The following is a 370732-nucleotide window of genomic DNA, read 5'->3' as shown; positions in this document are numbered from 1 at the left end:
CCGGCGCGCAGGAAGTGAAGGTCACCGAAGCCGTCTTCACCTTCGTCGCCATCGACGAGAATGCCCGCCCGCGTCCGGTCGACCCGCCGGTCGGGCAGGATATCGCCTGATTTCCGCGCGCTAGCGGCGGGGGCGTCACAGCTCCGTCATGAAATCGAGATTCTCGCGTCAAGCTGACGGCACGAAGCCGTCATGCCGTCGGCATGTTCGCGTCACCTGCACTGCACGATAGCGTCAAACCCACATCCTACTCCGCTTCTCGAGACCGGGCGCCGCAGGGGGTTCCTTTGCGCCCGTTTCAGCGAAATCCAATCACTCGCCCGAGAGCGGAGACAAAGATGACCAACTTCAAGAATGTTCGTAACGTCCTGATGCTGACCGTGGCTGCCGGTGCGCTGGCTGCTTGCGGTGCCGACGATGTCGCCTCGCCCGGCGAAGGTGTGATCGTCGTCCCGACGCCCACCCCGACGCCGACGCCCACGCCGACGCCCACGCCGACCCCCACCCCGACGGGTGGCCCGGCCGCCGACTGCCCGACGGGCACCACCAATGCCGGCACTGTCGACGTCCTTGGCAACAGCGCCGACGAGCGCCGCGTCTGCCAGATTTCGGGCACCATCACGAGCGACCTGTTCCTGCCGAACAATGCCGGCACGATCTACTCGCTCTCGGGCAAGGTCCAGGTCGGCACCGATGCCGGCGGCGACGCCAACAACCCGACCGGTATGCAGGCCACGCTGACGATCGAAGAAGGCGTGACCATCTTCGGTGCCTCGGGCGCCGACTTCCTCGCCGTGAACCGCGGCTCGCAGCTCATCGTCGATGGCCGTGCCGACAATCCGGTCGTCATGACCAGCCGCGCCAACGTCGTCGGCGATGCCGTCGAAAGCTCGACCGGTGACTGGGGCGGCCTCGTCCTGCTGGGCCGCGCCCCGATCGGCGACTGCCTCTCGGGCACGCCCGCCACGCCGGAAAGCTGTGAATCGCCGGTCGAAGGCACGTCGGGTTCGCTCTACGGTGGTAACGCCGCCAACGACACGTCGGGCCGCATCGAATATCTGCAGGTTCGCTATGCCGGCTTCCAGGTCGACCTCAACAACGAGCTGAACGGCATCACGCTGGCAGGTGTTGGCGCCGGCACCATCTTCAACCACGTCCAGGTCCACAACAATTCGGACGATGGCATCGAGTGGTTCGGTGGCCGCGTGAACAACTACAACCTGGTCCTGACCGGCAACGAAGACGAAGCCATCGACTATGATTCGGGCTATCAGGGTCTCACCCAGTTCGTGATCATCGACAATACGTCGGGCCGCGGCGACAAGCTGATCGAGATCGACAGCTCGGACAAGCCGTTCGACAACATCCCGTCGACCGACGTCGAGATCCTCAACATGACCGCCGTCACCAGCGAAACCGGCAAGGTCATCAACGCCCGCGCCGGCACCGACCTGTCGATCTACAACTCGGTCGTCGTCACGGGCGGCGGCTTCTGCCTCGACATCGACAATAGCGAGACGGTCACCAACATGACCGACGAGGAAGCCACCCCGCTTCGCTCGGTCCTGCTCGACTGCGGCACGCCCGCTTATGACGACGGCAATGGCGGCGTCTCGGCAGCGACCATCGCTGCGCTGTTCGATGCCAACAGCAACGCCGACTACACCAACTCGCTGACCGACACCTTCGTCAATGGCGGCACGGAAGCTGCGGCCACTGCGGCTGCCGACTTCAGCGCGCTCGAGAATAGCGCCGCCGTCCAGGCCGCTGCCTATGTCGGTGCCGTGAACGGTGCGGCGGACACGTGGTGGCAGGGTTGGACCTGCGACCTTCCGGGCCAGGCCAGCTGCCTGGATATCCCGGCTGCCGGCAACTGATCCGCCGGTCCGCAAACTGAAGGATGGGGAGCGGCGGCGTCAGCTGTCGCTCCCTCTTCGCTACTTAATATGAAGCGCATGGAAGACATGTCATGACCAATCCCCAACTGATCACCGCTTTGCTCGCGACGACCGCGCTTCTCGGCCCGGCCCCGGCGCTCGCGCAGGCGACCCCGCCCTCGTCCGCATCGGCCAGCGATGTCGGCGATCCGCAGGATCCAAACCAGCAGCAGGACACGCTCGAGGCCGCCAATCCCGGCGCCGACGACCAGCCTGCAGGCCAGCCGGTCGAGATCTCCGGCCCCGGCGCCAATCGCGACGAGGGCGAGATCATCATCCGCGGCACCTATATTCCTTCGCCCGTCCGTGCGACGCCCGAAGTCGTCTCGGTCCTGTCGGCCGAAGACATTGCCCGTACCGGTGACGGCGACATTGCCGGCGCGCTCCAGCGCGTCACCGGCCTGTCGGTCGTTGGTGGTCGCTTCGTCTATGTCCGCGGTCTTGGCGAACGCTATTCCTCAGCGCTTCTCAATGGCGCACCGCTGCCCAGCCCCGAACCGCTGCGCCGCGTGGTCCCGCTCGATCTCTTCCCCACCTCGATCATCGCTTCGACGGTCGTCCAGAAGAGCTATTCAGCCAACTATCCCGGCGAATTTGGTGGCGGCGTCATCAACCTCACTACCCGGTCGGCCCCTGAAGAAGGCTTCCTCTCGGTAGGCGGCGGCATCGGCTACGACACCGAAACCTCGCTCAATTTGGGCTATACCTATTTCGGCAGCTCGACCGATTTTCTCGGCTATGACGATGGCAACCGCACGCTTCCCAGCGTCGTCCAGAACGCCTTCGACAGCGGCAATCGCATCATCTCGGGTGCCGATTTCTCGCAGCAGGACATCAAGAATATCGCGACCAGCCTCGACAATGCGTCGACCTCGCTGATCCAGAAGACCTACGACGTGCCCGTCAATTGGTCGGGCGATATCGCCGCGGGTGAGACCTTCGACATCGGCGGCGCCGATCTCGGCCTCATCGCGGTCGGTGGCATTTCGAACAGCTGGCGTACGCGTGGTGGTGTCCAGCAGGCCGGCACGCGCGGCGGCAATGACGAACTCGTCGCCTCGTCTGACTTCGACTATCTGTCGACCCAGAACCGCGTCGTCGTGAACGGCATGACCAGCGCTGCGCTCAATGTCGGCGACCAGAAGGTCCGCCTGACCGGCGTCTATATCCGCGACGTGCTCAAGGAAGCGCGCGCTTCGATCGGTAACGCCTTCGATTCTGTCCAGCCCTCGGCGGAACGTCCCGACGAGACGATCCAGACCGGCGCCACCAACTATTTCGAGCGCGAGCTGTATGACGCGCAGGTTGTCGGCGAATTCCAGTTCGGCGATTTCAACATCGACCTTCGCGGCTCCTACGCGAAGACCCGTCGCGATTCGCCCTATGAGCGTCGCTATTCCTATCTCTTCGACGACGAGATTGGCGACTATGTGAACGACCTTCGTTCGCCGGCCCAGAATGCGACCCTGTCCTTCTCGGAGCTGGATGACGAGCTGTGGTTCGGCGCGGTCGACGTGGCCTATTTCCTGCCCACGGCCATGCCGATCACCCTGTCGGCGGGCTATGCCTATACCGACAACACCCGTTCGGCGATCCGCCGAGATTTCGACTTCCGTCCGGTCGCTTCGCTTCCCGATACGGTGGCGCAGCAGCGCATCGACTATCTGCTGAGCGACTTCAACATCCAGACGTTCGACATCCTGCTTCGTGAAACGACCGGCGGCCTCGGCTCGGCGGCCTATGATGCGGGCCTCGAAGTGCAGGGTGCCTACGGCATGGTCGAGATCGAACCGACCAGCGACATCCTCGTGAACCTCGGCGTTCGCTATGAGGATGGCACTCAGACGGTCACGCCGCAGATCCTGTTCGGCCAGCCTGCAGCCGACCCAACGCTGATCGCCAATGATTATTGGCTCCCGGCTGGGACGATCACCTGGAACTTCGCCGACGACATGCAGGTGCGTGTCGGCGCTTCGAAGACGATCGCTCGCCCGCAGTTCCGCGAACTGGCGCCGCAGCCTTATGTCGACTTCGAGACGCAGCGCACCTTCTTCGGCAACCAGTATTTGCAGGACAGCGAGATCCTGAATATCGATGCGCGCTACGAATATTATTTCCCACGCGACCAGATTTTCAGCCTCGCTGCCTTCTACAAGGAAATCGACAATCCGATCGAAACGATCGCGGCCAATGTCGGCTCGTCGCTCCTGTCGACCTTCGCCAATGCGCCGAAGGCCGAATTGTACGGCGCCGAAGTCGAGTTCCGGAAATATCTCCCCTTCTACGACCTCGGGTTCGAAGAAGGCTTCCTGTCGGATCGTCGCATCACGCTGATCACCAACTACACCTATACGGACTCGGAGCTGTTCTTCCCGGACGGCGAAACCTCGATCCTTTTCTCGAGCCCGACCGAAATTGCGGTCGACCAGGTGTTCGACACGACCCAGACCCTCGGACTCACCGGTCAGTCGGAGCATCTCGTCAACCTGCAGTTCGGCTTCGAGCATGAAGATCGCCTGTCGCAGCAGACGGTGATCCTGACCTACGCGTCGGATCGTTCGACCAATCGCGGTCCGAACCGGACGCCCGACTTCATCGAAAAGCCCGGCATCCAGCTCGATGTCGTGCTGCGCGAAGCAGTCGACCTTGGCGGCACGTTGGTCGAGTTGAAGGCCGAAGGCCGCAACCTGCTCGGCACCGATTATGAGGAAGTGCAGACGCTCAATGGAAGCGAACTGATCATCCAGAATTATGATCGTGGCCGCACCTTCTCGCTTTCGGCGACGATGACCTTCTGATCGACGCACATCGATCGGTCCCCGCTGTCGGGTAGCCGACACAAGGTGTTGAAAAGAGGCCGGTTTCCTGAAAAGGGAGCCGGCCTTTCTTTCTGTCTAAAATCTGTAAAAAACAAGTCTTGAAAGAGTCTTTCCTTTACCTCAGACCTAAACGGAGCCCGGGGAGTTCACGAATGCCGAACCCGATTCTGAATTGGCGCGCCAAGCGTCGCCAAGGCGCCCTTCTTGCGGGCGTGCCGCGGCTTGTCCGGCTCGTACTCATCGCCATTCTCGCAGCCCTGCTCGCCCGTTTGTTCTGGGTCATCGTCACCCCCGTTGGCCCGGTCGGCGACTGGCGCGCGCCGACGCCGCGCCTGCTGTCCGAGGCCGAACAATCCGCCTTGCTCTTGCGCGTCGACCCCTTCCCGCAAAGCGCCGCCAGCGCGCAGGCCGGCGAAGGCGTGACCGATCTCGAACTCGAACTGTTCGGCATTCGCGAGAATCGCGGCGCCGGTACTGGCAGCGCCATCATCGCCGGATCGGACGGCGAACAGGTCAGCTACGCGGTCGGCGAGGAAGTCGCCCCCGGCGTCACGCTCGCCGCCGTCGCCTTCGACCATGTCGTGCTCGACCGCGGCGGGGTGCGAGAGCGGCTCTATATCGACAACAGCATCCCGGCCGAGACGGTGAGCGTTGTCGGCGGCCCGCCCGCCGGCACCGAAGCCGCCGTCGCTGCGGCCATTCCCAACCTTCGCCTGCTGCCGCGCACCACCGGCAATCGCATTACCGGCGCGCGCCTGCCGCTCGATGTCGAGCCGCAAATGCTCAGCTTCTTTCGTTTCCAGCAGGGCGACGTGATCGTCGGCGTCAATGGCGCGCCGATCAACAGCCAGTCGGACATCGATGAACTCAAAGCCAGCCTCAAACCTGCCGCCCGCCTCGCGCTCGATGTCGAGCGCGGCGACGGCGTCGTGACCGTTTCGGTCAACCTCTAGACCTCGAGATGAAGACGCACCTTATGCTGACCAAGAAAATCGCCCTCGCCACAGCCGCTTTGATGATCGCGGCGGCCCCGGTGCCGGCCTACGCGCAATATATGCTCAACATGCGCGATGCCGACGTGCGCGCCTTCGTCGACGATGCCGCGCGCGTGACGGGCCTCACCTTCGTGGTCGACAGTCGGGTGAACCAGAATATCAGCGTGGTGACCAACCGCTCGCTGTCGCGCTCGGAATATTTCGAGGTGTTCCTGGCCACGTTGCGCGCCAACGGCCTCGTCGCCATTCCCATTCCCGGCGGCTATCGCATCCAGCCCGCCCAAGGCGCCGCGACGCAGCCGAGCCGCACCGGCCTTGCCGGAAGCGCACAGAACCAGTTCGTGACGGAGATTTTCCGCCTGCGCACGGTCGAGGCGGCAGCAGCGATCGAAACGCTGCGCCCGCTCGTCTCGAGCGAAGGGTCGATCACCGCCAATCGCAACGCCAACAGCCTCGTCATTGCAGATTATGCCGACAATGTGCGCCGCATCCGCGCGCTGCTGCAGCGTCTAGATACCGACACCAGCTCGAGCGATGTCGTCTATCTCCAGAATGCCGGCGCGCGCGAGATTGCCGAGGCTCTGGCCGCCCTTAACGAGCAGGGCGGCGACCTCGCCGCACCGGTCGGTGTGAGCGCCATCGACAGCGCCAATGCACTGGCGCTGCGTGGGCCCTCCGAAGCCGTCGAGCGCTACGCGGACCTTGCCCGCGAGCTCGACATGCGCGCCGCGGGCGGCTCGCAGATCCGCGTCTACTGGCTCGAACATGCCGATGCCGAGGCGATGCTGCCGGTGCTCCAGCAATTGCTCGGCCAGCCGATCACGACCACTTCCGAAGCGCCCGCCTTCCTCACCTCGCAGGATGGCGAGAGTACGGGCGCCGGTCCGCGCAGCCAGCCCGCACCGCAAACCGCATCGACCGTAACGACCAGCACCAGCAATAACGGCATTGTCCAATACGGGCCGGCCGTCGTCACCCGCTACACCGGCACCAACGCGATCATCATCGCCGCCAATCCCGAAGTGCAGCGCCAGGTCGGCGAGGTCATCCGCCAGCTCGACACGCGCCGCGAACAGGTACTGGTCGAGGCGATCATCGTCGAAATCGGCGACAATGCCGCGCGCCAGCTGGGCGTCCAGTTCCTGCTTGCAGGCGAGGACAGCCCGTTCCTCGCCGCCAACTATTCCAACGCGCAGCCCAACATCCTCGCCATCGGCGGCGCCATCGCCAATTACGAACTTGGCCGCGAGACGAGCGTCTCCGACGAAGGCGTCGTCACCACCACGATCGACAGCCCGCTCGGCGACGGCGTGACCGAGGCCGCGGTCCAGTCCGCGCTGAGCTCCACGGGCGGTCTTGCCGGCGGGGTCGTCAATCTTGCGGGCAATGCCTTGTTCGGCGCGATCATCAATGCGGTCGAATCCGATACCGAGAGCAACATTCTCTCGACGCCCTCGACCGTCGTGCTCGACAATCAGGAGTCGAGCCTGCTCGTCGGCCAGGAAGTGCCGATCACCACCGGGGAAGCGCTCTCGACCAATTTCGACAATGCCTTCCGCACCGTCGAGCGCCAGAATGTCGGCATCCAGCTCGACGTCAAACCGCAGGTCAATTCGTCGGGCTCGGTCAAGCTCTTCATCCGCCAGGAAGTTTCGAGCGTCGCCGGCCCGGTTGCCAGCGGATCCTCGGACCTCGTCATCAACAAGCGCGAGTTCAAGACGGTCGTCACGGTCGACGATGGCGAGATCCTCGCGATCGGCGGCCTGCTTGACGAAGCCGAGCGCAACACGATCGAGAAGATCCCGCTGCTGGGCGACATCCCGCTCATCGGCGAATTGTTCAAATCGCGCTCGCGGTCGAAGTCGAAGACCAATCTCATGGTCTTCATCCGCCCGACCATCATCCGCGACAGCGACGATGCCCGAGCCATGACCGCGCGCCGCTACGGCTACATGCGCAACGCTCAATATTATAACGATCCCGATGTCGAGCCCGCGCTCGATACGCTGGTCCGCGATTATCTCGGCGCCGTTCCGCCGGTCGCCGCGCCGCTCGCTCCGGGCGATGTCGTCGTGCGGCCCTCGACCGTGCAGGACGTTGACGTCCCGCCGGCCGAGCCGATGGGCGAAAATATCCTGACCGATCCTGCAGACGAGGAGACCATCCAATGATGATCATCCGACGCCGCAACCGCGACCCGATCGACGAGCCGGGCGATTTCGTCATCGAGGAGCAGAAGCCCACGCCCGGCACGATGGCGCTCGACGAACCGCGCGCCGAAGTGCCGATGTCGGCAGTGATCGACATTCCTTATGCCTTCGCGCGCGAACATAGCGTGGTGATCCGCCCCGACAGTGAGAACGGCCTCACTCTGGCCGTGAAGGAAGGCGCCGATCCGTCGATCCTCATCGAGGTTCGCCGCTATCTTGCCCAACCCTTCGCCATCGACTTTGTCGACGAAGGCGAATTCAACCGCCTGCTCCACGGCCGCTATGCCGGTGGCGCTGCCGAAGGGCTCGCCGAAATGAGCGGCGGCGGTGACGAGCTGGACGAACTGGCCAGCGGCATCCCGAGCGCCGAAGACCTGCTCGATTCGAGCGATGACGCACCCGCCATCCGCCTTATCAACGGCATCATCGCCGAAGCCGTCCGTCTCGGTGTCTCCGACATCCATATCGAGCCCTATGAAAGCGGCCTCGTGGTCCGCCTGCGCCGCGACGGCGTGCTCAAGGAGCATTTGCGCATGCCCGCGCACGCCGCCCCCGTGGTGGTGAGCCGCATCAAGGTCATGGCGCGCCTCGACATTGCCGAGCGCCGCGTGCCGCAGGATGGCCGTATCGCGCTGAAGCTTGGCGGTCGCCAGCTCGATGTACGCGTCTCGACCCTGCCCAGCCGCGCCGGCGAACGTGTCGTCATGCGTATTCTCGACAAGGAGAATGCCGGCCTGTCGATCGACCTGCTCGGTATCCACGGCACTGCCGACGAGATCCTCCGCGAAGCGCTGGGCGAGCCCAACGGCATCATCCTCGTTACCGGCCCCACCGGCTCGGGCAAGACGACGACGCTTTACGCCGCGCTCCAGCATTTGAACGATGGCCAACGCAACATCCTCACCGTCGAGGATCCGGTCGAATATTCGATCGATGGCATCGGCCAGACGCAGGTGGATTCGAAGGTCGGCATGAGCTTTGCCGCGGGCCTTCGCGCCATTCTCCGCCAGGATCCCGACATCGTCATGGTCGGCGAAATCCGCGACAAGGAAACCGCCGATATTGCGGTGCAGGCCTCGCTGACCGGCCACCTCGTCCTCTCGACCGTCCATACCAACGACGCGGTCGGCGCGATCACGCGCTTGCGCGACATGCGGATCGAGCCCTTCCTCATCGCCTCGACGCTCCGCGCCGTGGTCGCCCAACGCCTCGTGCGCCGCCTATGCATGAATTGCCGCGAAGCCGTCCCGGCGGACCGCAGCGTCGCTGCGTTGCTTGGCTTCGACGAGGGCGAGACCGTCTATCGCGCGCAGGGCTGCGCGGAATGCTCCAATACCGGCTTCAAGGGCCGCATCGGCGTGTTCGAGGCGGTCAAGGTCGACAGCACCATCCGCCGCCTCATCGCCGATGGCGGCGACGAAGCGGTGATTGCGCGTCATGCCTTCCTCAATTCGCCCAATCTCGGCTCGGCAGCACGCAAGCTGGTGCGCTCGGGCGAAACCACGCCCGAGGAAGCCATCCGCATCTCGCGTCACGAGGATGAAGGCGAGGCAGAACAAGGCTGATGGCCGGGCTCTACGCCTATCTCGCCGTCGATGCGCGCGGGCGCGAGAAGCGCGGCATGATCCGCGCCGCCAATGACGGCGAAGCGCGCGCTGCATTGGAGCAGCGCCGCCTTGTCCCCGTGCGCGTCGCGGTGGCCGAGGAAAAAGCCGTGTCGGGCGGTGGCCTCAGCCTGTCGCGCGAGGCCAAGTTCAACGCCAAGCAACGCGTGCTGTTCACCCGCCAGCTGGCGACCCTCATCAAGGTCTCGCCGATCGAGGAGGCACTGCGCACCATCGCGCGGCAGACCGACAAGCCCGCCATGCGCGGCATCGTCACCCGCGTCGCCGATCGCGTCGTCGAAGGGCGGCGCCTCGCCGATGCACTCTCATCCGAACCCAAGAGTTTCGACCCGCTCTACCGCGCCATGATCGCGGCGGGCGAAAGTTCGGGCACGCTGCCCGAACAATTGAACCGTCTCGCCGCGCTGCAGGAGCGCCAGGCCGAAATGCGTTCCAAGCTGGTCAGCGCGCTCGCTTATCCTGCCGTTCTCACCCTCGTCGCCATCGGCGTCGTCGCCGCGCTCATGATCGCGGTCGTGCCCAAGGTAGTCGAACAGTTCGAGGATGTCGGCCAGCAACTGCCGCTCCTCACCCGCATCGTCATCGCTATCAGCGACTTCCTCGCAGGCTATTGGTGGGTGCTGCTCGGCGCAATTGCGCTGTCCGTGATCGGCACTGCAACCGCGATGCGCAACGAGGCCTTTCGCCTGCGCTTCGACACCGCCCTGTTGAAACTGCCCTTTTTCGGTCGCCTGCTGCGCGACCTCAATGCCGCCCGCATGGCGCGGACGCTCGCCACGATGGTCGAGGCGCGCCTGCCGCTGGTCGAGGGTCTGCGCCTGACTGCCCGCACCATCTCCAATCGTCGCCTCGCCCAAGCAACGCGGCAGATGGAGGAAGAAATTCGCGGTGGCGGCAGCCTGTCGGGCGCGCTTCGCCGTACCGGCATGTTCCCGCCTTTGCTGGTCCACCTCACCGCCAGCGGCGAGAGCGCCGGCCAACTGGGCCCCATGCTCGGCCAGGCCGCCGACTATCTCGAACGCGAATTCGATACCTTCACCAGTTCTGCGCTCGCCTTGCTCGAGCCGCTGATCATCATCATCATGGGCGCCGTCGTCGCCGCCATCGTGCTCGCGATCCTCATGCCCATCCTGCAACTCCAGACCCTGATCGGAAGCTAGTTTCATGACGTCCAAGACCCAGCCCAAACGCCGCAAGAAAAACGGCTTCACCCTCGTCGAACTGATGGTCGTCATCGTCATCATCGGCCTGCTCGGCACCGTCGTCATGCTCAACGTCCTGCCCGCGCAGGACCAAGCCCAGCGCACTGCCGCGCAGGCCAATATCAGCCAGCTTGAAAATGCGATGGAGCAGTATCGCATCGACAATTTCACCTATCCGACCAGCATCGAGGCGCTGAAAACCCCGCCCGCCGACCTGGCCCAGCCCGACCGCTACCGCCCGGGCGGCTATGTCCGCGACATTCCGGAAGATCCGTGGGGTCGCCCGTTCCAGATCCAGGTGCCGGGCCGCGATGGTCGTCCCTTCGACATTTACAGCCTCGGCGCCGATGGCCAGCCGGGCGGCGAAAACGAGAATGCGGACATCTACGCCCCCTAAACCGACCCGCAACGGCTTCACCCTGGTGGAGCTGATGGTGGTGCTCGTCCTCATCGGGCTTGCCGCGAGCGCAGTCGTGTTGACGCTGCGCCCGAGCGATGTGGCGCGCGACGAAGCCGTCATGCTCGCCGGCCGCATTGCCGCGGTGCGCGACGAGGCCGTCCTGCGCGGCCGGCCGACCGGCATTTGGGTGACGACCTCCGGTTTCGGGTTCGAACAATATCGCAATCGCGAATGGGAAGTGCTCGAGGCGCGCCGCTTCGATGGTCGCCAGGCCTTTCGCGGCGGGGTCACTGCCAGCACAGGGGAAGCCGGGCGCGTCGGCATCCGCTTCGACAATCTTGGCATGCCGAGCGCCCCGAGCATCGTTCAGCTGACCGGTCCCGAGGGCCGCATCGCCACCGTCTCCGTCGCCGCCAACGGGCGGGTGGAGGCCAATTGATGCGCGTGCCCGCCGACCAGAAGGGCTTCACGCTCATCGAGATGCTCGTGGCCTTGAGCGTCTTCTCGATTGCCGCGCTCGCCTTGCTGCGCATCGATGCCTATGCGGTCGGCACCGCCGCCAATCTCACCGAGAATGGCATGGCGCGATTGGTCGCGCGCAACGAAGCGGCGCTCGTCGCGTCCGAGCCGGGACGCCCGGAAGATACGAGCCGCACGCTCGTCAATGGCGGCCAGCAATTCGCCGTCCTCACCAATGTCGCCAATACGGCCGACCCGCGTTTCGTCACCGTCACCATCACCGTGCGTCCGCTGGCCGGCGGCCCCTCGCAGCGTCTCGTCACGGTCAAGAGGATCGACGCGTGAGGAAAAACGGCTTCACCCTCATCGAGATGCTCGTCGGGCTCTCCATCTTTGCGCTGCTCGCCAGCGCCGGGGTTGGGCTGCTGCGCGCCAGCGCCGATACGCAGGCCGTGGTCGATCGTTCGCTCGCCGAACAGGCGGAAGTGGAGCGCATCGCCCTCCTGCTCGACGCCGATCTGTCGCAAGTCGCGCTGCGTCCGCGCCGCGATGCCAATGGCGGCGATCGCCCTGCATTTACCGGCGATCCGAACGGCATGGATTTCGTCCGCGCCGGTGTCGTCGCACTTGATGCCGCCCCCACGAGCGACCTCAGGCGCATCGGCTGGACGGTCGAGAATGGGCGCCTCGTTCGCCTGACCTTCGATGCGGTCGACGGGCCTGCCGACCGCCTGCCCGAGGCCGTGTTGATGGAAGACGTATCGGGCTTCTCGCTCGCCTATCGCAACCTGTCCGGCGGCTGGTCGGCAACCTGGCCCGACGGAAGCGGCGAAGCGCTGCCACGCGCTGTCCGCCTGACCCTCGCAAGCACGCGCCAGCCGCAGACCGAGTTCATCGTCGCCCTGCCCCCGCTCGTCGGCTTCGACCGCGACACGGATAGCGAAGTGGAGGCGGCCGAATGAAGACCAGCGAACGCGGCACCGCGCTACTTTCCGTCTTGCTGATCGTCGCCGTGATGGCCGCCATCGCCGCAACCGCGCTCGACCGGCTGAGCCTCTCGACACGGCTGGCGGGCAATGCCGGCGTCGCCATGCAGGGCCGCCAATGGCTCGTCATGGCCGAGCAGCTTGCACAGGCGCGGCTGGTCGATGCCGCCTCGCTAACCGGCGCGCAGCAGGCGCAAGTCCTCGGGGTCGAACGCAGTATCGAACTACCGGACGGCCAGACCGTGACCGCGCGCATCGAGGACGGCAGCAATTGCTTCAACGTGAACAGCCTGGTGCGCCAGCGCCGCGACGGGACCTTGAGGGCGACCGCGCGCCGCGTCTTCCAGTTTCGCGATTTCCTTCAGCTGATCGGCCTTCCCGAGAGCCGCGCCCAGCAACTCGCCGATGCAGCGGGCGACGCGCTCGACAGCAATGACAATCCCCGCCCGCTCGGCAGCGAGCGCATGGCGGATGGCAGCCTGGTGCCCAATCGCGCCGTCGCCAGCCCCGATGAGCTGGCCGGTATCGAGGGCATGGACGTCGCGACCTGGGAAATCGTCCGCCCGTGGCTCTGCGCCCTTCCCTCGCACGAGGCGAATAGCGTGAACGTCGAAACGCTGCGGCCCGAACAGGCTGCCTTGCTGGCGATGCTCGCGCCCGAGCAGATCAGCCTCAGCGCAGCGCGCGCCCAGATCGCCTCGCGACCGCGCGCCGGCTTCGGCTCGGTGGTCGACTTCTGGAATACGGGCCCGCTCTCCGGGGTTGACCTGCCGCGCCAGCGGTCCCAGCAGGTGACGGTCGAGACCGGGACGTTCCGATTGATCACCCGCGTGGGGGAAGGGGATAGCGAGTTGCAGCAAGTGTCGCTCTTCACCGTCGAAAACGGGGTCGCACAGCTCCATGCGAGGCGCTGGGCGGAGGCGCTCTAGTCATGCGCAGCCTCATCCTCTTCCTTCCCGACGATCCGGGTAGCGACGGCACCGCCGCATGGTGGGACGTCAGCGAGGAAGGCGTCATCGCCCACGGCGTCGATGCCGACTGGATCGCACGCCTCGAAAATGTCGATCGCACGATCGGGCTCGCCGGTCCGGAAGCGGTCCGCCTCGACCTCATTCCAGGCTGCGACGTCGCCAGCGCCCAGTTGCGCACGGCCGCACGTCTGAAAGCCGAAGCTGCTGCCCTCGGCCCCGATCCGCATGTCGTCATCAGCGCACCGCCGAGCGAGGCCGACCCGGCCTGGAAAGCGGTGACCGACGCTAGCGACATGAATGGCTGGATCGCGTGGGGCGAGGCGCATGGCGCTGCGCTCGACATGATCGTTCCCTTTGCATCCCTGATGCCGCTCGACGGTGACTGGCACGAAGCGCGCATTGCCGGTCGCACCATTCTTGCCCGCGACGGCATGGCCATCGGCGAGGATCCTGCCTTGGTTGAAGCCCTGGTGGGCGAGGACTTCGTCGACACGATCGACCATCACCAATTGGCGAACCTGCTGGTTGCCGGCGCTGCAAACCCGCCGGTCGACTTGCGCAGCGGGCGCTTCGCCATGCGTCGCCGCTGGAAACCCGACCGCCGGATCGTCAAGCAACTGGCCTGGCTCACCGCCGCCATCATCCTCGTCGCCGTCCTCATCCCCGTCGGCAAGGCCCTACGCTGGGAGGCCGAGGCGGACCGGCTCGATCGCGACAGCGCCGCCATCGCAACCGCAGCGCTCGGCCAGCCGGTCACTGCGGATGCGGCGCAGGCACGGCTGGAAGTCGCGCTCGCCGACCGCGCGCTTGGGCCCGGAGCGGCGCAGCTGATCGCCAGCCTGCTGGCCGAAATCGAACAGGAGCCGATGATCGGTGCGACGCTGATCGGCGTCGAACCGGCCGGTATCCTGACCGCACGCCTCAGTTCGCCCGATATGGACTCGATCAATCGCCTGCTCGTGGCGCTGCAGCGCCGCGGCTGGAATGTGATCGCCAACCCGATCGACGCAGCCGACGGGCGCGCGACGGTCGACCTGACGATGCAGGGGGCTGGCTGATGGAAGGCTTGCGCAACTGGTATCTCGCATTGTCGCGCCGCGAGCAGGTCATGGTCCTCGCCATGTTGGCGATCGCCGCACCCGTCCTGCTCTGGCTCGCCGTCATTCGCCCGGTCAACGCCTGGCACGACAGCGCACGCGACGAGTTCGTCGTCGCGAGCGAGCGCTATGGCAATGTTCGTGCACTCGCGCTGGCCCTCGAACAGGGCGAGGATGACGCGCCGGTCGCCGCCTTTGCCGGCACCGTGTCCGATTATGTCTCGGTAAGCGCGGCGCAGGCTGGGTTCGCGCTCACGCGCAATGTCGAAGCAGGCCCCGACCGCACCGATATCGGCATCGCCCAGGCACAGGCGCAGGCCGCGCTGACCTGGATCGACCAGCTCCGCGCATCGGGTCTGCGCATCGAGAGCGTGCGGCTCACCGACAATGGCGAAGGCGGCGTCGCCGTCGACCTGATCGTCGCACGGGGGCGCCAATGAACCGCCGCATCCTCATCGTGAGCCTCGGCGTCTTCGCGTTGGCGCTGGCGGTGCTGTTTCCGCTGCGCCTCGCCCTTGGCGGCGCGCTCGGTAGCGAGTCCCCGCTCTCTGCGCGGCAAGTCGCCGGATCGATCTGGGCCGGCCGCGTCGGCGATGCGATGATCGGCCCCGAACGGCTCGGCACCTTCGATGTGGGCCTCAAGCCATTGCCGATCCTCACCGGGCAGCAGCATGCCATGTTCGAGCGCCTCAACGATCCCGACGGCCCGCTCAGCGGCACCTTGCTTCCCGATCCCGACAATCCGGGCGTCATCGGCCTCAGCGGCCAGCTTGGCGCGTCACGCCTGCTCGACCCGCTGCCCATCGATTCGCTCATCTTCGACAATGCGACCGCCCGGTTCGAGAATGGCAGCTGCGCCGGTGCGAGTGGCACCATGACTGCCGTGCCCGCAGGCGCAATCCGTCCCTTGGTGCCGAGCCTCACCGGTCCGCTCAGCTGCGCAGAGGATGGCCGTCTCCAGCTCTCGCTCCTGGGCGGCGAGGCGACGCTCGACATCTTTATCAATGCGAACGGCGAGGCCGAAAGCATCCTCGACATCGCCAATGTCCCACCGGCACTAGCCGTCCCGCTCGGCAGTGCGGGTTTCATCTCGCAAGGCAATGGTGTTCGGCTGGTCGGGGGCGGAAGACTGCTTTGACCTTGCCGATCGACCCGACGCTTGCGATTGCGCTCGGGCTATTGCTGGGCGCGATCGTTGGCAGCTTCCTTGCCACCGTCATCCGCCGCGCAGAACATGACGAAAGCGCGCTGAAAGGCCGGTCCGCCTGCGAAGCCTGCGGACGAAAACTCGAGATCCTCGAACTCATTCCTGTCCTCAGTCACCTCGTCCAGCGCGGTCGCTGCCGGGGTTGTAGCGCACGCATCTCGCGCGAGCATCTTGCCGTCGAACTTGCCGCCTTGGCCATCGGCGGCGGCGCGATGGCGCTGTTCCCGGACCTGCGCGGAGCGACGCTCGCACTGACGGGCTGGCTACTGCTTGGATTGGGTTGGCTCGATGTGCGCTATCGCTGGCTCCCCGACAGCATGACCGCGGCAGTCGCTATCCTAGGCATTATCGCCGCGGAGGGCATCACCTTTGTCCCGTTGGCGGATCGCCTGCTCGGCGGGGCGATCGGCTTTGCCGTACTCGCCTTCATTCGCAGCGCCTATGCCCGCGCCAAGGGCCATGAGGGCATGGGCGCGGGCGATCCAAAGCTGATGGGCGCCATTGGCCTCTGGACCGGCTGGGCCGGACTAGCGCCAGTGCTGCTGGTTGGCAGTTCGGGGCTCGTCGCGCTCGCCGTACTGACCGGTCGGCATCGCGAAGAGGGCTATGAATATCCGCTCGGCAGCGGGCTCGCCGCCGCCGGTGCGGTGATGATGATCCTGCTGGCCGTGCGCGCCGCCTAGGCGGCGTCGGCCTCGTCATCATCCGAGGAAATGGCCGGCGGCAGCGCGTCGATCGGCATGCCGCCATCGCTGTCGTCCGACTTCTTGCGGCGCGGCTGGCGCTTCGGCTTTTCGGCCTTGTCCTGCTGCTGCTCACTATCCTGGTTGTCGTCCGACTTCTTGCGACGCAGCTGGCGCTTGGGCTTGTCCTGCGCCTGTTCCTCGTCCGAATTGTCGTCCTGCTGGCCCTGCTTCTTCTGCTGCTTGGCCTGCTGTTGCTGCTGGCGCTCTTCCTGCGCCGCGCGGACCTCTTCGAGGACGCGGAAATAATGGTCCGCAAACTGAAGGTAATATTCGGCTTGGACGCGGTCGCCGCTCATCTGCGCGTCGCGGGCAAGGCCCTTATATTTGTCGAGCAGCTGTGCTGCATTCCCGCTGTTGCGGTTGGTGTTGCGGTTGTTGTTACCGCCCCGCTGGCCACCGCGACCGCGGCGCCGGTTCTGACGATTACTGATCAAAATCTCGTCCCTTGCTTAGCGACGTTGCGCCACGCGCGAACGCCCGAAACGGCCGGGGCAAGGGGGCCTCCGACCGAGGCTCAGTCCCGATCCTGTGGCAGTCGTGCATGCCGGAAAAGGCATGGAGAGCACCGATGGGTCGGGAGTATGAAGCGGGGGTTTTGGCAACCAACGGTCGCAATTTCGCCCCGTTTCACCCTTGGATGTAGCGATTCGCAGGGGTGATTCCAAGCTTTTTATGGACTTATCGACGAACGGCCAATGCGCGGTCGCGTCCCGCCAGATCGCGGTGCAGGCTCGCTTTCAGCCCTGCTTGCTCGATAAGCGCGAAAACCGCATCCGCTTGGCGGTACCCGATCTCGATCACTGCCAATCCATCTTCGGCCATCAGAGCGGGTAATTGCGGGACGATCCGGCGATAGTCGTCGAGGCCATCTGCCCCGGCGAACAAGGCCTCGGTCGGCTCATGCGCGCGCACATCGGCGGCGACCTCGTCGTCCTCATCAGCGATATAGGGCGGATTGCACAGGATGAGGTCGAACCGCACCGACAGCCCCGCGCCCCAATCGCCCTGCTTGAGGACGACGCGGTCGCTCATGTCGAGCCGATCCGCATTGCGGCGGGCATAGTCCAGTGCAGTGGGTGACGCATCGACGCCGACGCCCTTGGCGTCGGGCCATTCGTCGAGCGCGGCGAGCAGCAGGCTGCCCGGTCCGGTCCCCAGGTCGAGGATGGTCTTGGGCCCGTCACCGCCCTTGAAATGCGCCACCGCCGCGTCGAGCAACGTTTCCGTGTCGGGGCGCGGGATAAGGACGCCGGGACCGACTTCCAGTTCGATCGTCCAAAAGGCGCGCATCCCGAGGATGTAGGCCAGCGGCTCGCCCGCCTCGCGGCGTTCGAGCAGTCCTTCGAAGCTGGCAGGAATGGCGGACAGGCCAGAGCCGAGAATGAGCCGCTCACGCGTCACGCCCAACGCTTCGGCCAGCAGCAATTCTGCATCGAGCATCGGCGTATCGCTGACATCGCGCAGCCTTTTTTCGGCCGCCATCAACGTCGCGGCAATCATTCGCCTTCTTCGAGCCCTGCCAGGCGCTGCGCCTCGTCCTCGCTGATCAACGCCTCGACCAGTTCACCCAGGCCCGAGCCTTCGAGGATGGCGTCCAGCTTGTGGAGGGTGAGGTTGATGCGGTGATCGGTCACGCGACCCTGCGGGAAATTGTAGGTACGGATGCGCTCGGAACGGTCGCCCGAACCAACCATCGACTTGCGCGCGCCCGAGCGTTCGGCATCGGCAATCGCACGCTCATGCTCGTAGAGACGCGTGCGCAGCACCTTCATGGCCTTGGCCTTGTTCTTGTGCTGCGACTTCTCGTCCTGCTGGCTGACCACGATGCCGGTCGGTATGTGGGTGATGCGCACTGCACTGTCGGTCGTGTTGACCGACTGGCCGCCAGGGCCGGAAGCACGGAACACATCGATGCGCAGGTCCTTCTCGTCGATCTGGACGTCGACCTCTTCGGCTTCGGGTAGCACCGCGACGGTAGCCGCCGACGTATGAATCCGCCCACCGCTCTCGGTTGCGGGGACGCGCTGGACGCGGTGGACGCCGCTTTCGAACTTCAGCTTGGCAAACACGCCATTGCCCTTCACGCTAGCCACCGCTTCCTTGTAGCCGCCGACGTCGGATGCACTGGCGCTGATCAGTTCGACCTTCCAGCCCTGCAATTCGGCATAGCGCTGGTACATGCGCAGCAGGTCGCCCGCGAACAAAGCGGCTTCGTCGCCGCCCGTCCCGGCACGCACTTCAAGCATCGCCGGTTTTTCATCGGCACTGTCCTTGGGCAGCATCAGCACGGCGAGCCCGCGTTCGGCCTTGGGGAGCTTCTCGTTGATTTCCGAAAGCTCTTCCTCGGCCATTTCCTTCATCTCGGGATCGTCGAGCATCTCGTCGAGATCGGCCTTTTCGGCGCGCAGGCGCTTGAGTTCGGCGGCGGCTTCGGCCACCGGCTCGACCTCGGCATATTCCTTGGAGAGCGCGACGAACTCCTGCGGGTCGAGATCGCCCGCTGCCATCGCTTCGGAGAGCTGCGCCTTCTTGGCGAGCAATTGCTCGATACGCTCGTCGCTGACCGTCGCCATTATTCTTCCTCGTCCTGGCCGAGCACGGCACGCATCTGGCGTTCGACGGCCAGCTCGGTAATCGTCTCGACCGCAGCAGCCGGCGCCAGCGCCTTCTGCTCGCCGGTCTCGAGGATCTTCACCTGCAATTCGCCGGCCTCGATCTCGTCATCGCCGATGATCACTGCCGCCAGTGCGCCTGCATTACTCGCCCGCGACATGCGCTTGCCCATCTTGCCGCTGGCAAACAGTTCTCCCGACAGGCCCGCCTTGCGCAATGCCGTCAGCACCGCGATGCCAAGCCCGCGCGCTGCATCGCCCATGGGTAATACGGCGGCATCGATCTGCTGTGTGAAATCGCCATCCAAGAGCATCGCCAGCCGTTCGATCCCGGCGGCCCAACCGACCGCCGGCGTGGACGGACCACCCAGCGCTTCGATGAGACCGTCATAGCGCCCACCCGCCAGCACCGTGCCCTGCGCACCCAGCTGGTCGGTGACGAATTCGAACGCCGTATGGCGATAATAATCGAGCCCGCGCACGAGGTGCGGGTCGAGCGTGTAGGCGACGCCTGCCGCGTCGAGCCCGGCCTTCACCTTGCCGAAAAAGTCCTCTGCTTCTGCGGTCAATTCCATGGTCGGCGCGCTGTCGGCAAAGGGCCGGTCGCGCGGGTCCTTGCTGTCGAGGATACGCAGCGGGTTCTTCTCGAGCCGCTCCTGGCTGTCTTCGCTCAGGTCGCCCCGATGACTCGCAAAATGCTCGACCAATGCGGCGCGCCAATTGTCGCGGCTTTCCGCGTCGCCGAGCGTGTTGAGCTTCAGGGTCACGCCCCCAATGCCCAGTTGGCTCAACAGTTGCGACCCGAACGCCAGCAGTTCGACGTCGACCAGCGGATCGTCGCTGCCGATTACCTCGGCGTCGAGCTGGTGGAACTGACGATAGCGGCCCTTTTGCGGACGCTCGTAGCGGAACGCCGCACCGTGCGTCGCGACCTTCATCGGGGCATGCTGCTGCCAGCCTTCGGAAATGAAGGCGCGCGAGATACCCGCGGTGAATTCGGGGCGCAGCGTTACCGAGCCTTCACTGCGGCTTTCGAAACTCCACATTTCCTTCGACACCACGTCGCTGGTCTCGCCCATCGAGCGGGCGAACACGCCGGTGGCCTCGAACATCGGTACTTCGACGCGCGAAAAGCCGTAGAGGCGACGCACCTGGTCGAAGGTCTGGACGACATGGTTGAAGCGCTCGGCCTCTTCGCCAAAGAGGCTCTGCGTGCCCTTGATCGGTCGGAATTTTTCCATGGGCACGGCGATTAGCCGCTAAAGCCCCTGCTTTCCACCGCTTTTAGGTCCTGACACCCTTGTCAGGCGATTTCAAAGGCGTATGAGCGCGCATCATGAATATCGACCTGATTCCCGTGGGCGACAATGCGCCCGAAGAGCTGAATGTCTTCATCGAAGTCCCGATCGGCGGCGAGCCGGTCAAATATGAGTTCGACAAGAAATCGGGCGCGATGTTCGTCGACCGCATCCTGCACACGCCGATGCGCTACCCGACCAATTACGGCTTCATCCCGCAGACCCTGTGCGACGATGGCGATCCGCTGGACTGCCTCGTCATGACGCGCTGGTCGCTGCTGCCGGGTACGGTCATCCGCGCACGCCCTGTCGGCGTCCTGCATCTCGAGGACGAAGCCGGCGGCGATGAAAAGCTGCTCGCCGTGCCGATCACCAAGGTCTCGCCTTATTATGAGAGCGTGGAGAATTATACCGACCTGCCGCCCATCGTGGTCGAGCAGATCAATCACTTCTTCACGCACTATAAGGACCTGGAAAAGCAGAAATGGGTCCGCATCGGCCGCTGGGGCGACCGCGAGGACGCGCTTCAGGTCGTCCGCGATTCGATCGCCCGCGCTGCAAAATAAACCGGCTTAGCCTCCGAAACCGCGTCGTCGCATTTCCTGCTGCATGAACTGCCGCGGGATGAAGAGCTTTCGGATCTCGAAACTGATGACGCGGCCTTCGGGCGCGAGCAGATCGGGCTCGTAGCCGACCGGGATGTCGCCAAAACCGTTGGTCACGCGCGGCCGCTCGTTGAGCACATTGTCGATGCCGAGCCGTAGCGAGGTCCCGCGCAGCCAAGGATGGCGCGCCATCACGTCGAGCCTTTCGGTGAGGTTGGCATAGAGCCGCAGGTCGACCGTCCCATAATCGTCGAACTGGAGCGGGCCGATGCCGCTATCGACCTCGGTAGCCGAGCGCCAGTCGACACTGACGCGCGCACCGAAGCCGTTGTTGAATAGGCCGAAGCGACCCTCGACACGGTGGCGTGAGGTCCCGCCGAAACGGCTGGTCGCCTGTCCGTCGAGATAATCGAGCGGCGGCAGGCCGGGGGCGATGAGCAATTCGTCGCTGAAGGTAACTTCATGCGTGATCGACGCATAGAGACGCCCGCCACGCGGGCCGCGCGAACTGCCGAAGCGCCCAAAGCCACCACCGCCGCCACGTGCCTGGGGCGGTCCCTGCTGCTGCGACTGCTGCGCATTGGCTTGCTGTTCGCCGCCCTGCTGCTGGCCCTCACCCTGCACCTGCTGCTGTTGTGGGCGACCGGCACCCGGCGGACCCTGCTGGCCGTCCGGGAGGGGTTGCGTATTGCCGGCTTGCGCCCGCATCCGCTGCGCGCGTTCGCGGAAAGCCTGGATCGTCTCGGCGCTCGGCGGCTTGGGCCGGATCGCCTTGGAGAAATTGAAGCCCCAGCGAAGTACGTCATTATTGCGCTCGGCAAAGTTGACCGGCGTCAGGTCGACCGAGAGCAGATTGCCCTCGAGATCGCGCTCGAAGCGGTCGGGGAAGGCATTCTCGATCTCCGCGGTCAGGGCAGGGAAGCTGCTGACCGGATTGTCGATGCGGCTTGAGACATAGTCGGCGCGCAGGCTGACATCCCAATCCTCGCTTTCGATCGGAAGTTCGTAATTGAACCCCAGCTTCCAGACTTCACGCGTGTCGGCGAGCAAATCGGGATTCCCGCCCGTGCGCGTTTCGGCGATCACCGTTTCGCCGGTCACGAAGTCGAACAGACGCGCCTGCGGGTCGACCGTTACCGGGCTTCCCAGTGCACTAAGCGAGGGCGCGCCCTCTTCGCGCGTATAGGAGCCGAGGAAGCGCAGGCGACCGGTCGGGCGCCAGTTCACGTTGGTGCCGACTAGGGTCAGCGTGCCGAAGTCCGAATATTCTTCGACCTCGCCGTTGAAGCTCACCGACAAGGCGCCGATCGGGCTGTCATTGTCGAGCAGCGGGAAATCGAGATTGGCGGTGGCGAACAAACGCGTCCGCTCGAGCCCCACTTCATCCTCGATCCCGGCGATGAAATCGCGGCTGTCGATGGTGAGATGGTTGAGCCCGCCGCGGAAGGTCGCTGCAACGTCGCCAGCCGGTAATTCGAACAATGTGCCGCCGAACAGGCCGTCGAACGAGGCGTCCAGCGTCTGCGACACGGCTTCGTCGCGCGGCGTCAGCTCGGCAAAGGTAAAGCTGCCGAACGGATCGGTGCCGGCATCGAGCGTGTCGAGGTCCGCCTGAATCGCAGCCGTATCGGGCCCGCGGTCGGTCCGCGTTCGGCTGTCGACATATTCGAGCGAACCCGTCGTCGACCAGCGCCAGTCGCCCGGCGCGCTGTTGACGACGAAGGCTGCCGAGCCGGTGCGGGTGCGGCGATCACGCGCTAAGGGGCCGAGACCAGCATCGCGCACCAGGTCGAAGGCTGCGCCGTCCGCAAATGGGCTGTCTGCCGGCACGCCCAACGTCGCCACCGAGGGGCCCAGCAAGGACTGGCCGGTGTTTTCGCGGAATTCGAGATTGATCGTGCCGGTCGCTTCGCCGAGCGGGCGCTTGATGACCGAACCGAGGGTCAATTCCTCGGAGCTGCCGGTCAGCGTGCGGAAGGGACGCGGATCGATATCGCCGTCGAACGTCTCGACCGGGTCGAGCGCGATATCGCGTTCGTCTTCGGTGAGCGCGCCGTCGACCTCATACTGGAAATTGAATGTGGTGCGCTTGCCGGGCGACAGGATCAGCCGGTCGACCTCGAACTCGCCGCCGGCGCGACCGCCATCGGTGGCGAAACGGCCTTCGGTCTCGATCGTGGTCGAGAAGAAGTTTTCGCGCAGGACGAAGTTCACGACGCGCTGGTCGGCGCGATAGCCATATTTGAGCGCGACTTCCTCGGGAAAGATCTCGACCCGCTCGATCGCTTCGGCGGGAAGGTCGCGCAATTCGCGGAAGCCCGAGATCCGCTTGCCGTCGACCAGCAGCACGGGACGTCCGCCGCCGCGGCCCTGCGCGGAACCGAGCTGCGGCGCCAGCGCCTCTAGCAATTCGGCGACGCTGGTCGCGCCGGTGGCGCGGATATCGCGCGCGTCGAGCACGTCTTCGGCGGGCACATCGCCGACGACCGAGCGGCTGTTCCCGGTGATGACAATGGCATCGTCGGGGACCTCGGGTTCGGCCGGTTGCGGCTGTTCCGGGGCGGGTGCGGGCGCATTGTCCTGCGCCGCCACCTGCTGCGGCACGGCCATCAGGGCGGCTGCGATCGCGCAGCTCGCAGTCTGCGAAAGAAGCTTCACGGCGTAACGAACCTTTCCAACTTGCATCCACCGCCCCTGGGCCTGCACTGGCGCACCGCCGGCTTTCCTGCAATGACGCCTTTGTAACTAATCATCGCAGCGGAGGTGCCAATGAATGCGCGTTTTCTGGGGATTTTGACGGGCGGCATTCTACTAGCGGCCTGCAGCGGCGACGAACGACCCGCGAGCGCCTCCAATGTCGCAGCGCAATCCGCCGAAATCGGCGCTTCGGAAGCCATGGTCCGCGAGGCCATTTCCGCCATCGAAGCACGCGACGGCGACCTCAACGCGGTCATCGCCCTCGATCCCACCGCCATCGAGCAGGCTCGGGCGTTGGACGACCGCTCCTCCTCAAGCCCGATTGCGGGCATGCCGGTGCTGATCAAAGACAATATCGAGAGCGCCGGCGCGCTGCCGACCACGGCAGGCAGCCTCGCGCTCGCCGACAATGTCACCGGCCGCGATGCGCCGCTCGTCGCCAACATGCGCAATTACGGGCTCGTCATCCTCGGCAAGACGAACCTCAGCGAATGGGCCAACTTCCGGTCGCAAAGCAGCAATTCGGGATGGAGCGCAGTCGGCGGGCAGGCGCGCAATCCCTATGCGCTCGATCGCACCCCCTGCGGTTCCTCTTCGGGCTCGGGCGTCGCTGTCGCGGCAGGCTATGTCGACCTTGCCGTCGGGACCGAGACCGACGGCTCGGTCACATGCCCCGCCGCGATGAACGGCATTGTCGGGCTCAAGCCCACCGTCGGATGGGTCAGTCAGGAAGGCATCGTCCCCATCAGCGCGACGCAGGATACGGCCGGACCGATGACCCGCACGGTGGAGCAGGCCCGCCACCTGCTGGTCGCGATGATGCCGGAAATGAGGGAAGAGCCGCGCGAGCCGATGCAGTTGGCAGGCACTCGCCTTGGCGTGCTGACCAGCGTGCGCGGCTTTCGCGCCGACGAAGCCTTTGCCGAGACGCTCGCCAAGCTTGGGGCCGCGGGGGCGATCCTCGTCGAAATCGACGATCTCGGCGTCCCGCCCGAGGCAGGCGGCGCGGAATATGAAGTGCTGCTCTACGAGTTCAAGGACGGCCTCAACCGCTACCTCGCCACCACCGACGCCGCCCGCGTGCCTAGCCGGACGCTGGCCGACCTTATCGCCTTCAACGAAGCCAATGACCGAGAGCTGGCCGTCTTCGACCAGTCGATCTTCGAGTTGGCAGAGGCCAAAGGCAGTCTGGATGACCAGGCCTATCGCGACGCCCTCGCACTGAGCCGTGACGGTTCCCGCGAGATTATCGACGGCCTGCTCGACGAGCATCAGGTCGAAGCGCTCATCTTCCCGACCGCAGCGCCCGCCTTCCTCATCGATCACGTTCTGGGCGATCGCTGGCCGGGTGGCGGCGCAGGCTATTTGCCCGCCCGTTCGGGCTATCCGCACCTCACCGTGCCGATGGGCCATGTCGATGGCCTGCCCGTCGGGATCAGCTTCGTCGGGACGGCCGGGGACGATTGGGACCTGCTCGACCTTGGCGAGGCTTGGGAGGAACTACGCGGACCGCTGCCCGGCCCGACTTTCGCCCCGACGACCAGCGACCTTGCCGAGTTCGAGGGCCTGCTCGACCCGGTCGACTAGGCCTCGATCATCTCATGCCCCGGCGGATCGGGGCGCGCCGCGATCCAGCAGCCTGCGACGATCGCGACCGCGCCCGCGACTGTCCAAGGTGACGGAATTTCGGCAAACAGGATGAAGCCGAACATCGCAGCCCACAGGAAGCCCGAATATTCGGTCGCCGCGAGGTAGCCCGCATCGGCGCGCGCATAGGCCCAGGCCAGACCGATGGCGCCGAAGATGCCGGTGATCGCGCTCGCCCAAATGACCAGGTCCAGACCTTGCGGGAAGTCGGGCACGCCGACGAACAGGATTGCAATCAGCCAGAAGATGATCGCCGGAAAAAGGTGCGAGAAGAAGGCGACTTCTGCGGGGTCGGCGGCCTGGCTCTGCTGGCGGATGAGGATGATGTTGAAGGCATACATCATCGCCGAGCCGAGGATCGCGAAACTCCCGAGCCAGGCCTCGCGTCCCACATCGGCCTGCGCCTGGCCCGCGAAAATGACCAAAGTCCCGGCAAAGGCGAGCAGCGAGCCGCCGATGCTGGCGCGCGCCACCTTCTCCTTGAGCAGTATCGCCGCCAGATAGAGCGCGAAGAGCGGGGCGAGGAAGGCCAGCGCGATGGCCTGCGCCATCGGCACCCGCGCCAAACCGAAGAAGAAGAGATAGGCCATCGGCACCACCAGCACGCCGCGCATGAGGTGGAGCTTCATCGCCTTGCGCGAAGGTGCCCGCTTGCGCCCGATCGCATAGATACCGCCGCCGACCAGCACCGATGCCCCAAGGCGCCAGCACAAGGCCGCGAACACCCCGACCTCGAGGCTCAGCATCTTCACCGCCCCGTCCATCGCCGACAGACAGCCCACGCCGAGCACGGCGACGGCAAAGGCGATCAGGGAAGAGCGCTGGGCAGACATATTGAGCGCCATGGCGCAAAGGCTTGCCGTTGACAATTGTCGCGCCTAGTGTGTTACTCGTGTAAGTCAGCACGAGGGGGTTTCAATGTTCATTTCCTATGCCGTCGCAGCCGCGCTCGCCATGCAACCGGCCGAGACCCCGCCCGAACCGACGATTATCCCCCAGCCGATCAGTTTCGATGCAAGCGGACTGTCCGAACCAGGCGCTGCGATGATCGAGGACGAACTGGCCGACCAGCAGTTCATCGCGGTCGGCGAGGCACATGGCCATGCCGATGCACCCTTGCTGCTCGCTGCGCTGGCGGCGGAGGCCAAGCCCCACGGCTTCGATCATTATGCGGTCGAGATGGGCCCCAATAGTGCGGAATGGGTGATGGCCTTCCTGCGCGACGAGGGCGTCGACGGTTACGGCGCGGCGCTTGCCGGCAAGGCGCTGTCCATTCCCTTCCTCGGGATGCGCGAGGAGGCCGAGGCGGCATTGCCGTTCGCGACTTCCGGCAAAATGTGGGGGATCGACCAGGAGTTTATCCTGTCGACACTGATCCATTACCCCTGGCTGATCGACCGCGCTCCCGATGACGACACGCGCGCAGTGGTTCAGGGCTGGCTCGACACCGACCAGGAAGCAATGCGCACCGGCAATCAAGGCATGGTGACAATCATGACCGTCCCGCCAGCCGATTTCCTGGCGCTGCGGGCGGCATATGGTGAGGATGCCGAAGCGACGGCGCGATTGGTCCTGCTCGCGCGCTCGGCCGGTATCTACCAATATTATCGCCTCGGGCGCGGGCTCGACAACAATCTGGACCGGATCGCGCTGATGAAAGAGCAGTTCACCGCGCGATATGCCGCCGAGCGCGAGGCGACTGGCGAGGCACCGCGCGTCATCATGAAGATGGGCGCCATCCATGCCGGCGCGGCGACCTCGAGCATGAACACGTTCGACATCGGTTCGCTGATCGAAGGCATGGCCGCTGCCGAAGGGCGCGAAGCCTTGCAGATCGCCTACCTTCCGCTGGGCGGCGAAGCGACGGCAATCATGCCGAGCCCCGAGGGGATTTTCAGCGTGCGCCCGGCCTCGAACGAGGAGCTGGCCGCAGCACTGGAGCAAGCAGGAGTCGACATGGATGCGATCGCGGCGGATGGCGGCCATGTCATCATTCCGCTCGATCCGGTCCGACGCGCGCTTCGAAACACAGGTCTCGAAGCGCTCGACCAGGACACGCGCTTCATCATCCTTGGCTTCGACTATCTGATCACGACCCGGGCGGCCAGCGCGTCGACACCCCTGGCCAATTTCTAGTGCAGGATCATCGTATCGCCATCCATCTCCAGCTTGCCCGCGCGGGTCAGGAAGGACTGGCCGAGCAGGCTCATCGTCCCGCCTTGGATGATGACGGCATCGACATTGCGTACGGTCTTCGACCCGACCGTGATGGAATCCAGGGTAACGTTCTTGCCACGAACGAGACCTGAGACCTGGCGTCCGACGACGCGATACTCGCTGGGCGAGAAATGCAGCCCGATCTTGCGCGCATCGGCTTCGGTGAGCGCAACGCCGGTTGCGCCGGTATCGACGAGGAAGCGGATGGTCGAGCCGCGAATATTGGCATTGGCGTAGAAGTGGCCACCGGCGCCGCGGTCGAACTTGACCGGGCCGGAGGACATGGAGGCATTGCGCGCGCTGGGCCGGCTCGCACTGTCACCGCTGCGATGACCGAACGTGTCGCCATTGCTCCAGCTGCCACCGCTCTTCTTCTGCTTGGCTTCGGCCCGCGCGACCGCCCAGGCATCCTTGCCCTCGGTCTCGAGCGAGGCGTCATGCTCCTCGAACGATACCGCACCGTCGACATTTTCCATATCATGCCGCGCGGCGAACATGGTGCCCATCACGGCAAAGCCGATCATGATGATGACGAGGTTACGCATGCCACCCCTCTAGGCGCGGAGGCGTAAAGATTCGCTTAGGAAGCCGGAAAAGTCAGCTTTCCCGGCTTTTCTGGATGAGCTGCATCAGCTCCGGCATGCCCCGTTTCGCCAAGTCGCGATAATCGTTGAGCGTGTTCAGCAACTCGGGGCGCGTGCGCTGGACCTCGGCGATCGTGCGCGACATCGGGTCGAGGCGCGACTTGGCCAACCATGCCGCCAGATCCGGTTCGCGCATCCAGCGCATCCGGTTCATGACATTGCCCAGCGTCGCGGTGAGATAGGCCGCCGGCCCCTGCCGGACCGCAATCGGCTGGGCGAGCGCATTGCGGGTCGCATCATCGTCCCGATGTACTTCCAGCCAGGCGGTCAGCGCTGCCCCGAAGACGACCAGGGGCGCGAACAGGGCCTGCACCGTGACAAGCCCCTCCTGGAAGACCGGCACCGTCTCCTTGTCCGCCACCGCGCTCGCCGTGCAATCGATGAAGAGGCTGTCTTCGGGGACGTCGAACGAGCCCTCGACCGTTTCGAACCGTCCCGGTGCGATATGCGTCACATGACCCGCCCGCACGACATTCCCGATCTGGCGCAGCGTCTCGACCTCACCCTCGGACAAGGTCGCGAAGAAATATTTGGTCGGCAGGACGTCGCGGTCGATCCGCAGCATCTGCCCGCCCTTTTCGAGTTCGAGGAAAAAGTGGTCGACATCGTCGGCCTCAATGGCGGCGCGCATCAGCGCGGCCTGGAAGTCGATCGTGCCTTCGAAGAAATCGAGACCAGGCTGGGTGAAGCGGCGGTTGATGAGCCAGCTGTCGCGCGGACAGACCCACGTGATGCGCTCCGGCGCGACGCCCTGCGTCAGCAGCCAGACGCCGGTATCCATTGCCGTCTTTCCGCCGCCGAGGATGACGAAATGCGACGGGATCGCGCAATCGCCCCTGATCATGCAGGGCAGTTCGCCCGGCGGCATGAAGAGCGTACCTTCAGCAATCTCGAATTTGGGTGTGTGCGTGGCCGGCACCGACGTCTTGAAATAGGTCGTGTCGACTACCTTGCGTGTGACCTCGACCTGCTGCTCCTCCCCCGAGAAGAGACCGACATATTTGCCATCGCCGCGATACTCGCTCAGCGGCGCGTATTGTACCCGACCCGACCCGACGAGCTTTGCCATGCAGCGCTCGAAATAGGCGAGGATTTCGGGCGCAGAGGCCAGCTCGTAGAAGCCCGCATTGGGCCCGCTTTCATCGATCCTGTCTTGCCCCAGCTCCATGCTCTCGACACCGTAAAAGGCGCTCGGCTGGTGCAGGCGAACGAAGGGGTAAGCGTCGTTCCAGTGGCCGCCAGGCGCGGCATGGCGATCGACGATCAGGACAGTCGCGTCGGGGTCTTCGGCGATCAGCGTGTCGACGAAGGCCAGTCCAACCGCACCCGCGCCGACGACGAGATAATCGACCTTCACCTATGCAGGCTGCTCTTCGATCTCGAGCTTGCGGACCTTGAGGTGATCGATTTCACCTTTACGCAACTGGAGGCGACCGATCGACAGTTTGCCGACCTTGAGGATACCGATCGCGACCGCACCCATGGCAACTGCGCCAAGCGCGAATGCGCCAGCGGCAATCGCGCCCACGGAGCCGGCGCCGAGCGCCGCGCGATTGCGTTTGACGATGCCATTGCGACCTGCGGAGGGTTTCGATTTCTTGCTCATTTCCCAGTCCTTTCCGAGTGGTGCAACTGCAGACCTAATTGCTGTGCTGCACCCTCACACTTTCCTCCTTCGACTGAAAAACGTCTTTGATCTCAGACAAATATGTGAAGCGCGGCGTCAATGCGCAGGGACGAAGGCCTCGGCCTCGCCCGCTTCGATCTTGGCGGCTTTTTCCTCGACCAGCTTCACGATGTGATCGACCATGCTCTCATTCTCGATATGGTGATCCTTCACCCCCGAGAGATAGACCATGTGGCTGCCATTGCCGCCGCCGGTCACGCCGATATCGGTCTCGCGCGCTTCGCCGGGGCCGTTCACGACGCAGCCGAGAACCGACAGGCTCATCGGCGTCTTGATATGCTGGAGGCGTTCCTCGAGCGTCTGGACGGTGCGAATGACATCGAAACCCTGCCGCGCGCAGCTTGGACAGGAGACGACGCGGACACCGCGCGATCGCAGGCCGAGCGACTTCAGGATCTCGAACCCTACCCGTACTTCCTCTTCGGGCTCGGCCGACAGGCTGACGCGGATCGTGTCGCCGATACCGGCCCAGAGCAGCGAACCGATGCCCAGCGCCGATTTCACCGTCCCGCCAATCAGGCCGCCCGCCTCGGTAATACCGAGATGGAGCGGGCAATCGACCTGGTATGCAAGGTCGGTATAGGCCGCGACCGCAAGCATCAGGTCGGAGGCCTTCACCGCGACCTTGTACTCGTGAAAATCATGGTCCTGCAGGATCTTGATATGATCCATTGCGCTTTCGACCAGCGCGTCGGGACAGGGCTCCCCATATTTCTCGAGAAGGTGCTTTTCGAGGCTGCCGGCATTGACGCCGATGCGGATCGCACAGCCATTGGCCTTCGCGGCGCGAATGACTTCCTTCACCCGCTCGTCAGACCCGATATTGCCGGGATTGATGCGCAGGCACGCGGCGCCGGCATCGGCGGCTTCGAGCGCGCGCTTGTAGTGAAAGTGGATGTCCGCAACGATCGGGATGTTCGCCGCCTTGACGATTTCGGGCATCGCCGCGGTCGAATCCGTATCCGGACAGGACACGCGGATGATGTCGGCGCCCGCCTCCTCGCAGCGGCGAATCTGGTCGATCGTCGCCTTCGCATCTGACGTCGGCGTATTGGTCATCGTCTGCACGGTGATGGGCGCATCGCCCCCGACCGGCACATTGCCGACCATGATCTGCTTCGATTGGCGGCGCTCGATGGTGCGCCAGGGTCTGATCTCGGACATACGCTCTCTATAGGATGCCTATAAGACGAACCCAAGGCATGGCCTCGATCATTGAGGGGGTAAAGGCAAAAGGGAGAAACCAGACATGCCCAACATCCTCATCACTGGCGGCAATCGCGGCATCGGGCGCGAATTTGTCGAACAATATGCAGCAGACGGATGGAACGTCATCACCACTGCGCGCAGCCAAGGCGACATTGCCGACCTTGGCCAAATCAACAATGTCCGCGCGCATCGGCTCGATGTCAGCGACCCGGCAGAGATCGACCGCTTCGTCGGCGAGATTGGCGACGAGCCGATCGATGTCTTCTTGAACAATGCCGGCATCTACGGGCCGCGCGAGCCCGAGCGCAACGGCTGGCTCGAACTCATGGACATCAACGTCATCGCGCCGACCCTGCTGGCGCAGAAACTCAAGTCCAACGTCGCCGCGTCGGAACAGAAAAAGATGGCGGTGCTGACCAGCAAGATGGGCTCGATCGCCGACAATGGCTCGGGCGGGTCGATCCCCTATCGCAGCTCGAAAGCTGCCGTGAATGCGGCGTGGAAGAGCCTTGCCAACGATTACCGCCCCGACGGGATTGGCGTCGTCATGCTCCATCCTGGCTGGGTGCAGACCGACATGGGCGGCCCCAACGCGCTGATCGATACCGAGACCAGCGTGAGCGGCATGCGTAAGGTGATCGACGAGACGAGTGTGGACAATTCGGGTCGTTTCATGGCCTATGACGGCCAAGAAATCCCCTGGTAGCCAACCGAAAGGCCGTCATGACCCGTCTCTTCCTCGCGCTTGCCGCGCTCTTCGCCTTGCCTGCACCATCGATCGCGCAGGACGGCGACTGGTCGATCGTCATCCATGGCGGAGCGGGCACGATCCTGCGCGAGAATATGACGCCAGAGAAGGAAGCGGAGATCAGCGCCGCATTGAACGCCGCGCTCGATGCAGGCGAGGAAGTGTTGGCGGCGGGCGGCTCCTCGCTCGATGCGGTGACGGCCGCGATCATGATCCTCGAGGATGATCCCAACTTCAATGCGGGCAAAGGTGCGGTCTTCACGTGGGAAGGCACCAACAGCCTCGACGCCTCGATCATGCGCGGAGACACGTTGGAGGCGGGCGCTGTGGCGGGCCTGTCGACCACCAAGAACCCCATCCTCGCCGCGCGCGCGGTCATGGAAGACAGCCCCCACGTCCTGCTGTCGGGCGCTGGCGCCGACGAATTTGCCAGCGAGCGCGGCATCGCGCAGGTCGACCCCATCTATTTCTTCACCGAAGGCCGGTTTCAGGCACTGCAACGCTTCAAGGCGCGTGCCGAGGGACAGACCAGCGAGGCAGACCTGCCGGTCGACTACAAATTCGGCACGGTCGGCGCGGTGGCGATGGACCAGGATGGCGTGATTGCCGCCGCAACCTCGACCGGCGGCATGACCGGCAAGCGCTGGGGCCGGATCGGCGACAGCCCGATCATCGGCGCGGGCACCTATGCAAACGAAGATTGCGGGGTCTCGGCGACTGGGACGGGCGAGAAGTTCATCCGCCTCGCGGTCGCCTATCGGATCTGCGACAGATATCGCAGAGTTCCGACGACACTTCTGCGGATGTCGTCGGATAGTGGACAGGACGGTCAGATTGCCGCTGAATGGGCCGCTTGGAAAAAGCTGGAAATTAACAAGATCGCCAATGACGCCATCGACGATGTCGGCGATTTGGGTGGCTCGGGCGGCGTCATTGCCCTGTGGCGCGACGGCACGCCCGTCTACGCCTTCGACACGCCCGGCATGTATCGCGGCCATGCCCGCTCCTCGGGCGAGCGCTATATCGGCATTTACGGAGACGACGAAGAATGATCCGCTGGCTGGCCGCACTGGCTGTTGCACTCACCACCCTCATTGCGTCGCCCGCATCCGCCTATTGGGAATATGGCCACGGTGTCGTCGCGCGCATCGCCTATGAAGAGGTCCGCCCCGAAACCCGGGCCAAGATTGATGCGCTGATGGCGCGCTACGATGCGGTCGACACGCCCACCTGCCCGTTCGATACGATCGAGGATGTCGCTTACTGGGCCGACTGCGTGAAGCCGCTCGGCGACCGTTATGCGCCGGCCTTTCCCTGGCACTATCAGAATGTGAACATCTGCGAGACATTCTCGCTTAGCGAGCCGTGTGCCAACGGCAATTGCGTCGCTGCGCAGATCGAACGCCACGCCCGCCTGCTCGCGGACATCGACTTGCCGATGCACGAGCGGATCGAGGCGCTCGCCTTCCTCACCCATTTCGTCGGCGATTTGCACCAGCCCATGCATGCCGGCGACATGGCCGATCGCGGCGGCAATGACGTGCCCGCCAATTACGGCCTGCTCAAAGGGCGCCGCCTCAATCTCCACGCTATCTTCGACGGCTATCTCGCCGAGCGTGCCTTCACGACGTCACCCGGCGGCGCGCGCGGACTGGTATCGACCTACGACCGCGCGACGCTTGAGGCGTACAAAGGCGGCGACGTCGTGCAATGGAGCCGCGAGATGTGGATCGTCTCGAAAGACTATGCCTACCCGCTGCTCCTCGACACCATTCCGTGCGACACCGAGGTGACGCGCAAGACGCTGACCGAGGAGGATGTGCAGGTGCTCATCCCGATCATGCGCGAGGCCGCGGTGAAGGGCGGCATGCGCCTTGCCCGCTTACTCGACGATGCGTTGAGCGAGGGCAAAGCCCCGCGCTTCCGCCGCCTCTAGCGCTCGGCCTTCACGAAGTCGGCAATCGCCGCCACGACACGCGGATCGATGGCGAGATCGGGATCGCTATAGCTGGCAAGATTCGCCGCACGGTCGCCTGCGGGCACCGGCTTCAACGTATGATTGACCCCGTCGAGCAGCAGGTAGGTTGCCTCCGGCACCGCCGCGGCCAGCATCTCGCCCTCCGCAACCGGGACCTGAATGTCCTCGGCAGGCTGGATTATCAGGATGGGCAGGTCGATGCCTGCCAGCAGCTCGACCGGATCGAGCGTATAGCCGGACATCATGAAGCGCTGGAGGTCGGGTCCGAACAGGCTCCGCAGCGGGGCGGGCACGTCGGCAATATCGACCTCCTGGCCCGCCTTGAGGCTGGCAAAGGCGGCTTCGACCTGGGTCAGCATTTCGGGCGGCAGCTGGGGCCGGAACTGGTCGACCATGAGGTCGAGGATCGGACGACCACCCCCGGCAATCAGGATCAGACCGCAAAGATTTTCGCTCTCCTGCGCCGCCAGCAGCGCGACGGTGCTGCCCTCGCTATGCCCGGCAAGCCAGGTGCACGCGCTGCCCCGCTCGCCAAGCAACCCCACCCAGCCGCGCACGTCCTCGACATAATCGTCGAAGGTGACGGCATTGGCGTTGGGCACCGCTTCGCTGCTGCCGAACATGCCGCGCTTGTCGAAGCGCAGAGTGGCGACCCCCTCGTCCGCGAGACCATTGGCGAGCTGCTTGTAGGCGCTTCCGGTGACGCCCATCGGGCTATTGCCATCACGATCGGTCGGGCCCGATCCGGCGATCAGCAGGATGCTCGGCGCGCCCGCAACCGGTTGCGTCAGCGTCCCGCGAACCGGACCTTCGGGGCCAGAAATCTCGACGTCTTCGGGGTGCATGGTGATCGCCGCCAGCGCGGCCAGTACGCTCATCAACATTCTACCAGGTCCCTCCTTCGCGATCCTTGCCCCAGCGCCATTTCCAGCCGCCGCTCGTCGTCTTGGCCGCAATAACCAGGAAAGCGAGTGTGAGGGGGATGACGTAGGCGATAAAGGCGAGCTGGCTCAGCGGCGCGATGAAGGCGGCGCCGATGAGGATCAACGCAATGAAAAGTGCCGTCACCAGCCAGCCCTGCCAGGTCCGCGGCAGGCCCGTGCCATAGCCGTAGCGCTTGGCGTAGAACCAGCCATCTTCTTTTCGTTCGGTCATGGAATTGCCTTCGTCAGATAGAGAAGCGCGATGACGATTGCCGACAGGCAGGCCGACACGCTCATGGCGGGCAGGAGGCGCTTGCCGGTCACAGGACAGAAGCGCCGTACAGCGCCATCCCGATCATCAGCGCGGTGCCGAAAATGCCGGCGAGCAGGCGCTTCTTTTGCGGGGAGGCATGTTCGAGAGCCCAATGCATCATCATTCTACTCCTTCGGGGGACGCCCGCGCCGCACGGGCTTGGGCGGGTCGAGCTTGATACCGCGCGCTTTCAGCGCTTCGCGCAGCAGGATCTCCACCTCCGCATTGGCCGAGCGCAGTTCGGCCGCGGCGAGCCGCTCGATCGCTGCGAACAAGGCAGGATCGATGCGGAGGGGGAAGGCTTTGCGCTTGGCCATGGTGGTTCGCCGCTGGCGGCAGCCCCTAGTAGAGGCTGCCAGCGTTGACGACGGGCTGGGTGTCGCGCTCGCCGCACAGGACGACCATCAGGTTGGATACCATCGCCGCGCGGCGCTCGTCGTCGAGTTCGACCACGTCACGCTTGCTTAGGTCGGCGAGAGCCTGTTCGACCATCCCGACCGCGCCCTCGACGAGGGTCTGGCGGGCAGCGACGACGGCCTGTGCCTGCTGGCGGCGGAGCATCGCCGAGGCGATTTCCTGCGCATAGGCAAGGTGGGTAAAGCCGCACTCGTCGACGGTGATACCGGCGACCTTCAGGCGCTCGCGCACTTCCTTGAGCAATTCGACGCCCACTTCCTCCAGATGCCCGCGAAGGGTGATGTCGTCATTGTCAAAGTCATCATACGGGTGCCGCGAAGCGACGGTACGAATGGCGACCTCGACCTGGACGCGGACGAATTCCTTGTAATCGTCGACGTCGAACACGGCCTGCGCGGTATCGACCACGCGCCACACGATCTGTGCCGCCATCTCGATCGGGTTACCGCGCGAATCGTTCACCTTAATCTTGTCGGAGATGAAGTTGTTGGCGCGCACCGACACCTTGTGCTTGCCGAGCCACGGCCAGACCCAGCGCAGGCCATCGGTCCGGTCGGTGCCCTTATAGGTACCGAACAAGGTGATGACCGCCGCCTGGTTGGGCTGCAGCATGTAGAAGCCGACCGCAACGAAGACAAAGGCGAGCGGCCAGAAAATCATGCTGACGATCATGGTCCAATGCTTGAACCCTTCGGCCAGCTGCCAGACCGTCCAGGCCTCGGCCGCGATGATCGCGACGAGGACCAAGAGGACGGGGTAGCCCGAATTGGTGGTTGCGGCGCGCTCGTCGCTGGCGCGGAGCAGGCCTTCTTGGATGGCGTTCATGTCGAGTCCCTTTCTTTAATTGATATCACTTTTATATCGTTGTGATAGGGGAGTCAATCGGAACTGGTCCGCCGTTCGTCGAAAGGCTAGTGGGGAGCCATGTGGCAATTGATGATCCATGGAGGCGCCGGATCGATGCGCCCCGGCAAGCTCGACGAAGCCCAGGAAAAGGCGGCGCGCGCCGGGCTCTCCAACGCACTGGATGCCGGTGAGGCCATCCTCGCTGCAGGCGGTAGCGCAGTCGACGCCGTCGAAGCCGCCGCCCGCGTGCTTGAAGAAGATGCCGCCTTCAACGCCGGTCATGGCAGCGTGCTTGCCGCCGATGGCCATGTCGAATGCGATGCGGCAATCATGGAAGGTGCGGAGCGCCGCGCCGGTGCGGTTGCGGGCCTGCGCTCGACCCGCGCGCCGATCAGCGCCGCACGCAAGGTGATGGAAGACAGCCCCCACGTCCTCATCGCCAAGGAAGGTGCCGACGAATTTGCACGCGAAGCCGGGCTCGAGCAGGTCGCCAATAGCTGGTTCGTCACGCCCGAGCGTCGCCGCCAACTGGACGAGCTGCTCGCCAAGGGGCACGACGCCTTCGATGCAGAGATCAAATATGGCACGATCGGTGCAGTTGCGGTGGATAGCGACGGCCATGTCGCTGCCGCCACCTCGACCGGGGGGCTTACTGCAAAACGCTGGGGCCGCATCGGCGATTCCCCGCTGATCGGCGCGGGCACCTATGCCGACGACCGCGCCGCCGCGGTCAGCGCGACGGGCCTTGGCGAAATCTTCATTCGCACCGCCGCTGCTCACGAAATCTGCGCGCGCATGCGCTTTTGCGGCCATGACCTGCAAAAGGCGTTGGACGATGTGCTTGCGGAGATTGGCGACATGGGCGGCGCGGGCGGGCTCATCGCGGTCACGCCCGAAGGCCAGGCCGCATGGAGCTTCACCACGCCCGGCATGTATCGCGGCCGCGTCGGCAGCGATGGCGGCCGTCAGGTCGCGGTGTTCGACGCGTCCGACGAGCGGTAGGGCAGCGCGTCTCGCGCCCATTCCAGTTCCTGCGCCACCGCCTGCTTCTCGCCCTCGAGGAATTGCGCCACTGCAGCCCTAAAGCCCGGATCGGGGAGGTAATGCGCCGAATAGGTGCGCACCGGCTCGTAGCCGCGCAGCAACTTGTGCTCGCCCTGTGCGCCGGCCTGCACGACCTTCAATCCGTTCTGGATCGCCCAGTCCATGGCGCGATAGTAGGACAGCTCGAAATGCAGGCCGGGCTTGTCGATGATCGTGCCCCAATAACGCCCATAAAGCGTATCCTCGCCGACTAGGTTGAGCGCACCTGCGACCGGCAGCCCGTCCTCGCGCGCAAGGAAGAGAAGCAAGTCGTCGCCCATCGCCTCCACCATCCCGGCGAAAAAGTCGTAGGTGAGATAGGGGCGGCCCCACTTTCGCGCGCCGGTGTCCTGGTAGAACATCCACATGGCCTGCACCGCTTCGGCGCCGATCTCGGCACCGCGGAGCGTTTCGATCTCCAACCCCTCGACCGAACGCGCCCGCTCCTTACGGATCGACTTGCGCTTGCGACTGGCCAAGGTGCCAAGGAACTCGTCGAAGCTCGCATAATCGCGATTGAACCAGTGAAATTGCAGCCCCTCGCGGATCAGCCAGCCGCGCGCTTCGAAAGCGGCGCGATCTGCCTCGTCGATGAAAGTGGCATGGGCGCCCGACAGGCCATTCTGCCGCGCGATCGTTTCCAGCGCCGCGATCAGCGTCGCCTTTTCCTCCCCCAGCAATCTTGGTCCCGGACAGGGGGTGAAAGGCGCGGCGACCTGCAGCTTTGGATAATAGTCGCCACCGGCGCGCTGGTAGGCATCGGCCCAGCCATGATCGAACACATATTCGCCCTGGCTGTGGCTCTTGAGATAGGCCGGCGCGACTGCGAGTGTCTCGCCATCGCGCTCGACCGCGACATGGAGCGGTGACCAGCCGCTGCCATCACCCACACTGCCCGAGCGTTCGAGCAGCGACAGGAAAGCGTGGCTGACGCAGGGGTCGCTGCCGCCCGCCAGCGCGTCCCAGCGCGCTGCCTCGATCATGTCGATCGCCGGCACGAGCCGGGCGACGGGATCAGATGCGGGGGTGTCCATCACCTTCCCAAATGGGGGCATCGGAAAATTGCGCAACCTGTCCGATGTCCTCAGGCGTGCGGGCCGTCCAGCTGTAGACGGGCACGTCCGCGCGCGCTGCCGCCACCCAGGGCTGGTGCAGGATAGACACTTTGACGGCGAGGAAGTCTGGCCGGGCTCGGCGCATCTTGTCCCAACGCAGGATCGGGGTTTCGCGACCCGAAAGGACCAGCCCGCGCCGGACATCAGGGGCAAGCCGCCGGACCATCCGCATCGCGCGCGAGGAAAAGCTCATCAGCCCGATCGGTCCCGCATAGTCGCCCAGCGCGCGCACCGTGGCTGCGGCGATCCGCTCGGCATTGCCGTGCACGCGCTTCATCTCGACCAGTAACGGCACGCGTCCGTCGATCAGGTCGAGAAGCTCGGCGAGCGGCACGACCGGTTCGTCGGTGTCCAGCAATCGCCAGCCGCGCATCGCCTCGGCGCTCGTGTCGCCGACCGATCGAGGCTCGCCGCACAGTCGTTTGCCGTCGGCATCGTGAAACAACATTGCCGTGCCGCAGCCCGACAGCTGGACATCGCACTCGATGCCCGCCCCAATCTCCATGGCAGCGCGCGCTGCAGCAAGACTGTTTTCGGGAATTTCGGAATCGTGCAGGCCGCGATGGGCAAACCCCATCGGCCCCGGATCGAGTGGATCAGTCGCGGATCTTGACGATCGCATCGACCTCGACCGCAACGCCCAGCGGCAGCGTATTGACGCCGACCGCGCTGCGCGCATGGCGCCCGGCCTCGCCGAACACTTCCTGCATGAGGTCGCTCGCGCCGTTCACCACCTTTGGCTGGTCGACGAAATCCTCTGTGCAATTGACGAAGCCGCCCAGCTTGACGATGCGCTCGACCCGGTCGAGGTCGCCAAGCGCTGCCTGCATCTGCGCGATCAGCATGATGCCGCAGCGCCGCGCCGCGGCCTGCCCGCGCTCGACATTATAATCCTCGCCCAGCCGACCGACGATCAGCGAGCCATCCTCGTTCATCGAGATCTGGCCCGAAATATGGAGGAAACCGCCCGCTTCCACGGCAGGAAGGTAGGAGGCGACGGGTTTGGCGGGAGCCGGCAGCTTGATGCTCAGCTCTTCAAGGCGCTTGGAAATGCTCATGCACGTTGGCTTGGCGCGGCGGCGCGACGCGGTCAAGAGTCGCGGTGCACCGCAAAGCCGGCAAAGCTCTGGTTGGTCGGCATCAGCTCGAGCCGGTTGATGTTGAGATGCGGTGGCAGGCTCGCCACCCAATGGATCGTGGCGGCAATATCCTCGGCGGTCATCGGGTCCATATCGGCATAGAGCGCATCCGACGCGGCCTTGTCGCCGCCATTTCGTACGAGTGTGAATTCGGTTTCGACCATGCCCGGCTCGATCGAGGTGACGCGTACGCCGGTTCCCGAAAGGTCGCTCCGGAGGCTGAGGCCGAATTGCGTCAGGAAGGCCTTGGTCGCGCCATAGACCGCGCCGCCACGATAAGGGTAGCTGCCCGCCACGCTGGACAGGTTGATGATCGCCCCGCGCCGCTCCTTCAATGTCGGCAGCAGCGCCCGCGTCAGCGCGACGAGGCCGTCCATGTTCGTGTGCATCGCATTCAGATTCGCCTCGAGATCGGCATCCTGGAAATCGTCCATCGGCGGTGCGAGCCCGGCATTGTTGACGAGCAGGTCGACTTCGGCCCAGCTGCCCGGAAGCTGGCGCACGATGCGCTGCAGGTCGTCGATATCGCGCATGTCGCCGACGATCGGATGGAAAGCCCCGCCCAGATCGTTGCCCAGCGCGATGAGTCGGTCCTTGCGGCGCCCCATCCCGATCACGTTCCATCCATCGTTCACGAGAATGCGCGCGGTGGCCTCGCCAATCCCGCTAGTGGCGCCGGTGATGAAGGCGGTCTTGGTCATGAGATTTCCCATTGTTCGAGGATCCAGCCGGTCGCGGTCTCCCAATCGTCGATCCGTGCATGCGCTTTGTCGGCGGGCGGGATGACAGGGGCCAGTCGCGGTTCGGCGACCATGTGGAGGCGTTTGACCTCGGGCGCATGCTTGGCGACCGAGCTGTGTTGGACTTCGAGGTCGTCGACGAAGACGGCATGGCTCGGCACGTGCTTCTCGAGCAAGGCGCGTACCGGACGCCCCTTCCCGCCACGATTGGTGACGACGTCATGGTGGAGCCCGAGATTGGCAAGCTGGTCGACGCGAAAGCCGTGTGCCTCGTCACCGATATTGGTGAGGATGACGATCTCGCCATGCCGCTCCAGCTCCTTGAGCGCTTCTCGCGCGCCGGGGACGAGCGTCTGGCGATGCATTTCGTGGCGGAAAAAGGTTTCCAGGAGCGGCCAGACCTCCGCCTCGGGCACGACGCTGCCATCCTTGCGGATGAGCGCATCGGCGAACTTGCCGCTCTCGAAGTCGAAATGGATCGACTGGTCGGCCGACAGCCAGTCCTGGAAATGGCTGACCATGTGCAGCAGCACTTCGTCGCAGTCGCAGATCAGAAGGGGTTTGGTCATCTCTCGAGGGCAGCGTGGGCGGCGACCAATTGTTCCGGTTTGACGCCCAATTCACCCGCCACGTCGACGAGATCGGGCTCGTGGGCCTCGAGAAACGCGAGGGTTGCCGACAGCACTTCGGGCGCGCTCGCGCGGTGCCGCAAGTCGTCGGGATCGAGCCCGGTTGTCGCCAATAGCCGATCAGCCCGTTTCTGCTCGCCCAACGTCACGGCCAGCGCCTGAAGCGCCAAAATGTGCGGATCGTTTGGATTTTCTGACGTCATCGCCTATTGCCGGTCCAAGTGAAGTCGCTTCCAGGGGGAAGACGTGGCCAAGATCATGGTTGTCGAGGACAATGCGCTGAACATCAAGCTGTTCTGCGACCTCCTCACTGCGCACGGCCACGAGACGCGCGGCGTCAGCGACAGCCGCGATGCAATGGCGGTCGCGCGCGACCTCCACCCCGATCTTGTCATCACCGATATCCAACTGCCCTATATTGACGGCATGGAGTTGATGCGCCGTCTGCGCGCGGACGAGGAGCTGTGCCGCGTCCCGATCATGGCGGTGACCGCTTACGCCGGGGAGGGCGACGACGAACGCATCCGTAGTGCCGGTGCGCAGGCCTATGTCTCCAAGCCCATTTCGGTCGCGCGGTTTGCCGAAACCGTGGACAAGTTGCTGGAAGCGGGCCCGGTCGACCCGGAAAAAGGCGCCGACGACGTCACGCCGGACGCGGATACGCAAAACGGGGCCGAAATCGACCCCGCTGCATGATCGCTTGAAATCGCGATTCGCTAGGAAGGGCGCCGCAGCCTGGCGGCGCGCCAGATCAATTACTTGATCTTGGCTTCCTTGAATTCGACATGCTTGCGCGCAACCGGATCATACTTCCGGAAGGTCATCTTTTCCGTGATATTGCGCGGATTCTTCTTCGTCACGTAGAAGAAACCAGTGTCAGCGGTGCTGACGAGCTTGATCTTGACGGTTGCCGGCTTGGCCATGGGTCATTCCCGAATCAAAAGATGAATAGAATAAGGGCGGCAATCGAGGCCGCCCCGGATCGAGCGGCTCTTTGTCGCAGCATCGGCTTTTTGTCAAGTGATCCGCCGCGCTTAGGCCCCGATCAGCATCTTCGATCTCGGGCCCAATAGCCGCCGCAATCCCTCGCTGATGGCCAGCGAGACCGCCAGCACCCCGATCCATGCCAACAGGCCGACGGCAATCTGGACCGTGGCGGGCGGCTGCGCATCGAGAAAAAGATTCACCCATTCGAAAAAGCTGAAGAGCAGGAAAGCGTGCATGAAGTAGATGGCGAACGCGTTGATGGCTAACAGGTCCAGCCAACGCGGCAACCAGTCGCTGTGCGCCCGAAGCCACAAGAGGACGAGGCAAAGCAGCGCCATTTTCTGGACGTAGCTCGCTGTCTCGTACCAGTTGACCGGCCCGGCCGGATCCTCGTCGCGTACCAGCAGCGGCCCATAGTGATTGAAGAACAGAATATAGGCGGCGATGCTCGCCACGATGGCCAGCACGACGCACGGCCAGAACAGGCGCTCCACGTGACGCACGCGCTTCTCGTAATCGAGGCCGAGCCAGACCCCGAACGCATAGGGCGCGAGGAAGACCACGACATTCTCGACACTATTGTCGGGAAAGGTGCGCGACAGGACCAATGGCGCGGCCAGCAAAGGGACGAGAATGAAGGGTGCCCATCGCTGCCGCATCGTCCAGGCCGTGATCGGGGTCAGGACGAACAGGATGGCGAGCACCGGAATGTACCAGAACTGGAACGAGGCTTGGCCGGTGAGGAGATTGTCCCAGACTTCGCGGGCATAGGCGCCGACGTCACCGGAGAAGACTTGGAGGCTCTGGCCGAACTTCCAATGGAAGAGCGTGAACAGCAGCGTGAAGAACGCATAGGGAAAGAGGACGTTGAGGATCTTGCTCTTGTAGAACCGGCCCCAACCCCGCCCCGCAAGGATGGTCGAAAACAGCAAGCCCGAGATGAACGCAAAGAACAGGGTGGAATTGTGCCCGATCACCTCGACGCCGGCGGCCAAAGCGAGATTGGGGTCGAGCGGGCCCTGCATGCCCAGGTCCCAGATCGTCATGGTCGGCGCATGGGCTCCGACGATCAAGATGATGGCCACCCCGCGGAAAGCGTGCAGGTGGGTGATGAACCCTGCCTTGGTTGGACCGTTTTCCTCGGCCATTTCCCGTGCCCCCCTCGATCGCTTCACGATACGCGGCACTCGATGTCGCCAGCCTACAACGTCCCTACATGTTGCGGCAAATCCCTCGCCAAACAGTACGCCCGATTACAGCAATCGAAAATCTGCGTCGAACCCTCTGCTGCCTCGTCCGTTGAGGAGGTGAAACCAATTTTGGAGGGAAAAGACATGAACGATGTTGTAGACAAGCTGGCCACCCCGACCGACCTCAAATCGAACGAGATCGAGGATGTGGCAACTGGGCTGAACCGCGTGCTGGCCGACAGCTATGCGCTCTATCTCAAGACCAAGAATTTCCATTGGCACGTGTCGGGCCCGCATTTTCGCGACTATCACCTGATGTTCGACGAGCAGGCGGCCGCCATTCTCGGCGTCACCGATGCGATCGCCGAACGCGTGCGCAAGACCGGCAACACGACCCTGCGCTCGATCGGCGACATTTCGCGTCACCAGACGCTCGACGACAATGATGCCGACTTCGTCTCGGCCGCCGACATGCTCAAGGAATTGCGCGACGACAATCTCGCCGTGGTCGAGACGCTGCGCAGCCTCAAGGACGTCGCTGACGAAGCCAAGGACCATGCCACCAGCGCGCTGGTCGACGAATGGATCGATGCAGCCGAAGAACGCGCCTGGTTCCTCTTCGAAGCCGCGCAAAAAGGCTAAGCCGGGAGCGAAAGGCGCGCATGGAAGGTTGAGGCACCATGCGCGCTTTCTCCCAACTCTTGGACGACCTCACTTATACGCGGTCGCGTAACGCCAAGCTGCGGCGGATCGGCGACTATCTCAAGAGTACGCCCGATCCCGATCGCGGCTATGCGTTGGGCGCGCTGACGGGCACGCTGGACATTCCGCACGTCAAACCTGCCGCCATCCGAGCCATGGCGGAGGAGAAGATTGACCCCGTCTTATACAAGATGAGCCGCGATTATGTCGGCGACAGCGCCGAGACGATCGCGCTGCTATGGGATCAGGATCGCGACTATGACGACGCGCCGGCCAACGACATCCGCCTCAAGGATGCGGTCGAGACTCTCCAGTCCGCCAAGAAAACCGACGCGCCTTTACTCCTCGCCGCCATGCTCGACCGGCTCGACCCGTCGGGGCGCTATGCGCTGATCAAGATCGCGACCGGCGCGCTGCGCGTCGGTATTTCGGCGCGGCTCGCGAAGGTTGCGCTGGCCGAGGCGTGGGAACGCGATGTCGAGAAAGTCGAAGAAGTCTGGCACGCCTTCGAGCCACCATTCGAGACCTTGTTCGCCTGGGCCGAGGGACGCGCCGACCTGCCCGACCTCTCCAGCCTCCCGCTCTTCCGTCCCTTCATGCTTGCCCATCCGCTCGAGGATGAGGAGCGGATCGACCTCACCGACTATGCCGCCGAATGGAAATGGGACGGCATCCGCGTCCAGCTCGTGCGCGCAGGCGGCGAGACCCGCCTCTACAGCCGCACAGGCGACGATATCGGACAGAGCTTTCCCGACGTGTGCGAAGCCTTCGACATGGCCGGAGTGGTCGATGGCGAATTGCTCGTGCGCGGCGACCATCAGGGCGGCGAGGCCGGCAGCTTCAACGCGCTCCAGCAGCGCCTCGGTCGCAAGACGGTCAGCAAGAAGATGCTCGCCGAGGCGCCCGCCTTCGTGCGGCTGTACGACGTGCTGATCGAAGGCAGCGATGATGTACGACCGATGGCGTGGCAGGTCCGCCGCGAGCGGCTGGAGCAGCTCATGCCACGGCTCGACACCGACCGCTTCGACCTGTCGCAACTGGTCGAGGCCGACACGTTCGACCAGCTCGAGGCACTACGCGAGGAAGCACGCGACACGGGCGTCGAAGGGCTGATGCTCAAGCGCAAGGATTCGCCCTACGTGCCCGGCCGCAAGGTCGGCCTGTGGTACAAATGGAAACGCGATCCGCTCAATGCCGATTGCGTGCTCATGTATGCGCAGCGCGGCTCGGGCAAGCGCTCCAGTATCTATTCGGACTATACGTTCGGCTGCTGGGCCGAAGATGGCAGCCTGCTCCCGGTCGGAAAGGCCTATTTCGGATTCACCGACGAGGAATTGAAATGGCTCGACCGCTTCGTGCGGCGCAATACGCTGAATCGATTCGGACCGGTGCGCGAAGTGGAGAAGTCACTCGTCCTCGAAGTGGCTTTCGATTCGATCCATTTGAGCAAGCGTCACAAATCGGGGCTCGCGATGCGCTTCCCCAGGATCAGCCGCATCCGCAAAGACAAGCCCGCGCACGAGGCGGACCGGATCGAAACACTGCAGGCGATGGTGACGGGATAGCCTACTCGACCATCGATTCGGTTTTGACGCTCATATAGGCCGCGCACACGGGCACGACCGTATCGTAATCCAGTTCGCCGTCCTCGAACCGTTTGGCCATGACTTCCCAGTCGGCATCGAGCGACAGGATATCCCAGGTCGCATCGATACGCCCCGTATAGAATCCGACGACCACGGCAAGGTCGTTCCGGAACCGCGGATTTTCATCGATGAAAAAGGGAACAGCGTGAAAACATGCCAGGTCGAACTCGGCCGTGCCGGGCTCGAGGCCCGAATTGGACGCCGGTTGCGCGGCCATGCCGAGCAGACCGGCTGCAACCAGCGCCCACATCCGAATTAGCCTTCCTGCGCAGGCGCAGGCTTGAGGTTCACCGCAGCATATTTGCCGCGACGGTCGACCTCGAGGTCGAATTCGAACCGGTCGCCCTCGTGGATCGAGGCTAGGCCGGCGCGTTCGACTGCGCTGATATGCACGAAGGCATCGGGCTGGCCATCATCGCGCTGGATGAAGCCGAAGCCCTTCATGGCATTGAAGAACTTGACCGTGCCGGTCGAGCTTTCGCCGGTCAGCTCGCGGGTGTTGCCACCAGCGCCTGCACCGCCGCCACGCTCGACGGCCATCGGTTCGCCGTCAATCTTGAGGTTGGTCGCCGAGACGCGCCCGCCGCGATCCACGAGCGTGAATTCGAGCGGCTGGCCGTCGGCCAGGTCTTGGAGACCGGCCTGCTCGACCGCGCTGATATGGACGAAGACGTCTTCGCCGCCATCGTCACGGACGATGAAGCCGAAACCCTTTTGCGGATTGAAGAATTTGACGACGCCTTTGCCTTCGCCGACGACCTGGGGGGGCATCCCGCCGCCGCCACCGCCGCCGCCACGATAGCCGCCACCGCCGCCACCGCCGCCGCGATAGCCGCCGCCACCGCCGCCGCGATCCTGGTAACCGCCGCCGCCGCCATAGCCGCCGCCACGATCCTGGTAGCCACCGCCACCTCCGCCGCCGCGGTCACCGCCGTAGCCGCCGCCACCGCCACCGCGATAGCCGCCACCACCACCACGGTCGCCGCCGTAGCTGCTTCCGCGATCCTGGTAATTGTCTTCTCCGAAGAATCCGCCGTCACGCTTGTCGCGTCCGCGTCCGCCGCGATCGCCTTTACGCCCTCTATCGTAACCCATGCCCGTCCAAACTTTTTCACCCCGGTAAAATTCATAAAGGGCCGTACGAACCGGGCGAGTCGCATGGGCCCCCTGGCGCGAATTGGGCTCGCACCTCGACCGCCTTTTATACCAAAAAATGTTACACTACTAATATTTCTTGCCGAATTCTCCCGATTTCGGCCTCTGGCCTATGGTGACGGCGGGCGCTAGAAGCCTCGCAAGACATTCATCCTGCAGGGTAAAGGAAGCAGATGGCCGTACATTTTCATGAAGAAGACCTGCCGGACGACGTGACGTTCGCCGATGGCCCGATTGCGGTCGATACCGAGGCGATGGGCCTCCATCCGCACCGCGATCGCCTCTGCCTCGTGCAATTGTCGGACGGCGGCGAGGACGAACATCTCGTCCGATTCGGCCCCGACAGCGATTATGCCGCGCCCAACCTCAAGAAGCTGCTCGGCGACCCAAATCGCCTCAAGCTTTATCATTTCGCGCGCTTCGACATCGCCATCATGCAGCATTATCTCGGCATCATGGCCGCGCCGCTCTACTGCACCCGCACCGCCAGCCGCCTCGTTCGGACCTATACTGACCGCCACGGCCTCAAGGAGCTGGTGAAGGAGATGCTGAGCGCCGACATTTCCAAGCAGCAGCAGTCGAGCGACTGGGGCGGTCCGGAACTGTCCGATGCCCAGCGCGACTACGCCGCCAGCGACGTGCGCTTCCTGCATCGCCTCAAGGAAGAGTTTGACAAGCGCCTCGCCCGCGAAGGCCGCACGGAACTCGCGCAGGCCTGTTTCGATTTCCTTCCCGACCGTGCCCGGCTCGACCTTGCCGGTTGGGACGAAGTCGACATTTTCGCCCATAGCTAGGGAGCCCGCGTGAGCCAGGCGGCACGAGAAGAACGCGCAGCCAAGCGCCGCTGGGCCGAACCCGGGAGCCGCCATGACAAGGTGGTCCGGATCGGCAAGTGGCTGCTGCCCGTAATTTTCCTGTTCGCACTGCTGACGCTCGCTTTCTTCCCCTTCGCCGAACGCGGCGACAACAGCTTCATTCTCGACAAGACCGAGGTCGACCAGGCCGAAGAACGGATGCGGGTCGAGCGCGCGCGCTATCGCGGCGAAGATGAAGAAGGCCGCGCCTTCCTGATCATCGCCGAACGCGCGGTACAGGAATCGAGCGCGGTGCCCGTCGTCATGATCGAGGACATGGCCGCCAGCCTGTCGACCGACGAAGGCGAGCTGACCGTGCTCGCGCCGCAGGGCCGCTACGATATCGAAGAGAAGATGGTGAACGTGCCCTCGACGCTGCGCGTCACCGGCACCGATGGCTATCGGCTCGACACGAGCGACGTGACGCTCGACCTCAATACCAACATGCTGCGGAGCGATGGCCGGGTGACCGGGGAAATGCGCCTCGGATCGTTCGAAGCGAGCGGTCTGACCGCCGATCTGGACGCACGAACCCTCGTGCTTTCTGGCCGTGCCCGCTTGAAAATCGCGCAAGGGGCGGTCAGATGAGCAATATGCGTGCCAAAATTATCATCGCCGCCATCGGCCTTGCCAGCCTGACAGGTGCAGCGGTCGCGCAGGATCCGACCTCGATCCTGCGCGGGCATGACGTGAATGCGCCGGTCGATATCGCCGCGGACCGCATCGAAGTGCAGGACCGCAACGACCGCGCCCTCTTCATCGGCAATGTCGTCGCGCGTCAGGGCGCCCTGACGCTGTCGACCGCGCGGCTGCGCATTGCCTATTCGACCGGCGACGGCGTCGACATTGACCGCCTCGATGCATCGGGCGGCGTGACCGTTCGCTCGGGCGATGAGCGCGCCAGCGGCGACTATGCGATCTACGACCTCAACGAGCGGGTCATCACCCTCGTCGGCAATGTCGAGCTGCGCCAAGGCGCCAACGAGATTTACGGCTCGCGCCTCACCATCAACCTGGTCAGCGGCCGCGCCGTGATCGACGGCGGCCCGCGCGGGGTCGACCAGTCGGGCGGACGCGTCACCGGGCGCTTTACCGTGCCGCAAAATGATTAGGGCGCGCGACTAATGGCCGACGCCGAACCCGAGACCCTCACCCGCACCGACCTGTCGGAAATTCCGGAAGAGGTCGAGTATCGCGGCCTCCAGGTCAATTCGATCGCCAAGAGCTACGACAAGAATGTCGTGCTCAAGGACGTGTCCATGGCCGTCGCGCGCGGCGAAGTGGTGGGATTGCTCGGGCCCAACGGCGCCGGCAAGACCACCAGCTTCTATTCGGTCATGGGCCTGGTCAAACCCGATGCAGGGCGCATCGTCCTCGACGGCAACGATATTACCGGCCTGCCCATGTATCGCCGCGCCATCCTCGGCCTCGGCTACCTGCCGCAGGAAACCAGCATCTTTCGCGGCCTCACGGTCGAGCAGAATATTCTCTCGGTGCTGGAAATCGCCGAGCCGGAGCCGCAGGCCCGCGCCGATCGGCTCGAACAATTGCTCGACGAATTCGGCCTCACCCGCCTGCGCGAAAGCCCGGCCATGGCGCTGTCGGGCGGCGAACGCCGCCGCGCCGAAATTGCCCGCGCGCTGGCCGCCAATCCTTCGATCATGCTGCTGGACGAACCCTTTGCGGGCATCGACCCTCTGTCGATCGCCGACATTCGCGACCTCATCCGCGACCTAAAACAGCGCGATATCGGCGTCCTCATCACCGACCATAATGTACGCGAAACGCTCGATATCGTCGACCGCGCCTGCATCATCTATGATGGCCAGGTCCTGTTCCAGGGGACGCCGCAAGCGCTCGTCGCCGATCCCGAAGTGCGGCGCCTTTATCTGGGCGAAAGCTTCGCCCTGTAAGATGCGCTGATGGCGCTCGGACCCTCCCTCGATATCCGGCAATCGCAGCAGCTGGTCATGACCCAGCAGCTGCAGCAAGCGATCAAGTTGCTCGCACTGTCCTCACTCGAGGTCGAACAGGTCGTTGCCGAGGAGCTCGCCAAGAACCCGCTGCTCGAAGTCGAGCGCGACGATCGCGGCGAGGAACGGGTTAGCGAACCCGACGTGGACGGCTTCGAAGATGCCGCCGACCCTGCCGGCGCCGACGAGATGATCGGGACGAGCGGCGCGCTCGATTATGACGAGGGCGCGGCTGCGCGCGATACCGATTCCATTCCCGACCTCCCGATGGGCGAGGCCGGGGAAGCCTTCGATTTCGATCGCCTCGAACATAAACCGCACAGCCTCAAGGAGCATCTGCTCGACCAGCTTGCCGGTACGCCGGGCACATTGGGCGTGGTCGCTGAGACGATCGTCCACAGCCTCGCCGAGACGGGCTATCTCGAACGGTCGCTGGACGACATCGCCGAATCGCTCGGCGCCCATCCGGACGAGGTGGAACTGGCCCTTTCGCTGGTGCAGGACCTCGATCCCGCAGGCGTCGGCGCGCGCTCGCTGTCCGAATGCCTCGCGCTGCAGGCCAAGGCGGCCGATCGCTATGACCCCGCCATGGCGCGGCTCATCGAGAATCTCGACCTGCTTGCCAAGGGTCGGATGAAGGACTTGAAGCGTATCTGCAATGTCGACGAAGAAGACTTGGTCGACATGGTTGCGGAATTGCGCGCCTACGATCCCAAGCCGGGTTGCCAGTTCAGCTCTACTCCTGCGACCGAGATTACGCCGGACGTGCTCGTCATGGAAGGCGCTGAGGGCTGGGACGTTCGGCTCAATTCGGACGCGCTGCCCCGCGTGCTGGTCAATCGCGAATATCATGCCGAGCTGAAGGCCGGGTCGGACGACAAGGCGGCAAGGCAATGGCTTTCCGATCACCTGCAAAGTGCGAACTGGCTCGTCAAAGCGCTCGACCAACGCGCGCAGACCATTCTCAAAACCGCGATCGAGATCGTCCGCCAACAGGAAGGCTTCTTCAAGGAAGGCGTCTCCGCATTGAAACCGCTGACGCTCGGGCAGGTCGCCGAGAAGGTCGAGGTGCACGAATCCACCGTGAGCCGCGTGACTTCGAACAAGTATCTGATGTGCGATCGCGGGCTGTTCGAGCTCAAATATTTCTTCGGCTCAGGCGTCGGATCGGCCGACAGCGAGGATGGCGCCAGCGCGCTGGCGGTGAAGGCCGCGATAAAGAAGCTGATCGACGAGGAGGACAAGATTCTCTCGGACGATGCGCTCGTGAAGGAATTGAAAGCGCAGGGTTTCGACCTCGCCCGCCGCACCGTCGCCAAATATCGCGAGGCGATGGGCATCGGCTCGTCGGTCCAGCGGCGCCGCCAGCGCAAGATGGAACGCGGCGGCTAGGGTTTCAGGTTGATGGTCGCCCAGACCGGGAAATGATCGCTCGCCGCGCGTGCTGCGGCGCTTTTGTGCACGCCTGACGCCGCAATCCCGAGACGCCGATCGACGAAGATGCGGTCGAGCGGGGCCATCGGGCGGCGCGTATGATAGGTCGGCCCGAGGCGCGCCTGGCGGAAATGCGGATCGAACCCGTCGAGGCTGTTGGGAGAAGGACGCCATTCGTTCGTATCGGCGGCGATGATGGCGGGAAGGTCGCCGTCGAGCACCTGTGCGGTCTCGATCAAAGCCGCTACCTGCCGTCGCCGGTACAGCCCCGACAGATCGAGGTGCGCCCCAATGATCCGCAGCGGATGCCCGTCAATCGCAAGGTCCGCCATGATCGCGCCGCGCGGCTCGAGGCTCGGCAGGTCGAGGCACATTGCATCGCTCACCTCGTGATCATCACGCACCAGGATCGCATTGCCATGCCAGCCGAGATTACGCGTATCGAGCCCGTCCAATATGCCCCGCGTCAGGCGATGGTCGGGCACCAGGTCGAGCAGCTTGTCGTGGCTGCGCGCCGCCGGCACCGGACGCCAGCGGCCATGCGTGCCGATGAGGTCGTGCGGTACCGCTGCACCGCGCGTGCCGACACGTTTGTCCGCTTCCTGCAACACGACGATATCGGGCTCGATCTCGTCCAGCACCCGCAGGATCCGCGACGGATCGCGCTTGCGATCGGTCCCGATCGCCTTGCGGATGTTGAAGGAGGCCAGCTTGAACTGCATCCCTTCTTATGTAGGTGCGCACCCGCCTTTCTCCAATCCATGCAGACGTATGCAGCCTTGTGCAGGCACCGCCCTGCCTGAATAGTCGAGCCTTCAGGTTGAGGATCAGGGGACGGACGATGGTGAAGACGATGCGCGTTGCGCGACTGGCGAGCGCCGCCTTCCTGGGCATCGCGACGATCGGATGCACGGCCACTGCCACGCCGATTGATGCCCCGCTTTCGGCCCCCATGGTCCAACCCGCCGACGCCCGCGCCCATTGGCTCGCCCCCGACCTGATCGCGGCCCCGACCAGCCAGGGTCATTCGATCCAGCTCGTCGCCGGCAACGACATCGTCCCGCTCCAGCGCGCGGGGACCGTGGGCGATACGTTCGACGAGTTTCCGCATCTTGCCGACATGCCGCTTTGGCGTATCGAAGACGCGTCGCGCGAACGGGTGGCCGAGTGGCTCAAAGGCCCGGTCATGATCGAACATTTCGGTCTCGTCGGCGACATCCCGACGGGGCTGCAGATCGGCCCCGTTCTCGATGCGCTGTACGCCAATGACGAACCGCTGGGCGCACGTCTGATCGATAATGAGTGGCACATCGCGCTGTGGGCACCGACGGCTCGCTCGGTCCGGCTGGTCACGTCGATGGATGGCGACATGCGCTCAAGCAGCGGGCATGCCATGGCCTTTGACGCGGCGACCGGCATCTGGTCGGCCCGGCTCGACGATAGCTACACCGACCTTTTCTACGGATTTGATGTAGAGGTGTACGTTCCCGCGCTCGGGGAAGTTGTCACCAATCGCGTCACCGATCCCTATGCCGTGAATTTCAGCCCCGACAGCGTTGCGGGACAACTCGTCGATCTTGCCAACCCGCGGCTGATGCCGACGGGGTGGGGCGCCTTCCGTCGCGACCTGCCCGAGCATCCCGAAGATCGCGTCATCTACGAATTGCATGTCCGCGATTTCTCGGCCTCGGACCCTGAAGTGCCCGACATGCTGCGCGGAGGTTATGGCGCCTTTGCCGGTGACAATGCCGGCACGCGTCACCTTGCCCGGCTCGCCGAGGCGGGGCTCAGCGATGTCCACCTCCTGCCCACAAATGATTGCGCCTCGATCCCGGAAAAGAAGGAAGATCAGCGCGAACCGGGCGACCTCACCGACCTGCCCGCCAATAGCGAGGCGCAGCAGGCGCACATTGGCGAAATTGCCGACCGCGACTCCTTCAACTGGTGCTACGACCCGCTCCATTATTTCGCGCCCGAAGGCTCCTATGCCACCAACCCCGATGGGCCGGCGCGCATTCGCGAGTTCCGCAACATGGTGATGTCGCTCGACCGCTTGGGCCTCGGCACCGTGCTCGATGTCGTCTTCAACCATGCGCCGGCCAGTGGGCAGGCCGACAAGTCGGTGCTCGATAAGATCGTGCCCGGTTACTATCACCGCCTCGACGAGACCGGCGCGGTTACCAACTCGACCTGCTGCTCCAACCTCGCGACCGAGCGCCACATGATGGAGCGCATCCTGATCGATGCGATGATCGTCTGGGCGCGCGACTACAAGGTGTCGGGCTTTCGCTTCGACCTGATGGGCCACCATGAACGCGAAAGCATCCTCAAGGTGCGCGACCGCCTCGCCGAGTTGACGCTCGAAGAGCATGGCGTCGATGGCAAGGACCTGCTCATCTATGGCGAGGGCTGGAATTTTGGCGAGGTCGCCAATGATGCCCGCTTCGTCCAGGCGACGCAGGCCAATATGGCAGGGACCGGAATCGGCACGTTCAACGACCGGATGCGCGATGCGGTGCGCGGCGGCGCCTATAACAGCAAGGCCGAGCAAGCCGTGCGAACACAAGGCTTTGCAAGCGGCCTCTATGCTGCGCCCAATCGCATGACATCGGCCGATCCGGCGGCCCGCGCCGAGGCGCTGCGCCTTGCCGATCATGTCCGCGCCGGCCTCGCAGGCAGCATCGCCGGTTTCGCCTTCGCAAATGCCGATGGCGTGATCCGGTCGCTCGACGATATGGACTATAATGGCGCGCCATTGGGCTATGTCCGCGACCCGCAAGAGGCGATCAACTACGCCGCGGCGCACGACAATCCGACCCTGTTCGACAGCAATGCATGGAAGCTGCCGCTCGAAACGTCGAAAGAAGAGCGTGTGCGCTGGCAGAACATGGGTAACTCGCTCGTGATCCTGGCACAGGGCATTCCCTTCATCCATGCCGGGCAGGAATTGCTGCGCACCAAGAGCCTCGATCATAACAGCTACAATTCGGGCGATTGGTTCAACCGCATCGATTTTTCGGGGCGGGAGCATTGGTGGGGCCGCGGTCTCGCGCACCGCGCCGACAATGAAGTGGACTGGCCGATCGCGCGCCAGATGCTCGCCGATGAGCGCCTGGCCATGGGACCCGAACAGATTGCGCGCGCGGCTGCGCACATGGAAGAATTGCTGGCCATTCGGAATCAAGAGCCGCTCTTTCGGATGCGCACGGGCACCGGCGTGAAGGAGCTGTTGCGCTTCGACAATACCGGTCCCGACCAGGTGCCGGGGCTCATCGTCATGCGCTTGGGATCGGAAGGTGATGAACAGGTCATCGTGGTCTTCAATGCCACCCGCGAACGCATCACCCTGCCCATGGCAGATGCCCGTCGCTTCGCGCTGCATCCGGTACAGGCGGCCAGTGACGATCCAATGCTCGGCACCGTCGCAATCGATGCCGAGAGCATCGAGGTGCCGGCGGTGACCACCGCCATCTTCTTACGCGCCGACTAGGCTTCGACCAGAGTCGTGGGGGTCCAGTGATCCTCACGGCGCGAGGTGCGGTCGCCTGCATTCTCGCCGGCATAGTCGATCGGTGAGACCTCGACGCTGCCGACATCGAAACAGTTCATGTTGGCGGTGCCGATCAGGCCCTTCTCGCCTTCCATCACCGCAGCGACATAGACGCCGCAATTCGGACAGATGAGGAAATCGGTGATGCCGAGGCCGAAGCGGTAGCGGAGCAACGTGAGGTCGGACCGGATTGCGAGCTGACCGTCCGGATCGCTCGCATTGGTCGAGCCATGCTTGCGGCAGAAGCTGCATTGGCACGCGCGTAGGGTCAGCGGGAGGTCGCTGTCATAGCGCATCGTGACCGATCCGCAGTGACAGCTTCCTTCCCAGTGCGCCATCGATCAGACGTCGAGGTTGGCGACGCTCAGCGCGTTGTCCTGGATGAATTCGCGGCGCGGTTCGACGACGTCACCCATGAGGCGCGTGAAGATCTCGTCGGCGACATCGGCCTGATCGACTTCCACCTTGAGTAGCGAGCGGTTTTCCTTGTCCAGCGTGGTCTCCCACAGCTGGTCCGCATTCATTTCGCCCAGCCCCTTGTAGCGTTGGATCGACAGGCCCTTTCGACCCGCCGCGAGCACGGCATCGAGCAACGCCGTCGGACGCGCGACCATCGTGGTCTTGCCATCGTCCGCATCACCCTTCTTAAGCACGGCGGGCGTGACATAGGTGTCGCGATGTTCGGCGGCGAGCTTGTCCAATTTGCGCGCTTCGGCGCTCATCAGGAAGTTCGCGCCGACGCGGATCGCATCGGTCACCCCGCGCCAGGCACGGCGCAGGATGATATCGCCATTGTCGACCTCGCCCGACCATTCGGCCTCGGGATCGCCAAGCTGCATGCGTGCAGCGCTCAAGGCAGCGGCGTCCTCGAGCTTCTTGCCCGTGAGGCCCGGTTCCAGCGCGCCGGCCAGGGCCAGCGTCTCGATGGTCGCGGGATCATATTTGCGCGGTGCATAGCCGAGCAGAGTCCGCATCCGGCGGGCATGTTCGACGAGGTTTCGCAGATCGTCCGCAGCATGGGCGCCGTCATCGGCCTCGAGCAACAGGCCGTCGATCCCCGCATCTACGAGATAATCGTCGAGCGCGGCATCGTCCTTCAGATACACTTCGCTCTTGCCGCGCGCGACTTTGTAGAGCGGCGGCTGGGCGATGTAGAGGTGACCGTTCTCGATGAGCTCGGGCATTTGGCGATAGAAGAAGGTGAGCAGCAGCGTGCGGATGTGCGCGCCGTCGACGTCGGCGTCGGTCATGATCACGATCTTGTGATAGCGCAGCTTCTCGGGGTCGAAATCCTCGCGCCCGATGCCAGTGCCAAGCGCCTGGATCAGCGTCCCGATTTCCTTCGAACCGAGCATGCGGTCGAAGCGCGCGCGCTCGACGTTCAAGATTTTACCCTTCAGCGGCAGGATGGCTTGCGTCTTGCGGTCGCGGCCCTGCTTTGCGGAGCCACCGGCCGAGTCACCCTCGACCAGGAACAGTTCGGCCTTGGCAGGATCCTTTTCCTGGCAGTCGGCAAGCTTGCCCGGCAGCGAGGCGATGGTCATCGCCCCCTTGCGGGTCATTTCGCGCGCCTTGCGCGCCGCCTCGCGGGCCGCGGCAGCATCGATGATCTTCTGCACGATCGCCTTGGCGGGCTCCGGGTTTTCCTCGAGCCATTCGCGCAATTTATCGCTCATCAGACTTTCTAGCGGCTGACGAACTTCGGACGACACCAACTTGTCCTTGGTCTGGCTGCCGAATTTGGGGTCGGGCAGCTTGACGCTGACGATCGCAGTCAGGCCCTCGCGCATGTCGTCGCCGGTGAGGCTGACTTTCTGCTTTTTGAGCAGGCCCGTCTGCTCCGAATAGGCGTTGAGCGTCCGCGTTAGCGCCGAGCGGAAGGCCGCCAAGTGCGTCCCGCCGTCACGCTGCGGGATGTTATTGGTGAAGCAGAGGACGTTCTCGTAATAGGAATCATTCCATTCGAGCGCGACCTCGATGCCGATATCGTCGCGCTGGCCGGTGATCGCGATGGGCTCGATCAAAGCCGTTTTGGCGCGGTCGAGATATTGGACGAAGGCGGCGATCCCACCCTCATAATACATCTCGACTTCGCGCGGCTCGTCATGGCGCGCATCGGTCAGGATAATGCGCACGCCCGAATTGAGGAAGGCGAGTTCGCGGAAGCGATGCTCGAGCCGGTCGAAATCGAACTCGGTCGTCTTGAACGTCGCGGCCGACGGCATGAAGGTCACCTTGGTGCCCTTACGCCCTTCGGCATCGCCGACGACGCGCAGGCTCTCGACCGCCTCGCCATGCTCGAAGCGCATCCAATGTTCCTTGCCGTCGCGCCAGATGGTCAGCTCGAGCCATTCGGAGAGCGCGTTGACCACCGAGACGCCGACGCCGTGCAGGCCGCCCGACACCTTGTAGGCATTGTCGTCGCTCGTATTCTCGAACTTACCGCCGGCATGCAGCTGGGTCATGATGACCTCCGCCGCGCTGACACCTTCCTCCTTGTGCATGTCCACGGGAATCCCGCGGCCATTATCCTCGACGCTCACCGAACCGTCCGGATTGAGGGTGATCAGGACGCGGTCGCAATGCCCCGCCAGCGCTTCGTCAATGGCATTGTCCGAGACCTCGAACACCATGTGGTGGAGGCCTGATCCGTCATCGGTATCGCCGATATACATGCCGGGACGTTTGCGCACCGCGTCGAGGCCCTTGAGGACCTTGATGCTGTCGGCGCCATATTCGGATTTGTTCTGTTCTTCAGCCATGCAATTCTTGTCTGTTTTTCAGTGAGATAGCCGTCATGCGGCGGGGAAGCGCGGGGGCGCTCCTCATGCCCGTCCGATATGGGGATTGGGGGGCAGGTTTTCCATAGACGATTTATGGCAGAATCTGCCCCTGAAACCAAGGCTCTTGACCGAAAAATGACAGCTTTTCGGACCTCGCCGCCTGGTCGGCCGGATACATCAAAAAGTCCCCGTTTTGCGCCCGAAACGGCAGGTGCCGCGTTCGGCATCAAAAGGGAGAGTTTCGTCCATGCCCAAATGGCGCTGGTTCATCGGTCAGATCACCCGCAGGATCTGGTTTCGCGCGGCCCTGATCGGCCTTCTGTCGGTGCTGCTCGCACTCGCCGCGGGCGGGCTCGCGCCTCTCATCCCGTACGAATTCGCCAAACTTGGCTCTGGCTCGGTCGACAGCGTGCTGACGGTGCTCGCCTCGTCGATGCTGGCGGTGACGACTTTCTCGCTCACCGCAATGGTCACGGCCTTTTCGGGCGCCAGCCAGAACGGCACGCCGCGCGCGACCGAATTGCTGGTCGAGGATGCCGCCGCGCAGAACGCCCTTTCGACCTTCCTCGGCGCTTTCCTTTTCTCGATCGTCGGCCTGATTGCGCTCAAGGCCAATCTTTACGGTGGAGAAGGGCGCGCTGTGCTGCTCGCCGGCACGGTCGGCGTCATCGTCTGGATCTCCATCGTGCTGCTGCGCTGGATCGGCCAGCTTTCCAATTTCGGGCGGGTGTCAGACACGATTGCCCGTGTCGAGCGAAAGGCCCGCGACGCGCTCGAGGATTATGAGGGGCCGCTGACCATCACCGGCGAGGGGTGCCGACGCGCACCCGGTCACGCCCCGTTCCAGGTCCATTCGGATGAAGCGCTCTACGTGGCGCATGTCGATCGCCATCGTCTGTCGGAACTGGCCAAGCATTGCGAGACGCAGATCCACCTGACCGCCGCAGCAGGCACGTTCGCCGATCGCACCCGTGCGCTCGCCTGGTTCAAGGATGGCATGGCCGACAAGGAGGATTGCGCCGAGATCGCCGACAAGGTCCGCGCGGCCTTCGCGCTGGAGCCGTCGCGGGACTTCGACCAGGACCCTCGCTTCGGCGTGACCGTGCTCGGCGAGATTGCGAGCCGAGCCTTGTCCCCGGCGGTCAACGACCCCGGCACGGCTATCGCTGTCCTGTCGGCAGGCTTGCGGGTCTTTGACGATTTTCTCGACCGCGACATTCCGGGCGATGGCGATTTGCCGGGTCTTTCCGAACCCCGACTTAGCCTAGAGGAAATGGTGCGCGACCTGATCGACCCGCTGTCACGAGACGGCGCGGGAATCGTCGAAGTCGGGATCCGCATCCAGCGTGTGCTGGGATCGATCGCTATGCGCGTCGGCGACGATCGCGGCGTGTTTCTGGCGATTGCGCGCGAGGCAATCGAACGCGCCAATGCCGCGCTGGGCCAGTCGCATGATCGTGAGCGCCTCGCACAGGCACACAAATCTGCCTTCGCCTAGGCGCTAACCGCCTCGCCATTCTCGACCCGCCAGCGTGCAGCATCGCCCGCTGCGTCGAACAGACCCGGCTCCGTTCCCGTCATGAAAACTTGCCCGCGGCCGCGCAGTCGCACGAAGAGTGCCGCCCGGCGGTCCGGGTCGAGATGCGCCGCGACTTCGTCGAGCAAGAGGATCGGCGCCATGTCGCGCCGCTGCGCCACCAATTCGCCATGAGCAAGGATGATGCCGAGCAGCAACGCCTTCTGCTCCCCGGTCGAACATAAAGCGGCGGCCTGGCCCTTCGCGGCGTAGGTCACTTGGAGGTCGCTGCGATGCGGGCCCACCAAGGTTCGGCCAGCCGCCGCATCGCGCTGTCGGGACGCCGCGAGTGCCGCACCAAGATCAGCGCCGTCATAGCCCTCTAGTTCGAGCGTCGCGGCGGGAAAGTCGTCGCCGTCCGGCGCCGCATCGCTCAACGCCGCCACCGTCCGCATCCGAGCATCATGCAGGGCATGTCCGGCTTCGGCCATTGCCGCCTCGACACCCTCAAGCCATGCGGGGTCGGGCCGCAATTCTTCAGCGAGCAACCGGTTGCGCTCGCGCATCGCCTTTTCATAGCGCGTCGCCTGCGCGGCGTGTCCGGGCTCCAGTGCCAACGTCAGCCGGTCGAGAAACTGCCGTCGTCCGCTCGCCCCCTCGAGAAACAAGCGATCCATCGCCGGTGTCAGCCACAGAATCGCGAGGCGCTCCGCAAGTGAAGCTGCCGGCACCGTCGTCTCGTTGATCCGGACTTCACGGCGATCTGGCGTCGACGCGCGCGTGCCGACGCCGATATTCGTGCCATCCGTCAGGCGGGCGGAGATTGCAAAACCACCAGCACCCTTCTCGCGAGCCATCTGCCGCAAGGGCGCGCGGCGCAGGCCGCGTCCGGGCGCGAGGAGCGAGACGGCTTCAAGAATGTTCGTCTTCCCCGCCCCGTTGGGACCGGTCAGGATATTGAAGCCGCTGGCTGGTTCGATCAGCGTGTCGCGGTGGTTGCGAAAATCGGTCAGGGACAGGCGGGTAAGCATGGCCTGCGCGCCCGACCTAGAGGCCCCGTTCGGCCTTGATCTCGTCCACGACCTCGGCGAGACGGGCCTGTACTTCCGCTGACGGAGGCTGCTGGCCGAAGCGCATGATCATCCGGTTGGCCGGGCCTGCCACGCGGGTGAGCGCCTCGTAATTCTCGCGCTCGAACTCGACGATTTCGGCCTGCTCCGCAGCACTCATTTGCGCAGCGGCATTCATGCCAGTCTGCGCATTGAAAGCCTCAAGGTCGCTGCTCGTTGCAATGCCGTCGATCGCATCGGGCGACAAACCCTCCATGGCGCCAAGGCTCATGCGCAGGAATTTCTCGCCGGTCTCGGATTCGAGGAACGTCTGGATGCGATCCATTTCCTCGACACTGAGCTGGTCGTCATAGACTTCCGCCAGCCCGGCATAGAGTTCGGGCATCCGGTCGGCGAGGGACTCGCGATAAACGGGCCATGCGCGTTCGTGGATATCCGCCATGATCTCGGCAAAATCGTCGCGCCGGGCATAGGTGGGGTCGCGGCCGAACTCGTTGGCGAGCCCCAAGCGGAAGCCGATTTCGGCGCCGTCGAGAAAGATGTCTTCGGGCTGCGCGGCCTGCGCGAGCTCGAGCGCCGCTGCCGACGCGTTGCTGGATTCCAGCGCACCGGGCTCGGCCGTGTCCGTCGAATTGCCGCAGCCGCCGAGGGTCAGTGCAGCGAGAAACGCAACTAGAACGAAACGCATCAGACGCGCATCGGCATCAGGACGTAGAGCGACGGGCTGTCGTCATTCTCGCGCAGCAGCGTGGGCGCTGCATCGTCAGCGAGATGCACTTCGACCGTGTCGCCTTCGATCTCGTGGAGGATGTCCATGAGGTAGCGCGCGTTGAATCCGATCTCGAGGCTGTCATTGCGATAGTCGGCGGGCACTTCTTCGACCGCGACGCCGTTCTCGGGGCTGGTGACCGAGAGCGTGACCTTGTCATTTTCGACCGCCATCTTGACCGCGCGGGTCTTCTCGCTGGCGATGGTCGCGACGCGATCGACGCCGGCCATGAAGCTTTTCGGGTCGAGCTTCAGCAGCTTGTCGTTCGCGGTCGGGATGACGCGATTATAGTCGGGGAACTTGCCGTCGATCAGCTTGGAAGTGAGCACGGCATTACCGAGGCCGAAGCGGATCTTGCTGTCGGACAGCGACAGTTCGACCGTCCCGTCGACTTCGTCGAGCAACTTGCGCAGTTCGCCGACGCATTTCTTGGGGACAATGATGTCGGGCATGCCGTCCGCGCCATCAGGCTTTTCGACCGTCACGCGGGCAAGGCGGTGGCCGTCGGTGGCCGCAGCCTTGAGCGCATCGTCGGCAACGTGGAAGAAAATGCCCATCAAATAATAGCGCGTCTCTTCCGACGAGATGGCGAAGCGCGTCTTGTCGATGATCTGGCGGAGCGTCGCTGCAGGCAGTTCGAAGCGGTGCGGCAGCTCGCCCTCGGCGATGACCGGGAAATCGTCTCGCGGCAGTGTTTGCAGGTTGAACCGGGCACGGCCGGCCACGACCTGCATCTTGCCGTCGCTGGCGGTCAGTTCGACCTGCGCGCCTTCGGGCAGCTTGCGCACGATATCGAAGAAGGTGTGCGCCGGCACGGTGGTCGCACCGGCCTGGCTCACTTCCGCCGAGACTTTCTCGTCGACCTGCAGATCGAGGTCGGTGGCCATCAGGCGAAGCGACCCGTCTTCGCTCGCTTCGATGAGGACATTGGAGAGGATGGGGATGGTGTTGCGCCGCTCCACCACCGATTGCACATGGCCGAGGCTCTTCAAGAGAACCGCCCGCTCCAACGTCGCTTTCATTGCTGTATCGCCCCTGAAAAAAGAGAAGTTTCAGGTATCGTTATAACGCGCTCCGCCGGGTGCGCCAGCCCTTCTATTGTGGATAAGTCGAGGCGGGGTAGCGCTTCAAGCGGCGCCGCCGGCGACACTTGCCGTTTGATTGTCACCATCGAGCGCCGGCACTTGGTCGACCAGTGCTTCCAGCGTGCGCTCGACCGCCAAATCGAGATCATCGAGTAAGGCCCGCAATGCCACCGGATCGTCGCTGCGCTCCAACTGGGCTGCAATCTTCGCGACCGCGATAGCGCCGGCACTAGATGCCGCGCCCTTGAGGCTGTGCGCAAGGTCGTGCAACTCGTCCACATCGTCATGGTCGAGCGCCGTCGCGAGGAGCTCGGGACGTAATTCCAGCTCCACCTTCAAGAGCCCCAACATATCGCCCAACCGGGCGGCCCCGAGGGCGGCACCAAGTTCGTCCAATCTTTCCTTGTCAAAACAGCCCTGCGTATCGTCGGCGGCAAGCCGCTTGGTCTGGGTGTCCACGGCTTTGTCCTTTGCTTGCATGTCGAGGGGGGAGGCCGTCAGTTCTTCGATGGTGGCGATCAGGAGCGCTTGGTCGATCGGTTTGGTCAGGAACGCCGTCAGCCCAGCGCCCTCGTAGAAGCGCCGGCGTTCGGGCGAGGCATCGGCGGTCAAGGCGATGATCGGCACGTCCTGGTTATCGCCCTCGGCGCGGCGAATTTCGCGGGTCGCGGCCAATCCGTCCAGTTCGGGCATCTGCATATCCATGACGATGACATCGAACCGGCTTTCATTAGCGAGCCGGACCGCCGCGCGGCCGTCCCCGACAGTCTCCACGGCATGACCCGCGCCAGCCAGAACGGCACGCACCAGCATCTGGTTCACCGGATTGTCTTCAGCGACAAGAACGCGCCGCGGGGTCGGTTGCTCGATCCCTTTAGCGTGCGTTTTTTCGGCTTGCTGTTCGGGCTCGATACCGTCCGGCAGGTCCAGTTCGACCGTGAATGTCGAGCCGACGCCCTTCTCGCTCGAGACATGCAGCTTTCCACCCATGCCTTCGACCAGCGCCTGCGTGATCGACAGGCCGAGACCCGTGCCACCGAAGCGCCGCGAGGTCGACGCATCGGCCTGCGTGAATGGCTGGAACAACTGATCGAGCGCGTCGGGCGCGATCCCGATTCCGCTATCGCGCACGCTGATGCGCCATTGCTGATGGTCGATCTGCGAACCTGCCTCGACGCGCACGACGATCTTGCCCGACGGCGTGAATTTCACCGCGTTGGACAGCAGGTTCGATAGGACCTGGCGCAAGCGAGCCGGATCGCCTTGCACCGGCCGCGCATCGCCGATGTCTCGTTCGATATCGAGTTGGAGCCCCTTCGAACGGACCGCGCTTGCAAACAGGTCGACAGTCTCATTGACCAGCCGCTCGAGCCTGAAATCACGCTGCTCGAAAACGAGGTGCCCGGCTTCGATCTTGGAAAAATCGAGAATGTCGTCGAGCACCGTCATGAGGTGGTCCGCGCTGCGCTTGAGCGTTTCCAGATAATGCTGCTGCCGGGTCGTGTCCTCGCTGTCGCGCATGAGATCGATCATGCCGAGGACGCCGGTCATCGGCGTGCGGATTTCATGGCTCATCGTGGCGAGGAAGTTCGATTTGGTTCGCGCCGCCTGCTGCGCCCGGTCGCGCGCCTGCACGAGTTCGGCATTGGCCTCATACTGTTCGGTCACATCGCGGACGACGCCGAAAATGCCATTAAGCGCACCGGAGCGGGCACGATCGCCCTGGATGGCGATGCGCAAGTGCCGGCGTTCATCGGGATCGATCCGTATGTCGACTGCGCAATCGACAGAGCCCGACCGGGCAATCGCTTCGCGGGTCGCCGCAAACAGCCGCTTGCGGTCGCCCGGGACGAGCAGGCGCAGTGCAGCACGGAGCTTCACGCCTTTTCCGGGGAGCAATCCGAGAATGCGGTTGAACTCCCCGCCATGATCGAGGCTGCCATCGCCCAGGTCGAGCCGCCAATGCGCCACCTGCGCCAGCTCCTCCGCGAGCACGAGAAGGCGGTTGGTCTCGCGCAGTTTGGTCGCGCTGTCGTAGACAATCTGTTCGGTGAGGTGCCGACGATGGATGTCCCTCAGGGTTGCTACGAGCTCGCGCGCCATGCCGCTTTTGGAATCGAAGACAGGGCGGAAACTGGCCTCCACCCAAAGATATTTGCCGTTGGCGCGGCGCTGTCGGTAGCGAAGCTCGGGGGCGTCGTCGCCAATGAGATTGTCGGAAAAGATGCGCGCGAAGAGGCTCCAGTCTTCGGGATGGACGAACTCGCGCATCGAGGTGCCCACCATCTCTTCGGGCGCGAGGTCGAGCACGCGCTGAGATGCCTTGGACACGTAAAGCGGGACGCCGTCGAGGCTCATGCGGATGATGATGTCACGGCTATTCTCGGTCACGAGGCGATAAAGGTCCTCGCTGGTCTCCAAGGCTTCGGCATCGCGGCGCCTGTCGGTGCGGTCCTCGATGAAGAGCAGGAATCCTTCGCAGCGATGATCGTTGAGCAACGGATCGATGGACAGGCGCAATTGCCGTTCGCTGCCGTGCCGGCGTCCGGCCCAGCAGATTTCGACCGCCGCACGCTCCTTCGTGACCCGGCACCGTTGCCAGAGCGAGGCGACCCGGTCGGCATCATCCCGGGCCAGTTGTCGGCGCAGCGCGTCCAATTGTGACGAATCCGCTGGCGCGCCCGTCAACTCTTCCCAGGCGGCATTGGCCCAAACGGGTTTGCCGTCGAGGGTCAACTGGACCACGCCCCTCCCGCAATTATCGGCAATGTTTCGAGTGAGGAGGCATTGGGTCGTGCGTTCGCGCATCAAGGCGTGTCGGCGCGACCTGAGCCTTTGCCAGACAATCGCGATGGCGGCGACCGCACCGACCGCTGCCAGCGTCAGCGACAGGGGAGCAGGAACACCGAATGACGGGGTCAGCGCAATCACGGCCGCCAAAAGCAATATCATTGCTCCCAAGCCGACCAGATCGCGGGAAACGGACGGTTCCATGTCCCGCTCGGCAGGGTCGGGGCTACGGCCCGCTTCGCACGGTACTGCCTTCATCTTGCAACCTCCACACTCGCGCCCCGCACGCTGTCTGCGAGCGTAAGGGGTGCGAGTGCAGAAGACCCGTCATAGCCGGTCCTATCCGGACCCAACCGTAGAATTTCACAGGGTTTTCACCTCCGGACCGGAGGTAAGTGTCAGGCCGGCGGCTGCAGGAGGCCGTCGATCGAATGGACCGCGCCGTCCTCGAGCTCTGCCTCACCCGGCGTCAGCGTCACGCTGTTACCGCCGACCGAGACGCGGATGGCATCGCCGTCGCGCAAGACATCGAGATTGGCCCCGCCATAGCTGGGCAGGCTCACGCTGCCATCATTCTGGTCGAGCGCAGCGACGAGATCCTCGGCGAGGATGGTACCCGGCAGGATATGCAGCGTCACGATTTCCGCCACCGCCTCGGCATCCTCGGGCAGCGTTTCGGGAAATGCGCTGTCGGGCGGCAGCAGCACCGTATAGGGTTCCGGTCCGTCGAACAGGTTGGCAAGCCCGGCAGCCTCCATCGCAGCGGCGAACTGGCTGTCGGCAGGAATGGCGCCGCTCAGCGTGCCGGGATCGGCATCGGCCTCGGTCACGCTTTCGGGCGCATTGCCACCACAGGCTGCAAGCGGGAGCGCGAGCGCAGCGGCAAGCGCAATCAATCGTGTCTTCATGATCAAATCTCTTCCCTCTTCTACAGGACCGCGTCGACGATTTCGGCGACCAGCATGGTCTCCGGATCGACCCGGTAGATGTAGCCGTCGCTATAGCGATAATAGCCGTCGGGCTGGTCGTAATAGCGATCGCGATAGCTGTAGGGCACGTTATATGTACGATAGCTGGCCGGTAGCGGCTGGCCCACCGCGACATCTCCGGTCAGGAGCGCCGCGACCGACTGGATCAGCTGCGTCTCTGGATCGACCCGATAGATCGCCCCGTCGCCATAGCGATAATAATCGTCCCGATAGTATGAGCGATACTGGTAGGGCAGGTTGTAGCTGTCATAGGCGTCGGGATAACGCGAACCGACCGGGTAATAGTAGCCGCGACGGTCGTAGAGCGGGATCAGCCCGCTGACGAGGTCGTCGCCGCCGATGCGATAGATGAACTCGCGGCCGAGGCGATATTCCCAATCATTGTCGCGCCCGTACCAGTCGGCATAAGGCCCGACGAGGCGGCGGTCGGCATAGGAGGCCGGCACGCGCTGGCCGTAAATCTGCTTGGCCTGGCCCGGCGGCAGGCAGCCATTATTCTTCTTGGCAAGACCCGGAGGGCAGCCGTCGACATAGCCGCGGCGATCGCGGCCGTCATAGCGATAGCGGTCGGCCTCGTAGACGACGCGGCGGGCGTCGAACCCGTCATCATAGCGGTCGCGGCGGTCTTCGTAGCGATCGCGGGCCCGGTCGCGCGCATCTTCGCGGCGATCGCGGATGTCCTCGCGGCGATCCTCGACACGCTCGCGGCGGGCTTCGCGGCGATCCTCGGCGCGGTCGCGGCGGTCTTCGCGCAAATCATTACCGCGATCCTGGTTGCCTTGGGCATTGCCGTTGCCGCGGCCGTTGCCATTGCCGCGATTGCCGTTCCCATTCCCATTGCCGTTGCCACGGTCCTGGCTGATGTTTTCTTCACTGTCGGCGCTGCCGCTCGCGATGGCGGGCACGGCGAGCGCCAGGCTGGCTACGCCAGCTGCCAAGATCATGTTGCGCATGGTTGCGTCTCCTTCTTGGAGACAGGAACGATGCTCGCTTTGCGCCAGTTCCGGCGGCCTAGGCCTCGACGACGTCGCGGTGAAGCCTTTTTGCGGCCAATGCCATCAACAAGGCCGCGCCCGCATAGACCAGGGTCGTTGCCATTGCCGAGTAACGCAGCGCCTCGTCGCCATAGATGGGCGTCAGCGCATCGCTAATCTCGCCGATGAGCGGCGACCCGAGGCCGAGACCGAGGAGGTTATTGATGAACAGGAACAGCGCCGAGGCAGTCGCGCGCATGTTGGCGGGCACCAGCTTGGTGACCGCCGTGACGATCGGCCCCAGCCACATCAGGCCCAGCGCGGTGGGAATGAGGAAGAGGAGGAAAGCGACCCACAGGCTCGTGCTCGAAAATGCGAGCAAATAGGCCGGCAAGGTGATCACGAAGGCGATCGAGATGAGCTTGGCATAGCCGCCCACCGCGCGCGAGCCGAGCCGGTCGCCCAGCACGCCGCCGCCATAGATGCCGGCAGCACCGCCGAAGAAGAGGATGCCCGCGAACAGCCAGCTACGCTCAACCAGTCCGAGTTCGAAGCTGCGGGCGAGGAAGCTCGGCATCCAGAAGGCAAAGCCATAGCCCGCCATGCTGGCGAGGCCCGCACCGAATGCGAGAAACCAGAAGCTAGGTTTGGCAGCGATGGTCTTGAAGACCTCGCCGATCTTGGGCGCATCGGCCGTCGGTGCGGCTTCGCTACGGTCGGGCTCCTCGCCGGCAAGCGGCTTGGTCGAATGGCCATGGCCGGGATCGCGGACGAAATATTTGAAAATGGGCGCGAACAGGACGCCGATGATGCCGATGGTGATGAAAGCGGTGCGCCAGTCGACCGAGGCCGCCACCAGGCCGCCGAACAGCACGCCCAGCGCCGAGCCGATCGGGATTCCGAGCGAGAAAATGGCGAGAGCGCGGCTACGCTTTTCGGGCGGATAGAGATCGCTGATGAGCGAATAGGCCGGCGCCACGCCTGCCGCTTCGCCGACGCCGACACTCATGCGCGCGAGGAAGAGCTGCCAGAAATTCTGGGCCAGGCCGCAAATCGCCGTCGCGGCGCTCCAGACGGTGAGGCCGATGGCGATGATCCAACTGCGATTCTTGCGGTCCGCGAGCATCGCCAGCGGGATCGCCAGGATGGTGTAGAACAACGCAAAGGCCGTGCCGCCCATCCAGCCGAGCTGGCCATCCGTCAGGCCGAGGTCGGTCTTGATCGGCTCGGCAAGGATACCGATGATCTGCCGGTCGATGAAATTGAGCGTGTAGGCGATGACGAGCATCGCCATCATCACGTTGCGATTGGCGATGACCGGTCGGGCCGGCGCGGTTTCGGTAACAGTCATGGCAAAGGTGCTAGCGTGGGCGCGCGGCGCGGGAAAGAGCCCGCGCGCCCATGCCGTGATTTCAGAAGCGCCAGGTCACGCGCACATCGACCGTGCGCGGTGCGCCATAATAGACAGTGCGGATCGAGCCGACCGAGGAGAATTCCTGGCCGTCGGTCTTGTAGCGCTGGTCGAACAGATTGTTGCCATAGACGCCGAGTGACAGGCCGTGCTGCGGCATCTCGTAGACGACGCGCGCGTCGAACAGCCAGAAATCGTCCTGGAACAGGCCTTCGATCTCATCGTCCGTGCCGACCTGCACTAGCGTGCCGAGGAAGGCGGTATTGTCGACGGCCAGCGCGTGGCGCGATTTATATTTGGCCTGACCGCCGAAGGTCAGGACGCTGCCATCGCCGAATTCGGTGCCATATTGGGCGCCGTAACGCATCGTCCAATCGGGGCTGAAGGCCGGCTCCTGGAAGGCGCGGCTGCCGCCGAAATCGACGAAGCGATCATCGTCGAATTCCTTATATTCGGCGTCGAGATAGCCGATCTGCGCATCGAGGCGCAGCAGCGGAACGGGCTGGTAGACGACTTCCAGTTCGGCGCCGCGGATCTGCAGCTCGCCGGCATTGAGCACCGCGAGCGACGGCACGGGCAAGCCATTCTCATCCTCGGCCAAGCCGGCAACGCGCGCCTGGAAGTCGCGATAGTCGTTGTGGAAGACCGCCGCCGCAATATCGAGCTGGTTGTTGATCGAGGCCTTGGCACCCGCTTCGTAGCTCCACACCGTCTCCGGATCATAGGGGCGGGTTTCGCTGGCATTGTTGGCACGGCCGTTGAAGCCGCCCGATTTGAAGCCCTTGGCGACACGCGCATAGAGCAAGGTGTCGGGCGTCGGGGAGAAGTCGATGCTGGCCATCGGCGAGATGTCGTCCCAGCTATCTTCCGGCTCGAACACGAACGGCGCGGCGCTGGTCAGCAGCGGGCTGGACGAGAAGGTCGAGGTGGTGCGGAAATAATCCTTTTCCTCGTTGGTGTAGCGGATGCCCGCCGACAGGTTGAGCTGATCGGTCACCGCGAGGCTGAAATTGGCATAGGCCGCATAGCTCTTGGTGTTGAGATCATCGTCGATGGTCCGCAGGAAGGTCGGGTTGCCGAGAATCGGCCCGACCAGGTCGTCGGCATAGGCCTCCTGGTGCGAGGCGACATTCTCGTTGAGATAATAGAGGCCGACCACACCGGTGACGCGCGAGGCGTCGATGAGCAGCTGCAATTCCTGGCTGAACTGTTCCTGGTCGACGCCGACGAACACGTCGCCGGTTTCGAGCTCGGTCGCGTCGATATCGATATAGTCGTCGGTGATCAGCTGGCGGAACGCGGTGATCGACTTGAATTCGAGCGTGTTGCTGAGGTCGACACCGATGGTGCCGGTGACACCGCCATGCTTGAGCTTGGTCGAGTTGGGGAGGCCCGGCGTGACGCGCCCGGTGAAATCGTAGTCGTCGGGATCGGGATTGGGCGTGATGTCGACGAGCGGCATCATGTCGCCATCGACCAGCGGCAGGCCGAACAGGTCGGTCAGTGGATTGATCGGCTGGCCCACGGTCAGACCGGCATCATCGCGCGCATAGTCGACGCTGACGTCGAGCCGGACATTGTCGGCCGGGTCGAAGGCGAGCGAGCCGCGCGCCGCGAACGTGTCCTTGTTGTTGAACTTGCGGTTGCCGAACACATCCTCGACAAAACCGTCGCGGTCCGCCGTCAGTACCGCGAACCCGATACCGGCATTGTCGGCGATCGGGGTCGAGAAGACACCCTTCAGGTCGAAGCGATTATAGCTGCCGAGCGTGAACTGGAGGCTGCCGCGCGTCTCGTCCCCCGGGCGGCGCGAGATGAGCTTGATGGCGCCGCCGATCGTGTTCTTGCCGTAGAGCGTTCCCTGCGGGCCGCGCAGGACTTCGATACGCTCGAGGTCGAGCAGGTCCATCTGCGTGCCACGGATGCGGCTGTAATAGACGTCGTCGACATAGACGCCGACCGCCGGGTCGAACGTCTGCAACGCATCGGGCTGGCCGACGCCGCGAATATAGATGTTGGTGGCGTTGGACGAACCGCGGCCCTGGACGATGTTGAGGTTGGGGACCGCACCTTGGAGCCCGGTCGTATCGTTGGCCTGCAAGCGATCGAGCGAGCGCTCGTTGAAAGCCGAGATCGAGGCCGGCACGTCGGTCAGTGCCTCGGCATTACGCCGCGCAGTGACGATGATCTCGCCCTCGTCATTGTCCTGGCCTTCGGCATTGGTCGCCGTCGTGGCGTCGGCCTCGGGCGGCTGCTGTGTGGCGCTTTCCTGCGCGAAAGTGGGCGTGGCGAGCGCGGCCAGCGAAACGGTTGCGCCGAGCATGATGGTGCGAGTCATGAAATCCTCCCCTTGTTCCTTCGGGGCCAATCTTCCTGACAAGACCGCCCCTGTTGCAGACCTCCATACTGAAAGTTGAACCGAGTTTCAACTTTTGCTACATGAAGCGTCATGGGGGACGGGATCGACACTTCAAAAAGCACATCGCCGAAGGGCGAAAATGCCGGCGGCGAGAAGCTGCCGCGCACCAAACGCGGGCTGGCGACGCGGGCCAAGATTCTCGACGCCGCGCGGGTCGAATTCGGGCAGGTCGGCTTTGGTGAAACCTCGATCGTCGCCATCACCCAGCGCGCCAAGGTCGCGCTCGGCACCTTCTACACTTACTTCGATTCCAAGGAGGAAGTGTTCCGCGCGCTAGTCGCCGACATGTCGCAGCGCGTCGCGGATGCGGTTGCGCCGGCCATTGCCGATGTCGAGGACGGGATCGATCGCGAACGCGCAGCGCTCGAAGCCTTCCTCCGCTTCGCCCGCACGCAGGCCGAAGTCTATCGCATCATCGACGAGGCCGAATTCGTCGATCCCGAAGGGTTCGAGCAGCATTATCGCGGCACGGCAGCGCGTATCGGTGCCCGTCTCGATGAATCGGAAGAAATGACGCCGGCGACAAGCGATCTCGATTCCGAAGTCCGCGCTTGGGCGGTCATGGGCATGAACGTATTTCTTGGGCTGCGCTTCAGCGTCTGGGGCGACGAGGACCCGGCCAAGGTCGCCGCCGCGGCCAACCGGTTGATGGCCGAGGGCCTGCGCCGCGACTAGAGCGCCGCAGCGAGCTTCGCGAAGGCCTCGATATCCTCGGCGTCGTGGTAGAGGCCGAGCCCCACGCGAATGACATTGCCGCGGACGTCGGTAATGCAGTCCTCCTGCTTGAGCGCTTCGCTCCATGCCGCCGCCTTTTCGTGGCGGAAAGCAAGGAAGCGTGCATGCGGCCCGCCATCGAGCGGGTTCAGCAATTCGGCCCCAGCCAGCGGCGTATCGGCAATGGCCTCGAGAAGCTGCGCCTGAAGCGCTGCGACATGCGCGCTGATCGTCGCCGTCGTCAAATCTTCTTCCGCCAGCATCCGGACAATCGCATTCCAGCGATACAGGACACTCGGATCGAAGGTCGCGCCCATGAAGCGCATCGCATCCTTGGCATAGCCGACCATGCCCGGCGGCAGCGACAAATCCTCGAACTCGGCGAACCAGCCGGTGATTGGCGGGCGCTCGCCGAAACCCGATGGGCAGACCATGAATCCCATGCCCTCGCCGGCCATCGCATATTTATACCCGCCGCCAAGGTAGAAAGCCTTGTCCGACAGTTGGCCACCGAACGGCGCGTCGAGCGCCATGAAACTGTGATAGCCGTCGATCACGACCCAGGGCCCCTCGGGGCGAGCGAGATCGACGATCGGCTCGATCGGCGCGACGACCTTGCCAGTGCCGAACAACACCTGGCTCACCATCATCAAATCATGCTCGTCCTCGGCCACGCGCTTGGCAAAACGCTCGGCAAAGCTTTCGAAGGGTTCGACCGGCAATGTCTCCAGTTCGATCTCTTCGGCCTCGACCCAGCGCGCAAACTGACGCCGCGCCGAATGGAATTCGCCGTCGCTCGCAAGGATGCGCAACTTCTCGCCCCCGCGCCGTGGACAGGCGGCGGCCAGCCGGATGATGAAATCGTGGGTATTCGCGGCAAAGACGATGCGGTCCTGCTGTTCGCGCTTCATCCCGAGTTCTTCGGCGACATTCGCAGCGGCCTCGGGCCACACCTCGCCCATCACCCGCTCCCACTTGCGATCGGCCAGCCGAGCGGCATCATTCCAGCACTCGACCTGACCATCATAGGAGGCATCGGGCCAGAGATGATGGCTGTGCGCCGCGACATGCAGGCGGTCGGGCGCTGCGGCCAGGCTCTTGGAAAAGAGAGGCTTGAAACTCACAGGCGGGTCCGGATTTCCCACAAGGCCGGGAAAGCGCGCTTGGCGAGCGTCGTGCGCAGATAGGCCGCACCCGCCGAGCCGCCCGTCCCCATGCGCGCGCCGATGACACGTTCGACGGTCAGCACATGCTTGTGCCGCCACGCCGCCAGCGCGTCGTCGAGATCGACCAGCTTCTCGGCCAGCCCATAGAGCCCCGAATGCGCGAGCGTGTCGCGATAGACCGCGATCCAGCTTTCCTCGATCACCGCCTCGTCGCTGATGTCGAAGCCGGCACGGCCCAGCGCCGCGTTGGCCGCCTCGTACAGGCTCTCTTTCTCCAGCGCCTCTTGGAGCATTTGGCGCTCGGGCGAGCCGTCATCGTAATTCTTGAGGAAACGCGGGTCCTTCATGCCCAGGCGATATTCGACAGCACGGAATTGCGCCGACTGGAAGCCCGAGGCCGTGCCGAAGACGTGGCGGAACTTCATGTAATCGGCCGGCGTGAGCGTGGAGAGAATGTCCCAGCTCAGCGTCATCACCGTCTGGATGCGGCTGACCCGGCTCAGAGCCTTGTGGGCGAACAGGAAATTGTCCTTGGCGAGCTCATCGATCGCATAATCCACCTCGAACAGGATCTGCTTGAGCCACAATTCCTTGGTCTGGTGGATGATGATGAACAGCATCTCGTCATGCACATCGGTGTGCACATGCTGCGCATCCAACAGCTTGCCGAGCTCAAGGAACTCGCCATAGGTCTGGTCTTCTGGGATCGCGGTCATCGCCTCGTCCCTTTCACGACATCTTATTGCTGTTGCGGCGCCTGGAGCCCGCCTTGGTTGACCTGCCCGATATTGCCGAAGATTTCCTCGAAGAAGCTGCGCTCGCGGCCCAGCGTCGGCGTGGTGTCGCCTTCGGGATCGATCGAGGCGACGGCCTCGGGGCCACGTTCGCTGACGTCGAGGACATTGCCGGCTTCGTCGAAGCGAATGCGGACGATGCGGGTATCGGTCATGCGCGGCTGACGGAAGGCGAAGGTGCCCGTGCGGCGGCTCACATAATACCAGTCGCTGTCGCTGAACTGGCCAACGAAGGTCGGCTGGCCGAGCGTCGCCTGGACCGAATCGCGATTGTCGATACCCGGCTCGATCGAGGTCGCCAGTTCCTCGTTATAGATATAGCCCGAATTGTCGCGGATCCCCGCGCAGGCCGAGAGCGACAATGCCACGATTGCAGCGGCGAAAAGCCGGTTGCCACGCATAAGATAATCCCATTTCTTCACTACTTGCCCTTGCCGGGCCGGTTCGCGGCGGACTATGCGGCGAGCGCGGCGCTGGCGCAAGGGCGCTTTGACGAGGAGAAATGGCATGCGCAAGCTGTTCAGCTGGCTGGGACCCCCGCCCGGGGCCAAGGCGGCCAGCCTCTATGCCGCGCTCGTGGCGATGGCGCGCGACAAACATTGGTATGTCGAGGGCAAGGTCAGCGACGATCTGGACGGTCGTTTCGCCATACTCTCGACCCTGGTCGCGCTGGCGACGTTGCGGCTTGAGGATGGCGAGGAAGATGCGGTGCGCACTTCGGTCGCACTCACAGAAGCCTTTATCGCCGACATGGATTCGCAGATGCGCGAGCTGGGTTTCGACACGACGATCGGCAAACAGGTGCGCGGCCTTGTTGGGGCATTGGCGTCCCGCGTCGATCGCTGGCGCCATGCCAGCGATGAAAATGCCGACCACGAGGAATGGAAAGCCGCCACCCTGTTCAGCGTCTATCGTGACGAAGATCCGGGTGAGGACGCGCTCACCTATGCCGAAGAACAATTGCGCCGCGTTGCCGAACGCATGGCCGGCGAACCCGATGCCGCTTTGATCAAGGGCGACCTATGACCGATCCGCTTGCCCCCCTGCCGCTCGCCACGTTGACGAGCGGGTCGCACCGTCTCAAGGCGGATGCCGCGCTGCGTGCCGAAATTGCCGAGCGCCTGGGGCTCGTGTCGCTCGACCGTTTCATTGTCGACTATCGGATCGAGCGCGACGGCGACCTCGTCCATGTCGAGGGCCGGATGGAAGCCACCAGCGAGCAGGCCTGCGTCGCCACCGGCGACCCGGTCCTCGAAACGTTGGACGAGAAATTCGCCTTCGATTTCCGCCCCGTGCCGGCCACCGGCAGCGAGGAAGAAGAAATCGAACTCGAAGCGGATGAGATGGACACCATCTTCCATGACGGCCGCGAAATCGCGATCGGCGATGCTTTGGTCGACACCTTGTCGCTGAGCCTCGATCCCTGGCCGCGGGTCGACGATGCCGATGCGCGGCTGCGCGCGGCAGGCGTCAAAACCGAAGAGGAAGCGGGAGCCTTCGGCGCGCTCGCCGGCCTCAAGAAACGTCTCGAAGCCGGCAAGGACGCATCGGGCGACTAATCCCTAGAAGGGAACGTCGTCGTTGAGGTCGTCGTCGAAGCTGGCCGGCTGCGGACGCTGGCTCGGCGCATTGTTGCCGCCACCACCGCCGCCGCCATAGCCACCCTGGCTGCCACCATAATCGCCGCCACCGCCCGGGCCGTCTTCGCGACGGTCGAGCAGCTGGAGTTCGCCGCGATAGCGCTGCAGCACGATTTCGGTCGAATAGCGGTCATTGCCCGACTGGTCCTGCCACTTGCGGGTCTGCAGCTGGCCTTCGATGTACACCTTGCTGCCCTTGCGCAGGTAGTTCTTGGCGACGCGGCCGAGATTCTCGTTGAAGATGGCCACGCTGTGCCACTCGGTGCGTTCCTGGCGGTTGCCGTCGCGGTCCTTCCAGGTCTCGCTAGTGGCAATCCGCAGGTTCACCACTTCGCCGCCATTGTTGAGATTGCGGCTCTCGGGGTCGGCACCCAGATTGCCGACCAGGATGACCTTGTTCACGCCTGCCATTTTCACGTCTCCAAATTGATGTTCCTGACGGGGATAGAACGCTGCCTTGGCGCTGTCCACGGCCCTTTGGACGGATGGCGAAATGCAACCCGATCGGCCACTCGACCGTTCAAGCTGCCCGTTCGTCGAACGAACGCTGTCCATTCATCTGAAATTCACGGCTTTGGCGGCGTTGAGAGGATCGCCCGGGGTTTGTGGCGACGCGAAAGCTTAAGGGGAACATCGTTGGGTTCGAAAGCAAATGGCACACGCCTGCGCATGATTGCGCTGGCCCTGATGGCCTCGTGCGCCGCCACTGCGCCTGCTTATGCGATGGACGATCGCGACGATGTGATGGGCGAGGATTTCGATCCGGCCTCCTCGCCGGTCGACGGCAGCCTGCTGAGCGAAAGCAACCGCGTCTTCACCTTCGCAGATTTCGAGCGTTTCGCGCCGCGTACCGCATTCGACATGGTCACCCGCATTCCGGGCTTTTCGATCAGCGGCAGCGACAATCGCGAACGCGGCCTCGGTCAGGCCAGCCAGAACATCCTTCTGAACGGCCAACGCGTCTCGGCCAAATCCAACGATGCTGCCAGCACCCTGTCGCGTATCGACGCCGAGGACGTGATCCGCATCGAGATTATCGACGGTGCCACGCTCGACATTCCCGGGCTCAATGGCCTCGTCGCCAACATCGTCTATCGCGCCAGCGAGATGGGCGGCACCTTCAGCTGGTCGCCTTTCTTCCGCGATCGCGTAGGCCACAGCCTCCTTGTCGGCGACGTCACGCTCAACGGGCGCTCGGGCAAAACCGAATGGAATGCATCGCTGCGTGCGCGCCGCCAGTTCCAGGGCAATTGGGGCCCCGAGATCGTCCTCGGTCCCGACGGCGAACTGCTGCTGCGCCGCGAGGAATTTGCGCGCTACCCGAGCAACCGTTCGGGCTTTGCCGCCTCGCTGACGCGGACCTCGGACAATGGCAATGTCCTCAACATCAACGCCGCCGCAGAGCTGAACGACTTTGACGGGATCGTCGAAGGCGACGTGTTCGACGGCGACGGCGCGTTCCTCGGCAGCGAATTGTCGCAGTTCGACCGCGGTGGTTGGGAAGGCGAGCTTGGTGCCGACTATCAGTTCGATCTCGGCCCGGGCTCGCTGAAGATTATCGGCCTACAGAGCTACGATAATTCGCCCAATGACCGCTCCTTCCTCGACGTCGACGGTGACCTCAACCGCGCCGAATCGCTCAGCGTGTCGTCCGAGACCGTCTTGCGCAGCGAATATCGCTGGGGCGAAGCGATCGACTGGCAATTCAGCCTCGAAGGCGCGCTCAACAGCCTGGACAGCGAGTTCGACCTGTTCGTGACGCCCGCTGGCGGCAGCGAAACGCAGGTGCCCGTCCCCGGCGCCAATGCGCTGGTCAAGGAAGAGCGTGCCGAAGCGATTCTGTCGGCCGGTTTCCCGATCACCGACGGGCTCACGCTCCAGCTCAATGCCGGCGGCGAATATTCCAAGATCATCGTCGACGGCGATGCCGGTGGCGGCAGCCGCAGCTATGTCCGCCCCAAGGGGTCGGCCTCGATCGCCTGGCGCGCATCGCCCACCTTCACGGTCAACGCCGAGGTCGAGCGCAAGGTCGACCAGCTCTCGTTCGGCGACTTCTTGGCCGCCGTCGACATCAATGACGACGTCGATCGCGGCACCAATACAGGCCTCGTCCCCTCGCAGCGCTGGCGCGCGCGGATCGAGGCGACCAAGAATTTCCCCGGCATCGGCGCAATCACGCCCTTCATCGAAGTCGCGCGGATCGAGGACAAGGTCGAAACCGTCCCCATTTCCGACACGCAAGAAGCGCGCGGCAACGTCCCGCTCGCCGAGACCCTTTGGTTCGGCGCAGCTGGCACGCTCGAGCTCGAATCGATCGGCTGGAAGGGCGCGCGCCTCAACTTCCAGGCGCAATATCAGGATACGTGGATCGAGGATCCGCTGACCGGCGACACGCGCGAAATCTCGTCGGTGATGGATTACCAGTACAACGCCAATTTGCGCCATGACGTCCCCGGAACCGATTTTGCGTGGGGCGCGAATATCAACCGCTTCGTGCAGACGCCTTTCTACCGCCTCGAGCAGATCCAGCTCGACTATAATAGCGGGCACCAGGCCGGCATCTTCGTCGAGCATAAGGATGTGGCCGGGCTGACCGTCACTGCCTCGCTCAACAATATCCTCGACAGCAAGGACCGCTTCTATCGCGACGTCTTTGCGCCGCGCCGCACGGGGGACTTCATCTTCCGCGAGGAACGCGACCGCGGCTACGGCCAGATTTTCCAGATCAACATTCGCGGCAATATCTAGCCGCGACGGCGACTATCCGAGCCCGAAGGCGACTGCGGTCCAGTAGGTAATGCCGGCCGCGACATAGGCGACGGCGAACAGGTAGCCGGTCATGAAGAGCGGCCATTTCCAGCCATTGGTCTCGCGCCGCGTCACCGCGATGGTGGAGATGCATTGCGGGGCGAAGACGAACCAGGCGAGGAAGGCGAGCGCGGTTGCCAGGCTCCAGCGTCCGGCGACACGTTCTTCCAGCGTCTGCAGGCCATCCTCATCTTCCGCATCGAGCGCGTAAACGGTGCCGATGGCTGCAACCGCGACTTCGCGCGCGGCCATGGCAGGAAGCAGCGCAAGGCTGATGTCGCGATTGAAGCCGATCGGTTCGACGACGACTTCGATCCCGCTGGCAATCTTGCCCGCAATCGACGCCTCGACCTGGCTTTCGCCGGGGCCGGCCTTGGGATAGCTCGCCAGCACCCACAGCAACATTGTCGTCGCGAGGATGATCGTGCCGGCGCGCTTCAAGAAAATCCAGGCGCGCTGCCACAGACCGATCAGCACGTCGGAGATACGCGGCATCTGATATTTGGGCAGCTCCATCATGAAGGTGCCGCCTTCACCCTTCACTACCTTGCGGCGGATCAGCGAGCCGAGGATCAGCGCGCCGACGATGCCGGCGACGTAGAGGCCGAACAGCACCAGTCCCTGCAGTCCGATGAAGGGCGCGACCTCACGGTTAGGAATGAAGGCGGCGATGATAAGCGCGTAGACGGGCAGGCGCGCCGAACAGGTCATGAGCGGCGCGATCAGGATGGTGGTCAGACGGTCCTTGGGATCCTCGATCGTGCGCGTTGCCATGATCCCGGGCACGGCGCAGGCGAAGCTCGAAAGAAGCGGGATGAACGCGCTGCCATTGAGACCGGCGCGGCCCATCAGCTTGTCCATCAAGAAGGCGGCCCGGACCATATAGCCGGTGCCCTCGAGGACCAGGATGAAAAGGAACAGGATGAGGATTTGCGGCAGGAAGACGACGACCGCGCCGACGCCTGCGAACAATCCATCGACGATCAGCGACTTGAGCCAGCTGTCGGTCATATTGGTCCCGATCCACTCGCCCGCACCGATCACCACGCCTTCGAGGAAATCGGCGGGCGGCGCAGCCCAGGCGAATACCGCCTGGAACATGACGAACAGGAGGACGGCCAGAATGATCGGCCCCGCAACCGGATGCAGCAGCAATCCATCGAGGCGATGCGTGAACTGGCGCGTCGGGGTCTCCGACACGATCGCCTTCATCGCGATTTCGCGCGCGCGGCGCTGCAGCGTCAGCGGATCTTCCTCGACACCCGCACCTTCCCGCACGTCGCGCGGTCCGGTGGCTGCCTCGGTCAGCTTGTCGCGAACAGCATCGATCCCGCGGCGGCGCACGGCGACCGTCTCGATGACCGGCACGCCCAGTTCGGCCTCGAGCACCGCCGCGTCGAGCTCCAGCCCGTCGCGTTCGGCTAGGTCGACCATGTTGAGCGCGACGACGGTCGGCAGGCCGAGCTGGATCAGCTGCAACGCGAAGCGCAGGTGGTTGTCGAGATTGGCGGCGTCGAGCACCACCAGCAGCGCATCGGGCAGGCGTTCATAATCGCCCTCGCCGAGCACGACGTTGCGGGTGACTTCCTCGTCAGGGCTCCCCGCGTCCAGCGCATAGGCCCCCGGCAAGTCGACCAGTTCGGCAGTATGCCCGTTGGCGAGCATGAAGCGGCCGGCATGGCGCTCGACGGTGACACCGGGATAATTGCCGACCTTCTGGCGCGCGCCGGTGAGCGCATTGAACAGCGCGCTCTTGCCGGCATTGGGATTGCCGACAACAGCGATCAACGGTGTGCGGGTCAGCGTCTCGGTCACGCGGCGGCGAATCTCACCGTGACCGCGGCAGCATGGGCGCGGCGAATGGCCACTGTCATGCGGCCGACGCGGATGGCCATGGGATCGGCCCCGAAGGGACCGCGATGCAAGGCGACGACCGACACGCCTTCGTCGAACCCGAAATTGCGCAGCCGCGCGGCATGCTTGCCGTCGAGCGCATTCCAGTCGATCGCGTGAATCTGCCCTGCCTGGCCGTTGCCAAGCCGGTCGAGAGTCAGGGTCGGAGAGGTGGCTTCGTTCATTATTGCAATTGATTATCAATAAAGAGAAGCGCGGACTAGCCCTTTATCAAAGGACCCGCAAGCTTCAGGCGGGCGGGTAGCGCAGGCGACCGAGAAAGCGCGACATGCTGAAGCGGTTTTGCCCGCCGCCAAGCCACTTGGCCTTCACCTTTTCGAACTGCATGACGTCATCGATGCGGCGGTCGAGGAACGCGGCCGTCTCGGCCCAGCCTTCGCTGTCATCATCGAGCCAGGCATAGAGCGTCGATCCATACACGCCGGTCAGGATCGCGCGCTTGGTATAGTGATTGTAATCGGTCGCCGTATCGCCGGCCATGCGCCACATCGTGTCGGCGCTCCGCCACGCGGTTTTCGCCGCCAAAGCCAAGTTTTGCGGCAGCGACAGGATCGACAGGCCGGTTCGCACGGCCTCGCGCGCCGGGCCTGCCAATTCAAGCCGGAACCAGATCAGCGCGCGGATGCGCTCGCGCACCTTCATCCCCGCCATTTCTTCGCGCGTGAAGGCCGCCTCCATCGCCGCATCGACCGCTTCGATCCAGGCCGCGACCATCTGCGCAGGGTCCTTGGGGAAAGCGAGCTTTGCGACGTCATGGTCGATGTCGTGCTGGTCGGCGGCAGCGACGACCGCAGCCTCGCTCCAGCCGTCGAACACGGCGTTTTCGGCAACGGCAAGCGCCAGCTTGCGGCGAGTCGCGTCGAGCGGAGTTTCTTCTGCCATGGCCGCTATGTGGGACGCACGGCGGTTTCGCGCAAGCGTACCAGGACCAAAGCACAGGCGATGAAGATCGCGCCGGTCCAGTCGATCAGGGTGAACGCTTCGCCATAGACCATCCATCCGATCGTCCCGGCAATGACCGGTTGGGTCAAAAGCCCGAGTCCGACGACCAAAGCCGGCAAGCGGCCGATCGCATAGACAAGCAGGCCCTGGCCCAGCACCTGGCTGGAGAGCGCGAGGATGATCACCGGCCCCCAGTCGCGCGGCATGATTGTCTCGCCAAGAGCCAGCGCGAAGAGCAGCAGGCAGATCGCCCCGAACCCGCTCGCCCAGGCCAGCGAGGTCAGCGCATCGAGGCTGCGCCGTGCTTTCTCGATGGCGATCAGATAGCCGGCATAGAGCAAGCCCGCGAGCAAGCAGAGGAGGTCGCCGCGGACATTTTCCGGACCGAGTTCGAGGCTGCCCCAGAAGAGCAGCACCACGCCCGAGCCCGCCAGGAGAACGGCCAGCGCCTGGGTCCAATGCGGCCGCTTACGCAGGATCCACAGGCCATAAAGCGCGAAGAAGAAGCTGCCCGAATTGCCGAACAGGACGCTGTTGGCGAGCTTGGTGAGGTGGATGCCGTAATGCCAGGCGGCGATGTCGGCGGCGAAGAAGAAACCGGCGAGTGCCAGCAGGCTCAACATGCCGCGCGAGGGCGCCAGGAGCTTGCGCCCCCTTGCGCCTGCAATCACCGCGAGGAAGAGCCCCCCCAGCGCAAACCGCCAGAAGCCAGCAGCGACCGGCCCGACATCGACCGAGCGCACCAGCCACGGACCGAACGCCAGCGCGCAGCTGCCGACCAGCAGGGCGGCGAAAGGCAATGGTTCGATGCGGCGTTCTTCCATGCCTTGGCCTTGCAAGCGTCGGCGGGCGGACACAAGTGGCATATTCGCGCATTGGCGATGAGAGTTTCAACAAAGGACCGACCCCACGCATGACCGACCTGTTCGACCCCATCACGCTCGGCGATATTGAATGCGCCAATCGGATCGTCATGGCCCCGCTCACCCGCGGCCGCGCCGACAAGCAAGGCGTACATAGCGATCTCGTGGTCGAATATTATCGCCAGCGCGCCAGCGCCGGGCTGATCATTTCCGAGGCGACCGGTATTTCGCGGGCCGGGCTCGGCTGGCCCTACGCGCCGGGCCTGTGGACCGATGCGCATGTCGAGGGCTGGAAGCCGGTGACCGAGGCGGTGCACCAGGCGGGCGGCAAGATCGTCGCGCAGCTCTGGCATATGGGGCGTCTCGTCCATCCGGATCTGGGCGAAGGACAGCCTGTCTCGGCCAGCGCGACCGCCGGCCCGCATCGGCTGCACACCTATGAAGGGAAGAAAGAGCCCGTCGAAGCCCGCGCGATGGAAAAGCCGGACATCGAAGCGACGATCGACAATTATGCGCACGCTGCCGCCAACGCGATCCGCGCCGGGTTCGACGGCGTCCAGATCCATGGCGCCAATGGCTATCTGATCGACCAGTTCCTGCGCGACACGTCCAACCATCGCGACGATGATTATGGCGGCAGCGCGGAAAATCGCGCCCGCTTCATGCGCGAGGTCTGCGAAGCCGTCGCGGGCGAGATCGGTGTGGGCCGCACCGCCATCCGCCTCTCGCCCGTGGGCGAAGTGAATGGCTGCGACGCCCATGACCCCGAAGAGACATTCGTCACCGCCGCGCGCATCCTCGAGGAGATTGGCATCCCCTGGCTCGAAATGCGCGAGCCGGAGGGCGAGAGCAGCTTCGTCGCCGCCGACCATGGCCGCGTCAGCCCGGCGATGCGCAAGGTCTATTCGGGGATGATGGGGCTCAACAGCGACATGACCTTCGACAAAGGCCAGCGCATGCTGCGCGAAGATGCGTGCGACTTCATCGCCTATGGCCGCCCCTTCATCGCCAACCCCGACCTCGTCGAACGCTTCCGCACCGGTGCGCCGTTGAACGAGGTCGACCCCAAGACGTTCTATAGCCAGGGGCCGCATGGCTATATCGACTATCCCAGTCTCGAAGAGGAAATCGCCTGATGGAGCGCAAGGTCAAATGGCTATTGGGCGGCGGGCTTGCCGCCGGGTTCGTGCTGGCAGGCGGCCTGCGCTATCTCGCTAAGGAACGCGCCACGCCCGAGCCGCCTCACCTGACGGTGCGCGAGGAAGGCCCGTTCGCGATCCGCGACTATGCCGCCATCTGGGTCGCCGAGACTGTCGCCTATGGCGATCGCCGCGATGCCATTCGCAGCGGCTTTCGCACGCTCTCGGACTATATTTTCGGACATAGCCATGATGGCGATACGATCGACATGACCGTCCCGGTCATCGAGGAGGCCGATGGCGAGGGGCGCTGGCGCATCCGCTTCGTCATGCCCGATGGCGAGACGCCCGACACGCTGCCCGAGCCCCCTCCCGGCGTGACGCTCAAGCAGCTGCCCGCTACCCGCGTTGGCGTGGTAGAGTTTTCTGGCCGCCCGGAAGAAGTGAATATGGGCGAACAGGAAGCACGCCTGCGCCGCTGGCTCCACGACGTCGACACGCATGATGCTGCCGACAAGCCGCTTTATGCTTTCTATTCCTCGCCCGCCGTGCCGGGACCGATGCGGCGCAACGAAGTGTGGCTGCCCATCCCGCTGGAACCGCCGGTCGCGACCTAGGCGAGGCGCTGGCGTAGATCGTAGAGCGCGATCGCGGCCTTGGCCGCTTCGCCGCCTTTGTCCTTCTGTTTGGGATCGGCGCGGACTTCGGCCTGCTCCTCGTTCTCAACCGTCAGGATCGCATTGCCGACGGCCAATCCGTCCATCGTCAGCGCCATGATACCGCGCGCGCTTTCGCCGGCGACGATCTCGAAATGATAGGTCTCGCCGCGGATGACGATGCCGACGGCGACATAGCCATCATAGCGCTCGGTCTCGTCCGCCAGCGCGATGGCGCCGGGAATCTCCAGCGCGCCGGGCACCGTGACGCTCTCATGGCTGTGCCCGGCCGCCTCGAGCGCGGCGCGCACACCGGACATGAGCTTGTCGTTTAATTTCTCGTAGTAACGAGCCTCGACGATCAGGAAGCGGGCCATCAGGCGTCCTTTCCGGTCTCGATTGCGCGCTGCTCGACGATGGCGAGGCCATAAGCATCGAGCGCAACCGGGGATTGCTTTGAATTGGAAAGCAGGATCATGTCGTGGACCCCGAGCGCGGCGAGAATCTGTGCGCCGATGCCATAGCTGCGCAGCGCATCCGACGTCTCGGTCGGCTTGCCCGAGCGCAGGTTGGTGGCCCGGCTGAGACTTCCTTCGCTTGCGGCATGAAGGGCAACGACGACACCTTTGCCTTCGGCCTCGATCATCTTCATCGCGCCCTTCAATTGGCCTGCGCGCTCGCCCTGCTCGCCTAACACATCGGCGAAAAGGTCGAGGCTGTGCATGCGCACCAGCGTCGGGGCTTCGGGATCGACATGGCCGTGGACCAGCGCCAGCTGCTCGGCACCCGTCGCCTTGTCGCGGAAGACATGGGCATCCCAGGCGCCGCCATTTTCCGAGGTGAAGCGGGTCTGCGCGACATCCTCGACCATATGGTCGGAGCGCAGGCGATAGGCGATGAGGTCGCGGATCGTGCCGATCTTTAGCCCGTGCTGCGCGGCATAATCGATGAGATCGTCGAGCCGCGCCATGGTGCCATCCTCGCGCATGATCTCGCAGATCACCCCCGACGGGTTGAGACCGGCGAGGCGCGACACGTCGACCGCCGCCTCGGTATGGCCGGCGCGTACCAGAACGCCGCCGGGCTGCGCGGTCAGCGGGAAGACATGGCCCGGGCTGACGAGGTCGTCGGCTCCCTTCATCGAGTCGATCGCGACGGCGACGGTGCGCGCACGATCGGCAGCGCTGATCCCGGTGGTGACACCCTCCTTGGCCTCGATCGAGACGGTGAAGGCAGTCTGCATGCTCTCGCGATTGACCCGCGCCATCGGTTCGAGCTCGAGCTGTTCGACCCGCTCCTTGGTCAGCGCGAGGCAGATCAGCCCGCGCCCGTGACGGGCCATGAAGTTGATCGCGTCGGGAGTCGCCATCTGCGCGGGAATGACGAGGTCGCCCTCATTCTCGCGGTCGTCATCGTCGACGAGGATGAACATGCGCCCGTTGCGCGCTTCGTCGATAATCGTCTCGGCATCGACCAGCACATCGGCGCGGCCGAGCACCTTTTCGAGCCGCGACAACGTATCGGCGGTGGGATTCCATTCCTCCGTGCCAAGCTTGCGCAAGCTGTTGGGATGGAGCCCCGCAGCACGGGCGAGCCCGGCGCGGGTCAGCTTGCCATCGTCGACAAGCGATGTGATGCGATCGAGAAGTTCGGTAGCCATGATTCGCGCGCTATCACATTGAAATGTGATATAGCAAGCGATGACGTCACATTCCTTGGGCTAGGTCCGCGCGGCCATCATGCGCTCGAGATAGCGTGCGAGCACATCGATTTCGAGGTTCAATTTGCGCCCCGGGGCGATGCCGCCAAGCGTCGTTTCCTGCCCCGTATGCGGAATGAGGTTGATCGTGAAATGCGTGTCGTCGCCCTTGTCCTCGACCGTGTTGACGGTAAGCGAGACGCCGTCGAGCGTGACCGAACCCTTGGGGGCAAGCGCCGCGCCATAATGTTTGGGCACGACGATGCCGACTTCGTGGCTGTCGCCGACCTGCTCGACCGTCAGCACTTCGGCGACCGTGTCGACATGGCCGGTCACGATATGTCCGCCCAGTTCATCGCCCATTTTCAACGCACGTTCGAGGTTGAGCTTGCCGCCTTCGGCCCACAGGCCCGGTGCAGTGCGCTTGATGCTTTCGGCGCTGATATCGACCGCGAACCAGTCGGCGCCCTTGTCGACCACGGTGAGGCAGGCGCCCGAGCAAGCGATCGAGGCCCCCATCGCCACGCCGTCCATGTCGTAGCCGCAACCGATCACCAGCCGCCAATCGCCGCGTTCCTCGACGCTGCGGATGGTGCCGATGTCGGTGATGATGCCGGTGAACATGGGTGGGTCAGCCTTCCTGGTCGAGATCGCGCAGACGCTCGTAGACTTCGAGCCGGTCGATGCCAAGCGCTTCGCCGGCGACCGCGCGCCAGCGACCGTGCGCGTCATTAATCTTGTCGAGGCCGATATAGCCGATGCTCGACTGGCCCTCGCCGATCAGGATGGGGGCGCGATAGATAAGGATACGGTCGACCAGGTCCTCGGCGAGGAACGCCGTTGCGACACCAGATCCGCCCTCGACCAGCAAATCGTTGACCGGCAGGGCCATGATGTCGGTTGGACTGCGCAGCATGGTCCAGCCTTCGAGTGGCTCGGCCGTACGGCTGAGCAGCGCGCGCGCGGGGCTCTTGTCCTCGAGGCCGGGAAGCCGGACATCGAGCCTCGGCTGGTCCGCTTCATAGGTACCGCGCCCGACAAGGATCATGTCAGCGCTCGCACGTTCGGCATGAACATGGGCGCGCGCATCCTCGCCCGTCAGCCATTTACTCTCCCCCGAGGGCAAGGCGATCTTGCCGTCGATCGACAGCGCCAGTTTGAGCGTGACGCGCGGGCGCCCGAGCATGATGCGCGTGAGATAGCCCGACAGGCTGCGCGCAGCGGCAGCGTTCGGGCCCATACGCACGTCAATCCCGGCGGCCCTGAGCATTTCGATCCCGCTGCCCGCTGTGCGCGGGTCAGGGTCGGCGCAGGCGATCACCACTTCCGAGATGCCGGCCTCGGGGATGATGGCAGCGCAGGTCGGTCCGCGCTCGCTGTCATGCGCGCAAGGTTCAAGCGTTGTGTAAAGCGTCGCGCCCTTGGCAGCGGCCCCTGCGGCATCGAGGGCGGCTTTCTCGGCATGTGGTCGGCCACCGGCAGCGGTCGCGCCTTCGCCGACGATCTGCTCATCCTTGACGATGACGCAGCCGACGGCGGGGTTGGGCGCGGTGGTGCCGCGCGCCGCTTCCCCCAATTCGACGGCACGTGCCATCGCGGTGGCCGGCGTCAGTGCTCCGCTCAGAGACCCGCCCTTTCGAGCGCGTCATCCAGCTCCTGGAACTGGCGCTGGCGTTCGCGGGCGCGTTCCTCGATCTCGCGCTGTTCGCGCTCCTGTCGCTCGACGATTTCCTCATCGGTCGGTTCGCCGGCATAGACTTCGGCATAGATGACCTGCGGCGGCGGCGCGGTGTTCACCTGGGAATCCACCAGGAAGATGACGACGATCACGCTGGTGACCAGCACCGACAGGATCGCGCCGATGACATGCTCGCGCTCACGGCGCTTGGCGAACGAGATGAATTCGCGGATCGCGCGCTTGGGCGTGAAGGGGGTCAGGAATCGCATGAGACACAAGATAGGGGCGGGGCCGCCGCGACGCCAGCCCCGCCCCAAGGCCGTCGGGAGAGAACGTGTCCCGCAGCCTAGCGAAGCTCGAACTTGAGCGTCACCGTCTTGGTCGAGGCGATCGCCTGGTCACCGCGCGTGGCGGGGGCGTAGCGCCAGACCTTCTTGATATGGTCCTCGGCGGCCTCGAAGAAGGCACTTTCGACATTGCCGACCGCTTCGACCCCGGTGACGCGGCCACTGGCATCGATGCTGAGGCGAAGGCGCAGCGCCGCCTCGACACCGCGCCGTTCCATGATGCGCGGATAGGGCGGACGCAGCTGGCTCGACGGGGTGAGGAGCCGTGCATCCTTCATGGTCAGCGGCACGGTGGGCGGGCCCGGATCGGCGATGATCGGCTCCTCGATGCGCGGCAGCGGATCGACAATGATCGGATCATCGAAGGTGAATTCCGGCGCGGTGAAGATGCGGTCGGGTGTCGGGACGACCGCTTCGGGCACGGTATAGTCGAGGACCGGCGGCTGAGTTTGCACCTCGGCCTCGACCTTCTTCTGCTCGATCGGCGGAGGCGGCGGAGTGTCGTCGATCATGACCACCGTCGTCGGCTTGCGCTCGGGCGTGATGATGAGGTCGGGCTTGACCAGCATCATGCCGGCCAGCAGAGCGGCATGGCCGCCGACGATCAAGGCAAGGGTCTGGGGGGAGAAGCGAAGGCCGGATTGGCGCGGGGCATAAGCAAGCATGACAATCTCCTGTTGAGAGAAGTCATGATACAACATTACATTTCTGAAGCTGAGATGAATAGGCGTTCAGGAAGCCGCGTTTCCCCCTAGCCGCGAAGGCGGGCGGTCGCCGTCGCTTTGTCGATGAGCGGCAGCAAAGCCGCCATTTCGGGACCCGACCGCTGCCCGGTCAGCGCGAGTCGTAGCGGCAGGAACAACGCCTTGCCCTTGCGTCCGGTCTTTTCCTTGAGCGCGCCGGTCAGCGCACCCCATGTGTCGCCATTCCAGTCGAGGCTTTCAGCCACATCCGCAGCCTCGCCGAGATAGGCGCGATCCTCATCATCCATGTCGGGCGATGCGATCTCGCCGTCGAAGACCGACTGCCATCCGGCCACATCGTCGAGCCGCTCGATGTTCGCGCGCAGCAGCGCCCAGCGCTCAGGCCCGATCCCGTCGGGCAAACGATGCGCGACGGCTTCGTAATCGGTCTCGTGCAGCAGGCGGGCATTGATATGCGCCACCTCGTCCCAGCTGAACCGGGCTGGCGCGCGGCCGAACGTCGACAGGTCGAAGCCGGCTGCCAGCGCCTCCAGGTCATGCGCCGGTTCGACCGGCTGCGACGTCCCGATCCTCGCCAGCACCGAAAGGAGCGCCATCGGCTCCAGCCCATGCTCCTCAAGCGCACCGACGCCTTCGGATCCCTCGCGCTTGGACAGCTTGCCGCTCTCGCTCACCAGCAGGGCAGTATGCGCAAGCCGCGGCCGATCGGCACCCAGCGCGTCAAACATCTGCAACTGGATGGCGCTGTTGGAGACATGGTCCTCGCCGCGCATGACGTCGGTCACGGCAAGCTCGATATCGTCCACGGTCGAGGGCAGCATATAGAGCCAGCTGCCATCGGCGCGGCGGATCACGGGATCGGAAATCTTGGCGGGTTCGAAATGCTGCGGTCCGCGCACGCCATCTTCCCATTCGATGACGGCGTCGTGGTCGAGACGGAAACGCCAATGCGGCTCGCGGCCCTCGACCGGGTCATTTTCGACCTCGGGCCGCTCGTAAATGGGCGGTAGGCCGCGCCCCAGCAGCACCTTGCGCCGCAGCTCCAATTCTTCGGGCGTCTCGTAACAGGCATAGATCCGCCCCGCCTCGCGCAGCGTCTCGAACGCAGCCTCGTAGCGATCGAAGCGATCCGACTGCTTCGCCTCCTCGTCCGGGACCAGCCCCAGCGCGGCCAGGTCTTCGCGAATGCCTTGCGCATAGGCTTCGGTCGAGCGCTCGGCATCGGTATCGTCGAGCCGCAGCAGGAACGACCCGCCCATCTTTTTTGCGAGCAGGTAATTCTGCAGCGCGGTGCGGATGTTGCCAACATGCAGCCGGCCCGTGGGCGAAGGAGCGAAACGCGTTTTCATGGGGAGAGCGCTTAAGGGCAAGCGAAGCTGCTGTCACCTCTCTGGAAGGGTCGTCAAAGTTGCTCCAGATCGTCGAGGTCGAGAAACATCCTCTTGGTCGTCCTGAACTCGTCGCAATTTTCCACGAGCCGTCCCTCTTCGCCGAACACCGCTGGCTTGAGCCCCATGCGTCCGACCAGTTCCTCGATTCCGTCGGCCGTACCTTCGATATTGAGCAAGCTGGCGCGCATGATGCCCGCTACCTCGCGGACCGAGTCCCGGTCGTTTTGGGTCACCTGGCCAAGTCTCGGATCGACGCGCGAGAGTCTTCCCCATTGCGATTGGAAGGCCTGAATATTGTCATCCAGTCGGGCCGTGAGCCGGCCCATGCGATCATAGATATAGGCGCTGTCATCGCCATAGCGCGCGCGGATCAGGAGCTTGGTCGGCTCATCGAGCGGCATATGCGCCGTCGCGAACAGGCCGGGCCGTTCAAACATATGTTCGTCGGGTGTTTCGCCATTGGCGACCGCGGTCATCAAGCTTCGAGATCATCGTGAATGCAGGGCGCTACAAGCTGCCAGATATTGGCGACAGCTCCGGCATCGGCCAGCTCAAGGTCAGCCCTCGCCCGCGCCTCCTCCATCGTCGCCATCGCATCGCGCTCGCGCGCCCAATCGGCCACCCATTGTGCGGCGAGGACGCCGAGCAGAACAACGATAAATTCGAAGACGAACAGCTTGGCGAGACTGCCTTCACGCAGCCGCTTCCAAGCACCGGTGAGTTTCTGACGTATCGCGGCGAACATCAGGACGGCTCCTTGAGAACGGCGATCGCGCCCTCGTCCCAAAGCTCGTTGCAATCGCGCGGCGAGCGATAATTAGCGTTCGCTGGTTGCGTGATCCCGATCTTCGCTGACTCGGCGCGGATATTCTTCTCGACGTTCGAAATCCGGGCTAGGGCGGAGCGAATGCGCGCCGCGTCGTGGCGTGCGGCCACCCGGTCGCCGTCGCGAACCTCGCCATTGGCGCGGTCGAGCAAATCGAAGGTCAACCACAGACCGCCGATAATATCGCTCTCGTCGAGCAGCATGCGGATGCTCTGGTCGATGACGGCAATGCTGCCGACATAGTCATTGCCGTAGATCCTGCGCATCAGGACTTCGTCTTCCGCGGGCACGCTGCGCAGCGACATGATGAACAAGGTTGGCCGCACCATCTGGTCTTCGCTAGGATAGCCATCGCTCCCGGCGACCCGGATGAGCTCGTCGACGCGCGCGCTGAGGCACGGGCCGACAGTCTGCCAGACGTCGGCAAACCAGAGAGCATTGCCAAGGTCGATCTTCAGCCGGTCGTGTACGCCCTCCATCCGCGCGACATCGCGCCGATCCTCGGCCCACCCAGCCGCAGCCTGTGCGAGCAAGACACCGAGCGTCACGACGACAAGTTCGAAGACGAACAGCCCGACCATGCCGCGCCCGCGCAGGTCGCGCCAAGACGCGGCCAGCCGATGACCGGCCTTCAATAATTGATCGCGCGCCGCCTTGAACATCAGCGCGCTTCCTGCGCAGCGTAAAGGTTGGGCAGGATCGGCTGATCCGAACCATCGAGATCATAGGCATCGAACCAGGCATCGCCATAGGTCCACATCTCATCGCAGCTGCGCGCCGAGCGGCCGGTGCGCACATCCTCGCCGTTAGCATCAAGTCTTGCGGCATGCCGCTGGATGGTCGCCGCATTGAACCGCATGCCGGCCAATGTCTGGAGAATTTCCGCCGCGCTCTCGCGGGCCTTGCGATAGTCCGCAGGGGCGGGTGTCCCATAACGCGGATCAAGGAGCGCAAAGGCACGCCAGCCTTCTTCAAGGCGGGCAATGCGCCGCATCAGCAGACCGGCCTGCTGGTTGGCGGATTCGATCGACTGCGCGTGATCCGCACCATGACGTTTTGCGATTTCGTCCAATGTATCGGCTTCCAGTTCCACCGCGCGAACGCCTCTCACCGAGGGGCGCCGCAAGCGAATGGGGTCGACGTCCGCCTCGCCATTGGCGGCCAGCATGATCTGGCCCATCTGCGTCTCGAAGCACGGGATGACGAACTCGTAATGGGCGGCGACAATCCCAGCATAACCCGCAGCCTCGACCGCCGCGAGGCGCTTCGCCTCCATGTCCGCGTCGCGCTCTTTTCCTCGCGACCAGTCCGCGAAGGATTGCGCCAACAAGACACCAAGCGTCACCACGACCGGCTCGAACAGGAACAGCCCGACCATCCCGCGCCCGCGCAGGTCGCGCCATGAGGCAGCCAGCCGAGGGCCAGCCTTCAATAGTTGATCGCGCGCAGCCTTGAACATTCGCGCCCCCCGTTCGAAGGAGCAACGCTACGCGCGAAACTTAACCTGTGGCAAGCGCGAAGGTGCTAGCGGCGGTCCATCGAGATGTTGCCAGACGTGCCCGTCATCATCAGGCCGTCACCCATCTCGATGAGGATGTTCATGTCGGGAATGGCGGCATCGACGTAGCGCTCGCCGTCGGTGAGGCGGCGATCGCAGCCACCGCCCGGCACCTTTTCGGGGGTGACGTTCCCGCCGGTGCGGTTGAGCTGATATTTGAGGCGCACGCACTGCGAGGCGATGGTCATGAAGCCCTCGTCATCGAAGGTCGCGATCATGTCGTAGACGCTGGGGATCTGGCCCTGGTTGACCTGGGTCAGGAGGAATTCGCCCGACAGATCGGGTTCGCTGATGGCGGGCTGTTCGGCCTCGGCTTCTTCGTTGAGGGCAGCGGGGTCCTGCACATCGGGATCCTCAGGCGCGCTAGCGTCGGCGCAGGCGACGAGCATGAGGGGCGCCACTGCGGCAGCGATCAGTTTCTTCATTTTCCGGTCCTGAAAGAATTGGTGATGGGATAACGGCGGTCGCGGCCGAAATTGCGCCGTCCGATCTTGACCCCCGGCGGGGCCTGGCGGCGCTTATATTCGGCGCGCAGCAATTTCTTTTCGATATCGGCGACGGCGCCCTCGTCGACGCCGGTGCGGCGCGCAGCCTCGGCGACCGAGGCCTCATCCTCGATCAGCGCCTCGAGCATGCGGTCGAGCTTGGCATAGGCCGGCAACGAATCCTCGTCCTTCTGGTCGGGACGCAATTCCGCGCTCGGAGGTTTCTCGATGACGTTCATCGGCATGACGGGCCCGTCAGGACCCAACGCCATGCGCGGCTTGTTCGCATTACGCCAGCGCGACAGCTCGAACACCGTCGTCTTGTAGGCATCCTTAAGCGCATTATAGCCGCCCGCCATGTCGCCATAGAGGGTGGCATAGCCGACGCTCATCTCGCTCTTGTTGCCGGTGGTCAGCACCATGTGGCCGTGGCTGTTGGAGAGCGCCATGAGGGTCACCATGCGAAGACGCGACTGGATATTCTCCTCGGTCAGCCCCTGCGGATCGTCGAGCATCTCGTCGAACGCCTCGACCCCCGGCACGATCGAAATCTCGTCATGGCGGCAGCCCAGCATCTCGGCACAGCCGCGCGCATCGTCGAGGCTTTCCTGACTGGTATATTTGCTCGGCATCATCACGCACCAGACCCGCTCCGGCCCCAATGCATCGACCGCGATTGCCGCGGACAGCGCACTGTCGATCCCGCCCGACAGGCCGAGGATGACGCCCGGAAAGCCATTGCCGTTCACATAGTCGCCGAGCCCGACCATCATCGCGTGATAGACATCCTCGGGATACGGATCGAGCGGCTGCAAATCGCGCGTGGTGCAGTGCCAGCCATGCTCGCCTTGCTCCCAATCGGTGACGACCATCGCCTCGTCCCAGTCGCGCATCTGGACGACGATCTCGCCGCCGCGATTGACGACGAACGAGCTGCCATCGAACACCAGCTCATCCTGTCCGCCGACGCGATTGAGGTAGACGAGCGGGAGGCCCGTCTCGTTGACCCGGTCGCGCACCAGCGCCTGCCGGATTTCATCCTTGTTGAGCTCGTACGGCGAGCCATTGGGTACCAGCAGGATGTCCGCGCCCGCCTCGTCGAGATGCTGGCAGACGGGTTCGAGCCAGATATCCTCGCAGATCGGGACGCCCAATTTCACACCATCCCATTCGATCGGTTCGGGCAGCGGGCCCGGCGCGAACAGGCGGAGCTCGTCGAACGTGCCGTAATTAGGCAGCTCGTGTTTGAGCCGCCGCGCCACCACCGCACCCTTGTCGGCAAGCATGACGGCGTTGAAGAGATGCCCTTCCTCGCGGTGAAGCGTCCCGAACAGGATGGCAGGCCCGCCATCATTGGTCGCATCGGCAAGCCGCTCGGAGGCCTCGATGGTACGGCGGACGAATTCGTCCTTTAGCACCAGGTCCTCGGTCGGATAGCCGGTGATCTGCAGCTCGGGAAAGAAGACGAGGTCGGCGCCCTCGGCCGCCGCCTTGGCGCGCCATTCGAGCATTGCCTCGGCATTGCCGGCAAGGTCACCGACACGCTGGTTCATCTGGCAAAGCGCGATCCGCAAGGTCATGGCCTCGCTTTAGACGAGCCCACGACAAGGGCAAGTGGACGCTGCGCGGGCGAGCGCCTATGCGAAGGGCGTATGCGTGGCGGGGGACAGCTTCATTTCGCGATTGCGGGCGCAGGCGTCGGCGGGCTCGCCAGCGCCATCCTGCTCGCGCGCCAGGGGCACCGCGTCAACCTGTTCGACCAGCTCGACGCTCCGCGCCCGACCGGCTCCGGCCTGATGCTGCAGCCCACTGGCTTGGCCGTGTTGGACGCGATGGGCCTCGGAAACGAGGCACGCAGCCGAGGCGCCCGGATCACGCGGCTCCACGGCAAGGCGGGCAAGCGCACCGTCCTCGACGTCCAATATGAGCGCATGACGAAGGGCGCGGACGCGGTCGGCATCCATCGCTCGGCCCTGTTCGACCTGTTGTGGACAGCCGCGCAGGCCGAAGCCATCGACTTTGCTTTCCCGCGCCGCGTCATCGGGGCGAGCCAGCGCCACGTCGAATTTGCGCATGGTGAAAAGGACGGCCCCTTCGATCTCGTCATCGACGCCAGCGGTGCGCGTTCCGCCATTGCGCAACATGATGACACGCCGCTTCCCTATGGCGCTTATTGGGCGACGGTCGACTGGCACGAGGCGATGCCCAGCCGCACTTCGCTCTCGCAACGCTATCGGCAAGCACGGCAGATGGCCGGTCTGCTCCCCGTAGGCCGGGTCCCGGGCGAAGAAGGCGAAAAGGTCGCGTTTTTCTGGTCGGTGCGCGGCGACCAAGCGGCTTCCCTGCGCGACGCCGGTGTCGCCGCGTTGCTCGATCAATGGGCTGGGCTCTGGCCGGAGACGGCAGACATTGCCGCACAGGTCGGCAGCTTCGACCGTCTCACGCTCGCCCGCTACGCCCACCACACCATGGCCTCGCCCATCGGCGACGGCGTCGTGCATCTCGGCGACAGCTGGCATTCGACCAGCCCGCAACTTGGCCAGGGGGCCAACATGGCGCTGCTCGATGCCTTTGCGCTGGCCAAGACCATCGAGACCCATCGCGACCTTGCCGATGCGCTGTCGGCCTTCGTCTTCATGCGGCAGGACCATGTCCGGCTCTACCAGCTGCTCAGCCACCTGCTCACCCCGGTCTACCAGTCCGATGGCTGGTTCGTGCCGACGCTGCGCGACTGGCTCGTTGGGCCGGTATCGCGCGTCGGACTGGTGCAGAAAATCCAGGCGCGACTGGTCTCAGGATTGGTCGGCAGGCCGCTTTCGCAGCTCGGCCTTTAGGACCGCCTTGCCCTTTGCCGCGCGGCCCCGCTAAGGGTGGCCTCACCAATTCTTTCTGGGGCGCTTGAAACCATGAAACTGCTCGCCGGCAACTCCAACCCGCCGCTCGCCAAGGCCGTCGCCGACTATCTCGAGATCCCGCTCGTCGAGGCCAGCGTCAAGCGCTTCGCCGACGAGGAAATCTTCGTCGAGGTCCACGAAAATGTGCGCGGGCAGGACATGTTCGTCATCCAGTCGACCAGCTATCCGGCCAACGACAATATGATGGAATTGCTCATCATGATCGACGCGCTGCGCCGCGCCTCGGCCAAGCGCATTACAGCGGTGCTCCCCTATTTCGGCTATGCGCGCCAGGACCGCAAACCCGGCCCGCGCACGCCGATCAGTGCCAAGCTCGTCGCCAATCTCATCACCCAGGCCGGTGCCGACCGCGTCCTGACGATGGATTTGCATGCCGGCCAGATCCAGGGCTTCTTCGACATTCCCACCGACAACCTGTGGGCCGCGCCGGTCATGGCCGCGGATATCCTCGCGCGCTATTCGGACAAGAAGCTCGCCGTGGTGTCGCCCGACGTCGGCGGCGTGGTGCGTGCGCGCAGCCTCGCCAAGCGGCTCGACAACGCGCCGCTGGCCATCGTCGACAAGCGCCGCGAGCGCGCCGGCGAAAGCGAAGTCATGAACATTATCGGCGATGTCGAGGGCCATGCCTGCATCCTCATCGACGATATCGTCGATTCGGGCGGGACGCTCTGCAATGCGGCGGCGGCCTTGAAGGAACAGGGCGCGACCGATGTCATGGCCTATTGCTCGCACGGCGTGCTGTCGGGCGCGGCCGGCGCCAAGATCAAGGCCAGCGTCCTCAACGAAGTCGTCGTGACCGATTCAATCTATCACGAGGGTCTCGAGAACGACGAGAAGATCCGCAAGCTCACCATCGCGCCCCTGTTCGGCGAAGCGATCAGCCGCATTGCGGACGAATCGAGCGTGTCGAGCCTGTTCGACTAAATCCCTTGCAGAATCAGCGGCGCGACGTTATCTGCGCGCCCTGATCTTCCAAATCCTTGGAAATCCTACCGGTCCGGCCATCAAGGCTGCCGCGGCTGGTTGAAATCGTCGTTTCGCGGAAGCGGGACTACAACGGAGACGAAAATGCCGAAGATGAAGACCAAGAGCGGCGTCAAGAAACGCTTCAAGATGACCGCTTCGGGCAAGGTCAAGCACGGTGTCGCGGGCAAGCGCCACCGCCTGATCAGCCACAACGCCAAATATATCCGCCAGCAGCGCGGCACCAAGACGCTCCCCGACTGCGACGCCAAGCGTCTCAAGCAGTGGGCGCCGTACGGCCTCTAAGGGAGAAGTAGAACATGCCTCGCATCAAACGCGGCGTCACCACGCGCGCCAAGCATAAGCGGATCCTCAAAGAAGCCCGCGGCTATTACGGCCGTCGCAAGAATACGATCCGTATCGCCCGTCAGGCCGTCGAAAAGGCCGGGCAGTACGCCTATCGCGACCGCAAGGTCAAAAAGCGCAACTTCCGTGCGCTCTGGATCCAGCGCATCAACGCTGCGGTTCGTGCCGAAGGCCTGACCTACGGCAAGTTCATGCACGCGCTGAAGCTCGCGAACATCGACCTCGACCGCAAGGTCCTGGCCGACCTCGCGATGCACGAGCCGGAAGCATTCAAGGCGATCGTCGAGCAGGCCAAGGCCGCGCTTCCCAAGGAAGCCGCCTAAGCCAAGCGCGACGAGCAATCGTCGAAAAAAGGGGCGCCGGGGTGAAAACCTCGGCGCCCCTTTTCTTGTGAACTGGGTGCTTACGCTACGCGCACCAGCTCTTCATATGCCGGCAGGGTCAGGAATTCGGGGAAGGCTTTGGCGGTCACCAATTCGTAGACCAGCCGCCCCGCCTCGGCGACATGGGGCGTGTCGCCCAGCGCCAGCATTTCTTCCTGGAACCAATGTTCGAACAGGTCGCGTGTCAGGTGCCGCTCGTCGCAGATAGGCGCCTCGTAGCGCAGCCATTGCCAGAGCTGCGCGCGGGCAATCTCCGCCGTGGCGGCGTCTTCCATCAAATTGCAGAGCGGGACCGCACCGCGCCCGCCCAGCCAAGCCGCGACATATTGGACCGCGACGCGGATATTGTCGCGCACGCCTTCCTCGGTCCGCGCGCCTTCGTGCAGCTCGAGCAATGCCTCGCGATCGGGCAGCGTCTCGGGCATGACATGGAGCTGGTTCTTGCCCTCGACCTTCTCAAAGGCTTCAAACGCGACCGGCACCAGGCCCGGATGCGCTACCCAGCTGCCGTCATGGCCGATCGAGACTTCGCGATCCTTGTCGGCCTTCACCTTGGCAAAGGCATTGGCGTTGGCGGCCTCGTCGCCCTTCACGGGGATGAAGGCGCTCATGCCGCCCATCGCGAAGGCGCCGCGGCGATGGCAGGTCGCCACCAGTCGCTCCGCATAGGCGGCAAGGAACGCCTTATCCATGGTCATCGCGCCGCGGTCGGGCGTGAGCATTTCCTGCGTCCGGCCCAGCCGCTTGATGAAGGAGAAGATATAGTCCCAGCGCCCGCAATTAAGGCCGACGATATTGGCTTTCAGCGCATGAAGGATCTCGTCCATCTGGAAGGCCGCGTCGATCGTTTCGATCAGCACTGTCACCTTGATCGTTCCGCGCTTGAGGTTGAGCCGGTCCTCGATCAGTTCGATGACATCGCTCCACAGCGCCGCTTCCTCCATCGTCTCCAGTTTGGGGAGATAGAGATAGGGTCCGCTACCCCGTGCCAGCGCCGCATGCGCGTTGTGGCAAAGGTAGAGCGCGGCATCGAAGAAAGCGCCCGCAACCGCCGTCCCGTCGACGGTGACATGAACCTCCTTCAGGTGCAGCCCGCGCACCCGCGCGATCAGCACCGCCGGGTCGGAACCGACGCGATAGGACTTGCCCGATTTGGGATCATCGAAGGCAAGATCGCCCCGCCAATAGTCGTGGAGGTTGCGCTGGCCCGCGACGAGCTCGTCCCAGGCCGGTGCCGTCGCATCCTCGAAATCGGCCATGAAAACGCGCGCACCCGAATTGAGCGCATTGATCACCATCTTGGCATTGGTCGGGCCCGTAATCTCTACCTTGCGGTCAAGCAGATCGGGCGGGATGTCGCCGACCTTCCAATCCGCCTCGCGGATCGCGGTGGTGTCGGCGCGGAAGTCGGGTCGCTCGCCAAGATTGTAGCGCTCCTGCCGCGCCATACGGGCCGCAAGCAATTCGCGCCGGCGAGCATCGAACCGCTCATGCAGCTCGGCGACGAGGTCGAGGGCGGACGGCGTGAGGATGCCTGCGGCACCCTCGACACCGGATGGACGCGCGATGGCGCGCGGCTTTTCCAGTACCGTGCTCATGCGGCCAGCACCGTCGTGCCGCTGGCGATAACGTAGCGCCGCGTCGCGTTGCGGCAGGTACGGTCGTTAAAAGTCATCTGCGTCCACGCCTTGCGCGCCTTCATCTCGTCGGCAAAGGGCCCCAGCACTTTTTCGGTGCCCGGCACCATCTGCGTGAATTCCGTGTCGGCATAGTCACCGCCGACGACCCAATAGAGCTGTCTCGTCATTCTCTTTCTCCTTACGCAGTGGCGAACTGGTCTTCTTCGGTGGAGTCCTTGAGCGCGGTGGTCGAGGCCTGCCCAGCCGACAACGCATTGGTGACCGCGTCGAAATAGCCGGTACCGACCTCGCGCTGGTGGCGCGTGGCGGTATAGCCGTCCTTCTCGCTGGCAAATTCGGCCTGCTGCAGTTCGGAATAGGCCGCCATGCCGCGCGCCTTGTAGCCACGGGCCAGCTCAAACATGCCGTGATTGAGAGCATGGAAACCGGCAAGCGTCACGAACTGGAATTTGTAGCCCATCTTGCCCAGTTCCTCCTGGAACCTGGCGATCGTGTCCGGGTCGAGCTTTGCCGCCCAGTTGAAGCTTGGGGAGCAATTGTAGGCGAGCAGTTTGCCAGGATACTTTTCGTGAATCGCCTCGGCGAAGATGCGCGCTTCCTCGAGGTTCGGGTGACTGGTCTCCCACCACAAGAGGTCAGCATGCTCGGCAAAGGCAAGGCCGCGTGCGATGCAATGATCGAGGCCCGTGCCATCCTTCAAACGGAAGAAGCCTTCCGGTGTGCGTTCGCCGGAAAGGAACTGGCGATCGCGTTCGTCGATATCCGAAGTGATGAGCTTGGCGCTCTCGGCATCGGTTCGCGCGACGATCAGCGTCGGCACGCCCATGACGTCCGCCGCCAACCGCGCTGCATTTAGATTGCGCACCGCCGCCTGCGTCGGGATCAGCACCTTGCCGCCCAGATGGCCGCATTTCTTCTCGCTCGCGAGCTGGTCCTCGAAATGTACGCCGGCGGCGCCCGCCTCGATATAACCCTTCATGATCTCGAAGCAGTTCAGGGGGCCACCGAAACCGGCTTCGGCATCGGCGACGATGGGGGCGAACCAGTCGCGCTGCGCGCCGCCCTCGGCATGTTCGACCTGGTCGGCGCGCTGCAGCGTCTTGTTGATCTTGCGCGCCAGTTCGGGTCCCGAATTGGCGGGGTAGAGCGACTGGTCGGGATACATGGCGCCGGCAACGTTCGCGTCGGCAGCGACCTGCCAACCGGACAGGTAGATCGCCTCGAGCCCGCCGCGCACCATCTGCATCGCCTGATTGCCGGTCACGGCCCCCAAGGCTCGCACCGGTGCAGGATCGCTGTTGAGGCGCTCCCAGAGCTTCAAGGCACCGCGCCGCGCGAGCGAACAATCGGGTACGAACGAACCGCGCAATTTCGCTACGGTTTGAGCGTCATAGGGCCGCGTAATTCCATCGAAACGCCCCTCCGGAGCGGCCACCAAATCCTTGATTTCAACCATGTCATCACCTCTTGCAGATACTGGATAGCGGCAGGAAACCGGGAAAAATCCAATGTTGCACCAGCGAAAAGAGCAAAGTTGACAAGAATTGACTTGTGCAAGTTGTAAAAGCGCGCACAAATTTCATTATGAAACCGGCCCGCAAGCTCTTCCTAGGCGCACGCTTGAAGCGCCTCCGCCGCGATCTCGGCCTCAAGCAGACCGACATGGCCGCGCAGCTCGGCATTTCCGCAAGCTATCTCAATCACCTGGAGCGTAACCAGCGACCCGTTACTGCAACTGTCCTGCTGCGCCTTGCCGAAGCCTTCGACATCAATGTGAAGCAATTCGCAGCCGAGGGCGGCGAGCTGGCCGGACCCGACCAACTGGGCGAGATTTTTTCGGACGCGATGTTCAACGATCTCAATATCGGGCGTCAGGACATCATGGATCTGGCCGACCATACGCCGGGAATCGCCGAGGCGATCGGACGGCTCTATACCGCGCTCACCGAACAGGCGCGGCGCGCAGCGCCGACCGACCAGTCCGACCCGCGCTCGCTCATCACGCCCGAGACTTGGGTGCGCGACTATATCCAGTCGCAGCGCAATCATTTTCCCGAACTGGAGGATGCCGCAGAACTGGTAGGCGGCGCGCTGGCGAATCCGCTATCGATGATGGACAGCCTGCGCCAACGCCTGCGCGAAGGCTTTGGTGTCGATGTGAAGATGGCCACCAGCGAGGAGCTGGGCGGCGCGACTCAGGCATTCGACCCTTCGCGACGGACGCTGTTTCTCAACAGCCTCCTGCGCCCGGAGAACCGTGCCTTCGGGCTGGCCTACCAGCTTTCGCTACTCGAATTCGATGGCATGATCTCCAAGCTCGTCGCCGATGCAGCGCCGCCCGACGAGGGCATCGCCAAACTCTTGTCGATGAGCCTCGCCAACTATGCCGCAGGCGCCATCCTGATGCCCTATGGCCGCTTTCTCGAAGCTGCTGAAGGCACCGGCTACTCGCTCGACGCGCTATGCGGGCGTTTCAACGTCAATGTCGAACAGGTCGCGCACCGCCTCACGACGATGGGTCGGGCTGGCGCGCATGGCGTGCCTTTCTTCATGCTCCGTGTCGATCCGGCAGGGAATATATCGAAGCGCTATGCGGGCGAGAGTTTTCCCTTCTCCCATTATGGTGGCACGTGCCCACGCTGGCACCTCCACCTCGCTTTCCAGACGCCGGGCAAGACGATCAGCCAGCTGATCGAAACTCCAGACGGCGAACGTTACCTCACCATCTGCCGCACGATCGGGCGACCCATCCGTCCCACGCTTACCGACGATCACCTGCTCGCCGTCGGAATCGGCTGTCATGTCCGCCACGCGCCGCGCCTTGCCTATGCCAACGGGATCGACCTCAAAGGAGGCAGTGCGACGCCGGTGGGCCCCGCCTGCGCGATCTGTCCCCGCCTCGACTGCGCCTATCGCGCCACGCCGCCGGCAGGACACCAATTGGCCATCGACGAAAATCGCAAGACGATCTCGCCCTATCCGTTCATTGGCAGCTAGGGCCGGACCGGGACCCGCTCGAGCGCGTCGCGATCCCACTGCGCCGTTCGCGCGGCGACGCGATACGTTTCTTCCAGGAAGGTGCCGAGCATCTTGGCCGGGTCGTCGGCCTGCCGCACCTCGTCATAGGACAGCACCCATTCGGACAATTCGTCCGACCAGCCGCCATGGCTCAGCTCTTCGCCGCGATACCCTTTTGGTTCGGGATAGGCGTAGGCATAGAAAATGGGATCGGCCGGCACGACGCCGCCGGCCCAGAAGCCCGCACTGGCCACCTCATGGCTATAGGCCTCGCGCGTGATGCTGTCGGGCAGGTTGGGAAGGCCCCCCGGATGTTCGGGCGCATCGCGGCCCGAAAAGCGCGTCACGGCCAGGTCGAAACTGCCCCAGAAGAAATGGACCGGCGAGGACTTGCCCGCAAAGCCGGCACGATAATGGTCGAAAACGGGCAGCATCGCCGACAGAGCCTGTCGGAGCCGCATCGCCGAATCCTCCTCATAGCCGCGCGGCGCATCATCCTTGGCGAATGGCACCGGATTCTCGACCTCGTTGGGCGTCCCATGAAATTTGCTCGGCAGGCCGTGGCGATCGAGCATGCGCACGAGCGCGCGGTGATGGTCGGCGATCGTCCCAGAATGCAGCGACACGTCGTCGCGTGTGCCATTGTCAGTCTGCAGCACCGTCGCATGGCGGCACAGATCGAGCGTCAGCGTAAAGCGGCGACCGTCGGCGGTGATCGGCAGGGTGGCCAGCCCCTCGGGCACGGGCTGCAGCGCGATATGCCAGCCATGATTGACCCATGGGCTGTGCGCGACCTTCATCTTGCCCAGCATCTGGCTGACAAGATGCAGCTTGGCGAAGGTCTCCCCGTCCTTTTCCGCGCTCAATTCAGGCCAATGCATCCATGTCTCTCCTTGCATTTTCGTGGCTTAGTCGGTTTAGCGCATGTCCATGGCTACACCCTCTGAACTACAACAACGCTACACGGGCGAAATCGCCCAAGCTGCCGACCTTGCCGCACTGGACGCGCTGCGCGTCGCTGCTTTGGGCAAGTCGGGCGAGATCACCTCGCTCCTTAAGACGCTGGGCAAGATGGACCCCGAGACGCGAAAGGTCGAGGGGCCCAAGATCCAGTCGGCGCGCCAAAGCGTTCAGGACGCGATCGAGGCCCGCAAGGACGAGTTGGAGCGCGAGGCCCTCGAAGCCCGGCTCGCCACCGAGCGGCAGGATCTCTCGCTCCCCGTCGACACGACCCCGCCGGGCAGCGTGCATCCGGTAAGCCAGGTGATGGACGAGCTCGCGGAAATTTTCGCCGACCTCGGCTTCGCCGTCGCCGAAGGTCCCGAGATCGAGGATGACTGGCACAATTTCGGTGCGCTCAACATTCCCGAAGCGCACCCCGCGCGCGCCATGCAGGACACCTTCTACGTCGCTGCCGAAGGCGACGAAGCCCCGCCCGTGCTGCGCACCCACACCTCGCCGGTGCAGATTCGCACGATGATGCGCGACAAGCCGCCCATCCGGATCATCGCACCCGGCCGCGTCTATCGCTCCGATTCCGATGCGACCCACACGCCGATGTTCCACCAGATCGAGGGCCTCGTCATCGACAAGGGCATCCACTTGGGGCATCTCAAATGGACGCTGGAAACCTTCCTCAAGGCCTTCTTCGAGCGCGACGATGTCGTGCTGCGCCTGCGCCCCAGCTACTTCCCCTTCACCGAGCCGTCGGCCGAGGTCGATGTCGGCTGGTCCGAAGAGAAAGGCCGCCGCGTCGTCGGGGGCAGCGAAGGCTGGATGGAAGTGCTGGGCAGTGGCATGGTCCACCCCAAGGTCATCGAGAATTGCGGGCTCGACCCCAATGAATGGCAGGGCTTCGCCTTCGGCTGCGGCATCGACCGCCTCGCCATGCTCAAATATGGCATGGACGATCTTCGCGCCTTCTTCGACGGCGACCTTCGCTGGCTCAAACATTACGGATTCGGCATGCTCGATACCCCGACCCTCTCGGCAGGAGTGGGCGCATGAAGTTCACCCTTTCCTGGCTTAAGGACCATCTCGAAACCGACGCATCGGTCGAGGAAATCGCCGACAAGCTAACCGCTATCGGCCTTGAAATCGAAGGCATCGAGAATCCCGCCGAGGCCCTCAAGCCTTTCAAGGTCGCTAAGGTCATTTCGGCTGCGCAGCATCCTGATGCGGACAAGCTGCGGGTGCTCAGCGTCGATGCCGGTGACGGGCCGATGCAGGTCGTCTGCGGCGCGCCCAATGCGCGCGAGGGAATGCTCGGCGTATTCGGCGGGCCCGGCACCTATGTGCCCGGCGCCGACTTCACATTGGGCGAAGCCAAGATACGCGGCGTCGAAAGCTTCGGCATGATGTGCTCGGCGCGCGAGCTGCAGGTCGGCGAAGGCCATGATGGCATCATCGAGCTGCCCGAAGACGCACCGGTCGGCACCAGCTATGCCGACTATGCCAATCTCGACGATCCGGTCTTCGACGTGTTCGTCACGCCCAACCGGCAGGACTGCATGGGTGTGCGCGGGATCGCGCGCGACCTCGCCGCCGCCGGCCTCGGTACCCTGAAGCCAGACGAGGCGCCTGTCATCGAAGGCACGTTCGAGCCCACTCTCGGCGTCCATCTCGATGATGAAGAAGGCTGCCCCGCACTTTTCGGTCGGCAGTTCCGCGGCCTCAAAAACCCGGCCAGCCCCGACTGGATGCAGCGCCGGCTTAAAGCCATCGGCCAGCGCCCTATCAGCGCGCTCGTCGACATCACCAACTATGCGATGTTCGACCTCGGCCGCCCGAGCCACGCCTATGACATGGCCAAGCTGAAGGGCGATCTCATCGTCCGCCGCGCCGCCAATGGCGAGATCTTCCATGCCTTGAACGAGAAGGAATATCCGCTCGACGGCACGATGACCGTGATCGCTGACGATGAAGGCGTGCACGACCTTGGCGGGATCATGGGCGGGCTGCGCACCGGCGTGTCCGACGACACCACCGAGGCCTTCCTCGAAATCGCCTATTTCGAACCCGATCGCATTGCGCGCACGGGTCAGAAGACGACGCTCACCAGCGATGCGCGCAGCCGCTTCGAACGCGGCGTCGATCCGGCCTTTCTCGAAGATGGCGAAGCGATCATCACCAAGATGATCCTCGACATTTGCGGCGGCGAGGTCAGCACACCGATCCGCGCCGGCGAGCCGCCGGTCGACAATCGAGTCATCACCTACGATTACGGCCGCGCCGCCTCTCTGGGCGGGGTCGAGGTGGAGGAGGCGCGCCAGGCCGCGATCCTCGAAAGCCTCGGCTTCACGGTCGATGGCAACAAGGTGACGGTGCCGAGCTGGCGCCGCGATGTCGAAGGCAGCGCCGACCTTGTCGAGGAAGTGGTCCGCATCGTCGGCATGGACGAGATCCCCTCGACCGCCTTGCCGCGCGAAGAAGGCGTGGCGCACCCCGTCGCAACGCGCGCCCAAGTGGCCGAGCGCAAGTTGCGCCGCGCCGCAGCCGCACGAGGCCTGCACGAAGCGGTGACGTGGAGCTTCATCTCGGAAGACCAAGCCAAGCCGTTCGGCGGCGGCGCACACATGCTCGCCAACCCGATCAGCGAGGATATGAAGGTCATGCGCCCCTCGCTGCTGCCCGGCCTCGCCGCAGCAGCGCGTCGCAACCTCGACCGCGGCGCCAGCAGCATCCGCCTGTTTGAAGTCGGCCGTCGCTATCTCGCCGAGGGCGAGAAGCGCACCGCGACCCTGTTGCTGGTCGGCGAAAAGCGGCCGCGCGGCTGGATGCGGGGCAAGGCCGAAGCCTTCACCGCCTATGACGCCAAGGACGAGGCCATCGCGTTGCTTGACGCCGCAGGTGCCCCGACCGCCAACCTTACGCTGTTCGCGGGCGCTGGCGATGACTGGCATCCCGGGCGTAGCGCCGCACTGGGTCTTGGTCCCAAGAAGATCCTCGCCCGTTTCGGCGAGCTTCACCCGGCGCTAGCCGTCGAACTCGACCTGCCGAGCCAGCCGGTGGCTGCCGAACTCTATCTCGACGCAATCCCCGAGCCGCGCTCGAATGATCGTGCGCGAGTAGCCTATTCGCCACCAGCCCTGATGGCGGTGAAGCGCGACTTCGCCTTCATCGTGCCCGACGAGCTGAGCGCCAATCAGCTGGAGCGCGCAGTCGCCGGGGCCGACAAGAAACACATCGTCGACACGCACATCTTCGACCGGTTCGAAGGCAAGGATGGCCTGAGCCTGGCGATCGAGGTCACGCTGCAGCCGGGCGAGAAGAGCTTTACCGAGGAAGAGCTGGGCGCGATCTCGCAGAAGATCATGGCGGCAGCGGAAGCGAAGGGCGCGAGCCTGCGCGCGTAGCCCCCACGGAAATGTCGCGAGCCTGCGCGCCTAGGTCTCCCGGGCGTAGACGTTGATCGCCTCGTGCACTTCGCGCTCGATCTCCTCCCGGCTAAGCCCCGGGGGGAGCGTGTCGCCGACCTTGAAGCGGATCGTGCCGGCCTTCTTCACGAAGCCCTTGGGCCAGACATACGCGCTGTCATGCGCGATTGGCACGACGGGCATTTTGAGCATGCGATAAAGGCCGATGAAGCCCGACCGTAGCCGCGGCGTCGCACCTTTTGGGACGCGCGTTCCCTCCGGAAAGATCACGATCGGGCGGCCCGCCGCCTGCGCCTTGCGCGCGCGCTTCATCATGTCCCGCAGCGCGCTCGCGCCCGCCTTTCGGTCGACACCAATCACGCCGTAGATGCGGGTCACCCAGCCCCAGAAGGGCAGGTCGACCAGTTCCTTTTTCATCACCACGATCGGCGTCTTGGCGAAGCGCAGCGTGTCGACCGCCTCGACCATCGCATGATGCTTCACAGCGACGAGGAACGAGCCTTCGGGCACCTCGCCATCCCATTCGAAGCGGATGCGCAGCACGTTGTGGACCAGCCAATAGTGAAACAGCGACCAGCCGTGGACGATCGAGCGCAGCGGTGCCCGACCGAACGGCGCGACCAGCAGAGCCATCACGCAATAGAGGAAAGTGCCCGGGTAGAAGATCAGCGCGAAAAGGAACGAACGGACGAAGTTCACAGCCCGACCCACAATCCGACGCGGCGCAGGACATATTTGTTATATTCCGCGAACAGGGTACCGAAGCCCGGCTCGGTCGGAACCGCGTCATAGACGATGTGCATGCCCTCGGGCAGCGCGCGGCGGAATTCGAAGGCGGCACGGCGCATGTGCCAGTCGCTCGTCACCAGCGTGACGTCGCGATCATAGCCATTGCGCGCCAGCCAGTCGCGCGCCTCGATCGCATTGGTCTTGGTATCGACCGATTGCGATCCCAGCTCGACGCAGCAGGCGAACTGGGCCGCGCTGACGTCGAGTTCGGCAACGAGATCCTGCTTGCGCACCACGGGATCGACGCCGGCGATGAAGAGGCGTTCTGCGCTGCCTTCCTCGAGACGGTCGATGGCCTGCTCGATCCGCCCGCTGGCGCCGGTCAGCACGACGATGGCGGCAGTCTCTCGCGAATCCTCGGGTGCCGGGTCGCCGAGGTTGACGGCGAACAGCGCGAAGCCGGCGAAATAGAGGCCGACAATCAAGGCGAAAAGGCGCAGGATCATGGTTCGCGACGCAAATCGCCAAGGATGGTCCGTCTTGCAACCCCAAATGCGAGGCCGGCCGCGACGAGCGGCAGCAAGCACAGGATGAGGATGTCGACCGGCCCGATCAGCGCATTGCCGCCGAGCAGGAAGTCGACCCCTGCACCGCCCTGCAGGCCAAGCAGCAGGATCAGCAGTCCACCAAGTAGGAAGCCGAGGATACCGCCGGCCAAGGCATCGCGCGCGATCCGCCCCTCGAAATTGCGCGCCACTTGCGTATCGGTCGCCCCCATGCCGTGAAGGATAGCGATGGTCGATCGGTTGGCGGCCAGTGCGGCTCGCGTCGCGAGGATCACGACGGAGACCGCCGCCAATGCCGCCGCGATCACCAGCCCCAGCCCGGTCAGCGCAGTCGCGCGCAGGGCATCGAGCATGGGCGACAGAATCGCCTGTTGGGCCGAAAGCCGCGCATCGGGAGCGGCGTCCGTAATAACCGCAGCGATTGCGTCGCGATCGGCGTCAGGCGCGAGATCGATCTCGACCAATCCCGGCAAGGGTAGGCCGGAATCTTCTAGGGCCGGACCCAGCCATTGCTCGAGCGTTGCCTCGATCTCTTCGGCGGGTACGGCCACGGCGCGCGCGACGCCAGGTTGCTCGGCTGCCAATTGCGCCACCTGGTCGCTTGTCTCTGCGCCGTCAGGCAATTGCACGATGAGCCGCGCGCCGCTGGCGTCGTCGAGCATCCGGCTGCCATTGAAGAGCGCCAGGCCCGCAGCAGCGGACACCGTCATGACGAACAGCATGATCGCGAGCAGCCAGAAAGTGGCGCCGAGCCCGCGTCCGCCGGGAAGAAGGTTGCGCTTGGCCATCAGGCACCTCCCCGATGCGGCGGGTTCTTGAGCGCTCCCGTCGGGTCCTTCACGCTGCCCGCCTCCAGTCGGATCATCGCCGCGCCGGGCGTTTCCTTGATGAGCGACAAATCATGCGTCGCAATGACCACCGTCGTCCCGAGGCGATTCAGGCCGCTGAACAGATGCAGCAGGCGCTTGGCCATGTCGGCGTCGACATTGCCCGTCGGCTCGTCGGCGATGAGCAGGTCCGGCTTGGCGATGACGGCGCGGGCGATGGCGACGCGCTGCTGCTCACCACCCGAGAGGGTCGGCGGCCGGGCATTGGCGCGATCCGCCAGACCGACCCAGTCGAGCATTTCGCTCACCGGTTCGTCAATCGCCGCGCCATCATGGCCGGCAATGCGCAGCGGCAGCGCGACATTGTCATAGGCCGAGAGGTCCGGAATCAGGCGGAAGTCCTGGTAGACGATGCCGATTCGCCGCCGGAGCGCTGGCAGAGCGCTACGAGGAAGCGAAAGGATGTCCTCGCCAAACAGGCCGATCCGTCCGCGCGTGGGCTTCTGGGCAAGATAGAGCAGCTTCAACAGGCTGGTCTTGCCCGCACCTGAAGGCCCGGTGAGGTAATAGAAGCCGCCCTCGGCAAGCCGGAAATCCAGGTCGTGCAGGATTTCCGCCCCGGTGCCGTAGCGCAAACCGACACGGTCGAAGCTGGCAATCATCGCCTCGTCGTCCCCCTCACGTCGCTCGTCCCCGGATTTCCGCAAAACCTTGCCATTGCGTTCATGTTGCGGTTTATGCCGGGAATGTCGAGTGATAGCAGCATGATCCTGACCTGCCCGTCTTGCGAGACCCGCTATAACGTCGCGGCCGGTGCGATCCCCGAAGAGGGACGCATGGTGCGCTGTGCCGCCTGCGGCAACAAGTGGCACGCAATTGCGGAAGAAGCTCCAGCAGAAGACCCAGTCGAGGAACCGACACCGGAAGCGCCGGAAGCGCCCGGGACCCAAGAAGCGTCGATCGCGCCGCCCGTGGCCCCTGCCGAACCCGAGGCGCCAGTAGAGACCGAGGAGCCTTCGCTCATCAACACGCCCGTCGACCCCGAGGTCGCCGAGGAGATCGAGGCGCAGGCCGAGACGCAGCCCGCCATGGTCGAAGAGGCCGAAGCGGTAGCCGCGCCGGAACCTGTCCCGGTCGAGGACGAGCCGCATCACGACATGGATTTCACCGGCTTCGAGGATGAAGAGGAAGAGGAAAGCGGTCCGCGCCGCTGGCCTTGGCTCCTGCTTGTCTTGGTCCTGATTGCCGGCGGTGCCGCAGCCTTCGCCTATCTCGCGCCGGTCGAATGGCGCCAGCAGCTCGGGCTGGTTGCTGCCGATGTCGAGGAAACGCCGCTGGAGATCGTGCTCACCCGCAACAACCGGTCGAGCCTGCCCAGCGGCAACGAATTGGTCACCGTCGGCGGTCGTGTCGTCAATCCGACCGAGCGCACCGAAAGCGTGCCGCCGATTCGCGCCGAATTGTTCGATGCCGAAGGGCAATTGCTCGACAGCTGGACGATCGCGCCGCCGGTCGAGGAGCTCGGCCCGGGCGAGAGTGCCAGCTTCAACAGCGCCAAGGACGAGGCGCCGGCCAATGCCGATGAGATCACGCTGACGCTCGGCGGGTAAAACACCCATTGCCAGCCTGAAAAGCCTTTGCTAGAGGGCGCGCCTTGCCAGGGGCGACCTATCGGGTTGCCTGTGCTGAACCGGGTGCGGTCGTGGCGGAACTGGTAGACGCGCAACGTTGAGGTCGTTGTGGCCGAAAGGCCGTGGAAGTTCGAGTCTTCTCGACCGCACCATTTTCCTGACAGATTGGCGATATGGTAAACGGCCCCGTGCCGCCCTATATTCGCGTCATGGCAAACAAGAATCTCACCGACGCCGAGTGGAAGCAGAAGCTTTCGCCCGAGGAATATCGCATCCTGCGCGAAGCCGGGACCGAGCCGCCTTTTTCGGGCGACCTCAACGGCGAGAAGCGGCAGGGCGAATATCGCTGTGCCGGGTGCGGCGAGATCTTGTTCACCTCCTCGGCCAAATATGACAGCGGGTCCGGCTGGCCCAGCTTCACCCAGCCCGCCGTCGACGACACCGTCTCCGAACATGCCGACAACAGTCATGGCATGCAGCGCGTGGAAATCCGCTGTTCAGCTTGCGAAGGGCATCTTGGCCATGTCTTTCCCGACGGGCCCGGACCCAGCGGCCTGCGCTATTGCGTCAACTCCGCCAGCCTCGACTTCAAGGCTGACGAGGAAGAGTAGGCGCTTGCGCGCACCCTGATAGGGTTCTAGTCCAACCGGGACTTTTCGTTAGGTGTCCATGGCCATTCCCGTAAAGAAAATCGCGATCGGTGTCGTCAAATGGGGCGCAGTGCTCGCACTCATTGGCGCCATCGTGCTGGGGATCGCGGTCTACAGCGCCTACCAGTCGCTGCCTTCATTCGAAGAACTCAAGACGCGCAGCGACCTTGAACAGACGATCCGCGTGCGCGCCGCCGATGAGAGCATCATCGTCGAAATGGGCCCGAGCTTCGGGCGCTGGCTGAGCCAGGACGAAATTCCCGAAACGATGACCGAGGCGATGGTCGCGGTCGAGGATCGCCGCTTTCGCTCGCATTTCGGGGTCGACCCGCTCGGCATCGCGCGCGGTATCTATGTCTCGATGCGCGACGGTACGCGGGTGCGCGCCGTCTCGACCATCAGCCAGCAGCTGGCCCGCAATATCTTCCTGACGCCCGAACGCGAATTGGGCCGCAAGGCGCGCGAAGCCGTCATCGCCATGGCGCTCGAGCAGAAGTTCACCAAGGACCAGATCCTCGAACTCTATCTGAACCGCGTCTATTTCGGCGGCGGCGCCTACGGCATCGATGCCGCCAGCAACACCTTCTTCGGTCATGATGCGACGACCCTGTCGCTGGGCGAAGCCGCAATCATCGCCGGCTTGGTGAAGGCCCCGTCGCGCTATTCGCCGACCGCCGATGTCGAGGCTGCACGCGGCCGCGCCGGCGTCGTCCTCGATCTCATGGTCCGCCACGGCTATCTCAGCGAGCAGGAAGCAGCCAATGTCGATCCTGCCGATATCGACCTGCAGCGTCGCGGCAACGAGAATAGCGCGCGCTACTTCGTCGACTGGGCGCTGCCCCAGCTCGACACGCTGATCGGCGACACCAACGAAGCCATCGACGTCTACACGACGCTCGACCCCGACATGCAGGATGCCGCCAGCGCGGCGATCAACGCCCACGCGCCTGCCGGTGCGCAGGGCGCGATGGTCGCCATCGACCGCGATGGCGCCGTGCGCGCGATGGTTGGCGGCAAGGATTATGTGGAATCGATCTACAATCGCGCCACCGTCGCGCGCCGCCAGCCGGGTTCCGCCTTCAAGCTGTTCGTCTATCTCGTCGCGCTCGAGAACGGGCTCAGCCCCGAAGACGTCGTCGTCGACCAACAGGTCACCATCGACGGCTGGACCCCGCGCAACTCCAACCGCGCTTTCCTGGGTCCGATCACCGTGCGCGAGGCCTTTGCCCGCTCGGTCAACACGATCAGCGCGCAGATCGGCGAAGAGATGGGCTTCTCCACCATCGCCGCCATGGCTGCGCGCTTCGGCATTTCGGATCGCATGGACGCCTATCCCTCGATGGTGCTGGGCTCAAACGAAGTGCGCCTGATCGACATGACCCGCGCCTATGCCGCTGTCTCGCGCGGCGGCGTTTCGGTCCCGCCTTATGCGATCACCCGCGTCGTAACTGCGGAAGGGCGCCTGCTCTACAGCCACCAGCCGGCCGCGCCGCGCGTCCTCGTTGCACCTTGGGTCGCCGGCAACATGACTGACCTGCTCCAGACCGCCGTCCTCTCGGGCACCGGCCGCGCGGCGCAGATCGGGCGTCCCGTCGCCGGCAAGACCGGCACCACCAACTCCAACCGCGACGGCTATTTCGTCGGCTTCTCCAGCGGCCTCACGGCGGGCGTTTGGATGGGGAATGACGATAATAGCCGCGTGCGCGGACTGCAGGGCGGCACCGCGCCGGCGCGTGCCTTTGCCGATTTCATGCGGGTCGCCGTAGTCGACCGACCGGTCGAACCGTTCGACATTCCTGCGTCGGAGCCCGACTGGCTGCTCGAGGATGACGAACTATGGCTAGACATCGATCCGATCCTCGACCCCTATGGCGAGCCGGTCGGCGAGGGCTTCGAGCCGCTCGATCCGCTGGAAGACGGGCTGGGCGACGGGCGTGAAGATGATATTCCGGTCGACCAGAGCTGGCTCGACCAGGTGCTCCAGCGCCAGCGCGAACAGCGCGAGGCCGATGAGCGCCAGCAACAGGCGCCGCCGCAACCGCGCCAGCCGACCGAACCGGTGCGCGATGGTCCCGGCGCAATTCAGGTGCAGCCGATCCGTCCCGCACCCGCCCCGCCGGCCGGGGGCGCCCCATCAACTACCGATCAGCTGTAGCTCAGGGCCAAGCCGTTTGAGGTCGGCCTTGGCGGCGCGGATATCTCCATCGAAAATTTCGGCCTCGAGCCGCTTGAAGGCCGGGCCGTGGTCCATATGCACCCGGTGCGCGACTTCATGGGCCGCGACGTAGCGCCGCACTGCCGGCGGCGCGCAGGCAAGCCGCCAGTTGAACCGGATCGTCCCATCGCTCGAACAACTGCCCCATCGCGTCCGCGCATTGCCGACCGCCACCTTGCCTACGGCAACCCCGGCCCGCTCGGCAAAGAAGGCCACATCATCGGACAATAAGTCGCGCGCGCCCTCGGCGAGCCATTTGGCATAGCGCCGCGGCGCTGTTTCGACCGGCCCTCCCGTAACAAGAAGATTATCTCGACGCTCGACGCGCCTAGTGGCGTTTGCATCGTGCACCAGCTGGAGCGTCTCGCCATCGAAGTCGACATTGCTGCCCGGCAAAAGCCGCGAGCGTTCGGGACATGCAGCACGCTGTTTCGCGATCCAGGCCGTCTCGCCGCCGGCCCATTTGAGCGCGGCCCTGATACTGCCGCGTTTGGGTACGGTGAGGCGCAGGCGATCCTTCGCTGCGTCATAGCGCAACGAAAAACGCCGCGACCGCGCATGGCGGCGCACGTCGACCGCGATGGGCGGCTCGACCGTGTCGATCCGATGTTCAGAGCTCACGGTCGATAAGGTGGTGGGTAATGTCGCCGGCCTCGTCCTCGCTGATCGTCCAGCCGCGGATCGATTGCCCTGCCGCATGCACGCTCTCGCGATCGCCGCTGATGAGGTAATGCCAATCGAAAAGCGTCTTGCCCTCGGCGCGCAGGCGGTAGGCGCAGGTAGAGGGCAACCATCGCACCTCATCGACATTGCCTTGGGCCAGTTGGAGGCAGTCTGGCACCTGGAGCTTGCGATGCGCATAGTCGGTGCAACGCGCCGTTTCGAGGTCGAGCAGGCGGCAGGCGACGTTGGTCGCGTAGTAAGCCCCCGTATCGGCATCCTCGGCCTTGTGCAGGCAACACCGCCCGCAGCCATCGCAGAGCGCCTCCCATTCGGCCGCATCGAGGCTCGCCAAGGGCTTTTCCCAGAACGGTTTTTTGCTATTCATGTCGCAACAGCAATGCGCGGCAAGGCCGCGACCGACAAGATGGAATTTCCGACATGATGCGTATCGCCACCCTTTTTGCTGCCCTGATCGGCCTTTTGCTGACGGCTGAGCCCGCGGCGGCACAGAAAAGCGAAGGCGAGGATTTCCTGCGCGCCATCCGCGCTGCCGATGCATCCAAGGTGGTGCCGATGATGGACAGCGCGAACGGGCCGTTCCTCGTCAATTATCGCGGGTCGAGCGGGGAAACGGCGCTCATCATCCTCGTGCGGGACAAGCGCCCGCTCTGGGTCCGCACCCTCCTCAGCAAGGGCGCAAATCCCAACACCAAGGACGCAGATGGCATGGCGCCGATCCACTACGCCACGGAGTTGCAAAGCTTCGAGATGATCGAGACTTTGCTGGTGGGCGGCGCCGATCCCAATATCGGCAACCGGTTCAACGAAACTGCCCTCATGACCGCCGTACGCTTGCGCAACGCACGGATCGTGAAGCTCCTTCTCGACAATGGGGCCAATCCCGACATTACCGACAGCTCCGCCGGCCTCAGCGCGCGCGACTATGCGCGGCGCGAAACCCGCAATCCCGAATTGCTGCGATTGATCGAAGAAGCCGGAAAGCCGCGCGACCAGCTGCAGTTCGGCCCGGTCCTGCGCTAGTAGTGATCGCCGAGGCTTGGGTCGAGTTCGGCCGCCAGCCGCATCGCCGCGCGCCGGGCAAAGCGTGCGCTCTCCGCCTTTCGCCGTGCCGGTGACAGCGGATCCTCCTTGGCCTCGCGCACCATCGCCGCATCATAGCGATCCGCCACAAGCAGCCCGGCCAATCCCGGGAGATACGCCTCCCCGTCGCAAATCGATGCGAGGTCGGGCGTCACCGCCCAATAGAATCGATCGCAATAGTCGAGATAGTCGCGCCATTTGCCGTCGCCGGTGAGGTCGGCCTTGGCCACCTTGATCTCGGCAATGACGATCCGACCCTTTGGATCGATGCCCATCAGGTCCGCGCGCCGCCCGTTTGGCAAGGGGACTTCGCAGATCATGTAGAGCTTTTGACGCGCAAACAGGCGCGTGGCTCCACGCGCGACATCGAGCGCAACGGCCGGCGAATCGTCGAGGCAGGTCATACCCTGACGCTAGAACAAAAGGGGACCTTTGCCGAGTCCCCGTCTGCGCAACCGTCTTACTGGTAGAAGATGTGATTGCCGATCGAACCCATGCGCTTCAGGCGCCAACGCGGGTTGACGTAATTGGCATGGAAAAAGAGCGCGCCGTCCATCCGGGTCGAGTGATGTTCGCCATCGACGATGCGCGCAATGGCCACGGCGTTCTTCCAGGCGCGGGTGCCGCGACGCGGCTCAGGGATGCGGCCAGCTTGCACGAAGCTGAACTGGCGGCGCTGCTTGATGACGCTGCAATAGCTGTCGGGGAAACGGCTGGATTCGGCGCGGTTGCGGATGACTTCGCCGACAGCCAGCTGGCCGTGAAGCGGTTCGCCGCGGGTTTCGAAATAGATGGCGCGCGCGAGGCAATCCATCTCGTTGTCGCGCGGCTGCGTGCCCGCGAAATGGTCGACCAGGTCGCCCAAATCTTCGGGCAGGACCGGCTCGGGCTCGACCTCGATTTCCGCAAGCATGATTTCGGGTTCGGGCTCCGGAAGGACGGCGACGACTTCGCCGGTGACCGGATCCACGGTGTCGAGCAGGGCCTCGGTCGCGGGCATCGCGACGGAAGGAAGACCTGCAACGGGGAAAGACGTGCTGGCCGCGGTTGCGGTCAGGGTCGTTCCATTGGCATCGCGCGCCGGCGCGACCGAACTGGTGATTGTCACTGCGGTCGCAAAGGCTGCAACGGCGATGCTCTTTTTCATCAACGATCCGTCATCATGCGGTCGGTTTCCGGTGCCGGTCTGGGTTCGGCATTACGCTTGCCGAACGAATACGAAATGCCGGTCGGGCCCCTTCCGTCTGCGTGATGGTTCCGATGTCCCGGACCACCCTCCGCTCTTTCTCCCGCGCCCCTTCTAACCCAAAATGCTAAGAATCAAGAAATTTCGATCGTTTCAGCGACGAATCGTTCTGCATCAGCGACATCCAGTTCGATTTGCCATTGGTCGGGGTCGCGCTGACGTCGTTTCGCGAGAAATTCCCTGATTTCTGGGCTTTCTGGACCATTGCTTGGGCCGGTCCGAGTCCATCGATACTGTCCGTCCATATCGAGAAGGCGCTCGAAAATGGCGAAAAAGTCACTCTTCTGGAGAATTATCAGGAGCAGGCTGCCGCGATCTTCGTCGCCCTTGGCGAGCACCGTCGCGAAACCGCCGTCGCTATTGACCCGGCGCACCAATGCGCTGGCTTCGACCCCGGCGGGAAGACGCCCGATCATGAGGCGGTCGAATAGCCTTCAAGCCCGGTGAGGGCGATGCGCGAGCGCATGAAGGTGCCGGTCCCGCGCGCCGTTTCTTCGCCGTCGGAATCGATAATGCGGGCATCGGCCACTAGCACGCGGCGCTTGCCACTGACCCAGCGCCCTTCGGCGATATAGGAACCGATTTGCATCGGGCGGGTGAAGAGCAGGTTGAAGCTGGTGGTCAGGAGGAAGCGGTCGCTGACCAGGCTGTTCGCAGCATAAAAGGCCGCATCGTCGAGCATCTTGAAATAGACCGTGCCGTGGGCAGCCCCGGCGGCATGGTAATGGTGCGGCTCGAGCTCGAAGCGAATACGCGAAATGCCCGCTTCGGGCAGTTCGAGCTGGCTGTTGAAGCGGCCATTGATCGGCGCGGCGGCGTATAGCCCTTCCAGCCCGCGCAGATGCGCTTTGGCGCCGCTTGGTGCGTCAGGCTGCGGTGCGTTCATCGCACTGGGCCAGGACGGCGGCGACGGCGTCGCGATCACGCGCGCCGCGAAGGCGCTCGACCGTAGCGACATCGCGGACGGCGCGGCTGACGGCGGCCAGCGCGCGCAGATGGTCGGCACCGCGATCGGGCGGCGACAGAAGGAGGAAGAGCAAGTCGACGGGCATTTTGTCGATGGCGCGATAGTCGACCGGGGAATCGAGGCGCACGACCATGCCGTAAATGCCGTCGAGGCCGTCGATCTTGCCATGCGGAATGGCGATCCCGCCGCCAAAGCCGGTCGAGCCCAGTCGTTCACGCTCGACAATCGCGTCGACGATGCGCGCAGGCTCGATGCCCAGCTTCAGCCCGGCAATCTGTCCCATCTGCTGGAGAAGCGCCCGCTTGTCCTTCGCGGCCACATCCAATCGTATCGACGAGACGTCGATGAAATCACTCAAATTCATAATCGATTCTTTTTCCTGCCCCCGTGGTGGGCGGGGCATGTCAAACCTCGTTTCGAGGCCCCAATAAACACAAATCGTTGATTTGTCAGCCTTGGCTCGGTTCGACCCATCCGATGGTGCCGTCTTCACGCCGATACACCATGTTTAATGCGCCGCTGCCGCCATTCTTGAAGAGCAGCGCATTGGTGTTTCGAAGGTCGAGCATCATCACCGCATCGCCAACGCTCGCCGTTGGAATATCGACATGCGTTTCGGCAACGATGGCCGGGCTGTCGGACGTCGGCGTGTCCTCGTCGTTCGACGATTCGATCACACGATAGCCGGCATCGGCGGGGATTTCGGGCATCGGCTCACTGCGTCGTTCGCGCAGGCGCTCGGCATAGCGTTTCAACTGGCGCTCGACCTTGTCGGCGGCGCCGTCGAAAGCGATGTGCGCATCCCCGGCACGGTTCGAGGCCTTGAGGACATGGCCATTGGATACCGGGGCAACGATGTCGCACGTAAACTGATCATGCGGCGCGCGACCAAACGTGACATTGGCCCCGATAGCGCGGGAGAAATATTTCTCCGTCATCGCATTAAGGCGCTCGCTGACATGATGGCGAAGGGCGTCTCCGGTATCGACCTGGTGACCTGCGACACGGACTTCCATGTCTTTCTCCTTCTGTTGTGTTCGCGTTCGACCCGTCACGGGCCCTTATCCCCTAGTTGGGATTGGCGTGACGATTCCACAAGGCATCGCTGAACGAGGCTATAAAGTTCCGATGCCGTTCCAATTCTTCTTCACTCGGCGCGTGCGGACGCGGTTCGCGAAAGGGTCGGTCCGGCCGTTCCGTTGCCGCTTGCCCAGCCGCGGATAGTTCAGGCTCTGCCGCGCTTTCGACCGCGTCGAGCGACAGGCCAATCTGCCGGCCCCCGGTCAGTTCGATATAGACCTGGGTGAGCAATTCGGCATCGAGCAAGGCGCCATGCTTGACGCGTGCGGAGCGATCGACGCCATAGCGGCTGCACAGGGCATCGAGGCTGTGCTTGGCACCGGGATGCTTGGCGCGCGCCAGCTGCAACGTATCCTGCATGCGATCGAGCGAAACCGGTTCGCGCCCGCACATTTTCAACTCGGCATTCAAGAAGCCGAAGTCGAACATGGCATTGTGCGCGACCAGGGTCGCATCGCCCAGAAACTCCATCAGCTCGTCGGCCTTGTCACCGAAGAGCGGCTTGTCCGACAGGAAGGTGTCCGACAGGCCGTGCACCGCCTCGGCTTCCGAAGGCATGGGACGCTGCGGATTGAAATAGCAGTGGAAGGTCCGCCCGGTCTCGACGCGGCGGACCATCTCGATGCAACCGATCTCGACCATTCGGTCGCCACCCTCGGGCGAAAGGCCCGTGGTTTCGGTGTCGAAAATGATTTCACGCATGGGGACTTTATGACTCTGCGGCGAGCCCGAGGCAAGACAGGATCCGGTCCACTTGGGCGCGGGTTTCATCGAGGCTGCCATTGGTATCGACGACGAAATCGGCGCGCTCGCGCTTCTCCGCATCGGGCATTTGCCGCTCGAGAATGGAAGCGAACTTCGCCTCGGTCATGCCCTCTCGCGCGAGCACCCGCTCGCGCTGCGTGTCGGCATCGGCGGACACGACGATGACATGGTCGAAATTCTCTTCGCCATGGGTTTCGAACAGCAAGGGGATGTCGAACAGTAATGCCGGCGCATCGCCATTGGCCAGGATGAAGCGGGTGCGCTCATGATGGACCGCCGGATGGACGATACCTTCCAATCGGGCCAACGCATCGCGGTCGCCCAGCACCATCGCGGACAGCGCGTCGCGGTCGACGGCATCATTGTTGGTCGATCCGGGAAAGGCCTTTTCGATCTCGGCGACCAGCCGCCCGCCCGGCCCCTGCATCTCGCGCACCGACGCATCGGCATCGAAGACGGGAATGCCGGCGTCGGCGAACATTTTCGCGACGGTCGACTTGCCCATGCCGATCGAGCCGGTGATGGCGAGCGTCTTCATGCCCGTAATCTAGCAAAAAGTTCGTCGTCGCGCTCTCTTTTTGGCGGGGCGTCGAAAAAGGCCTCGAAACTGACCGCCGCCTGCTCGACCAACATGTCGATCCCGTCCTTGATCTCCAGCCCGCGCGCACGCGCCGATTTGACCAATTCAGTCTCCACCGGCGCAGTCACCATGTCGAAGACCCAACCATTCTCGTCGATCCCGGCAACATCGCAGCTAAGACAGCGATGGCCGACCATGCCGAGCGGGGTGGCGTTGATGACGCCGTCGGCCTGGGGCGCATCGGCCATGGTCCGCGGCTCCCGCGACAGGCCGAATTCCACCGCCAGCTTGATCGCTTTCTGACGATCGCGCGCATGGATGGTGATGGCGTGCAGGCCGACTGTCCGCGCAGCGACCAGGACGGCGCGCGCCGCACCGCCGGTACCGTAAAGCGCGACATGGGTCATGGCGCGCCCAGCCTCGTGCAGTGCCTTCAGCACCATGACGATGGCACCGACATCGCTATTGCCCGCCGCGAGCCCGCCTTCGTGCGGGATGAGCATGTTGGCCGCACTGGCCGCGATGGCGAGATCGCTTTTCACATCGGCCTGTTCGAGCGCCTCGAACTTGATCGGCATGGTGACGTTGCAGCCTCGCCAGTCCGCATCGGCACGGCGTTTTTCCAGATAGGCTTCAACTTCTCCTTCGCCGACACGGGTGCGGCGATAGTCGGCCTCCATGCCCGCAACCTCGAACCAGTGCTTGTGAATGATCGGCGACTTGGAATGCTCGATCGGATCTCCGATAACCTCGGCGTAGATCATGCAAGCATCTCCCCGCGGGCCCGGAGCGCGCCCAGCAGCGGCAGCAAGGGCAATCCGAGGATGGTGAAATAATTGCCGTCGATCCGGTCGAACAAGGTGACCCCCGGCCCTTCCATGCGGAACACCCCGACGCAGTAGGACACTTCTGGCCAGTCGGCATCGAGATAGGCAGCGATAAATTCATCGCTCAGGTCGCGCACGACCAGACGTGCGGTATCGGCATGATCCCAGTCGATTCCACCATCACGCGCCAATGCGACGGCGCTGGTCAGCTGCATCACCTTGCCCGAAAAGTAGCGCAGATGCGCTGCCGCCTCGTCGCGATCGCCAGGCTTGCTGAACAATTTTCCGCCGACCTCGAGGACGCTGTCGCTCCCGATGACCCACTTGGCATCGCCTTCGGTGCTGGACGACAGCGCCTTTGCGCGCGCCAGTTCGAGGGCAAGCTCGGCGGCGCTGCCCTCATGCCTTGCCTTGACCGCATCTTCGTCGACATCGGGCGACGCCGTGCCATAGTCGAGCCCGGCCTGGTCGAGCATCGCCCGCCGGATGGGGCTCGTGGAAGCCAGCAAAAGCGCCATTTTCATAACCCTGTGGAAAAGTCTGTGGCTGGGCCTAGCGCGAATCCGGGGATGACGAAAGTCGCGGCATCCATGCCCGATTCACCTCCGCCCATTCGCATTTTCGTGCACAGGTCGGTCCGCCGCACTCGAATCCTGTGGATAATGGGAATCCGATAGAGCGAATCGTTGAGTCCATTGAGTCAAGGAATAGCCGTTGCTGTTGGCAAAGGCGGGACTTGGCCTTAAGTCTCGTTGCCAAGCCTCCAATACCAACCCCTATCCTTTTCAATATATATAATAAGATAGAAGAGAGAGAGGGTGACGACCCTGCCTACCCCCCGATTGCTCAGCGTGCTCAAGGGTGAGCGCCACGATCCCCCGCCAAGCTGGATGATGCGCCAAGCCGGTCGCTACCTTCCTGAATATCGCGAGCTGCGTGCCGAGAAGGGTGGGTTCCTCGATCTCGTCTACGACACCGACGCCGCGGCCGAAGTGACGTTGCAGCCGCTGCGCCGCTTTCCCTTCGATGCGGCCATCCTCTTCTCCGACATCCTCATCGTCCCGTTCGCGCTCGGTCAGGATCTGAAATTCGTCGCCGGCGAAGGCCCACGCCTGTCGCCGACGCTCGATACCAACAAGCTCGAGGATCTGACGCGCCATCCCGAACGGCTGGAGCCGATCTACGAGACGGTCGCCAAGGTCCGTGCCGGCCTTGACGAGAAGCAGACCCTGCTCGGCTTTGCGGGCAGTCCCTGGACGGTCGCCACCTATATGGTCGCGGGCCAGGGATCGAAGGACCAGGCACCGGCGCGCAAGATGGCCTATGCCGAACCCGAACGCTTCGCCGCGCTGATCGAGGCGATCGCCGACATGACCGTCGATTACCTGTCGGGCCAGGTGAAAGCGGGCGCCGATGCCGTACAATTGTTCGATAGCTGGTCGGGTAGCCTGTCGCCCGAACAATTCGACAAATGGGTCATCGAACCCAATGCCCGCATCGTCAAAGCCTTCAAGGCGATCCATCCGGACATCCCGGTGATCGGCTTTCCGAAAGGCGCGGGCGAGAAACTGCCGCGATATGCCGAACGGACCGGCGTCGATGCGGTCGGTGTCGACGAGACGATCGATCCCGAATGGGCGCATGCCAACCTGCCCGCCGACCTGCCGGTCCAGGGCAATCTCGATCCGCTGCTGCTGATCAATGGCGGCGAAGCGCTCGATGCCGGCGTCGACCGCGTCATTGCCGCTTTCAAGGGGCGCCCGCACATTTTCAATCTCGGCCATGGCATCGACAAGACGACGCCGATCGCGCATGTCGAACGGATGATTTCACGGGTTCGGGGGAAGTAGGCCATGACGGAGATGATCGGCTGGCTCGGCGCTGCGGCCATCTGGGTGAAGGCGGCGCATGTCATTTTCATCATCTTCTGGATCGCCGGCCTGTTCATCGTGCCGCGCTATTTCGTGCATCACCACGAGACCACGCCCGGTTCGGCGGAGGATCGTGCCTGGATCGAACGCGAGAAGCTGGCGAAGAAGGTCATCCTGACCCCGGCCATGGTCATTAGCTGGCTGCTGGGGCTCAGCCTCGCCTTCAATGGCGGCTATTTCACCGAGGGCTGGTTCCACGCCAAATTCCTGCTCGTCATCCTGCTGACGGGCTATCAGGGCTGGGTCTCGTCGGTGGCCAAGAAGCTGGCGCGGGGCGACCGGCCCTATGAGGGCAAGGCGCTGCGCCTGCTCAACGAGGTGCCGGGCGTCTTCACGATCCTCATCGTCATCCTCGCGGTGGTTCGCCCCTTCTGATCCCTCGCCCTGCCGCAGCGGCATTGACTCAAGCGCAGGCCGCTCCTACCTCCCGGCTCAGTACCGGGCGGCCCATTCCTTTTTCTCGGCCCCCGACGTCGACGGTGCGACGCCTGCGTCCTGCAGCGCACCGGGTTTCCCAGACCAACGATCGATAGAGATTTTCCCATGATGCACCTCCAGGAACTCAAACAAAAACCGCCCGCCGAACTGGTCGCGATGGCCGAAGAATTGGGCGTCGAAGGCGCCAGCACGCTGCGCAAACAGGATCTGATGTTCTCGATCCTCAAGGAGCATGCCGAAGAGGGCGAGCAGATCATGGGCATGGGCACGATCGAAGTGCTCAATGACGGTTTCGGCTTCCTGCGTAGTCCGGAAGCGAACTTCCTCGCCGGTCCTGACGATATCTACGTCGCGCCGGCGATCGTTAAGAAGATGGGCCTGCGCACCGGCGATACGGTCGAAGGCGAGATCCGCAGCCCCAAGGATGGCGAGCGCTATTTCGCGCTGACCAAGGTCACGCAGGTTAATTTCGACGATCCGCAGGCGGTGCGCCACCGCGTCAATTTCGACAATCTCACGCCGCTCTATCCGGACGAAAAGCTGACGCTCGACAGCGCCGATCCGACGGAGAAGGACAAGTCGGCGCGCGTCATCGACATCGTTGCGCCGCTCGGCAAGGGCCAGCGCGCGCTCATCGTCGCGCCGCCTCGGACCGGTAAGACCGTCCTCCTCCAGAATATCGCCAAGGCGATCACCGACAATCATCCGGAGGTCTTCCTCCTCGTGCTGCTCATCGACGAGCGCCCCGAGGAAGTCACCGACATGCAGCGCAGCGTGAAGGGCGAGGTTGTCTCCTCGACCTTCGATGAACCCGCCTCGCGCCACGTCCAAGTCGCTGAAATGGTTATCGAAAAGGCCAAGCGCTTGGTCGAGCACAAGAAGGATGTCGTCATCCTGCTGGACTCGATCACCCGTCTCGGCCGTGCCTACAACACCACGGTCCCGAGCTCGGGCAAGGTGCTGACGGGCGGTGTCGATGCCAATGCGCTGCAGCGGCCGAAGCGTTTCTTCGGTGCCGCGCGAAACATCGAGGAAGGCGGCTCGCTCTCGATCATCGCCACCGCGCTGATCGACACCGGCTCGAAGATGGACGAAGTCATTTTCGAGGAGTTCAAGGGCACGGGTAACAGCGAAATCGTCCTAGACCGCAAGGTGGCGGACAAGCGCATCTTCCCGGCGCTCGACGTGGGCAAGTCCGGCACCCGCAAGGAAGAGCTGCTGGTCGACCAGGCCACCCTGTCGAAGATGTGGGTGCTGCGCCGTATCCTTATGCAGATGGGCACGATCGATGCCATGCAGTTCCTGCTCGACAAGATGAAGGACGCCAAGTCCAACGAGGACTTCTTCGCCTCGATGAACCAATAGGCTGCTTGGGGGATTTAAGCTGCCATGACCGATCTGCTGCTATTCCTGGCCGCCGCGTCCGCGGAAGGCCTCTCGCTTGGCGGTCCCGCCGAAATCTGGGACGCCATCGTCAAGGATTTCTCGAACATCACCACGCCGAGCGCGATGAGTGCGTTCCTGCAGGTGTTAGCGATCGACCTCGTACTTGCGGGTGACAATGCGATTGTCGTCGGCGCACTGGCCGCAGGCCTGCCGCCCGACCAGCGCAAGAAAGTTATCATCATCGGCGTCCTTGCGGCGCTGGTGCTGCGCATCCTGTTCGCGCTAATCGTTGTCCAACTCCTTCAGATCGTTGGACTTATCTTCGCGGGCGGCCTGCTTCTCCTGTGGGTTTCCTGGAAGATGTATCGTGAGCTGCACCATATGGGCGAGAGCCCGGGCAGCCCCGAGATCGAAGGCGATGAGCATTCGGGCGTGAAGCCGGTCAAGAGCTTCTATGCGGCCGCCTGGGCGGTCGCCGTGGCCGACGTTTCGATGAGCCTCGACAATGTGCTCGCGGTTGCCGGTGCGGCCAAGGACCATCCGGGCATCCTGATCGTCGGCCTCATCCTCTCGGTCGCGCTGATGGGCGTCGCGGCGAACATCATCGCCAAATATATCGAGCGCTATAAGTGGATCGCCTATATCGGCCTCGCCGTGATCCTCTGGGTGGCCGGCAACATGATCTATGACGGGATCGTCGATCCGAATGTCGGGGTCGGCCAGCTCTTCGCCTGATGACTGAACGGATTGGCAGGCGCCCATGAGCAGCGACACGATCGTCGCGCTCTCCTCGGGCGCCCTGCCCTCCGCCATTGCGATTCTCCGCCTGAGCGGCCCGCACGCGGCCGCGGCGGTATCCCGACTGACCGACCTCCCCGAACCGCGCCTGGCCGCTTTTGCCATCTTGCGCGATCCCGATGACGGATCGACCCTGGATGAAGCCATGGTCTTGCGCTTTGTCGCTCCAGCGAGCGCCACTGGCGAAGATGTCGTAGAGCTGCACGTTCATGGGAGCCGGGCCGTCGTCGACCGCTTGCTGACCCTTCTTACGCGCCACGACGATGTTCGATTGGCTGAGCCAGGCGAATTCACCCGCCGTGCCTTGTCGAACGGCAAGATGGACCTGATCGGCGCGGAAGCCCTTTCCGACCTCTTGGCGGCCGAAACCGAGCCACAGCGCCGCGTCGCTTTGGGGCAGATGCGTGGCGGTCTCAGCGCCGCCCTCGCCACATTCCGCGAGGATCTCGCAAACGCCAGTGCCGCAGCCGAAGCGGCGATCGATTATGTCGGTGATGATGAAGAAACGGACCGCGGTGAGGAACTGCGTGACGATATTGCGCGATTGCGCGCAAGGATCGATGAATTGCTCGAACTTCCCGATCGTCGCCTGCTGCAAGACGGAATCCGGACTGTTCTGGCGGGTCCCGTCAATGCAGGCAAGTCAAGTCTTTTCAATAACTTAGTGGGTTTTTCGCGCGCTATTACGAGCGAGGAAGAAGGCACGACGCGCGACACCATCGAAGTGCCGATCCGGCTCCGCGATACCGCCTTCTTATTGGTTGATACGGCCGGGCAGCGCTCCGGCGCAGGCGCGATCGAACAGGAAGGGATTGAACGAAGCGCTAAGGAGGTCGCGCAAGCAGACCTGCTTTTGTGGTTGGGCGATCCAGAGAAAAAACCTGCGGGCGAAAATGTCATCTTGGTCGATGCGAAGAGCGATATCGGAGGACATGGCCAAGGCATCTCCGTGTCAGCGCGGACGGGTGACGGGATCGAAAACCTGATTGATGCCATGATTGCGAAGGCAAGCACGATGCTTCCACCTCCAGATGGGATGGTTGTGAACCAGCGCCAGCGTCAGCTTCTGAACGAGATTTCAGGCGTGATGGTCCCTGTCGACGATCCCGTTATTGCAGCGGAATCGCTGCGATGCGCGCTTGGGTTGCTAGACAGGTTGACGGGCGTGTCGACACTCGATGACGTGCTCGACCGCATTTTCGGCCGTTTCTGTCTCGGAAAGTGACGTTTCACGTGAAACGGTCTTGCGTGACCAATTCGCCTGTATCACATGCACTTCATGTTTGACGTTCTCATCCTAGGTGCCGGCCATGCAGGCGTAGAAGCCGCTCTCGCGGCCGCACGGCGTGGCGCGCGTACGGCACTCGTGAGCTTTTCTCGAGACAATATCGGTCAGATGTCCTGCAACCCCTCGATTGGTGGTGTGGGCAAAGGCCATCTCGTGCGCGAAGTCGACGTCTTAGAGGGTGTTCAGGGTTGGGCATCGGACCGCGCCGCAATCCATTATCGTCTGCTCAATCGAAGCAAGGGCGCCGCGGTGCACGGGCCTCGCGTACAGGCAGACCGCCGCTTATACCGCAAGGCAGTGAATGAACGCGTTGCGGCTTCCGACGTCGAGTTTATCGCCGGTGAAGTCACTGAACTTCGTCTTCAGGCTGACCGTGTCGCAGGCGTGGTCCTGGAAGATGGCTCGCGGCTCGACGCCCGCGCAGTGGTCGTTGCGACCGGTACTTTTCTCGGTGGCCGTATTTTTCGCGGCCTCGACACGCATGAAGCTGGTCGCATCGAGGAGCGCGCCGCGTCCGCGCTGGGGGTGCAGTTCAACGATCTCGGCCTTGTCGCAGGCCGCCTCAAGACCGGGACACCCCCCCGCCTAGACGGAAGGACGATCGATTGGGCCCGCTTGCAACCCCAACCGAGCGATCGCGCGCAGTGGCATATGTCGGTGCAGGATCGACGGCCGAGGCTACCCCAGCTCGCCTGTGCGATCACCCGGACGAACTCGCGCACCCACGAGGTGATTGCGCAGCACGCTGACAGGTCTCCGCTCTATTCCGGAGAAATTGACGGGCGGGGTCCGCGTTATTGCCCTTCGATCGAGGATAAGGTCCGGCGCTTTGCCGACCGCGACAGTCACCAGCTATTCCTGGAGCCGGAGGGGCTCGATACGCCGCTTGTATACCCGAACGGCATCTCGACCTCGCTTCCTGAGGACGCGCAGGTCGAGATGATGGCCACGATCGAAGGCCTCGAGAAATGTAAGATCGCCAAACCCGGCTATGCGGTCGAATATGCCTATTCCGATCCTCGCGAGCTTAATCAGGGGCTTGAGCATCGGCAGATTTCCGGGCTTTTCCTTGCCGGTCAGATCAATGGCACGACGGGCTATGAAGAGGCTTCCGCCTTGGGATTGGTCGCCGGACTGAACGCGGCCGCGGCTGCGCTCGACCTCGAGGACATCACTTTCGACCGACGCAACAGCTATATAGGCGTCCTGGTCGATGACCTGACCTTGCATGGTGTGAGCGAGCCATATCGCATGATGACGGCCCGCGCTGAGCGCCGGCTTTATCTGCGCGCCGACAATGCGATCGAGCGCCTATTCGATAAGGCAGAAGTGTCAGGTACTTCCGACGGGCACCGCGATAAGATGCAGGCGCATTTGAAAGATAAGGCGGAGATCATGGCGCGGCAGGACCAACCGGTCTCAGGCGAACTATTTGGGGTGGAGGGGATCGCAAAGCCCTTGCGCTATTGGTTGAGCCGTTCGGATACACGTGAAGCCGCAAGCTTGATGTTGGGCGATAGCGAAGCCGCTGCAGAGGTCGCGCACGATCTCTATTACGCACCCTATATCGAGCGCCAAGAGCGAGACTGGGCATCGGTTCAACAAGACCGCCAAGTCCGGATCCCCGAAGACTTCGCCTATGATAGTGTGCCGGGCCTGTCGACCGAGATGATCGAGCGACTCCATTCTTCACGGCCCGAGACGCTGGACCGCGCGTCCCGCGTTCCCGGGATTACGCCATCCGCCCTCACCTCGCTTCACTTCGCGCTGCGCAATGTTCGCTGATCGGCTCTCCGAGGCCGCCAAGAGGCCTGTTTCACGTGAAACATCCGAAAGGGTGGAGGATTTTGCTCGCTTGCTGGTCGAGGAGAACCAGCGGCAAAACCTTATTTCAAGGGCGAGTGAAGCAGATCTGCTTGATCGTCATATCCTGGATGGTGCCCAGCTCCTTCGATATGATGAACGCGAGGATGCGCGTTGGATCGACATCGGGACGGGTCCGGGTTTACCTGGACTGGTCATCGCCCTCCTGCACAAAGGACCGGTCGAATTGATAGAGCCTCGCCCCCTGCGAACCGCTTTCCTCGAGCGAATGGTCACGCAGTTCGAGCTCGGAGACCGAGTCGCGGTCCATCAGGGCAAGGCAGCTGCAGTCAACATGCCCGGCGACGTGATTACAGCACGTGCAGTCGCGTCCCTGACGAAATTCCTCGACCTTTCCCACCATCTATCCACAGAAAAAACGCGATGGGTGCTTCCGAAGGGACGAAAGGCGCTTGCCGAACTGGAAGAAGCGAAACGCTTCTGGCAAGCTGACTTCCGAGTGAAAAAGAGCCTGACCGACCCTGATGCGCGTATCATCATCGTCGAACGGCCAAAGCGGAAGGGGCGACGATGATCTCGATTGCGATAGCGAACCAGAAGGGCGGTGTCGGCAAGACCACGACCGCGATCAACCTGGCCACGGCGCTGGCGGCAATCGGGCGTAATGTCCTCCTGATCGACCTCGATCCGCAGGGGAATGCCAGCACCGGCCTCGGTGTATCGCCGTCCGAGCGTATTCACTCCAGCTACGATCTTCTGGTCAATGACGTCGCGGCCGAGACGGCAGCGCTGGAAACCAAGGTCCCACGCCTCGATCTCATCCCGGCAACCGTGGATCTGTCGGGCGCCGAAGTCGAGATGGTCGATCTCGAGGATCGTGCCCATCGCCTCGTCAACGCGCTCAATGGCGCTCGTGCAGGCCGTTGGGACATCTGCCTGATCGATTGCCCTCCTTCGCTCGGCCTTCTGACAGTGAATGCCTTGGTGGCCGCGAAACATCTGATCGTCCCGCTGCAGACCGAGTTTTTTGCGCTTGAAGGCCTATCGCAGCTGCTCAAGACTGTCGAACGCGTGTCTGCGAGCGCCAATCCCGACCTCTCGATCCTCGGCATTGCCCTCACCATGTACGATCGCCGCAACAAACTCTCTCAGCATGTCGCAGACGATGTCCGGGCGTGTCTTGGTGACAAGGTGCTCGACACGGTTGTCCCTCGCAACGTGCGTGTTTCCGAAGCCCCGAGTCACGGCCTGCCAGCCCTCGTTTACGACATGAAATGCCCAGGAAGCGCGGCTTATCTCAAGCTTGCCCGCGAGGTGATCGGCCGACTGCCCAATCTCGCACCGGCGGAGGCTGCCTGATGAAACGTCCCGTAGGTCTCGGTCGCGGCCTGTCCGCGTTGATCGAAGACGGCAAGCAGGCCGACAATGCTCGCGGTGGCGTGGCGACGCTGCCGATCGACAAGATATCGCCCAATCCCGACCAACCGCGTCGCCATTTCGATGAAGGTGCGCTTGAAGAATTGGCCCAATCGATTGCCGAGCGTGGCGTGCTGCAGCCGATCCTCGTTCGTAACCATGATGGTGGCTATCAGATCATTGCCGGCGAACGTCGGTGGCGTGCTGCGCAGCAGGCGCAACTCCATGAAATCCCAGCGATTATTCGCGACAGTGACGATGGCAATACGGCCGAGCTGGCGCTGATCGAAAATGTGCAGCGCGAGGATTTGAACGCGCTGGAAGAAGCCAAGGCCTATGCCGCGCTCGCCGATCAATATGGTCATAGCCAGGCCGATATCGGCCGTATCGTTGGCAAGTCGCGCAGCCATGTCGCCAATCTTGTTCGCCTACTGGACCTTCCCGAAGATGTGCAGTCGATGTTGATCGATGGTGACCTCAGCATGGGCCATGCGCGCGCGCTAATCGGTGCCGACGAAGCCGTGGCATTGGCGAAGCAGGTCATTTCGCAAGGCCTCTCCGTCCGCGAGACTGAAAAGCTGGTGAAGAGCGGGCCGAAAGGAGCGCAAAGCTCGTCGTCAGCGTCGTCGTCGGCAGGAAATCCCGATATCGAAGCGCTGGAACGGCAGCTTGGCGACCTTCTGGGACTCAAGGTCAAGGTGGCCCATGGCAAGAATGGCGGCAAAGTGCAGCTCAGCTATCGCACGCTCGATCAGCTCGACCTGATCTGTCAGCGCCTGACGGGCGAACAGATTTAGCGCGCCATCCGCCGGCTCGCTCGCGCGATCGCCAACAGTTCCTCGCCCAGGGCAGCGCGTCGCGCGCCGGGCTCCAGCATGACCTTGCGCTCGGCATCTGCGACCCGCTCAGCGAGCCGCGCCAATGCCGGTGCAGACCAGCGGCGCAGCAGGCGCTGGATCAAGGGTTTGTCCTTCCAAAACAACACCTTACCCTGCGATGCAATGACCTGGTCGAGGCGTTCACCCCCGGCGATACGCGCACTCATCGGGGCCAGCTGCTGGATGCGGCGTTGCAGGGCTCGAAGCAATGGTGTTGCTTCGGATGCCTGGGGAGACAGCGCACATAATGCCTGCTCTACCGCGTCGAGATCGCCATCCATTGCAGCATCACCGACCGCGAGCCATTGGGTCTCGCCATAATCGGCCCCGATCGCGTCCAGCACTTCGTGATCGAGTAGGCTGCCTTCGCCCACGTAGAGCTTGGCCTTCTCGATCTCGCGCCGGGCAATCATGCGGTTGAGGTCGCAGGAAGCCGCCAGGCGCTGCGCCACGCCAGCTTCCGCTCGCAGACCCTCTTCGCCGAGCATCTGTTCGATATCGCGTTCGATATCGCGCGCGCTGGGCGCGTAGCTGATGACTGAAATGGCTTCCTGATGCGGCTCGATGAGTTTCAGCAGCTTGCTGGCGCGCGTAAGGTTGCCAGCGATGGCGATGACGGGATGCTCGGTTGCAGGCGCGCCCAACAGGGCCTCTGCGGCGGGATGAAATTCGTTGCCTACCGGCTCAATCCACAGAATCTTCTTGTCGCCGAATAGGCCTGCTCCAGCAGCCTCGTCGACCAGCTTGCCCGGATCCGATTTCAATCCGTTGGGGTCTAGCATTTCTTTCTCGCCCTCGAGCGAGGAGGCCAGTTTGCCGGCCAGCGCCGACGAGCCTGCATCATCCACGCCATAGAAGAGATAGAGCCGGAGGGGAGCGGCGTTTCCGCTCAGAAAACGGCCAAATTCGTTGGATTTCGCCTTCACTCGGCCGACCGGCGGAAATAGAGGGCGAGCCGCGCGACCATGTCGTCGGCGACTTCCGCTGCAAGTCGTTCGACGGCCGTCTGTTCGGCGGCCAGCGTGGCATATTCCGAACTGGTAATGTCGATACCGGCATCGCTGCCCGCTGTCGCGTCGAGCAAGGTTTCCCCGGTAGCGAGGTCGACCAACTGGTAGCGCGCACGCAGGGTTCGGCGCTCACGTGTTGCGCCCGCGTCACCGCGCAGCCCGAAGCGTGTAATCTCGTCGTCGATCCGCACATCGAGACGATAGCGCGGCTCGGCGACATTTTCCGGCCCCGAAAGGCGGTCGACAAGGGCATTGCGCAGCAGCCAGCCTGCACGTTCGTCGATCGGGCCCACGACGATCTGCTCGAGCGATCCGATCGGCGAGCCCACCGAAGGGTCGGCATAGAGCGGCCGCAGCCCGCATGATGCCAGAAGCGGTGCGGCAAGGATCATGAGGGCGGCGAGTCGTTTCATGCGACGATATTCACCAGTCGATCAGGCACCACGATCACCTTCTTGGGTGCATTTCCGCCAAGCTGCGCCCGGATCTTCTCGAGGCCCAGTGCCTTGGCTTCCACCTCATCCTTGGCCATCCCCCGCGGCACGATCATCTTGTCGCGCAGCTTGCCGTTGACCTGGACTACGATCGTCGCCTCATCCTCGACCAGCTTGGACGGGTCGTGCGTGGGCCAAGCCGACGTGGCGAGCATTTGCGCCCCGCCGCGCATCGCATGAGCCTCTTCCGCAAGATGGGGCGCCATTGGCTCGACGAGCAAAAGCATAGTATCGATGACGTCATCGCGCGTGGCGGAATTCTGGGCTTTTTCGATCGTACCGACCAGCTCGTAAAGCGCCGCGATGGCCTTGTTGAACTGGAGATTCTCGATTGCATCGGTGACAGCCGCGATGGCCTGGTGCCGCTTGCGGTCGAGCGCCTTGTCCTCGCCTTCGCCGGTGCGGACGGTGCCGGCCAGCTTCCAGACACGCTGGACAAAACGGTTGGCGCCCTCGATGCCGCCTTCCGACCATTCGAGGTCGCGTTCGGGTGGGCTGTCGGAGAGCATGAACCAGCGCACCGCATCGACGCCATAGCGTTCGACCATCGGATCGGGATCGACCACGTTGCGCTTGGACTTGGACATTTTCTCGACGCGGCCGCGTTCGATCTCGGTCTTGGTGGCGAGTTCGACCATCATGCCGTCCTCGCCGACGCCAATTTCATCGGGCCCGAGCCAGCGACCGTCCAGGCTCTTGTAGGTTTCGTGGGTCACCATGCCCTGCGTGAACAGGCCGGCGAAAGGCTCCTTTACACCGACCTTGCCGATCGAAGCGAGCGCGCGGGTAATGAAGCGCGCATAGAGCAGGTGCAGGATCGCATGCTCGACGCCGCCAATATATTGATCGACCGCGAGCCAGCGATTGACCTCGTCTTCGGCGAAGGGCTCGCCTTCGGGCTGGCTGGCGAAGCGCATGAAATACCAAGAGGAATCCACGAACGTGTCGAGCGTGTCGGTCTCGCGCCGCGCCTTGCCGCCGCATTCGGGGCAGTCGACATGCTTCCACGTCTCGTGACGGTCGAGCGGGTTGCCCGGAATGTCGAAGCTGACATCCTCGGGCAGCTTGACCGGGAGTTGGTCGCGCGGGACGCCGACCGGACCACAGCTGTCGCAATGGATGATCGGGATGGGCGTGCCCCAATAACGCTGGCGGCTGACGCCCCAGTCGCGCAGGCGGAACACAGTCTGTCCCTCGCCCCAGCCTTCCTTTTCGGCGCGTTCGACGATGGCGGCCTTGGCGGCCTCCGTGTCCATGCCGTCGAGGAAGCGCGAATTGACCGCGACACCGGGATCCGTGTCGGCCTCGTCGCCAACCGGCTTGTCGGCCTCTTCGGTCGAGGGCGCGACGACGCGGTTGATGGGCAGGCCATATTTGCTGGCAAATTCGAAGTCGCGCTGGTCGTGCGCGGGCACGCCGAAGACGGCGCCGGTGCCGTAATCCATCAGGACGAAATTGGCGATGAAGACGGGAAGCTTCCATTCCGGATCGAGCGGATGCACCGCGCCGATGCCGGTATTGTAGCCTTCCTTCTCCTGCGTCTCGATCTCAGCCGCACTGGTGCCGCCCTTCTTCACCTTCTCGATGAAGGCGGCGGCTTCGGGATTATCCGCAGCGATCGCCTGTGCCAGCGGATGGTCGGCCGCAATGGCGACGAAGCTCGATCCGAAAATGGTGTCGGGACGCGTGGTGAAGACGCGCACATCCTCGATCCCGCCTTTGGCCTCGTCGAGGTCGAAGGAGAATTCGAGGCCCTGGCTCTTGCCGATCCAGTTTTCCTGCATCAGCCGGACCTTTTCGGGCCAGCGATCCAGCGTGCCGAGACCTTCGAGCAGCTCGTCGGCGAACTTGGTGATGCGGAAGAACCATTGGCTCAGTTTCTTGCGCTCGACCGGGGCGCCCGAGCGCCAACCCTTGCCGTCGATCACCTGTTCGTTGGCAAGCACGGTCATGTCGACCGGGTCCCAATTGACCTCGCTCTCCTTGCGATAGACGAGGCCGGCATCGAGCAGGTCGAGGAACAGCGCCTGTTCGTGCCCGTAATATTCGGGGTCGCAGGTGGCGAGCTCGCGGCTCCAGTCGAGCGCGAAGCCGAGCCGTTTCAACTGCCCGCGCATCGCGTCGATATTCTGGTAGGTCCATGTGCCCGGATGGACCTTGCGCTCCATCGCGGCATTTTCGGCGGGCATGCCGAACGCGTCCCACCCCATGGGGTGCAGGACGTCGAAGCCCTTCATGCGCTTGTAGCGCGCGAGGACGTCACCCATCGTGTAATTGCGGACGTGGCCCATATGGATGCGCCCCGACGGATAGGGGAACATCTCAAGGATATAGGCCTTGGGCTTGGCCGGATCGTCACCGGCGTGGAACGTGCCCTCCGCTTCCCAACGATCCTGCCAGCGTTTCTGGGCTGCGGCCGCGTCGAAGCGCTCGGTCATCGATTATCCTGCGGGTGCGATGGTCGTGCGGCGAATGTCGCGGGCGCGGGTCAGGATGATGTCTTCCAGCTTCTGGACGGTGGCGGCGGTGACCGGCGCCTCGACCCAATTGCCGTTCTGATTGACCTGCTTGATCGCGGTGACGCGGATGGCATCGGCGCGCAGCTGCGCATCGAGGATCGCCGCGGTGACCTTGATCCGCTCGTTGGGTGCACCCGGGCTCGAATACCAGTCGGTGAGCACGATGCCGTCCGACGAGTTCGCCTGCAGCAGCGGAGCGAAGGACAAGGTGTCGACCGCCGCCTGCCAGAGGAAGGCGTTGACCCCGATCTGGGTCATGTCCGCCGGCGCCATCGCCACGGGAGCGACATTGTTGCCGCCACCGCAGGAGGAAAGAGCAAGCGCCGCACCGGCAATTCCGGTCGCGAGAAGGGGCGATTTCATGACGTGAACCTCACTGTGAAAAACTTGTCCCCAGGGTTAGACGCAGCGTGCCGCCTTGTGAAGAGCGCATGTCGCCGCATTCCGATTGTGTATGAATCGACACAGCCTGTGGATAAATGGAACAGTGCTTCTGCAATTCATTCCAATGCCATGCAACCTAAGTTATGTATCGCGGGTTCAGGAGTCGAAATGATGCAAACAGGGTGCACATTTACAGAGGGGGAGAAAGGTTTGGCGCTGGTGCGCCCGGCCCTGCTTTCCGCTGTCTGTGCCGTCGGCATCGTCGCCGCGACCCTGCCCGCAACGGCCCAGGATCGGCAGGATCCCGAGAGTGAGCGCAGCCCGCGCGTCGAGCGTCCGGTCGGGTTTACCCCGGCCAATGGCGATCCGCGCCTTGCCGCAGCCTATGCCTCGCGCAATCCCGGGACCCGCAGCTTCTCCTTCACGCCCGCCAATCCGCAAGCGCGCGACTCGCGACTTCGCGTCGAAGTGAATCGCCGTGACAGCACCGCGCCGCGACCGACCAATGCCGAGCGCCGCGTCAGCGAAGTCACGCAGCCGGTCCGACAGCGCACCGAAATTACCCAGTCGAGCTACAATCTCGGCGTCGATGTCGGCTGGAAGCGTTTCGGCCTCACCGGTGAAGTCGGTTCGACCCGCAGCACTGCGCCCTCGCTGGTCGATCGCGAAGGTGCCAGCGTCGGCGTCAGCTACGACCTCAAGGATTTCGAAGGCCGCGTGACCGTGTCGGCCGATCGTCAGAGCCAGGATCCGGCCCCCGCCATCAACCCGCGCGACAGCTACGCGCTCGATGTCGGCGGTGCGATCAAGGTGACTCGCAATATCGCCGTTACCGGCGGTGTTCGCTATCGCATCGATCAGGAACGCCTGCCGGTGCCTAATGCCGATGGCGCGCGGGTCGACAGCCAGGCCGTCTATGTTGGCGGTGCGCTGAAGTTCTAGGCCGCGAATGCGCCTATGCCGGCCCAGCCGGCAAATCCCGACAATTCAGCAAATCTCGTCTCGTCCATGCCGCCTAGCGCGATGGCCGGACATCCCGCCATTTCTGCGAGCTGCTTCGCGCGTTCGAGGCCCAGATGTGGCGCACCCGGATGCGATTGCGTGGCGAAGACAGGCGAAACGTAGATCAAGTCGGCGCCGCGCTCGCGCGCATCACGCGCTTCGGCTTCGTCATGGACAGGCAGGCTGAAGGGAAGGCCTTCGGGATCTTGTGCCGGCCGGTGCACCATCTTTGCATTCAGCAGGTGGGCCAGTGAGACTTCCCCTGCAACCGACAGAACCAGCCCTCTGCTATGGCAAATTTCAGCCACTTTCTGCCCAAGGCGAATACGATTGAGCCCCGGCAGCCCGTCGTGGCGAAAGACGACCCCGCTCCCCTGCGGCAATCTCTCGAGAATTGCGATCATCTCGTCATGCGCGACGCGTTCGTCGGTAAAGAAGGTCTGGCGAGGCGGCATCGGCCTGCTATAGCCGCGCCCATGGCCAGCATCCAAGACATTCAGGACCAGATCGCCCTGGCCGCCAAGCGAGCCGGGCGAAAAGACCTTCCGACATTGATCGCCGTGTCGAAAAAGCATGACGCGGACGCGATCCGCCCGTTGCTCGAAGCCGGGCATCGTGATTTCGGGGAAAGTCGCGTGCAGGAAGCGCAGGATAAGTGGCCCGGGCTGCTCGAAGAGTATCCCGATGCCCGCGTCCACATGATCGGGCAATTGCAGTCGAACAAGGCAGCCGATGCGATGGCGCTATGTGCCTCGATCCACTCGCTTGACCGGATGAGCCTGCTCAAGTCGATCACCAAGGAGGCGGAAAAGACCGGCAACTGCCCCGATCTTTTCGTCCAAGTGAATATCGGCGGCGAGGAGCAGAAAGGCGGCGTGGCGGTCGATGGGCTCGGCGATTTTCTCGCCAAAGTCCGCGAGCGTGAGCTGCCCCTCAAGGGACTCATGTGCATTCCGCCCGCCGACCTCGAAGCCTCGCCCTTCTTTGCCCTGATGGCAGAGCTGGCGCGACGTCATGACGTCACCGGCCTCTCGATGGGGATGTCTGGCGATTATGAGGATGCGGTGATGCTGGGAGCGACCCACTTGCGCATCGGCTCGGCGATCTTCGGGGAGCGTCCCGCTTAATCGAGATGGCCCGATCGCGCCTTCTTGGTCGCGATATAGTCGGCATTGTGCGGATTGGTGGGCATGTGATGCGCCACGCGTTCGGTGACCGTCACACCCTCGCCCTCCAGCCCCGCCATCTTGTTGGGATTGTTGGTCAGCAATCGCACCTTGTCGATCCCTAGCTCGCGTAGCATCGCTGCAGCAATGCCATAGTCGCGCTCGTCATCGCCAAAGCCGAGTCGACGATTGGCATCGACCGTATCGAGGCCCCGATCCTGCAGGGCGTAGGCGCGGATCTTGTTGCCGAGCCCGATGCCGCGCCCTTCCTGGCGCAGATAGAGCAGCACACCGCCTCCCGCCGCGCCAATGATGTCGAGCGCCGCCTTGAGCTGCGGCCCGCAATCGCATTTGAGGCTGCCGAACACGTCGCCGGTCAGACACTCGCTGTGCAGGCGCACCAAAGGCGGCTCCCCGCCAAAGGCCCCGACGATCAGCGCCGCATGCTCGGCCCCCGTGATCCCGTCGCGAAATACGGCGATCTGGCTTTCCGGCAGATCATCGACCGGCAGTTTTGCTCTGGAGACCTGCGTCATTTTCCCGCGGGCTTCCGCCAATTTCTCTACCGGAAGCGCGTCTGCCTCAACATTCACGACCAATGCCGCGGGCATCAGCCCAGCATGGAGCAGCAGGCGGATTGCCGCGGAATCGAGTGCGGATCCGTCGGTGCAGGTCAGCGGCCCGATCGGCGCACGTTCGAAGTCGCCGGCTGGATCGACGAGGCGCTGCATGGTCTCAAGATCGAGCCATGGCTCCATGCGCAGGCGCACCGGGTTGCTGGCATTGGCCGCGCCCTTCTGGTTGCAAAGCCCCAACGCAGCGCCGCGCTGGCCGCTGAGGATAAGCCCTGCACCCTCGCCCGTTTCTTCGACCAACGCCGCGCTGGCAGTCTCCACTGCCACGAAGGTCAGCGTGTCACGGCCATCTTCAAGCGTCACCGGCCGTCCCAGCCGAAGCCGGGCAACTGCCCGTTCGACCGGAAAGGCCTCGCTCAAAGCTGTACCTCGCACACCAAAGGCACGTGATCGGACGGCTTTTCCCAGCCGCGCACCGGTTCGTGCACTTCGTGGCCGGTAACCTTGTCTTCGAGCGTCGGCGAGCACCACATATGGTCGAGACGACGGCCGCGATCATTCTTGGTGTAGTCGGGCGATCGGTAGCTCCACCAAGTGAAGCAGCGCTCGGGCGCCGGGATGAACTTGCGCCCCAGATCGACCCAATCGTGCGAATCCTTGAAGCGCTGCAGCGTCTCGACCTCGATCGGCGTATGGCTCACGACGTTGAGCAATTGCTTGTGGCTCCAGACGTCACATTCCAAGGGCGCAATGTTGAAGTCACCGACCAGCAAAGTCGGCTCAGCCAACTTTTGGCCCCACTCCGTCATACGACCCAGAAAGTCCAGTTTCTGGCCAAATTTCGGGTTGACGTCACGGTCCGGAACGTCCCCGCCAGCGGGTACGTAGACATTTTCGAGGCGGAACTTGCCGGCCACGCGAACACCAATATGGCGCGCTTCGCCATTGTCCTGCCAGTCGTGCCGCAGGTCCTCTTCGAGCGGGACCTTGGAAATCGTCCCCACCCCGTGATGCATCTTTTGCCCATTCAGCGCGATGTGCGGATAGCCGCGCTCTTCGAAGAATTTGCGCGGGAAGACGTCGTTATGCGCCTTGGTTTCTTGGAGGCATAGAATGTCGGGATCGGCTTCCTCGAGAAAGCGCGAGACGAGATCCGGCCGTGCGCGCACCGAATTGATATTCCAGCTGGCAATTTTGAGAGAAGGCAATGGAAAGCTTTCGAAACTTTGGTTCTGGAGGTCAGCCCCTCATGTAGCGAGGCCTTCCGCCTCTCGCCAGTGGCAGCGCCCAAGCATCAACAAAAAGGCCCCCGCTCCGGGGGCATGGAGCGAGGGCCGACCTAGCGTTCGTCACGCAAGGCGATAGCGGAGCCTACGGGTAACAGGGGGAAACCCCGGGCGAGTCGCTATCGACACTTTTGTAAGCCTTGGTAGCTTGCGCCAAGATGAACAGTTTCTCTTTGCTACCAGATATTTGACTAGTCGATGTCGCGATAGGCGAAGCGGCTGTCGGGGATGCTGCCATTATAGCGCTGGCCCGACAGGCTGATATTGGTGCGCTTGCCCTGGGCATCGATCGCGACCCAGCCTTCGAGGCGGAGGCCCGCAGGGCCGGCCGAGCTCTTGGTGAAGGACAGGATGAGCGTGCCGAATTCGGGACGACGCGCATCGCGGGCCTTGACGAGAACGACGCGCGGGTCGTTGGTCGGCAACACTTCGGCGATACGGTCGAGATCGGGATTGCTTTCGAGCAAGACCGACAGCGGCGAGTTGCGGATCGACCAGCTATCCTTCTGGTTCACGTCATAATCGAGGAAGTAGAGGCGGTCGTTCTCGGAAACGAGCGTCATGTTGGCGCTGGTGCCGAAGTCGAACTTGATCTTGCCCGGGCGTTTCAGCGCCAGCGTGCCGCGGAAGCTCTGATTCTTCTCGTTGGTCTGGGTGAAGTTCGCGCTCAGCGAACGGGTCTGGGCGAGATGCTGTTCGACCTCGCTGATCGTGGCGCGGCGCTCGCTCTGCGCGACGACCGGTGCGGCGACCATGGCGACGGCGGAAGCGGCAATTGCGCCGTTGCGAAGAAAATGGCTCATATCTTTCCAAACTCCAATGAAAAGTCTTGGCGTCCGGACTATGCCAGACGGGTTGAACCGCCTCTGAACCTGCCGTTCAGCGATTGTGTTCCCTAAATGCGGTTGCCGTCGCGGTCGATCAAGACTTCCCTGCGACCAACATGATCGGGCCCGCTGATCAGGCCCTGTTCTTCCATTTCCTCGATCAGGCGGGCCGCAGTGTTGTAGCCGACGCGCAAGCGGCGTTGCAGATAGGAGGTTGAGGCCTTCTGGCTCTCGGCTACGATCTGCACCGCCTGGCGGTATTGCGCATTTTCTTCACTATCGTCCTCGGGCGCACCGTCCAACGAGAAGCCGCCATCTTCGGGCTCCTCGGTGACCGCCTGGATGTAATCGGGCTGGCCCTGGGCGCGCCAGAAGTCGGCGACGGCGCGGACCTCGTCGTCGGAGACGAAGGGACCGTGGACGCGATTGATGCGCTTGCCGCCGGGCATGAACAGCATGTCGCCCTTTCCGAGCAGCTGTTCGGCGCCCTGCTCCCCGAGAATGGTGCGCGAATCGATCTTGCTGGTGACCTGGAAGCTGATGCGGGTCGGCAGGTTGGCCTTGATGACGCCGGTGATGACATCGACCGAGGGGCGCTGCGTCGCCATGATGAGGTGGATGCCCGCCGCGCGCGCCTTCTGGGCGAGACGCTGAATCAGGAATTCGACATCCTTGCCCGCGGTCATCATGAGATCGGCAAGTTCGTCGACCACGACAACGATCTGCGGCAGCGGCTCGTAATCGAGCTGCTCGGTCTCGTAGGTCGGTTGACCCGTTTCGGCATCGTAACCAGTTTGCACCTTGCGCCCCAGCGGTTTGCCCTTGGCGCGCGCTTCGATGACCTTCTTGTTGAAGCTGGAAAGCTGACGCACCGATAGGCTTGCCATCATGCGATAACGCTCTTCCATCTGCTCGACGGTCCATTTGAGAGCGCGGATCGCCTTGGCAGGCTCGGTCACCACTGGTGCCAGCAAGTGCGGGATATCGTCGTAGATGCTGAGTTCGAGCATCTTAGGGTCGATCATGATGAAGCGGCACTCGTCGGGGCTCAGGCGATAGAGCAGGCTCATGATCATCGCGTTGAGGCCGACCGACTTGCCCGACCCCGTGGTACCCGCGACGAGCAAATGCGGCATGGGTGCGAGGTCGGCGATGACCGGCTCGCCCGAAATGTCCTTGCCGAGGATGATCGGCAGCGCGCGGTCTTCCGTGGCAAAATCCTCGCTGCCTAACAGCTCGCGCATGTTGACGTAGTCGCGCTCCTGGTTGGGCAGCTCGATGCCGATCACCGTGCGCCCCGGGATGGTCGCGACGCGGGCGGACAAGGCGCTCATATTGCGGGCGATGTCGTCGGCGAGCTGGATGACGCGGCTCGCCTTGATGCCGCTGGCGGGCTCCAGTTCGTACATGGTGACGACCGGACCCGGCTTCACCTCGACGATGTCGCCGCGAACATGGAAGTCTTCGAGCACGCTTTCGAGCAGGCGCGCATTGCGCTCGAGCGCGGCCTTGTCGACCTTGGCATTCACCTCTTCGCCCGGCGGGGCGAGCAGGTCGAGCGCGGGCAGTTCGAACCCGTCGCCCAAAGCGAGGCTCGTCTGCTTGCCCTGCGCGCGGCGTGGCTTTGCAGGCTTGGCACGACCCGAGGCTACGACCGGGCCGGCACGCTCGGCGATGGCGACCTTTTCCTTGGCCGCCGCCGACTTGCGCTCGCGACGAGACAGCTTTTCGCGCTTGGGCTTGGTCGCGCGAGGGGTGCGGACCAGCGTATCGCGATTGGGCACAAGCGCCTTGAGGCTATCGCGCTCCTCGTCGCGCAAGGCCGCGGCCATCACGAAGAAGGCGAGTCCTGCAATGGCGGCAATGCCGAGCAGCGAGAGGCGCACCGGCCCTTCGATCGATTCATTGTCGATCAGCGCGACGCCGCCGTCGACGAGACCGGCGCCGCCCATCCCGATGAGCCCGCCCCATCCCGCCGGCAGGTCGCTGGTTGCGCTGGCCGGCAGCAGCGCGAGCGCCGTGCCGACAAGCCCGACGCCGATGAAGGATAGCAGCAAGGAACGCCCTGCAGGCGCAGGTTCGGCCAGCCGCAAATGTCGCCATGCCGCGATCAACAGCAAGGGAACGAACAGCCAGGCACCCAGCCCGAACAGGAAGGTGACTGCATCGCTAGCATAGGCACCGATTCCCCCCATCCAGTTGGCGGGGGTGCCGCCCGCAGCAGTCGAGAAGCTCGGATCGGTCGAATCGTGGCTGACCAACGCGGCGGCAAAGGTCAGCCCGATGATGCCGAGCAACCCGCCCCAGACACGGCGCGACAATCGTCCGGTGAAGGCGGACACCGTCTCGCCCCAGCTATTCGCCTTCTTTTTCGCGCGCGTGGCCATGCCGCTCCCTTCGCCTTGCCCTTGACCCCTATTAGAGTCCGCTCGCTCGTTCGGGTCAAATATTTGTCGCCCCTATCGCAACAACCGGCTCTGTCCTACATGACATCGTCATGAGCGATGTGATCATTTCAGGTGGCGGGCTCGTCGGCCTCGCCTTCGCTGCGGCGCTCGATAGCGCCGGCCTTTCCTGCATTGTCGTCGACCCCGCCGATCCCGAGGCGCGGCTGACCGGCGCGTTCGACGGGCGCACCAGCGCCTTGTCCTCTTCATCCAAGCGGATGTTCGACACGCTGGGCATCAGCGCCCATTTCCCCGAACCCGGCAATCCGATCGCCAAAATCCAGGTTGCCGACGGCCTCGCGCCGGGCGGGCTGGTCTTCGATAGCGAAGGAGAAGGCGAACCACTCGGCTGGATGCACGAGAATCGCCATCTGCGTATCGCGCTGCTGGAACGCGCCAAGGCCGGCAAGAATATCGACCTGCGGTTCGGTCGGAAGTCGGCCGAGACCGTTCGCGATGAACAAGGCGTGCGCATGACGCTCGACAATGGCGACACGATCGCTGCGCCGCTCATGGTCGCTGCCGAAGGACGCAATTCGCCGACCCGCGACGCTGCGGGTATCCGTGTCGCCCGCTGGAAATACGATCATGCCGCGATCGTCTCGACTTTGGTTCATGAGCAACCGCACGGCGATATCGCTTACGAGATCTTTTACCCGGCCGGGCCCTTCGCCCTGCTGCCGATGACGGACGGTGCGGACGGGCGGCATCGCTCGGCGATCGTCTGGTCGGTGAGCTCGGCTGACGCCCCTGGATTGCTCAAGCTCGATGATGAAGGCTTCGCTGCAGAAGCCGAAGCGGCCATGGGCGGCTTTCTCGGCAAGATCGAGATGATCGCGCCGCGCTCCTCCTATCCGCTCGGCTTCCACCATACGGTCCGCATGACCGATACCAGGCTCGCCATGATCGGCGACGCCGCGCACGGCATCCATCCGATTGCCGGCCAGGGCGTCAACCTTGGCTATCGCGATGCCGCGGCATTGGCCGAAGTCCTCGTCGACGGCGCGCGGCTTGGCCTCGACCTTGGCGATGCAGCCTTGCTCGACCGCTACGAGAAATGGCGCAGCCTCGACACGCTGATGGTGGCGATGGCGACCGACAGCCTGACGCGGCTCTACGGCATTCCCGGGAAGCCAGCCTCGGCGGTGCGCCGCTTCGGCATGGCACTGATCGATCGGATTGGCCCGGTCAAACAAAGGCTGATGGACGAAGCCCGCGGCACCTCCGGCGACCTGCCGCTCTTGCTGCGCGGCCTTCCGATCTAGACTATTGCAGCGTCTGGTCGGCTTCCGGGCCGCCGGGGGCGATGCGCTGGAATTGCATCAGCTGGACTAGCAGGTCGGCGCGCTGGGCGAGGCCGCTTTCTTCGAGCAGCGCCTGCTTGGCGGAAATGTCGAACGGCGCGACCTGCGCGATCGCATTGACGAGCGTCTCATCATCGAGCCGTGTCACCGCTTCCCAATCGACCTCGAGGCCGAGTGCATCGCCGAACTTGCGCGCTTCGTCTTCCACCGAGGAGCGGCGCGCCGGGCCGAGCGGAATGGGGTCGCCCTCGACGAACGCGGCAAGGTCGACATCGGCCTGCCGATAGAGCGTGTCGACCTCGGCCTCGCGGATCAGGCGGAAACGTTCGGCACCTTCGAGCACGATGTTGAAGCGCCCGTCATCAAGCTCGTCCATGGCGACGATCTCGCCGACGCAGCCGACCTTGTGCAGCCGCGTCTCGTCCTCCAGCCCGATTGGCTGGATCATCGCGATACGGCCATCGCTGGATGCGGCATCGCGCACCATGTCGCGGTAGCGCGCTTCGAAAATGTGGAGCGGGAGCTGGGCGCGGGGGAAGAGGATCGCCCCGGGCAGCGGGAAGATGGGAACGCGGGCGGGCTTGGCGCCCATCATGTGAACAGCACCGCGCTGAGGCGCCGCCGCTGCTGCGACGACCAGCCGTCTTCGAGTCCCGCCGCTTCGAGCAGTTCGAGGAAGGTCGCGCGGGCCTTGCCGTCTTCCCAATCGCGTTCGCGGCCGATGATCTCGAGCAATTGATCCGCAGCCGCATCGCGCTCGCCCGCCGCCATCGCGGCCTGCGCCAGCGCGAAGCGGGCTTCATGGTCATTTTCGTCGGCTTCGAGCCGCGCGATATAGGGCGCGGTGTCGACGGCGGCCTCGCCGGCCTTGGCCATCTTGAGCTGGGCCCGAGCCTGCGCGATGGCGGGGTCGTCGGCAATCTTCTCCTCGACGCCGTCGAGCAATGCCGCGGCATCGTCCTGTTTGCCGGCAAGGATCATCGCGCGTGCGAGCCCGCCAATCACCTTGGGATTGCCCGCGTCCATTTCCATCAGCTGGGTGAAGAGGATCATGCCGCGTTCGGCATCGCCTGATTCGAGCACCTCGTCGCCCATGGCCAGCAAAGGCGCGACTTCCTGCTCTTTCTGCTGCGCCTCGCCGCCGAGGGGCAGTTGGCGCACGAGCTGGTCGAGCACCTGGGTCAGCTGGCCGGGCGTCCGATATTGGGTGAGGTCGGCAACCGGCTGGCCCTGGAAGATGGCGTAGACGGTCGGCACGGACTGGATGCGAAACTGCGCCGCAATGAATTTCTCGGCATCGACATCGACTCGCTCGAGCAACACGCCCTTGTCGGCAAAATCCTGCGCGATCTGGTCGAGGATGGGCGACAATTGCTTGCAGGGCCCGCACCACTCGGCGGTGAACTGGACCAGCACCAGCTTCTCCATCGAGGGCTGGATGACCTGCGCTTCGAAACGCTTGAGCGCTTGCTGTTCGTCGGGGGTCATAGAAAGGCTGGCCATGGCGTCAATTCACTCCTGTCGATTGCTTCCTTCATATGGGGTGCGTGCGCTTATCGGCAAGCAGGGCTTGAAAAGGGGTTGCAGCATCGTCGGATGCCCGCTATCTGCCCCTCCACCCGGTCGGGAAGCACTGATTCCCGACCCGCCATGAGCGGGCGTAGCTCAGGGGTAGAGCATCACCTTGCCAAGGTGAGGGTCGGGCGTTCGAATCGCCTCGCCCGCTCCATTTTTCCATACATCCATGGGAATCAGCCTTCGAGGCGCTCGACATTGTCGAGCAATGCCTCGTCGAGCTTGTCGCCGTGCAACACGCTGACATCGCCGGTCGATTCGAGTATCGCGGCGCGGACTTGCGAGAAATCGAGCACATTGGCCTCGCGCAGCTTGGCGATGAGGTCGCCGCGACTGACTCGCGTGCGCCGCAGCGCCTCGTCGTCGATCACCCCGTCGCGCATCAGCAGGACGGGGCTGTTGCCGATCGCATTTTCGAACGGGTCGCTCGACTTGCGGATGCTGGCGACGAAAAATTGGACGATGAAGAGGCCGGAGACCGCGATCAGCGCTTGGCCGAAACCGGTCCATTCGGATGCCTGCGCCGCCCCGGCTAGCAATGAGCCCACCGCAACCGTCATGACGAAGTCGAAACTCGTCATTTTGGAAAAGCTCCGCAGACCGAGGATCCGCACGTTGATGACGACCCAGACGAGGGCGATGGCGGCAAGGACAAGGCCGCGAAGGACCATGTCGGCAATGGGTTCGGGATGGAACATGACACCTCAATGCGCGGCCTACCCGAAGGCTCCGTCCCCTTATCATCTTGTTTAATTTCTGTTAATTACATCAGCGTCACGAGTCGGCTCTCACAGGCTCATCGATCAGTCGCGTCCCGATGTGGGGGTTAGGGGACCGATCATGACACGCTTCGCCAAATTCTCGATCGCGCTGCTCGCCGGGGCAATGCTCGCCACGCCGCTTGCCGGCGAAGTGAAGCCGCCGCCGGGCAAGGGTGGTGGAAATGGAGGCGGCGCGGGTGAAGAAGAGCCGACTGGCCCGCTCGAGCTCGCTTATGAGGACTACACGAATCGCGACGGAGAGTTCGTCACCCTGTCCTCGCTTGCCCTGTCCAATCGTCAGCGCGCGGTCCAGCCGGGGGAGATCGGACAGAATGTCGCCGATGCCCATTATGTGAATGACGCGCTGATCCGCCTTGTCACGACCGGATATGACGGTCCCGACCGGCCGATCTTCGTGGTCGACGTCAACCTTGATGCCAATGGCAATATCCTCACGACCTCGACGGTCCGCATTTCGGACTATTCGCGCGGCTGCAACGACCTCTCGGATGACGGATTGAAGGTGACCTACATCGATTATCTGGAACAGAATGTCATGATGGCGGACGCCAGCGGTGGCCCGGGAAGCCCCGTCTATCCGCTACCGGAGGGCGAGCGATATATTTCGTGCGACCTGCTGTCGGACGGCGATGGCAGCTACACGCTCTATGGAACGATGTTCACCGGCCGCGACGCAGAAGGCGGGTCCTATTATCGTATCGACCGTGTCGACCTGACGACCCAAATCCCTGAGACCGTGCTGCCGGAGGGTCTGCGAGTGGCACGCTTGCTGGCAGTGTCCCCGGACCAGAACAGCCTCGCCTGGGACACGGATGATAGCGACCTGTTCATCATCGATGATTTGGCGGCGGGCAGCAGTCCGCGGCTGATCGGGCAGTCGGGCACGCTCAGTCGCCCCGATTTTCTATGCGACAATGAACAGATTTTCGTCGCCTACACGCCCCGCGCGTCCCGTTCGAGCGCAATCTATACCGGGAATGGGCTCAAGACCGTGAGCAAGAAGTGGCTGCGAGGCGCCAACACGATCTGCTAGCGCGTCCCGGTTTTCAATTCTGCCACCAGCGAGCGAACCGCAGCTGCCGGATCGTCCGCCTCGGCCATCGCATTGACGATGGCGCTTCCTGAAATCACGCCAGCGGCGCCTGCGTCCAGCCCGGCGCGGACTTGCTCCGATGTAGAGATGCCGAAGCCGAGCACGGGCGGCGGTGCGCCGTGGCTGCGCAGTGCGGAGAATAGCGTGTCATGGTCGAGCGCCATGTCGCTGCGCTGGCCCGTCACCCCGGCGCGCGCCACGCAATAGGTGTAGCCCGAGCCGAGATGCGACACGCGTTCGATGGCCGCCGCGCTCGAATTGGGTGCGGCGATGAAGACGGGGTCGATCCCTGCCGAGCGGGCCGCATCGGCATAGGGCTGCGCTTCGATCGAGGGTACGTCTGCGACCAGAAGGCTGTCGGCGCCCGCCTCGGCGGCGGCGCGGGCAAAACCTTCGCGTCCCTTGGCGGCGACGAGGTTGGCATAGGTGAGGATGCCGATCGGAACGTGCGGATGTTTTTCCCGGCACTGGCGGATGAGGTCGAAACAATCGTCTGGCGTGACGCCTGCCTCCAAAGCGCGCGAGGCCGCGGCCTGGATCACCGGACCGTCGGCGACGGGATCGGAAAAGGGGATGCCGACCTCGAGCATGTCCGCGCCGCCTTCGACCGCCGCATCGAGCAATTCGGCGCTCGTCTCGAGGTCCGGATCGCCGAGCATCAGGAAGGCGCCGAGCGCACCCTCGCCCGCATCTTCGAGGCGCGCGAACATCGCGCCGTAACGCTGCGTGCTCATTTCAGCAGCTCCCGCGCCTGCGCCATGTCCTTGTCGCCACGCCCCGACAGGTTGACGAGCAGCAACAGCTCTCCATCGGCCTCGATCGCGGCTTCGACCCGCTTGAATGCTTCGGCCAGCGCGTGGCTGGTCTCGAAGGCGGGGATGATCCCCTCCTCGCGCGACAGGCGCTGGAATGCGGCGAGCGCCTCCTCGTCGGTCGCGCCGACATAGGTGGCGCGGCCGCTGGTCATCAGGTGCGCATGTTCGGGGCCGACAGCCGGATAGTCGAGCCCGGCGGACACCGACCAGCTCATGCCGACCTGGCCATGCTCGTCCTGCATGAGGAAGGTCTCGGCGCCATGGAGGATGCCACGGCGTCCTTTTTGCAGCGTCGCGCCATGTTCGCCGCTGTCCAAGCCTTTTCCGGCCGCCTCGACGCCGACCAAGGCCACATCCGTGTCGGGCACAAAGTCGTGGAAGATGCCGATCGCATTGGAGCCACCGCCGACACAGGCGAGGACGGCATCGGGCAGGCGCCCTTCGCGCTCCAGCATCTGGGCGCGGGCTTCCTTGCCGATGACGCGCTGAAAGTCGCGGACCATCTGCGGGAAGGGATGCGGCCCGGCCACGGTGCCGAGTAGATAATGCGTATCGGCAAAGCTGGCGGTCCAGTCGCGCAAGGCTTCGTTCACCGCATCCTTCAGGGTCTGGCTGCCGATCGTGACGGGGATCACCTCCGCGCCCATCAGCTCCATGCGGAAGACGTTGAGCGACTGCCGCTCCACATCTTCGGCGCCCATGTAAATCTTGGTCTCCATGCCGAACATCGCGCCGGCGATCGCGGTGGCGACGCCATGCTGGCCTGCGCCGGTTTCGGCGATGAGGCGCGTCTTGCCCATCCGCTTGGCGAGCAGAGCCTGCGCAATGACCTGGTTGGTCTTGTGCGCCCCGCCGTGCAGCAAGTCCTCGCGCTTGAGGTAGAGCCGGACCTTGTCATTGCCGATATTCTTGCAGCGCGTGAGCGCCGTCGGGCGACCGGCATAGGTGGTGAGGAGATGGTCGAGCTCGGCAAGGAAGTCCTCGTCCTCGAGCGCGTCGAGGTAAGCCGTCTCGAGCTGTTCGATGGCGGGCACGAGGATTTCGGGAATGTAGGCCCCGCCAAACTCGCCAAAACGTCCAAACTGCTTCATGCCTGCCTCCGGTCGGCCGGGCGGAGCGCGTTGAACAGCGCCTTTATCCGCTCAGGGTCCTTGGTGCCGGGTTCGCTCTCGACGCCCGAACAAATGTCGATGCCATAAGCACCCGATGTCGCTGCGACCGGCGCATTCTCCGGGTCGATCCCGCCAGCAATGAAGCCGCTTGCGAGGCCCGCATGCCCATCCAGAGCCGACCAGTCGAATGCGGTGCCGGTCCCGCCGGTGCGACCATCCTTGACGGTGTCGAACAGCATGCGGTCGGCAGCGTCGATATGTGGATCGGCAGCACCGCCCTCAACCCCGGCCAATGCCCAGATCTCGATGCCGTCGCGAAGGTGCGGCCGCAGGGCGGCGACGCGTGTCCCGGCGTGGCGCTCGTGCATTTGGACGACATCGAGGCGCAGCGTGCGCGCGATATGCGCGATCCTGTCGATCGGCTGGTCGCGAAACACGCCGACCGTCTTCATACCGAAATCGTGCGCCATCAGCCCCAAGGTGCGGGCCCGCTCGACCGAGACATGGCGCGGCGTGCCGTCGACGAAGATGAAGCCGACATGGCTGGCCCCGGCCTTGGCGGCGCGGGCAATGTCGGCGACGCGGGCCATGCCGCACAGCTTGACCGGCCCGTGGACGAGATGCCGTGCGGCCTGCGCGACATGCTCCGCCGCCATCAGCGACGAGCCGACCAGGAACCCGTCGACGATGGGCGACAGGCGCTGCACGTCGCCATGGTTTCGGACGCCGCTTTCGCTGATCAGCGTCACATCGTCCGGCACCTGGCCGGCGAGCCGCTCTGTGACGGCGAGGTCGGTGGTCAGCGTTTTGAGGTCGCGATTGTTGATGCCGATGAGCTTGGCCCCGAGCGCAAGCGCACGGTCCAGTTCGGCCTCGTCATGCACCTCGACCAGAACATCCATGTAGAGCGTGGCGGCGTGGTCGAGCACGGCGCGCGCACCGTCATCGTCGAGCACCGAGAGCATGGCGAGCACGGCATCGGCGCCGCGTGCGCGGGCCTCGGACACTTGTCCCGGATCGACGATAAAGTCCTTGGCGAGGATCGGTCCGCCATAATCGCGGCGCAAGGTCGCGAGCAGCTCTAGCGAGCCGCCGAAATCTTCTTCGTCGGTGAGGATGCTGATCGCATCGGCCACGGGACGATAGGCGGCCAATGCATCCTCGGGTTTGTGCCGGGCGACATGGCCCGAGGGGCTTTTGGGCTTCACTTCCATGATGAAACGCGCGCCCGGCTGGCGGAGCGCTTCGATGAGGCTCCGGCGCGTCGGCATGGCGCGGACCTGCTTGCCGCCGAGACGCGTCGCCACTTCTTCGCGTTTGCGCGCGACGATGCGCGCCAACACATCAGCCATTGCTGGCCTCCACATAGTTGGTCAGCACGTCGCCCGCCTCGCCATTGTCGATAGCGGCGATGGCAGCAGCGACGGCTTCGGGAAGCGTTGCGTGCAGCCCGGCGACATGCAGCAAGGCGCCGGCGTTCAAGGCGACGGCATCGCGTTCGGCCTCGCTGCCCTGACCGTCGAAGATGGCGCGTAGGCGGCGCGCATTTTCCGCTGCATCGCCGCCAACCAAGGCTTTCAGGGGTGCGGGCGTTACGCCGGCCTCTTCGGGCGCAATCACTTCTTCGCTGAGCGCCCCGTTCTGGAGCCGGATGACACGGCTGTCGCCATGCAGCGCGAGCTCGTCGAGGCCCGAGCCATGGACCACCAGCGCGCGCTCCACACCCAGCGCATCGAGCGTCTTGGCAATGCGCCGCAGCAAGGTGGGATCGGCCACACCCAGCAGCTGCACCGGCGGGCGCGCCGGATTGATGCAGGGGCCGAGCAGGTTCATCACGGTGCGCACGCCGAGCTGTTTCCGCACCGGCCCCGCATGGCGCATGCCGGGATGGTAGGCCGGGGCAAAGAGGAAGCAGAAGCCGGTTTCGTCGAGCAATTGGCGCGAGGCGTCGGCAGGAATGTCGATCTTGGCGCCCAGTGCCTCGAGCACGTCAGCGGATCCGCATTTGGAGCTGACCGAGCGATTGCCATGCTTGGCGACCGGCAGCCCGCAGGCGGCAGCGACGAAAGCGGCGGCGGTCGAGATATTGATGATGCCCGAGGAATCCCCGCCCGTGCCGCAACAGTCGGCGAACAGCCTGTCGGGGCTGTCGAATGGCTCTGCTGCAGCGCTCAAAGCCTGTGCCGCGCCGATCATTTCTTCGGGCGTCTCGCCCTTCATGCGCAGCGCGACCAGCACGCTGGCGATTTCCGCTTCGCTGAGGCGACCCAGCACGAGCCGTTCGAAAAGGTGACGCGAATCCACGCTCGGCAGGTCCTCGCCCGACAGGAGCTTGGGGAGCGGATTTTGGACCGGCTGGTCGGGCGGCAGGGTGACGACGTCGGACACGATGACTTCCTTAGGCAGCTTGGCGGCGCTCGGCAGCAGCGCGGGCCCAGTCGATGAGGCCCGCGACGAGCCGGTCGCCGCGCGGAGTGAGAATGGATTCGGGATGGAATTGCAACCCGATCTGAAGACCGGGCTCGTCGCGCACCACCATCGCCATGCCGTCATGCGCGGCATCGACCGTGAAATGGTCGGGCAAGGAGGCAAGCGGCGTGCAGAGCGAATGGTATCGTCCGATCGCCAGCGGGCTGGGCAGGCCGGCAAGGACACCACCGCCGTCATGGACGAGGTGGCTGACCTTGCCGTGGATCGGCTCGGGGGCACGTTCGACGGTTCCCCCGGCGGCCTCGACGATTGCCTGGTGGCCAAGACAGACGCCAATGAGCGGAATGCGGCCACGCGCTGCCTTGCATAGTTCGATGATGCAGCCGGCATCGGCGGGCGTTCCGGGACCCGGCGAGATGAGGAGCGCACCACCATCCGCAATTTCGTGTGCTTTTTCTACACTAATGCTATTGCGTACTACTTGCACATCGGCGCCTGCCATGGTGAAGGCGTCCACCAGGTTGAAGGTGAAACTGTCACGATTATCGATGAACGTGAGCCTCATGCCGCGGCTCCCAGGGCCGTGAGGATGGCGCTGGCCTTGGCGCGCGTCTCGGCGGCTTCCGAGGCAGGGTCGCTGTCAGCGACGACGCCGGCACCAGCGCGCACACGGGCGACGCCGTCCTCGACCAAGGCGGAGCGGATCACGACCGCACTGTCCATCTCGCCGCGCCCGGTCAGATAGCCGACTGCGCCGCCATAGGGGCCGCGCGGCTGGGTCTCGACCTCGCGGATCAATTCGATCGCGCGCAATTTGGGTGCGCCTGAAAGCGTCCCGACATTCAGGCAGGTGCGGATGGCATGCACCGCATCGCGACCTTCGGGCAGGCGTCCTTCGACGGTCGACACGATATGCATTACCTTGGCGAACCGCTCGACCCGCATCAGGCTGGTGACACGGCGCGAGCCTGCCTGCGAAACGCGCGCGACATCATTGCGGGCAAGGTCGACCAGCATCAGATGCTCGGCGACTTCCTTGGCATCGAGGCGGAGATCGGCTTCGAGGCGATCATCCTCGTCATCGGTGCGCCCGCGCGGCCGCGTTCCGGCAATCGGGCTGACCGAAACGGCGAGCCCGTCGCCGTCGCGGCGCACTTCGACGGCATTTTCGGGTGAGGCACCGAACAACGTCCCGGCGCGGGTCTCGACGAAGAAATGATAGGCGCTGGGGTCGGCGGCGACGAGGCGGCGGAAGGCGGCCAGCGGATCGCTGCACGGGGCCGCGAAGGCCCGGCTCGGCACAACCTGGAAGATGTCGCCCGCCGCGATATTCTCCTTGAGACGGATAACGGCGGCTTCGAAGGCTGCATCGTCGAGATCTGGCGACGCCTCGATTGAGGGTGCGTCCGCTAGCGCCGGAAGCCGAGCCTGCTCGATCCGCGCGGCAAGTTTGGCGAGGCGCTCGCTGGCGAGATGATAGAGGCGATGTTCCTCGTCCGGCTCCTCATGACCTGCCGCCAGCGACAGGATCCGCGCCGCGCCCGAGGGCTCGACCACCACGAGGGTTTCGGCGAGCGCGAAGGCGAGATCGGGAAACCTCCCATCGGGCCGCGCCGGGAGCGTTTCCAGCATGTCGACATGGTCGAAGCCGATGATGCCGAGCGCGGCGAGCGCGAACGGTTCGTCTCGATCGGTCGCATGGATCGCGCCCGTCATTGCGCGCAGCAGGTCGAGCGGTGTGGGTGCCTCCAAACGTTCGGCTTCGCTGTCCGGTTCGCCGGAGGGAAAGGCGAACCGGACAGCGTCGCCATCGCGGCCTTCGACATAATCGCTGCAGGCCGCGACAAAGGGTTCGAGCAGGACCCGGCCATTCTCGCTGACGGCTTCGAGACGCGCCGCGCGCGCCGTCGCTTCAAGCTCGATCGCTGAATCGACGAGAATGAGTGCCCGCTCGCCCGTGCGCCGGAACAGGGCCCGCGCGCGCCCCTCCCCGTGCAGCGCTGCAAACAGCGCCACGGGATCGTGCGCGCCGGGCAACCGGCGGCTCAGCAAGCGGGTCTGACCGGGGCCGAGTGCTCGCATCAGGCGCGGCCCAGGGCACCCAGCAGGCGGTCGAGCTGATCACCCAGCGCCACCATCTGTTCGGGATAGAGCGACTGGGGTCCGTCCGACAGCGCCGAGGGCGGGTTGTAATGCACCTCGACCATCACGCCGTCGGCACCTGCGGCAGCCGCTGCCAGCGCCATTGGCGTCACCAGCTCGCGCTTGCCCGTGCCGTGGCTCGGGTCGACGATCACCGGCAGGTGGGTCTTTTCCTTGAGCAACGGCACTGCGGCGAGATCGAGCGTGTTTCGGGTCGCCGTTTCGAACGTGCGGATGCCGCGCTCGCACAGGATCACCTGCTCGTTGCCATGGGCGAGGATATATTCGGCCGCCATCAAGAGGTCGTCGATCTTGGCCGCCATGCCGCGCTTGAGCATGACCGGCTTGTCGGTCCCGCCGACCGCCTTGAGCAGCTCGAAATTCTGCATGTTGCGCGTGCCGATCTGGATGGCGTCCGATTTCTCGACCAGCAGGTCGAGGTCGCGCGTATCGACCAGTTCGGTGACGATCGGCAGGTCGTGCGCATCGCCTGCCTTGCGCAGCAGCTCGAGACCTTCCGGCCCATGGCCTTGGAAACTGTAGGGCGAGGTGCGCGGCTTGTAGGCACCGCCACGCAGGACCCGCGCCCCGGCTTCCTTTGCGGCCTTGGCGCTGGCCATGACCTGCTCTTCATTCTCAACCGCGCAGGGGCCCGCGATCAGCGCGAAACGACCGCCACCGATCGCTGCATTGCCGATCTCGATGACGCTATCATGCGGATGGAGGTCGCGCGCGGCGAGCTTGTAAGGCGCGAGGATGGGTTTGACGCTCTCGACCGACGGCTCGGCCTCCAGCTGCAATTCGGCGAGGACGCGCTCGTCGCCCAGCGCACCGAGCACGACGCGCTCGGCACCCGGCATGTGCAGGGGCTTCAATCCCTTGCTCTCGATCTTCTCGAGCAATCGGTCGACCGTTTCCTTGTCGGCCTCGGGCTTCATTACGATAATCATCTCAGGGTCACTCCGTTGGGTTGTTCGGGGGTGCGGGCCTGAGGGGATGCAAAAGAAAAGGCCCGCTGTTGGGCGGGCCTTCTTGGTCGATCCGGTAATGGAATCAGCCGTGCGAGCGCCGCCATATGGACGTGCGCCACCACCACTGGCGAGCAGCGGGAATCGCGCTGGAAAAGGCAGTCTTTATCGACATCGCCTTAAGAATGGGGCCAAGCCGCGCCAAGTCAAGCACCTCTTTTTTGCCGTGCGCAAAAAGGTGGATCGGGGGTTGCATGACGCCCGATCGCCCCCTAGATGCCGTTCCATTGTTTTAACACGCTGTAACAAACGGAGCGATTCGCATGAGCGCGTCGAAGCGCGAACCGATCTTGGAGTTGGCCGAGGCCTTCACCCTCATCCGCGATGCGGAAGAGGCGCGGGCCTTCCTCACCGATCTCTGCACGCCGAGCGAACTCAACAGCCTCGCCGAGCGCTGGGAGGTGGCCAAGCTGCTCGCCGCCGGCGGGCACACCTATCGCCAGATCCACGACCTGACCGGTGTTTCGACGACGACCATCGTGCGCGTCGCGCGCTTCCTCAACGAGGATCGCGCCGGCGGCTACCGCACCTTGTTCGAGCGTGTGCAAAAGGAAGACGTCTGATGACCACCACGCTGACCCGCCTGCGCATGGCGACCCAGAAATCGGGCCGTCTTGCTGAAGCGAGCGAACGGCTCTTGAAGGATGCGGGGATCAAGATCCGCTCGTCCAAGGGGCAGCTGACCGCCCGCGCCACCAATTTCCCGCTCGACCTCATGCTGGTGCGTGACGACGATATTCCCACGCTGGTAGGGGACGGTGTCTGTGACCTCGGTATTGTCGGCCAGAACGTGCTCGAAGAATATCGGCTCGATCCCGCCAATGAGGATGTCGACGTGCTGTGCCGGCTCGGCTTCGGGGGCTGTTCGCTGCGGTTCGCGGCGCCTGCCGATGAAGCGTTCGAGCTTGCCAATCTCGAAGGCACGCGCATCGCCACCAGCTATCCTTTGCTCACCCGCAAGTTCCTAGAAGACAATGGCATCCAGGCAGAAGTCGTGACCATGCACGGCGCAGTCGAACTGGCGCCGCGCCTCGGCATTGCCGACTATGTCTGCGACCTCGTCTCGACGGGGCAGACGCTCGAGGCCAACGGCCTCAAGCCGGTGCACACGATCCTCGAAAGCGAAAGCGTGTTGATCCGCACCCGCGCCGATATCGGCAGCGAGAAATCGGATCGCGCCGATGCGCTCACGACGCGGATCGATGGCGTGATCGCGACGGCGGAAAGCAAATATATCGTGCTCAACGCGCCCGAAACGGCGCTCGAGGAGATCACCCGCATCCTTCCCGGCGCCGAGGCGCCCACCGTCATGCCGCTGCTGGGCCGCGAGGGCCATGTCGCGGTGCAGGCGGTCTGCCAGGAAAGCGTCTTCTGGGAGACGCTCGAAGCCTTGAAGCGGGCGGGCGCGACCGACATCCTCGTCATGCCGATCGAAAAGATGATGCTATGAGAGTTACCGATTGGACCAAGGCGGGCGCGGATACCCGCAAGCGCGCGCTGGCGCGCCCGGCGACACGCGGCGACGACAAGATGCGCGGCGCCGTGGCCGACATTATCGAGCGTATCCGCGGCGAGGGTTGGGATGCGCTCGTCGAAATTTGCGAGCAGATTGATGGCGGAGCGCCGCAGCGCATCGCCGTCGCGCCCTATGCCGACAAGGCGCGTGGTCTGTTCGATGCCGAAACCCTGGACGCGATTGACCTTGCCCGCGCCAATATTGCGCGTTTCCATCGCGAGACCCTGCCCGAGAATGTCGCGGTGGAAACCGTGCCGGGCCTGACGGTCGAAAAGCGCTGGGTGCCGCTGTCGAGCGCCGGCTTGTACATTCCGGGCGGAAAGGCGCCACTCTTCTCGACGCTCCTCATGCTGGCTGTACCGGCGTTGACCGCGGGCGTGCAGCGTCTCGTCGTCGTCACGCCGCCGCGCCCCGATGGCGGGCTCGATCCGGCGATCGCGCTGGCAGCAGAGCTTACCGGCATCGAAGAAATCTGGACCATTGGCGGCGCGCAGGCGATTGCTGCCCTCGCCTTCGGTGCCGGCGAAATCGAGCCGGTCGACCGCATCTGCGGCCCCGGCAATGCCTGGGTTGCGCAGGCCAAGGCGCAGGTCGCCGCACTGCCTGGCGGGCCCGGTATCGACCTGCCCGCGGGCCCGAGCGAACTGATGGTCATTGCCGACGCCAGCGGCGATGCCGCACGGATCGCTGCCGATCTGTTGAGCCAGGCCGAACATGGCGAAGACGCGCAGGCCATCCTCGTCGCCACCGATGACACGATCATCGGTGCGGTCGGCCGCGAGGTCGAGGCGCAGATGGCGAGCATGGGCGGCGACTTTGCGCCCGTGCGCGCCGTACGCTGCGCTAATCTCGAGGAAGCCGTCGAGATCGCCAATACCTATGCCGCCGAGCATCTCTCTATCGCCCTCCCTACGGCCGATGCGCTGCGCCTAGCCGAGCGTATCACCAATGCGGGCGCGATCTTTGCTGGTCCGGCAGCCGCCGAAAGCTTCGGCGATTATCTTGCAGGGTCGAGCCATGTCCTGCCGACCGACGGTGCGGCGCGCTATACGGGCGGAATCACCGCGCTTTCCTTCATGAAAGCGATCAGCGTTCAATCAATTGACGATGCTGCAGCCGCGCGGCTTGGCCCTGCGGCGGCGGCCCTGGCACGGCTCGAAGGTCTGGAAGCGCATGCCCGCGCTGCCGAAATCCGCGCCGAGAAGGTCAGCGAGGCAGCAGAATGAGCATCGCAGACCGCCTCGTTCGTCCTGACCTCAAGGGCCTGCCGCCGGTCGATCTGGCCGGTGCGCCGGTGCCCGGCACGGTCCGTCTCGACGCCAACGAAAATCCGTTCGAACCGCTTGCCGGTGGCAAGACGATCAACCGCTATCCCGAGCCGCAGCCTGCCGCGTTGCGTCGCCGTATGGCCGACCTTTATGGTGTCGACGACGCGCGCCTGTGGGTCAGCCGAGGCAGCGATGATGCGATCGACCTCCTCTGCCGTGCCTTCCTGCGCCCGGGCGAGGATCGCATCCTCGTCATCGAGCCTACTTTTTCGGCCTACGCCCAATTCGCCCGCATTCAGGGTGCGCGGGTCGACAGCATCCGCATGGACGCGGCCTATCGCTTCGACGCCGATGCGGTGATCGAAGCGGCCAAGGACGGTATCGCGCCCAAATTGCTGTTCGTCTGCACGCCCAACAATCCGACCGGCAGCCCGGTCGATCCTGCAGATGTCCGCAAGATCGCCGCGGCGCTTCCCGACACGTTGGTCATTGCCGACGAAGCCTATGGCGAGTTCGCCGACACGCCGAGCCTGGCTGGCGAGACGGGGACGATCGAGAATCTCGTCGTCCTGCGCACGTTGTCGAAGGCATATGGACTTGCCGGCGCGCGGATCGGTTGCGCAATTGCGGGGCCCGACATCAACGGCTGGATGGCGCGCGTGTCGCCGCCTTACCCGCTGCCCGGTCCGTCGATCGACGCGGCGATGAAATCGCTCGCGCCCGAACGCATGCCGGTCCACCGCCAGCGGGTCGAGCAGCTGCTCGCCGATCGCCAGCGCCTTGCTGCGTTGCTGCGCGATGCCGATGAGGTGCAGGCGCTCTACGAAGGTGGGAATTTCATCTTTATCGAGGTCGACGATCCCGCCGACCTCGCCAAGCGTCTCGCCGCTGCGGCGGTGAAGGTTCGCTTCCGTCCCAAGGCTGCGCCGGGCGGCGTGCGGATCACCATCGGTACACCGGCGGAAAACCGCGCGATGCTCGCCGTCTTCGGCATTTCCGAATCAGAAAAGCCACGCCGCCGCGCCGCTATTACCCGCGATACCAAGGAAACGCAGATCGCGATCGAGGTGGATCTCGATGCGCCCGAGCCCAAGCGCGTCATCGACACGGGGATCGGCTTTTTCGATCACATGCTCGACCAGGTCGCGAGCCATGGCGGTTTCGCGCTGACCCTGTCGTGCACCGGCGACACGCATATCGACCCGCACCACACGATCGAGGATGTCGCGTTGGCGCTCGGCAGCGCGCTCGACCAGGCACTGGGGGACCGTGCCGGCATCGGACGGTTCGGCTTCGCATTGCCGATGGACGAAACCCGGGCCGAGGTGCTTGTCGACCTGTCGGGGCGTCCCTATGCCAAGTTTGACGGCGATTTTGCGTCGGATAAGCTAGGTGATTACCCAACCGAAATGACCCCGCACATTTTCCGCAGCCTTGCCGATTCCATGCGCGCCGCGATCCATGTCACGGTCGATGGCGAGAATGACCACCACAAGGTCGAGGCCAGCTTCAAGGCGTTCGGCCGCGCGCTTCGCCAGGGTCTCGCGACCGGCGGCGGTGGCGGCATTCCGTCGACCAAGGGGATGCTATGACGGCGCTTGCGCTGATCGACCTTGGCTATGGCAATGTGGAATCGGTGCGCTTGGGGTTCGAGCGTGCCGGGGCTGCCCCAACCAAGACGTCAGACCCTGATGTGGTCGCCAGTGCCGACCGGCTGATCGTGCCGGGCGTCGGCCATGCCGGCTATGCGATGCAGCGGCTGGAAGAAGCCGGTCTCGCCAATGCCGTGCGCGCGCGGCGCGGCCCGACGCTTGGCATTTGCGTCGGCATGCAATTGCTGTTCGAGGAAAGCGAAGAGACCGATCGTCCGCTGCTCGGCATCTTGCCGGGCCGGGTCTCGAAATTGCTCGCTGCGCCTGATCGTCCCGTTCCGCACATGGGCTGGACTCGGCTTGAAGACGTGGTCCCCGGGCTCGGCGTAACCAATGGCGACCATGTCTATTTCGCGCACAGTTTTGCCTGCCCGCCCTCGCCCTATGACGCGGCGAGCGCGACCTATGGCCGCAAATTTCCGGTCGTCGTGCGCTCGAAGAATTTCTGGGGCGTGCAATTCCACCCCGAACGCTCCTCAGCGCCCGGCGCCAAATTCCTGAAGGCCTTTCTTTCGTCATGATGCTGCTGCCCGCCCTCGACCTGATGGACAATCGCCCGGTTCGCCTGAGCCAGGGAGATTTCGATCGCCGCACCGATTATGGCGAGACGCCTGCGGAGGCGCTCGCCGCGTTCCGCGATGCGGGCGCCGCGATGGCGCATGTCGTCGATCTCGACGGGACCCGCGCGCGCAGCCCGGTGCAGCATGATTTCATCATGGGCCTTGCTGACATCCTGCCGCTGCAGGTCGCCGGCGGCATTCGCGGTACCGCCCATGCCAAGCCGCTGTTCGAAGCCGGCGTGGCGCGCGTCGTCATCGGCAGCCTTGCGCTCAACGAACCCGAGGCCTTCGCCAATATGCTCGACCATTTCGGTCCCGAGCATATCACGCTCGCGCTCGACATCAATTTGAATGACGGCGTGCCGATGGTCGCTAAGCATGGCTGGACCGAAGATTCGGGCGAGACGCTCGACGACGTGCTCGGCCGGTTCCCGAGCGTGAAGCACCTGCTCGTCACCGACATTGCCAAGGATGGCATGATGCAGGGGCCCAATGTTGACCTCTATCGCACGCTCGCCACGCGCTATCCCGACATCGAGGTCCAGGCCTCGGGCGGCGTCTCCAGCCTCGACGACCTCGTCGCGCTGCGCGAAGCGGGCGCTGCTGCGGCGGTGACCGGCAAGGCGATCTGGGAAGGCAAGTTCACCGTCTCGGAAGGGCTCGCCCATGCCCGCGGCTAGGATCATCCCCTGCCTCGACGTCGCCGACGGCAAGGTCGTCAAAGGCGTCCAGTTCAAAGATCACCGGATCATCGGCGACATTGTCGACCATGCGCTTCGCTATGCCGAAGAGGGCGCCGACGAACTGGTCTTCTACGACATTACCGCCAGCGCGGACGGGCGCAGCGTCGATGTAGACTGGGTGCACAAGGTCGCAAAGGTCATCGACATTCCCTTCTCGGTCGCCGGCGGCATCGACAGTGTCGAGAAGGCTGCGGCCGTGCTCGGCGCGGGAGCAGACAAGATCAGCGTCAACACGCCCGCCATTCGCGATCCCGACCTCATCGCGCGGCTCGCCGATGCGTTCGGTCGCCAATGCGTCGTCCTCGGCATCGACAGCTTCTCAAGCGAAGACGGTCAGTGGGAAGTGAAGGCCTATACGGGTCGCCCCGAGAAAACGCAGGATGCCGGCCTCTCGACCATGGTCTGGGCCAAGCGCGCGGAATTGCTCGGCGCGGGCGAGATCGTCCTCAATGCGATGAACCGCGATGGCGTCCGCAAGGGCTATGACATCGCCCAGCTCGCGATGCTGTGCGAAGCGGTCGACATTCCCGTCATCGCTTCGGGCGGTGCCGGCGAGATGGCGCATTTCGAGGAGGCCTTTGCCGCAGGCTGCTCGGGCGCGCTGGCGGCGAGCGTGTTCCATGACAAGCGCATCGCCATTGCCGATCTTAAGGACTATCTCGAAGGCCAGGGGCTGGAGGTGCGCCGATGAACATCGACTGGGACAAGATGGACGGGCTGGTCCCCGCCATCGTGCAGGAAGCCGATGGCGGCCGTGTCCGCATGCTCGGCTACATGAACCAGAAAGCGCTGGAAGCGACCCGGGAAAGCGGTTTCGTCACCTTCTTCAGCCGCTCCAAGAACCGACTCTGGGTAAAGGGCGAGACCAGCGGAAATCGCTTGCACGTCGTCAGCATTCACGACGACTGCGACAATGACGCCATCCTGATCCTGGCGGAGCCCGAAGGTCCAACCTGCCACAAGGGGCCTGACAGCTGTTTCGAGATCGAGACCGCACCGCATTTCCTTGCCACGCTCGAGGCAGTGATCGCCGAACGCGCCGAAGCGGACCCCGACAGCAGCTATACGGCGCGCCTGATGGACAAGGGCGTGAAGCGGATCGCGCAGAAGGTCGGGGAAGAAGGCGTCGAGGCGGCGCTGGCAGCCACGGCGGGCGACCGGGAAGAGCTCAAGAACGAGGCGGCAGACCTGCTCTATCACCTGCTGGTCCTGCTCAAGGCGAGCAATCTTTCCCTGCGCGACGTCACGGACGAATTGAAACGGCGCCACGGCTGATCTAGGCGCTGCAGCCATGGAGCGCGTCGACGTCATCGTGATGGGAGCAGGTGCCGCCGGCATGATGGCGGCGCTCACGGCCGGCCAGCGTGGTCGCTGCGTCCTGCTGGTCGATCACAACAAGGCGCCGGGCAAGAAGATCCTGATTTCGGGCGGCGGGCGCTGCAACTTCACCAATCGCGACGCCAGCGACCCCAATTATCTCAGCCAGAACCCGCATTTCGCCAAATCTGCGTTGCGGCGATATCGCCCCGCCGACTTCATCGCCCTGGTCGACCGCCACGGCATTGCCTGGCACGAAAAGACACTGGGACAGCTCTTCTGCGACGGCTCGGCCAAACAGATCGTCGACATGCTGATGGACGAATGCCGCGAAGGAGGGGTCGCGTTCGCGTTCGGTGAAGCGGCGTCGGTCGAACGGGATGGCGAGGATTTTGTCGTAACCATCGGCACGCGAAAGGTCGCTGCGGGTTCGCTCGTGCTGGCAACAGGCGGGCTGTCGATCCCCAAACTGGGCGCGACCAGCTTCGCTTATGACCTCGCGCGGTTCTGGGGCCTCAAGATTGTCGAACCGCGTCCGGCGCTCGTGCCGCTGACGCTGGCGGGCGACCAGCTTCTGTTCCGCGAATTGTCGGGCGTTGCCGCGCCGGTGAAGGTCAAGGCCGAGCGCGGGCCCGCCTTTGCCGAAGCCGCGCTATTCACCCATCGCGGCCTGTCCGGTCCCGCCATCCTCCAAGCATCGAGCTATTGGCGCAATGGCGAGAAGGTCTCAGTCGATTTCCTGCCGCACGAACGTGACGGCTGGCTGCGCGAGGCCAAGCGCACGGCCTCCAACAGGCAGGCCCATCGCCCACTCTCGGAGCGCTTACCCGAACGGCTTTCCGACGTGCTGGCCGAGAAATTGGGGCTGACCGGCGTGCTGCAATCGCATTCCGACAGGGCGCTGGCCGCCGCCGAGCAGAAGCTGGCGGCTTGGGATTTCGTGCCCTCGGGCAGCGAAGGGTTTGCCAAGGCCGAAGTCACGGTCGGCGGCATTTCCACCGACGAGCTGTCGTCCAAGACGATGGAAGCGAAGAAGGTGCCGGGCCTCTATTGCATCGGCGAAGCGGTCGACGTCACCGGTTGGCTCGGCGGCTACAATTTCCAGTGGGCTTGGGCGAGCGGGGTCGCCGCGGGCGAAGCGGCCTAGCGTTCGAGCGCGCGCACCGCTTCGTCGTAGAGCTTCTCGCTCGCCGCAGCGATGACATCGCCGCCGCTAAGGTCGCTGCCGCCCGACCAGTTGCCGACATGCCCGCCCGCACCGCGCACGACGGCGACGAGCGCGTCATAGTCGTGGGCCTTGAGGCCGACGTCGGTGGCAAGGTCGAGATCGCCGGTCGCCACCCGTCCGAAGGCCATCGCGTCCATGCCGAACCGGGTCAGTCGCGCACAGTCGCGCAGCGTTTCGAAGCGCGGCTTGTGATGGTCGTCGAACAGATAGGGATCGGTCGTCGCGATCCGCGCTTCGACAAGCGAGACACAACCCGAGACGCGGATGGGCGTGCCGTTACGCAATGCTTGTCCCTCGACCCCGACCAGACGTTCGCCGAGGGCCGGCAGGTCGATCATGCCGGCGATATGCTCGCCATCGCGTAGCAGACCCGCAAGCACGGCCCAGCTCGGAAGGCCGCAGATGAAGGCGCGCGTCCCGTCGATTGGGTCGAGGCTCCAATGCGTGTCCGCACCTTCGCGGCTCCAGCCATATTCCTCGCCCCAGATGCCATGGTCGGGGAAGTGCGCTTCGATCATGTCGCGCATGACGCGCTCGGCGGCGCGGTCGGCCTCGGTCACGGGATCGAAGCCGGCGACCTTTTCCTTATTGTCGGGCGTCAGGTCGGCGACGCCCGCAATCGCGCGGCGCGCGGCGTCACCCAATTTTTCGAAGAATGCAGCATCCATGGACGCGACCCTAGTAAAGCGCGTCGCATGGCGCTAGCGCCCGCGCGCCTCGCGATACCATTTGGTGATGATATATTTGGTGCCCTTGCGCACCTTCATGCCCTGGTGAAGCGTGAACTCGTTGGGCTGGCCGTCGGCCTTGAGATTGTTCCAGACGAGCAGCTTGCCGGTCTCGGGCTGGATGGCCTTGTTCAACGTCTTGAAGCGCGTCGCGCCGCCCGCCTCCGGCTCGTTGAGGAAAAGCATCGCTGTAAAGGTGCGCTGCCCCTTGTCGGCGGTGTGGACATAATAGTCCGCGCTGCCCGGATTGAAGGTATCGGTGTGCGGTTTGAACTCCTGGCCGGGCGCGTAACGCTGGCCTTGGATTTCCTCGCCCTTCACATCGTCGATGCCGAGCAGGTCGGACAGTCGCCTGTTGACCGTCGCGACCAGCGCATTGCTCTCGTCGAGGTCGCACGTCTCGCTGGTGCGGTAGAGGGCATCGCCGCTGTCATTCGCGATCGTCGAGGGGCGACGCTTCTCGTCGATCAGCGCGCAAATCTCGGCGCATTCCTCACCATCGAGGAAGTCGCGGATGACGAAGATTTCGGCTTTGGGCGTGGGGACGCGCTGGACGCCGTCAGTATCGGCGAGGCGCTGCCCGACCTCAGACAGCATCGCTGCGGTTCCGGCCGTAGCGATCATGATGCGCGATCACCATGCGAGTGATGTCCTGCATCAGGCGCTGCGCACCCGGCTGGCCATCGGCCGAGACCGTCAGGATCGCCATGGCATAGGTGGTGCCATCGGGCGCCGTGAGGATGCCGACATCGTTGACGCCGGCCACCGTGCCCTGAAACACCTGGCCGGTACCCGTCTTGTGCGCCCAGTCCCACCCGCGGGCGAGGCCCGCGGTCACGCGGCTGCGGCCGGTGCGGGCAAGGCCCATGGTCGTCAGCATCTTGGCCGTCGATTGCGGGGTCAGCAGCTCGCCTTTCTCGAGGCGGGCAAGCGTGCGGGCGATCGCGCTGGCGGCGGCGCCGTCATAGGGATCGTCGATATATTTCTGGAAGGCGGCGCGGCGTTCGCTGGTCGGCAGCGCGGCGCGGGCGCGGTTGAAGCCATTATTATAGGCGTAGCTCTGGCGCCAGGTGAGCCCGGCAACCTGTGCCTGCATGATGCGCTCGCCATCGCCGAAGCGAATGGGACCGAGCCCCTTGTCGCGGATCGTCGCACGCACGGCATCGGGTCCGCCGACGAGGCGCAGCAATTTGTCATTGGCGTGATTGTCCGACCGCGTCAGCGCATCGAACATCAAATTTTCCACGCTGCGACGATAGCCGCCGGCGAGGATCTTGCTCGCCGTGCTGCGCGACCAGAGCGTGACGTCGTTGCGATCGAAGCTCAGCGTCTGGCCGAGCTGAATTTCGCCGCGGTCGACCTGGTCCATGACGGTCAGGCTGACCCACAATTTGCTGACCGACTGCTGCGGCATGAGCCGATCTTCCTGCCAGCCGGCTTCCCACCCTTCGTCGACGGCGCGAATGGCGATGCCGCTGATGCCATTGAACTGGCGGACGCGATCGAGGATCTGCTCGTTGAGTTCGGCGACATGGGCGGGCTGTGCAGGGGCGGCTTCGGGCAGGACGATGCGGAAGTCGCGCTCCTGCGCCTCGCGGGTACCGCGATCGGCTGCAATCGTGCCGTTGCTGACCGGCTGATCGACCGGGGTCGCGGTCGCCTGCGGCTCCGCCATGCGCTCGGTCTGCACTGCAGCACCTGCCGTCGACGCGGCAAGAATGGCGCTCACGATCACCGATTTGGAAAGCCAACTACTCATCACTATGCGATATTCCCCTTAAGCCCCTAGAATCTGGTGACTTTCCTTTACCCGATACTGGCTTAACGCAGGCTGTCCGCGATGCAATCTTTCACCTAACGGCTGGTCGCATAATCCTCACGGGCCAACAATGCGGCGGCCTCGACCTGGTCGAGTGCGTTCTGCGTGGCGACGTAGGACCGCGCCCGTGCGACCCAGTCCGCTGCCGCATCGGCACCCGGCAGGCGCATGGTTTCGGCAAGCGCGCTGTCGACATTGCCGAGGCGAAGGTCGACCAAGGCGCGCTCGTAACGGGCACGCGGTCGCGGGTTGGGCTGGCTGGCGTCGTAGACGGTGATGAGGCTGCCGAACCAGCGGCTGATCCGTTCGCCGACCCCGGCATCGGGCGGCGGCGCGCGCAGTTCGCTGCCCAGCGTTTCATATTGTTCGACCAGAGATTTCAACAGGATCGGATCGCGCGATCCGCGAATGATCTGCGCGACCGCCGCTTCGTGATTATTGCCGAACCGGTCGACGAGCAAAGGCTCGAGATAGCCGAGCGGGAGCCCGCGCTCGATGGCGCGGCGCGCGGCAAAGGCGACAAGCAGGCCGTCGGCGCGACCGGCCGAGCCCTCGGCGCGGATCAAGGCGCGTTCGAGCGAGGCAACGCGGTCGGTGATGTCGCCAGCCGGGGCCGGGATCGCTTCGGCCTCGGCCTCGGCGACCGGGTCGGGCGGCGTGGGCGTGCCTTCCTCTTCGGCCAGCAACCGCGACGGGGCGATGGCATCGGGCGGCGGCGGTGCGGGTTCGCCGCCGGCCTCGGTCGTAATCTCGGCGCGTTCAAGGCCCAGCCAGCGCGCGCCGGTATCCCAATTGGAAACGAGATAGATCGCCAGCGCAAAGCCGGCGAGCAGGAGGATCAGCCCAAGCAGGATGCGGCGCGACAAGCTCATGCCACCTTCTCGCACAGGCGTTTGGCGCAGGCGAGCAATTCCGCATCGCGCGGTGCGGTGGCAACCGCGACATGCTCCCAGCCCTCGCCCAGCGGTTCGGCCGCATCGTCACTGATCGCCACTACGGCGATGCCGCTGCGGTCCATGCCGTCGCGGTCGACCAGCTCGGCGAGCCGTCTTGCGGCGCGGGGCGAATGGATACAGGCGATGCTGCCGGCAATGTCCTCGAAGCCGCGCGGTTCTTCGCGCGCGACGCTCGAATAGATAGTCAGTGGCACGATGGTTTGGGTCGCTGCTTCGGGCGTACGGCGATGACGACCGCCCAGATGCAGAAGGCGCAGGTCAGCCGGCAGCATGCCGAGGAGCTCGTCGATTCCCCCATCGCCGACGTCGCCGATCATCATGCCAGCGGCGCGCGCGGCTGCGGCGGTTGCCTCGCCGACGCAATGGACGGGAAGGTCGCGCAATGTCTTGAGTGCGTCGCCGCCATGCCGGGCGGCATTGGCGCTGGTCATCAACATGGCGTCGAAGCGGTCGGGATCGGGCGCTTCCCAGTCGACAGGGCGGACCTTGAAAAGCGGGACGGACAGGATGTTGTCGATCCCCGATCGTTCGGCGCGCTGGACCGTCAGGCTGTTACCGGGCTCGGGTCGCAGGATGGCTACCGGACGGCTCATCCGAATAGTTTCTTGATGCTGTCAGGCGCGGCGGCGAGCATGTCGCGCGCCAGTTGCTTGGGCGTTTCCGTATCGCTTCGGTCTAGGGAAATCTTGTCCTGGAGGCGGTCGCTGCCGTCTTCGCTGTAGATCTCGACGGACAGGTGCAGATGGTCGCCATCGAGCTGCGCCAGGGCCGCGACGGGCGAATGGCAATCGCCGTTGAGCCCGGCCACGAAGGCGCGCTCGGCCATCACGCAATCGAATGTATCGACATGGTTGATGGCCGCCAGCGCGGCGCGCGTCGCGGCATCGTCGCTGCGCGCATCGATGCCAATCGCGCCTTGTGCAGGGGCGGGCAGCATGACGTCGAGCTCGACATGGTGGCCGACATGGCCCTGGTCCATGCGGTCCAAACCGGCCGACGCGAGCAGGGTGGCGTCGAACTTGCCATTCTCGACCGCCGCAATGCGCGTGGCGATATTGCCGCGCAGCAAATCGGTGCGAAGGCCAGGACGCAGGCCCTTTACCTGCGCTACACGGCGCGGGCTGGCGGTGCCGATGACCGCGCCATCGGGCAGATCATCGAGGCTCGCAGCGCCAATCAATTTGTCGCGAACGTCGGCGCGTTCGAGCATGGCAGCGATCCCGAGGCCCTCGGGGCGGATGCTCTCGACATCCTTCATGCTGTGCACGCTGATGTCGGTTTCGCCGGCCAGAAGCGCGCGATCCAATTCCTTGGTCCACACTGCCTTGCCGCCCATTTCGGTGAGCGGACGCACGCGGTCGCGGTCGCCTTTGGTCGAAATCGTGACGATCTCGACCGCGCCACTGTCCCAGCCATGCGCCGCAATCAGCGCATCGCGCACCATTTCGGCCTGTTTGAGCGCCAGCGGCGACCCCCGCGTTCCCAGTCTGAGCGTCATGGTCACGAGGAGTGCCCCAGGAACGGCTCCGTTACAAGTGGCGCTGGCTTTTGACTGCGGACCGGGGCTAAGGAAAGCGCCGATGGCCGTCATTCTTGCCCTTGAATCGTCTTGCGACGACAGCGCAGCGGCGCTGGTGACGTCGGACCGCCAGATTCTCGCGCAAGCGGTGGTCGGGCAGGCCGAGCGTCATGCGCCCTTCGGCGGGGTAGTCCCCGAAATCGCGGCGCGCGCGCATGTCGAGATATTGCCCGACCTCGTCCGCCAGGTGCTCGCCGAAGCCGAAATCGAGCCGGGTGAAGTCGATGCGATCGCCGCGACTGCCGGGCCGGGGCTGGTTGGCGGCGTGATGGTGGGGCTGCTCGCGGGCAAGGGCCTCGCGCTGGCGACCGGCAAGCCATTGGTCGCGGTCAACCATCTCGAAGGCCATGCGCTGAGCCCGCGCCTTTCCGATGCCGATCTCGACTTTCCCTACCTCCTCTTGCTGGCGAGCGGCGGGCATTGCCAATTGCTCGAAGTGAAGGGCGTCGACGATTATCGCCGCCTCGCGACGACGATCGACGATGCTGCGGGCGAAGCCTTCGACAAGGCAGCAAAATTGCTCGGCCTCGGCTATCCCGGCGGCCCCGCGATCGAAAAGCTCGCCAAGGAAGGCGATCCCACCGCCGTTCCGCTGCCGCGCCCGCTAGTCGGGTCGGGCGAACCGCATTTCTCCTTCGCCGGCCTCAAGAGCGCGGTGCAGCGTGCGGTGGCGAGCGGTGAGCATCATCCCGCCGACGTCGCGGCAAGTTTCCAGCAGGCGGTGGTCGACTGTTTCGTCGATCGCACCCGCCTTGCGCTCGAGGCCAGCGATGCGCCCTCGCTGGTCGTCGCTGGAGGCGTTGCCGCCAACCAGTCGGTGCGCGGTGCGCTCGAACAGCTGGCCACGGACTATGGCCGCGTATTTTCGGTGCCGCCCGGCTGGCTGTGCACCGACAATGCGGCAATGATCGGATGGGCCGGGGCGGAACGCTTCGCGGCGGGCAAGGTCGATCCGCTCGACACGCCGGCGCGGGCGCGCTGGCCGCTCGACCCGGAAGGCGAGAAAGTGCGTGGGGCAGGAGTGAAGGCATGAAGATCGACAAGATTGCGGTCATCGGCGGGGGTGCCTGGGGCACGGCGCTGGCACAGATGGCGGCCGCCGGCGGCGATGACGTCCTTCTCTGGGCGCGCGAGGATGAAGTGGTCGGTGCCATCAACCGAATCCACCAGAACCCAATCTATCTGAAGGACATCCCGCTTTCCGAAAGCATCACCGCGACCGCCAATTTCTCCGATCTCTCGGAAGCAGATGCCTGGCTGGTCGTGACGCCGGCCCAGCACATGCGCGCGGTCCTGTCGCGCGCGCCCTGCCCCGGCATGCCGCTGGTGCTCTGCTCGAAGGGGATCGAGGAAAGCTCGGGTCTGTTGCTGCACGAAGTCGCGCATGACGTCTGCGAAACCTCGCCGGTCGCGGTCCTGTCGGGCCCCTGTTTCGCGCATGAAGTCGCCAAGGGCCTGCCGACGGCGGCGACCTTGGCCTGCGAAGATGCCGAGCTCGGCAAGGCGCTGCATGACCGCCTCGCGCGGCCCGAATTCCGGCTTTACTGGACCGATGACGTCGCAGGGGCCGAAGTGGGCGGCGCGATCAAGAATGTGCTCGCCATCGCCTGCGGGATCGTCGAGGGCAAGCAGCTGGGCCAGAATGCCCGCGCTGCCGTCATCGCCCGCGGTTTTGCCGAGATGAAGCGCTTCGGTGCAGCGGTCGGCGCCCGCGAGGAGACGCTCGCCGGATTGTCGGGTATGGGCGACCTGGTGCTGACCTGTACGTCGACGGCGAGCCGTAACTTTTCGCTCGGCAAGGCCATCGGCGAGGGCCAGGAAGTCGCCGACCTGATGCGTGATCGCACCACGGTTGCCGAGGGCGCCTACACTGCGCCGGTCCTCCACCGAATCGCGACCGAAAAAGGCATCGACATGCCGATCGTCGCAATGGTGGCGGGTTTGCTCGCGGGCAAGTTCAAGATCGATGAAGCGCTGGAAATGCTGTTGGCGAGGCCGCCGCGGGCCGAGGCGGTTTAGGGTTTAGTTTTGGGGTCACGGCGGCCTGACCCCGTCGATCAGGTTCGCTGACGCGACCTGTCGGCCGACATTTCGCCATCTCTTCGCACAAGGGCGCTCGCTTCGTTCCGCTTTCCTTGCGCTCGGTGGCTCAAACTAGAAATCCCACGCGATTCCCTTGCGTTCCCAATCGCCGTAGCGCGTCGGGTCCTTCTTTTCCTCTTCGCCGACCGGGGCGTCGGGTGTTTCCACCTTCTCCGGCTCGGGCACCGGGGGTGAGGGCGAGAGATATTCGGGCGGATCGAGTTTCTTTGGCCGTTTCATGTTGCCGAGATGGGCGTTAAAGGGGCGCATGCCAAGACCGACCAACGATGGTACCGCCGCGCGCGCCGCCGCGCTGCGCCTGCTCGACGCCGTATTGCGGCGCGACGAAACACTGGAGCATGCAGCCTTCGCCGCCACCCGCGGCCTGCCGCCCGCCGACGCGCGGCTGGCGCAGGCGATTGCCGGCGAAACCCTGCGCCGCCTGCCAGACCTTGATGCCCTGATCGACGCCAAGATGGCGCGTCCGGTGGCGAGCGATGCCAAGGCGCGTATGGTCCTGCGGATCGCACTGACCCAGGCCATCGTGATGAATATCCCGCACCATGCCGTCGTCGCCACCGCGCTGCCCATGGTGAATGGCGGCCCGCGCCGCCTCGTTCACGGCGTCCTCTCGCGCCTGCTCAAGGACGAGCTGCCGCCGCTCGAGGCGCCGCGCCTGCCCGAAGAGCTCGAAGCGCGCTGGGCGCATTGGGGCGAAGATGTCGTCGCCGCGGCCCGCAAGATGCTCGGTGAGCGTCCGCCGCTCGACATCAGCCTGAAAGGTGACGATGTCGCCGCGCCCGATGGGAAAAGCCTCGCGCCGCGCCATCGCCGCGTCGCCAGTGATTGCACGGTGACCGATCTCGAAGGTTTCGAAGCTGGCGGCTGGTGGGTGCAGGACCTCGCCAGTTCGTTGCCCGCACGCCTCGTTCCTGCCGACGCGTCAACTGTTCTCGACGCCTGCGCCGCGCCGGGCGGCAAGACGATGCAGCTCGCGGCTGCCGGTCATGACGTCACTGCCATCGACATCAGCAAACGGCGCTTGCACCGACTCAAGCAGAATCTCGAGCGGACCGGGCTTGCCGCCAAACATGTGACGTCCGACCTGCGCACCTTCGAAGCGCGTCCGTTCGATGCCGTCCTGCTCGACGCACCTTGTTCGGCGACGGGTACGTTCCGGCGCCATCCCGAGACGCTCTACCGTGCGCGTCCGCGAATCATCGAGGAGATGGCGGCATTGCAGGACGAGCTGCTCGCCGCCTCGGCGCGATTGGTCCGTGCCGGCGGCACGATCGTCTATGCGACCTGTTCGCTGGAACGCGAGGAAGGCGAGGATCAGATCGAGGCATTTCTCTCCGCGCACCCCGAATTCTCGCTCTCGCCCGCCAATGTCGGCATCACCGGAATCGCGCCCACCGACCGCGGCTGGCTGCGTATCTTGCCGGGCATGCTGGCAGATGAAGGCGGGCTCGACGGCTTCTTCATCGCAAAGCTTGTCCGCGCCGCCGAATAAAGGCATTGATTTTCAACATGACGATCATCAGCCCCTCCATCCTCTCCGCCGATTTCGCCAAGCTTGGCGAAGAAGTCCGTGCCATCGACGAGGCAGGGGCAGACTGGATCCATGTCGACGTGATGGACGGCCATTACGTGCCAAACATCACCATCGGGCCGGCGGTGGTGAAGGCCTTGCGGCCGCACACCGACAAGCCGTTCGACGTCCACCTGATGATCAGCCCGGTCGATCCCTATGTGGAAGCCTTTGCCGAGGCCGGCGCCGACATCATCACCATCCATCCCGAGGCCGGACCGCATGCACATCGCACGCTCCAGTTCATTCGCTCGCTTGGCAAGAAAGCGGGCGTCGTCGTCAATCCGGGCACTGGCATGGATGCGATCGACTACCTGCTCGATCTTGCCGACCTCGTCCTCGTCATGAGCGTCAATCCGGGCTTTGGCGGCCAGAAATTCATTCCCGACCAGCTGCGCAAGATCGAAGCCATTGCCGAGGCCAAGGCTAAGCGCGGGCTCGACTTCGAGCTGGAAGTCGATGGCGGCGTCGACCCCGACACCGCGCCGCAATGCGTGTCTGCAGGCGCGACGGCGTTGGTCGCCGGTACGGCCGTGTTCCGCGGCGGGCCCAGTGCATATGCCGACAATATTGCGGCGCTCCGCCAGGACGCATGAGTGAAGGCGGCGAGCCACGTCTGAAACGCTGGTTCGGGGGGAAACGCGAACCCCTCCGCCTCACCGCGATTCCGCGCGATCATGTCGTTGGCGATATGCTGGTCGGCGAACGCCTCCTGGGCGGCCGCTTCCTTCACGGCGCCCGGCAGGTCGCGCTCAACCAGGTCGATTTTAACGCCGCACCCGGCGGCGACCCGCTGCTTGAACGGCTGCACAGCTTCGCCTGGCTGCGAGACCTCGCTGCCGTCGCCGGACGCGAACAGGCAGCCCCCCTGGGCGAGGCCATTACCGGCCATTGGCTCGCCGGCGACGAACGGCGCGGGCAGGACGTTTGGAACCCGGTTGGATGGGGCGAGCGCATCCTCTATTGGACCGCTTACGCGCCCTTCATCCTGTCGAGCAGCGATGCCGCCTATCGCGCGCGCCTCGTCAACCGTCTGGCGGCCGCGGCGCGCTTCCTCGACAAGCAGGCAGACAAGGCCAAGCCGGGTCTCGATCGCATCACGGCATGGGCGGGCCTGACGGTTGCGTCATTGACGCTATCGGGTGGGGTCGCCCGCGTCGCCCGCGCCGAATCCGGGCTGCTGCGCGCCTTGGCGCAAGGGCAGCATGAGGATGGCGGGCTCAAGAGCCGCGCGCCCTACGAACAAGTCGAATTGGTCGACCGGTTGGGGCTGGTGCGCGCTGCCTATTTCGCGGCGCGGCAGTCGCTTCCCGATCCGCTCGAGGACGGCGCGACCAGTGCCCTGTCGGCGCTGCATGGCGTGCTCATGCCCGATGGCGGCCTCGCCAGCTGGCAGGGTGGCAACCCCGGCAATCCCGCGCGGATCGCCGCCATCATCGAAGGCTGCGGGATGCGTGCACGGCCGCTGCGCGAAGCGCGGGGTTGGGGCTACCAGCGTCTTTCCGCACTCGGCACCATCGCGCAGGTCGATGCGGCGCGTCCGCCGGCCAATCCCTTCAGCGACACCAGTTTCGCCTCGACCCTCGCTTTCGAATTGGCCGACGGGGCGCAGCGTCTCGTGATGAGCTGTGGTGGCGGGGCCGGCAGCGCGGGTGAGCTCGATCCCGGCCTTGCCAACGCCCTGCGCGCGTCGGCGGCGCACTCGACCCTCATCCTCGACAATATGAACTCGACCGCCATGCTCGATGACGGGCAGCCCGGCAAAGGTGTCGAGACGGTCGAGTTCGAGCGCGGCGAAGATGACGGCGCGACGCGACTGACAGCGGGCCATGACGGCTATCATCGTCGCGCAGGCCTCGGGCACGAACGGCGCATCGCGCTCGGCAATGATGGCAAGGAAATTCGCGGCGAGGATCGGCTGGTCCCGGTTGGTCGCCGTCTCAAGCGCAAGACCCTGCCTTTCGACATTCGTTTCCACCTCGCGCCCGACATCGAGGTGACGCAGACCGCGGACGGACTTGGCGCGCTGCTGCGATCGAGTGCGGCGCCGCCCTGGCAATTCCGCACCCGCGGCGCGCGCCTCCGGGTCGAGCCCAGCCTCGTCGTCGATGCGCATGGCGCACCGCGCGAGACGCAACAGCTTGTCATCAGCGACGAATGCGGCAAGGAAGGCGCCGCCGTCACCTGGCATTTCCGCCGCTCCAGCTAGGACATCATCTCCCCATGGCCGAACACAAACCCATCGCCCGCGCGCTCCTTTCGGTTTCCGACAAGACGGGGCTCGAACCACTCGCTGCAGCGCTCGCCCGCCACGGCGCGGAGCTGGTCTCCACCGGCGGCACGGCCAAGGCGATGCGCGAGGCCGGGCACGAGGTGAAGGACGTTGCTGATCTTACCGGCTTTCCCGAAATGATGGACGGCCGGGTCAAGACGCTGCACCCCAAGGTGCATGGCGGCATTCTCGCGCGGCGCGACGTGCCAGAGCATGTCGAGGCCATGGACGCACATGACATTGGCCCGATAGACCTCTTGGTTATCAATCTCTACCCGTTCGAACAGACGGTGGCCTCGGGCGCCGATCGCGAGACCATCATCGAAAATATCGATATTGGCGGCCCGGCCATGGTCCGCTCGGCCGCCAAGAATCATGCCCATGTCGCGATCCTCACCGATCCCGCGGACTATGACGCGGTCATCGGCGAACTCGACGCGCATGGCGGGCTAACGCAGGAATTCCGCACCATACTGGCGGCTAAGGCCTATGCGCTCACTGCCGCCTACGATGCCGCCATCTCCAGCTGGTTCGCCTTCGCTGATCAGGGCGAATTGATGCCCGAGCGCCATTCGCTGGCGATGCGCAAGGCCGACGAGTTGCGCTACGGCGAAAACCCGCACCAGAGCGCAGCGCTCTACATCCCGCAGGCGGTCCCGCCCGGGCTGGCCGGCGCGGAACAGGTGCAGGGCAAGGCGCTAAGCTACAACAATCTCAACGATGCCGATGCGGCCTTCGAGCTGATCGCGGAGTTTCGCGACGGCCCGCCCGCCTGCGTTATTGTCAAGCATGCCAATCCGTGCGGTGTCGCGCAGGCCGACGACCTCCTCACCGCCTGGACCGACGCGCTGCAATGCGACAGCGTTTCGGCCTTTGGCGGCATCGTAGCGGTCAACCGGCCGCTCGACGAAGCGACGGCGCGTGCGATTACCGACATCTTCACCGAAGTCGTCGTCGCCCCCGATGCCGATGACGCGGCCAAGGCGGTCTTCGCCAAGAAGAAGAATTTGCGCCTGCTGCTTACTGGCGACCTGCCCGATGCCGGTCGTCCGGGCGTCAATCTCAAGCCGATCTCAGGTGGCATCCTGGTGCAGGAACGCGATCGCGGCCGGATCACCGAGAATGAGCTTAAGGTCGTCACCAAGCGCTCGCCGTCGGACCAGGAATTGAAGGATTGCCTGTTCGCCTGGACGGTGGCCAAGCATGTGAAGTCCAATGCGATCGTCTACGCCAAGGATGGCGCGACCGCAGGCATCGGTGCGGGACAGATGAACCGCCGCGATTCCGCGCGCATCGCTGCCATCAAGGCCAAGGAAGCGGCGGAAACGCATGGTTTCGGCGAGCCGCGCACGATCGGTAGCGCGGTGGCATCGGACGCTTTCTTCCCGTTCGCGGACGGGCTGATTTCGGCGGCCGAGGCAGGCGCGACGGCGGTGATTCAGCCGGGTGGAAGCATTCGCGACGACGAGGTCATCGCGGCGGCTGACGAGGCCGGGCTGGCGATGGTGTTTACAGGGATGCGGCACTTCAGACATTAGAGGGGTCAGGCCGCCCTGACCCCTTGCGCTAGACTTTAGGGTCTTCTGGCGTCGTTGGGCTCGGTGCAGCCGCTGGCTTCTTCATCTTGAAAAGCTCTCGATCGTCGGGGCCGAAACCCCAGCGCCAGACGACCGCGCCGAACACGAGGAGCAAGGCCGGGATCCCGATCACCAGCTGGCCAAGGTCGCGCATCTGGACGATGAGCAGGCCGACCGGCACCGTCGCGATGCCGGCCCAGACAAGTGGCCAGCGCCAGCCCGATACGGGTGCATCGACGATCCCCGACAGCAGCCAGGCCTTGGCCAGCGCTGCAAAGCCGAGCGCCATGGCCAGCCCGATCGCAGCCCCCGCGGCCTGGATTTCCGCCGGATACTCCATCGACCGCAGCACGAGGATCGCGCCGACGCCGAAGGCCACCTGCAGTCCCAGCATGAAGAAGCCGATCAGCATGTTGCGGTGGCGCGCAAGATAGATGAGCGCGGCGTCGCTGACGGCGGCCATCGCGGCAATCACTTCAGCGGCCAGCAGGACGGCCAGGATGATGTAGCCCGAGCCGAACTCTTCGCCGACCAGGTTCTTCACCGCCATGGCCGGAATACCGAGCGCGAGCCCGATGCCGGCCTGCGCCGCGATGATCCAGAAGCCGACCTGCCGCACCTGCTGCGCGACGGCCTTGTGATTACCGGCCTCGACATTCTGGCTGATGACCGGGCCCATGATCGGCTCGAAGCTGGTCTTCAGCTTGGACGGCAGCGAGGCGACCTGCTGCGCGGCCCAGTAGATGCCGTAGATTGCCTCGGAGAAGAAAAAGCCCAGCAAGAACAGGTCGAGGCGGCGGCTGGCCCATTCGGTCGCGTCGGCGGCGGCGACGGGCAAATTCTTGCGGGCCATCGCCCACAATGTGCCGGGATGCGGGCTCCAGCCCTTGGGCAGGCCGTAATCCTTCAGGAAGGGCCAAAGTGCACTGAGCAGCGCGCCGAGCATCGATGCGACATAAGCGACGATGAGGCCGTCATCGGTATTGATGAAGGCCCAGATGCCCGCGACGATCGAGATGGTCCACGGTTCGACAATGGCGCGGCTGCGCACCGTGGCGGCGATATTGTGGCGATAGTTGCAGGCGGCCAGCGCAATCTCGGTCCACGCCAGCGCGAGGACGGTGAGCGGCAACCAGCGTTCCAGCCCGCGCGGTGCATCGCCACGGAACATGATTTCCGGAAACACGAACAGTAACGTCATCGCGATGAGCGAGCCCATCATCGCCACCAGCAATCCATCGAACACGATGTGCGCATGGTCGCGGCCCTTCGAGGCCGAGAGTTGCTGCGCCAGCCCGCGCTTGAGGCCCAGGGTCGCCAGCTGCGCCGCAAATTCGACGACGATCAGCGCGAAGGCAAAGCGCCCCAGCGCCTCGGCGCCGTAAAACTGGCCGGCGATGAACAGGAAGGGGATGCGCGCCAACAGGCGCAGGACGAACCCGAAAAAGTTGATACGACCGCCGCGCGCCAGCGCTGCAAGATCGCCTTTCCCCCCATCGGCTGCAGGTGCAGCATTCACTGACAAATCCCCCGATACGCGGCCATCAGTGCGCCGCGCCCCAATTCGGTCCCCACCCAATCTCGACATCGAGCGGGACGTCAAGCTTCATCTGCGGCGCGGCCGCGCCTTCCATGACGGCACGGATGACCTCCGCAGCGGCTTCTTCCTTGCCCTCGGGCACTTCGAACAGCAATTCGTCGTGGACCTGGAGGAGCATTTTCACATCGGTCAGTCCGGCCTCTTCCAAGGCTGAGTCCATCCGGGTCATCGCCCGCTTGATAAGGTCGGCGCTGGTGCCCTGGATGGGGGCGTTTACCGCGGCGCGCTCGGCGCCGGCGCGAACATTTTGCATCTTGGACGTGATGTTGGGGAAATGCGTCTTGCGCCCGAACAAGGTCTCGGTGAAGCCACGTTCGCGCGCATCGGTGAGCGTGTTGGCGATGAAATTCTTGATGCCCGGGAAGCGCGCAAAATACGTGTCGATCATCTCCTGCGCTTCGCCGCGCTCGATCCCCATGCGCTGGGCAAGGCCGAATGCGGAAATGCCGTAGAGGATCGAGAAGTTGACTGTCTTGGCGCGTCCGCGCGTCTCCTTGTTCACCTCGCCGAAGAGCTCGCGCGCGGTGCGGTCATGGATGTCCTCGCCCTCCTGGAAGGCTTCTTTCAGGGGGCCGACATCGGCCATGTGCGCGGCGAGGCGCAGCTCGATCTGGCTATAGTCGGCCGACAGCAGGACATGTCCGTCCTCGGCAACGAAACAGTCGCGGATCTTGGCGCCGATGGGCGTGCGGATCGGAATGTTCTGCAAATTGGGATCGTTGGACGACAGGCGCCCGGTCTGCGCACCCGACAGGCTGTAGCTGGTGTGCACGCGGCCCGTCTTGGCGTTGATCTCTTCCTGCAGCGCGTCGGTGTAGGTGGATTTCAGCTTGGTCAGCTGGCGCCATTCGAGCACCTTGGTCGCGACATCGAACCCTTCGCCAGCGAGGCGCTCCAGTTCGTTTTGGTCGGTCGAATAATTGCCCGACTTGCCCTTGCGACCGCCCGTCGCGCCAAGCTTGTCGAACAGGATGTTGCCGAGTTGCTGGGGCGAGCCGATGGTGAACTCCTCCCCGGCCGCTTCGAATATCTGTTTTTCCAGTTCGGCGGTTTCCTTGGCGAAGCGCTCCGACAGGCTGGCCAGCGCCGCGCGATCGACCTTGATGCCGCGCAATTCCATCTTCGACAGCGTCTCGACCATCGGGCGGTCGACCTGTTCGTAGACGCGCGTCGCGCGCTCGGGTGCCATGCGCGGCTTCATCCGCAGCCACAGGCGCAGTGCGATATCGGCATCCTCGGCGGCATATTCGGTCGCCTTGTCCAAGGGCACGGCAGCGAAGCTGATCTGCTTCTTCCCCGTCCCGCAGATTTCCTTGAATGAGATGCACTCATGACCGAGCTCGTTCTTGGCGAGCGTATCGAGGCCATGCCCTTTGAGACTGCGCCCGGCATCGAGGTCGAAGCTCATGACCAATGTGTCGTCGTAGGGCGCGATGACGATATCATCGCGGCGCAGGACGGTGATGTCATATTTGAGATTGTGCCCGACCTTGAGGACGGCATCATCCTCAAGCAGCGGCTTGAGGGCCTCGAGTACCTCGGCCTTGTCCAGCTGGTGGGGCTTTTCCGCGAGCAGGTCGTCGCCGCCATGCGCGATGGGTACGTAGCAGGCCTCGTTCGGCGCAGTAGCTATGCTGAGGCCGACCAAATTGCCGGTGATTTCATCGAGCGCATCGGTTTCGAGGTCGAAGCCGACATATCCAGTCGCGCGGGCCTTTTCGATCCATGCATCGAGCGCGTCGCGCGTCGTCACCGTGTCATATTTGGAGCGGTCGACTTTGATCTCGATCGGCTCGGGCGGTTCGGCCGGACCGGGATCGGATGACGTCATGCCGCCATCGCCGTCTTTTTCCCGCTCTTTGGCGGTTTTCGAGCCACCGCCCATGCGGTCGAGCAGGCGTTTGAAGCCCTGCTTTTCGAGGAAGTCGCGCAGCGGTTCGGCAGGGATGCCGTCCAGCTTGAGCTCTTCGAGCGGCATGGGCAGCGGCGCATCGCAGACCAGTTCGACGAGCTGGCGCGACAGGCGCGCCTCGGCCTCGTTTTCGGTGAGGTTGCGGTTCAGGGCAGGCTTCGTGATCTCGTCGAGATGGGCATAGATGCCGTCAAGATCGCCATATTGTTCCAGCAGGGTCGCGGCGGTCTTCGGCCCGACCCCAGGCACGCCCGGAACATTGTCGACCTTGTCGCCCATGAGCGCGAGCATGTCGCCGACCTTTTCGGGATAGACGCCGAATTTCTCGAACACTTCTTCGCGCCGGATGCGCTTGTCCTTCATCGTGTCGAGCATGTCGACATCGGCGCCATTGTCGCGCGTCTCGATGAGCTGCATGAGGTCCTTGTCGGAGGAGACGATCGTGACGCGCCATCCCTCGTCCGCGGCCGCGCGGGCATAGCAGGCGATGATGTCGTCGGCCTCCAGCCCCTCTTCCTCGATACAGGGCAGCGAAAAGGCACGCGTTGCCTCGCGCACGATCGGGAATTGCGGGACGAGATCCTCGGGCGCCGGCGGACGGTTGGCCTTATATTCTTCGTACAGCTCGTCGCGATGCGTCTTGCCGGACGCATCGAGGATCACGGCAAGGTGGCTCGGCCCGTCTTCCTTATTGAGACTGTCGGCCAGCTTCCACAGCATGGCAGTATAGCCATAGACCGCCCCGGCGGGCGTACCTTCCTTGTTAGTGAGCGGCGGGAGGACGTGATAGGCGCGAAAAATGTAGCTCGAGCCGTCGACGAGATAGAGGTGGGGCTGGTCTGCCATGAGAGGCTTCTAGCAGCGCGAAAAGTTTTTGCCACGATTTGACCGAGGTCAAAGCGCGATGCGCGCGGCGCTGCGACAAAAGGGCATCAACAAGGAGATGCCCAATGTCCAAGCCCCTCAAGCAAGCCGACCTCATGGCCGCTGCCGAACTCGCGGTCGCGCCGGTGCCCGAACTGAAGCGCAATGTCCGCGAGGATATCGAAAGCCGCCATTTCGACCTTCCGGTCTCGCTCCACACCGGCTTTTTCGGGGCCTTTCTCGCCTATCTCGGTATCATGGCGGTGGGTTTCCCCCATCCTGAAATGATCCTGCCGATGGCGATCTTCATCTTCTTCACCGTTGCCTTTTACGTGGTCCCCATGGCGTGGGCGAAGCTCGCTCCGTCCCACGCGAACAAGGCAATGCCGATGCACCAATTGATGGGCGAGGGCATCGCGATCGAAAGCGGACGCGCCAGCGGGCGTGATGCCGCGGCCCAGGTCCTCATCCTCCCCGTCCTCATCCTCGGCTGGGGCATCGCCGTGGTGAGCATCGCTGCCCTGAGCTGACCCTAACCGGCCAAGGCAGTGAGCCGCGCGGCATCCGTAACCCGGATGCCGCGCGTGCTTGTGCGGGTGATAAGGCCCTCTTTTTCCATCTTTCCGAACTGGCGCGAGACGGTCTCGATCGTGAGTCCCAACAGGCCGGCAATTTCGCCTCGGGTCATCGGCAGTTCGAATTCATGTGCTGCATGGCAGGGCGAATTGCTTGCGGCCTTGGCGAGCCCGACCAGCAGGTTGGCAAGTTTTTCCGCCGCACCCTTTTGCGTATCGAGCGCGATGCGGTTGCGCGCTTCGAACAATTCTTCGCTGCTGCGCCTCAACAAGGCCCGCGCCAGGGACGGGAATCGATCGACCGCAGCCTCATACTCGCTGCGTGAGAAAACACACAGACGGCTGTCGGCCAGCGCGACCACGTCGTGATGCGCGACGGGGGCGAACATCTCGCCGACGAAACCGGCTGGGTGGACCAGGCTGAGGATCCGTTCCTTGCCCTCGGCATCGCTCGAGGAGATCTTCAAGAGGCCGCTATTCAGCGTCGCGCAGATGTCATTGTCGTCGCCGGCATGAAAAACCGTTTCACCGCGGGCAAAGCTCTTGTGGGTGCCAAGGCGGCCCAGTTCGGCGCGCTCGACATCGGAAAGCGAAGCGCAAGCGGCGCTGTCCCGCACGGGGCAATTGTCGCAATCGAGTTTCATGGGGCCAGTACCGTATCGACAGGATGCTCGTTCGTCTCGGGGTAATCGAGCGTGTAGTGGAGCCCGCGGCTTTCGCGGCGGCTTAGGGCGCTGCGGATGATGAGGTCGGCGACGACGACGAGGTTGCGCAGTTCGATGAGGTCGGGCGTGACGCGGAAGCTGCCATAATAATCGTCGACTTCGCGGCGTAAGAGCTCGATGCGGTTGCGCGCGCGTTCGAGGCGCTTAGTAGTGCGCACGATCCCAACGAAATTCCACATGAAGCGGCGGATTTCGCCCCAACATTGCTGGATCACGACTTCCTCGTCGCTGTCGCTGACGCGGCTTTCGTCCCAATCCTTGACCGCGATCGGCTCGGGCAGCTTGTCCCAGCATTCGCGGATATGGTTGGCCGCTGCATCGCCGAAGACGAAACATTCGAGCAGCGAGTTGGAGGCCAGGCGGTTGGCGCCGTGCAGCCCGCTCATCGTGACTTCGCCCGCGGCATAAAGGCCCGGCGCATCGGTGCGGCCATGCGCGTCCACCATGACGCCGCCGCAGGTGTAATGCTGGGCCGGGACAACGGGGATCGGCTCCTTGGTAATGTCGGTGCCGAGCCCGATCAGCTTGTCGTAGATGTTGGGGAAATGCTCGCGCACGAAATCCTCGCCGCGATGCGAAATGTCGAGATGGACATAATCGAGGCCGTCGCGCTTGATCTCGGCATCATTGGCGCGCGCGACGATATCGCGCGGGGCGAGCTCGAGGCGATCGTCATAATTGGCCATGAAGCGCTCGCCGCTCTCGGGATTGATGAGGATCCCGCCCTCGCCGCGCACCGCCTCGGTGATGAGGAAATTCTTGACCTCGAGATTGTAGAGGCAGGTCGGATGGAATTGCATGAATTCCATGTTCGAAACGCGGCAGCCGGCGCGCCAGGCCATGGCGATCCCGTCCCCGGTGGCACCGCGCGGCGCGGTCGAAAACAGGTAGGTACGCCCTGCCCCGCCGGTGGCGAGAATGGTGGCGCGCGCGGTCAGCGTCTCGACCTCGCCCTTGGCGCGGTTGAGCGCATAGGTGCCATAGACGTCGCCGCTGGTGGAGAACTCCTTGCCATGCTTGCCCTGGATGAGGTCGATCGCGACCATGCCGGGGAGCAGGGTGATGTTGTCGTTGGCGACCGCGGCTTTTTCGAGCGCCTGCGCGACGGCCCAGCCGGTGGCGTCATGGACATGGACGATGCGGCGATGCGAATGGCCGCCCTCGCGCGTCAGGTGCCAGTCGCCATCTTCATCCAGGTTGAAGGGCACGCCCAGTTCGGCGAGCCGCTGGATCGCGGCGGGTGCGCCCTCGACCACCATTTCGACGATGTCGGGATCGTTGAGGCCGGCGCCCGCGATGATGGTGTCGCGGATATGATTGTCGAAACTGTCCTCGTCCTCGAGCACTGCGGCGATCCCGCCCTGTGCCCATTCGGTCGCCCCGCCGCCCAGCGCGCCCTTGGCGAGCACGCCGACCTTGTAATGCTGCGCAAGGTTGAGCGCGGCGGTCAGCCCGGCGGCGCCGGTGCCGATAATGAGGACGTCGAAGTTCATGCCGCCCCTCGCGTCAGATCGAGGAAGACATCCTCGAGATCGGGTTCGCGCGTGCGCACGTCGACAATGTCATAGCCCTCGCGTTCCAGCAGGCGGAGCACTTCGCCGGCATGCACCTTGTCCTTGGCGTAGGTGATGGCGATGACGTCATCGCCCAGTTGCTCGATCTTCTTGAAGCGGTCGTCCGAGGGCATCGAACTGAATGGCTTGTCGCAGGTGACGACGACTTCCTTGTCCTGTGCCTTTGACAACAAATCGCGGGTCGGCTCATTGGCGATCAGCTTGCCATGGTTGATGATGGCGATGCGGTCGCAAAGCTCTTCGGCTTCCTCGAGATAATGCGTGGTCAGCACGACCGTGACGCCGCGCGCGTGGAGGCTGCGGACATAGTCCCATAGCTGCTGGCGAAGATCGATATCGACGCCAGCCGTGGGTTCATCGAGGACCAGGATGGGCGGCGAATGGACCATGGCCTTGGCGACCAGCAGGCGCCGCTTCATCCCGCCCGACAAGGTGCGCGCATAGGCGTTGGCCTTGTCCGTGAGCTTGACCGCTTCGAGCAATTCGGCCGTGCGCCTCTTGTCCTTGGGAATGCCGTAGAGACCGGCCTGGATCTCCAGCGCTTCGGCCGGCGTGAAGAAGGGATCGAACAGGATCTCCTGCGGTACGATCCCGATCGAGGCCTTCGCATTGCGATGATCCTCGTCGATATCGAAGCCCCAGACATGGGCCTTGCCGCTCGTCTTGTTGACCAGCCCGGCGAGGATATTGATCAGCGTCGACTTGCCCGCACCGTTGGGACCGAGCAGCCCGAAAATCTGCCCGCGCGGGACGTCGAAGCTGACATTGTCCAGCGCCTGCTTGCCGCCGGCATAGGTCTTGGACAATTGGTCGATTGCAATGGCGGGTTTGTCGGTCATCTTCCCTTGGCGCATAGACGAGGCGGCGGCAAAGCGCCAATAGTGGACGAACAGCCAGTCCGGGGGAGAAATTCACATGAGCCTGCTCGCGTTCCTTGCCGCTGCGTCCGCGGCGATGCAGCCCACGCCGCTCGACCGTGCCGTCGAACGGCTGGAGCCGAGCACGGTGATCGAAGGCGATGCGGTCGAGGTGATGACCATCGAGGAAATGATGGCCGCGACGGACGTCCCTGCCGTCTCCATCGCGCTGGTCGACGATAATCGCATCGTCGCGCTGCGCGCTTATGGCATGGCCGATCCCGAACGCGAGATTGCTGCGGATATCGGCACACGCTTTCAGGCCGCATCGCTCTCAAAGTCCGTCGCAGCCTATGGCGCGATGGTCATGGTCGAACAGGGCACGCTCGATCTCGATGCGCCGATCAACTCCTATCTCGAAAGCTGGCAGCTGCCCCAAGGCGAATATGCCCCCGCCACCCTTCGAACCTTGCTGTCGCACCGCGCGGGCACGAGCGTGTCGGGGTTTCCCGGCTATTCGCTCCGCGAAACGGTACCCAGCACGATCGAAGTGCTCGACGGCCTCGGCAATACCGCGCCGGTCGTGATCGACAGCGCGCCGGGCGAATTTCGCTATTCGGGCGGCGGCTACACGGTCGCGCAGTTGGCGATGGTCGAGCAGGAAGGCCAGCCCTTTGAAGACATCCTCGCCCGCCTCGTTCTGATTCCGCTCGGCATGGACCGGTCGAGCTATGCCCAGCCGCCGCGCGGGCCGGCCTCCACCATCGCCGCCGCGCATGAAGGCGACGGCGCGCCAGTCGAGGGCGGCTATCACTTCTACCCCGAGCAGGCCGCAGCGGGCCTGTGGACGACGCCCGGCGACCTTGCCCTCTTCCTCATCGCCGCCAACCAAACGCTTGCCGGCAGCGAGGCGCATCCCTTGTCGCCCGCCGGCATGGCCGAGATGCTCGCTGCGCCCGAAGAGGATGCCGGCTACGCGCTGGGCTTTGGGATCTATGGCGAGGGCGAGGATTTCCAATTCTCGCACGGCGGCTCGAACATGGGGTACAAGAGCCTGATGGTGAGCTTCCCCGAACGCGGCGAGGCGATGGTCATCATGACCAATGGCGATCGCGGCGCGGAAGTCTTCCAGTCGGTCGCCACTGCGGTCGCGAAGGAAATGGGCTGGAACGCCTTCGAGCAGCGTCGCCTCGTGCCCGCCGATTGGGGTCCTGCGGATATGGAGCAGGTAGTCGGCGGCTATGCGCTCGGCGAGGACATTTATCGTTTCAGCATTGTCGACGGCGAACTCGTGTTGACCGACCCCGATGGAGAGACCGGTCCGATGATCGCGCTGGCCGACGACCAGATCTACATCGTCGAGGGCGCGCAGGTGATCGACATCGACCGCGACGAGGATGGCAATGTCATTGGCGTGTCGGCGGGCGGGACCAAGCTTCCCAAGGTCGAATAGTTGCGAGGCGGCATCGCCGTCGCTACATCGCCCTCATGAGCATTCCTCCCCCCGAGACCGTCCGAGTCTCCGACCCCAAGGTAAATTGCGACGGCGCGACCGAGATCGACGCCTCGCTCGGCCATCCGCGCGTCTATTACAAGATCGATGAAGCGGGCTTCGTCGAATGCAAATATTGCGACCGGCGCTTCGTCCTGGTGGGCGGCCCTGCCGATGACGAGAAAGCCGCGTGAGCCTCGGTCCCCGAGGATTCCTCTATCGCCCCGGCCAGCTTGATCCCGCCGAGGCGGAAGCGGCCGCGAAGGCGCACCTGTCGCGCCACGACGATGGCGAACTCTATTTGCAATATCGCGCCACTGAGACGCTGGCCTTCGACGATGGCCGGCTGAAGGCAGCCGACTATTCGACCGATGCGGGTTTCGGCCTGCGCGGCGTCACCGGTGAGATGACCGGTTTTGCGCATGCCAACGAATTGTCGCGAAGCGCGATCGACCGCGCGGCGGAGACGCTGAAGCTGCTCGATCCGGCCAAGCAGGCGCCGGCCGCTGCGCCCAACCGCACCAATGCCCGGCTTTATACCGATGACGATCCGCTGTCGGCGGTGCCGTTCGAGAAGAAGCTGGCGCTCATCCAGGAGATCGAGGCCGAGGCACGCCAGCGCGATCCGCGCATCGACCAGGTTTCCGTCAGCATGTCGGGTAGCTGGTCGGTGGTCGAAATCGTCCGCGCCGACGGCTTTGTCGCTACCGATATCCGTCCGCTCGTCCGCCTCAACGTCTCGGTCGTCATGGCCGATGGCGACCGGCGCGAGAGCGGCAGTTTCGGCATGGGAGGGCGCTATCTCTATGACCGCCTGTTCGAAAAGGCGGCATGGACCCGCGCCATCGACGAGGCGGTCCGCCAGGCCGATGTCAACATGCGCAGTGTTGCCGCGCCGGCGGGCGACATGCCCGTCCTGCTCGGCCCCGGCTGGTGCGGCGTCTTGCTCCATGAAGCAGTGGGCCACGGCCTCGAGGGCGACTTCAACCGCAAGGGCCAGTCGACTTTCTCCGGACGCATCGGCGAACGCGTCGCCTCGCCTGGCGTCACCGTGGTCGACGAAGGCAATATCGCCGACCGTCGCGGTAGCCTCACCATCGACGACGAAGGCACGCCGACGCAGCGCAACGTCCTCATCGAGGACGGCATCCTCAAGGGCTATATGCAGGACCGCCTCAATGCCCGCCTGTCGGGTGTCGAGCCGACCGGCAATGGCCGCCGCGAAAGCTTCGCGCATGCGCCCATGCCGCGCATGACCAACACCTTCATGCTGGGCGGCGAGGAAGAGCCGGGCTCGCTGATGGAGCGTGTCGACAAGGGCATCTACGCCAAGAGCTTCGGCGGCGGGCAGGTCGATATCGTGTCGGGCAAGTTCGTCTTCAGCTGCACCGAGGCCTACAAGATCGAGAATGGGAAATTGGGCGACCCGATCAAGGGCGCGACCCTGATCGGCGACGGGCCGACCGTGATGCAGCGCGTCGAAGGCATCGCCAACGACATGGCGCTGGACGAAGGCGTCGGCGTTTGCGGCAAGGGTGGCCAGTCGGTCCCCGCCGGCGTCGGCCAGCCCTCCACCCTCATCAGCGCCATCACCGTCGGCGGGACCGAGGCTGCATGAGCCTGAGGGAAGCGGGACGTTTTGCCACCAAGGTCGAAGCCGAACTCGCCAAGCACCGGCTCGAACATGCCAACATCCCGAGCTTCATCTTCGATGCGGGGCTGAACAATGTGTTCGGCGGCGGCGGGCTCGCCTGGGTCCGGCTGATGGTCGCACCTGACGAGCTGGACGAAGCAGTCGCAGTCTTGCGCAGCGAGGCCGACTAGGTCGCCTTGGCCAAGGCATCGAGCAGGCCTTGGCCGTAGCGCTCCAGCTTCTTCTCGCCGACCCCGTCGACCGTCGATAGCGCCGAGAGCGTATCGGGGCGCTGGGCCGACACCTGCCGCAGCGTGGAATCGTGGAAGATGACATAAGGCGGCACGCCGGCTTCCTTCGCCGTCTCGCTCCGCCACTGGCGAAGGGCGTCGAACACCGGATCGGGCGGATAATCCTCCGCAGCCTTGCGCCGACGCGATGTCCGCTTGGGCGGCACTGCGATCACCAATTCCTGCTCGCCCTTGAGGATGGGCTTGGCGCCCGGGCCGAAGCTCAATCCGCCATAGGCGTCGGCGCGCAGGGCATCGCGGGCGATCAGCGCGCGTGCCACGGGCTGGACTAGCGCCAACTCCTCGGCATCCATGATCCCGAACACGGAGACCTGGTGGTGCCCGTTCATGCGCACCTTCTCATTGTCGTCGCCGGCCAGCACCTGTTTGAGGTAGCCGACGCCGAAGCGCATCTCGGTGCGGAAGGCTGCCGACAAGACTTTCTGCGCGACCACGGTGACGTCGATCGTCTTGGGCGGGTCGAGGCAATTGTCGCAATTGCCGCAGGTCTCCGGCGGGTCCTCGCCGAAATAGCGCAGCAGGATGGCGCGTCGGCAGGTTGCGGCCTCGACGAACGCGGCGAGCGCATTGAGGCGCTCGCGCTCCCCGGCGCGTCGTTCGGGCTCGACTTCGGTCTCGATCCGCTGGCGTGCGCGCGCGAAATCCTCCGCGCCCCAGAACAGCCAGGCCTCGGCAGGTTCGCCGTCGCGGCCGGCGCGGCCGGTTTCCTGGTAATAGGCTTCGATCGACTTGGGCGTCGCGGCATGGGCGACGAAGCGGACGTCGGGTTTGTCGATGCCCATGCCGAAAGCGATCGTGGCGGCCAACACCATGTCTTCGGAGCGCACGAACGCCTCCTGGTTGCCGGAGCGCAAATGCGGCTCCATCCCGGCATGGTAGGCGGCGGCGGGGCGGCCCATTTCGCGCAGGTCCGCGGCGATTTTCTCGGTCTTGGCGCGGCTCGGGCAGTAGACGATGCCGGGCCCCGGCTGTGCTTTGGCGAGCCGCTTCAATTGCGTGGGCAGGCCCGAGCGCGGGACCACATGATAGCGAATGTTGGGCCGGTCGAACCCGGCGACGATCAGCCCGTCCACGGGAATCCCCAGCTGCTGCAGGATATCGGCGCGGGTGCGGCGGTCGGCGGTCGCGGTCAGTGCAAGGCGCGGCGCCTGCAAATGGTCGATCAGCGGGCGAAGCAGGCGATAATCGGGACGAAAATCATGCCCCCATTCGCTGACGCAATGCGCTTCGTCGATGGCGACAAGGCTGATCCGCGCATCTTCGAGCATCCGCCCGAAGCGCTCTGTCGTCGCCCGTTCAGGCGCCACGTAAAGCAGGTCGAGTTCGCCCGACAGCAAGGCGCGCTCGACCGCTTGTCTGTCCTGCGTCGCGCTGGTCAGCGCGGCGGCGGCAATGCCATTGGCGCTGGCCGAGCGGACCTGGTCCTCCATCAACGCAATCAGCGGCGAGATGACGATAGTGGTGCCGTCGAGCGCAACTGCGGGCAGCTGGTAGCAAAGCGACTTGCCCGCGCCCGTCGGCATGACCGTCAGCGTATCCTCGCCCCGCATCACGCGGTCGACCACGTCCGACTGCACACCGCGAAAGGCGGTGAAGCCGAAAGTCTCTTTCAATATGTCGAGAGGGTCACGCACCCCGCCGTGGCTAGCGGGTAAGCGCCGAGCCTACAACAGGTGGTTGATCGGCGTGAGGCTGTAGCCCGCCGCTTCGGCCTTGGCGCGAAGCTCGTCGATATCGCGGCCCTGTTCGTGATGCGCCAGCGCCCACAGCATCGTCGAGCGCGTGCCCGAGCGGCAGAAGGCATAGGTCTTGCGCGCACCGGCTTTCTCGAGTGCCTCGATCTCCGCCTTCACGTCGGACGGGCTGATGCCGTGGGTGATCGGGACATGGGCATAATCGAGGCCCGCCGCCTCGGCCGCTGCGGCGATCTCGCCGCTGGTCGGCTGGCCGTCCACTTCGCCATCGGGGCGATTGTTGATGATCATCTCGAACCCGGCTGCCTTCAGCGCCTCGATATCGCTGAGTTCGGCTTGCGTGCCGACATGGAAATTGGTGTCGAGTTCGACTTTCTTCAGGATCATCGTTGGGGCTCCTCTGCTCGGCCCACTTCATGCGCCAATGGCGCTTGTCTCGCAAGGCGTCTCGCGCCACAGTCGGCACATGCGTATCGCCGTCGACATGGGGGTCGGCCCGACCGGGCAATCCGTTCCCATCGATCTTGAAGAATTGTTGGCCACCCGGCTGCTCGTTCAGGGCAATTCGGGGAGTGGCAAGTCGCACCTGTTGCGCCGCTTGCTCGAACAGTCGGCGGGTCAGGTGCAGCAGGTCATCATCGATCCCGAGGGCGAATATGTGACGCTCGAAAAATACGGGCACACGGCGATCGAGGCGACGCGGCACAGCGAAACGGAAATCGCCAAGCTCGCCGCGCGCATCCGCGAACATCGCTTGAGCGTGGTGCTCAGCCTCGAGGGGCTGGAGGCAGAAGGCCAGATGCGCTGCGCCGCCAGTTTCCTCCAGACCCTATTCGATGCCCCGCGAGAGCATTGGTATCCCGCCCTCGTTGTGGTCGACGAAGCGCAGATGTTCGCGCCGACGCAGGGCGGTGATGTGCCCGAGGATGTGCGGCGCGCCTCGCTGGGCGCGATGACAAATCTGATGTGCCGGGGCCGCAAGCGCGGGCTGGCGGGGATCATCGCGACACAGCGCCTGGCAAAGCTCGCGAAGAATGTCGCGGCGGAGGCGTCCAACTTCCTGATGGGCCGCACCTTCCTCGACATCGACATGGCGCGCGCGGCGGATTTGCTGGGCATGGAGCGGCGGCAGGCCGAACAGATACGCGACCTCGAACGCGGCCAATTCTTGGGCCTAGGCCCCGCCATCACGCGGAGACCGCTAAAAGTGATGATCGGCGCGGTCGAGACCGGCCCGCCCGATGCCGCGCCCGCGCTAACGCCGCTGCCCGAGGCGGGCGAGAATGCCGAGGCGCTCTTGTTCGACGGCCTCGCCGACATGCCCGAGCCGACACCCCCGCCCAAGCCCGAGCCCGCGTCGCTGGCGTCGGAAACGATGATGGAAAAGCTCGCCGCTTCGGTCGCGGCGAAGCGCGAGGCGGACGAGCCGCCCGTCCCTGCCCCCGATGCGGCGGAGGTCGAGCCGATCGTCGCTTCGGCGCTGGCCGAAATGGTCGCGGAAGAGGATGGCCGTCCGCGTTCCAGCGCTATCGCCTACCAGGATTTCGCCGTGCGCTGCCGGATGGCGGGGCTGCGCGAGCCGCCGCTCGATCTCGATGCCTTCGGGCGTCGCATCGCGGCGGCACGGGCGGGGATTGCGGAGGATCCGACCAACGATTGGGGCGATGCCATGGAGGCCGCAGAGGCGTTGCCCGACGACATGCTCGCGCCCTTCCTGCTGATCGCCAAGGCCGCCCGCGAAGGCGCGCCCTCTCCATCCGAAGAAGCAATCGCCGCCATCTACGGCACCGCCAGCCTCAGCCGCGCCCGCCGCCTCATCGACTATATCGAGGAACGCGAACTCATCGTGAAACGCACCGACATGGCCGGCAAGACGAGCATCACGCTGCCGGGGCTCGGCTGGACGACGGCGGCGGCGTGAGCGCCTCGTTCTTCGCGGATGTTATCTCGCCCAAACCAATGCGGCTTGAGCTTTGGCAGGAGCCATACACGAAGACGAGTTTCGGATCGTTGCCTTGGCTAGGCTGGCATTTTTTCAGCCTTCCACGAGATCCGGCGGACCCAGACGAAGACTATGTTGATGATAGTTTCGCGCAAATCATCGGATATGTTGAGCGCTACCATCGTAAGGCCGACTGGCGTGACGAAGACGGTAATTCAGTGGAGTTACGCAAACTGCAGCCAATCTTAGACGACAGCCAGAGATGGGCATTGGCATCATGGCGAGAGGTCCGCGACGATGGCGCCGTCCGCGTGTGTATCAACCAGTTTGATGACTGCGTCTTTCGATTAACCACGGAGCGGGTTCGAGCCGCCAATGACATGAATTGGTGGGAGCCAGTGGCTTGGTCTGATCCGTTCGACGACTTCGCCAAGGCTCAAGAAAACGCAAACCGAATCCTCTCGGAAGCAGATTGAGCCGACGCCTTCTCCGGCAATCAAATTGCCATCAGACGCCCACGGGGGCAGTCTCTAGCTGAATCGATTTGCTGCCAACTCAAAACAGGGAGATTCGCCATGACTACACTTTCTCGAACCGCACCGGCTCTGCTTGCCGCCGCCATGCTCGGCCTTTCGGCCTGCAGCGCTCCGGCCGAAGAGGAAGCTGCGAACGAAGAGGCTGTCGTCGAAGAGATGGACGAAGCTGAGGATGAAACGGAAGCCGTCGCCGAAGGCGAGGGTGAAGCCATCGAGATTTGCGACGAGGATGGCAATCGCTACGCGTCAGAGGATGAAGCCGCCGATGCCGGGCTCGAGCCCGCGCAATATGGCGCGACGTACTGCCAATATTTTGAGGAGTAGGATGAGCGCGGCCTAAACCGCCGCCTTCTCCAACGCCCGCTCGGCAGCCTGTCGCGTCCAAAGGTCAGCGTAGAGCCGGCCACGAGCGAGCAATTCCTTGTGCGTCCCGCGCTCGGCGACCTTGCCCGCCTCCAGCACCACGATCTGGTCCGCGCCGACGACGGTCGACAGGCGGTGGGCGATCATGATGGTGGTGCGGCGCTTCATGACCTCGTTGAGGGTCGCTTGGATATCCTGCTCGGTTGCGCTGTCCAGCGCGCTGGTCGCTTCGTCGAGGATCAGGATGGGCGGGTCCTTAAGCAAGGTCCGTGCGATGGCGACGCGCTGCTTCTCGCCGCCCGACAGCTTCAGCCCACGCTCGCCCACCTTGGTGTCGTAGCGTTCGGGCAGGCTTTCGATGAAGCCGTCGATCGCCGCGCCCTTCGCGGCCTTCTCGATCTCGTCCAGCCTGGCATCCTCGCGGCCATAGCCGATATTGTAGCCGATCGTGTCGTTGAACAGGACGCTGTCCTGCGGGACGATGCCGATTGCCTCGCGCAGGCTTGCCTGGGTGACATTCGCGATGTCTTGCCCGTCGACGAGGATGCGCCCGGTTTGCGGTTCGTAGAAACGGAAGAGGAGGCGCGCGAGCGTCGACTTGCCCGCGCCCGAGGGGCCGACCACCGCGAGGCTGGTGCCCGCCGGAATATCGAGGCTGATCCCCTTCAAAATCTCGCGACCGTCGCCATAGGTGAAGCGAACATTGTCGAACGTGACATGCGCGTTGGCGACTGCCAGCGGCTCGGCATCGGGCGCGTCGTTGACCTCGGAGGGCGTATCGAGCAGCGCGAACATCTCCTCCATGTCGACCAGCCCCTGCTTGATCGATCGATAGACCCAGCCGAGCATGTTGAGCGGGCGATAGAGCTGCATGAGGAGCGAGTTCACCAGCACCACGTCGCCAGGCGTGAAGCGCCCCTCGCTCCACCCCCAGACGGTATAGGCCATCGCCCCGCCCATCATGAGGTTGGTGAGCAAGGCCTGTCCGGCATTGAGCCATGCAAGGCTCGTCTCGGTCTTTACAGCGGCGTCGGCATAGGCGTCGATCGCCTTGTCGTAACGCGCGGCCTCGCGATCCTCGGCGCCGAAATATTTGACCGTCTCGTAATTGAGGAGGCTGTCGACGGCGCGCTGCGCAGCCTTCTGGTCGACCTCGTTCATCTCGCGGCGGATCGCGTTGCGCCAGTCGGTCACCTTGCGGGTAAAGATGATGTAGGCGACCACCATGACGAGCGTCGCGGCAGTGAGGTCGAAGCCGAACTGGATCGTGAAGATGACTGCAATGCCCGCCAGCTCGATCGCGGTGGGCGCGATATTGAACAGCAGGAAATAGAGCATGGAGTCGATGCTCTTGGTCCCGCGCTCGACCAGCCGCGTCAGGCTGCCGGTGCGGCGCTCGAGATGGAAGCGCAGGCTGAGCGCATGGATGTGGCGGAACAGGCGCTGCGCGAAGCCGCGTGCGGCATTCTGCCCGACCCGCTCGAAAATGGCGTTGCGCAAATTGTCGATGAGCGTGCCGGCAAAGCGCATCGTCGCATAGGCGGCGACGAGACCGAGGATGATGGTGAGCGCGGTTTCGGCCAGCCCCTCGCCCGCGCTCATCCGGTCGACCACTCCTTTATAAAGGAACGGCACGGCGAGGACGATGCCCTTGCTGGCCAGAACCAGCAGCATCGAGATGACGACGCGAACCTTGAGACCGGTCTCGCCATTGGGCCAGAGCATGGGAAGGAATCGCCAGAGGATGGCGAAATCGCCGTCCTGCGGCGCATTGTTGCTCGTCGGACGGCCCATATCGCTTAACGAGGTAAGCGTGCAGGTCCATTTTCGCAATGTATGGGGCGATTTTCCGAACGAGGTCGGAAAATTTTCAATGAATCGGCATTTTGGACTGGGAAAAATCCCTAACCCTTCGTGGAAATTCCACTATTATGGCCGAGGCCGGATGAACGAGGCATTGATTTTAAACGATTTTTTCATTTGGCACGCTCCCTGCAATGTATTCGGTGTCCCCAATGGTGGGGGCAACAAAAAGGGAGAAATACAATGCTTGCTTATGGTTCGGAAAAGAATGTCCTCATCTCGCTGCTCGGCGCGGTTGTCGCCTCCAGCCTCTTCATCAGCGCTGCGCTGTCGGGTGCGCCGATCGCCTAACGGTCGGCCATTCGAAACCTCACTCAAGACGTAAAGAAGGAAAACATGTCCAAGAAATTTCTCGTCAAGCCTACCGAAGGCAAAGTGATGGGCGTCAGCGCCGGCCTCGCCGACTATTTCGGCATCGACGTGACGCTGGTCCGCATCGGCTGGGTTGCCGCTTTCTTCATCAGCGCGGGTACTGCCCTGCTCTTCTACCTGATCACCGGCCTCGTCGCGGATACCGCGCGCTAGGCGACTGGATCACACAAGACGCCCCGACCGGATGATCGGTCGGGATGCGACGAGGCCCGCCGGCTTGAACCCGGCGGGCTTTTTGTCGCCTACAATCCGTAGGTGATCGACAGTATGACCGACAGGCTGACGATCATCAGGACGACGAGCGGGATGCCGGTCTTCATGTAATCGTTAAACTTGTAGTCGCCCTCGGCCATGATCAGCATGTTGGTCTGATAGGCGATGGGCGTGGCGTAGCAGAGGTTGCAGCCGAACAGCACCGCCAGCACCAGGGGCTCCACCTGCAGCCCCAATTGTTCGGCCAGCGCAAAGGCGATGGGCGTGCCGACCGCAGCGGCCGTCGCATTGGACGCGAAGTTGGTGAGCAGGGTCACGAACAGCATGATCAGCGCTAGCACGACAGGGGGGATCAGATATTGCATTCCAAGCGCAAGGCTCGCGCCCATCCAGGTTGCCGCCCCGCTGTCGCCGATCAATCGCCCGATAGCGATCGAGGCGGCGACCAGGACGATGACCTTGGCCGACAAGGCGCGCCCGACCTTGTCGAAATGCACGCAGCCGGTGACGAACATCGCGACCGCGCCCGCAAGGGATGTGATCGCAATGGGCATGATGCCCAGCGAGGCCAGCAGCACCGCCGCCCCCATGATCGCCACCGCGATGAGCGCCTTGCGCCGGCGTGGCAGCGGCCGGGCACCGTCGAGCATGAGCAGGGCCTGGTCCTGTGCGAATTCCTGCAGCGAGCTTTCGCGCCCCATGGTGAGGAGGATGTCGCCCTCGGCGAGCCGCGCCTCCGCGCTCATCTCGCGCGGCGCAGCAAACCCGCGCGACGGGGCCTGCGCGACGCCCAGGACTGCAACGCCTTCGATGCCGGCGGTCTGGAGCGTGCGACCGACGAGGCGGCTGTCGGCGCTGATCGCCATTTCCGCCTCGACCAGATCCTCGCCGGCCTTGGCGCTGTCCTGGCTGAGCCGCTTGATCAGCCAGCGCGGTGCGGTGACGGCGCCGAGCTTGCGGCCGGCTTCGCGCAGGTCGTCGGCCGTCGCGAAGGCAGCGAGGCGCTGCCCCGGCTGCAGCGTCTGCGGCTCGCGAAGGAAGGAGAAGCCCTCCGGCAATTTCTCGCGGAACTCGTCAATCCGCTGTTCAAGCCAGCTGCTTTCGGTGCCGACGCGCATGGTCGCGATGAACTTGCGCGGTTCGTGGCCGGCCTCGGGACTGTTGTCGGGCAGCAGCCGCGGCATCACCAGCCAGATGTATGGCAGGCAGATCACTGCCGCCATGAGGACGATCGGGGTGAAGTGGAAGATGGGCAGCTCGGCCATGCCGAGATCGGCCGCGATCGATACGACCAGCAGGTTGGTCGAGGTGCCGATGGTGGTGGCCATGCCGCCGATGAGGATGGCGGCATTCAAGGGGATCAGGGTCTTCGAGGCAGGCATCGCGCCGCCATGGGCAAGGCTCACCATGATCGGGATGAGCAGCACCAGCACCGGCGTATCGTTGACGACCATCGAGGCGAACATGGCGAGTAGCAATGTGACCAGCAGCCCGAGGCTGTTGTTGATCCGCCAGATGCTCCCCAGGGCGCGCGCCGCAGGTTCGAGCGCGCCGGTCACGACGAGGCCGCGCCCCATGACCATCAGCGCGCAGATGGTGATCAGCGCGGTATGTCCGAAGCCCCCGAAGGCAAGCGCCAGCCCGTCCTTGGGATTGGTCCCCGGCAGCGGGAAGAGATAAAGGAGTAGCGCGATGGCGCCGATCGTCATCAGGCTGATGATCTCGACCCGGAAACGATTGCTGGCAAAGGCGGTGAACATGGCCACCGCAACGGCCATCGCAAGCGCGGCGTGAAGCGAAGGAATGGTCAGCATGAAGGGTCGGGTACCGCGTCTCTCTTCAACCAGAAGCGATGAAGCCTAGGCACAAAGATGTGTGAAATACAGTCTTTTGACAGGCTGCCTTCGCCGCTACTCTGTCGCCAGGCCGACATTTGCGGGGAAACCTCCTGCGCTGCGACCCGTTGGTGTCGGCAAGACAGAAAGGGATTTCATGGAACGACAAGGCGACGAAGTGCATGTCACCGAGGAAGAAGCGACCGGGGCGGTAAAGCCGCACGTCGGACGGTGGGTACTGGGGATTTCGGTGCTGCTGGCGGTGATCGCCATGTCGCTGGTCTGGATCATTCCCGCCCTCGCTTGATCGACGATAGCAGAGTAAATTTATAACATTCCGTAGCGTAAAGCCCCGAATTGCCGTATGAGGGGCTGAACGCAATGCTGCTTGGATTGCTCGGGCGGACGGGAGCCGAAGATGCCCAAGATCGGGATAGTCACCGGATTACTCGAGGAGGCGGATGCTTTCCGCCCCGGGGTCGGTCGCATCCGACGCGAGATGCCCTTCTATTTTCGCGAGGATGAGGATTTCATGTTGGCTTGTGCCGGGATTGGCAAGGTCAACGGATCGATGGCCGCCTCCACACTCGTCTCGCGAGGCTGCGACTTGCTGGTCAGCATGGGCTCGGCGGGCCGGATCGGCAAAGGCGAGGACCAGGCCTATTGGCTGGGCGGTGCCTACCAGCATGATTATGGCGCGTGCCGCCGCGAGGAATTCGTGGCCTTCAGGGCTGGATCGTTGCCGTTCGGCGAACCCGACCGGCAGCCTTTCCTGCCGATCGATAATCCCGGCCTCGACCTGCCAACGGCGACCATCATCACCGGCGATTGCTTTATCGAGGACGAAGGCCGCGCCGGTGCGATGAGCCTCGATTTCGATGCCGAGCTGGTCGACATGGAAACCGGCGCGGTCGCGCAGGTCGCGGCCATGCACAATATCGGCTGGGCCGGCGTACGGGCAGTAAGCGACGGTGCCAACGAGGACGGTGCTAACGAGTTCAAGACGCAGTTGCTCAATGCGGCGCGCATGGCCGCAAGCCAGGTCGACAAGATGGTGCAGCTGCTTCAGCGCGTTTGAAGATGCCACATAGAAAACGCCGCCGGGCCGAGGGGCCGGGCGGCGCTTCTCTTTGGGGTGGCGCGACGAAACGGTGAGCGGGTCGCCGCGCCTAACCGTTATGCCATTATTGCGGCATCAGGACCGTATCGATGACATGGATGACGCCATTCGAGGCATCGACATCGGTCGCGGTCACCGTCGAGGTCCCGCCCGTCGCATCGGTCAGCACGACATTTCCATCGACTACCGAGGCCGTCAGCGTGCCACCACCGACCGTTTCGACCGTGGCGGTGCCGCCATTGTCTTCGATCAGCGAGATGACGTCAGCAGCCGCATATTCACCCGACACGACATGGTAGGTGAGAATGCCCTGCAGCGCTTCCTGCTGTTCCGGCATGAGGAGGTTGTTGAGCGTGGCTTCGTCAATCTTGCCGAACGCATCATTGGTCGGTGCAAAGACCGTATACGGACCTTCACCGGCAAGCGTGTCGCCAAGTTCGGCCGCCGTCACGGCGCTGACGAGGGTCGAGAAATCGGGGTTGCCACCGGCAACATCGACGATCGTGCCCGTCGCAGCCGGTGCTTCAGCCGTCATGGCCGTGTCTTCACCCGGTTCGACCGTTTCTTCTTCAGCCCCACCGCAGGCGGCGAGGGCAAGAGCGGCGCTCGATACGAGAGCTAGCGAAAACTTCTTCATTTGGGGGTCTCCCTTTTAGAATTGATGTTCACACGACCAATGGCTCGGGGTCGGGCCAAGTTCCGACCCCCCGACCATCGTCCGTAGTCATAAATACGGGGCACCCCCCGCGGCGGATTGCCCGGCCTATTCGGGGCGCTCCACATCGCCCGGCGTTTCGCCGCCGCTGGCATCGACAGGCTCGTCGAGTTCGGTCGGCATTGCGGTGTCACCGTCGCGCGTCGCAGGCTCGTAATCCTCGGGCAGGTCGGCCACTTCCTCGCTGTCGGGAATGGTGTCGATGGCAGTGTCGCCGTCGGTTTCGACATCGGCGCAGGCGGCGAGCGCCAGCATGGGTGCGGCAAGAAGTATCAGTCGCATATTCAGTCTCCCTTTGAATCGCCAACCCGCTTGGCAGCCCGACGGTTCCGCTTGCCATGGGGCCAACAAACAGGAAGGGTGCGGCCATGGGTGAGACGAGTTCGACCAATGACGGTGCGCCGGTTCCCTGGCTGGCACGCTTCCTTAAATGGGCAGTCATGCGCTGGTGGCGTCTCGGGGGCTGGAAGGCGGTCGGCACCTTGCCCGAAAGCCGAAAGTTCATCATTGCGGGCGCGCCGCACACGTCCAATTGGGACTTTCTCGTTTTCCTGGGTGTGGTCGAGACGATGGGCCTCAAGCCGCGCTACATCGGCAAGCATACCTTGTTCAAAGGCCCGCTTGGCGGCTTCATGAAAGCGATGGGCGGGGTGCCGGTCGACCGCACCAAGCGCGTGGGGATGGTCGGGCAGGTGGCCGAGAAGATTCGCGCCGCCGACGAATTCGCCCTGGTCATCGCCATCGAGGGGACGCGGTCACCGACGACCGAGTGGAAATCTGGGTTCTACCGGATCGCCATGGAAGCGGGCATCCCGATCGTCTGTGCCGGTCCGGACTATATTCACAAGCTGGGCATTATCGGGCCGATCATCCATCCGACCGGCGATTTCGAGGCGGACATGGAGCCGGCCTATCGCTTCTTCAAAGGCCTTCACCCGCGCCATCCCAAGAAAGCCGTCTTCCCCGATGGCAGCGGGCTCGATCCTCAGCTGCAGGCGGAAATGAACCGTGCGCTGGTTTCGCCGGGCACTGCGGGCAAGTCCCCAAGGCTGTAGCTGCCATAGGCGGCAGCGATGCCTTGCTTGAGCATGGTGTCCAGATTGTCCGGAATGGGGCCGCGGCCGGCCACGCTGCCATTGTCGCGCATCGGGTCGACCATCAGTACGGCAAGGTCATTGCCATGCCCGATTGTCAGTCGTTCCTCGCTGCCAACAGGGACGACTTCGGGGAGCCGCACGATGAGGCGATCTACACCAATCGGACAGGTCAGGATCATGACCTGCGAGGCAGGGTTCGTCTCGCTGACATAGAAGAGCCGCGCGCCATTGGCCGATTCCTGGAAACGCCACCCTGCATCGGGCAGTGCTGCCATGGCGGGCTCTTCTAGCGCCTCCTCGGGCGCTCCCCCTTCGCCGCATGCCCCGACTGTCAACAATGCCGCCAAAATGCTGGCTTTGACCTTTTGGGGGACCATGTCACACTCCGCTTCGACAGCAATTGATTCGACCGGCGCTGCCGGAAGAGTGCCCATAGTGCATGGGCAGGTTAGGAAGGGAAAGCCGATGATCGCTCGAACGTGGAAATGGGTGCTTGCCGCCCTGGTGGCGATGGGCCTTGCCCTGCCGGCTTATTCGCAGCTTGCGACGGGCGCCAAGGCGCCCGACTTCAAGACGATGGGCATGCTCGGCGACAAGAGTTTCCGCCTGCATCTTTCGGAGCAACTCGAAGAGGGCCCGGTTGTCCTTTATTTCTTCCCGCGTGCCTTTACCTCGGGATGCACGTTGGAGAGCAAGGCGTTTGCCGACGCGATGCCCGAATTCCGCGCCGCCGGTGCACGCGTCGTCGGCATGTCGACCGACGATCTGGAGACACTCGCCCGCTTCTCCACCGAGGTCTGCGCCAGCAAGGTCCCGATGGCGCATGCGAGCGGCGACCTCCTCAAGGCCTATGACGTGACGCTCCCGATGACGGGTGCCGTCATGCCGACCGCCGATCGCGTCAGCTATGTCATCGACACCAATGGCGACATCGTCATGGTGCATGCCGACATGGACTATAAGGACCATGTCGCGAAGACGCTGGAAGCGGTGCAGCGCCTCGCCCGTTAGGCCGGGGAGCGCTCACAATGTGGCGGGCGCGCCACAGGATTCCATCTTTGTTCATCTTTATTGCGCCAAATGGTTGAGCCGCTTGGCCTTTTCGGCTCTTTGAGGCGACCAGTTCATAACGATTATCCGTGGGGAGGGCCGCTCATGCGTCCGAGTAAGTTTGTATCCGTAATTGCAATGTCGGCGATGCTGGCGGCCTGTGGCGGCGGGGGCGGCAGCTCCGGCGGCGGCAACTTCGGCGGCGGCACCCCGACGCCGACGCCCACGCCTACTCCGACCCCGACACCGACGCCCACGCCGACGGGCAGCTGCTCGCTCGACGCGCGCCAGGATTGGGCGCTCGCGCAAATCCAGGCCAACTACCTGTTCCAGGACCTGATCGACACGTCGGTCAACAAGGCCGACCACACGACGCTGCAAAGCTATGTCGACGCAGTCGTCGCGCCGGCGCGCAATGCCGGTTTCGATTCGGGCTTCACCTACGTGACCTCGATCCAGGAAGAGAATGAGTTCATCCAGAACGCGACCAGCGAGGATTATGGCTGGCGTCCGGTTCTCTACAGCGACAACACGCTCTACCTGCGCGACACCTACGAGAACGCACCGGCCAATGATGCCGGCATCGTGCGCGGCGACCAGATTGTCGGGATCGGCGCGACCGCCGGAACCCGCCGCACGCCCGCACAGATCATGACGACCGACGGCATCGGTGTCCTTTCGGACCTCCTCTTCCCGTCGAGCGACGGCGAGAGCGTCTCGCTCGAGATCGATCCGGTCGATGGCGGTGCCAACTATACCGTGACGCTAACCGCTGCCGAATATCAGCAGCTTGCCGTCTCGCCCGATTTCGGCACGCGGATCATCGGCAATGTCGGCTACGTCAACCTGCGCAGCTTCGCTTCGTCGACCGCCATCGCGCAGCTCGACGGTGCCTTCGCCGATTTCGTGACCGCCGGCGTGACCGACGTCATCGTCGACGTGCGCTACAATGGCGGCGGCCTGCTCTCGGTCGCGGACCACTTCAACAACCTGCTGGGCGGTGGCCTGTCGGGCCAGGTGTCGTGGCGCCTGACCTACAACGACAATAACAGCGCCAGCAATTTCACGTCGAACTTCCAGACGCTGACGAACACGATCTCGCCCGATCGCATTGCCTTCATCACGACCGGCAACAGCGCTTCGGCTTCCGAGCTCGTTGCCAATTCGATGGGCGCCTACTTCAACACGGACGCCGCGTTGGTCGGCCGTAACACGGCGGGCAAGCCGGTTGGCCAGAGCGCCATCGACCGCGCCGAGTGTGACGACCGCTTCCGTCTCGTAACTTTCCGTTATGAAAATGCGGACGGCGTGACCGACTTTTTCAATGGCCTGGCTCCGGTCTATCCGGCGACCTGTTTCGCCAGCGACGACATCTTCAACACGATGGGCGATCCGGCCGAAGCTTCGACCGCCGAAGCGCTCGACTTCATCGCCAACGGCACTGCCGTCTGCACGCCGATCAGCCAGGCGCGCCAGACGCTGTCGGGTCGTTCGGAAATCAAGCTCGAGCCGACCAACCCGAGCTACGCGCAGCGCGTGACGCTCGGCCAGATCTAGATCGGCCGCAAGGATCGAAAAGAAGGGCCGGTGGCAGCGATGCCGCCGGCCTTTTCTTATGATCAATCGGCGCGGAAGACGCTCTTCAGGTTCATGAATTCATGGAGGCCGAAGCGCGCGAGTTCGCGGCCATGGCCCGAATTCTTGACGCCGCCAAACGGGGCCTCGGGGGTCGAGGCGGTCATCTGGTTGATCGCGGTCATCCCGGCATCGAGACCGGTGATGAAGGCCTCCTGTTCGTCGGCATCACTGGTGAAGACTGCCGATCCCAGGCCATAAGGCGTGATGTTGGCGATGCGGATCGCGTCGTCGACGTCCTTCGCTTCGAAGAGCATGGCGACCGGGCCGAAGACTTCTTCGTCGCGCATCTCGCCGGCCGGATCGAGCCCGGTGAGCAGGCCGGGATGCAAATAGGCACCCTCGCCATCGGGTTTTTCGGCGCCGGTCAGCTGTCCGCCTGCCTTCTTTGCCTTGTCGAGCTGGTCGAGGACGGTCTGGCGCTGCTCTTCGCTCGACAGCGGACCGATATCGCTTTCCTCATCGAACGGATCGCCAGCGCGCTTCGAACATAGCGCCTCGGTGAAGCGCTCGGCAAACTCGTCGTAAATGTCGGCATGCGCGATCATGCGCTTGCCGCAGATGCAGCTCTGGCCCGAATTCTGGAGCCGCGCCTTCACTGCCGTCTCGACCGCATCGTCCATGTCGGCCGACGGCATGACGATGAACGGGTCCGACCCGCCCAGTTCGAGCACGACTTTCTTGAGCGCCCCGCCGGCGACTTCGGCAACGGCGCGGCCCGCCGGTTCGCTGCCGGTGAGCGTCGCGGCGCGGATGCGATCATCCTTGATGATGCCCGCCACGGGCCCTGACGGAATGGCGAGGTTCTGGAACAGGCCCTCCGGCCCGCCCGCTTCGATCACCATGTCGGCAATCAGCTTGCCGACGCCCTGCACGTTGCTGGCATGTTTGAGGAGCCCGACATTGCCCGCCAGTACGGTCGGCGTGAGGAAGCGGATCACCTGCCAATAGGGGAAGTTCCACGGCATCACCGCGAGCACCGGCCCGATCGGCAGCCAGCGCAGCTCGCCCTTGCCGCCGGGAATCTTCTCGGGCTCGAGCATGGCCGGTCCATGCTCGGCGAAATAGCGCAGCGCAGTCCCGCATTTCTCGACCTCGGCGCGGGCCTCGCGAATATGCTTGCCCATCTCTTTGGTTGCCATTTCGGCCAGGCCGTCGCGATGCGCGTCGAAGCGATCGGCGATGGCGCTGAGCAATTGGGTGCGCTCGTCCATGCTGGTCAGGCGCCACTTGGTCGCCTGTTCCTCGGCCAGCGCAAGCGCGCTTTCGATGCCCTGCTCGTCAAGCGGTTCGTGGCTGGCGAAGGTCTCGCCGGTGGCAGGGTTCACGCTGTGCATCATGGTGGGCTGATCTCCTTCGCCAAAGCGAACGAGGGGCGGGGTGCCTGCGTTCCTTGCCGATTGCGTTGGGCCAGCGGCAATGGCAGGTACGCCTTATGGCTAAAGAGTATCAGAGCTTCGCGACCTTCTGGCCCTATTATCTGCGCGAACATTCCAAGCCGCGGACCCGCGCGCTCCATTATTTCGGCACGACGCTCGGCCTCGCCATCGCCCTCTTCGCCATCGTGACGGGCCGATGGCTTCTACTGTTAGCCCTGCCTGCCGCCGGCTATTTCTTCGCCTGGGTCGGCCATTTCGGGGTCGAGAAGAACCGCCCGGCGACCTTCACCTATCCGGCCTGGTCGCTCGCGGCGGATTTCAAGATGTGGTGGCTGTGGCTAACCGGGCGGCTCGGTCCTGAATTGGAAAAGGCTGGGGTGCCTACCGACTAGGCAAACGAAAAGGGCGGCACAAAGGCCGCCCCATCCGGTTCACTTCGCTTCTCGCTATTACGAGGCCGACTTCAGATAGAAGAGCCGCGCGGAGCGGGCGAGTTCGTCACTCCAGACAAATTCGTCATTGGCAGCGATCGACGGTGCCTTCGAACTGTCCAGATCATCCTTCGTGATATGCTTCAGGCGGAAACCTTCGACACGCGGATCATAGCTCAGCGTTTCGAACGGCACAGGATAAAGGTCTTCACCCATCCCGAAGAGGCCACCAAAGCCCATCACGACATAGTCGACGCGCGCGGTGATCGGATTGATCATCAGCTTGCGCACCGAACCGATTTTCTCACCGGTCGAATCGAAGATGTTGGTTCCTTCGATCTTGTCCGATGCAATCAGAGCGGTTTCGACGAGGGTCACGCTCTCGGTATCGAGCGTCACGTTCGGTTTGGTCTGTGTCAGTGTAGTCATGCTTGTAGTAAGCGCCTCCCACGTTGGTTGATGTGAAATGATGCGGGGCAAGGTTGCCGCCGCGTCCTGCATCCGATTGATGCATTCACCTAACCAACGGGCGGAGCGAGCCCTTCTGTCCACACTTCGCCGCTCCTCGACCACGACTCAGCGAAGTCGTTGAAACAAAGAGGAAAATACGGCGTTCCCGTGCGCCGACATAATTTGTTTTACCAGCCCGCGCTTCCGGGCCCGCCCTTGATCGGGCCCTTGATGCGGTCCGTCACCCATCCACCGTAAAATCCGCCTGGCTGCGGGCGCGCTTGCTCATCGCCGACATAGCAGTCGAGCTTGCCAGGATAGAAGGCGATCCATCCGGCAATCGCGGCATAGCCTTCGGGAAGATCGTCGAACGGATCGGGATAGGTCCATGCAGCATCGGCGATCTCGTCGCCGTCCTCACGCATCAGATCGAGGCTGACAGCTGCGCCCTTCCACTCGCACACCGACACGCGTCCATTGGGGTGCAAGAGATCGGTGCGAACATCTTCGGGCGGGATATAGGGCACTGGCGCGCCGGCCATTTCTTTCACCTCGAGCGCGCGGTCGCTTCGGGCAATCTCAATGTCACCATCCGTCACTCGGATCGTGGCCGGCGCAGGGGCGAGCATTGGCGGTCGGGGATAATCCCAGACCGATTCCTGACCGGGTCCGGCAGCTTCGAGGCCGGGCGGACGAAAGGCGAGATTCCAACCATCGCGATTGGCTTTCACGCGGGCCAGCAGGAGGTCTTTCGGGGGCAGCATGATTTCCATGAGCGAGGAACGTGCAGCACGCGCCACTGGTTGCCGGATACATGCCCGAGCTTTCCTTCGAACCCACACGCGCGGCCGGCCTCGCGAAACTCGATAGCTTCGTTGCAACGGCCGGCAAAGCCTATGCGGCGCATCGCAACGAGGACCCCGATCCCGATTGCCGTCAGCATGTCTCCATGTTGTCGCCATGGTTGCATGCAGGGCTGATCGGCGAACGGGAGGTGCTTTCTCGTGTGCTGGATACGCATAGCGCTTCGGCTGCCGACAAGTTCATTTCCGAAGTCTTCTGGCGCGTCTATTTCAAGGGTTATCTCGAGCAGCGTCCGACCGTCTGGTCTGCCTATCTCGAGGAGCGCGATGCCGCGCTGGCAAGGCTGGATGAAAATAGTGGCCTGCGCCGCGCCTACGACGAGGCTGTATCCGGAAAGACCGGCATCGCCGCCTTCGATTTGTGGGCCCGCGAACTGGTGCGTGACGGCTATCTGCATAACCATGCGCGCATGTGGTTCGCGAGCATCTGGATCTTCACGTTGAAGCTCGATTGGACGCTTGGCGCCGACTTTTTCCTGCGACATCTCATGGACGGCGATGCGGCCTCTAACACCTTGAGCTGGCGTTGGGTCGGGGGGCTGCACACCAAGGGCAAAACTTATCTTGCCCGCGCTTCGAACATTGCCCGCTACACGCAGGGGCGAAGCGCAGGGCCGCTACTGGCGGAGGGCTTGGCGAAGGAGGCGCCGCCTTTGGAAGATACGCAGGAACATGCGCGCCAGCTTCCCGACCTTCCCGGTGCATTGGTGCCCGACGCTCCCTTCGCCTTGTTGTTGCACGATGAAGCCGCGAGCCACGAGCCCTTGGCCCTGGAGCGCCCGCCCAGCCTGATCATCGGAGCTGCGCGGCCCGGCGCGCGCAGTCCCGAACCGGTCGGCGATCATGCCCGTGACTTCGCCGAACGCGCCGTCGCCAATGGCGTCGCAGCGGCGGCCGACCATTTCGGCTGTCCGGGAATTGTATGGAAGGCGGACGAGGCGATGCCCGGTCTGCCGGACGGCGTCTCGACCGTGCTCGTGCCTTGGTTGCCGATCGGCTGGACCCGTGATGCGCTGTTCGCCCCGCTCATGCAGAGCAACGCGACTGTCGAATGGTATCTCGATCCGCTCAGCGCGGAAACATGGCCGCACGCAAAAGCGGGATTTTTCGGCGTAAAGAAGAAGATGGCCGATGCGATGCGCGCGGTCGGCCTGCCGGCTTAGCGCTTACCGAACAGCCGTTTGAAAAAGCCGCCGCGCGACGGCGGGGGCGGCGGATCTTGCGGCGCGAGGAAGTCGGGGATGGCGACTTCGGGTGCAGGTTCGACCGGCGCGGGTTCGGGCTCGATGGCCTCGGGCGCAGGCGCCATCGGCTCAACCAGCGGAGGCGCAGGCGTTGCGGGCTGGGCAGGCGCATCGCCCGACAGGCGCTGGCGCAGGCTCGAACCCGACTCCATGTCGGCCAGTGGGTCGTGCTTGGGCTCCCACTTCTTCATCGTGAGCGTTGCGGCCGGGGCAGGGTCTTCGGGCAGCGGGGCGCCCGTAGCACCACGTTTGGCGGCGAGCAGCGAGGTGGCAGCCGCGCTCGGTGCGGGCGCTTCCGCCTTGGCACCGATCACCGTGGCGACATCGGCATTCATGCCGACCGTGCCCGTAATCAGTCGCGCGCCGCCGGGCAGGCCGTGCGCGTCCATTTCGCGCTGCATCGCCTGCAGGAAGCGCGTCGTGCGCAGCCAGCAGCCGAGCACATATTCGCAATAGCCGCCGGGCGCGCGCCCTTCGACACCATCGCGGCCGTCGCGCAGGAAGTGGATATGCTTGCACTGGATGAGCGCGCTGTTGAGCGGCGCGAAGCCCTCGATCGAGACGTAGAATTCGACATCCTCGTCATGCCCCGACCAGCCGGGCATTTCGGCATGGCATTCTTCGATCAGTTCATGGTCGGCTCGGCTCGAAAAGTCGAAGACGTCGTCGCTGTAGAGGTTGAACATCAGCGTCGGCTCATGTTCCTGGCTCGTATCGAAGACGAGGTCGGGTTCGTTGGCGAGGCCGGCGGTCACCGCAGTGATGGCCGGCCCTTCATATTCGGCGAGAATCTCGTCGAGATCGTCCCAGCCCTCTATCATGATCGCATCGAGCGGCATCGCCTTCGCACGCTTGGCGATACGACCGTCAAACCCGGCCAGGTCGTTTTCGAGGATTTCGGCCGCCTCGTCAAAGCGACCCGCGCCGAGCAAGCGGCGGATATGGTCGGTCCAGGCGGCCTCGCCTTCCTTCGACAGGAACGTGATCTGCAGCGGGCGAGGTTCGGCGGGCTCGTGATAGGTGCGAACGCCTTCGGTCCCGGCATCGGGAATATGGACGAATCCCGGATGATGCGCCGCATTCGCGACGTCGCCGTCGTCGACCTTCAACCGTTCTTCGCGCCCCATGCCCCTCGCTTCTCGCAATGCCGGATTGAAGCGGCTGTAAAGCAGCGGGGTTAACAGTTGGTGGAGATGGCGCTCGCTGATAGGTTGCCGCTTATGTCCGTCGACTTTCGCGCCATGGTCCACCGCTATCGCCACAAGGTGATGGTCGGGCCGCAACTGGACGCCGCGGACCAGATCCGCGCGGACCGCGACTATGCCGAATTGTCGCGCACCAAGCAGTCGCATCGTGGGCTTTCGGAGCACCAGCAGCTGCGCCAGCTTGCCGCCGTTGGAGCGAACGAGGAGTATCTCGAAGAGATCGGCAAGCTGACCGAGCTCACCCATCTCGACCTGCGCTGGCCGATGCGGGCCAAGGACCTCGCGCCCTTGGAGCAGTTGCAGAAGCTCGAAAGGCTGCACCTTGAGACGGCGAGCGGGATCGAGGACTTTTCGCCGCTGACCAGGCTCCCCAAATTGCGTGTGCTGACGATCGAGAATGCGCCCAAGATGCGCAGCCTCGACTGGGTGCGACCGCTCAAGGAGCAGCTCGAGGTCTTCGGCTATGAAGGCACGGTCAACAAGGACCAGATCGTCGAGAGCCTCGACCCGCTGGAGGGCTTTGCGATGGAGGCATTCTTCTGCATCTCGCTGTCTAACCAGTCGAAACGGATCGACGTGCTCTCCAGCTGTCCCAACCTCAAGCTGATCGACGGCGCGGTGTTGGCACCATGGGCGGCGTACAAGGAGCTTGAAGCGAAGAGGCCCGACATTATCTGTTCCTGGTTCGAGCCGCGTAATTGGTACAAGGGCTGGCGCGATGGGCCGAGCGAGGAAGAGCGGGCGGCCGCCGAGGCGGCGGACCCGCGCAGCTAGGCGCTTGCCAGCATCACTGTATTAGTATAGCAATACGCTCATGAAACTCGTCGCCCTTGCCTCCGCGCTCGCCGCGGCCGTCGCTGCCCCTGCCGCCGCGCAGGAGGTGCCTGCCGAACCCGCTTTCATGGTCGCGGACAATCGCATATCGGTGCCGGACGAGGGGATCGCGCTCGTCATCCCCGAGGACGCCGTCTATGTCGGCGCCACGCGCTGGCCGCTCTACGATATTGTCGATGCCGAGCAGCATGTGTTCGTGCGTACCGACGAGGGCGGGCTGGTCGAGGAATATTGGCTGGTCCAGTTCGAGACCTATTTCGACCATGTCGATGCCAACTACACTTATGACGAGACCGAGCCGACGAGCCTGGAGATTGGCGACAGGACCTGGTGGACGCGGCCCATCTTCACATCGGGCCGCCCGAACGAAGTGCGCCCCGGCTCCGACACCGAAATGTTCGGCAAGATCATCGCCCAGGCCGGTTATCGCATGCCGATGTGGCTGGCCGGGGTGCGCATGGTCTACATGCCTGGCGAGGATCGGCGCAGCGAGATCATGATCATCCACGGCGCCAATCTGGACGGCGTCGCAACGACCATGGCCGAACGGTTCCGCGCCGGAGAGGATGGCGTGAAGTGGACCGATTTCTATGGTCCGATGATCGAACGGGCGAGCCTCTCCTTCACGATCGCGCCGCTCGACGCCGAATAAGTTTACGAATTTAACGGTGGGTCGCGGCTCCGTCGGCTTTCCCTTCTGGATGCCTGGCGATCTTATCATCGCGCCGCGCGTGTAGGACAGGATATTCGCCGCGTCGCGGGCGTTGATGGGCGAGAAGGAGATCCGAATCCATGCGCCTGATCCTGCCGCTCAGCCTCGTCCTAGCCCTATCGCTCTCAGCCTGTTCGACTATCGGGCGGCCGGTCGGCAATCCGTCGGTGCCGCTTCCGGCCCAGGCGGTGGAGGTCGAGGCTTATCTCGGCACCTGGTACGAATATGGCCGCTACGAAGCACCGTTCCAAGAAGGATGCGAAGCGGTGACGGCGACCTATTCGCTGGAGGATGATGGCGACATTCGCGTCGTGAATGCCTGCACGCGCGACGGGGAGCGGGACGAGAGCGAGGGCGAAGCGAAGATTGTCGATGGCAGCGCGAACACGCGGTTGAAGGTGGCCTTCTTCAAGCCCTTCTATGGTGATTACTGGATCCTCGACCATGGGCTGCAGGGCGCGGACGGGCTCTATGACTGGAGCATCGTCGGGGAGCCGAGCGGGACCTATTTGTGGATGTTGACCCGCCAAGCCAAACCCGATGCGGACTTGGCCATGATGCTGGAGGCACGAGTGAAAGAGCTCGGGTACGATTGGTCTATGGTGCGCCTGACCAGGCACTGATGCCAACGAGCTTTAGTGATTCAGCGCGCCGAAACCGTCAGTCGACTTTCAAGTACTGGGCCTCGGCAACACGAATCTGCTCGGCAAGCGCATCTTCGAAGTTGCTGTATCGATAGGGCCCAACTGAATATTCGATCAGGCGGTGGACGATGATTTCAGGGTTCGGGTCAGCCACAGCCTGGGCGGCTTCCGGTGTCCGGCTCCAAACCGAATCGCTTGGTGCAACATGTCGCAGGGGTGCCTTCGCGCGGCGGCGCAACTTGGCTTCGTTGATTTCTCGCAAGACTGCGATTCGCTGCGCGAAACCCTCGGCGAGCTCCGAATGCGATTTCCGGACCCCATCGTCATTCGATACGGCAGACTTCATCTTGGCGACCTTGCGGGCGTGGCGGGTATCGTCGATATCCATGGTGGCTCCAGTTTCGACTGAGTGATTGCTGGGTCGGCAGGGCGCGCCAGCTAGTGGCCGCGATGCGGATTTTGCGGGCTGCGATCATTGGCTCGCCACAGTTTGACGGCACGGATATCGCCGTTCTCAGCAGTGCCGGTCTCGTAGGAGTAGCGATCCTCGGCCTTGGGGTCGTGTAGTTGGTCGCGCAGTTCGGCTTTGACGAAAGGAAGCGCTTCTCCCCCCTTTACCGGGCTGATCATGCCGATGCCCTTGTCACAGTCGTAGCTGTGGATTTTTCCGATGTCGGTCATTGCATCACACCTTTCCTTGCGCGCGTGCGAACCGCCATTGGCCGCAGCTACGCGGGCTAAGAGGCGGAAAAGAAAGGAGTGAGGAGGCCGACAGCCTGATCCTCGCAACCGTCGATTGCGACTGGTAGCTGGGCCCCTACTAATCGAAATTGTAGAAAAGTCAATCTAAATCACTGATTTCTTGACGTTTTGAGCACTGCCGGGCCTGAGTTCGCAGGCCATGGGCGTGGTCACGAAAAAGGGCGCCGCCGGGCCAAGATTGCTCTTGTGCCCGGCGGCGCCCCTTCCTTCCCCCCGCGGGAAGCAGGGTGAGTTAGTCGGCCATCGACAGGTTGCAGGCGCTTTCCTTGCCGTTGCGACCGGTTTCCATCTCGTAATTGAGACGGTCGCCTTCGCGCAGGCCCTGGATGCCAGCGGCCTGGACGGCGCTGATGTGGACGAAGGCATCGCCGCCGCCATTGTCAGGCGTGATGAAGCCGAAGCCCTTGTCGTTGTTGAAGAATTTTACGGTGCCACTGTTGGCCATAATCGAGTTCCTTTCAAAGAACATCAGTGTTGCCTCGCTCGCAACAGCGCGAGCAAGGTATGCGTATTCGTGTCGTTTGAAGGGAAGTCGAAGTCTGTTTTACGCCGGGGCCCGAAGGGCAAGCGGCGAAGTCAAAAACCGAAGTCCGTCGCAAATGTCGACGTCAGCGGGGACCGTCTAACACAGGTTTGGCGATATACCTAATGAAAGTCTCGCCGCTGGGTCAATTGCCCGGCTATGGCGCCTGTACGGCGAGGCGCGCGCGCTCGGCCATGGCATGGGCAAGATCGGTGTAGCGGTTCGTGCCGACATGATACTCGATGATCGTCTTCGTCACCAACGGCGGGACATTGACCATGCCGGACAGCGACTGTGTGGCGCCGCCATCGTCGACCCATTCGTCCAATCGCGCATTGCCCGACGGGGCGGGATAGGGCGGTGCAGCCTTGGCCTGGCGCAGGTCGGCGATCGACCCGGCATAGTCGGCCACCTCGGCGAGATGCGCCTCGCGGCTGGAGCAATCGTCGGCGAGGTCGGCCTTCATCAGGGCGACCTGCTGGCGGTGAAGAAGTTCGTTGAGATCCATGATCGGTCCTTCGAAGGCAATGGAAGCTGGATGCAGTCGACCCGGAAGCGCCCCCTGGACGCCTCCGGGCCCGGCAGACGGTCGTCGCGTTACGCGGTACGTTGCGCGCCGCCGCTATGCTGTCGGCGCAGGTTCACGGCCTGCGTCTTGCCGCCATCGACGGTGCTCGTTTCGAAGCTGTAGCGCTGGGTCGGCTGGGGAACCTGCTTGGGATCTTCCAAGCCTTCCTTCTGGAACATCAGCGCATCGCCGCCCTTTTCGGGGGTGATCGTGCCGGTACCCTGTTTGCCGTCGTAATTCTTGATGAGGCCATAATGAGCCATGATGATTGTCCTTCTCTTTTCGTTGCGCGCAGTCGGCCGGGATCGGCCGCTGATGCGCCGGCTAGAAGGCGGAAAGGAAAGGTGAAGGGTTGGAAACGCTCGTTCCCCGCAACCGTCGATTTCGACTGGTAGCTAATCATCAAGGTGGGGATGGTGGCGCGCCTGCGCAAGGGCGAGGGAGAAATAAACATCTGAGAAAAAACAGGTTTTGGCGGCTTTGCGCCAAAGTAAGCCGGCGTCCTATCGCAATTCTCTCGGGATGGCGCGGCGGCGGTCGGCCTTGCCGAAATGACGCTCCAGCATCTTGGCGAGCTTGTTGCCGGCCTGGCTGGCGGCGGCGTCGATCCATTCATCGATCCGCGCGTTGCCCGACGGGGCGGGATAGGGTGGCGCTGCCTTGGCCTGGCGCAGGTCGGCGATCGATCCGGCAAAGTCTGCAACCTCGGCGAGATGCGCCTCGCGGCTGGTGCAATCGTCGGCGAGGTCGGCCTTCATCAAGGCGACCTGCTGGCGGTGGAGAAGTTCGTTGAGGTCCATGGTCGATCCTTTTGGAATGGAAGAAGGGGGGGCAGACGACCCGGAAGCATCCAAGTGACGCTTCCGGGCCCGGCAGGCGGTCGTAGCTACGCGGTGCGTCGCTCGCCGCCGCAATCAAGTCGGCGCAGGTTCACGGCCTGTTTGCGGCCGCGGTCGAAGGTGCTGGTTTCAAAACTGTAGCGCTGGGTCGGCTGGGGTTGCTGCTTCGGGTCCTCGAGGCCTTCCTTGTGAAAGATCAGCGTGTCGCCGCCCAGTTCGGGGACGATCCTGCCGGTACCCTGCTTGCCGTCATAGCTTTGGATGAAGCCGTAATGGATGATGATGCTCTTCCCTTTCGCGTGACCGCACGCGGGCCGGGAGCGGCCGCTGATGCGCCGGCTAGGAGACGAAAAGGAAAGAAGTAGGGAGAGAAATCACAATTCCCCGCAACCGTCGATCGCGACTGGTAGCTTGTGCCCAAGGTGGGGCGTGGAGGGCGCGAATGCAATGCGCGGGGCAGGATTTCTTTCGCGGGCGATGAGCTGACCAGACACCGTTGTGAGCGCCTTACCCGTTCTCCGCTTAAAGCCCTTCCCACTCTCGCGATACTTCTCGCTTATCTCGGCCATGCCCTTCTCCGCCCCGGCGTCGCCCCCCGCTCCAATCACCAGCAGAGAGAATCCTCGGCATAAGCGCTCGTATTGTGGATTTTGCCGGCAGCATTGATGTACCAGGAGACGTCAATTTCTTCGCCGCAATCCGATCTCACGATGCGCAGCGTCGCTTTGCGTAGCTGGTTGGCCTGCACCTCGATCGTGAAGCCTTCGCTCTCGAGATATTCGATCAATTCGCTTTCGTAGGTGCCGTCCGGAAAGCGCTGGTGGAATTCGGGCGCACTGTCGGTAACGGTTGCGTTCGCGAATAGCTCTGGGCGCGTCTTGGCCATCACATCTACAGCCGTCTCGGTCAGCGGCACCCGGAAGGTGAGCATGCCCGCAGCGACGGCGGCGAGCACTACCGTCGCGATGGCAATGGTTCGGAACAGGTTGAGCATGACGCGCCCTTTCGAATGAACTGGCCTGCCATCATGCGCGCGTCTTCATAATATTTGGCTAATCCGGCCCGCTCGGCGGTGCGAGGGGCCGGAGCCTGCCGCTCAGTCTTCTTCGAGGTAGAGCTTCTCGCCCTTCTCGCGATAGACGCGGCTCATCTTCTCCATGCCCTCTTCGGCGCTATCGACCTTGCTCCCATCGACCTCGGCATCCGCGTCCGGCTGGAGCGAGTTCAGGACCCCCGCTTCTTGCTTCGCCGCGAAGTCGCGCACTTCCTGCGTGATCTTCATCGAGCAGAATTTGGGCCCGCACATCGAGCAGAAATGCGCGGTCTTGGCGCCTTCGGCCGGCAGCGTCTGGTCGTGATATTGCTCGGCGGTGTCGGGGTCCAAGCTGAGGTTGAACTGGTCGCGCCAGCGAAATTCGAAGCGGGCCTTTGACAGCGCGTCGTCGCGGACTTGCGCTGCGGGGTGGCCCTTGGCGAGGTCGGCGGCGTGGGCGGCGAGCTTGTAGGTCACCACGCCCACCTTCACATCGTCGCGGTCGGGCAGGCCCAGATGCTCCTTGGGCGTGACGTAGCATAGCATCGCGGTGCCGTACCAGCCGATCTGCGCGGCGCCGATGGCGCTGGTGATATGGTCGTAGCCGGGCGCGATGTCGGTGGTGAGCGGCCCAAGCGTGTAGAAGGGGGCCTCGTCGCAGGCCTCCAGCTGCTTGGTCATATTCTCCTTGATCTTGTGCATCGGCACGTGGCCGGGGCCCTCGATCATGACCTGGACGTCGTGTTCCCACGCTTTCCTGGTGAGTTCGCCCAGCGTGTAGAGCTCGGCAAACTGGGCCTCGTCATTGGCGTCGGCGATCGAACCGGGGCGGAGGCCATCACCGAGGCTGAAGGCGATGTCATAGGCCTTCATGATCTCGCAGATTTCCTCGAACCGTTCGTAGAGGAAGCTCTCCTTGTGATGGGCGAGGCACCATTTGGCCATGATCGAGCCGCCGCGGCTGACGATGCCGGTGACGCGCTTGGCGGTCATGGGGACGTAGGGCAGGCGCACGCCCGCATGGATGGTGAAATAGTCGACGCCCTGTTCGGCCTGCTCGATCAGCGTGTCGGCGAAGATGTCCCAAGTGAGGTCTTCGGCAATGCCGCCGACTTTCTCGAGGGCCTGGTAGATGGGGACGGTGCCGATGGGGACGGGCGAGTTGCGCAGGATCCACTCGCGCGTGTCGTGGATGTTGCGCCCGGTCGAGAGGTCCATGACCGTATCGGCGCCCCAGCGCGTGGCCCAGACCATCTTGTCGACTTCGGATGCGACGTCGGAGGCGACGGCGCTGTTGCCGATATTGGCGTTGATCTTGACGAGGAAGTTGCGACCGATCGCCATCGGCTCGCTCTCGGGGTGGTTGATATTGTTGGGGATGATGGCGCGGCCGCGGGCGACCTCGTCACGGACGAATTCGGGGGTGATGAAATCGGGGATGGCGGCGCCGAAGCTTTCGCCGTCGCGGGCTTTGTCGAGCGCCTTTTCGCGGCCGAGATTTTCGCGGATGGCGACATATTCCATCTCGGGCGTCACGATGCCTTTGCGGGCATAGTGCATCTGGGTGACGTTGTGGCCGGGCTTGGCGCGGAGCACCTGGCGGCGGACATTGGGGAAGGGGTCGACGCCGCCCGAACGATCGGGGCCCAATTGGCCGTTATCCTCGGGTTTGACGACGCGCTGGGCCTTTTCCTCGACATCGCCGCGGCCGCGGATCCAGTCGCGGCGCAGTTCGGGGAGGCCTTGGGTGATGTCGATCTTGGCATCGGGGTCGGTATAGGGGCCGGAGGGGTCGTAGACTGGGACGGGCGGCTCGCCGCTGCCGGGTTCGAGATGCACTTCGCGCATGGCGACGCGGATGCCGTCCGATCCTTCGACGTAAGTCTTCTTCGAGCCACGGATGGGACCGGTGGTGACTTCGAGCTTGCCACCGCGCTGGTCGTTCACTTTGGGATCGGCTTCGGCCATGTCTTCTTCTCCAATACTGGAGTGGACACGGGGGCGCCGCGCTCCACTCCCTACGGCTCTCGATGAGCATCAGGTTCGACGGGTCGGCGGACTTGAACCGCCCTCTCAGCCTCATGGCTCCCCGGGGATGAGTCTTGCCTAGGCGAGCGCGCCGCTTTTGGAAAGGGCGGGATTGACCCGGCTCGAAGGGACAGGGAGAAAGGCGGCATGAACAAGCCTACTCCCCAAGTGCAGGTCTATCGCCTCGGCAAGGACCAGGAGCCGCTGGTCATCGTCGACAATTTCACCGGCCAGGCGGAGGCACTGCGCAAGGCGGGCGAGGGGCTCGATTATCAGCGCGTCGGGCCGGCCTATCCCGGTGTGCGGGCGCCAGCGCCGGAGGGCTATCTGCACGCCCAGCGGCCAATCCTGATGAAGATCCTGCAGGAGATTTTCGGGGTGCGCGAGCGGGTCGACCTCAAGGGCTCCATGTATTCACTGGTGACCGACAATCCCGACGATCTGGGGCCGCTCCAGCGCGTGCCGCATTATGACAGTGCGCAGGGCGAGATGATGGCGGCGATGCATTATCTTGGTGGGCCCGAGGATGGCGGCACGGCGTTTTATCGCCACAATGCGACCGGCTTCGAGGCGATCACGCCGGAGCGCGAGCCCATCTACAACGAAGCGATGCAACGCGAGGCCGACAAGTTTGGCATGCCCGAGGCGCGCTACTTCCATGGCGACAATGATCGCTACACGATGATCGCGCAGGTCCAATCGGTGCCCGACCGTTTCGCGCTTTATCGCGGGCGGCTGCTCCATTCGGGGATCATCCCCGACGATGCCAAGCTGTCGGACGACCCTGCGAAGGGGCGCCTCACGCTCAACAGCTTCATGACGGTGGCCTGAGCCCGTTCGGACGCGGTTCAGGCGCTTCGCGATTTGTTCGCGCGGCGATTGCCTAATCGCGCCGGACCCTTAGGGTGCCGCCTTTCCAGTTTCACGCCCCGTACCACGGAAGCTTTACTACATGACCGAGAATCCCATTCCCGCCCACGAACATGCGCGTGCCAAGCGCAACGCTTTTTCGCGCTTCCTGAGCGGGGTCGAGTGGCTCGGCAATTTGCTGCCGCATCCGGTGACCTTGTTCGCGCTGCTGGCGCTCGGCATCGTGTTGTTGTCGGGCTTGTTCGCGGCGATGGGCGTGGCGGTGGTCGATCCGCGTCCAGCCGGAGCCAATGGCGTGGCCGCCGACGGCATGATCCGCGCGGTGAGCCTGATGGACGGTGACGGCGTGCGCCGCATCTTCACCGGCATGGTCGACAATTTCACCGGCTTCGCGCCGCTGGGCGTGGTGTTGGTCGCGATGTTGGGCGTCGGGGTGGCCGAACATTCGGGCATGCTCGGGGCCGCGGTGCGCGGGCTGGTGCTGCGTGCGCCGCCCAAGCTCGTCACCGTCGCGATCGTCTTTGCCGGCATCATTTCGAACACGGCGAGCGAGGTCGGCTATGTCGTGCTGATCCCGCTCGGCGGCGCCATCTATTATGCGCTCGGGCGTCATCCGCTCGCCGGGATGGCCGCGGCCTTTGCCGGCGTGTCGGGGGGTTATAGCGCCAACTTGCTGATCGGCACGGTCGACCCGCTGCTGGCCGGCATTACCGAGGAAGCTGCGCAGCTGATCGACCCCGAATATACCGTGCTGGCGACCGCCAACTGGTATTTCATGTTCGTCTCGACCTTCCTCATCACGGCGATCGGCAGCTGGGTGTCATTGAAGATCGTCGAGCCGCAGCTCGGCACCTACGACCCCGAAAAGTCGGACGGCACGATCCTCGAAAGCGCCAATATGGAGCCGCTCACCGACAAGGAGCGCAAGGGTCTCAAATGGGCCGGGGTCGCGTTCGTCGCGGTGCTGGGGCTGATGGCGCTGACGCTGGTGCCCGAATGGGGGATCCTCAGGAATCCCGAAGACGGCGACCGGATGGACTCGCCCTTCTTCGACGGGTTCGTGATGTGGATCTTCATCTTCTTCGTGGCGATCGGCTACGCCTATGGCCGCGCTGCCGGGACGATGAAGACCGACCGCGATGTCATCGACGCCATGGCCAAGGCGCTGAGCTCGCTCGGCCTATATATCGTGCTCGTTTTCTTCGCCGCGCAGTTCGTCGCCTTTTTCGGCTGGACCAACCTTGGCGCGATCACCGCAGTGACGGGCGCGCAATTCCTCGTCGATACGGGGCTGACCGGGCCGATGGTCTTCTTCGCCTTCATCCTCATCTGCGCGATCATCAACCTCTCGCTGGGCAGTGCGAGCGCGCAATGGGCGGTGACCGCGCCGATCTTCGTGCCGATGCTGATGCTGATCGGTTATGCGCCCGAAGCGATCCAGGCGGCCTACCGGATCGGCGACAGCACAACCAACATCATCACCCCGATGATGAGCTATTTCGGGCTGATCCTGGCTTGGGCGACGCGCTACCAGAAGGATCTGGGCGTGGGCACGCTCATCGCGATGATGCTGCCCTACACGCTCTTCTTCCTGACCTTCTGGTCGGTCTTCTTCTACCTGTGGACGTTCGTGTTCGGGCTGCCGGTGGGGCCGGGATCGCCGACCTATTACGAGGCAGTGCTCTAGGCTTCAGCCCTCGCCGGGACAGAAGCGATAGCCGACCCCGCGCACCGTACGGATGGCGCGGGGATGGGCGGGATCGATCTCGATCTTTTTGCGAAGCCGCACGATGCGGGTGTCGATCGAGCGGTCGAACGCTTTGTCTTCCTTGCCATGGGCGAGGTCGAGCAGGCGGTCGCGCGAGAGGACCTGATTGGGGTGCCGCGCAAAGGCATCGAGCAGGTCATATTCCATCGCCGTCAGCGCGACCTCGCCGCCATCCGCGTCGAATAGCGAGCGGCTTTCAAGGTTGAGGCGGCATTTGCCGATGACGACCTCGCGGCCTGCAGTGGCGGCTTCGCCTTCCTCGCGTTCACCCAGGCGGCGCATTAGAGATCGAACGCGGGCAAGCAATTCGCGCGGGTTGAAGGGCTTGGTGACATAATCGTCGGCGCCGACCTCGAGCCCGACGATCTTGTCGACATCGTCATTGTTGGCGGTGAGGAAGATAATCCCGCAATTGCCGCGCTTCCTGAGTTCGCGCGCGATCGACACGCCATCCTCGCCCGGCATGTTGATGTCGAGCAGCGCGATATCGACAGGGCGCTGGGCGACCAGGTCCCAGAAATCGGCGGCGGTCTCGACGGTGGAGACGGGCAGGCCATTCTTCTCGAAATAGCGTTTGATCATCGCGCCGATATCGGGCTCGTCATCGAGGCTGACGATGTGGAAGGCGATTGCGCTCACGCCTCATTCTCCTGGATCGGTTCGAGCATCGGTCGCGCCGGACCGGGATCGATCGGCAGCCGCACGTCGAAATGCGCGCCCTTGCCATTGTCACGCAGCGTCAGGCTGCCGGCATGCGCCTCGACGACGCCTTGGCTGTAGGACAGGCCGATGCCGGTCCCGGTGCCCTCGGGCTTGGTCGTGAAGAAGGGGTCGAAGATCCGCGCTGCGGTTTCGGCCGGGATGCCCGGGCCATTGTCGGCAACGCCGATGACGATCTCGTCGCCCTCGCGTTCGCTGGAGACCCGGATTTCGCGCGGCGGGGCGCATTCCTGCAATGCCTGCTGGGCATTGATGAGCAGGTTGATGAGCACCTGCTGGAGCTGGTCGGCATCGGCGTGGATGCGCGGCAGGTCCTCGGCAAGGTCGAGGTCGATGCGGATATCGCTCGAGCGCATCTGGTAATGGGTGAGGCTCAGTACCGCTTCGATGAGCGCGTTGATATCGACCTGGTCGCGGTCGGCAGGTTTCTGGCGGGCCATGGCGAGGAACGACTGGACGATCGAGGCGCAGCGCTCGGCGGCGCGGCGGATGCGGTTGGCGCCTTCTTCGAGCGTGCCGCCGGCGGCGTCTTCCTCGAGCAGGGTTGCTTCGCCGACGACGATGGCGAGCGGGTTGTTGAGTTCGTGGCTGACCCCGGCGAGCAGGCTGCCCAGCGCCGTCATGCGTTCGGCCTGGTTGAGCCGTTCGCGCGAGCGTGACAATTCTTCCTCGGCGCGCTTTTGCGGGGTGATGTCGATCTCGAACCCGCCGATCGCGCCGGGATCGTCCTCGCTGTCGAGCGGGAAGCGGACGACGAGCGTCCATTCATACTGGCCGACATCGTCGAGCTTCTCGACGACGGCCTTGGGCGCTTGGGCTTCGAGGATCTCGCGATCATAATCCTCGACCATCTGTGCCTCGGCGGGCGGCAGCATGTCACGCACCGTCTTGCCGATAATTTCCTCGGCCGGCTTGCCAAACAGCCGCTCCATCTGCGGGTTGATGAGCGCGTAGCGGCCATCGCCTTTCTTTACATACATGCCGACCGGGGCGTTGCGGGTAAATTGCTCGAACAACTTGCGGTTGCGCCGCGCGTCGCCTTCGAGCCGGTCGATCTCCGACAGATCGCGTAGCGCGATGATGGCGTAAGCCTCGCCCTCAATGTCGATGCGGCGGAGCGAGGAGTGGACGGGCACGCGGTGGCCGTCGGCATGGGCGATGTCGGTGCGCGCCCCGCGCCCGGCAATCTGCGTGGGCTCGTCATTCCAGAACTTGTCCCATTCGGACTGGTAGAGATCGGTCTGGTCTTCGGGGACGAGCAGCTCGGCGACGGTCTTGCCGAAGGCTGCGCGCAGCGGGTGGCCGAAACTCTTCTCGGCGGCCGGATTGACGTAGACGATGCGCCCGTCGGGCCGCGCCACGACGATGCAGTCGAAGGTCGCCTCGAAGGCCCCTCCCAGAAAAGGCGCGTCTCCCGCCATCGGGCTCGACCCTACCCCGCGCAGGGGCCTGTCACAATTGAAACATGAAAGTCGTCGCTGCGGCATCGGGCGCTGACACGTCGGTCCCAGAACAGTGAACGTCGGTTGCAATGGTGCGACCGCCAGCAACGCCAAGGATCACCAATCATGTTCGAGCGGAACGACAGATATGAAGCCAGCGCCCGCCGCGCCCTGACCGGCGCCATCGGCCTCGCTTTGATCGGGTCGCTGATCCTTGCCCTCCCCGCCGGCAGCAAGGCCGGATCCCCCGGAGCGGGCATGGAGATCGCGGCAGTGCCGGTGGCCGACCGATGACACCACTCCCGGCGGGAGGGGCCCACCCAGGGCCCCTCCCGCATCCCATCATTCCCTGAACGACCAACACAAGAACAACGAACCCAAGGAGCAGAACAATGAACAGCAATTTCGAAAACGGACTGAAGACGACTGTAGCGGCCCTCGCCATTGGCGCGTTCGGCCTCACTTGCGCCCCGGCGCATGCCGAAACCGGCCCCTTCGACTTCCTCAAGAAGGAAGCGACCAAGATGGTCGAGAAGGAAGCGCGCAACCTCGTGCGTGACAATGCGCCGGCCGGCGATCTCGTCGCCACCGTCGCATTCGGCGAGGAAGAAGGCGCCTCGGCAAGCGAAAGCGGCATGAGCCAGAACGGCACCACCGTTCCGACGGCCAATACTGTCCAGGCCGGTGCCAGCATGACCACCGCCGATATCAATGCCGATGGTGTCATGGACGTGATCATCGTCCATGCCGACGGCTCGACCGAAATCATCTTCGGCCAGGCTGCTGCCGGCATGAGCCAGAATGGCACCACCGTGCCCACCGCCGATGAAGTGCTTGCGCCCGAGCTCGAGCAGGAAGCGCCCGCACAGATCGGTCGTGGCCGTGCCCGTGCCCGCGCCACAGTCAATGCTTCGGCCGCGCCGGCGCGTGCCGGTATGAGCCAGAACGGCACGACGGTCCCGACCGCCGACACCGTCCAGGCCCCGGTCATCCCGCAGCGCGCCGATGCCGAACCGCAGGACGCATTCATGTATTTCAGCGTCGGTGGCGGCAACGCAGCCAAGGGCAAGGTCGAGGCCACCTGGAAGGTCGAAGAAGGCAGCAAATATGCCGGCGAAGCGACCGATGATGGCCATAAGGACTGGATCATCATCCAGTCGATGAGCGACAGCGCTTATAATGGCGGCGTGTTCGTGGCCTCGGGCGACGTCAATGGCGACGGCCGCGACGACATCATCGTCGGTCCGGGCCTGTGCAAGCTGGTCCAGAACGGCACCACGGTTGCCACTGCCGATGAAATCCTCGCCAATCTTGGCGATGCCGAGCGCGCCGAATGGTCGCGGGTGCGGAACGAATATAACGTTCCTGCCGCGTGCGCCGAAGGCAAGCTCGTCCAGAACGGCACCACCGTCGCGACGGCAAGCGAGATCCAGGCCCCGCAGGACGGCGAAGCCATCCTGATCGGCCTCCTGCTGCCGGCCGTGCAGGCGGCGCGCGCCGCCGATAAGGGCTTCGAACTGACCGAGTTCAGTGTGAAGGCCGAAAACTCGACCAATATCGGCTCCTCGACCGGCGGTGCCGGTGGGGCGGGCAAGGTCAAGTTCGATCGCCTGTCGATCAAGAAATAGACCGACCGGCCTGACGCCGGGATCGTGAGGGAGGGGCGGTGCCAGAAATGGCGCCGCCCCTTTCCCTTTGGCCCACCTTTGCCTTTTGAAATGCGGCCGTTAGGGTGCGCGCCACGCGAACGAACGCAATTGTTCAGGAGAATGAAGTTGAAGTCTTTCAAGCTTGCCGCTGCCAGTGCCATCGGCGCGATGATCGTCGCCAGCCCCGCGCTGGCCCGACCGATGACCCCCGAAGATGTCTCGAAGATCGAAAGCATTGGCGCCGTTGCCGTGTCCCCGACCGGCGAACATGTCGCCTACCAGGTTGGCGGCACCCCCGATGTGGCCAGCGGCGAAAAGAATGGCGGCTATAGCGCGACGCTGATGGTCGCGACTGCGCCGGGCGAAGCGCGTGCTTATCTTCCCGAAGGCATGAGCGCGGGCGGCGTCGCCTTCTCGCCCGACGGCAGCATGATCAGCTTCACCCACCGCGAGCCAGGTGGCGATACGGCGGTCTACGCCATGCCGGTCGACGGCGGTGCTTGGAAAAAGATTGCCGGCGTCGATGGTGCGGGCGTGCGCAGCTATGCCTGGAGCCCCGACGGCAGTCGCATCTACATGCTGGTCGGCGCCGATGAGGACAAGCAGCGCGCCAAGGAAGCCAAGGCCGGCTTCAACGCCATCGTCTACGAAGAAGAAGCGCGCCTCAACCGCATGTTCGTCGCCAATGTCGGTGACGAGATGGACGCCATGCCGACCGAGATTTCGGTGCCGGGCTATGTCAGCGCGTTCGACATTTCGGACAATGGCCGCTTCGCCATCATCGACACGGCGCCGACGCCCAATGTCGATGACAGCTACACCTCGAAGCGGGTCAATATCGTCGACCTTGCGACCGGCAACGTGACCGCCGTGGTCGCCACCCCGGGCAAGATTGGCGACGTCGAAATCTCGCCCGACGGATCGCAGCTCTCGCTGATCGCCGGTGTCGACATGAACGACCCCGCGGCGACGACGCTGCACCTCGTTAATGTCGCCGACGGCACTTTCCGCGCTCTCAACGCCGGTGACCCCGAAGCCGCGGTCGACGCCGAATGGCTCGGCAATGGCGATCTTGCCGTTGTCATCCACCAGGGCGTCGACAGCCTGCTGCGTGTCTATAATGAAGATGGCAGCGTCGATGCCGAATATGATCCGGGCAACCTGATCCTGTCGTCGGTCGACGCCGAGGGCGGTGCGCTTGTCGTGCGCGCCTCAAGTCCCCGTCACCCGACCGAATTGTTCAGCGTGAGCGACGGCCGCTTCACCCGCTGGACCAACAGCAATCCGTGGCTCACAGACATCACCTTCGGCGAGCAGCGCGCTTATACCTATACGGCGCGCGACGGACAGCAGATCGAAGGCGTGCTGATCGAGCCGGTGGGCGGGTTCGCGCCAGGCGGCTCGCCGCTCATCATGGATGTCCATGGCGGCCCCGAAGCGCATGAATCCAATGGCTGGGTGACCAACTATTCGGGTCCTGGCCAGGTCGCTGCCGGCCAGGGCTATGCCGTTTTCCTGCCCAACTATCGCGGCTCGACCGCCTACGGCACGGCTTTCTCCAAGCAGCACCAGAACGATTATGCCGGCAAGGAATTCAACGACCTCGTCGACGCCAAGCGCGCGATGGTCGCCGAGGGCCTTATCGACGGCGACCGCGTCGGCATTACCGGCGGCAGCTATGGCGGCTACGCCTCGGCCTGGGCCGCCACGGCGCAGAGCGAGGAATGGGCCGCGAGCGTGATGTTCGTCGGCATTTCCAACCAGATCTCGAAATTCGGCACGACCGACATTCCTTACGAGATGTACAACGTTCACTCGCGCAAATGGCCGTGGGACGATTGGGAAGGCATGCTCGAGGTCTCGCCGATTACCTATGCGGGCCAGGCCGATACGCCGATCCTCATCATGCATGGCGAGGAAGATACGCGCGTCGCGCCGAGCCAGAGCTACGAGCTTTATCGCAACATCAAGGTGCGGACCGACACGCCGGTGCGCCTCGTCCTCTATCCGGGCGAAGGCCATGGCAACCGGCTGGCAGCATCGCAATATGACTATAACCTGCGCATGATGCGCTGGTTCGACACCTACCTGAAAACGGGCGACCGCGATGCGCCGCTGCCGCCGTCGCGGGTCGAACTGGCCGATGGTGCGGTCGACTAGGCACTAGCCGACGCAAAAGAAAAGGGGCGTCCCGCGGATGTGCGGGGCGCCCCTTTCTCTTGGTCGACTTGGGTTCGACCTATTCGTCGTCGTCGTCGCTGCGCTGGGCCTGGCGTTCGGCCGGGCTGACGACACCGTCATTGTTGGTGTCGAGGCGGTCGAAGCTGGCGAGCTGGACGCTGCGATATTCGGTGATCGTGACCTGGCCGTCGCTGTCGCTGTCGAGGCGGGCCATGGCGGCGCTGGCATCGACCGGGGGCAGGTTCACCTGCGGCGCGGCGGCGTGCCATTCATCGAGGCTGACGACGCCGTCCTTGTTAGCATCGATATTGCTGAACTGCGCAGCACGGCGGGCGCGGGCATTGGCCTCGACGCGGGCATTGCGGCGCATCTGGCTGGCTTCGAGCTCGGCACTGTCGAGCGCGCCATTGGCGTTGGCATCGAGCGTGGCGAAGCGGGCATCGAGCTGCGTCGTATAATTGGCACGGGTGATGGGTTGCGGTCCCTGCTGCGCGGGCTGCGCCTGCTGGAGCGCGGCGGCAAGGACGATACTGGATACGAGCATGGGTGTTCCCCCGAATGATTCTGGTGAGGTCGAGGACGCTAACAGTGCAGCACCAAGCTGACTAGAAGCTGTATCCGATCCCGCCACCGGCAATGAACTGGTCTGCGCTGCCGCGCTCGGCGACCAGCGGGCTGGCGGCGAAATCGCCGAGCAGGCGCGAATAGCCGGCAAGGCCGAACAGCGACCAGCCGCCGCGAATGTCGCCCTCGAGGCTGTGGCCGACGACCAGGGTCGCGCCCCAGCTCTTCACCCCGCCGCCATCGGGATCGTAGGCGGCAAGTTCCGGAATTTCGGCGGCTTCGGCAGGCGTCACGCCGAAATAGGTGTCGGCATAATTGTCGCCGACAATGTCGAGGCTGAAGCCGAGGCTCACGAAGGTGGCGCGCGACAAAGGCGTGGAGAGGTCGATGGCAGGGGTGACGACGAAGCTGTCATGCGCACCATTGACGTCGCGCACGACCTCGATACGTGCAGTCACATTGTCATAGGGGTTGGTGATGCCGGAGATGCTGATGCCGGCGAAGCCGCCGACCTCAATCGCGGTGCCGGTATTGTCGAGCTGGTCGACCACCGGGTCCTCGACCCCGTCACGCCCGAACCGCACGCCGACGATGGTGCCCGCGGTGAACGAAACCTGCTCGTCACTGTCGGGCATCAGCTCGGCATAGAGTTTCAGGCCCTTGGTCTGCAATTCGATGTCGCCGATATCCGCGCGAAAGGCGCCGCCCGGAATGATGCGATAATCGTCCGAGCCCTGATAGTCGGGCAGGTAGATGATGCCGGCCCCGATCGTGTAGCTGTCGCCGCGCTGGCCCGCAGGTGGCGGGCCGTCGGGCAGGGCGGCTTCGGGCGCGGACGGACGCTCCTGCGCGGCGGCAAGGCCGGGCAGGACGACAAGGCTGGCAATCAGGCTGGCGACGATACGCATGGAAATCCCCTGTTTAAGGGGTTCAAGCGCGCCGACGCTCGTTTCGGTTCCGTGTCGTCGCCCTCACCGGGCGCGTTTTTGGCTTAATCGCCCTCACCGGGCTCCGGCGAGAAGTATTTCTCGAACTTGCCCTCTTCACCCTTATGCTCGTCGGCATCGGCGGGGCTGTCCTTCTTGACCGTGATGTTGGGCCATTCCTCGGAGAATTTGGCGTTGATCTCGAGCCACTTTTCCTGGTCCGCTTCGGTATCGGGCAGGATCGCTTCGGCGGGGCATTCGGGTTCGCACACGCCGCAATCGATGCACTCGTTGGGATTGATGACGAGCATGTTCTCGCCCTCATAGAAACAGTCGACCGGACAGACCTCGACACAGTCCATATATTTGCATTTGATGCAGGCATCGGTGACGAGATAGGTCATGCGTGTTTTCCCCGTGAAAAGCGGTCAATTTCCAAAGCAAGCCCTCTCAAGCAAGGGGAAGGCGGGCCTGTCAATCGCTAGCTGACTGATGCGAGTGGTTCGCATTTTCATCTAGCCGCCGATAGCAGGCGCGAGCCTCCTCGGCGGGCCCGCGACGGGTGGGCAATTCGAGGATTTCGAGTACCTGCACATCGCCGCCCAGGGGCAGGGTCAGCACCTGTCCGGCGCTCACCGGACAGGCATGCTTGAGCACCCGCTGGCGGTCCAATCGGATGCGGCCTTCCTCGATGAGCTTTTGGGCGCGCCCGCGCGTCTTCACAAGGCGCAGGCGACACAAGAGCGTGTCGAGCCGCAGGCTTTCTTCGCTCAGCGCTTGAGGTCCTTCAAGGCGTCGGCAAAGGCGTTGCCGGGACGTGTCGTCTTGCGACGGCGGCGCTTGTGCGGATGCGGCTTCTTCTTGCGGCGATGCCCGCGCCAGACATAGGCATTCTTCTCTTTTGCAAAGCCGATCTGCGTCATCAACGTGTCGAGCGTCTTTTCCTCAAGGCCAACGGACGTGGCGAGCGCGATGTCCACCGGGTCGGCATTGCTGCCGCGTGCCTTCATGGCGTGCGCGGCGAGGCGGTCGGCAAGGTCGATGCGCAGCCAGCTCTTGCCGACACGGCGATAGGCAAGGCTCGCGCCGGAAGCGTCGACCGGCTCGTTGAGAAGCGAGGCGCCGGGTTGCGGGAGCAGCGGGACCTGCGTGCCGTCGCGCACCGCCTGAAGGACAGCGCGCAATTGCTGGGCGCCGGGTTTCAACAAGGTCGCGACGAAGACATCGAGTGGGCCGAGGCGGACGCGCAGCTTGTGAAGCGCGGTGCGGTCTTCCTTTTCGAGCGCGCCGATGGCGCTCATCAATTCCTTGCGTGGCAGATGGCCGCCGGCATCGGCGAGCATCGCCGCGATGGCGCGGACATTGCCCGATACGCTGGGATCGGAGGCAGAATCGGCAAGCTGGCGTAGCGGCGACAAATGACGTTCCACCTGGCGGTCGAGCCATTGTTCGAGACGCCCGCGCAGGGCGCTGCGCTGCGGCGCAGACAAACGGTCCAGCGCGCGCACGGTCCTCACGGCAGGTTCGGTGAGCGAGCGACCGGGCGCGAGCTTGGCGAGCAAATGGCCCTCCCAGGCGATGCCGACACGCTCGCCATCCTCGCCAAAGGCAAAGGCGGTGTCGGGCGCTTCGATCAACTTTTGCGCGCGGCGCGACAATTCCTCGCCCAATCGGCGTTCGGCAGCGGCGAGCAGGAGACGCTTGTCGGCATGTCGGGCGAGCGGGTCGACGCTAAATTCGAACCCGGCGAGATGACCGATCGGTTCGGGCCCGACCATGACCTCGCCATCTTCGGCGACTGTCACCGGCAGCTGGTCGGCGCCCTTGGCCCCGATATCGCGGACCAGGACCGAGGTGCGGCGATCGACGAAACGTTGGGTCAGGCGGTCGTGCAAGGCATCGGACAGGCGCGCTTCGACCTCTAGCGTGCGTTCGGCCCAGCGGACCGGTTCGGCGAGCCAGTCGGAACGCTGCGCGATATAGGCCCAGCTGCGAATGCCGGCGAGGCGGTCGGCCAAGGTCTCGATGTCGCCCATGACCTGGTCGAGGCGGGCGACTTCGGCGGCGAACCAGTCGTGCGGGATATGCCCACCCTCGCCAATATAGGAGAAGATGCGCTTGACCATGCGGGCATGGTGGGTGGCGCCGACCTTGCGAAAATCGGGCAGGCCGCAGCACGACCAGAGGATGCGTGCCTGTTGTCCCGGAGTTGAGGCGATGCGGGGATCCTCGGCCAGATGCTTGAGGACGGCAAGATCGATCGACAACGGCGCCGAGCGCAAGCGCTCCTCATCGGCCTTGACTTCGAGACTGGCGATCAGGCTCGAGACGTTGGTGAAGTCGAGGTCGGCATTGCGCCAGTAGACATTGTCCAAGGGCTTGAAGTGATGCCCTTCGATGGCGTGCACTTCCTCGTCGGAGAATTCCGGGTTGGCGCCAGAGCCGAGGGCCAGCGTGCCGAAAGTTCCGTCGGTTTGGTGGCGACCGGCGCGGCCGCCAATCTGCGCCATTTCAGGGATGTGCAGGCGGCGTTCGCGGCGGCCGTCAAACTTAGTGAGGCCGGCAAAGGCGACATGTTTGACGTCCATATTGAGGCCCATGCCGATGGCATCGGTGGCGACGAGATAGTCGACCTCGCCGCGTTGGAAGAGATCGACCTGCGCATTGCGGGTGGCGGGTGAGAGCGCGCCCATGACGACTGCGGCGCCGCCCTTGAAGCGGCGTAGCATCTCGGCGAGCGCGTAGACCTGTTCGGCGGAGAAGGCGACGACCGCACTGCGCGGCGGCAGGCGCGAAAGTTTGCAGGCCCCAGCATAGGAAAGCGTCGAAAAACGCGGGCGGCTGACGATTTCGGCTTCGGGGAGCAGCGAGCGGATGATCGGGCGCAGCGTGTCGGAGCCGAGGATCAGCGTCTCCTCGCGCCCGCGTGCGCGGAGCATACGGTCGGTGAAGACATGGCCGCGCTCGGGATCGATGCCGAGTTGCGCCTCGTCGATCGCGGCAAAGGCGAAGTCGCGCGGCAGGTCGCCGGGATCGCCGGGCAGGGTCTCGCCCGTTCCGGTGGGGACCGGCATGCTTTCAGCGGTGCACAAGACGTAGCGCGCCTGGGGCGGGACGATGCGTTCCTCGCCGGTCACCAAGGCGACCGATTTCTCGCCCTTCAACTTGACGACGCGGTCATAGACTTCGCGGGCGAGGAGGCGCAGCGGGAAGCCGATGACGCCTGAAGAATGGGCGCACATCCGCTCGATCGCCAAGTGGGTCTTGCCGGTATTGGTGGGCCCTAAAATGGCCCGTACGAGGCCGCCGTCCGACCGGGACATGAGCGCACCATGCGCTTCGCGGAATCGTGATGCAAGCCTGTATTGGCGATGAAATGCTCGCGCCCGGAATGGGTCATGCGCCAGCCATCTTGTTGACATTAACGCTTTTTAACCAAGAATCGGGTTAGGGGATTTCGACTGAGTCGAAAGTAAGCGAGCGATGAGCCGTAACGAACGCAAATTTGTGAGCAAGCGGAGCCCCCGGCGGATTGCCGGCGTGGGCGCCGTGTTGCTGGGCGTGGCCGCGCTGGCGCTGGGCGCCGCGCCGCTGAGCAAGGCCTTTGCCGACGATCGCGCGCCGACGCCCGGACCCGACCTTGCCGCCGAACTCACGGCCGCGGGGATTTCCAATGGCACGATGGGCCGCCTGACCGGGCGCCGCATGGCCGCCAGCGAGAAGGTGTCGCCGCTGCGCGAGGCTCCGGTGCGGCCCTGGCGCGAACTGGTGGCGACGGTCGGTGTCGACGGCGGGCTGGAAAGCGCGCTGCGCCGTGCCGGCGTGCCGCGCGCCGATGCCGCCAGCGCGACGCGCGCGGTGCATGAGGCTGCGGGCGGACGGATCGGCGCCGGGACCAAGGTGAATATCCGGCTGGGCCCGCCCGGGCCGGGCGATGTGCGTCCGCTCGAAAGCCTGTCGATGCGCGCGGCGCTCGACCTCGACGTCTCGCTCGACCGGGCCGGAGATGTCTTCAACGTGACGCGTGAACGGATCGCGGTGAAAGCCAGCCCGATGCGCATTCGCGGCCGGGTCGGCAACGGCCTCTATTTCGCGATGCGCGACATGGGCGTGACGCCGCGCGCGGCGCAGGATTACTTGAAAGCGCTGGGTGCGCATGTCGATGTCGGCGATGTCTCGCCCGACGACATGTTCGACCTTGTCATCGAACATCGCGAGACGGCCTCGGGCGACCATGTCGCCGGGCCGCTCCTCTATGCCGGGCTCGATCGCCGCGGGGCGAGCGATGTCGCTCTGCTCAAATGGACGGCAGGCGGGCGCGAGCAATGGCTCGACGCGCTGTCGCTTGAGGGCAAGAGCGAAGGACTGATCTGGCCGGTGCAGGCGCGGATCAGCGGCTATTTCGGGATGCGCACGCACCCGATCCTGCGCATCCGCCGCATGCATAAAGGCATGGATTTCGCCGCGCGCACCGGCACGCCCATTCGCGCTGCTGCCGATGGCCGGGTGATCAAGGCCGGCTGGAATGGCGGCGCGGGGCGGATGATCACGATCCAGCATGAAGGCGGGCTTCGCACCCGCTACTTCCACATGTCGGGCTATGCCGTGTCGAACGGCGCAACGGTGCGGCAGGGACAGGTGATCGGCTATGTCGGCTCTTCGGGTCTCTCGACCGGCGCGCACCTGCATTACGAGGTGCACCAGAATGGCCGCGCCGTCGATCCGCGCGGCGTGCGCATGGTTCGCCGCCCGGTGCTGGAAGGCAATGCGCTGACCGCCTTCCAGGCGCGCTACGACGAATATATGGCGCTGCCCCGGACGCTGCCGGTCGGCTAAATGAAAAGGGCGCCGCAGCGGGCGCCCTTTCCTCAATCGATCAGATCGAATCGATCACTTACCGTGTCCGCGCCAGCGGCGCACGACGCGGGTGATGATGCCGTCTTCGTCGCCGACGTCGCGCCACATTTCGGCGAAGCTCGGGTCGGACGAGGCGGGACGCTTTTCGGCTTCCAGCGTGTCGAAGGTGACGCGGATCGGGATGTTCACGCCCTCGCCGCAGACGATGACCTCGCGGTTACGCAGGGCGGGAATGGCATCGAGGAAGCCGCGCGCGCCCTCGGGCATCGCGGCGCGCACCATGTCCTGGTCGCGTTCGTTGTTTAGACGCATGGAGAGGATCGTGCCGCACTGCGACAGCACGCCTTCGGCCAAGTCGGACGGGCGCTGGGTGATGAGGCCCAGCGACACGCCATATTTACGGCCTTCCTTCGCGATCCGTTCGAGGATGCGGCGCACGGCCTGACCGCGCTGCGATCCGTCTTCCTTGGGGACGTAGCGGTGCGCTTCCTCGCAGACCAGCAGCAGCGGGCGCAGCGTTTCGGTGCGGCTCCACAGCGCATAGTCGAAGACCATGCGGGCGAGCACCGAGACCACCGTCGAGGTGACTTCGGACGGCACGCCCGACACGTCGACGATGCTGATCGGGCGGCCATTGGCAGGCAGCCTGAACATCTTGGCGATGAACTTGTTCATCGTGTCCGAGACCATCATGCCCGAGAACATGAAGGTGAAGCGCGGGTCGGCGCGCAGCTCGTCCAGCTTGTTCTTGATGCGCTTGTAGGGCGTGGCGTCGCCGGCGCGATCCAATTTGCCCATCTCGTTGACGATGATCTGGTTCAAGTCGGTGAGGAGGTAGGGGATGGGTGAGTCCACCGTCACCTTGCCGAATTCCTCGGCCATCTTGTTGCGGCTGCGCGCTTCCAGGAGGCATTTGGCGAGGATGTCCTCGTCGCGCTGGCGCTCTGAATCCTCCGAGGTGAGCAGCACTTCGCAATGCTCTTCGAAGTTCATCAGCCAATAGGGCAGCTGGAGGTTATCGACGTTGAAAATCTCGCCGTGATTCTTGAATGCGGCCGAATATTCGCCGTGCGGGTCGATCATCACGATGTGACCCTCAGGGCTCGCCTGCGAAATGCGGTGGAGGATGAGCGCGACCGAGGTCGACTTACCCGTACCGGTCGACCCCAGCACGGCGAAATGCTTGCCGAGCATCGGGTCGATATAGAGCGCGCCGCGAATATCGTCGGTCGGGTAGACGGTGCCGATTTCGATATGCGGACGGCTGTCGGCGGCAAAGACGCTGCGCAAATCGCGCGTCGTTACCGGGAAAACCTGCGCGCCTGGAATCGGGAAGCGGGTGACACCGCGCTTGAAGCCCGACAGGCGGCCATCGGCTTCGCGATTGCCTTCGCCCAGAAAGTCGACATTGGCGATGACGGTGCCGCCCTCGCCGGCGCGCATGGTGCGCACGTTGGCGATCAGCCAGTTCTTGCCGACCGCCATCTTCACCTGGCTACCGACCTGGCCCGACAGGCGGATCGCCGGATCGGGGTCTTCGCCCAGTTCGAGGAGGCGCGAAGCTTCCAGCACCACGGCCGAACTCGAGCCGGCAATTTCCATCACATTGCCGATCGGGTCGAGCTGGACCGGCGTATCGTCGTCACCCGAGCCGGGCTGGCCGCCCTCGCTATAGGTTTTGAGTTCGCTCAAGAACTCGTTGAGATTCGACTGGTCGCTCATACTCATATGCCCCTGGCAAAAGATTCGTTTCCCGCGTGTCCTAGACGATAGCAGTTAAACATAGGTTAGGCACGTATCGGTTTAGACACGCTTGCGGAAAATTGCGGCAGCCGCCCAGCCGAGGAAGAGCGACACCAGGATGGCGGCGATGCCGTAGAGAAAGCCGTGCCGTTCGGCGGCAAGCGCGACGAATCGCTCGAATCCGGACTTTCCGATGGAAATTTCGCGGGTGGCGACAGCGAGAACGCGGCCCTCGGAAATCAGGAAGGTTTCGGCGCGATAGACGCCGACGGGCACGCGGCTGGGGATCGAGATCCGCGCGCGATAGAGAACATTGTCGGTGATTTCGACGCCGGTGGGGGTCTCGGCATAGAGGCCGCGCTGTTCCATCCGGTCGATGAGGCCCGCTTCCATGCGTTGTTCTTTTTCCGCCGCAGCGCCGGGGCCGGGGGACAATTGGAGGTTGTCGACACCGATCTCGTAAATGGCGGCCGTGCGCGCATCGATGAGCCGGTCGATCGGCGCCGAGCTTGCCAAAGCGTAGAAGCCCGGGACCGAGCGGAAGCGATGCGAATCCGCATTGACCCAGATTCCGGCAACCTTCTGTTTCTCGCGTAGCAAGATGGGTTCGCTGGGGCCGCGCAGGACGACCGCGACTTCAGCAGGCGCATCGGGGAGACCGCCTTCGTAGATGATCGCGCCGAAGAGCAGCAATTCCTCGCCGGTAAAGCTGGTGCGGATTTCGACGTTGCGCGAGCTGATGTCGGGCACGAGAACGGGGCCGCTGGCGCCGACCAGCGCCATCCAAGCGCCGAGCAGGAGGAGGAGCCGCACCGCCATCACAGCACCTGCACCGTGAAGATCTCGTCGGGCCGCCAGGCAAGGCCCAGCAACATGCGCAGCGCGACAACCAGGATCATGGCGGCGAGCAGCAGGCGCAGCAGGTCGGGCTTCACCTTGGAGGCGATGGCCGCGCCATATTGCGCGCCAACGACGCTGCCCAGAAGCAGGAGGAAGGCGAGGACGATATCCACCGCCTGCGTGGTAAGCGCGTGGATGAGGGTCGACACCGCGCTGACCGCAAGGATCATGACGAGGCTGGTGCCGACGACGACCCGCGCGGACATGCCGAGCAGGTAGATCATGGCGGGGATGGTGATGAACCCGCCGCCGACGCCCAGCAGCATGGTCATGATCCCGGCGACGAACCCGATAATCATCGGTGCGAGCGGCGAGATGTAGAGACCCGAGCCATAAAAGCGCCAGCGCAGCGGCAGCGCGGTGATCCAGCGCTGGTGGCGGCGCTTGGGCTTTTTGCGCGCGGGCGGTTCGATGATGTCGAGCGCGACCAAAGCGTCGCGCAGCATCAGCCCGCCAATGCCGCCCAGGAGCACGACATAGAGAATGCCGATGACCAGATCGACCTGGCCCGAGCGCTGCAGCAGGCTGAAAAGGACGGCGCCCATGAGGCTGCCGAAGATGCCGCCGGCGATCATCACCGTGCCCATCTGGAAGTCGACCCCGCCGCGGCGCATGTGCGCGGCGACGCCTGAGACGCTGGTCCCGGTCACCTGCGTGGTCGCGCTGGCGACCGCGACCGTGGGCGGGACGCCGTAGAAGATGAGCAATGGCGTGGTTAGGAACCCGCCGCCCACGCCGAACAGCCCCGACAACACCCCGACAATCCCGCCGAGCGCGATGATGAAGAGGCCGTTCACGGCCATTTCGGCAATGGGCAGGTAGATATCCATCGAGCGCCCTGCCTAGCGGGACGCGGGGCGGAATAGAAGGCGGATCGACGTCGCCGGTCGGCCTAGAAATCCGCGGCGATGGTCACGGTCGGTCCGTCGCCCGGCTCCGCCTCGCCGGCGATACGCCAGCGATAGTCGGCATGGGCGCGCACGCCTTGCCAGACTGGCATGCTGATGCGCGGGCCGACATCGAGCCGCTCGACGCCCGGTTGCGCTGCGCCCCAGACGCCCGCGCCGACCGACACCTGTCGGAAGATCGGACGGCTCAAGGTCAAAGCGCCGTCGACGAACCAGTCGGGATCCTCGACCCCGACCAAGCCGGCCTGCGCGTACGATTCCAATGTCAGGCCTGCCGGGACCTCGCGATAGACGCCGCCCTCGAGGAAGGCGGCAAAGTCGGAGCGTGCGGCGTCGCCGCCATCGATCCGTTCGCGCCGCTCGATCGTGAGTGCGAGCGGCAGGCTTTGCAGCGGCTGATAGCGAAGGCCCAAGGCCGCTTCGGTCCCGCGCACGGATCCGGTGGCGGCGCTGATGCGGGCGGACACGGCAAGTTCGGGATTGAACCGGTAGAGCAAACGCGCGCCGCTTTGGTCGCCGCCGAGCATCGAGCCGGGCGCGAGGCCGGGGCTGGCGCTATCCATGCCGGTGGCGCGCATGAAGCTCCATGCCGATAGCTGCCAGCGATCGAACCCGGCCGGTTCCTCGGTGACCAGGCCGTCCCGCGCACCGGTCATGACCGGCGGCGGGACGGGGGATGCGAGGGTAGCGGGGCGCGCTACCGAGGCATCGAAGCTCGCAAGCGAATAGCCTGCGAGCCGGGGGTCCAGGCGGGCGTCGGGATAAGCCCGGTAGGTGGTTTCGCTCCGTGCGGTGCGGGGGGCGGGCACGTAACGAATTTCGCGGATGATCTGAGTGACTGGCGCTGCCTGCGCGAGGATCGGCGGGGGCGCTTCGCCAGCAAAGGGAAAGAGTAGGCCATATGGCGTCCAGACCGCACCGGCCGGCACGTTTTCCGAAGCGGTCGCGGCTGTCTGCGGCATGGCAGGGGGCGGGGCAACGGGTGGCTTGCTGGCGAGCGTCGGCGCGGCTTTTGCAGGCTCGGCGACGAGGCCGGTTTCGGGCAGCAGGCTCGCGCCGGCGACACGCACGCCAACCCAGCCGACGACGATGATAGCGAGGAAACGGACGGCACCGCTCATGCGACATACTCCTTGGGAAAGACATGGTCGGTCTTGTCCCACCCGCGCGGGCGGCGACTGAGATGGTGGCGCAGGGCGCGCCAGGCGGCGAAGATGGCGATGACGTTGCCGACGATCAGGCGCGGGATGGCGAGCAGGCCCTGCACCGGGCCATAGGTCATGGTGGTGAACAAGGCGCGCATTGCGACCCGCCATGTCAGCAACAAGGCATTGGCGACCAGCAGCCAGCCGAGCAGCGGCGACACGTCGGGCATGACCGGTGCGCCCAGTTGTGCGGCGATCCAGAGCTGGCTCCATAATAGGAGTGCGCCATAGCCTGCGAGCAGCAACAAAGCAGCGAGCGGACCGCGCCGGTCGCGCAGCCGCATCCATCTTTCGCCCCAGCCGCCGCGCCAGCCCAGCCGGTCCCAGCCGGCAAAGGCGATGCCACCGATCCAGCGCGCCTTCTGGCGCACGGCAGCGGAGAAATGGCCGGGGAAGTGACCGCGGCTGGCGACCTTGGCCTCGTCGCCCGGCATGGCGGGAATGCGCACGAAGATGGTGCGCAGGCCTCGCGCGCCGAGGCGCAGGCCGAGTTCGTAATCCTCGGTCTGGCTGTCGGCATCGAAGGGGCGGCCCTGCTGGGCTTCGGCGATGGCGCTCAATCCGTCGCGGCGGATTGCGCAGGCGACCCCGGCCAGCGGGACGGCCGCACCGACGGCCTCGCGGACGACAAGGTCCTTGCCGTGGGATTCGGCAAATTCATCGCAATAATGACCAGCGACCCAGGTGCTGGCGGGATCGAGCAACGGCACGACGGGGAGCTGGATCGCACCGGCCCGGTCGATGAGGCGGTCGAACAGCGGCAGCTCCATCGGGTGCACGACATCTTCGGCATCGTGGAGGATGACTGCCTTGGCGGGGATGCCGCGTGCGCGCTCTTCATCGAGCAGCGCGCGATAGAGATGGTTGAGGCAATCGGCCTTGGTCGTCGGGCCGTCATGGGGAAGCTCGACGGCGATGACGCGGTCGTCCTCGACCGAGCGGATCGCGCGCGCAGTGCGCGGGTCGTTGGGATAGTGGCCGACGAAGAGGCGATAGTCGCCCTGGCCGAACCGGCCGAGCGTCGCGCGGAGCATGTCGGCAATGACCCCGGCCTCGTCCCAGGCGGGAATGAAGACGGCCATCCAGCCGGGCTGGTCCGCCTTCTCGATCGTCTGCGCGAAAGCGCGGGGGTAACGGCGATAGACAGTGGCATGCCGCCACAGGCGCCGTGTGAAATAGAGCAGGTCGACGAGCAAATCGTCGAGCGCGAAGATGAAGAAGCCTACCGCCGCGAACAGCGCCAGCTCTTCAGCGATGGAGGGCAGCAAAGAAGTCGCGCTCACGACGAAACGCCTCGCGCCACAGCTTCCAAAAATGTCGGAAAGATTCGCATGCATGCCCCCACAGGGCGCCGCAAACCGAGCCCCTGCAGCATGGCCACAACCGCCCCCCTTGGCAAGCGCGCCGGCCAAGCCGTTGATTACGCCTGCGAAATGCAGGGAACCGGGTGTCGTGAAAGGGTTTTACTCGGTGGTAAGGTTAACGCCTTACGAAGGGGGTGGACGACAACAAGCCAGAGGCCCGCCCCTCCCATGACTGCCAGAGTGCACGCCCAAGTCCAGTCGATTGCCGAGACGATGTCGCAGCGGTTCAGCCGCCGCGCCGCGGCGATCCTTGCAGGGCTTGAGGGGTCGCTCACCAAGGTGGCGCTGGCGTGGATGCTGTTGGCCATGTCGGCCTGCTCGATCCGCGTCGTTGCCAGCCCGACCATGGGCCAGGTGCAGGGTCTCGCCACCTACTTCCCCTATATCCTCGTGACGCTCGGTCCGGTCGCCAGCCTGTTCATCGCGCTGCGCCTGTTCCGCGGCGGCGAGAATATGGCGCGGCCTACCAGCCACCTTGCGCGGCTGGGTCGCTGGAAGCGGGTCAGCGTCGAGCAAGCGCGCGCGCACGAACTCTATGGCACGGGCGGTATCATGGTCTCGCTGCTCATCGGCATGATGATCAACGTGCCGGTGCGCGTTGCCGAATATCTCGTCTCGATCCCGGCCATCCCGCCGGTTGCGCCCGACTGGCTCGCCACCTTGCACTTCATGATGACGCTCGACGTCGTGCTGCTGACGAGCCTTTATATGGTTGCGTTCGTCGCGGCGCTGAAGAAGGTGCCGTGGTTCCCGATGTTCCTGGCCTGCGTCTGGGCGCTTGACCTGGCCATGCAGATGGGTGTCGCCGAAGCGGTAAAGATGACGGGCCTGCCCGGCACGGTGGTCGATCCGCTGCAGACGCTGCTCACGGGCAATACCAAGAAAGTGCTGATCAGCGCGGCCCTGTGGGCGCCCTACCTCCTGCTGTCGAAGCGGGTGAACGTGACCTACCGCCAGCGCGTCGAGGCCAATTAGGCGCCAGCCTCCTATCGGAAAAGTCGAACAAGACGAGTCGAGTAGGCTGAATCGGACCGACTCGGGGTCGAGTCGTGCGAGTCGATTCGGCACGGACTCGCAATGAAAGTCGCACTTAAATCGCTTAAACTGTGACTTAAACCCCGCACGGATCGTCCAGAATCGGCACAACTGTTAACCATTTGAATGGTTCCTGTGAGAAGCCGAAATATCCATAAAACTAGCTAAATCAGGGACTTAGAATTATCTCGGCTGATCCCTGCATTTAATCCGAGTTAAATTTAATTGGTTGACTCATTCTTACCCCGCCGTCCTCAAGGGGTCATCCGATGCGGAGGCGGCCACGCCAAAGCCCGGGCAACGAGTTTCTCTTTTGAAGGTCGGCGCCATTGGGGGGAGGGCACGCAAGACGCTTTGTCGGATGCGATGTGGCCGCGAGGTCCTCGCGACCTTGCAAATGAAGACTATAGGGGAATGAACATGACCAATTTCGTGAAGATGATCAAAGACGAGTCGGGTGCTTCGGCTGCTGAATATGCGCTGATTCTCGCCATTATCGGTGCGACTGTCGCTATTGCGTCGATCGTCCTGGGCAACGCCATCGGCGGCGCCATGAACGACGCGTCGAACTGCCTCAACGCGACGGCCAACCAGCGCAACGCGGCCTGCATCTAAGCTGGGCGCGAGCGTGCCGGGCGGTTCGCCGCCCGGCAGCCAACAGGAGAGCGGCCGGCCCATATCGGGTTCGGCCGCTCTTCCCGTTTTGACACAGTGGCCACAAAAATGACGCGCGACTGTGGTTTTTTTTCGGTTAATCGGGCAAAAGCTGATATAGATTAAAACCGCTTCTTCGGGGGAACGAGCATGAGACGCCAATCGGTTATTGCTATTGCCATCGCGGTGGTCCTCGGACTTGTCGCGGTTTATCTCGCCAACAGCTACTTCAGCGCACGCGAAGCGCAGCTCGATGCAGCCGACCAGGGTACCACCCAGGTCGCCGTCGCTGCGGTCCCGCTGGCCTACGGTACCGAAATCACGCCGGACAAGGTCCGCTTCGCCGATTTCCCGAACGACGTGCTGCCCGCAGGGGTCTTCACCTCGGTCGAGGAATTGCTGCCCGCCGGCCAGGCGCGCCACGCGCTGCGCCCCATCCAGATCAACCAGCCGCTGCTCGCCACCGACCTTACCGGTGAAGGCGAAGGCGCCTCGATCGCTGCGCTGCTGCCCGACGGCATGCGCGCCGCCACCGTCCAGGTGAATGCGGTCTCGGGCGTTGCCGGCTTCATCAAGCCCAACGATACGGTCGATGTCCTGATCACGCGCCTTGCGATTGGCGGCAGCGAAACCGTCACCGACGTGCTGCTCCAGAATATCCGCGTCATCGCGATGGACCAGGATGCGCAAGGCGAGAATGAACAGCCGGCGCTGTCGAGCACGGCGACGCTCGAAGTGACCCCGGTTGAAGCCCAGAAATTGGCGCTCGGCCAGCAGCTCGGCACGCTGAGCCTCGTGTTGCGCAAGCCGGGCGAAGAAGAGAATATCGCGTTCGTTGAGACAGTGAGCCTCGATGACCTGCGCTACGAATTGTCGGCGGGCTATGTCCGCGCGCCGCAGCTGACCGACGATGCACCGCGCGTGCAGCCGACCCGGACGGCGCCGGCACGGCGACTGACCCAGCGGGCGACCCAGCGGCGTACTGCGCCGTCGCGGCCGCCCGAGCCGGAGACGACCAAGGTGGAAATCACCCGGGGGCTCCAATCCGAAACGTATGAGGTGGGGGAATGAATATGGGCAAGGGGATGCTTGCCGCCGGTCTGGCGGTCTTGATGACGGGAGCCGCCTTCGTGCCGGCTCCCGCCGCAGCGCAGATGGTCGGCGAGGCCTATGGCGCGCATGCCGGCGAAATGCAGGTACCGCTCAACAAGAGCCAGGTGCTCCGGGTCGAGCGGCCCTATGCCCGTGCGCTGGTCGGCAATAGCGAGATTGCCGATGTCCTGCCGCTGTCCGACACGGCCATCTACATCCTCGGCCAGTCGACCGGCACGACCAGCCTCACGCTCTATGATGAAAACGACAATCTGATCGCCGTGGTCGACATCATGGTCGGCCCCGACATCAGCTCCTTAAAGCAGCAGCTGAGCGATCTCATGCCCGGTGACCAGGTCGGCGCGCGCATGCTCAACGATGCGATCGTCCTCGAAGGCATCGTCTCCTCGTCGGTTGCCGCCGACCGGGCGATGCAGCTGGCCGAGGCCTATGGCGCGGGCCGTGTCATCAACATGATGTCGATCGGCTCTTCGCAGCAGGTCATGCTCGAAGTGCGCTTCTCCGAAATCAAGCGTACGGCGCTCAAGGATATCGGCCTCGGCTTCTTCGTGAATGACGGACCGAATGGCAGCTTCTCGGGTGCGGTCGGCGAAGGCGCCGCCATTTTCCCGGACGATGACGGCCAGGGTGTCGTCCAGCTGAGCTCGATCGCCGACAGCTTCGGCGTACTGACCGAAAGCTTCAGCGCGCTGGGCCTCAACTTTGCGGCCACGCTCGATGCGCTCGAGCGCAAGGGTGCGGTGCAGACGCTGGCCGAGCCGACGCTCGTCGCGCTGTCGGGCGAGACCGCCAACTTCCTCGCGGGCGGCGAATTCCCGATCCCGGTGTCGCAGGGTGGCGGCACGGGCGATGGTGGCGGCAACGCCATCTCGGTCGAATTCAAGTCGTTCGGCGTGAGCCTCGGCTTCACCCCGACCGTGCTCGCCGACGGGGTCATCAACCTTGTCGTCGAGCCCGAAGTCAGCTCGATCGACCCGTCGGCCTCGGTGACCGTCAACGGCCTCACCGTGCCGGGCCTCCAGACCCGCCGCGCTTCGACCGTGGTCGAACTGCGCGATGGCGAGAGCTTCGCACTGGCCGGCCTGCTGCGGACCGATTTCTCGGACACGGTGAACCAGTTCCCGATCCTCGGCTCGCTGCCGATCATCGGTACGCTCTTCCGCTCGACCAGCTTCCAGCGCGAAGAGACCGAATTGCTGATCGTGGTGACCCCGCGTCTCGTCAATCCGGTACGTGGCGGCTCGCTGCCGCTGCCGACCGATCGCGTGACGCCGCCCGACGAGATCGACCTGTTCCTGCTCGGCAAGACCGACAGCGGCGTCGCACCGGTGCAGCTGCCCGGTGAGGGCGAGCCGGTACCGAGCTGGTATCCGATCGGCCAGACGCCGACCGATTATGCGCCCGGCCAGGGCGGTGGTGAAGCGCCCGCGACCAGCGGGGGCATGGCCAATGTCGACCCCGCCACGCTCGAAGGAGATTATGGCCATGCGTATTAAGCTGATCATTCCGGCCGCTGCCCTGCTCGTCGCTCCGGCATGCGCCCCCGTCGATCCGGGTTTCGGCGAAACCGTCACCTACGCGCAGGCTGCGCAAATGGTGAATCCCGACCCGGTCTATGACGAAGATGATGCCAAGCCGGGCGCCGACGGCAACAAGGCCGCCGCCGCCGCGGAGCGCTATCGCACCGATAGCGTCAAGCAGCCGGCCCGCCAGACCAGTTCGACCCCGCAATAAGGGCGTCGAACCGAAAGAAAGGGTGATGAACGATGAAAGGACGAACTCGCAGCCTCTGGCGTGACACCAATGCCGCTGTCGCACCGACGGTCGGCTTGTCCTTGTTCGTCCTCATCGGTGCCGGCGGCATCGCCTTCGATTATGCGCGCATGGCGACGCTCGATACCGAGCTCCAGAATGCCGCTGACCAGGCCGCACTGGCCGCTGCCTCGCAGCTCGATGGTCGTGCCGGTGCCTGCGCGCGTGCTGCCGCGGCAGCCGCTGCGCTGATCCAGAACGAGACCCGTTTCTCGAACGATGGTGCGGGCCTCAATATTGCCGTCGCGACCACTGGCGAGAGTGCCTGTGACGCGACCGGTGCGGTGCGCTTCTACCAGAGCTACAACAACACGACCGATGCCTATGGCGCGGCGTCGGATGCCGACGACAATGCCAATGTGGTCGAGATCAACGTCACCGCGCGCCGGCTCGACTTCGCGCTGACCCCGCTGGTCGGCTCGTTCGGCAGCGGCGACATTAATGCGTCGGCCACCGCCAGCCTGCAGTCCGCCGTCTGCAAGGTCCCGCCATTGATGATGTGCAATCCGGACGAGACCTCGACCAATCTGGATTTCAATGTCGCCAACTATATCGGCAAGGGGCTGCGCCTTGTGCAGGGCGGATCGACCGGCGGCGCGTGGAAGCCGGGCAATTTTGGCTATCTCGAAACCGGGCTGGGCCCGGGCGCGAATGTGCTCGAATATGCATTGGGCGCGAATACCCCGCCTGGGCCGTGCTTCGGGCTGAGCGGCGTGACCACCAAGACCGGTCTGCAGACCAGTGTCACCGATGCGATCAATACGCGCTTCGACATTTACGAGAACGGCCTCACCAATAGCTGCGCGGAAAGCACCGGCAATTGCAGCCCGGGCATCAATGCGCGCAAGGATGTGGTGCATACCGCCTTCCCGACCACGCCGAGCACCGGCAACGGCAATAGCGGACCCAATTGCGGGCTCGAGACGGGCAACGATCCTTGGCAAAAGCCGGTGCGTCCCTATCTGCCGGATCCGACGACCCGGACCATGGCGACCAATCCCAGCAGCATGGGCCATCCGCGCGACATCTGTCATGCGATCAGTGTCGATGGCGATTGCGGTACGACCGAAATCTCTAGGCGCTTTGGCGACGGCAACTGGGACCGCGACATGTATTTCGAGGTCAACCATGCCGCGCTGACCGCCGCGCAGACGGGCGGTGACTGGAAGCTTATCCCTAGCCTCCGCACGTTCGTCACCAATTCGGGGGCGGCCGATGCCGACGGGATCAACGGCACCTCTGCATTGGAGCTTGCCAGCTATCTGCCGAACATCTCGCGCTACCAGATCTATCTCTGGGAAGCTTCTGATGCGACGCTGCGGGCCAGCTACCAGACGTCCACGGGTGGTGGACCGGGCAATTCGGGCGGCCCGCTGTACAATTTCGCCGAACCGAAATGCGCAGCCGGCCTTGCGCCTACCGCAACCCGTCTCGATCGCCGTGTCACGGCCGTCGCCGTCATCAACTGCGAAGCGCAGGGCGTGAACGGCAAGGAAAAGGGCGTGCCGGTCGAGAAGTGGGTCGAAGTCTTCATCGTCCAGCCCTCGCTCAACCGTGACCGCACGGCGGCGAGCGATCTCTATGTCGAGCCGATCCGTGAAGTCGATGCGGGCGGCAATGATGTGCAGAGCGCGCAGGTCATCCGCCGCGATACGCCGTTGCTGTTGAGGTAGGGATGCGGTTGCTCGGGTCTCTCAAGCGTCTCCAACGCGAACGAAGCGGTGCTGCTGCCGTGGAAATGGCGCTCGTCATCCCGCTGCTGCTGCTGCTCATGTTCGGGTCGCTCGAGCTCGGCAATTATTTCTATAGCGGCCATCGGCTGACCGAATCCGTGCGCGAAGGTGCACGCTATGCAGCGCGGCAGGGCTTCAGCAACTTTCCCTGTGGCAGCGCGACCAATGCGACGGTCGTGACCGATACGCAGAATATCGTGCGCAAGGGCGAGCCCGACACCAATGCGGTCGATCTCCTGCCCAATTGGGGAGCCTCGGGTGCATCGATCACCGTTTCCCATGCCTGCGTCACCGCAGCCGGCGGCCAGAATATGGAAGGCCTCTATCGCAACAATACGGGCGGGGCCCCGGTCGTCACCGTGCGCGCGCGCGTACCCTATCAGGGACTGGTCGGCGCGCTGCTCGGCTTTGGCGAGCTCAACCTTTTCCTCAATGCGGACCAGCAGGCCGCGGTGGTGGGACTATGAAGCAGCTTCGCAATCTCTGGCGCGCAACGAGCGGGGCGAGTGCGGCGGAATTCGCGCTGGTCCTGCCGATCCTGCTCTTCTTCCTGCTGGGCATCGTCGATGTCGGCCGCGCCATGTTCGAAATGAACGAGGCGAAGAAAGCGACGCAGGTCGGCGTTCGTACTGCGGTCGTGACCAAGCCGGTCGCGCCGGGGCTCTTCACTGCCAGCTATCTCAACACCGTCGTCGGGACCAACCCGGCACTCACCCAGGGAGACCGCATCCCGCGCGGCGCGCTTGGGCTGGTCACCTGCACCAGCACCACTTGCACCTGCACCACGGCACCGTGCCCTACGCTCGGCACCTATGACACCGCCGCCTGGAACGTGATCGTCGACCGGATGCAGCAGATTTATGCGCCGATCGAGGATGGCCAGGTGCGGGTCCGCTATTCGGGCTCCGGGCTCGGCTATGCCGGCGATCCCAACGGCCCCGATCTGTCGCCCGACGTCACGGTGGCGATCGAAAATCTCCAGTTCCGCCCGATCAGCTTTTTCGGTCTCGGAACGATCACCCTTCCCGGACTGCAGACCTCGCTGACCGCCGAAGACCTCAATGGCGCAGTTTCGAATTGAAAGATGAGCGTATGACCATGATCAACTCCAATGATCGCAAGGACACCGGATGGAAGCCGTCCGATTCGCGTCCGCCGGTCCTACTCTTCCTCGACGTCGCCGATGGTGATGCGGGTGCGCTGGCCGGCCGTGAGGCTGCCGGACTGCCGCTGCAGCTCGTCGTCACCCGCCAGGGCGACATGATCGAGCCGCACGACCTGTCGGGCGCGGCCGCCGCCATCATCCAGGTCGACGAGGAAGACGAGCGCGCCGTCGAGACCTTTGCGGCGCTGGCCGAAGCCAGCGACACGCCGCTTCTCGCCGCGGCCTTCGATCCCAATCTCGGCTTCGTTCGCGCGCTGGTCCGCGCGGGCGCCCATGACGTCATTCCGCTGCCGCTCGACCTTGAGGAGCTCAACACCTCGCTGCAGCCGATCCATGACCAGATGGCCAAGCGCGTGCGCCGTGTCGGCACGCGTCCGGCAAAACTGGTGACCATGATCAAGTCCGAAGGCGGTGTCGGCGCTACGGCCTTGCTCGGCCAGGTGGCGAGTCATTTTGCCGCTTCGGAAGGCAAGGTCGGCCGCGAAGCCTGCCTCATCGATTTCGATATCCAGTTCGGCGATGCCGCTTTCCAGCTGGGGCTGCGTCCCAAGCTCGGCATCGACGACTTGCTCGCCGCCGGCGGTCGCCTCGATGGCGACATGCTGCGCACGGTCGCAGCGCCGCACCCGTCGGGTCTGCACATCATCGCCGCGCCGCAGGAAATTACCCGGCTCGATGCTTTGGATGTCGACCAGGCGCTCCAGATCGTCGATGTCGCGATGCGCGAATATGGCAGTGTTTTCATCGACTTGCCGACCAACTGGACGGACTGGTCGCTGTCGCTCTTGGCGCGTTCGGACCTTGTCCTGATGGTCTGCGAATTGTCGATCGCCAGCCTGCACCGCGCCAAGCGTCAGCTCGACCTCCTGTCGCAACAGGACCTGTCGCACCTCGACGTGCGAATCGCGGTCAACCGGTTCGAGAAAGGCCTGTTCCGTAACGTGACACGCGAAGATGCCGAGCGTGTGCTGGGTCGGCCTGTGTCCTACACTCTGGCCAATGATCACGCGACCATGAGTGCTGCGATCGAACAGGGCGTGCCGGTGGCCGAAGTCCGCCGCAAGGGCGCGCTCAACAAGGATCTCGCTGCCCTCGAGGAAGCGGTAGCAACACGATTGGGGTTAGAGCGATGAGCATGTTCCAGATCAAGCGTCCCAAGGAGGAAGAAGCCGAGGAGGTCACCGAGAACCACCAGGATGTGGTCGAGGTCGATACCCACGAGCAGGAGCGCGAGCGCGAGGAACAGCGCAAGCTGATGAGCGTCGGCGATGCCGGTGCCTTCGCCAAGCAGGACGTCCATAACGAACTGAAGGTCGAGCTGCACCAGAGCCTGCTCGACCAGATCAACTTGGCCGCACTCGATTCCATGAGCCGCGAGCAGGTGGCGGACGAGGTCGGCGACATCATCGCCGAGGAGCTGGCCAAGAAGAGCCGCGCGCTCAACGCCAACGAACGCAAGCAGCTGACGGACGATGTGCTCGACGAGCTGCTGGGCCTCGGCCCGCTAGAGCCGCTGCTCAAGGACAATTCGATCACCGATATCCTGGTCAACGGCCACGACAATATCTTCGTCGAACGGTTCGGCACGCTCGAACAGTCGCCGGTCAAGTTCAAGGATGAGCGTCACTTGCTGCGCATCATCCAGAAGATCGTCAGCGCGGTTGGTCGCCGCATCGATGAATCCTCGCCGATGGTCGATGCCCGACTTTCCGACGGCAGCCGCGTTAATGCAGTGGTGCCGCCGCTGGCGCTGGACGGCTCGCTGCTTTCCATTCGTAAGTTTGCGAAGGTACCGATCAGCCTCGACCGCCTGGTCGAGATCGGCTCGATCCCCGATGCCGTGGCCGAAGTGCTGCGCGCCGTGGTCGAGGCCCGCCGCAACGTCCTCATCTCGGGTGGTACCGGTTCGGGTAAGACGACCATGCTCAACGCCATGTCGGCCTTTATCGGCACCGAAGAACGCATCGTGACGATCGAGGACTCGGCCGAACTGCAGCTGCAGCAGGATCATGTCGCGCGCCTCGAAACGCGTCCGCCCAACGTCGAGGGCAAGGGCGAGGTGGCGATGCGCGATCTCGTCAAGAACGCGCTGCGTATGCGTCCTGACCGCATCATCGTCGGCGAAGTCCGCGCCGGGGAGGCGTTCGACATGCTGCAGGCGATGAATACTGGTCACGAAGGCTCGATGACCACCATTCACGCCAACACGCCGCGCGATGCGTTGGCGCGTGTCGAGCAGATGATCGGCATGGCCGGGATCGACATGCCGGCCAAGGCGGCGCGTGCGCAGATCGCCTCGGCGGTCAATGTGGTGCTCCAGATCGCCCGCCTGCCCGATGGCCGCCGTCGCCTCACCAGCCTGTCGGAAATCACCGGCATGGAAGGCGAAGTCGTGACCATGCAGGAAATTTTCCGCTTCCGCCGCAAGGGCCGCAATGCCGACGGCACCATTGACGGCGTGTTCGAAGCGACCGGCATTCGCCCGCGCTTCGCCGACGAACTCGAAGCGCGCGGGATCGACCTGTCCGCCGAACTCTTCCGTCCAGATCGGAAATTCGACTGATGGATATCCTTCCCCGCCTCCTCATCCTCATCACCATCACCGCCGCGGTGATGATCATTGCCGGCGTCATCGCCAATGCCGTGATCAACTCGCGCCGCCAGGGTGATGCCATCAACCGCCGCCTCGGCATGATCGAGAGCGGCGTGGGCCGCGAGGAAACGATGTTGCGGCTGCGGCGCGGGGATTTCGACGGCAAGACCTTCCTGCCGGGCTTCCTCGGCAAATGGGGCGAAAATCTTCACCGCCGTCTGGTCCAGGCGGGCGTGACGCAGAGCAATGGCCAGCTCATCGTGACTTTGGTCTCGCTGCCGCTGGTTCTGTTCGTCATCTTCCTGCTCATCAACCTGTTGATGGGCGGCATCCTGACGACGGGGCGCATCTTCCTGTTCGCGGTGCTGGGCGCGGTGTTCGGCGTGCTGTTGCCGACGGCGATCATCAACATGCGCGCGGAAAGTCGCCGCAAGAAGCTGGAGACGCAGTTTCCAGTCGCGCTCGACATCTTCGTGCGCGGCCTGCGCGCCGGTCATCCGGTGTCGGCGGCGCTCGAACTGCTGACGGTCGAAATGCCCGACCCGATCGGCTCCGAATTCGGCCTCGTTGTCGATGAGGTCACCTATGGCGCGGACCTTCGCGATGCGCTCGAGGAGATGGCCGAACGCTGGGATGTCGACGATATCCGCATGTTCGTGGTCAGCCTCTCGGTACAGAACGAAACCGGCGGCAACCTCGCCGAGATCCTCGACAATCTCTCCAAGGTGATCCGCGACCGCCACGCGCTCTTCATGAAGGTGCGGGCGCTGTCCTCGGAAGGGCGCATGACCGCGGTGATGCTGTCGCTGCTGCCGCTCCTTGCGCTCACCATCGTGTTCATCGGCAACCCGGCCTTCTTCCTGGAAGTCGCCGACGATGCCGCCTTCGTGCCGAGCTTCGGGGTGCTCGTGCTCATGTGGGTCATCGGGATCATGTGGATCCGCAAGCTTATCGATCTGAAGGTGTAGGGGGATGTTGGACTCACTCGTCGACAGCAATGCCGCGCGGATCGCCGTCCTCGCACTCGTCTTTATCGCGGTCGTGATCGTCACGATCCTCATTGCCTCGCGGCTTGGCGAACGGCGCGAGGTGCGCTCGCGCCTGGCTGAAGAAACCGGCGGCAGCGTCGGCGTGGGCACGCCGCGTTCTACCCGTCTTCGCGGCGAGGAAAATCGTGGCGCGTGGGTCGATGCCGTCAACAGGCTCGAGAAAGCCGGCATCAACCTCGTCGACACGAAGAACGAAGGGCTGCGTCGCAAGATGGTTGCGGCCGGCTATGACAGCCCGTCTGCCCCGCGCATCTTCAACCTTATCCGTATCCTCGCGACCTTCGGCTTGCCGCTTTTCCTCGTCCTGTGGGTGTTCATCACTGGCAGCGAGATGGGGCTTGTCGGACTCTATTTCGTCGTCGTGATTTCGGCGCTGTTTGGCTACGTCATTCCGGGCCTGCTTTTGCAGGTGAAGGTCGACCGACGCCAAGAAGAGATGGTCAACGGTTTTCCGGATGCGCTGGACCTCATGCTGGTCTGCGTCGAGGCCGGCCTCGGGCTCGAGACCGCCTTCGACCGTGTCGGCATGGAAATGATGCATTCTCACCCGCTGCTCGCCCACCAGTTCGCCTCGGTGGTGCTGGAAATGCGGGCCGGGCGCAGCCGCGAAGATGCGCTGCGCCGACTCGCCGACCGCGCCGGTGTCGACGAGATCCGCGCCTTCTCGACCCTGCTAATCCAGAGCCAGAAGCTGGGCAGCTCGGTCGCCGCGACACTGCGCGTCTACGCCGCGGAAATGCGCGAAAAACGGCGGATGCGTGCGGAAGAACGCGCGCACCGCCTGCCGGTGCTTTTGTCGATGCCGCTGGTCGGGTGTATGCTGCCGGTGATGGTCGGGGTGCTCATGGTGCCCGCCGTCATCCGCGCCATCCGCACCGTTATTCCGGCGCTCGGCTAGGATTTGAGGGGGGACATGATGAAACAGGCAATGCTGATCCTGCCGTTGGCGATGACCGCGGCCTGTGCTTCGCCCGGCGTCGAAGTCCGCGCCATAGATCGCGGCGTCTCGAGCGCCGATCTCGCGGTTTCCGACCGCCTTGCCGAAGCCGAAGGGCATTTGCGCCTCGGCAATGTCGGCCTTGCCATCGAAAGCTATCGCAAGGCGCTGCGCAGCCAGCCGGACAGCGTCGCCGCGCATCGCGGGCTTGCCGCTGCCTATGACCGCATGGGTCGCTTCGACCTGTCGGGCAATCATTACGAGAATGCGCTGGCGCTCGCGCCGCAGGAAGCCGACCTTTATCGCGCCTTCGCTGCATCGAAGCAGCGCCAGGGCAAGATGGACGCGGCGCGCAGTCTCTATGCCGAGGCCGACGCGCGCGAAGCCGGCATGATCGCGAGCGAGGAGCTCGAGGTTGCCGTTGCTGCCGCAACCGCACCGCCCGCACCCTATAACCCCACCCCCGTTGCCAAGACGGCGCTGGAAATCCCGACGGGCGAGATTGCCCGGGGCCAGACCGTCACTGCAAAGCTGGCTGCCCCGACGCCGCTGGCGCCGCGCCCATACGCGCCGCCGCCGGTGCCGCGCGATGAAGATGCGCCGGCCTTTGCGGCGCTGCGCATGGAGAACAATTCCAACGCGCCGACCCGGCTCGAGCGGCTCAACGCCGGCGAAGTCATGCTGCGCGTGACGCCGGCACCCGTCATGGCCCAAGCCGCGCCGCAACGCGACGCAGCCGTGGCCGAGGCCTTCCGCGCACCGCCGGTACCGCGCCCAGATTACCGCCCGCCGGTCATCACGCTCGCCAACACTGCGGCGCCGATCGACCTTTCGGGCCGTGAACGCGAAAGCCAGATCGAGATGCTTGCCCCGCTGCCGATGGCGGCCAGGGTCAGCGTCGAGGTGCCGAGCGACGTCCCGGCCAGCACGATTTCCGCGCCGCCGGTCCGCCTCGTCGCGCCGCGCGTCCCGCGTCCGCCGGTCCAGCTCCTGATGGCGATGGAATCGAGCGTGGCGCCGTCGAACGTCACCGCGCCCGCACCCATCGCCGCGGCGATGAGCCTCACCGAGCGTGCCCATGACATGGCGCTCCAGTGCGGCATCGACGATCTCGACCTGCACGATGCCACCGAGCATCGCAGCCTCACCGTCATCCTCTATCCCGCAGGCGAGGAAGCCGCGGCCGGGCTGATGGCAGCGCGCCTGGGCGTGCGCGCCATCGTCCAGCGCGGCCCCGTTGCGCGGCTCACCGTCCATCTGGGCGGCGACATGCGCGGCCGTGCAGTGGGTGGCTGCTAGGGCATGAACCTGTCACTTGCGATGGCGGCGTTGATCGCTGTCGCCCAACCTGCCGAAGACCCGCAGCGCTGGCTCGCCGAAGCCGACCATGCCTTGTCGCAGGGGCGCACCCAGCAGGCGCGTTTGATGCTGACCGAGGCCGTCCGTTTTGGATTGGCACCTGCCGAGCGCGACCGCCTGACTGCCGATATCGAACTGGCCGAGGGCAATGCCGGGCGCGCGCTGGCTATGTACCGCACGCTGATGGCGGGCGGCCTGGACGATCCCATGGTCAAGGCGCGCGCGGGCCGGGCCGCAGTGATGCTGGGCCAGAATGACGAGGCGGCGCGATTGCTCGACGAGGCGCTGATGGATGGCGAGGTCGCGGCCGACTGGCGAGTGTGGAATTTGCGCGGCGTGGCAGCGGACCGGCGCGGCCGCTTCGCCATCGCCAATGCAGCTTATACGCGCGCGCTGGCGATCGAGCCTTCGGACGCGCGATTGCTTAACAATGCCGGTTTTTCGCGGATGCTGCAGGGGGATTGGGCCGAAGCGCTCGCTTTCCTGCGCGCTGCCAACCGTCTCGACCCCAATCATGCGCGGATCGCGGCCAACCTCCAACTGGTCGAGATGGCGCTGGCCGGCAACCTGCCGGTGCGCGGCGATGGCGAAACGCGCGAGGCTTATGCGGCGCGGCTTAACGATGCCGGAGTCGTCGCGGCGCTGCGCGGCGAACGGCAGCGTGCGCTCGCAGCCTTTACCCGCGCCATCGAAGCCCGTAGCGATTATTACGAACGCGCCGCAGCCAATCTCCAACGGATACAGGGGCAATAATGACGCTGATCGAGACGGCACCCGACTGGCTTTTCATCGCCTATGCGGTGATCCTCTTCATCGCCGCCGCGCAGGACCTGATGGCGCGCAAGATTTCCAACCTCTTGCCGCTGGCGCTGATCATCGGCGCGATCGTCGCGGTGGTGCTCGAAGGCTTTTCGGCCGAGCTGTGGCAGAATGCGGCGCTGTTCGTCGCCGTCCTCGTCCTCGGCACCTTCAGCTTCGGGCGTGGCTGGGTCGGCGGGGGAGATGTCAAACTGCTCGCCGCCGTCGCGCTCTGGTTCGGGCTGATGTCGGGGCTGCGCATGGTCGTTGTGACCTTCCTGGTCGGCGGCCTGGTGACGATCGTCATGCTGATGGTCCGCATGGCCTTCCGCGGTAAATCCAAGAAAAGCCGCCTCATTCCCTATGGGGTGGCGATCGCCATCGGCGCGGTCGGGACGGGGCTATGGTATCGCATCTAGCCTTCGCGCTCGCGCTGCTGGTCCAGGACGCGCCGACCTATCTGGGCGGGGATCAACGCTGGGCGGCGTTTCGCACCAATGACGGGCGCTGCGAGGCGCGAGGCCGGGCCTGGCGCGTGCTGCCGGACAGCCAGCAGGAACGCCAGCCGATGATGCGCTTCATCTTCGAGGCGGGCGAAAACCCCTATGTCCACATCAACATGCGTCGCCTCCTGCCGACGCAGGCGCGGGTGATGCTGGTCATCGACGATGTGCCCTTCGTGCTCGAGGGGACGGGGCGCAATGCCTATTCGGGCGATGCCCAAGCGATCGACATCATGGAGGCGCTGCGCAGCGCGACCAAGATGCGGGTGACCGCGCGCGACCGCACCGGCACGCGCTTCACAGACTATTATCCGCTGGGTGGTGTGCCCGCCGCGATCGACGCCGCAGCGGCCGGCTGTGCCGATTAGGGCTGGAAAAATCTTGTCTCAACAACTAGATGGCGCCCAATCATGAGCGCTGACACCCCCCTGATGCCGATTGCCGGCAATATCGATCCCGTGCCCACGGGCCGTGCCCCCGCGCCCGACGTGGACGGCAAGCGCAACCTTGTCGGCCTAAACAAGGACGAGCTGCGCGCAGCCCTGCTCGAGGCCGGCATGGCGGAGAAGCAGGCCAAGCTGCGCGGCAAGCAGATCTGGCACTGGATTTACAATCGCGGCGCGACCTCGTTCGAAGAAATGACCGACATCGCCAAGGCGCAGAAGCCCTGGCTGATGGAGCGCTTCACCATCCGTCGCCCCGAAGTGGTCGAGGCGCAGGTGTCGACCGACGGCACGCGCAAATGGCTGCTGCGCACGCATGACGGCCATGATTTCGAGATGGTCTTCATCCCCGATGCCGATCGCGGGACTCTCTGCGTGTCGAGCCAGGTCGGCTGCACGCTCAATTGCCGTTTCTGTCACACCGGCACGATGCGGCTGGTGCGCAACCTCGAGCCTTACGAGATTGTCGGGCAGGTCATGCTGGCGCGCGATGCGCTCGGCGAATGGCCGAGCCGCCCGGAAGGCCGCATGCTCACCAACATCGTGATGATGGGCATGGGCGAGCCGCTCTACAATTTCGACAATGTCAAACAGGCGCTGACCATCGTCATGGATGGCGACGGGCTGGGCCTGTCGAAGCGCCGCATCACTTTGTCGACCTCGGGCGTCGTGCCGATGATGGAGAAATGCGGCGACGAGATCGGCGTGAATCTCGCCGTCTCGCTCCATGCAGTGACCAAGGAAGTGCGCGACGAGATCGTGCCCTTGAACAAGAAATACGGCATCGAGGAATTGCTGCAGGCCTGTGCCGACTATCCGGGCGCCAACAATGCGCGTCGCATCACGTTCGAATATGTCATGCTCAAGGACAAGAATGACAGCGACGAGGATGCGCGCGAGCTGGTTCGCCTGCTCAAGAAATTCGACCTGCCCGCCAAGGTGAACCTCATCCCTTTCAACCCGTGGGAAGGCGCCGAATATGAATGTTCGACGCCCGAGCGGATCAAGGCGTTCAGCGATATCGTCTTCGAAGCCGGCATTTCCGCGCCCGTGCGCACCCCGCGCGGCCGCGACATCGACGCGGCCTGCGGGCAGCTGAAGACGGCCGCGGAGAAGAAGTCACGCGCCCAGCGCGACCGTGAAGCGGCCGAGAATCAGGCGGGCTGAGCCGCCTTCTCTTTCTTCCGCCGCATCGCGGGTACCTCGCCATAGGTGAGCGCGCGCCACATCCATTCCAGCGGGCCATAGCGATAGGCCTTGAGCCAGAAATGGCTGAAGACGACCTGCGCCGCGAAGAAGGCGAAGCAGATCGGAAGCGTCTCGGACGGTGCGAGCTTGCCAGCCTGCGCGAGCCCCGGCCCGACCCCGGTGATGAGGAAGAAATAGAGGAAGCTCTGCGTCACGTAATTGGTGAGCGCCATCCGCCCCACCGGCGCGAACAGCTTGGCAAGGAATGACCAACTCTTCGAATTGAATAGTAGGATGATGCCGCAGGCATAGCCGAGGTCGAGGATCGGCACGCCCGTGGCATGGATCGCCTTGGCGACCGGCAGCGGAGCAGCAAGAAACTCGAATTCGATCGCGGTATAGAGCGCTTCCAGTGCCAGCCCGGTGGGCAAGGCGATCAAGCACAGCTTGCGGATCTGCGGCAGGAGTTCGGTCGTGCGCTGCAGCCAGCCCTGTCGCGCGATCCAGGCACCGACGAGGAAGCGGCCGAGCACATAGAGCCACCAGCCGATGAACACGCCGCTCAAGATGTAATCCTGCGTTGCCATCGTCCAATATTCGTTGAACCAGGCGCCATAATCGTTGCCGAGCACAGCCTCCTGCCGGGCGGCCTGCGCCTCGGGCGTCCAGACGATCCCGCCGATACTCTCCTCGACGCCAGTATATTTGCGGATGAGTTCGACGGTCGGGCGTGCGAAGACGGCGAGCGTCAGACCGATACCGATCATCGCGCGCATCGACAGGCCGCGCAGCGCGAACAGCGCAAACCCCATGGTCGCGTACATGTGGAGAATGTCCCACGGCCAGAAGAAGAGCATGTGGGCCCAGCCGAAGATGAAGAGGATGCCGAGCCGCCGCAGGTAAATGCGATTGAAGTCGCCGCCTTTGGCCTTCAGCCGTTCGTACATCACCCAGAAGCCAATCCCGAACAGCACGCCGAACAAGGTGTTGGCCTTGTCGCTGACCAGCCAGTTCAGCAGCAGGATCGCGGTCCTGTTGGCGTCATCGGACATCCACAGGTCGCGTTGTTCGGGAATGGAGGTAAAGCCGGAGAAGGTCCACCAGCCAAGATTGGCCAGCAACACGCCGAGCAGCGCGAAGCCGCGTAGCGCGTCGAGTTCGCCGATCCGCTCGGCCGAAGTTACGGGTGCAACGCCACTACGAAGTTCGTCTGCCATATGTCTGTCCCCCGACGTTTGGCTAACATAAAGCAAGTCGTTGCGCCATTGCTAAGGGCTTGCCAGAAGGGTGAGATCATCACGGGGGACAAGCGCACATGTCGTTGTTGAAGAAGCTTGCCGACAAACACCTCACCAGCGGGACGATCCGGTTGGTGAAACCCGACGGGTCGGAGGAGACGCTGGGCACGGGCGAGCGTTCGCTCTCTGTGCGACTGGTCGACAATGGCGTGCTTGGCGAACTGGCGCGCAATCCGCGACTTGCGCTTGGCGAGACCTTCATGGACGGGCGGCTGATCATCGAGGACGGATCGATCCTCGACTTGCTGGAAATCGTCCAGAAATCCAATCGCTGGGAGGATGGCGGGCTGGGCGCGACCTTTATCGCGCGGTCCAATGCGTTGAAGAAAGCGCAACGCTGGCTACGCCGCAACAACCCGGTGACCAGCCGCAAGAATGTCGCGCATCACTACGATCTCGGCAACGATCTCTATGCGCTCTTCCTCGACGAGCGGCGCCAATATAGCTGCGGCTATGTCACCGACGAGGGGGCTGACCTGGAGAAGATTCAGGCCGACAAGCTCGCCCATATCGCGGCCAAGCTGTATTTGCGCGAAGGCGATCATGTGCTCGACATCGGGTCGGGCTGGGGCGGGATGGCGATCTACTTGCACCGCGTCGCGGGCGTGAAGGTGACCGGTGTCACCTTGTCGGTCGAACAACTGGACTATGCCCGCAAGGCTGCGCAGAAAGCCGGCGTTTCGGAGCATGTGCGCTTCGAACTCACCGACTATCGCTCGCTCACCGGCACCTATGATCGGATCGTCTCGGTCGGCATGTTCGAACATGTCGGCGAAGCGCATTATGACGAATTCTACACCACCTGCCGACGCCTCCTGAAGGATGACGGGGTGATGTTGCTCCACACGATCGGCAAGTTTGGCCAAGCTTCGGGCCCCGACCCGTTCACCGACAAATATATCTTTCCGGGCTATCACATCCCGTCCCTGTCTCAGATGGTCGAGGCCTCGGAGAAAGCGCGGTTGATCAGCAGCGATGTCGAAACGCTGCGGCTCCATTATGCGCATACGCTGCGCCACTGGCTCGCCCATACCGAAGCAAACGAGGCCGAGATCGTGCGGATGCATGACGAGCGCTTCTACCGGCTCTGGCTCTATTATCTCGCCGGCGGGGTGGTGATGTTCGAGGATGGCGGCGCCTGCAACTACCAGGTCCAATATGTGAAGGACCGCCGCGCGCTGCCCATCACCCGGGATTATATGGCGGAGACCGAAAAGCTCTATCGCCAGCGCGACGCGGAACGCGCGTGAGCATCGACAATGCCAAGCCCGGCTGGTGGGAGAGCAGGGCCTATCTCGTCGCCCTGCTGGCGCTGAGCCTCGTCCCGTTCCTGTTCACCTCGCTGCCGCCGATGGTCGACTTGCCGGGCCATATGGCGCGCTATGCAGTCGCGCAGGATGATGGCGCGCTGCCGGGGCTTGCCGAATTTTTCGATTATCGCTGGAAGCTGGCGGGCAATCTTGGCGTCGACATCCTCGTTGCCTTGCTCGCACCGATCATCGGGCTGAAACCGGCCATCGCCATCGTCGTCATGAGCATCCCGCCGCTCTTCATCGCGGGTTTCTGGATGCTCTCGAAGGAAGCCAGTGGCGGGCGCGTGCCGCCGACCATGGGCTTCATCCTCGTCCTCGCTTTCTCGCACCCCTTCATCTTCGGCTTCGTCAATTATTGCCTGAGCATCGCGCTCGGCATGTTCGTGCTGGCCTGGTGGATCCGGCTGGGGCGCGAGGGGAGGTTCAGACAGCGCGCGCTCGTCATGCTGCCCGCCGGGTTGGTCGTTTATATCGCGCATGCGTTTGGCTGGGGTCTGCTGGGCCTTGCCGCTTTCGGTGCGGAATGGGTGCGACGGCGTGGGCTGGGTGAGGGGCTGGCCTCCTCGGCGTTCCGCGCGGGACTTGGCTGCTGGCCGCTCATGCTGCCTTTCCTCCACCTCATCGGCTGGACGCTGGGCCGCGATGGCGAGGATGCCTTTACCGGCTTCATGTTCGACTGGCGCTTCAAGACGAGCTTCGTGCTCGGCACGCTACGCGAAAGCGACCGGATGCTCGACTTGCTGCCGCTCGTCCCGATGTTCGGGCTGGTCGGGCTCGCCATCTTCCTCAAGGACTTCAAGTGGACGGCCAAGCCGCTGCTTGCCGCCTTCCTCGTCACCTTTGCTGCCTTCATCGCGATGCCCGGGACCGTCGTCGGCTCGGCCTATGCCGACATGCGCATGACGCCAGTGCTGTTCGGGCTGATCATCCTTGCCTTCGCGCCGACCAGCCCGCGCGGCGCATTGGTTATCGCGCTGCTCTCGCTCGTCTTCGGGCTGATGCGGGTCGGCACCGTGACCGTCCATTCGATGCGCTGGGACGCGGCGATCCAGCAGCGGCTCGAGGTGGTCGAGGGCCTTGAGCCCGGCAGCCGCGTCTTCATGCTGCACGGGCCGACGCAATGTTTCGACCAGTGGGTGCTACGGCGGACGGTGCATCTGGGCGGCTATCACATTGCCGACAATCGCGGATTTGCGAACAATTTGTGGCCGCTGGGCAATGCCAGCCCGCTGGAATTCAAGCCGGGCATCCCCAAGGATTGGGGCCGCGACCCGTCGCAGCTATCACGCCTGCCCGATTGCGGACCGCTTTACATGCCGCTTTTTACCGAGACGATGGCGAACTTCCCGCGCGAGCATTTCGACTATCTGTGGCTGGTCGATGCGCCGCTGCTGCCCGAATATGAACGTGAGTTCGAGCTGCTGCGCGAAAGCGAGGGCGCGAAGCTCTACCGGATCGGCGACTAGGCGCGTTCGAGCAAGGCGAGGATCGAGACGCCGAAGGGCATGGGCAGTCGCCCGACCCAGGCGCGTTCGGCCCCGAAAACGAAGCGCAGCAGGCCGTTGACCGGTGCCGGCGGGACGGCGTCGTCCGCGCTCTCGCTGCCGGTCATCTTGCCGAGAATGCGCGCGGCCGCGATCGGCGGGAAGAGGTGGCTGTTGAAATAGGTCGCATGGCGCGTCTTCCAGCCCTGCTCGGCAGCGAGGCTGGTCAGGTTTTCGCGCGTATAGCGACGGAAATGATGGTGCGCCTCGTCATGCTTCGACCACATCCACTGATAGGCGGGCACGGTAAGCATGAGCTTGCCGCCCGGGCGCATGACGCGGGCGAGCCCGGCAAACGCAGCGCGGTCATCCTCGACATGTTCGAGGACGTCGAGCAGGGCAACGAGGTCGTAGGAGGCATCGGCAATGCCGGCCAACTCAGGCAAAGCGGCGTCGAGTACGTCGCGGCCGAGGCGCTGGGTCGCCAGCGCGCGGGCGGGGGCGTCCAGCTCGACTGCATCGACGCGGCCATATTTCTCCAGCACCGGGAAATTATGTCCGGTTCCCGCGCCGACTTCGAGGATACGGGCATCCTTGGGCAGGTCGGCCTTGCGGGCGAGGAAGGTGTCGAGAATCTCGCGGCGGGCCTCGAACCACCAATGCTCCTGGTCGGTTTCGGCCATGCGGTCGAAGACGGCGCGGTCCATGGGGTTATTCTCCCAATTCTTCGCGCACGATATAGAGCGGGCGCTGCTTGGTTTCGGTGAGGATACGGCCGACATATTCGCCGAGAATGCCGAGGCTGATCAGCTGGATCGATCCCAAGAACAGCACGGCGACCATGAGGCTGGCATAGCCGGGGACATCGACGCCGGTGATGATCGTCTGGATGATGATGAAGGCGGCGTAGACGAGCGTGCCGAGGGCGACGAGCCCGCCGACATAGGACCAGACGCGCAGCGGCACGGTCGAGGCCGACGTGATGCCGTCCAGCGCCAGCGTCCACAGCTTCCAGAAGCCGAACTTGCTGGTACCTGTTTCGCGTTCTTCGCGGCGATAGCTGACCGTTGCGGTATTGAACCCGGCCCAGCCGAACAGCCCCTTCATGAAGCGGTTGCGCTCGGGCATCGTCTTGATGACATCGACCACCTTGCGGTCGAGCAGGCGGAAATCGCCCGCATGCTCGGGAATCTTGTCCTTCGACAGCGCATTGTGGGTGCGATAATAGGCGCTCGCGCTGGCGCGCTTCAGGAAGCCGTCCGTCTCGCGATTGTCGCGCACGCCGACAACGACGTCATGGCCCTCGCGCCACTTGGCGATCATCGGCGGGATCGCGCTCGGCGGGTCCTGCATGTCGACGTCATAGGGAATGACGGCCTTCCCGCGTGCATGGTCGATACCGGCGGTCAATGCGGCTTCCTTGCCGAAATTGCGCGACAGCGAGAGGGCGCGGACACGCGGGTCGCGCTGGTTGGCCTCGCGCAGGACACGCATCGTGCCATCGCTCGACCCATCGTCGACGAACAGGATCTCGAAGCTCTTGGCGACCGGATCGTCGAGCTTCTCCAGCATCGGGATCATGGCGGAGAGGAAAGCGGGGATCGCTTCCTCCTCATCCTTGACCGGCAGGACCAATGTCAGTTCAGGGGTCTGGATTTCACTCATGATGTTCATGCGTACACCCATTTGCGATGCAGTGCGAAGGTCAGCCATGGCGTGACGAACAGGAATGGGATGGTCGGCCACCAGGTTTCGCCGCCCAGTTCCTTGACCAGCAGCCAGACCCAGAACTGATTGAGCGCGAAACCGGCTAGGTTGACGGTGAGGAAGCGCGCATTGCGCTTGCCGGGATTGTCGCGGGCGCCATGTCCGCGAAAGCTGAATCGCCCGTGGATCAGGTAGCTGACGAAATTGAAGACGATGAAGACGATGGCGAGGCTGACATTCGGATCGACCCAATGCGCGACGATCCAGTAGGCGAGGCTGAAGGCCGCGGTGATGCCGAAACCGGCCACCGCATAGCGCAGCACCTGGACGGCAACTTCGCGTTGCCCCGGTTCCAGCGCTTCCCACGTCTTTCGCATCGCCGCCACCATTGGCCGTTTCCCCCGAATTCTCAAACTAGTCGGTTCGGGGCGACTTTGGCACCCTCATGGTAAACAGCGCGTAAAGAAAAGGCCCCGACATTGCCTGCCGGGGCCTCCTTTTTCCGCTTTTTCGCTGCCGATCAGTCGGCGGCGAGCTCCGCGACGATGCGCGGAGCGGGGTAGATGACTTCGAGCGCCTCCTGCAGCGCGGCGGTCGAGACGGTGATCATGCGATTGTTGGCCGCATCATAACCGAAGCTGCCGCCGGTCACGTAGATATTGCCGTCGAACGCGGCACCGATCACGGTGCCGTTGCGATCGAGCACGGGCGAACCCGAATTGCCGCCGATAATGTCGTTGGTCGAGACGAAATTGTAGACGGTCGACTTGTCGATCTGGTCTTCCTTCTCGATGAACTGGCTCGGCAGGTCGTAGGGGATGTTGCCCGTCGCGCGGTCATAGGTGCCGGCGATGGTGGTGGTTGTCGGGACCATCTCGCCCCGCTCTTCCCACGACTTCACGACGCCATAGTTGATGCGCAGCGTGAAGGTGGCGTCCGGATAAAGGCTGTCGCCATAAGCGGCGAAACGTGCATCTGCGAGACGCGCGGCCGGGTCGGTCAGCTTGCTCGAATAGTTGGTCGCGAACTCATCGCCGATCCGCTCCACCTGCGGATAGAGGCGCAAGGCATATTGGATCATCGGATCTTCGGACGCCTGGAGCGCTTCGAGCCCGCCTTCGAGCAACGCGACGCGCGCCGCCGGATCGGTGAGAGAGGTGTTGCGCACGAGGCGCTCGGAAAGGCCCTCGGGGCTTTCGTCGCCGAGCAGCGTCTTGGTCTGCGGATCGTCGGTGCCGAGATATTCGCGCGCCTTGCTGAGCGACCATTCCATCAGCAGCTCGTCGAGCCACAGGTGGATGGTGCGCTCCTGCCCGAGCTGCGCGGCGATGCGGCCCATGGTGGCCTCGCCGAAGCCCGGATCACGCTCCTCGGCGGGCTTGGCCATTTCCATATTGGCCGCGACGATGGTCTGAGCGTAGCCGTAGAGCGTGCCCGAGGGGCTGTCATAGACGGCGCGCAAATTGTTGGCGCGGGCATAGTCGAGGGCTTCGTCGATCTCGGTCCACGGATCGCCAATCTCGTCATTGCCGGCGACTTCTGCCTTCAATTCCTCCTCGGCGTCGATCAGCGTCTGGAAGAAATCCATGTTGGTGAGCGCGCGCTGGCGGCCGAACTGGACCTTGAGGCTGTTCTCGATGCTGCCGAGCGTGTCGTTGCCCTCGCGGGTGCGTTCTTCATCCTCGTCCATCGCGCTGATCAGGCGACCGCGCAATTCCGACAGGGTGGCGATCTGGCGCGGCAGCTGCACGTCGCGAATATATTCGAGCTGGGCGACCGTCAGCAGGCGCTGGGTCGAGCCCGGATTGCCGACGACGAGCGTGATCTCGCCATCCTGCGGCGAGCGCGGGTTCCAGGTCAGGTGGTTGGGCGTCACGGCCGCCTCGCCATTTTCATAGGCGCGCAGGAAGGCGCCATCCATGCTGTAGCGCGGGAAGTTGAAGTTGTCGGGATCGCCGCCGAACTGCGCGGCCTGCGCCTCGGGTGCCCAAGCGATGCGGACCTCGTCGTAGCGACGATAGGTGTAGAGGCTGTACTGGCCACCATTGTAGAGGCTGACGACTTGGCAGCTATAGCCTTCTGCCGTGCAGGCATCGGTGCCGGTCAGCGAGGCGGTGATGGCGCGCTGCGCAGCGACGGCTTCGTCGCCTTCCAGCCCGGCAATCGCGCCCTTCACCTCGTCGGTGACGTCGGCGATTGAAGTGACGATATCGGCGCGCTGGCCGGGGCAGACGATTTCCTCTTCCATCGTCGCCACGTTGAAGCCGTTGGCGAGATAGTCGTTATCGTCATTGCTGATCGCGGCGAGGCAGGACGAGATGCAGTGATGGTTGGTGAGGATGAGGCCGTTGTCCGAGACGAAGCTCGCCGAGCAGCCATTGAGGCGCACGGCGCCCTCGCGCACCGTGTCGAGCCATTCCTGGTCGGGGGCCCAGCCATAAGCGGCCATCATCCGCTCGCGCGGGAAGGCATCGAAGGTCCACATCCCTTCGTCGGCCTTGGCTCCGCCGGACATGAGGATGGCCGCGCTGGCGGCAAGCAAAAGGGAACGGGTGCGCATTTTCACTCTCCTGAAACTGTGTGCGCGTTAGATGCGCCAACCCGGCACCGGCTGGCAAGTCCTCTTGCAAGGGGGACGAGCCTCGTCGAGAAGGGGTGAAACGAGCGTGGGGGCAAGACGGCGATGTTGGCCAGGTTGAAGGCATTTCTTGAGCGGCGCTGGCTGATGGGGACCTTGTTCCTGTGGCTTGCTTTCTCGACCTTGGTGACGACCATGAACGTGGTCGCCATCGCCACGTTGAACCTGCGCGATACCGACGACAATCTGCGCCTCTTGCAGGTGCGCGACTGGCTCGGCGGGCAGGGCTGGTACGACCTTCGCCAATATCGGATGCTCGCGCCCGAAGGCGCCGATATTCACTGGTCGCGGCTGGTCGACCTGCCGATTGCCGGGCTGATCCTGATTTCCGAACCGTTTCTGGGTGCCGAGGCCGCGGAATTGTTCGCGCTGGCCATGGCACCGCTAATGGCATTGCTGGTCGCAGCGGTGGCGATCGCGCTGGTGGCGCGGCGGGTGGCGGGCAAGTTGGCCTGGCTGCCAGCGATGCTGATCCTCGTCTTCTCGCCCATCGCCATCGGCAACTTTTTCCCGATGCGAATCGACCATCATGGCTGGCAGCTGGCCTGCCTAGCCTGGGTGATGGCGGGGGCGGTCGATCCCAACAAGAGACGCGGCGGTATCATCGCGGGCATCGCGACGGCGGCCTCGCTGACCATCGGGCTCGAACTGCTCATCCCGCTCGCGCTGATCGGCGCGGGGCTGGTGCTCAGCTGGGTCTGGAAGGCCGAAGAAGCGCGCCGCATCGGTAGTTATGGAGTCGCTTTGGCGCTCGGATGCGGGCTCGGCTTCTTGCTATTTGCCTCGGAGGCCAATCGCGCGCTGCGCTGCGATGCGCTGACGCCGGTCTGGCTCAGCGACATGATGCTGGCGGGCGCGGCGGCGCTGCTGCTCGCCTGGAAGAGCCCGCCGACCTGGAAGGGGCGGCTCATCCTCGCAGGCATCGCCGGCGTGGTGCTGGCGGCGTTCCACGGCGTCGCTTTCCCGCAATGCCTGTCGCGCCTCGAAGGGGTCGATCCGGCAGTGAGCGAACTCTGGCTCGAGCGGGTCAGCGAGGCGCGCGGCGCGCACGAACATAGCCTGCGCACGGCCTGGAGCGCGCTGACGCCCCTGGTCGTCGGCATGATCGGCTACATCCTTGCCTGGCGCCTGCTGCCGGCGGGCGAGGGGCATCGCCGTCACCTGCTCGTGCTCGGCGTGCCCATGCTCGCGGCCATCGGCCTCGTCTTCTGGCAGATTCGGGCCGGCGGCCCAGCGCAGTTGATGGCCGTGCCCGGCGCGGCGGCCTTCGTCATGCTGCTCCTGCCGCGCACGCTGGCCTCGGGATCGGCGCTAGTGCGGATCATCGGCACCTACCTGGTTGCCGTGATCGGACTTGGCGCGCTCGGCACGATCGCCAGCAACTACCTCCCAAAGAACGAGGCCGAGGTGAAGCGCGAGGCCAAGGAAAAGGTCGTCAATAATGACGAGGAGCCGGCGTCCAATTGCCAGCAAAGCTGGGTCATGGGGCAGCTCGACCGGATCGAGCCGGCGACGATCTTCACCCATATCGACCTTGCGCCGCGCCTCCTCGTGACCACGCATCACACGACCATCACCGGGCCCTATCATCGCAATGACGAGGCGATCGGCATGGTGCTGTCGGTATTGCTGTCGCAGCCCGACGAAGATGCCGATGCCGAGCGCACGGTGCGCGGGCTGGGGAGCGACTATGTGATGATCTGCGACGAGCGCGGGCCGGGCGACGAATTGCCCGACGCGGATCGCCTCGATGCCCGGCTTGTTCGCGGTGAAGTGCCCGACTGGCTCGAGCCGGTCGACGAGCGCTGGCTCGAAGGCTCGCCGATCAAGCTATTCCGGGTGAAGTGAACAGGCTCTGCTCGATCCCGTCGATGACGAATTGAGCGGCCAGCGCGGCGAGGATGACGCCCAACAGGCGGGTGATCATCGCTTCGAGTTTGGCACCGAGCAATTTCATGATCGGCCCCGCCGCCAGTAGTGCCAGCAGGGTGATGAGGATCACCGCGCTCATCGCGCTGACGACGGTAATCGTTTCCTCCGCCGTATCGGCTTCGGCCATATAGAGCATCATCGCGGCGATGGTGCCGGGACCGGCGATCATCGGGATGGCCATGGGGAAGACAGAGACATCTTCGGCCTCGGGTGTGCCCTCGATGTCGGCGGCGCGATTCTCGCGGCGCTCGGTGCGCTTTTCGAAGACCATTTCGAGCGCGATCATGAACAGCATGATGCCGCCGGCGATGCGAAAGGCGGCAAGGCTGATGCCGAGTGCGTCCAGCAGCGGCTCGCCAAAAAAGGCGAAAAAGAGGAGGATGCACCAGGCGACGAAGGCGGCGCGGAAGGCCATGCGGCGGCGCGATTGCGGCGTTGCATCGCGGGTCAGCCCCGCAAAGATGGGCGCATTGCCGGGCGGATCGACGATGACCGCAAAGGTGACGAAGGCAGAGCCGAACAGGCCGATCAGGCTTTCCATCAGTCGATCATCTCCTCGGCCTCATAGACCAGAATGTAGATTTCACCGTCCCAGCGCCAGGTCCTGAGGCTGCGGCGCGGGGTCTCATCCTCGCCCCAGATGCCGTGCCGCCATTCCCATTTCAGGCTGCCATCGTCGCTATAGCCGGTGGCACCGCGCGCGGTCTCGCTTTCCCATTCGACGGGTGAGACGTCCTGCGGCAGGTTGGCGCAGCTGGCAATGTCGATCTTGGGATCATCGGCCATCTCAGCATCGGCCGTCGGCAGGCCCATGTCGATAAGGTATCGCCAGCCATCTTCGGTCAGCGTCCATACGGTGTGAAAGTTACCCGACGCTCCCGACCCGGGGCTGAAAAAAGGCCCCATGTTGAAGGCGGTGCGGCCATCGCAGCTGCCGACCGACAGGCTGGGCCACCAGGCGGTTGCATAATGGGGTTCGCCATTCTCCGCAGCGGCGGCAGCGAAGCCAATCGCGGGGATCACGTTGCGGCCGATGAGAATGCCGTCTTCGTGCGCCCAGTTCCCGAATGCCTGCCACTGCCCGTTTTCGCGTGCGTCGGCGGCGAAGGCGAGCTCGGCGTCGAGCGCGGTCGCCGGGTCCGCAAGCATCAGCAGGGCGGCAAGGATCATAGCTGCGGCGGCTCCAGCCCTTCTCGGGCATTGGCGGCTCGCAGCGTGTTGGCGAGCAGCATGGCGATGGTCATGGGGCCGACGCCGCCGGGCACGGGGGTGATGGCAGCGGCATGTTCGGCGGCTTCGTCATAGGCAACGTCACCGACCAGCTTGCCGCGCCCGCCCTCTTCGCTCGGGCGCAGGCGGTTGATGCCGACGTCGATCACCGTCGCGCCGGGTTTCACCCAGTCGCCCTTGATCATTTCGGGGCGGCCCACGGCGGCGACGAGAATGTCGGCCTGGCGCGCCAATGCGGGCAGGTCGGCAGTGCGACTGTGCGCGATGGTGACGGTGGCATTTTCCTGCAGCAGCAATTGCGCCATCGGCTTGCCGACGATGTTGGAGCGGCCGATCACCACGGCATGCTTGCCTGAAAGGTCGCCGAGACGCTCTTTCAGCAAGTGGATGCAGCCATAAGGCGTGCACGGCACGAGCGCGCTCTCGCCCACCGCGAGCTTGCCGGCATTGATAACGTGGAAGCCGTCGACATCCTTGGCGGGGTCGATGCGATCGAGCACATGCGCGCTGTCAATATGGTCGGGGAGCGGGAGCTGGACGAGGATGCCGTCGACCGTCGCATCACGGTTCATCCGGTCGATGAGGTGGAGGATTTCCGCCTCGGTCACGCCCGCAGGATAGCGGTGGACTTTGCCGACCATGCCGGCGGCTTCGGTCGCTTTCTCCTTGGAACCGACATAGACCGCGCTCGCCGGATCGTCGCCGACCAAGACGACATGGAGGCCGGGCGCGCGGCCCACTTGCTCCTTGAAATGCGAAACGGCGCTGGCGATCCGCTCGCGCAAGGCGGCGGCGGCGGCCTTGCCGTCGATCTTGTCGGCGCTCATCGCACCACCGTCGGGCCAAGCTCCATGAGGATGCCGGGAATGACGGCGCGCTGCAGGATCAGGATGCCGAACAGAACGACCATCGGCGACAGGTCGAGTTGGCCGAAATCGGGCAGAATCTTGCGGATCGGCCGGTAAATGGGCGCGGTAATGCGCTCCAGCACCTCGACGATCGTGGCGACGACGCGACTGTATGGGTCGAGCACCTTGAAGACGAACAGCCAGCTGATGATCACCTGCGCGATGATCACCCAGAAGAGCACATCGAGCAGGATGTAGAGAATATTGAAGAGCGCGTAGATCATGGCCGAGGCTTAGCTTGCCCCTCTTCGCACTGCAACACGGTCTCTATGGACGGGCGTCGCTAGGGCGCGAACCGGTTGGGCTGGGCCTCGGCGAGGATGAAGGCGAAGTCGCGGTCCGCATCGACCCACTCGGCGATCGGCGTCCAGCCGCCCGAGAGCAGCAGGGTGCGCGCGCCGCGCTTGCCATATTTGTGGCTGTTTTCGGTGTGGATGGTGTCGCCCTCGGCAAAGGCGAAGCGCTCGCCTTCGATGTCCATCACCGTATCGCGGGTGGCGACGAGATGCATCTCGATCCGCCCCAGCATCTCGTTCCAGCGCGCCTCGTGGACGAAGGCGTCTTCATCGACGCGCGCATCTAGCTCGCGATTGATGCGGGTGAGGAGATTCTTGTTGAATGCCGCGGTGACGCCCTCGGGGTCATCATAGGCGGCGCGCAGGCGATCCAGATCCTTCACCCGGTCCATCCCGATCAGCAGCATGCTGTCGTCGAGCAGGATATCCCGGAAGCTGCGCAGCAGGTCGGTAGCGCTACGCGGCACGAAATTGCCGATGGTCGAGCCGGGAAAGAAGCCGACGCGGTGTAGTCCGGCGATAGCGTCGGGCAGGTCGAAGGGCTTGGTGAAATCGGCTTCGACCGGATCGACCTCGAGGCCCGGATGGTCGGCCTTCAGCTTGGCCGCACTGTCGCGCAGATAATCGCCCGAAATGTCGATCGGGACATAATGATCGGGCTCCAGCGCATTGATCATCAGCGGCGTCTTGGTCACGCTGCCGGCGCCGAACTCGATGAGCGCGCCGCCCTTGCCGGCGGCGGCAGCGATTTCAGCCGCATTGTCGCGCATGATCCTGGTCTCGACGCGGGTGGGATAATAGGCATCGAGGCGAGTGATATCGTCGAACAGCTCCGAACCGCGCCGGTCGTAGAGCCAGCGGGCGGGGATGGAGGGCTGCTTCTGTTTCAGGCCCCGCAACACATCGTCGCGGAAGGCGGGGTCGACCGTAACTGCGGCCTCAAGCGTTTCGGGCAAGACGGACTCCGGTGAACTGCCAGCGCTGGGCCGGGTAGAAGAAATTGCGATAGGTGGCGCGGCTATGCCCGCGCGGGGTGGCGCAGGACGCGCCCTTGAGGACGAACTGCCCGCACATGAACTTGCCATTATATTCGCCGACCGTGCCCTCTTCGGGGGTGAAGCCGGGATAGGGCAGGTAGGCCGAGCCGGTCCATTGCCAGCAATCGCCGAACAGGTTGTCCGAGCCCACCGGCATGACCGGTGCGGCGCGGTCGAGCTGGTTGCCGGCGGCTGCGTCGGCATGGGCCGCGGCAAGCTCCCACTCGGCCTCGGTCGGCAGGCGCACGCCGGCCCAGCGGGCATAGGCTTCGGCTTCGAAATAGTTGATATGCGTGACCGGCAGGCCGGGCTCGATCGGGCGGCGGCCCGACAAGGTGAAGCGCGACCATTCGCCGTCGCGGCAATCCCAGTAGAGCGGGCTTTCGATCTTGTTCTCGCAAGTCCATGCCCACCCGTCCGACAGCCAGAGCGATGGGGTCGAATAGCCGCCGTCGCGCATGAAGTCGGCCCATTCGCCCTGCGTGACCAGTCGGTCGGCAAGCTCGAAACCGGGCACGATCAGCTGGTGGCGGGGACGCTCGCAATCGAAGCTGAAGCCGTCACCGCCGTTCGTCCCGATCTCGACCGTGCCGCCTTCATGGCGGGTCCAGCCCATCGGCGCGGCATTGTCCTGCTGCAGCGGCGGCCCATCCATATAGACGGGATCGAGCGGGTTCTCTGCAAGCGTCGCGAGAATATCGGTGAGGAACAGTTCCTGGTGCTGCTGTTCGTGATGCACGCCGAGCGTCACCAGTGCCTGCACCTCGTCGGGCAGCTGCGGCAGCGCATCCATGAGGACGGTGTCGACATGGGCGCGATAGGCGCGGATTTCATCGAGGCTGGGGCGGCTCACCATGCCGCGGCGCGCGCGCATGTGACGTTCGCCCTCACCCTCATAATAGCTGTTGAAGAGATAGGGCCAGCGTTCGTCATAGAGCGAATAGCCCGGCACATGGTCGCGCAGGATGAAGGTCTCGAAGAACCAGGTGGTGTGCGCGAGATGCCATTTGGCGGGGCTGGCGTCGGGGTGCGGCTGGATCGTCGCATCGGCGTCCGACAAGGGCGCGGCAAGGTCGAGCGTCAGGCTACGCGTCGCCGCATATTGCTTGCCGAGATCCGGCCGGGGTTGCTCGTCCGCACGCGCCACAATGAAGCCTTCATAACAGCCAAAGTTACGGGAATGCTACGTTGGCCTGCGAAATTTTCTAGCGGGTGGCGCCAGGCTCCCATTTGATCTCGCCGCTACCGGCCACGGCGACCGAGCGTGCAGCCACGAAAAGATGGTCCGAAAGGCGGTTGATATAGGCGAGCGCATGCTCGTTGACCGGCTCTTCTGCGGCCAGCGCGACGGCCTTGCGCTCGGCGCGGCGCACGACGGCGCGGGCAAGATAGAGATGCGCGGTGCCGGCCGAGCCACCAGGCAGCACGAAGCTGGTCAGCGGCTCGAGGCTGTCGTTCATCGCGTCGATTTCGTCCTCGAGGCGCGCGACTTGCTCGGGCTGGATGCGTAGCGCGCCCTCGATACCGTCAGGCGTGGCGAGATCGGCGCCCAGATCGAACAATTCGTTCTGGATGCGGCGCAGCGCGAGAATGTCGCCTTCCTCGCCGCCTTCGATCGCGGCAATGGCGACGCCCAGCGCGCTATTGGCTTCATCGACATCGCCGATGGCCTGCATGCGAAGGCTGTTCTTGGCGACGCGGCTGCCGTCGACGAGGCCGGATGTGCCGTCATCGCCGGTGCGGGTGTAGATCTTGTTGAGCTTGACCATGCGGCCAGTGCTATCAGCGACCGGCGCCCATGGCGAGGAAGATCAGCGTCATGATCACAATGGCGATGCCCTGATAGAGCACGCGCTTTTGCATATATTTCTGCTGGACCTCGCCGGTCATGTCCTTGCCATTGGCCATGGCGATGACGCCGCGAACGAGTGCATAGCCGGTCGCGCCCATGGCGATGATCAGCAGGATTGCGAGAAATGTCGTCATGGCCCCTATGTAGGATCGGCCAGCGCAAAACCCAAGGGCAGCCTTTCGTCCATCAGGCCTTCGAGCAGGGCAGGGCCGTCGACGCCCTTGTCGCGCATCGCCTTCAATGTCGGGGCCTCGTCGCGCTTGGACAGGCGCTTGCCCGTCCCGGCATCCACGACCAGGCGATGATGGAGGTAGGAGGGCTCAGGCAGGTCGAGAAGGATCTGTAGTAGCCGTTGGATTGTGGTCGAGCCTTCGAGATCGGCGCTGCGGGTGACGAGGTTCACGCCCTGCGCCGCATCGTCGAGTACGCAGGCGAGATGATAGGCGGCGGGCGCGTCCTTGCGGGCAAGGATGGCGTCACCGATGTCTTCCTCGCGGCCACGATGGTTGGTGCCGTCATGATCGCGCCAGCTCGGCAGGCCGCCGGCCATTTCCAGCGCTTTTTTCCCATCGAGGCGCCAGCTATGCGGCTCGGCCTCGCGGCGGACGGGGTGGTCGGGCAGGCCGCGACAGGTGCCGGGATAATGCGCGCCGGGATCGCCATGCGGGGCATTGAGGGCGGCGACGATATCCTTGCGGGTGCAGAAGCAGGCATAGAGAAGGCCGCGCTGACGCAAGCTATCGAGCGCGTCTTCATAGGCATCGACCCGCTGGCTCTCCACCATGACGTCACCGTCGAAGCGAACGCCCAGCCAGTCCATGTCCTCCATGATGCCGTCGACAAATTCGGGGCGGCAGCGGCCGGGGTCGAGATCGTCGATGCGAAGCTTGAGCTGCCCGTCGCGGGCGGCCCTTGCGCCTTGGGCGAGGCTATAGGCGTGACCCAGGTGCAAAAGGCCGGTCGGCGAGGGGGCGAAACGCGTGACGATCATGACTCGGCAGTGTTGCAAAAGTGACTCTTGTCACGATTCCGCGATTCTGGTGTCATGACCCTGACTCTCCGGGGTGGCATCCGGCGGGGCATCAGACGGAAAGACGGGCCAGTCGGCCGCCGGTCTCCCGCAAGGTGAGTGCGATGCGCCGGGGGACCGGTGTCGAGGCCCGAAAGGGAACGACACGGAAAGGCCTCCTTGTGGTTGATCATCACCCGGAACTGCTGAGACATCCTGAATCCTGCCCGGCATTGGTCCTGAATGCCGATTATACGCCCTTGAGCTATTTCCCGCTGAGCCTGTGGCCTTGGCAGACCGCGGTCAAGGCGATGTTCCTCGAGCGCGTCGACGTCATCGACCATTATGAGCGGCGGGTGCATTCGCCCAGCTGCGACATGCGGCTGCCGAGCGTCATCGCCTTGCGGCAATATGTGAAGCCCAACGAATATCCTGCCTTCACACGATTCAACCTGTTCCTGCGCGACAAGTTTACATGTGTCTATTGCGGCTCGGGCCGCGAGCTGACCTTCGACCATGTCATCCCGCGCCGGCAGGGCGGGGTCACAAGCTGGGAGAATGTCGCCACCGCCTGCGCACCATGCAACCTCAAGAAAGGCGGCCGCACGCCTGCCGAAGCGCATATGCCGATCCATGGCGGCACGCCGATCCGCCCGACCAGCTGGCAGTTGCAGGAGCATGGCCGGGCCTTCCCGCCCAACCACCTTCACGAAAGCTGGCACGATTTCCTTTATTGGGACGTCGAACTCGAAGCCTAGCTGGCGAGCCATTCCTTGAGTTTGGGCGCGACCTCGTCGTCGGCCATGCCGAGGGCGAGGTTGGCGAGAACGAAGCCGGCCTTGTTGCCGCAATCGTGGCGCACCGCATCGACGTCGAGCGCATGGAAGGGCTGGCGGCCGATCAGCTTGGCCATCGCATCGGTGAGCTGGATCTCCCCGCCCGCGCCTTTCTCGTGCGCGCCGAGTTCGTCCATCACTTCGGGCTGAAGGATGTAGCGGCCGACAATGCCGAGCGTGGAGGGTGCTTGCGACGGGTCGGGTTTCTCGACCATGCCTTTCACTTCGGTGACCTTGCCGTGCGTCTCGCCCGGATCGACGATGCCGTAGCTCGAGGTCTTTTCCTTGGGCACCTGCTGGGCACAGACGATGTTGCCGCCATGCTGTTCGTAGGCATCGACCATCTGTTTCAGTGCGCCGGGCTTGCCGACCATCAGGTCGTCGGGGAGCAGCACGGCGAAGGGCTCGTCAGCCGTGATGTGGCGCGCGCACCAGACGGCATGGCCGAGACCCAATGGCTGTTGCTGGCGCACCGTGACCAGCTCGCCGAAGCCGGTGCGGCTGGACGCGAGCGGATCGAGCGGTTTGCCCTTTTCGTCGAGCGTCTTTTCAAGCTCGTAGGCCATGTCGAAATAGTCGACGAGGCTGGCCTTGCCGCGGCCGGTGATGAAGACCAGTCGTTCGACGCCTGCCTCGCGCGCCTCGTCCACCGCATATTGGATGAGCGGGCGATCGACGATCGTCAGCATTTCCTTGGGCATCGTCTTGGTCGCGGGCAGCAGTCGCGTGCCGAGACCGGCGACCGGGAAGATGGCGGTGCGAATGGGCTTCGTCATGGGATCGGGTCCTCTTCGGGCGCAATATCGTCATCATCCTCGCTTTCGGGCGAGGGGGCCGGTGCCGCGCCGCCTTCGGGCGGGGGCAGGTCGAACGGATCGGGTTGGCGCGGGGTCGACTGGCGCACCAGCTCGTCGACGCGCTCGGGACGGGCGATGGGAGGGGCGGTCAGCAGCGCCTCGGCATCAGGACGCTCGGTCGCCAGCGCGGGCTGCGGCGGCAGGTCGCTCCCGTCGGCGGGGCGCAGCGGACCGTCCTGCCCGCAAGCGGCGAGCGCGACGAGAAGGGGAGCAAGAAGCAGCCGTCTGTCCATAGCTGCCCGCAATGCCGCATTGCAGCCGCGCTGCCAACCGCCTAATCGGCGACGCCATGATCAGGAAACAGCATCTTATCGCCCTTGCCGCCCTCGCGCTTGCCGCTTGCGGGAGCGCCGAGACCGACGGTCAATCGTCTCAGCCCGCCGGCACGATGGCCGGCCTGGTGGAGAGCGAAGCCGGCTCGCAAATGCCCGATATTGCGGTGCTGGCGCCCGATGGCGAGGAAACGACGCTCGCCGAGATTGCCGGCGGCGAACCCATCCTCGTCAACCTGTGGGCGAGCTGGTGCGCGCCCTGCATCGAGGAATTGCCGACGCTGGTGGCGCTCGCCGCGCGCGAGGATGCGCCGCAGGTGCTCATGCTCAACCAGGATTTCCAGGTGCCGCAGGCCTCGATCCGCGCCTTTTTGGACGACAATGAGATTGAGGGCGTCGAGACTTGGCAGGACCCCGAAATGGCGATGACCGATGCGCTCAGCGTCACGATCATGCCCACCACCGTCCTCTATGACGGCGAGGGGCGCGAGGTGTGGCGCTTCGTCGGCGACCTGCACTGGGACGGCGAGGAAGCCGCCGAACTGCTGGCGCGGCTCGACTAACTAGTCGCGCAGGAGTTCGTTGATTCCCGTCTTCGAGCGGGTCTTTTCATCGACGGTCTTCACGATGACGGCGCAGGCGAGGTTCGGCTGGCCATCGCGACCCGGCATCGTGCCCGGCACGACCACCGAATAAGCCGGGACGCGGCCATAATGGACCGCGCCGGTGTGGCGGTCGACGATCTTGGTCGAGGCCGAGATGAATACGCCCATCGACAGGACCGCGCCCTTTTCGACGATGACGCCTTCGGCGACTTCGCTGCGGGCCCCGATGAAGCAATCATCCTCGATGATGGTCGGTTCGGCCTGGAGCGGTTCGAGCACGCCGCCAATGCCGGCGCCGCCCGACAGGTGGACGTTGCTGCCGATCTGCGCGCAGCTGCCGACGGTTGCCCAGGTATCGATCATCGTGCCTTCGCCGACATAGGCGCCGATATTGACGAAGCTCGGCATCAGCACGGCATTCTTGGCGACATGCGCGCCGCGGCGGACGATCGCGTTGGGCACGGCGCGGAAACCGGCCTGCTTGAAGGCTTCCTCGCCCCAGCCCAGAAATTTGCTGTCGACCTTGTCCCACCAATGCGCCCCGCCGGGGCCGCCTTCGATGACGCTCATCGGGTTGAGGCGGAAGGAAAGCAGGACCGCTTTCTTGAGCCACTGGTTGACGACCCAGCCATTGTCGGTCGGCTCGGCGACGCGTTCCTCGCCGCGGTCCAGGAGCAGGATCGCTTCCTCGACGGCTTCGACCAGTGCCTTGTCGTCGGCACTGACGCTGTCGCGGCGGTCCCAGGCAGCATCGATGGTGGATTGGAGGTCGCTCATTCATTGTCTCCGTTGAGTTCGGCTAGCCAGGCGCCGACATCGGTGATGCGATGGTCGACATGGGCGAAATCGGGCGCTTCTTGCGCCTGTTCCGATCCATTGTCGACCCATATGGTCGTAAAACCGAGGGCCTTGGCGGGTTTCAGATTCTTGATCATGTCCTCGACCATCAGCGCGCCGGCCGGGTCGATATCGAACTGCCGCACCAACTGCTCGTAGCCGTGCGGCTCGGGCTTGGGGCGGTAATTGGTGGCGTGGATGTCGTGGACGTGTACGAAATGGCTGCCGAGCCCCAATCGCTCGAGCACGCGGCCGGCATAGGGCGCATCGCCATTGGTGTAGATGAAGGCCCGGCCCGGCAGGTTGGCGATCCCCTCGACGATGCGCGGGTCCGGGGTGATGTCCTCGAGGGGAATGTCGTGGACATGGTCGAGGAAGTGATGCGGGTCGACATCATGGTCGGCCATCAGCCCCGCAAGCGTGGTGCCGTGCGAGGCGAAATAGCCCTTCTGGACCTTGCGCGCCTCGATCGGATCCAGGTCCATCAGGTCGGCGATGAAGCCGGTCATGCGCTTGTCGATATGCGCGAACAGCCCGCTCGAGGCAGGGTAGAGCGTGTTGTCCAGATCGAAGATCCAGTCGCTGATATGGGCAAATTGGTCGCGCATCGGTTCAAAGCCCGTCTAGCCTTTGATCCGTTTTTCGGCAAAACGTAAGTTTGCGTTCATAACTGTCGGGTAAAAAGCCGAGACAATAGAATGCGTTAACAGGAAGACGGGCAGGTTATGGGTAATCGTGGGAAGCTGCGGACGGCGGCGAGCGTGGTCACTTTGGCAATGTTTTTGGCGGCTTGTGGTGGCGGATCGACCGGCGGCACGGTGACGCGGCCTGCGCCGCTGCCGACGCCTACGCCGACCCCGACTCCGACTCCGACCCCGACGCCTACGCCGACTCCCACGCCTACGCCCACTCCGACTCCTACCCCGACGCCTACTCCCACTCCGACGCCGACACCCACACCTACGCCCACGCCAACCCCGACGCCCACGCCAAACCCGACGCCCACGCCAACACCCACCCCGACGGGAACGGATTTCAACACGGCGGAATACCGACGCTCGACCTACAATGTGTCGGCCAATGCGATCACCGCCTATGAGGCTGGTGCGAGTGGCGAAGGCGTCTCGATTGCGGTCATCGATACCGGGATCAATCCGTCGCTGCCCGCCTTTGCCGGACGTGTTTCCGCCGCCAGCGCGGACGCTGCGGGCAATCGCGGTGTGTCGGATGATGATGGCCACGGCACGGCAGTGAGCTCGGTCGCGGCGGGCGCGCGCGACGGCAGCAACACGATGGGCGTTGCCTATGAGGCCACGATCATCTCCTACCGCGCCGACGATCCCGGCAGCTGCGCCACAAGCGATGGCTGCGCGCTGTTCGACGACGATATCGCCGACGGCGTCGATGCGGCGGTGGCTGCCGGCGCGACCGTTATCAACCTGTCGCTTGGCGGGGGCGATCCCAGCCGGCGACTGCAGAACAGCATCAATGCTGCCGCTGCCGCAGGCGTCGTCATCGTGATTGCTGCGGGCAATGACGGGCGCGGCGCCAATGGCGACAATCCCGACACCTTCGCCTCGATCCCGGCCTTCGACAATCCGGGCATGGTGATCATCGCCGGCGCGCTGGGCGATTCCACGCCCTTCGGTGTCGACGATGATCGCATCGCCGAATTCTCCAATCGTGCCGGCACGGCAGGCGAATATTATCTCGCGGCCTTGGGTGCCGACATCCAGGCGCCAGACCATACGGGCACGCAATTCCTCTGGTCGGGCACGAGCTTCTCGGCGCCCGTCATTTCGGGCGCGGTGGCCTTGCTCGCCGATGCCTTCCCCAACCTCACCGGCGCGGAGATCGTCGAGATTCTCTTTACCAGCGCGGACGACCTGGGCGATCCAGGGACCGATGCCATTTACGGCCGCGGCCGCCTCAACCTGGATAGCGCGTTCCAGCCGATCGGGGCGACCAGCCTTGCCGGCACGGACGAAAGCATTTCGCTCAGCTTCAACGGCGCACTGCCGATGGCGGCAGGCGATGCCGGCGCAAGCGCGGGCCAGACGACGCTCGTCACCGACCGCTATGACCGTGCCTACAATCTGGAGGTCGGCAAGACCTTGTCGGGAGCGCAGGATGCGCGGCCGCTGGGTCGCGCGCTGGCGGGCCAGACCCGTTCGGGCGGCGTTGCAATGCCGGGCCTCAATCTCGCGCTGACCGTCGCGCCGCGCTTCGGCATGGATGCGGCGAGCCCCAATGTGGATGTGGCTTTACTCGGCCTCGACGAAGATGGCCGCGCCGATGCGCGCTTGCTTGCCGGGCGCATCATTGCCGCGGTCGACGACAAGACCGCGGTGGCGTTGGGCTTTTCCGAAGGCGCGTCGGCCATGCAGCGCCAACTAGCGCGCCATGACAGTGCGCGCTTCTTCGCTGCCCGCACGACCGATCTCGGGTTCGACGGCGCGAGCGATGGCGCGCTGGCGGTGCGCCGCGATCTGGGCTTTGCCGGGCTGACACTGGCCGCCGATACGGGCGATGTCGCGACCCCGCTCAGCGCCTTCGACGAACGATCGGCGACCTATCGCCGCTTCCTCGTGGCGCTGGACCGCGACCTTGGCAGCTTCGGCCGGGCAAGCCTCAGCTTCACGCGGCTCGATGAAAGCGAGACATTGCTTGGTGGCCGGATCGATCCGGTGCTGGGCGGTGGCGGCGGTGCGCTTACCCACTTCATCGATGCCGAATGGCGCCGCGATCTGGGCGCAGGTGTCGACCTCGGCCTGACGGGCCGTTTGGGCAGTACCGATTTTGCGGCTGGCAATCTGGTGACCAGCGCCTTTGCGATCGACCTTGGCCGCCGCCACAACCTCGCCTTCGGTGACCGCCTCGGCTTCCGCGTCGCGCAGCCGCTGCGTGTCGAAGCGGGCGGCATCGATCTCTACGGCGCGGTGGCGTGGGATTATGCGACCGAAAGCGCGACGTTCGGCTGGCAGCGCTTCAGCCTGTCGCCCTCGGGCCGCGAGATGGTCGGCGAAGCAAGCTATTCGAGCCCGCTCGGCCGTGGCCGTGTCGGCGCGAACATCTTCTATCGCCACCAACCGGGTCACATTGCGACCGCACCCGCCGATATAGGCGGGGCGGTCAGCTATTCGATCGGTCTCTAGCTTCTCGCTTTGCCGAGACCGGGCAGGATCGCGCCCACCTTGCGGCGATAGTCGGCATAATCCTCGCCGAAATGCGCCACGAGATCGCGCTCTTCGTAATTGACGCCGATGAGGATGTAGACCGTCACCGCACCCGCAAGCACGAGGTGGCCGTAGCTCATCTCGACCGCCGCCCACATGGCGATGAAGAAGCCGGTATAGATTGGATGGCGCACCAGCTTGTACCAGCCGGGCGTCTTCATCGACATTGGCGGGATATCGCCACGCCCATGCATCCAGGCCTGTTGCAGCCCGAACAGCTCGAAATGGTTGAGTAGCCAGGTCGCGGTGAAGAGGATGAACCAGCCGATCGCGAACAGGACCCAGATCGGGGTTTCCAGCGCGGTGCCGGTGAGGTCCCACACGCTGCCTTCGATCGGATGCCAGAAGTGCATCAGCACGGCGAGCAGGATGCTGGCGACGAGCACATAGGTCGAGCGCTCGACGCTCTTGGGCAGGCTTTGCGTGAGCTTGTCCTTGAAGCCGATCCGCGCGGCGACGCTGTGATGCACGCCGAACAAAGCGACGAGGCCGATATTGATGATCGCTGCCATCATCGGCGCGGCGCTGTTTGGTGCCATGTCGACGGTCGCCGGAACGGCTAAGCCCATCACCTCGCGAATGTCGCCGACAAAGGCGACGAACCAGAGAAATGTCGCGAAAAATACGGAATACGCAACCAACGCATACAGCAGAGCCAATGTCCGAGCCATGGCTTCCCCCCTTGGTTGTGAAGCCTTGCTCTTACCAGAATCCCGGGGTGTTGGGGAGGTCGGCTACTCTTCGACGTCCTGCTTGACCACTTGCGGCACGGTGCAGCCATTCTCGGTAACCCAGACGGCAAGCTCGACCCGCGCCCTCGGCAGATCACCCAGCGGGCGCGCCGTCACGGCGCCATCGCGATCGGCAAAGTGGACGATATCCTCTTCGCATAGCTGCGGACCGCCGACCCGGGCGGTGTCGGACGACAGCAATCGTGTCGCGGGTTCTGTTGCAGGATCGCTCGCGCCCATGGTCACGAACGCCATCGGAAGAATGAGCAGTTTCATCACGCGCCTCCTCTTGCGAAGCCGCGAGTATAGCCAAATGCAGCTAGACCGTAAAACTCTCGCCGCAGCCGCAGCTGCCGGTGGCATTGGGATTGTCGAAGACGAAGCCGGCGGCGAAATCGTCTTCCTTCCAGTCCATGACGCTGCCGATCAAATAGAGCACGCTCGCGCCGTCGACATAGAAGATGCCGCCCGGCGTCTCGATCTTTTCGTCGAACGAGGATTCCTCGCTGACGTAATCCACCGAATAGGCAAGGCCCGAGCAACCGCGACGCGGGGTCGAGAGCTTGACGCCAATCGCGTCGTCGGGCGCTTTGGACATGAGGTCGGCAATGCGCTGTTCGGCCGCTGGGGTCAGCGTGATCGCAGCCGGCTTCTTGCGCGCGTCGGGGCGATTTTTCGTCTCAGCCATCAGAGCATCCCCAGTTCGAGGCGGGCCTCGTCGGACATCTTGCTCGGGTCCCAGGGCGGGTCCCAGACGAGCTTCACCTCGGCATCGCGAACGCCCGGCACCGACAGGGTGCGGACCTCGACTTCGCCCGGCATCGTTTCGGCGACGGGGCAATGCGGCGTGGTGAGCGTCATGGTGACGATGGCATCGCCTTCGTCGGACACCTCGACATCGTAGATGAGGCCGAGATTGTAGATATCGACTGGGATTTCGGGATCGTAGATGGTCTGCAGCATCTCGACGATGGCCGCCTTGACGTCCTCCGACGGTTCGATGTCCTTTTTCTCGCCGGCCAGGAAGCCTTCGAGATAGTCGCGCTTGCGCTCCAGCTTCTCGGCCGGGCTTTCTTCCTGCATCGGGGTTTCGCCGACACGGGCGCGGGGCGGCTTTTCGACCGCGTCGACCGTTTCGGTCTCGATCTTGCGTGGCTCGTTCATCCGAAAATCCGTTTCACTTTATTCAATCCCTCGAGCAGCGCCTCGACGTCGGCCATGTCGCTATGCGCGGCAAAGCTGGCGCGGACCGTGGCGGGCACGCCCCAATGGTCCATCAGCGGCTGGCAGCAATGATGGCCCGCACGCACGGCGACGCCCGCATCGTCGAGGATGGTGGCGACGTCGTGCGCGTGAATGTCGCGGACATTGAAGCTGACGATGCCGGCGCTGTCGGCAGGGCCGTAGATGGTCACGTCATTATGCTTGGCAAGGCCTTCGCGGGTCGCAGCGACCAGCTCGGCCTCGTGTGCGTGGATCGCGTCGCGGCCGATGCCGTCGATCCAGTCGCACGCTGCGTGAAGGCCGACCGCGCCGACAATGTGCGGCGTTCCTGCCTCGAAGCGGGTGGGGGCGGGGGCGAAGGTCGTACCTTCCTCGAAGCTCACGCGGTCGATCATCGAACCGCCGCCCTGATAGGGGGGCATGGCGTCGAGGATGTCGGCCCTGGCCCACAGCGCGCCAATGCCGGTCGGGCCGTACATCTTGTGCCCGCTGATCGCGTAAAAATCGCAGCCGAGGGCGGCGACATCAATGGGCAGGCGCGGCGCGGCCTGACAGGCGTCGAGCAGCAGCTTGGCGCCGACGTCGTGCGCCATGTCGGCGACGGCGCGGGCATCGAGGACGGCGCCGGTGACGTTAGAGACCTGCGGCAGCGCGACGAGCTTGACGCGGTCGTCGATGAGGTCGCGCACGCTATCGAGGTCGACGCGGCCTTCGTCGGTGATCGAGGCGACGCGGATTTCTGCGCCGACTTCGCCTGCAAGCATCTGCCACGGCACGATGTTGGAATGATGGTCGAGGCGGCTGACGATGATCGCATCGCCCTTGCCGATATGCTCGCGTCCCCACGTCGCGGCGACGAGGTTGATCGCTTCGGTCGCGCCGCGGGTGAAGACGATTTCGTTGGGCTGGCCGCCGATGAAGGCGGCGACGCGTTCGCGGGCCGCTTCATAGGCGCGCGTCATCGCGGCCGAGCGGTCGTAGACGCCGCGATGCACGGTCGCATAGGTCTCGCCATAGCCGCGCGCGACGGCGTCGATCACCGCCTGCGGTTTCTGGGCCGTGGCGGCGCTATCGAGATAGTGCCAATCACCGACGCCCGGAAATTGGGCGCGGATGGTCGCGGGGGAAATGGCGGTCACGGCGTTCACCGGGTGAGCTCGCGCAATTTCGTGCGGGCAAGGGTCGCAATCTCGGCATCCTCGCCAAGCTCGTCCCAGAGACCACCGATAAAGCCTTCGAGCAGCAGCGCCTTGGCATCCTCGGGCGGCAGGCCGCGGGCTGCAGCATAGTAAAGCTGCATCGCGTCCAGCTCGCCCACCGTCGCGCCATGCGCGCAAGCGACATCGTCGGCATAGATTTCGAGTTCGGGCTTGGCATTGGCGGTCGCTTCGCGCGACAGCAGCATCGCCTTCACGTCCTGCTCGCTCTCGGTCTTCTGCGCTTCGCGGGCGACCGCGACCTGGCCGAGATAGGAGCCGACTGCCTTGCCGCCCAGCACCGTGCGCACCGTCTGGTTGCTGGTCGCATCGGGTGCAACATGACGCACGACCGTGACGACTTCGAGCGTCGTCTCGCCGCCGCCGACATTGGCCGCATGGAAGTTGAAATCGGCGCGTTCGTGCAGCGAGACGTCGAGTTCGATGCGGCCGTAACGGGGCGCAGCATTCAGGGCATAGAGGTCGAACTTTGCGCCCGCTTCGAGCACGATGTTCGCACGCTTCACGTCGACCGCGTCACCGCTCGGTAACCAGATTTGCTGCAACTTTTGCTGCGCAGCAATTTCGACGTGCTGGGGCGCAGCAAGGTCATCCCACACCTCGCCAAGCGCCGCGATATCGGCGTAGCGAAAGGCCTCGTCAGCACGGGTGGGCAGCGGGGCGTTCATCAGGCCAGCACCTCGGCGTAGCCGTCGCGTTCGAGCTCGAGCGCGAGGTCGGCGTCGCCCGATTTGACGATCTTGCCGGCGGACAGGATGTGGACCCGGTCGGGTTTCACATAGTCGAGCAGGCGCTGGTAATGGGTGATGAGCAGCACGCCCTTTTGCGGATCACGCATGATGCGGTTGATGCCTTCGCCGACGGCCTTCAAGGCGTCGATGTCGAGGCCGCTATCGGTCTCGTCGAGGACGGCGAATTTGGGCTGCATGATTCCCATCTGGACCATTTCTGCGCGCTTCTTCTCGCCGCCCGAAAAGCCGACATTGACGGGGCGCTTGAGCATGTCGGCGGGAAGGCCGAGCGCATTGGCCTGCTCACGCGCACGCTTGATGAAGTCGGCACCGGACAACTCTTCCTCGCCGCGCTCGCGGCGCTGGGCGTTGAGGCTTTCGCGCAGGAATTGCAGCATCGATACGCCGGGGATTTCGACCGGATATTGGAAGCCGAGGAACAGGCCGGCAGCGGCGCGTTCGTGCGGGTCCATGTCGAGGAGATCCTCGCCATCGAACTCGACCGTTCCGCCCGTAACTTCATAGCCCGGACGTCCGCCGAGCGCGTAGCTCAGCGTCGACTTGCCCGCGCCGTTGGGGCCCATGATGGCATGGACTTCGCCCGCGGGCACGGTGAGGTCGAGGCCCTTGAGAATGGGCTTGTCGCCAACGGCGACCTGGAGGTTTTCAATCTTCAGCATGTTGTGTGTTTCAAATCTCTATTTCTTGTCGAGGCCACCACGGATGAGGAAGCCGACGACGGCGCCCACGAGGACACCGATTCCGATCCAGACTGCTGGTTCCATATTCCTTCTCCCTCTTGGTGCGGCCCGATCAGACCACGAAGCCTTGCTTGGCGAATTTCTTGCGGATCTTTTCCAGATCCTTTTCCGACGTCGTCGCGATGGCGACGCGGCCCGATTTCTCGTCGGTATGCACGCCGGTTTCCTTGCAGCTCTTCTCAACGAAGGCGGCGACGTCCTTGGCGATATCTTCAGGTACGTAACGGATCATCCGACACTCCCTTCCAGTGACAATGCGAGGAGCTTCTGCGCCTCGACGGCGAACTCCATCGGGAGTTCCTTCAGCACTTCCTTGGCGAAGCCGTTGACGATGAGCGCGACCGCCGCTTCCTCGTCGAGGCCGCGGGCCTGGGCGTAGAACATCTGGTCTTCGCTGATCTTGGAGGTGGTCGCTTCATGCTCGATCGTCGCGGTCGGGTTCTTCACCTCGATATAGGGCACGGTATGCGCGCCGCAGTCCCCGCCCAGCAGCAGGCTGTCGCACTGGGTGAAGTTGCGGACATTTTCCGCCTTGGGCAGCACGCGAACGAGGCCGCGATAGGTATTGTCCGACTTGCCGGCGCTGATGCCCTTCGAGATGATCGTCGAGCGGCTATTCTTGCCGATATGCACCATCTTGGTGCCGGTATCGGCCTGCTGGAAATTGTTGGTGAGCGCGACCGAGTAGAATTCGCCGACCGTATCGTCGCCCTTCAAAATGCAGCTCGGATATTTCCAGGTGATCGCGCTGCCGGTCTCGACCTGCGTCCACGACACTTTCGAGCGGTCGCCCGCGCACAGAGCGCGCTTGGTGACGAAATTGTAGATGCCGCCCTTGCCGTCCTTGTCGCCGGGATACCAGTTCTGGACCGTGGAGTATTTCACCTCGGCATCTTCATGCGCGTAGATTTCGACAACCGCAGCGTGGAGCTGGTTTTCATCGCGCATCGGCGCGGTGCAGCCTTCGAGATAGCTGACGTAAGAGCCCTTGTCGGCGACGATCAGCGTGCGTTCGAACTGGCCGGTATTCTCGGCATTGATGCGGAAATAGGTCGACAATTCCATCGGGCAGCGCACGCCCTCGGGAATGTAGACGAAGGTGCCGTCGGAGAAGACTGCGCTGTTCAAACAGGCGAAATAATTATCGCGCTGCGGGACCACCGAGCCGATATATTTCTTCACCAGCTCGGGATGCTCCTTGATGGCCTCCGAGATGGACATGAAGACGACGCCGGCTTTTTCGAGTTCGTCGCGGAAGGTGGTGGCGACGGACACGCTGTCGAACACCGCATCGACCGCGACCTTGCGTGCGCCCTCGACGCCCGCGAGCACCTTCTGCTCCTCGATCGGGATGCCGAGCTTTTCGTAGGTGCGGCGGATTTCGGGATCCAGTTCGTCGAGGCTCTTCAGCTTCGGCTTTTGCTTGGGCTCCGCATAATAATAAGCATCCTGATAATCGATCGGCGGAATGGTGAGCTTGGCCCAGTCCACTTCCTCCATTTCGAGCCAGGCATGATAGGCCTTCATCCGCCATTCGAGCATCCATTCGGGCTCGCCCTTCTTGGCAGAGATGAAGCGGATCGTGTCCTCATTGAGGCCCTTGGGCGCGAATTCCTGCTCGATATCGGTCGAGAATCCCCACTCATAATCCTTGTCGAGCGCCGCACGGGCCTCGGGATTCATTTCCTCGCGGGATGTGAGGGTCTTCTGCTCGCTCAACGCGAAAGCTCCTGCAAACTGACGGCGTCCAATGCGCCACGTACCTTCTGTCCGATGAGGCCCATATGCGGCTTGACGCGGCAATGCGTGTCGAGCGCGCAATCGCTGACGCCTTCGCTGCACTGGGTCATCGCGATGGGGCCTTCGACCGCCTCGATAATGTCGGCCAGGCTGATCGCCTGCGGATCGCGCGACAGCGAATAGCCGCCGCCCGCGCCGCGATGCCCTTCGAGGAGGCCTGCCTTGCCCAGCGCCTGCATCAGCTTTTGCGCGGTGGGCAACGGGACGCCCGTCTCTTCCGACAAGGCAGCCGCCGACAGGCGCGCGCCGGGGTGGCGCGCGGCTTCGGTCATCATCACGACCGCATAATCGGCAAGATGCGTCAGACGCATAAGGCTCCAGTGCTTAATCGGACCAAATCGTTCCGATTGGGCAGCTAGGGCTCCCGCGGCCCTTTTTCAAGGAAGAACAGGCTGTTGCGAGTCGTTCGCATCAGCCTGTTTCCGACCTATTCGCCGACCATCGCGTCGTCGAGGCGCTTCTTGGCGGCGATATAGGTGTCGATATTGGCCTCCAGCATGTCGAGCGGGACCGGACCGGGCGCAAGCACGCGGTCATGGAATTCGGCCCAGCTGAACTGGTCGCCCAATTCGTCCATTGCCCGCTGGCGCAGCTCCATGATCTTCAGCTTACCGATCATGTAGGCGGTCGCCTGGCCGGGCAGGATGGCATAGCGCTCGATCGCCTTGCGCGCATCGGCCTCGGGGTTGGGCGTATTGGTGAGGAGATAGTCGATCGCCTGCTCGCGGCTCCAGCGCTTGTGGTGGAGGCCGGTATCGACGACGAGGCGCGCGGCACGCCACAGCTCCATGCCGAGGCGCCCGAAGTCGGAATAGGGGTCGGTGTAGAAGCCCATATCCTTGCCCAATTCCTCCGAATAGAGACCCCAGCCCTCGGTATAGGCAGTCTGGCCGCCGAAGCGGCGGAAGTTGGGCAGGCCGTCGAGGCCGGTCTGGATCGAGCGCTGGAGATGGTGGCCGGGATTGCCCTCGTGATAGGCCAGCGCCTCCAGCTCGTTGAGGCTCATCGCATCCAATTCGTAGAGATTGACGTAATAGGTGCCAGGGCGCGAGCCGTCCGGGGCGGGCGATTGGTAGAAGGCCTTGCCGGCGCTCTTCTCGCGGAAGGCCTCGACCGGCTTCACCACCAGGTCATCCTCGGGGAGGATGCCGAAATATTGCGGGAGGACCGGATTGATCTTCTCGTACACGGCATCGACCTTGGCGAGATATTCCTCGCGGCTCTGCGCGAAGAATTGCGGGTCGGTGCGGGTGAATTCGAAGAAGTCGGACAGGCTGCCCTCGAACCCGACCTCTGCCATGATGCCGCGCATCAGGCCGTGGATGCGTTCGACTTCGCGAAGCCCGATATTGTGGACCTCGTCGGGGGTCATGTCGCTATTGGTATAGTTGGAAAGCTGCGCGGCATAATAATCCGCGCCGCTGGGCAGGCGCCAGACGCCATCATCGGTGGGGGCCATGGCCTGCTGGCGGACCATCTCGGCGCGAAGCCGCTGGTAGGCGGGGATGGCGCTCAGCGTCCACGCCGTCTCCGCGCCGTCCATCAGGCCGGCTTTGGCTTCGTCGGAAATGTCGAGCGCGGCAATCTTGCCGGCAAAATCCTCGAGCACGGCATTTTCGGTGCCTGCGGCAAGCAGGTTGTCGATATCGTTGAGGACAAAGGGGTAGACCCAGTCGGGCGGCATGATGCCGTCATTCGCGCGCGCTGCGCTCTCTTGGGTGAGCTCGTCCATGTAACGGCCGATGTCGGCGATGCGTTCGACATAGGCGACCGCATGGTCGACTTCGCTGACGCGGTGGATGTTGATGAGGAAGGCGGGGATGCCCGACTGCTGGCCGAACATCTGGTTGAAGATGAAGCCGTAGCGATGGAAGGGCTGTAGGCGTTCTTCCATCGCAAGGTCGCGTAGGAAGAGGTCGTAGCTGATGCGGTCCTGTTCATTCAGGGTCGCGCGGTCGAATTGCAGCTTCATCGCATTGGCGGTCGACTGCATGAGGCGCAGCTGGGCGAGGTCATTTTCAAGGCTCGGATCGCCAAGCGTCGAATAATCCTCGTCGATAATGCCGCGATAGCTTTTCGATTGCGGGCTGAGTTCGAGCATGGCCGCATCATATTCGGCGAAGAGCTGCGCAAGCTCGGCATTGGCCTCGTCGGCAGCGGCGGGGGCGGCGCAGCAGGCTTCGACCGGTCCGGTCTGGGCGGTCGTGCAGCCCGCGACGGCGAGGCTGGCAGCGGCGGCGAGAAGGGCAATACGGCTGTTCATGAAAATGGCTCCGATCAATTCGTTTCGCGCGCGATCTTGCCCGCATTATCGAGACCGCGCTAGGGGGCAGCCATGATCTATCGCCTGTTCCGGCCGCTTGTCTTCGCGCTCCGCGCCGAAGATGCGCATCGCACGACCATCGCCGCGCTGAAACGCATGCCGCGCAAGCCGGTGCCGCAATTCGCGCCGTCGCTGGGGCAGGAGATTGCCGGCATTCATTTCCCCTCGCCGGTCGGGCTCGCAGCGGGTTTCGACAAGGATGCGGAGGTGCCGAGCGCGATGCTGGGGCTCGGCTTCGGTTTCGTCGAGGTGGGCACGCTTACGCCGCGACCGCAGGCGGGCAATCCCAAACCGCGATTGTTCCGGTTGAAGGAGGACCATGCCGTCATCAACCGTATGGGCTTCAACAATGGTGGCCAGTTAAAGGCGGCCGAGCGCCTGCAGATGCGGGTACGCGAACGCGGCGTGGTCGGGATCAATATCGGCGCCAACAAGGATAGCGAGGATCGGATCGCGGACTATGTGCTGGGCGTCCAGCGCATGGGCGGGCTGGCCGACTATCTCACCGTCAACATCTCCTCGCCCAACACGCCGGGGCTGCGGCAGCTGCAGGACGAGGGGGCATTGAAGGAATTGCTGCAGGCGGTGCGTGAAGCACGCGGCGATGCGGGGCCGCCCGTTTTCCTCAAGGTCGCGCCCGACCTCGAAGCCGACGATCCCGAGCGCATCTCCAGGGTCGCGATCGACAGCGGGATCGATGCGCTCATCGTTTCCAATACGACCATCGACCGCCCCGACACGCTTCAGTCTCCCCTGGCGAGCGAAACGGGCGGGCTGTCGGGGCGTCCACTCAAAGACAAGGCGCTCGCCGCGCTGCGCGGATTTCGCAAAGCCAGCGGTGGCGACATCCCGCTCATCGCTGCCGGCGGGATCGAGAATGCGAATGACGTGTGGGTGCGGATGCGCGCGGGGGCGAGCCTCGTCCAACTCTATTCGGCGTTGGTCTATGAGGGGCCCGGCCTCGCCATGCAGATTGCTGCAGGCCTGTCGCGCCGCCTCGAGGCCGAGGGCGTCAGCAACATTGCCGAGATCGTCGGAACCGAGTAGCGAACATGGCCATGCTGCGCACAATGACACCGCTAGCCGCCTTGTTGCTCGCCTCGTGCAGCACGCTTCCCGAGACATATGAAGAGCCGCAAGTTGCTGTCGGCGCGGTCAGCGCGGCGGAGCCGCGTGCGGTCGCGGCGGGCGAGGAAATCCTGGCCAAGGGCGGGTCGGCGACCGATGCGGCGATCGCGGTGCTGGTCACGCTGACCCTGGTCGAGCCGCAAAGCTCCGGCATTGGCGGCGGCGGCTTCATGCTGCGCGCCGACAATCAGGGTAACATCACCACGTATGACGGGCGCGAGCGCGCGCCGATGGCGGCGGGACCCGACTGGTTCCTCGGCCCCGATGGCGAACCCGTCCCGTTCCGCAGCGTCGTACCGGGCGGACGCAGCGTCGGCGTGCCCGGCAATGTCGCGCTGATGAAGATGGCGCATGACGCGCATGGCAAGCTCGAATGGAGCGAGCTGTTTGCGCCGGCAATCGCATTGGCGCGCGGCGGTTTCCCGATGACCAACCGGCTGCACACCATGCTCGGCAATGAGGATTTCTCGCGTACCCTGACGGCGGAGCAGCGGGCCATCTATTTCGACGCCGAGGGCAATGCCAAGCCGGTCGGGACGATGCTCACCAATCCGGTCTTTGCCGATTTCCTCGAGCGGCTGGCCGCCGACGGCCCGAGCGCTTTCTATACCGGCGCCAATGCCCGCGCGATTGCCGACAAGGTCAGCCTGACCGAAGTCGCGCCCGCGCCGATGACCACCGCCGACCTTGCTGCCTATGAAGCCATGGAGCGCGCGCCGGTGTGCGCCGAATATCGCACTTATTATGTCTGCTCGATGGGGCCGCCCTCGTCGGGCGCAACGACGGTGTTGCAGATCCTCGGCCTGCTTGAGCGGTTCGACCTTGCTGCATTGGGGCCTGACAGCCCGGCCTTCTGGCACCTCTTTGCCGAAGCCAGCAAGGTCGCCTGGGCCGATCGCAACGCCTATTTGGGCGATGCCGATTTCGTGAGCGTTCCGGTCGCCGGCATGCTCGACAAGACGTATCTCGCCGGACGCTCGGCGATGATCGACCCGGAGAGCGCGCTGACCGACGTTGCGCCGGGCTCGCCCGCGGGCGCCGTGCAGGTCGCCTTCGGCATGGAGCCGAACGAAAACGGCACCAGCCATTTCGCGGTGGCCGATGGCGAGGGCAATGTCGTCTCGCTCACCTCGACCATCGAAGGCGCCTTCGGGTCGGGCCTGATGGTCAACGGCTATTTCCTCAATAACGAGCTCACCGATTTCAGCTTCCGCCCGGTCGACGAGGCCGGCAATCCGGTGGCCAATGCCGTCGCAGCGGGCAAGCGCCCGCGCAGTTCGATGAGCCCGACGATCGTGTTCGATGAGGAGGGGACGCCCGTACTTGCGATCGGTGCTGCCGGCGGGCCGACGATCATCACCCAGACCGCCAAGAACATCATCGCCTATATCGATTTCGGCTATGGCGCGCAGCAAGCGATCTACCTACCCAACATGTACGCCCCGGGCGTCGTGATGATCGAGGAGCATGACGGCGCGGAAGCCCTCGCTGCCGCGCTCCGCGACCGCGGCCACGCCGACGTTCGCATCATTGCCCCGCGCTTCAAGGCCAATGCGGTCGAGCGCGTAAATTCCGGCTGGGTCGCCGCCTTCGACCCCCGGACCCAAAAAGACGTTTTAGGAGTTGCCGCCCCATGACGAAGAAAGTGGAGCTCGAACATTTTCCCAACCTGGTGACGATGTTCTTCACCCGCGCCCGCGAACAGGGCGACAAGCCGTTCCTCTGGGCCAAGAAGGACAAGGCGTGGCAGTCGATCAGCTGGCGCGAGGCGGCACAGAAGGTCGCGTCGCTGGCGCAGGGACTGCGCGACATGGGTATCGAGGCGGGCGACCGCGTGATGCTGGTCTCGGAAAACCGTCCCGAATGGCTGATCGCCGACCTCGCCATCATGGCGGCGGGCGGCGTCACGGTGCCGACCTACACCACCAATACGACGCGCGATCACCAGCACATTCTCGGCAATAGTGATGCGCGCGCGGTGATCGTGTCGACCCAGAAACTGGCCGAACCGCTGCTGCCGGCGGTCCTGTTTGCGAGCGAATGTCATCATGTCATTTCGATCGACGACATCATCACCGGCCAGTCGCCCGACATTGCCCACTTCCATCATTGGGAGGACCTAGCCGCGACCGAGGCCGATCTCATCGCCTTCGAGGAAGAGGCGCGGCAGATGGGGCGCAGCGACCTTGCCTGCCTCATCTATACGTCGGGCACCGGCGGCGCGCCGCGCGGCGTGATGCAGCATCACGGCATGATCCTCCACAATGTCGAAGGCTGCGTCGACGTCATCGCCAATGATTTCGATTGGGAGGACGAAGTATTCCTCTCCTTCCTCCCCGCCAGCCACGCCTATGAGCATACGGGCGGCCAGCACTTTCCGATCGGCCTTGGCGCGCAGATCTATTATGCCGAAGGACTCGAGAAGCTCGCCAGCAATATCGAGGAAGTGCGCCCGACGCTGATGGTCGTGGTGCCGCGCCTGTTCGAGATGCTCCGCCAAAAGATGCTCAAGACGATCGAGAAGGAAGGCGGGCTCGCGCAATATCTGCTCGACCGCGCCATCCAGATCGAGACAAAGCGCTATGAGGGCCGGTCGAGCCTGCTCGATGCGCCGATGAATGCGATCCTGTCGCAGACTTTGCGCAAGAAGGTGCGCGGCAAGTTCGGCGGGCGCATGAAGGCGATGGTGTCGGGCGGGGCGCCGCTCAATCCCGATGTCGGCCTGTTCTTCCAGGCGATGGGACTGACCATGCTCCAGGGCTATGGCCAGACCGAAAGCGGACCGGTCATCAGCTGCAACCGTCCCAAGGTCGGCCTACGCATGGAAACGGTCGGGCCGCCGCTCAAGAATACCGTGGTGAAGATCGCCGAGGATGGCGAGATCTGCGTGCGCGGCGAGCTCGTGATGAACGGCTATTGGCGCAACAAGGACGACACCGCCAAGGTGCTCGACGAGGAAGGCTGGTTGCTGACCGGCGATGTCGGGCATCTCGACGAGAAGGGACGGATCTGCATCACCGACCGCAAGAAGGACCTCATCGTCCTCGACAAGGGCGACAATGTCGCGCCGCAGCGGATCGAGGGCATCCTCACGCTCTACCCGGAAATCGCGCAGGCCATGGCCTATGGCGATCGTCGCCCGTACATCGTCGCGCTGCTGGTGCCCGATGCCGAGGCGACCAAGGGCATGAGCGACGAAGAAATCCAGAAGGCGCTGCGCGGCGTCGTCGACAAGGTCAACAAGGATTTGAGCGTGATCGAAAAGATCCGCCGCTTCATCATCGCCGACGAGCCTTTCACCGTCGACAATGAGATGCTGACGCCCAAGCAGAGCATTCGCCGCCACAAGATCCTCGCCATGTACGAGGATCGGTTGGGCAAGCTCTACAAGAGCTAGTCGGCTTCGCGATAGGGAATGAACGGCCCGAAGGCGCAGATGCCGCCCGGGATGCCGCTCGACGTGTCTACGATCCGCGCCGTGTCGTTCGAGCAGATGCGACCGCCGAACGGTTCGATGACGAGCGCATTGCCGAAATCGCCGAGACCGGGGCAGCGATTGTCGAAGACCTGCAGGTAGCGCACCGAGCCGCGGCGATAGAGGATCGTCTTTTCGTCGATCACCTGGCTGCGGCTGGTGGAGTTGATGTCGAGACAATTCTGCGGTTCGCCGGCGACGAGGCCTTCCAGTTCGTCTTCGAGCGTGGCGCGGGCATCGTCGGTCATCGCATAGGGTTGCGGGGTCGTGCAGCTGGCAAGCGCAAGCGGGGCGGCGAGAATGGCAATCCGTTTCATGAGCGAATTCCTTTTTGTGCGACGCGTCGAGAACGATCCTCCGCAGCCCGAGTTTCCACAAGCTGAACGAGGCTCAGCTCGAATGGTCGGCGATGAGCCGCCAGCCCTCGGCCTCGCGTGCGAAGACGAGACTGGTGAGACCGGTAGCCGGCTCGCGGTCATCGGGATAGGTGAGGATGTAGCGCGCGATGAAGAGCGCATGGTCCTCGCCGAGCGGGCGGAAATCGAGCGTTTCGAAGGTGAGAATGCCGCGTTCGGACGGATCGGGATCGGACCAGTCATAGGCCTCGCGATAGCGCTGTTCCATCGCCGCCGTGCCGCGCAGCAGGCCGCCCGATCCGGCAAAGCTGGTCTCCGGCGCGTCGGAATAGAGGGCGAGGAAGCGCTTCATGTCGCCCTCATTCCACCCCGCCGCGCTATCCGCGAGCAGCGCCTCGATATCGGCCGCGGTGACGGCTTCGGCGCTCTCGACCGGCGCCTCGGGCGCGGGCGTTCCCGCCTCGCAGGCAGCAAGGCCGATGGCCGCAGCCATGATCGCAATTGTCCTCATTCGATTTCCCCCTCGATCAGAAATTGTCCTTGGCCTGGCGCAGGTCGTGGAAGGCGGCCGGGCTGTCGGCGCGCAGGAACGGGTTGGTCGCGATCTCCTCGGCGACCGTCGTCGGGACGGTGCGTTCGTTTCTTGCGCGGGCCGCCTCGACCGCGGCGAGCCGCTCGGCGATCGGGCCGTCATCGGCGAAGGCGTGGGCCGCGAACTTGCCGTTGGAGAGCGTATATTCGTGCGCGCAATAGAGCTTCATGTATGCGGGCAATTCGGTGAAGCGCTGGAGCGAGCCGTGCATCTGGTCGGGCGTGCCCTCGAACATCCGGCCGCAGCCCATCGCGAAGATGGTGTCGCCCACGAACGCCACGCCGTCATCGTCGAAAAGATAGGCGATATGGCCGAGCGTATGGCCCGGAATGTGCCAGATGCGGGCCGTCGCGCCGCCAAGCTCGAATCTGTCGCCTTCGTCCAGCTGGACATCGATGCCGGGGATCTTCTCGGCCTCGGGGGCAGGGCCGACGATGGTCGCGCCGGTCGCTTCCTTGACCCGCAAATTGCCGCCGACATGGTCGGGGTGCCAGTGCGTGTTGAGGATATGGGTGATGGTCCAGCCGAGCGCGTCAGCGGCTTTCAGGCAGGCATCGCCGTCGCCCGGATCGACCACGCCGACCGCATCGCCGACCTTTACCAGCCAGTGATAATTGTCGCTGAAGGCGGGGACGCAGGCGATCTCCATCCGCCCGACATGATCGATCTCGTAATTCACCAGCTGCCCTCATTGTCCATCGACATCCACGGCTCTGCAGGCTGCTGTGCGCCCCCCTTGTTCAGGAGCTCGATGGAGATGCCGTCGGGTGTCTTCACGAAGGCCATGCGGCCCTCGCGCGGCGGGCGGTTGATGGTGACGCCAGCCTGTTGGAGCCGTTCGCAGGTGGCGTAGACATCGTCGACCTCGAAGGCGAGATGGCCGAAATTGCGCCCGCCGCCGAAATCATCGCTTTCGCCATCCCAATTGTGCGTGAGCTCGATCTCGGCATCCTCGCCCGGCACACCCATGAAGATGAGCGTGAAACGGCCGCCTTCGCTGTCCTTGCGGCGGCGCTCCTCGAGCCCGAGCATCTTGAAGAAGTCCACCGTGGCCTCGGGGTCGGTCACGCGGATCATGCTGTGCAGGAAGCTGGTCATTCAAACTCCGTTCGTCGATAGATATGCACGGTTCACCGCAGGTTCAGTGCAGCTCGCCTAACGCCATTTCCGGCAGGATAACGGTGTCCGGCCCCCATGAACAGGAGAGGCGCGATGACGGAAACGAACGAGACCACCACCTTCGAAAAGGTCGTCGCCAACCCCCGAAGCCTGATCCTCGCCGCCATCGTGCTGGCGATCGGGATGATTGCCGGCGGCTACCTGCTCGGCGACGGGCTATTGCGTGCCAAGGCTGCCGACCGCGCCGTCACGGTGCGCGGGCTGGCCGAGCGCGATGTGACCGCCGATCTTGCCACCTGGACGATCAGCTATTCGGCCGAGGGGCCCAGCCTGCAGGCGGTGCAGGCCGAAATGGATCGCGATACCGAGACCATCTACGCCTTCTTCCGCGAGGCCGGCTTTGATGCCGACGCGCTCAGCCCCTCGGGCGTCAACGTCAACGAATATGTCCGCAATGGACAGCGCATCACCTCGATCAGCCAGCGGCTTCATTTCCGCACCGACGATATCGAAGGCGCCGAACGCGTGGCCGAACGCCAGTTCGAGCTGGCGCGGCGCGGGGTCAGCGTGTCGGACGGGTCGGGCATGACCTACACCTTCACCGGATTGAACGAGATCAAGCCGGAGATGATCGCCGAGGCGACCCGCGATGCGCGCGCCGGGGCCGAGCGGTTCGCCGAGGATAGCGGCACCAATGTCGGATCGATCAAAACGGCGACGCAGGGCTATTTCTCGATCGGCGCGCGCGATGGCGAAGGCGGCTATGGCGCCGGCGACCGGCCCGGCAAGAAAGTGCGGGTCGTCACCACCATTCAATTCTATCTCGACTGAGTTAGCCAGGCCCGCGAGCAGGCGGCGGAGCGGCTATTCCGCTTCGTCGCCGACCAGGAGCTGGAGCCCCTGTCCCGCAGCGCGGGCGGCAGGGTGGCCGGGCGCGGCGAGCACCGCCTTGCGCCAATAATCCTTGGCGCTGTCGGGTTCGCCCTTGGCGATGGCGACGAGGCCGGCAAGGTGGAGCAATTCGGGGCTGTCGGGCGCGAGCAGGAGCCCGTTGCCGACCCGCAGCTCGGCATCGTCGAACCGCTCGAGGTCGAGCGCGATGCGCCCGCCGAGGAACCACAGGTAAGGGTCCTGGTCGACCAGAGTGGCGGCATCGTCGAGCGCGACCAGCGCCTCGTCGGCCCGCGACAGGCCGTAAAGCGCGGTGGCGCGGTCGATCAGCGTGAAGCCGCGCTGCATGGCATCCAAAGTCTGGCTCGCCAGCGCCGCGTCGATCGGACCGAGCGCGCGGGTCGGATCGCCGGCCGCCAGCCACATGGCGCCAGCCGCGGCATTGGCGCGGGCCTGCTCACCAGCGTCTGCGGCGAGCAAGGCAGCCTCTTCGAAGAAGCGCGCACTATCGGCATGGCGGCCTTCGCCCTGCGCGACCGTGGCGCGGCATAGCGCGCTTTTGACCGAGGCGTCCTCGGCGCAGCGCAGCACTTCGCCAGGCGTGGCGACGGGCGGGACTTCCTGGGCGGCAATGGCAAGAGCGAGAAGTGAAATCATGCGTTGCTGATCTGATGGTCCAATGCATGCAGCTCGGCAATGATGGCGCCGATTTCGTGGGGCTGGGAGAGGCGATGTCCGCTATTCTTGATGAGTCGCAGCTGAACGTCGTGGCTCTGCACCATCTCGATCAGTTTCAACGGCACACCGATCGGCACGTCGGTATCCTTGTCTCCATGGACGAGGCGCATCGGCCCGGTGAAGGGGATGGGCTTGGTGAACAGCCGCATTTCCTCGCCAGAGCGGAAGAAAGGCATGTGGGTGACCATGAGGTCGGGGCCGTAGGGGGTCGGGCGCTCGATCTTGCCCTCGGCGATGATCTTCTTCTTTTCATCGAGGCTGAAGCCCCAATTGGTGAAGTCGGGCGCGGCGGCAATGCCGAGGATCGCCTTCACCCGGTCGGGCCGGTTCAAGGCGGCATGCAGCGCGAGCCAGCCGCCCATCGACGAGCCGACCGCAATGACCGGGCCATCGGCATGGGCATCGATCATGGCGAGGGTTTCGTCGAGCCAGCGCTTCAAGGTGCCATCGGAAAACTCGCCGTCCGACAGGCCGGTGCCCGAATAGTCGAAGCGCAGGCAGGAACGGCCCTGGCGCTGCGCATAAAGGTCGATCGCCTCGGCCTTGCCGCCGTCCATGTCGGAGGCATAGCCCGGCAGGAAAAGGTAGGTGAGGCCCTTGCCGTCGGTCTTGCGATAGGCGAGGCGGCGATCGTCGTGGCGCAGGTAGCGCAGCTCGGTCGGTTGGGTCATGCCGCCTTGCCTAGCGGGGAACTTAGGCCGCGGCTAGCTTGCGGGGTCGCAGGCGTTGCGGATGGCATCCCACTCGGCATCGGTGAAGGCGGGGCGGGTTTCGCCCTGCGCTTCGGCGGCGGCGCGAAACTTGTCGGCGCGACCTTCGCTCACCGGATGGCTCGACAGCAATTCCTCAAGTCGGCCGCCGTCGCCCATGCCGGCGAAATCGTCGAACAATTCGGCCACGCCCTCTAGCGAGATGCCGGCCTCTTCCATCATGCGGATGGCTTCCTCGTCGGCTTCGCTTTCATTGCCGCGGCTGTAGCTCAGCGCGACAAGGTTCTGCGCCTCGGCCCCGACATCGTCGGCAAACAGGCGGAGCAGGGCGCCGATGCCGAGCTCGCGGACGAGTGCTTCGGTGACATGGCGTTCTTCGACATGGGCGATTTCGTGGGCGATGACGCCGGCGAGCGCGTCGGGGTTTTCCCAGCGGTCGATGGCGCCGTCGAACAGGACGATGTGCGCGCCTGGCAAAGCGGCGGCATTTTCCCAGTCGACGTCGAGGATGGCGGGTTCGATCCGTGCTGCGGCCTCGGGGCCGGCGAGCCGGTCGATGAGCGCGGTGACGGCGGCCTCGGCCTCCGGGCTGCGGCAGCGACGGTCGCCGAAATCGCCGACCATCGCATCGCCCAGATTGTCTTCCCAGGCGGTCGGGACGAGCGGCGCGACCGCGGCGGGCGCGGCATAGGCGCCGACCAGCACCAGTGCGGAAATGCCCGCCAGTGCGATCAGCGCAGGAGCCAGCCCGATCCGGTCGATAAAGCCACCATAGCGCGCCTTCTTGGGCAACACGGCCGCGAGGCCGTCGCTGACAGGCTCGGGAATGATGAGGCGCCAGCCTTCGTGCGTCTGGTGGGCAAGCGTGATCGTATCCTTGACCCCGTCGACGACCATGAGGTCGCCGGTCGGGACGAGGGTACGGCGATGCTCGGCATCGACAATGACGACGCCGCTCGAACCGGCATCGACGAGGACACGCTGACGCCGCGCCGTGTCGCCATCATAAAGGATCGCGCTGGTGGCCATGCTGCCTTTCGCTCCCAATGCGTTAGAAGGCGCCGATGTCGAAGGCGTCGGCAAGGCCTTCTGCATCGCCCGGCGCTTCGGTCTGCGACTGGGCAAGCTGGTCTGGATCGATCCGGCCTTCGAGCTCGAGATGCGAGACGACGAACTTCCAATTGCGATAGCTCCAGAACAGGGCGCCGATGCCCAGCGTCACGACGGCCAGGGCGATATTGCCGACCCACAGCCAGATCCACTGCAGCGTGCGCGCGCGGAAATGGGGCTGGACCTCGCCGATCGTCGTCGCCTCGACCGCCGCGCGCAGATATTTGGCGTGATAGGCAAGGAAGAGGAGCGGCATCAGGATGTAGAAGACCACCAGAATCGCAACGATGAAGCCGACAAAGCCGCCACCCGCTGCGTCGACGCTGCTTTGTGCAGCCGAGGAAAAGATGGCCGCGCCGCCCGCGATGAAGGCGATGATCCCAACGAAGGGAACGAGATAGAGCAAAAGCCAGCGCGGATAGAGTTCGCCGGCCTCGAGGCGCGCATCGAAGCGCATCGAGCCGAACTCCATCTCGTTCCAGCGCGAATTCCACAGCTGCGCCTGGGTCCAGGGATAGGCGAGGCCGAGGCTGATCGCGCTCAGGATACCGTAGCCGAGCGTCTGGCCGCCATAAGCGAAACCAGGCTCGTCACTACCGCCGCGAATGCCGCGCCACCAGGTGCGGCTGAGGCGATAGCGCAGGGCGCGGAACATGGCAGTGCCGCCAAGCGCGCCGATTCCGAGATAGACGAGGAGCGTCAGCAGGCCCGCGGCAAGGTCCTGGCCACGCGCCACCAGTGCCGGCACGACCCACTGCACAACAAGGTAGAAAGGCAGGAGGACGATCAGGGCGACGAGGACGAAGCCGATGAACATCTCCTTGCCCGTGCCGGTCCATTCCAGCGGGTCGCCCGCGGCATGGGTACGGCTCCACAAATAGCGGCGCTCGCGGGCGATCGCCCAGAAGCGATAGATGCCCAGCGTGACGATGGTCAGCAGGAAGTTGGGAATGGCGATCCCGGCATATTCTTTCCAGTCGCCGCGAAACTCGACCGGCAGGCCCGGATCATGGGCCGTTTCTTGATGATGGATATTCATAACGCTTTACTTTCCCCCACGGAATGGAGCGACCACTAAAGCGTTGGACGCAAAAGAAAAGCGGCGCTTCGTCCCTCGGGGAAGAAGTGCCGCTTCCTGTTGCGCAAAGGTCTCAGTCGTCGGCGAGAAACGCGAGGAGCGCTGCGTTCATCTGGTCGGGCTGGTCGAGCATGATGAAGTGGCGCGCGCCCTCCACCGGCACGAAGGTGATGTCGGGCGTGCCTTCATACTGGACCGGATAGATGCCCGCGGCCATCTCCGCCGAAAGCGGCTCGGCAATCGGATAGAGCATCGTCACCGGCACTTCGAGCTCGGCGAGGCGAGGCCGCAAATCCGTGGTCATGATGTCGTACATGAGGTTGCCGCCGACCGCGAGATCGGCGCTCGCCGTATAGGCATCGACCTTGCACTGCGCGGCCTTGGTCACGGCCATGCTTTGCGCCTGCATCGAGGGTGCGTCGCAGTCGGGGGCGGGCAGGTCCATGCTGGCCTGCGCCACCATCATGTCGCGCATGCCGGCCGCCATTCCCTCCGCCGCCTCGGGCGTTTCCATGCCCATCAGGACGGAGAAGAACGGGAGCGAATCGACGATCATGATCTCTTCGACCAGCCAGGGCTTGTCGAGCGCAAGGTTGAGCGCGGTAAAGCCGCCCATCGAATGGCCGACGATCCGTGCGGTGCCGAGGCCGTTGGTCTCGATATATTTGGCGATGTCGCTGACGAGGAAGGGCAGCACCGGTCCCTCGGCATTCTTGCCGGGGTCGGTGTCGCCGAAGCCGTCGACCTGGACGAGATGCACGCGCGCGCCGCTGGCGAGAAGCGTGTCGACTTGGCCCTCCCAGACACTGCGCGGGGAGAGCAGGCCGGGAATGAGGATGACGTCCTCGTCGCCCTCGCCGAGCACTTCGACGCTGAAGCGATCGGGGGTCGCATCCTCGGCCGAGAAAGTGGGGTGCGTCTCGGCGAATGCGGGCAAGGGGGTGGCGGTGGCCGCCAATGCGGCGGCGATCATGGCAATCGGTTGCATGGCTCTATCCTTTGGGGTCGAAAATGGCTTCGATGGCGAGGTCGAACACCTCGGCAATGGTGAAGGCGAGGGGAAGCGAGGGGTCGTACTTGCCGGTCTCGATGGCGTTCACGCTCTGGCGGGAAACACCCAGTTTTTCGGCAAGGTCGCCCTGGCTCCAGTCGCGCTCGGCGCGCAGGACCTTGAGGCGATTCTTCACGCGCAGTCTCCCGTCGTGCCGTAGGCGAGCTTGTTGATCAGCGCGCCGATGCCGAGGCCGAAGAACCACACGATCGGCCACCAATAGGCATCGACATGCGGGACCTGCCCGAAGCTTTCGAGAAAGCCCCAGACCGAGGCCGCCGACAGCGAAAGGCCGGTGGCGATCAGGGACTGGCGCACCATGAGCATGCGCAGGAATTCGTCCTGCTGCTCGATCATGAAGCGACCGATGGCGTAGAAATAGCCGGCAACGGCAAGGCCCGGCACGATGGCGATCATCACGCTCAAGACGGTGATCGGGTCGCCATCGTCGATCAACGCGGTCGCCGCGAAGAGCGAGCCGACATAGCCGACGCTGACGATGACCATGCGCTTGAGATAGTTGCGCGCAGGGCTGCCGACGGCACCGCGGCTGCCCGCATTATGCATCGCATTCATCCCGGCCTTCACGAGGAAGAGGATGGGAATGAGCATGAGGCCGTTGGCAATCAGCGGATCGTCGATGCCGCTCTGGTCGAGGAAGATCGCCATGCCGATGATGGAGGCGAACATGGCCCCGAACCAGGGGATGACGGGCTTGCGCACCTTGGGGGTCGTATCAGTCATGATCAGCAGCTCCCGCACGACTTGCTCGAATAGAGCGAGGCGTAGGCGGCGCCCATCAGGCCGAAGGTGACGCCCATCGCGCCGCCATCGCTGAAGCCGTTGAGCTTCGAGAGGATCGCGGCGCCGATGATGATGGCAGCCCAGATAAATGCTTTGACGGTGATGGTCATTGGTCAATGGTCCTTTTCAAACTGTAAAGGGTATTTGACATGCGATTCGCCTAAAGTCAAGGGTGCTTTACAAAAGGACAAGGGGCCTTGCATTCTCCTTTTGGTTGAATGGGTTGCTGCACTGCACTAGGTGAGGGTCCATGACCGAGATGGTGAAAATCGAGCTGCCCGACGGCAGCGTGAAGGAAATGCCCGAAGGCGCGACCCCCTATGACGTCGCGGCGGACATCGGGCCGGGGCTCGCGAAAGCGGCAATGGCGGCGCGCGTCGATGGCGAAGTGCGCGACCTGAAGCGTCCCTTCGAGGGTGATGCCAAGCTGGCGCTGATCACCAAGCGCGACGAGGCCGATGCGCTCGAGCTGGTACGCCACGACTTCGCGCACGTTCTCGCCGAGGCGGTGCAGAATATGTATCCGGGCACCCAGATCACCTTCGGCCCCGCCACCGATGACGGCTTCTATTATGATTTCGCGCCCGCGCCGGGTCGCGGCATGTTCACCGAAGAGGATTTGCCGGCGATCGAGGAAGAGATGCGCCGCATCATCGCCGCCGATAAACCGCTGATCCGCGAAGTGTGGGATCGCGAGCAGGTGCGCCAGTTCTTCATCGACAATGGCGAGGCCTTCAAGGCCGAGTGGGTGATGGAGCTGCCTGAAGACGAGCCCATCACGATGTACAAGACGGGCACTGGCGAGGCCGACTGGATCGACCTGTGCCGCGGTCCGCATCTGCCCTCGACCGGCTATCTCGATCCCAAGGCGTTCAAGCTGACCCGCGTGTCGGGCGCCTATTGGCGCGGCGACCAGTCGAACCCGATGCTCTCGCGCATCTACGGCACCGCCTGGCTCGACCGGAAGCAGCTGAAGCAGCATCTCGTCCGGCTGGAAGAAGCGGCCAAGCGCGACCATCGCAAATTGGGCGCGGAGATGGACCTGTTCCACCTCCAGCAGGAGGCGCATGGCAGCGTCTTCTGGCACCCCAATGGCTTCCGCGTCTGGCGCGAGCTCGAAGCCTATATGCGCCGCGCGATCGACGATGGCGGCTATAACGAGATCAAGACCCCGCAGCTCATGGACGTGAAGCAGTGGACCCAGTCGGGCCACTGGGGGAAATATGCCGAGAACATGTTCGCGGTCCCCGACATCGTTCCCAATGTCGAGAGCGAGGAAGAGGCCGCGTCGCCCGACATTGCCGACGATGCGGATTGGATGGCGATCAAGCCGATGAACTGCCCGGCCCACGTGCTCGTCTTCAAGCAGGGCATCACGTCCTATCGCGAGCTGCCGATCCGGCTCTATGAAAATGGCTGCTGCCACCGCAACGAGCCGCATGGCGCGCTGCACGGCCTCATGCGCGTGCGCCAGTTCACCCAGGACGATGCGCACATCTTCTGCACCGAGGACCAGGTGGTCGAGGAGATCCACAAATTCTGTCGCCTCGCCGACCGGATCTACAAGGATTTCGGCTACACCTATCATGTGAAGCTCGCGACCCGCCCCGAAAAGCGCTTCGGCAGCGACGAGATGTGGGACAAGGCCGAGCAGGAAATGCGCGACGCGGTCAAGGCCGCGGGCATGGACAATGACGAATATGGCTGGGAAGAGCTGGAGGGCGAAGGCGCCTTCTACGCGCCCAAGCTGGAATGGCACCTCACCGATGCGATCGGCCGCACTTGGCAGGTCGGCACCATCCAGTCCGACCGCGTGCTGCCCGAGCGTCTCGATGCCTCCTATATCGGCGAAGATGGCGAGCGCCATCGCCCGGTCATGCTCCACCGCGCCATCTTCGGTTCCTACGAGCGCTTCATCGGCATGCTGATCGAGCATTATGCCGGCAAGATGCCGCTCTGGCTTGCGCCGCGTCAGGCGGTCGTTGCGACCATCGTTTCCGATGCCGACGATTATGCCAAGCAGGTGCATGCCAAGCTGGAAGCCGCAGGGCTGCGCAGCGAGGTCGATCTTCGCAACGAAAAGATCAACTACAAGGTGCGCGAGCATAGCCTCGGCAAGGTCCCGCTGCTGGTCGTCGTCGGCAAGCGCGAGGCCGAGGAAGGGACCGTCGCGTTGCGCCGTCTCGGCTCGGACGAGCATCAGAAGATCATGACGCTCGACGAGCTGGTCGAGATGATGAAGGACGAGGCGACTCCCCCCGACCTCAAGTGACGCTTCGGTTGCCGCCGCGTTAACCCTTCTTTTGCGCTTCATTCCGTAGAGGGAAACCCAAGGGCCGGTGCATCTGTGCATCCGGCGGGTAATCCGGGGTTTTCAAAGCGGTGACCAATCCGTTCAAGCTTGCCTTCAGCCAGGCGCATCTGACCATCAGCCGCGTGTCGCGCGGGCAATTCTCGCTGACGCGTGCCATCGTCATCACCATCGTGATTATGGCCGCGATCATCGTTGGCCTTGCCGCGTCGAGTTTCAAAGGCTCGCTAAACGATCGCAGCGACGCCGTCGAACTGCGCGAGGCCGGACGCTTCACGCAGGACGTGATCGAGGCGGGCGAGCACTGGGCGGTATCGCGCGGCCTCACTTATGTCGCGCTGCGCGACCCCAATCCGGCATCCAGCGAGACGATCGATCGCATTCTCGAGGCGCGCCGCACCGGCGATGCCGCGATGGAGCGCGCACTCGACCATTTCTCGCCCGACACGCCGACCGAGCGCGCCTTGTTCGACACGTACAGCACGACGCTTGCCGAACATGAAGACATGGTCCGCGAGGCCTCGAGCGCGATCCGCCTTCCGGCCGCCGAACGCCGCGCCGGGATCGCCAACGAATTTCTAGGTGCCGCCACGCGCCGCATCATGGCCGCGCAGGAAATGCGCTTCACCTCGGCGGCCCAGGTCAATGCCGATGACGACATGGCCAGCCTAAACCTGCTCAAGCATTTTGCCTGGGAGATGGGGGAGTATGCGGGTCGCGAACGCGCGCTGGTCGGCGGCGCGATTGCCGCGGGTCAGCAGATCGACCCGACGACGCGCTCGCTGATCATCGAAAATCGCGGTCGGGTGCTCAACGCATGGGATTCGGTGCGTGCCATCAATGGCAGCCGCTCCAACGATCGGGCGATCAACGCCGCCATGGGCGCGGCGCGGCAGAGCTTCTTCGTCGACTATAACAATCTGCGCGGCGAGGTATACGGCGCCAGCGATGCCGGCACGCCTTATCCGGTGAGCGCCTACGTCTGGTTCGACAGCTCGACCGACGCGATCGACGCGCTGCTCGGTATTTCCGATGCGGCGCAAGGCCTGACCGCCGCCTGGGTCAATCAGCGCCTCAGCCGGTCGGCCTGGTCGATCGGGATCCAGTCGCTGTTGCTGTTCCTGGCGGTGCTGGCGGTGATGGGCCTTATCTGGGTCGTCTTGAACGAAGTGTCGCGTCCGATGCGCCAGCTCGACGGCGCGATGGCCCGGATCGCAAAAGGCAATTTCGACGTGCAGCTGCCGACCGAGGCCCGCGCACTCGAGCTCAAGGAGATCGCTCGCACGCTCGAAGGTTTCCGCGGCGCGGTCACCGAGCGCGAGCGCATGGAGCGCGAGAAGATCGAAGCCGAAAAGCGCGACGCCGAGGCTCGCGAAGCTGCCCTTGAAGCCGACCGCCGCCTTGTCGAGGAACGCGAGCAGCGCGCCCGTTACCTTGCCGACACCGGCAATGCCTTCACCCGCCGCATGCACGAGACCGTCTCGACGCTGGCCGCTGCCGCCGACGAATTGTCGGCCACGGCCGACCTCATGCTCGAATCGCTCGGCCAGACGACCAACGAATTGTCGGCGGTCGCCTCGGAAACCGCCTCGGCCTCGACCCATGTGCGCGAAGCGGCGGCTGCGGCCGACCAGATCCGCATTGCCATTGCCGACATTGCCACCCAGGTCGAGGAGCAGCGTGGATCGGCCACCGATGCCGCCGACCGTTCGACCCAGACCGCGAGCGAAGTGCGCAAGCTCTCGGGCGCGACCAAGGATGTCGGCAACATGGTCGGGATGATCGACGATGTCGCCAAGAAGACCGGCCTGCTCGCGCTCAACGCGACCATCGAGGCGGCACGTGCCGGTGAGGCCGGTCGCGGTTTCGCGGTTGTCGCCGGCGAAGTGAAGGACCTGTCCGAACAGACCGCGAAGGCCACCGCCAGCGCTGGCAAGACGGTTGGGCAGATGGACGATGCCATCAATCGCTCGGTCTCCGGCTTCGGCGATGTCGATGCCGCGATCCAGCGCATCAGCCAGGCCGCCGTCGCCATTGCATCGACCGTGCGCCAGCAGACCGAGGCGACGCGCCAGCTCAGCCATGGCGTCGAGGGCGCTGCCGGTATCGCCGATGACGTGGCGGTGCGTGCCAAGCGTGTCGACGAAGGCGCGACTTCGGTTCTCGCCGCCGCGACGCAGGTCAAATCCTCCAGCGGGGAGCTTGCCAAGCTCGCCGATGCGGTACGCGGCGACGTCGAACGCTTCCTCAACGACCTGCAGGCTGCCTGATCGCAAACGGGCTCCGATGAACGGGCACGCGGCGCCATTCGGCGCGCGCACCCTTTATTTTCGTGGCTACACTCCCTATTTCGGCCTCACGAAGAGAAACGACTCAAAGGAGAATTCGCTATACGACCGCCCCTTTCGCGACGTGGGATGTCGCCGCCGCCGCCTTCCGGCCCCCGCTATGACAATTTCATCCAAGCACAAAAAGTGCGGGTGATCGATGAAAATGGCGAAAATCTGGGCGTTATGTATACGCGCGAAGCGATGGAGCAGGCCAACGACATTGGCCTCAACCTCGTTGAAATCTCTCCCAATGCCGATCCGCCCGTCGCGAAGTTTCTCGACATCGGGCGCCACAAATATGAGGCCCAGAAAAAGGCCAACGCCAAGCGCAAGGCGCAGAAGACGCAGGAGATCAAAGAGATCAAGATGCGTCCGAACATCGATGACCACGACTATCAGGTGAAGATGAAGAAGGTCGTCCAGTTCATCGAGAATGGCGACAAGGTGAAGCTCACCATCCGCTTCCGCGGCCGCGAAATGGCGCATAACGAGCTCGGCATGGCCGTGCTCAACCGTGTCGAAGAGGATACGGCGGAGATCGCCAAGGTCGAGCAGCGCCCCCGCATGGAAGGGCGCCAGATGCTCATGGTGGTCGCGCCAAAGTAGCGACTTGACGCTACGTCAATAAAAGCCCGCTTTTGTCGGCGCTTAACTTAATTCAGTACAAGTAAAAAACCTATCATGCAGTGCAGCACAAAATGTTGCGCTGCATGATGTGTTTTTTGTGCCGCAGCCCTCTTGTAATTCGGCGAAATGGCGGCACTGTCTGCTTCCCATAAGGCACCTGTCAGCGTAGTCGGGTGACATATTCACACCTTCTGTTTTTGGGAGAGGAAGCAGACATGCGTAAATCCATTCTGATGGCGTCGGCCGGTATCATGGCCTTCGCGACCCCCGCATTCGCTCAGGACACGCAGCCCGCCGACGGTGCGCAGCCGGTCCAGGAGAACCAGGACGACGATATCATCGAGGATGAGGGCGCGATCGTCATCACCGCGACCCGTCGTAACGAAGCTCTGTCGGACGTGCCGCTCGCAGTGAGCGCGGTGACCGCAGAGTCGCTGCTCAATTCGGGCGCCAGCGACATTCGCCAGCTGACCCAGGTCAGCCCCTCGCTCCTCGTTTCCTCGACCTCGTCGGAAGCCGGCGCGGGCGTCGCGCGTATCCGCGGCATCGGTACGGTCGGTGACAACCCCGGCCTCGAAAGCTCGGTCGCGGTCTTCATCGACGGCGTCTATCGCTCGCGTACCGGTACGGGCCTCACCGAACTTGGCCAGGTCGACCGCATCGAAGTTCTTCGCGGTCCGCAGGGCACGCTGTTCGGTCGCAACGCTTCGGCCGGTCTCATCTCGATCATCACGGCGCAGCCGCGCTTCACGCCTGAAGTCATCGCCTCGGCGACGATCGGCAACTACAATATGCGTCGCGGCGAACTGTCGGTCACCGGCCCGCTGAGCGACAATGTCGCCGGCCGCATCGACGGCGTCTATCTCTCGCGCGACGGCTTCCTCACCGACCGCGTGTCGGGTCGCGACATCAACGACCGTGATCGTTTCCTCGTCCGCGGCCAGCTCCTCTGGGAGCCTGACAGCGACCTCTCGGTCCGTCTCGTCGGCGACTATTCGAGCCGTGACGAGGAATGCTGCGGCGCGACCTACCTGCCGGCGCAGGATTATGACGGTTCGCCCCAGCCCTCGACCTTTGCCGCGCTGCTGCGCGGCCTTGGCGCCGACATCAACGACGACACGTTCGTCCGCGAAACGTCGATCACGCCGGGCCAGAGCTTCCGCTCGGACGTCGAGGATTACGGTCTGTCGGCCGAAGTCGTCTACGATCTCGGTGATGTGGAGCTGACCAGCATCAGCGCCTATCGCTTCAACGAGTTCGTGCGCGGCCAAGACGCCACGTTCAACAATCTCGACCTGCTTTTCCGCGACGACGATGGCGGTGCGGCGACGACCTTCAAGACCTTCACGCAGGAACTTCGCCTGCAGGGTGAAGCGATGGACGGCCGTCTCGACTGGCTGGTCGGCGGCTTCTTCGCCAGCGAAAAGCTCGAGCTTACCGACAACCTCACCGTCGGCGATGATTTCTCGAAATATGCCAACTGCCTGACCGCGTTCAACTTCGCGTCCAGCCCGCTGGTCCCGAGCTCGATCATCGATCCGAGCAACCCGACCTGCTTCCAGCCGCTCGTTTCGGGCGCGGTGCGTGCGGGTCTCGTCAACAACTTCAATACCGCGCTTGGCAACATGGATGTTGCGGGCGCCAACGCGATCGCGTCGCAGATCGCAGCCTTGAGCGCCTTTGCGCGCCTCGGTGCGATCGACCTCGGCATCGGGCCGTCGGGCCAGTTCCCCGACTTCGGCGCCGGCGTGTTCAACGATTCGGGTTACAGCAACCTCGCGCTTGCGCTGGGCATGCTGCCGGCCGATTTCGACATCAACGTCAACGACCGTTACGACCAGCTGAGCACCAACTGGGCGATCTTCACCCACAACATCTTCGAGGTGACGGACCAGATCGATATCACCATCGGCCTGCGTTACACCCAGGACAAGAAGTCGCTCGACGTCGATCTCAACGACGATAACGCGCTCTGCTCGTTCTTCTCGGCTGCGGCGCCTGATCTCCAGACGCTTCCCTGCCTCGTTCCCTCGACGCCGGGTGGCAACTTCACCGCCAGCGACGATTTCTCGAACGGCCAGCTGTCGGGTACCGGTGTGATCAGCTTCAAGCCGGTCGACGACCTCCTGACCTATGCCAGCTACTCGCGCGGCTACAAGGCGGGCGGTTACAACCTCGACCGTACCCCGCTGCTGCGTAGCAACGGCAATGGCGCGATCGTGCCGAACAGCTCGATCGCCGTCTTGCAGTTCGAGCCGGAAATCAACGACGCCTTCGAAGTCGGCTTCAAGTATGACGGTGACGGTATCGACATCAACGTCGCGGCCTTCCACCAGGTCTTCGAAAGCTTCCAGCTCAACCAGTTCAACGGCCTCGCCTTCGAAGTCGAGAACATCAACGGTTGTTCGGAACTCGACGTCCCCAACGGCGACGCCGATGCGAGCCCGCTGACCGGCAACTGTGTCGGCGACCTCAAGGGCGGTGTCCGCTCGGCCGGTGTCGAGTGGGAAATCTTCTCGCGTCCGATGCGTGACCTGCAGATCAACTTCGGTGGCACCTATGCCGACACCCGCTATCGCAGCGAGATCGTCGGTGCCGACGGTGAAGCCGTGTCGCCGCAGCTGTTCCAGCTCAACGACCGTTACATCTCGAACGCCAACGAGCTGACGCTGACCGGCTCGATCGCCTGGACGCCGGACATCGGTGACAGCGGCCTGACCGGCCTCGTCTATGTCGATGGTCGCCACATGAGCAGCCTCAACACCGGTTCGGACCTCGACGTCGAGAAGCTCCAGCCGAGCTTCCAGGTGTTCAATGCGCGTCTCGGCATTCGCGGCCCGGATGATATCTGGGCGGTCGAACTGTGGGCGCAGAACTTCACCAACGAAGAATATATCCAGGTCGCCTTCGACGCGCCGCTGCAGGGCTTCGGCACGGGCCTCGTCACCAACACCGCGCGCGGTGTCGACGAAGGTCTCTACCCGACCGCCAACCAGCTGTTCGGCGCCTTCCTCGGCGAACCGCGGACCTACGGCCTGACGCTGCGCGGTCGCTTCTAAGCAACGCGCAGGGCCACATGGCTCAACAGGGGTGGGGCCTCGCCAGCAATGGCGGGGCCCCTTTCCTTTTTAGGGGTCAGCCCTCGGCGGCGGCGAGCAAGGCGGCGCGCAGGGCGTCCGCGGTCTCATGGCTCAGCTTCCTACCGCTGGCATCGGTCAGGTAGAAGGTGTCGACTGCACGCTCGCCATAGGTGGCGACATGGGCCGAATGGACCACTGCGCCGGCTTCCATGATGGCATGGGCCAGCCGGGCAAGCAGGCCGGTGCGGTCGCGGGCATTGACCTCGATGACGGTCATGCGGGTCGATGCTGTCTGGCTGACCATGACCGCGCCGGTGACATCGAAAGCTTCCTCGCGTGCCGTGAGCGAGGCAAGCTCGGGCGGCGCGGGGAGCTGGTCTGCGCCGAGCGCATCCTTCACCGCGGCCTTCAGGCGGCTGCGGCGCCTGCTGTCGGCATAGGGACGATCCTGCGCGTCGGTGACGAGCAAGTTGTCGAGCGCCCAGCCATCGCGGGTCGTGTGAATGCGCGCATCGATGATGCTGGCGCCTGCGCTGCTGAGGCCTGCGCACAGGCGATAGAAGAGGCCGTGGCTGTCGGGCGCGAAGATTGAGATGCGCGTTGCTGCCGCATCCTTGTCGGTGGTCAGCTTCACCGACACCTCGCGCTTGCCCATTTTGGCCTCGGCCTCGGCAATCTGCTTGGCATTGGCCTTCTGCCAACCGAGCGGTTCGGCCACCCAATAGCTGTCGGGCAAGCGCTTGTGGTGCGCTGCCATCGCATCGCGCGGCCAGTCGAGCGCTTCGGCAAGTGCCGCCTTGCGTTCGGCGATGAGGTCGTTGCGGCCATGCTGCTTGTGTCCGAGGCGCAGCCGCTCTTCGGCCGCTTCGTAGAGCGTCCGGATGAGACGGCGTTTCCAGTCGGTCCACGTGCCCGGACCCACCGCGCGAATGTCCACGACGGTGAGGATCAACAGCATCTTCAAGCGCTCGGGGCTTTTGACCTGCGCGACGAAATCGTCGAGCGTGGTGGGGTCGGCCAAGTCGCGCTTGAAGGCGGTGGCGCTCATCAACAAGTGATAGCGCACCAGCCAGGCGACGAGGTCGGTTTCGCCGGCATCCAGCCCGAAACGAGGGCCCATTTCCTCGGCAATCTCGGCGCCCAGCTCGCTATGATCGCCGCCGCGACCCTTGGCGATATCGTGCAGCAGCACGGCGACATAAAGGGCGCGGCGCGAGGCGATTTGCTTGATCAGCGCACTGGCTAGCGGATGGTCTTCGGTGAGCTCGCCGCGGTCGATCGCGGCGGTGAGGCCGATGGCGCGGATCGTATGCTCGTCGACCGTATAGTGATGATACATGTCGAACTGCATCTGTGCGACGACGCGGCCGAAGTCGGGCACGAACCGCCCAAAGACCCCCGCCTCGTTCATCCAGCGCAAGACGGTGTCGGTCTGCTCGCGGCCGGTCATGATGTCGAGGAACAGCGCATTGGCGCGCGGATCGTCGCGCACTTCGTCGACGGCGCGCGCGGCCCGGGCGGCGGCGCGCATCGCGTCGGGATGCACTTCGAGGCCTTCGCGCTGGGCGACGCGGAACAGTTCGATCAGCCGGACCGGATCTTCGCGCAGCCATTCCTCCGACTTGACCGAGAGCCGTCCGCGATCGAGCGGGAAGCCGTCGATCAATTTGTCGCGGCGGAGCATGGCGGGCATGACGAAGCGCCGGCCCGCCTCGGCCAATTGGGCATCGAGCTGTGCCAGGAACACGCCGGTCAGATCGCCAACCGTCTTGGCGTTGAGGAAGTAGAAATGCATGAAGCGTTCGACCGCGCTCTTGCCCGGCCGGTCGGCATAATTCATCGCCTCGGCAATCTCGCGCTGGTGGTCGAAGCCGAGGCGATCCTCAGCGCGTCCGGCAGCGAGATGGAGATGGCAGCGGACCGACCATAGAAAGCGCTCGGCCCGCTCGAAGCGGCGGAATTCGGCGCGGTTGAACAGGCCCTTGTCGATCAACTCGGCGGGCGCCGAGACGCCATGCACATATTTGCCGATCCAGTAGAGGGTATGGAGGTCGCGCAGGCCGCCCTTGCCGTCCTTGACGTTGGGTTCGACGAGATAGCGCGTATCGCCCATCTTCTCGTGCCGCTCGTCGCGCTCGGCGAGCTTGGCGGCGACAAATTCGCGGGCACTGCCTGACACGATTTCGCGGTCGAACCGCGCGCGCATCGCGTCGAACAGCTCGCCATCGCCCCAGATGAAGCGGCTCTCGAGCGTCGCGGTGCGGATCGCCATATCCTCGCTTGCCAGCTGGATGAGTTCGTCGGGCGTGCGCACCGCCTGCCCGACCTGCAGCTTCATGTCCCAGAGCAGGTAAAGCAGTCCCTCGATCGCCTGCTCGTTCCAGGCGTTGCGCCGCTCGGGTACCAGCATCATCAGGTCGACATCGCTATAGGGCGCCATCTCGCCGCGCCCCGTCCCGCCGACGCCGACCAGCGAAATGCGTTCGCCCGAGGAGGGGTTGGGATTGGGGAAGAGTCGCTGGGTCACATAATCGTGAGCGAGCCGGATGATCTGGTCGGTAAGGAAGCTGTAGGCAGCCGCATGGACGCGGCCGCGATAGGGTTCGGCCTCGAGCCGCCGAGCGATCTCGGCGCGCCCCTGTTCGAGCGCTTCGCTCAGGATGTCGAGCGCGGCATCGCGGTCCTTGTCTCCGTAAGCGAGCCCATTCAGGCGATCATCGAGCGCGCGCCGGTCGATAATGGCGCGGCGGTCATCGACGAAATGGGCGCGGAGTGGCTGGTTCACCGGTCGTCAGCCAGGCGCTTGAGTCGATAGAGCGCGTCGAGCGCATCGCGCGGCGTCAGCGCGTCGGGGTCGAGGTCGGCGAGCGCCTCGACCAGCGGATCGCTTGGCTCTTCTTCGGGCGTCGTCGCGGCAAAAAGTGGCAAGCTGTCGAGCCCGGCAGCGATCCCGCCCGTTTCGTTGCGCCCGGCCTCGAGCCGCGAGAGGATGTCCTTGGCGCGCGCCAGCATCTTGGGGCTCATGCCCGCCAATTTGGCGACGGCGATGCCGTAGCTCTTGTCGGCGGCGCCTTCCGCGACTTCGTGGAGGAGGACGAGGTCGCCCTTATATTCCTTGGCGCGGACATGGTGGAGGCTCAGCGCATCGAGCCGTTCGGCAAGGCGAGTCAGCTCGTGATAATGGGTCGCGAACAGGGTGCGCGCACCGATATCGTCATGCATCGCTTCGGTCACCGCCCAGGCGATGGCGAGCCCGTCATAAGTCGACGTGCCGCGCCCGATTTCGTCGAGGATGACGAGGCTGTTTCTGGTTGCTTGGGCAAGAATTGCCGCGGTCTCGACCATCTCGACCATGAAGGTGGAGCGTCCGCGTGCCAGATTGTCCGAGGCGCCAACCCGGCTGAAAAGCCGATCGACCAAGCCGATCTTGGCGCGCGATGCTGGCACATAGCCACCGGCCTGCGCCATCAAGGCGATCAGCGCGACCTGGCGCAGGAAGGTCGATTTGCCGCCCATATTGGGGCCGGTGATCAGCCAGAGCCGGTCGTTGGGCCCGAGCTGGCAATCATTGGCGATGAAGCGCTCGCCCTCCTTCTCGACCGCCGCTTCGACGACCGGATGGCGGCCTCCCTCGATTTCGAGGCAGGGCTGGTCGGCAAGCTGGGGCAAGGTCCATCCGCCCTCGATGGCGCGGTGCGCCTGACCCGCGCCGACATCGATGCGGGCAAGCGCGTCGGCACTGCGCGCAATCGTCTCCGCCTGGCCGGTCACGAGGGCTGTGAGGCGTTCCAGATGCGTGGCTTCGAGCGCCAGCGCCTTGTCGCCAGCCTCTGCCAGCGCGGTCGCCTGCTCATGCAGTTCGGGCGAATTGAAGCGGACGGCATTGGCCATGGTCTGGCGGTGGGTGAAGCCCGAATCCTCGGCCATGAGCGGTTTTGCGGACTTGGCCGGTACTTCGATATGATAGCCGAGCACATTGTTGTGCTTGATCTTGAGGTTCGCGATGCCGGTCGCCTCGCGATACTTCGCTTCGAGCGCGGCGATAGCCTGCCGCCCGCCGCTGGCAAGCTCACGCAGGCGGTCGAGTTCCTCGTCATAACCCGCCGCGACATAGCCCCCCTTAGAGGCGTCGATGGGCGGGCTCTCGACCAAGGCGTTGTCGAGCTCGGCGACCAAGGTGTCATGACCCGTCAGCTGCGGCAGCAGGCTGGCGAGCAGGTCGGGAAGTTCGCCCCCTTCGGCCAGCATGGCTTGCAAGTCGTCCGCACCGGCAAGTGCATCGCGGATCTGCGCAAGGTCGCGTGGCGATCCGCGACCGGCGACGAGACGTCCAAGTGCACGGGCGAGGTCGGGCAGGGATTTGAGCCGCGTGCGCACGTCCTCGCGCAGCAACTGGTCCTCGGCGAAATATTGCACGAGGCCCAAGCGTGCCCGGATGGGATCGAGGCGTGCCAGCGGCGCGGAGATGTCCTCGGCGAGCAGGCGGCGACCGCCCGGCGTGACGCAGCGATCGAGATTGGCGAGCAGGCTGGTGGCCGGACTACCGTCGGCGCCGCGTAGCAGCTCCAAGCTGGTTCGCGTGGCAGGGTCGATGGCCATGAGCCCCGACCGTTCGATGCGCCGCGGTGCGGCTAGGTGCGCGGTCGCATCCTTCTGTGTGGCATCGAGATAGGCGAGCAATCCGCCCGCGGCGACACATTCGGCGCGGCCGGGCGAGCCGAAACCGGCCAGGTCCTTGATCCCGAAGCGACGCTTGAGCGCGGCTTCGCCCTCCATGCTGTCGAAGCCGCCGGCACCTTGCGTGGTGGCGATGCCGGCGATGCGTTCGTCGGCGATCACTTCGGCAGCATCGAGCCGCGCCAGTTCCGCAGGCAGGCCGCCGGTATCGCAGGCAATGAGTTCGAACCGCCCGGTCGAGATGTCGGCGGCGGCAATGGCATAATCGTCGCCCGCGCGCCCGATCGCGGCAAGCCAGTTGGCCGCCTTGCTGTCGAGCAGGCTTTCCTCGGTCAGGGTGCCCGGCGTGACGACGCGGATGATGGCGCGCTCGACCAATGCCTTGGAGCCGCGCGCCCTCTTGGCTTCGGCCGGGCTTTCGGTCTGCTCTGCAATGGCGACGCGGTGACCGGCCTTGATGAGGCGGGCGAGATAGGCCTCGGCGGCGTGAACCGGCACGCCGCACATCGGCACGGGCTGGCCGCGATCCTCACCCCTCTTGGTCAATGCGATGTCGAGGCATGCCGCAGCCACCTTCGCATCGTCGAAGAACAGCTCGAAGAAATCGCCCATGCGAAAAAAGAGCAATGCCTCGCCCGCCTCGGCCTTGAGGCGGTGGAATTGCGCCATCACCGGAGTGGATTGCTTGGGCGTCTTGGGGGAATCATCGCGGGCCATGTGTCTCGTCGAGATTAGCCTGTCGTTGGGGTTCGCGCCAATAGGGCTTGGCGAGGTAGGGCGCAGCCTGTTAGCAACGCTGCCGGGGACGATGAAGGGGGTCATATGGATCACGACTTGCCGTTGGTGCTGGCCATCGCGATGCCGGCCATCCTGTTCGTGATCCCTGCAATCCTGACATTGATGGGCTGGAGCGCGCAGCGCGGGCGTCGCGGGGCGATGGTGCCGCGGGTCAGCATGCGGCGGATCGTGAAATCGATCCTGGCGTTCGTGATCGCCTTCAACCTTGCCTTCCTGCTACAGGAATTGGGGCTGGTCATTCCCAAGGCCTTCGTGCCCGGGCTCGACCCGATCCTCTACCATGACAATCATGGCTACACGCCGGCGGACCCGATCGCCGACCTCTTGCAGGGTGGCGGGCTGGTGGCGCTGTTGCTGGGCGGGATCATCACCATGGCGATGCTCCAGCGTTCGCCGCCGCAGGCCGCCGGCGCGCGCCTGTTCCTGACCTGGCTGACTTTCTGGTGCTGGATGATGGCGCTCATCCAGCTTCCTATGGCCGTGATCGACCCGGGCAGCGATGTCGGGATGGCGCTGGCAACCTTCGAGTTGCCGCAGCCGCTGATGATCGTGGTCGCGCTCGTCGGGCTTCTCGGCATTCCGATGGTTGCCAAGGCGCTCGTGCCGGACTTCCTTGCGGTAGGGCCGCAGCCGGTAAACCTCCCGACCCGACGCCTGATCCGGCTGGCGCTGCTTCCCGCTTTCGTAGGCCTCGGCCTTGTGACGCTTTATCGCCTGCCGGGCGATCTCGATCGGGTGCTCGTCTTTCCGGCGGTCACGGCGGCGGTCGGGCTCATCTGGGTGATGGCGCTGGGCTGGATGATCCGTCCCGACGAACGGCGGGTGGCGCATGCGCGCAATCACCGTCCCATCCCCTTCAAGGGCGTCGCCATCGCGCTCGTCCTGCTCGCCGTCTTCCAGTTGGTGCTGCGACCCGGCATTCCCTTCTAGGCCGGCAACCCCTTTTGCCGCGTGACTCGCACCGTCACATCCTGCTAGCGCTCGCCGCCAACAGGAGAGTTTGATGAGCGAAGCTAACGTTACGTTTTCCGACGCCGAGGCGATCGATTTCCACGCCAAGGGCCGGCCGGGCAAGATCGAGATCAAGGCGTCCAAGCCGATGGCGACGCAGCGCGACCTCGCGCTTGCCTATTCGCCCGGCGTCGCGGTGCCGGTCGAGGCCATCGCCGCCGATCCGGGTCGCGCCTACGAACTCACTGCCAAGGGCAACCTCGTCGCCGTCATCTCCAACGGCTCGGCCATTCTCGGTCTCGGCAATCTCGGCGCGCTTGCGTCGAAGCCGGTGATGGAGGGCAAGGCGGTTCTGTTCAAACGCTTCGCCGACGTGGATTCGATCGATCTCGAGCTGGATACCGAGGATCCCGAGGCCTTCATCAACGCAGTCGCGCTGATGGGTCCCAGCTTCGGCGGCATCAATCTTGAAGATATCGGCGCGCCCGATTGCTTCATCATCGAGCAGGCGCTGAAAGAGCGGATGAACATTCCGGTCTTTCATGACGACCAGCATGGCACCGCGATCATCACCGCGGCTGGCCTCATCAACGCCGCGCACCTGACGGGGCGCGAGATGGGCGACATGAAGGTGGTCATAAACGGCGCGGGGGCGGCGGCAATCGCCTGCTCCGACCTCATCAAGGCGATGGGCGTCAAACATGACAATGTCATCATGTGCGATCGCTCGGGCGTCATCCACAAGGATCGCGACGATCTCGACCAGTGGAAGAGCGCGCAGGCGGTCGAGACGGACCTTCGTACGCTGGAAGACGCGCTGAAGGGCGCCGACGTCTTCCTCGGTCTCAGCGCGGGCAACGTCCTTAACGGCGACATGATAAAGCATATGGCCAAGGATCCGATCATCTTCGCGATGGCCAATCCGACGCCGGAAATCGCGCCGCCGGAGGCCAAGAAGGCACGTCCCGACGCCATCGTTGCGACGGGCCGTTCGGACTATCCCAACCAGGTCAATAACGTGCTCGGCTTCCCCTTCATCTTCCGCGGCGCTCTGGATGCGCGCGCGACGGCAGTGAACGAGGAAATGAAGATCGCCGCAGCGCAGGCGCTGGCCGAACTGGCGCGCGAAGCGGTGCCCGAGGAAGTGGCTGCTGCCTATGGCGGCAGCGCCAAGAGCTTCGGTCCCGATTATATCATTCCCGCCCCGTTCGACCCGCGCCTCATCGAGGTGGTGCCAGCGGCGGTGGCGCGGGCGGCCGAAGAAACCGGTGTCGCCCAGAAGCCGATCGAAGATTATGACGCCTATCGCTCGCAGCTGCGTGCGCGCCTCAACCCCGCCAGCTCGGTCCTGACGCTCGCTTACGAAGCGGCGCGCCGCAATCCCAAGCGTGTGCTGTTCGCCGAAGGCGAGGAAGAGAATGTCCTGCGCGCCGCCATCGCCTTCAAGGAAGGCGGCTATGGTACGCCGGTGCTGGTCGGCCGCGACACGACCTATGATCGCCTGAAGGCGTTGGGGGTCGAGGATCCCGAAAGCTACAAAGTGCTCAACAGCCGCAACTCGCCGCTGGTGCAAAAAGCGGTCGACTTCATCTACCAGCGCCACCAACGCGGCGGCATGCTGCGCCGCCAGGTCGAACGCATGGTCAACCAGGATCGCAACTACTTCACCGCTGCGATGCTCGCGCTGGGCGAGGGCGATGCGATGATTACCGGGACGACCCGCCCGTTCAGCCAGAGCCTCGCGCAGGTGCGCACGGTGATCGACGACGATACGGGCGGGGATCCGTTCGGCATCAACATCGTCGCGACCGGCAGCCAGACGGTGCTGATCGCCGATACGAGCGTCACCGAACGCCCGACGGCGGAGCAGCTGGCCGCCATCGCCATCCGCTCGGCCGCCTTTGCGCGGCGCATGGGTGTCGAGCCGCGCGTGGCCTTCATCAGCTACACCACTTTCGGCAACCCGCCGGGCCACCATATCGATCATCTGCGCGATGCGGTGAAGGTGCTCGACCGGATGACCACCGACTTCGAATATGAAGGCGAAATGGGCCCGGACGTGGCGCTCAATCATGAGGCGCAGCGCAAATATTATCCGTTTTCCCGCCTGTCGGGTCCGGCGAACATCCTCATCATGCCGGGTCTCCAGTCGGCTAACCTGTCGTCCAAGTTGTTGAAGGCGATCGGCGGCGAAAATGTGCTGGGACCCTATCTGATGGGCATGAGCCTGCCGGTGCAGATCGCGCCGATGACGGCCAGCTCGGGCGACCTCGTCACGCTGGCGGTGCTGGCCTCCGGGGGTGCCGATGCGCTACGCCGTAATGCGGCGGCCAAGGAAGCGGCCGCCCAAGTAGGGTGAGTCACATGATCAACGCCAATCGCGGCAATTTCCGTTTCCTCGCGGCCATCACGTTGCTGGCGGGCATTGCGCTCGTCTGGGGCGTGCTGACCGGCAACCTAGAATCGGCGGGCTGGATCGCCGGCATTTCGCTGGGCAGCGCGCTGCTGCTGGCGATCATCATCTGGGTGCTGGAAGGCTATCGCGCCGACGCGCCGACAGACTGACTAGATTCTCTCGGCCTGGCTAACCGTGTCGCTGGCGCGCAATGCCGCCACGATGGCGTGCAGGTGGGCCAGGTCATGCAGCTCGGTATCCACGTCGAACGTGTGGAAGCTGCCGTCGCGGTGGACCAGCTGCAGGTTGATGATGTTGGCGCTCTTGGCGCCGAACACGCCGGCCATGTCGCCCAGAGCGCCCGCAACGTCGTGGAGGATGACGCGGATGCGCGCGGTGCCGCCGTCCGAATGATCGCCCCATGCAAGGTCGAGCCAGTCGGCATCGTCGCTGGCCAGCAAGGTTTCGCAGCCGATGACATGGACCTCGATCATGTCGTCCTCGCGCCGCACGCCGACGATGCGGTCGCCCGGAATGGGGTGGCAGCAATCGGCCAGTTCGAAGGCGACGCCGGGCGTCAGCCCCTTGATCGAGATGGCGTTGCGCTGTTCGGGCGCGCGCGTGCCCTTGCCTTCCTTCTCGAGGTTTACGGTCGAACCGGGGACGAGCGCTTCCATCACTGCATCGTCGGCGATGCGTTTCTTGGCGATCGCTTCCATCAGCGCGGCTTCATCGTCCATGCCGAGCCGCTTGGCAGCACGCTTGGTCGCGCCGCGACGCGGTGCGGAGGGCAAGCGTTCGATAATCTCGGCGAAAATCTTGGTGCCCAGCTCGATCGTCTCGTCGCGTTCCTTGTGCCGCACGAAGCGGCGGATGGCGGCGCGCGCCTTGCCGGTGGCGACGAATCGCAGCCATGAGGGCTGCGGCTGCTGTGCGTCGGAAGCGAGGATTTCGACCTGGTCGCCATTGTCGAGCAGGGTACGTAGCGGCACCACGCGGCCATTGACCTTGGCGCCGACCGTCTGGTCGCCAAGGTCGGTATGCACCGCATAGGCAAAATCGACCGGGGTGGCCCCTTTAGGCAGCTGGATCAGCTCGCCCTTCGGCGTGAAGGCGAAGATGCGGTCCTGGTACATCGCCATGCGGGTATGTTCGAGCAGCTCTTCGGCGGATGCGGCATGGTCGAGGATTTCGACGAGGTCGCTAATCCACGGCACCTTGATGTCGGCCGCCGACTTGCCTTCCTTGTAGGCCCAGTGGGCAGCGAGCCCGCGCTCGGCCTGTTCGTGCATTTCGCGGGTCCGGATCTGGATCTCGATCCGCATATTGCTGTCATGGATTACGCGAGTGTGGAGCGAACGATAGCCGTTGCGCTTGGGCGTCGAGATATAGTCCTTGTAGCGGCCCGGCACCATCGGCCAGCGCTGGTGAATGAGACCGAGTGCGCGATAGACGTCCTCGACGCTGTCGACGATGACGCGGAAGGCCATGACGTCCGACAATTGCTCGAAGCTGATATGCTGCTCGGCCATCTTGCGCCAGATCGAGTAGGGATGCTTCTCGCGTCCCGTTACCTCAGCCTCGAGGCCGTTATCCTTGAGATGGAGCTGGAGGTTGAGGCCGATGCGGGCGATCATGTCGCCGCCCGTTTCGTTGAGCTGCTTGAGGCGCCGGACGATCGAGGCGTAGGCGTCGGGTTCGAGATGCTTGAACGAGAGCGACTGCATCTCCTTCATCATCTCGTACATGCCGATCCGCTCGGCGAGCGGCGCGTAAATATCCAAGGTCTCGCGCGCAATGCGGCGGCGTTTCTCTTCCTTGGGAATGTGGTGCAGCGTGCGCATGTTGTGGAGCCGGTCGGCCAGCTTCACCAGCAACACGCGGATATCGCCCGACAGGGCGAGCAGGAATTTGCGGAGGTTCTCGGCGGCGCGTTCGCTCTCGCTCATCGCCTCGACCTTGGAGAGCTTGGTCACGCCGTCGACAAGGCGCGCAACCTCATCGCCAAAGAGGTTTTCGATCTGCTCGGGCGTGGCGACCGTATCCTCGATCGTGTCGTGGAGGATCGCCGTGACGATCGTCTCGGTATCTAGCTTGAGGTCGGTAAGGATGCCGGCCACCTCGATCGGGTGGCTGAAATAAGGGTCGCCGCTGGCACGCAACTGGGCCCCGTGCGCCTTCATGGAAAAGACGTAGGCGCGGTTGATCAACGCCTCGTTGGCGTCGGGATCGTAGGCCCGGACCTTTTCGACAAGTTCATACTGTCTCAGCACATCCACTAAATGGGGTGTCGGACGGTCTTATTGCAAGTGCGAAAAAGGGCCGGGTCTACAGGGAGGAACGGGATTAGCGGGCCTTGGCGTTGCAGGCGGCCAGCGCGTCGGCATCAAACTCTTCGCCGTCGATGGCGAAGCGGGTGACCGGGCCGACTTCCTTGACGAGGCGCTCGCACAGGACCGCAGGGCGGCTGCGGTCCGAATTGGTGCGGCACTCATTGCCGTTGCAGCGGAAAGCAGCGCCCTTGACCGCGACATTGCCTTCAGCCGCTTCGGTGAGCGTGGCGCTGACCAGCGGGCCGGCAGCCATGGCCGGGGCGGCAGTGAGTGAGAGGGCGGTGGCAGCAAAGAAAAGGCGCATGTGAAATCTCCGCAAAAGGGTTTCGTTTCACAACGCATATGATTCGTAGTTTCAATTTGCAACTGTTATTTGCCGAATGACAAGCCTATGACAGTCGAATCGTGGCATGCCGTAGCGGCACGCCGCACAGAGGGATTTGCGTTAAGTGAGCGGAAAAGAATTGGATATCGAAGCCTTCAAGGCCAATGCACTTCGGTGCCCGTTGCCCGAGGCGATCGACTTGATCGGTGAAAAGTGGGCGTTCCTGATCTTGCGGGGTGCGTTCAACAAGCTGACCCATTTCGAGCAGTTCCAGGCGGGCCTCGGCATCGCCCGCAACATCCTGTCGGACCGGCTGCAGAAGCTGGTCGCCGGCGGCATCCTCGATCGCAAGCCCGACCCCAATGACGGACGCAAGGTGGTCTACCAGCTGACCGACAAGGGCGCCTCGCTGCTGCCCGTCGTCGTGGCGCTGCGCCAATGGGGAGAAGAATGGGGCCATGGCTGCAACGACATCATGCTTGCCGACGAAAGGAATGGCGACCCGATCCAGAAGGTCGCGATCCATGCCCAGGACGGGCGCATCCTCGGCCTGACCGACCTCATGTGGGTCGACCGCCGCACAGGCGCGAGCCTGCGCCATATCGACGAGGTCGATCTCTAGCTTTTCTCGGAGTCCCGAATCAAAAAGGGCGGCCCGATCGGGACCGCCCTTTTTGTTTGGAGATGTCGGTCGACTTAGTCGGCCGTGCCCGGGGTCGGACGCGGCGGCGCAGCGGCAGTGAGGCGCAGGGCCTCGGCCGATTCGCTCAGGCTCGCCAGCTCATCCGTCTCGTCATCCTCGTCGATCTGGACCTTCTGGTGGCCCGAGACGAGCGATTCTTCGAGATGCTTGGGCTTGATCGTCGTTTCGGCGATTTCACGCAGCGCAACGACCGGATTCTTGTCGCGGTCGCGGTCGATGGTGAGGTCGGCACCGCCCGAAATCTGGCGCGCACGCTCGGCGGCCAGCAGGACGAGGTCGAAACGGTTCGAGACCTTGTCGACGCAATCTTCAACGGTAACGCGCGCCATAAGCGGCAAATCCTTCTGTTCGAAAGTCTTTCGGAATGAACGGGCGAGATAGGGACGAGGCCCCCAAGAGTCAATGAAAACCCCTCTGGCGGGGCGGCGCGCTTGCAAGGCCGACGCCCACGCTTCATGGGTTGGCGATGGCCAGTGATCGCTCCTTGAAAGTGGATAGCCACACGCTGACGCTGCTTCCCGGCGGGGAAGAGCGGATGAGCGCGATCCTCGAGCTGATCGACGGGGCGAAGTCGCGCCTCGACCTGCTTTTCTACGACCTTGCCGACGATGACAGCGGGACGCGCATTCGCGATGCGCTCGTCGCGGCAGCGCGGCGCGGGGTCGAGGTGCGCCTCATCATCGACGGGTTCGGCCTGCGCGACATCAAGGACCAGGAAGGCTTTTTCGCGCCGCTGCGCGAGGCGGGCGGCGAAGCGTTCGTCTTCCATCCCAGCGTTGGCCGGCGCTACCTGTTGCGCAACCACCAGAAGATCGCGATTGCCGATTGCTGTGACGCGATCATCGGCGGGGCCAATCTCGCCAAGGACTATCTCGGCGATCATGACGGCGCGTGGCGCGACCTGTGGCTGCGGCTGGACGGGCCGAGCGTGCCGGTGCTCACCAACTATTTCGAGACGCTGCACGACTGGATGCAGCAAAAGCCCTCCAGCGTGCGCGACCTTGGCGACATTGCGGCGCGGTGCAGCCGCACGTCGGGACCGCTGCAATGGCAATTCTCCGCGCCCTGGCCGCGCCAGACGCCATGGCCCGCCGGCCTCATCCGCGATCTCTGGCAGGCCCGCCAGCTCGACATGGTCGCGGCCTATTTCTCGCCCAATGCGCCGATGCTCCGCCGCATGGAGCGGATCGCCGAGGATGGCGGGCGCGTCCGCCTGATTACCGCGGCAAAGTCAGACAACAACGCCACCATCGCGGCGGCGCGGCATACCTATCACCAGTTGCTCACCGCCGGCGTCGAGATATTCGAATATCTGCCGACCAAGCTGCACACCAAGCTCTTCATCGCCGACGATATCGTTCATATCGGCAGCTCGAATTTCGATTTCCGCAGCCTCTTCATCAACATGGAAGTGATGCTCCGCATCGACAGCGGGGCTGCCGCCGAGATGCTGCGTCACTATGTCGCCGGCGAGATCGAGGACAGCCGCGAGATCACGCCCGAACTGCATGCGAGCCGCGATACGTTCTGGCAGCGGACCATCTGGGCGCTCTCCAATTTCCTCGTGACGACGATGGATTATACGGTGAGCCGGAAGCTGAATTTCCCGTTGGGCGGCGATGACTGATCTGGCCGCCACGCGGTTCGGCCGGGTCGCCGGCAGCGCGCTCACCAATCGCCAGTTCGTGATGCTTTATGCCGCGATGCTGATCGCTGCGGCGGGCAATACGGCGCTGCAGTCGGTCATGCCGGCCATTGGGCGCGCCATCGGGATTGCCGACGTTGCGGTCGCGCTGACGTTCACCACGTCGGCAGTCCTGTGGGTGGCCTTCGCCCCGCGCTGGGCGCACCAGTCCGACCATCGAGGGCGCAAGCCGCTCATCCTGCTCGGCATCGGGGCCGGCTTCACCTTGTCGTCGCTCCTGTGCGGGATCGTGCTGTTGCTCGGCCTCAAGGATGTGACGACGCCGCTCTTGACCTTCATCCTCTTCGCGGTCGTGCGCGCCATTTACGGTATTTTCGGCTGCGCGACGCCGAGCGCGACGCAAGCCTATCTCGCCAGCCGGACGCGCCGATCGGCACGCGTCAACGCGATTGCCGGCCTGTCGTCCAGCTTCTCGCTCGGTACGATCATCGGACCTGCGCTGGCGCCGCTCTTCGTCATTCCCTTCTTCGGCCTGTCAGGCCCGCTCTTCATCTTCGCCGCGATCGGCGGCGCGGTTTTTGTCATGGTATGGTGGGCGCTGCCCGATGACCAGAGCCCACGCGAGGGGCGCGGCGCGGCGATGAGCTATCCGAGCCTTGCCAGCCAGCCAACCGGTGCCAGTGTCAAGGCCGCCACCAGCAGGCGCGCGCGCATGAAATGGAACGACCCGCGCATCCGCAACTGGATCATGGCGGGCGTCGTCACCAACCATGCCATGGCCGGCATCGTTACTATCATCGGCTTCTTCGTGATCGACCGGCTGGCGCTCCAGCCGATCGGGGCGGAGCGCGATATTGCCGTGGTGATGATGGCCGGCTCGGCCGCGACGCTGGCGGCGCAATGGGGCCTTATCCCGCGCCTGTCGCTCGGCCCCAAGACGCTCATCCTGTGGGGATCGGGTATTGCCGCCGTCGGCATGCTGGGCACGATGATGGCGATCAGCCTCTACGGGATCGTCGTCGGGTTTGCGCTGACCTGTCTCGGCTTCGGTTTCACCCGTCCCGGTTTCACCGGCGGGGCGAGCCTTGCCGTCCCGCTCGCCGAGCAAGGCGGCGTCGCGGGCATCGTCACCTCGTCGAACGGCATCGCTTTCGTGGCGGCGCCGACGGCAGGCATCCTGCTCTACGGCGTCGAGGCGCACCTGCCCTTCGCGCTGGCCGCGCTGCTGCTTGGCGGGGTCATCGTCTGGGCGCGCAAGGCGCTCGACTAGGCCTTGTCCTTGCCATTGCCTTTCTTGGGCTCGAGCATACCGGGTTCAATGAACCCGATGGTCGGCTGCGGCTTCAATGCATCCTGTTTCAGGTTGTCGCGGATCCGTTTGTACTGGTCGAGCATCTTCTGCGTGACCGAGGGACGGGTTTCCTCGAGCGCGTCGTCGAAATCCTGCTTCGAGACCTCCGCCTTCTCCATGTCGCGGCGCATGGCAATAAGGCCGGCGCGGCGCACGAGGTCTTCGAGGTCGGCGCCGGTGAAGCGATCGGTCCGCTTGGCATAGTCCGCAAGGTCCACGTCCTTCGCCAATGGCATGTTGGAGGTGTGGATCTGGAGGATCCGCAGGCGCCCTTCCTCGCTCGGCGGGCCGACATAGATGAGCTCGTCGAAGCGGCCCGGGCGCAGAAGCGCGGGGTCGATCAGGTTGGGCCGGTTGGTGGCGCCGATGACGACGACATTATTGAGCTCTTCGAGCCCGTCCATCTCGCTGAGGATCGTGTTGACGACCCGCTCGGTGACCTGCGGTTCGCCCATCGAGCCGCCGCGCGAGGGCACAAGGCTGTCCAGTTCGTCGATAAAGATGACGGTCGGCGCAACCTGGCGGGCGCGGGCAAAGAGGCGGGCAATCTGCTGCTCGCTCTCGCCATACCATTTGGAGAGGAGGTCCGAGGATTTTGTGGCGATAAAATTGGCCTCGGATTCGCGCGCCGCAGCCTTGGCCAGCAGCGTCTTGCCGGTGCCGGGCGGGCCGTAGAGCAGGAAGCCGCGCGCCGGCCGGATGCCGAGGCGGCGGAAGGCGCCGGGATGCTTGAGCGGCAATTCGACCCCTTCCTTCAGCTTGTCGCGCGCTTCGTCGAGGCCGCCAATATCGTCCCAACCGATATCAGGCATCTGGACCATGACCTCGCGCATGGCAGAGGGCTGGACACGTTTCAGGGCATTGCGGAAATCATCGGCCGTGACCGCCAGGCTATCGAGGACCTCGGTCGGGATCTCGTCCTCGCCCAAGTTGATCTTCGGCATGATCCGGCGCACCGCCTCCAGCGCTGCTTCGCGGGTGAGGCTGGCAATATCGGCGCCAACGAAGCCATAGGTGCGCTTGGAAAGCTTATCCAGGTCGACATCCTCGCCGAGCGGCATGCCGCGCGTGTGAATGCCAAGGATCTCACGGCGGCCTGGTTCGTCGGGCACCCCGATGACAATCTCGCGATCAAAACGCCCCGGGCGACGCAATGCGCTGTCGATCGCATCGGGCCGGTTGGTGGCGGCAATGACGACGAGGTTCTGGCGCGGCTCGAGGCCGTCCATCAGCGTCAGCAATTGCGCGACGAGGCGCTTTTCGGCCTCGCCCGTTACCTTCTCGCGCTTGGGCGCGATGGAATCGATTTCGTCGATGAAGATGATGCTGGGCGCGGCTTTCGAAGCATTCTCGAACAGTTCGCGCAGCTTCTTCTCGCTCTCGCCATAGGCCGAGCCCATGATTTCGGGCCCCGCGATATGGAAAAATTCGGCATCGCTTTCATTGGCGACGGCGCGCGCCAGCATGGTCTTCCCGGTACCGGGCGGGCCGTGAAGCAGCACGCCCTTGGGCGGGTCGACGCCGAGACGACGGAACAGTTCGGGATGGCGGAGCGGCAGCTCGACCATTTCGCGCAGCGCGTCGATCGTGCCGGCCATGCCGCCCAGATCGTCATAGGTGATCGCATCGCGCTCGACCTCGATCGTGCCGTCCTGTTCGGGCTGCAGCGCGACCTCGGTGTCGGCATCGATATGGACAATGCCGGCAGGCTGCGTGCTGACGACTTTCAGGCGCACTTCTTGGAGCGCGAAGGCGGGGGCCTGGAGCAGCTGGCGGATATTGTCGGGCATGTCGGTATTGACCCGCTGGTGCCCGGCGGTGGCGACGAGGTCGCCCTTCACGATCGGCGCGCCGAAAAAGCTGCGCTTCAGCGCGTCGGTCGACCCGGCAAGGCGGATGCCCGACTGGGCGGGCGCGAAGGTGACTTTCTTGGCCGGCTTGGACTGGGCCTTCTCGACCGTGACGAAATCGCCAGCGCCGACGCCGGCGTTGGAGCGCTGAAGGCCGTCGAGGCGGATGATGTCGAGCCCGCTATCGTCCTTGTAGGGGCGGATCGCGCGGGCCGGGGTCATGCGCTTGCCCGAAATCGCGATGATATCGCCGTCGGCCAGCCCCAGCTCTTCCATCAGATTGGCTGGCAGGCGGGCGAGGCCGCGGCCTGAATCGGCGGGCGGCAGGCTGGCAACCTGAACGCGGTTGGACTTGGTCTTGGTATCGGCGTCGGCCACATGAATCTCCTTGTCCTAGGCCCAATGCGCATGGCGGGGCTTCGGTTCATTCAGATCCGATGTGGGGGCGATGAGGCACAAAAAAAGGGACCCGACCGCATGAAGCGACCGGGCCCCGTCAGGAGAGGATGTCGAATTTTCATCCGACCCATTCTTTATCGCACCGCAACATGAATTGTGCAAGTGCGAAATGACATCAATGTCACTTTTTGATGAGGTTGACGATCCGGCGGACGGTGGAGCGCGGCAGAAAACGGCTGGAATTGGCCGAAATCTTGTTGGCAATGCCGGGAACGACGACCGCCTTGTTCCGGTCGAGCCCTTCGACGCCGATGCGGACGACCTCCTCGGCGGTCATGGCAACGGTTTCGACCGCCTTGTTCCCGCCAAAGCCCGCCACTTCGCCAAATTCGGTAGAAGTGGGGCCGGGGCACAAGGCGGAGACCTTGATGCCGCTATCCTTCAATTCCTCGTGCAAGGCTTCGGTGAAGGAAAGGACATAGGCCTTGGTCGCGAAATAGACCGCCATGCCGGGCCCCGGCTGGAAGCTGGCAACCGAGGCGACGTTGAGGATCGCGCCCTTGCCGGCATTGTGCATCGCCGGGAGGACGCCGTGGGCGAGTTCGGTCAACACCCCGCAATTGAGGTCGATCATCTGGCGCTGGCGCGGCCCGTCGAGGCTCTCGAAACGTCCGACCAGCCCGAACCCGGCATTGTTGATTAGTGTGTCGACCTGTTCGTCATGCGCCTTCAGGTCGGCGAACAGGGCGGCCGCGGCGCCCTCCTTGCTTAGGTCCATCGCGACGACGCGGGCATTGCCGAGCTCTTCGGCCAATTCCTTGAGGCGGTCTTCGCGGCGGGCGACGAGGACGAGGCGGTCGCCGCGCTTCGAGTAGGTCTTGGCGAATTCGACGCCGAGGCCGGCGCTGGCGCCGGTGATGAGGGTGATGGGCTGGGTCATGACGATCCTCGTAGAGCAAGCCCGCTCGGGGGCAAGCATTTGGCGAAATGCATTCGTATGCGCTAGTTATGTCGGCAGGGGGACATAGCCGATGAACGATACGCCGATGCCTGCGGGTCCGATCGATGCGAAAAAACGCATCATCCTTCTCGATGGCCTGAGGGGCTTTGCGCTGCTCGGCATCCTCTTTGCCAACATGACCGAATTTATCGGCTGGCCCTACATGACGCCCGAACAGGATGCCGCCGTGACGGTCGGCTGGCCCGACACGGTCACCGAATTCTTCTTCGAGATGTTCGTGCACGGCAAGTTCTACGCGCTCTTCTCGCTTCTCTTCGGCATCGGGTTCGCGCTGCAATTGAAGCGCATCCAGGAGCGGGGCGAGGGGACGGGTCGCTATGCCCGAAGGCTCGGTTTCCTGATGATGTTCGGCCTCCTTCACATCATCCTCTTGTGGATCGGCGACATATTGCTGCTCTATTCGGTCATGGGCTTTGCGCTGCTCGCGCTACGCGGCCTGTCGAACCGCGCGCTCATCTTCGGCGCGATCCTGTGCTGGCTCATCCCGATCGGGTGGGAGGTCTACAAGGTCGAGGCGGGGTTCAACGTCTTTGCCGCGCTGATGCCGATTGCGACGCCATGGATGCAGCAGCTGGGCTTTACCCAGCAGGACTATATGGGGGTCGGTTTCTGGGTGTTTCCCGACTATTGGACACACCTCAAAAGCTCGGTGATCGAGCTCTACCTGCGCTTCGTCGTCTATGCCGACCAGATGCGCTTCACCAAGGTGTTGGGTATGTTTCTCATCGGCCTATGGGTCGGGCGCAAGGGCATCCATGCCGACCCGGTCGCCTATGGGCCGCTGCTCAGGAAAGTCGCGACATGGGGTTTGGTCATCGGCCTGCCTTTCGCCCTCCTGAGGGCGCTGATCATGACCGGCCTGTGGGCGCCCGACATGGCCGAGCTGCCCATACTCAATACGGTGGCCTATGTTTTCTCGGCCCCGTTCCTCGCGCTGGCTTACGCTTCCATTGCGGCGCTGGCCTGGAATGCGGGGAAGCAGGCCTTCTTCGAGACCTTCTCGCCGATCGGACGGATGGCGCTTACCAACTACATCCTGCAGTCGGTCATCGCGATCACCATCTTCTTCGGCTGGGGCTTCGGGATGATCCTCAAGGTGCCCCTAGTCGCCATCATCCCGATCACCGCGGCGATCTTCATCGCGCAGGTCTGGTGGTCGAAATGGTGGCTGGCCCGCTATCGTTTCGGGCCGCTGGAATGGCTGTGGCGTTCGCTGACCTACGGCAAGGCGCAGCCGATGCGCCTCGCCGCAATGTCAGCGCCGCAAACCGCTTAGGAAACGGTCGCCTTTTCGATCTTGCCGGGATTGGGGACGGGCTCGCCGGTCGGCAGCGCGTCGACATGCTCCATGCCGCTCTCGACCTGGCCCCAGACGGTGTACTGACCATCGAGGAAGTGGGCGTCGTCGAAGCAGATGAAGAACTGGCTGTTGGCGCTGTTCGGGTCGGGTGTACGGGCCATCGAGCAGGTGCCGCGGACGTGCGGCTCGCTGTTGAACTCGGCCTTGAGGTCGGGAAGGTCGCTGCCGCCCGTGCCGGTGCCGGTGGGGTCGCCGCCCTGTGCCATGAAGCCCGGGATCACCCGGTGGAAGACCACGCCGTCATAGAAACCGTCGCTGGCGAGCTTGGTGATGCGCTCGACATGGCCAGGGGCCAGGTCGGGGCGCAGCTTGATGACGACGTCGCCGCCGGTCGAGAGTTTGAGGGTGAGTGTATCGGCCATGGATCGGCGCTCCTGTGTCTATGAGGTTTGCCGCCATGTAGGAGGTGGGACCGGCGCTGGCCAGCCCCACCCCGTGGATTATTCGCTGGCTGCGGCGGCCTGTGCCTCGGCCCGGGCGACATGGTCGCGCACGTCTTGGAGGTAGCCGTCCAGCGCCGCGCGGTCGGATACGCGCCCGCCCTGCACGACCGCCACGATGGCGTCGGAATGGTCGATATTCTCGGTGGGATTGGCCGAAAGCAGGACGAGGTCGGCGAGCTTGCCGGCGCTGACCCCGCCAAAGTCCTCGCTGCGCCCCAGATAAGCGGCGGGCACGCTGGTCGCGGCCTGCAAGGCTTCCATCGGCGTGAGGCCAGCCTCAACGAGGTTGCCGAGCTCGTCATGAACCGAGAAACCGGGGAAGACCATCGTGTCGTTGGCATCGGTGCCGACCATGACCTTCACGCCCATGTCATGGGCCATGCCGGTGAGTTTGAGGCCCTGATAATAGAAGGCTTCAAGCTGGTCGACGAACTCGGCCGGGGCCTGCGCGGTGCGGTCGAGGTCGCGGCCCCAGAAATTGCGCTGGAAGACCGGGATGTACTGAAAGCGCGGATCGTCGCGATAGGCATCCTCGCCGGCACGATAGTCCATCTCGCGCGTGAGATGGGTCGGAACGTAATAGGTGTCGTTATCGACCATCGCCTGGATCTGCGCCTGGCACAGAGCATCGTCATATTCAGCGAGCGAGCGGCCGGGGATTGCCTGGCGGTCGGGCCAAGGAATGTCTTCGCCGGCCAGCTTGCGCTTGATCTGGTCGCGAAACTCGACGCCCACGGTGGCGCAATCCATCGGCAGGTCGCGTGCATGTTCGATGGAATCCAGCCCGAGTTCCGAAATTTCGGCGACGCTGAAGGCCATCGGGATATGGCCCCCCACGCGCATGCCGGCCGCGTCCGCAGCCTGCATGAACGCGACGAAGACATCGGGCTCCCAGCCCTGGCTGACCTTGAGATATTCGACGTCGCGCGCCTTCACCGCGGCTACGGCAGCCACGGCTTCGTCGATATTGGTGGGCTCGTACATCCGCGCATGGTCCGATGCCGGCTCCTCGCGGCCCTGTTCGATCTTGGCGCTGGAAAGCATGACGAGGCGCGGACCGACCAAATCGCCGGCCTCGATCGCGGCGCGGGCCTCGAGCATCTCGTCGATGCACATGCCCATGCCGCCCGGTCCGTCGCCGCAATCGCTCCCCATCTCGCGCACCCCCGTGACGCCGTTGGCATGCATCAGCAGCAGCGAGCTCTCATGCACCCCGTTAAAGCTCGTATGGCTATGCATGTCGAACAGGCCGGGCATCAGATAATGCCCCGCCGCGTCGATGACCTGGCTCGCCGCAACCGGCGTCGATCCGTGCGTTGCCACCGACAGGATGCGCCCGTCCTTCACCAGCACATCGCGCCCCGCCAAAACCGTTCCGGTTTCCGGGTCGATGACCGTGACGTTGGCGATCAGGAGATCGGCTTCGATAGCGGCGATGGCGGGCTGCGGCGCGGCCATGTCGGTGGTGGAACAGGCGCTGGCGGCCAAGGCGGCCAGCGAGACGGCGAACGCGTGATACGACTTCATTGTGCAGGTTTCCCCCTTGCGTGACGATATGCCAGCAGTATTGCTGTATTATATCAACAACACAATAGTGTTCGCCTTGTGGTTGCACCGGCGCGAGGGGGCGCATAGGAGGGGGAGAGGCGACAAGTAGCGGGGGAAATTCGATGAACGACACGTCACCCCCGCTCGAAGAGGACCTGGTTCACGACGCCGAGGACCGGCTGCGCCCCGATTTCGTCAAGGAAGTGCTCGATGACGTTCGCGAAGGACGTCTCGAGGAGGCCTGTTCGCTGGTCGCCGAACTCCATCCGGCCGACCGCGCCGACTTGGTCGAACTGGCGCCCGAGGCCGACCGCGCCGACCTGATCGCGGCATTGGGCTCGCTGCTCGACGCCGACGTCTATGCCGAGATGAACGAGCATGTGCGCGAGCTCGTCGTCGAGGAGATGGAGCCCGAGCAGGCGGCCGAACTGACCGGCGACATGGAGACCGATGACGCGGTTGCCTTGCTCGAGGATCTCGATGATGACGACCAGCGCGCCATTCTCGATGTCATGGAGCCTGACGATCGCGCCGCGATCGAGGAAGCGCTCTCCTATCCCGAGGAATCCGCGGGTCGCATCATGCAGCGCGACCTCATCGCGGTGCCCGAACATTGGAATGTCGGCCAGGTCATCGATTATATGCGCTCCGACGAGGAATTGGCGGACGACTTCTGGGAAGTGTTCGTCGTCGGGCCGCTGCACCATCCCGTCGGCACGACCAAATTGTCGACCCTGCTGCGCACCAAGCGCGAGGTGCCGATCGCCGATATCATGCAGGAAGAGCAGACGCTGATCCCGGTCGACATGGACCAGGAAGAAGTGGCGCTCAAATTCCAGAAATACGCGCTGATCAGCGCCGCCGTGGTCGATCCGTCGGGGCGACTGGTCGGCATGATCACGGTCGATGACATCGTCCATATCATCCAGGAAGAAGCGGGCGAGGATGCGCTGCTCCTGTCCGGTGCGGGCGAGGGCGACATTAACGAGCCGGTGCGCGAAGCCTATTCGGGCCGCATCCGCTGGCTCATCGCCAATCTTGGCACTGCGCTGCTGGCGACCTTCGTCATCGCGCAGTTCGAGGATACGATCGCCCGGCTGGCGATCCTCGCGGCGCTCATGCCCATCGTCGCCGCGTTGGGCGGCAATGCGGGGACACAGGCGCTGGCCGTGACAGTGCGCGCATTGGCCACCAACCAGCTGACCGGGACAAACCGCGCCCGCGCGATCCGGCGCGAATTCTTCGTGGCGCTGCTCAACGGCGTGACGATCGCGATCATCCTCGGCATCGGCGTGGCCATCTTCCTCGATCCGATGATCGGCGTGGTGATCGGTGCGGCGATCCTCTTCAATATCCTTGTGGCCGGGCTTGCCGGGGTGCTGGTGCCGGTGATTCTCGACCGCTTCGGGGCCGACCCGGCAGTGGCGTCGAGCGTCTTCGTCACGACAGTGACCGACACGATGGGTTTTCTCGCCTTCCTTGGCCTCGCCAGCGCGGTGCTCTTGTAACGTATTGAAATCGGCCCATTCGGCCGCCATTTTCGTTCTGTGCCGACAGTTCACATGACCAAGGTCGCCTTCGGGGCGAAGACGTTGCCGACGCTCGAAAAGCGGATTGCCGCGCGGGCGCAGGGCGGCGAAGTGCGCATTGTCACCAAGCGCCGCCCGATCCGTCATGCCGAAGTCGTGAATGGCGGCCGCCTGCACTGGATCGTCAAGCATCGCATGGTAGCCAAGTCCAAGGTGCTGCGCTTCGAACCGCGCAATGACGGGCGCTGGGACATTGTCATTTCCGCCAAGCTGGAAGGCTGCGCCGCCATGCCGCGCCGCGCCCATCAGGGCTGGCGGTATCTTGAAGAGAAAGACGCGCCCGGTGAGCAGGGCGACGATAGCGGGATCAGCGAATTGCCCCCGCGCCTCTATGGAAAGCTGGCCTCGCTGGCGCTGATCTAGCGGCTGCAGCCGCGCACCGTCACCGAACCGTTGAGACGTGCTGTGCAGGCCGGGCGCCCACCAATCGTAATGTCGCCGGGTCCGATCGCTTCGATCCGGGCCTCGCGCGTCTCGCCGATCACGACGACGCCAGCGCCGTCGACGCCGAGCGTCAAGTCGGTGACTTCGAGGTCGGCGGCCTGCAGCGCCGAAACGCCGCGCACGAGGAACGTCGCATCTTCCACCTCGCCGCCGAGGCGCGCACTGGCGGCGCCGTTCAACGTGATGTCGATCTGGTCGACGTCGAGCTCACTGATATGCAATTGCCCCGACCCCTGGACCGCCGCGCCAAACTCCAGCCCGCGCACACGGTCGATGGAGAGGCTGCCGGCACCGACAACCCAGGCCTGCTCGATTTCGTGCGTGCCGACCTCGATGGTGACGGGCACTTCGCGTTCCTCGGCAAAGCCGGACCAGTTGCTGCTGTCCTGACGGATGATGAGCGTGCGCCCTTCGACGCGGATATCGAGCCCGTCGAGCGCGGCTGCCGTGCCGCTGGCGCGGGCGAACGGGGACGTGTTGGTGACGAGCGAGACGCTCAGCCCCCCGTCGATGCGAATGCGGTCATAGCCGGTGACCGTGTAATTGCGGTCGACCTGGCGCGGCTGTGCGCCTGCAGGTGTGGCGAGCAGCAACGTGCAAAGCAGAAGGGCGATGGTTCTCATGGAAAAGAACCATCGCCCAACATGGTTAAGGCTTCAATAAGAGCCGCGTCGATTTAGCTGCAGACGACGTCCCCGCCGCCGACCTTGCTGATCGAGCATTTGGCCCCGCCGGTGATGTTCACGTCGCCCGATCCGGCGATCGAGATGTCGGCTTCGCCGGTGACATTGGCAGCCACATCGCCCGAGCCGGCAATGCTGATGTCAGCCTCTTCGGCATTCATGTCGGGATTTTCGAACGCACCCGACCCGGCAATCTCGACGGTGAGGCGCTGGGTCGTACCCGCTGCCTGCACATCGCCCGAGCCGGCAATCTCGAAGCTTGCATTCTCAGCCGACAGCTGCGCGACGCGGATGTCGCCCGAGCCGGCAATCTCGCCAGAGAAGCGCGTGACCTCGACATTGTCGATGTCGATCGAACCCGAACCCGCGATCGAGGCGGCCTCGATGCTCGGTGCAGTAATCGTGATGGTGACCTTGGGATCGCCACCCTCCCAGCTGATCGAATCGCCATCGGGGCGTTCGGTCCGGATCTTGAGCTCGCCATTTTCGACGCGAAACTCGGTATGGTCGATGACGTTCTGCGGACCACTCGCCTGCACCGAGAAGCTGTCGCCCTGCGTGACGATCACTTCATAGGGGCCCGCCACGCCGAGCTTGGTGAATTCCGCGACCTGGACGGTTTCTTCTCCGGGATTGCCGATCTGCATCTCAACCCCGTCATTCCAATTGATGCAGCCCGACAGTGCGCCGGTCATCAGCGTCGCGGTGGTAAGAGCCAGCTTGATCATTTCCCCATTCCCTTTTTGCAAACGTGTATTGCGACCTTAATACAGCTTGGCAGTGGAGGGTTCAAGGCTTGGCTTTGGCTATTCGACGAACGGCGGATGCAAGAAAGCCCGACCAGATACTGGCCGGGCTCCTTTGGTGATCTTGTCGATCGGGAAGCGGCTTAGGCTTCAGAGGAAGCGTCGGACTTCCCCCGGAAGTCCTTAGGCCTCCTCTTTCTCCGCGTTCCAGATCTTGGCCGCATCGTCGAGGACCTTGATGATCTTCTTCAGCGCGGTCGGCTCGTCGGTCTTCTCCATCGCCGCCAGTTCGCGGGCGAGACGGCTCGAAGCCGCTTCGAAGATCTGGCGCTCCGAATAGCTCTGCTCGGGCTGGTCGTCGGCGCGGAACAGGTCGCGGGTCACTTCGGCGATCAGGATGAGGTCGCCCGAATTGATCTTGGCTTCATATTCCTGCGCGCGGCGCGACCACATGGTGCGCTTGACCTTGGGCTTCGACTTCAGCGTTTCCATCGCGTCCTTCATGGCCTTGTCGCTCGACAGCTTGCGCATGCCGGTCGATTCCGCCTTGTTGACGGGAACGCGGAGGGTCATTTTCTCTTTCTCGAAACGCAGGACGTACAATTCGAGCTGGGCGCCCGCAATTTCCGTGGACTGGATTTCCGTGACCTTGCCCACGCCATGTTTGGGGTACACGACATAATCGCCGACATCGAAGCTGAGAGCTTTGCTCGCCATAGTGGGTAATCTCCAAAACTGATCGGCCGGCGATCATTTGCCTGTCGTCACCTGTTCCCCCCAAAGGCGGGTCGACGGTCGTGATGCGGCCGGAAGTGGTGTTCCTGCATGAAAGCGCCGACGCTTGTGCCGCGCCGGCTCTGTTTCAATTATATAACAGAAACCTCTCTAAAAAGCGAGTCCCAGTTGCTTGGGACTACCTTTCTGCTGCTCGACAGGGGAATGGAGGCCCATTCCCAGAAGACGCACGCCTTTTTCCAATGGAAACAAGGCATTGAGCAGCGAACGCCCCGCTTCGTGAAAGGTTTCCGCATCGCGCACCGGTTCGGTGAAGCTTTTGGAGCGGGTGATGAGGGTGAAATCGGCATATTTCACCTTCAGCGTCACGGTGCGCCCGATAAACTTGGAGCGCTCGATTCGCTCCCATGAAATGGTGGATACGCGCTCCAGTTCGGCGCGCAGCGCGTCGGGGTCGGTGACATCCTGGCCGAAGGTGCGCTCGGCGCTGCAGCTCTTGCGCACGCGGTCCGACTTGACCGGCCGCTCGTCGATGCCGCGGGCGATCCGGTAATACCATTCGGCGCTCGACCCGAAGCGTGCGCGCAGCTCTTCCAATGGCCATCGGGCAAGGTCGGCGCCGGTCTCGATACCCAGCCGGTTCATCTTCTCTGCCGTCTTGGGTCCGACGCCATGGAAGCGGCGCACCGGGAGGGTCTGGACGAAGGCAGGGCCCTTTGCAGGGGTGATGACGCACAGGCCGTCCGGTTTGTTCTGGTCGCTCGCCAGCTTGGCGATGAACTTGCAATAGCTGACCCCCGCGCTGGCGGTGAGCTGCGTCTCGGCCTTGATGCAGGCGCGGATATCCTCGGCGATGGCCCGCGCGCTGCCGAGCCCGTGCGGATCGTCGGTGACGTCGAGGAATGCCTCGTCGAGGGAGAGGGGCTGCACCTCGCTGGCATGGATGGCGAAGATGTCGCGGATCTGGCGGCTGACCTCGCGATAGACGTCGAAACGGCTCTTCACGAAGATGAGGTCGGGGCATTTGCGCTTGGCCGTCACGCTGGGCATGGCCGAGCGCACGCCATATTCGCGCGCCTCGTAGCTAGCCGCCGCCACGACGCCGCGGCCCGACGCGCCGCCGACCGCGACGGGCTTGCCGCGAAGCTCGGGATTGTCGCGCTGTTCGACGCTGGCGAAGAAGGCATCCATGTCGACATGGATGATCTTGCGCCCGTCTGCGCCCGGCTCTGGAAGGTCGGATTCGTCGTTCACCAGAGCATTTCTAGCCCAAGCGGCTTTTCCTCGTCACCACGATATGCTTTAGGCGCACGCGACTCTTTCACACGATTCCAAATCCAAGGATCCGTCCCCATGAACATCCATGAATATCAGGCCAAGGAACTGCTTGCGAAGTTCGGCGCCCCCGTTCCCGCCGGCCATGCCGCGATGAGCGTCGAGGAAGCCGTCGAGGCCGCCAAGAAGCTGCCCGGGCCGCTCTGGGTGGTGAAGGCGCAGATTCATGCCGGCGGCCGCGGCAAGGGCACCTTCAAGGAGCTGCCGGAAGGTTCGAAGGGCGGTGTCCGCCTCGCCAAGTCGATCGAGGAAGTCGAAGCGCATGCCAAGGACATGCTCGGCAACACGCTGGTGACGATCCAGACCGGCGACGAGGGCAAGGAAGTCCAGCGCCTCTACGTCACCGACGGCGTCGACATCGACAAGGAATTCTACCTGGCGCTGCTGGTCGACCGCGCGTCGGGCCGCATCGCCATCGTCGCCTCGCCCGAAGGCGGCATGGACATCGAACAGGTCGCGCATGACACGCCGGAAAAGGTGCACACCTTCACCGTCGATCCCGCAACCGGCCTGATGCCGCACCATGGCCGCAGCGTCACCAATGCGCTCGGCCTCACTGGCGACCTCGCCAAGCAGGCTGCCAAGGTTACTGCCTCGCTCTACAAGGCCTTCCTCGGCACCGATGCGAGCCAGATCGAGATCAACCCGCTCGCCGTGTCGGGCGACGACCTGCTCGTCCTCGACGCCAAGGTCGGCTTCGACGGCAATGCCATGTTCCGTCACCCCGACATCGAAGAACTGCGCGACCTCACCGAAGAAGACCCGATGGAAGTCGAGGCGTCCAAATATGACCTCGCCTACATCAAGCTGGATGGCGACATTGGCTGCATGGTCAACGGCGCGGGCCTTGCCATGGCGACGATGGACATCATCAAGCTGAATGGTGCGTTCCCCGCCAACTTCCTCGATGTCGGTGGCGGCGCGTCGAAGGAAAAGGTCACCGCAGCCTTCAAGATCATCCTGTCGGACCCCGCCGTGAAGGGCGTGCTGGTCAATATCTTCGGCGGCATCATGCGCTGCGACACGATCGCCGAAGGCATCGTCGCGGCGGCCAAGGAAGTCGAGCTCGACGTGCCGTTGGTCGTCCGTCTCGAAGGCACCAAGGTCCAGGAAGGCAAGGACGTGCTGGCCAATTCGGGCCTGCCAATCATCGCCGCCGACGATCTTGGCGACGCCGCCAAGAAGATCGTCGCGCAGGTCAAAGAGGCCGCTTAAGCGAAGAGCCGGGGGCTGTTTGCGCGGCCTCTCGGCTTAACTGCCGCGGGTGGAGGGGCTAGCCCCCTCCGCCGCCCATCAGCAGCTGACTGAGGCCGAAGCCGACGGCGGCGACGCCGACCAAAACGCTGACCACCAGCAGCAGGCCGTCGCGCACCAATAGTGCGAGGCCGATGAAGATGATCGCCAGCATCGGGCCGCTGCTCGCGAAGGGCAGCACCTCCAGGAACGGCACTGCGGCGCACAGCGCCAGGATCACGAGCGCAGCGAGCTTGATGAAGATGCCGCGGGTGAGCGGCTGCAGGCGCTTGTGGAACCAGCCGTCCATCTTGTTCGCGACGCCCTCGGCCTTTTCCGCGCTGTCATGCAGCTTGCTGCCCGACACCCGGCGTTTCTCGAGAAATTCCGGGATCCAGATATGGTCCTGCCCGATCAGCATCTGCACGGCGAACAAGGCGATGGTCGCGGCCAGGATGCTGGGCACGCCGGGCACCGCGCCCAGCGGGGTGATCTCGAGCAGCGCCGGAACGATCAGGAAGGGCGCGAAGGTGCGCGTTCCGAATGCATCGGCGACATCGCCCACCGAGACGCAATCCTTCTCTTCCCCGATCTGTTCGAGACCCTCGACAATCTCGCCAACCGAGTGAACTTCGCCGAGTTCGCCATCGCCTTCATGCTTTCCCATGCAAGAGAAAACGGCGGTTGGTCGCAAATGTTGCGCTGTTCTGCCGCTACGGAACTTCACCCATTTGACGCGCGCTCATTTGACAAGCATATCGCACCCAACATTCTGTCAGGAGAAATCAGCAGATGAAACTGCTCGTCGCCGTCAAACGGGTGATCGACTATAACGTCAAACCACGGGTCAAGATGGACGGAAGCGGGGTCGACCTCGCCAACGTCAAAATGTCGATGAACCCCTTTGACGAGATCGCCGTCGAAGAAGCCATCCGCCTCAAGGAAGCGGGCAAAGCCGAAGAGATCGTCGCGGTCTCGGTCGGTCCCGCCAAGGCGCAGGAAACGCTGCGCACCGCGCTCGCCATGGGCGCCGACCGCGCCATCCTCATCCAGACCGACGAGGACGTCGAACCGCTGGGCGTTGCCAAGCTGCTCGAAAAGGTCGTCGCGGACGAGGGTCCCGACATGGTCATCCTCGGCAAGCAGGCGATCGATGACGACAGCAATGCGACGGGCCAGATGCTCGCCGCGCTTCTGGACTGGCCGCAGGGTACGTTTGCCTCGAAGGTGGAGCCGGGCGACGGCAGCGTCGACGTAACGCGCGAAGTCGATGGCGGTCTGGAGACGGTGAAGCTCCAGCTTCCCGCCATCGTCACCACCGACCTTCGTTTGAACGAGCCGCGCTATGCCTCGTTGCCCAACATCATGAAGGCGAAGAAGAAGCCGCTCGATACCATGACGCCCGAAGATTATGGGGTCGACGTCGCGCGCCGCCTGACCATCACCAATGTCGCCGAACCGCCCAAGCGCGAGGCCGGGGACAAGGTCGACAATGTCGACGAGCTGGTTGCCAAACTCAAAGCGCTGGGAGTTGCCTAAGATGAAGACGCTCGTACTCGTCGAACATGACGGCAAGGTGGTGAAGGACGCCACTCTCTCGACCGTGACCGCCGCTGCCAAACTGGGCGAAGTCCACCTGCTGGTCGCCGGCAGCAATGTCGGTGCGGTTGCCGAAGCGGCTGCGAAGATCGATGGCGTGGGCAAGGTCCATGTCGCCGACGCCGCGCATCTCGAACACCAGCTGGCAGAAGACGTCGCGCCGATCATCATCGATCAGATGGGTCATCATGACGCCTTCCTCGCGCCGGCCACCACGACCGGCAAGAATGTCGCCCCGCGCGTCGCCGCCAAGCTCGACGTCGCGCAGGTCAGCGACATCATCTCGGTCGAGAGCGAAGATACGTTCACCCGGCCCATTTATGCCGGCAACGCCATCGCAACCGTCCAGTCGTCGGATGCCAAGAAGGTCATCACCGTGCGCGGCACTGCCTTCGACAAGGCGGCTGCGGAAGGCGGTTCGGGCGCGATCGAGACTATCGACGCCGGTGCCGACAGCCCCAAGTCGAGCTTCGTCTCGGCCGAATTGAGCGAAGGCGATCGCCCCGAGCTTACTAGTGCAGGCGTGATCGTCTCGGGTGGCCGTGCCTTCGGTTCGTCGGACGACTTCCACAAGCTGCTCGACCCGCTGGCGGACAAGCTCGGTGCGGCGGTCGGCGCTTCGCGCGCTGCGGTCGATGCGGGCTATGCGCCCAACGACTACCAGGTAGGCCAGACCGGCAAAATCGTTGCGCCTGAAGTCTACATCGCCATCGGCATTTCGGGTGCGATCCAGCACCTTGCCGGCATGAAGGACTCCAAAGTCATCGTCGCCATCAACAAGGATGAGGAAGCGCCGATCTTCCAGGTCGCCGATATCGGCCTGGTCGCCGACCTCTTCCAGGCGGTGCCGGAGCTGACCGAGAAGCTCTAGCCGACCGTTCGTCGGAAATAACGGTTGATTGGTGGGGGCGCGGCTTGATGGCGGCGCCCCCACTTCCATTTCTGGTTACAGATGTAATCACCGAGTGGGGAAAAGACATGAAAGTGTTGATGACTGCATTGGCGCTGGGCGCCGCCATGCCGGTGCTGCCGACCGCCGCGATGGCGCAGGATGCCGCCGAGGAAGCCCAGGCCGACAATGCGGAAATGACCGCCATGTTCGAGGCCGACCAGGAAATCCGCATGCGGCTCATGAAAGCGATGGTGCCGACCGACGACGGGTCGATCCGTATCCCCAGCGATCTCGCGATCGAGATGAACGAGGGTGACGAGCGCCGCTTCGCGCGCACTGCCGAATTGTTCGAGACGGGCGCGCTCGAAACCGGCAACGATTATTATCACGCCGCCTTCATCTTCCAGCACGGTAGCGAGCCCGAACATTTTCTGCGCGCCCATCATGCCGCCATGGTCGCCATGAAGCTGGGCCATGAGCGTGCCGACTGGATCGCGGCGGCCAGCCTCGATCGCTATCTCATGACCATCGAACGCCCCCAAATCTACGGCACGCAGTCGCGTCAGCAAGATGGCGTGATGGGTCTCTATGAGGCTGATGCATCGGTGCTGACGGATCGCGAACGCGCCCAAATGGATGTGCCGCCGCTCGCCGAGTGACAGGCTCCGATCAGTCGTCCTGCGCCTCGATACTTTTTTGCATGGCGAGAAAGGTGATCGAGGCGGTCCAGGCCACCATCACGAGACCGACCAGCGCCTCAAGGCCGGACAGCAAACGCAGTGTTCCGGTCGGGAACAGGTCGGCAAAGCCCATGGTCGTGTAGCTCGTCACCGAGAAATAGAGGGCGTCGGCAAAGTCGCGTGCTTGGCCGCCGGAAATGCTGCCGAAGCCCTGCATTCGCTCTAGGAAGAAGAAGGCAAGCGCGTAGAGGATGACATGCGCAAGGTGCGATCCGAAAGCGACGAGAATCACGCCGACGATGCGCATACGGTGATGCGTGCCCACCTTCCCGAAGCGAGCCAGCGCAAAGCGTAGCGCCTCGTAATGGATGATCGTGCAAAGCCCGATGAGCGCGATGCTGGTGAGGATGAATTCGATCCACATGCCACTGTCATCGCAATGTCGCGGTCCTTTTGCTAGGCCGCACGTCATGGCCAATGTGAAGGAATTGATCGCCGAGGGGCTGCTCGACGGAGCGGACGAAGCGGCACTGCGCCAGAAGCTAGTCGAGGCGGGTGCCTCGCCGGCCAAGGCCGATTATGAGCTGAAGCGATTGGAGAAGGACCCATATGCCAGCGCGCTGCTCCGCGCCTCGCGGCGGATCGCCAAACGCGACTGGACTTTGGGCTTGTATGGCAAGCTGGCGGGAGAGCGGGCCGAAGGGCTGACCATCCCGACGACCGACAATCCGCAGCCTGCTGATTTCTTCGAGCAATTTTACGCCGCCAACCTGCCGGTGAAGCTTACCGGGCTGGTCGATCATTGGGATGCGCTCGACAAATGGGATCTCGATTATCTCGATGCCAAGGTCGGCGCCCAGCGTGTAGAAATGCAGGAACGGCGCGAGAGCGAGGCCGATTACGAGCTCGACAAGGGTCGCCATCGCAATGTCGTGCCGATGAAGGAGATCATCGCGAGGCTGAAAGAACTTGGCGACACGCCGTCCAACGATTTCTACGTCACCGCCTATAATGACAGCACCAACAAGCGCTCGCTCGCGGCGTTATGGGACGATCTCGGCCCCGTCTCGATCCTGCAGGCCAGTGGGCAGAATGACGGCTTCTTCTGGCTCGGGCCGAAGGGCACCCTGACGCCCTTCCATCACGATCTCACCAACAACCTTCTGGTGCAGGTGAAGGGGCGCAAGAAGGTGCGGATGGTGCCGAGCTGGGACGTCGCGCGTATGCGCAATTTCGTGCACTGCTTTTCGGGTCGCGAGCCCACGGATTGGGATGTCGAGGATCCCGCGCTGCCGCCGCTGCTGGAAACCACCATCGGGCCGGGCGAGGCGATCTTCCTGCCGATCGGCTGGTGGCATCATGTCGAGGCGCTCGACCTCTCCATCTCGATGAGTTTCACGAACTTCGCCGCGGATAACGACTTCCTGAGCGGCTATCCGAGCGACAGCCGCTTCTAGTCTTCGGAGACGGTTCCGCGCATGACGCGCTTGGCTTCCTTGGCCTTGTCGCGGCTCGTCTTCTCATCGCCCATCGTATCGTCGGCGCAGAAAACCTCGCCCGATTTCTCGGTATCGTCCATGCGGGCTGCCACCGGCGGCGTGAAACGCAGGATGAGGTATCCTGTCAGCGCCGAGAGAAGGGAGCCCGACAAGGTGCCGATCTTGGCGGCGTCGACCAAATCGGGACGATCGGGGAAAGCGAGACCGCCGATGAACAGGCTCATGGTGAAACCGATCCCGCACAGCACGGCGGCGCCATAGATTTGTGCCCAACGCGTACCGCGGGGGCGCGCCGCGAGGCGCAACTTGCAGGCCGCATAGATGAAGCCGAACACGCCGATCTGCTTGCCGATGAAGAGGCCCAGCATGATGCCGAGCGGCAGCGGCGCGAACAGGGCCGCGAAGCTGTCGGGCAGCGCCACACCTGCGGCGACGAAACCGAAGATCGGGACGATGCCGAACATCACCCAGGGGTGGATGTCATGTTCGAGCTGGCGGAGTGGCGACTTCTTCTCGCCCTGGCCGAGCGGGATGGTCAGTGCGGCGAGGACGCCGGCAATGGTCGCGTGCACGCCGCTGGCAAGCGTGAGGTACCACAGCACGGCAAAGCCGATCAGGAACCAGCGCAGCTTGCGCACGCCGTAGAGGCTCATCGTCGCCATGATCGCGCCGACCGCGAGCGCCCCGCCCAATGCGTAGGTGTTGAGGTCCGCCGTGTAGAACAAGGCGATGATGATCACCGCGCCGATATCGTCGACGATCGCGATGGTGACGAGCAGCAGCTTGATCGCCGGCGGGGCGAACCGGCCGAGGATGGCGAGCACGCCGATCGCGAAGGCGATGTCGGTGGCCGCAGGGATGGCCCAGCCATTCATGCGGTCGGGATCGAAGCCGATCACCAGCACATAGATGAGTGCGGGCACCGCCATGCCGCCGATTGCGGCGATGATCGGCAATCGGCGTGCCTGGCTGTTGGCGAGGCGGCCTTCGAACCATTCGCGTTTCACTTCGAGTCCGACGAGCAGGAAGAAGATGGCCATCAATCCGTCGACCACCCAATATTCGACGCTGAACACCCCGAAGCGCGGCCATTCGGGGCCGAACTTGAACTTGAGGAGGCTCTCATAGGCCTCGGCAAGCGGGGAATTGGCGGCAATGAGGGCGAGCAGCGCGGCGCCGATCAGGACGAGGCCTGCGCGCTTTTCCTCGGCTTGGACTTGTTGCGGAGTTTTAGCCATGGCGCCTGATAAACAGGCAGGGCCCTATTAGTCGATGGCTTTCTGTCGAAAAAGTCGGTCTCAAGCCTCGCGACCGCCGAGCCAGCCTACGAGGCGCGGACGAAGTCGGAGGAACCCGCGGTAGGCAAGCTCGAGCAGGTGGGAGATGATCGGGAGGCGGGCCAGTTGCCCGAATGGCCACAGCCAGGGGATGGCGCGCCACATCGCCGCAAAGGCCTGTGCGCCGTGATAGAGGCGACCATTTTCCCGCGCGTGGAAGCGATCGAGCAGGTCCGCGCGATCGACCGGGCAGGACGGGTCCTCGTCAGCCGCGATGTCGTGAAAATGGATGCGGCCGCGCCGGTCGAGCCTCCGCATGAACGCGATCTCGCGCCGGCATAGCGGGCAGGCGCCGTCATACCAAATCGTCAGCTTGCTCATCCGATCGCCTCTGCCAGCGCCAGTCCCGACAGCCAAGCGGCCTCGACGCGCGGCCCTGCAAGCCAGTCCCCGCACAAGCCAAGCTTGATCTCTTCGTCCCAGAGGAATCGGTCGCCGCTATTGCCCGACCGGGCGAAACGCCAGCGATGCGCGGTGAGGAAGGTGGGGTCGGGAAGCGGCACGCCGATCGCAGCGGCAAAGTGGCTAAGCAATTCCGGCGCGATATCCTCGGGCGAGGCCTCGATATGATCGCGCGACCATCGGGGCGTCGCCTGGATCACCCAGCGCTCGCCGGGCGCGCGGCCGGGTTTGGCACTGTCGCGCGCCGCCCAACCGATGGCACCCTGTTCGCGCAGAATATCGGCGTGAGGCAGGCGGTCGGCGAAACTGGCCATCACTGTCCAGCAGGGGTCGGACACGGTTTCGACAGCAATCTTCGCGAAGTCGGCATGAAGCGGTGCAGCCACCTCGGCCGCCTGTTCGGCGGGTACGGCGATTATAAGGGCATCGAAAGGCTGCTCCATGTCCGACAGAATCCAGCTGCCATCGCTCGTGTTGGCAGTGTCGATGCGGGTCGCGAATTGGACGTCTGCCGCTTCGGCGAGGGTTTTGACGGGCGCATTCATTGCGGGGGTGCCGACAAAGGCGTCCTCGCCGGCGACCGGCCAGCGCGCCGCAATGCCGGCCTCTTCCCACTCAGCGACTGTCGCGGCAAATTTCGGGTCGCGGACGGTGAAATATTGCGCGCCATGATCGAAGCGCAGCGTCTCGCCATCCTGCACCGTGCGGCGCGTCGACATGCGTCCACCGGGGCCGCGCCCCTTGTCGAACAGCCGCACATCATGACCGGCCCGCATCAGCGCGTGCGCGCAGGAGAGCCCGGCCATGCCGGCACCGATGATCGCGATATTCATGCGCTGCGAGGTAAGCGCTCCACGCGCCAACGAACAGGGGACCGAAAGACGGTCCTTCATTCATGCGGATTTTTGGGAAGGTAATGGTGCCTAGGGACGGGATCGAACCGCCGACACTGCGATTTTCAGTCGCATGCTCTACCAACTGAGCTACCTAGGCGTGCCATTGAAACCGCAAGGTTATGCGGTGCAGCGACGGGCCGTCTAACCGCCCTCGCCGTCGCTGTCCACCCCTTCTTGCACTGCGGGCGGACCGGGAATGCGATAGCCGTCGCCAAGCCAGTTCAAGAGGTCGCGATCCTTGCACCCGCGAGAGCAGAAGGGGCGATACGCCTTGGCCGAAGGCTTGGCGCAAACGGGGCATGTCTGGGACTTAGTGGGCATGTCCGCCAGACATGGCGAGACCGGGCGTCGCATTCAAGGCGACCGTCCCGCCGATTCGCTTCTCGAGCGCCGCGATCCATTCGGGGCGAAGCGCGGCGATCACGGCGGGATGGGCATGGATGGTGATGGCGCCCACGCTCGTTTCGGCGCGGCGGAGAAGGGCGCGGGCTTCGAACGATGCGCGCTCCTGCGCGAGGTCGATCAAACTGGCGCGTTCCTTGGGGCGGACGACCTGGACGAAGCCGAACCCGTTCATTGCGGTGCGTTCGAACGGTTTTTCGAGATAGTCGTCGAGGATAGTGCCGACCTGCTGGCGCGCTTCCTTGCCCTCAAGGCTGGGAAAATCGATGCCCGTCGAACCGCCAAGGTCGAGGCGGCGAATGGCGCGGGCGCTGGCCCAGGCAGCCATCTGGCTCAACTTGTCGGGCACCAGCCAACCATCGACGTCGATCATGGTCATGGCTGCAGTGGGTTCGATGCGCAGCTGCCCGCCGTCGAAATCGACGAGGCCGGTGCGTGCGTCTTCGAGCAAATCGTCCCATGCCTCGATCCGTCCCTCGACACCGTCCGCGAGGGGCGGCGCTTCGCAGGGGTATTCGTCGGTCTGCACCGCAATGCCGCGTTTCCACGGCTCCGCGCCGCCCAACGCTTCGCGGGTCACGCGCACGCGCATGGTTGCGCCTTCGCTGATCCCGCTGGCACCGCGCGGCAGGAAGAAGGTTTCGCCATTCGCTTCCACGGTGACGCGCGGCGCAATCGCGATCAGCTTGGCCTCGAGGACGGCGCCGGCGGGTGTCACACCATCGCGGCGGATGCGCGCCTCGACAATCTCGCCAGCCGCATCGAGCCGCGCTGCGCGCGTCTCGCCAATACCGCGTTCGATGAACCAGTCAGGCAAGATCGTATCCAGCGGCTTTGAGCATGTTGCGCGTCTCGGCCAGCGGCAGGCCGACGACATTGGAATGGCTGCCATGGATGAAGCGGACATAAACCTCGCCATAGCCTTGCAGGCCATAGCCGCCCGCCTTGCCCATCCATTCGTTGGTCATGGCGGCGTAGGTATCGATTTCCTCTGCCGACAATCGCTTCATGGCGACGATCGTCTCGATGACCTTTTCCCATTTGCGGCCATCGGGCGCGATGGCGGCGATGCCGGTGAAGACGCGGTGGCGTCGTCCCGAAAGTAGCGCGAGGCATTCGCGCAGTGTCTGCTCGTCCTCGGCCTTGGGCAGGATACGGCGGCCGACTGCGACGACCGTATCGCCGGCGAGGACCAAAGCATCGGGATGGCGCGCGGCGACGGCAGCCGCCTTCTCGCTGGCGAGCCGGCCGGCATGGGGCTTGGGGAGTTCGCCGGGCTTCGGATCCTCGTCAATGTCGGCGGGATCGATGGCGTGCGGCGTCACGCCGATGCGCGCCAACAGGTCGCGGCGTCGGGGCGAGGCCGAGGCGAGAACGAGCTTCACGGGCTTCGGAAGCCCTTACTTGAAGCGGTAGGTGATGCGCCCCTTGGTGAGGTCGTAGGGCGTGAGTTCGACCAGCACTTCGTCGCCCGTCAGGACGCGAATGCGGTTCTTACGCATCTTGCCGGCCGTGTGGCCGAGGATTTCGTGGCCGTTCTCCAGCTCGACGCGGAACATCGCATTCGGCAGCAGCTCGACCACCCGTCCGCGCATCTCGAGAAGTTCTTCTTTGGCCAATTGAGATCCTTTGCACGTGGTTGGTGTGGAAGGCGGCTCTTAGCGGGAAGCGCCTCAAAAGAAAAGCGGGAGCGTCAACGCGACGCCCCCGCCTTACTTGTCGGTTCCGACAGACTAGATCAGGCCGTTACCGGCACCCGCCAGCGCCGCGAGCAGGAGGATCGCGACAATGTTGGTGATCTTGATCATCGGGTTGACCGCCGGACCGGCGGTATCCTTGTACGGGTCGCCCACCGTGTCACCGGTGACCGCGGCCTTGTGGGCTTCCGAGCCCTTGCCGCCGTGATTGCCGTCTTCGATATACTTCTTGGCATTGTCCCAGGCACCGCCGCCCGAAGTCATCGACAGGGCGACGAAAAGGCCGCTGACGATAACGCCGAGGAGCAGGGCGCCCAGCGCCGCAAAGCCATTTTCCTGGCCCGCGACAGCAGACACCACGAAGTAAACCACGACCGGCGCGAGCACCGGAAGCAGCGACGGGACGATCATTTCCTTGATCGCGGCCTTGGTCACGAGGTCGACGGTCTTGGCATAGTCCGGGCGCTCCGAACCATCCATGATGCCCGGCTTGTCCTTGAACTGCTGGCGCACGTCGATGACGACGTCGCCCGCAGCGCGGCCTACCGCGGTCATGCCAAGCGCACCGAAGAGGTAGGGCAGCAGCGCGCCCAGCAGCAGGCCGACGATGACGTACGGATTCTCGAGGCTGAAATTCACGTCCAGATCGGGGAAATATTTCCGCAGATCGGTCGTGTAGGCAGCGAAGAGAACCAGCGCGGCAAGCGCGGCCGAACCGATGGCATAACCCTTGGTGACGGCCTTGGTGGTGTTGCCGACTGCGTCGAGAAGGTCGGTCTTCTCACGCACGCTGTCGTCGAGACCTGCCATTTCGGCAATGCCGCCGGCATTGTCGGTGACAGGACCATAGGCGTCGAGGGCGACGACCATGCCGGCCAGCGACAGCATCGCGGTGGCGGCATAGGCAAGGCCCATCAGGCCGGCGAGCTGGTAGGCAACGACGATCCCGACCGTGAATAGCAGGGTCGGCAGCGCGGTCGCTTCGAGGCTGATGGCGAGGCCCTGGATGACGTTGGTGCCATGGCCCGTTTCCGAGGCCTTGGCGATCGACTTCACCGGTCGGTAATTGGTGCCGGTATAATATTCGGTGATCCAGATGATGGCGCCGGTCACGGCAAGGCCCAGCATCGAGCACCAGAACAGGTCGACACCCGTAAACTCGGCGACATTGCCGCCACCGATCACTGCGTTCATGTCACCCAGCGCGTGGCGCGTGGCGAACCAGATGAGCGGGATGGCGAGCAGCGCCGAGACGATGAAGCCCTTGTACATGGCGCCCATCACGTTGGTGCTGTTACCCGACAGCTTGACGGCGAAGGTGCCGATGACGCTGGTAATGATGCACGCGCCGCCGATCAGCAGCGGGAGCGCCATCAGTGGGACCAGAAGGTCGCCTGCCGCACTGCCGAGCAGCAAAGCGGTCAGCACCATGGTGATACCGACGGTGACGACATAGGTCTCGAAAAGGTCGGCAGCCATGCCGGCGCAATCGCCGACATTGTCACCCACATTGTCGGCGATCACGGCCGGGTTGCGGGGGTCGTCCTCGGGGATGCCAGCCTCGACCTTGCCGACGAGGTCGGCGCCGACGTCGGCGGCCTTGGTGAAGATACCGCCGCCGAGACGCGCGAAGATCGACACGAGCGAGGCACCCAGCGCCAGCGCGGTGATGCCGATGATCACGTCGTCCGCATTGGCAGCCTTGGCGGCCGGGCCGATAAGATAGGCGAAGAAACCCGCGATCGCGAGCAGCGCCAGACCGACCACGAGCAGGCCGGTCACAGCGCCCGAACGGAACGCCATGGTGAGGCCCTTCTGCAGGCTAGAGCGCGCGGCTTCGGCGGTGCGCACGTTGGCACCCACCGACACGTTCATCCCGATGAAGCCGGCAACGCCCGACAGGATGGCGCCGATGGCAAAGCCGATGGCGGCAACCCAGCCGAGGAACAAAAGGACGAGGATGGCGACGATGACGCCGACCACGGTGATGGCCGTATACTGACGCTTCAGGTAGGCCTTGGCACCTTCCTGGATAGCGCCGGCCACTTCGACCATGCGTTCATTGCCCGCCGGTGCCCCAAGCACCTGGCGCGCGGTAATGATGCCATAAAGCAATGCTACGACGCCGCAGGCGATCGCGATCAAAACCAAATCCATTGAAAAACCCCCAAAATTTAGAGGGCAACGGAAGTGCCCCCTCCTGTTTAGGGCAACAGGTGTAACGACATGGTCGCGATGCGCAACCCATGACGATGGCGGGACTTTTCGTGAGGGGAATTAGATCAGCGAGAAGAAGAGCGCGCTGCCACAGCCCGAGAGCAGGCCGGCGATGGCGATCGACAGTCGACGCGGGTCATTGAGGACGATGCTCATGGCCAAGCCTTTCGGGCAGTTCGACCGGCGCGTCTCCGTCGCGGAGACTGATGCCGGTGCCGGACACCAATCGTCCGACCACTGCTTTCATGGACTTGGAAGGTAAAAGAGACGTTACCTTTGTCAGCTTTTCGGGATGAATTGCCGCAAGCAGGGCATAATCATCGCCGCCCGTCGCTGCGAACAGCCGCGCCTCGCGATTGTCGCCGCGCGCAGCCAGGTACGCATCGCTCAGGGGCAGGGCCGCCAGATCGATCTCGACGGCAAGCCCGCTCACCTGTGCCATCCGCGCTGCATCGAGGAGCAGGCCGTCTGATACGTCCATCATCGCGTGGACGTGAAGTGCAAGCGTCCGACCGGCAGCTAGTAAGGGAACTGGGCGACGATAGGCCTCCACTAACGTGCCCGACGCCTTCTCATCTTCAGCGAGCAAGGCAAGGCCCGCCATCGCATCGCCCAGCGTTCCGACCAGAAGCAGCACATCGCCCTCTTGTCCGCCATCGCGCTTGGGCGCATCGGCGCACTTTCCGATGGCGGTCATGCCGAGCACGCGGGGCGCGCCTTCGGGCAAGGCAATCGTATCACCGCCGAGGAGCGGGAGGTCGTAGCTTTCACAGGCTACCGCGACCCCGGCGAGGAAACGCTCTTCCCATTCGCCGGGCAGCATTTTGTCGGGCGCATCGCCGATCGCGAGCGACAGGAGGGCGCCCGTAGGCTCGGCGCCCTTGGCGGCAAGGTCGGACAGGTTCACCGCGACCAGCTTCCACCCGACGCTCTCGGGCGGGTCTTCGGGGCGATAATGGACGCCCTCGGCAATCGTATCGTGGGTCAGGACGAGGCCGCCCAGATGCGCGACATCATCGACAAGGCCCGCAGCCGCGGGTGCATCGGCCATCTCGCGCAACCGCTCCAGCAATTGCTGTTCGATCGACTTGTCGGAAGGGGCTGGGGCCGTCATGGTCGCCAGCAATCGCATGAGGGGAAGGAATTGCCAATGTTGAGTATTGCCCTGTCGCTTGCCGCCGCGACCTTGCCGCCGCCGCCGGCCAATGTGTCGGCCGGGCAGGTCACCTACATGGTGATGGACGAGGCCGAGGCGCTGGGGATCGACAAGGTCTGGGTCTGGCTGCCCGATGGCTATGCGACCCGCGAGGAAGGCGAGCGCTTTCCCGTCCTCTACATGCATGATGGTCAGAATCTCTTCGATCCCACGCTCACCAATTACAACAAGGAATGGGGGATGGACGAGGCGATCACGCGGCTGGCCGCGCGCGGAGACCTGCGCGAATGGATCGTCATCGGGATCGAAAGCCCGGCGCAGCGCTGGCAGGCGCTTTTCCCCGAGAAGCTGGAGGGCAGCATCAGCGACGAGACCTTCGTGCGGCTCGGCAATCTGGCCGACGTCAGCGAGGTGCGCCGCCAAGACCTGATGGGCGATGAATATCTCGCTTTCCTGACCGGCACGCTCAAACCCTATGTCGACCGCAATTATGCGACGCTGGCCGGGCCGGAGGATACGGCCGTTATGGGCTCTTCGATGGGCGGGCTGATGAGCATCTATGCGATTGCCGAACATCCCGACATTTTCGGTCAAGCTGCGGGGTTGTCGGTCCACTTGCCGCTAGGATTGCCGAGCGAAGACGAGGCGGTCGTCGCCGACAATATTCGCGATACGATGGCGGCCTGGCGCGCTTATCTCGAAGCGTCCGACTTCGACCCTGCAACAAACCGTCTCTACGTCGACCATGGCACGGGCACGCTGGACCGCTTCTACCCGCCTTACTTCGACGCCTTCGACGCGATGGTCGCGGAACTCGGCTGGGCGCTCCCCAATTACGAGAGCCGCCGCTACACCGGCACCGAACATGACGAGGATGCATGGCGCGAGCGGGTCGACATCCCGCTCGGCTTTCTCGACCGCAAGGACCCCTAGGAGATACGCGACGCGCGTGCGTCGCCCCATGCTTTCCAGGCCGCCTCAAGCGCATCCACGCTGCGCGGCAGGCCGTCATCATTAACCGCCAGATATTGCTCGAACGAGCCGACGCGCAGGGCCAGTGCGATGCGGCCCAGAACCGTCTCGTCACCGCTCGTCTCGATCAGGAAGTCTGCAAAGGCGAGCGACTGGACGTAGAAGCGTACCGGATTGCTCTCGCCCAGCAGCTCCTCTGCCTCCGCGCCCGAAAAGACGCGGACGCTCGATCCCTGTTCGCGGGCTGCTTCGCGGGTCATGGCGACGCGCTCGAGCAGCGGGTGGTCCATGCTGAGATAGTCGCGCAGCGGATAGAGCGCCTCTTCGCTTGCCTCAGCGGTCCAGGCGTCGGGGAAGGCTTCCCGCCGCTGATCGAGCAGGATGTCGTTTTCTGCTGTCACCGCAGCCAGCTCGTCGAGCCAGTCGGGTCCGGCCGATCCATATCCGATCTTGCCGTCGTCACGCGCTTCGGCTGGTCGGCCCCAGAGCGAGATCAGGAAACCGTGGGCGATTTCATGGGCCAGCGCCCCACTGGCCTTCTCTACGCTTTGCTGAGGCAAGGCGGCGTCTAGCTGCGGCAATGCCTGGGCCATTGCCTGTTCCACCATTGTCTCGCCCAGATGGCCGAGCTGTTCCTCGAACTGGCTCCGCATCTGCTCAATGGCGAACGCGCGTTTGTCGGCATTGGTCAGCCAGGGAAGCGGGCGGAACCCTGCGCGTTGCAGCTCGGCGTTGAGTCCGGGCTCGATCTGCCCGCCGATTACGACCGCAGTCGGCTGCTCCGGCGCCGAGAAATAGCGACTGAAGCGTACCGCGGCTTCGTCGATGACTGTGAGGTATTCGGCTGCATCTTCGCCCGCACCGATCACGATGCCATGTTCGGTCGCAGCGCAATCGGCGATGTCCAGGCCAGCGCAACTTGCAGGGGTCGCCAGGGACAGCGCGGCAATCAACGTCAACATAAACGATACTCCGTTCGGATGGGATATCGCTGACGCTAATGATGTGACTACAACTGTCATCGCCGTTCGCGACGAACGACGCGCTGGGTTCGACGAACTAGGCGCGCGCTTCCTTGGCGATGGCGTCAAGCAGGCCGTTGACGAAGCCCTTTTCCTTCTTGTCGTAGAAGGCGTCGGCGACATCGACATATTCGTCGATCACGGCGGCGCGCGGCACGTCGACGCGGGCGACCAACTCGTAGGTGCCGGCGCGCAGGATGGCGCGCATCGGGCGGTCGAGCCGTTCGAGGCTCCAGCCCTCGGCGAGCTTGGCCGAGATGCGTTCGTCGAGATCGTCCTTGCGCGCGAGCACGCCCGCGACGATGTCGTCGAAGAAGAAGACTTCGGCCTCGATATAGGTCGCGTCCTCGATGGTCGCGCCGATGCGATGCTCGTGGAATTCGTGGATCAGCTGCGCGGTCGGCGTGCCTTCCATTTCCTGCTGGTAGAGGGCCTGGACGGCGGCGAGGCGCGCGGCGCTGCGGGACTTCGATCTCGACATGGTGCGCCCTTTGCGCGAAATCTCGTCCCATGACAACCAGCGTCAAGGAAGCCTTCGCCAACCAGGTCGACTATTGCCGCGCCAACGGGGCACCTTTGACGGCGACGATCTGCAAGGCGGTGTTCGACCGGCTCGACCCGCAAAGCGCGCTCGGCAAGCGGGTGTTCGGTTGGACGGGCGACCCCTTGAAAGACGTCGTGCCGCTGCGTGTAGCTGGCGGTATCCACGCGCTGCACCTCGCCAATGACGAACCGCAGCTGGCGCCCGTTTATGCGGCGCAGCTGACCCGCGCGGAAGTCGAGGAGGCGATCGGCGCAGTCATCGCCGAGCGGCAGGAGGCGATCCTGCCATGGCTCGACGGCCCGCCGCAGACCAATGAAGCGGGGCGCAGTGCCGGACTGATGGCCGGCCTCAAATGGCTGGCGGGCGAGGGATACGGTCCCAAGTTCGAGCTGATCGAAATCGGTTCCTCGGGAGGGATCAACCTGATGATCGATCGCTTCCGCATCGAGCTTGGCGGGGCAGCGCAAGGGCCCGCAGACAGCCCGGTCCGCCTCGCGCCCAAATGGACCGGCAATGCGCCACCCGATGTACCGGTCGAGATCGTCTCCACGACAGGCTGCGACCGTGCGCCGATCGGCATCGGCACGCGCGAGGGGCAGGTGAAGCTGGCCGCCTACGTCTGGCCCGAGATGACCGAGCGCATGGCCCGGCTGGAGGCCGTGTTCGCGTTTGCCGAGGACGACCCGCCGCAGGTCGTACAGGCAGACGCCGCCGACTTCGTCGAGGCACGGCTGGCAGCGCCGCAGGAGGAAGGCGTGACGCGCGTCCTCATGCATTCGCTGGTTTGGCAGTATCTGCCGCCTGAGACGCAGGCACGAATCCGGCTGGCGATGAAAGAGGCGGGCGCCAAGGCAACGCCGCAGCGGCCGCTGGCCTGGGTCGAGCTGGAAGGCGACCGTACCATTCTCAAGCATCGCCTGCATGTCACGGCATGGCCGGGCAAGGCAGAGCGCGTCGAACTCGCCCGGGCTCACGCGCATGGCGGCTGGATGGAGTGGCTAGCCTGACAGGAAGGCGTGGAGCGCTTTTCCGAACGGTACGGGATGCGACCAGATGCCGAAATGGCCGGCGCGTTCGATCCGAGTGACGGAAAGGTCGTCGACCAGTTCTTCGAGTCCGTCCAGTTGGCAGGGCAGCAAGGCCGGATCGTCCATGCCCCAGACGACGGCGGTGGGAATACGGATCGTCGGCACGCCCGACATCATCCATTCGGGATAGGCGACATCATCCTCGTCCATGGCGGGCACGAGGATGGGGCTCATGCGGTACCAGGCGAGCATGCCTTCCAAGGCGCCGTCGCCGCTCCAATCCTCGAGATACGTCGCGCGCTCTTCGTCGGGGATCGCGGCGAGGTCGACATGGGGCGAGAAGCTTTTCTCGAAGAAGGTGTCGAGCCCCATCTCGCGGATGCGGTCTTCCATGCCGGTTTCGCGGAAGCGGCGGATATATTGGCTGGCCGCGCGCTGGGCCTCATCGTCGATGATCGACTTCTGGTAGACGAGCGGATGCGGTGAATTGCAGATCGCGAGGCGCTCGATATGCGGTCCGCCGCGCAGCGCCGCCGCCCAAGCGACCGCGCCGCCCCAGTCATGGCCAACGAGCGCAAATTTGTCGTGACCCTGATGATCGGCCAGCGCGAGCAAATCGGCGATCAGCTTGTCGACGCGATAGTCGTCGAGGTCGTGCGGCTTGTCCGAACCCGCAAAACCGCGCTGGTCGGGCATGACGAGCCGGAAATCCTTTTCCAGCATCGGCATGACCCCGCGCCAGGTGCGATGGGACTCGGGAAAGCCGTGGAGCAGGTAGACGGGCGGCGCATCTTTGGGCCCCGCCGTCGCGACATTGAGGGTTACGCCGGTAGAGAGTGCTATCCGTTCGGTCTTCACGGATAGCTGACCGTCTTGGGCACTTCGGGAATGGGGATCCATTCTTTCTCGTCCCCCGGCACCTTGGGGAACTTGCCTGCGCTCCAGTCTTCCTTGGCCTGGTTGATCCGCTCGCGGTCCGAGCTCACGAAATTCCACCAGACATGCCGCTTGGTCGAGAAAGCCTCGCCGCCCAGAAGCATGGCGCGTCCATGGCCGGTCAGTGTCGCGGCATGGCCGGGCGCCAGCACGTAGAGCGTGAAGGGGGTGAGCGCATCGCCATCCAGCGCCATCTCGCCTTCGGTGACGAGGATCGCGCGTTCGTCGGCTTCGGCATCGATCGGCATAGCACCGCCGGCCAGCATGATATCGGCATAGATGGTCGGGCTGTGCTGCGGCGTGCCGGCTGTCTCGCCCCACAGCGTCCCCATCAGCACACGCGCCGAAGCATTGCCGTCCTCGATGAGCGGCAATTCGCTCTCGGGGACATGGTCGAAGGCGGGGTCGATCTCCTCCTTGCCGTCGGGCAGCGCGAGCCAGGTCTGCATGCCGTAGAGGCGCGGACCGGCATCGCGCTCTTCCTGCGGGCTGCGCTCGGAATGGACGATGCCCTTGCCGGCGGTCATGAGATTCACCGCGCCGGGGCGGATGACCTTCGAGCTGCCAATGGAGTCGCGATGATGAATCGCGCCCTCGAACAAATAGGTGACGGTTGCAAGGTTGATATGCGGGTGCGGCCGCACGTCCATGCCCTGGCCGGTTTCCATCTGCGCAGGGCCGAATTCGTCGACGAAAATGAAGGGGCCGACCATGGTGCGCGGGCGGCTCGGCAGGACGCGGCGGACCTTGAAGCTGCCAAGGTCGTGCACCGTCGGTTCGATCTCTCTCACCACATCATCCATGCTCATTCTCCCGGTGCCCTCGCCTTGATCTGCAGCGCGTGGATTGGATTGTCCATGAGATCGCCCAGCGCCTTGTAGACGAGCCGTTGCCGCGCGACGCGATTCAGCCCCTCGAACTGTGCGCTCTCGATATCCAGCGACCAGTGCGTGTCACCCGACCCATCGTCGCCGGCATGGCCGGCATGGGCTGCGCTGTCATTGTTGAGTTTCATGTTGATCGGGCGCAGCGCATTACGCAGCCGGCGGATCATTTCGGCACTGACGGTGGATTCCTCGCTCATATTTCCCATATACGCACGACTTCCCTCTTATGGCCAAACGATACGAGAAATTTCACGGGCGCATCGAGGATGCAGCCCAGACCTGCGCCGTTCCCGGTTGCGCGGAAGCGGGCGAGTTTCGTGCGCCGCTGACACCCAGTACGTTCGACGGGCCGGGCGAATTTCGCCTGTTCTGCCTCGACCATGTTCGCCAGTTCAATTCCGCCTACAATTATTTCGAAGGCATGAGCCCCGACGAAATTGCCGAGGAAACCTCGCCCATCCCCAAGCGCGAGGCCGGCAGTCGCCGCTTTGCCTTTGCCAAGTCTGGCGACCCGGGCCCGGCATGGGCCGATTTCGACGATCCCCTGGACGCCATCGCCGCGCGCTTTCGCGGCAATCCCAATTTGCGCGCGGCCGAACAACGGTCGCGCTTTTCGGCGAGCGAGCAGGAAGCGCTTCATGTCCTCGGCCTCGGCCATGACGCGCAGCTCCACGATGTGCGCAAGAGCTACGCCAAGCTCGTCCGGCAATATCATCCCGATCGCAATGGCGGGGACCGTCGCCACGAAGCCCGGCTCCGCGCCGTGATCGACGCTTTTCAGCGGTTGAAGGCGAGCAAGGCCTTCGCGGCTTAGGCCGGTGTGCGATAACCCTGGCGGAAGGCCCAGCGCAGGGTCTGCGCAGCAGCTTTGGTGCCGAGCCGGGCTGGCAACGCCGAGAGGCGGGGCTTGTCGAGATCGAGCATGGTGCGCGCATAATCGGGCAGCATCGAGACAGCCTCCGCGCCGATCATGCGCTGCAATGCGACGGGGGTGCCCTTGGGACGCTGCGACAACACGAGGCGCGCGACGTCCTTGGCGGCGGCGCTGGTGCGCAGGTCGCGGCGGAGGTCACGATAGATGGCGTCGCTCTCGGCCACCGTTTCGGGAACGGGGTCGGCACCCAGCTTGCGCGCAATGAGGGCGAATTGGCGATAATATTCGTCTTGGCTTTCGCGCGGCCAATTCGGGGCGACGTAACGCATGTAGCCGGCAAGGAAGCTGCGCGCTTCGGCGACATGGACCCAGGCAATCGTTTCCGGATCGCTGGCGGTGTAGGGGGTGCCGTCGGGCAGCGTCCCCCCGACCGCAGCATGAATCCGATTGACCCGGTCGACGGCCTTTTGCGCATCATCACGATGCCCGAAGGTCGTGACCGCGATGAAACGCGCGGTGCGCCGCAAGCGGCCGTGCATGTCGTTCCTGAAATCCGAATGGTCGAGGACCCCCTGCAATGCTTCGGGGTGGAGCATCTGCAGCATCAGCCCCCTGATGCCGCCAACCATCATCCCGATAATGTCGGCATGGACGAGCCGGATGGGGCTGTCTTTCTCGAACCAGGCATCGTCTGATGGCGGGACCGGCTTCTCGCCCCTTGTCTGGTCGTTGAACAGGGCGCGGACCTGCTCGACGATGGCGAGGCGAACGGTCTCCGTGGGTTGGAAGCGCGGCATGTCGGGGAGGATAGGGCCGGACGGCGGCGCGCGCCATCCGGCCCTTTGGCGACCTCAGGACGTTGCAAGTTTAAGCGCAAAGGCGACCGTCACGCTGACCCGGCTTTGGTTCGTGCCCGGCTGGAAGGGCGCGACGTTCTGGGTGCGCACGAGAGGCGGCGGGGGCGGGGCCGTCGCTGCCTGTTTGACCATGGCATCATTCATCGAATAGACGCCGTCGCGGTAGCCGTTGCCGCCATCGCGGATGGTCAGGATGCGGCTGACCTGCAGCCCTGCGGCTTCGGCATAGGCATCGGCACGCAGGCGGGCATTGTTATAGGCGTCGGCATATGCGGCCTTCATGGCCGCTTCGGGGTCCGATTGGGTGAGCTGCGGACCCGAGACGAGATTGCCGCCGGCGTTCGTGGTTGCGGTTACCGCATCGCCGGCGCGGTCGACGTCGCTCATGCGCACGGCGAGGATGTTGTAGGCGCGATAGCGACCGCGATTGGGGCCATAGTCGATGCGGCCGACCGACAGGTTGCTCGTCTGCATCTTGTCTTCTGGAATCTCGAACTCGGCGAGCGCGGCCATCACTTCCTGCATCTTTTCGGCATTGAGGCGGCTCGCGGTCTCGGCGCTGCGCGCGATGGTCTCGACGCCCAGCGAGAAGCGCGCTTCGTCGGGGCGGCTCTCGGATTGTCCGGTGGCGCTAACGGTCAGCAGGGTTTCGTCGCGGTCGACGCCGCGCGGGTCGGCCTCGGCCTGGCTGCAGGCGGCAAGCATGGTCGGGGGGATCAGGGCAAGGGAACGCATATGTCTACTCCTCTTGGCGCGCGGCTTTGCTGCCGCTTCGTCGAAGTAGATACGCCCGAAAAGCGCGCTTGGATGCGTTCAGCCGACCGCAGCGTCCAGCGCGGCAATGTCGATCTTCGCCATTTCCTGCATCGCAGCGAAGGCCGCTGCAGCTGTCTTCTCATCGCCGAGCAGGTCGAGCAGGCGGCGCGGGGTAATCTGCCAGGCAAAGCCGTAATGGTCGGTGATCCAGCCGCAGGCCATTGGCTGGCCGCCCGCCTCCAGCAGGGCATTCCAGGCGGCGTCGGTCTCCGCCTGGTCCTCGGTCACGAGCATCAGGCTGCTGGCCGGGGTCGGGGCAAAATGCTCGCCGCCGGCCAACAGCATCACGCTGCGTCCGGAAATGGTCATGTCGACCGTGATCGGATCGCCTTTCTTGCCGCCGACATAATCGGCCGGCGCGGGATCGATCGAGCGGATCTCGCTATTGGGGAAAGCCGAGGCGTAAAAGCGCGCGGCTTCGGCAATGTCGGCATCGAGCCAGAGGCAGGCCTGGAGATCGCTCATTGATCGAGCATCGGCGCGAAGCCGCCATAGATCATCCGCTTGCCGTCGAAGGGCGGCTCACCGGCTGGCGGATTGTCCTTCATCCACTCCTCCATCTTGGCCCAGCCCGCATTGCGCGTGTCCTTGTCGGGCCACTCGACCCAGCTGAAGATGGTCTTCTCACCATCCTCGGCCAGGACGGCGGTGTGGAAATCATTCTGCTTGCCGGGCGGGCAATCCTCCTCGACCGTCTCGACGACACGGGTCGCGCCCCATTCCCTGAAGAGCGGCGCCATTTTCTCGGCCATCTCGCGATAGGCGTCGAGTTTTCCTTCGGGGACCGGGATCAGGTAACCGTCTATATAGGCCATCGTCGCTCTCCTCTTGTGCGTGCCGACGCATATCAGAGTGCATGGAGTCGGCACCAGTGGGGCCCGGCCGATCCGAATTGGCCCAAAGTCCGCCATTGTGGCGCGGCGGCTAAGCCCTTAAGTCAGGCCCCATGAACGATATCACCAACGCGCCCACGGGTACGGTCGGCGAGACCGTGCTTGCCGCCCCCGATACCGAAGTTTCCGTCCGCGACGTCTTCGGCATCGACAGCGACATGAAGGTCCCGGCTTTCTCCAAGGCTGACCCGCGCGTCCCTGATACCGACCCGGCTTATGTGTTCGACCCGGACACGACGCTGGCCATCCTGGCGGGCTTTGCGCATGACCGCCGCGTCATGGTCCAGGGCTATCACGGCACGGGTAAGTCGACGCATATCGAACAGGTCGCAGCGCGCCTCAACTGGCCGCTCATCCGTATCAACCTCGATGCGCATATCAGCCGTATCGACCTTATCGGCCGCGACGCCATCGTCCTCAAGGACGGGCAGCAGGTCACCGAGTTCAAGGAAGGTTTGCTTCCCTGGTGCCTGCAGCATCCCGTCGCGCTGGTGTTCGACGAATATGATGCCGGTCGCCCCGACGTGATGTTCGTGATCCAGCGCGTGCTGGAGACCGAGGGCAAGCTGACCCTGCTCGACCAGAATCGCGTAATCCGGCCCAATCCGGCGTTCCGCCTGTTCGCGACGACCAACACGGTCGGCCTTGGCGATACGACTGGTCTCTATCACGGCACGCAGGCGATCAACCAGGGCCAGATGGACCGCTGGAATATCGTCACCACTCTCAATTACCTGCCGGCAGAAACCGAAGCGCAGATCGTGCTCGCCAAATCGGGCGAATATGACAAGCCTGAGGGCAAGGAAGTCGTCTCGAAGATGATCAAGGTGGCGGACCTGTCGCGCCAAGGCTTTATCAACGGCGACATCTCGACCGTGATGAGCCCGCGTACCGTCATCAGCTGGGCGCAGAATGCGCTCATCTTCGGCGATGTCGGCTATGCCTTCCGCGTCTCGTTTCTCAACAAGTGCGACGAGGCCGAGCGCCCGGTGATTGCGGAATATTACCAGCGCGTCTTCGGCGAGGATCTGCCCGAAAGCGTCGCCCACCGCGCCTAAGACAACCCGCGCCAACGATTGGCCGGACAAAAGAAAACCCCGCCGCGGCAATGCCGGGCGGGGTTTCTTCTTGCTTGGTGAGGAGGGCCTAGATGCCGCCGCCACCTGCATCGAGCATGATCTGCGCCATGTCGAATTCGGGCATGCCTTCCAGCGTGACCTGGAAGTCGGCAACGCCGTCGCCGTCGACATCAGCCGACAGCACGCCATTCTGGTAGTTCACCTCGCCGGCCGTGCCGGTGAAGTCGGCATCGCCGACAAAGGTGAGGTCCACGCCTGCCGCTTCGCCGATACCCGAAAGGTCGATCATGTCGCCTTCGCTGGCATCGAAGTCGGTGATGATGTCGCCGATTTCGATATGGTCGAAGTCGAACGTATCGGCACCTTCGCCGCCGGTGAGGACGTCGGCGCCCGAACCGCCATTGATGATGTCCGCGCCTTCATAGCCGTCGATGACATCGTCGCCGGCACCGCCATCAATCATGTTGGACACTTCATTGCCCCAGATGACGTCGCGGCCACTCGAACCGATCGCATTCTCAATGGTCGTGCCATAGGCGATCGAGAAGTTCGAATAGTTCGAGGCGAAGACACCGGAAACGCCGGTATCAGCCTGGATGCTGTTGGCGTTGGCGACCATGAAGTTGGACATGATCGCATTGATCGAGCCTTGGCTGTAACCGCCAATGTCGAAGCCGATCAGCTCGCTGATCTCGGCGCGGGTCGTGTTGACCAGTTCCTCCGACGCAAAACCGTCGCCGATCGAGCTGAACGAACCGGCGTGGAGATCGAGGAAGTTGCCAAGGCTGGTGAAGCCAGACATGTCGATCGTGTCTTCACCGCCCGCATCGTACAGCGAAATGAACGGATACGGGTTCTGCTCAAAGTCGAAGACCCACAAATCGGTGTTCGTGTTGAAGCCGTACACCGTATCGGTGGCGCGCGTGTCTGGATCAGCCCCGTAGATCGACTGGATCGTCAGGATGTCGTGGAGCATCGGGCCCTGGGCATTGTGATTGGTGAAGCTGTCCCAGGCAATCACACGCGCACCGGTCTCGCCGGGGCTCCAATAGGACATGATCGAATATTGCGTGCTGTCCTGCGCATATTCGGCCTGGTCTTCATAATTGGTCGCGCCGGCACCATTGTAGGCGCCCGGATGCGACAGGCCGAGCGAGTGACCGAATTCGTGAACGAAGACGGTGTTGCCATAGCCGCCGTCGGTGAACCATGCGTTGGTCCAGTTGAGCGCCGGGTCGGTGATGAACACGTCGCCGCGATAGCCGTCCCACCAGCCCTGAATTTCGCCGGGGAAGTAGGCAAAGGCCTGTGCCGGATCGGCCGAGTTGGCCACGATGATGTCGGCAACCCCTGAGCCGCGACCATTCACTTCGACAAATTGCTGCGGGATGAGGTCGTCCCACATCTGAAAAGCGATGCGCGCCGCATCTTGCTGCGCTGCACTCAGGCTCGACATGTCGGTGCCGCCGCTAATGTTGAAGAAGTCGCCATCCTCGGTCTTGAAGCGACCGGGGAAGTGTCCCGACTGCAGCCAGCCAGCCGCGGTGTTCGCATTGAAGCTGTAGGTGATCACGCCATCATCGGCGCCCGGCATCCGCGTGCCGCTGTCGATCTGGTCGATAATGCCTTGTTGGTCGAGGATAGGCTTATCGCGGAAGGTGAACCCGGCAAACGGGTCGAGATTAAACTCTTGTGGTTCATCGCTCACATTTTCAAAGCGATCGGGGCGGTCTTCGAACCGGTGCCCACAGGCGCAAACGCCATGCTCGTTATGATTGTGGACGTGATCGTCCGACGTCTTCGTATAGCTCTTCTTGGTGGCCATTCCGTCTTTGCTCCCCAACTAGGACATACAAAAACGCGCCCGATACGCATGGGCGCGCCCCTCTTGTGATTCGCAGCGTGGCGGCGGAATTCGGCTTTCGTCAAGTTTGGGTAGGAATTTAGTAACCATGTTTGCAGCTTCGGCGCGAGAGCGTGTCCGGAAGAACACGATTTCGCGTTGCCTGCCCGACATTTAGAAGAGTTTTCCCGATTTCGGACAGCGTGACCGGATTCGGGACAGATTGATTTCGCCCGCTGCCACGGCCACATGGACGGCAATGGCCGATACCGACCAACTCGACAAATTCCGCCGCGCGCTCGTCGGCGCTGCGCGTGCCTTGGCGCGCGATGAAGCGCTTGAGATCGCCTTTGCCGATCATGGCCGCCCCGATGCAGCGCCGGGCAAGGTGCCCTCGCCCGGCCGCGACATGGCGCCGCGGCTGGTGGCCGAAGCGCGCGGGGCAGCCGATGCGATGGCGCTCAAGAAGCGCTTTCACGACCAGGCGGTGCATGCCGCGACCGCGCCCGGCGATATCGAAGCACGCGCGCTTTACGACGCGATCGAGACGGCGCGGGTCGAGGCGCTGGGTACGCGCGAATTTCCTGGCGTCGCCGACAATCTCGACGCTCATGTCTCGGCGCGCACGCGGACCAGCGCGATCGCCCGCGCACGCACCAAGGAAGAGGTGCCGCTAGAGGTCGCTGTCGGGCTGATGGTGCGTGAGCGGCTAACCGGAAAGCCCGTGCCCGAAAGCGGCGCCAAGGGCGTCGAACTCGTGCGCAAGCATGTCGAAGGCAAGGCGGGCGAGAACTTGGACGCTCTCATCGATGCGATCGACGACCAGCAGGCCTTTGCCGCACTCGTCCGCAAGATCCTCCACGATCTCGAATTCGATCTCGGCGAGGAAGATGGCGAGGCCGAAGATCCCGAGGACGCCGAGGATGATGGCGACGAGGATGCCGACGAGGACCAGTCCGAAGATGAAGGCGAGGACGAGGATTCGGGCGCGGACGACGACGAGGCCGACCAGCGCGGCGAGGAAAGTGAAGGCGACGAGCAATCCGGCGGCGATCCCGATGACAGCGATGCCCCGCCCGATGGCGGCGAGGACATGGAAGACGGGCAGCAGCCGCGCCAGGGCGCCCGACCCGACTGGGCCGACGCGCCGAGTGCCGGTTATCGCGTCTTCACCGACAGTCATGACGAGATCATCCATGCCGAGGAGTTGTGCGACGCCGACGAGCTGGATCGCCTGCGCGCCTACCTCGACAACCAGATGTCCGGTCTTGCGGGCGTCGTCACCCGGCTCGCCAACCGCTTGCAGCGCCGCCTCATGGCGCAGCAGCAGCGCAGCTGGGCCTTCGACCAGGAAGAGGGAATGCTCGACGCCGCGCGCCTTGCCCGCGTCGTCGTCTCGCCGACCCACAGCCTGTCCTACAAGATCGAGACCGATACCGAATTCAAGGACACTGTCGTCAGCCTGCTAATCGACAATTCGGGCTCGATGCGCGGACGGCCGATTTCGATTGCAGCGATCTGCGCCGACATCATGACGCGCACGCTGGAACGGTGCGGGGTGAAGACCGAAATCCTCGGCTTCACGACGCGCGCTTGGAAGGGCGGGTTGTCGCGCGAGGATTGGCGGGCGGCGGGCTGCCCGGCCAATCCGGGGCGGCTCAACGACCTGCGTCACATCATCTACAAGAAAGCCGATGAACCTTATCGCCATGCGCGCCGGCCACTGGGCCTGATGATGCGCGAAGGGCTGCTCAAGGAGAATATCGACGGCGAGGCGCTGATCTGGGCGCACCAACGGCTGCTCGCGCGGCCCGAGGAGCGACGCATCCTGATGGTCATTTCGGATGGCGCGCCGGTCGACGATTCGACCGGTTCGGCCAATGGCGGCACCTATCTCGAGCGCCATTTGCGGCAGGTCATTGACTGGATCGAAACCAAATCGCCGGTAGAGCTGGCTGCCATCGGGATCGGGCATGACGTGACGCGTTATTACCAGAAGGCCGTGACGATTATGGATGCCGAACAATTGGGCGGCGTGCTGATCGAACAGTTGGCAGCCTTGTTCGACACCGATATCCGATAAAAAGATGGCCCGACAGGAACGGGTCCTGCCGGGCCTCCCTCGTTACGCGACGCGAGGGAATTTTGGGACAGGGAAAAGGGGAAAACCCTGTCTATGCAAATGCTTATGCCAGAACGGTTCTCAATCGAAACTGAATAATACATGCAGCATTGGTTCATGAATCTGGAGCGCGTCGCGCTGTCCGTCTTGCTCGCGGCGACGATCACCTATGCACACCGAAACCATGTCCGCCCGGCAACGCCATTGCCCGAGCCGGTCGAGCAGGTGTCGCTACGTTCGGTATCGATCGAGGGCGACTTACCGAGTGGTTGGACTGTCGGCGCGGCCTGGCAGATCGAGCGCGGCGGCTGGTGGATGGGCGGCTTTTCCGGGCTCGAATTCGATGGCGAGAATTTGGTGACGCTGTCCGACAGCGGGGTGGTCCATCGCTTCACGCCGCCCGGGCCTCATGCCGAATCGCTTGAGTTGCGGCCGCTCGTGTTGATGCCAGAACCTCTGTCCCGTGATTCCGAGGCCATCCTTGTTGATGGGGACAGGCTCCGCATCGCCTTCGAAGGCGACCATCGTGTCGCTGATTATCGAGCGGACGGCGCGCTAGAATCGGATGTGAGAATTGCCAACCTCTTCAAACGCAATCGTGGGGTCGAGGCGCTGCTTGCGGGCGACCCCGCCATCGCATTCGGCGAGCTTGGCGATGTCGCGCTGTCGCTGGAAAACGAACCGCGCGAGTTGGAAGTCCGTGGCGCGCGATACAGCGTGACGGGCGCAGCGCGATGGCCTGGCAGCGACCAGCCTTTATTGTTGCTGCGGCAGTTCGGATTGTTTGGAATGCGCGCCTTCGTGGCCGCTGCCGATGTCGGTGAGGATGCCGTCGAAGTGAGCGAGTTACAGCCACTGCCGCTCGGCCGGTTCGACAATGCGGAAGGCCTGGCAGTGCGCGCCAAAGCGGGTGGCGGCTATGAAGTCTGGGTCGTCACCGACGACAACAGGCGCGCGCCGCTCCGGAGCCTGCTGGTCCGGTTCGACGTCGCGCCTGATGGATGGCCCGAGGGCCTGTCGAGCGATTAAGCCGGCTTAGGCCTGCGCGGCCTTGGCCTTCGCAACTTCGCGCTTCAGCTTGGCAGCCTTGGCGGAGAGCTTGTCGTCGCTGGTCTTGAGCAGCCAATTGTCGAGGCCGCCGACATGTTCGACCGAACGCAGACCGTTGGTCGACACGCGCAGCTTGACGCGACGGTCGAGGGTTTCGCTCAGCAGCGTGACATTCTGCAGGTTGGGCAGAAAGACCCGCTTGGTCTTGTTGTTGGCGTGGCTAACATTGTTGCCCACCAGCCGGCCCTTGCCGGTCAGTTCGCAGACGCGCGACATAATTTCTATCCTGTGGTCTTGGAGAATCCACCGAAGGACCCTCTGAAAGCGCGTCCAACTAACCGCTAACCCACGACAGGTCAACCGATTCGCACGTTAAAGCACCGTAACGTCGGCAACCCGACATATGTTGGCGCGTTATCCTGCCACATCACCCGGTGGGGCGGGTGTCACAATTACCCGATAGGAGGAAACATTGCGCGCGTTGCTGGCGATTCTGATTCTGCTGATAGCAGTCGTGGGATTGGCCTTGGCAACGGGCGTTGTCGATCCTGCGCCCGGCGTAAAGGACGGCGAGGAGGCCAGCCGCGCTGTCGAGGAGGATATCGATCGCATGCAGGAAGGTGACGATCGTTTTGCAGTCGAAGCAGGGACCGTTTCTCCCGGCGACAAAAGCGACGGCTCCCCGTCGGCGTCATCCGAACAGTCATCCAACGACATGCCGACCGACGAAGATCAAGACGAGGAGCCCGCGGTCACAGCCCCGTGACAGGCGGGCCCTGACGCAGTAGCTGCGTTGGGACCATGACCCGATTTCCACTTCCCGACCCGATGCGCCGTGCGCTCGATTTGGCTGCCGCTGCAGCCGAGGCGGGCGAGGTGCCCGTCGGCGCAGTCGTGGTCGACGCGGCCGGCAAGACGATCGGCGAGGGCGAAAATCGGATGCGGCGGAACCGCGATCCCAGCGGTCATGCCGAGATCATTGCCTTGCGTGCGGCGGCCGCCGAGCTCGGTAGCGAGCGGCTTGACGGGTGCAGCCTGTGGGTCAGCCTCGAGCCTTGCGCCATGTGTGCCGGTGCGATCTCGCTGGCGCGGATTTCCAAGCTCTATTTTGCGGCCGAAGACCCAAAAGGAGGCGCCGTCCTGCACGGGCCGCGTCTCTATACGCAGCCGACCTGCCATCACCGTCCCGATATCATGAGCGGGATGGGGGAAGAGGACGCCGCCGCGCAGCTTCGCGACTTTTTCGCGGCGCGCCGGACATGAAAAACCCCCGGCCAGCATGCGCTGCCCGGGGGCTCCTCAATCTCCGACGAGATGTCAGCTTGGCTTAGTAGCCGCCCTGCACGTCGTCCTGCGTCACCGGCACGACGCGGATTTCCACGCGGCGGTTCTGCGAGCGACCATATTCGGTCGAGTTGTCTGCAATCGGCTGGGTCTCGCCATAGCCGAGCGTCGCCATGCGGGCGCGGGCAACGCCCTGGCCGGCCAGATAGTCGGCGACCGACTGGGCGCGACGCTGCGACAGCTGCTGGTTGTAGGCATCCGAACCGGTCGAATCGGTGTGACCGAGCACGTCGATATAGGTCGATTCATATTCGACTAGGACCGAGGCGATCTCGTTCAAGGTGTTATAATATTGCGGCTGGATCGATGCGCTGTCGACCGGAAAAGTCAGCGCTTCGTTGGGCATGCGCAGCAGCAGGTTATCGCCTTCGCGCACGACGTCGACGCCGGTGCCCTGGGTGGCCGCGCGGGCTTTCTGTTCCTGACGATCCATATAGGCACCGACCGCACCACCGGCGACGGCACCGACACCGGCACCGATAATCTTGGCCGTACGGTCATTGCGACCGCCGACAAGGTCGCCGAGCAGGTAGCCGAGCACGGCACCGGCACCGGTGCCGACCGCGGCTTCCGTCGAAATACGGCGTTCGCCTGTCACACCATCGGTGGTGCAGGCGGCCGTGCCCATGCCGGCGCAAATGACCAGCGCCGTGAGTTGCTTCTTGTAACGCATGAATATCTCCCTCTGAGGAATCTGAACTGTCACCCATGCCAAGTCCGCTGGGGTCGTTTCGGTTCCGTGGAAAGCGCTGGACCCCTGCATATTTCCCACGGCTGAACGTGCATGCTTGTCGTCTTGCCGCGCTTGCGGCTAAGGGAATGGAAGCAAGCATAATGAACGCACCTTCCCCCTTTCCCTGGCTCGATGTCCTCGTCCTTCTCGCGCTGATCAGCCTCAATGGCGTCCTGGCGATGAGCGAACTCGCCATCGTGTCGGCGCGCACAGCGCGGTTGCGCTCACTGGCGGATGGCGGATCGACCGGCGCGGCGCGGGCTATCGAGCTGGCGAGCGATCCCGGACGCTTCCTCTCCACGGTGCAGATCGGGATCACCCTCATCGGGATCGTGGCGGGTGCCTATTCGGGCGCCACGTTCGGACAGCCGGTGGCCGAGCGGATCGAATTGCTGGGCGTTGCCGGCGATACGGCCGACGCCATCGGGTTCGGCCTCGTCATCGTGCTCACCACCTATGTCAGCCTCGTCATCGGCGAACTGGTGCCCAAGCAATTGGCGCTCCGTAATCCCGAGCCGATCGCTGCGGTACTGGCGCGGCCGATGCATTTCCTGTCCAAGCTGACTGCGCCCTTCGTATGGATTCTCGATGCCAGTTCGAGCGGGCTGTTCCGCCTGTTCGGCTTCAAGCGCGAGAGCGATCAGTCGGTCACGGCCGAAGAACTGCACCTCGTCGTCGCCGAAGCCCAGACGGCGGGCGTGCTCGAGGAATCCGAGCGAGCGATCATTTCTTCGGTGGTGCGTCTGGCCGACCGCCCGGTGCGCGAGATCATGACGCCGCGCACCGAGATTGACTGGCTCGAGGCCAAGGCGACGGCACAGGAAATTCGCGAAGAACTGGCCGATACACCGCACAGCCGCCTGCCGGTCGCCAATGGGTCGATCGACGATATTGTCGGCATCGTTTCGGCGCGCGACCTGCTCGACACGATGCTTGACGGCGATGCGCTGGACCTCACCGCGCTGGCGCGGCCGGCACCGATCATTCCCGACTTGATGGATGCCATGGACGCGCTCGACGTGCTGCGCGAGGCCGATGTGCCGCTCGCGCTCGTGCATGACGAATTTGGTCATCTCGACGGCATCGTCACGCCGGGCTCGATCCTCACGGCGCTGGCGGGCACGTTCCGCAACGACGAGGACGAAGAAGAGCCGCTCAAGCAGCGCGAGGATGGCAGCTGGCTCGTCTCGGGCGCGACCAATGCGGAGACGCTGGTCGAGAAGCTCGGCATCAAGCTCAGCGACGATCGCGATTATTCGACCGCCGCGGGCCTTGCCCTCGACGTGCTGCGGCGCCTGCCCGAAGAAGGCGAGAAGTTCGCCTTCCAGGGCTGGATTTTCGAAGTGGTCGACATGGACGGTCGCAAGATAGACAAGCTGATCGCGAGCCGCTCGAAGAAGCGCCGCAAGAAGCCGGCGCCGGACACCAAGACCGACTAGAGCTTGCCGAACTTCGCTTCGTAGCCGTCGACGTCGCCGCGGGCGAGATAATCGGCTTGCTCGACGACCTTGTCGCGCGTGAGGCGGCCCTTGAAGCTGCCCAGCTGATTGTCGATCGCTTCGACCTGCGACGGCGAAAGCTTGGCGATCTGTTCGAAGCGCACGAGACCCATGCCGTTCAGGGTCTGCGCCAGCTTGGGGCCAACGCCCTTCAGCTGCCGCAGGTTGTCGGGTTCGCCAGTCGCGCCGGGAAGCTCTTCGTGAATCTCGGCCTGCATGAACTGGCCGAGCTCGTCGCTGAGCCCCGCAGCGCCGGCATCGACGACCGTCTTGCCTTCCTTCGACCGGCCATCCTCCACGCCTGCCATGTGCGGGCGTGCCGGCGTGTCATCGCTGAGGCGCACTGATTGCTTGGGGCGGAAAAGAAAGAAGGCGGTGATGATGCCGATAACGACAGCGACGACGATGACCGGCCAATATTGTTCGAGCAGGGTCTGCATGTTTGTCCCTTAGATATAGCGGTTGGGATCGCGCTGGCGCCGACGCAACCGGACCAGCGCGTATCCGAGAATGAGTCCAAGGCCGAAGCCGGCAAGCCCCAGCAACTCAGCCTCGACGATCAGCGGCAGGAGAGGTTCCCCGCGCACCGTACGAACGCCGGGCTGGACCCACTGCACGTCCTCGATCGTCTCGATGCCCTTGAGAATGCGGGCGAGCTCCCGGCGCTGGAAATCGTCGGCCTCGCCGGTCAGCCAGAGGCGCCGGACGAGCGGATCGCGCTCCATGAAGGGCGTGATTTCTTCCATCTCGAAATATTCGAGATTGATGCGGGCGACCGTCTCGGTTTCCGAAACGATACGCGCCCCGGCATTGCCAACCGGACCGTGCCACAGGGCAGCAGTCGTAATGGTGAGCAGGATGCCGAGGAGGAGGGCGATGCGAGGCTTCATTTGGCCCCGTCTGGCATGCTCCCTTGGTCACTTGCAAGCGCTACCAGTTCGACAAATTGCTGGCGCCACGGATCGGCACCGCGTTGCGAGCCAGCGAGGCCGCGAATGTGGCCGTAGCTGAAGCGCGCGAGCATCTCGTCGCCGCGCAGCTTCTGTCCGAAGGCGGCGACGGCGGCCTGGAAGGCGAAGTCGCCGACCGGCACGGCGGCAGCGCGTAGCTCGCTGGCCATCAACGGCTGCTGCAGCAAGCGCGATTCGTCTTCGCCCGGCAGCTTGTAGCGCAGCTTCACATAGGCGGCTTCCGCGCCCCAGTCGGGCGTGCGGGGCGATGCCTCGCCATAGCGGCGTTCGGGCAGCCAGCCTTCGCGCCCGACCAACACGACCTCGTAGAGGGCCGTGACCTGGTGGCCTGCGCCAATATCGCCGGCATCGACCGCATCATTGTCGAAATCCTCTTCGGCCAGCGCGCGATTTTCATAGCCGATAAGGCGATATTCGGCGATGACGGCAGGGTTGAACTCAACCTGGAACTTGACGTCGCCGGCGATGGTGAACAGCGTCGAGGATAATTCCTGGCCGAGGATCTTGTCGGCCTCCATCTTGCTGTCGACATAGCCGTAATTGCCGTTGCCGGCATTGGTCAGCTTTTCCATCATCGAGTCATTGAGATTGCCGCGGCCATAGCCGAGCACGGTCAGCGTGATGCCGCTGTCGCGCTGCGCCTCGATGAAGTCGGTGAGGCGGTCATCCTGGGTGATACCGACATTGAAATCGCCATCGGTGGCCAGGATGACGCGGTTGATCCCGCCCTCGACAAAGCTCGACCGTGCGGTCTGGTAGGCGAGTTCGAGGCCGGCGGCACCGGCGGTCGACCCGCCTGCGCGCATGCAGTCCAGCGCGGCATGCACCGCATCCTTGTCGGCAGTGGGTTCGAGGACGAGGCCCGATGCGCCGGCATAGACGACGATCGAGACGCGATCGTCGGGACGCAGCCGCTCGGCAAGTTGCTTCAATGAGTAGCGGACGAGATCGATCTTGTCCCCGCTCGACATCGACCCCGACACGTCGATCAGGAAAGTGAGGTTGGCGACCGGTCGATCGGCGCGCGGCAGGTCGTAACCACGAATGCCGACGCGCATCAGGTGGGTATCAATATTCCAAGGCGTGATCGCGCTATCGAGGCTGACCGAAAAGGGCTGGAGCCGGTTTTCGGGCAGCGGATAATCGTAGCGGAAATAGTTGAGGAACTCTTCGGTGCGGACCGAGGCCGAGGGCGGCATGTTGCCATCCATCAGGAAACGGCGGGCGTTGGAATAGCTCGCCGTGTCGACATCGGCCGAGAAGGTCGAGACGGGGCTGTCGGCGACGCGCATGACGTCGGAGACTTCCTCGCCTTCGTAGCGCTCGGTGTCGCGGACCGGCTCGTACTGGAGGACCTGCGGGCGCGGCGATGTCATGGCCATGTCCGCAGGCGCCATGCGGCTGGGCGAGGCCATGACAGGGGGCGGTGGTGCAGGCGGCGGCGGCGGCGAAGGGGGCGGCGCGGAGGCCATCATCATGACTTCGTGCCCGCGATCATCGGTTCGGCAACGTACGTTGGGATGAATACCGTCTTCGGGGTGCGCCATGCTGGCGGACATCGCTGCAGGCAAGGCCGGCGTTGCGGCGGTGGGGGTCAGGGCCAGCGAGACACCGGCGGCGAAGGCAAGCAAATGATCCGTCTTCATTACGCGCTCCCTTTTTAGATGTGATAATGTATCAACATCCCCGGGATCGCAGGAGCAAGCTGAGTCTTCGATGAACGGAAATTTAATGTCGCTCTAGCTCGCGCCACCCGATGTCGCCGCGGTGGAAGCCGTCGGCAAAGTCGATTTTGTCGAGCGCGACATATGCCGCATCGCGGGCTTCCTTGAGGTCGGCACCGGCTGCGGTGACGTTGAGGACCCGCCCGCCTGAGGCGACCAGCGCGCCGTCCTCGCCATGCGCCGTGCCGGCCTGGAAGATGATCGCTCCATTTTCTTCGGCGGTCTCGATACCGGAGATCGTGCCGCCCTTGGCGGGGCTGGCGGGATAGCCCTTGGCGCACAGGACGACGGTCATGACATGCGCGTCTTCCAGCGCAAGATCGTCGGCCTCGGCGAGCTTGCCTGTCGCCACCGCCATCAGGATCTCGCCAAGGTCGCCGGCAATGCGCGGCATCACGACCTGGCATTCGGGATCGCCGAAGCGGACATTATATTCGATGAGCTTGGGCCCGTCCTCTGTCAGCATCAGGCCCGCATAAAGAACGCCGCGATAGGGATGGCCCTTGTCGGCAAGATGCTTTGCGGTGGGGATGACGATATCGCGCATCGCCTGCTCGGCCAACTCGTCGGTCAGGACCGGTGCGGGGCTGTAGGCGCCCATACCGCCCGTATTGGGCCCGGTATCGCCTTCGCCGACGCGCTTATGGTCTTGTGCGGATGCTAGGAACACTGCGGTTTCGCCGTCGACCAGCGCAAACAGGCTGGCTTCTTCGCCCTCCAGGAATTCCTCGATGACCAGCGGCGCATCGCCTGCCTCTTCGATCGCCTTTTCGGCTTCGTCGCGGCTCATCGCGACGGTGACGCCCTTGCCGCCGGCGAGCCCGTCCGCCTTGACCACGACCGGGCATCCGAAGCGGTCGAGCGCCTTGCAGGCCGCTTCCATGCCGCGCACTTCGTCGAAGGCCGCGGTGGGAATGCCGGCTTCGGCGCACAGGCGCTTGGTATAGCCCTTGGAGCCTTCCAGCTGTGACGGTTCCTTGTCGGGGCCGAAGCAGGCAATGCCCGCATCACGCAACATGTCGCCGAGCCCATCGACGAGTGGCGCTTCGGGGCCCACCACGACGAGATCGCTGCCCAGGTCTTGTGCAAGCTTGATCGTGGCGTTCAGATCCCCCAGATCGAGATCGTGCCGCGCATCGGCCCAGCGTTCCATGCCGGGATTGCCAGGCGCGACATCCAGTTGCTCGCAGCTGGGACATTGCGAAAGCCGCCAGGCCAGCGCATCTTCGCGTCCGCCCGAACCCAAAAGCAGGATTTTCATGGTCTCTCCCGATCCGACATCTTCAGGCCTGTTAGCGAGCGAGAAGGCTGGCGACAATGCGCCCGCGCAAAGCGTCGGCGAATTGTCTGCGGCATTGAAGCGCACGGTCGAGGGCGCGTTCGGCAATGTCCGAGTGCGCGGCGAGATTTCCGGCTGGAAACGGGCTGCTTCGGGCCATTGCTACTTCGCCTTGAAGGACGAGGATGCGGTGATCGATGCGGTGCTGTGGCGCGGCCAGGCGCAGCGCCTCGCTTTCGCGCCCGAGGATGGCGCCGAGGTCGTCGCGACCGGCAAGCTCACCACCTATCCCGGCCGTTCCAAATATCAGGTCGTCGTCAACAGCCTGGAATTGGCAGGCGAGGGCGCGCTCATGGCGCTGCTCGAGAAACGCAAGAAGCAGCTGGCAGCCGAGGGCCTGTTCGATGCCGCGCGCAAGCAAGAGCTGCCTTACCTTCCCAAGGTCATCGGGGTCGTCACCTCGCCGACCGGCGCGGTGATCCGCGACATCCTCCATCGGCTCCACGACCGCTGCCCCACCCGTGTCATCCTCTGGCCCGTGCAGGTGCAGGGTGAGAGCGCGGCGGGACAGGTCGCAGCGGCGATCAATGGCTTTGACGCCATGACGTCAGATGGCCCCGTGCCGCGTCCCGACCTTCTCATCGTCGCGCGCGGGGGCGGGTCGATCGAGGATCTGTGGGCCTTCAACGAAGAAGTCGTGGTGCGCGCCGCCGCCGCCTGTTCCATCCCGCTCATCAGCGCGGTGGGGCACGAGACCGACACGACCCTCATCGACTATGTATCCGACAAGCGCGCGCCGACGCCGACCGCTGCTGCGGAAATGGCGGTGCCGGTGCTGGCCGAATTGCGCGGCTGGATCGGCGAACAGGGCGAGCGTGCGGCCGGCGCCCTGCGTCGCCAGCTCGATCGCATGGCCGAACGCCAGCAAAGCCTCACCGACCGTTGGCCCGCCCCGACACGCCTCGTCGAGGAGCCGACCCGGCGGCTGGATGAGATGTCGAGGCGCCTCCAGCGCGGTCTGGTCAGCAGCGCCTCGAGCGCACGCGGCGACTTGGCCGGCATTGCGGGCCGCCTCGACCGGCGCCTCATCGATCAGGCCATCGACCGGCGGGCCGAGCGGCTCACCGCGCAGTGGGACATGGCCAAGCTCGTCCATCCCGACCGACCGCTCTCGCGCGGCTATGCCCGCGTGACGGCGGGCGATTCGGTGGTGACGACGGCCAAGCAGGCGAGCGCTGCCGATGCGCTTACCCTGCACTTCGGCGATGGCACGGCCGATGTGGTTCCCGCCGGCAAGACACCGCCTTCCGCACCCGTTGCACCGCGCCGCAAGACATCCTATCGAGCGCCCAAGACGCCCGAAGGCCAACGCGGCCTGTTCGATACGGGCGACAACGGAGACGCATGATGTTGATGGGCGGCGGACGCGAAGCACGCATTCACTATGGGGACGGCACCTTTCGCCTGATCGCCCATGGCGACCATGTACGTTGTGCCGTTACCGGAACGATCATCCCGCTCGCCGAACTCAAATATTGGTCGGTCGAGCGCCAGGAAGCCTATGTCGACGCCGCGGCGAGCCTTGCCGCCGAACAGCGCGCAAAGGGCGGCATTCAGGGCTAAAAATGCGGCTGCACACCCCTGTGGCATGAGTGACACAGGTCGGTAACAAAAGCCGTTACGCCCCCGCTCTTTCCTTTACAGACCGGGGGGTTCTCCCTCTACACCGAGAATCACGTGGGCGTGTTTGTGCACCTGCGGGGAATTTTGGGCGGGGATATCCCACTCGATTTCAACGGAGATATATTAATGAAGAAAGCTACTTTGCGCGCAACGGCTTCGGCTCTTGCGCTCCTGGGGGCGGGAACGGCAGGTTCGTTTATCGCCGCGGCCCCGGCGGCCGCACAGGACTTTACCAACGCGCAGCTGAGCGGGACGGTCACCGATGAAGGTGGTGCCCCGGTCGCTGGCGCAGAAATCATGCTGGTCGGTAACCAGGGTCAGAGCCGTACGACGGTTTCGGACTCGAGCGGTAACTACCGCTTCGGTAACGTGCCGCAGGGCACCTACACCCTGACCGTGATGCAGGGCGGTGAAGAAGTTTACCGCGCCGAAGACTTCCGTCTTCTCGGTTCGCAGAACGCCGTCGGTGACATCACGCTCGCGAGCGATCCGATCGTCATCACCGGCACCGGTCTGTTCATTAACGACTTCGAGGGCACTACGCTGGGCCTTAACGTCGAC

379 protein-coding genes, 3 tRNA genes and 1 pseudogene (2 of these 383 running past the window's edge) are annotated in these 370732 nt (G+C 64.2%); 163 read left to right on the top strand and 220 right to left on the bottom strand.

Features of this window, described 5'->3' with window-relative positions; all coding sequences use genetic code 11:
- From NDO55_RS10280 to NDO55_RS10205, 16 genes are all read left to right on the top strand, one after another.
- A protein-coding gene (locus tag NDO55_RS10280; RefSeq protein WP_252114943.1) for an acyl-CoA thioesterase crosses the window boundary here: on the top strand, positions 1 to 110 show its end. Its footprint begins 286 nt before the window's first position; 110 of the gene's 396 nt are visible here — the last part of the coding sequence; its start codon lies beyond the left edge, outside the window; the stop codon is at positions 108 to 110.
- Between the two features lie 228 nt (positions 111 to 338).
- Positions 339 to 1877, top strand: a complete 1539-nt coding sequence (locus tag NDO55_RS10275; protein WP_252114941.1) for a hypothetical protein — start codon at positions 339 to 341, stop codon at positions 1875 to 1877.
- A 92-nt stretch (positions 1878 to 1969) separates the two neighbouring features.
- Positions 1970 to 4735: a TonB-dependent receptor domain-containing protein gene (locus NDO55_RS10270; RefSeq protein WP_252114939.1), complete on the top strand. Its 2766-nt coding sequence runs from the start codon at positions 1970 to 1972 to the stop codon at positions 4733 to 4735.
- 173 nt (positions 4736 to 4908) lie between these two features.
- A complete protein-coding gene (locus tag NDO55_RS10265; RefSeq protein WP_252114937.1) occupies positions 4909 to 5709 on the top strand; it encodes a type II secretion system protein N in 801 nt (266 codons plus the stop codon).
- Between the two features lie 26 nt (positions 5710 to 5735).
- Positions 5736 to 7922: a type II secretion system secretin GspD gene (gene gspD / locus NDO55_RS10260; RefSeq protein WP_425276901.1), complete on the top strand. Its 2187-nt coding sequence runs from the start codon at positions 5736 to 5738 to the stop codon at positions 7920 to 7922.
- An 83-nt stretch (positions 7923 to 8005) separates the two neighbouring features.
- Positions 8006 to 9526 carry a GspE/PulE family protein gene (locus NDO55_RS10255; protein WP_252115597.1) on the top strand — a complete coding sequence of 507 codons (1521 nt, stop codon included), beginning with the start codon at positions 8006 to 8008 and terminating at the stop codon, positions 9524 to 9526.
- A complete protein-coding gene (gene gspF / locus NDO55_RS10250; protein ID WP_252114933.1) occupies positions 9526 to 10746 on the top strand; it encodes a type II secretion system inner membrane protein GspF in 1221 nt (406 codons plus the stop codon). Before NDO55_RS10255 ends, gspF begins: the two co-directional genes overlap by 1 nt.
- A gap of 4 nt (positions 10747 to 10750) precedes the next feature.
- The gene (gene gspG / locus NDO55_RS10245) at positions 10751 to 11185 is read left to right on the top strand and encodes a type II secretion system major pseudopilin GspG (RefSeq protein ID WP_252114931.1); all 435 of its coding nucleotides are present in this window, start codon (positions 10751 to 10753) and stop codon (positions 11183 to 11185) included.
- Positions 11163 to 11627, top strand: coding sequence for a GspH/FimT family protein (locus NDO55_RS10240; RefSeq protein WP_252114929.1), 465 nt, complete (start codon positions 11163 to 11165; stop codon positions 11625 to 11627). Before gspG ends, NDO55_RS10240 begins: the two co-directional genes overlap by 23 nt.
- Positions 11627 to 11992 carry a type II secretion system minor pseudopilin GspI gene (gspI, locus tag NDO55_RS10235; protein ID WP_252114927.1) on the top strand — a complete coding sequence of 122 codons (366 nt, stop codon included), beginning with the start codon at positions 11627 to 11629 and terminating at the stop codon, positions 11990 to 11992. The genes NDO55_RS10240 and gspI overlap by 1 nt, the downstream gene beginning before the upstream one ends.
- Positions 11989 to 12609 (top strand): type II secretion system minor pseudopilin GspJ, encoded by a 621-nt coding sequence (gene gspJ / locus NDO55_RS10230; RefSeq protein WP_252114926.1) that lies wholly within the window; start codon positions 11989 to 11991, stop codon positions 12607 to 12609. The genes gspI and gspJ overlap by 4 nt, the downstream gene beginning before the upstream one ends.
- The gene (gspK, locus tag NDO55_RS10225) at positions 12606 to 13562 is read left to right on the top strand and encodes a type II secretion system minor pseudopilin GspK (RefSeq protein WP_252114924.1); all 957 of its coding nucleotides are present in this window, start codon (positions 12606 to 12608) and stop codon (positions 13560 to 13562) included. The genes gspJ and gspK overlap by 4 nt, the downstream gene beginning before the upstream one ends.
- A gap of 2 nt (positions 13563 to 13564) precedes the next feature.
- The gene (gene gspL / locus NDO55_RS10220; protein WP_252114922.1) at positions 13565 to 14662 is read left to right on the top strand and encodes a type II secretion system protein GspL; all 1098 of its coding nucleotides are present in this window, start codon (positions 13565 to 13567) and stop codon (positions 14660 to 14662) included.
- Positions 14662 to 15141: a type II secretion system protein GspM gene (gspM, locus tag NDO55_RS10215; RefSeq protein WP_252114920.1), complete on the top strand. Its 480-nt coding sequence runs from the start codon at positions 14662 to 14664 to the stop codon at positions 15139 to 15141. Before gspL ends, gspM begins: the two co-directional genes overlap by 1 nt.
- Complete coding sequence (gspN, locus tag NDO55_RS10210) at positions 15138 to 15839, top strand: type II secretion system protein N (protein ID WP_252114918.1); 702 nt, start codon at positions 15138 to 15140, stop codon at positions 15837 to 15839. The genes gspM and gspN overlap by 4 nt, the downstream gene beginning before the upstream one ends.
- Entirely contained in the window at positions 15836 to 16591 is a 756-nt protein-coding gene (locus NDO55_RS10205; RefSeq protein ID WP_252114916.1) for a prepilin peptidase, read from the top strand. The genes gspN and NDO55_RS10205 overlap by 4 nt, the downstream gene beginning before the upstream one ends.
- Here the strand turns inward: NDO55_RS10205 and NDO55_RS10200 are convergent.
- From NDO55_RS10200 to hisS, 4 genes are all read right to left on the bottom strand, one after another.
- A complete protein-coding gene (locus NDO55_RS10200) occupies positions 16588 to 17088 on the bottom strand; it encodes a DUF4167 domain-containing protein (protein WP_252114914.1) in 501 nt (166 codons plus the stop codon). The two genes, NDO55_RS10205 and NDO55_RS10200, sit on opposite strands and share 4 nt — an antisense overlap.
- A gap of 244 nt (positions 17089 to 17332) precedes the next feature.
- Entirely contained in the window at positions 17333 to 18136 is an 804-nt protein-coding gene (gene prmC, locus NDO55_RS10195) for a peptide chain release factor N(5)-glutamine methyltransferase (protein WP_252114912.1), read from the bottom strand.
- A gap of 14 nt (positions 18137 to 18150) precedes the next feature.
- Positions 18151 to 19227 (bottom strand): peptide chain release factor 1, encoded by a 1077-nt coding sequence (gene prfA / locus NDO55_RS10190; protein WP_252114910.1) that lies wholly within the window; start codon positions 19225 to 19227, stop codon positions 18151 to 18153.
- Complete coding sequence (gene hisS, locus NDO55_RS10185; RefSeq protein ID WP_252114908.1) at positions 19227 to 20507, bottom strand: histidine--tRNA ligase; 1281 nt, start codon at positions 20505 to 20507, stop codon at positions 19227 to 19229. The genes prfA and hisS overlap by 1 nt, the downstream gene beginning before the upstream one ends.
- 95 nt (positions 20508 to 20602) lie before the next feature.
- On the opposite strand from hisS, the gene ppa reads away from it, so the two are divergent.
- A complete protein-coding gene (ppa, locus tag NDO55_RS10180; RefSeq protein WP_252114906.1) occupies positions 20603 to 21130 on the top strand; it encodes an inorganic diphosphatase in 528 nt (175 codons plus the stop codon).
- A gap of 6 nt (positions 21131 to 21136) precedes the next feature.
- Here ppa and NDO55_RS10175 read toward each other — a convergent pair whose 3' ends face one another.
- Positions 21137 to 23827 (bottom strand): TonB-dependent receptor, encoded by a 2691-nt coding sequence (locus tag NDO55_RS10175; protein ID WP_252114904.1) that lies wholly within the window; start codon positions 23825 to 23827, stop codon positions 21137 to 21139.
- 111 nt (positions 23828 to 23938) lie between these two features.
- Here NDO55_RS10175 and NDO55_RS10170 point away from each other — a divergent pair, with 111 nt between their 5' ends.
- Positions 23939 to 25453 (top strand): amidase family protein, encoded by a 1515-nt coding sequence (locus tag NDO55_RS10170; protein ID WP_252114902.1) that lies wholly within the window; start codon positions 23939 to 23941, stop codon positions 25451 to 25453.
- Here NDO55_RS10170 and NDO55_RS10165 read toward each other — a convergent pair.
- Positions 25450 to 26346, bottom strand: a complete 897-nt coding sequence (locus tag NDO55_RS10165; RefSeq protein WP_252114901.1) for a DMT family transporter — start codon at positions 26344 to 26346, stop codon at positions 25450 to 25452. The two genes, NDO55_RS10170 and NDO55_RS10165, sit on opposite strands and share 4 nt — an antisense overlap.
- 85 nt (positions 26347 to 26431) lie before the next feature.
- Between NDO55_RS10165 and NDO55_RS10160 the strand changes: the two genes are divergently transcribed.
- On the top strand, positions 26432 to 27649 hold the full coding sequence (locus tag NDO55_RS10160) for a hypothetical protein (RefSeq protein ID WP_252114899.1): 1218 nt from the start codon (positions 26432 to 26434) through the stop codon (positions 27647 to 27649).
- Here NDO55_RS10160 and NDO55_RS10155 read toward each other — a convergent pair.
- From NDO55_RS10155 to ispG, 4 genes are all read right to left on the bottom strand, one after another.
- Complete coding sequence (locus NDO55_RS10155; protein WP_252114897.1) at positions 27646 to 28275, bottom strand: retropepsin-like aspartic protease family protein; 630 nt, start codon at positions 28273 to 28275, stop codon at positions 27646 to 27648. The genes NDO55_RS10160 and NDO55_RS10155 overlap by 4 nt on opposite strands.
- Positions 28276 to 28327: 52 nt before the next feature.
- Entirely contained in the window at positions 28328 to 29731 is a 1404-nt protein-coding gene (locus NDO55_RS10150) for an NAD(P)-binding protein (RefSeq protein ID WP_252114895.1), read from the bottom strand.
- The gene (locus tag NDO55_RS10145) at positions 29732 to 29980 is read right to left on the bottom strand and encodes a hypothetical protein (protein WP_252114894.1); all 249 of its coding nucleotides are present in this window, start codon (positions 29978 to 29980) and stop codon (positions 29732 to 29734) included.
- A 117-nt stretch (positions 29981 to 30097) separates the two neighbouring features.
- Positions 30098 to 31225 carry a flavodoxin-dependent (E)-4-hydroxy-3-methylbut-2-enyl-diphosphate synthase gene (ispG, locus tag NDO55_RS10140; RefSeq protein WP_252114892.1) on the bottom strand — a complete coding sequence of 376 codons (1128 nt, stop codon included), beginning with the start codon at positions 31223 to 31225 and terminating at the stop codon, positions 30098 to 30100.
- Between the two features lie 85 nt (positions 31226 to 31310).
- On the opposite strand from ispG, the gene NDO55_RS10135 reads away from it, so the two are divergent.
- From NDO55_RS10135 to NDO55_RS10125, 3 genes are read left to right on the top strand one after another with little or no spacing between them, the layout of a single operon-like run.
- Positions 31311 to 31976 carry an SDR family oxidoreductase gene (locus tag NDO55_RS10135; RefSeq protein ID WP_252114890.1) on the top strand — a complete coding sequence of 222 codons (666 nt, stop codon included), beginning with the start codon at positions 31311 to 31313 and terminating at the stop codon, positions 31974 to 31976.
- 17 nt (positions 31977 to 31993) lie between these two features.
- A complete protein-coding gene (locus tag NDO55_RS10130; RefSeq protein WP_252114888.1) occupies positions 31994 to 33070 on the top strand; it encodes an isoaspartyl peptidase/L-asparaginase family protein in 1077 nt (358 codons plus the stop codon).
- A complete protein-coding gene (locus NDO55_RS10125) occupies positions 33067 to 33954 on the top strand; it encodes a S1/P1 nuclease (protein ID WP_252114886.1) in 888 nt (295 codons plus the stop codon). Before NDO55_RS10130 ends, NDO55_RS10125 begins: the two co-directional genes overlap by 4 nt.
- On the opposite strand, the gene NDO55_RS10120 is transcribed toward NDO55_RS10125, so the two are convergent.
- From NDO55_RS10120 to NDO55_RS10105, 4 genes are all read right to left on the bottom strand, one after another.
- Entirely contained in the window at positions 33951 to 34880 is a 930-nt protein-coding gene (locus tag NDO55_RS10120) for an alpha/beta hydrolase (protein ID WP_252114884.1), read from the bottom strand. The two genes, NDO55_RS10125 and NDO55_RS10120, sit on opposite strands and share 4 nt — an antisense overlap.
- Position 34881: 1 nt before the next feature.
- On the bottom strand, positions 34882 to 35151 hold the full coding sequence (locus NDO55_RS10115; protein ID WP_252114882.1) for a hypothetical protein: 270 nt from the start codon (positions 35149 to 35151) through the stop codon (positions 34882 to 34884).
- Between the two features lie 206 nt (positions 35152 to 35357).
- Positions 35358 to 35549 carry a type II toxin-antitoxin system antitoxin gene (locus NDO55_RS10110; protein WP_252114881.1) on the bottom strand — a complete coding sequence of 64 codons (192 nt, stop codon included), beginning with the start codon at positions 35547 to 35549 and terminating at the stop codon, positions 35358 to 35360.
- A gap of 25 nt (positions 35550 to 35574) precedes the next feature.
- The gene (locus NDO55_RS10105) at positions 35575 to 36474 is read right to left on the bottom strand and encodes an SPFH domain-containing protein (RefSeq protein WP_252114879.1); all 900 of its coding nucleotides are present in this window, start codon (positions 36472 to 36474) and stop codon (positions 35575 to 35577) included.
- A gap of 111 nt (positions 36475 to 36585) precedes the next feature.
- Here NDO55_RS10105 and NDO55_RS10100 point away from each other — a divergent pair, with 111 nt between their 5' ends.
- On the top strand, positions 36586 to 37497 hold the full coding sequence (locus tag NDO55_RS10100; RefSeq protein WP_252114877.1) for an isoaspartyl peptidase/L-asparaginase family protein: 912 nt from the start codon (positions 36586 to 36588) through the stop codon (positions 37495 to 37497).
- Here NDO55_RS10100 and NDO55_RS10095 read toward each other — a convergent pair.
- From NDO55_RS10095 to NDO55_RS10070, 6 genes are read right to left on the bottom strand one after another with little or no spacing between them, the layout of a single operon-like run.
- Positions 37461 to 38612: a GNAT family N-acetyltransferase gene (locus NDO55_RS10095; protein ID WP_252114875.1), complete on the bottom strand. Its 1152-nt coding sequence runs from the start codon at positions 38610 to 38612 to the stop codon at positions 37461 to 37463. The genes NDO55_RS10100 and NDO55_RS10095 overlap by 37 nt on opposite strands.
- Positions 38593 to 39270: a glycerophosphodiester phosphodiesterase family protein gene (locus NDO55_RS10090; RefSeq protein WP_252114872.1), complete on the bottom strand. Its 678-nt coding sequence runs from the start codon at positions 39268 to 39270 to the stop codon at positions 38593 to 38595. Before NDO55_RS10090 ends, NDO55_RS10095 begins: the two co-directional genes overlap by 20 nt.
- Positions 39271 to 39289: 19 nt before the next feature.
- Complete coding sequence (locus tag NDO55_RS10085; RefSeq protein ID WP_252114870.1) at positions 39290 to 39751, bottom strand: RidA family protein; 462 nt, start codon at positions 39749 to 39751, stop codon at positions 39290 to 39292.
- Positions 39752 to 39783: 32 nt separating this feature from the next.
- Positions 39784 to 40533, bottom strand: coding sequence for an SDR family NAD(P)-dependent oxidoreductase (locus NDO55_RS10080; protein WP_252114868.1), 750 nt, complete (start codon positions 40531 to 40533; stop codon positions 39784 to 39786).
- Positions 40530 to 41141, bottom strand: a complete 612-nt coding sequence (locus NDO55_RS10075) for an HAD family hydrolase (RefSeq protein ID WP_252114866.1) — start codon at positions 41139 to 41141, stop codon at positions 40530 to 40532. The genes NDO55_RS10080 and NDO55_RS10075 overlap by 4 nt, the downstream gene beginning before the upstream one ends.
- Complete coding sequence (locus NDO55_RS10070) at positions 41138 to 41404, bottom strand: DUF3572 domain-containing protein (RefSeq protein ID WP_252114864.1); 267 nt, start codon at positions 41402 to 41404, stop codon at positions 41138 to 41140. The genes NDO55_RS10075 and NDO55_RS10070 overlap by 4 nt, the downstream gene beginning before the upstream one ends.
- A 55-nt stretch (positions 41405 to 41459) precedes the next feature.
- On the opposite strand from NDO55_RS10070, the pseudogene NDO55_RS10065 reads away from it, so the two are divergent.
- Positions 41460 to 41804: pseudogene (locus tag NDO55_RS10065) on the top strand (response regulator); the annotation flags it as partial.
- A 152-nt stretch (positions 41805 to 41956) separates the two neighbouring features.
- Here the strand turns inward: NDO55_RS10065 and rpmG are convergent.
- Together rpmG and NDO55_RS10055 are read right to left on the bottom strand one after the other, a co-directional pair.
- A complete protein-coding gene (rpmG, locus tag NDO55_RS10060; RefSeq protein WP_022672986.1) occupies positions 41957 to 42124 on the bottom strand; it encodes a 50S ribosomal protein L33 in 168 nt (55 codons plus the stop codon).
- 111 nt (positions 42125 to 42235) lie between these two features.
- Positions 42236 to 43336, bottom strand: coding sequence for an acyltransferase family protein (locus NDO55_RS10055; RefSeq protein ID WP_252114862.1), 1101 nt, complete (start codon positions 43334 to 43336; stop codon positions 42236 to 42238).
- A gap of 186 nt (positions 43337 to 43522) precedes the next feature.
- Here NDO55_RS10055 and NDO55_RS10050 point away from each other — a divergent pair, with 186 nt between their 5' ends.
- Both NDO55_RS10050 and NDO55_RS10045 read left to right on the top strand, forming a co-directional pair.
- Positions 43523 to 44020, top strand: a complete 498-nt coding sequence (locus NDO55_RS10050) for a Dps family protein (protein WP_252114860.1) — start codon at positions 43523 to 43525, stop codon at positions 44018 to 44020.
- 38 nt (positions 44021 to 44058) lie between these two features.
- The gene (locus NDO55_RS10045; protein ID WP_252114858.1) at positions 44059 to 45645 is read left to right on the top strand and encodes a cisplatin damage response ATP-dependent DNA ligase; all 1587 of its coding nucleotides are present in this window, start codon (positions 44059 to 44061) and stop codon (positions 45643 to 45645) included.
- A gap of 1 nt (position 45646) precedes the next feature.
- Here NDO55_RS10045 and NDO55_RS10040 read toward each other — a convergent pair whose 3' ends face one another.
- On the bottom strand, positions 45647 to 45976 hold the full coding sequence (locus tag NDO55_RS10040; RefSeq protein ID WP_252114856.1) for a hypothetical protein: 330 nt from the start codon (positions 45974 to 45976) through the stop codon (positions 45647 to 45649).
- Between the two features lie 5 nt (positions 45977 to 45981).
- Positions 45982 to 46821: a cold-shock protein gene (locus tag NDO55_RS12015; protein WP_279639102.1), complete on the bottom strand. Its 840-nt coding sequence runs from the start codon at positions 46819 to 46821 to the stop codon at positions 45982 to 45984.
- Between the two features lie 233 nt (positions 46822 to 47054).
- Here NDO55_RS12015 and NDO55_RS10025 point away from each other — a divergent pair, with 233 nt between their 5' ends.
- From NDO55_RS10025 to rpoN, 5 genes are read left to right on the top strand one after another with little or no spacing between them, the layout of a single operon-like run.
- Positions 47055 to 47675: a ribonuclease D gene (locus tag NDO55_RS10025; RefSeq protein ID WP_252114854.1), complete on the top strand. Its 621-nt coding sequence runs from the start codon at positions 47055 to 47057 to the stop codon at positions 47673 to 47675.
- 9 nt (positions 47676 to 47684) lie between these two features.
- Positions 47685 to 48323 carry an LPS export ABC transporter periplasmic protein LptC gene (gene lptC, locus NDO55_RS10020; protein WP_252114852.1) on the top strand — a complete coding sequence of 213 codons (639 nt, stop codon included), beginning with the start codon at positions 47685 to 47687 and terminating at the stop codon, positions 48321 to 48323.
- A gap of 5 nt (positions 48324 to 48328) precedes the next feature.
- Entirely contained in the window at positions 48329 to 48847 is a 519-nt protein-coding gene (locus tag NDO55_RS10015) for an LptA/OstA family protein (protein WP_252114850.1), read from the top strand.
- A gap of 12 nt (positions 48848 to 48859) precedes the next feature.
- Complete coding sequence (gene lptB / locus NDO55_RS10010) at positions 48860 to 49648, top strand: LPS export ABC transporter ATP-binding protein (protein ID WP_252114848.1); 789 nt, start codon at positions 48860 to 48862, stop codon at positions 49646 to 49648.
- 9 nt (positions 49649 to 49657) lie between these two features.
- Positions 49658 to 51100: an RNA polymerase factor sigma-54 gene (rpoN, locus tag NDO55_RS10005; RefSeq protein ID WP_252114846.1), complete on the top strand. Its 1443-nt coding sequence runs from the start codon at positions 49658 to 49660 to the stop codon at positions 51098 to 51100.
- On the opposite strand, the gene NDO55_RS10000 is transcribed toward rpoN, so the two are convergent.
- Entirely contained in the window at positions 51097 to 51864 is a 768-nt protein-coding gene (locus NDO55_RS10000; RefSeq protein ID WP_252114844.1) for an endonuclease/exonuclease/phosphatase family protein, read from the bottom strand. The two genes, rpoN and NDO55_RS10000, sit on opposite strands and share 4 nt — an antisense overlap.
- A gap of 119 nt (positions 51865 to 51983) precedes the next feature.
- Here NDO55_RS10000 and pulA point away from each other — a divergent pair, with 119 nt between their 5' ends.
- Positions 51984 to 54632, top strand: coding sequence for a pullulanase-type alpha-1,6-glucosidase (gene pulA / locus NDO55_RS09995; protein ID WP_252114842.1), 2649 nt, complete (start codon positions 51984 to 51986; stop codon positions 54630 to 54632).
- On the opposite strand, the gene NDO55_RS09990 is transcribed toward pulA, so the two are convergent.
- Both NDO55_RS09990 and gyrB read right to left on the bottom strand, forming a co-directional pair.
- Positions 54629 to 55030 (bottom strand): GFA family protein, encoded by a 402-nt coding sequence (locus tag NDO55_RS09990; RefSeq protein WP_252114841.1) that lies wholly within the window; start codon positions 55028 to 55030, stop codon positions 54629 to 54631. The two genes, pulA and NDO55_RS09990, sit on opposite strands and share 4 nt — an antisense overlap.
- Positions 55031 to 55033: 3 nt before the next feature.
- On the bottom strand, positions 55034 to 57454 hold the full coding sequence (gyrB, locus tag NDO55_RS09985) for a DNA topoisomerase (ATP-hydrolyzing) subunit B (protein ID WP_252114839.1): 2421 nt from the start codon (positions 57452 to 57454) through the stop codon (positions 55034 to 55036).
- A 268-nt stretch (positions 57455 to 57722) separates the two neighbouring features.
- On the opposite strand from gyrB, the gene NDO55_RS09980 reads away from it, so the two are divergent.
- On the top strand, positions 57723 to 58973 hold the full coding sequence (locus NDO55_RS09980) for a DUF2254 domain-containing protein (RefSeq protein WP_252114837.1): 1251 nt from the start codon (positions 57723 to 57725) through the stop codon (positions 58971 to 58973).
- On the opposite strand, the gene recF is transcribed toward NDO55_RS09980, so the two are convergent.
- The 8 genes from recF to NDO55_RS09940 form a co-directional block, all read right to left on the bottom strand.
- Positions 58970 to 60022, bottom strand: a complete 1053-nt coding sequence (gene recF, locus NDO55_RS09975) for a DNA replication/repair protein RecF (RefSeq protein ID WP_252114836.1) — start codon at positions 60020 to 60022, stop codon at positions 58970 to 58972. The genes NDO55_RS09980 and recF overlap by 4 nt on opposite strands.
- A 16-nt stretch (positions 60023 to 60038) precedes the next feature.
- A complete protein-coding gene (locus tag NDO55_RS09970) occupies positions 60039 to 60749 on the bottom strand; it encodes a DUF2059 domain-containing protein (RefSeq protein WP_252114834.1) in 711 nt (236 codons plus the stop codon).
- Positions 60749 to 61852 (bottom strand): DNA polymerase III subunit beta, encoded by a 1104-nt coding sequence (dnaN, locus tag NDO55_RS09965; RefSeq protein ID WP_252114832.1) that lies wholly within the window; start codon positions 61850 to 61852, stop codon positions 60749 to 60751. Before dnaN ends, NDO55_RS09970 begins: the two co-directional genes overlap by 1 nt.
- Positions 61853 to 61957: 105 nt before the next feature.
- On the bottom strand, positions 61958 to 64867 hold the full coding sequence (locus NDO55_RS09960) for a PAS domain-containing hybrid sensor histidine kinase/response regulator (protein ID WP_252114830.1): 2910 nt from the start codon (positions 64865 to 64867) through the stop codon (positions 61958 to 61960).
- Positions 64868 to 65103: 236 nt separating this feature from the next.
- Entirely contained in the window at positions 65104 to 65613 is a 510-nt protein-coding gene (locus tag NDO55_RS09955; protein ID WP_252114829.1) for a fasciclin domain-containing protein, read from the bottom strand.
- Positions 65614 to 65633: 20 nt separating this feature from the next.
- Positions 65634 to 66647 carry a hypothetical protein gene (locus tag NDO55_RS09950; RefSeq protein WP_252114827.1) on the bottom strand — a complete coding sequence of 338 codons (1014 nt, stop codon included), beginning with the start codon at positions 66645 to 66647 and terminating at the stop codon, positions 65634 to 65636.
- Between the two features lie 58 nt (positions 66648 to 66705).
- On the bottom strand, positions 66706 to 68019 hold the full coding sequence (locus NDO55_RS09945) for a spinster family MFS transporter (protein ID WP_252114825.1): 1314 nt from the start codon (positions 68017 to 68019) through the stop codon (positions 66706 to 66708).
- A gap of 61 nt (positions 68020 to 68080) precedes the next feature.
- A complete protein-coding gene (locus tag NDO55_RS09940) occupies positions 68081 to 70417 on the bottom strand; it encodes a TonB-dependent receptor (protein ID WP_252114823.1) in 2337 nt (778 codons plus the stop codon).
- 111 nt (positions 70418 to 70528) lie between these two features.
- Between NDO55_RS09940 and NDO55_RS09935 the strand changes: the two genes are divergently transcribed.
- Positions 70529 to 71173, top strand: a complete 645-nt coding sequence (locus tag NDO55_RS09935) for a TetR/AcrR family transcriptional regulator (protein WP_252114821.1) — start codon at positions 70529 to 70531, stop codon at positions 71171 to 71173.
- Here NDO55_RS09935 and NDO55_RS09930 read toward each other — a convergent pair.
- Genes NDO55_RS09930 through NDO55_RS09920 form a run of 3 tightly spaced genes read right to left on the bottom strand, consistent with a single transcriptional unit; the run spans position 71170 to position 73594 of the window.
- Entirely contained in the window at positions 71170 to 72336 is a 1167-nt protein-coding gene (locus NDO55_RS09930) for an aminotransferase class V-fold PLP-dependent enzyme (RefSeq protein WP_252114819.1), read from the bottom strand. The genes NDO55_RS09935 and NDO55_RS09930 overlap by 4 nt on opposite strands.
- On the bottom strand, positions 72333 to 73094 hold the full coding sequence (locus NDO55_RS09925; protein ID WP_252114817.1) for a tryptophan 2,3-dioxygenase: 762 nt from the start codon (positions 73092 to 73094) through the stop codon (positions 72333 to 72335). The genes NDO55_RS09930 and NDO55_RS09925 overlap by 4 nt, the downstream gene beginning before the upstream one ends.
- Before the next feature lie 23 nt (positions 73095 to 73117).
- Positions 73118 to 73594, bottom strand: a complete 477-nt coding sequence (locus NDO55_RS09920; RefSeq protein ID WP_252114815.1) for an outer membrane protein assembly factor BamE — start codon at positions 73592 to 73594, stop codon at positions 73118 to 73120.
- Between the two features lie 85 nt (positions 73595 to 73679).
- On the opposite strand from NDO55_RS09920, the gene NDO55_RS09915 reads away from it, so the two are divergent.
- Complete coding sequence (locus NDO55_RS09915) at positions 73680 to 74198, top strand: ubiquinol-cytochrome C chaperone family protein (protein WP_252114813.1); 519 nt, start codon at positions 73680 to 73682, stop codon at positions 74196 to 74198.
- Positions 74195 to 74731: a YceD family protein gene (locus NDO55_RS09910; RefSeq protein WP_252114811.1), complete on the top strand. Its 537-nt coding sequence runs from the start codon at positions 74195 to 74197 to the stop codon at positions 74729 to 74731. Before NDO55_RS09915 ends, NDO55_RS09910 begins: the two co-directional genes overlap by 4 nt.
- Positions 74732 to 74734: 3 nt before the next feature.
- On the opposite strand, the gene ssb is transcribed toward NDO55_RS09910, so the two are convergent.
- Positions 74735 to 75223 carry a single-stranded DNA-binding protein gene (gene ssb / locus NDO55_RS09905; protein ID WP_279639101.1) on the bottom strand — a complete coding sequence of 163 codons (489 nt, stop codon included), beginning with the start codon at positions 75221 to 75223 and terminating at the stop codon, positions 74735 to 74737.
- A gap of 225 nt (positions 75224 to 75448) precedes the next feature.
- Between ssb and NDO55_RS09900 the strand changes: the two genes are divergently transcribed.
- Positions 75449 to 77560 carry a TonB-dependent receptor plug domain-containing protein gene (locus NDO55_RS09900; protein ID WP_252114808.1) on the top strand — a complete coding sequence of 704 codons (2112 nt, stop codon included), beginning with the start codon at positions 75449 to 75451 and terminating at the stop codon, positions 77558 to 77560.
- 12 nt (positions 77561 to 77572) lie between these two features.
- Here the strand turns inward: NDO55_RS09900 and feoB are convergent, their stop codons facing one another.
- From feoB to NDO55_RS09880, 4 genes are all read right to left on the bottom strand, one after another.
- Complete coding sequence (feoB, locus tag NDO55_RS09895) at positions 77573 to 79423, bottom strand: ferrous iron transporter B (RefSeq protein WP_252115593.1); 1851 nt, start codon at positions 79421 to 79423, stop codon at positions 77573 to 77575.
- 8 nt (positions 79424 to 79431) lie between these two features.
- Positions 79432 to 79698, bottom strand: a complete 267-nt coding sequence (locus tag NDO55_RS09890) for a FeoA family protein (RefSeq protein ID WP_252114806.1) — start codon at positions 79696 to 79698, stop codon at positions 79432 to 79434.
- 64 nt (positions 79699 to 79762) lie between these two features.
- Complete coding sequence (locus tag NDO55_RS09885; protein WP_252114805.1) at positions 79763 to 80416, bottom strand: COQ9 family protein; 654 nt, start codon at positions 80414 to 80416, stop codon at positions 79763 to 79765.
- 5 nt (positions 80417 to 80421) lie between these two features.
- A complete protein-coding gene (locus tag NDO55_RS09880) occupies positions 80422 to 81300 on the bottom strand; it encodes a DMT family transporter (RefSeq protein ID WP_252114803.1) in 879 nt (292 codons plus the stop codon).
- 89 nt (positions 81301 to 81389) lie between these two features.
- On the opposite strand from NDO55_RS09880, the gene NDO55_RS09875 reads away from it, so the two are divergent.
- On the top strand, positions 81390 to 82475 hold the full coding sequence (locus NDO55_RS09875) for an alkene reductase (protein ID WP_252114801.1): 1086 nt from the start codon (positions 81390 to 81392) through the stop codon (positions 82473 to 82475).
- Positions 82475 to 83095 carry an SOUL family heme-binding protein gene (locus tag NDO55_RS09870; protein WP_252114799.1) on the top strand — a complete coding sequence of 207 codons (621 nt, stop codon included), beginning with the start codon at positions 82475 to 82477 and terminating at the stop codon, positions 83093 to 83095. Before NDO55_RS09875 ends, NDO55_RS09870 begins: the two co-directional genes overlap by 1 nt.
- Here the strand turns inward: NDO55_RS09870 and ribH are convergent.
- The 13 genes from ribH to NDO55_RS09805 form a co-directional block, all read right to left on the bottom strand.
- Complete coding sequence (ribH, locus tag NDO55_RS09865) at positions 83092 to 83511, bottom strand: 6,7-dimethyl-8-ribityllumazine synthase (RefSeq protein WP_252114797.1); 420 nt, start codon at positions 83509 to 83511, stop codon at positions 83092 to 83094. The genes NDO55_RS09870 and ribH overlap by 4 nt on opposite strands.
- Positions 83511 to 84794, bottom strand: coding sequence for a 3,4-dihydroxy-2-butanone-4-phosphate synthase (ribB, locus tag NDO55_RS09860; protein ID WP_252114796.1), 1284 nt, complete (start codon positions 84792 to 84794; stop codon positions 83511 to 83513). Before ribB ends, ribH begins: the two co-directional genes overlap by 1 nt.
- Before the next feature lie 60 nt (positions 84795 to 84854).
- Positions 84855 to 85457: a riboflavin synthase gene (locus tag NDO55_RS09855; protein ID WP_252114794.1), complete on the bottom strand. Its 603-nt coding sequence runs from the start codon at positions 85455 to 85457 to the stop codon at positions 84855 to 84857.
- 7 nt (positions 85458 to 85464) lie between these two features.
- On the bottom strand, positions 85465 to 86427 hold the full coding sequence (gene ribD / locus NDO55_RS09850) for a bifunctional diaminohydroxyphosphoribosylaminopyrimidine deaminase/5-amino-6-(5-phosphoribosylamino)uracil reductase RibD (RefSeq protein WP_252114793.1): 963 nt from the start codon (positions 86425 to 86427) through the stop codon (positions 85465 to 85467).
- Positions 86428 to 86453: 26 nt separating this feature from the next.
- Positions 86454 to 86780: a hypothetical protein gene (locus NDO55_RS09845; RefSeq protein ID WP_252114791.1), complete on the bottom strand. Its 327-nt coding sequence runs from the start codon at positions 86778 to 86780 to the stop codon at positions 86454 to 86456.
- Positions 86781 to 86857: 77 nt separating this feature from the next.
- On the bottom strand, positions 86858 to 87523 hold the full coding sequence (locus tag NDO55_RS09840; protein ID WP_252114789.1) for an energy transducer TonB: 666 nt from the start codon (positions 87521 to 87523) through the stop codon (positions 86858 to 86860).
- Between the two features lie 86 nt (positions 87524 to 87609).
- Entirely contained in the window at positions 87610 to 88911 is a 1302-nt protein-coding gene (locus NDO55_RS09835) for a glutamate--tRNA ligase (RefSeq protein WP_252114787.1), read from the bottom strand.
- 53 nt (positions 88912 to 88964) lie between these two features.
- A complete protein-coding gene (locus NDO55_RS09830) occupies positions 88965 to 89429 on the bottom strand; it encodes a hypothetical protein (protein WP_252114785.1) in 465 nt (154 codons plus the stop codon).
- Positions 89429 to 89698 (bottom strand): hypothetical protein, encoded by a 270-nt coding sequence (locus tag NDO55_RS09825; protein ID WP_252114783.1) that lies wholly within the window; start codon positions 89696 to 89698, stop codon positions 89429 to 89431. The genes NDO55_RS09830 and NDO55_RS09825 overlap by 1 nt, the downstream gene beginning before the upstream one ends.
- Entirely contained in the window at positions 89698 to 90441 is a 744-nt protein-coding gene (locus tag NDO55_RS09820) for a hypothetical protein (protein ID WP_252114780.1), read from the bottom strand. Before NDO55_RS09820 ends, NDO55_RS09825 begins: the two co-directional genes overlap by 1 nt.
- Positions 90441 to 91238 (bottom strand): hypothetical protein, encoded by a 798-nt coding sequence (locus tag NDO55_RS09815; protein WP_252114779.1) that lies wholly within the window; start codon positions 91236 to 91238, stop codon positions 90441 to 90443. The genes NDO55_RS09820 and NDO55_RS09815 overlap by 1 nt, the downstream gene beginning before the upstream one ends.
- 65 nt (positions 91239 to 91303) lie before the next feature.
- Positions 91304 to 91762, bottom strand: coding sequence for a hypothetical protein (locus NDO55_RS09810; RefSeq protein ID WP_252114777.1), 459 nt, complete (start codon positions 91760 to 91762; stop codon positions 91304 to 91306).
- Positions 91759 to 93402: an NAD+ synthase gene (locus NDO55_RS09805; RefSeq protein ID WP_252114775.1), complete on the bottom strand. Its 1644-nt coding sequence runs from the start codon at positions 93400 to 93402 to the stop codon at positions 91759 to 91761. Before NDO55_RS09805 ends, NDO55_RS09810 begins: the two co-directional genes overlap by 4 nt.
- A 72-nt stretch (positions 93403 to 93474) precedes the next feature.
- Here NDO55_RS09805 and NDO55_RS09800 point away from each other — a divergent pair, with 72 nt between their 5' ends.
- From NDO55_RS09800 to rplT, 4 genes are all read left to right on the top strand, one after another.
- The gene (locus NDO55_RS09800) at positions 93475 to 94656 is read left to right on the top strand and encodes an FAD-dependent oxidoreductase (RefSeq protein WP_252114773.1); all 1182 of its coding nucleotides are present in this window, start codon (positions 93475 to 93477) and stop codon (positions 94654 to 94656) included.
- Between the two features lie 72 nt (positions 94657 to 94728).
- Positions 94729 to 95661: a ribose-phosphate pyrophosphokinase gene (locus tag NDO55_RS09795; protein ID WP_252114771.1), complete on the top strand. Its 933-nt coding sequence runs from the start codon at positions 94729 to 94731 to the stop codon at positions 95659 to 95661.
- 144 nt (positions 95662 to 95805) lie between these two features.
- A complete protein-coding gene (gene rpmI / locus NDO55_RS09790) occupies positions 95806 to 96006 on the top strand; it encodes a 50S ribosomal protein L35 (RefSeq protein ID WP_252114769.1) in 201 nt (66 codons plus the stop codon).
- A gap of 14 nt (positions 96007 to 96020) precedes the next feature.
- The gene (gene rplT / locus NDO55_RS09785) at positions 96021 to 96389 is read left to right on the top strand and encodes a 50S ribosomal protein L20 (protein WP_252114767.1); all 369 of its coding nucleotides are present in this window, start codon (positions 96021 to 96023) and stop codon (positions 96387 to 96389) included.
- Positions 96390 to 96469: 80 nt separating this feature from the next.
- Here the strand turns inward: rplT and aceB are convergent, their stop codons facing one another.
- The 3 genes from aceB to aceA are packed head-to-tail and all read right to left on the bottom strand — an operon-like array spanning position 96470 to position 99545.
- Positions 96470 to 98047 carry a malate synthase A gene (aceB, locus tag NDO55_RS09780; RefSeq protein ID WP_252114765.1) on the bottom strand — a complete coding sequence of 526 codons (1578 nt, stop codon included), beginning with the start codon at positions 98045 to 98047 and terminating at the stop codon, positions 96470 to 96472.
- Positions 98044 to 98256, bottom strand: a complete 213-nt coding sequence (locus tag NDO55_RS09775) for a DUF4170 domain-containing protein (protein WP_252114763.1) — start codon at positions 98254 to 98256, stop codon at positions 98044 to 98046. The genes aceB and NDO55_RS09775 overlap by 4 nt, the downstream gene beginning before the upstream one ends.
- Before the next feature lie 11 nt (positions 98257 to 98267).
- Entirely contained in the window at positions 98268 to 99545 is a 1278-nt protein-coding gene (aceA, locus tag NDO55_RS09770) for an isocitrate lyase (protein WP_252114761.1), read from the bottom strand.
- 128 nt (positions 99546 to 99673) lie between these two features.
- On the opposite strand from aceA, the gene NDO55_RS09765 reads away from it, so the two are divergent.
- Positions 99674 to 101086 carry a helix-turn-helix domain-containing protein gene (locus tag NDO55_RS09765; protein ID WP_252114759.1) on the top strand — a complete coding sequence of 471 codons (1413 nt, stop codon included), beginning with the start codon at positions 99674 to 99676 and terminating at the stop codon, positions 101084 to 101086.
- Here the strand turns inward: NDO55_RS09765 and NDO55_RS09760 are convergent.
- Positions 101083 to 101988 carry a DUF5996 family protein gene (locus tag NDO55_RS09760; protein WP_252114757.1) on the bottom strand — a complete coding sequence of 302 codons (906 nt, stop codon included), beginning with the start codon at positions 101986 to 101988 and terminating at the stop codon, positions 101083 to 101085. The genes NDO55_RS09765 and NDO55_RS09760 overlap by 4 nt on opposite strands.
- A 49-nt stretch (positions 101989 to 102037) precedes the next feature.
- Between NDO55_RS09760 and pheS the strand changes: the two genes are divergently transcribed.
- Positions 102038 to 103114: a phenylalanine--tRNA ligase subunit alpha gene (gene pheS / locus NDO55_RS09755; RefSeq protein ID WP_252114755.1), complete on the top strand. Its 1077-nt coding sequence runs from the start codon at positions 102038 to 102040 to the stop codon at positions 103112 to 103114.
- On the top strand, positions 103111 to 105462 hold the full coding sequence (gene pheT, locus NDO55_RS09750; RefSeq protein WP_252114753.1) for a phenylalanine--tRNA ligase subunit beta: 2352 nt from the start codon (positions 103111 to 103113) through the stop codon (positions 105460 to 105462). The genes pheS and pheT overlap by 4 nt, the downstream gene beginning before the upstream one ends.
- Before the next feature lie 30 nt (positions 105463 to 105492).
- Here pheT and NDO55_RS09745 read toward each other — a convergent pair whose 3' ends face one another.
- Genes NDO55_RS09745 through ftsE form a run of 4 tightly spaced genes read right to left on the bottom strand, consistent with a single transcriptional unit; the run spans position 105493 to position 108267 of the window.
- The gene (locus NDO55_RS09745; protein WP_252114751.1) at positions 105493 to 106182 is read right to left on the bottom strand and encodes a lysophospholipid acyltransferase family protein; all 690 of its coding nucleotides are present in this window, start codon (positions 106180 to 106182) and stop codon (positions 105493 to 105495) included.
- Entirely contained in the window at positions 106179 to 106718 is a 540-nt protein-coding gene (locus NDO55_RS09740) for a YdcF family protein (RefSeq protein ID WP_252114749.1), read from the bottom strand. Before NDO55_RS09740 ends, NDO55_RS09745 begins: the two co-directional genes overlap by 4 nt.
- The gene (locus NDO55_RS09735) at positions 106715 to 107566 is read right to left on the bottom strand and encodes a cell division protein FtsX (RefSeq protein WP_252114748.1); all 852 of its coding nucleotides are present in this window, start codon (positions 107564 to 107566) and stop codon (positions 106715 to 106717) included. Before NDO55_RS09735 ends, NDO55_RS09740 begins: the two co-directional genes overlap by 4 nt.
- Positions 107566 to 108267 (bottom strand): cell division ATP-binding protein FtsE, encoded by a 702-nt coding sequence (gene ftsE / locus NDO55_RS09730; RefSeq protein ID WP_252114746.1) that lies wholly within the window; start codon positions 108265 to 108267, stop codon positions 107566 to 107568. Before ftsE ends, NDO55_RS09735 begins: the two co-directional genes overlap by 1 nt.
- A gap of 84 nt (positions 108268 to 108351) precedes the next feature.
- Here ftsE and NDO55_RS09725 point away from each other — a divergent pair, with 84 nt between their 5' ends.
- The 4 genes from NDO55_RS09725 (at position 108352) to NDO55_RS09710 (ending at position 112041) form a co-directional block, all read left to right on the top strand.
- On the top strand, positions 108352 to 109215 hold the full coding sequence (locus NDO55_RS09725; protein WP_252114744.1) for a zinc-ribbon domain-containing protein: 864 nt from the start codon (positions 108352 to 108354) through the stop codon (positions 109213 to 109215).
- Between the two features lie 86 nt (positions 109216 to 109301).
- Positions 109302 to 109388, top strand: a tRNA-Leu gene (locus NDO55_RS09720).
- Between the two features lie 57 nt (positions 109389 to 109445).
- Positions 109446 to 109847 carry a peptide-methionine (R)-S-oxide reductase MsrB gene (gene msrB / locus NDO55_RS09715; protein WP_252114742.1) on the top strand — a complete coding sequence of 134 codons (402 nt, stop codon included), beginning with the start codon at positions 109446 to 109448 and terminating at the stop codon, positions 109845 to 109847.
- Positions 109848 to 109905: 58 nt separating this feature from the next.
- Complete coding sequence (locus tag NDO55_RS09710) at positions 109906 to 112041, top strand: transglycosylase domain-containing protein (RefSeq protein WP_252114740.1); 2136 nt, start codon at positions 109906 to 109908, stop codon at positions 112039 to 112041.
- Here NDO55_RS09710 and NDO55_RS09705 read toward each other — a convergent pair.
- The gene (locus NDO55_RS09705) at positions 112021 to 112722 is read right to left on the bottom strand and encodes a M48 family metallopeptidase (RefSeq protein WP_252114738.1); all 702 of its coding nucleotides are present in this window, start codon (positions 112720 to 112722) and stop codon (positions 112021 to 112023) included. The genes NDO55_RS09710 and NDO55_RS09705 overlap by 21 nt on opposite strands.
- Complete coding sequence (locus tag NDO55_RS09700) at positions 112712 to 113149, bottom strand: YcgN family cysteine cluster protein (RefSeq protein WP_252114736.1); 438 nt, start codon at positions 113147 to 113149, stop codon at positions 112712 to 112714. Before NDO55_RS09700 ends, NDO55_RS09705 begins: the two co-directional genes overlap by 11 nt.
- Before the next feature lie 53 nt (positions 113150 to 113202).
- On the opposite strand from NDO55_RS09700, the gene NDO55_RS09695 reads away from it, so the two are divergent.
- A complete protein-coding gene (locus NDO55_RS09695; protein WP_252114734.1) occupies positions 113203 to 113805 on the top strand; it encodes an ankyrin repeat domain-containing protein in 603 nt (200 codons plus the stop codon).
- Here NDO55_RS09695 and NDO55_RS09690 read toward each other — a convergent pair.
- The 10 genes from NDO55_RS09690 to NDO55_RS09645 form a co-directional block, all read right to left on the bottom strand.
- Positions 113802 to 114269, bottom strand: a complete 468-nt coding sequence (locus tag NDO55_RS09690) for an MmcB family DNA repair protein (protein ID WP_252114731.1) — start codon at positions 114267 to 114269, stop codon at positions 113802 to 113804. The two genes, NDO55_RS09695 and NDO55_RS09690, sit on opposite strands and share 4 nt — an antisense overlap.
- A 56-nt stretch (positions 114270 to 114325) precedes the next feature.
- Entirely contained in the window at positions 114326 to 115012 is a 687-nt protein-coding gene (locus NDO55_RS09685; RefSeq protein WP_252114729.1) for a cell wall hydrolase, read from the bottom strand.
- A gap of 173 nt (positions 115013 to 115185) precedes the next feature.
- Entirely contained in the window at positions 115186 to 115527 is a 342-nt protein-coding gene (locus NDO55_RS09680; protein ID WP_252114727.1) for a DUF1491 family protein, read from the bottom strand.
- Positions 115524 to 115997 (bottom strand): PaaI family thioesterase, encoded by a 474-nt coding sequence (locus NDO55_RS09675; RefSeq protein WP_252114725.1) that lies wholly within the window; start codon positions 115995 to 115997, stop codon positions 115524 to 115526. The genes NDO55_RS09680 and NDO55_RS09675 overlap by 4 nt, the downstream gene beginning before the upstream one ends.
- Complete coding sequence (locus NDO55_RS09670; protein WP_252114723.1) at positions 115978 to 116442, bottom strand: PTS sugar transporter subunit IIA; 465 nt, start codon at positions 116440 to 116442, stop codon at positions 115978 to 115980. Before NDO55_RS09670 ends, NDO55_RS09675 begins: the two co-directional genes overlap by 20 nt.
- Before the next feature lie 85 nt (positions 116443 to 116527).
- Positions 116528 to 117094, bottom strand: a complete 567-nt coding sequence (hpf, locus tag NDO55_RS09665) for a ribosome hibernation-promoting factor, HPF/YfiA family (protein WP_252114721.1) — start codon at positions 117092 to 117094, stop codon at positions 116528 to 116530.
- A 52-nt stretch (positions 117095 to 117146) separates the two neighbouring features.
- Positions 117147 to 117860: a DNA polymerase III subunit epsilon gene (gene dnaQ, locus NDO55_RS09660; RefSeq protein ID WP_252114719.1), complete on the bottom strand. Its 714-nt coding sequence runs from the start codon at positions 117858 to 117860 to the stop codon at positions 117147 to 117149.
- Between the two features lie 7 nt (positions 117861 to 117867).
- Positions 117868 to 118461: a dephospho-CoA kinase gene (gene coaE, locus NDO55_RS09655; protein WP_252114717.1), complete on the bottom strand. Its 594-nt coding sequence runs from the start codon at positions 118459 to 118461 to the stop codon at positions 117868 to 117870.
- Complete coding sequence (locus tag NDO55_RS09650) at positions 118458 to 119267, bottom strand: shikimate dehydrogenase family protein (RefSeq protein WP_252114715.1); 810 nt, start codon at positions 119265 to 119267, stop codon at positions 118458 to 118460. Before NDO55_RS09650 ends, coaE begins: the two co-directional genes overlap by 4 nt.
- A complete protein-coding gene (locus tag NDO55_RS09645; protein ID WP_252114713.1) occupies positions 119264 to 119848 on the bottom strand; it encodes a Maf family protein in 585 nt (194 codons plus the stop codon). Before NDO55_RS09645 ends, NDO55_RS09650 begins: the two co-directional genes overlap by 4 nt.
- 300 nt (positions 119849 to 120148) lie before the next feature.
- Here NDO55_RS09645 and hemE point away from each other — a divergent pair, with 300 nt between their 5' ends.
- From hemE to NDO55_RS09600, 9 genes are all read left to right on the top strand, one after another.
- Positions 120149 to 121180, top strand: a complete 1032-nt coding sequence (gene hemE, locus NDO55_RS09640) for a uroporphyrinogen decarboxylase (protein WP_341869977.1) — start codon at positions 120149 to 120151, stop codon at positions 121178 to 121180.
- Positions 121181 to 121183: 3 nt separating this feature from the next.
- On the top strand, positions 121184 to 121636 hold the full coding sequence (locus NDO55_RS09635) for a CopD family protein (RefSeq protein ID WP_252114711.1): 453 nt from the start codon (positions 121184 to 121186) through the stop codon (positions 121634 to 121636).
- A gap of 171 nt (positions 121637 to 121807) precedes the next feature.
- On the top strand, positions 121808 to 123064 hold the full coding sequence (gene rho / locus NDO55_RS09630) for a transcription termination factor Rho (protein ID WP_252115589.1): 1257 nt from the start codon (positions 121808 to 121810) through the stop codon (positions 123062 to 123064).
- Between the two features lie 24 nt (positions 123065 to 123088).
- Positions 123089 to 123820, top strand: a complete 732-nt coding sequence (locus tag NDO55_RS09625) for a TerC family protein (RefSeq protein WP_252114709.1) — start codon at positions 123089 to 123091, stop codon at positions 123818 to 123820.
- A 25-nt stretch (positions 123821 to 123845) separates the two neighbouring features.
- Positions 123846 to 125108, top strand: coding sequence for a tRNA uridine-5-carboxymethylaminomethyl(34) synthesis GTPase MnmE (gene mnmE, locus NDO55_RS09620; RefSeq protein ID WP_252114707.1), 1263 nt, complete (start codon positions 123846 to 123848; stop codon positions 125106 to 125108).
- A 45-nt stretch (positions 125109 to 125153) separates the two neighbouring features.
- The gene (gene mnmG / locus NDO55_RS09615; RefSeq protein WP_252114705.1) at positions 125154 to 126956 is read left to right on the top strand and encodes a tRNA uridine-5-carboxymethylaminomethyl(34) synthesis enzyme MnmG; all 1803 of its coding nucleotides are present in this window, start codon (positions 125154 to 125156) and stop codon (positions 126954 to 126956) included.
- On the top strand, positions 126946 to 127569 hold the full coding sequence (rsmG, locus tag NDO55_RS09610; RefSeq protein WP_252114703.1) for a 16S rRNA (guanine(527)-N(7))-methyltransferase RsmG: 624 nt from the start codon (positions 126946 to 126948) through the stop codon (positions 127567 to 127569). The genes mnmG and rsmG overlap by 11 nt, the downstream gene beginning before the upstream one ends.
- On the top strand, positions 127566 to 128354 hold the full coding sequence (locus tag NDO55_RS09605; RefSeq protein ID WP_252114701.1) for a ParA family protein: 789 nt from the start codon (positions 127566 to 127568) through the stop codon (positions 128352 to 128354). Before rsmG ends, NDO55_RS09605 begins: the two co-directional genes overlap by 4 nt.
- Positions 128354 to 129208 (top strand): ParB/RepB/Spo0J family partition protein, encoded by an 855-nt coding sequence (locus NDO55_RS09600; RefSeq protein WP_252114699.1) that lies wholly within the window; start codon positions 128354 to 128356, stop codon positions 129206 to 129208. The genes NDO55_RS09605 and NDO55_RS09600 overlap by 1 nt, the downstream gene beginning before the upstream one ends.
- Here NDO55_RS09600 and holA read toward each other — a convergent pair.
- Genes holA through NDO55_RS09580 form a run of 4 tightly spaced genes read right to left on the bottom strand, consistent with a single transcriptional unit; the run spans position 129205 to position 133675 of the window.
- On the bottom strand, positions 129205 to 130215 hold the full coding sequence (holA, locus tag NDO55_RS09595) for a DNA polymerase III subunit delta (protein ID WP_252114697.1): 1011 nt from the start codon (positions 130213 to 130215) through the stop codon (positions 129205 to 129207). The genes NDO55_RS09600 and holA overlap by 4 nt on opposite strands.
- On the bottom strand, positions 130212 to 130712 hold the full coding sequence (lptE, locus tag NDO55_RS09590) for an LPS assembly lipoprotein LptE (RefSeq protein ID WP_252114695.1): 501 nt from the start codon (positions 130710 to 130712) through the stop codon (positions 130212 to 130214). Before lptE ends, holA begins: the two co-directional genes overlap by 4 nt.
- The gene (gene leuS / locus NDO55_RS09585) at positions 130709 to 133231 is read right to left on the bottom strand and encodes a leucine--tRNA ligase (protein WP_252114693.1); all 2523 of its coding nucleotides are present in this window, start codon (positions 133229 to 133231) and stop codon (positions 130709 to 130711) included. The genes lptE and leuS overlap by 4 nt, the downstream gene beginning before the upstream one ends.
- Before the next feature lie 3 nt (positions 133232 to 133234).
- Entirely contained in the window at positions 133235 to 133675 is a 441-nt protein-coding gene (locus NDO55_RS09580; RefSeq protein WP_252114691.1) for a DUF3576 domain-containing protein, read from the bottom strand.
- A 231-nt stretch (positions 133676 to 133906) separates the two neighbouring features.
- Between NDO55_RS09580 and NDO55_RS09575 the strand changes: the two genes are divergently transcribed.
- A complete protein-coding gene (locus NDO55_RS09575) occupies positions 133907 to 134638 on the top strand; it encodes a hypothetical protein (protein WP_252114689.1) in 732 nt (243 codons plus the stop codon).
- Here the strand turns inward: NDO55_RS09575 and NDO55_RS09570 are convergent.
- Positions 134635 to 135153, bottom strand: a complete 519-nt coding sequence (locus tag NDO55_RS09570; protein WP_252114687.1) for a thiamine phosphate synthase — start codon at positions 135151 to 135153, stop codon at positions 134635 to 134637. The genes NDO55_RS09575 and NDO55_RS09570 overlap by 4 nt on opposite strands.
- A gap of 21 nt (positions 135154 to 135174) precedes the next feature.
- On the opposite strand from NDO55_RS09570, the gene NDO55_RS09565 reads away from it, so the two are divergent.
- Positions 135175 to 135825, top strand: a complete 651-nt coding sequence (locus NDO55_RS09565; RefSeq protein ID WP_252114685.1) for a YggS family pyridoxal phosphate-dependent enzyme — start codon at positions 135175 to 135177, stop codon at positions 135823 to 135825.
- On the opposite strand, the gene ribA is transcribed toward NDO55_RS09565, so the two are convergent.
- From ribA to NDO55_RS09545, 4 genes are all read right to left on the bottom strand, one after another.
- Positions 135822 to 136859 (bottom strand): GTP cyclohydrolase II, encoded by a 1038-nt coding sequence (gene ribA, locus NDO55_RS12010; RefSeq protein ID WP_279639099.1) that lies wholly within the window; start codon positions 136857 to 136859, stop codon positions 135822 to 135824. The two genes, NDO55_RS09565 and ribA, sit on opposite strands and share 4 nt — an antisense overlap.
- Positions 136856 to 137647 (bottom strand): exodeoxyribonuclease III, encoded by a 792-nt coding sequence (xth, locus tag NDO55_RS09555; protein WP_252114684.1) that lies wholly within the window; start codon positions 137645 to 137647, stop codon positions 136856 to 136858. The genes ribA and xth overlap by 4 nt, the downstream gene beginning before the upstream one ends.
- A gap of 269 nt (positions 137648 to 137916) precedes the next feature.
- The gene (locus NDO55_RS09550) at positions 137917 to 138528 is read right to left on the bottom strand and encodes a LolA family protein (protein WP_252114682.1); all 612 of its coding nucleotides are present in this window, start codon (positions 138526 to 138528) and stop codon (positions 137917 to 137919) included.
- Positions 138529 to 138620: 92 nt separating this feature from the next.
- Positions 138621 to 140939, bottom strand: a complete 2319-nt coding sequence (locus NDO55_RS09545; protein ID WP_252114680.1) for a DNA translocase FtsK — start codon at positions 140937 to 140939, stop codon at positions 138621 to 138623.
- Positions 140940 to 141049: 110 nt separating this feature from the next.
- Here NDO55_RS09545 and NDO55_RS09540 point away from each other — a divergent pair, with 110 nt between their 5' ends.
- Positions 141050 to 142264, top strand: a complete 1215-nt coding sequence (locus NDO55_RS09540) for a UbiH/UbiF/VisC/COQ6 family ubiquinone biosynthesis hydroxylase (protein WP_252114678.1) — start codon at positions 141050 to 141052, stop codon at positions 142262 to 142264.
- A gap of 1 nt (position 142265) precedes the next feature.
- Here NDO55_RS09540 and NDO55_RS09535 read toward each other — a convergent pair whose 3' ends face one another.
- Together NDO55_RS09535 and NDO55_RS09530 are read right to left on the bottom strand one after the other, a co-directional pair.
- On the bottom strand, positions 142266 to 142898 hold the full coding sequence (locus NDO55_RS09535) for an LON peptidase substrate-binding domain-containing protein (RefSeq protein ID WP_425276888.1): 633 nt from the start codon (positions 142896 to 142898) through the stop codon (positions 142266 to 142268).
- Positions 142895 to 143806 carry a tetratricopeptide repeat protein gene (locus NDO55_RS09530; protein ID WP_252114676.1) on the bottom strand — a complete coding sequence of 304 codons (912 nt, stop codon included), beginning with the start codon at positions 143804 to 143806 and terminating at the stop codon, positions 142895 to 142897. The genes NDO55_RS09535 and NDO55_RS09530 overlap by 4 nt, the downstream gene beginning before the upstream one ends.
- Before the next feature lie 151 nt (positions 143807 to 143957).
- On the opposite strand from NDO55_RS09530, the gene NDO55_RS09525 reads away from it, so the two are divergent.
- Positions 143958 to 144032: transfer RNA gene (locus NDO55_RS09525), tRNA-Gly, on the top strand.
- A 22-nt stretch (positions 144033 to 144054) separates the two neighbouring features.
- Here the strand turns inward: NDO55_RS09525 and NDO55_RS09520 are convergent.
- A complete protein-coding gene (locus tag NDO55_RS09520) occupies positions 144055 to 144576 on the bottom strand; it encodes a DUF421 domain-containing protein (RefSeq protein WP_252114674.1) in 522 nt (173 codons plus the stop codon).
- A gap of 142 nt (positions 144577 to 144718) precedes the next feature.
- Here NDO55_RS09520 and NDO55_RS09515 point away from each other — a divergent pair, with 142 nt between their 5' ends.
- Entirely contained in the window at positions 144719 to 145693 is a 975-nt protein-coding gene (locus NDO55_RS09515) for a hypothetical protein (protein ID WP_252114672.1), read from the top strand.
- Here NDO55_RS09515 and trpA read toward each other — a convergent pair.
- The 7 genes from trpA to aroF are packed head-to-tail and all read right to left on the bottom strand — an operon-like array spanning position 145690 to position 153202.
- Positions 145690 to 146487: a tryptophan synthase subunit alpha gene (gene trpA / locus NDO55_RS09510; RefSeq protein ID WP_252114670.1), complete on the bottom strand. Its 798-nt coding sequence runs from the start codon at positions 146485 to 146487 to the stop codon at positions 145690 to 145692. The two genes, NDO55_RS09515 and trpA, sit on opposite strands and share 4 nt — an antisense overlap.
- A complete protein-coding gene (trpB, locus tag NDO55_RS09505) occupies positions 146484 to 147659 on the bottom strand; it encodes a tryptophan synthase subunit beta (protein ID WP_252114668.1) in 1176 nt (391 codons plus the stop codon). Before trpB ends, trpA begins: the two co-directional genes overlap by 4 nt.
- A complete protein-coding gene (trpCF, locus tag NDO55_RS09500; RefSeq protein WP_252114666.1) occupies positions 147656 to 149032 on the bottom strand; it encodes a bifunctional indole-3-glycerol-phosphate synthase TrpC/phosphoribosylanthranilate isomerase TrpF in 1377 nt (458 codons plus the stop codon). Before trpCF ends, trpB begins: the two co-directional genes overlap by 4 nt.
- Positions 149025 to 150068, bottom strand: coding sequence for an anthranilate phosphoribosyltransferase (gene trpD, locus NDO55_RS09495; RefSeq protein ID WP_252114664.1), 1044 nt, complete (start codon positions 150066 to 150068; stop codon positions 149025 to 149027). The genes trpCF and trpD overlap by 8 nt, the downstream gene beginning before the upstream one ends.
- Before the next feature lie 10 nt (positions 150069 to 150078).
- Positions 150079 to 150675: an anthranilate synthase component II gene (locus NDO55_RS09490; protein ID WP_252114662.1), complete on the bottom strand. Its 597-nt coding sequence runs from the start codon at positions 150673 to 150675 to the stop codon at positions 150079 to 150081.
- Positions 150672 to 152192 (bottom strand): anthranilate synthase component 1, encoded by a 1521-nt coding sequence (locus tag NDO55_RS09485; RefSeq protein WP_252114660.1) that lies wholly within the window; start codon positions 152190 to 152192, stop codon positions 150672 to 150674. The genes NDO55_RS09490 and NDO55_RS09485 overlap by 4 nt, the downstream gene beginning before the upstream one ends.
- Entirely contained in the window at positions 152192 to 153202 is a 1011-nt protein-coding gene (gene aroF / locus NDO55_RS09480) for a 3-deoxy-7-phosphoheptulonate synthase (protein WP_252114658.1), read from the bottom strand. Before aroF ends, NDO55_RS09485 begins: the two co-directional genes overlap by 1 nt.
- A gap of 341 nt (positions 153203 to 153543) precedes the next feature.
- Here aroF and NDO55_RS09475 point away from each other — a divergent pair, with 341 nt between their 5' ends.
- Genes NDO55_RS09475 through NDO55_RS09435 form a run of 9 tightly spaced genes read left to right on the top strand, consistent with a single transcriptional unit; the run spans position 153544 to position 161483 of the window.
- Entirely contained in the window at positions 153544 to 153843 is a 300-nt protein-coding gene (locus NDO55_RS09475) for a YerC/YecD family TrpR-related protein (protein ID WP_252114656.1), read from the top strand.
- A complete protein-coding gene (hisG, locus tag NDO55_RS09470; protein ID WP_252114654.1) occupies positions 153843 to 154730 on the top strand; it encodes an ATP phosphoribosyltransferase in 888 nt (295 codons plus the stop codon). The genes NDO55_RS09475 and hisG overlap by 1 nt, the downstream gene beginning before the upstream one ends.
- Positions 154727 to 156022, top strand: a complete 1296-nt coding sequence (hisD, locus tag NDO55_RS09465) for a histidinol dehydrogenase (protein ID WP_252114652.1) — start codon at positions 154727 to 154729, stop codon at positions 156020 to 156022. The genes hisG and hisD overlap by 4 nt, the downstream gene beginning before the upstream one ends.
- A complete protein-coding gene (hisC, locus tag NDO55_RS09460; protein ID WP_252114650.1) occupies positions 156019 to 157656 on the top strand; it encodes a histidinol-phosphate transaminase in 1638 nt (545 codons plus the stop codon). The genes hisD and hisC overlap by 4 nt, the downstream gene beginning before the upstream one ends.
- Positions 157653 to 158237, top strand: a complete 585-nt coding sequence (gene hisH, locus NDO55_RS09455; RefSeq protein ID WP_252114648.1) for an imidazole glycerol phosphate synthase subunit HisH — start codon at positions 157653 to 157655, stop codon at positions 158235 to 158237. Before hisC ends, hisH begins: the two co-directional genes overlap by 4 nt.
- Positions 158234 to 158956, top strand: a complete 723-nt coding sequence (locus tag NDO55_RS09450; RefSeq protein ID WP_252114646.1) for a HisA/HisF-related TIM barrel protein — start codon at positions 158234 to 158236, stop codon at positions 158954 to 158956. The genes hisH and NDO55_RS09450 overlap by 4 nt, the downstream gene beginning before the upstream one ends.
- The gene (gene hisF / locus NDO55_RS09445) at positions 158943 to 159710 is read left to right on the top strand and encodes an imidazole glycerol phosphate synthase subunit HisF (protein WP_252114644.1); all 768 of its coding nucleotides are present in this window, start codon (positions 158943 to 158945) and stop codon (positions 159708 to 159710) included. The genes NDO55_RS09450 and hisF overlap by 14 nt, the downstream gene beginning before the upstream one ends.
- Positions 159707 to 160294, top strand: coding sequence for a bifunctional phosphoribosyl-AMP cyclohydrolase/phosphoribosyl-ATP diphosphatase HisIE (gene hisIE, locus NDO55_RS09440; RefSeq protein WP_341869976.1), 588 nt, complete (start codon positions 159707 to 159709; stop codon positions 160292 to 160294). Before hisF ends, hisIE begins: the two co-directional genes overlap by 4 nt.
- Positions 160295 to 160310: 16 nt before the next feature.
- The gene (locus tag NDO55_RS09435) at positions 160311 to 161483 is read left to right on the top strand and encodes a BaiN/RdsA family NAD(P)/FAD-dependent oxidoreductase (protein WP_252114642.1); all 1173 of its coding nucleotides are present in this window, start codon (positions 160311 to 160313) and stop codon (positions 161481 to 161483) included.
- On the opposite strand, the gene NDO55_RS09430 is transcribed toward NDO55_RS09435, so the two are convergent.
- From NDO55_RS09430 to hemC, 6 genes are all read right to left on the bottom strand, one after another.
- Complete coding sequence (locus NDO55_RS09430; protein ID WP_252114641.1) at positions 161480 to 162232, bottom strand: inositol monophosphatase family protein; 753 nt, start codon at positions 162230 to 162232, stop codon at positions 161480 to 161482. The two genes, NDO55_RS09435 and NDO55_RS09430, sit on opposite strands and share 4 nt — an antisense overlap.
- Positions 162233 to 162265: 33 nt before the next feature.
- Entirely contained in the window at positions 162266 to 162889 is a 624-nt protein-coding gene (locus NDO55_RS09425; RefSeq protein WP_252114639.1) for a prolyl hydroxylase family protein, read from the bottom strand.
- Positions 162879 to 164051 (bottom strand): serine hydrolase, encoded by a 1173-nt coding sequence (locus tag NDO55_RS09420; RefSeq protein WP_252114637.1) that lies wholly within the window; start codon positions 164049 to 164051, stop codon positions 162879 to 162881. Before NDO55_RS09420 ends, NDO55_RS09425 begins: the two co-directional genes overlap by 11 nt.
- 95 nt (positions 164052 to 164146) lie before the next feature.
- Positions 164147 to 164983 (bottom strand): MICOS complex subunit MIC60, encoded by an 837-nt coding sequence (locus tag NDO55_RS09415; protein WP_252114635.1) that lies wholly within the window; start codon positions 164981 to 164983, stop codon positions 164147 to 164149.
- Positions 164980 to 165660 carry a uroporphyrinogen-III synthase gene (locus NDO55_RS09410; RefSeq protein WP_252114633.1) on the bottom strand — a complete coding sequence of 227 codons (681 nt, stop codon included), beginning with the start codon at positions 165658 to 165660 and terminating at the stop codon, positions 164980 to 164982. Before NDO55_RS09410 ends, NDO55_RS09415 begins: the two co-directional genes overlap by 4 nt.
- Positions 165657 to 166565, bottom strand: a complete 909-nt coding sequence (gene hemC / locus NDO55_RS09405; protein ID WP_252114631.1) for a hydroxymethylbilane synthase — start codon at positions 166563 to 166565, stop codon at positions 165657 to 165659. Before hemC ends, NDO55_RS09410 begins: the two co-directional genes overlap by 4 nt.
- An 82-nt stretch (positions 166566 to 166647) precedes the next feature.
- Between hemC and tsaD the strand changes: the two genes are divergently transcribed.
- Positions 166648 to 167679 (top strand): tRNA (adenosine(37)-N6)-threonylcarbamoyltransferase complex transferase subunit TsaD, encoded by a 1032-nt coding sequence (gene tsaD / locus NDO55_RS09400; protein ID WP_252114629.1) that lies wholly within the window; start codon positions 166648 to 166650, stop codon positions 167677 to 167679.
- Positions 167676 to 168665 (top strand): NAD(P)H-dependent glycerol-3-phosphate dehydrogenase, encoded by a 990-nt coding sequence (locus tag NDO55_RS09395; protein WP_252114627.1) that lies wholly within the window; start codon positions 167676 to 167678, stop codon positions 168663 to 168665. Before tsaD ends, NDO55_RS09395 begins: the two co-directional genes overlap by 4 nt.
- Before the next feature lie 135 nt (positions 168666 to 168800).
- Here NDO55_RS09395 and NDO55_RS09390 read toward each other — a convergent pair whose 3' ends face one another.
- Entirely contained in the window at positions 168801 to 168968 is a 168-nt protein-coding gene (locus NDO55_RS09390; protein WP_252114625.1) for a DUF1674 domain-containing protein, read from the bottom strand.
- Positions 168969 to 168996: 28 nt separating this feature from the next.
- Between NDO55_RS09390 and NDO55_RS09385 the strand changes: the two genes are divergently transcribed.
- Genes NDO55_RS09385 through purH form a run of 4 tightly spaced genes read left to right on the top strand, consistent with a single transcriptional unit; the run spans position 168997 to position 174129 of the window.
- A complete protein-coding gene (locus NDO55_RS09385; protein WP_252114622.1) occupies positions 168997 to 170241 on the top strand; it encodes an RsmB/NOP family class I SAM-dependent RNA methyltransferase in 1245 nt (414 codons plus the stop codon).
- A gap of 17 nt (positions 170242 to 170258) precedes the next feature.
- Complete coding sequence (gene rpe / locus NDO55_RS09380) at positions 170259 to 170915, top strand: ribulose-phosphate 3-epimerase (RefSeq protein WP_252114620.1); 657 nt, start codon at positions 170259 to 170261, stop codon at positions 170913 to 170915.
- Positions 170912 to 172528, top strand: coding sequence for a heparinase II/III family protein (locus NDO55_RS09375; protein WP_252114618.1), 1617 nt, complete (start codon positions 170912 to 170914; stop codon positions 172526 to 172528). Before rpe ends, NDO55_RS09375 begins: the two co-directional genes overlap by 4 nt.
- Before the next feature lie 14 nt (positions 172529 to 172542).
- The gene (gene purH / locus NDO55_RS09370) at positions 172543 to 174129 is read left to right on the top strand and encodes a bifunctional phosphoribosylaminoimidazolecarboxamide formyltransferase/IMP cyclohydrolase (RefSeq protein WP_252114616.1); all 1587 of its coding nucleotides are present in this window, start codon (positions 172543 to 172545) and stop codon (positions 174127 to 174129) included.
- Between the two features lie 28 nt (positions 174130 to 174157).
- Here purH and NDO55_RS09365 read toward each other — a convergent pair whose 3' ends face one another.
- Together NDO55_RS09365 and polA are read right to left on the bottom strand one after the other, a co-directional pair.
- A complete protein-coding gene (locus NDO55_RS09365) occupies positions 174158 to 175687 on the bottom strand; it encodes a lipopolysaccharide biosynthesis protein (RefSeq protein ID WP_252114614.1) in 1530 nt (509 codons plus the stop codon).
- A 25-nt stretch (positions 175688 to 175712) separates the two neighbouring features.
- A complete protein-coding gene (gene polA, locus NDO55_RS09360; RefSeq protein ID WP_252114612.1) occupies positions 175713 to 178526 on the bottom strand; it encodes a DNA polymerase I in 2814 nt (937 codons plus the stop codon).
- 104 nt (positions 178527 to 178630) lie between these two features.
- Here polA and NDO55_RS09355 point away from each other — a divergent pair, with 104 nt between their 5' ends.
- A complete protein-coding gene (locus NDO55_RS09355; RefSeq protein WP_252114611.1) occupies positions 178631 to 179074 on the top strand; it encodes a hypothetical protein in 444 nt (147 codons plus the stop codon).
- A gap of 2 nt (positions 179075 to 179076) precedes the next feature.
- On the opposite strand, the gene NDO55_RS09350 is transcribed toward NDO55_RS09355, so the two are convergent.
- Genes NDO55_RS09350 through NDO55_RS09340 form a run of 3 tightly spaced genes read right to left on the bottom strand, consistent with a single transcriptional unit; the run spans position 179077 to position 182257 of the window.
- Entirely contained in the window at positions 179077 to 179763 is a 687-nt protein-coding gene (locus NDO55_RS09350) for a Crp/Fnr family transcriptional regulator (protein WP_252114608.1), read from the bottom strand.
- On the bottom strand, positions 179760 to 181337 hold the full coding sequence (gene nadB / locus NDO55_RS09345) for an L-aspartate oxidase (RefSeq protein ID WP_252114606.1): 1578 nt from the start codon (positions 181335 to 181337) through the stop codon (positions 179760 to 179762). Before nadB ends, NDO55_RS09350 begins: the two co-directional genes overlap by 4 nt.
- Positions 181334 to 182257: an ABC transporter ATP-binding protein gene (locus tag NDO55_RS09340; RefSeq protein WP_252114604.1), complete on the bottom strand. Its 924-nt coding sequence runs from the start codon at positions 182255 to 182257 to the stop codon at positions 181334 to 181336. Before NDO55_RS09340 ends, nadB begins: the two co-directional genes overlap by 4 nt.
- 76 nt (positions 182258 to 182333) lie before the next feature.
- Here NDO55_RS09340 and NDO55_RS09335 point away from each other — a divergent pair, with 76 nt between their 5' ends.
- The 4 genes from NDO55_RS09335 to NDO55_RS09320 are packed head-to-tail and all read left to right on the top strand — an operon-like array spanning position 182334 to position 185591.
- Positions 182334 to 183728, top strand: coding sequence for a serine hydrolase domain-containing protein (locus tag NDO55_RS09335; RefSeq protein ID WP_252114602.1), 1395 nt, complete (start codon positions 182334 to 182336; stop codon positions 183726 to 183728).
- 35 nt (positions 183729 to 183763) lie between these two features.
- On the top strand, positions 183764 to 183961 hold the full coding sequence (locus NDO55_RS09330; RefSeq protein WP_252114600.1) for a zinc-finger domain-containing protein: 198 nt from the start codon (positions 183764 to 183766) through the stop codon (positions 183959 to 183961).
- Positions 183958 to 185385 carry a metalloprotease TldD gene (tldD, locus tag NDO55_RS09325; protein WP_252114599.1) on the top strand — a complete coding sequence of 476 codons (1428 nt, stop codon included), beginning with the start codon at positions 183958 to 183960 and terminating at the stop codon, positions 185383 to 185385. The genes NDO55_RS09330 and tldD overlap by 4 nt, the downstream gene beginning before the upstream one ends.
- Positions 185382 to 185591, top strand: a complete 210-nt coding sequence (locus NDO55_RS09320; RefSeq protein ID WP_252114597.1) for a putative signal transducing protein — start codon at positions 185382 to 185384, stop codon at positions 185589 to 185591. Before tldD ends, NDO55_RS09320 begins: the two co-directional genes overlap by 4 nt.
- Here the strand turns inward: NDO55_RS09320 and recQ are convergent.
- The gene (recQ, locus tag NDO55_RS09315; protein WP_252114595.1) at positions 185588 to 187345 is read right to left on the bottom strand and encodes a DNA helicase RecQ; all 1758 of its coding nucleotides are present in this window, start codon (positions 187343 to 187345) and stop codon (positions 185588 to 185590) included. The genes NDO55_RS09320 and recQ overlap by 4 nt on opposite strands.
- 30 nt (positions 187346 to 187375) lie before the next feature.
- The gene (locus tag NDO55_RS09310) at positions 187376 to 187792 is read right to left on the bottom strand and encodes a protein tyrosine phosphatase family protein (protein ID WP_252114593.1); all 417 of its coding nucleotides are present in this window, start codon (positions 187790 to 187792) and stop codon (positions 187376 to 187378) included.
- Between the two features lie 37 nt (positions 187793 to 187829).
- Here NDO55_RS09310 and NDO55_RS09305 point away from each other — a divergent pair, with 37 nt between their 5' ends.
- The 3 genes from NDO55_RS09305 to NDO55_RS09295 all read left to right on the top strand — a co-directional run bounded on the left by NDO55_RS09305 (position 187830) and on the right by NDO55_RS09295 (position 190207).
- Complete coding sequence (locus NDO55_RS09305; protein WP_341869975.1) at positions 187830 to 189326, top strand: helicase HerA domain-containing protein; 1497 nt, start codon at positions 187830 to 187832, stop codon at positions 189324 to 189326.
- The gene (locus tag NDO55_RS09300; protein WP_252114589.1) at positions 189323 to 189823 is read left to right on the top strand and encodes a hypothetical protein; all 501 of its coding nucleotides are present in this window, start codon (positions 189323 to 189325) and stop codon (positions 189821 to 189823) included. The genes NDO55_RS09305 and NDO55_RS09300 overlap by 4 nt, the downstream gene beginning before the upstream one ends.
- Before the next feature lie 99 nt (positions 189824 to 189922).
- Positions 189923 to 190207: a hypothetical protein gene (locus NDO55_RS09295; RefSeq protein ID WP_252114587.1), complete on the top strand. Its 285-nt coding sequence runs from the start codon at positions 189923 to 189925 to the stop codon at positions 190205 to 190207.
- A gap of 12 nt (positions 190208 to 190219) precedes the next feature.
- Here NDO55_RS09295 and NDO55_RS09290 read toward each other — a convergent pair whose 3' ends face one another.
- Positions 190220 to 192040, bottom strand: coding sequence for an ABCB family ABC transporter ATP-binding protein/permease (locus tag NDO55_RS09290; RefSeq protein ID WP_252114585.1), 1821 nt, complete (start codon positions 192038 to 192040; stop codon positions 190220 to 190222).
- A gap of 405 nt (positions 192041 to 192445) precedes the next feature.
- Between NDO55_RS09290 and NDO55_RS09285 the strand changes: the two genes are divergently transcribed.
- Positions 192446 to 192634, top strand: a complete 189-nt coding sequence (locus NDO55_RS09285; RefSeq protein WP_252114583.1) for a PspC domain-containing protein — start codon at positions 192446 to 192448, stop codon at positions 192632 to 192634.
- 89 nt (positions 192635 to 192723) lie between these two features.
- Here NDO55_RS09285 and NDO55_RS09280 read toward each other — a convergent pair whose 3' ends face one another.
- On the bottom strand, positions 192724 to 194508 hold the full coding sequence (locus tag NDO55_RS09280; RefSeq protein ID WP_252114581.1) for an SLC13 family permease: 1785 nt from the start codon (positions 194506 to 194508) through the stop codon (positions 192724 to 192726).
- 178 nt (positions 194509 to 194686) lie between these two features.
- On the opposite strand from NDO55_RS09280, the gene NDO55_RS09275 reads away from it, so the two are divergent.
- Positions 194687 to 194836, top strand: a complete 150-nt coding sequence (locus NDO55_RS09275; RefSeq protein WP_252114579.1) for a hypothetical protein — start codon at positions 194687 to 194689, stop codon at positions 194834 to 194836.
- A 111-nt stretch (positions 194837 to 194947) separates the two neighbouring features.
- Positions 194948 to 195607 (top strand): 5'-methylthioadenosine/S-adenosylhomocysteine nucleosidase family protein, encoded by a 660-nt coding sequence (locus tag NDO55_RS09270; RefSeq protein ID WP_252114577.1) that lies wholly within the window; start codon positions 194948 to 194950, stop codon positions 195605 to 195607.
- Positions 195608 to 195713: 106 nt separating this feature from the next.
- On the opposite strand, the gene NDO55_RS09265 is transcribed toward NDO55_RS09270, so the two are convergent.
- Positions 195714 to 196286 carry a fasciclin domain-containing protein gene (locus NDO55_RS09265; protein WP_252114575.1) on the bottom strand — a complete coding sequence of 191 codons (573 nt, stop codon included), beginning with the start codon at positions 196284 to 196286 and terminating at the stop codon, positions 195714 to 195716.
- 126 nt (positions 196287 to 196412) lie between these two features.
- Complete coding sequence (locus NDO55_RS09260; RefSeq protein ID WP_252114573.1) at positions 196413 to 196646, bottom strand: hypothetical protein; 234 nt, start codon at positions 196644 to 196646, stop codon at positions 196413 to 196415.
- 86 nt (positions 196647 to 196732) lie between these two features.
- Between NDO55_RS09260 and NDO55_RS09255 the strand changes: the two genes are divergently transcribed.
- Complete coding sequence (locus NDO55_RS09255; protein ID WP_252114571.1) at positions 196733 to 197419, top strand: lysophospholipid acyltransferase family protein; 687 nt, start codon at positions 196733 to 196735, stop codon at positions 197417 to 197419.
- On the opposite strand, the gene NDO55_RS09250 is transcribed toward NDO55_RS09255, so the two are convergent.
- Positions 197350 to 197736: a hypothetical protein gene (locus tag NDO55_RS09250; protein WP_252114569.1), complete on the bottom strand. Its 387-nt coding sequence runs from the start codon at positions 197734 to 197736 to the stop codon at positions 197350 to 197352. The two genes, NDO55_RS09255 and NDO55_RS09250, sit on opposite strands and share 70 nt — an antisense overlap.
- Positions 197737 to 197926: 190 nt before the next feature.
- Here NDO55_RS09250 and NDO55_RS09245 point away from each other — a divergent pair, with 190 nt between their 5' ends.
- Together NDO55_RS09245 and NDO55_RS09240 are read left to right on the top strand one after the other, a co-directional pair.
- Positions 197927 to 198472 (top strand): peroxiredoxin, encoded by a 546-nt coding sequence (locus NDO55_RS09245; protein WP_252114567.1) that lies wholly within the window; start codon positions 197927 to 197929, stop codon positions 198470 to 198472.
- A 144-nt stretch (positions 198473 to 198616) separates the two neighbouring features.
- On the top strand, positions 198617 to 200068 hold the full coding sequence (locus NDO55_RS09240) for a S41 family peptidase (protein ID WP_252114565.1): 1452 nt from the start codon (positions 198617 to 198619) through the stop codon (positions 200066 to 200068).
- A 62-nt stretch (positions 200069 to 200130) separates the two neighbouring features.
- On the opposite strand, the gene NDO55_RS09235 is transcribed toward NDO55_RS09240, so the two are convergent.
- Positions 200131 to 201567, bottom strand: coding sequence for an NAD-dependent succinate-semialdehyde dehydrogenase (locus NDO55_RS09235; RefSeq protein WP_425276900.1), 1437 nt, complete (start codon positions 201565 to 201567; stop codon positions 200131 to 200133).
- Positions 201568 to 201581: 14 nt separating this feature from the next.
- On the opposite strand from NDO55_RS09235, the gene NDO55_RS09230 reads away from it, so the two are divergent.
- A complete protein-coding gene (locus NDO55_RS09230; RefSeq protein ID WP_252114561.1) occupies positions 201582 to 201917 on the top strand; it encodes an Mpo1-like protein in 336 nt (111 codons plus the stop codon).
- Positions 201918 to 201974: 57 nt separating this feature from the next.
- Here the strand turns inward: NDO55_RS09230 and NDO55_RS09225 are convergent, their stop codons facing one another.
- A complete protein-coding gene (locus tag NDO55_RS09225; protein ID WP_252114559.1) occupies positions 201975 to 202385 on the bottom strand; it encodes a PRC-barrel domain-containing protein in 411 nt (136 codons plus the stop codon).
- A gap of 209 nt (positions 202386 to 202594) precedes the next feature.
- Positions 202595 to 203170 carry a DUF427 domain-containing protein gene (locus tag NDO55_RS09220; RefSeq protein WP_252114557.1) on the bottom strand — a complete coding sequence of 192 codons (576 nt, stop codon included), beginning with the start codon at positions 203168 to 203170 and terminating at the stop codon, positions 202595 to 202597.
- Positions 203171 to 203220: 50 nt separating this feature from the next.
- Here NDO55_RS09220 and NDO55_RS09215 point away from each other — a divergent pair, with 50 nt between their 5' ends.
- On the top strand, positions 203221 to 204432 hold the full coding sequence (locus NDO55_RS09215; protein ID WP_252114555.1) for an FAD-binding domain-containing protein: 1212 nt from the start codon (positions 203221 to 203223) through the stop codon (positions 204430 to 204432).
- Here NDO55_RS09215 and NDO55_RS09210 read toward each other — a convergent pair.
- A complete protein-coding gene (locus tag NDO55_RS09210; RefSeq protein WP_252114553.1) occupies positions 204429 to 205640 on the bottom strand; it encodes a hypothetical protein in 1212 nt (403 codons plus the stop codon). The two genes, NDO55_RS09215 and NDO55_RS09210, sit on opposite strands and share 4 nt — an antisense overlap.
- A gap of 93 nt (positions 205641 to 205733) precedes the next feature.
- Here NDO55_RS09210 and NDO55_RS09205 point away from each other — a divergent pair, with 93 nt between their 5' ends.
- The 3 genes from NDO55_RS09205 (at position 205734) to NDO55_RS09195 (ending at position 207887) form a co-directional block, all read left to right on the top strand.
- A complete protein-coding gene (locus NDO55_RS09205; protein ID WP_252114550.1) occupies positions 205734 to 206492 on the top strand; it encodes a hypothetical protein in 759 nt (252 codons plus the stop codon).
- 40 nt (positions 206493 to 206532) lie between these two features.
- Entirely contained in the window at positions 206533 to 207204 is a 672-nt protein-coding gene (locus NDO55_RS09200) for a hypothetical protein (protein ID WP_252114548.1), read from the top strand.
- A 140-nt stretch (positions 207205 to 207344) separates the two neighbouring features.
- The gene (locus NDO55_RS09195; protein ID WP_252114546.1) at positions 207345 to 207887 is read left to right on the top strand and encodes a lipocalin family protein; all 543 of its coding nucleotides are present in this window, start codon (positions 207345 to 207347) and stop codon (positions 207885 to 207887) included.
- A gap of 37 nt (positions 207888 to 207924) precedes the next feature.
- Here the strand turns inward: NDO55_RS09195 and NDO55_RS09190 are convergent, their stop codons facing one another.
- The 8 genes from NDO55_RS09190 to thiC form a co-directional block, all read right to left on the bottom strand.
- Positions 207925 to 208296, bottom strand: coding sequence for a hypothetical protein (locus NDO55_RS09190; protein ID WP_252114544.1), 372 nt, complete (start codon positions 208294 to 208296; stop codon positions 207925 to 207927).
- 50 nt (positions 208297 to 208346) lie between these two features.
- Positions 208347 to 208589: a cold-shock protein gene (locus NDO55_RS09185; protein WP_252114542.1), complete on the bottom strand. Its 243-nt coding sequence runs from the start codon at positions 208587 to 208589 to the stop codon at positions 208347 to 208349.
- Between the two features lie 313 nt (positions 208590 to 208902).
- Positions 208903 to 209115: a cold-shock protein gene (locus NDO55_RS09180; RefSeq protein ID WP_252114540.1), complete on the bottom strand. Its 213-nt coding sequence runs from the start codon at positions 209113 to 209115 to the stop codon at positions 208903 to 208905.
- Between the two features lie 235 nt (positions 209116 to 209350).
- On the bottom strand, positions 209351 to 209701 hold the full coding sequence (locus NDO55_RS09175) for a hypothetical protein (protein WP_252114538.1): 351 nt from the start codon (positions 209699 to 209701) through the stop codon (positions 209351 to 209353).
- Positions 209702 to 209790: 89 nt separating this feature from the next.
- The gene (locus tag NDO55_RS09170) at positions 209791 to 210024 is read right to left on the bottom strand and encodes a cold-shock protein (protein WP_252114536.1); all 234 of its coding nucleotides are present in this window, start codon (positions 210022 to 210024) and stop codon (positions 209791 to 209793) included.
- A 240-nt stretch (positions 210025 to 210264) separates the two neighbouring features.
- The gene (locus tag NDO55_RS09165) at positions 210265 to 210561 is read right to left on the bottom strand and encodes a hypothetical protein (RefSeq protein ID WP_252114534.1); all 297 of its coding nucleotides are present in this window, start codon (positions 210559 to 210561) and stop codon (positions 210265 to 210267) included.
- A gap of 643 nt (positions 210562 to 211204) precedes the next feature.
- Positions 211205 to 211594, bottom strand: a complete 390-nt coding sequence (locus tag NDO55_RS09160) for a hypothetical protein (RefSeq protein WP_252114532.1) — start codon at positions 211592 to 211594, stop codon at positions 211205 to 211207.
- Positions 211595 to 211696: 102 nt separating this feature from the next.
- Positions 211697 to 213601: a phosphomethylpyrimidine synthase ThiC gene (gene thiC / locus NDO55_RS09155; protein ID WP_252114530.1), complete on the bottom strand. Its 1905-nt coding sequence runs from the start codon at positions 213599 to 213601 to the stop codon at positions 211697 to 211699.
- Between the two features lie 207 nt (positions 213602 to 213808).
- Between thiC and NDO55_RS09150 the strand changes: the two genes are divergently transcribed.
- Both NDO55_RS09150 and NDO55_RS09145 read left to right on the top strand, forming a co-directional pair.
- A complete protein-coding gene (locus NDO55_RS09150) occupies positions 213809 to 214492 on the top strand; it encodes a DUF6445 family protein (protein ID WP_252114528.1) in 684 nt (227 codons plus the stop codon).
- 121 nt (positions 214493 to 214613) lie between these two features.
- Entirely contained in the window at positions 214614 to 216218 is a 1605-nt protein-coding gene (locus NDO55_RS09145) for an AbgT family transporter (protein WP_252114526.1), read from the top strand.
- A 3-nt stretch (positions 216219 to 216221) separates the two neighbouring features.
- Here the strand turns inward: NDO55_RS09145 and NDO55_RS12095 are convergent, their stop codons facing one another.
- The gene (locus NDO55_RS12095; protein WP_252114524.1) at positions 216222 to 216938 is read right to left on the bottom strand and encodes a response regulator; all 717 of its coding nucleotides are present in this window, start codon (positions 216936 to 216938) and stop codon (positions 216222 to 216224) included.
- Positions 216935 to 218440 carry a PAS domain-containing sensor histidine kinase gene (locus NDO55_RS09135; RefSeq protein WP_252114522.1) on the bottom strand — a complete coding sequence of 502 codons (1506 nt, stop codon included), beginning with the start codon at positions 218438 to 218440 and terminating at the stop codon, positions 216935 to 216937. The genes NDO55_RS12095 and NDO55_RS09135 overlap by 4 nt, the downstream gene beginning before the upstream one ends.
- Positions 218441 to 218587: 147 nt before the next feature.
- Here NDO55_RS09135 and NDO55_RS09130 point away from each other — a divergent pair, with 147 nt between their 5' ends.
- From NDO55_RS09130 to NDO55_RS09120, 3 genes are all read left to right on the top strand, one after another.
- Positions 218588 to 218755, top strand: coding sequence for a hypothetical protein (locus tag NDO55_RS09130; RefSeq protein WP_252114520.1), 168 nt, complete (start codon positions 218588 to 218590; stop codon positions 218753 to 218755).
- A 98-nt stretch (positions 218756 to 218853) separates the two neighbouring features.
- Positions 218854 to 220089: an FG-GAP repeat protein gene (locus tag NDO55_RS09125; RefSeq protein ID WP_252114518.1), complete on the top strand. Its 1236-nt coding sequence runs from the start codon at positions 218854 to 218856 to the stop codon at positions 220087 to 220089.
- A 141-nt stretch (positions 220090 to 220230) separates the two neighbouring features.
- Positions 220231 to 222270, top strand: a complete 2040-nt coding sequence (locus tag NDO55_RS09120; protein WP_252114516.1) for a S9 family peptidase — start codon at positions 220231 to 220233, stop codon at positions 222268 to 222270.
- Between the two features lie 79 nt (positions 222271 to 222349).
- Here NDO55_RS09120 and NDO55_RS09115 read toward each other — a convergent pair whose 3' ends face one another.
- The 5 genes from NDO55_RS09115 to NDO55_RS09095 form a co-directional block, all read right to left on the bottom strand.
- A complete protein-coding gene (locus NDO55_RS09115; protein WP_252114514.1) occupies positions 222350 to 222835 on the bottom strand; it encodes an EF-hand domain-containing protein in 486 nt (161 codons plus the stop codon).
- Between the two features lie 61 nt (positions 222836 to 222896).
- Positions 222897 to 223763 (bottom strand): MipA/OmpV family protein, encoded by an 867-nt coding sequence (locus NDO55_RS09110; RefSeq protein WP_252114512.1) that lies wholly within the window; start codon positions 223761 to 223763, stop codon positions 222897 to 222899.
- Positions 223764 to 223846: 83 nt separating this feature from the next.
- Positions 223847 to 224185, bottom strand: a complete 339-nt coding sequence (gene fdxA, locus NDO55_RS09105) for a ferredoxin FdxA (protein WP_252114510.1) — start codon at positions 224183 to 224185, stop codon at positions 223847 to 223849.
- A 70-nt stretch (positions 224186 to 224255) separates the two neighbouring features.
- Complete coding sequence (locus NDO55_RS09100; RefSeq protein ID WP_279639184.1) at positions 224256 to 224540, bottom strand: S4 domain-containing protein; 285 nt, start codon at positions 224538 to 224540, stop codon at positions 224256 to 224258.
- Between the two features lie 11 nt (positions 224541 to 224551).
- The gene (locus tag NDO55_RS09095) at positions 224552 to 227104 is read right to left on the bottom strand and encodes a helicase-related protein (protein WP_252114506.1); all 2553 of its coding nucleotides are present in this window, start codon (positions 227102 to 227104) and stop codon (positions 224552 to 224554) included.
- 160 nt (positions 227105 to 227264) lie between these two features.
- Between NDO55_RS09095 and NDO55_RS09090 the strand changes: the two genes are divergently transcribed.
- Entirely contained in the window at positions 227265 to 228617 is a 1353-nt protein-coding gene (locus NDO55_RS09090; RefSeq protein WP_252114504.1) for a M23 family metallopeptidase, read from the top strand.
- Positions 228618 to 228671: 54 nt separating this feature from the next.
- On the opposite strand, the gene NDO55_RS09085 is transcribed toward NDO55_RS09090, so the two are convergent.
- The 5 genes from NDO55_RS09085 to NDO55_RS09065 all read right to left on the bottom strand — a co-directional run bounded on the left by NDO55_RS09085 (position 228672) and on the right by NDO55_RS09065 (position 234677).
- Complete coding sequence (locus NDO55_RS09085) at positions 228672 to 230360, bottom strand: ATP-binding protein (RefSeq protein ID WP_252114502.1); 1689 nt, start codon at positions 230358 to 230360, stop codon at positions 228672 to 228674.
- An 81-nt stretch (positions 230361 to 230441) separates the two neighbouring features.
- Complete coding sequence (locus tag NDO55_RS09080; RefSeq protein ID WP_252114500.1) at positions 230442 to 231200, bottom strand: TIGR02186 family protein; 759 nt, start codon at positions 231198 to 231200, stop codon at positions 230442 to 230444.
- Positions 231200 to 232111: a sulfite exporter TauE/SafE family protein gene (locus NDO55_RS09075; protein WP_252114498.1), complete on the bottom strand. Its 912-nt coding sequence runs from the start codon at positions 232109 to 232111 to the stop codon at positions 231200 to 231202. The genes NDO55_RS09080 and NDO55_RS09075 overlap by 1 nt, the downstream gene beginning before the upstream one ends.
- A gap of 62 nt (positions 232112 to 232173) precedes the next feature.
- Positions 232174 to 233310: a hypothetical protein gene (locus NDO55_RS09070; RefSeq protein ID WP_252114496.1), complete on the bottom strand. Its 1137-nt coding sequence runs from the start codon at positions 233308 to 233310 to the stop codon at positions 232174 to 232176.
- Positions 233307 to 234677 carry a glycosyl transferase family protein gene (locus NDO55_RS09065; protein ID WP_252114494.1) on the bottom strand — a complete coding sequence of 457 codons (1371 nt, stop codon included), beginning with the start codon at positions 234675 to 234677 and terminating at the stop codon, positions 233307 to 233309. The genes NDO55_RS09070 and NDO55_RS09065 overlap by 4 nt, the downstream gene beginning before the upstream one ends.
- A gap of 249 nt (positions 234678 to 234926) precedes the next feature.
- Here NDO55_RS09065 and NDO55_RS09060 point away from each other — a divergent pair, with 249 nt between their 5' ends.
- The 17 genes from NDO55_RS09060 to rlmN all read left to right on the top strand — a co-directional run bounded on the left by NDO55_RS09060 (position 234927) and on the right by rlmN (position 251119).
- On the top strand, positions 234927 to 235733 hold the full coding sequence (locus NDO55_RS09060) for a DUF2569 domain-containing protein (protein ID WP_252114492.1): 807 nt from the start codon (positions 234927 to 234929) through the stop codon (positions 235731 to 235733).
- A gap of 480 nt (positions 235734 to 236213) precedes the next feature.
- The gene (locus NDO55_RS09055) at positions 236214 to 236408 is read left to right on the top strand and encodes a Flp family type IVb pilin (protein ID WP_252114490.1); all 195 of its coding nucleotides are present in this window, start codon (positions 236214 to 236216) and stop codon (positions 236406 to 236408) included.
- A 189-nt stretch (positions 236409 to 236597) separates the two neighbouring features.
- Complete coding sequence (gene cpaB / locus NDO55_RS09050; protein ID WP_252114488.1) at positions 236598 to 237518, top strand: Flp pilus assembly protein CpaB; 921 nt, start codon at positions 236598 to 236600, stop codon at positions 237516 to 237518.
- A gap of 2 nt (positions 237519 to 237520) precedes the next feature.
- On the top strand, positions 237521 to 239056 hold the full coding sequence (locus tag NDO55_RS09045; RefSeq protein ID WP_252114487.1) for a type II and III secretion system protein family protein: 1536 nt from the start codon (positions 237521 to 237523) through the stop codon (positions 239054 to 239056).
- A complete protein-coding gene (locus tag NDO55_RS09040; protein WP_252114486.1) occupies positions 239046 to 239294 on the top strand; it encodes a hypothetical protein in 249 nt (82 codons plus the stop codon). The genes NDO55_RS09045 and NDO55_RS09040 overlap by 11 nt, the downstream gene beginning before the upstream one ends.
- A gap of 32 nt (positions 239295 to 239326) precedes the next feature.
- Positions 239327 to 241045, top strand: coding sequence for a pilus assembly protein TadG-related protein (locus NDO55_RS09035; RefSeq protein ID WP_252114485.1), 1719 nt, complete (start codon positions 239327 to 239329; stop codon positions 241043 to 241045).
- Positions 241046 to 241047: 2 nt separating this feature from the next.
- Positions 241048 to 241572 (top strand): TadE/TadG family type IV pilus assembly protein, encoded by a 525-nt coding sequence (locus NDO55_RS09030; RefSeq protein ID WP_279639098.1) that lies wholly within the window; start codon positions 241048 to 241050, stop codon positions 241570 to 241572.
- A complete protein-coding gene (locus NDO55_RS09025; RefSeq protein WP_252114483.1) occupies positions 241569 to 242186 on the top strand; it encodes a TadE/TadG family type IV pilus assembly protein in 618 nt (205 codons plus the stop codon). The genes NDO55_RS09030 and NDO55_RS09025 overlap by 4 nt, the downstream gene beginning before the upstream one ends.
- Positions 242187 to 242197: 11 nt before the next feature.
- Positions 242198 to 243403, top strand: a complete 1206-nt coding sequence (locus NDO55_RS09020) for a CpaE/TadZ family protein (RefSeq protein ID WP_252114482.1) — start codon at positions 242198 to 242200, stop codon at positions 243401 to 243403.
- A 122-nt stretch (positions 243404 to 243525) separates the two neighbouring features.
- Complete coding sequence (locus NDO55_RS09015) at positions 243526 to 244833, top strand: TadA family conjugal transfer-associated ATPase (protein WP_341869982.1); 1308 nt, start codon at positions 243526 to 243528, stop codon at positions 244831 to 244833.
- Entirely contained in the window at positions 244833 to 245831 is a 999-nt protein-coding gene (locus NDO55_RS09010; protein ID WP_252114478.1) for a type II secretion system F family protein, read from the top strand. The genes NDO55_RS09015 and NDO55_RS09010 overlap by 1 nt, the downstream gene beginning before the upstream one ends.
- Before the next feature lie 4 nt (positions 245832 to 245835).
- Positions 245836 to 246810 carry a type II secretion system F family protein gene (locus NDO55_RS09005; RefSeq protein WP_252114476.1) on the top strand — a complete coding sequence of 325 codons (975 nt, stop codon included), beginning with the start codon at positions 245836 to 245838 and terminating at the stop codon, positions 246808 to 246810.
- Positions 246811 to 246825: 15 nt separating this feature from the next.
- Positions 246826 to 248148 (top strand): hypothetical protein, encoded by a 1323-nt coding sequence (locus NDO55_RS09000; protein ID WP_252114474.1) that lies wholly within the window; start codon positions 246826 to 246828, stop codon positions 248146 to 248148.
- Positions 248149 to 248151: 3 nt separating this feature from the next.
- The gene (locus tag NDO55_RS08995) at positions 248152 to 248961 is read left to right on the top strand and encodes a tetratricopeptide repeat protein (RefSeq protein ID WP_252114472.1); all 810 of its coding nucleotides are present in this window, start codon (positions 248152 to 248154) and stop codon (positions 248959 to 248961) included.
- Positions 248961 to 249425 (top strand): A24 family peptidase, encoded by a 465-nt coding sequence (locus NDO55_RS08990; RefSeq protein ID WP_252114470.1) that lies wholly within the window; start codon positions 248961 to 248963, stop codon positions 249423 to 249425. Before NDO55_RS08995 ends, NDO55_RS08990 begins: the two co-directional genes overlap by 1 nt.
- Positions 249410 to 249877 (top strand): hypothetical protein, encoded by a 468-nt coding sequence (locus NDO55_RS08985; RefSeq protein WP_252114468.1) that lies wholly within the window; start codon positions 249410 to 249412, stop codon positions 249875 to 249877. Before NDO55_RS08990 ends, NDO55_RS08985 begins: the two co-directional genes overlap by 16 nt.
- A 42-nt stretch (positions 249878 to 249919) precedes the next feature.
- Positions 249920 to 251119, top strand: coding sequence for a dual-specificity RNA methyltransferase RlmN (gene rlmN, locus NDO55_RS08980; protein WP_252114466.1), 1200 nt, complete (start codon positions 249920 to 249922; stop codon positions 251117 to 251119).
- Here rlmN and NDO55_RS08975 read toward each other — a convergent pair.
- A complete protein-coding gene (locus NDO55_RS08975) occupies positions 251107 to 252357 on the bottom strand; it encodes a DUF418 domain-containing protein (protein ID WP_252114464.1) in 1251 nt (416 codons plus the stop codon). The genes rlmN and NDO55_RS08975 overlap by 13 nt on opposite strands.
- A gap of 98 nt (positions 252358 to 252455) precedes the next feature.
- Between NDO55_RS08975 and NDO55_RS08970 the strand changes: the two genes are divergently transcribed.
- Positions 252456 to 253688: an SAM-dependent methyltransferase gene (locus NDO55_RS08970; protein ID WP_252114462.1), complete on the top strand. Its 1233-nt coding sequence runs from the start codon at positions 252456 to 252458 to the stop codon at positions 253686 to 253688.
- Positions 253685 to 255217, top strand: a complete 1533-nt coding sequence (locus NDO55_RS08965; protein ID WP_252114460.1) for a hypothetical protein — start codon at positions 253685 to 253687, stop codon at positions 255215 to 255217. Before NDO55_RS08970 ends, NDO55_RS08965 begins: the two co-directional genes overlap by 4 nt.
- On the opposite strand, the gene NDO55_RS08960 is transcribed toward NDO55_RS08965, so the two are convergent.
- The 4 genes from NDO55_RS08960 to NDO55_RS08945 form a co-directional block, all read right to left on the bottom strand.
- Positions 255214 to 255942, bottom strand: coding sequence for a class I SAM-dependent methyltransferase (locus NDO55_RS08960; RefSeq protein WP_252114458.1), 729 nt, complete (start codon positions 255940 to 255942; stop codon positions 255214 to 255216). The genes NDO55_RS08965 and NDO55_RS08960 overlap by 4 nt on opposite strands.
- Before the next feature lie 4 nt (positions 255943 to 255946).
- Positions 255947 to 256909 carry a glycosyltransferase family 2 protein gene (locus tag NDO55_RS08955; protein ID WP_252114456.1) on the bottom strand — a complete coding sequence of 321 codons (963 nt, stop codon included), beginning with the start codon at positions 256907 to 256909 and terminating at the stop codon, positions 255947 to 255949.
- A complete protein-coding gene (locus tag NDO55_RS08950) occupies positions 256906 to 257319 on the bottom strand; it encodes a GtrA family protein (protein WP_252114455.1) in 414 nt (137 codons plus the stop codon). Before NDO55_RS08950 ends, NDO55_RS08955 begins: the two co-directional genes overlap by 4 nt.
- A 143-nt stretch (positions 257320 to 257462) precedes the next feature.
- On the bottom strand, positions 257463 to 259502 hold the full coding sequence (locus tag NDO55_RS08945) for a S46 family peptidase (RefSeq protein ID WP_252114454.1): 2040 nt from the start codon (positions 259500 to 259502) through the stop codon (positions 257463 to 257465).
- Between the two features lie 123 nt (positions 259503 to 259625).
- Here NDO55_RS08945 and NDO55_RS08940 point away from each other — a divergent pair, with 123 nt between their 5' ends.
- Positions 259626 to 261428, top strand: a complete 1803-nt coding sequence (locus NDO55_RS08940) for an AcrB/AcrD/AcrF family protein (RefSeq protein WP_252114452.1) — start codon at positions 259626 to 259628, stop codon at positions 261426 to 261428.
- Here NDO55_RS08940 and NDO55_RS08935 read toward each other — a convergent pair.
- The 9 genes from NDO55_RS08935 to gluQRS are packed head-to-tail and all read right to left on the bottom strand — an operon-like array spanning position 261406 to position 267826.
- A complete protein-coding gene (locus tag NDO55_RS08935; RefSeq protein WP_252115582.1) occupies positions 261406 to 262044 on the bottom strand; it encodes a MarC family protein in 639 nt (212 codons plus the stop codon). The two genes, NDO55_RS08940 and NDO55_RS08935, sit on opposite strands and share 23 nt — an antisense overlap.
- 8 nt (positions 262045 to 262052) lie before the next feature.
- Positions 262053 to 262682 (bottom strand): hypothetical protein, encoded by a 630-nt coding sequence (locus NDO55_RS08930; RefSeq protein ID WP_252114450.1) that lies wholly within the window; start codon positions 262680 to 262682, stop codon positions 262053 to 262055.
- Positions 262679 to 263569: a bifunctional methylenetetrahydrofolate dehydrogenase/methenyltetrahydrofolate cyclohydrolase FolD gene (folD, locus tag NDO55_RS08925; protein ID WP_252114448.1), complete on the bottom strand. Its 891-nt coding sequence runs from the start codon at positions 263567 to 263569 to the stop codon at positions 262679 to 262681. Before folD ends, NDO55_RS08930 begins: the two co-directional genes overlap by 4 nt.
- Positions 263566 to 263874, bottom strand: a complete 309-nt coding sequence (locus tag NDO55_RS08920; RefSeq protein WP_252114446.1) for a YggT family protein — start codon at positions 263872 to 263874, stop codon at positions 263566 to 263568. Before NDO55_RS08920 ends, folD begins: the two co-directional genes overlap by 4 nt.
- 59 nt (positions 263875 to 263933) lie before the next feature.
- Positions 263934 to 264902 (bottom strand): L-histidine N(alpha)-methyltransferase, encoded by a 969-nt coding sequence (gene egtD, locus NDO55_RS08915; protein WP_252114444.1) that lies wholly within the window; start codon positions 264900 to 264902, stop codon positions 263934 to 263936.
- Positions 264886 to 266133 carry an ergothioneine biosynthesis protein EgtB gene (gene egtB, locus NDO55_RS08910; RefSeq protein WP_425276899.1) on the bottom strand — a complete coding sequence of 416 codons (1248 nt, stop codon included), beginning with the start codon at positions 266131 to 266133 and terminating at the stop codon, positions 264886 to 264888. Before egtB ends, egtD begins: the two co-directional genes overlap by 17 nt.
- 55 nt (positions 266134 to 266188) lie before the next feature.
- The gene (locus tag NDO55_RS08905; protein WP_252114440.1) at positions 266189 to 266752 is read right to left on the bottom strand and encodes a cob(I)yrinic acid a,c-diamide adenosyltransferase; all 564 of its coding nucleotides are present in this window, start codon (positions 266750 to 266752) and stop codon (positions 266189 to 266191) included.
- Between the two features lie 13 nt (positions 266753 to 266765).
- Positions 266766 to 266969 (bottom strand): HIG1 domain-containing protein, encoded by a 204-nt coding sequence (locus NDO55_RS08900; RefSeq protein WP_252114438.1) that lies wholly within the window; start codon positions 266967 to 266969, stop codon positions 266766 to 266768.
- A 5-nt stretch (positions 266970 to 266974) separates the two neighbouring features.
- Complete coding sequence (gene gluQRS, locus NDO55_RS08895; RefSeq protein ID WP_252114436.1) at positions 266975 to 267826, bottom strand: tRNA glutamyl-Q(34) synthetase GluQRS; 852 nt, start codon at positions 267824 to 267826, stop codon at positions 266975 to 266977.
- 200 nt (positions 267827 to 268026) lie between these two features.
- On the opposite strand from gluQRS, the gene NDO55_RS08890 reads away from it, so the two are divergent.
- Positions 268027 to 268602 carry an HNH endonuclease gene (locus tag NDO55_RS08890; protein ID WP_252114434.1) on the top strand — a complete coding sequence of 192 codons (576 nt, stop codon included), beginning with the start codon at positions 268027 to 268029 and terminating at the stop codon, positions 268600 to 268602.
- On the opposite strand, the gene NDO55_RS08885 is transcribed toward NDO55_RS08890, so the two are convergent.
- Together NDO55_RS08885 and NDO55_RS08880 are read right to left on the bottom strand one after the other, a co-directional pair.
- Positions 268599 to 269456 (bottom strand): UTP--glucose-1-phosphate uridylyltransferase, encoded by an 858-nt coding sequence (locus NDO55_RS08885; protein WP_252114432.1) that lies wholly within the window; start codon positions 269454 to 269456, stop codon positions 268599 to 268601. The two genes, NDO55_RS08890 and NDO55_RS08885, sit on opposite strands and share 4 nt — an antisense overlap.
- Entirely contained in the window at positions 269453 to 269770 is a 318-nt protein-coding gene (locus NDO55_RS08880; protein WP_252114430.1) for a hypothetical protein, read from the bottom strand. The genes NDO55_RS08885 and NDO55_RS08880 overlap by 4 nt, the downstream gene beginning before the upstream one ends.
- Positions 269771 to 269826: 56 nt before the next feature.
- Here NDO55_RS08880 and NDO55_RS08875 point away from each other — a divergent pair, with 56 nt between their 5' ends.
- Positions 269827 to 270372: a TlpA family protein disulfide reductase gene (locus tag NDO55_RS08875; protein WP_252114428.1), complete on the top strand. Its 546-nt coding sequence runs from the start codon at positions 269827 to 269829 to the stop codon at positions 270370 to 270372.
- Here the strand turns inward: NDO55_RS08875 and dapD are convergent, their stop codons facing one another.
- Both dapD and NDO55_RS08865 read right to left on the bottom strand, forming a co-directional pair.
- Complete coding sequence (gene dapD, locus NDO55_RS08870) at positions 270373 to 271191, bottom strand: 2,3,4,5-tetrahydropyridine-2,6-dicarboxylate N-succinyltransferase (RefSeq protein ID WP_252114426.1); 819 nt, start codon at positions 271189 to 271191, stop codon at positions 270373 to 270375.
- Positions 271188 to 271859 carry a pyrimidine 5'-nucleotidase gene (locus NDO55_RS08865; protein ID WP_252114424.1) on the bottom strand — a complete coding sequence of 224 codons (672 nt, stop codon included), beginning with the start codon at positions 271857 to 271859 and terminating at the stop codon, positions 271188 to 271190. The genes dapD and NDO55_RS08865 overlap by 4 nt, the downstream gene beginning before the upstream one ends.
- A gap of 182 nt (positions 271860 to 272041) precedes the next feature.
- Here NDO55_RS08865 and NDO55_RS08860 point away from each other — a divergent pair, with 182 nt between their 5' ends.
- Complete coding sequence (locus NDO55_RS08860; protein WP_252114422.1) at positions 272042 to 272350, top strand: hypothetical protein; 309 nt, start codon at positions 272042 to 272044, stop codon at positions 272348 to 272350.
- Complete coding sequence (locus NDO55_RS08855) at positions 272322 to 274406, top strand: S8 family peptidase (protein WP_252114420.1); 2085 nt, start codon at positions 272322 to 272324, stop codon at positions 274404 to 274406. Before NDO55_RS08860 ends, NDO55_RS08855 begins: the two co-directional genes overlap by 29 nt.
- Here NDO55_RS08855 and NDO55_RS08850 read toward each other — a convergent pair.
- From NDO55_RS08850 to NDO55_RS08800, 11 genes are all read right to left on the bottom strand, one after another.
- Positions 274403 to 275158 carry a methyltransferase family protein gene (locus NDO55_RS08850; protein WP_252114418.1) on the bottom strand — a complete coding sequence of 252 codons (756 nt, stop codon included), beginning with the start codon at positions 275156 to 275158 and terminating at the stop codon, positions 274403 to 274405. The genes NDO55_RS08855 and NDO55_RS08850 overlap by 4 nt on opposite strands.
- A gap of 63 nt (positions 275159 to 275221) precedes the next feature.
- The gene (locus NDO55_RS08845; RefSeq protein WP_252114416.1) at positions 275222 to 275494 is read right to left on the bottom strand and encodes a hypothetical protein; all 273 of its coding nucleotides are present in this window, start codon (positions 275492 to 275494) and stop codon (positions 275222 to 275224) included.
- A 43-nt stretch (positions 275495 to 275537) separates the two neighbouring features.
- The gene (locus tag NDO55_RS08840; protein WP_252114414.1) at positions 275538 to 275906 is read right to left on the bottom strand and encodes a HesB/IscA family protein; all 369 of its coding nucleotides are present in this window, start codon (positions 275904 to 275906) and stop codon (positions 275538 to 275540) included.
- On the bottom strand, positions 275906 to 276382 hold the full coding sequence (locus NDO55_RS08835; protein ID WP_252114412.1) for an SUF system Fe-S cluster assembly protein: 477 nt from the start codon (positions 276380 to 276382) through the stop codon (positions 275906 to 275908). The genes NDO55_RS08840 and NDO55_RS08835 overlap by 1 nt, the downstream gene beginning before the upstream one ends.
- On the bottom strand, positions 276379 to 277581 hold the full coding sequence (locus NDO55_RS08830) for an aminotransferase class V-fold PLP-dependent enzyme (protein WP_252114410.1): 1203 nt from the start codon (positions 277579 to 277581) through the stop codon (positions 276379 to 276381). Before NDO55_RS08830 ends, NDO55_RS08835 begins: the two co-directional genes overlap by 4 nt.
- 5 nt (positions 277582 to 277586) lie before the next feature.
- On the bottom strand, positions 277587 to 278327 hold the full coding sequence (locus tag NDO55_RS08825; protein ID WP_252114408.1) for a SufD family Fe-S cluster assembly protein: 741 nt from the start codon (positions 278325 to 278327) through the stop codon (positions 277587 to 277589).
- A complete protein-coding gene (gene sufC, locus NDO55_RS08820) occupies positions 278327 to 279070 on the bottom strand; it encodes a Fe-S cluster assembly ATPase SufC (RefSeq protein WP_252114406.1) in 744 nt (247 codons plus the stop codon). Before sufC ends, NDO55_RS08825 begins: the two co-directional genes overlap by 1 nt.
- Before the next feature lie 133 nt (positions 279071 to 279203).
- Positions 279204 to 279383, bottom strand: a complete 180-nt coding sequence (locus NDO55_RS08815) for a hypothetical protein (protein WP_252114404.1) — start codon at positions 279381 to 279383, stop codon at positions 279204 to 279206.
- Positions 279380 to 280834, bottom strand: a complete 1455-nt coding sequence (gene sufB, locus NDO55_RS08810; protein ID WP_252115580.1) for a Fe-S cluster assembly protein SufB — start codon at positions 280832 to 280834, stop codon at positions 279380 to 279382. Before sufB ends, NDO55_RS08815 begins: the two co-directional genes overlap by 4 nt.
- A gap of 32 nt (positions 280835 to 280866) precedes the next feature.
- On the bottom strand, positions 280867 to 281262 hold the full coding sequence (locus tag NDO55_RS08805) for an SUF system Fe-S cluster assembly regulator (RefSeq protein WP_252114402.1): 396 nt from the start codon (positions 281260 to 281262) through the stop codon (positions 280867 to 280869).
- Positions 281263 to 281378: 116 nt separating this feature from the next.
- Complete coding sequence (locus tag NDO55_RS08800) at positions 281379 to 283214, bottom strand: DUF885 domain-containing protein (RefSeq protein ID WP_252114400.1); 1836 nt, start codon at positions 283212 to 283214, stop codon at positions 281379 to 281381.
- Between the two features lie 72 nt (positions 283215 to 283286).
- Between NDO55_RS08800 and NDO55_RS08795 the strand changes: the two genes are divergently transcribed.
- The 3 genes from NDO55_RS08795 to NDO55_RS08785 are packed head-to-tail and all read left to right on the top strand — an operon-like array spanning position 283287 to position 287799.
- Positions 283287 to 284321 (top strand): quinone-dependent dihydroorotate dehydrogenase, encoded by a 1035-nt coding sequence (locus NDO55_RS08795; protein ID WP_252114398.1) that lies wholly within the window; start codon positions 283287 to 283289, stop codon positions 284319 to 284321.
- 11 nt (positions 284322 to 284332) lie between these two features.
- Positions 284333 to 286039, top strand: a complete 1707-nt coding sequence (gene ggt / locus NDO55_RS08790; RefSeq protein ID WP_252114396.1) for a gamma-glutamyltransferase — start codon at positions 284333 to 284335, stop codon at positions 286037 to 286039.
- On the top strand, positions 286036 to 287799 hold the full coding sequence (locus NDO55_RS08785) for an AMP-dependent synthetase/ligase (protein WP_252114394.1): 1764 nt from the start codon (positions 286036 to 286038) through the stop codon (positions 287797 to 287799). Before ggt ends, NDO55_RS08785 begins: the two co-directional genes overlap by 4 nt.
- Here NDO55_RS08785 and NDO55_RS08780 read toward each other — a convergent pair.
- The 4 genes from NDO55_RS08780 to NDO55_RS08765 form a co-directional block, all read right to left on the bottom strand.
- On the bottom strand, positions 287796 to 288194 hold the full coding sequence (locus tag NDO55_RS08780; protein ID WP_252114392.1) for a hypothetical protein: 399 nt from the start codon (positions 288192 to 288194) through the stop codon (positions 287796 to 287798). The two genes, NDO55_RS08785 and NDO55_RS08780, sit on opposite strands and share 4 nt — an antisense overlap.
- 73 nt (positions 288195 to 288267) lie before the next feature.
- Positions 288268 to 288744, bottom strand: coding sequence for a YybH family protein (locus NDO55_RS08775; RefSeq protein ID WP_252114390.1), 477 nt, complete (start codon positions 288742 to 288744; stop codon positions 288268 to 288270).
- Positions 288745 to 288760: 16 nt separating this feature from the next.
- Positions 288761 to 289504 carry a hydroxyacylglutathione hydrolase gene (gloB, locus tag NDO55_RS08770; RefSeq protein WP_252114388.1) on the bottom strand — a complete coding sequence of 248 codons (744 nt, stop codon included), beginning with the start codon at positions 289502 to 289504 and terminating at the stop codon, positions 288761 to 288763.
- Positions 289501 to 289923: a VOC family protein gene (locus NDO55_RS08765; protein ID WP_252114386.1), complete on the bottom strand. Its 423-nt coding sequence runs from the start codon at positions 289921 to 289923 to the stop codon at positions 289501 to 289503. The genes gloB and NDO55_RS08765 overlap by 4 nt, the downstream gene beginning before the upstream one ends.
- 114 nt (positions 289924 to 290037) lie before the next feature.
- On the opposite strand from NDO55_RS08765, the gene NDO55_RS08760 reads away from it, so the two are divergent.
- Positions 290038 to 290775, top strand: a complete 738-nt coding sequence (locus NDO55_RS08760; protein WP_425276887.1) for an SIMPL domain-containing protein — start codon at positions 290038 to 290040, stop codon at positions 290773 to 290775.
- Positions 290776 to 290808: 33 nt separating this feature from the next.
- Here the strand turns inward: NDO55_RS08760 and NDO55_RS08755 are convergent, their stop codons facing one another.
- The 8 genes from NDO55_RS08755 to NDO55_RS08720 form a co-directional block, all read right to left on the bottom strand.
- On the bottom strand, positions 290809 to 291492 hold the full coding sequence (locus NDO55_RS08755; protein ID WP_252114384.1) for a tetratricopeptide repeat protein: 684 nt from the start codon (positions 291490 to 291492) through the stop codon (positions 290809 to 290811).
- Entirely contained in the window at positions 291489 to 292244 is a 756-nt protein-coding gene (locus NDO55_RS08750; RefSeq protein ID WP_252114382.1) for an alpha/beta fold hydrolase, read from the bottom strand. The genes NDO55_RS08755 and NDO55_RS08750 overlap by 4 nt, the downstream gene beginning before the upstream one ends.
- A 33-nt stretch (positions 292245 to 292277) precedes the next feature.
- A complete protein-coding gene (locus tag NDO55_RS08745) occupies positions 292278 to 293312 on the bottom strand; it encodes a M48 family metallopeptidase (protein ID WP_252114380.1) in 1035 nt (344 codons plus the stop codon).
- A gap of 22 nt (positions 293313 to 293334) precedes the next feature.
- On the bottom strand, positions 293335 to 294432 hold the full coding sequence (locus NDO55_RS08740; RefSeq protein WP_252114378.1) for a YjgN family protein: 1098 nt from the start codon (positions 294430 to 294432) through the stop codon (positions 293335 to 293337).
- A 112-nt stretch (positions 294433 to 294544) separates the two neighbouring features.
- Positions 294545 to 295459, bottom strand: a complete 915-nt coding sequence (locus NDO55_RS08735; RefSeq protein ID WP_252114376.1) for an alpha/beta fold hydrolase — start codon at positions 295457 to 295459, stop codon at positions 294545 to 294547.
- Positions 295460 to 295463: 4 nt separating this feature from the next.
- Positions 295464 to 295658 (bottom strand): helix-turn-helix transcriptional regulator, encoded by a 195-nt coding sequence (locus tag NDO55_RS08730; RefSeq protein ID WP_252114374.1) that lies wholly within the window; start codon positions 295656 to 295658, stop codon positions 295464 to 295466.
- Positions 295655 to 296266, bottom strand: a complete 612-nt coding sequence (locus NDO55_RS08725; protein ID WP_252114372.1) for a hypothetical protein — start codon at positions 296264 to 296266, stop codon at positions 295655 to 295657. The genes NDO55_RS08730 and NDO55_RS08725 overlap by 4 nt, the downstream gene beginning before the upstream one ends.
- A 2-nt stretch (positions 296267 to 296268) precedes the next feature.
- Positions 296269 to 296436, bottom strand: coding sequence for a hypothetical protein (locus tag NDO55_RS08720; protein WP_252114370.1), 168 nt, complete (start codon positions 296434 to 296436; stop codon positions 296269 to 296271).
- A gap of 140 nt (positions 296437 to 296576) precedes the next feature.
- Between NDO55_RS08720 and thrS the strand changes: the two genes are divergently transcribed.
- The 4 genes from thrS to NDO55_RS08700 all read left to right on the top strand — a co-directional run bounded on the left by thrS (position 296577) and on the right by NDO55_RS08700 (position 304653).
- Positions 296577 to 298598 carry a threonine--tRNA ligase gene (gene thrS / locus NDO55_RS08715; protein ID WP_252114368.1) on the top strand — a complete coding sequence of 674 codons (2022 nt, stop codon included), beginning with the start codon at positions 296577 to 296579 and terminating at the stop codon, positions 298596 to 298598.
- A 110-nt stretch (positions 298599 to 298708) separates the two neighbouring features.
- Complete coding sequence (locus NDO55_RS12090; protein WP_252114366.1) at positions 298709 to 300907, top strand: methyl-accepting chemotaxis protein; 2199 nt, start codon at positions 298709 to 298711, stop codon at positions 300905 to 300907.
- 147 nt (positions 300908 to 301054) lie between these two features.
- Positions 301055 to 301573 carry a translation initiation factor IF-3 gene (gene infC / locus NDO55_RS08705; protein WP_252114364.1) on the top strand — a complete coding sequence of 173 codons (519 nt, stop codon included), beginning with the start codon at positions 301055 to 301057 and terminating at the stop codon, positions 301571 to 301573.
- Positions 301574 to 301809: 236 nt separating this feature from the next.
- Positions 301810 to 304653, top strand: coding sequence for a TonB-dependent receptor (locus NDO55_RS08700; RefSeq protein WP_252114362.1), 2844 nt, complete (start codon positions 301810 to 301812; stop codon positions 304651 to 304653).
- A gap of 76 nt (positions 304654 to 304729) precedes the next feature.
- On the opposite strand, the gene NDO55_RS08695 is transcribed toward NDO55_RS08700, so the two are convergent.
- Positions 304730 to 307459 carry a [protein-PII] uridylyltransferase gene (locus NDO55_RS08695; RefSeq protein WP_252114360.1) on the bottom strand — a complete coding sequence of 910 codons (2730 nt, stop codon included), beginning with the start codon at positions 307457 to 307459 and terminating at the stop codon, positions 304730 to 304732.
- Positions 307456 to 310068 (bottom strand): DNA mismatch repair protein MutS, encoded by a 2613-nt coding sequence (mutS, locus tag NDO55_RS08690; protein WP_252114358.1) that lies wholly within the window; start codon positions 310066 to 310068, stop codon positions 307456 to 307458. The genes NDO55_RS08695 and mutS overlap by 4 nt, the downstream gene beginning before the upstream one ends.
- A gap of 105 nt (positions 310069 to 310173) precedes the next feature.
- Here mutS and NDO55_RS08685 point away from each other — a divergent pair, with 105 nt between their 5' ends.
- The 3 genes from NDO55_RS08685 (at position 310174) to NDO55_RS08675 (ending at position 313665) form a co-directional block, all read left to right on the top strand.
- A complete protein-coding gene (locus NDO55_RS08685) occupies positions 310174 to 311079 on the top strand; it encodes a hypothetical protein (protein WP_252114356.1) in 906 nt (301 codons plus the stop codon).
- A 73-nt stretch (positions 311080 to 311152) separates the two neighbouring features.
- A complete protein-coding gene (locus tag NDO55_RS08680) occupies positions 311153 to 313459 on the top strand; it encodes an NADP-dependent malic enzyme (protein WP_252114354.1) in 2307 nt (768 codons plus the stop codon).
- Positions 313460 to 313464: 5 nt separating this feature from the next.
- Positions 313465 to 313665, top strand: coding sequence for a hypothetical protein (locus NDO55_RS08675; protein WP_252114352.1), 201 nt, complete (start codon positions 313465 to 313467; stop codon positions 313663 to 313665).
- On the opposite strand, the gene NDO55_RS08670 is transcribed toward NDO55_RS08675, so the two are convergent.
- The gene (locus NDO55_RS08670; protein ID WP_252114350.1) at positions 313666 to 315768 is read right to left on the bottom strand and encodes a RelA/SpoT family protein; all 2103 of its coding nucleotides are present in this window, start codon (positions 315766 to 315768) and stop codon (positions 313666 to 313668) included. It lies immediately after the preceding gene.
- 73 nt (positions 315769 to 315841) lie between these two features.
- A complete protein-coding gene (locus NDO55_RS08665; RefSeq protein WP_252114348.1) occupies positions 315842 to 316132 on the bottom strand; it encodes a CC_3452 family protein in 291 nt (96 codons plus the stop codon).
- Between the two features lie 145 nt (positions 316133 to 316277).
- On the opposite strand from NDO55_RS08665, the gene NDO55_RS08660 reads away from it, so the two are divergent.
- A complete protein-coding gene (locus NDO55_RS08660; protein ID WP_252114346.1) occupies positions 316278 to 316775 on the top strand; it encodes a winged helix-turn-helix transcriptional regulator in 498 nt (165 codons plus the stop codon).
- 74 nt (positions 316776 to 316849) lie between these two features.
- Here the strand turns inward: NDO55_RS08660 and rpoZ are convergent, their stop codons facing one another.
- Positions 316850 to 317185: a DNA-directed RNA polymerase subunit omega gene (gene rpoZ, locus NDO55_RS08655; RefSeq protein ID WP_252114344.1), complete on the bottom strand. Its 336-nt coding sequence runs from the start codon at positions 317183 to 317185 to the stop codon at positions 316850 to 316852.
- Positions 317186 to 317322: 137 nt separating this feature from the next.
- Between rpoZ and NDO55_RS08650 the strand changes: the two genes are divergently transcribed.
- The gene (locus NDO55_RS08650) at positions 317323 to 318483 is read left to right on the top strand and encodes a phospholipase D-like domain-containing protein (protein WP_252114342.1); all 1161 of its coding nucleotides are present in this window, start codon (positions 317323 to 317325) and stop codon (positions 318481 to 318483) included.
- Positions 318476 to 319771, top strand: a complete 1296-nt coding sequence (locus NDO55_RS08645) for an MFS transporter (protein WP_252114340.1) — start codon at positions 318476 to 318478, stop codon at positions 319769 to 319771. The genes NDO55_RS08650 and NDO55_RS08645 overlap by 8 nt, the downstream gene beginning before the upstream one ends.
- Here NDO55_RS08645 and NDO55_RS08640 read toward each other — a convergent pair.
- Complete coding sequence (locus tag NDO55_RS08640; protein ID WP_252114338.1) at positions 319768 to 322080, bottom strand: CDC48 family AAA ATPase; 2313 nt, start codon at positions 322078 to 322080, stop codon at positions 319768 to 319770. The genes NDO55_RS08645 and NDO55_RS08640 overlap by 4 nt on opposite strands.
- Before the next feature lie 202 nt (positions 322081 to 322282).
- Positions 322283 to 323041 carry an SDR family NAD(P)-dependent oxidoreductase gene (locus NDO55_RS08635; protein ID WP_252114336.1) on the bottom strand — a complete coding sequence of 253 codons (759 nt, stop codon included), beginning with the start codon at positions 323039 to 323041 and terminating at the stop codon, positions 322283 to 322285.
- Positions 323042 to 323132: 91 nt separating this feature from the next.
- On the opposite strand from NDO55_RS08635, the gene NDO55_RS08630 reads away from it, so the two are divergent.
- Entirely contained in the window at positions 323133 to 324398 is a 1266-nt protein-coding gene (locus NDO55_RS08630) for a DUF418 domain-containing protein (protein WP_252114334.1), read from the top strand.
- On the opposite strand, the gene NDO55_RS08625 is transcribed toward NDO55_RS08630, so the two are convergent.
- Both NDO55_RS08625 and NDO55_RS08620 read right to left on the bottom strand, forming a co-directional pair.
- Positions 324395 to 324844 carry a peptidylprolyl isomerase gene (locus NDO55_RS08625; protein ID WP_252114332.1) on the bottom strand — a complete coding sequence of 150 codons (450 nt, stop codon included), beginning with the start codon at positions 324842 to 324844 and terminating at the stop codon, positions 324395 to 324397. The genes NDO55_RS08630 and NDO55_RS08625 overlap by 4 nt on opposite strands.
- A 78-nt stretch (positions 324845 to 324922) precedes the next feature.
- The gene (locus NDO55_RS08620) at positions 324923 to 326452 is read right to left on the bottom strand and encodes an amidohydrolase family protein (RefSeq protein ID WP_252114330.1); all 1530 of its coding nucleotides are present in this window, start codon (positions 326450 to 326452) and stop codon (positions 324923 to 324925) included.
- Between the two features lie 143 nt (positions 326453 to 326595).
- On the opposite strand from NDO55_RS08620, the gene mgtE reads away from it, so the two are divergent.
- Together mgtE and NDO55_RS08610 are read left to right on the top strand one after the other, a co-directional pair.
- Positions 326596 to 327981 carry a magnesium transporter gene (gene mgtE / locus NDO55_RS08615; RefSeq protein WP_252114328.1) on the top strand — a complete coding sequence of 462 codons (1386 nt, stop codon included), beginning with the start codon at positions 326596 to 326598 and terminating at the stop codon, positions 327979 to 327981.
- Positions 327982 to 328020: 39 nt separating this feature from the next.
- The gene (locus NDO55_RS08610; protein WP_252114326.1) at positions 328021 to 328425 is read left to right on the top strand and encodes a DUF1489 family protein; all 405 of its coding nucleotides are present in this window, start codon (positions 328021 to 328023) and stop codon (positions 328423 to 328425) included.
- On the opposite strand, the gene NDO55_RS08605 is transcribed toward NDO55_RS08610, so the two are convergent.
- The 4 genes from NDO55_RS08605 to dinB form a co-directional block, all read right to left on the bottom strand.
- Positions 328422 to 329129 (bottom strand): GIN domain-containing protein, encoded by a 708-nt coding sequence (locus tag NDO55_RS08605; RefSeq protein WP_252114324.1) that lies wholly within the window; start codon positions 329127 to 329129, stop codon positions 328422 to 328424. The genes NDO55_RS08610 and NDO55_RS08605 overlap by 4 nt on opposite strands.
- A gap of 53 nt (positions 329130 to 329182) precedes the next feature.
- Entirely contained in the window at positions 329183 to 329917 is a 735-nt protein-coding gene (locus tag NDO55_RS08600; protein WP_252114322.1) for a head GIN domain-containing protein, read from the bottom strand.
- Positions 329918 to 330118: 201 nt separating this feature from the next.
- Complete coding sequence (locus NDO55_RS08595; RefSeq protein ID WP_252114320.1) at positions 330119 to 330652, bottom strand: CarD family transcriptional regulator; 534 nt, start codon at positions 330650 to 330652, stop codon at positions 330119 to 330121.
- A gap of 168 nt (positions 330653 to 330820) precedes the next feature.
- The gene (gene dinB / locus NDO55_RS08590) at positions 330821 to 331924 is read right to left on the bottom strand and encodes a DNA polymerase IV (protein WP_425276886.1); all 1104 of its coding nucleotides are present in this window, start codon (positions 331922 to 331924) and stop codon (positions 330821 to 330823) included.
- Between the two features lie 99 nt (positions 331925 to 332023).
- Between dinB and sucC the strand changes: the two genes are divergently transcribed.
- Positions 332024 to 333220, top strand: coding sequence for an ADP-forming succinate--CoA ligase subunit beta (gene sucC, locus NDO55_RS08585; protein ID WP_252114318.1), 1197 nt, complete (start codon positions 332024 to 332026; stop codon positions 333218 to 333220).
- 58 nt (positions 333221 to 333278) lie between these two features.
- On the opposite strand, the gene NDO55_RS08580 is transcribed toward sucC, so the two are convergent.
- A complete protein-coding gene (locus tag NDO55_RS08580) occupies positions 333279 to 333905 on the bottom strand; it encodes an exopolysaccharide biosynthesis protein (RefSeq protein ID WP_252114316.1) in 627 nt (208 codons plus the stop codon).
- Between the two features lie 125 nt (positions 333906 to 334030).
- Between NDO55_RS08580 and NDO55_RS08575 the strand changes: the two genes are divergently transcribed.
- From NDO55_RS08575 to NDO55_RS08565, 3 genes are all read left to right on the top strand, one after another.
- Positions 334031 to 334777 (top strand): electron transfer flavoprotein subunit beta/FixA family protein, encoded by a 747-nt coding sequence (locus NDO55_RS08575; RefSeq protein ID WP_252114314.1) that lies wholly within the window; start codon positions 334031 to 334033, stop codon positions 334775 to 334777.
- A gap of 1 nt (position 334778) precedes the next feature.
- Positions 334779 to 335708: an electron transfer flavoprotein subunit alpha/FixB family protein gene (locus tag NDO55_RS08570; RefSeq protein WP_252114312.1), complete on the top strand. Its 930-nt coding sequence runs from the start codon at positions 334779 to 334781 to the stop codon at positions 335706 to 335708.
- Positions 335709 to 335815: 107 nt separating this feature from the next.
- On the top strand, positions 335816 to 336388 hold the full coding sequence (locus NDO55_RS08565) for a hypothetical protein (protein WP_252114310.1): 573 nt from the start codon (positions 335816 to 335818) through the stop codon (positions 336386 to 336388).
- 10 nt (positions 336389 to 336398) lie between these two features.
- Here NDO55_RS08565 and NDO55_RS08560 read toward each other — a convergent pair whose 3' ends face one another.
- Positions 336399 to 336833: a potassium channel family protein gene (locus tag NDO55_RS08560; protein ID WP_252114308.1), complete on the bottom strand. Its 435-nt coding sequence runs from the start codon at positions 336831 to 336833 to the stop codon at positions 336399 to 336401.
- Between the two features lie 46 nt (positions 336834 to 336879).
- Between NDO55_RS08560 and NDO55_RS08555 the strand changes: the two genes are divergently transcribed.
- On the top strand, positions 336880 to 337866 hold the full coding sequence (locus tag NDO55_RS08555; protein WP_252114306.1) for a cupin-like domain-containing protein: 987 nt from the start codon (positions 336880 to 336882) through the stop codon (positions 337864 to 337866).
- Here the strand turns inward: NDO55_RS08555 and nhaA are convergent.
- The 10 genes from nhaA to thiL all read right to left on the bottom strand — a co-directional run bounded on the left by nhaA (position 337863) and on the right by thiL (position 345973).
- Positions 337863 to 339146, bottom strand: coding sequence for a Na+/H+ antiporter NhaA (nhaA, locus tag NDO55_RS08550; protein ID WP_252114304.1), 1284 nt, complete (start codon positions 339144 to 339146; stop codon positions 337863 to 337865). The genes NDO55_RS08555 and nhaA overlap by 4 nt on opposite strands.
- Before the next feature lie 60 nt (positions 339147 to 339206).
- On the bottom strand, positions 339207 to 339566 hold the full coding sequence (locus tag NDO55_RS08545; protein WP_252114302.1) for a thiol-disulfide oxidoreductase DCC family protein: 360 nt from the start codon (positions 339564 to 339566) through the stop codon (positions 339207 to 339209).
- A complete protein-coding gene (locus NDO55_RS08540; protein ID WP_252114300.1) occupies positions 339563 to 340480 on the bottom strand; it encodes an NAD(P)/FAD-dependent oxidoreductase in 918 nt (305 codons plus the stop codon). The genes NDO55_RS08545 and NDO55_RS08540 overlap by 4 nt, the downstream gene beginning before the upstream one ends.
- Positions 340481 to 340564: 84 nt before the next feature.
- Positions 340565 to 340640, bottom strand: a tRNA-Phe gene (locus tag NDO55_RS08535).
- Between the two features lie 44 nt (positions 340641 to 340684).
- The gene (locus NDO55_RS08530) at positions 340685 to 340864 is read right to left on the bottom strand and encodes a DNA gyrase inhibitor YacG (RefSeq protein ID WP_252114298.1); all 180 of its coding nucleotides are present in this window, start codon (positions 340862 to 340864) and stop codon (positions 340685 to 340687) included.
- Positions 340854 to 341762, bottom strand: coding sequence for a ribonuclease E/G (locus NDO55_RS08525; protein ID WP_252114296.1), 909 nt, complete (start codon positions 341760 to 341762; stop codon positions 340854 to 340856). Before NDO55_RS08525 ends, NDO55_RS08530 begins: the two co-directional genes overlap by 11 nt.
- On the bottom strand, positions 341755 to 342330 hold the full coding sequence (locus NDO55_RS08520; RefSeq protein ID WP_252114294.1) for a Maf family protein: 576 nt from the start codon (positions 342328 to 342330) through the stop codon (positions 341755 to 341757). Before NDO55_RS08520 ends, NDO55_RS08525 begins: the two co-directional genes overlap by 8 nt.
- A 15-nt stretch (positions 342331 to 342345) precedes the next feature.
- The gene (gene infA, locus NDO55_RS08515; RefSeq protein WP_147042814.1) at positions 342346 to 342564 is read right to left on the bottom strand and encodes a translation initiation factor IF-1; all 219 of its coding nucleotides are present in this window, start codon (positions 342562 to 342564) and stop codon (positions 342346 to 342348) included.
- A 114-nt stretch (positions 342565 to 342678) separates the two neighbouring features.
- On the bottom strand, positions 342679 to 344799 hold the full coding sequence (locus NDO55_RS08510; RefSeq protein WP_252114292.1) for a sodium-translocating pyrophosphatase: 2121 nt from the start codon (positions 344797 to 344799) through the stop codon (positions 342679 to 342681).
- Between the two features lie 196 nt (positions 344800 to 344995).
- Complete coding sequence (thiL, locus tag NDO55_RS08505; protein WP_252114290.1) at positions 344996 to 345973, bottom strand: thiamine-phosphate kinase; 978 nt, start codon at positions 345971 to 345973, stop codon at positions 344996 to 344998.
- Between the two features lie 36 nt (positions 345974 to 346009).
- On the opposite strand from thiL, the gene NDO55_RS08500 reads away from it, so the two are divergent.
- Positions 346010 to 346948 carry an alpha/beta hydrolase gene (locus NDO55_RS08500; RefSeq protein ID WP_252114288.1) on the top strand — a complete coding sequence of 313 codons (939 nt, stop codon included), beginning with the start codon at positions 346010 to 346012 and terminating at the stop codon, positions 346946 to 346948.
- On the opposite strand, the gene NDO55_RS08495 is transcribed toward NDO55_RS08500, so the two are convergent.
- On the bottom strand, positions 346945 to 347949 hold the full coding sequence (locus NDO55_RS08495) for a hypothetical protein (RefSeq protein WP_252114286.1): 1005 nt from the start codon (positions 347947 to 347949) through the stop codon (positions 346945 to 346947). The genes NDO55_RS08500 and NDO55_RS08495 overlap by 4 nt on opposite strands.
- Before the next feature lie 97 nt (positions 347950 to 348046).
- Positions 348047 to 348490, bottom strand: a complete 444-nt coding sequence (gene nusB, locus NDO55_RS08490) for a transcription antitermination factor NusB (protein ID WP_252114284.1) — start codon at positions 348488 to 348490, stop codon at positions 348047 to 348049.
- Between the two features lie 29 nt (positions 348491 to 348519).
- Here nusB and NDO55_RS08485 point away from each other — a divergent pair, with 29 nt between their 5' ends.
- Positions 348520 to 349560: a DUF2332 domain-containing protein gene (locus tag NDO55_RS08485; protein ID WP_252114282.1), complete on the top strand. Its 1041-nt coding sequence runs from the start codon at positions 348520 to 348522 to the stop codon at positions 349558 to 349560.
- On the opposite strand, the gene NDO55_RS08480 is transcribed toward NDO55_RS08485, so the two are convergent.
- Genes NDO55_RS08480 through NDO55_RS08470 form a run of 3 tightly spaced genes read right to left on the bottom strand, consistent with a single transcriptional unit; the run spans position 349552 to position 351601 of the window.
- On the bottom strand, positions 349552 to 350439 hold the full coding sequence (locus NDO55_RS08480) for an alpha/beta fold hydrolase (protein ID WP_252114280.1): 888 nt from the start codon (positions 350437 to 350439) through the stop codon (positions 349552 to 349554). The two genes, NDO55_RS08485 and NDO55_RS08480, sit on opposite strands and share 9 nt — an antisense overlap.
- Positions 350436 to 351326 carry a pirin family protein gene (locus NDO55_RS08475; protein WP_252114278.1) on the bottom strand — a complete coding sequence of 297 codons (891 nt, stop codon included), beginning with the start codon at positions 351324 to 351326 and terminating at the stop codon, positions 350436 to 350438. Before NDO55_RS08475 ends, NDO55_RS08480 begins: the two co-directional genes overlap by 4 nt.
- Positions 351323 to 351601: a BolA family protein gene (locus NDO55_RS08470; RefSeq protein ID WP_252114276.1), complete on the bottom strand. Its 279-nt coding sequence runs from the start codon at positions 351599 to 351601 to the stop codon at positions 351323 to 351325. The genes NDO55_RS08475 and NDO55_RS08470 overlap by 4 nt, the downstream gene beginning before the upstream one ends.
- A gap of 29 nt (positions 351602 to 351630) precedes the next feature.
- On the opposite strand from NDO55_RS08470, the gene NDO55_RS08465 reads away from it, so the two are divergent.
- Positions 351631 to 352218 carry a J domain-containing protein gene (locus tag NDO55_RS08465; RefSeq protein ID WP_252114274.1) on the top strand — a complete coding sequence of 196 codons (588 nt, stop codon included), beginning with the start codon at positions 351631 to 351633 and terminating at the stop codon, positions 352216 to 352218.
- Here the strand turns inward: NDO55_RS08465 and NDO55_RS08460 are convergent.
- From NDO55_RS08460 to NDO55_RS08445, 4 genes are all read right to left on the bottom strand, one after another.
- On the bottom strand, positions 352215 to 353075 hold the full coding sequence (locus NDO55_RS08460; protein WP_252114272.1) for an oxygenase MpaB family protein: 861 nt from the start codon (positions 353073 to 353075) through the stop codon (positions 352215 to 352217). The genes NDO55_RS08465 and NDO55_RS08460 overlap by 4 nt on opposite strands.
- A 54-nt stretch (positions 353076 to 353129) precedes the next feature.
- Positions 353130 to 353870, bottom strand: a complete 741-nt coding sequence (locus NDO55_RS08455) for an SIMPL domain-containing protein (protein ID WP_252114270.1) — start codon at positions 353868 to 353870, stop codon at positions 353130 to 353132.
- A 78-nt stretch (positions 353871 to 353948) separates the two neighbouring features.
- Complete coding sequence (locus NDO55_RS08450) at positions 353949 to 354416, bottom strand: VOC family protein (RefSeq protein ID WP_252114268.1); 468 nt, start codon at positions 354414 to 354416, stop codon at positions 353949 to 353951.
- Entirely contained in the window at positions 354413 to 354766 is a 354-nt protein-coding gene (locus NDO55_RS08445; RefSeq protein WP_252114267.1) for a DUF1428 domain-containing protein, read from the bottom strand. The genes NDO55_RS08450 and NDO55_RS08445 overlap by 4 nt, the downstream gene beginning before the upstream one ends.
- A gap of 131 nt (positions 354767 to 354897) precedes the next feature.
- Between NDO55_RS08445 and cobS the strand changes: the two genes are divergently transcribed.
- Positions 354898 to 355902, top strand: coding sequence for a cobaltochelatase subunit CobS (gene cobS / locus NDO55_RS08440; protein WP_252114266.1), 1005 nt, complete (start codon positions 354898 to 354900; stop codon positions 355900 to 355902).
- Positions 355903 to 355990: 88 nt separating this feature from the next.
- Here the strand turns inward: cobS and NDO55_RS08435 are convergent, their stop codons facing one another.
- Positions 355991 to 357748, bottom strand: coding sequence for a M10 family metallopeptidase C-terminal domain-containing protein (locus tag NDO55_RS08435; RefSeq protein WP_252114264.1), 1758 nt, complete (start codon positions 357746 to 357748; stop codon positions 355991 to 355993).
- Between the two features lie 277 nt (positions 357749 to 358025).
- Between NDO55_RS08435 and cobT the strand changes: the two genes are divergently transcribed.
- Together cobT and NDO55_RS08425 are read left to right on the top strand one after the other, a co-directional pair.
- The gene (gene cobT / locus NDO55_RS08430) at positions 358026 to 359849 is read left to right on the top strand and encodes a cobaltochelatase subunit CobT (RefSeq protein ID WP_252114262.1); all 1824 of its coding nucleotides are present in this window, start codon (positions 358026 to 358028) and stop codon (positions 359847 to 359849) included.
- Between the two features lie 141 nt (positions 359850 to 359990).
- Positions 359991 to 360917, top strand: a complete 927-nt coding sequence (locus tag NDO55_RS08425; protein WP_252114260.1) for an esterase-like activity of phytase family protein — start codon at positions 359991 to 359993, stop codon at positions 360915 to 360917.
- A gap of 6 nt (positions 360918 to 360923) precedes the next feature.
- Here the strand turns inward: NDO55_RS08425 and rpmB are convergent, their stop codons facing one another.
- Positions 360924 to 361214: a 50S ribosomal protein L28 gene (gene rpmB, locus NDO55_RS08420; protein ID WP_252114258.1), complete on the bottom strand. Its 291-nt coding sequence runs from the start codon at positions 361212 to 361214 to the stop codon at positions 360924 to 360926.
- Between the two features lie 196 nt (positions 361215 to 361410).
- Between rpmB and NDO55_RS08415 the strand changes: the two genes are divergently transcribed.
- Both NDO55_RS08415 and NDO55_RS08410 read left to right on the top strand, forming a co-directional pair.
- A complete protein-coding gene (locus NDO55_RS08415) occupies positions 361411 to 361704 on the top strand; it encodes a hypothetical protein (RefSeq protein ID WP_252114257.1) in 294 nt (97 codons plus the stop codon).
- A 35-nt stretch (positions 361705 to 361739) separates the two neighbouring features.
- Positions 361740 to 362201: a nucleoside deaminase gene (locus NDO55_RS08410; RefSeq protein WP_252114255.1), complete on the top strand. Its 462-nt coding sequence runs from the start codon at positions 361740 to 361742 to the stop codon at positions 362199 to 362201.
- 64 nt (positions 362202 to 362265) lie between these two features.
- On the opposite strand, the gene NDO55_RS08405 is transcribed toward NDO55_RS08410, so the two are convergent.
- Entirely contained in the window at positions 362266 to 362955 is a 690-nt protein-coding gene (locus NDO55_RS08405; protein WP_252114253.1) for a YiaD family glycine zipper/OmpA-like lipoprotein, read from the bottom strand.
- A gap of 161 nt (positions 362956 to 363116) precedes the next feature.
- Here NDO55_RS08405 and NDO55_RS08400 point away from each other — a divergent pair, with 161 nt between their 5' ends.
- A complete protein-coding gene (locus tag NDO55_RS08400) occupies positions 363117 to 364454 on the top strand; it encodes a hemolysin family protein (protein WP_252114251.1) in 1338 nt (445 codons plus the stop codon).
- On the opposite strand, the gene NDO55_RS08395 is transcribed toward NDO55_RS08400, so the two are convergent.
- The 4 genes from NDO55_RS08395 to purD form a co-directional block, all read right to left on the bottom strand.
- Complete coding sequence (locus NDO55_RS08395; RefSeq protein WP_252114249.1) at positions 364451 to 364954, bottom strand: hypothetical protein; 504 nt, start codon at positions 364952 to 364954, stop codon at positions 364451 to 364453. The genes NDO55_RS08400 and NDO55_RS08395 overlap by 4 nt on opposite strands.
- Before the next feature lie 9 nt (positions 364955 to 364963).
- Positions 364964 to 365404: a hypothetical protein gene (locus NDO55_RS08390; protein WP_252114247.1), complete on the bottom strand. Its 441-nt coding sequence runs from the start codon at positions 365402 to 365404 to the stop codon at positions 364964 to 364966.
- Positions 365401 to 367131 carry a vWA domain-containing protein gene (locus tag NDO55_RS08385; RefSeq protein WP_252114245.1) on the bottom strand — a complete coding sequence of 577 codons (1731 nt, stop codon included), beginning with the start codon at positions 367129 to 367131 and terminating at the stop codon, positions 365401 to 365403. The genes NDO55_RS08390 and NDO55_RS08385 overlap by 4 nt, the downstream gene beginning before the upstream one ends.
- Before the next feature lie 82 nt (positions 367132 to 367213).
- Positions 367214 to 368470 carry a phosphoribosylamine--glycine ligase gene (purD, locus tag NDO55_RS08380; protein WP_252114243.1) on the bottom strand — a complete coding sequence of 419 codons (1257 nt, stop codon included), beginning with the start codon at positions 368468 to 368470 and terminating at the stop codon, positions 367214 to 367216.
- Here purD and xseA point away from each other — a divergent pair.
- From xseA to NDO55_RS08365, 3 genes are all read left to right on the top strand, one after another.
- Positions 368469 to 369896, top strand: coding sequence for an exodeoxyribonuclease VII large subunit (gene xseA / locus NDO55_RS08375; RefSeq protein WP_252114241.1), 1428 nt, complete (start codon positions 368469 to 368471; stop codon positions 369894 to 369896). The two genes, purD and xseA, sit on opposite strands and share 2 nt — an antisense overlap.
- Positions 369893 to 370111, top strand: coding sequence for a DUF2093 domain-containing protein (locus tag NDO55_RS08370; RefSeq protein WP_252114239.1), 219 nt, complete (start codon positions 369893 to 369895; stop codon positions 370109 to 370111). The genes xseA and NDO55_RS08370 overlap by 4 nt, the downstream gene beginning before the upstream one ends.
- A gap of 186 nt (positions 370112 to 370297) precedes the next feature.
- Positions 370298 to 370732, top strand: partial view of a TonB-dependent receptor gene (locus tag NDO55_RS08365; RefSeq protein ID WP_252114237.1) — the start only. The gene runs 2730 nt beyond the window's last position; the window shows 435 of its 3165 coding nt (coding positions 1-435); the start codon lies at positions 370298 to 370300; its stop codon lies off the right edge, out of view.

Source organism: Sphingomicrobium sediminis (genome assembly GCF_023805295.1).
Classification (GTDB): Bacteria; Pseudomonadota; Alphaproteobacteria; order Sphingomonadales; family Sphingomonadaceae; genus Sphingomicrobium; species Sphingomicrobium sediminis.
The sequence above is the reverse complement of the archived record's forward strand: the minus strand, read 5'-3'. Positions and strand labels throughout refer to the sequence as shown.

Coding starts and splice junctions, on each gene's coding strand:
- NDO55_RS09035 (WP_252114485.1), top strand. CDS start 239,327: ATGAAAGGACGAACTCGCAGCCTCTGGCGTGACACCAATGCCGCTGTC.
- NDO55_RS09815 (WP_252114779.1), bottom strand. CDS start 91,238: ATGTTCAAGGCTGCGCGCGATCAACTATTGAAGGCTGGCCCTCGGCTG.
- NDO55_RS08775 (WP_252114390.1), bottom strand. CDS start 288,744: ATGAGGACAATTGCGATCATGGCTGCGGCCATCGGCCTTGCTGCCTGC.
- NDO55_RS09020 (WP_252114482.1), top strand. CDS start 242,198: ATGACCATGATCAACTCCAATGATCGCAAGGACACCGGATGGAAGCCG.
- NDO55_RS08955 (WP_252114456.1), bottom strand. CDS start 256,909: ATGAACATCATGAGTGAAATCCAGACCCCTGAACTGACATTGGTCCTG.
- NDO55_RS09135 (WP_252114522.1), bottom strand. CDS start 218,440: ATGGCGGGAGACGCGCCTTTTCTGGGAGGGGCCTTCGAGGCGACCTTC.
- NDO55_RS10070 (WP_252114864.1), bottom strand. CDS start 41,404: ATGACGTCAGAAAATCCAAACGATCCGCACATTTTGGCGCTTCAGGCG.
- mgtE (WP_252114328.1), top strand. CDS start 326,596: ATGAACGACACGTCACCCCCGCTCGAAGAGGACCTGGTTCACGACGCC.
- NDO55_RS08565 (WP_252114310.1), top strand. CDS start 335,816: ATGAAAGTGTTGATGACTGCATTGGCGCTGGGCGCCGCCATGCCGGTG.
- NDO55_RS09990 (WP_252114841.1), bottom strand. CDS start 55,030: ATGGCGCACTGGGAAGGAAGCTGTCACTGCGGATCGGTCACGATGCGC.
- NDO55_RS08465 (WP_252114274.1), top strand. CDS start 351,631: ATGGCCAAACGATACGAGAAATTTCACGGGCGCATCGAGGATGCAGCC.
- NDO55_RS09645 (WP_252114713.1), bottom strand. CDS start 119,848: ATGGCGCTTTTGCTGGCTTCCACGAGCCCCATCCGGCGGGCGATGCTC.
- NDO55_RS08805 (WP_252114402.1), bottom strand. CDS start 281,262: ATGCGTCTGACGCATCTTGCCGATTATGCGGTCGTGATGATGACCGAA.
- purH (WP_252114616.1), top strand. CDS start 172,543: ATGGCCGAACACAAACCCATCGCCCGCGCGCTCCTTTCGGTTTCCGAC.
- NDO55_RS09265 (WP_252114575.1), bottom strand. CDS start 196,286: ATGAAGAAGTTTTCGCTAGCTCTCGTATCGAGCGCCGCTCTTGCCCTC.
- NDO55_RS09475 (WP_252114656.1), top strand. CDS start 153,544: ATGAGCGCGTCGAAGCGCGAACCGATCTTGGAGTTGGCCGAGGCCTTC.
- NDO55_RS08575 (WP_252114314.1), top strand. CDS start 334,031: ATGAAACTGCTCGTCGCCGTCAAACGGGTGATCGACTATAACGTCAAA.
- NDO55_RS08460 (WP_252114272.1), bottom strand. CDS start 353,075: ATGCCGCGCTTCCAACCCACGGAGACCGTTCGCCTCGCCATCGTCGAG.
- NDO55_RS10160 (WP_252114899.1), top strand. CDS start 26,432: ATGTTCATTTCCTATGCCGTCGCAGCCGCGCTCGCCATGCAACCGGCC.
- NDO55_RS08450 (WP_252114268.1), bottom strand. CDS start 354,416: ATGAGCGATCTCCAGGCCTGCCTCTGGCTCGATGCCGACATTGCCGAA.
- NDO55_RS09355 (WP_252114611.1), top strand. CDS start 178,631: ATGTCCAAGCCCCTCAAGCAAGCCGACCTCATGGCCGCTGCCGAACTC.
- NDO55_RS08580 (WP_252114316.1), bottom strand. CDS start 333,905: ATGGGAAAGCATGAAGGCGATGGCGAACTCGGCGAAGTTCACTCGGTT.
- NDO55_RS08840 (WP_252114414.1), bottom strand. CDS start 275,906: ATGGCTGAGACGAAAAATCGCCCCGACGCGCGCAAGAAGCCGGCTGCG.
- NDO55_RS08395 (WP_252114249.1), bottom strand. CDS start 364,954: ATGCAGACCCTGCTCGAACAATATTGGCCGGTCATCGTCGTCGCTGTC.
- NDO55_RS09570 (WP_252114687.1), bottom strand. CDS start 135,153: ATGCCGCCTCGCCAGACCTTCTTTACCGACGAACGCGTCGCGCATGAC.
- NDO55_RS08760 (WP_425276887.1), top strand. CDS start 290,038: ATGACGGAAACGAACGAGACCACCACCTTCGAAAAGGTCGTCGCCAAC.
- NDO55_RS09270 (WP_252114577.1), top strand. CDS start 194,948: ATGCCCAAGATCGGGATAGTCACCGGATTACTCGAGGAGGCGGATGCT.
- rpe (WP_252114620.1), top strand. CDS start 170,259: ATGACGATCATCAGCCCCTCCATCCTCTCCGCCGATTTCGCCAAGCTT.
- NDO55_RS10085 (WP_252114870.1), bottom strand. CDS start 39,751: ATGAGCATTTCCAAGCGCCTTGAAGAGCTGAGCATCAAGCTGCCGGCT.
- cobS (WP_252114266.1), top strand. CDS start 354,898: ATGAACGATATCACCAACGCGCCCACGGGTACGGTCGGCGAGACCGTG.
- sucC (WP_252114318.1), top strand. CDS start 332,024: ATGAACATCCATGAATATCAGGCCAAGGAACTGCTTGCGAAGTTCGGC.
- hpf (WP_252114721.1), bottom strand. CDS start 117,094: ATGGAAGTCCGTGTCGCAGGTCACCAGGTCGATACCGGAGACGCCCTT.
- NDO55_RS08405 (WP_252114253.1), bottom strand. CDS start 362,955: ATGCGTTACAAGAAGCAACTCACGGCGCTGGTCATTTGCGCCGGCATG.
- NDO55_RS09935 (WP_252114821.1), top strand. CDS start 70,529: ATGGGGGACGGGATCGACACTTCAAAAAGCACATCGCCGAAGGGCGAA.
- NDO55_RS09240 (WP_252114565.1), top strand. CDS start 198,617: ATGCGTCCGAGTAAGTTTGTATCCGTAATTGCAATGTCGGCGATGCTG.
- hisF (WP_252114644.1), top strand. CDS start 158,943: ATGCCCGCGGCTAGGATCATCCCCTGCCTCGACGTCGCCGACGGCAAG.
- NDO55_RS09825 (WP_252114783.1), bottom strand. CDS start 89,698: ATGTTCGCCGCGATACGTCAGAAACTCACCGGTGCTTGGAAGCGGCTG.
- NDO55_RS09095 (WP_252114506.1), bottom strand. CDS start 227,104: ATGTCCCGGTCGGACGGCGGCCTCGTACGGGCCATTTTAGGGCCCACC.
- NDO55_RS09980 (WP_252114837.1), top strand. CDS start 57,723: ATGCCCAAATGGCGCTGGTTCATCGGTCAGATCACCCGCAGGATCTGG.
- trpB (WP_252114668.1), bottom strand. CDS start 147,659: ATGAAGCAGTTTGGACGTTTTGGCGAGTTTGGCGGGGCCTACATTCCC.
- mutS (WP_252114358.1), bottom strand. CDS start 310,068: ATGGCCCGCGATGATTCCCCCAAGACGCCCAAGCAATCCACTCCGGTG.
- pheS (WP_252114755.1), top strand. CDS start 102,038: ATGGCTACACCCTCTGAACTACAACAACGCTACACGGGCGAAATCGCC.
- NDO55_RS09045 (WP_252114487.1), top strand. CDS start 237,521: ATGGGCAAGGGGATGCTTGCCGCCGGTCTGGCGGTCTTGATGACGGGA.
- hisIE (WP_341869976.1), top strand. CDS start 159,707: ATGAACATCGACTGGGACAAGATGGACGGGCTGGTCCCCGCCATCGTG.
- NDO55_RS08970 (WP_252114462.1), top strand. CDS start 252,456: ATGTCGTTGTTGAAGAAGCTTGCCGACAAACACCTCACCAGCGGGACG.
- NDO55_RS08720 (WP_252114370.1), bottom strand. CDS start 296,436: ATGACCATCACCGTCAAAGCATTTATCTGGGCTGCCATCATCATCGGC.
- ribB (WP_252114796.1), bottom strand. CDS start 84,794: ATGGCTACCGAACTTCTCGATCGCATCACATCGCTTGTCGACGATGGC.
- NDO55_RS08570 (WP_252114312.1), top strand. CDS start 334,779: ATGAAGACGCTCGTACTCGTCGAACATGACGGCAAGGTGGTGAAGGAC.
- NDO55_RS09425 (WP_252114639.1), bottom strand. CDS start 162,889: ATGCTGTCTGAGGTCGGGCAGCGCCTCGCCGATACTGACGGCGTCCAG.
- NDO55_RS09650 (WP_252114715.1), bottom strand. CDS start 119,267: ATGATCTACGCCGAGGTTATCGGAGATCCGATCGAGCATTCCAAGTCG.
- NDO55_RS09695 (WP_252114734.1), top strand. CDS start 113,203: ATGATGCGTATCGCCACCCTTTTTGCTGCCCTGATCGGCCTTTTGCTG.
- NDO55_RS09070 (WP_252114496.1), bottom strand. CDS start 233,310: ATGAGCGGTGCCGTCCGTTTCCTCGCTATCATCGTCGTCGGCTGGGTT.
- trpA (WP_252114670.1), bottom strand. CDS start 146,487: ATGAGCACGCAGCGTTACGGCGCGATGTTCGCGCGCCTCGAAGATGCG.
- NDO55_RS08930 (WP_252114450.1), bottom strand. CDS start 262,682: ATGATCCTTGCCGCCCTGCTGATGCTTGCGGACCCGGCGACCGCGCTC.
- NDO55_RS10055 (WP_252114862.1), bottom strand. CDS start 43,336: ATGGCCGAGGAAAACGGTCCAACCAAGGCAGGGTTCATCACCCACCTG.
- rpmI (WP_252114769.1), top strand. CDS start 95,806: ATGCCGAAGATGAAGACCAAGAGCGGCGTCAAGAAACGCTTCAAGATG.
- nhaA (WP_252114304.1), bottom strand. CDS start 339,146: ATGGCTAAAACTCCGCAACAAGTCCAAGCCGAGGAAAAGCGCGCAGGC.
- NDO55_RS09885 (WP_252114805.1), bottom strand. CDS start 80,416: ATGGCAGAAGAAACTCCGCTCGACGCGACTCGCCGCAAGCTGGCGCTT.
- NDO55_RS09940 (WP_252114823.1), bottom strand. CDS start 70,417: ATGACTCGCACCATCATGCTCGGCGCAACCGTTTCGCTGGCCGCGCTC.
- NDO55_RS09835 (WP_252114787.1), bottom strand. CDS start 88,911: ATGAAAACGCGTTTCGCTCCTTCGCCCACGGGCCGGCTGCATGTTGGC.
- NDO55_RS09775 (WP_252114763.1), bottom strand. CDS start 98,256: ATGACGAGACAGCTCTATTGGGTCGTCGGCGGTGACTATGCCGACACG.
- NDO55_RS09435 (WP_252114642.1), top strand. CDS start 160,311: ATGGAGCGCGTCGACGTCATCGTGATGGGAGCAGGTGCCGCCGGCATG.
- NDO55_RS08540 (WP_252114300.1), bottom strand. CDS start 340,480: ATGAATATCGCGATCATCGGTGCCGGCATGGCCGGGCTCTCCTGCGCG.
- NDO55_RS08635 (WP_252114336.1), bottom strand. CDS start 323,041: ATGACCCAGCCCATCACCCTCATCACCGGCGCCAGCGCCGGCCTCGGC.
- ispG (WP_252114892.1), bottom strand. CDS start 31,225: ATGTCCGAGATCAGACCCTGGCGCACCATCGAGCGCCGCCAATCGAAG.
- NDO55_RS09350 (WP_252114608.1), bottom strand. CDS start 179,763: ATGAAACTCGATTGCGACAATTGCCCCGTGCGGGACAGCGCCGCTTGC.
- NDO55_RS09245 (WP_252114567.1), top strand. CDS start 197,927: ATGATCGCTCGAACGTGGAAATGGGTGCTTGCCGCCCTGGTGGCGATG.
- NDO55_RS08795 (WP_252114398.1), top strand. CDS start 283,287: ATGATCTATCGCCTGTTCCGGCCGCTTGTCTTCGCGCTCCGCGCCGAA.
- aceB (WP_252114765.1), bottom strand. CDS start 98,047: ATGAGCACGGTACTGGAAAAGCCGCGCGCCATCGCGCGTCCATCCGGT.
- NDO55_RS09685 (WP_252114729.1), bottom strand. CDS start 115,012: ATGAAAAAGAGCATCGCCGTTGCAGCCTTTGCGACCGCAGTGACAATC.
- NDO55_RS08990 (WP_252114470.1), top strand. CDS start 248,961: ATGACGCTGATCGAGACGGCACCCGACTGGCTTTTCATCGCCTATGCG.
- NDO55_RS10240 (WP_252114929.1), top strand. CDS start 11,163: ATGCGGACATCTACGCCCCCTAAACCGACCCGCAACGGCTTCACCCTG.
- NDO55_RS09010 (WP_252114478.1), top strand. CDS start 244,833: ATGGATATCCTTCCCCGCCTCCTCATCCTCATCACCATCACCGCCGCG.
- NDO55_RS08905 (WP_252114440.1), bottom strand. CDS start 266,752: ATGGTCAAGCTCAACAAGATCTACACCCGCACCGGCGATGACGGCACA.
- NDO55_RS09725 (WP_252114744.1), top strand. CDS start 108,352: ATGTCGAGTGATAGCAGCATGATCCTGACCTGCCCGTCTTGCGAGACC.
- NDO55_RS10050 (WP_252114860.1), top strand. CDS start 43,523: ATGAACGATGTTGTAGACAAGCTGGCCACCCCGACCGACCTCAAATCG.
- NDO55_RS08920 (WP_252114446.1), bottom strand. CDS start 263,874: ATGATCTACGCGCTCTTCAATATTCTCTACATCCTGCTCGATGTGCTC.
- NDO55_RS09925 (WP_252114817.1), bottom strand. CDS start 73,094: ATGACCGCGATCCCAGAAGACCAGACCTATGGCGAGTTCCTTGAGCTC.
- NDO55_RS09375 (WP_252114618.1), top strand. CDS start 170,912: ATGAGTGAAGGCGGCGAGCCACGTCTGAAACGCTGGTTCGGGGGGAAA.
- NDO55_RS09840 (WP_252114789.1), bottom strand. CDS start 87,523: ATGCTTGCTTATGCCCCGCGCCAATCCGGCCTTCGCTTCTCCCCCCAG.
- NDO55_RS08410 (WP_252114255.1), top strand. CDS start 361,740: ATGACCCGATTTCCACTTCCCGACCCGATGCGCCGTGCGCTCGATTTG.
- polA (WP_252114612.1), bottom strand. CDS start 178,526: ATGGCAGACCAGCCCCACCTCTATCTCGTCGACGGCTCGAGCTACATT.
- msrB (WP_252114742.1), top strand. CDS start 109,446: ATGGCAAACAAGAATCTCACCGACGCCGAGTGGAAGCAGAAGCTTTCG.
- NDO55_RS09340 (WP_252114604.1), bottom strand. CDS start 182,257: ATGACCGACAAACCCGCCATTGCAATCGACCAATTGTCCAAGACCTAT.
- sufB (WP_252115580.1), bottom strand. CDS start 280,834: ATGAATCCCGAGGCCCGTGCGGCGCTCGACAAGGATTATGAGTGGGGA.
- NDO55_RS09970 (WP_252114834.1), bottom strand. CDS start 60,749: ATGCGTTTCGTTCTAGTTGCGTTTCTCGCTGCACTGACCCTCGGCGGC.
- NDO55_RS09015 (WP_341869982.1), top strand. CDS start 243,526: ATGAGCGTCGGCGATGCCGGTGCCTTCGCCAAGCAGGACGTCCATAAC.
- NDO55_RS09295 (WP_252114587.1), top strand. CDS start 189,923: ATGACTACACTTTCTCGAACCGCACCGGCTCTGCTTGCCGCCGCCATG.
- ppa (WP_252114906.1), top strand. CDS start 20,603: ATGAATATCGACCTGATTCCCGTGGGCGACAATGCGCCCGAAGAGCTG.
- NDO55_RS09285 (WP_252114583.1), top strand. CDS start 192,446: ATGTCCAAGAAATTTCTCGTCAAGCCTACCGAAGGCAAAGTGATGGGC.
- NDO55_RS10275 (WP_252114941.1), top strand. CDS start 339: ATGACCAACTTCAAGAATGTTCGTAACGTCCTGATGCTGACCGTGGCT.
- NDO55_RS08680 (WP_252114354.1), top strand. CDS start 311,153: ATGAGCGAAGCTAACGTTACGTTTTCCGACGCCGAGGCGATCGATTTC.
- NDO55_RS08470 (WP_252114276.1), bottom strand. CDS start 351,601: ATGAGCGAGGAATCCACCGTCAGTGCCGAAATGATCCGCCGGCTGCGT.
- rpmG (WP_022672986.1), bottom strand. CDS start 42,124: ATGGCCAAGCCGGCAACCGTCAAGATCAAGCTCGTCAGCACCGCTGAC.
- NDO55_RS08950 (WP_252114455.1), bottom strand. CDS start 257,319: ATGCGAAAGACGTGGGAAGCGCTGGAACCGGGGCAACGCGAAGTTGCC.
- rpmB (WP_252114258.1), bottom strand. CDS start 361,214: ATGTCGCGCGTCTGCGAACTGACCGGCAAGGGCCGGCTGGTGGGCAAC.
- NDO55_RS09415 (WP_252114635.1), bottom strand. CDS start 164,983: ATGAGCTTGTCGCGCCGCATCCTGCTTGGGCTGATCCTCCTGCTCGCC.
- NDO55_RS10170 (WP_252114902.1), top strand. CDS start 23,939: ATGAATGCGCGTTTTCTGGGGATTTTGACGGGCGGCATTCTACTAGCG.
- NDO55_RS08725 (WP_252114372.1), bottom strand. CDS start 296,266: ATGACTGATACGACCCCCAAGGTGCGCAAGCCCGTCATCCCCTGGTTC.
- NDO55_RS09170 (WP_252114536.1), bottom strand. CDS start 210,024: ATGGCTCATTATGGCCTCATCAAGAATTACGACGGCAAACAGGGTACC.
- NDO55_RS08995 (WP_252114472.1), top strand. CDS start 248,152: ATGAACCTGTCACTTGCGATGGCGGCGTTGATCGCTGTCGCCCAACCT.
- NDO55_RS09255 (WP_252114571.1), top strand. CDS start 196,733: ATGGGTGAGACGAGTTCGACCAATGACGGTGCGCCGGTTCCCTGGCTG.
- pulA (WP_252114842.1), top strand. CDS start 51,984: ATGGTGAAGACGATGCGCGTTGCGCGACTGGCGAGCGCCGCCTTCCTG.
- cpaB (WP_252114488.1), top strand. CDS start 236,598: ATGAGACGCCAATCGGTTATTGCTATTGCCATCGCGGTGGTCCTCGGA.
- NDO55_RS08425 (WP_252114260.1), top strand. CDS start 359,991: ATGCAGCATTGGTTCATGAATCTGGAGCGCGTCGCGCTGTCCGTCTTG.
- NDO55_RS09810 (WP_252114777.1), bottom strand. CDS start 91,762: ATGAAGAAACTGATCGCTGCCGCAGTGGCGCCCCTCATGCTCGTCGCC.
- NDO55_RS08605 (WP_252114324.1), bottom strand. CDS start 329,129: ATGAGAACCATCGCCCTTCTGCTTTGCACGTTGCTGCTCGCCACACCT.
- NDO55_RS09625 (WP_252114709.1), top strand. CDS start 123,089: ATGACCGATCTGCTGCTATTCCTGGCCGCCGCGTCCGCGGAAGGCCTC.
- NDO55_RS08560 (WP_252114308.1), bottom strand. CDS start 336,833: ATGTGGATCGAATTCATCCTCACCAGCATCGCGCTCATCGGGCTTTGC.
- mnmE (WP_252114707.1), top strand. CDS start 123,846: ATGAGCAGCGACACGATCGTCGCGCTCTCCTCGGGCGCCCTGCCCTCC.
- NDO55_RS09210 (WP_252114553.1), bottom strand. CDS start 205,640: ATGGGGCGCGAAGAACGGTTGAAGGTCGACGACGGCGACGTCGCGAAT.
- NDO55_RS10110 (WP_252114881.1), bottom strand. CDS start 35,549: ATGGCCAAGCGCAAAGCCTTCCCCCTCCGCATCGATCCTGCCTTGTTC.
- NDO55_RS09055 (WP_252114490.1), top strand. CDS start 236,214: ATGACCAATTTCGTGAAGATGATCAAAGACGAGTCGGGTGCTTCGGCT.
- NDO55_RS09670 (WP_252114723.1), bottom strand. CDS start 116,442: ATGAATTTGAGTGATTTCATCGACGTCTCGTCGATACGATTGGATGTG.
- NDO55_RS09490 (WP_252114662.1), bottom strand. CDS start 150,675: ATGAGGCTCACGTTCATCGATAATCGTGACAGTTTCACCTTCAACCTG.
- NDO55_RS09410 (WP_252114633.1), bottom strand. CDS start 165,660: ATGAGCCGTCCGGTAGCCATCCTGCGACCCGAGCCCGGTAACAGCCTG.
- NDO55_RS09060 (WP_252114492.1), top strand. CDS start 234,927: ATGACTGCCAGAGTGCACGCCCAAGTCCAGTCGATTGCCGAGACGATG.
- NDO55_RS08495 (WP_252114286.1), bottom strand. CDS start 347,949: ATGTTGACGTTGATTGCCGCGCTGTCCCTGGCGACCCCTGCAAGTTGC.
- NDO55_RS10015 (WP_252114850.1), top strand. CDS start 48,329: ATGCGTGCCAAAATTATCATCGCCGCCATCGGCCTTGCCAGCCTGACA.
- NDO55_RS08815 (WP_252114404.1), bottom strand. CDS start 279,383: ATGATCCGTTACGTACCTGAAGATATCGCCAAGGACGTCGCCGCCTTC.
- NDO55_RS08875 (WP_252114428.1), top strand. CDS start 269,827: ATGATCAGGAAACAGCATCTTATCGCCCTTGCCGCCCTCGCGCTTGCC.
- dapD (WP_252114426.1), bottom strand. CDS start 271,191: ATGAGCGACCTCCAATCCACCATCGATGCTGCCTGGGACCGCCGCGAC.
- NDO55_RS09335 (WP_252114602.1), top strand. CDS start 182,334: ATGAGCCTGCTCGCGTTCCTTGCCGCTGCGTCCGCGGCGATGCAGCCC.
- lptB (WP_252114848.1), top strand. CDS start 48,860: ATGGCCGACGCCGAACCCGAGACCCTCACCCGCACCGACCTGTCGGAA.
- prfA (WP_252114910.1), bottom strand. CDS start 19,227: ATGGCGACGGTCAGCGACGAGCGTATCGAGCAATTGCTCGCCAAGAAG.
- gspM (WP_252114920.1), top strand. CDS start 14,662: ATGGAAGGCTTGCGCAACTGGTATCTCGCATTGTCGCGCCGCGAGCAG.
- NDO55_RS08835 (WP_252114412.1), bottom strand. CDS start 276,382: ATGAACGAGCCACGCAAGATCGAGACCGAAACGGTCGACGCGGTCGAA.
- hisD (WP_252114652.1), top strand. CDS start 154,727: ATGAGAGTTACCGATTGGACCAAGGCGGGCGCGGATACCCGCAAGCGC.
- NDO55_RS09540 (WP_252114678.1), top strand. CDS start 141,050: ATGAGCGATGTGATCATTTCAGGTGGCGGGCTCGTCGGCCTCGCCTTC.
- NDO55_RS08750 (WP_252114382.1), bottom strand. CDS start 292,244: ATGACCCAACCGACCGAGCTGCGCTACCTGCGCCACGACGATCGCCGC.
- NDO55_RS09125 (WP_252114518.1), top strand. CDS start 218,854: ATGAACAGCAATTTCGAAAACGGACTGAAGACGACTGTAGCGGCCCTC.
- NDO55_RS09635 (WP_252114711.1), top strand. CDS start 121,184: ATGACGGAGATGATCGGCTGGCTCGGCGCTGCGGCCATCTGGGTGAAG.
- NDO55_RS09175 (WP_252114538.1), bottom strand. CDS start 209,701: ATGGATCTCAACGAACTTCTTCACCGCCAGCAGGTCGCCCTGATGAAG.
- NDO55_RS08390 (WP_252114247.1), bottom strand. CDS start 365,404: ATGAAGCCTCGCATCGCCCTCCTCCTCGGCATCCTGCTCACCATTACG.
- thiL (WP_252114290.1), bottom strand. CDS start 345,973: ATGACGGCCCCAGCCCCTTCCGACAAGTCGATCGAACAGCAATTGCTG.
- NDO55_RS09760 (WP_252114757.1), bottom strand. CDS start 101,988: ATGCATTGGCCTGAATTGAGCGCGGAAAAGGACGGGGAGACCTTCGCC.
- NDO55_RS10100 (WP_252114877.1), top strand. CDS start 36,586: ATGATCCATGGAGGCGCCGGATCGATGCGCCCCGGCAAGCTCGACGAA.
- folD (WP_252114448.1), bottom strand. CDS start 263,569: ATGAGCGCCGACAAGATCGACGGCAAGGCCGCCGCCGCCGCCTTGCGC.
- NDO55_RS08735 (WP_252114376.1), bottom strand. CDS start 295,459: ATGCAACCGATTGCCATGATCGCCGCCGCATTGGCGGCCACCGCCACC.
- NDO55_RS08900 (WP_252114438.1), bottom strand. CDS start 266,969: ATGACGACATTTCTCGCAATCCTGCTGATCATCGCCATGGGCGCGACC.
- rsmG (WP_252114703.1), top strand. CDS start 126,946: ATGTTCGCTGATCGGCTCTCCGAGGCCGCCAAGAGGCCTGTTTCACGT.
- NDO55_RS09795 (WP_252114771.1), top strand. CDS start 94,729: ATGAAACTGCTCGCCGGCAACTCCAACCCGCCGCTCGCCAAGGCCGTC.
- NDO55_RS08510 (WP_252114292.1), bottom strand. CDS start 344,799: ATGGATTTGGTTTTGATCGCGATCGCCTGCGGCGTCGTAGCATTGCTT.
- nadB (WP_252114606.1), bottom strand. CDS start 181,337: ATGAACTTCGACGTCCTCATTATCGGCACCGGCGCCGCCGGGCTGACC.
- NDO55_RS09565 (WP_252114685.1), top strand. CDS start 135,175: ATGGCCAGCATCCAAGACATTCAGGACCAGATCGCCCTGGCCGCCAAG.
- NDO55_RS08765 (WP_252114386.1), bottom strand. CDS start 289,923: ATGACCAGCTTCCTGCACAGCATGATCCGCGTGACCGACCCCGAGGCC.
- NDO55_RS08625 (WP_252114332.1), bottom strand. CDS start 324,844: ATGGCCGATACACTCACCCTCAAACTCTCGACCGGCGGCGACGTCGTC.
- NDO55_RS09875 (WP_252114801.1), top strand. CDS start 81,390: ATGACCGACCTGTTCGACCCCATCACGCTCGGCGATATTGAATGCGCC.
- NDO55_RS09945 (WP_252114825.1), bottom strand. CDS start 68,019: ATGACTGTTACCGAAACCGCGCCGGCCCGACCGGTCATCGCCAATCGC.
- NDO55_RS08600 (WP_252114322.1), bottom strand. CDS start 329,917: ATGATCAAGCTGGCTCTTACCACCGCGACGCTGATGACCGGCGCACTG.
- NDO55_RS09910 (WP_252114811.1), top strand. CDS start 74,195: ATGACCGATCCGCTTGCCCCCCTGCCGCTCGCCACGTTGACGAGCGGG.
- NDO55_RS08645 (WP_252114340.1), top strand. CDS start 318,476: ATGACTGATCTGGCCGCCACGCGGTTCGGCCGGGTCGCCGGCAGCGCG.
- NDO55_RS08745 (WP_252114380.1), bottom strand. CDS start 293,312: ATGGCCACCAGCGCGATCCTTTATGATGGCGACACGGCGCGGCGTCAG.
- gspK (WP_252114924.1), top strand. CDS start 12,606: ATGAAGACCAGCGAACGCGGCACCGCGCTACTTTCCGTCTTGCTGATC.
- NDO55_RS08455 (WP_252114270.1), bottom strand. CDS start 353,870: ATGCGTTCCCTTGCCCTGATCCCCCCGACCATGCTTGCCGCCTGCAGC.
- NDO55_RS10255 (WP_252115597.1), top strand. CDS start 8,006: ATGGCGCTCGACGAACCGCGCGCCGAAGTGCCGATGTCGGCAGTGATC.
- NDO55_RS09450 (WP_252114646.1), top strand. CDS start 158,234: ATGATGCTGCTGCCCGCCCTCGACCTGATGGACAATCGCCCGGTTCGC.
- NDO55_RS08885 (WP_252114432.1), bottom strand. CDS start 269,456: ATGACGAAGCCCATTCGCACCGCCATCTTCCCGGTCGCCGGTCTCGGC.
- NDO55_RS09030 (WP_279639098.1), top strand. CDS start 241,048: ATGCGGTTGCTCGGGTCTCTCAAGCGTCTCCAACGCGAACGAAGCGGT.
- NDO55_RS08700 (WP_252114362.1), top strand. CDS start 301,810: ATGCGTAAATCCATTCTGATGGCGTCGGCCGGTATCATGGCCTTCGCG.
- aceA (WP_252114761.1), bottom strand. CDS start 99,545: ATGGTTGAAATCAAGGATTTGGTGGCCGCTCCGGAGGGGCGTTTCGAT.
- NDO55_RS08370 (WP_252114239.1), top strand. CDS start 369,893: ATGATGTTGATGGGCGGCGGACGCGAAGCACGCATTCACTATGGGGAC.
- NDO55_RS10105 (WP_252114879.1), bottom strand. CDS start 36,474: ATGAACGCCATCCAAGAAGGCCTGCTCCGCGCCAGCGACGAGCGCGCC.
- NDO55_RS09000 (WP_252114474.1), top strand. CDS start 246,826: ATGATGAAACAGGCAATGCTGATCCTGCCGTTGGCGATGACCGCGGCC.
- NDO55_RS09230 (WP_252114561.1), top strand. CDS start 201,582: ATGGCTAAAGAGTATCAGAGCTTCGCGACCTTCTGGCCCTATTATCTG.
- NDO55_RS09145 (WP_252114526.1), top strand. CDS start 214,614: ATGACCGAGAATCCCATTCCCGCCCACGAACATGCGCGTGCCAAGCGC.
- NDO55_RS10040 (WP_252114856.1), bottom strand. CDS start 45,976: ATGTGGGCGCTGGTTGCAGCCGGTCTGCTCGGCATGGCCGCGCAACCG.
- NDO55_RS08785 (WP_252114394.1), top strand. CDS start 286,036: ATGACGAAGAAAGTGGAGCTCGAACATTTTCCCAACCTGGTGACGATG.
- lptE (WP_252114695.1), bottom strand. CDS start 130,712: ATGAAACGACTCGCCGCCCTCATGATCCTTGCCGCACCGCTTCTGGCA.
- NDO55_RS09960 (WP_252114830.1), bottom strand. CDS start 64,867: ATGATATTGCTTTTGGCGGCCGTGATTGCGCTGACCCCGTCATTCGGT.
- gspN (WP_252114918.1), top strand. CDS start 15,138: ATGAACCGCCGCATCCTCATCGTGAGCCTCGGCGTCTTCGCGTTGGCG.
- NDO55_RS09280 (WP_252114581.1), bottom strand. CDS start 194,508: ATGCTGACCATTCCTTCGCTTCACGCCGCGCTTGCGATGGCCGTTGCG.
- NDO55_RS08960 (WP_252114458.1), bottom strand. CDS start 255,942: ATGGACCGCGCCGTCTTCGACCGCATGGCCGAAACCGACCAGGAGCAT.
- NDO55_RS09710 (WP_252114740.1), top strand. CDS start 109,906: ATGGCCATTCCCGTAAAGAAAATCGCGATCGGTGTCGTCAAATGGGGC.
- NDO55_RS09690 (WP_252114731.1), bottom strand. CDS start 114,269: ATGACCTGCCTCGACGATTCGCCGGCCGTTGCGCTCGATGTCGCGCGT.
- NDO55_RS09005 (WP_252114476.1), top strand. CDS start 245,836: ATGTTGGACTCACTCGTCGACAGCAATGCCGCGCGGATCGCCGTCCTC.
- NDO55_RS08780 (WP_252114392.1), bottom strand. CDS start 288,194: ATGAAACGGATTGCCATTCTCGCCGCCCCGCTTGCGCTTGCCAGCTGC.
- NDO55_RS09180 (WP_252114540.1), bottom strand. CDS start 209,115: ATGGCCAACAGTGGCACCGTAAAATTCTTCAACAACGACAAGGGCTTC.
- NDO55_RS08435 (WP_252114264.1), bottom strand. CDS start 357,748: ATGGCCACCAAGAAGAGCTATACGAAGACGTCGGACGATCACGTCCAC.
- NDO55_RS09915 (WP_252114813.1), top strand. CDS start 73,680: ATGCGCAAGCTGTTCAGCTGGCTGGGACCCCCGCCCGGGGCCAAGGCG.
- NDO55_RS09225 (WP_252114559.1), bottom strand. CDS start 202,385: ATGACTACACTGACACAGACCAAACCGAACGTGACGCTCGATACCGAG.
- NDO55_RS09805 (WP_252114775.1), bottom strand. CDS start 93,402: ATGACCTTGCGGATCGCGCTTTGCCAGATGAACCAGCGTGTCGGTGAC.
- rpoN (WP_252114846.1), top strand. CDS start 49,658: ATGGCGCTCGGACCCTCCCTCGATATCCGGCAATCGCAGCAGCTGGTC.
- leuS (WP_252114693.1), bottom strand. CDS start 133,231: ATGACCGAGCGCTTCGACGCGGCCGCAGCCCAGAAACGCTGGCAGGAT.
- NDO55_RS09580 (WP_252114691.1), bottom strand. CDS start 133,675: ATGAAATCGCCCCTTCTCGCGACCGGAATTGCCGGTGCGGCGCTTGCT.
- mnmG (WP_252114705.1), top strand. CDS start 125,154: ATGCACTTCATGTTTGACGTTCTCATCCTAGGTGCCGGCCATGCAGGC.
- NDO55_RS09330 (WP_252114600.1), top strand. CDS start 183,764: ATGAGCATTCCTCCCCCCGAGACCGTCCGAGTCTCCGACCCCAAGGTA.
- NDO55_RS09250 (WP_252114569.1), bottom strand. CDS start 197,736: ATGGCAGCACTGCCCGATGCAGGGTGGCGTTTCCAGGAATCGGCCAAT.
- NDO55_RS10270 (WP_252114939.1), top strand. CDS start 1,970: ATGACCAATCCCCAACTGATCACCGCTTTGCTCGCGACGACCGCGCTT.
- NDO55_RS09675 (WP_252114725.1), bottom strand. CDS start 115,997: ATGAACGCACCGCAGCCTGACGCACCAAGCGGCGCCAAAGCGCATCTG.
- NDO55_RS08800 (WP_252114400.1), bottom strand. CDS start 283,214: ATGAACAGCCGTATTGCCCTTCTCGCCGCCGCTGCCAGCCTCGCCGTC.
- NDO55_RS09740 (WP_252114749.1), bottom strand. CDS start 106,718: ATGATCCTGCGCCTTTTCGCCTTGATTGTCGGCCTCTATTTCGCCGGC.
- NDO55_RS09605 (WP_252114701.1), top strand. CDS start 127,566: ATGATCTCGATTGCGATAGCGAACCAGAAGGGCGGTGTCGGCAAGACC.
- NDO55_RS09880 (WP_252114803.1), bottom strand. CDS start 81,300: ATGGAAGAACGCCGCATCGAACCATTGCCTTTCGCCGCCCTGCTGGTC.
- hisC (WP_252114650.1), top strand. CDS start 156,019: ATGAGCATCGCAGACCGCCTCGTTCGTCCTGACCTCAAGGGCCTGCCG.
- NDO55_RS09845 (WP_252114791.1), bottom strand. CDS start 86,780: ATGCGATTCCTGACCCCCTTCACGCCCAAGCGCGCGATCCGCGAATTC.
- NDO55_RS08545 (WP_252114302.1), bottom strand. CDS start 339,566: ATGAGCAAGCTGACGATTTGGTATGACGGCGCCTGCCCGCTATGCCGG.
- NDO55_RS10130 (WP_252114888.1), top strand. CDS start 31,994: ATGACCCGTCTCTTCCTCGCGCTTGCCGCGCTCTTCGCCTTGCCTGCA.
- NDO55_RS09385 (WP_252114622.1), top strand. CDS start 168,997: ATGCCAAGACCGACCAACGATGGTACCGCCGCGCGCGCCGCCGCGCTG.
- NDO55_RS09550 (WP_252114682.1), bottom strand. CDS start 138,528: ATGAGCCATTTTCTTCGCAACGGCGCAATTGCCGCTTCCGCCGTCGCC.
- NDO55_RS09165 (WP_252114534.1), bottom strand. CDS start 210,561: ATGGACCTCAACGAACTTCTCCACCGCCAGCAGGTCGCCTTGATGAAG.
- NDO55_RS10165 (WP_252114901.1), bottom strand. CDS start 26,346: ATGTCTGCCCAGCGCTCTTCCCTGATCGCCTTTGCCGTCGCCGTGCTC.
- NDO55_RS08530 (WP_252114298.1), bottom strand. CDS start 340,864: ATGCCCACTAAGTCCCAGACATGCCCCGTTTGCGCCAAGCCTTCGGCC.
- thrS (WP_252114368.1), top strand. CDS start 296,577: ATGACCGAGATGGTGAAAATCGAGCTGCCCGACGGCAGCGTGAAGGAA.
- NDO55_RS09110 (WP_252114512.1), bottom strand. CDS start 223,763: ATGCGTATCGTCGCCAGCCTGATTGCCAGCCTTGTCGTCCTGCCCGGC.
- NDO55_RS09700 (WP_252114736.1), bottom strand. CDS start 113,149: ATGAATAGCAAAAAACCGTTCTGGGAAAAGCCCTTGGCGAGCCTCGAT.
- purD (WP_252114243.1), bottom strand. CDS start 368,470: ATGAAAATCCTGCTTTTGGGTTCGGGCGGACGCGAAGATGCGCTGGCC.
- NDO55_RS08500 (WP_252114288.1), top strand. CDS start 346,010: ATGTTGAGTATTGCCCTGTCGCTTGCCGCCGCGACCTTGCCGCCGCCG.
- infC (WP_252114364.1), top strand. CDS start 301,055: ATGTCGCCGCCGCCGCCTTCCGGCCCCCGCTATGACAATTTCATCCAA.
- NDO55_RS09215 (WP_252114555.1), top strand. CDS start 203,221: ATGCCCGAGCTTTCCTTCGAACCCACACGCGCGGCCGGCCTCGCGAAA.
- NDO55_RS09680 (WP_252114727.1), bottom strand. CDS start 115,527: ATGATCGGGCGTCTTCCCGCCGGGGTCGAAGCCAGCGCATTGGTGCGC.
- NDO55_RS10115 (WP_252114882.1), bottom strand. CDS start 35,151: ATGACCGAACGAAAAGAAGATGGCTGGTTCTACGCCAAGCGCTACGGC.
- rlmN (WP_252114466.1), top strand. CDS start 249,920: ATGAGCGCTGACACCCCCCTGATGCCGATTGCCGGCAATATCGATCCC.
- NDO55_RS09520 (WP_252114674.1), bottom strand. CDS start 144,576: ATGTTCCATCCCGAACCCATTGCCGACATGGTCCTTCGCGGCCTTGTC.
- rplT (WP_252114767.1), top strand. CDS start 96,021: ATGCCTCGCATCAAACGCGGCGTCACCACGCGCGCCAAGCATAAGCGG.
- NDO55_RS09855 (WP_252114794.1), bottom strand. CDS start 85,457: ATGTTCACCGGCATCATCACCGACATCGGCACCATCCGCAGCGTCGAG.
- NDO55_RS08880 (WP_252114430.1), bottom strand. CDS start 269,770: ATGGACAGACGGCTGCTTCTTGCTCCCCTTCTCGTCGCGCTCGCCGCT.
- NDO55_RS08630 (WP_252114334.1), top strand. CDS start 323,133: ATGAACGATACGCCGATGCCTGCGGGTCCGATCGATGCGAAAAAACGC.
- NDO55_RS08400 (WP_252114251.1), top strand. CDS start 363,117: ATGAACGCACCTTCCCCCTTTCCCTGGCTCGATGTCCTCGTCCTTCTC.
- hisH (WP_252114648.1), top strand. CDS start 157,653: ATGACGGCGCTTGCGCTGATCGACCTTGGCTATGGCAATGTGGAATCG.
- NDO55_RS09535 (WP_425276888.1), bottom strand. CDS start 142,898: ATGATGGGCGCCAAGCCCGCCCGCGTTCCCATCTTCCCGCTGCCCGGG.
- NDO55_RS09320 (WP_252114597.1), top strand. CDS start 185,382: ATGAGCCTGAGGGAAGCGGGACGTTTTGCCACCAAGGTCGAAGCCGAA.
- NDO55_RS10000 (WP_252114844.1), bottom strand. CDS start 51,864: ATGCAGTTCAAGCTGGCCTCCTTCAACATCCGCAAGGCGATCGGGACC.
- gspG (WP_252114931.1), top strand. CDS start 10,751: ATGACGTCCAAGACCCAGCCCAAACGCCGCAAGAAAAACGGCTTCACC.
- ribD (WP_252114793.1), bottom strand. CDS start 86,427: ATGGCACGTGCCGTCGAATTGGGGGAAGCGGCGCGCGGCACCACCGCG.
- NDO55_RS08865 (WP_252114424.1), bottom strand. CDS start 271,859: ATGCGCGACCAATTTGCCCATATCAGCGACTGGATCTTCGATCTGGAC.
- tsaD (WP_252114629.1), top strand. CDS start 166,648: ATGGCCGTCATTCTTGCCCTTGAATCGTCTTGCGACGACAGCGCAGCG.
- NDO55_RS08740 (WP_252114378.1), bottom strand. CDS start 294,432: ATGAATATCCATCATCAAGAAACGGCCCATGATCCGGGCCTGCCGGTC.
- NDO55_RS09205 (WP_252114550.1), top strand. CDS start 205,734: ATGTCCGTCGACTTTCGCGCCATGGTCCACCGCTATCGCCACAAGGTG.
- NDO55_RS08555 (WP_252114306.1), top strand. CDS start 336,880: ATGGCCAATGTGAAGGAATTGATCGCCGAGGGGCTGCTCGACGGAGCG.
- NDO55_RS08985 (WP_252114468.1), top strand. CDS start 249,410: ATGGTATCGCATCTAGCCTTCGCGCTCGCGCTGCTGGTCCAGGACGCG.
- gyrB (WP_252114839.1), bottom strand. CDS start 57,454: ATGGCTGAAGAACAGAACAAATCCGAATATGGCGCCGACAGCATCAAG.
- NDO55_RS09395 (WP_252114627.1), top strand. CDS start 167,676: ATGAAGATCGACAAGATTGCGGTCATCGGCGGGGGTGCCTGGGGCACG.
- NDO55_RS08620 (WP_252114330.1), bottom strand. CDS start 326,452: ATGAAGTCGTATCACGCGTTCGCCGTCTCGCTGGCCGCCTTGGCCGCC.
- pheT (WP_252114753.1), top strand. CDS start 103,111: ATGAAGTTCACCCTTTCCTGGCTTAAGGACCATCTCGAAACCGACGCA.
- NDO55_RS08825 (WP_252114408.1), bottom strand. CDS start 278,327: ATGAACGCCCCGCTGCCCACCCGTGCTGACGAGGCCTTTCGCTACGCC.
- NDO55_RS10075 (WP_252114866.1), bottom strand. CDS start 41,141: ATGACCAAACCCCTTCTGATCTGCGACTGCGACGAAGTGCTGCTGCAC.
- NDO55_RS10135 (WP_252114890.1), top strand. CDS start 31,311: ATGCCCAACATCCTCATCACTGGCGGCAATCGCGGCATCGGGCGCGAA.
- fdxA (WP_252114510.1), bottom strand. CDS start 224,185: ATGACCTATCTCGTCACCGATGCCTGCATCAAATGCAAATATATGGAC.
- xseA (WP_252114241.1), top strand. CDS start 368,469: ATGGTCTCTCCCGATCCGACATCTTCAGGCCTGTTAGCGAGCGAGAAG.
- gspF (WP_252114933.1), top strand. CDS start 9,526: ATGGCCGGGCTCTACGCCTATCTCGCCGTCGATGCGCGCGGGCGCGAG.
- NDO55_RS08845 (WP_252114416.1), bottom strand. CDS start 275,494: ATGAAACTGCTCATTCTTCCGATGGCGTTCGTGACCATGGGCGCGAGC.
- ggt (WP_252114396.1), top strand. CDS start 284,333: ATGCTGCGCACAATGACACCGCTAGCCGCCTTGTTGCTCGCCTCGTGC.
- NDO55_RS08675 (WP_252114352.1), top strand. CDS start 313,465: ATGATCAACGCCAATCGCGGCAATTTCCGTTTCCTCGCGGCCATCACG.
- NDO55_RS09820 (WP_252114780.1), bottom strand. CDS start 90,441: ATGTTCAAGGCGGCGCGCGATCAATTATTGAAGGCCGGTCATCGGCTG.
- NDO55_RS08940 (WP_252114452.1), top strand. CDS start 259,626: ATGTTGGCCAGGTTGAAGGCATTTCTTGAGCGGCGCTGGCTGATGGGG.
- NDO55_RS09390 (WP_252114625.1), bottom strand. CDS start 168,968: ATGAAACGGCCAAAGAAACTCGATCCGCCCGAATATCTCTCGCCCTCA.
- NDO55_RS10265 (WP_252114937.1), top strand. CDS start 4,909: ATGCCGAACCCGATTCTGAATTGGCGCGCCAAGCGTCGCCAAGGCGCC.
- trpCF (WP_252114666.1), bottom strand. CDS start 149,032: ATGGCTGATGTGTTGGCGCGCATCGTCGCGCGCAAACGCGAAGAAGTG.
- coaE (WP_252114717.1), bottom strand. CDS start 118,461: ATGAAGACGCTCGCCATCACCGGCTCGATCGGCATGGGCAAGTCGACC.
- NDO55_RS12015 (WP_279639102.1), bottom strand. CDS start 46,821: ATGGGTTACGATAGAGGGCGTAAAGGCGATCGCGGCGGACGCGGACGC.
- NDO55_RS08650 (WP_252114342.1), top strand. CDS start 317,323: ATGGCCAGTGATCGCTCCTTGAAAGTGGATAGCCACACGCTGACGCTG.
- NDO55_RS09275 (WP_252114579.1), top strand. CDS start 194,687: ATGGAACGACAAGGCGACGAAGTGCATGTCACCGAGGAAGAAGCGACC.
- NDO55_RS09830 (WP_252114785.1), bottom strand. CDS start 89,429: ATGACCGCGGTCGCCAATGGCGAAACACCCGACGAACATATGTTTGAA.
- nusB (WP_252114284.1), bottom strand. CDS start 348,490: ATGTCGAGATCGAAGTCCCGCAGCGCCGCGCGCCTCGCCGCCGTCCAG.
- NDO55_RS08945 (WP_252114454.1), bottom strand. CDS start 259,502: ATGCGCACCCGTTCCCTTTTGCTTGCCGCCAGCGCGGCCATCCTCATG.
- NDO55_RS08445 (WP_252114267.1), bottom strand. CDS start 354,766: ATGGCCTATATAGACGGTTACCTGATCCCGGTCCCCGAAGGAAAACTC.
- NDO55_RS10155 (WP_252114897.1), bottom strand. CDS start 28,275: ATGCGTAACCTCGTCATCATCATGATCGGCTTTGCCGTGATGGGCACC.
- rpoZ (WP_252114344.1), bottom strand. CDS start 317,185: ATGGCGCGCGTTACCGTTGAAGATTGCGTCGACAAGGTCTCGAACCGT.
- NDO55_RS09220 (WP_252114557.1), bottom strand. CDS start 203,170: ATGCTGCCCCCGAAAGACCTCCTGCTGGCCCGCGTGAAAGCCAATCGC.
- NDO55_RS09310 (WP_252114593.1), bottom strand. CDS start 187,792: ATGATCCTGAAGAAAGTCGAACTCGACACCAATTTCCATGTCGGCACG.
- NDO55_RS08665 (WP_252114348.1), bottom strand. CDS start 316,132: ATGCGCCTTTTCTTTGCTGCCACCGCCCTCTCACTCACTGCCGCCCCG.
- NDO55_RS09200 (WP_252114548.1), top strand. CDS start 206,533: ATGAAACTCGTCGCCCTTGCCTCCGCGCTCGCCGCGGCCGTCGCTGCC.
- hisS (WP_252114908.1), bottom strand. CDS start 20,507: ATGGAAAAATTCCGACCGATCAAGGGCACGCAGAGCCTCTTTGGCGAA.
- NDO55_RS09040 (WP_252114486.1), top strand. CDS start 239,046: ATGCGTATTAAGCTGATCATTCCGGCCGCTGCCCTGCTCGTCGCTCCG.
- NDO55_RS10145 (WP_252114894.1), bottom strand. CDS start 29,980: ATGAGCAAGAAATCGAAACCCTCCGCAGGTCGCAATGGCATCGTCAAA.
- NDO55_RS08755 (WP_252114384.1), bottom strand. CDS start 291,492: ATGATTTCACTTCTCGCTCTTGCCATTGCCGCCCAGGAAGTCCCGCCC.
- NDO55_RS09075 (WP_252114498.1), bottom strand. CDS start 232,111: ATGGATATCTACCTGCCCATTGCCGAAATGGCCGTGAACGGCCTCTTC.
- NDO55_RS09600 (WP_252114699.1), top strand. CDS start 128,354: ATGAAACGTCCCGTAGGTCTCGGTCGCGGCCTGTCCGCGTTGATCGAA.
- NDO55_RS09130 (WP_252114520.1), top strand. CDS start 218,588: ATGTTCGAGCGGAACGACAGATATGAAGCCAGCGCCCGCCGCGCCCTG.
- dnaN (WP_252114832.1), bottom strand. CDS start 61,852: ATGAAAGCGACGTTGGAGCGGGCGGTTCTCTTGAAGAGCCTCGGCCAT.
- NDO55_RS09420 (WP_252114637.1), bottom strand. CDS start 164,051: ATGAGTAGTTGGCTTTCCAAATCGGTGATCGTGAGCGCCATTCTTGCC.
- ssb (WP_279639101.1), bottom strand. CDS start 75,223: ATGGCAGGCGTGAACAAGGTCATCCTGGTCGGCAATCTGGGTGCCGAC.
- NDO55_RS10090 (WP_252114872.1), bottom strand. CDS start 39,270: ATGGGGTTTGCCCATCGCGGCCTGCACGATTCCGAAATTCCCGAAAAC.
- NDO55_RS09160 (WP_252114532.1), bottom strand. CDS start 211,594: ATGCTCAACCTGTTCCGAACCATTGCCATCGCGACGGTAGTGCTCGCC.
- NDO55_RS09530 (WP_252114676.1), bottom strand. CDS start 143,806: ATGGCCAGCCTTTCTATGACCCCCGACGAACAGCAAGCGCTCAAGCGT.
- NDO55_RS09085 (WP_252114502.1), bottom strand. CDS start 230,360: ATGAGCGACCAGTCGAATCTCAACGAGTTCTTGAGCGAACTCAAAACC.
- NDO55_RS08975 (WP_252114464.1), bottom strand. CDS start 252,357: ATGGCAGACGAACTTCGTAGTGGCGTTGCACCCGTAACTTCGGCCGAG.
- gspI (WP_252114927.1), top strand. CDS start 11,627: ATGCGCGTGCCCGCCGACCAGAAGGGCTTCACGCTCATCGAGATGCTC.
- NDO55_RS09195 (WP_252114546.1), top strand. CDS start 207,345: ATGCGCCTGATCCTGCCGCTCAGCCTCGTCCTAGCCCTATCGCTCTCA.
- dnaQ (WP_252114719.1), bottom strand. CDS start 117,860: ATGCGTGAAATCATTTTCGACACCGAAACCACGGGCCTTTCGCCCGAG.
- hisG (WP_252114654.1), top strand. CDS start 153,843: ATGACCACCACGCTGACCCGCCTGCGCATGGCGACCCAGAAATCGGGC.
- NDO55_RS08385 (WP_252114245.1), bottom strand. CDS start 367,131: ATGAAGACGGATCATTTGCTTGCCTTCGCCGCCGGTGTCTCGCTGGCC.
- NDO55_RS09515 (WP_252114672.1), top strand. CDS start 144,719: ATGACACGCTTCGCCAAATTCTCGATCGCGCTGCTCGCCGGGGCAATG.
- NDO55_RS09765 (WP_252114759.1), top strand. CDS start 99,674: ATGAAACCGGCCCGCAAGCTCTTCCTAGGCGCACGCTTGAAGCGCCTC.
- NDO55_RS09150 (WP_252114528.1), top strand. CDS start 213,809: ATGAACAAGCCTACTCCCCAAGTGCAGGTCTATCGCCTCGGCAAGGAC.
- NDO55_RS08850 (WP_252114418.1), bottom strand. CDS start 275,158: ATGGCTCGGACATTGGCTCTGCTGTATGCGTTGGTTGCGTATTCCGTA.
- sufC (WP_252114406.1), bottom strand. CDS start 279,070: ATGCTGAAGATTGAAAACCTCCAGGTCGCCGTTGGCGACAAGCCCATT.
- NDO55_RS09260 (WP_252114573.1), bottom strand. CDS start 196,646: ATGCGACTGATACTTCTTGCCGCACCCATGCTGGCGCTCGCCGCCTGC.
- NDO55_RS10095 (WP_252114875.1), bottom strand. CDS start 38,612: ATGGACACCCCCGCATCTGATCCCGTCGCCCGGCTCGTGCCGGCGATC.
- rho (WP_252115589.1), top strand. CDS start 121,808: ATGCACCTCCAGGAACTCAAACAAAAACCGCCCGCCGAACTGGTCGCG.
- aroF (WP_252114658.1), bottom strand. CDS start 153,202: ATGATTATCGTAATGAAGCCCGAGGCCGACAAGGAAACGGTCGACCGA.
- NDO55_RS09090 (WP_252114504.1), top strand. CDS start 227,265: ATGAGCCGTAACGAACGCAAATTTGTGAGCAAGCGGAGCCCCCGGCGG.
- hemC (WP_252114631.1), bottom strand. CDS start 166,565: ATGACGCTCAGACTGGGAACGCGGGGGTCGCCGCTGGCGCTCAAACAG.
- recF (WP_252114836.1), bottom strand. CDS start 60,022: ATGCTTACCCGCCTGTCCCTGACCGATTTTCGCAACCACCGCGACACG.
- NDO55_RS10120 (WP_252114884.1), bottom strand. CDS start 34,880: ATGTTGATGAGCGTACTGGCCGCGCTGGCGGCGATCACCATGCACCCC.
- NDO55_RS08685 (WP_252114356.1), top strand. CDS start 310,174: ATGGATCACGACTTGCCGTTGGTGCTGGCCATCGCGATGCCGGCCATC.
- NDO55_RS09080 (WP_252114500.1), bottom strand. CDS start 231,200: ATGGCGGTGCGGCTCCTCCTCCTGCTCGGCGCTTGGATGGCGCTGGTC.
- NDO55_RS09890 (WP_252114806.1), bottom strand. CDS start 79,698: ATGAACGAAGCCACCTCTCCGACCCTGACTCTCGACCGGCTTGGCAAC.
- thiC (WP_252114530.1), bottom strand. CDS start 213,601: ATGGCCGAAGCCGATCCCAAAGTGAACGACCAGCGCGGTGGCAAGCTC.
- NDO55_RS09305 (WP_341869975.1), top strand. CDS start 187,830: ATGGCGCTTGTCTCGCAAGGCGTCTCGCGCCACAGTCGGCACATGCGT.
- gluQRS (WP_252114436.1), bottom strand. CDS start 267,826: ATGATCGTCACGCGTTTCGCCCCCTCGCCGACCGGCCTTTTGCACCTG.
- NDO55_RS10125 (WP_252114886.1), top strand. CDS start 33,067: ATGATCCGCTGGCTGGCCGCACTGGCTGTTGCACTCACCACCCTCATT.
- NDO55_RS09290 (WP_252114585.1), bottom strand. CDS start 192,040: ATGGGCCGTCCGACGAGCAACAATGCGCCGCAGGACGGCGATTTCGCC.
- NDO55_RS09115 (WP_252114514.1), bottom strand. CDS start 222,835: ATGCTCGTATCCAGTATCGTCCTTGCCGCCGCGCTCCAGCAGGCGCAG.
- NDO55_RS08485 (WP_252114282.1), top strand. CDS start 348,520: ATGACAACCAGCGTCAAGGAAGCCTTCGCCAACCAGGTCGACTATTGC.
- NDO55_RS09545 (WP_252114680.1), bottom strand. CDS start 140,939: ATGGCCACGCGCGCGAAAAAGAAGGCGAATAGCTGGGGCGAGACGGTG.
- NDO55_RS10025 (WP_252114854.1), top strand. CDS start 47,055: ATGGCCGTACATTTTCATGAAGAAGACCTGCCGGACGACGTGACGTTC.
- cobT (WP_252114262.1), top strand. CDS start 358,026: ATGGCCGATACCGACCAACTCGACAAATTCCGCCGCGCGCTCGTCGGC.
- NDO55_RS09485 (WP_252114660.1), bottom strand. CDS start 152,192: ATGCGAGCACTCGGCCCCGGTCAGACCCGCTTGCTGAGCCGCCGGTTG.
- prmC (WP_252114912.1), bottom strand. CDS start 18,136: ATGGCGGCCGAAAAAAGGCTGCGCGATGTCAGCGATACGCCGATGCTC.
- ftsE (WP_252114746.1), bottom strand. CDS start 108,267: ATGATTGCCAGCTTCGACCGTGTCGGTTTGCGCTACGGCACCGGGGCG.
- NDO55_RS10080 (WP_252114868.1), bottom strand. CDS start 40,533: ATGACCAAGACCGCCTTCATCACCGGCGCCACTAGCGGGATTGGCGAG.
- NDO55_RS09185 (WP_252114542.1), bottom strand. CDS start 208,589: ATGACCGACATCGGAAAAATCCACAGCTACGACTGTGACAAGGGCATC.
- NDO55_RS09025 (WP_252114483.1), top strand. CDS start 241,569: ATGAAGCAGCTTCGCAATCTCTGGCGCGCAACGAGCGGGGCGAGTGCG.
- gspL (WP_252114922.1), top strand. CDS start 13,565: ATGCGCAGCCTCATCCTCTTCCTTCCCGACGATCCGGGTAGCGACGGC.
- NDO55_RS08475 (WP_252114278.1), bottom strand. CDS start 351,326: ATGAGCATGGATGATGTGGTGAGAGAGATCGAACCGACGGTGCACGAC.
- NDO55_RS10045 (WP_252114858.1), top strand. CDS start 44,059: ATGCGCGCTTTCTCCCAACTCTTGGACGACCTCACTTATACGCGGTCG.
- NDO55_RS09800 (WP_252114773.1), top strand. CDS start 93,475: ATGCGTGGCGGGGGACAGCTTCATTTCGCGATTGCGGGCGCAGGCGTC.
- ribH (WP_252114797.1), bottom strand. CDS start 83,511: ATGGCCCGCTTCCTGATCGTCGAGGCTCGTTACTACGAGAAATTAAAC.
- NDO55_RS09120 (WP_252114516.1), top strand. CDS start 220,231: ATGAAGTTGAAGTCTTTCAAGCTTGCCGCTGCCAGTGCCATCGGCGCG.
- NDO55_RS09735 (WP_252114748.1), bottom strand. CDS start 107,566: ATGGCCAAGCGCAACCTTCTTCCCGGCGGACGCGGGCTCGGCGCCACT.
- NDO55_RS08595 (WP_252114320.1), bottom strand. CDS start 330,652: ATGGCGAGCAAAGCTCTCAGCTTCGATGTCGGCGATTATGTCGTGTAC.
- NDO55_RS09955 (WP_252114829.1), bottom strand. CDS start 65,613: ATGAAGACACGATTGATTGCGCTTGCCGCTGCGCTCGCGCTCCCGCTT.
- NDO55_RS09950 (WP_252114827.1), bottom strand. CDS start 66,647: ATGCGCAACATGATCTTGGCAGCTGGCGTAGCCAGCCTGGCGCTCGCC.
- NDO55_RS09430 (WP_252114641.1), bottom strand. CDS start 162,232: ATGGATGCTGCATTCTTCGAAAAATTGGGTGACGCCGCGCGCCGCGCG.
- NDO55_RS09190 (WP_252114544.1), bottom strand. CDS start 208,296: ATGGATATCGACGATACCCGCCACGCCCGCAAGGTCGCCAAGATGAAG.
- NDO55_RS09870 (WP_252114799.1), top strand. CDS start 82,475: ATGGAGCGCAAGGTCAAATGGCTATTGGGCGGCGGGCTTGCCGCCGGG.